The organism is Micromonospora purpureochromogenes, from assembly GCF_900091515.1.
GTDB lineage: Bacteria > Actinomycetota > Actinomycetes > Mycobacteriales > Micromonosporaceae > Micromonospora > Micromonospora purpureochromogenes.
This window is the reverse complement of the sequence record NZ_LT607410.1, coordinates 506,138-959,843: the sequence shown is the minus strand read 5'-3', so window position 1 is coordinate 959,843 and position 453,706 is coordinate 506,138. Positions and strand designations below refer to the sequence as shown.

Below are 453,706 nucleotides of genomic sequence, written 5' to 3'. Positions count from 1 at the left end.
GGAGGCCGTGCAGGCCACCCTCGACCTGCTCCGCGGGCTGGGCGTGGCCAACCTGCTCAATGACGACTCGGCCCGCCGTACCGCCCTGCTGCACACCTGGAAACGCCAGCTCGCCGCCCTGCTCACGCCCGACGCCGGCCCAGCGGAGCGCGCCATGCCGGCCGGGGCGGGGCTTGAGCGCGACAGGCAGTGACCCCGTCCGTCCTGACCGGCACACCCCGCCCGGAGGCAACATGGTCGACCTGACAGCACTGCTCGCGGATCTGGCCGCCGAGTCCGAGCAGCTCGACGCCCTCGTCGCGCCGCTGCCCCCGCAGGCCTGGACGCGGCCGACCCCCGCTCCCGGGTGGACGGTCGGTCACCAGATCGCCCACCTCGCCTGGACCGACGAGATGGCCCGGCTCGCCGCCACCGACGTCGACGCCTTCTACGCCTCGGTCACCTCGGCGCCGGACGTCAGCCGGCTCGTCGACGACGGCGCGGAGCAGTTCCTGGCCCCGCCGGCCGAGCTGCTCGCCCGCTGGCGTGCCGGCCGGGCCGCGCTCATCGACGCCCTCACCGCCGTCCCCGCGGGAGACAAGCTGCCCTGGTACGGCACCCGGATGTCGCCCGCCTCGATGGCCACCGCGCGGATCATGGAGACCTGGGCGCACGGCGAGGACGTGGCCGACGCGCTGGGCGTCACCCGGGCCCCGACCGACCGGCTGCGGCACGTCGCCCACCTCGGCTTCCGTACCCTCGGGCACGGCTTCGCCGCCCACGGCCGGGCGCTGCCCACGGCCCCGGTCCGGGTCGAACTGACCGCGCCCGACGGTGACACCTGGGCCTTCGGGCCGGCGGACGCGGCGGACCGGGTCACCGGCCCGGCGCTCGACTTCTGCCTGCTGGTCACCCAGCGCCGGCACCGCGCCGACCTGGCCCTGACCGCCACCGGCGCCACCGCCGACGAGTGGCTGGACGTGGCCCAGGCCTTCGCCGGGCCGCCCGGCACCGGCCGGGAGCCGCGCGCGGCGAGCGGCGCCGGAGCCCCGGCATGAGCGCGCCGCTGCGGGTCGGCAACGCCTCCGGCTTCTACGGCGACCGCTCCACGGCCTGGCGGGAGATGCTCGACGGCGGCGAGCTGGACGTGCTCACCGGCGACTACCTGGCCGAGCTGACCATGCTGATCCTCGGCCGCGACCGGATGCGCGACCCCGCGCTGGGATACGCGAAGACGTTCCTCCGCCAACTCGAAGGCTGCCTCGGCACCGCGTTGGACCGGGGCGTGCGGATCGTGACCAACGCCGGCGGGCTCAACCCGGCCGGCCTGGCCGCCGCGATCGGCTCGCTCGCCGACCGGCTCGGTCTCCCCGCCCGGATCGGGTACGTCGAGGGCGACGCCCTCGCCCGTCCCGACGCGCTCACCGCGAACGCCTACCTCGGCGCGTTCGGCATCGCGGCCTGCCTCGACGCCGGGGCGGACGTGGTGGTCACCGGCCGGGTCACCGACGCCTCGCTGGCCGTCGGGCCGGCGATCGCCCGGTTCGGCTGGGGCCGGGACGACCTGGACGCGCTGGCCGGGGCGACCGTCGCCGGGCACCTGATCGAGTGCGGGGCGCAGGTCACCGGCGGCAACTTCAGCTTCTTCACGGAGCTGCCCGACGGCGGCCACCGGCCCGGTTTCCCGATCGCGGAGATCCACCCGGACGGTTCCTCGGTGCTCACCAAGCACCCGGGCACCGGCGGCGCGGTCACCGTCGAGACCGTCACCGCACAACTGCTCTACGAGGTGGGCGGCCCGGCGTACCTGGGGCCGGACGTGGTGACCCGGCTGGACACGGTGCGGCTGCATCAGGACGGACCCGACCGGGTCCGCGTCTCCGGCGTCCGGGGCACGCCACCGCCGGACACCCTCAAGGTCGGCGTCAACAACCTCGGCGGGTTCCGCAACTCGATGACGTTCGTCCTCTGCGGACTGGACGTCCCCGCCAAGGCGGCCCTGGTGCGCGGGCAGATCGAGGAGGCGGTCGGCAAGGAGGGGCTGGAGTTCACGCTGGCCCGCACCGACCACCCGGACGCGGCCGACACCGAGGCGGCGAGCGCGCTGCTGCACGTACACCTGCGCGACGGTGACAAGGCGCGGGCCGGGCGGGCCTTCTCGGCGGCCGCGGTGGAGCTGGCCCTGGCCTCCTACCCCGGCTGCACGCTGACCACGCTGCCCGGCGACGCCACCCCGTACGGGGTCTTCACCGCCGACACCGTGCCGCAGGACGCGGTCGAGCACATCGCGGTGCTGCCCGGCGGTGAGCGGGTGCCGATCCCGCCGCCGACCCGCACCGCCGCCGCGCAGGCCACGGAGGTCGCACCGGACACCGGCGGTGCGCCGGCACGGCCGGAGGGTACCGGCCCGACCCGACGGGCGCCGCTGGGCGAACTGGTCGGGGCGCGCTCCGGCGACAAGGGCGGCGACGCCAACCTGGGCGTCTGGGCCCGCACCGACGCCACGTACGCCTGGCTGCGCGGCTGGCTCACCGTCGAGCGGCTGGCCGAACTGCTGCCGGAGACCGCCCCGCTGACCGTCGAGCGGTACGAGCTGCCCCACCTGCGGGCGGTCAACTTCGTGGTGCGGGGGCTGCTCGGGCAGGGCGTTGCCGCCTCCACGCGGTTCGATCCGCAGGCCAAGGCGCTCGGGGAGCTGTTGCGCTGCCCGATCGTCGACCTGCCCGCGGACCTGCCGGCGGGTGCACCGGAACGAGTAGGGGAGGCCGGCGCATGAGCATCGTGGACACCCCGGAACGGCGGCAGCTGCGCGAGCTGACCCGGGCCTTCGTCACCCGGGAGGTGCTGCCGCACCTGGCCGACTGGGAGCGGGCCGGCGAGGTGCCGCGCGAGCTGCACGCCACCGCCGCGAAGATCGGGCTGCTCGGCATCGGGTTCCCCGAGTCGGTCGGCGGCAGCGGCGGCGACCTGCTCGACTCCATCGTCGTCACCGAGGAGATCATCCGCTCCGGCGGCTCGTCGGGGCTGATCGCGGCGCTCTTCACGCACGGCATCGCGCTGCCGCACATGGTCGCCGCCGCCGGCGGCCAGAGCGGCGGCCTGCTCCGCGGCCGGCTCGGCGGCGGCCAGCTCCGCGGCGACGACGACCTGGTCGACCGGTACGTCCGGCCCACCCTGGCCGGGACGATGATCGGCGCGCTGGCGATCACCGAGCCGGACGGCGGCTCGGACGTCGCCGCGATCCGCACCACCGCCCGCCGGGACGGCGACCACTACGTGGTGAACGGCTCGAAGACCTACATCACCAGCGGGGTACGGGCCGACTTCGTGACCACCGCGGTCTGCACCGACGTCCCGGGCAGCGGCGAACTCAGCCTGCTCGTCATCGACAAGGGCACGCCCGGCTTCACCGTCGGGCGCCGGCTGGAGAAGCTGGGCTGGCACTGCTCGGACACCGCCGAACTGTCGTTCGTCGACGTCCGGGTGCCGGTGACCAACCGGATCGGCGAGGAGAACACCGGCTTCCTCGCGATCATGCAGCACTTCGCCGCGGAGCGGCTCTCGCTGGCCACCCAGGCGTACGCGACCGCGCAGCGCTGCGTGGAGCTGGCCACCCGCTGGTGCCGGGACCGGGCCACCTTCGGCCGCCCGCTGGCCAGTCGGCAGTTGATCCGGCACCGGCTCGCCGAGATGCACACCCGCACCGAGGCGGCCCGGGCGTACGTGCACGAGGTGGCCGCCCGGGTCGCGGCCGGCGAGCCGGTGGTGACCGAGGTGGCGATGGCGAAGAACGTCGCGGTGGCCGCCTGCGACCAGGTGGTCGACCAGGCGCTGCAACTGCACGGCGGCTTCGGCTACCTGCGCGACGCCGAGGTGGAGCGGCACTACCGGGACGCCCGGATCCTCGGCATCGGCGGCGGCACCACCGAGATCATGAACGAGATCATCGCGAAGGGCATGGGCCTGTGAGCACACTGGACAGCACGCTCGACCCCTCCTCGCCGACCTACCGGGCCAACCGGGAGGCCCTGCTGGAACGCCTCGCCGAGCTGGACGCCGAGCTGGACCGGGCCCGGGCCGGCGGTGGCGAGAAGTACGTGACCCGGCACCACGCGCGCGGCAAGCTGCTCCCCCGGGAGCGGATCGAGCTGCTGCTCGACCCGGACAGCCCGTTCCTGGAGCTGTCCCCGGTGGCGGCGTACGGCACCGACTTCCCGGTCGGGGCCAGCGTGGTGACCGGCATCGGCGTGGTCGAGGGCGTGGAGTGCCTGGTCGTCGCCAACGACCCGACGGTACGCGGCGGCGCGGTGAACCCCTGGTCGCTGGCGAAGACCCGGCGGGCCGGCGAGATCGCCCTGGCCAACCGGCTGCCGATGGTCAACCTGGTCGAGTCGGCCGGCGCCGACCTGCCCACCCAGGCGGAGATCTTCATCCCGGGCGGCCGGGTGTTCCGCGACCTGACCCGGCTCTCCGCGGCGAAGATCCCCACGGTCAGCGTGGTCTTCGGCAACGCCACCGCCGGCGGCGCGTACGTGCCCGGGATGTCCGACCACGTCATCATGATCCGGGACCGGTCGCAGGTGTACCTGGCCGGCCCGCCGCTGGTGAAGATGGCCACCGGCGAGGTCACCGACGACGAGTCCCTCGGCGGCGCGGCCATGCACGCCTCGACGTCCGGGCTGGCCGACTTCCTCGCCGAGGACGAACGGGACGGCATCCGGCTGGCCCGGCAGTGCGTGCGCCGGCTCAACTGGCGCAAGCAGGGCCCGTCGCCGCGCACCGGGGTCCCCCAGCCCCCCAAGTACGACCCGGAGGAGCTGCCCGGCATCGCCAGCGCCGACCTCAAGGTGCCCTTCGACCCCCGCGAGGTGCTGGCCCGGGTGCTCGACGGCAGCGAGTTCGACGAGTTCAAACCGGCCTACGGCACGGCGCTGGTCACCGGCTGGGGCGAGCTGCACGGGTACCCGGTCGGGGTGCTGGCCAACGCCCGGGGCGTGCTGTTCAGCGCGGAGGCGCAGAAGGCGGCCCAGTTCATCCAGCTCGCCAACGCCGCCGACACCCCGCTGGTCTTCCTGCAGAACACCACCGGCTACATGGTCGGCACCGAGTACGAGCAGCGCGGCATCATCAAGCACGGCGCGTTGATGATCAACGCGGTCTCGAACTCGACCGTGCCGCACCTGACGGTGAACCTGGGCGCCTCCTACGGCGCCGGCAACTACGGCATGTGCGGCCGGGCGTACGAGCCGCGGTTCCTGTTCACCTGGCCGAACGCGAAGTCGGCGGTGATGGGGCCGGCGCAGCTCGCCGGGGTGCTCTCCATCGTCGCCCGGCAGGCCGCCGCCGCCCGGGGGCGCTCCTTTGACGAGGAGTCCGACGCGGCGATGCGGATGATGGTCGAGCAGCAGATCGAGTCCCAGTCCGGCGCGCTCTTCCTCTCCGGCCGGCTCTACGACGACGGGGTGATCGACCCCCGGGACACCCGTACCGTCCTCGGGCTCTGCCTGTCGGCGATCCACAACGGACCGGTGAAGGGCGCCGACGGCTTCGGCGTCTTCCGGATGTAGAGGGGCCACTCATGATCAACCGACTGCTGGTGGCCAACCGGGGCGAGATCGCCCGCCGGGTCTTCGCCACCTGCCGGGCGCTCGGCGTGGAGACGGTCGCCGTGCACTCGGACGCCGACGCCGACGCGCCGTTCGTCGCCGAGGCCGACCACGCGGTGCGGCTGCCGGGGAACACGCCGGCCGAGACGTACCTGCGGATCGAGCAGATCCTGGACGCGGCCCGGCGGACCGGCGCGGACGCCGTGCATCCGGGCTACGGCTTCCTCGCCGAGAACGCCGAGTTCGCCGCGGCGGTGACCGACGCGGGGCTGACCTGGGTCGGCCCGCCGGCCAAGGCGATCGCCGCGATGGGCGACAAGATGGAGGCGAAGGCGCTGCTCGCCGAGGCGGGCGTGCCGATGCTGCCGACCTGGACCGACCCCGACCAGATCACCGACTTCCCGGTGCTGGTCAAGGCGTCCGCCGGCGGCGGCGGGCGGGGCATGCGGGTGGTCCGCGACGCCGCCGACCTCGCCGAGGCCGTCGCCTCCGCGCGCCGCGAGGCGGCCGCCGCGTTCGGCGACGGCACGGTCTTCATCGAGCGGTACGTGGAGCGCGGCCGGCACGTCGAGGTGCAGATTTTCGGCGACACCCACGGCACCATGGTCGCGCTGGGCGAGCGGGACTGCTCGATCCAGCGCCGGCACCAGAAGATCGTCGAGGAGGCCCCGGCAGTCGTCGGGCCGCAGGTGCGGCAGCGGCTGCACGAGGCGGCGGTCGCCGCCGGCCGGGCCGTCGACTACGTCGGCGCGGGCACGGTGGAGTTCCTGCTCGCCCCGACCGCCGAGTTCTACTTCCTGGAGATGAACACCCGGCTCCAGGTGGAGCACCCGGTCACCGAGGCGGTCACCGGCCTGGACCTGGTCCGGCTGCAACTGCTGGTCGCCGAGGGCGAGCCGCTGCCGGTGGCGGCGACCCCGCCGGTCGACGGCCACGCGATCGAGGTACGCCTCTGCGCGGAGGACCCCGCCCAGGGCTTCCGTCCCGCGACCGGCACCCTGCACCGGTTCGCCGTCCCGGGGGTGACCGGGGCGTTCGCCCCGACGAAGGGGCTGCGACTGGATTCCGGCGTGACGGACGGCTCGACGGTGGGCGTGCACTACGACTCGATGCTGGCCAAGCTGGTCGCCTGGGCGCCGACCCGGGCGGAGGCGGTCCGGGCGCTGGCGGGTGCGCTGGCCCGGGCCCAGTTCCACGGCGTCGCCACCAACCGGGACCTGCTGGTCCGGGTACTGCGCAGCGCCGAGTTCGCGGCGGCCGAGGCGGACACCGGTTTCCTGGACCGGCACCCCGAGGTCTTCGCCCCGCTGCTCCCCGCCGACCGGTCGCCGCTGGCGGCGCTGGCCGCCGCGCTCGCCTCGGCCGCCGCCCGCCGCGCCGCGGCGGGCGTGCTCGCCGGGCTCCCCTCCGGCTGGCGGAACGTGCCGGCGTTCCCGCAGGTCACCCGCTACGCCGGGCCGGACGGCGGCGAGATCGAGGTGCGCTACCGGCTGGACCGCGCCGGCGCGCTGGCGCAGTGGCACACCGACCCGGGCGTGACATCGGCCGACGGGCCGTCCACGGAGGCCGGACCCGCGGCCGAGGCCGGCCTGGCCGGGCAGCCGCCGACGGTGGCGCTGGTCGAGGCGAGGCCGGACCGGGTGGTGCTCGAGGTGGACGGCGTGCGCCGGGCGTTCCGCGTACACCGGGTGGGATCGGCGGTCTTCGTGGACGGCCCGGACGGGGCGACGAGCCTGATCGAGCTGCCCCGGTTCCCGCTGCCCACCGCGGAGCTGGCGGCCGGGTCGCTGCTGGCGCCGCTGCCCGGCGCGGTGAGCCGGGTGCACGTGGCGGTCGGTCAGCGGGTCGCCGCCGGCGACCTGCTGCTGACCCTGGAAGCGATGAAGCTCGAACACCCCGTGCTCGCCCCGACCGACGGCGTGGTCGCCGAACTGCCGGTGCCGGCCGGCGGCCAGGTCGACACCGGCGCCGTGCTGGCCGTGGTCAACCCCGAGGAGGACCCCCGATGAACTTCGACCTCACCCCCGAGCAGGACCAGCTCCGCGACGCCGTCCGCGCGCTGGGCCGGCGGTACGGCCACTCCTATTTCGTAGCGAAAGCGAAGTCGGGGGAACACACCGCCGAGCTGTGGAGCGAGGCCGGCCGGCTCGGCTACCTCGGCGTCAACATCCCCACCGAGTACGGCGGCGGGGGCGGCGGCATCACCGAACTGGCCCTCGTCTGCGAGGAGCTGGCGGCGGCCGGCTGCCCGCTGCTGCTGCTGGTGGTCTCCCCGGCCATCGCCGCCACGGTGATCAACAAGCACGGCACCGACGAGCAGCGCAAGCGCCACCTGCCCGGCCTGGCCGACGGCACCCAGAAGATCGTCTTCGCGATCACCGAGCCGGAGGCCGGCTCGAACTTCCACCGGCTCGGCACGGTGGCCCGCCGCGACGGCGACGACTGGCTGCTCTCCGGCCGCAAGTGCTACATCTCCGGAGTCGACGAGGCGCAGTACGTGCTGGTCGTGGCCCGTGTCGCCGTCGGAGACGGCCAAGGCGGCTCAGGGGATGCGTCTCCCCAGAAGCTGAAGCCGGCGCTGTTCATCGTGCCGACCGACGCGCCCGGGCTGACCCGCTCCAAACTGGACATGGAGATCCTCTCCCCGGAGAACCAGTTCCTGCTCTACCTCGACGACGTGCGGCTGCCCGCCGACGCGCTGGTCGGCGAGTCCCTGGACGCCGGGCTGCCGGCGCTGTTCGCCGGGCTCAACCCGGAGCGGATCACCGTCGCCGCGATGGGCGCCGGCACCGGCCGGTACGCGATCGAGCGGGCCAGCGAGTACACCGCCACCCGCAAGGTCTGGGGCGGGCGGAGCATCGGCTCGCACCAGGGCGTGGCGCACCCCCTCGCGCACGCGGCGGTGCAGGTGGAACTGGCCCGACTGATGATCCACAAGGCGGCCACCCTGTACGACGCCGGCCGCGACCTGGAGGCCGGCATCTCCGGCAACATGGCCAAGTACGCCGCCGGCGAGGCCGCCGCGCTGGCCGTGGACACCGCCGTGCAGGCCCTCGGCGGGGCCGGCATGACCACCGAGTACGGCGTCGCCACCCTGCTCGGCGCGGTACGCGCCGGCCGGATCGCCCCGGTCAGCCGGGAGATGATCCTCAACTTCGTCGCCCAGCACGTCCTCGGTCAGGACAAGTCCTACTGACCCGGGTGGATCCGGGCGCCGGACCGGAAAGGGTGGCCGGACCGACACCGTGATCCGACGACTCCCCACTGTCACCATCGACGGTGACAGACCACAGGGGAGGGTGTCATGGACAGAAGAGCCGTACTCAGGGGGCTCGCGGGCGCGGCGGTGGCCGCGCCGGCCCGCCGGGCTGCTCGGCGCCGCGCCGGCCGAGGCCGCGACCCACTACGTGATGGCGACCGAGCAGGCCAGCGGTCGGATCCTCAGGTTCAACCCCGCCGCCTGGAGCAGCGGCACGGTGCTGTGGAAGGCGCCGAGCACCACCGGTACGTGGACGAACCTCTCCGACGTCAAGCGGCGGGGCAGCGCGAACTGGGGCAACGTCATGCTGGTGACGTCCTCCGGGGTGGGCGACTACCTGGGCCGGGCCGCGATGATCGACGAGAGCGCGATCGGCTCCTCGCGGACCGGCGGGATCGTCTGGCAGGCCGCCGTGGACGGCAACCCGCACTCGATCGAGCGGATCGAGGGCAAGGGGGCGATCGTGGTGGCCCCCTCCAAGGGGCCGACCGGCTCGGCCAGCGGCGGCGGCCTGCACCTGTTCGTGCCGTCGACCAACGGCGGCAAGCCGGGCACCCGGGCCGTCAAGTTCTACGGCTTTCCCGGCGCGCACGGGGTCATCTACCACCAGAACGGCTTCGTCATCGCCGTGGGCACCGGTGAGGTGCGCCTCTACGGGATCACCGGCAACGGGTCCAGCACCCGGTTGTCGTACCGGACGAAGCTGACCTTCAGCGACGGCGCGGGGCGGGCGAAGGTCGGGCACGACATCCTGCCCGACCACGACGGCAGCGGCTACTTCTTCACCTCGTCGTACAACGTGCGCTCGCTGCAACTGGTGTACGCCGGCAACAGCTGGCAGTTCACCTCCGGCCAGGTCAGCGGGGCGGACCACGTCAAGGCGTACACCCGGCTGCCGAACGGGGTGCGGACCTGGGTGGTGCCGGGCTCCGGCGAGGGTGACTGGAGCCGCACCATCCACTTCAGCTCCGGCAACCACAGCAAGAGCGGCGCCCGCTTCTACCGGGTGCGGTACTACACCACCGCGTTCGGCTGATCGGCCGGGCGCCCGGGGCCGGCGGGGCGACGCCGGGCCCGGGCGCCGGGCGGGCCGGTCGTACCCGTGGTGGCCGCTACGGGCAGCTCAGCCCACGGCGCGGCAGGCGGCGTCGATGCGGTGCACCGGGCGCACCCGCCGGCCCGTCCCCTCCAGCAGCGAGTCCTCGACGTGGAAGTCGCGGATGCGCAGCCGGTGCCGGGGCAGCTCCTCCTCGCTGGGGCAGAGCACCTGGGCGCGCACCTGGTCCACCGGCACGTAGCGGACGCCGCCGCGCTCCTGGAGCAGCACCACGTTCACGTCGTCCACGGTCACCACGTGCCCGCGGACGTCCTCGGTGACGCCGGGCGTCGACTCCACGGTGGTGACGGTGAGCGGCAGCACCGGCGTGCTGATCACCGGCAGCGCGGCCCAGACCAGCATGGCGAGCACGGCCGCCTCGGTCAGCGAGGCCAGTGGCCGGATCACCGCCGCCGGCAGCGGACCGGTGACGCCGAGCGCGAGCAGCGGCGGCGCGACGAGCAACAGCAGGGCCAGCAACTCCCCCTGCCGCCAGGCGTCCCGCAGGGTCGGCGCGAGCAGCCAGGCGTACCCGACGAACAGGGCGGCGAGCAGCAGCAGCCGGGGCGCGACCTGCTCGTGCAGCCGGGCCGGGGTGAGCTGGAACGCGGCGACGAACGCCGGGATCAGCAGCGGCAGGTAGAGCAGCTGCCAGGTGACCAGGGCGAGCAGGAAGCTGGCGACCACGAACCAGGCCGGGGTGATGTCCACCCAGCGGGCGAAGAGCGGCCGGCGGAAGCTGGCCGGCATCCGCTCCACGCTCACCCGGAGCACCGCGCCGAGCGCGAAGACCGCGACCAGGCCCGTGGAGAGCAGTCGGGCGGCCGTGGTGAGGAAGCCGGCCAGCAGGTTCACCGGGCCGACGTTCGCCACCAGGAGCAGGGTGGTCTGGAGTTCGCCGCCGGCCTCGACGCCGAGCCGGAGCACGGAGAAGATCGCCGGCACGCCGACCACGGCCGTCCAGAACGACTGGCTGGCCCGGGCCCGCCGCTCGGCCGGGTCGCTCCCCTCCCGCGCTGGCCCGGCGGGGCCCACGTCACGCTGGGCGGGCACCGCCGGGGCGCTCACCGCCGGGGCGCCTTGTCGTCGAAGTCGACCAGCTTGGGTACGTCCAGCGGCTGCGGCTGCGACTTCGGCCCCCTCATCCAGGGCCCCAGCGTCCGGTTGTACGCGGTCAGCCAGGGACTGCTGATCCCGGAGCGCCCCTGCTGGTAGCTCTTGTCGAGGAAGAAGGCGACCAGGTCGCGCAGGGCCGGGTCGCCGATCGGCACCCCGATGCCGAGCGTCTCGCTGGTGCCGAACGGCATGTCGACGATCTCGAACTCGGTCGGGTACTGGGAGAGGAAGCCGGCGAGGATGGTCTCGTCGGAGCTGACCGCGTCGTACCGCCCCTCGCGGATGCCGTTGACGCAGTCGCCGACCCGCTTCACCACCAGCGCCTTGACCTGGTGTTTCTCCAGCTCGGCCTCGGTGGTGGAGCCGCCACTGGTGCAGATCTTGTACGCCGGGTCGCGAAGGTCCTCGATGGTGCGGATCTTGTCCTTCAGCCGGTTCGGGACCATCACCTCCTGGGTGGTGACGAAGTACGGCCCGGCGAAGCCGACCTGCTTCTTGCGCTCCTCGGTGATCGAGAAGCTGGAGACCACCAGGTCGACCACGCCGCCCTGGAGGGCCGGGATGCGATCCTCGGTGGCCAGCGAGACGAAGTCGATCCGCTGGTCGCCCTCGTAACCGAGGGAGGCGGCGATGTACCGGGCGATCTCGACGTCGAAGCCGACGTAGCTGCCGTTGCGCAGCTCGCCCATCAGCGGCTCGGTGGCCGCCACCCCGATCCTGATCTTCGGCTGGCCGTCGATGTGCGACTCGCGCAACTTGTCCAGCACCGAGGGGAGCTGCGGATCCTGCCGGTTGTCGCAACCGGCCGCGGCGGCCAGCGTCAGGGTCAGCGCCACGGCCAGCGTGGTCGCGACCGAGCGGAACCTCGGGGAGGAGCTGTCGTTCATCGGGCTACCTCGCTGACGGACACGGCCTGCGGGACACCGACAGTAGCGGCTTCCCACCACTTCGGTGGTCATCCGAACCGCGTGGAAAGTGACCGGGGTACGACAGGCGACCCGAGCGCCCGCCGTACCCCGGCGTCCTTCAACGCACCGTCAGCGCACCGTCAGCGTCCCCACGGCGGGCCGCGGCGCGACGACCGGCGGCAGCCGCTTCGGCTCACCCGGGGCCGGCTCGCCCTCGGCGGCCAGCGCGCTCTTCGGCGCGGCGGCCCGCGACGTCTCCGGCTCGGCCGGCACCTCGACGAAGGGCTGCACGTCACCGGTGCAGCGGGTGCCCTTCTTCGGCAACGTGCCCTTGAGCAGGTAGGCGTCGACGGCACCGGTCACGCAGGCGGACGTCCCGTAGGCGGTGTGCCCCCAGCTGTCGCTGCTGAGCAGCCGGCTGTTCGGCAGCAGCTTCGCCGAGCTGACCGCCGCGTCGTAGTTGGTGGCCGGGTCCCAGTAGTTGCCGACCACCAGCACCGGGGCGCTGGTCTTCCGGTTGAACGGACCGGTGTAGGCGTCCTCGTCGCGCACCGTCCAGGTGTTCCGGGCGCACGGCGCGGCGCTCCAGCCCCAGGCCCGCCCGAAGTACGGGGCCCGCTTGTCCTCCTTGGCCGTCAGCGCCGGCCAGGCACCCGCGTCCGTCGGGTGGTACGCGTCGGTGCAGTCGACACCGAGGAACGTCTCCAGCCCGTTGTTGTACGGGAAGTCGTACCGGCGCTGCTGCCGGGCCTGCTCGGCGCGCTTGGCGACGGCCGTGCGGGCCTGCGCCAGGCGGGCCGAGGTGGCCGATCCCGGATCGGTGAGCACCAGCAGGTCGGCGGTGATCGAGGCGATGTCGGCGTAGCCGTACGGGCTGTAGAGGGAGCTGAGGCTGGCGCCGACGAAGTCGGCGTAGCTGACGGTGAACGAGCCCGCGTCCGGGTCGTCGATCACCACCGGCTTCTTGCGCAGCCGCTGCGCCACCAGCTCGTACGAGGCGACCGGGTCGCCGGCCGCCAGCGGGCACGCCTGCTCGCCGGCCTTGTCGCAGCGGAGCAGGATCTCGTGCAGCGCTTTGTACGCGCCGTCGGCGCTGCGCAGCCGGGTCTCCTGCAGGTCGCCGCGGGCCTTGCCCTGGCCGACCCAGGCGTTCGGGTCGAGCACCCCGTCGACGACCAGCGCGCGGACCCGGTCCGGGAACATGTTGGCGTAGTACTGGCCGAGCGCGGTGCCGTAGCTGAAGCCGAGGTAGCTGAGCTTCTTGTCGCCCACCGCCCGGCGCAGCACCTCCATGTCGCGGGCGACCTCGGCGGTGGACATCGCCCCGGTCAGCGGCTTGCCGGTGGTGGAGCAGGCTCGGCCGACCGCCTTCGACGAGTCGATGTACGCCTTCTCCTCGGCCTTCGTCCACGGGAACGCCACGTTCAGCCCGGCGTACGCCCTGGTCTGGTCCTTGACCGACGGGAAGCACTTGACGTTGTCACTGGCGGCGACGCCGCGCGGGTCGACGCCGACGATGTCGAAACGGTCCAGCAGCTCGTCGGAGAGGAAGTACGGCGCGGCGAGCGCGATGTCGGTGCCGGAGCCGCCGGGGCCGCCCGGGTTGAGGAAGAGGCTGCCGATCCGGCTCTGCTGGTCGCGGGCCTTGACCCGGAGCAGCGCGATCTCGGTGGTGGCTCCCTTGGGCTGGTCGTAGTCCAGCGGCAACCGGGTGGTCGCGCACTCGGCGTAGTCGTAGCAGGCGTACCAGTCGAGCTTGGGCGTGGGCACGCGGTCGACCCGCCGGGCCTCGGCGGGACTGGTGCGGTCCGATGTGGTGGGTCGACCCCAGCCGGTGGTGACGGGCGACGCGGTTGCGGGCGCGATCGCCGATCCGGCGAGGAAGAGGCCGGCGATTCCTGCCGCGGCCAGGGACCGGGAAGTACGTGGCATGTGCTGCCTTCCGGTGGAGGACGGGGATTGTCGAGGTGAACCTCGACCTCCGTCACCCTAGGGGCGGCAGACAATGCTCGCGGCCCGGCGAAACGCCACCAAAGGGACCAATTATCCGGACGATGTAACGAAATTTTCATTGTCGACGCTGTTTGGCATCCTTCCGCCCTCAGGACCCCGTCTCCTCGAACCAGTCCGGCTCCGGCCCGGCAGTCGGCCCGCCCGGCTCCGGCGGCACGTGGTCGTCGACCACCCGCCAACCGGCGGCGTCGGAACGCAGCAGCAGGAAGGCGTCGATCTCGCTGTACGGCGCGCCGACGGCGTACACGGTGCCGGCGTCCACGGTGACCTTCTCCAGCGAGCAGACGCCCCGCGGATCCGGTGCGCGGATTGACAGCGCGTCCCACCCGGAGATGCTTGTCGGGTGGGACGAATCCTCAGGCCGGGCCCGCGCGCCGTGGCGGCGGTCGCGTCGCTCGGCGCCGTCGCGGTGCTGGTGACCCTGCTCGTGCGGCACCCCGCCAACATCCTGACGGTGGGGCTGGCGCTGCTCTGCGTGCTGCTGGCCACGGTCGCCGGCACCGCCGTGGCCGCCCTGCGCGAGCAGCCCTCGACGACGGGCGTCACCCCGCCGGGGCCGCCGGACGCCGGCCCCCCGGTGCTCGACGCGGACACCCTCGACGCGCTGGACAGCGCTGCCGTCCGCGCGAAACTGGAGGGGCTGGACGACCTCAGGGACCGATGAGGGTGGGCGAGGCGAGCGCGTCCACGCCCTTGCCGGCCAGGCAGCGGTACGTCCGGCCGGTCTCCGTGCCGCTCGGCGGCAGGACCTCCAGGTTCCAGCCGGTGGGGTAGGCCAGCCCGCTGGTGAGCCGGAAGGTACGCGTGTTGCAGACCCGGCGGACGGCCGGGTCCGCGCTGATCGCGGTGTGCCCCGCGCCGACCAGCGCGGGAGGCAGCTCGCCCTCCACATAGGTCTCCCAGGTGTGCCGGCCGTCGCAGGACACCTGCGGCGCCACGGCCCGGTCGCCGCGCAACCGCACCGGGCCGAAGCACTCCAGCCCCGACGCGCAGTGCGCCCCGGGAGGCAAAGTCAACGGGGACGAGCCGGCGACGCAGCCCGGCAGCGAGCCCCACGCGGCCGGCGAGGCGGATCCGGTGGCGGTCGGCGTCGGCGTGGGGGCGGCCACGGACGCGGCGTTGCCGGCGACCCAGGCACCGGCGCTCGCCGAGGCGGCCAGGGCGAGGACCCCGGCGCCGCCGAGGAACCACCGCCGCCGCCGGCGTCGCCCGTGCGGCACGGTCGGGTGGGCGTCCTCGGGCACCGGCCGCGGCGGCCCGGACCGGTCCACGGTGTACGGCCCGGAGGGGCCCCCGGAGATCGGCGCTCCACTCACCGGCGCCCCGCTGACCGGGGACGGGACCGAGCCGAGCGGCAGCGCGGTGAGCAGGTCCCGAAGCTCGAGCGCGGAGGGACGCGCGCCCGGGTCGTTGGACATCCCGGCGCGCAGCACGTCGACCAGCTCGGTCGGCACCCCGGGCAGCTCCGGGATGGGCTGGTTGAACATCTCCAGCACGGTGACCAGGCTCGGGTTCCGCTCCGACTGCCAGCGTGGCGGGCGGCCGTGCATCACCGCGTAGAGGGTGGCGCAGAGCGCGTACACGTCGACGGCCGGCGATGGCGGGCTGTGGCTGAACATCTCCGGCGGGGCGTACGCCGGGGTGAGCACCTCCAGGGTGACCGAGGCGTCGCGCACCTCGGCCAGCACCGCCAGCCCGAAGTCGGCCAGCACCGCCGGGTTGAAGTGCGAGTGCAGGATGTTGGCCGGCTTGACGTCGCGGTGCAGCACCCCGGCCGCGTGCGAGTGGGCCAGCGCATCGGCGATCTTGATGCCGAGGTCGCGGGTCTCCGCCGGGCCGAGCGGCGAGGTGCGCATCCGCTCGGCGTACGAGCCGTCGCAGAGCTCCATGATCAGATACGGGTGCTGGTCGACGGTGACCCCGACGTCGAAGAGGTCCACCACGTGCGGGTGGGACGACATCTTCCCGGCCGCGCGCGCCTCCCGGAGGAACCGGGCCTGGTCGCGCTCGCTGTCCAGCGTGCGGTTCTCCACCTTGACGGCGACCTCGCGCCCCACCGAGATCTGCGTGGCCCGGTAGACGGTCGCGTAGCCACCCCGGGCGAACACCCGCAGATCGGTCAGACCGGGCACGATGGGCAGCCGGAGGGCGCCGGGCGGGGTCTCGGTCACAGCTCTGAAAATACCCGTCCCGCCGGAGCGCTCAGCGGACCGTACCGGCGGCCGGTGCGGGACCGGCGCTCTCACCGGCACCCGACCCGACGCCGTCCGGGCCATCGACGGATGTCGGGGCGACCGCCCGGCGGGCGTCCCAGCGCAGGCCGACGGCGGTGGCGACCGCCCCGAGCCCCTCCCAGAGGGCGACGCCGAAGAAGCGGTCCGGCGCGACGTCGGCCAGCACGGTCAGGGTGAAGACGGTGAAGGTGACCAGCCGGAAGACCACCGTGAACCGGTAGAAGGCCCGCCACTCGGTGGCGACCGCCAGCAGGTAGTAGACGCCCATGTTGAACGAGGCCATCGACGAGGCGGTGAGGAACGTGCCGGTGTAGTCGCCGGCCGCCCGCCGCGCGGGCACCTCGAAGCCGAGCATCCGCAACTGCGCCTCGGGCCAGACCAACCCGAGCGCGCCGAGCAGCAGCGCCAGGACGCCGAAGACCGCGATCGTCCAGCCGGCGCCGGAACGCGGCAGCCTCATCTGTCCTCCCCACCCCCAGGGCACGGCCGGGTGACCGACCGCGTGGAAGGACACGCTAACCGCCCCCACCGACACGCACATCCCCGAAACCGCCAGACCTGCCCCCTCCCCCACCCCCACCCCCTTCGCGCGCACTTTCGGAGAAAGAGTCGCTATCCGCAGTGGAATAGCCACTCTTTCTCCGAAAGTGCGCCCAAGCGGGGGGTGCGGGGCGCGGGGCGGGGGTGGGGTGGGGGTGGGGGGTGGGGTGGGGTCAGGGGGTAGGTGTGAGGCGGGCGCGGAGGGCGTCGGCGGCGGCGCGTTCGCTGCGCTGCTCGGTCGCGTACGCCAGGCGGACCGCCTCCTCGGCGCAGGCCAGCGCCTCGACGGGCCTTCCGCAGGCGGCCAGCGCCTCGGCCAGCACGCTCGCCCCGATCACCTGGCTGCGTACGTCCTCGGCGGGGGCGGCGACCGCCCGGCGGGCCCAGTCCAGCGCCTGCTCCCGCTGACCGTGGGCGAGCAGGGCGGAGGCGTACCGGGCCATCGTCTGGCGGCGGGAGAAGAGCAGCGTCGGGGCGTTCGCGGCGGTGGTGGCCACCGGGGCGAGCAGCCCGACCGCGGTGGCCGAGTCGCCGGCGACGAGCCGGGCGGTCGCCAGCAGCACCCGGGGCGCGACCTGGGCCGGCGCCTGCGGGTTGTGCGGTTCGACGGCCGTCAGCACCGCCCGGGCGTCCCGCTCGGCGGTCTCGCAGTCGCCCATGTCCAGCGCGACGAAGCCGCGCATCGTGCCGGCCATCCCGGTGAGCAGCGGGTGCGAGGTGCGCTCGCCGTACGCGAGGGCGTCGGTGAGCAGGTCGGCGGCGTGCTCCGGCTCGCCCAGGCCTCGCGCCACCACACCCCGCACCACCAGGGCGAAGCCGCGTCCCCAGTCGTCGGAGACCTCGGCGAAGTCCCGGTACGCCCGGCGTGCCGACCGGTCCGCCTCGGCGATCTCGCCCAGCTCGGCGCCGGCGAACGCCTCGACCGCGCGCAGCGTGCCGACCGCCCACGCCTCGCCGACCCGCTCGCCGAAGGGCAGGAAGACGTTCGCCAGCCGGCACGCCTCGTTCAGCCGGCCGGCGAGCAGCCGGGCGAACGCGGTGGTGCCGCGCAGCCAGGCCCGCCCGTACGGGTCCTTCAGCTCGGCGAAGAGCCGGGCGGCCCGGCCGAGCACCGCGTCGGTGCCGGCGAAGTCGCCCCGGGTGGTGGTCACCCAGGCCAGGTTCTGCAACGACCAGGCCTGCCCCCGCCGGTCCTGCGCGGCGAGGCTGACCTGGTACGACGCGGCGAGGCGGCTGCTGGCCTGGCCGAGCCGACCGGCGACGAAATCGGCCATCCCGAGCCGGCGCATCGCCGAGGCGCGCAGCGTCGGCAGCTCGCCGGCGGTGGCCACCTGCAACGCCTCCTGCCAGCAGGTCACCGCCCGGGCCTGGTCGCCGAGGGTCTGGTGGGCCTGCCCGGCGAGCAGGAGCGCGCTCGTCCGGGTGGCCGCGTCGTCGCCGGCGTTGGCCGCGATCTTCTCGGCGAAGGCGAGCGCGTCGGCGGGGCGGCCCACCTGGAGCAGGGCGCGGGCGTGCACCACGCGGTCGGCGGCGGGCACCCCGTCCCGGGCCAGCTCGGCGGCGCGTTCGGCGTACTCGACGGCCAGGGCCGGCTCGCCGGCGTGCATCGACCGGCGAACGGCCCGGCCCAGCGCGGCCACGCCCTGCGGGGCGACCGTGCGGGCCGGCGCGTCCGGCCGGAGCTTGACCGCGTCGGCGAGCACGGCGGCCCGCTCGACGTGCTCGGCCACGAAGTCGTCCCGGGCCGGGTCGGTGAAGCCGCCGGGCGGGGTGGCCGCGGCGTCCGGCACCGGGGCCGCCCACCGGGCCAGCGCGGCGTGCCGCTCGGCCAGCTCGGCCTTGCTCACCCCGGCGTACGCGGCCTCCCGCATCAGCGGCGTGGCGAAGGCGTACCCGGTGCGGGTGCGGTGCAGCATGCGGCGTTGCAGCAGCTCCTCGACGGCCCGCTCCAGCTCGACCGCGGCCACCGCGGCGGGCCGGCCGTCCCGCCCGACGCGGAGCTCGCGGAGCGCCTCCAGGGTGCCGGTCGGCACGGTGTCGCCGACCACGGCGGCGTCCCGCAGCACCGAGCGGGCGTCCGCCGGCAGCGCGTCGATGCGGGCGGCGAGCACGGCAGCCAGGTCGCGGGAGAGCAGCCGGCTGCCCAGCGAGCCGGGCGCCAGCCGCCAGCCGCCGGGGTTGCCGGCGCTCCGCTCGGCGACCGCGGTGAGCGCGCCCCGCTCCATCAGCAGGGTGACCAGTTCGGCGAGGTAGAACGGGTTGCCCTGGGCGGTGGCGAGGAGCCGGTCCGCGTCGGCCTGCGGCAGCCGGCCGCCGCCGAGGTAGGTGGTGAGCAGCCGGGCGGCGTCGGCGCCGCGCAGCGGGGGCAGCGCGTGCACCTCGGCGTCGGCGACCCGGGTCAGCGCCCCCGCGGTGCGCACCAGCTCCGGCCGGCCGAGCAGCAGCACCAGCGCCGGGCCGGTGAGCCGGGACAGCGTCAGCCCGAGCGCGCTGATCGTCTCGGCGGTGGCGTCGTGCAGGTCGTCCACGACGATCACCAGCGGCGCCTCGGTGGCCAGGGCGCTGAGCAGGCCGGCGACCGCGTTCGGCACCGCCTCGGCGTCGGCCGGCGGGCCGCCGGCGGTCCACTCCCCGTTGTCGGTGGCGCTGCCGTGCCCGCCGGGCAGCTCGGCGTATCCGAGCAGGGCCAGCAGCTGGTCGGTGGCGAGCGGGGTGCCGCCCTGCCGGCCGAGCCGCTGGCCGAGCCGGCGCAGCCGCTCCTCCACGGCCGGGCGGGTGAGCGCGGTGGACGTGTCGTTGGGCAGGCCGACCGCGGCCCGGACCAGGTCGGCCAGCGGGGCGAGCCGGCGCCGCTCGCCGAAGGCGGCGCAGCGGACGGAGAGCACCCGGGCGCCGGTGTGCGCGGCGTACCGGCCCGCGCCGACGTCGTAGCCGGCGGCGAGGCGTTCCACCTCGGCGGCGAAGCGGGACTTGCCGATCCCCGCCTCGGCGGTCATCAGCAGCACCCGGGGCTCGCCCCGGTCGATCACCTCGGCGAGCCGGCCGGCGACCCGGCCGATCTCGGTCTCCCGGCCGACGAACGGGGCCTCGTCGCCGAGGCCCGAGCGGGTGCCCGGGGCGTCCAGGAGCCCCAGCAGCTCGTACGCCTCCACCGGCTCGCGCTTGCCCTTGAGCCGCAGCGGGCGCAGCGCCCGCCAGGAGGCGACGTGCCGGGTGGCGGCGGAGGTGCGCGCACCGCCGTAGACCGCGCCGACGGCGGCGGCGTCGGCGAGCCGGGCGGCGGTGTTCACCGTGTCGCCGATGACCGTGTACTCGATGGCCGCCTGGATACCGGCGATCACGTCGCCGGTGTTCAGGCCGACCCGCAGGCCGAGCGGCGCGCCGCCGCCCCGCTCGTCGTCGAGCACCCGGCGGACCGCCCGCTGCATGGACAGCGCGGCGCGGACCGCCCGTTCGGCGTCGTCCTCGTGCGCGACCGGCGCGCCGAAGACCGCCATGATGCCGTCGCCGGTGAGCTTGTCGACGTGGCCGCCGAAGGTCTTGACCGCTCCGGCGAGCGCGGCGAGCACCCGGTCGGTGACCGCGCCGACGCGTTCCGGGTCCAGGTCCTCCGACCAGGAGGTGAAGTCGGACAGGTCGCCGAAGAGCACGGTGACGACCCGCCGCTCGGCGGCGGGCAGGCTGGCGGCGGCCGGCAGCGCGGCGCCGCAGTTGTGGCAGAAGCGGGCGCCGGGCACGGCGACGGTGCCGCACACGGGGCAGGTCACGGTTGCTCCAACTCCGTGGCCCCGGCGCCGGATTCCCGGGGGGTGACCCCGAGGTACTCCAGCTGGGCCCGGACCGACCACTCGGCGGCCCACCAGAGCGACCGGTCGACGTCGGCGTAGACCCGGGCGACCACCTCGGGCGCGGTGGTCGCGCCGGCCTCGACCGCCGCGCGGACCTGGTCGAGCCGGGCCCGCCGGTGGGCCAGGTAGAACTCCGCCGCCGCGCCGCAGTCGGCCAGCGCCGGGCCGTGCCCGGGCAGCGCCGGGATCCCCCGGTACGCGGAGAGCAGTTCGAGGCTGGCGAGGTAGTCGCCGAGGTGCCCGTCGGGGTGGGCGACCACGGTGGTGCCCCGGCCAAGGATGGTGTCGCCGGTGAGCACGACCCGCTCGTCGCCGTGCTCGGCGAGGAAGCAGACCGAGTCGGCGGTGTGCCCGGGGGTCGGCACCAGGCGGACGGTGAAGCCGGCTGCCTCCACCGGGGCGTCCGGGGTCAGCGGCGCCGCGCCGATGGTGTGCGCCGGGTCGGCGGCCCGCACGGCGGCCCCGTCGAGCAGGTCGGCGAGGCGGGCGGAGCCCTCGGTGTGGTCGGGGTGCCCGTGGGTGATCAGCACCGAGCCGACCGGGCCGTGCGCGGCGATCCGGCCCAGGTGGCCCTCGTCCGCCGGTCCGGGGTCGACCACCACGGCGGGCGCGCCCGGGGCGGCACGCAGCACCCAGGTGTTCGTCCCGTCCAGCGTCATCGGCCCGGGGTTGGGCGCCCGCAACAGGGTCACCCAGCCGGGCAGCCCGTCCGCGAGCGCGGCCACCGGCCCCGTCACATGCCCGCCCATGGCTGCGATCGTACGACCCCGCCCGCCACTCCCCGCGATCTTGCAGCTTCAGCCGATGGTTTGTGGCCGTTCGCGGCTTTCAGCGGCCACCGAACCGCGGGATCGCGGGGAGCGGGCGGTGCGGTCAGGCGACCTCGACGATGACCTCGACCTCGACCGGGGCGTCGAGCGGCAGCTCCGCGACGCCGACCGCGGAGCGAGCGTGCCGGCCGGCCTCGCCGAAGACCGCGCCGAAGAGGTCCGAGGCGCCGTTGATCACGCCGGGCTGACCGGTGAACCCGGACGCGCTCGCGACGAAGCCGGTCAGCTTCACGATCTTGACGACGTTCTCCAGGCCGACCAGGGCGTCGACCGCCGCGAGGGCGTTCAGCGCGCACCGCTCGGCGAGGTCCTTGGCCTGCTCGGCGGAGACGCCGGCGCCGACCTTGCCGGTGGCGAGCAGCTTGCCCTCGGCGATCGGCAGCTGGCCGGAGACGAAGACGTGCTGGCCGGACTGCACCGCCGGCACGTAGCTGGCCACCGGCGGCACGACCTCGGGCAGGGCCAGCCCGAGTTCCGCCAGCTTGGCGTGAGGCCCGTTGCTCATGCCCGTCAGCCCTTCGGACGCTTCAGGTAGGCGACCAGCTGGTCCGGGTTCGGGCCGGGGACCACGGCGACCAACTCCCAGCCGTCCTCGCCCCAGTTGTCGAGGATCTGCTTGGTCGCGTGGACCAGCAGCGGGACCGTGGCGTATTCCCACTTCTGCATCGGTGGAAGGCTCCCTTGCCTGACGTGGACTGGTTTCCAGGCACAGCCTACGGTTTGGGCGTCGGCCGGGGCGCGGGACGCTGCTCGGGGGCGGTCGGCACCTCCCCGCACGGGCCCTCGTGGTCGTACGGCTGAGGGCAGCGGGACTTGTCGGGCAGCAGCAGGTCGCAGAAGACCCGGTGCCGGTTGTTCTGGTCGTCGACGGTCGAGACGGTGGTCTCCCCGGCGTCCAGCTCGGGCAGGAACCCCAGCGAGATCGCCACCGTGCCGGCCAGCGCGGTGGCCGCCGACAGGTCGGCCACCCGGATCGGCAGGTGGATGACGTACCCGGGCTCGTCCTCGTCCCGCCCGCCCCCGCGGTTGAGGATGCGCAGCACCTCGTTCGGCTCGGCGCACCGGCGGTACGAGCGCTCATTGATCGGGAGACTGCCGAGCGGCCCGTCCGCTTCCCCCCGATCGGTGAGCCGGCCCGCCCGGTCGCCGGGCGGGAACTGGGCTCGAGCGATGTTGTCCGCGTCGCGCATGTACTGCCTCCGGGCCTCAAACCATGAACTGTCCGCCGTCCGGACCGGACCCACCGCCCGACCCGCTCCCCCGCCGGCACGAACGTAGGACCGCAGCCCAGACGGCCACAACGGGACGCGCATGGTTGATCACCTGGAGTCACATATGCGACAGATGCCTCGTCCGGAACGTGACGACGCGGGCCCGCGGCTCGTGAACGGTGCGCCACGGAAGGACCCATCGACCGCTACCCTTCTGCCTCGGACGGGCGAGCGACGTCGCCCGCCGCGCCCGAACCCTCTTCCCCGCCCAGCGGCGGCGAGGACGCCCATCCCCGGGGGACCAGATGACCCAACCGCCGAACGACGGAGCGACCGGATCGCCGGCCACCCCCGCGCCGGGCGACACCACCCCCGACGAGTCCGGGCCGGGCACCATCCCGCCACCCCCGCCCGGCTACCCCGCGTACCAGGCGCCGGTGGCCCGGCGCCGGCGCGGCCTGCTCATCGCCTCGCTCGTGCTGGCCGGCGCGCTGCTGCTCTGCGGCGGGGGCGGGACGGCCGCGTTCCTGGCCCTGCGGAACACCGAGGACGGCGAGGGCGCCAAGGAGCCAGCGGTCGCGGTCGACAACTTCCTCACCGCCGTCTACCTGGACCAGGACGCGAGGAAGGCGGCCGACTACGTCTGCTCGAACGCCCGGGACCAGGAGAAGCTCGACGCCAAGGTGGCCGAGGTGCGCAGGTACGCCGCCGGCTACGCCAACCCGCGCTTCCGCTGGGCCAGCCCGAAGGTCGACAACCAGACCGGGGATCGGGCCACCGTCACCACCAAGGTCACCATGACCACCGCCGACGAGAAGGTCGCCGAGCAGGCGCTGCGCTTCACCGTCGTACGGAAGACGGGTTGGTGGGTCTGCGAGGTGGCCTGACGCCGCCGGGTGGATAGGCTCGACGGGTGCGAGCAGCAGAGCGGCCGGCCGACCCGGCCTCCACCGGATGGCCGGCCCGCCTGCACGTGGTCACCGGCAAGGGCGGTACCGGCAAGACCAGCGTCGCGGCGGCCCTGGCGCTGGCCCTGGCCGACGGCGGCCGGCGCACCCTGCTGGTCGAGGTCGAGGGGCGGCAGGGCATCGCCCAGCTCTTCGGCACCGACCCGCTGCCGTACGAGGAGCGGCACCTCACCGACGCTCCCGGTGGCGGCGAGGTACGGGCCCTGGCGGTGGACGCCGAGGAGGCCCTGCTGGAGTACCTCGACATGTTCTACAAGCTCGGTGCGGCCGGCCGGGCGCTGCGCAAGCTCGGCGCCATCGACTTCGCCACCACCATCGCGCCGGGGCTGCGGGACGTGCTGCTCACCGGCAAGGTGAAGGAGGCGACCACCCGCACCACCGGCCAGCGCCGGGCGTACGACGCGGTGGTGCTGGACGCGCCGCCGACCGGGCGGATCGGCCGCTTCCTCAACGTCACCGCGGAGACCGCCCGGCTGGCGAAGGTCGGCCCGATCAAGACCCAGAGCGAGGGGGTCGCCGCGCTGCTGCGCTCCCCGATCACCGCGGTGCACGTGGTCACGCTGCTCGAGGAGATGCCGGTCCAGGAGACGGTCGACGCGATCGCCGAGCTGAACCAGTTGGGCTTCCCGGTGGGGCGGGTGATCGTGAACGGCGCCCGACCGCCGGTGCCGGCCGGGCGTGAGGTCACCCAGGCCGAGCTGAAGCGGGGCCTGCTCGCCGCCGGGCTGCCGGCCGACCGGGCCACCGTGGCCGGGCTGGCCGGCGAGGCCCGGGACCAGCAGATCCGGCGCGATCTGGAGGACTCCCTCCGGACGGACCTGGTGGAGCTGGGGCTGCCCCTGACCGAGCTGCCGCTGCTCCCCGACGGGGTGGACCGGGCGGGGCTGGATCGGCTCGCCGAACTCCTCGGCCGGGCGGATTGACTCACACCTGACCTCGGCACGGGCGCACGGACCCCACCGGCCCGATACGCTCGATTGGTGCCTTCCGAAGACGCGGCGCCACGGCTGAACCTCGACCAGATCCTCGCCGATCCCGGCGTGCGGATCGTCGTGTGCTGCGGCGCCGGCGGTGTGGGTAAGACGACCACGGCCGCCGCGCTCGCCCTACGGGCGGCCGAGCGGCACGGCCGGCGGACGGTGGTGCTCACCATCGACCCGGCCCGCCGGCTGGCCCAGTCGCTCGGCCTGACCGAGCTGGACAACACACCCCGCCAGGTCAAGGGGCTCGACGTCGAGGCCAGCGGCGGCGAGCTGCACGCCATGATGCTGGACATGAAGCGCACCTTCGACGACGTGGTGCTCCAGCACACCGATCCGGCCAAGGCGGCGGAAATCTTCGCCAACCCCTTCTACCAGGCCATGAGCTCGACCTTCGCCGGCACGCAGGAGTACATGGCGATGGAGAAGCTGGGCCAGCTGCACGCCCGCGGCGAGTGGGACCTGATCGTGGTGGACACCCCGCCGTCCCGCTCGGCGCTGGACTTCCTGGACGCCCCGGCCCGGCTCTCCCGCTTCCTCGACGGGCGGATGCTGCGGCTGCTGCTGGCGCCGGCGCGCAGCGGGGGGCGGAGCATGTTCAGCCTCGTCACCGCCAGCTTCGGGATGTTCTCGAAGGTGGTGCAGAAGGTGCTCGGCGCGCAGCTGATCACCGACCTCTCCGGCTTCGTCGCCGCGCTGGACTCGATGTTCGGCGGCTTCCGGCAGCGGGCGGAGCAGACGTACCGCATCCTGCAGGCCCGGGAAACGGCCTTCCTGCTGGTCGCGGCGCCGGAGCCGGACGCGGTCCGGGAGGCGGCCTACTTCGCCGGCCGGCTGCGCGAGGAGCGGATGCCGCTGGCCGGCCTGGTGCTCAACCGGGTGCACCGGCCGGCAGTACCCGACCTGGGCGCGGCCGAGAGCGTCGCCGCCGCGGGGCGGCTGGCGGAGCTGGGCGGGCACGACGCGACCGTCGACGTGCTGCGGGCGCACGCCGCGCTGGCCCAGCAGGCGGTACGCGAACAGCAGGTGGCGACCCGGTTCACCGAGGCGTTCCCGACGGTGCCGGCGGTGTCGGTGACGGCGCAGCCCGCCGACGTACACGACGTCGACGGGCTGCGGACGATCGGCGCGGCGATCAGCCGGCCGTGACCGGCGTCAGCCGGCGGCGGTGACCAGGACCTTGTCCTTGCCGGTCTTGTCCTTGGCGTTCTTCTTCATCGCGGCCTCGAACATCTTGCGCCAGCTCGTCACCTGCGGGTGCCGGCGCAGCAGCGCCCGGCGTTCGCGTTCGGTCATGCCACCCCACACCCCGAACTCGATCCGGTTGTCGAGCGCGTCGGCCAGGCACTCGTACCGAACTGGGCAGCTCCGGCAGATCCTCTTCGCCACGTTCTGTTCGGCGCCCTGTACGAACAACGCGTCCGGGTCCCCGTTCTGACACGCCGCCAGTGACGGCCAGTCAGTGATCATGCCCATGTGTACACGTCCCCCCTTGCAGTACCTACCGACCTCGTGCGACCAGCCGTGATGTCCCCCCGGTCGTCCGGCCCGTTCCTTCCCCAAGGAGGCACGGACGACGTGTGGCCCTGTCGCGCCACCATCATGCTCTGTAGTCGCCTGATTACGCAACGTTGTCGGCGAAATCCATCATTCCGGACACTCCCGGCTTCCCGGGCCTTCGCCCGCCGCTTACCCGGCCCGGGTACGTGAAAACGCTGCGGGGGCTCCACCGTTCGGTGGAGACTCGCGGCAGGTCACACGCAACCACGTACCGGGGGTCGTGCGTTTAGCACAACGAGGTCGGCGCGCGCAGGAAATGGGGAAAGAACGCCCCAGCGCCCCTCGTTCCCTACTCGCGTACCCTGTCGAGGTGACCTGGATGCGGAAACGTGACCACAATGTCTTCACCAACGCCGCATCGCTGCTTGTCTGTGGCCTGCTCGCCGGCGTGGTGGTCGCGGCGGCGGCTTTCCCCGCGGTGGCGATGTCCGGCTTGGCCGCGAAGGCCGGCGCCGAGACCTTCGGCGCGTTGCCGAAGGAGCTGACCGTGGCCCGCGCGCCGCAGATCAGCTACCTGCTCGCCTCCGACGGCAAGACACCGCTGGCGACCATGTACGACGAGAACCGGCGGGACGTGAAGCTGGCCGACATCGCGCCGGTCATGCCGAAGGCGATCATCGCCGCCGAGGACCACGACTTCTACAAGCACAACGGCGTCGACCTCAACGGCGTCGCCCGTGCCTTCGTCAACAACCAGTCCGGCACCAACTCCCAGCAGGGCGCCTCGACGCTGACGATGCAGTACGTCCGGCTGGCCATCGCCTACTCGGCGACCCACCCGGCCGACGTGGTCGCGGCGACCGAGGACACCAGCGCCCGCAAGCTGCGCGAGATGCGCTACGCGATCCAGATCGACAAGGAGTTCTCCAAGGACGAGATCCTGGAGCGCTACCTGAACATCGCGTCGTTCGGCAACGGCGCGTACGGCGTCTACGCCGCCAGCCAGGTCTACTTCGGCAAGCCGCCGAGCAAGCTGAAGATCGAGGAAGCGGCGATGCTGGCCGGCATGGTCAAGGCGCCGACCACCAACGACCCGACCACCCGTAGCGGCCGCCCGCTCGCCCTCGACCGGCGCAACTACGTGATCGACAACATGGTCAAGATCGGTGCCATCACCCAGCCGGAGGCCGACGCCGCCAAGGCTGCCCCGATGGTGGTGAAGGACAAGCGAACCCCGAACGGCTGCGTCTCCACCAACGAGAAGGGCTGGGGCTTCTTCTGCGACTACTTCTACCGCTGGTGGATGCAGCAGGGGACGTTCGGCTCGACCACGTACGACCGGGAGCGGCGGCTCAAGAGCGGCGGCTACACCATCGTCACCACCCTCGACGCGCAGGCGCAGCGGGGTGCGGACCGGGCGGTGCGCAAGGCCAAGAAGGAGACCGCCAAGGAGGCCGCCATGGTCGCCGTGGTGGAGCCGGGCACCGGTCGGGTCCGGGCGCTCGCGGTGAACCGGTCCTTCAAGATCGACGATCCGAAGAACCCGAAGAACAAGATCTCCAGCGACCCGGCGAAGGCGAAGAAGAAGATCCGGGGCAACTACCCGGCCACGGTGAACCCGCTGCTCACCGGCGGTCAGGGCATCACCGGCTACCAGGCGGGCTCGACCTTCAAGATCTTCACCATCGTCGCCGCCCTGGAGAAGGGCATCCCGCTCAGCTACACCATCAACGCGCAGGCGAAGTTCAAGTCGGAATACATCATCGACAGCAGCTCCCCGGCCGCCTGCCCGGGCACGCACTTCTACTGCCCGACCAACTCGACCGGCAAGGCCGGCGGCGTGCTGAACATGTGGAGCGCCTTCTCCCAGTCGATCAACACCTACTTCGTCCCGCTCCAGCAGCAGGTCGGGGGGGAGAACGTGGTCGACGTGGCGAAGCGCCTCGGCATCCAGTTCCGGGCCGCCAACGACGCCAAGTTCGCCGGCACCAAGGACGCGGCGCACCAGTGGGGCGCGTTCACCCTGGGCGTCTCGCAGACCACCCCGCTGGAGCTGGCCAACGCGTACGCGACCCTCGCCGCGGACGGCAAGTACTGCGAGCCGATCCCGGTGCAGGAGATCAGGGACCCGGAGGGCAACAAGCTCGACATCGCCAACCCGCGCTGCGAGAAGCGGGTCAGCACCGAGGTGGCCCGGGCCGCCGTGGACGCCGCCCGCTGCCCGGTCGGTGACAACTCCTCCACCAGCAAGTGCGGCAACAGCCGTACCGCCCGCCAGGTCAAGACGATCGTCAACGCGCCGGTGGCCGGCAAGTCCGGCACCACCGACTCGGAGAAGACCGCCGCCCTGGTCGCGATGACCAAGCAGTACGCGGTCGCCGGCATCATGGCCGACCCGGACTGGCCGCAGACCAACGTCAAGATGAAGCACAACGAGCCCGACGGCATCAACCCGCCGGTCTGGGAGACGCTGCGGGACGCGATGAAGGGCAAGGAGCGGATCAACTTCGAGCCGCCCGGCAAGAAGATCTCCGAGGGCGACCAGCGCTCCATCCCCAGCGTGACCTGCCAGGACCTGGACGCCGCCAAGTCCCGGATCAACGGGGCCGGCTTCGAGGCGGTCGTCTCGGACGTCAAGGTCGCGTCGAGCTGCCCGGCGGGCAAGGCCGCCGGCACCAGCCCGGAGGGCCGGACCATCAAGGGCGGCGTGGTCACCATCCAGGTGAGCAGTGGCGGCGGCACCCCGCCCGGGACGACCACGGGCCCCGGCGGCACCGCCACCCCGCCGACAACGGGCCGACCTCCTCGGCCCCGCGGCTGACCTCCGCACGAACGACGGGCGGGCACCCTTTCGAGGGTGCCCGCCCGTTTCGCGTACGTGGGTCAGAGGCCGAGCTGTCGGCGTACCTCGGCGGCCACCCGGCCCCCCTCGGCCTGGCCGGCCACCGCGGCCTGGGCCGCCTTCATGGCCGGGCCCATCTGCGCCTTGCCGGTGAAGCCGCCGGCCGCGAGCGCCCCCGCGACCAGCTCGGCCAGCTCGTCGTCGGAGAGCTGCTTGGGCAGGTAGCGGTCCAGCACCTCGCCCTCGGCGGTCTCCTTGGCGGCCTGCTCACCCCGGCCGGCCTCGGCGAAGGCGGTGGCGGCCTCGCGCCGCTTCTTCGCCTCCTTGGTCAGCACCGCGAGCACCTCGTCGTCGGTGAGCTCGCGCTTGGCCTTGCCGGCGACCTCGGCGGTGCCGACGGCCGCGAGGGCCATCCGCAGGGTGGAGGTGGTCAGCTCGTCGCGCGCCTTGAGAGCGGCGCGCATGTCGGCAGTGAGGCGGTCCTTCAGCGTGCTCATGGACGGTCAAACTACCCTGAACGGCATGCGAAAGCGCACACTATTCCGCCTTGCCGCCGGAACCGTCGCCGCGGGCGCGGCCACCCTGGCGTACGCGTCGCTCATCGAGCGCAACATGTTCACCCTGCGGCGGTACGACGTGCCGGTGCTGCCGGCCGACGCGGAGCCGCTGCGCGTGCTGCACCTGTCGGACCTGCACATGATGCCCGACCAGGCACGCAAGCAGCAGTGGGTGGCGTCGCTGGCCGCCCTCGACCCGGACCTGGTGGTGGTCACCGGCGACAACATGGCCCACCCCGACGCCGTCGGAGGAGTGCTGCGGGCCCTGCAACCGCTGCTCGACTACCCGGGCGCCTTCGTCTTCGGGTCGAACGACTACACCGGGCCGGTCTGGAAGAACCCGTTCACCTACTTCCTGCCCGACCGGGAGTACACCGAGGGCGTCGAGCTGCCGCACGAGGAACTGCGGGACGTGTTCACCGCGGCCGGCTGGGCGGACCTCAACAACGCCCGGACGTCGGTGAAGGCCGGCGGCCGCCTGGTGGAGCTGGTCGGCGTGGACGACCCGCACATCGAGCGGGACGACTACGACGCCGTCGCCGGGCCGGTCGCCGCCGCAGCCGACCTCGGGATCGCGCTCGCACACTCCCCCGAGCCGCCGGTGCTGGACCGGATGGCCGCGGACGGCTTCAGCCTGCTGCTCGCCGGGCACACCCACGGCGGCCAGGTCTGCGTGCCCGGCTACGGGGCACTGGTGACCAACTGCGGGCTGCCCCGCTCGATGGCGCGCGGGCTGCACCGCTGGCCCGGCTCGGACTCCTGGCTGCACGTCTCCGCCGGCCTGGGCACCCACCCCACCGCTCCGGTGCGGTTCGCCTGCCCGCCGGAGGCGAGCGTGCTGACGCTCATCCCGCGCTGAGCCCCCGGCGCCTGCGCCCCGGGCCGGGCCCAGGGGGTACCGAGTTTGACCACCGGACCGGGTGGGCTACTATTTGTCGGCACGCCTCGGGGTGTGGCGCAGCTTGGTAGCGCGCTTCGTTCGGGACGAAGAGGTCGTCGGTTCGAATCCGGCCACCCCGACCAGAGGTAAGCAAAGATCAAGGCCCCTCCACGGAGGGGCCTTGATCCGTTCCTGGGGCGCACTGCTCGGTCGGAGGCAGCCGGCTACCGGGGAGGGTCTCCGTGCCTGCGGACCCGGTCGGCTAGCGGAGCGACCGGAAGGCGGTGCGCAGCTCTTCGGACAGGAGCTGTGGCTGTTCCCAGGCCGCGAAGTGCCCGCCCTTGTCGAGCTTGTTGTAGTGGATGAGATTGGGATACGCCTGCTCCGCCCAACTTCTCGGGGTCTCGTAGAGCTCACACGGGAAGACGCTCACGGCAACCGGGACGGAAACCCCCTTGGCGGCGAAGAAGGAGAGCTTGTTCTCCCAGTAGAGGCGAGCCGCGGACAGTCCCGTGTTGGTCAGCCAGAACAGCGTGATGTTGTCGAGGACGTCGTCCCGCGTGATGCCCACGGATTTCCCGGCGAAGGCCTGGCAGATCAGCTCCAGGCTGGCCGCGTCATGGTCGATCATGTAGCTCGCCAGCGCGATGGGCGAATCCGCGAATCCGGTCAGCGTCTCCGTGCGCGCCCCCATCATGAGGGCGTAGGCCGAGTGCTTCCAGAAGAAGTCGAGCTGCTCGCACGTCCGCTTCTCCTCGTCGGAGAGGTTGGACGGCAGCGAGGCCAGCGGGTTGGCGGCTCCGGTGACACCGGTCTGGAGCAGCGTGTCGATGTCGGGCGGAATCGCACCGGGCATGTTGGTGTGAATGCCGAGCAGTTCCGGCGGCGCCTGCAGACCGATGAGGTCCGTGATGAGCGCGCCCCAGTCGCCGCCCTGGGCGACGAATCGCGTGTAGCCGAGGCGCTTCATCAACTCGATCCAGGCGCGTGCGATGTGCTCCGCGTCCCAGCCGGGCGTGGTCGGCTTGCCCGAGAAGCCGTAGCCGGGCATTGACGGGATCACCAGGTGGAAGGCGTCCGACGCGTCCGCGCCGTGTGCCGTCGGGTCGGTGAGCGGGCCGATGATCTTCAGTTGCTCGATGATCGAGCCCGGCCACCCGTGCGTGACGATGAGCGGCAGCGCGTCCTCGTGCTTCGACCGGATGTGGAGGAAGTGGATGTCGAGCCCGTCGATCTCGGTGATGAAATTCGGTAGGGCGTTCAGCCGCGCCTCGACCTTGCGCCAGTCGTACTCCTTCTCCCAGTAGCGGGCGAGCGCCTGGCTGGTCTCGAGCGGTACGCCCTGGGACTGATCGGAGACGGTCTGCTTCTCGGGCCAGCGGGTGGCCGCGATACGCGCACGCAGGGCCTTCAGGTCCGCCTCGGGCATCTCTATCGTGAACGGCCGAATCTCTGCGGTCCTCGTTCGCGCTTCGGTCTTGACAGCCATGTGGCCACCTTCCGTTCGAGGTGATGAGAGGTCGAGCGGGAACCTTCTGCCCTCGTACCGCGACACGGCAAGCCACCCGGCTCCTGCCTCGCGGGCGCATTTCGGTGCCGGCACTACCCGACTTGTGGCAGGTCGCAAAGGCGCGCGGCCCATCTGCCCAGAGCGTAGAACGCCTCTTTACGGGTCGCGGGCCATACAACCGATCCCGCCCGGCGCTGCGGGCCGAGTCCGCCCGAGTGTCCGAATACCGGTGCTGCGGCGCTGATCCGTGGCGTTCCTGGACGCCGGTCACACCGCCGGTCACAACCGGGCGCGGCCCGGTGTCAGTGCGGTGAGGAACCCCGGACGACCCGCCCGGGTGAGCCCACACCGAGGAGAGCTCCTGATGTCCACCGCGCACGTCGTCGTGACCCTGCTGGCCGCCGCCATGGTCGGCTTCTCCGCCGCCTCCGTCTTCCTCCGCGCCCCGTGGGTCGTGCAGCCGCTGGCCGACTACGGCGTACCCCGCTCGTGGTGGCCCTGGCTCGGCACCGCCAAGGCCGCCGGCGCGGCGGGACTGGTGGCCGGCCTGTTCGTGCCGGTTGTCGGCGTGCTGGCCGGGATCGGCCTGGTGCTCTACTTCACCGGTGCCGTCGTCACCGTGCTCCGGGCGCGCTCGTACTCGCACATCCCGTTCCCCCTGCTGTACGCGGCGCCGGTGGTCGGCTCCCTGGCGCTGGTGCTCGCCGCCTGACAGGGGCACGGTCCGCCCGGGGACGGCCCCGGACGGTACGGGCGCACTGCGACCGACCGTCCGGGACCGTTGATGGCTCAGCTGACCTTGATCGGGGTCGATAGCAGCTCATTGTCCGCCGGGAGCGCCTCCCGGTTCTGGACCAGCTCGGCCACCGCCCGGAACGTGATCTTCCCGGCGGCCTGGTCGTCGGCCGTGACCGTGTAGGAGAACGAGAAGGCCGTGGTCTTGCCCGCCGCCTTCACCGGGACCGGCTGCGTGGAGGTGCCGACCTGCACGTAGCCCGAGGGGCTGCTCCGGTAGAGGCGGACGGTGACGTTCTCGTCGTACCGGGTGTTCTGGACGTTGACGGTGACGCCGACGGTTTGCCCGACCCGGGCGGTCGACGGCACGGTCAGTCGGACAATCGACACGTCGTGGGTACGGACCGCGATCACCTCGGAGGCCGACGCGCTCCGCCCGTCGACCGTCCGCACCGTCAGCCGGACGGTGTAGTCGCCGTCGGCGCTGAACCGGTGGCTCGGGTAGGTCGCGGTCGACGTCGAGCCGTCACCGAAGTCCCAGGCGTAGGAGGCGATGCCCAGGCCGGCCGGGTCGTGGACCGAGGGGTAGAAGGGGACGGTGTCGAACGAATTGTGGTCGACCCCGGCGTAGTAGAAGTCGACCGTGGGGTCCGGCGCGACCTCCAGCCGGAAGGTGACCTGCTCGGCGAAGTCCGCCCCGGTCCGGAACAGGTACGTCGTGCCGGCCTGCGCCTCGAAGGTCACCGGGGCGTAGCCGTAGAGGGGCCGGCAGAACACCTCGGACAGGTTGCTCAGCGAACTCCCCGTGTAGACGGCGATACCGGGATAGTCCGGAGCGGTGCTGGCCATGACCGTGCGGGTGGTCGTCGGCGTGTACGAGTACCACACCGTACGGGTGGAGTTGAAGCAGGACGAGGACTCGGCGGGCTCCGCGGTGGCCGTGCTGAGGTCCTGGACGTTCGAGTACGGCAGTGCGCCGACCGGCAGCGCGTCGGCGAAATTGTCGTTGACCGCCGGCTGGATCTCGGTGACGGTGAAGTGCAGCGAACCCCCACCCGTGCCGCCGTCACCGCAGCAGGACCCGACCATGAAGTGGTAGGTGGTCCCCGCCGTGACCACGAAGCCGACCTGTGACTGCGTGCCGTTGGTGTCGTCGTTGCAGGCCACCCGGGTGAACGAGCCCTGCTCCCCCGTCCAGGCGGAGAGCACGGTGTCGTAGTCGCTGCCGAAGGTGTCGGCCTGGATCCGGGTGTCGGTGGTCGGCGTGTAGCTGAACCACACCGAGCCGTTGTTGGAGCAGCCGGTCGGGTCCGTCCCGTCCGACGTGGCGCCGCTGGTGTCGAGAGTCATGCTGTACGGCAGGCTTCCCACCCGCGTGGCGGCGGTGAAGTCGTCGTTGCCGGGTGCGGCGACGGCGGCGGTCGGTACCGCGACCAGCAGGGCGATCACCCCCGTGAACGCGACGACGAGCCGTGCGATGTGGCGTCTGACCATTGAATCCTCCTGGGCCCCGTATCCCACATGGATGTGACCGTCCGACCGTAGGACGCCGGGCGCAGCGCCATAGTTAAATGGATCACTGGTTTTGGTTAAGGGGCACAGGCGCGGGGCCCGGCGGTCCGACCGGGTGGTCGGTCCGCCGGGCCCCGCAGGGGGTACGTCAGAGCGGGCGGTTCGGCTCGCTGACCGGGCCACCGGGGTACGTGGTGGCGGCCGGGTCGGGCACGACCTCGACGTCGGTCACCAGGTGATCGGTCTCGCTGGTGGTGGTCCGCGTCCGGTCCTCGTCGTCGCCCGTGCGGTGCTTGGCGGCGGCGATCCCGGCGGCGGCAGCGGCACCCGCGGCGGCGGCACCGGCCGCGACCGCGGTGCCGGAGACACCGGCCTTGCCGCTGTCACCCTGGGACGGCGCCGCGTGCGCGACGCCCGGCGTGCCCACGCCGTGCCCCTCGCCGACCGAGCCGCGCCAGGCGCCGGTCTCGGCGCCCCGGGACTCGATAAAGCTCTTGAACTTCTCCAGGTCGGACTCGGCCTGCTTCTCGACGATGTTCAGCTTGTCGCCGGTCTTCTCGACCAGCCCCTCCGGCTCGTACTCCAGGTGCAGCCGGACCATGGTGCGGCCCGCGCCCACCGGCTGGAAGTAGACCGCGCCGGCGTTGGTCGCGCCCTCGGTCGCCGCCCAGGCGACCTTCTGGTCGGGCACCTGCTCCAGGACCCTGGCGTCCCACTCGCGCTTGACGCCGGCGATCTGGGCGACCCAGCGCATCCGCTGGTCGTCCAGCTGGCGCACCTCCTGCACGCCGCCCATGAAACGGGGGAACTCCTCGAACTGCGTCCACTGGTTGTAGGCGGTGCTGACCGGGACGTCGACTTCGATCGACTTCTCGACCACGGTGGTCATGGCAATCCTCCTCGTTCCGGTCGACCTCCCTCCACGCGGGAGGGAGCAGCGTTTTCTCGTCCACCAGAATCCCTACCCACCGCCGGACGGCTGAACCGGAAAATGCCGGAGCCGGCGACTTCCCGCTGGTCACGGGGGGTCGCCGGCTCCGGGGGAGGTCAGGACAGGGGGGCGATGAAGAAGCCCGCCTGGTCCACGATCAGCTCCGTGCCACCGTTGCTGTTGTGGTAAACGGCGATCTCTCCGCCGGTGCCCGCCCGGACGACCGCCATGTTCGCGGCCGTCTCACCGGCGACGAAGTTGACGTTCGAGGCGGTGGGCGACGCGGCCCCGGTACGCGGGTACGCGGTGAGGACGCCCGGCGCGCTCGGCCGGGTGGCGGTCATGTTGAACACGGCCGCGGTGGGCGTGGCACACGTCGCCGGGCACGCCGTCTGGACGTACCAGGGCAGGAAGCCGACCTTCTCGTACGGCTGGAGCGGACCGCCGTACCCCCGGCCGTCGAGGCCGATGCTCGCCCGGGTGTCCACGATCCGGTACGGGTCCAGCGGCACGTAGCCGTCGACGGCGCCCGAGGCGGCGGAGCCGTAGTAGCCGGCCAGGTCGGCGATCACGTGCGTGGTGCCCGAGCTGGCGTTGTGGATGCTGACCTTTCCAGCGACGACGGGCACGGTCACCAGGTTGGGGATGGTCTGCCCGGTGACGAAGTTCAGGTTCGACGCCACCGGCACGGCCGAGCCCGCCGGGAAGACCTTCAGCACCCCGTTCGCCGTCGGCCTGGTCACCGTGACGTTGAGGATCGCCGCCGTCGCGCCGGCCGGCAGCTTGCCGGAGAGGTCCACCTGCCGGGTGGTGTTGGCGGGGAACGGCCCGGCGGTGCCGGCGCGGGTGTCCAGCATCCGGGTGGGCGCCAGGGTCCGCAGACCACTGCCCTTGGCGCCGTACCAGCCCTGGAGGTCGGCGACGACGTGCACGGTGCCGCTGCCGGTGTTGCGGATGCGCAGCTTGCCGTTGGACATCGGCACGGTGACCAGGTTCGGCACCGTCTCCTTCGGCACGAAGTTGACGTTCGAGGCGTCCGGCAGCTTGACTCCGTCCGGGTAAACGGTCAGGAACCCGGCGCTGGTCGGCTGGGTCGCGGTGACGTTCAGCACGACCGCCGTGATGTCCGCCGCCGGCACCCCGCCGATCCCGGGAATCGCGAGCACGACCTCCGAGTTGCCGGGCACCGGCGTCCGGGTGGCCACGCCGACCGCCGCCCGGGTGTCCAGCACCCGGGTCGGGGCGACCGGCTGGTACAGCGAGCCGACCACGGTGAACAGCGGGCCCACCGAGGCGTTGCCGGCGCGCGACTTCGTGCTGAGGTCGGCCGCGCGGAAGCCGATGAAGTCGACCCGGGCGTTCATGACGACGCTGCCCGCCCGGCGGAACGTGTGCCGCAGCGACCCCGCGGTCCCGACCCGCCAGTACCGGTCACCGGTGAACTTGAACGCCACCGAGCCGCCCGGCCCGTCCGTCGGGTACTCGTACGTCGGCACGGCGGTGGCCTCCGTGTCGAGGAACCCGCCCCCGAGCACCCGACGGAAGCCGGTCGCGCCGACCTTGCCCTGCCCGACCCACTCCACCGCGCCGCGGTCGTGGTACCCGTTGCCGGTGCCGGTGTTCGGCACGTGCGGCAGGTTGGCGTGCGGGTTGCCCAGCAGGTCGGTCCGGAGCACACCGGGCGCGTCAGCGTCAGCGCTGTCCAGGCCGGGTGAGCCGCTCTCGAGCTCCCACCAGCCGCGAGACTGGCCGCGCCGGTCGAGCAGCACCGGGTCGAGGATGTCGTGCCCGCCCTGCCCGGTGGCGGCCCGGAACGCGTCGAGGGTCTCGTGGGTGGTGCCGCCCCACCGGTACGGCACACCGCCGCTGCGGGAGCCGATCAGGTTGTGGTCGGACGTCGACCCGGCGGACGACTCCGGCGAGACGGAGATCGCGGTGGCCCGCGACGGGGCGTCGCAGGGCTGCGGGTCGTACTCGGGGCCGCCCGCGGTCTGGACGACGTTGTTGTGCAGCCGGACGCCCGGCGAGACGCCGGCCACCTGGATCGCCACGTCGCACTCCGTGACGACGGTGTTTCCGGTGACCACCGTGCCCGGCGCGTCGGTGACGTCGATCCGGGCGTCCTCCAAGGCGTTGCCGGTGAGCACCGTCCCCGTCACCCCCGGCTCGACCGCCACGCCCGCCGCGCCGCCGAGGCCGCGCAGCCAGGACCGGCGCACCGTGACGTCGCTGGACCCGCCGGTGAGCCGGACCAGCGCCGGGGCCTCGAACGGGTTGAAGACCCCCAGCCCGTCCAGAGTGATCCGGGCGGAGCGGTCGACCACGACGGTGCTGCTGCTGCCCCCGGTGCTGGTGAGGAAGCCCTCCAGGACGACGTCGTGCACGCCGACCAGGCGGAAGATCGTGTCGGTGAGGGTGTAGTGGTAGCCGACACGAACCTCGCCGTCGGGGCTGTTCACGGCCCGGTAGGTGATCGGCGCGTCCACGGTGCCGGACCGGTCGAAGGTCACCGTCTCCCGGTAGTCGCCCGGCTGCACCAGGACCGTCTGGCCCGGCTGCGCCACGGCGGCCGCGGCACCGATGGTGCAGTACGGCTTCTCCGTGCTGCCGTCGGCGTCCGGCGTGCAGTCCTTGTTGTTGACGTACACCTCGCCAGCCGACGCGGACGCCTGGGTGACGGCCGTCGCGGGCGACGCCGGCCCGATCAGGCCGAGGCTCGCGACCACCGGTATGAGCGCAAGCTGCGCCAGTCCACGTTTTCTCATCAACTGCCCCGTGACGTGTCGAATGTGTGCCGCGGCAGCGTACCGGGGCATCGACCGGTCTGGTAAGCCCGTCGGACGGGCGTGACCGGAGACGGCACCGGCCACCCGCCGCGTGGACGGGTGGCCGGCGCCGGATGTCGGGTCCGGTCAGGACGCCGGGCCGATGAAGTACCCGGACTGGTCCACGATCACGTGGGTCGTCCCCGGACTGCTGTTCCACACGTCGACGCCCCAGCCCGTCGCCACCACGGCGGCGTTCGACGCGGTCTCGCCAGCGACGAAGTTGACGTTCGAGGCGGTCGGCCGCTGCTGCCCGCCCGGGTACGCGATGAGCACACCCGCCGCCGTCGGCCGGGTGACGGTCAGGTTCCCCACCAGCGCGGTCGGCGCCGGGCAGGCCGGCGTGCAGGTCTTCTCCGCCACGGCGGGCTCGACCCCGATGCTGCTCCATGCGCCGAGCGGGAAGCCACTGTCGCGGGTGTCCAGCAGCCGCGTGGGGGCGATCGGCACGAACGTCTGGGTGGCGGCCGGGCTGAACCAGCCAGCCAGGTCGGCCACCACGTGGGTGGTGCCGGAGCTGGCGTTGCGGATGCTCACCTTGCCGTCGACCACCGGCACCGTCACCAGGTTGGGGATGGTCTGTCCGGTGACGAAGTTGAGGTTCGACGCCACCGGCACCGCCGTGCCGTACGGGAAGAGCTTGAGCACCCCGTTCGCGGTCGGCTTCGTGACGGTCACGTTCAGGACGGCGGCCGTCGCCCCGGCCGGCACCTTGGCCGACAGGTCCAGGGTGCGGGTGGTGTTGGCCGCGATCGGGCCGGCCGTACCCTGCCGGGTGTCGAGCATCCGCACGGGCGCCGTCGGGGCGAAGCCCGAACCGGAGCCGGTGTAGAAGCCCTGCAGGTCCGCCACCAGGTGCACCTCGCCCACACCGGTGTGGGTGAAGGCGATGTATCCGTTCGTCACCGGCACGGTGACCTGGTTCGGCACCGTCTCCCCGGCCACGAAGTTCACGTTGGAGGCGTTCGGCAGTCCGCCGTAGGGGTAGACGGTGATGAATCCCGGGTCGGTGGGCTGGGTCACCGTGACGTTGAGCACCAGCGCGGTGATGTCCTCGCCCGACACCCCGGCGACGCTGCTCACGGGCAGAAGGAGGGTGCCGTTCTGCCCCAGCGGCTTCGTGGAGGTGGTGCCGAGGCCCGACCGGGTGTCCAGCAGCCGGGTCGGGGTGACCGGGGTGAACCGGGCACCGACGACCGTGCAGGGGCTCGCGGCATAGGAGTTGGCGATCCGGAAGTTCGACGTGGTGCCGAGCACCTGGACGCAGATTCGGCCGGCCCGCCGGACGGTGCGCTCCAGCGAACTGGCGTCGGTCACATGCCAGTAGCGGTCGCCGTAGAACTGGTAGGCGTACTTCGCCCGCTCCCGTTCGACCGTCCACGAGGTGCGCAGACTCCCGCCGGCAACCACGTCCATGGGGCCGCCACCGGGCTTGCGACGGAGGTACTGCGGCTGCGTCACCTGGGTGCCCTGCGCCTCAACGGCGCCCCGGTCACGGTAGCCGCTGCCGGTGCCGGTGTTCGTGACGCCCGGGTCGTCGGCGTACGCGTTGTCGAGCAGGTCGCTGTCCAGGGCGCCCCGCGCGCCGGCGTCGGCGGAGTCGCGAGCCGGCGAGCCGGTCTTCGTCCGGTACCACCCGGCCCAGGACCCCTGCACCTTGGTGAGGAGCGGGTCGGCGGCGACGTCGTGACCGCCCTGCCCGGTCGCCGCGGTGAACGACGCGAGCGTCGCGTGCTCGTCGCCGTGCCAGGTGTAGAGCGGGCCGCCGCTGGCCGGGTCGACGAGGTTGTGGTCGGCGGTCGTGTCCCGCTCGGAACTCGCGTCGACCCGGATGCCCGGGGCCCAGGACGGCTCGGGGCAGGTCTGGCGCGACGATGAGGTCTGGACGATGTTGTTGCGGACCGAGGCGCCGGTGGAGCCGGCGTACAGGTCGATGCCCACCCGGCAGTTCGTGACCACCGTGTTGCCGGTGACGGTGACGCCGGGCGACATGGTGGCCAGCAGGCCGTGCCCGAGGAGCTGGTTGCCGGCGACGGTGACGTTCGTCGCGCCGGGGTCGAGGTCGACGGTGGCGCCGCCGCCGTTGCTGATGATGCTGCGGGTGATCCGCACGTCGTCGGAGACGCCACTCACGTTCACCCCGGTCGCGCCGTCGGACGCGCCGTGGACGGTGAGCTGGTCGAGGCTGATCCGGCTGGAGTCGATCACGGCGACGCCGTCCGCGCGGCTCTCCCCGTACACGTCGAAGCCCTCGATGACCACGTCGTGCGCCTCGGCGACCACGATGATCGCGCCCATCTCGGCGGTGGTGCCGTACTTGCCGACGCGCACCGGGTCGTTGGGCATCGGGACCGCGCGGAAGATGATCGGCGCGTCCGCCGTGCCGGACCGGGTGAACGAGACGTTCTCCTGGTAGGTGCCCGGGTGGACCAGGACCGTCTGGCCCGGTCCGGCCACGTCCGAGGCAGCCTGGATCGTGCAGAACGGCGCCGCCGGGCTGCCGTCCCGGGTGCCCGTCGGGGAGCAGTACTTGCTGCTCACGTGGAGTTCCGTCCCTGGGGCCGCCGCCGCCTGGGCGACCGGCGCGGGCGTCGCGCCCATCGCTGGCGCCGCCGGCCCGACCAGGCCCGCGCCCCCGATCAGGGGTACGACTGCGAGCCGGGCGAGTGTGTTTCTGGTCGTCATCAACCATCCCCGTGCCTGAAGTTCTGCCTGCGCGCGGCAGCGTACCCCGACGTCCACCGATGCGATGGCCCCCCGCACGGACAATGTGGACCAGGGGTTCGGGCTGCAACCGGTCGCCGTCGGGAGGCGAAGGCCCTCGCGTCCGCTGGTGCGGCGTGACCCTCTGGGCAGGGGCTTTCGACCTTCTCAGCGGCGGTCACGGGGTTCGTCGACGCTCGGCGTTCGATCGGCGCGCCTGGCATTGTTGACGGCATGATCGCGCTGATTCGATCCCGTTTGACCAACTGGACCGTATCCATGCCCATCCTCGCGGTCGTACTGCTCGCCGTCACCTGGGGTCGCGGCCTCCCCGGGATCATGGTCGCGCTGGTGGCCGCCTTCCTGGCCGGCGCGGTGCTCGCGGCCGTCCACCACGCCGAGGTGGTCGCGCACAAGGTCGGCGAACCGTACGGCTCGCTGGTGCTCGCCGTGGCGGTCACCGTCATCGAGGTGGCGCTGATCGTGACCCTGATGATCAGCGGCGGAGAGAAGACCCAGTCGCTGGCCCGGGACACTGTCTTCGCCGCCGTGATGATCACCTGCAACGGCATCCTCGGGTTGTCTCTGCTGATCGGCGCGACGGGCTCTTCGTCATGGTGCAGACCGGCCGGCACCGCGACTACTTCCTCCCCGTGACCAGCGAGGGCAGGCTGCTGGACGACGACGGCGACGCGCACGCCGACCCGCCGTCGACGCGGACCGCGCTGGCCAGCCTGGGCCTGCTGCTCGTCTCCCTGGTCGCCGTGGTCGGCCTGGCCAAGACGGTCTCCCCCGCCATCGAGGCGGGCGTCGCGGCCGCGAACCTCCCGCAGGCCTTCGTGGGCGTGGTCATCGCACTGCTCGTGCTGCTCCCCGAGACCCTCGCCGCGGCCCGGGCCGCCCGGCGGGACCGGGTGCAGATCAGCCTCAACCTCGCCCTCGGCTCCGCGATGGCCAGCATCGGTCTCACCATCCCGGCGATCGCCCCTCGCCTCCATCTGGCTGGAGGGGCCGCTGCTGCTCGGCCTCGGCGGCACCCAGCTGACCCTGCTGGCGCTGACCGCGGTGACCGGGGTGCTCACCGTCGTCCCCGGCCGGGCGACCGTCCTTCAGGGCGGGGTCCACCTGGTGCTGCTGGCCGCGTTCGTCTTCCTCGCCGCCAGCCCCTGACCGGGCCGGAGAACGGCGCAGCGGCCGCGTCCCGATCGAGGAGACCGGGGGCGCGGCCGCTGCGGACCGGCGGTGACCGTCAGGCCGGGGCGATGAAGTACCCGGACTGGTCGACGATGGCGTGGGTGTAGCCGCTGCTGTTGTTGAACGCCGCGACCTGACCGTTGGCACCGACCTTGACCACGGCCAGGTTCGCGGCCGTCTCACCGGCGACGAAGTTGACGTTCGACGCCGTCGGCGCCGCCTCGCCCGCCGGGTACGCGGTCAGCACGCCCGCGGCCGTCGGGGCGGTGACGGTCAGGTTGAGCACCGCGGCGGTCGGCCGGGGGCACTCGAAGTCACAGCCCGTCTCGCTCTTCACCGCGAACGGCGCCTTCTGGTACCTGCTGAGCTGGCCGGAGACCACCTTGATCCAGCCCGAGTCGTCGCGGGTGTCGGCGATCCGGGTCGGCCCGTACGGCACGTAGACCTGGTTGGCCCCGGAAGCGGCCGAGCCGAAGTAGCCGGCCAGGTCGGCGACCACGTGGGTGGTGCCGGAGCTGGCGTTGCGGATCATCACCTTGCCGGCGACCACCGGCACGATCACCAGGTTCGGGATCGTCTGCCCGGCCACGAAGTTGAGGTTCGAGGCCACCGGCACCGACGAGCCGTCCGGGTAGACCTTCAGCACGCCCGCGGCGGTCGGCCTGGTGACCGTCACGTTCAGGATCGCCGCCGTCGCGTCGGCCGGCAGCCAGCCGGCGAAGTCCAGCCGCCGGTCGGCGTTGCCGGCCAGCGGCGTCGACGTCCGGGTGTCCAGCACCCGCACCGGGCTGAGCGGCTTGAAGCCGGAGCCCTGCCGGCCGTAGAAGCCCTGCAGGTCGGCGACCAGGTGCACCGTGCCGCTGCTGCTGTTGCGGAAGCGGATGCCGTCGCCCATCGGCACGGTGACCAGGTTCGGCACGGTCTCGTTGGCGACGAAGTTGACGTTCGACGAGCTTGGCGGCCAACTGTTGTCCCGGTTCGGGTACACGGTGATGAAGCCCGACGCCGTCGGCCTGGTGACCGTGACGTTGAGGACCAGCGCGGTGATGTCCCGGGCCGGCACGCCGCCGACACTCGGGACCGGCAGGACGACCTCGCCCTTCGCCGGCACCGCCGTGGTGGTGGCGGTGCCGATCGCCGCCCGGGTGTCCAGCACCCGGGTGGGCGACACCGGAGTGTAGGGCGCCCCGACCGTCGTGCAGTGGTAGTAGCTGTACTCCGGCGTGATCCGGAAGTCGGTGAAGCTGGTCTTCGTGGCGACACAGCTGCGACCACCGCGGCGGAACGAGTGGTCGCGGGTCCGGTCCGCGGTCACCCGCCAGTAGCGCTCGTCGTCGAACTTGTACGCGATCGAGCCGCCCTCACCGTCCGTCGTCCAGGCGTACTGCGGGGCGGCGATCGCCGTCACCGCGAACGGGTCGGTGCCACGCTTGCGCTCGATGCCGACCTGGCCGCCGATCACGCCGCCCTGGACCTCGAAGGCGCCCCGGTCGTGGTACCCGATGCCGGTGCCGGTGTTGGGCACGGCCGGGTTGTCACTGTGCGGGTTGCCGAGCATGTCGGTGCGGGTGAGCCCCTTGGCGGAGGCGTTGGCCGAGTCGACCGCGGGCGATGTCGCGCCGATCGGGCGGTAGTACCGCCCGCTGCTCATGAGGTTCCCGATGATCGGGTCGGCCGCGATGTCGTGCTGCCCCTGACCGCTGGCGGTACGGAAGGACGGCAGATCGGAGTAGCCGGTCCCGCCCCATGAGTAGAGGGCGCCGCCGGTGATCGGGTCGATCAGGTTGTAGTCGGCGACCGCGCCGTCCGTCGACTCCGGCGACACCGTGATGGCGGTGGCCGGTCCCGGATCGGCACAGGCCGCGCGGAACGGGTGGGTGCGCACGATGTTGTTCTGGATCTCCACGCCGGGAGCTGTTCCGGCCACCTCGATGGCCCGCTGGCAGTTGGTCAGGACCGTGTTGTTGGTGATCACCGTACCGACGGCGTCAGTGACCAGCAGACCACTGTTGGACAGTTGGTTGTGGACGATCATCGTGCCGGTGACGCCCGGGTCGACCCGCACGGCGGGACTCTGGGCAGGCGAGTTGCTGAGGTAGTTCCGGCTGACGGTGACATCCCGGGAGGCTCCGGTGACGTGCAGCGTGCTTGTGGTGCGCGACGAGTACGCCCCGAGACCGTCGACGGTGACCCGGGTGGACCCGTCGACCACGAGCGGGGTCCGCTCCGGCGTGCTCACCACGGTGAACCCCTGCACCACCACGTCGTGCACGCCGGAGAGGGTGATGACGGCGCCGATGACGTTGGTGGCGTCGATGTTGCCGACCGTGACCCGGCCGCTCGGTCCGTTCACGGCCCGGAAGGTGACCGGCGCGTCCGCGGTGCCGGAGCGGGTGACGGTGAGCGCCTCCGGGTAGTTGCCCGGCTGCACCAGCACCGTCTGGCCGGGCTGCACCACGGCCGCCGCCGCCGAGATGGTGCAGAACGGCCGGTCCACACTGCCGTCGCCGCCCGACGCGCAGTCCTTGCTCACGTACAACTCGTCGGCCACCGCCTGGGTGACCGGTGCCGGCGCGGCGACCGCCGCGGGCGCCGCCGGACCCACCAGGCCCGCGCCGCCCACCAGTGGTACGACCGCGAGTCGCACCCACGCACGTCTGTTCATCAACCGCCCCCGTGACAAGTCGATCATGTTGTGCGCGGAGCGTATCGCGATGCCGGCCGATGCGAGCAGCGCCGATCGGTCCATGCGCCCGTCCGTTCGGCCGGACCGTCAGTCGTGCCGCTCGGTGCGTTCGATCTCGGTGAACGCCGCCCCCAGGTAGCCGTCGACCGGCCGGCCGGTCACCGCGAGCAGGTCGGCGACGAGCAGCGGGGCGTGCCGGGCGATCGCCGCCGGATCGGGCGGGGAGCTGTCCTCGCCCGGGTCGTACACGCCGAGCGCGGAGGCCAGCAGAACCAGCACCACGTGCGGGTCGACCTCCGGCCGCCACGGGGCCGCCGCCCGGACGCAGTGCTCAAGCACCTGCCGGACATCGTCGCCGTCCAGCCCGTCCGGATGGGTCTCCTCCAGCAGCAGCCGCACCACCGCGCCGAGGACCAGGCCGGAGCGCTCGGCCCCGCCGAGCCGCGCGGTCGCCGCCTCGTACGCCGCACCGTCGCGGGCCTTCGCGGCCTCGACGGCGTCGGTGGCGGCGACGGCGATCTCGCGGGCCGATGCGGGCAGGTGTCGCCAGGTCACGCTCACCGGGCCAGCATGGCAGAGCCGACCGACAGCGCCCGTGGACGTGCGGTTGATCACGTGGCAGGCGCGAGCGGCAGCAAAATGCGTCGCGGTCTGTCAGACCCGCTGGAAAGAATCGCGGCATGCTGCGCCGATCCCTCCCCCGCCGTCCGGAAGCCCGACGCATCCTGCTCGGCACCCTGCTGTCGGCGATCGGTCGCGGCCTCACCCTGCCGTTCCTGTTCATCTACCTGACCGACGTGCGCGGGCTCTCCGACCCGCGGGCCGGTTTGGTGATCGGCTGGTACGGCGCGGTCACCCTGGCGCTCTCCCCGCTGGGCGGGACGCTGATCGACCGGTTCGGCGCCCGCCGGGTGGTGCTGCCGTCCCTGCTGATCGAGGCGATCGGCACCGGGTCGTTGGCGCTGGTCGACTCGACCGCCTCCGCGTTCGGGGTGGCCACCGTGATCGCGATCGGCGGTTCGGCGATCTGGTCCGGGCAGAACACCATCCTCGCCTCGCTCACCGCCGACGACGAGCGGCAGCGGGTGTACGGGCTGAACTTCGCCCTGCTCAACCTCGGCATCGGCGTGGGCGGCCTGACCTCGGGCGCCATCGTCGACGTCGCCCGGCCGGTGACCTTCCAGGCGATCTACCTGCTCGACGCGCTCAGCTACCTGACGCCGGCGGTCATCCTGCTGACCCTGCCGCACGTCGGGCACCGGCTCGCCGCCGGCGCGGCGGGCGCGAAGACGGGCGGCGGGGGTTACCTCACCGTGCTGCGGGACCGCCCGTTCCGCCGCCTGGTGATCTTCGGCCTGGTGCTCACCACCTGCGGGTACGCCCAGATCGAGGTCGGTTTCACCGCGTACGCGGTCCGGGTGGCCGAGGTGACCCCGCGCGTGGTCGCCTGGGCGCTGGCCGGCAACACCCTGATGATCGTGCTCTCCCAACTGCTGGTGATCAGGCGGATGGAGGGGCGCAGCCGCACCGGGGCGCTCGCGGTGGTCGGCGCGGTCTTCGCGACCGCATGGCTCACCCTCGGCGCGGCCGGCCTGATCGGCACCGGCAACGCCCTGATGGCGGCGCTCGGCGTGGTGGCCTGCGCGGCGATCTTCGGGTTCGGCGAGACCATGCTGTCGCCGGTGATGCCGGCGCTGACCAACGCGCTGGCCACCGACGAGCTGCGCGGCCGGTACAACGCGATGAGTTCGATGATCTTCGGGATCAGCGGGGTGATCGGCCCGGTCACCGCCGGCCCGCTGATCGGCGCCGCCGGCGGCAAGGTGTGGGTGGCCGTCGTGGTGGGTGGCTGCCTGGCCGCCTCGCTGATCGCCCTCTCCCTGCGTCCCCTGCTCACCGCCATCCAGGACGGCCGGCTCGCCGCCCCCGCCGACCGCACCCCCGAACCCACCCCCGCCTGACCCCCTGCACCGCCTCCCTCAGCCCACGCTCCACCCGCCCCCCCGCTTCACCACGCCACACCCACCCCGCGAAAATGCCGCGCACTTTCACGGAAAGCGTGGCTATTTGATGCGCCATAGCCACGCTTTCCGTGAAAGTGCGTGCGCGGCGCGGCCCGGCGGGGGCGGCGCGGCGGGGGCGGCGCGGCGGGGGCGGAGACGGGGACGGGCCCCGGAGCGGCTGCTCCGGGGCCCGTTCGTGGGCGGGGTCCTGCCGTCAGGCGGCGGGGACCTCGGCGGTGGTGCGGATGCGGTCCAGGGCCGGCGCGGAGACCGGCGAGGACGCGGTCAGGTACGCCACGAAGGCATCCAGGTCGATCATGCCGGTGACCTGGTTGGTGCCGCTCTTGAGCGCGGTGAAACCGTCACCGCCACCGGCCAGGAAGTTGTTCACCGTGACCCGGTAGGTGCCGGCGTCGGTGACCGTCACGCCGCCGAGGGTGAGGCTGCCCCGGACGACCCGGGTACCGGCGCACGGGTCGGCGGTGGTGCCGGTGGTGCCGTTCACGTCGACGGTGTAGCGGACCGTCGAGGACGGGTAGAGCGTCCGGCCGACGACGAACTGCTGCTCCAGCACGCAGTAGAGCTGCGCGCCGGTGAGGTCGAGCGTGACCAGGTTGTTGGCGAACGGCTGGACCGTGAACGCCTCCTCGTAGGTGACCTGACCGGCGTCGAGGTCGGCGCGGACACCACCGGGGTTCATGAACGCGCCGAGCGCGCCCTGCTCGTTGTCGGTCGCCGCGAACTGCGCGTCGGCGATCACGTTGCCGAGCGGGGACTCGCCCTTGGCCGTACCGAACAGGGTCTCCTGCACGCGGTTGAGCGGCTCGGCGGTCTCGCCGACGACCTTAATGGCGACCGGGCCGAGCGCCGTCTTGTAGCGGGTGATCAGCTCGGTCTGCGCCGCGTCCTTGGTGACGTCCCGGGTCACCACGACGTTGTTGGCCTTGGCGGTCAGCACGTCGCCGGTCTTCCGGTCGATCTGCAGGTCGATGTCGGTGACCAGGCGACCGAACGAGCTGGCGCTGGTGACCAGCTTGCCGTTGATCTCGCAGTTGTACGCCTGGTGGGTGTGCCCGCTGACCACCACGTCGATCGACGGGTCCATCCGGTTGGCGATGTCGACGATCGGGCCGGTGAAGCCCTTGCAGTCGTTGATGCCGCCGGTGGTGTCCTGCTGACCGCCCTCGTGCAGCAGCACGACGATGGTCTCCACGCCCTGCGAGCGCAGGATGCGGGCGTACTTGTTGGCGGTCTCCGACTCGTCGCTGAAGGTGAGGCCGGCGACGCCCTCCTGGGAGACGATCTGCGGGGTGCCCTCCAGGGTCATCCCGATGAAGCCGACCTTGACGCCGTCGACCTTCTTGACGCCGTACGGCGGCAGCAGCGGCTGGCCGGTGGCGGTCTTGAACGCGTTCGCCGAGAGGTACTGGAAGCCGGCGCCCGCGTACGGGGTGCCGTCCGCGCAGCCGTCGACCGGGTGGCAGCCGCCGTTCTGGATGCGCAGCAGCTCGTTGGCGCCCTCGTCGAACTCGTGGTTGCCGACGCTGGCGAAGTCCAGCCCGGCCATGGTGAGCGACTCGATGGTCGGCTCGTCGTGGAACGCGGCGGAGAGCAGCGGGGAGGCGCCGATCAGGTCGCCGGCCGCGACGGTGATGGTGCGCTCCTGCTCCTCCTCGGTGGCCCCGCGCAGCTTGGCGAGCTGGGTGGCCAGGTATTCGGCGCCGCCGGCGGGCTGCCCGGCGATGGTGCCGCTGGAGCCGGTCGGCGGCTCGAGGTTGCCGTGGAAGTCGTTGAGGGCGAGCAGCTTGACGTCGAGCGGCTTGGGACCGGCCTCGGCCTGGCTCGGGTGGACGGCGACCGTGCTCAGCGCGGCCGCGGCGAGTGCGGTCAGGCCGATGGCGGCCCGACGCATCCCGGGGACGGACATGGAACTCCTCGTGAGGTTCGGCGTTGGACGCGGCACGAGCGATGGTTCGCCCGGCGACCCTGATCCGTGCCGTGACAGGGGTCGATCGCGGAGGGCGGCGGTCGGGGGTCGCCACTCCGTCAGGAGACAGCCTCTCATCTCCTTCCCCGCCGGTCGACTGGGGAAGTCGAACAGACCTGCGGATACGTGAGGTGACCCGGCCTGGACGTTCGGACCATTCCGACATGACGGGTAGGTGAAAGCAATCCGGCGGTCGGCGTCGGATTCGCGTCGGTAGCACCGACCAGGATGGGAGACGACGACGAGGAGAGGATCCACGGATGACTGACGCGACCCTGGCGGTGGGCACGGTGCGCTCCGCCGACGGCACGACCATCGCGTACGAGCGCAGCGGCGACGGGCCGGCGATCGTGCTGGTGGGCGGCGCGTTCAACGACCGGACCACCACCCGTGCGGTGGCCGCCGCGCTGGCCGGGGACTTCACCGTGTTCGGGTACGACCGACGCGGCCGGGGCGACAGCGCCGACACCGCCCCGTACGCGGTGCAGCGGGAGATCGAGGACCTGGCAGCGCTGATCGGCGCGGCCGGTGGCACGGCGTACCTCTACGGGATCTCGTCCGGCGCGATCCTCGCCGCCCTGGCGGCCGCCGCCGGGCTCCCGGTCGCGGGGCTGGCCCTCTTCGAGCCGCCGTTCCGGGTCGGGCCGCACGACGGGTCGGGCGCGGCGCTCGCGCCCCGGCTGGCCGAGCTGGTGACGGCGGGCCGGCGGGGCGACGCGGTCGAGTGCTTCCTGCGCGACGCGGTGGGCCTCCCCGCGGACCAGGTACGCGGCATGCGTGATCAGCCGATGTGGTCCTGGCTGGAGATGATGGCCCCGTCCCTGGTCCACGACGCCACCGTCAGCGGGGACGGCAGTCTTCCCGCCGACCGGCTCGCCACCATCACCGTGCCGACGGTGGTGCTGGACAGCACGGGCAGCCCGCAGTGGCTGCGCGACGCGACGGGCGCGACCGCCGACGCGGTCCCTGGTGCCCGGCGGGTGAGCCTGGAGGGCGGTTTCCACGAGGTGCCCGCCGACCGGCTCGCCGCCGAGCTGCGCCGCCTCCTGCTCGGCTGACCGGCCGCCGCGCCGTCCAGCGGCTCCCCGACGGCGATCAGGTCAGGGGGCCGGCACGGCCGCCACCAGGTCGGTCAGGTCGGCGCGGGTCCAGTGCCCGGTCACGCCGGGGCGGTCGGCCAGGTAGGCGACGGTCCGGTCGACCGACCAGCCGTGCGCCGCCCGCAGCCCGGCCGCGATCATCCTCAGGTAGACCGGCGCCGGCGCGGTCCACGCCACCTCGCCCGCCCGCCAGGGCGCGGTGAAGGTCAGCATCGGCACCCCGTCGCGTACGCCGACCCGCAGCAGCGTCTCGTACCGGCCGGGGCCGAGGGTGGCCCGCCCGGCCTCGACGGCCACGGCGATCAGGTCGAGGTCGGCGCCGGGCGGGCGGTACATCTCCTGCGCGGCGATGTCGGCGAACTGCCCGGCGGTGAGCAGGTAGCCGCGCGCCGCCGCCGTGCCCGGCAGCTCGGGGTCGTAGAACGCCATCCCGCCCGTCCAGGCCCGGGACTCCCCGGCGAAGTAGACGCCGCCGGGGACCAGCACCGCTTCCGTCCGGCGCGGTGGCCGGCAGTCCCGACACCCGGGGTACGACCGCAGCCCGTCGGGTGGCCGGCCGCCGGAGAGGTACCAGCCGAGCCGCGCCGGATCCATGTTCGACCCGTACGCGACGTACCAGAGGAGCCGCACCCTCGGAGGTCAGTAACTGCAGGTCTGACCGGCGGCGTGGCTGACCTGCACGGTGTGGGTGACGCAGCCGCCGTCGTCCACCGCGTGCAGCAGGAAGGCGGTCGGCTCGTCGACCCAGCCGATCTCGTCGTCGGCGTTCATGGTCAGCGACGCCTGCCGCCAGGTGCTCGGCGCGACGGTCAGCACGGTGCCGGCGTACCCGGTGGTCACCGGGCGGTGCAGGTGGCCGGCGGCGACGCGTACCACGTGGGGGTGCCGGCGGACGACCTCGGCGAGCGCGTCACCGTCGGCGAGCCGGACGGCGTCGGCGGCCGGGACGCCGACGGCGACCGGCGGGTGGTGCAGGCAGACCAGGGCGGGCACGTCCGCGCGGCCAGCCAGCACCCCGTCGAGCCAGCCGAGCTGGTCCTCTCCGAGCCGGCCGCCGCCCTCCCCCGGGGTCAGCGAGTCCAGCACCACGACGGTCACGTCCGGATGGTCGACGTGGTAGTGCGCGGAGAAGCCGCCGCCCAGGTACGGGGTGCCGCCGAAGGCGTCCAGCAGCGACTCCCGGTCGTCGTGGTTGCCGGCCACCAGGTGCACCGGCAGCGGGTACCGCCCGATCACCTCGCGCAGCGTCGCGTACTCGTCGGGGCGACCCTGATCCACCAGGTCGCCGGTGATCACCACGCAGTCCGGGCGAGGGCGCAGCGCCAGCACCCGGCCGAGCGCGCGGTGCAGACCGGCGGCAGGCACGGCGCCGAGCACGCCGGTGGTCAGGTGCGGGTCACTCAGCTGGGCGATGAGCATGGCTCCTCCACTGCGACCGGGACCTCTCACGCTAACCCGGCGAGGCCGTCGCGGGCGGGCCCGTCGCGCAGCCCACAGGCCCTGTCCACAGCCTGTGGATGGCACATGTGTACGAACGACAGGTGATCTTTCCCGTGGCGGACCGCCCTCGGCTGAGTACGCTTGATCGCAGCCCCGGCACCGGCCGGGCCCGCCCCCACCTGGAAGAACGTGGATCACGAGCGAGTCGTCCGGGACGTCACGGTCCGCCTGCCGATGGCGCCGACCGCCGTCGAGGCGTGCCAGTGGACCGTGACCGCGCTCGCCCGGTACGCCCCCGCGACGATCTCCGTGCTGCTCCAGGTCCACGACCGGCTGCGCTGCGTCGCCGCCACCGGATCATGGCAGGTCTTCTCCACCGTGCCGCCGAAGTCCGGCATCGTCGGCCGGGTCTACGCCTCCGGCGAGGGGGCCACGGTGCCCGACGTGACCGCCGACCCGGACTATCTCCCGCTGCGCCCCGACGTGACCGCCGAGATCTGTGTACCGGTGCTCGACCCGGCGGGCCGCCCGATCGGGGTGCTCGACCTGCAGTGGAGCGGGCCGGCCGAGCTGGGTCGGTGGCGGCAGACCGCGGAACGGCTGGCGGGCCGGCTGGGCGCGCGGATCGTGGCCCTCGGCGGACCGCCGGCCGAGACCCGCAGCGAGAAGCTGCTGCGCCACGCCACCGCGTTCACCGCCGCCCCGACCGGTCCGGACCTGATGGCCGCGGCCCTCACCGCGGCCCGGGACGTCTCCACCCTCTCCTGCGCCGTGCTGGTGCTTACCGGCCGGAGCGGCCCCCGCCTCGTCGACCCGACCGGTGCGCCCGGCGAGTTGGAGTCGCGCATCCGGGCCGAGCTGACCGAGGCCGGGGCCGGGCCGCTCAGCCGGATGGTGGCCCGGGCCCATCGGCACGGCACCGCGTACACGCTGGGCGAGGCGGGTCATCCGCCCACGGACGAATACGCGCCGCTGGCCCGGGCCGGGGTACGCACCCTGGTGTCGGTGCCGGTCGGCCAGCCCGACGCGGGCGGGGTGCTGCTGGTCGCGGACGAGCGGCTGCTGCGGCCCGACCCGACCACGGTCAACCTGATCGAACTGCTGGCCGGGCAGGCCTGGGGTGCGCTGGACCGGCTCCGTACGCTGGCCCGGCTCCGCGAGCAGGCCAGCTCCGACCCGCTCACCGGGCTCCGGCACACCGGGCCGTTCGGCCAGCGGATCAGGGCGGCCACGCCGGGGCGTACCGCCCTGCTCGCCATCGACGTGGACGGGTTCAAGACGGTCAACGACACGTACGGCCACCAGGCCGGCGACCGGCTGCTGGTCGGACTGGCCCGGGCGCTGGAGGGCGCGCTGCGCCAGGGCGACGAGCTGTACCGGGTCGGTGGCGACGAGTTCGTCGCGGTGATCGAGGTGAGCCGCCCCGAGGAGGCGGTCCGGATCGCCGAGCGGCTGACCGAGGCCGCCCGACGTACCGGGCGCACCATCAGCGTCGGGGTGGCCCTCCCCCAACCCGGCGAGTCCGCGGAACTCACCCTCCGCCGCGCCGACCAGGCCCTCTACGCGGTCAAGCGCCACGGCCGCGACGGCGTCCGCCTGGCCGCCGCCTGACCCACCCCCCGTCCCCGCGCCGCACCCCCACCGACTCCCGCCGCATCTTCAGAGAAAGAGGCCCTATCCGCGCTTGGATAGGGCCTCTTTCTCTGAAACTGGCCGCCCTTGGGCGGGGGGCCCGCGCCGGCGGGCGTCGGTGGGCGGGGTGACCGGGCGGGTCAGGGGCGGGTGAGTTCCTTGGCTAGGAGTTCGGCGATCTGGGCGGTGTTCAGGGCGGCGCCCTTGCGGAGGTTGTCGCCGGTGACGAAGAGGTCCAGGGCGCGCGGGTCGTCCAGGGCGCGGCGGATCCGGCCGACCCAGGACGGGTCGGTGCCGACCGCGTCGATCGGCATCGGGAACTCGCCGGCGGCGGGGTCGTCGACCAGGATCACGCCGGGGGCGTTCCGCAGCGCCTCGCGGGCGCCCTCGGCGTCCACCTCGGTGGCGAAGACCGCGTGCACGGCCACCGAGTGGCCGGTCACCACCGGCACCCGTACGCAGGTGGCGGAGACCTTCAGGTCGGGCAGCCCGAGGATCTTGCGCGACTCGTTGCGGATCTTCATCTCCTCGGACGACCACCCGAAGTCGACGAGCGACCCGGCCCACGGCACCACGTTGAGCGCCAGCGGCGCGGGGAACGGGCCGAGCTCGTCGCCGACCGCCTGGCGCACGTCGCCGGGGCGGGAGCCGAGCACCCGGTCCCCGGCGATCTTGCCGAGCTGGAGGTGCAGCGCGTCCACGCCGGCCTGACCCGCCCCCGACGCCGCCTGGTACGAGGAGAGCACCAGCTCGCGCAGGCCGTACTCGCGGTGCAGCGGGGCGATCGCCACGATCATCGCGAGGGTGGTGCAGTTGGCGTTGGCGACGATCCCCTTGGGCCGGTTGCGTACCTGCTCGGGGTTGATCTCCGGGACCACCAGCGGCACGTCCCGGTCCATCCGGAACGCGCCGGAGTTGTCGACCACCACCGCCCCGCGAGCCACCGCGACCGGCGCCCACTCGACGGAGACCTCGTCCGGCACGTCGAACATGGCGACGTCGACGCCGTCGAACGCCTCCGGCGTGAGCGCGCCGACGGTCAGCTCCTCGCCCCGGCAACGCACCTTGCGCCCGACGGAGCGTTCCGAGGCGAGCAGCCGGATCTCGCCCCAGACGTTGCGCCGGGAGGAGAGCAGCTCGCACATCACGGTCCCGACGGCGCCGGTCGCCCCGACGACGGCGAGCGTGGGCTGCGCCGACACGGGCGCTACCGTCCCGTCCCCGCGTAGACCACGGCCTCGGAGTCGCCGCCCAGCTCGAACTGGTCGTGGATGGCCCGGACCGCCTTGTCGAGGTCGGTGTCCCGGCAGACCACGGAGACCCGGATCTCCGACGTGGAGATCATCTCGATGTTGACCCCGGCCGCGCCGAGCGCGGCGAAGAAGCCGGCGGCGACACCGGGGTGCGACCGCATGCCGGCGCCGATCAGCGACACCTTGCCGACGTGGTCGTCGTAGAGCAGGCCGCGGAACTTGACGGCTTCCTGGATCTTGCTGAGCGCGGCCATCGCGGTGGGGCCGTCGGTCTTGGGCAGCGTGAACGAGATGTCGGTGCGACCGGTGCCCTCGGTGGAGACGTTCTGCACGATCATGTCGATGTTGATCTCGGCGCCGGCCACGGTGTCGAAGATCCTGGCGGCGGCACCCGGCTCGTCGGGCACGCCGACAATCGTGATCTTGGCTTCACTGCGGTCGTGGGCGACCCCGGTGATCAGTGCCTGTTCCACGGGAAGGTCCTCCATCGATCCGGTGACCATGGTGCCGGTGTTGGTCGAGTATGACGAACGGACGTGGATCGGCAACCCCGCGCGCCGCGCGTACTCCACGCTGCGCAGGTGCAGCACCTTGGCGCCGCAGGCGGCCAGCTCCAGCATCTCCTCGTAGGTGATGTGCTTGATGTGCCGGGCGTTCGGCACGATCCGCGGGTCGGCGCTGAAGATGCCGTCCACGTCGGTGTAGATCTCGCAGACGTCGGCGCGCAGCGCGGCGGCGAGCGCCACGGCGGTGGTGTCCGAGCCGCCCCGGCCCAGCGTGGTGACGTCCTTGGTGTCCTGCGAGACGCCCTGGAAGCCGGCGACGATCACCACCGCGCCCTCGTCGAGCGCGCCCTTGAGCCGGCCCGGCGTGACGTCGATGATCCGCGCCCGCCCGTGCACGGAGGTGGTGATGACACCGGCCTGCGAGCCGGTGAACGAGCGGGCCTCGTACCCCAGGTTGTGGATGGCCATCGCGAGCAGCGCCATGGAGATCCGCTCGCCGGCGGTGAGCAGCATGTCCAGCTCGCGGCCCGGCGGCAGCGGGCTGACCTGGTTGGCCAGGTCGAGCAGCTCGTCCGTGGTGTCGCCCATCGCGGACACCACCACCACCACGTCGTCGCCGGCCTTGCGGGCGGCGACGATCCGCTCCGCCACCCGCTTGATGCGCTCGGCGTTGGCGACGGAGGACCCGCCGTACTTCTGCACCACGAGTGCCACGACGGTGCACTCCCTCCCAGCGACGACCCTGAGCGTGCCGACGCCGCCGGTCGAGTGGTCCGGCGGCGCGTGTCAGACCTGTCCAGGGTATCGGGCGGTACGCGAGGACGGGTCGGGTGATCCCACCATCCGGCGGAAGCGCCCGGTCGACACCCTGCCCAGGGCGGTCGCCCGCCGGCCGCCGACACGCCGGGCGTCGTGGGCGGCACGGGTCCGTGGGCGGCGGGCGGGCGGCGCAGAATGACCCGGTGCCTGCCCATCTGCGCGCGACGTGCCGGTCCACCGGCGTCCTGGTCCTGCTCCTGCCGGCGCTCCTCACCGCCTGCACCGCCGACCGGCCGGCCCCGCCACCCACCGCCGGGTCCGCCGACCCGGCACCGGCCGAGGTGGACGCGGCCCGGGACGAGCTGGCCGCGCTGGCCGCGGCGGCGCGGGACCGCCACCTGACCGCCCGCTACACGCTGACCGGCACCGACGGGCCGGCCCGGGACGTCACGGTGACCAGCGCGGCGGACGGCACCTGGCGGGTCGACGTCCCGGGGGGCGCGCTGGGCGGCACGGCGGACGTCTCGCTGGCCGCCACCGCCGACGGGCTCTTCCAGTGCGGCCTGCCGTCAGCCGGGCGCCCCGAGGCGGCCAGCTGCGTCCGCCTCGGCGACCGGGACGACGCGGTGCCGCGCCGGCTGGACCCCCGGGTGCAGCACCCGTTCACCGACTGGCTGGAGGTGCTGACCGACCGGCGGACTCCGCTCGCGGTCTCCCCCGCCACCGTGCCGGCGGGCGTGGCCGGCACCTGCTACGCGGTCGAGACCACCTCCGCCTCGCTCAACCCACCGCTGGACGTCGGGATCTACTGCTACGAGCCGGACGGGACGCCCACCTACGTCCGCGCCGCCCTCGGCACGCTCACCCTGGCCGGGCCGCCCGGGCCGGCGCCGGGCAGCGCGCCGCTGGCCGGGCCGGTGGTGAACGCCGAGCCGCTGGGCCTGGAGGCACCCACGCCGAGCGGCAGCACGGGCGCGGGAACGTCCTGACCCGGGGCGGCGTTACGGGTGCGCTTGACCACATTTGCCCCACCCGCCCTTCGGGGCGAATCGCCTATACGGGACGCTCCTTGCATGGTCGACCTCACCCCGCTGCTCGCCTTCCGCTGGAGTCCCCGGGCCTTCGACCCGGCCGCCGAGCTGACCGGGGAGGAGGCGTCCTCGCTGCTGGAGGCCGCCCGCTGGGCCCCCTCGACGGGCAACGCCCAACCCTGGCGGTTCGCCCTCGGCCACCGCGACGACGAGACCTGGAAGCGGACCCTGGTCAGCCTCCCGGAACCCGACCAGCGCTGGGCCCGGCACGCCGCCGCCCTGGTGGTGGGCGCGCACGCCGGCACCGACCCGGAGCGGGCCGCCTACGACCTGGGGCAGGCGATGGCCCACCTCACCGTGCAGGCCACCGCGCTCGGCCTGTACGTGCACCAGCTCACCCGGTTCGACCGCGCCGCGCTCTGCGCCGACCTCGACCTGCCGCCCGCCGTACGCCCGCTGGTGGTGGTGGCGGTGGGCCGACTCGGCGACCCCCTCGACCTGCCCGAGGAGCTGCGCCGGCGGGAGACCGCGCTGCGCCGCCGACACCCGGTGCACGCCCTGCTGCTGCGCTGAGCCATCCGGCGCCGCCCGCTGGCCGGTCGGCGGGAGAACCGCCGTCGGGCGGTCACTCTCCCCGGCTGGCCCGCAGCAGCACCGTCGCCGCGTCAGTTCCCCGGTAGAGCACGTGCCGCCCCTGCCGCACCCGGGAGACCAGCCCGGCGGCGTGCAGCGCGGCCAGGTGCTGGGAGACGTTCCCCGCCGACATCCCGGTCCGCCGGGCCAGGTCGCTGGTGGTGGCCGCGCTGTCGAGCAACTGGAGCAGCCCCGCCCGGCCCGACCCGATCACCCGGGCCAGCGGGTCGCCGGGCGGCGCCGGGGCCGCTTCCCAGAGGGTGGCCACCGCCCGCACCGGGTACGTCCCGCCGGGCGGCGAGTCCTCCAGCAGGTTCCACAGCACCCGCTGGGGCGTGAAGACCCCCGGGTTCAACGCGATACCGCGACCGCCGAGATGGAAGTCGAGCCGCCACGGGTCGTCGCTGACCACCCGGTCACCGGCCCAGCGCACGGTGGGGTGCAGCCCGGCGAGGGCCAGCCCGGCACCACCTTCGGCGAGTTGGCTGCCCCGGTGCGCGATGTCCGCCTCCAGCAGCGCCCGCATCCTCGGCCAGTCCGGGGCGATGGCCACGTCGTGCCAGACCCGCAGCGCGGTGACCAGTGCCGGCAACATGGCCTTCGGGTCGGTACGCAGCGCCTGGCCGAACGGACCGAGCGGCCGTTTCGGGGTGGTGGCCAGCAGGTCCCGCACCACCACCGCCGGCGGCGTCGCCCTGACCTGCTCGAGGCTCTCCTCGAACTCGACGTCCGGGCCGGGCGGGGGTGGCGTGAGGAAGTCGGGCAGCCAGGCGCGCGGGCGGGCCAGCTCGCGCAGGGGGCCCACCGCGACGGCCACCTCCGGGCGGGCGACGAACGTCCGGGCCCGGTCGATCCAGGGCAGGTGCAGGGCGTTTCGGATCGGGTCCCGCAACACCCACAGGCTGGAGACCGTCTCCCACACCGGAGAAACGCCGAACCGCACCCCGGCGACGTCCGCCGTCTCGAACCGCAGCTGCGACATCCTCCACCCCCGTCGAGAATTCGGCCCAGCCTAAAAGGCTCGACCCGCCGGTGGGGGGCACGGTTGGCTCACCGGCCATGGGGACCAGGGACACCATCCGCACCGCCGTCCGACACGTCGTGCCACCCGCCGGCCTGACCCGCGCCCTCGCCGTGCAGGCCATGGTCTCCGCGGTCGGAGGCGGCCTCTTCCAGGCCGGCAGCGCCGTCTTCTTCACCCGGGCGCTCGGGCTCAGCGCCACCCAGGTCGGGCTCGGCCTGTCCATCGCCGCCGGGGTGTCGCTGCTCGGCACCGTGCCGCTCGGCGGGCTCACCGACCGGTACGGCCCACAACGGGTCTGGCTGGCCGGCCTGGTGCTCGACGCGGCACTCTTCGCGGCGTACCCGTTGGTGGGCGGTTTCGCCGGATTCCTCGCGGTGGTGGTGGCGCTGGCCGCAGTGGACGCCGCCACCGGGGTGGCCCGGCAGGTCTACTCGATCAACGCGCTGCCCGCGGCCGAGCGGGTCACCGCGATGGCGTACCAGCGCTCGTCGCTGAACGTCGGATTCGGGCTCGGGGCGGTGATCAGCGGCGTGGTGCTCGCGGTGGACACGATGGCGGCGTACCGGGGGATGGTCTGGTTCATCGCGGTGGTGTTCCTGGTCACGGCGCTCTTCGTCCGCCGGCTTCCCCGGCTGCCCGAGGTGGCCCGACCGGCGGAGCCGATGAGCCGGCTGGCCGTGCTCCGGGATCGCCCCTTCATGGCGGTGTCCCTGCTCTCCGGGCTGCTCACCGCGCACCAGACGCTCTACCTGACGGTGCTGCCGTTGTGGATCCTGAGCCACACCGACGCCCCGAAGACGGTGATCGCCGGGCTGGTGCTGCTGAACACGATCCTGATCGTGCTGCTCCAGGTGCGGGCGAGCCAGGGCGCCGACACCAGCTCCGGCGCGGCCCGGGCGTCCCGGCGGGGTGCCCTGCTGATCGCCGGTTTCTGCCTGGTCCTGCCGCTCTCCGGGCTGACCCGCGGCGGGCTCACGGTGGTGGTGCTGGTGGCCGCCGCGACGCTGCTCGTCGTGGCCGAGTTGATCGAGTCGGCGGGCACCTGGGGGCTGACCGCCACCCTGCCGCCGGCCGCCCAGCGCGGCGCGTACGTCGGGGCGTTCCGGCTCGGCACGCAGTTGCAGTACCTGATCGCGCCGGCCGGGCTGACCGCGCTCGGCGTCGCCACGGGCGGTTGGGGCTGGTACCCGACGGCGGCGCTCTTCGTGATCATCGGGTTGGCCGTCGTACCTGTGGTCGCCTGGGCTGAGCGGACCCCCCGCCTCGGCGAGGCCGCCCCGGAGCCGGCGGTGGGCGCTGCGACACCGATCTCATAGTGCGGACCTGCCTTCCCACCCCCCGTCTCACCACGTAGGGTGACCCTGTCATGTGGCAGGCGTACCTCCTCCTTGGTCGCCGCGACGAGGCCTGACCGGCCGGCACCTCGTCGCGGAGTCGAACCGCGCCGTCCAGCACATCCGAACTTTCCCTCGGCACCGCCCGGGCATCGTCGCCCGGCACCCGCCGACACCTTCCGATTGCTGACGCCCGACATGACCCACGGGAGCACTCCGCCATGGCTCAACCCGCCACTGACGCCGAGACCGATCCGATCGCCCGGCAGCGCCCCAGCCGGATGCCGTTCCACCGCTACCAGCCGTACCAGCAGCAGTTCCGGATCGACCTGCCGGACCGGGCCTGGCCGACCGGGCACGTCGACGTCGCGCCCCGCTGGTGCGCGGTCGACCTGCGCGACGGCAACCAGGCCCTGATCGACCCGATGTCCCCGGAGCGCAAGCGCCGGATGTTCCAGCTGCTGGTGCAGATGGGCTACAAGGAGATCGAGGTCGGCTTCCCCTCGGCCAGCCAGACCGACTTCGACTTCGTCCGGCAGCTGATCGAGCAGGACCTGATCCCGGAGGACGTCACCATCCAGGTGCTCACCCAGTGCCGGGAGCACCTGATCGACCGGACCTTCCAGTCGCTGCGCGGCGCGCGCCGGGCGATCGTGCACTTCTACAACTCCACCTCGACGCTCCAGCGCCGGGTGGTCTTCGGGCTGGACCGCGACGGCATCACCGACATCGCCACCCAGGGCGCACGGCTGTGCCAGAAGTACGCCGAGATCCACACCCCGGACACCGAGATCCACTACGAGTACTCGCCGGAGTCGTACACGGGCACCGAGCTGGAGTACGCGCTGGAGGTCTGCGCGAAGGTCATCGAGGTGGTCGACCCCACCCCCGACCGCAAGCTGATCGTCAACCTGCCGGCCACCGTCGAGATGGCCATGCCGAACGTGTACGCCGACTCGATCGAGTGGATGCACCGGCACCTGTCCCGGCGGGACAGCCTGGTGCTGAGCCTGCACCCGCACAATGACCGGGGCACCGGGGTGGCCGCCGCCGAGCTGGGCCTGCTGGCCGGCGCCGACCGGATCGAGGGCTGCCTGTTCGGCAACGGCGAGCGCACCGGGAACGTGGACCTGGTGACGCTGGGCCTCAACCTGTTCTCCCAGGGCATCGACCCGATGATCGACTTTTCGAACATCGACGAGGTCAAGCGGGCCGTCGAGTACTGCAACCAGCTGCCGGTGCACGAGCGCCACCCGTACGCGGGCGACCTGGTCTACACCGCCTTCTCCGGCTCACACCAGGACGCGATCAACAAGGGCTTCGACGCGCTGGCCGCCGACGCGGCGGCCGCCGGGGTGCCGGTCGACCAGCACCCGTGGGCGGTGCCGTACCTGCCGATCGACCCGAAGGACCTGGGCCGCACCTACGAGGCGGTCATCCGGGTCAACTCGCAGTCCGGCAAGGGCGGCGTGGCGTACATCATGAAGAGCGAGCACCAGCTCGACCTGCCGCGCCGGCTCCAGATCGAGTTCTCCGGGGTGGTCCAGCAGGTCACCGACCACGACGGCGGCGAGGTCGACCCGGGCACCATGTGGGAGATCTTCGCCCGGCACTACCTGCTCGACCACCAGAGCGACCCGGCCGTCACGCTGTCCGGCTACACGATCGGCACCGTCGACGGCAAGGTCGAGATCGAGGCCGAGGTGGAACTCGGCGGGGAGCGCCGCGCGCTCGCCGCCGTCGGCAACGGCCCGATCGACGCGTACGTCAACGCGCTCCAGGCGGTCGGCGTGGCGGTACGCGTGCTCGACTACCACGAGCACGCGCTCTCCTCCGGTGGTGACGCGCAGGCCGCCGCGTACGTCGAGTGCGACGTCGACGGTCGGACGGTCTGGGGCGTCGGGATGGACGCCAACATCGTCACCGCCTCGGTGAAGGCGGTCACCAGCGCGGTCAACCGCGCCCGCGACCGAGGCTGAGGCGTCGCGGCAGGGTCCGGCTCCGGCCGGGCCCTGCCGCACGCGCCCGGTCAGACCGGGGTGACCCCGGCCGACCAGCCGTCGCCGAGCACCACCGCCTGGGCGACGACCACCCGCTCACCGTCGAAGGTGATGGCCGGGGAGCGGTGCAGTCGGTAGCCGTCGGCCAGCGCCTCACTGACCCGGCGGCAGAAGTCGGCGTCATCCGGCCCGGTCAGCAAGCGGTAGCGCAGCCGGTCATCATGATCGTCCACCCGCCGACCGTAGCAACCGGCCCGGTGGGTCGAGGCGGCGGCGAAGCCCCGGCTACGAGGGCCGGGCCGGCCGGGGCGGCCGGTGCACGAGCAGGCCGGCCGTCACCGCGCCGGCCAGCAGCAGCCCGGCGCACCAGGCCAGCGCCCCCCGGTACGCGTGGGTCAGCTCGGCCGGCTGCTGGTACCCGGTGCCGGAGAGGCCCACCAGCAGCGGCAGCGCGGCCACCGCGAGCAGGCCACCCACCCGGGACGCGGCGTTGTTGAAGCCGCTCGCCACCCCGGCGAACCGGTCCGCGACGGCGGCCAGCACCGACGCGGTCAACGGCGCCACCACCAGGGTCAGCCCCAGCCCGAAGAGGAGCACCCCGGGCAGCACGTCCACCCAGTACGACGACGTGCCCGGGCCGACCCGGCGCAGCAGCAGCAGGCCCGCGGCGGCGATCACCGGACCGACGGTCAGCGGCAGCCGGGGGCCGATCCGCGCCGACAGGGCGCCGGCCCGGGCCGAGCCGACCAGCAGCAGCACGGTCATCGGGACGGTGGCCAGCCCGGTGCGGACCGCCGACCAACCGACGACGTTCTGGAGGTAGACGGCGAAGAAGAAGGTGAAGCCGCCCAGCGCCGCGTAGACCACCACGGTGAACAGGTTGAGCGCCGAGAAGAGGCGGCTGCTGAACAGCCCGGTGGGCAGCATCGCCGCCTCCCCCCGGCGCCGCTCCACCAGCACGAAGGCCACCGCGCCGAGGACGCCGACCAGCACGGCCAGCAGCACCGGCAGCGAGCGCAGGCCCCGCACCGGGGCGTCGATCAGGGCGTACGTGACGCCGGCCAGGCCGAGTGCGCCGAGCAGCGCCCCGGCCACGTCGAACCGCTTCCCCCCGCTGCGCGAGGCGTCCTCGTCGCGGCTCTCCGGCACCCAGCGCAGCGCGGCCAGGATCACCGCGACCGCCAGCGGCAGGTTGATGAAGAAGATCCACCGCCAGGAGAGCGCGTCGATCAGCCAGCCGCCGACGAAGGGGCCGAGCGCGGTGGTCACGCCGGCCAGCCCGGACCAGGCGCCGATGGCCCGGCCCCGGTCGTCGGGGTGGAAGCTCGACTGGAGCACGGAGAGCGAGCCGGGGGTGAGCAGCGCCCCGCCGGCGCCCTGGAGGAACCGGGCGGCGACCAGCCAGCCGGTGTCCTGGGCCAGGCCGCAGAGGACGGAGGCGACGGCGAACCAGACCACCCCGAGCAAAAAGAGCCGGCGCCGGCCGAAACGGTCGCCCAGTGCCCCGCCGAGCAGCACGAACGCGGCCAGGGTCAGCAGGTAGCCGTTGACCGTCCATTGGAGACCCGCGATGGTCGCCCCGAGTTCGGCCCCGAGCCGGGGCAGTGCCACGTTGACCACCGTGCTGTCCAGGAAGACCATTCCGGAGGCGAGGATCGCCGCCAGCAGCGTGCCCCGCCCCGCCCCGCTGCGGAGCCGGAGCGCGTGAGCGGGTGCGGTCATGGGTACCAATCTGCCCGCGCCGCGTGGGAGATTCCAACGAAACGCCGAAACCGTGCCCGGGTACTGTGCGGGATCGCCGGGAGCCCGCAAGCTGGAGAGGTGTCGTCTGTGCGTACCAGATCAGGAGCCCGTGGGACGGTGGCCGTCGCGCTCGCCGCGGTGCTCGCCCTCGGCGTGGGCGGTTGCGAGGTCTCGCTCGACGAGCCGGAGGCGCCGCCGAGCGGCGCCGGCAACGTCGGTGAGCAGCTGGCGGAGCTGACCGTCGCGAAGGCGGGCTCGATGCGGGGCTACAGCCGCGAGCGGTTCCCGCACTGGCGGGACACCGGCACCAACTGCGACGTCCGGGACAGCGTGCTCAAGCGCGACGGGGAGGACATCCGCCTCTCCGGCTGCAACGTGGTCGCCGGCCACTGGGAGAGCGTCTACGACGGGCGCACCTTCACCGATCCCTCCGACGTGGACGTCGACCACATGGTGCCGCTGGCCAACGCGTGGCGCTCGGGGGCGAACGAGTGGGACGACGCCAAGCGTGGCGACTTCGCCAACGATATGACCCGACCGCAGCTCATCGCGGTTTCCGCGAGCTCCAACCGGGCAAAGGGTGACCAGGACCCGTCGCAGTGGAAACCGGCGAACCGGTCGTACTGGTGCAAGTACGCGGAGAGCTGGGTGACGGTCAAGCATCACTGGCGGCTGACGGTGACCAGCGCCGAGAAGGCCGCACTCAGCGACATGTTGGAGGGTTGCACATGGGCGAACAAGCCGTGACCGGTGCCGGGGCGACTCCCGCGCCGGAGCAGATGCCGGACGCCGGCGGGGACGACGCGGCCGCCGCCACCGGCAGCGGTGGCGGCACCGGCACGACGGCCGCCACCGCCGGAATGACCGCGGACGGCCACCCAGCGGCGCCCACCGCCGTGCCGGGGGCCGGGATGAGCGCCGACGCTCGGCCGGACGCGTCACCCCGGGAACTGACCGCGGACCTGGTCGCCGGGCCCGGCGGGGTGATGACCGACGAGGCCGGCGTGGTGACCGGCGAGCTGACCCTGAAGACCCGGTACGCCGACGGGCAGGTCACCCTCTCCGTGCAGTACAAGGACGCCGACGAGTGGTACGCGGTGACCGGCGGGAAGGCCGCGCTGGCCGACCCGGCCGGGCTGGACGCCGTCCACGCCGTCGCGCTCGCCCTGCTCAACCGCCCGGAGGGCTGAGACACGCCGAGGCCCCCAACCCCGCGCGGGGGTTGGGGGCCTCGGCACGCGCTCACGGCGTCGGGATCAGCTCACCGGTGTCGCCCGGCGCCCCACCGTCGTCCGGCCGGACCAGCTCCGGCTCCACCTCGTGCGGACGGATCCGGCCGGCCGCGATCTCCTCGGCGTAGTGGCAGGCGACCTTGTGCCCACCGACCACCTCCCGCAGCGCCGGCCGCTCGTCGGCGCAGCGGGTCGGCTGCGCCCACGGGCACCGGGTGTGGAAGCGGCACCCGGACGGCGGGTTGGTCGGCGAGGGCAGGTCGCCGGCGAGCAGGATCCGCTCGCGGCGGTCCTCCACCAGCGGGTCCGGCACCGGCACCGCCGACATCAGCGCCCTGGTGTACGGGTGCATCGGCTCCCGGTAGAGGTCGTCGCTGGACGCCTCCTCCACCAGGCCACCCAGGTACATCACGCCCACCGTGTCGGCGATGTGCCGGACCACCGCCAGGTCGTGCGCGATGATCAGGTACGTCAGGCCGCGCTCGTTCTGGAGGTCCTCCAGCAGGTTGAGCACCTGCGCCTGGATGGACACGTCGAGCGCCGACACCGGCTCGTCGGCGACGATCAGCTCCGGGTTGAGCACCAGCGCCCGGGCGATGCCGATGCGCTGGCGCTGGCCGCCGGAGAACTCGTGCGGGTACTTGCTCAGCGCCGACGCGGGCAGGCCGACCGCCTCCAGGGTCTCCCGCAGCCGCCGGCTCGTCGCCGCCTTGTCGGTGGCGAGGCCGTGCGCCTTGAGCCCTTCGACCAGCAGCGACTCCACCGACTGCCGGGGGTCCAGGCTGGACAGCGGGTCCTGGAAGATCATTTGCATCCGGCGGCGGGCCAGGCGCATCTTCTCGCCCTTGAGCTGCCGGACGTCGGTGCCGTCGAAGACGATCTCGCCGTCGGTCGGCTCGACCAGCCGCAGCAGGCCCCGGCCCAGCGTCGACTTGCCGCAGCCCGACTCGCCGACCAGCCCGTACGTCTCACCGGCCCGGATGGCGAGCGAGACGCCGTCGACGGCGTAGACGTACCCGACGGTGCGGTCGAAGAGCAGGCCGCTCTTGATCGGGAAGTGGACCTTGAGGTCGCGCAGTTCGACCAGTGGTCCGGTCCGCTCGGTCACGGGACCGCCACCTCCTCGGAAACGGGGTTGTTGCAGCGAAGGTCGCCGCCGGTGGCGGTGGGCTCCAGCGGGGGCGGGCCCTCCAGGCAGGCGTCCACGACGTTGTCGCAGCGGGGCGCGAAGGCGCACCCCTCGGCCCAGGGGATGTTGTCGGCCACCGAGCCGCGGATGGCGTGCAGCCGCTCGCCGCGCGGCGAGTCCAGCCGGGGCACCGAGCTGAGCAGCCCGTGGGTGTACGGGTGCCGGGCCCGGGCGAACAGCTCGTGCCGGGCGGCCCGCTCGACCACCTTGCCGCCGTAGAGCACGTTGACCGTGTCGCAGAGGCCGGCCACCACACCGAGGTCGTGCGTGATCATGATGAGCGCGGTGCCGGTCTCGTCGACCAGCTGCTTGAGCAGGGTGAGGATCTGCGCCTGGATGGTCACGTCCAGGGCGGTGGTCGGCTCGTCCGCGATCAGCAGCCGCGGCTTGCAGGCCAGCGCGATGGCGATCAGCGCGCGCTGCCGCATGCCACCGGAGATCTGGTGCGGGTACTCCTTGAGCCGCCGGTCCGGGTCCGGGATGCCGACCGCGTCGAGCAGTTCCCGGGCCTCCCGCAGCGCCTTCTTGCGGTCCATCCCCTGGTGCCGCTCCAGCACCTCGGCCACCTGCACGCCGATCGGGATCACCGGGTTCAGCGAGGAGAGCGGGTCCTGGAAGATCATGCCGATGTCCCGGCCACGCCGGTCCCGCATGTCGTCATCGCGGAGCTTGAGCAGGTCGGCGCCGTCGAAGAACACCTCACCGCTGACCTTGTTGCCCCGCTTGGGCAGCAGGCCCATGATCGCGAGGCTGGTGACGCTCTTGCCGCAGCCGGACTCGCCGACCAGGCCGACCGTCTGGCCCGGCTCCACGCTGAAGCTCACCTTGTCCACGGCGGTGAACGGCCGCTCGCCCCGCCGCTGGAACACCACGCTCAGGTCGCGTACGTCGAGCAGGCTCATCGGGTCACTTCCTCACTGCACTGGTCCTGCGCTAGCGACTGCGGGGCTCGCAAGCTCACTCCTCGCGCCCGCCGGCGGCTCACGCCGGCCGTGCTGGTTGTCCGCACCGCCCTCACCGCCGGTTCTTCGGGTCGATGGCGTCGCGCATCGCCTCGCCCAGCAGGGTGAAGCCGAGCGCGACCACGATGATCGCGAGCGCCGGGTAGTAGGCCAGCTCGGGGCGGGCCTCGAAGTAGTGGACGCCGTCCACGCCGAGCATCAGGCCCCACTCGGCGCGGTTGATGTCCGGGTCGCCGAGGCCGAGGAAGGAGAGCGCCGCCGCGTCCAGGATCGCCACCGCGAAGGTGAGCGTGGCCTGCACGATCACCGCGGTCAGCGAGTTGGGCAGCATGTGCCGCAGCACGATGTTGCGCTCCTTGACGCCGAGCGCCCGCGCGGCGAGCACGTGGTCGCTCTCCCGCTGGGCGAGCATCGAGCCACGCAGCAACCGGGCGAAGATCGGCACGCTGACGATGGCCACCGCGAAGATGACCGTCCACTGGCTGGACTTGCTGGCCATGGCGACCAGGGTGATCGCCAGCAGGAGGCTGGGCAGCGCCAGCATCACGTCGGTGAGTCGCATCAGGACGACGTCGACCCAGCCACCGAAGGCACCCGCGATCGCGCCGAGCAGCACGCCGAGGGAGAGACCGATCAGGGTGGCGAGCACGCCGACGAAGAGGGTCTGCCGGCTGCCGTAGATGAGCCGGGAGAGGAAGTCGCGACCCAGCGGGTCGGAGCCGAGCGGGTGCCCGGCGGTGGCCCCCGGGATGTTCTCCACGGTCAGGTTCTTGGTGAGCGCGTCGAACTCCTGCGCCGGGTCGTGCGGCGCGATCAGCGGCGCGAAGACCGCCACGAGGATGAACAGCCCGACGATGATGGCGCCGACGATGGCGACCGGATTGCGCCCGAGCCGCCGCAGCGCGTCGCGGAAGAGGCTGACGCCGCCGTTGTCGGCGGTGGCCCGGGCCAGCTCGTCCAGCCGCGCCTTCTTCCGGTCGCCGAGCAGGCCGATGTTCCGCTCGCTCACGCCGCCCGTGCGCTCGTCACCGGTACGGGGCGCCGGCGCCGTCGCGCCGGCCTGGGTGGTCGGATCGGTCATCGGACACGCACCCTCGGGTCGATGAAGGCGTAGGAGAGGTCGACCAGGAGGTTGACCATCACGAAGACCAGGGCGGCCAGCAGGATGATCGCCTGGAGCACCGGGTAGTCCCGGCCGCCGGTGATCGAGTCGACGATCAGCGTGCCGAGTCCGCCCCAGTTGTAGACCTTCTCGGTGAGCACCGCGCCGGAGAGCAGCGCGCCGGTCTGCAGGCCGATGGTGGTGACCACCGGCAGCAGGGCGTTGCGCAGGATGTGCCGGCCCCGGATGGTCCGGTGCCGCAGGCCCTTGGCCTCGGCGGTGCGCACGTAGTCCTCGTTGAGCACGTCGAGCACGCTGGCCCGGGTGATCCGGACGATCACCGCCAGCGGGATGGTGGCCAGCGTGACCGCCGGCAGGATCAGGTGCCAGAGCGCGTCGGCGCTGGCGTCGAACTCCCGGGTCAGCAGGCCGTCGAGGACGTAGAACCCGGTGATGTTCGTGTTGTCCACGCCGGTGGTGACCCGCCCGGACGGCGGAAACCAGTGGATGTTCTGGGTGAACACGTCCTTGAGCAGGTAGCCCAGGAAGAAGATCGGGATCGAGATGCCGACCAGGGTGCCGGCGATCGTCAGGTTGTCGAGGGAGCGACCGCGCCAGCGGGCGGCGAGGTAGCCGAGCGGGATGCCCAGGCCCACCGCGATGATCATCGCGGCGAGGGCCAGCTCGATGGTGGCGGGGAAGGCGCGCCCGATCACCTCGCTGACCGGGTCACCGGTCCGGATCGAGTTGCCGAAGTCACCGGTGAGGACCCGCTGCATGAACTTGCCGTACTGCACCAGGATCGGCTGGTCGTAGCCGAGCGCCTTGATCAGCAGGGCGCGGCGCTCGGGGGTCGCCCGCTCGCCGAGCAGCGCCTCGACCGGGCCGCCGGGCAGGTTCCGCAGCCAGATGAAGATCAGCGCCGACAGCGCTATCAGCGTCACCACCAGCTGCAGCAGGCGGCGGACTATGACTCGCAACATCTCTCACACACCAGACTCTCGATGTTCGCGGAATCGGCCCGGGCCGGGGTGGAGCCCCCGACCCGGGCCGATACGCGCCTACGGCGTCAGCCGACGTACGTCACTTGCTGACGCTGACCGTGTTGAACCGCTCGTCGGTCAGCGGGCTGGCGACCAGACCCTTGACGTCCTTGGTGACGACGATGGCCGGCGGGGCGTGCCAGACCGGCACGGCCGGCAGCCACTTGCTGGCGATGTCCCGGTTGACCTGCTCCCAGGCCGCCTTCTTGGCCGCCTCGTCGACGGTGCCGTCGGCCTTGGCGATGGCGTCGAACATCTCGGTCATCGACTGGTCGCCGAACTCGACCTTGCCGCGGCCGAAGAACGTACCGACGAAGTTGCCCGGGTCGTTGTAGTCACCGGTCCAGCCCAGGATGTGCAGGTCCTGCTTGCCGAACTGCTGCACGTCGTCCTTGAAGCCACCGTTCCACGGACGCGGCACGCCGTTGACCTTGATGCCCACGGCCTGCAGGTCGTTGGCGAGGATCGTGAAGATCTCCTGCGGGTTCGGCATGTACGGCCGGGAGACGTCCGGCGGGTAGTAGAAGTTGAGGGTCAGACCCTCGGCGCCGGCCTCCTTGAGCAGCTGCTTGGCCTTCTCCGGGTTGTACTCGTACTTCTGCACGTCCGGGGCGTAGCCGAGCACGGTGTCCGGCATGAACTCGTCGGCGACCTTCGAGCCACCCGGGCCCTTGGTCTGCACGAGCTGCTGACGGTTGAGGGCGTAGGCGATCGCCTGGCGCACCCGCAGGTCCTTCAGCTTCGGGTTCTTCTGGTTGATGCCCAGGTAGAGGATGTTGAACGCCGGCCGGGCGACGACCTGGAAGCCCTCACCCTCGAGCGCCTTGCGGTCGGCCGGGGCCGGGAAGTCGATGCCCTGGACGGTGCCCGCGCGCAGCTCCTGCTTGCGGGTGTTCTCGTCCTTGATGATCTTGATGATCAGCTTGTCGACCTTGGCCTTCTCCCCGAAGTAGTCCGGGTTCCGGTTCAGGGTGATCTCGTTCTTGGCCTTGTCCCAGCCGCCGAACGTGAACGGGCCGGTGCCGACCCAGGGCTCCGGCAAAGTCGTGAGGGGTGTCCGGCTTGAGGTGGTTGGTGCAGACGCGCCCTGGGTGTGGGTAGCAAGGCGGGCATGACCGCTCCGGAAGATCATCGAGGTTCTCGAGGCCTGTTGATCTATCTGAAGTGAGTCATGCCCGCGTTGCCATCATCGCTGATCTCATCGTTGTCAACCGCACCGGCCGGGACCTCTGTGGAGGATGGTGCGGGTGGGCTGCTCACGGCGTTGGCGGATCTGCCCGATCCTCGCGCCCGCCGTGGAGTACGGCACCGTCTGGTGACCGTGGTCGCCGCGGCGGTCTGCGCGGTCGTGGCCGGTTACCGCTCCTACACGGCGATCGGGGAGTGGGTCGCTGACCTGCCCGCCGATACCGCCGTCCTGCTCGGGATCGACGCAAGCCGCCGGCCGTCCGAGGCCATGATCCGCCGACTGCTGCAGGCCCTGGACCCCGAGGTGCTCGCCGTCGTGATCGGGACCTGGCTGGCCGGATGCACTCCCGCAGCGCCGGCAGGGTCGAGCAGGGCGATCGCCGTGGATGGCAAGACGATCCGCGGTTCCCGCACCGGCGACACGACCGCCCGGCACGTCCTCGCCGCCGCCGACCAGGCCAGTGGTGTCGTGCTGGCCAGCACCGACGTCAACGGTAAGACCAACGAAATCACCCGCTTCGCACCCCTGCTCGACCAGATCCCAGACCTGCACGGCGTGGTCGTGACCGCCGACGCGTTGCATTGCCAACGTGAGCACGTCGCCTACCTCGCCGAGCGCGGCGCCCACTGGATCCTCACGGTGAAGGGCAACCAGCCCAGCCTGCACCACCAGTTGGCCGCTCTGCCCTGGCGGGCCGTGCCTGACGCCGACCGTGACACCTGCCGCGGCCATGGCCGCCGGGAGATCCGCACCCTGAAGATCCTGTCCGTCTCCACCGGGATCGATTTTCCCCACGCCGCCCAGGCGTTGCAGATCCGACGGCGTCGACGCCGGCTCGACCAGCCGAAACGCTTCACCACCGAGACCGTCTACGCGATCACCGACCTGCTCGTTCACCAGGCCAGGCCGGCGCAGCTCGCCTCGTGGATCCGCGGTCACTGGTCGATCGAGAACAGAGTCCACTGGGTCCGCGACGTGACCTACGACGAAGACCGATCCCAGATCCGTACCGGCACCGGACCCCAGGTCATGGCAGCCCTACGCAACGCCGCCATCGGCGCCCTACGCCAGGCCGGCGTCACCAACATCGCCGCCGGCAACCGCCACCACGCCCGCGACAGCAACCGACCACTGGCCCTACTCGGCATCACCTGACGACTTTGCCGGGGCCCTGGGTGCCGACCGGGCCGCTGGTGGCGAACGAGCTGTACTCGAAGGAGTCGCCGTTCTGCTTGACCGTGTCGGCGTCGCCCTTCTTCAGGGCCTCCGGGCTGGCGATCGAGAGCGCGGTCAGCGCGAAGGCGCCGGGGAACGCGCCCTTGTACTGGTTGAGGGTGATGACGGCGGTGCCGTCGTCCTTGGCCTCGCACTTGTTGTAGACCGGCTTGCCGGCATCGGGGCTCTCGTTCTTCGCGAAGCCGCCGAAGACGTCCAGGTAGTAGATCATCTGCGACTGGGCGGCGGCGCCCTTCATGTTGTACCAGCGGTCGAAGTTGAAGCAGACCGCCGAGGCGTTGAAGGGGGTGCCGTCGTGGAACTTCACGCCCTGGCGCAGCTTGAAGGTCCAGACCTTGCCCTCGGGGTCGTGCTCCCAGCTCTCCGCCAGGCCGCCCTGAAGCTCCGCCGTGCCCGGCTTGTGCTGGATGAGGGTGTCGTACATCTGCCGGATCGGCCGGAAGGACTCACCGTCATCGTTGAAGATCGGGTCGAAGTTCTTGGGGTCACCGGCACCCGCGAAGATGAAGGTGCCGCCCGTCTTGGCCTCGCCGCTGTCGTCGCTGCGGTCGCTTTCCGCACAGCCGGCCGCGCCGACCGCCAGGGCTGCAACGGCCGCGAGGGTCACGGCCGTTCTAAGCCTTCTCGCCTGCATCTCTCACCTCTGTCATCCGCGTGACCACGCCGGTTTCATGGCCGGTCCGTGAGCGGGAGGCTATGACAGGACCAACCGAAAGCGGAACGGCCGTTAGGCAATCGCTATCAAGCCGACACCAAGCGGCCGCGTCTGACACCCCCGGATCGGTCGACAAACGGGACTGTCACACCCGACACCCCGCCCCGTACCGTTCCCGGGCCGCCGGCCAAAACCCACCAGAACATCGCAGACCCTCCCGCCGGGCCACCGCCCGCCCCCGCCGGCTCCTTTTCGGGTACGCGGACACCCGCCCCACCTCCCGCCAGGCGGACGGATCGGGCCGCCACCTGGGCGGGACGGTCCGACGTGATGTCCGGTTCATGCCCGGATCGGGTTCCCGTCCCGTGACCGGTGGCACCCGCACGCCGGAATGGTGGCCGGCCCGGGGTCGTTACATCACCTGGACGATCGCAGCAGCACCCCGCTGGCCTGGCCCGAACGCGTGGGCCGCCCGGGATGCCGGCCGCCGGAATGATGGTGGGCCGCCGGTCGTTACACATGGACCCGGCGCCGCGAGCCCCCCGCTCGTGAAGCCTGCCGGGCAGAGACTTTCCCCCTTTGTGTGTGAGCGCCTGCTCGTGGTGCTTACGCCGCCTGTCATGTCGATCCCCCGGTCGACCGGCGGCGTCAACCCCCTGAAGGAGCTTCCCCCATGAACACCACCATTCTGCGTAAGAGCGTGCTGGGTATTGCTGGTCTGGCCTTCGCCGGTGGCGTCTTCGCCGGCCCGGTCACCGAGGCCCACGCCAACCCGGTGGACGCCAAGGCCGTCGCCGTGGTGCAGGCCGACAAGGTCGACAAGGGCAAGCTGATCCCGCACGGTGTGCAGGGCAAGCAGTCGCGCATCGATGTGGGCGCCGAGCAGACGAAGAATGTGAAGGCGATCATCGCGGCGACGAAGAAGTCGGGCATGGACGAGCGGGCCGCCGTGGTCGCGATCGCCACGTCGCTGCAGGAGTCGAAGTTGGAGAACCTGGGTCACCTGGGTGAGCGCAACGACTTCGACTCGCAGGGCCTGTTCCAGCAGCGCCCGTCCTCGGGTTGGGGCACGGTCGAGCAGATCACCGACCCCGAATACAGCACGATGGCGTTCCTCAAGGGTCTCAAGCAGGTCGACGGCTGGCAGGACATGCCGCTGACCGAGGCCGCGCAGACCGTGCAGGTCTCGGCCTACCCGGACCACTACGCCCAGTGGGAGCAGCAGGCCGCCGACCTGGTCGCCAAGCACTGGAACAACTGACCCACCTGAACACTCACGCTGGCCGGCACCCCTCTCGGGGTGCCGGCCAACGGCATGTCCCCGATCTCGCACGGACGGTGGAACACCTCGGGTTGATCATGAGGTTGGCAGTGGTGGAGGAGACCGCGCCGCTAACCTCATGATCAACGAGGGAGAACGGCGATGGGTCCACGCCTGTTCGCGTGGACCCATCGGATACGACTCGGCCGCCCCGGTGCCGTACTACGGCTCAGACGGCCCGGCGGCCCTCGAAGGCGCGGCCGAGGGTGATCTCGTCGGCGTACTCCAGGTCGCCGCCGACCGGCAGGCCGCTGGCCAGCCGGGTGACCGAGATGCCCATCGGCTTCACCATCAACGCCAGGTACGTCGCCGTCGCCTCGCCCTCGGTGTTCGGGTCGGTGGCCAGGATCAGCTCCCGGACCGTCCCGCCGCTGAGCCGGGTCATCAGCTCGCGGATGCGCAGGTTGTCCGGCCCGATGCCCTCCAGCGGATTGATCGCCCCGCCGAGCACGTGGTAGCGGCCCCGGAACTCACCGGTCCGCTCGATCGCCACCACGTCCTTGGGCTCCTCGACCACGCAGAGCACCTCGTCGGTGCGGCGCTGGTCGCGGCAGATCCGGCACTGGTCGGACTCGGCCACGTTGTAGCAGGTGGTGCAGAACCGGACCAGCTCCTTGACCTTGCGCAACGCGCCGGCCAACCGGTTGACGTCGGCAGGGTCCGCCGACAGGACGTGGAACGCGATCCGCTGGGCACTCTTCGGGCCCACGCCCGGCAGCCGCCCCAGCTCGTCGATCAGGTCCTGGATGGCACCTTCGTACATCAGCCGGCTCAGAACCCGGGCAGGCCGAGGCCGCCCATGCCACCGGCGACCGGACCCATCTTCTTCTCGGTCAGCTCCTTGGCCGCCTCGGCGGCGTTGTGCAGGGCCGCGACGACCAGGTCCTCCAGGGTCTCCACGTCCTCCGGGTCGACCGCCTTCGGGTCGATCTTGATGCTCTTGATCTCACCGGCGCCGGAGACGGTCGCGGTGACCAGGCCGCCGCCGGCGGTGCCGGTCAGCTCGGCCTCGGCCAGCTCGGCCTGCGCCTGGGCGATCTGCTGCTGCATCTTCTGCGCCTGCTTCAGCATCTGCTGCATGTTCGGCTGTCCACCTGGGCGCACGGAAGGCTCCTTCTCGCACTCGTCTGCTCGGCCGCGCCCAGCCTAGTCGGGCGGCGGCACACGTCCTCGGTGGCCGGCGCACGCTCAGCGCGCGTCGACCTCGTCGATCTTCTCGGCGCCGAACGCCTCCCGGAGCAGCTGTACCGCCTGCTCCTCGCTGGACTGCCGGGCGGTCCGCTCGTCGATCACCTCGTCCAGCGGCTCGTCACCGGGGTCGAACCCCTCGTACGCCGGGGTCGCCGCCGGCTGGGGGCGTCCACCGCCGCGCAGCGGCCCGTCGAAGTCCGGGTCGTACGGCGGCTCGCCGGCCCAGTCGGCGTCGGCGGTCTTCCGGGCCGCCTGCGCGGGGCGGGCCGCCTTGCCCGTGCCGGCCGCCGCCGCAGCCGCCCGCGCCGCCGCGATCGCGCTGCTCACCGGCGCGCCGCCGGTCGCCGCCGCCGGGGCCGGTGACGGTGCCGACTGCGGTCCGGCCGGTCTCGGTACGGCGGTCGCGGTGGCCGTGGCCCCACCCGGGCGGGCCGGCTCCGGCCAGTCGTCGCCGCCCGCGGTGGCGGTCGCGGCACCACCCGGACGGGCCGGCTCGGGCCAGCCCTCGTCGCCGCCGCTCGCGCTACCGGGCCGGGCCGGCTCGGGCCAGTCCTCGTCGTCTCCGGCACCGTCGGCCGGGCCGCTCGGGCCGCGCGCCGCCGGGCCGGTCCCGCCGTGGGTCGCCGGGCCGGCCTGGGCACGGGCCGCCGGGCCGCCGGTACCACCTGCCTGCCCCATACCACCGGGCTGCCCTGCGCCGAGCCGCCCTGTGCTGCCGGGCCGTCCGCCGTCGCTGCCCGCCGGGCCACCGGCGCCACCGGGCTGTCCCGCACCATCGGGCCGCCCTGCGCCGCCGGACCGCACGCCGTCGTTGCCCGCCGGGCCACCGGCACCGCCGGTAGGACCGGAGGCACCGTGGGTCGAACCGGCTGCGCCCATGGCGGCAGCTCCCCCGGCCACCGGGCCGCCGACCGAGCCGCGGCCGATGGACTGGCCGGCCGGACCGCCGGCGGCTCCACCGCCGGACGCACCCGCCGGGCCACCCGAGCCGGCGCCGCCGGCAGCACCGGACGCACCGCGCGGACCCCCGCCGCTCGGACCCGCCGGACCGCCCAGGTCTCCAGCGTTGGTCGCGTCGGACCGGCCTACGCCGTTGGCCGCGCCGGACGGGCCTGCACCGCTGGCTGAGCCGGACGGGCCTGCACCGCTGGCTGAGCCGGACGGGCCTACGCCGTCGGCTGAGCCGGACGGGCCGCTCGGGCCCACGCCGGTCGGGCCGGCAGTGGCCGGGCCGGCGGGCGCGGGGGTCGGCGGGGAAGCCGGTCGGGTCGGGGCCGCCGCCCGGCTCGGGCCACCGAGCGTGGCCGCGCCGCGCTCACCGGCCACCTCGCAGCGGATCTGCCAGCGACCGCCGAACTCCTCGTAGAGCGCGTCGGACAGCACGGAGATGTGGTTGCCCATCATCTGGGCGAGGACCGGCGACTTGACGGTCAGCACCACGGTGTCGCCGTCCACGTCGCGGACCACGGCGTCGCGCATCAGCGCCGCCGCGGGCTTCTTGATCCGGTTGACCTTGGCGACGATGTCCGGCCAGGCACGGCGTACCGCGACCGCGTCCAGCGCACCCGGGGAGCTGCTGCCCGGGCGGGGCGGCGCGGGGGTGACCGGGTCGGGCATCACCGCCTCCGGCGGCACCCGACGGGGCGCGGCCGGCGGGGTCACCGGCTCCGCCGCCGGGGCGGCCGCCGGCACGGAGACGTCCCGTGATTCCACGACGGGGGCGGGCGCGCTCGGGGCGGCGGGGGCGGGCTCGGGGCGTACCTGGGAAGCGGGGGCGACCGGCGCGGGGCCGGCGGCGGCCGACGGCAGCTCGGCGCCACCCAGGGTGAGCCGGCGCTCCATCCGCTCCAGGCGTTGGAGCAGGCCGCCGGTGGTGTCGTCGGCGCCGGGCAGCATCATCCGGGCGCAGATCAGCTCCAGCAGCAGCCGGGGCGCGGTGGTGCCGCGCATGTCGACCAGGCCGTTGTGCACGATGTCGGCGCAGCGGGACAGGGTGCCCGGGCCGAGCCGCTGGGCCTGGGCGGCCATCCGCTCGACGTGGTCGGCCGGGCCGTCGATCAGGCCCTTGGCCGCGGCGTCCGGCACCTGCTGCAGGACGATCAGGTCGCGCAGGCGTTCCAGCAGGTCGGAGGCGAACCGGCGGAGGTCGTGCCCGGCCTCCGCCACCCGGTCGACGGTGGCGTACGCGGCGGCGCCGTCCCCGGCGGCCAGCGCGTCGCACATCTCGTCGATCAGCGCCGCGTCGGTGACGCCGAGCAGCGCGGTGGCCCGAGCGTAGCTGACCCCCTCCGGGCCGGCGCCCGCGATGAGCTGGTCGAGCACGGAGAGGCTGTCCCGCATGCTGCCCCCACCGGCGCGCACCACCAAGGGGAAGACCGCCGGCTCGACGGTCACCCCCTCCGCCTCGGTGAGCTGCTCCAGGTACGGCCGGAGCACCTTCGGCGGGAACAGCCGGAACGGGTAGTGGTGGGTCCGCGACCTGATCGTGCCGAGGACCTTCTCCGGCTCGGTGGTGGCGAAGATGAACTTGACGTACTCCGGCGGCTCCTCGACCAGCTTGAGCAGGGCGTTGAAGCCCTGGGGCGAGACCATGTGCGCCTCGTCGATGATATAGATCTTGAAGCGGCTGCTGGCTGGCGCGAAGAACGCCTTCTCGCGCAGCTCCCGGGCGTCGTCGACGCCGCCGTGGCTGGCCGCGTCGATCTCGATGACGTCGATCGAGCCGGTGCCGTCGGTGGCCAGCGAGCGGCAGGACGCGCAGGTGCCGCAGGGCTCCGGGGTGGGGCCCTGCTCACAGTTGAGCGAGCGGGCCAGGATCCGGGCGCTGGAGGTCTTGCCGCAGCCTCGCGGGCCGGAGAAGAGGTAGGCGTGGTTGAGCCGCCCGCTGCGCAGCGCCTGCGACAGCGGCTCGGTGACGTGCTCCTGGCCGATCATCTCGGCGAAGGTGCGCGGCCGGTACTTGCGGTAGAGGGCCAGTGCCACCCGTTCCGCCTCCTCTCGACCGAGCCATTCTGCGCCGGTCAGGCGCGGGTGACCACCCACCACCCCGTGACCTGACCCGCAGGTACGGTACCGGCGCCCGGAGACAAAAAGGCCTCCCGTGCACCCGGCAGAGCTCGCTTATCCTTGCTGCCTTCCGGCCCTGGGGAGGTTCACGAGGTACCGCCGCACGGGAGGTGACACCCAGCCTACCCGAACCCGGGTGGATCTTCAGGGGGTGGTGGGGTGGCCGGCCCGCCGGGGACCTGTATCCTGGCTCGCGGAGGATTCGCCTAGAGGCCTAGGGCGCACGCTTGGAAAGCGTGTTGGGTTTACACCCTCACGAGTTCGAATCTCGTATCCTCCGCTCGACAGAGCGACACGAAGGGCCGGCCCCATCCGGGACCGGCCCTCTGTCGTCCCTATGGTCGCTCTCGTCTCACTTGTCCGTTCCTGCCCGTCTGGTACCGGACTGCCATCGCCGAGTTCGACCAGGCCATGATGCTCGTCACGGCGCTGCCGGAGACGCCGAGGACCAGGAGCGCGGTGGCAGCGATGTGCCGGGCGTCGTGCAGCCGTCCGTCCCGCACTCCCGCGAGCTTGAGCAGCCGTTTCCACTCGTCGTAGTCGGTCGCCTGGTGGATCGCCTGGCCTGTGGGGGGGGCGATCCACCAGCCCTCATCGCGCCAGAGCTGGGCGGCGGTTTCGCGCTCGGTGTCCGGGCGCTGCCTGAGTAGGTCCATCAGCGCGTCCGGCAGGCGATGGAGCGGCGGCTGGCGCGCGATTTGGTATCCGCCGTGACCGGCTGCAGGGGTTACCGGGCGGTGGCGGCCCTGCCGCGCCGGGCCGCCCAGGCCATTGCCGTCAAGGCAACAGTGGACGCGACGGCGACAACCGTTATGGTCCAGAAGCGATGCCGGCCTAAGACGATCTTGTCGGCGATTTCGACCATCCCCTCCAACCGGTGCGGATCGGCCGGCTCGATGCGGCCATGCCACGCCAGAACGAATCGTCCAGACTGCCGCCAGCGCCAGTCTGAGGGTTCAGCCTGGCCCGGCGCAGGGGCGTTGTAGCGCACCAGCTCCTCTGCCTCGTCCTCACCGGCCATCTCGTACACGTCGAGGCTTTCGGTAAGGACGGCGTCGAGGCACTCATTCGGATCATATTTATAGGCGTCAGGCGCGTCAGTCTCGGTAGGGTCCGGCTCCCACGTCTCTCGATATTTCTTCGGAACGCAGAAGGAGAAATCTTGGCGTTCCTGGCCGGGGAATTGATACTTGGCGTGGATGGCGTCGAAGACCGTCCGCGCCGTGGGCGTGGGCCGGTCATCGAACCGAGCCCACACATCAGGTGCCACGCTGGCCAGCACACCCGCCAGCACACCCGCCAGCGCCACTGCGCTCACAACCCGCTGCACCCGCGCGGCGAACGCGTCCAAATCGCCCCGGGGTTGCCCTGCCCTCACCGGTGCCGCCTCCCGAAGAGCCACAGTGCCCGGTCACCGTACTCGAGAAGCTGTCAGACGACTGGGGCCATGCTGCTCCACGGCTTGCTGCACGAGTCGGAAACGCTCGTGGCCTGATCCACAAGGTCAGCGGGCCCGTTCCGAACCGGTACGCGTCGGCCGGGACGCGGATCGTGGCGCCGACGGCGACGCGGGTCGTGGACGGCATGGGCGGGGCCTCCTTCGCGGTGGAGGGGGCCGCCCCGCCTCCCCGTCGAGGCGGCCCCTGACTGACGCCGACCGCCGGGCTGGATCATCTCCACCGGCCGCGCCGTCCTGTGCGACCAGCCTTCCGCGCGTCACCGGACACGTACACCGCGTAGCTATATGGTCGGCGGATATTCGAGACGTCCGATGGAGGGGCCGTGAACGACGCGCTACGGGCGGCGCTCAGCGACACCGGGCACACCACCGAATCCCTCGCCGAACGCGTCGGCGTCGACCCAAGACCGTCGCGCGCTGGCTGACCGAGGGGGTCTTCGCGCCGGCGGCCTGGCGCGCGTTCGTCGCCCGGTCGTCGAGCGGGCCTGACCCGAGCCTGAGCGGGAGCGCCCGGCCCTGACGGGACGGGGCTGCGGCCAGCACAGGGCGGAGGGCCCACGATCGGGCGGTACCGTCCGGTGATCGGCGACGGCAGCGGATCTGTCGTACACATGTTCCATCCACAGGCTGTGGATGCCGGAGGGCTCGGATGAGTTACCAGCTCAGCGCGGTCGTCGCGGACGTCGAGCTGCTTCGCGAGCAGACCGCCGAGCTGGACCACGCCGTCCTCGCCGCGCTCCGGCAGGACTTCGCGCTGCTGCCGGTGACCCCGCAGCTCGTACAGGAGCTGACCGGCGGGCTGCCCGATTTCGCCACCGACGAGCCGAGCGCGGAGCAGCCGTTCCAGTTGCTCCTCTCGCCGGCGTTGGCGGGGCTGCTGGCCCGCTGGTCGCGGCGGGGGCCGGTGGCGTACCTGGAGGCGGAGTTCGCCGGGGGCCTCGGCTACCAGTCGGCGGTGGTGTGGCTGGGCGGCGAGGTGAGCTGGGGCCCGCGGGTCGACCGGCTCCTCGACGGACCACGCGCCGAGTGGCCGATAAACGCGGCGCTGGCCCGGTTGGGTACCGAACCCGGCCCATGGATCGACCCCTTCGCCGAGCTGGGTCTGCACCTGGAGCGGCACACCGACGGCTGGCTGGTTCACGGACGGCGGGGCCTGTCTGCCGACTACTGGGACGAGCTGGCCGAGGAGTGGGAATACCGGCAATCCGGCGAGGAGCAGCAACCTGAACGGCCTGGTTCCGTTGGGGACTGGGGGATTCCATGAAATTGCGACAATTCGTGTTCATTGCCACGCTGCTGACGGCTGCCTCGATCTCGGGGAGCGGTGTCCGTCCACAGGGGCCGGACGTGCCGGCCCGCCCGGTCGGCGACACCGAGGTGGTCCACCTGAGCGGCCTGGCCGAGATCGAGTTCGGCGACACCGAGCAGGAGCTGACCCGTCGCGGCGTGCTGCGCGCCGAGGTCGACGCCTGCGGGCCGACGCTGGCCGGGCACGGGGCGGCCAGCCCCATCTTCGTGGACGACCGGCTGGTGCTGCTCTGGCTGGACGACCCGATGAGCACTCCGGAGGGGATCACCGTCGGCACGCCGGTCGAGGAGGTGCTGACCAGCTACCCGGAAGCGGTCCGGCTCGACGCTCCACAGCGGACGTACCGGTTCGACGGGCTGCTGGCCCGCGACGGCGACCGGGCGTACCTCTTCCTGCACGACGGCACCTCCGTGCGGGAGATCATCGCCGGGTACGCGGACTGGGCCCGCCGGCTCTTCGACGAGGGCTACGGCCCCTGCTGAACCGGCGACACCGCCGGCCTGGCGGCCGATTGTCGAAGATCAGCTCCCGTGGAATCATCTCCTCGCCCGCGCACTCGCCGCGCGGCATCTCACGGGGGAGTTGATGTGAGGACAGCCCTGTCCGCCTGCCTGGGGAACCGGAGCAGCAGGAGAGTTCCACGGCTCGCGCTGGCCGCCGCAGCGGTGCTGACCGCCCCGGCGTTCCTGGTCGGACCGTCCGCCGCCGGTCCCAGCGCGACCACGCCGGCCGCGGCCGTCACCGGTTCGTCCACGACGACATCCACCGGTGCCGTCTCCTCGACATCGGTGAGGGCCGGCGTGGTCGATGCCGACGCCCGGGCAGCCGCAGGCGGTGACGCGTCCCCGCCGCCGGCTGAGTCCGCGACCGCGGGACTGACGACCGAGCAGACCCGTACCCGGTCGGGGACGATAACCCCGGCGCAGCGGCCTCCCCGCTCCTTCTGTGGCGGCGCGCTGGCCTTCGGCACCGTCAACAACTGCGGGTTGATCATCGGCCAGGCGGAGGACACCTGGACGTTCACCACGACCGCGGACTCGGACGTGCTGTACGTCCAGGTGGTGGAGATGTCCGGGGTCAGCCTCTCCATCCGGGTGAAGCACCAGGAGGGCTGGACGGCCTGCGAGATCAGCGCCTACCACGAATACCTCGAGCAGTGCCGGCTCGGTCCTGCCGGCACCTACACGCTCACGGTCAGGACCGCGAGCGGCAGCGGGAAGGGTGGCTACACCCTCTCGATCGAGTCGAGGCGGACGCCGTCGGCGTGTGAGCGGCTGCCGGAGGACGTCTTCTCGTGGGCCTCGGCCGGCGTCGGCGGCACCCTCCCGGCCGGGTTGGCCGCTCGGTGCTTCACGTTCGACCAGCCCACCGACAGCAAGCTGTTCATTGCCGAGCCGCACCTGCGTGATCTCACCTATCTGCACGCGGAAATAACGGACGCGCGCCACCAGGAGCTCTGCCAGACCCACTACGCCGACTTCGACTGCACGCTGAGCTCGGCCGGGCCGTACCGGATCTTCATCGACCACATCGACGGCAAGGCGACGGCGTACAACCTCAGGCTGCCGCGCATCTCTCAGCCGGTCGGCTGTTCGGCGCTGTCCCCGACCGGCGACCTCGGCAAGGCCGTCGGCCAGGGCCGGCTGGAGCCGTACCGGCGGGCCTGCCACTCGTTCGCCAGCGCCACGGCCGGCCAGGTCCAGATCCTCGTCGACCAACAGGCCTTGTCGTGGAAGCTGTACGACAACGCCGGCGGCTACATCTGCAACCAGTCCTCCGTGCAGTACTGCGTCCTGCCCGCGGCTGGGTCGTACACGCTGCTGGTGTGGAACGGGAACCAGTACAAGGCGTTGGACTACCAGGTGGCGGTGACCGCCCCGACCACGTGAGGTCCCGTCGGCCGGCCCTGCGGGGCCGGCCCACCGAGCAGGCCGCACACCCGGAGACGCCCGGCCGGTCCTCGCGGACCGGCCGGGCGTTTCCGCAGCTCACGAGCGGTGGCGGCGGGGGTGCAGGTGGTACCCGGGGTGGGCGGTCACCGTCGCGGTGCGACCGCGGGCTACCGCGTCGTCGCGGTGGTGAACAGGGACACCTGCACGGTGACGGACCGGCTGGACGCCAGGTGGCCGGCATCCCCGGGGAAGGTGACGGTGTAGGTGTTGGCCCCACCGAACCGCGGCGTGTCGGTGAAGGAGAACGTCCCGTTCGCGGTGGTGCTGACGCTCGGCAGGACGTGGGTGCCGAAGAGGTCCCGCTTCGCCACCTGGAGCGTCCACGGCGACGAGACGGCGGCACCGGTGAACGCCAGCGTGCCGGTGACCGTGACCTTCGTCCGGTACGTGCTCGACGGCGCCGACAGGGTCAGCGAGGATTCGGCCTTCGTGAAGTCGGTCAGCAGCCGCAGGGCCGGGTCGTCCCCGGCGTGGTCGGTGGTAACGGCGTAGAGCGTGCGGTTGTCAGCGCTGACGGCGAGGCCCTGCCGCTCGACGTGGGTGTCCGTTGGCAGCTTGTAGCTGCGCACCAGGGTCCCGTCGAGCCGCTCGACCCGGATCGTCGAGGACGTCTCCGCCGACCTGTTGGTGTTGGCGACGATGACGAACGAACCGTTCGGTGACGTCGTCACGGCCGTCGGCCAGGTTCCGGACGGGTACCCGCCCGCCGCCGACAGGTCCGTGGTCGAGAACCCCACGTGCTGGGTGGCGGCCGCTGTCTGGTCGCCGTTCAGAAATGAACAGCCCAGAATCACCCTGCTCGCGTCGGGTGTCAGCGCGGCGTCGTGCAGGCCGGTGCAGGTGTCCGACGGCATGGACGCGACCAGCGCAGGAGTACCGGACGAGACGTCGTACACGGTCGCTCTGCCCGAGGAGGGGGTGGTGACCGAGGACCGGTCCGCCACGAAGAGCAGATCCGGGTCGGCCGGGCTGCTCCGCAGCAACGGGGGCCGGACGAACATGCCGTTGAGCGGCAGGCCGAGGGTCATGACCGGGGTGGCCCCGCGCAGGTCGAGCGAGCCGAGCAGGCCCTTGCCGTACGTGCAGCCGTACCCGAAGTAGAGCTTCCCGCCGGCGGGCGCCAGCCAGGTGGGACAGGTGCCGGCGCCGATGCTGTAGCGGCGTGTCTCGGTCAGCGTCCTGGTGTCGATCGCGGCGATGGCGCCCGCCTCGATGAGCGCCACGTGCAGCGTCGACCCGTCCGGGCTCAGCGCCATGCCGGAGGCGTCCGGCAGGTTCGGAATGGTCGCCTGCGAACCGCCCGCCAGGTCCGTCACCCGCACGCCCGACCCCGTCCGCCCGGGGCTGAAGAAAAGATGCCCGTGCGCCGAGTCGACGACCATCTGGGAGTACGTCCCGATGCCGAGCCCGACCGTGCTGTCGGCGTGCGCCACGCCGGAGCTCAGCGGCGATACGACGCCGAGCGTCGCGCCGAGCGCCACGACCATGAGGCGTGCCATCTGCTTGACGCGCACGTCCCACCCCCCTTAAGCCAAGATCCACGGTTACGTGCGGAGCAAGCTTAGGGGTAGGCCCGGCTCGCCGAGGCCCGGCCGGCACCGTCGGGACGCTACCGAGCCGAAGGTACGAGGACCGGCCTGCCGGATCAGATGATCTCTTCGGATGACGGCAGTCGCGGGTGGGACAACGGGACCGGCTGACGAAACGCCCGGCCGCTCGCGAGGAGCTGCCGGGCGTTGTCGTGCGGGACGGGAGCTTCAGAACAGCGGGCCACCGCTCTGCGGCCCGGCGATCCGGAGGCCGTACCGCTGGGGCCAGACGATCTCGGTGCGCATGTCCAGACCGCTCCACCAGGTGCTCAGCGGTACGAGCCCGCTGGTGGAGCCGTGGAAGGGGACCATCGAACCGGACGCGTAGCCGGCGGTGTCGCCGGCCACCTCCTCCCCGGTCGACGTCACGACGGCGTCCAGCGGACCGGTGCCGTTGAGGTTCAACACCGCGACCGACGCGCCGAACTTGTCACCGCGCTCGGACGTGCCCGGCACGTTCGGGTGGTTCTGGTCGAAGGCCTGAGCACCGCTGCCGGTGATCCCCGAGGCCGAACCCTTGAGCAGGGTGACAACCCCGGCCTCGTCCGTCGGGCCGACCTCCTCGCCGGGCGAGCCGACCAGCACGTCCGCCTTGCCGTCGCCGGTCACGTCGCCGGTCGCGAGCGACGCGCCGAAGCGGTCGTAGCCCTCGGGCTCCCCCGGCACGCCGGCGGTGCGCTGCGTGACGATCCGGACCGCACTGCCGGACAAACCGGCGGTACGCCCCGTGAAGACCGCGATCAGGCCGCCGTAGAGGTCGGGGGTCTGGGCACCGGGCGCGCCGGCGACGACCTCGCCCAGTCCGTCGCCGTTCACGTCGCCGATGGCGAGCGTCTCGCCCAGGTTCCAGGCGATGGTGTCGCTCTGGCCGGTCGCGGGGAGCACCGCCGCTCCGGTGACCGAGGTGGCGCCGGTGGTCGACACGCCACTCGGCGAGCCCCACATCAGGGTGACCATGCCGCTGCCGTTCCAGGACGTGCCGTCGTTCTCCCGGGGCGCGCCGATCACCAGGTCGTTGTACCGGTTGTTGTTGACCTTCCCGATCGCCAGCGAGAAGCCGAAGTAGTCGTTGCGCTCGGCCGCACCCGGCACTCCGGCCTGGTCCTGTTGGAGGTACTGGGCACCGGTGGCCGTCAGGCCGGTCAGCCCACCGTAAAGGACGGTGACCGCGCCGGCTTCCGTCTTGGTCCCGATCCCCTCCTCGTACGCGCCGATGGCGAGGTCCTCGCGGCCGTCCCCGTTGATGTCACCGGCCGCCAGCGTCGCACCGAACCGGTCCTGGTTCTCCGCCGCGCCCGGGACACCCGGTGAGCTCTGGTTGAAGTGCTTCGCCGCATCGACCACCAGGCCGGCACTGCTACCCGGGATGACCCAGACCCCGCCGGCAGCGGACTTGTTTCCTGGATCCAACTCGTCCATGGCGCCGATCGCGAGGTCGTCGTACCGATCGCCGTTGAAGTCCCCGGCGGCGAGCGCCCACCCGAAGCCGCTGTTACCACCGTCCGGCGTCGCGCCACCGATGAGGTAGTCGACCTGCGGCGCGGACGAGTAGCGCACCACGACCACGCCGGTCGCCCCGTACGGCAGGGTGTAGTTGAAGGGGTCGCCGGTGGCGGCGATGTCGTCGACGCCGTCGCCGTCGAAGTCGGAACGGGTACCACCGGTCCCCCGAATCGGCGTGGTCGCCTTCGCCACCCGATGGTGCTGCAGTACAACGCCTTCCCGCGTGATGACCCGCACGTCGTCCGACGCCTGTGCCGGGGCACCGACCGCCAGACCGGCCAGCACGGCCACCAGCGACACACTCGTAGTTCTTCGACCCACCAAAACCCCCGATCGTCGTGGACTGCCCCGAGACCGTAGAGGGATGGACGATCGGCGATAACTGGGCGAACGGGCAGGTCGACCGCCGACCGGCCGGCAGCGTACGCCGATCGGTGGAGGTGCGGCGACAGCGACGCGAAGGCGCGGGAGGCTCGACTGCCACCAACAGGCGCGGCTGCGGCCGCCTCCACCGGTCTTCGGCGGGGGCTGCCGGTGAGCCACAGTGGAGGATGACCAGAATCGATCGGGTGTGACGGATCGCCGGTCTCCAGCGCTGGATCATGGTACGGGCACGGAAGCCCGCTCCGGCCGTAACTCCCGCCGGCCGATTCCTGCAACAGACAAGGACCTGATGCATCCCACTCCTCATCTGACCCGCCGTACCCGGCTCGCCGGGGCGTCCGGCCTCGCCGCGCTACTCTCGCTTGCGGCCGCGACGCTCCCCGCCGCGCCGGCCGCCGCCGCGCCGCCCCGGGCGGACCTGGCGGTCACCGCCACCGCCATTGCCCCCCGCGACCAGGTCGTCGACGTGGGCGGCGGGGCCACCGTCGAGGTCCAGGTCCGCAACGCCGGCACCCGGTCCGCGTCGGACGTCACCCTGACCTACGGCCTGCCGGACGGCGCCTACTTCAGTGACGGCAACGGCCCACCGCAGGGCTGGACCTGCGACTTCGGCCCGGCCGCCACCTGCAGGTACGGGGCGCTGGCCGCGGGGGCGAGCGCACCGCCGCTGCGGTTCGACTTCTACCTCCCGCCCGCGCCGGCGGGCACCGTCTCGGCGGTCACCGCGACTGCGAAGACCACCAGCCCCGAACTCTCCACCAGCAACAACACGGGCAGCGCCCCGATCACGTACGTGCGAGGGGTGACCGACCTGGAGGTCATCGCGACCCAGGCCGACCCCGCCCAACCGATCGTGGGCGACACCGTCAACGTCTCCGTGCAGGTGCGCAACGCCGGGAACATGACGGCGGAGCTGGTCCACGTCACGGTGCCGCTGCCCGCCGGCCTCACCCGGGTCAGCGAGGACTACAACAGCCCCTGGTACTGCGAGTTCGGCTCCGGCCTCGTCGCCGGCCAGCCAGGCTGGGACTGCCTGTACTACCAGATGGTGGACGGATGGACGCCCGAGCCGCTGCACCTGTCGGCCACCATCGCCGCCGCCGTCCCGGGCGACGTGGTGACCTTCACCGCCAAGGCGACCACCACCTCCCCGGAAGACGACCTCGCCGACAACACCGGTCAGACCTCCGTCACGGTGGCCGAGCCGGGGACGGTACGCGGCACGGTCTGGCTGGACGCCGACCGGGACGGGGTACGCGACGCCGACGAGACCGGCGTGACCGGCGCCCAGCTGTCGGTCCTGGTGGGTGACCAGACCGGCCAGACGTACGTGCGGGCCACCGTGGCCGCGGACGGCACCTGGACGGCGCTGTTCCGTTCCGGCGAGGTGGTCGCCAGCTTCACCATTCAGGCGCCGTACTGCTTCGCGGACTCGGCCGACGGGGATCTGGCGATGTTCCAGAACTACTCGTACGGTGGCGGCAACGCCTCCAGCAACCCGGCGAGCCTGGCACCGGCCGGCGAGGCGATCATAGACGCCGCCGTGGTCCGCTGCTGACCAGCTCTTGAGCGCGAACCGAGACCAGAACTGAGACCCACAAGCGGAACGCCCGGCCGATCCTCGCGGATCGACCGGGCGTTCTCGCTGTTCACGAGCGGTGGCGGCGGGATTTGAACCCGCGGAGGGGTTGCCCCCTCACACGCTTTCGAGGCGTGCTCCTTAGGCCACTCGGACACGCCACCGCCGACGAGGGTACAGGACCGCCGGTCTGGATGCCGAACCGGTATGCCCGCCTCCGGCCTGGCAGGATCTTTGCCATGAGTACGCACATCGGCGCGAAGCCGGGAGAGATCGCCGAGCGGGTCCTGATGCCGGGCGACCCGCTGCGGGCCAAGTGGATCGCGGAGACCTACCTCGAGGACGCCACGTGCTACTCGACGGTCCGGGGCATGCTGGGCTTCACCGGCCGCTGGAACGGCGTGCCGGTCTCCGTCCAGGGCTCCGGCATGGGCATGCCGTCCGCCTCCATCTACGCCCACGAGCTGGTCAACGAGTACGGCGTGAAGACCCTGATCCGGGTCGGTTCCTGCGGCGCCCTGACCGAGGACCTCCAGCTGCGCGACGTGGTCGCCGCGATCGGGTCCTCCACCGACTCGAACATGAACCGGATGCGGTTCGACGGGCTGATCGACTACGCCCCGGTCGCCGACTTCGGGCTGCTGCGTACCTCGGTCGAGGTGGCCGAGCGGCGCGGCATCAGCATGCGGGTCGGGCCGATCCTGGCGGCGGACGCCTTCTACACCGACCGGCCGGACCTCTACGACACCCTGGCCGACTACGGCGTGCTGGCGGTGGAGATGGAGTCGGCGGCGCTCTACACGATCGCCGCCCGGTTCAAGGCGCGGGCGCTGACCATCCTGACCGTCAGCGACCACATCAAGACCGGCGAGAAGACCACCGCCGAGGAGCGCGAGCAGACCTTCAGCCAGATGGTCGAGATCGCCCTGGACACCGCCATCGCCTGATTTCCCTTCCTTTCTCGGCGCCCCGTCATCCGCCCCCGGATGGCGGGGCGTCGCCGTGTCGGAGTGACCACCGTCACGGACCAAAACAATACGAACGGTCGTGCTTTTTGATTTAGCCTCTTCCCATGACAGTCGACGGACGCGTCGCCCGCGGCGACCGGACCCGGGGCGCCGCGTTGGACGCCGCCGTGGTGTTGGCCACCGAGGTCGGACTGCACGGGCTCTCGCTCGCGCAGCTCGCCGACACGCTCGGGGTGAGCAAGTCCGGCCTGTTCGCGCACTGGCGCTCCAAGGAGGTGCTCCAGCTCGCCACCGTCGACCGGGCGGTGGAGCAGTGGCAGGAGCGGATCATCGACCCGGCGCTGCGCGCCCCCCGGGGCGTCCGGCGGCTCTGGGCCCTGCACCAGGCCCGGATCGACTTCTACGCCGCCCGGGTGCTCCCCGGCGGCTGCTTCTTCGCCAGCACCGACTTCGAGTACAACGCCCGACCCGGCCCGGTCCGGGACCGGCTCGCCGAGGTGTTCGGCCGCTGGACCGCGTTCCTCGAACACCTCGTCCGGGAGGCGGTCGCCGCCGGCGAACTTCCCGCCGACACCGACGTCCCGCAGTTGGCGTACGAGATCGACGCGCTCGGGATCGCCGCCGCTCTGCGGTCCCGGCTGCTGGACCCCGACACCGCCTACCGGCACGCCCGCCGGGGCCTGCTGCACCGCCTGCGGGCCTTGTGCCCCGATCCGACCCTGCTACCGGAAGGCCTCTCATGAGCCACGCCGTCGCCACCCCCTCCGCCGTCGAGTACGGCCACGTCGAGCACGTCAGCGTGTACTTCGACGACCTCGACGCCTTCGGCATCCTGCACAACTCCCGGTACGTGGTGCTGCTGGAACGGGCCCTGACCGCCTACTGGGCCGAGCGGGGCGTCTCCTACCAGGGCGGGCAGCGCAGCGCGCCGGACACCTTCCACGCGGTACGCGAGTTCACCATCACCTACCGCGCCCCGATCGCGGCCACCGGGCCGGTAGCGGTGCACTTCTGGCTCGAACACTTCGGCACCAGCAGCGCCGAGTACGCCTACCGGTTCAGCTCGCTCGACGGCAGCGTCGTGCACGCCGAGGGCCGGCGGGCGATCGTCCGGCTCGACCCGGCGACCCTGCGACCCACCCCGTGGACCGAGACCGGCCGCGCGGTGGCCGCGAACCTGCTCCGCCCCGCCCCGAGCGCGGCCTGATCAGCCCACAGGTCTGAGCGGCGGGCGGGCGGTCAGCGGAAGAAGGCGCGCAGCAGGGCGGCGCTCTCGGACTCCAGGACGCCGCCGTAGACCTCCGGCCGGTGGTTGAGCCGGCGGTCACGCAGCACGTCCCAGAGCGAGCCGGCCGCGCCGGTCTTGGGCTCCCAGGCGCCGAAGACCACGGTGGACACCCGGGCCAGGACCAGCGCGCCCGCGCACATCGTGCAGGGTTCCAGGGTGACCACCAGCGTGCAGCCGTCGAGCCGCCAGCGGCCGAGCCGCTCGGCGGCCCGGCGCAGCGCCAGCACCTCGGCGTGCGCGGTCGGGTCGCCGGTCAGCTCGCGCTCGTTGCGCCCGATCGACAGTTCGGTCCCGTCCGGGCCGTAGAGCACGGCGCCGACCGGGATGTCATCGGAGGTGTCCGCGCCGTCGGCGCCCGGGGCGGGCGTGTCCGGGCCGGTGACGGCGACCTCCAGCGCGCGGCGCATCCACAGTTCGTGCCGCTGCCGGCGGCCCGCCCCGTCCGGGTCGGCCAGCCCCTCGTCCGCACCGGGCCCGACCCGGCCCACCGCGCCCGGCGTCGGCTGCCCCCGACGTACGGTCTCCAGCGCCGGGTCGGTCGAGTCGACCGGCTCGGCGGCGCCGGCCAGCGGCGAACCGCCGCCCGGCAGGGCGACTCCGTCACCGGACGGCGGGTCAGACCTCACGCAACTCCTCGACCTCGTCGACGCACCCGAGCACCTGGCACACCTCGGCCGTGACGTCGGCCGGGAGCATCCCCTCATCAGTGCAGAGCTGGAGCAGCTTCTGGGCGGGGATGCCCAGGTCGGCGAGGATGTCCGCGTCGCCGACCGGGTCCGCCTCGGGGTCGACCGCCGGCTGCTCGCTCTCCTCGCCCCCGGCGGCGGACGGCCGGGGCTCCTCGCTCTCCTCCAGCCCGGTGACCGAGGTCTTCAGGTCCCCGACGAGCAGCGCGCCCAGCCGGGACTCCTCGGCGTACGCGGAGTCGGAGCCGAAGATCCGGAGATCCTCCCCCTCGTCCAGGCGCAGGATCACCAGGTAGGCGTCGTCCGCCTCGACGAAGAGCAGCGACAGGTCGGCGTCGGGCTCGACGTCGCGCAGCCGGTCGGCGACGTCGTCGATGTCGGAGGCGCCCCGTAGGTTCACCTCGGCGGCGCTCCACTCGCCCTCGTCGCGCACCACGGCGGCAGCGAAGTACGACACGGTCCCCCCAAAGGCCTCGGCACGGCAAGCCGACTCGTTACGCGATGCACGTTAACCGGTCGGGTCGGCAGGCGACCGGTCAACGCCCCGAAGGGCCGGTCAATCCTGAGAAAGTCGCCTCAGCCGGCGACGCGACGCCGGGTGGCGATCAGCTGTCGCAGCCGCTCGGTGTGCTCCCGCTGCGGCTTGTCCCGCTGTCGTACCGCGCGGGCCCCCGCCAACTCGGCGAGAATCTGCAGGCGGCGACGGCTGCGCTCGGGGTCGAGCCGCGGGGTGGTCCAGGCCATACCGGAAAGCGTCCCCAGTCACAGCGAGTACGTCAAGATGGCGTTCAAAACGAAGCCGACCGATAACGCAGCGTCACCACATCGGCCAGTCCGCGCTGGTCGCCCAGCGCACGACCACGATCGCGAACGCGATGCTCCAACCACCCGCTGTGACGATCGCCACCCCGGTGCCCACCCCCCGGTCGCCGTACCGGACGAGGCCGAGGGCGGCCAGCCAGGCCACCACGCCGGCGATCACGGTCCACCACGCGTACCCGGAGACGCCGCGACCGAGGAGGCCGAAGAGCACCAGCCAGGCGGCGGCGAGCGCACCGCCGGCGGCCACCCCGCTGCCGGTCACCGGGTGCGGCTCGCGCCACGTCGGCCGGCGCGGCGGCCCCGACGGAAACAGACCCGAGGGGGTACGCGCCATGAACTGCCCGGCGGCCGGCCCGGCCGGGTACCTGGGCTGACCATCCATCGCCGTCACCGCTCCCGTCCACGCACCCCGGCGCTCCGGGGGACCCTCCCACCGTATCCGTCTGCCAGGATGTCCGGATGTTGTCGCGATCGACCGGCCGCCGCGCGCGTCCGGCGTACCCGGTCCTGCTGTTGCTGGCACCGGCGTTGCTCGCCGGCTGCGCGCCCGGCGACCGGCCGGCCGCCGCGCCGAGCACGGTCTGGGACGCTCCGTCCGCGACGGCCACCGCGGACCAGCCGGCGCCGGCCACGCCCTCCGCGAGCCCGGCCGGGCCGTCGGCGGCGCCGAGCCCTGCGCCGCTGCGACGGGTCTTCCCGGTACGCGCCGGCAAGGTCGCCTACCACCCGACGCACGCGGCGTATCCGGGCACGGACATCTTCGCCGACTGCGGTGAGCCGGTGGTGGCGGTGACCGACGGGACGATCCTGGAGGTGAGCCGGGTGGACCGGTTCGACCGGCGGGGGCCGTTGGGGCCGTACAACGGCGGGCTCTCGGTGTCGTTGCTCGGGGACGACGGGGTGCGGTACTACGGCTCGCACCTGAGCGCGATCAGCGCCGGCGTGGACGCCGGCGTGCGGGTCCGCGCGGGGCAGCAGCTCGGCAAGGTGGGCCGGACCGGCAACGCCAACAACGTCTGCCACCTGCACTTCGGCCTGTCGCCCAAGTGCACCGGCCACGACGACTGGTGGATCCGCCGGGGCGTGGTGTGGCCGGCGAAGTACCTGGATTCGTGGCGCCGCGACGGCAACCGGTCGCCGGCCGCCGCGGTGACCTCCTGGGAGCGCGAACACGGCTGCCCGAAGGCCCCCCGTACGACCACGGACGCCGGCTGACCGGAGGGCACGGGAGCCCCCGCAACACGGTCGTCACCCGACTGAAACATTGACGAAAGTCTTGTCAATCGTTAACGTCCGCCTGAGAGAGCGCTCTCTCAGGTAACAAACCTCCCGATTCCGACGAACCGCGACCCGGTCCCCGATCCGGCGCGCGCTGGAGGAACGATGAACCCTCCCGTCCCACCCCGCCGCACCCCCTGGGTGCTCGCCGCCACCACCACCGCCCTGGCCGTCGTCGTCGCCGGTCTCGCCCTCACCGCCGCCACCGCCCCCGCCGAGGCCGCCACCGTCGGCGCCGGCAGCTACACCACCGACCGGGTCGGCCCCCTGCCCACCGGCTGCGGGGACCTGTCCACCAACCCCCGGCAGTTCGTCACCGCCAACGCGCCCGCCGGCCCGATCCCCACCAACGACTGGTGGTCGTCGTTGCTGTGGAAGCGGACGAACTGCGCGTACAGCGAGCCGCTGCACGCGCACCCCGCCTCCTACCAGCCGTTCGGCGACGGCCTCGGCTTCTCCGCCACCTCCACCCCCACCGTCACCGGCACGGCGACCGGGGTGGGCGAGTACAAGTACGGGTACGCCGAGGACATCCGGGTCGGCGTGACCGGGCTCGGCGCGCCGGTCGTCAAGGTCGACGACTGGACGGACTGGACGGTCAGCCCGTACTGGAGCGACGACACTCGTACCCTGCGGGCCACCATCGGCCACGGCCTGCCGTTCGCCTACTTCCGGACCAGCGGCGGCGACGCGCTGATCAACCCCACCGGCGGCAGCCCGACGGTCTGGTCCCAGAACGGCGCCACCATCGGGTTCACCGTCCGGGGCCACGACTACGTCGCCTACGCCCCGACCGGCGCCACCTGGACCGTCGCCGGCGGACGGATCACCTCCACCCTGGCCGGCAAGGGCTACTTCTCCGTCGCTCTGCTGCCCACCACGCCGAGCACCGACGCCACCGCCCGCGCCGACCTCGCCACCACCTACGGCCGGTACGCCCACGCACACGTCACCGGCACCCGGGTCTCCTACTCCTACGACCAGGCCAGCAGCCGGGTCACCACCACGTACGCCTTCACCACCACACCCCGGGAGGGCACCGCCACCCAGACCGTGGTGAGCCTCTACCCGCACCAGTGGAAGGCGCTCACCGGCGCCACCCCGATCGGCCAGGCCTACCCGTCCGCCCGGGGCCGGATGAAGGTGCTCACCGGCGTCAGCCAGTTCCGCACCGCGATGACCTACCAGGGGGTGCTGCCGGAGCTGCCCGCCGTCGCCACCGGCGCCGGCGCCGACCTGGCCCAGCTCAGGGACCAGCTCGCCGCGGTGCGGGGCAACCCGATGGACCAGCGCGGCACCGACACGTACTGGACCGGCAAGGGCCTCGGACGGGCCGCCCGGATCGCCGAGATCGCCGACCTGGTCGGTGACACGGAGACCCGTACCGCCGCGCTGAACGCGATCCGGTCCACGCTGAACGACTGGTTCACCGCCACCCCCGGCAAGACGGCCCGGGTCTTCTACTACGACCGCAACTGGGGCACGCTGATCGGCTACCCCGCGTCGTACGGCTCCGACCAGGAGCTCAACGACCACCACTTCCACTACGGGTACTTCATCGCGGCCGCCGCGACGCTGGCCAAGTTCGACCCGACCTGGGCCACCACCGACCGGTACGGCGGCATGGTCGACCTGCTCATCCGGGACGCCAACAACTACAGCCGCGAGGACACCCGCTTCCCGTACCTGCGGGACTTCGACATCTACGCCGGGCACGACTGGGCCTCCGGGCACGGCTCGTTCGCCGCCGGCAACAACCAGGAGTCGTCGTCGGAGGGGATGAACTTCGCCAACGCCCTCATCCAGTGGGGACAGGCCACCGGCAACACCGCCGTGCGGGACGCCGGCATGTTCATGTACACCAACCAGGCCGCGGCGATCCAGCAGTACTGGTTCGACGTCGACGACGAGAACTTCCCGGCCGCGTTCGGGCACTCGACGGTCGGCATGGTCTGGGGCGACGGTGGCGCGTACGCCACCTGGTTCAGCGCCGACCCGGAGATGATCCAGGGCATCAACATGCTGCCGGTCACCGGCGGCCACCTCTACCTGGGGTACCGCCCGCCGTACCCCAGGACCAACTACGCCGAACTGGTCCGCAACAACGGTGGCGAACCGACGGTCTGGCAGGACATCCTCTGGCAGTTCCTGGCCCTCGGCGACCCCGACGCGGCACTGACGAAGCTGCGCGCCAACCCCGGCTACACGCCGGAGGAGGGCGAGAGCCGAGCCCACACGTTCCACTGGATCCGCAACCTGGCGGCGCTGGGCCAGGTGGACACCGCCGTCACCGCGAACCACCCGCTGGCCGCCGTCTTCACCCGCAACGGCGCCCGCACCTACGTGGCCAGCAACATCACCGCCGCGCCGCTGACGGTGACCTGGTCCGACGGCACCCGGCTGACGGTCGCGGCCGGACGGACGGCGACCACCGGGGCGTACACCTGGAGCGGCGGCAACGCCAACGGCGGCGCGAGCCCGAGCCCGACGCCGAGCCCGACGCCGACCAGCCCGACGCCGAGCCCGACGCCCACCAGCCCGAGCCCGACGCCGACCACGCCGCCGCCCAGCGGCTCGCCGACGCGGTACCTGCTCCCCGGCGGTGGCCTGGGGGCGGCCGGCGGCGCGACGACCACCACCGTGGCGAGCGCCGGCGGCACCAACCACGACGGCACGCCGACCAACCCGGTGGTCTTCACCGCGACCGGCCTGACCATGGCGTACGCGGGTGGGCAGACCCGGTACGACCTGTTCCTCGACGCCGGCTCGGCCGTCGGCAACGGGGTGCAGGCGCGGATCTCCTACGACCTGACCGGTGACGGGACCGTCGAACGGGTGGAGACGTACCGCTACTTCGCCACCGACCCGGTTCCCGGCTACGAGCACTACACCCAGAACGCCGGGCTGCTCTCCGCCACCGGCGCCCTCGGCAACCTGTCCAACGGCACGGTGAAGGTGGAGGTCTGGTCCGCCATCGGCACGAACCCGACCACCCTCGGCATCGGCGACCGCTCGGTCGTCACGCTGCCGTACGCCTGATCCGGCGTCCCAGCACCAGCCCGCGCCGCCGGTCGTACCCCCGACCGGCGGCGCGGGCGCGTAGTTTGCAGGTCATGACCGCCCGGGATCCCATCGCCGACCTGCGCCGGATCGCGTTCCTGCTGGAACGGGCCAACGAGGCCACCTACCGGGTCCGGGCGTTCCGGTCGGCGGCGAAGGCCCTGGCCGAGCTGCCGGCGAAGGAGGTCGCCGAGCGCGCCCGCACCGGCAAGCTCACCGAGCTGACCGGGGTCGGTGATGTGACGGCCCGCTGCGTCGCCGAGTCGCTCGCCGGCGAGGAGCCGGTCTACCTGCGCCGGCTGGTCGCCACCGAGGGCACCGACCTGGACGCCGCCGCCACCGCGCTGCGGACCGCGCTGCGCGGCGACTGCCACACCCACTCCGACTGGTCCGACGGCGGGTCACCGATCGAGGAGATGGCGCTCGCGGCGGTCGAGCTGGGTCACGAGTACGTGGTGCTGACCGACCACTCGCCCCGGCTCAAGGTGGCCCGGGGCCTCACCGCGGACCGCCTGCGCAAGCAGCTCGACCACGTCGCCGCGGTGAACGAGGCCCTGCCCGCGGGGTTCCGCATCCTCACCGGCATCGAGGTGGACATCCTCGCCGACGGCTCGCTGGACCAGACCGACGAGCTGCTGGCCCGGCTGGACGTGGTGGTCGGCTCGGTGCACAGCGGGCTAAACGACGAGCGGGCGAAGATGACCCGCCGGATGCTGGCCGCGATCGACAACCCGCACCTGGACATCCTCGGCCACTGCACCGGGCGGATGGTGTCGTCCCGCCCGGCCGGGGTGAAGGGTCCGGGTGACCGCGCGCACCGGCCGCGTACCCGGTCCGAGAGCGACTTCGATGCGGACGCGGTCTTCGCCGCGTGCGCGGAGCGCGGGGTGGCCGTCGAGATCAACTCCCGGCCGGAGCGGCAGGACCCGCCGAAGCGGCTGATCCGCCGGGCCCTGGAGGCCGACTGCCGGTTCGCCATCAACACCGACGCGCACGCGCCGGGGCAGCTGGACTGGCAGCGGTTCGGCTGCGAGCGGGCGGCGCTCTGCGGCGTCCCCGCCGACCGGGTGGTCAACACCTGGCCGGCGGACCGCCTGCTGAAGTGGGCTGCGACCGGCCGCTGAGGTCAGCGGGCGGCAGGCTCCACGGCCGGCACGGCGGGGGCTCCGGCGGTGGCCGTCCCGCGCAGCCGGCGCCGGCCGACCAGGCCCTGCGCCACCGCGACACCCAGCAGCACCACCAGCGCGCCGACCGGCTGGTGCCAGTTCAGCCGCTCGTCGAGCACCACCGCGCCGATCAGCACCGCGAAGATCGGGATCAGGTAGGTCACCGTGGAGGCGGTGCTCGCGCCCGCCAGCCGGATGTTGCGCAGATTGATCACGAAGGCCAGCCCAGTGCCGAGCGCGCCGAGCGCGACCACGCTGGCCACCACCGGCGCCGACAGGCCCGTCGGGACGGGCGGCGTCCCGGCCACCAGCGGCCCGACCACGGCGAGCTGGGCCGTCGCCATCAGCAGCTGCGCCGCGGAGAGCGACAGCCCGGAGTACGCACTGCCGGCGATGAACTTCTTCTGGTACGGGATGGCCACGCCGTAGCAGGCCGCCGCGCCGAAGCACATCAGCTGGCCGGTGAAGTGCGCCCCGCCGACGCCCTCCCAGACGCCGAGCACCACCAGCACGCCGAGGAAGCCCAGCCCGAGCCCGACCGCCCGGCGGGTGGTCAACCGCTCGGTGCGGAAGACCAGCACCGCCAGCGGCAGCACGATCAACGGCGTGGTGGCGTTCCAGATGCCGGCGAGCATCGACTCGACCCGCTGCTCACCGAAGCCGAAGAGGGTGAACGGGATCGCCACCCCGAACGCCGCGACCACGACCAGGTGCGCCCAGACCCGGGGCTCGCGGGGCAGCCGGTCACGGAGCACGGCGAGCACCACCAGCAGGGTGAGCGCGCCGGTGGCCACCCGGTAGAGGGTGAGATGCAGCGGGTGCAGCTCCTCAATGGCGACCTTGATGAACAGGAAGCTCGCACCCCAGATCGCGGCGAGCGCCAGGAAGCCGGGCAGCCAACTGCGCAGCGGCGCTCGGTCAGGAGTCACATGGGTGGTCACCCCTGACACTCTGCCGGAGGGGTACGACGATGTCGCGTGAAAATCGGACGGCGTGTCGACCGCCACAGCAACCGCCATACAGTGGCCAGCCGGCAGCAGGACTTCCTGGACAAGCCGCTCCGTATCCGTGGCTGACATCAACGATGGCGGCTGTGGCCGGACATGTTCGGGGACTTCCGTGCCCGATCGTGCACGGGTCCGGTCGCCACCGCGACTCGCACTTCAGCGCTAATCCATGTTGTCGATCTCCCCGTTGGGAGGGAGGACCTGGCTGCAGGACTGCTGTTGACTACCGGGATGGCAGCCACTGCTTTCGCAACCGATCGTCCCCAGGCCCCTGCGCGACCCGGCATCGGCATCACCGCGACAGGTCGTCTGATGGCCCTCTGCTGTATCGGGTTCGCGGTCGTCAACATCGTCTTCGAGCTGACCGGCCACTTCGCCGACGGTCCCTATGCCGAGTATTCCGCCGGGATCACCGTGATGAACTGGCTTGTCGTCGGGCTCAAGGCGGTGGGCGCGGCTGTGGCACTGTTGTCGGTCGCCAGCCGCCCGAGATTTCTTCCTCCGGTGTTTCTGGGCGTGTTGTTGTGGGGAGCGTTTGCGATGCTCGCCGTGTACGCCCTGGGCAGCGTGGTGCAGGCGATCGGCATGGCCTCGGGCCTGGCGGGCAGCGCCGACCAGATCGACCTGGCCGGAGTCGCTTACGTGCTCTTCTTCCTGTTGGTTGCAACCGGCTACGGCGTCCTGGCGATCTCTTACTCGCGGCGCTTCAGACTCCGGAAGGGCGTCGTCGTCCTCGCCGCGCTCGGCGCACCCGTGGCGTTGGGCGTGATCCTGCTGGCCGTGCCCATGCTGCTGGCCGCCCTCGGCGTCTTGCCTGCGTCCTGAGCCCAAGGGGCGTGTCCCCGGATCTTCGCCGGCCTGCGACGGACCCAGACGACGCCCGGCGGCGTTGGGCTTCGCCGTCTGGGCCTCGTCTCGTCTCGACGAGATCCAGGAGACACGCCCTGGTCGACACGGAACCCCGGCGGCGCGCCGTCGTTGATCCGCCGGGAGGTGTCGCGGGTGATGCTGCTGGCGGGTGGGTCGGAGCCGGTCCTCGACATCGACGGCGGGTGGACGGTGCAGCGCGCCGAACGCCACCTGCGGGTCGGTGAGCTGGCCGGCGCCCGGCACGAGTGCGTCGACGGCCGGCTGGTGGTCACCCCGTTCCCGCCGGCCACCGAGAGCATCGCGATGGCGAGCCTGGCCAGCGCCCTGGTACCGGCGGCCGAGGCAACCGGCAGGCACGTGCTCGGCCGGGTCAGCCTGGTCTTCTCGCCGACCTGCTGGATCCAGCCGGACGTCACCGTGCTGCACACCCTCCCCGCCACCGACGAGGAGGAACGGTGGGTGCCGGCGGAGCTGTGCGCCCTGGCCGTGGAGTTCGTCCGGCCCGGCGGACCCGCGCCGGACGGGGCGGACAAGCGGCGCCGCTGCGCCGAGGGCGGCGTGCCGTACTTCATGCGGGTGGAGATCGGCGGCCGGTCGCGCCGGGTGGCGGTGGAGCTGTTCGGGCTCGACGGCGCCGGGCGCTACGTGCGCACCGCGCGGGCGGTCGGCGGGCAGCGGCTGCGCGCCCGGTCGCCGTTCCCGATCGACGTCGACCCGGCGCGACTGCTGCCCCGAACATGCCAAACACGCTCGACATCAGGGCCGAGCGGTCACGTAGGGTCGCAGCGTGGGACGAATCGATGACCTCGCGAACCGCTACGTGGCCGACTGGGCCCCGCTGAGCCCGACCGGCGCAACCTACGTCGGCATCGCCGGCTACGACGACCAACTCGACGACCTCTCCCCGGCCGGCTACGAGGCCCGGGCCGAGCTGACCCGGCGCACCCTCGCCGACCTCGACGTGACCGAGCCGGACACGGAAACCGAGCGGACGGCCAAGGAGGCCATGCAGGAACGCCTCGGCCTGGACCTCGCCCGGTACGACGCGGGTGAGGTGACCAGCGAGGTCAACGTGATCGCCAGCGGGCTGCACGAGATCCGCATGGTCTTCGACCTGATGCCGACCGAGGGCGAGGCCGCCCAGGCCAACATCGCCACCCGGCTCAACCGGTTCGCCGCGACGCTGGAGGGCTACAAGACCACCCTGCGCGAGGCGGCCGCCGCCGGCCAGATCAGCTCGAAGGTGCAGCTGGTCGAGGTGGCCAAGCAGTGCGACGTCTGGACCGACCCGAACGGCGACAACTTCTTCCACGGCCTGGTGGAGCGGCTCGGCACGGACGGCACCCTCGGCGCCGACCTGCGCCGGGGCGCCGCGTCCGCCACCGCCGCCACCGCCGAGTTCGGCCAGTTCCTCCGCACCGAGCTGGCGCCGCAGGGGCGGGACAAGCAGGCCGCCGGCCGGGAGCGGTACGAGCTGGCCTCCCAGTACTTCCTCGGCGCGAAGGTCGACCTCGACGAGACGTACGCCTGGGGTTTCGCGGAGCTGGCCCGGCTGGAGGCCGAGATGCGGGCGCTGGCCGCGCGGATCGTCGGCCCGGGCGCGACCATCGACGAGGCGGTGGCGGCGCTCGACGCCGACCCGGCCCGGACCATCCAGGGCAAGGAGGCGTTCCGGGACTGGATGCAGGCGCTGGCCGACAAGGCCATCAGCGACCTGCACGGCACCCACTTCGACATCCCGGAGCAGGTCCGCCGGATCGAGTGCTGCCTGGCGCCGACCAGCGACGGGGCGATCTACTACACCGGGCCGAGCGAGGACTTCTCCCGCCCCGGTCGGATGTGGTGGGCGGTGCCGCAGGGCATCACCGACTTCTCCACCTGGCGCGAGGTGACCACCGTCTACCACGAGGGCGTGCCGGGGCACCACCTCCAGGTGGCGCAGACGGCGGTCCGGGCCGAGCTGCTCAACCGCTGGCAGCGGTTGCTCTGCTGGGTCTCCGGGCACGGCGAGGGCTGGGCGCTCTACTCCGAGCGGCTGATGGACGACCTGGGCTACCTGGAGGATCCGGGCGACAAGCTCGGCATGCTCGACGGGCAGGCCATGCGGGCGGCCCGCGTGATCGTCGACATCGGCATGCACCTGGAGCTGGAGATCCCGAAGGACAACCCGTTCGACTTCCACCCGGGCGAGCGCTGGACGCCGGAGCTGGGCTGGGAGTTCATGCGGGCGCACTGCCGGGTGCCGGACGAGAACCTGCGCTTCGAGCTCAACCGCTACCTGGGTTGGCCGGGGCAGGCGCCGTCGTACAAGGTGGGCGAACGGATCTGGCTGCAGGCCCGCGAGGAGGCGAAGGCCCGCAAGGGCGCCCACTTCGACCTGAAGGAGTTCCACCGGCAGGCGCTCGACCTCGGCTCGCTGGGGCTCGACCCGCTGCGCAAGGCACTGGCCCGCCTCTAGGGCCTGTTCAAAGCCCCTGGCCGGCCTGCGGCGGGCCCAGGACTTGACACAGGCCCTGGGTGCGGTGCCGGGGGCGGGCGGGACGGCCTGCCCCCGGCCACCAGGGGTGGTGGGACGAGGGTCAGGGGAGACTGAGCGTCAGCGCCGGCCGGGCGGTCAGCGTGCGGCAGTCGACGAACGCCAGGTCGATCACCGGGTCGGTGAAGGTGACCGAGATCGGCAGGGTGACCGGGATGCCGTCGGGGAACGGCAGGTCCGGCGTCAGCGTGATCTTGATGCCGAGCAGCCGGCCGACGAAGCGGGTGGCGTAGAACGCCACGTCGCCCTGCACGGTGAGCCGGTCGGTGACGTACTGCTGGTTGCGCCCCGCCGGGCCGTCCGCCACCAGCTTGAAGTCGTCGGTGACCGCCTTGCTCATGCTGAACTTCAGCGCCTTGAGCGTGCCGTTGGCGGTCGGCAGGTCGACGATCCCCTCGAACCGCAACGAGCTCATGGTGACCGAGGAGCCGGTCAGCTTGGAAGGCTGCTGGGCCACCTTCGGCTGCCCCGGCTCGGGGGCGATCCGCGGCAGCAGCTTGCCGGGCTCGACCTGGCCGGGCCGACTCGGCCGGCTCGGCGCGCAGCCGGTGCGGCTCGGCGTCCGGCCGGTGGGGGTCGGCTTGACGGTCGGCGCGGCCGCCGTCGCGCTCGGTGTCGGGCTGGCCGAGGGGCTGGCGCTCGGCTCCTCGCGCCCGCCCCCGGTGAAGAGGTCACCGATCCCGCGCAGGATGTCGCCGAGCACCCCGCCGTCCCGGGTGGGGGTCGGCGACGGGCTCGCGCTGGCCGACGGCGTGGCGGACGGCGCGCTCCGGCCGGGGATGGCGGAGGGGGTGGCGGAGGGGGTGGCGGCCGGCGCGGACGGGCAGGTGGTGGTCGCGGCCGGAGCGGGGACCGCCGGGGCGGCCTGCACCGGCGACGGGCGGGTGGCGACCAGCCCGGTGGCGGAGAGGCCGAGCACCACCAGCGCCACGGCGAAATAGCGCGGGTCGCGGGGCCCGGCCGGCGGGGCGTCGTAGCCGGCGGGAGCCGGGGCGGGGCGCTCCTGCTCGTACGCCGGCGCGCCGCCGCGCTGGTGGGGCAGGGCCGGGACGTCGGCCGGCAGCAACTCGTCCACCAGCGTGGGGTCGTCGGACCCGACGGTGTCCGGGTCCTCGTCACCCGGGGCGTCCACCGCGGTGGCGGGGCCGCCGGTCGACCTGAGCGGCGTCCAGGCGAAGCCGAGGGCGCTGCCGACCATGCCGAGCAGCAGGCCGACGAAGAAGCCGCCGAGGTTGAGACCCATCAGCGAGTAGATCGTGGTGACCGCGGCGACGATCGAGTAGAAGAGCCGTTGCCCCGGGCTGAACCAGAGCAGCAGCCCGCAGGTGAGCAGGATGACGGGGATCAGCAGCGAGTAGAGCCCGGTGGCTCCGGAGTGGAAGCTCAGGCCGTTGAGCGTCATCCGGGTGGAGGCGAACATCTCCACCCCGGCCAGCGCGGTGAACAGGCCGCCCCAGAACGGCCGGGTCCGCCGCCAGCGGCGGAACCCCCGCCAGGCCCGGCCGAGGCCCCCGGCGCGGACATGTTGCGGATCGGCGGTTGTCACGTACTCCTCCTCCTGGCGGAGCGGGGGAACGAGGGACCGGGACGTGGCCCGCGGCGCGTGCCCGCCGCGGGCCACGACTCAGCTCAGAAGCATTCCTTGCCCTTGGCGGCGTCCCCGACGTTGACCTTCAGGCGGAGGCCGGTCAGGTTGAAGGTGGCCGCCGTGGTGTAGCGGGACACCTGCTCCAGGCCGGTGATGGTGACGTGCTGGGCGTCCTGGCCGAACGAGCCGGCCTGCGCCGACGCGTTCAGGTCGGTGGCGTCGCGGCCGATCCTGATGTTGGTGAACGTCGCGTTGCCGTCCAGGCTGTCCATCGCGATCAGCATGTCCTTGGCGGTCGCCGGCTTGTCGTCACCGGCGTTGATGGTGAGGACCACCGGCAGGCCGGGCAGGTCGGCCCGGACCGACTGGCAGAGCTTGTACAGCTCGGCGCTGCTGATCTCGGAGAGGGCGACGGGGTGGACCTTGCCGTTCTTCTCCTTGACGATGCCGCCGTACTGCTTGAAGCCGTCGCCCTCCAGGCGCTCAGCACCGATCTTGAAGGTCTGGCCGGATACGGTGATGTCGGACGCGATGGCGCCGGACTGCATGCCGAACAGGACAGCGCCGGCGGCGGCCGCCGCGGGCACCATCATCGCGGCGAAACGCCGCCACCGGGTACGACCCGGGTTGTCGATCCGATCCTGCACGGGTTCCTCCTGGATGGGGGGCGGTGCTCTTCGGGGTGGTGTGCCGGTGGAGGGGACGGGGGCGTTGCGGGCCGGGCGTGTCACCTGTTACCGGCGGGTAACGAACGTGCGCATGATGGTGCACCGGCTGAGGCGTGCGTCACAAGGCCCCACCTACGGTCCCGTAGCTTGTGGACCACTCGGTGACCGGCTGTCGTCACTCACCGTGGAACGAAACTCCGGACGCACGATCGGATCAAGCGTCCAAAGGGGGCATCCCGGCGCGGCGTCGGTGACTCAACGCAGTCAAACCATCGACAAGTTACGATTAAGTAACAAGTGCCGAGTGTGACGACGCGAACGCGAAGAGGGCGGGTCGACGAATCGACCGGCCCTCTTCGGAGTGCTACCGCGTCAGTGCTTCTCCCGCTCGTCCGACGCCGGCCGCTGGGTCGGCACCGTCGCCTCGTCGTCCGCGCGCCAGTTCGTCGACGCGGGCGGGATCTCGTCGCTCAGCGGGCCGCCCTCGCGGTCCACCGCGGGCTGCTCGGCGGTCGGCCGCTCCTCGTCCACGACCGGCTCCTCGTACCGGGTCGGAGCGTCGACCGGAGCGGGGGGCGGCGGGAGGTCCGCGCGGTGCCGCGCCTCGCCGGCCGCGGCGACCGCACCCCGGCGGGCCACCAGCAGGCCGCCGATCATCAGCACCAGACCCAGCACGGCCAGGCCCACCGGGACGTAGACGCTGAGCAGCTGGAGGCTGTTCCGGCTCTCCTTGGCCCGGTCCGCCGAGGCGGTGATGGTCGCGTCGTTGTACGTGAAGTCCGCGTCCAGCAGCGTCGTCGGCGTGCCGACGTTCGGGGTGAGGATCTTCTTCTGCACCTCGCGCACCTTGATGTACGACCCGGTGACCGGGTCCACCCACACGGTGCGCTGGTTGCTGTAGACGACCTTGCCGTCGGTGGCGCCCGGCGCGAAGGTGGCCAGCAGCGGGGTGAGCCGGGTCGAGTCGAGGTTCAGCGGCTCGTCGCTGAACACCTGCTCGAACCGGTACGTCTCGATGCCCTTGATGTTCTCCGTACCGGAGAACTTGGCGTCGCGGACCTGGCGCATGTCCCGGTCGAAGATCTTGTAGTCCCGCTTCTCGGTGTTGAAGGGGAACTTGTAGATCTGGCCGGCGAACTCGACCCCGCTGTCACGCTGGCCGGTGTCGTCGAGCCACTGGCCCTGCCACTTCAACGCCTCGCCGGAGACCCGGTCCATGGCCAGCTTGGCGCCGTACGCGCTGACCAGCTCCTTGTTGTCGACCCGGTCCACGGTCTGACCGACCTGCCACACCACGGCCTTGCCGTCGAGGTCGCCGCCCAGCTTCGCGGTCTCGTCCTTGAGCTGGTTGACCCGCACGGTCGACCTGAGGTCACCGTTGTTGATCTTGATGGACCCGTTGTTGATCTGCAGGAACGTCGCACCGGAGGCTTCCGCCACCGACGTCGCCGCCTTCAGGTCGTAGGGGAGCTTGGTCAGTGCGGGGGTCACGACGAACACCAGCCCGGCGGCCAGCGCCAGGAGCAGTACGCCGACCCCGAACAGCACGGCACCGATGGCGCGGTGCTTCATGTTTCCTCCCTGGAGGAGCTCAATTTCGTCGTTGTCGATCAGTGGGATGGCCGCGAGGTTACTACCTGGTCACATCTGGACGCGACCCCCGGTCAGCCCAACTTTTTCCGCCTCCCCGGCAACGTCCGGCCGTTCCCCGGCCCGGCGCAGCACGAGCAGGAAGTTCCACGAGCCGATCTCCCGCGCCCCGGGAACCCGGACGATCCACCGGCCCCACCAGGGGTGATAGCGCGGCAGCGCGTCCAGCACCTCGACCTCCGGGTTGCCCCGGGCCCAGCGCAGCGCGTCGGCGATGGAGACCGGGAAGAGCGTTTCGGCGAACCGGTTCTTCGGCGGGCGCCCGTTGCGCCGCTCGTACCGCCGCCGGGCCCGCTGCCCGCCCAGGTAGTGCCAGGGCGCGGTCTCGTGCCCGCCCCACGGGGAGAGCCACGGGGTGAACGAGACGAACAGGACGCCCCCGGGCTTCGTCACCCGGGCCATCTCGTCGAGCATCCGGTGCGGCTCCGAGACGTGTTCGAGCACGTTCGACGAGAAGCAGACGTCGACGCTGCCGCTGCGCACCGGCAGCGCCGTGCCGCTGCCGCGCAGCATCCCGGCCGAGGACTCGGCCGCCGAGAAGTCACCGACGTCCGGGTCGAGGCCCACGTAGCGGGCGCCGGCGGCGCGAAACGCCTGCGCGAAGTAGCCCGGCCCGCCGCCCACGTCGAGCACCGTCCGCCCGGCCAGGCCGGTGTAGCCGGAGACCTGGCGTACCGAGTCGTCGGCCAGCAGGCCGTAGAAGCGGTCCGGGTCGGTCTGCTCGACCAGGAAGGCCCGGAACAGGGCCACCGAACGACCCAGCGTGGCGAACCGGCGGCGGGCTGCCGGTCCCTGTTCAACGGTCATCGCACTACCGTCCCGTCCTCGTCCTCACCGGCGGTCGGCCGGTCACCGTCCGCCGGAACTGTCGCACCCGCCTCGTCATCGCCCGTCGCCGGCCCGCCCGCCGTCCCACCGCGCACGCCGGACGGCGCCGCACCGGGCGCGTCGGCCCCGCTCAGCCGCGTGGCGGGCGCGTCGGCCTGCGGCGCGTCGGGCGCGTCGGGGACGCTCAGCCGCGTGGCGGACGCGTCGGCCTGCGGCGCGTCGGGGCCGCCAGGCGACGCACCGGCGCCGTCGTCCGGCTGCGGCGTCGCGGAGACGCCGAGGTCATCGGGCGGGGCCGCCCCCGAGGCGGCCGGGTCGGTCGGGGCCGCCGGCCCGGGGCCGTCGGCCGCCGGGACCGTGCCGGGGACCGGGACCACCGCCGCGACCACCGCGCCGATCGCCACCAGCATCGCCGCCTGCACCCACGTCCCGTACGCCCACTCCTGGCCGTGCCCGCGCAGCCGGCCGGCGACCGCGACCACCGTGGCCGCGGTCAGGCCGCCGAAGACCACCACCGGCAACGCCCGGCGGGCGAGCTGGCGCAGCAGCATCGCCGCGAGCACGATCGCCACCGGCAGCACCCCGCCGAGCGCGGCGAGCAGCACCACGAGCAGCGTCCCGACGAACCAGGGCGCGCTCTCGGCGGGCAGCGAGGATGCGTCCTCCGGCCGCCGCCGGACCGGCCAGGCGGCGAGCACCAGCACGCCGAGCGCGGTCAGCGCGCCCACCGCCAGGCCGCCCCGGTAGGGCCGGTCGGGGGCGAACTCCAGCCGCACCTCGCCGCCGGCCCCCGCCGGCAGCACCCAGGCCTGCTGCCACCCGTCGACCCGGGTGGCCGGCAACGCCCGTCCGTCCAGGGTGGCCGTCCATCCGGCGTTCGCGTTCTCGGGTACGACCAGCAGAGCGCTCTCCCCACCGCCGACCCGGACCCGGCGCTGTGTCGGCGCCCAGTCCAGCACCGACACGTCACGGTGCCGGGGTGCGGCGACGGCCGGGCCGGCCGGCCGCAGGGCCACGTCCTGCACGATGTAGCCGCGCGACGGGGAGCTGGCCAACCGGTGACCGCCGGCCGGCAGGTCCACCACCGCGCCGGTCTCCCCGCAGAGGGTGACCGGCATCGGCCGCCCGGCGACGACGTCGCCGAGGGTGCCGGTGACCGCGGTGTCGTACCGGAAGCCGTCGAGTTCCACGGCGGGGCCGGTGCCGCACGGGGCGGAGATCCGGGTGCCGGCGGACAGCGGCCGGATCACCAGCCCGGGGATCTCCACCTCGGCGATGCCGGCCGTCGCGGTCCAGCCGTTGCCACGCTTGTCGGCCACCCGGTCGGTGGCCTCCCGCACGACGATCTCCACCTGGTCGGTACGCACGGCCGCGAAGCGGACCAGCCCGTCCGCGTCGACCGGCACCAGTTGGGTACGGCCACCGGCGCGCACCTCGACCCGGGTGGGCGGTGAGCCGATCGGCAGGTCGGCCGGGCGAAGCCGGAGCCGGTCGATCCGACGCTGCCCCTGCCAGCGCAGCGTGAGGCTGGGTCGCAGGTCGCCGGTGCCGGCCAGCCAGGCGGTGCCCGGGTCCCCGTCGACCGCCGCGTACGGGGCCACGGACGGGTCGCCGGCCAGGTACGACGAGGCGCCGGCGGTCACCGACGCCCCGGCCAGCGTCACCGCGCCACCGGAGCGGGCCACCGCGGTGACCGTCAGCTGGTAGGTGCCCGCCGTGCTGCTGCGGAACACCCGGTCCACCCCGAGCGGCTCCTCGCCGACCCGGGCCAGGAAGCGGTCGCAGCGCACGACGGTGCCCACCGGGCGGACGCCGGCCGTGGACCGCGCCACCGGTACCGCGTCGGAGCCGGGCGGCACCCCGTCCGAGCCGGCCGGGACCGCGCGGGAATCGCCCTCGGCCGCGTCGGCGGGGAAGCACGCCGGCCGGTCCCCGGCACCCCGGCTGAACGACCAGGAGACCGGGCCGGTGCCGGCCGTCGGCAGGTCGGTCGGCACGCGCAGTGCCCGGTGGGGCGTGACGTCGGGGACGGTGAGTTCCCGGATGCCCACCCCGCCGTCGAGCCGGTTGCCGGCCACCGCCAGCACGGTGATCCGGATGGTGCTGGTGGCCCCGGGCAGGGTGTAGTACGTCTGCGCGCCGAGCCCGGCGGCGACGTCGTGGTCGACCGAACCCCGGTCGGTGCTGACCCGGAACCGGGTCACCGGCCAGCCGACCCCGAGGTCGTCGACGAACGCCAGGGAGACCTGCTGGACCTCGCGCGGCGTGTCCAGGTCGAGCTGGAGCCACTGCCCCACCGGCCCGGCCAGCGCCGCGGAGTGCCAGGCGGTGCCGGCGTCGCCGTCGACGGCGGCGAACGGCAGGTGCGACGGGTCGGCCGGGGCCAGGTTGTCCACGAAGCTCGCCGCCGTGGAGGCGCTGATGTCCCGCAGTCCCTGGTACGTGGCGACGGTCTGGTGCCGGCGGCCACCGAAGGGCAGCAGGTCGAGGGCCACCCGCCCCTGCCGGCCCGACTCGGCGGCGGTCATGGTCTGGCTGAGGTTGTCCCGTACCCGGCCGATGTCCCGTTCCCGGCGGCGCAGGCCGTCGGTGACGATCCACCGGTCGCCGGTGGCGTCGGCGTCGGCGTCGGCGTCGGGACGATCCCCGGCCAGCACCACCGGCCGGTCCCGCTCCACCACACGCTGCTCCAGCAGGGGCAGCAGCGACTCGGGGCCGCCGCTGACGGTGGGCACGTCGGCGGTGAGCACCGCCGAGGCGGCCGGCACCGGGCGGTCCACCTCGTACACCTCGACGGCGGGCAGTGAGCCGGCGTCGTCGTCGACCGGGCTGCCGGCGGCCCGGCCGACCGCGTCGGTGCTGCCGAAGGTGGCCACCCGGGTGATCCCCGGCGACCCGGCCAGCGCCCGGCGCAGCACCGCCACCGGCGGGGCGTCGGTCTGCGTACGGTCGATGTCGTTGCGCAGCAGCAGGTGCCGGAAGCCGGAGCGGGCCAGGAAGTCGGCCAGCCCGGCCGAGCCACGGCCACCGGCCAGCACCGTCTCGACGGTGTCCATCATCCGGATGTTGCCGATCGAGCCGAGCGGGATCTGGTGGCGCACCGCCCAGGGTGCCCCGGCCAGCGACTGCAACGGCTCGTCGACGGTGCGTCCCCAGTCGTACTGGCCGAAGCCGGAGCCGGGCACCACCAGCGTGCGGGCCAGCGCGTCCCGGTCGGCGAGCCAGGTGGCCGCGGCCCGCCAGTGCGGCGGCAGGTCGGACCAGCCGGGGCCGGGGCGCAGCAGCCCGGTCCAGGCCGGCGCGGCAGCGCCCAGGACCAGGGCGAAGACCGGTACGAACACCACCGGGCGCAGCCGCAGCCCGGGCCGGCGGCGGCGGGCGGCGGTGTGCAGCCGGGTGATCCAGGCGTCGACGCCGTGCGCGAAGCCGAGCATCAGCGGCAGCCGCAGCACCGGTTCCAGCTTGTGCACGTTGCGGAACGGCGCCAGCGGGCCGTCCAGCAGGTCGCGGACCTGCTCGGAGAGGGGGCTGTCCAGGCTGCCGACGTAGCCCATGGTGAGCAGGGTCAGCCCGGCCAGGAAGCCGAGCACCAGGAATCGCCGCTCGGGCAGCAGGTTGCCGGCCAGGCCCGCCAGGCCGATCAGTGCGACCACCGCGGTGAGCGCCATCAGCGCCGGGTGGTCGATCAGCAGCCAGCCCGCCGGCCACCACGGGTCGCCCTGGACGATGTACGCCACCCACTGGTTGGTGCCGCGTACCGCCTGGAACAGCGAGGCGACCGCGGTGGTCGTGGTGGACGACTCGATGTAGTCGAGGAACGGCAGGCTGTACTGGCCGAGCAGCAGCAGCGGCACGATCCACCAGAGGCAGACCCCGACGATGCAGAAGCACCACCAGCCGACCAGCCGCAGGTGGGCGGCGTCCCAGCGGCGGGAGAGCAGCCACACCCCGGGCAGCACCAGGGCCAGCAGCACCACGGCGGCGTTGATCCCGCCCATGCCGAGCACGGCCAGCGCGGAAAGCGCGGCGGCCCGGCGCGGCGAGCCGATCCGCTTCACCTGGACCAGCGGCAGCAGCACCCAGGGCAGCATCGCCGCGGAGAGGACCTCCGAGGAGAGCGCGCCGATCTCGGTGAGCATCCGGGGCGCCAGCGCGTAGCCGAGCGCGGCGGCGTACCGGGTCGGTTCGGTGCCGATGGCGAACGCGCGGGCCAGCCGCAGCAGGCCGTAGAAGGCGGCGCAGAAGAGCACCGCGCACCAGAGCCGCTGGGTGATCCACGGCGGCACGCCGAGCAGCTGCCCGGCGCCGAAGAACGGCCCCATCGGGAAGAGGTAGCCGTACGCCTGGTTCTGCAACTCGCCGGAGGTGGCCTCCGGGTTCCACAGGTGCAGCGCCCGGGCCATGAAGTGCAGCGGGTTCGCCGCCAGGTCGAGCTTGGTGTCGAAGGTGACCTGGCCGGGGCGCTGCGCGAACGCCAGCACGGTGAGCAGCAGCAGGCTGAGCGCGGTGGCGGGAGCCTCGCGGACCGGCCGGACGACCCGGTCCAGCACCCGCCGCGCCGGGGTCGCGGTCACCGGCGGCACTCCGGCGGCAGGCAGCTCAGATTGGCCAGGGCGGTGAAGAAGATCTGCCGCATCCCCTTCGGCTGGTCGGTCCGGAACACCTGCCCGCCGGTGACCTTGGCGATCGCGTTCAGCTCCTCCGGGTCGACGTCCGGGCCGAGGCCGATGAAGAGGATCGGCAGCGGCTTGCGCGGGTCCTGCATCGCGGCCAGCTCGGCGAAGAACTTCTTCCGGTCGATGCCCTCGGCGTCCTCGTTTCGCCCGTCGGTCATCACCAGCACCAGGTTGATCCGTCCCGGGGTCCAGTGCCGCCGGGCCTCCCGGTACGCCGCGAGGGTGGAGTCGTACAGGCCGGTGCCGCCCTGGGGCTTGACCTTCACCTCGGCCAGCCGCTGCGCCAGCGCGGCCCGCTGGGCGCGCAGCGGGCGGACCGGCAGGATCTCGCGGTAGTCCCGGTCGCCGTCGACCTTGGTGGAGAAGACCCAGATCCCGAGCTCGCTGTTGTCCAGCAGCAGCCCGGCGCCCTCGCGGGCGGCGCCCAGGGTGGCGTCGAGCCGGGTGCCGCCGCCGGGCACCCGGGCGGCCATCGAGCCGGAGATGTCCAGCATGGTGAGGATCCGGGCGCTGCGCTGCACGCCGCTCCACCCGGTCAGCATCTCGGTGACCGTCTCCTCGGCCGGCAGCGCCACCGGTTCACGGACCGCCGGGTCGAGCCGGCGGTCGCGCGGCATGGCCGGCGGGTAGCCGGCGGCGGTGCGGAAGCCGTACCCGGTCAGCACCTCGCGGGAAGCGCTGGTCAGCAGGTCGCTGAGGAAGCCGGCGGCGGCGTCCCGCACGGCGTCCCGCGCGGCGGGCAGCACGGCGTACGGCAGGTCGAGCGAGGGCACCGCCACCTCCGGGTACGCGGCGACCAGCTTGTCGGCCCCGGCCAGCGCGTTGTGCCCGAGCACCGCCTGTTCGGTGGTGGCGACCGCGTCGGAGCGGCCGGGCAGCCCGGCGCCCGGTGGCAGCGCGGCCGGCGTATCGGTGGGGCTGAACGTGTGGCCGGCGAGCCGGCGCAGCGTCGCCGCCACCACCGCGCGCGGATCGCGCTCCCCGGCGGCGAGCCCCCGGACGCCGAGCAGGGCAGCCACCCCGGCCGGGTCGGCGGCCGGGTCGGGCAGCCCGACCGTGCCGGCGCGAGCCCGGGGGCCGATCAGCGGCGCCCAGGTCAGCGGCTTGGCCGGCCAGCCCGACCGGCGGGCCACCGGCTCGGTCACCGCGAGCACCACCGGGGTGCTCGCCACCGACGTGCCCTGCCCGGGCACCTCGAAGGCGCCGGCGGCACGCGCCCGCCGCAGCCAGAACGTCGACTCGGGCAGCCAGGCGTCGGCCACCTCGGCGCCACCGGCCAACTCGGCGGCGACGGCGTCGGACTCCCGGGACTCCACGGCGATCGACACGCAGGGCTGCCGGCCGACCGAGGCGCGGGCGATCCGGTCCACCGCCGGGGCGACCACCGGGGCGGCGGCCACCCGCAGCCGCACCCGCTCGGCGCACTCCGGCGTCACCCGCTCGTCGCGCAGCCAGGCGTACCCGGCCCAGCCGACCAGCAGCAGCACCAGGGCCGCGCTGAGCAGCACCACCGGGGAACGGCGGGCGAGCAACCGCGCCGGCACGTCGCCCACCACGGCTGCCTCCCCTACCCGTCGTCGCCCGTCCGCCGGCACGCTGCCGCAGGTCACGGGTGTCGCGGACGGCTCGGGCCGGTGTGCTCACCGACCCCGCGTCGTGCCGCGCTGACACACCCTGCCAAGGTTTCGGGTCCCCGGCAAACCCCCGATCGACGAGCTGTTATCCGATCGTCGCTGCCGGTCCGACCCATTGCGTACGCGGCCCGGGCCGCCCTAGGGTGGCGCGATCGTGCCACTTACTGACCGGTAGGAGCAGCGTGGACACCTCCAGCAGCACCACCGCTCGCCACGTGCTCTTCCTGAACTGGCGCGACACCAGCAACCCGGAGGGCGGCGGTTCCGAGGTCTACATCGAGCGGATCGCCGCCGAACTGGTCGCCGCCGGCCACCGGGTGACGCTGCTCTGCGCCGCCCATTCGCAGGGCGGCCCGGAGGAGACCAACCCCGACGGCGTCCGCGTGCTGCGCCGCGGCTCCCGCCACACGGTGTACGCCCGCGCGGCCCTGACCTACCTCGCCGGGCGGTTCGGGCTGGGCCCGCTGGGCCGGCGCGGCGGCGGCCTGCCCGACCTGGTGGTGGACGTCTGCAACGGCGTGCCGTTCTTCGCCCCGCTGTACGCCGGCCGCCCGGTGCTCGCCCTGGTGCACCACGTGCACCGGGAGCAGTGGCCGGTGGTCTTCGGCCCGTGGATGTGCCGGCTGGGCTGGTGGATCGAGTCCTGGCTGGCGGTCCGGCTCTACCGGCGCTGCCGCTACGTGACGGTCTCCGAGGCCAGTCGCGCCGAGCTCGCCGAGCTGGGGGTGGACGCGGAACGGATCGACGTGGTGCCCAACGGCACCACGCCGGTGACCGGCCCGCCGCTGCCCCGCACCGGCCACCCGTCGCTGCTGGTGCTGGGCCGCCTGGTGCCGCACAAGCGGGTCGAGATCGCGATGCGCACGGTCGCCGAGCTGGCCGCCGAGCTGCCGGAGCTGGAGCTGGTGGTGGCCGGTCAGGGCTGGTGGGAGCAGCCGTTGCGGGAGGTCGCCGACTCCCTCGGCGTCGCCGACCGGGTCCGGTTCACCGGCTTCATCAGCGAGGAGGAGAAGCACGAGGTGCTCTCCTCCTGCTGGCTGGCGCTCACCCCGTCGCTCAAGGAGGGCTGGGGCCTGACCATCGTCGAGGCCGCCGCCCGGAGCACCCCGACGGTCGCGTTCCGCTACGCCGGGGGCGTCGCCGAGGCGATGGTCGACACCGAGACCGGCCTGCTGGTCGACGACGAGGCCGAGTTCACCGACCAGGTACGCGAGCTGCTCGCCGACGACGTGCGGCGCAAGGCGATGGGTGAGGCGGCGCTGGCCCACGCGGCCCGCTTCACCTGGGCCGCGACCGGGGCGCGCTTCGCGCAGCTGGTCGCCCGGCTCACCGCCACCCGCTGACGGCCGGCGGCACTGCCGCGGACACGCGACCGGGGCGCCCGCATCAGCGGACGCCCCGGTCGACGGTCGTTCAGCGCGTGCCGTACAGCGTGCTCTCGGAGCTCTGCTCACTCACCTTGGAGTTGGCGGCCTCCTTGGCGGACGGGCTGAGCGCATTCGCCAGACCGACGCTGCCGAGCAGGCCGAGCACGACCCCGAGTACCCCGACGGCGACGAACGCGGGCAGGTTCCTCATCCACCTTCTCCTTCCGCGGGACTCGCGTGCCGGGACGCTACCACGCGCCGCAGCACCTGCGCAGTGCCCGAAAAACCGATGGCCAACACCACCGTTCCGGCCAGTAGGTGGGCGTAACCGACCAAGCCGGGTCCGTCGCGCCCGGCCGGGGCCGTCCAGGCCGGGTTCTCGTAGAGGGTCAACTCCGGACCGGCGTGGGCCAGCCGCAGCCCGACCAGCGACGTCACGGGCACCGCGGGTCCCGACGCCCGCTGCACCAGCACCCAACGCGCCCCCATGGCGGCCAGCGGACGGCCGGCGGCGAGCAGGTCGCGCACCTCGGCCGCGCGCGGGTCCTCCTTGCCGACCGCGACGTCACCCACCCACAGGGTGTCGTCGATCAGCACCGGCGACGACAGCAGGCGCGGGGCCGGGTCGATCACCACCCGGCCGCCGTTCCAGGCGTACCGCTGGTACTCCTGGAACGGCAGGGAGATCACCTCGCCCGGCCGGTCGGCCACCTGCCGGGCGACCACCGCCCAGTCCGCCGGGTAGTGCACCGGGGTCAACCGGCCGAGCGCCCCGAAGGCCAGGTCGGGCAGGAGTGCCACCGGCAGGACGGCCGCGCCGATCAGCAGCACCGTGCCGGTGGTCCGGTCGAACCGGGTGGCCAGCCGGTCGGCGAGCCGTTCCGCGCCGAGCGCCACGGTCACCGCGAGGGCGAGCGCGTACGGGACGAGCAGCTTCTGCCCGTCGCGGACGAGCCCGCCACCGGGCGCGGTGTCGACCAGCCAGCCGAGCAGCGTGGCTCCACCGGGCAGCACGCCGAGCGCCGCCACCAGCCACGACCCGGCGGCCAGCGCCAGCAGCCGCGCGGGCCCGCCGGCCGGCCAGCGCCGGCGCAGCAGCGACACGCCGTACCCGGCGAGGAGCAGCAGCACGCCGGTGGCCAGCGGCACGAACGCGGCCTGGCGGGACGCCGGGACGGTCAGCGCGTTCCAGATCCCGCCGGTGCCGGAGAGCGCGACCAGCGACCCGCCCCAGTTCTCGGCGCGGGCGGCGAAGGCGGGCACCCCGGCCGGGTCGGAGCGGCCCCCGGTGGCGCTGCCCAGCCCGGCCACCAGCCACGGCGCGTTGAGCAGCACCGTCACCGCGAGCGCGGTCCCGGCCCGGCGGGCGCCGCCGGGGTAGCGCCCGGGCACCAGCACCGCCACCGCCAGCAGGGCGATCAAGCCACCGGTCGGGGTGATCGCGGAGACCGCCGCCGCCAGCAGCAGCCCGGGCAGCGCCCCGGGCCGGCCCGCGCGTACCCCGAGCGCCGCCGCCACCAGCCAGGGCAGCATCGCGTACGCCAGCAGCAGCCCCCACTGCCCGAGCAGCAGCCGCTCGGCCAGGTACGGCGTCCAGGCGTAGCCGAGGGCGGCGACCACCCGTACGGCGGTGCGCGTGGTGGGCACCAGCCGGGCGGCGCCGAGCGCGGCGAACCAGAGGATCGCCACCAGCACCAGTCGTTGCAGCAGCCAGCCGGGCATCAGCTGGGTGGCGAGCGCGACCACGGCGTCCTGCGGCACGGCCCGGGGCAGCGCCGAGGCCGGGGCGATCACGTCCCAGTTCAACGCCTGCCGGGGCACGAAGACCATGTCGTAGCTGAGGACGTACCCAGGCAGCGCCAGCGGGGCGAGCACCACCGCCGCCACGGCGGCGGCCACGCCGTACGGCACCAGCCGTCCCCGCATCCGTCCACCCCCACTGCCTGCCGGGCGCGACCCGACCGCGCCGTGGTGGCTCGCCACTGTACGCGGCCACGGCCGCGCTCCCAGCCCCGACCAGGAACCATCCGATGACCTGATGGGGCGCCAGGTGGCCGGTGTGGCAGTCTTCCCGCCATGGCATCGACCGGCACGACCACCTCCCCCGAAGGGACCGGCCTCATCGGCGGCTGGGCGCGCGTCCACCCGGTCCGGGCGGTGGCCGTCGCCATGATCCTGGTCAGCCTGGTCTGGCGGGCGCAGCTCGCCTCCCGCGGCTACCTGGCGGTCGACGACTACGTGCTGATCGCCCGGGCCGCGGAGGCCGATCTGACCCCGGGCTTCCTGCTCACCCTCTACAACAACCACTTCATGCCGGCGGCGCTGCTGGCCACCTGGCTGGTGACCCGGGCGGTCGGCCTCGCCTACTGGCCGTACGTCCTGCTGCTCACCGCCGCCCAGGCGGTGCTCGCGGTGAGCTTCGCCCGGCTGCTGCGCACCCTGGTCCGCCCCGGCTGGGCGCTGCTGGTGCCGCTCGCGGTGTTCCTGTTCAGTCCGCTGACCCTGGAGGCGACCTCCTGGTGGGCGGTCGGGGTGAACATGCTGCCGATGCAGATCGCCATGGTGCTCGCGGTCGGCGCCCAGGTCCGGTACGTGCGCACCGGCCGGCGGCGGCACCTGGTGACCCTCGGCTTGGCCGTGCTCTTCGGGCTGCTCTTCTTCGAGAAGGCGCTGCTGGTGGTGCCGCTGGTCTTCCTGCTGACCGCGTTCCTCTTCGTCGGCGGCCCACCGGTGCGGGCGGTGCTGACCACCGTCCGCCGGTACTGGCCGTCGTGGCTGCTGCTGACCGTCATGTCGCTGGGCTTCCTCGCCCTCTACGGCTCCCGGGCGGAGTCGTCGCTGCGCCGGCCGGACTCGCTCGGCGAGGTCCTCTCCTTCCTCTGGCAGTTGCTCGGCTCCACCGTCGTGCCGGGTCTGCTGGGTGGGCCGTGGCGCTGGCTGCCGGCCGGTGACGGCGCCGCGGTGACCGCGCCGCCGGAGCTGGGCCGGTGGATCGCCTGGGCGGCGTTCCTGGTGCTGGTGGTGCTGACCGTCCGGCTGCGCCGGGTCGCGGGCCGGGCCTGGCTGCTGCTGGCGTCGTACCTGACCCTGGTGACCGCCCTGCTGGCGGCCACCCGGCTGGGCTCGATCTACAGCGACGTCGCCGGCGCCGTCCCCCGGTACGTCAGCGACGTGGTGGTGGTGGCCGCGCTCTGCATCGGCGTCGCGCTGCTCGGCCTGCGGCCCGTGCCGGACCGGTTCGCCCCCGCCGACCCGGCCCCGGCGGACCGGGCCGACGAGACCGACCCGGCCACGGACGACGGAAACGCTGACCCGGTCACGGACGACGGGGACGCCGCGCGAACGGACGGCGATGGGACGCCGGCGACCACCGGGGAGGCGGCGACCGACGACGAGGCCCCGGACCGGTCCGCCGCGCCCGAGCGGGTCGCCGCCGACGTCGAGCGCCCGGCCGAACCCGAGCCGGCCCCCCGGGTCGCCGTGCCGGCCGCCGCCCACCGTGGCCACGGCGTCCTGCACGCCGAGTACGACGACGACGATCTTCCGCCCCCGGTCCGTCCGCCGGCCGCGCGACCGTTCGACGCGCCACCGCAGCGGACCGGCGCGGCCGCCGCCACGACCCCGCCGACCGCCACCCCGCCGGCCTCGCCCAGCGCCGCGCCCGACCCGGTGGACCGGACCGGCGACCCGACCCCCACCGAGCCGCCGGCCGACCGGCCGGAGCAGCCGGCCGGGATGGCGGCGTTCACCGGCGGCCGGGACCCGGACGACCCGCCGCCCCCGGCCGTGCTGGTACGCCACCGGGAGGCGGTCTCCGCCGGCCTGGCCCTCGCCCTGGTCGCCGGGGGTCTCGGCACCGCCTGGACGACCGCCCGGTTCGGCGACGAGTGGGCGGTCAAGGCCGGGCGCACCTACCTGGACACCGTCCGCGCCGAGCTGGCCGCCGCCCCGCCCGGCACGGTCTTCTTCGACCAGCCGGTCCCCGGTGACGTGGTGCCCACGCTCTCCGCGCCGTACAACCGGCAGTCGGCGTTCTTCCGCGCCCTGCCGGAGCGGCCCGTCTTCGTCACCGAGGCGGAGGCGCCGTCACTGTTCGACCCCACCGGCCGGATCAGCCCGGTCCGCATCGACGGCCCCAGCGCCCGGCCGGGGCCGGAGCAGGCCTGCGGCTGGAAGGTCACCGACGGCGAGACGGTACGAATGCCGCTCACCGGGCCGCGCGACGACTGGTTCTGGGTGGTCCGGATCGGCTACCTCAGCTCCGGCGACAGCACGGCCACGTTCCGGTTCGGCGGCAAGGAGAAGCGGTTCCCGGTGAAGACCGGGCTGAACCAGATCTTCTTCGACTTCACCGGCGGCGGGGACACGGCCGAGCTGAGCGTCGCCGACCCCGGCGTCACGCTCTGCACCAACGAGGTCGCCATCGGCACCCCGACGCCGCACCAGTGACGCCCCGGCCGGGGGCTACTCCGGCCGGAACAGCACCGAGTTGACGTAGCGGGGGCGGGGCCACAGCACCCGACGGGCGAAGCTCTGGCCCACCCGGGCGATCGCCTCCCGCTGGTGCCTCCCGAGGTCGAAGTCGGCCAGCGGCACCCAGGTACGCCCCGGCAGTACGTACCCCCGGTAGCCCCAGCCGGTGAGCAGCTCCAGCAGCGGCTCCACCGGCTGGATCCGCTCCTCCACCTCGATCAGCAGCACCGGCCGGTCGCGGCGGATCGTCTCCGCCCCGCCGCGCAGCGCCGGCAGCTCGTGCCCCTCGATGTCGAGCTTGACGAAGCGCACGTCGGTCAGGCCCAGCGCGTCCAGGGTGATCCGGCGTACCTGCACCGGGCTGCCCTGCTCCGGCTGCTCCAGGGACGAGGTGCCGACGATCGCGCCACCGTCGGGCAGGTAGAGCGCGGCGGTGCCGTCGTGGTCGGAGACGGCCGCCTCGACCACCTCGACGGTGGGGAAGGCGGTGCGCAGCTGACGGGCCAGCGGGGGCGTCGGCTCGACCGAGACGACCCGGTCGGCCCGGCGCAGCAGGCGCGCGGTCCACGGGCCGTACCAGGCGCCGACGTCCACGGCGGTGCCGCCGCGCGGCACGAAGTCGGCCAGCCGGGCCAGTTCGGGCTCCACCCGCGGATAGACCAGCCGGATCCCGTCCGCCACCCACCGCTCGGGAAGCTTCGCGGCCAGCCCGGAGGTCGCTGCCGCGGCCACGTTCGTCGACGCCATGGGGCAGCACACTAGACCCTTCCCGGCCGCGAGGGCAGGGGTCGCGGGTGCGGGGCTGACGGCCGGACGGTCGAGCGGTACCGTCTCCCCGGTCGGGCCGGGGAGGTCGCGGCCGCCGCCGGCCGCGAGCCGCGGTCGTCGGAGCAGCATGGGCCACTCGGGGCGGCATGACACAGACCATCGGCAGGGACGCCGGCGCGGCGCGGCTCGGTGCCGCCGGCGCCGCCGTCACCGTGGCCACCACCCTGAGCAACGCCCTGGCCTACCTGGTGCCGGTGCTCGGCGCCCGCCGGCTCGACCCGGCCGACCTGGGCGCGCTGGCCACCGTGCTGGCGCTGGGCGCGATCGCCGCCGTGCCCGGCTTCGGGCTGCAGATCGCCGTCGCCGTGCACCGCGCCCGGCGCGGCCCCACCCCCACCGGCCGGCTGGCGCTGCTCACCGCCGGGGTCACCGCCGGCGTCACGGTCGCGGCGGCGCCGCTGCTCACCGTGCTGCTGCGGCTGCCGGTGGCGCTGACCCTGCTGCTCGGGGCCACCACCTTCGCCACCGTGCTGGCCGGCCGCTGGCTCGGCGAACTCCAGGGCGACCAGCGCTTCCTGCGCCTCTCCGCCGGGATGACCGTGCTCGCCCTCGGCCGCTACGGCGGGCTGATCGTCGGTCTGGCGCTCGGCGCCGGCCCGGTCACCGCACTGCTGCTCGCCACCGTCACCGGGCTGCTCGTCCTGCCGCTGCTGGCCCGCCTCGCCCGCACCGCCCGCCCGGCACCGTCCGCCGCAGCGAAGGGCGGCCTGCGACCCACCCACGTGATGACCGCGTGCGGGGCCACCCTGGCGATGCTCACCATCTCGTACGCCGATCTGCTCCTCGCCCGGCAGCTGCTGACCGCGGACGGCTCCGGGGCGTACGCGGTCGGCGCGGTGCTCACCAAGGGCGCGCTCTGGGCGCCGCAGGTGGTGACCCTGCTCGCGCTGCCCCGGCTGGCGCAGGGCGACCGGCGGGCCCGGGCGCTGGGCCTGGCGGTCATCCTCGCCTGCGGCGCGGTCCTGGTGGGGGCCGCCGCGCTCGGCGGTGAGCTGGCGTTCCGGCTGGCCGGCGGCGCCGACTACCTGCACCTGGCCGGCGAGGCCCCGCTCTTCGCCGCCACCGGCGCCCTCTACGCGGTCGTCTTCATGCTGGTCAACGATCGGGTGGCGAGCGGCGCCCGGTTCCCGGCCGCCCCACTCTGGGTGGCCACCGCCGGCCTGGCGGGCGCGGCGGTGCTGGTCGCGCCGCGCACGGTCGAGGGCATCCTCACCTGCGCACTGGCCGCCGCCGCGCTGACCGCCGCCCTGATGACCTGGCTGGCGCTGCGCCCCCGCGACCCCCGGCCCTGACCCGCCGCGACCTGACCGGCGGACTTGGCACCTACTCCACTCCGCTTCGGCGATGTCAGGGGGTCCGGGCGGCCGCGACACCGCCACCTCGGCGACCAGCAGCCGATCTACGGCGTCGCGAGCCGCCGGGCGTACGTCAGTCGCCGGCGGCGAGCCAGCTGCCGAGCAGGTGGTGGTCGATCGAGTCGGGCCGGCCCAGCGGTCGTCCCTCGGCCGCCCGGCGGCGCAGCTCGTCCCGGGTGAACCAGCGCGCCTCCAGCAGCTCCTCGCCGTCCACCCGGACCTCCTCGGAGGCGGCGGTGGCCCGGAACCCGACCATCAGCCCGGCCGGGAACGGCCAGGCCTGCGAGCCCTGGTACGACAGCGCGGAGAGGGTCACCCCGGCCTCCTCGGCCATCTCCCGGCGGACCGCGTCCTCCAGGCTCTCGCCCACCTCGACGAACCCGGCCAGCGTCGAGTACGCCCCCTCCGGAGCGCCGGCGTGCCGGGCCAGGAGACAGCGGTCGGGCGACCCGGGCGCCTCGACCAGCACGATGATCGCCGGTTCGATCCGGGGGAAGAGCAGCCGCCCGCAGCGCGGTCCCGAGCAGGCCCGCACGTGCCCGCCGTCGCGTGCCACGGTGGCCGAGCCGCAGCTGCCGCAGTACCGCTGCTGCCGGTGCCAGTGCAGCAGCCCACGCGCGTACGCCTGCACCGCCGCCTGGGCCGGGTCGAGCCAGCCGACCAGGGCGCGCACGTCGGCGGTGGCGGCCGCACCGGCCAACCGGACCGCCTCGGGCGCGGTACGCCCGGAGAGGTCCACGGCGAAGACCGGAGCCTCGCCGTCCAGCCCCAGGAAGACCGTCTCGTCGGCGGCGGCGAGCACCTCGGGGGCGTCGGCCGGGTGCCGCCGGACCGGCGTCTGGTCGGCGGTGACGAGGCAGTGGTCCCGCCAGAGCGGCAGCAGCACGGCCGCGGGATCGGTCAGCCGGGCGGAGATCCACTCCCGGTTGCCGCGCCGCGCTCCCGCCCGGTCCAGCCACCCGCCGCCGTACGCCAGCACCCGATCCGCCACCCGCACACCGTGCCACGGCGGCACCCGGGCCGGATGACCGGGTCGGCCTGGCCGACACGCGGTGCGCGAGGTGGCCGGCCGCACGGTGTCCACCGGCTTGCGCGTTGGTTACCGTAGACGTCTTCCGGGGGCCCGCAACCCCCATGTGGTACGTCCCGATCGAGGTGGCTGTGACCCTTTACGGCGACAAACGTGTCTCCGACGACCGGCCGACGGTGCAGGTCACCGCGGTGACCTGGCCGGGCGACGAGCCGGAGCCGACCGGTAAGCCCGGCGGCTCGGGCTGGTCACGGTCGCGCCGGGGCCGGCTGCTGCTCGCCGGCGGCCTGGCCGCCGTGGTGCTGGCCGGGGTGGGCGGTGCCGGTGCCTACGCGTACGCCGGGGACGTGCCCCGCGGCACCACGGTGCTCGGCGCCGAGCTCGGCGGCCGGAGCCGGGACGAGGCGGCCCGGGAGCTGCGCGCCGAGTTGGAGCGCCGGGCAGACACCCTGAACGCCCCGCTGACCGTGCTGGTGGGGGAGCAGAAGGCGGAGATCAGGCCGGCCGACGTCGGCCTGGCCATCGACGTGGAGGCCACGGTGGCGGTGGCCGCCGAGGCCGACGCGCACCCGGTGAGCCGGCTGCTCGGCTCCCGCACGGTCGACCCGGTGGTCACGGTCGACGCCGACCGGCTGGACGCGGCGCTGCGCGGGGTCGTGGGCAAGCAGGGTCGCGAGATGACCATGCCGGCGATCATCTTCACCGGCATCACCCCGAAGCCGGTGTACCCGAAGCCGGCGCTGTCGGTGGACCGGGAACACTCCGCCCAGGTCGTCATGAAGGGCTGGCTCGCCGGCGGGCAGGTGACCGTGCCGCTGGTGGAGCAGGCCCCGGCGACCACCGCCGAGGAGGTAGACCGGCTGGTCGAGGAGCTCGCCCGGCCGGCGGTCGCCAAGCCGGTCACGCTCAGCACCGACAAGGGCACGGTGACCATCCCGCCGGCGGCGATCGCGCGCGGCCTGCGCTTCTCCGCCGACGAGGCCGGCAAGCTGACTCCCCGGGTGGACGTGAAGCGGCTGCGCGCCGCCCTCGGCGACAAGCTGGCGTCGATCGAGTCGCCGCCGAAGGACGCGACGATGACGATCTCCGGCGGCAAGCCGAAGATGTTGCCCGGCCGCGCGGGCCAGCAGCTCGACTCGGCCGCCCTCGCGCGCGACCTGCTCGCCGTCCTGCCCAAGGCGGACGGCCGGACGGTCAGCGGCGAGCTCAAGCCGGCCGAGCCGGAGCTGACCGAGGCGAAGCTCGGCGCGCTGGGCATCAAGGAGCGCGTCTCCACCTTCACCACCCGGTTCCCCGGCGGGCTCTCCTCGCCGCGCAGCCAGAACATCGTCCAGGCCGCCAAGGACGTCGACGGCACGGTGGTGAAGCCGGGCGAGACGTTCTCCCTGAACGGCCACACCGGGGAGCGCGGGTACGACCAGGGCTACAAGGACGCCCCGGTGATCGTCAACGGCAAGCTGGTGCCCGGCGTGGGTGGCGGCGTCTCGCAGTTCACCACGACGCTCTTCAACGCCAGCTACTACGCGGGCCTGGAGGACGTCGAGCACAAGCCACACTCGTTCTACTTCAGCCGCTACCCGGCGGTGATCGAGTCGACCATCTTCTGGCCGGACCTGGACTTCAAGTTCCGCAACAACACCCCGCACGGCGTCCTGATCGACACCTCTTACACGTCGAGCACGATCACCGTGTCGATGTGGAGCACGAAGATCTACGACAGCGTCAAGACCGAGTACGGCCCACGCCGCAACATCACCGCGCCGAAGACGGTCCACCTGGAGCCCGGCCCGACCTGCATCTCGGCCGTGGGCAGTGAGGGGTTCACCCAGGACGCCTTCCGGGTCATCAAGAAGGACGGCAAGGTCGTCAAGCAGGAGAAGTTCAGCTGGACCTACGACGCCGAGCCCCGTTTCATCTGCGGCCCCGAGCCGTCCTGACCCCGGGCACGACGAAGCCCCGCCGGCTGATCGCCGGCGGGGCTTCGTTCTGTCGTACGCGCGCTCAGGGCCGCGCCTCGGCCAGTCCCTGCCGTACGCCGTCGGCGTCGCGGTCCGTGCCGTAGACGGGGGTGTCGGGCTGCTGCCGCCAGCTCTCGTCGAGGGTGCCCGCGTCGACCGGGTCGAAGCCGAGCGAGTCGACCAGCTGCATCACGAGCTGCTTCGCGTCGGCGTCGTCGGCGGCGACCGGCAGGCCGATCCGGTCGCCCGCGCCGGCCGGGCGACCGTTGTCCATCAGGTGCTGGGCCTGGATGTTGTTGAACGCCTTCACCACCCGGGCGCCCTTGAGGTGCTCGGCCGTCCACCGGCTGGAGCTGAGGCTGCGGTCCAGCAGCTCGGCGATGTCGCCGTCCCGCTGCGGGTAGTAGTTGTCGGCGTCGACGACCACCTTGCCCTCGAACAGCTCCGGGGGAAGCGCGGGGACGGCCAGCAGCGGGATCGCCACGATCACCAGCTCGGCGTCCTGTACGGCCTGCTCCAGCGTGCCCGCGGTGGCGCCGGTCTCCTGCGCCAGGTCGGTGAGGGTCTGCGGCCCCCGCGAGTTGGCGACTGTCACGTCGTGGTCGAGGGCGCGCAGCCGCCGGGTGAGCGTCCCACCGATGTGCCCCGAGCCGATGATTCCGATCTTCATGACCACTCCTGCCTCCGCCGGTCCCGACGGTCAGTTCCGGTCGTACGGTGAAACAGGTACCCCGACCGGTCCGCACCGATTGCGGACGAGGCGTACTCCACGTCACGTTTCCCGCCATCACGGCGGGGGACCACGCGGCGGCGCGGGTCCCGCACCGACGGTACCGAGAAGACGAGGGTCGCCCGGGCGATTCGCCGAACGAGGGCAGGTTGATTTCCGGGGGTGGATATACCAATCAGGGCCACCCCGATAAGGGGTGGCCCTGATTGAATGGTTGTCCGGCGGTGTCCTACTCTCCCACACCCTCCCGAGTGCAGTACCATCGGCGCTGGAGGGCTTAGCTTCCGGGTTCGGAATGTTACCGGGCGTTTCCCCTCCGCCATGACCGCCGTAACTCTATCGACATGTCAAACAACTCGACCAGCTTCTGCTGGGTGTTGTTCGTTTGTCGGGAGTTGCACAGTGGACGCGTAGCAGCTTTGTAGTCAAGTCCTCGGCCTATTAGTACCGGTCAACTGAACCCGTTACCGGGCTTACATTTCCGGCCTATCAACCCAGTCGTCTAGCTGGGGGCCTTACCCCACCAAAGGTGGGTGGGATACCTCATCTTGAAGCGAGCTTCCCGCTTAGATGCTTTCAGCGGTTATCCCTTCCGAACGTAGCTAACCAGCCGTGCCCCTGGCGGGACAACTGGCACACCAGAGGTTCGTCCGTCCCGGTCCTCTCGTACTAGGGACAGCCCTTCTCAAGTATCCTACGCGCACGGCGGATAGGGACCGAACTGTCTCACGACGTTCTAAACCCAGCTCGCGTACCGCTTTAATGGGCGAACAGCCCAACCCTTGGGACCTGCTACAGCCCCAGGATGCGACGAGCCGACATCGAGGTGCCAAACCATCCCGTCGATATGGACTCTTGGGGAAGATCAGCCTGTTATCCCCGGGGTACCTTTTATCCGTTGAGCGACACCGCTTCCACTCGCAAGTGCCGGATCACTAGTCCCGACTTTCGTCCCTGCTCGACCTGTCAGTCTCACAGTCAAGCTCCCTTGTGTACTTGCACTCAACACCTGATTGCCAACCAGGCTGAGGGAACCTTTGGGCGCCTCCGTTACCCTTTAGGAGGCAACCGCCCCAGTTAAACTACCCACCAGACACTGTCCCTGAACCGGATAACGGTCCGAAGTTAGATACCCAAATCAACCAGAGTGGTATTTCAAGATTGCCTCCACCCATACTGGCGTATGGACTTCACCGGCTCCCACCTATCCTACACAAGCTAATTCGGATACCAATGTCAAGCTATAGTAAAGGTCCCGGGGTCTTTCCGTCCTGCCGCGCGTAACGAGCATCTTTACTCGTAATGCAATTTCGCCGGGCCTGTGGTTGAGACAGTGGGGAAGTCGTTACGCCATTCGTGCAGGTCGGAACTTACCCGACAAGGAATTTCGCTACCTTAGGATGGTTATAGTTACCACCGCCGTTTACTGGCGCTTAAGTTCTCCGCTTCGCCCCGAAGAGCTAACAGGTCCCCTTAACGTTCCAGCACCGGGCAGGCGTCAGTCCATATACATCGAATTACTTCTTCGCATGGACCTGTGTTTTTAGTAAACAGTCGCTTCCCCCTGCTCTCTGCGGCCATACAACGCTCCACCCGCGTGGGGCTTCACGTCTCCGGCCCCCCTTCTCCCTAAGTTACGGGGGCAATTTGCCGAGTTCCTTAACCACAGTTCGCCCGATCGCCTCGGTATTCTCTACCTGACCACCTGTGTCGGTTTGGGGTACGGGCCGCTAAGAACTCGCTAGAGGCTTTTCTCGGCAGCATAGGATCACTGACTTCACCTGAATCGGCTCGGCATCACGTCTCAGCCTTCATGCACCACGGATTTGCCTATGGTGCGGCCTACACGCTTACCCCGGCACAACCACCGGCCGGGCTCAGCTACCTTCCTGCGTCACCCCATCGCTTGACTACTACCCACCAGGTTCCCACGCTCCCTCGGATCAGTCCGAAGACCTCACCAAGTTCGGGTGGTTAGCACAGCGAGGTTCGTCAGGGTCGCTCTTTCGCGGGTACGGGAATATCAACCCGTTGTCCATCGACTACGCCTCTCGGCCTCGCCTTAGGTCCCGACTCACCCAGGGCGGATTAGCCTGGCCCTGGAACCCTTGGTCATCCGGCGGAAGGGTTTCTCACCCTTCTTTCGCTACTCATGCCTGCATTCTCACTCGTGCCGCGTCCACAACTGGGTCACCCCGCTGCTTCACCCGCGGCACGACGCTCCCCTACCCATCCACACACCTGCACAAGGAATCAAGTCCAAGCGAGGTTGAAATGTGAATGCCACAGCTTCGGCGGTGTGCTTGAGCCCCGCTACATTGTCGGCGCGGAACCACTTGACCAGTGAGCTATTACGCACTCTTTAAAGGGTGGCTGCTTCTAAGCCAACCTCCTGGTTGTCTATGCGACCCCACATCCTTTTCCACTTAGCACACGCTTAGGGGCCTTAGCTGGTGATCTGGGCTGTTTCCCTCTCGACTACGAAGCTTATCCCCCGCAGTCTCACTGCCGCGCTCTCACTTACCGGCATTCGGAGTTTGGCTGATTTCGGTAAGCTTGTGGGCCCCCTAGACCATCCAGTGCTCTACCTCCGGCAAGAAACACGCGACGCTGCACCTAAATGCATTTCGGGGAGAACCAGCTATCACGGAGTTTGATTGGCCTTTCACCCCTAACCACAGGTCATCCCCCAACTTTTCAACGTTGGTGGGTTCGGCCCTCCACGCGGTCTTACCCGCGCTTCAGCCTGCCCATGGCTAGATCACTCCGCTTCGGGTCTAGAGCATGCGACTGAATCGCCCTATTCAGACTCGCTTTCGCTACGGCTCCCCCACACGGGTTAACCTCGCCACATGCCACTAACTCGCAGGCTCATTCTTCAAAAGGCACGCCGTCACCCCGTAAGGCTCCGACGGATTGTAGGCGAACGGTTTCAGGTACTATTTCACTCCCCTCCCGGGGTACTTTTCACCATTCCCTCACGGTACTTGTCCGCTATCGGTCACCAGGAAGTATTTAGGCTTACCAGGTGGTCCTGGCAGATTCACGGCAGATTTCAGGGGTCCGCCGCTACTCGGGAACACCCACAGAAGGTCAGCAACTTTCACCTACCGGACTTTCACCGTCTACGGTCAGCCATTCCAGACTGTTCGACTAGCCACTGACTTTGTAACTCCTCGAACAAGTGTCAGCTTGTTCAGCAGGGTCCCACAACCCCGACCACGCAACCCCTGACAGGTATCACACGCAGCCGGTTTAGCCTCAATCCGCTTTCGCTCGCCACTACTCACGGAATCACTAATTTGTTTTCTCTTCCTACGGGTACTGAGATGTTTCACTTCCCCGCGTTCCCTCCATACACCCTATGTGTTCAGGTGCAGGTGACACCACATGACTGGTGCCGGGTTTCCCCATTCGGACACCCTGGGATCACAGCTTGGTTGACAGCTCCCCCAGGCCTATCGCGGCCTCCCACGTCCTTCATCGGCTCCTGGTGCCAAGGCATTCACCGTTCGCCCTTGACAACTTGACCACAAAGATGCTCGCGTCCACTGTGCAATTCTCAACAAACGACCAACCCACAACCAGATCCGCCCCACACCAAACCCGACGATCCGCCGGCGGTATGCGAGGCCAGGTCATGCCTGGCAACCATCCCCACCACTCACGGCGGGGGTCATGGTTCTGAAAGACAACCATCGGTTGTTCTTTCAGGACCCAACAGGGTGCTCTGCGTTCCTCCCCAGCCGCACCAGGACACCGTTCCCACCACCCCGAGGGGCAGCTGTACTAGATGATCCCGGCCGTTGCCGAGCACGAACTCGCCAGTGTCTCCGCCATTGAGCACCCCGCCACCACATTCGGATGGCGCGGGCTCCTCACACCCTTTCGGGTGAAGGTGCTCCTTAGAAAGGAGGTGATCCAGCCGCACCTTCCGGTACGGCTACCTTGTTACGACTTCGTCCCAATCGCCAGCCCCACCTTCGACGGCTCCCTCCCACAAGGGGTTGGGCCACCGGCTTCGGGTGTTGCCGACTTTCGTGACGTGACGGGCGGTGTGTACAAGGCCCGGGAACGTATTCACCGCAGCGTTGCTGATCTGCGATTACTAGCGACTCCGACTTCACGGGGTCGAGTTGCAGACCCCGATCCGAACTGAGACCGGCTTTTTGGGATTCGCTCCACCTCACGGTATCGCAGCCCATTGTACCGGCCATTGTAGCATGCGTGAAGCCCTGGACATAAGGGGCATGATGACTTGACGTCATCCCCACCTTCCTCCGAGTTGACCCCGGCAGTCTTCGATGAGTCCCCGCCATAACGCGCTGGCAACATCGAACGAGGGTTGCGCTCGTTGCGGGACTTAACCCAACATCTCACGACACGAGCTGACGACAGCCATGCACCACCTGTGACCGCCCCCGAAGGACCTCACATCTCTGTGAGTTTTGCGGCCATGTCAAACCCAGGTAAGGTTCTTCGCGTTGCATCGAATTAATCCGCATGCTCCGCCGCTTGTGCGGGCCCCCGTCAATTCCTTTGAGTTTTAGCCTTGCGGCCGTACTCCCCAGGCGGGGCGCTTAATGCGTTAGCTGCGGCACAGGGAACCGGAGAGGCCCCCCACACCTAGCGCCCAACGTTTACAGCGTGGACTACCAGGGTATCTAATCCTGTTCGCTCCCCACGCTTTCGCTCCTCAGCGTCAGTATCGGCCCAGAGACCCGCCTTCGCCACCGGTGTTCCTCCTGATATCTGCGCATTTCACCGCTACACCAGGAATTCCAGTCTCCCCTACCGAACTCTAGCCTGCCCGTATCGACCGCAGGCTTGGGGTTGAGCCCCAAGTTTTCACGGTCGACGCGACAAGCCGCCTACGAGCTCTTTACGCCCAATAAATCCGGACAACGCTCGCGCCCTACGTCTTACCGCGGCTGCTGGCACGTAGTTGGCCGGCGCTTCTTCTGCAGGTACCGTCACTTACGCTTCGTCCCTGCTGAAAGAGGTTTACAACCCGAAGGCCGTCATCCCTCACGCGGCGTCGCTGCATCAGGCTTCCGCCCATTGTGCAATATTCCCCACTGCTGCCTCCCGTAGGAGTCTGGGCCGTGTCTCAGTCCCAGTGTGGCCGGTCGCCCTCTCAGGCCGGCTACCCGTCGTCGCCTTGGTAGGCCATCACCCCACCAACAAGCTGATAGGCCGCGAGCCCATCCCAGGCCGAAAAACTTTCCACCACCAACCATGCGGTCAGCAGTCGTATTCGGTATTAGCCCCGGTTTCCCGGGGTTATCCCAAAGCCTAGGGCAGGTTGCTCACGTGTTACTCACCCGTTCGCCGCTCGAGTACCCCGAAGGGCCTTTCCGCTCGACTTGCATGTGTTAAGCACGCCGCCAGCGTTCGTCCTGAGCCAGGATCAAACTCTCCAACAAAAACTTGTCGAAAAACTGTCCTGACAACAAAAGTGTTGCCAAAGGAATCCCAACCAACAGCACTCCCGAAGAAGAACTGCCAGTCCGGGGTATAAATCATAATTGGCACTGGCTTTTCAAGCACCCTGTTGAGTTCTCAAAGAACAACCACACACCGCCCGGAAACCCCCCGAAGAGGACCCCCGACCCGGGGCATTTTAGCTCTGTCGCGACCGCCGCTCTCGCGCCGGGCACTTTTACTACGTTACCTCACCGTCTTCCCCGTGTCAACCGGTGTGTCCCGGTCTGCCACGCTTCGTACGGGTTGGCGCCCGCGACCGCACGCAGCGGTCACCCGCAGCGCTTGATCATCGGATTTGGCAGGCCGGCCGCTGCGGTCTCCCGCAGGCTCGCCCGGTTCCCTACCGGCGATGAACCATACCCGGTCGGCTCCGCCTCACCAAATCCGCCTCGCAGCGTCTTCGGGGCACCGCCCGGTCCCAGGCTCCGAGGAGTACAACCCTCGGCGCTGGGAGCTCATTCCCGCGCTCCGGCCTACCAGGACTTTCGCCCCTGTTTCGTCCGTTCCGCGCTGGCAGAGAGAAAGTTACGCGTCTGCGGGTTTGATCGTCAAATCCGGGGATAGCGTCCCCCGTCACATCATCTTCAACGAACTATCCCCGCAGGTCAGGCGCTCCGCGCCGACCCGCCGAGGGTTCGAAGGTCCCGCTGACGGGGGTAGCAACGCACTAGGTGGCCGGGAGATTCCGGGGCAACTCGTCGGCATGACAGTTCTGGTGACCGGAGCGACGGGCCGGGGTCGGACGGCACGTCGCCCGGGTCCTGCAAGAGGGTGGTCACGCCGACATCCGCGACCGCGACCGTGCTTCCGGCGGGGCAGGACCGTTCGTCGACGTACGGGACGTGGCCGCCGTGGCCGCCGTGGCGGCCGTGGCCGGCGTGGCCGCCGTGGCGCTGGCCGAGGACGGCGGGTCAGGCCGCTCGCCGGCGGGCGGCGAGCCAGCCACGCACGCCGAGCACGCCGACGGTGGTGCCGATCGCCAGCGACGTCGCGATCAGCAGGGCGTGCACCCAGAGGAAGCCGGTCGGTGTGCCGTCGCCGACCGTGCCGGTCGACCAGGCGCGCGGGTCGTTCCAGATGGCGACCGCGAACCGGGGCCAGATCACCCAGCTCCACACCCCGACCGCCACGAGGAAGACGGACCAGCCGCGGGAGAGCACCATGGCTGGTCAGTATGCCAGCGGACGACGCCCGGCCGACCGGTACCCGCAGCTCAGTGGGTGTGGTGGGGTGGCCGCTCGGTCCCCGGAGGCCGCGATGAGCACGGACCCCGGGGACCGGGTGCGGGTTAGAAGCAGGTGCCGATGCCGCCGATCGCCGGGTTCGCCCGGTCGTGGTAGTGCACGGTGCCGTCCGGGTCGGCCATCAGCGCGCCCCAGATGATGCAACCACCGCGGACGTACGCCCGGGTGGGGCCGGCCGCGTACAGCCGGTTGCCGTCGTCGGTCTGGGTGGGCAGGTACTGGGCGGCGAGGTAGACCTGGGTACGGGTCAGCATGCCGACGTACGCCGCCTTCACCGTCACCGTGCAGCCGTACCCGGTCACCGGGTTGTAGAGCAGGTGCACGGTGCCGAGCCGGGTCCCGGTCGTCTGGTTGCGGATGGGGTCCTGGTCGATCTCGGTGTAGCCGAGACCGCAGAGCGACTGCGCGGTGTACGGGTTGACCGCCGCCTGCGCCGACGCCCCGCCGGCGCCGACGAGACCCACCGCCAGGGCCGTCACGATTCCGATACGCCGAATGGTGCGAAACATCTGCGTCCCCTTTCTCGGTGCTGCCGGATGCCGGACCAGAATCGTCGGCGGCACCCGTCGGACGAATGTGCCAAGTGGACACTGCCCCGCCCCGCCGGGTGTGCGTGGAAACGATCACAGCCCCGCTGAGCAGCGGTCGGGCAGCGGAAGAAATAGACGCTCACCGAATATGACGTACTTCGCACCGCATGCATTCGCGTGAACGAAGAATTGCCGTACCGTTTCCCGCGCGCGCGGGCGGGGCACTTCGGAGGTGGACGACGACGAATCGGAGGTGTCCGCAGATGCAGCCGTTCAACCCATGGACCTGGCGCGATCCGGCGGCGCTCGCCGGTGGGTACGACCGGGCGGACCCCGGCGAGGAGCCCCGGCGGCGTACCGAGCACGACGGGCCCGACGCTCCCGGCCCGGGGACGCCGGTGGACCTGGTGGGCTACCGGGTGGAGGCCACCGACGGCCGGATCGGCGCGATCGACGAGGCCAGCGACGACGCCGACGCCCGCTACCTGGTGGTGGACACCGGGCCGTGGATCTTCGGCCGCAAGGTGCTGCTGCCGGTGGGCACGATCGCCCGGGTCGACCACTTGGAGCGGGTGGTGCACGTCGACCGCACCCGGGAGCAGGTCAAGGAGTCGCCGGCCTTCGACCCGGACGCGTTCGGCGAGCCGGACTACCGCCGCCGGGTGGGCAGTTACTACGAGGAGAGCTACCGCAAGAGTTGATCCGATCGGCCGGGCCCCACGATCCGCGTCGGTGCGGTTACCGTGGACACATGGTCCGGCCGGTCATCCTCGCGCCGGAGGCCGTCGACGGCCTCCCGCGTGACCTCCTGCCGTCCTTTCCGAGCGGCCCCGGCGACGGCCGGGAGCGGATCCTCGACGTCCTTCGTGCCGGTGGGTTGCGGTTCCGCGCCGGCGCGCGATGGCGGTTCGTGCTCTGACGAGCCGACCCCACCGACCCTCAGGCGACCACGCCCCGGGTCGATCGCGCGCGTGCGCGTCCCGTCAATCCTCGGCACGAAAGGCCCATCACCATGTCCGTTGCACGGATGCTCACCGGGGACCGCCCCACCGGGCGGCTGCACCTCGGTCACTACGTCGGCAGCATCGCCAACCGGGTGGCACTGCACCAGCGGTACGAGAGCTACTTCATCATCGCCGACCTGCACATGCTGACCACCCGCCACCGCCGCGAGGACATCGCCCAGGTGTCCCGCAACGCCCGGGAGATGGTCACCGACGTCCTGGCGTGCGGGGTCGACCCGGCCCGGGCGACGTTCTACCTCCAGTCCGCCATCCCCGAGGTCGGCGACCTGAACACGCTGTTCCAGAACCTGGTCACCGTGCCGCGCCTGGAACGGGTGCCGTCGGTGCGGGAGATGGACTTCCCGACCGGGTCCCGCTGCTCGGCTATCCCGTCCTCCAGGCGGCGGACATCCTCTGCGTCAAGGCGCAGGTGGTGCCGGTCGGCAAGGACAACGCGGCGCACGTCGAGGTGACCCGCGAGATCGCCCGCCGCTTCAACCACCTGTACGGCGAGGTCTTCCCGGTGCCGGAGATGATCGCCTCCGACACGCCCACCCTGGTCGGCACCGACGGCCAGGGAAAGATGAGCAAGAGCAGGGGAAACGCCATCGCGATCGCCGACGACGCGGCGACCGTGCGCCGCAAGGTGCTGGCCATGTACACCGACCCGAACCGGGTCCGCGCCGACGTGCCGGGCACCGTCGAGGGCAACCCGGTCTTCGCGTACCACGACGTGTTCAACCCCGACCGCGCGGCGGTGGCGGAGCTCAAGGCGCGTTACCGGGCCGGCCGGGTCGGCGACGTCGAGGTCAAGGAGACCCTGGTGGCGGCGTTGAACCGGTTCCTCGATCCGATCCGGGAGCGTCGCGCCCGGATCGAGGCCGACGCCGGCCTGGTCGACCAGCTGATCGTGGACGGCACCGAGCGGACCCGTGAGCAGGTCCGCCGGACCGTGGTCGAGGTCCGCCGGGCGATGGGGCTGACCGGGGCGTACCAGCAGGTGCGGCGCCGGGCCGAGCGCGCCCGCAAGGCCGCCGCCACTGCCTGACGGCGACGGTACGGCCACCGGGCCGGCCGGGGAACGCGGTGTACGCGTCGCCGGCCGGCCCGCTAGGCTCTCCCACATGACCAGCGCGCCTGCCCACACCACCGGACCGTCCTGCGACGTCCAGGTCGGTGCGGAGCGACGCCGGCGATCCGTCGCCCGCCCGCGCTGACCTTTTCCCTGCGACCGGCGGATCGAGCCGCCGGTCATCGCCGATCGTCCTCGGTCCGCCCGCATCCTCCCGTGTCCAGATCCGCGTGACCGCGCGGATCCGAGCGAGATCGGCGTACCCATGGATCTTGAAAGGCTGCTCACCGACCGGCTGGCGCCGGCGTTCGCGACCGTGGCCGGCGGCCCGGTCGACCCCCTGGTGCGGCGCTCCCCGCGCGCGGACTTCCAGTCCGACGCGGCGCTGGCGCTGGCCCGGCGGCTCGGACGCCCGCCGCGCGACATCGCCGCGGCGGTGCTGGACCACGCGGAGCTGGACGACGTCTGCGCGGCCGCGGAGGTCTCCGGGCCGGGCTTCCTCAACCTGACGGTGGCCGACCGGACGCTGGCCGCGCTGGTCTCCGGGCTGGCCGGCGACGACCGGCTCGGCGTGCCGGTGGCGCCCGCGCCGGAGACCGTGGTGGTCGACTACTCGGCGCCGAACGTGGCCAAGGAGATGCACGTGGGGCACCTGCGCTCCACGGTCATCGGCGACGCCGCGGTCCGGCTGCTCGACTGGCTCGGGCACCGGGTGGTGCGGGTCAACCACCTGGGGGACTGGGGCACCCCGTTCGGGATGCTGATCGAGCATCTGGTCGACCTCGGGGAGGCCGAGGCGACGCAGGAGCTGTCGATGGGCGACCTCGACTCGTTCTACAAGGCGGCCCGGGTGAAGTTCGACGCCGACGAGGCGTTCCGGGAGCGGTCGCGGCAGCGGGTGGTCGCGTTGCAGGGCGGCGACGAGCGGACGCTGCGGCTGTGGCGGCTGCTGGTGGAGCAGTCCGAGCGGTACTTCCTGACCGTGTACAAGCTGCTCGACGTGACGCTGACCCGGGACGACTTCCGGGGCGAGAGCGCCTACAACGACCGGCTGGGCGGGGTCGTCGACGAACTGGACCGGCTCGGGCTGCTGCGCGCCAGCGACGGCGCGGACTGCGTCTTCCCGCCCGGGTTCACCGGCCGGGACGGCGAGCCGTTGCCGCTGATCGTGCGCAAGGGCGACGGCGGTTACGGCTACCCGGCCACCGACCTGGCGGCGCTGCGGCACCGGACCGACGACCTCGGCGCGACCCGGCTGCTGTACGTCGTCGGCCTGCCGCAGCGGCAGCACTTCGCGATGGTATTCGCCGTCGCCGAGGCCGCCTGGTGGCTGCGCCCGCCGACCCGGGCCGTGCACCTCGGCTTCGGCTCGATCCTCGGCTCCGACGGGCGGATGCTGCGCAGCCGGGCCGGCGGCTCGGTGAAGCTCGTCGGGTTGCTGGAGGAGGCGGTCGCCCGGGCCACCGAGCTGGCCCGGGCCAAGAACCCCGAGCTGGACGCCGAGGCCGCCGCCGAGATCGGCCGGGCCGTCGGCATCGGCGCGATCAAGTACGCCGACCTGGCCACCGACCGGGGCCGGGACTACGTGCTGGACTGGGAGCGGATGCTCTCCCTGGACGGCAACACCGCGCCCTACCTCCAGTACGCGTACTCGCGGATCCGGTCGGTGTTCCGGCGGGCCGGGACGGACCCGCGGCCGGACGTGCAGATCCTGCTCACCGAACCGGCGGAGCGGGCGCTGGCGTTCGAGCTGCTCGGCTTCGCCGGGGTGGTCGCCGAGGTGGAGCGGACCCTGGAGTTCCACCACCTGGCCGGCTACCTGCACCGGCTGGCCAGCACGTTCAGCGCCTTCTACGAGCGCTGCCCGGTGCTGCGCGCCTCCGGCGAGCTGCGGGAGAGCCGGCTGGTGCTCGCCGACCTCACCGCCCGGACGCTGCGGCAGGGGCTGCACCTGCTCGGCATCCGGACCGTCGAACGGATGTGACCGGGTGACGCGCGGCTAGACTCGGAGCGGCGTCGATCGGGGGAGCGTGCGCGGGTGGGTTCGTCCCAGCTTCTGATCGTGCTTGACCGCGACAGCACGATTCCGTTGCAGCAGCAGCTCTGCGAGCAGATCAGCGGGTCCGTCCGGGCCGGTCGGCTGCGCCCGGGCGACCCGGTGCCGCCCAGCCGTGAGCTGGCGCACCAGCTCGGCGTCTCCCGCACGGTGGTCACCCGGGCGTACGAGCTGCTGCGGGCCAACGGGGTGCTGACGTCCCGGCGGGGATCCGGCACGCGGGTCGGCGGCACCCTGCCCGAGCCGGCGTCGCCCGCCGGGCGGCCCGCCCGGGCCCCGATACGCCCCGAGCCGCCGTTGCCCACCGACGACGGCAGTCCGCTGTGGAAGCCGTGGGAGCCGGCCCCGATGCAGCAGCCGGGCGGGGCGTACGACTTCCGGCACGGCACCCCGGCGCTGGCCAGCTTCCCGGTCACCCGATGGCGACAGTCGCTGGCCGAGGCGCTCAGCCGGGCCGACGTCGCCGCACTGGGGTACGGCCCGGCCGAGGGCTCCCCGGCGCTGCGCGCCCAGATCACCGCGCTGCTGCGGCGCAGCCGGGCGTTCGACGCCGCCCGGGAGCACACGCTGGTCACCAGCGGCGCCACCCAGGCGATGGACATCCTGGTCCGGCTGCTGGTCGGCCCGGACGACGTGGTGGTGATCGAGGATCCGAGCCACACCGTGCTGCGACAGATCTTCGGCTACTCCCGGGCCGCGGTGGTGCCGGTGCCGGTCGACGCGGAGGGGTTGCGGGTCGACGACATCGAGCGCTTGGTCCGCGCCCACGGTCACGACCCGGCCCGGGTACGCCTGATCTACGTCACCCCGTCGCACCAGTTCCCGACCGGGTTCATCATGTCCGAACGGCGGCGGCGGGCGCTGCTGCGCTGGGCCCGGGAGCAGCGGGCGACGGTGCTGGAGGACGACTACCACAACGAGTTCACCTTCGCCGCCGAGCGGCTGCCGGCGCTGGCCGCCGACCCGCAGGACGCTGACGTGGCGTACGTCGGCAGCTTCAGCAAGACCCTCTTCCCGTCGCTGCGGATCGGGTACACGGTGCTGCCGCCGCACCTGGTCCGGCCCTTCCTCGGGATCAAGTGGATCACCGACCGGCTGACCCCGACAGTGCCCCAGGAGGCGCTGGCCGAGTTCATCGCCTCCGGCGCGTACGCCCGGCACATCGGCCGGATGGACCGCCTCTACCGGCAACGCCGCGCCCGACTGTTGGAGGCGCTCTACGAGCACTTCGGCGCCGGGGTGCGGATCTCCGGCGCGGCGGCCGGGCTGCACGTGCTGGTCACCCTCGGCGGCGCCCCCGACATCGACGAGGCGGAGATCGTGCGCGCGGCGGCCACCCGGGGCGTCCGGGTCTACCCGGCCTCGGGCTACTTCGTGACCGGGCCGCCGACCGAACCGACCTTCCTCATCGGGTACGCGGCCCTGCCCACCGCCCGGATCAGCGAGGGAGTGGCGCTCCTGGCCGCCGCGGTACGGGAAGCGACGGCTCGGTGAACCGGGGCCGGTGGAACCGACTCCGCTGCGCGTACGGCACCGTGCAGTCGAAGACGGCCTTCGCGGTCCGCCCGTCGGCGGAGATCGCCGGGGAGTAGCCGGTGTGCTGGCTCGGATCGAGCGGGAAACCCTCCCGGTCCGGCAGCACGCGCAGGTCCTGGTCGGCCTGGAACCGGGTCACCATCGCCCACCACAGGTCCTGGTCCGACTCCACGTCGACGTCCTCGTCGACGCAGAGCACCAGCTTCGCCATCCGGAACTCCTCCAGCACCGCCTCGGCGGACGCGCGTACCGCCGCGTCGTCCTCGGGATCGCGCTTCGCCGGCCACTGGAGCACCACCATCAGCTGGCCGCCGCCGGCGGTGTGGCAGTTCACCGCCCGTACCGGGGTGCCCCGGCGGTTCAGCAGGTCCAGCACCGCGGCCTCCATGCCGAAGCCGAGCAGCACCGACTGCTCGTGCCCGGGGCCGGAGACCGCCTGGAGGATCGGGCTCTCCCGGGCGGTGACGGCGGTGACCCGGACCAGCGGCAGCGACGGGTGCGCCCGGCCCTGGTAGCCGAGGAACTCCGGGGTGGCCACCTCGCCGTGCCGGCTCTCCGGCGCCCGCTCGGCGAGCAGCTCACCCTCCAGCACGTACTCGGCGTGCGCGATGAACTCGGCGTCGACCGTCCGGCACGGCAGCAGCTCCACCGGTTGCCCGGCGAGCGCGCCGGCCACCGCCAGCTCGTCGACGCTGGGCGGCACCAGCGACGTCGGGCAGCAGGACGACAACAGCACCGCCGGGCCGAGCCCGAGGTGGATCGCCACCGGCAGCGGACGGCCCTGGCGCAGGGCGGCCTGGTGGGCGAGTTCGAGGTCGCGTCCGGGGACCATCCAGATGGTCAGCGTGTCGGGGCCCTGAACGCACATCCGGTGCACGGACAGGTTGCGGACCCCGGTTTCCGGGTCGGTGGCGAGCACCGCCCCCAGGGTCAGGTAGGGCCCCGCGTCCTCCTCGGTGAGGACCGGCACCGGCAGCGCGGTCAGGTCGAGCGGGAGCGTGCCGCGCGGCCAGCGGGCCGGATCGGTGGCGGGCACCGGCGGGCGAGGCGCAGCCACCGCCGCGAGGAGCCGCCGCGGCAGCTCGGCCGGGGTGCAGCCGAGCAGGCCGGCGGCCCGCCGACGGGTGCCGTAGAGGCCCATCAGCACCGCCCGGGTCGGGCCGTGGTCGGGCCGTACCCGGTCGAAGAGCACCGCCGGGCCGGGGCCGGTGGGCGGCGCCGCGGGCGCCCCGGCCCAGCGGGCGTAGTGGGCGGAAACGCCGTACCGGGCGGGTAGTTCCGCGCTGACCCGGACCAGCTCGCCCGGCAGCGGGTCGAGGGTGGCCAGGGCGTGCCGCAGGTCGACCGGCGGGCGGGCGGTCATCGTTCCCCCGCCGCCGGCTCGGCACGCCGGGCGTCCATCATGTCGAGCTGCATCCGGGTGAGCTCCTCGATCAGGGCACCGTACGTGGCGACCGCGACCCTCGGCGGCATGCCATGCCGTTCGGCCAGGTCGTGGACCCGGTCGAGGACCTGGCGGACCCGGTCCGGCGACCGTACGGCGGCCTCGTCCGTCTTGTGGCCGGTCAGCTCCCGGACCACCCGGGTGCGCTCCGCCAGCAGCTCCACGATGCGCTGGTCGAGCCCGTCGATCCGGGCCCGGAGCTCGGCGATCCGGGCCGAGCCGGTGGCGGCGCCGGCCGGCACGGAGCCGTCCGGCGCCACGACCCGGTGCTGGTCGCTCACGGCTGGGGAACCTCGTCGATCACGAAGACGACGGTGGGCTCGCCGTGGCTGCCCTGCGACCGGTGCTCCTCGTCGTCGGGAATGACGAAGCCCATGCCGGGGCGGCAGGGCACCGACCGGTCCTTGAAGTGGATGGTGAACTCGCCCTGCAGGACGTAGCCGGTGTGGCCGCGCAGGCACCACTCGTGCTCGTCGAAGCCGGGGGGCAGCTCCAGCAGGCGGAGCCGGCGGCCCCCGACGTGCGCGATCTTGACGCGACCCTCCGCGCCCGGCTTGTTCCACTTCTCCCACTCGGCCCCGGGGAAGTCGATGCCGACCGGCGGGGCGACCTGTTCAGTGGACAATTTCGATATCTCCTCTGTTCGGGACGGATTCGCTGCGGCGAGGTCGCGGAATGCGCTCGTTGCGGTCGCGCTCCGGCAGCACCGGACCGCCCGCGACACGCTGGTGCCGCTTGAGCAGCTGCACCATGTCGAGCATCCGGTGCACCATCCGCTCCAGCGCGTCGACACCCTCGGTGTCGGTGAGACCGGGCGTGCCGGTGGTGTTGCGCAACAGGACGGGAAAGCCGCTGCCGACCAGGATCATCCGGTTGAGCAGCAGGTTGTTCACGATCTGGTTGTGCACCGAGGAGTCGCTGTACCGCCGTCCGGTGACGATGATGCCGCCGACCTTGTCGGCCAGCGGGCGGGTGAAACGCAGGTAACCGACGCCGACCCGCTCGATGAAGACCTGCATCAGATGGGCCAGGCCGAACCCGTGCACCGGGGCGGCGTAGATCAGCCCGTCGGCCCGGACCATCTGCTCCACCAGGGCGGGGACGTCGTCGTCCACCTGGCAGAGCGTCGTACGGCTGTTGCAGTCGCCGCACGGGCTGCACGGCGAGATCCGGTGGTCGCGCAGGCGGATGGTGCGCAGGGTCGCGCCCCGCTCCGCGATCAGGCGACCAGCGTGCTCCACGGCGAGGTCGGTGTTGCCGCCCGCCCGCTCGGAGCCGTTGATGGCGAGGATTGTCACTGCTTCGCTGTGCATGGCACCCCCCGTTGCTCGGGAGGTGGGCGCCGCACCGCGCCCACCTCCGCGAGATCAATCCGTCAGCTTTCCGGCGAAGTAGTCGATGTACGCCTGCATGTCGAAGTGGCCGTGCCCGGAGAGCGAGAAGACGATCGCCTTCGACTCGCCCGTCTCCCGGCAGCGCAGCGCCTCGTCCACCGCCACCCGGACGGCGTGGGTGGACTCCGGCGCCGGCACGATGCCCTCGCTGCGGGCGAAGAGCACGCCGGCCTCGAAGCAGGCCGTCTGCGGCACCGCCCGCGCCTCGATCAGGCCGATATCCCGCAGCGCGCTGACGATCGGCGCCATGCCGTGGTAGCGCAGCCCGCCGGCGTGGATCGCGGGCGGACGGAAGTCGTGGCCGAGGGTGTGCATCTTGGTCAGCGGGGTGAGGCCGGCGGTGTCGCCGAAGTCGTAGTCGTAGCTGCCCTCGGTCAGGGACGGGCAGGAGGCCGGCTCGACGGCGACGAACCGAACCGTCGGGCCGCCGTCGAACTGCCGGCGCAGGATCGGCAGGGCCAGCCCGGCGAAGTTGGAGCCGCCGCCGGCCGCACCGATCACGATGTCCGGGTAGTCGTCGGCCATGTCGAGCTGGAGCAGCGCCTCCTGGCCGATGATCGTCTGGTGCATCAGCACCAGGTTGAGCACCGAGCCGAGGGCGTACTTGGCCGCGCCGCCGCTGTGCAGCGCCGCCTCAACCGCCTCGGAGATGGCCAGGCCCAGGCTGCCGGTCGAGTCCGGGTCGGCGGCGAGCGCCGCCCGGCCGGCCTCGGTACGGGTGCTCGGACTCGCGGTGACCGATGCGCCGAACGTCTCCATCAGGCCCCGCCGGTACGGCTTCTGGTCGTAGCTGACCCGGACCATGAAGACCTCGCACTCGAGGTCGAAGTAGGCGCACGCCATCGACAGCGAGCTGCCCCACTGCCCGGCGCCGGTCTCGGTGGTCAGCCGGGTCACGCCGTCCTGCTTGCTGTAGTACGCCTGCGGCACGGCGGTGTTCGGCTTGTGGCTCCCGGCGGGGCTGACCCCCTCGTACTTGAAGTAGATGCGGGCCGGGGTGCCGAGGGTCTGCTCCAGCCGGCGGGCCCGGACCAGCGGGCTCGGCCGCCACTGCCGGTAGATGTCGAGCACCGGCCCGGGGATGTCGACGTCCCGCTCGGTGGAGAACTCCTGGGCGATCAGCCCGGCCGCGAAGAGCGGTTCGAGGTCGGCTTCGGTGATCGGTTCCCGGGTGCCCGGATGGAGCATCGGGGGCAGCCCCTTGGGCAGGTCGGGAACCACGTTGTACCAGGTGGTCGGGATGTCGCTGTCGGGCAGGACGAACTTCGTCGCGGTCATCGGTCTCTTCCGGTGAGGGGTGGACGGATCAGGGACGGGCGGTGGCCGGTTCGGCCGCGGCCGGCAGCGGCCGGGCCGTGGGTCGCACCCGCAGCGCTGCGAAGGCGACGACACCGACCACCGGTGTCAGCAGGAGGAGCAGGAGGACGGGACGGTGCCCGTGGGCCTGCCAGACGAAGCCGAGGCCCATCGGTACGACGAGCCGGGCGGCGCTGAGCACGAAACCGTTGAGGGCCATGAAGCTGCCGACCCGCCGCTCCTCCACGTGGTCGGCGATGTACGTGGGCACCACCACCGAGGCGATGATCTCCCCGACGGTCCAGACCGCGGTGGAGAGCAGCACGGCGGGCAGGGAGAAGCCGACCACCAGGATCGCCATGCCGGTCGACCAGAGCAGACCGGCCGTGATCAGGAGGGTCCGGGTCGGGTACGCCTTGATCCGCTTCTCGATCAGCATGCCGACGCTCACCACGACCAGACTGTTGATCGTGTAGACGGCGCCCACCACGGCGACCGAGGAGTGCAGCACGGTGGTGACCGCGAGGGGCAGCGTGTATTCCAGGCCGATCAGCGGTGCGACGTAGCAGAACGAGACCAGCACCAGCACCGCCACATCGAAGTCCCGCAGCAGTCCGGCCCGCCGGGTGGTCGCGGTCGACACGGCCGCCCCGCGCCGGGTGTCCGCCGGTACGCAGATCCGGATGGTGGCCGCCGCGATCAGGCCGAGCAGGATGTCGCCGGCGAACATCAGCTGGTAGGAGTACGCGGCCGCCAGACCGCCGAGCAGCGGGCCGACCCCCATGCCGAGGTTGTTGGCGATGTAGCTGACCGTGTACGCGAACGGCCGCTGGTCGGGTTCGGCGAGGTCGGCGATCAGCGTGTTCGCCGCCGGGGCGAACATCCCCATCCCGACCAGCGCGACGAAGAGCATGGCCGCGTACGTCCACGGTGGCCCGTCGAGCACGGCCAGGCCGAGGTAGCCGGCCGCGTTGAGCAGCAGGCTGGACACCAGCGCGGCGCGCCGGCCGGCCCGTCCGCAGACCGGGCCGCTGAGCAGGCTCCCGACGAGCAGGCCGGTGCTGCCGACGGAGATGAGCACCCCGGCCTCACCGGCACCCAGGTGCCGGCTCTGCACCAGGTAGACCGCGAGCAGGGGGAAGACGAACATCCCCGCGCGGTTGATGAAGGACGCCAGGACCAGCATCCGCAGCGGACGCGGCAGGGCTTTGAAGCGGTTCAGCCACACGGCGTCGGCCTCCTTCCAGGGTCGTGGGCGTACGCGGGATCGGCCGGGTCAGGCCGGCCCGGCACTCCCGGGGGTGTCGGTCCCGGCCAAGTCGGCGGCCCCGGCCGGCGCCACGTCCACCGGTGCGGTCCGGACCTGGAAGGAGTCCCGGACGGTCTTGAACCGGGCACGCACGTCGTCGAAGTCCCGCCCCTCGCAGACGTACCAGCCGAGGACGTCGTTGGAGGCGGTCGGCGGGGCGAGCACGTCGCCGACGCTCTTCCACACGTCGGCGTCGAGCACCGAGTCGAGCGCTCGAAGCTCCTCCGCGGTCGTGATCGCGGTGATCCGGCCGTACCGGTCGGAGGCCAGGTACTCGGTGCCGATCTCCGGGCCGAGCGTGGCGGCCGGCACGTGCCCGGGGTCGAGCTCCAGGCGGCACCACTCGCCCGCCAGGTTGATCCCCCGCCCGGCCTGGATGGCGGGGACGATCGAGCCACCACCGGCCCGGGCCGCCGCCTCGCCGAACACCACCTCGCCATCGTCGCGGAGGAAGAACTCCACGTGGGCGACGCCGGTCCGCATCCCGAAGCCGCGCAGCACCGTGCCGTTGGCCGCCAGGATGCGGCGCTCGGCCGGGGTGAGATCGTGCTTGCGGGAGACCGTGCCGCCGGGCTCGTCCCGGAACTCCAGGATCGAGTACGTGTACCGGGAGAGCTGCTCGAAGACCACCTCGCCGTCGCGCAGCAGGGAGTCGACGTGATACTCGATGCCCCGGACGTACTCCTCCACCCGGTAGTCGTGCCGGGCGTCGGCGACCAGCGGCCACACCCGCTCCAAGTCCTCGGCCGAGTCGACCCGGTGGGTGTCCCCGCAGGCCCAGCCGGCGTACGGCTTGACCACCACCGGGTAGCCCACCTCGGCGGCGAACTCGGCCACCGCGCCGACAGTGTCGGGGCGGCACGAGCGGGCGACCGACACGCCCAGCTCGGTGGCCCGGCGGTGCATCACGTTCTTGTCCCGGAAGGCCAGCGCCTGCTCCGGGTCGAGGCCCGGGATGCCGTGGTCTCGCCGGCAGCGCGCGGCGGTCAGGACGTCCCCCTCGAAGAGCGGGAAGATCCGTTCGACCGGGTGCGCGGCGACGATCTCCGCCACCACCGACCGGACGGCCTCGGGGTCGTCGAGGTCCGCCCGGTAGCAGGGCAGGCCGGCGACCTCGGCGGCCGGCTGGCCGGTGGGGATCAACGCGACGGCGGTGACGCCCAGCTCAGCCGCCGCGGCGACCACGCTGCGGAACTGGGCGGCGTAGCGGCCGGCCGCCGGTCGATAGACGACCAGGATCGAGCGGTTCACGGACGGGTCCTTCCGGGGCTGCCGGCGGGGCTGAGCGACACGCCGCCCAGCTCGCCGGGGGACGGGTCACCGACCGGGGCGGTGAACAGGACGCCCGTGGCGGCCGCCCGGTCGAGCACCAACTGCTGACGGGCGGTGGCCGGCGACGCCGCACCGGTCAGCTCGTCGAGCGCGGCGGTGAGCCGGGCCAGCGCGGCCTCGACGTCCGCCCGACCGCCCGGGTGGGCCGCCTCGACGGTGAGCAGCAGCCGGTGCCGGCCCAGGCCGGTACGGACCAGGTGGCCCTGCCGCCAGTTCCACCGCCGCGAGTGCGCCCGCCCGTCCGCGTCCGCGTAGACGACCTCCCCCGGCTCGGGGAGCTCCGGCTCGTCCGGCGCCCCGAGCGGCAGGTACGTCTCGGTGCCGTCGGCCGGCCGGACGACGAGGTCGGCGATGCCGGCGACCGCGCACGATGCCACCGGCAGCGCCGACCCGAGCGAGACGCTGTTGCAGAGGTCGACCAGGGAGTTGATCCGGGGCAGCCGGTCACCCTTGGCCACCCGTCGGGCGATCGACTCGGCGGCGCACGGGAACCGGTTGGGGTTCACCCCCACCGCCCGGTACGCCTCCCGCCACGCGGCGATGCCGGGCAGCCCCGCCACGCCCGCCTTGTCCAGGCGTGCGGTGTGCAGCGCGTCCTCGGCGGCGGTCAGCAGGGCGGCCACCACCGGATGCTCCGGCACGACCTCCACCGCCGGTACGGCGATCAGGCCGAGGACGTAGTCCGGTACGGCGGTCAGCACCCGGTCGTCGACGCGGACGGCGAGCCGGTCGGCACCGTCGCTGAGCTGGGTCATCGTGTTCCTCATGGGTCGTCGGACGGTCAGCTCGACCGTATGCAGCGGGCGAGTGACCGGTTGTGGCCAATCCCGGCGGATCCGGTGAGGCCAATTCCGAGCGGTCAGCGCGGTGGCGCGCCGGTGGCGGCCCCGTCGGGAGCCGGTCGGGCCGGTTCCCCGGCGGCACCGACAGGGCGGTCCGGCCGGTTTCCGGTCCGGGAGCCGAGCAGTGCGGTGCCCAGCGCCAGCACGCAGAGCGCCGCGCCGACCGGTCCGAGCAGGTCGAGCGCCTCGACGCCGCCGTGCCGGAGCAGCCGGTTGCCGAGGAAGCCGCCGAGGGCGATACCGACGAAGGTGGCCGACGAGTTCAGCGACAGCAGCAGCGGCCCGGAGCCCGGCGCGATCGCGAAGAGCCGGTGCTGCTGGGCCGGTTGGGTGGCCATCGCGGTGACGCCCCAGACGGCCATCGCCAGCCCGGCCGGCACCAGGGCCTGCCGGGTCAATGGCAGGGTGGCCAGCACCACGGCCAACCCGGCCACCGCGACCAGCAGCACCGGCAGGGCGCCCCACCGGTCGGTGGCCCGGCCGCCCAGCACGGTCCCGGCCACCGCCGGTACGCCGAAGACCAGCAGCAGCACCGCCAGCACGGTGCCGTCGCCGTCGGTCGCCGGGGCCAGCAGCGCCCCGACGTAGGTCAGCGCCAGGTAGCCGCCGGTCATGAAGAGCGCGGTGGTGAGCACGGCCAGCCCGACCCGGGTCTCGCGTACCGGGGCGAGCCGGACGGCCAGCCCCGGCCCGGACGGCAGCCGCAGCGCCGGCAGGCCGACCGCCACCGCCACCGCGCAGGCCGCGCCGACGGCGGCGAGCAGCCAGAAGGTGACCCGCCACTGCAGGTCCGCGGCGACCCAGGTGCCGAACGGCACGCCGACCACGGTGGCCGCGGACAGACCGCCCAGCACCACCGCCATCGCCCGGCCTCGGCGCTCGGGCGGGGCGAGCGCGGCGGCCGAGGCGGAGGCGGCGGGAACGTAGAGCGCCGCGCTGACCGCGGTGAGGACCCGGGCGAGCAGCAGCAGGGGCAGGTCGGGGGCGAGCGCCGAGGCGACGTTGCCCAGGGTGAAGCCGACCAGCGAGATCGCCAGCACGGTGCGCCGTTCGAGCCGGCCGGTCAGCGCACCGAGCACCGGCGCGGCGACGGCGTACGCGAGGGCGAAGACGGTGCTCACCCAGCCGGCCGAGGCGACGCTGACCCGCAGCGTCCGGGCCACCTCGGGAAGCACCCCGGCCACCACGAAGGTGTCGGTGCCGATGGCGAAGGCACCGACCGCGAGCAGCGGGACGACCGGTACCACCCGCCGCATCACGCCACCGCCACGGGCTGCGGGGCGCGGTACCGGCCGGCGTCTCCGGCGACGACCCGGCCGCCGAGCAGCACCAGCTCGATCGCCTCGGGCCGGCCCAGCACGGTGATGTCCTCGGCGGGGTCGCCGTCGGTGACCACCAGGTCGGCGAGGCGCCCCGGCTGGACGGTGCCGGCGTCGTCGCCGTGGCCGGCGAGCCGGGCGCCGTTGGCGGTGGCCCAGGTCAGCACCACGGGTGCGGGGATACCGGCCATGGTCACGTACGTCTCCAGTTCCTCGGCGTACCGGCCGTGCGGTGTCCAGGCGAAGCCGAAGTCGTCACCGGCGACGATCGGGATGCCCAGCTCCACCATCAGCGGCAGGATCCGCAGGGTGTTCTCGACCTCGGCGGTGAACTCCAGCGTCTCCAGGTACTCCGGGGTCTTGCCGTACCGGGTGCCGGTGGTGAGCAGCCGGTGCGGCTGGTGCAGGCTCGGCACCACGAAGATGCCCCGCTCGGCGATCGCCTCCAGCGCCGCGTCGTCGGCGTACGTGGCGTGGTCGATGACGTCGACGCCGGCGGCGATGGCGTTGCGGATGCCGGCCAGCCCGCGCGAGTGCGCCCGGATCCGGACCCCCCGCTCGTGTGCCGCCCGCGCGGCGACGACCAGCTCCTCCGCCGTGAAGAGCAGCTCGTGCGAGCGCCCGTTGGGGAAGGTGTCGTCGCCCGTGGAGAAGACCTTGATGATCTCCGCGCCTTGGGCGACCTCGGTGTCGACGTACTCGACCAGCTCCTCCGGCGTGTCGGCCAGACGCATCAGGTCGCTGGGGATCCGCTGCTTGACCGCCGGGTTGCGGCGCTCCGGCGGGCCGGAGACCATCAGGTCCCGGCTGCACGGGGTGATCCGCGGGCCGGGCAGCCGCCCGGCGTCGATCGCCCGGCGCAGCGCCATGTCGATGCCGGCCACCGAGCCGGCGCCGACGAACGCGGTGTAGCCCAGCTTGAGCATGGCGGCCGCGTTGGCGGCGGCGCCCAGGGCCACCTCGGGGACGGTGTGCTTGAACAGGGTCTCCCGGCCGTCGAGCACGTTCAGGTAGGCGATGTGGGTGTGGCCGAGCGTCATGCCCGGCATCACCGTCCGGCCGTCGAGGTCGAGGACCTCCACCTCCGGGTCGTGCACGGGAGCCTGCGCGTCGGGCAGCACCGCGACGATGCGCTCGCCGTCGAGCAGCACGCTGTGGTGCGGGCGGGAGGCCAGGCCCAGTCCTTCCTGGACGGTGGCGCGGTGCAGCAGCGTTCGTCGGGACACGGGGGTCGCTCCGGTTCTCTCGGGGTCGGTGCGGGACGAATCGACGGTGGGCTCAGCGGTGGCCGAAGAGGGTCCACACGATCTCGGCGCCCGGGCGGCTGGCCACCCAGCGCAGCGCGTGCCGGCGTACCCCGGGGGCGTTGGTCACCGCGAGGTCGGCTCCCCCGGCGGCGAGAATCTCGGCGGCGTGCTGGGTCGAGTCGGCGTCGACCCAGCGGACCGGGCGGTCGGCCAACGGCGCGGGCGCGAGGTCGGCGAAGATCCGCCGGACCTCCCAGAGGGCGGCCACGGTCACCTCGCCGACGGGCCCGGACGGCTCGCGGTCCGCCCGGGCCGCGATGCCGTACTCCGGGGTGGCCTGCGCGAAGTACGCCTCCAGCCGCAGGTCACGGTGCCAGTGGAAGCGGGTGAGCCCCTGGTACGCGCTCGGCACCAGGGCCTGGTCCACCCGCCGCTCCACCAGCGCGGCGAGCACCGCGTCGAAGGTGTCGGACAGTTCGATCCGCAGTCCGTGCCGCTCGGCGAGGAAGGTGGCGGCGAGGTGGCTGGACGTACCGGGCGGGCCGAGGGTGGCCAGCACCGTGCCGGGCCGTTCCGCCCACCGGTCCACCAGCCGCCGCCACCGCTGCCCGTACGCCTCGGTGAGCGGTCCGGGCAGCGGGACGGCGGGGGACTCGGCGACGCTGTCAGGTCGTGTAGCCACGGTTGCCCGCCATCCGCTGCGCGACCCGGGTCTCGTGGTCGGCGTCGGCCCGCCGGTCCACGATCCGGGCGGCCTTCCAGCTCACGAAGGCGCCGGTGCTCACGATCGGATCCAGCCCGTCGCTCAGCTCCACCTCGACCGGTATGCCGAGCGTCGCGGCGGCCCGTTCGCGGACCCCGGCGGCCACCCCGGCCGGGTCGTCGACCAAGTCCTTCAGCAGCTCCAGGCGTACGGTCAACCGGTCGCCGCCGGACGGCTCGTGGTCGATCACCACCTGGTAGCCAGCGGAGCCGGTGACCCCGTCGAGCACGGCGGTCTCGACCTGGCCGGCGGTGAAGCGCCGGCCGCCCAGCTCGATCCGGTCGAGGGTACGGCCGACGAGCTGCACCAGGTCGCCGGCCATCTCGCAGTCGCAGTCGGGCGCGTCCACGATCACCGCGTCGCCGGTCCGGTAGCGGATCAGCGGCTTCACCCCGTCGATCAGCATGGTGACGGTGAGCTCGCCGCTGCCGCGCGGGCCGTGCGACTCGCCCGTCTCCGGGTCGACCACCTCGATGAGGTAGTTGGTCTGGGAAAGGTGCATCCGCTTGTTACGGCAGGCGGTGGCGATGACGAATGCCTCCTGCGAGCCGTACAGGATGTTGTAGACGTCGGCGCCCCAGACGGTCTCCAGGTTGCGGGCCAGCGCCGGGGTGCACATCTCCCCGGTGACGAGGAGCAGCTTGACGGCGAAGTCCTCGCGCAGCCGGTAGCCGTGGTGCTCGGCCGCCTTGGCCAGCATCAGCGCGACACCCGGCGTGCAGCAGATGACCTCCAGTTCGAGGTCCTTCATGAGCTGCAACGCCTTGGCGAACCCGATCACCGGGGAGTACGGCCAGATCTTCGCGTTCATCGAGCCGACGTTGCGGGCGACGTCACCGAGGGTGTCCCCGAACGAGTGCACCTCGGTCGGCCCCATCAGCCCGATCCGGGGGGCGTGGTCGCCGAAGTGGTGCCGGAAGATCGACGCCCAGGACTCGGTGACGTGGGCATTGCTCGCCACCACCTCGCGCCCGTCCCGCGGGCACGGGGTGGCGCGGCCGGTGGTGCCGGTCGTCTCGTAGAAGAAGACCGCGTCGGCCAGCGGCCGGCTCAACACGTCGAGCATCTCCTCGCGCAGGTGCGTCTTCGTGGTGAACGGCAACCGGTCCAGGGTCTGCGGGGTGACCGCGGACAGGTCGACGCCGGCCAGGTGCCGGGCGTAGAACGGCGAGTTCACGGACACCTGGTCGAGCACCACCCGCAACTGCCGTTCCCGCCAGGCGTCGAGGTCGGCGGCGGCGAGGGTGCGGGCGTAGAAGGCGCGGTGCAGGCTCAGGTAGTCGGCGGCGAAGTCGGCCGCCGGTCCGGTGGTCGGAAGCCACATGGTCAGGGTCCTCTCCAGGGGTGGCCGCCGCGGTGCGGTCGCGGCGGGCCGTGGCGCAGGTCAGTGCAGGCCGCCGTTGACGTCCAGCACGGTGGCGGTGACGTAGCTGCTGTCCCGGCCGGCCAGCCACGCGACGGCGGCGGCGATCTCGGCCGGCTCGCCGAACCGGCCCAGCGGGATCCGGGCCCGGTAGTCGTCGCGCCGGCCGGCCGGGATCCGGGCGGCCATCGGGGTGTCGACCAGCCCGGGTGCGACCGCGTTGACCCGGATGCCATGCCCGGACAGCGCCCGGCCGAGGCTGCGGGTGAGCGCGATGACCGCGCCCTTCGAGGCGCCGTACGCGGCGTCCGGGCTGCCGGACTGCCCGCTGATCGAGGCGACGTTGACCACGCTGCCGGGCCGCCCGGCGGCGACCAGGGCGCGGGCGTACGCCTGGGTGCAGAAGAACGCGGCGCCCAGGTTGACGTCGAGCACCTGGGCGTACGTGGTCGGGTCGTAGTCGAGGAAGTCCCGGGCGTGGTAGACGCCGGCGTTGTTCACCAGCACGTCGGGCAGCCCGTACCGCTCGTGGATCCGCCCGAAGAGCTCCTCCACCTGGCCGGGCACGGCCACGTCGGCGACCAGCGCGGCGTGGGCCGACGGGTCGGCGGACTGTTCGACGTCGACGCTGAGCACCCGGTGCCCGGCGCCGGCGAGGGCGGCCGTGACGGCACGGCCGATCCCGCCCGCGCCGCCGGTCACCACGGCGACCGGGGCTGAGTGGTCAGGCATGCCGATTCCCCGTGTGCCGCTCAACCTGCGACGGGCAGCGCCGTCGGGGCGCCGCGCAGGAAGTTGTCAAACAGGCGCAGCCCGTCCTCTGTCATCACGCTCTCCGGGTGGAACTGGACCCCCTCCACGGCGAGGGAGCGATGGCGCACGCCCATCACGTACCCGTCGTCGGACGCCCGGGCGGTGACCTCCAGCGCGGGCGGCACCGGGTCGTCGACGATGAGCGAGTGGTAGCGGGTGACGGTCAGCGGGGCGACCGCCCCGGAGAAGACCCCTCGGCCGTCGTGACCGACCAGGCTGGTCTTGCCGTGCATCAGGTGCCGGGCGACCGCGATCGTCCCGCCGTAGGCCAGCCCGATCGCCTGGTGGCCGAGGCAGACGCCGAGCAGCGGAACCCGGCCGGCGAAGGCGCGCACCAGCTCGACGTGCCCGGACTCGGCGGGGTGCCCCGGGCCGGGGCCGAGCACCACCGCGTCCGGCCGCAGCGTGGCGAGTTCCTCGTCCGTCCGGGACCGGGAGCGGACCACCACGGTACGGGCGCCGAGGGTGCGCAGGTACTGGTCGATGATGTGGGTGAAGCTGTCGTACGCGTCGACGAGCAGGACCTTCACGGCAGCAGCTCCTCACCGGTCAGGGCCCAGTAGGTGGCGCTCATCTTGGCCAGCGTCTCCCGCCACTCGGCGGCGGGTGTGGAGTCGGCGACGACCCCGGCGGAGGCCTGGGTGCGGTATCGGCGACCATCGTGGACGGCGGTGCGGATGCAGAGCGCGAGCACCGCGAAGCCGCGCACGTCGACCAGGCCGAGCGACCCCGCGTAGACGCCCCGGGGCTCGTCCTCCAGGCCGTCGATGATCTCCATCGCCCGCAGCTTCGGGGCCCCGGTCATGGTGCCGGCCGGAAAGGCGGCGCAGATGGCCGCCCACACGTCGGCGTCGTCGGCGAGTCGACCGGAGACGGTGGAGACCAGGTGGTGCACGTACGCGAACGGTTCGACGTCGAGCATCGCGTCGACCGAGAGCGTCCCCGGCTCGCAGACCCGGCCGATGTCGTTGCGGCACAGGTCGACGAGCATGACGTGCTCGGCCCGTTCCTTCTCGCTGGCCAGCAGCTCCGCCACCCGCCGGCGGTCGGTCTCCGGATCGGCCGCCCGGGCCGCGGTGCCGGCGATCGGACGCATCGACACCCGCCCGTGGTCGATCCGGAGGAACAGCTCCGGGCTCGCGCCGATGACGGTACGGCCCGCCCACGGCACCAGGTACATGTACGGCGAGGGGTTGCGGTGGCGCAGCCGCCGGTAGACCTGGAGCGGGGTGAGGTCGGTCTCGACGTCGATCCGGTGGCCGATCTGGATCTGGTAGCTGTCGCCGACCTCGATGTGTCGCAGGCACTGCTTCACCCGGGCCGCGAAGGTCTCCTCGTCGAGGTTGTCCCGCACGAGGTTCGGCGGCGGGGCGACCGGCACGTCCCGGTGGTCCTCGGGGAGCCCGGCCACCAGGTCGGCCACCGCGAGCGCGGGCTCGGTCGGCAGGTGCGGGCCGCCGGCGGAGAGCTGCTGGACGGTGCCGGAGCGCAGGTCCCACCAGGCGGTGTGCCGGAAGAGTGCGAGCGTGCAGCGGGGGACGTCGTCGACCGCCCGGTCGACGGAGAGCTCGTCCATGTCCCGCGCGGCCTCGTACGCCAGGGTGGTGAGGAAGCCGAAGGCGAAGCTGTCGGCGGACACCGTGGTCTCGACGGCGAACGACCGCTGCACCGCCCGCAGCGCGGCCCACACCTGCGCGGGCCCCGGCACCGCCCAGCCGTGGGTGTCGCCCCGGCGCCGGACGGGCTCGCCCAGGACGGCCGTGACCACGACGGCGAGGGCGTCGCCGAGCGGACCGGCGGCGGTCAGTTCGAACCGGTCGGCGATGATCCGCAACTCGGCGAGACGTCCCCAGCCCACCGCCGCGGAGTGCCGGTCCCGGGCCGGGCCGTCCAGGCTCTCGAAGAGGTAGATGTTATCGGCGGCAACCTTTTCGGCGAGCGCCGTGTAGAGCGACAACGGATTGATTGACGGCAGTGTGACAGATGTCACGCTAATCGGAATGGTGCCCGCCAGGGGCGGGTGCCGATCCGCCAGGGAATGGGAATACCCGGGACGTGCGGCTACCTCGGTTGACAATGAGGACACTGTGGAACCCCCTCTGAACAGCCCGACTCCCGTGCCGCCATTGGCAACGGTCCCGCCGCCCGAAGCAGCAGGTCGGACCTCCCCCCGTCCGAAAGGACTCGCACACCCACCCGTACGCCGACGCGACAGGGCATCCGGAGTCGTCCGCATTGGACGACCTCGGAACATGCGCCCCGATTCGCCGGCCGCCGGGTTGTGGCGCGTCCGGGAAACACTTTCGCCAAGTGCAGGTCGCGTTGTCCATACCACTTTGAGGACTGCGGAGAGGACCACTTGGTGTTGCATCTAGGCTTGTCAATAGATGGCGATTCCCGCGTGACATTGGCGGTGCAGCTCCGGGACGCGTTACGCCGGCAGATCGAGGAGGGAGCGCTGCTCCCCGGCACCCGCGTCCCGTCGAGCCGGCAGCTCGCCGTCGACCTCGGCGTGTCCCGGAGTGTGGTGGTCGAGGCGTACGAGCAGCTCGGCGCCGAGGGCTATCTGGTCTCCCAGCGGGGCTCCGGCACCTCCGTCGCGGCGACGGCCCGCACCGAGGTCGGCTCGGCGCTCACCCCGGAGGACCGGGCCCCCGCGAGGGCCCTCCGGGACCTGCGCACCGGCGGCTCCGACGTGTCCGCCTTCCCGCGCCAGGAGTGGATCCGCTGCGTCAGCTCTGTGGTCAGCGCTGCCGGCCCGCGGGAGCTGGGCTACGCGCCGCCGTCCGGGCTGCCGGTGGCCCGGCACACGCTCGCCGGCTATCTGGGTCGGGTACGCGGAGTCCGGACCCGACCCGAACACCTCATGATCACCTCGGGGTTCGCCCAGGGGCTCGCGCTGCTCTGCCGGGTGCTGCGGGACCGGGGCCACGACACGCTGGGCGTGGAGGACCCGGGGCACCCGGGCGAATGGAAGTTCATCGCGGACGCCGGCCTACGCCCGGTGGGTATCCCGGTCGACCGACGCGGCATCCGGGTCGACGAGCTGGCCCGCAGCGGCGTCCGGGCGGTGCTCACCACCCCGACCAGCCAGTTCCCGACCGGGGTCGCACTCGACCCGGAACGCCGGGCGGAACTGGTCGACTGGGCCCGCTCGGTGGACGGGTACATCGTCGAGGACGACTTCGACGCGGCGTTCGCCGGGCCGTCGCAGCGCATGCCGGCCCTCCAGAGCCTCGCCCCCGACCGGGTGATCTACGCGGGCAGCGCCAGCAAGGTGCTCGCCCCGGCACTGCGGCTCGGCTGGCTCGCCACGCCCACCGAGCTGACCGCGCCGGTCGAGCGACTCCGGGCCGGCTGGGACCTCGGTTGCTCCGGTCTCGAACAGCTCGCGTTCGCCCGGCTGGTCGACACCGGCGCCTTCGACCGGCACCTGCGCCGGCTGCGCGCCGAGTTCCAGAAGCGCCGCCAGACGGTACGCCAGCACATCAGCCGCCATCTGCCCGGCGTCACGCTGCTCGGCGGGGACAGCGGACTGCAGGCGTACCTGGTGCTGCCCCGGCGGTGCGCCGAGGAAGAGATGGTGCAGGCCGCCCGGCGGCGGTCGGTGCTGGTCCGGGGCGGCCGGTTCTACGCCCTGCGGGACGACGACCGTCCACCGGCACTGGTCGTCGGCTACGCCGGGGTACGCGGGGCCGAGCTCGGCCGGGGCCTGGCCGGGATCGCCGCGGCGTACCGCGACGTGATCGGGTGAACCCACCAACGATGTTTCCGGGGCCGAGGCGGCACCGCCGTTTCCGGTCCGGGCGGTCGACCTGGGAAGCGGCGCGAGCACGCCCTGAACGGGTCGAACCGACGCCGAATGAATTGTTTAAATGCCTTGAAACAATCGCAACAAGTTGCACCGATCGAACCGTCCTCCAGGGACCTACAGACCTGGTTCAGTCGTCTCGAACGGTGCTAGAAATGGGGTCGACAAGGAACGGGCGACAGGCTCCACGACAACGGTCGGGGGGCCGATCCCGGCGTCGGTGACCGCCGACAGGGATTCGCCGAGTTCCACCATTCCCACGAGGAAAGGGGTTCAGCCATGTCTGTCATGCTGCGCGCCATCGGTCAGGTCATCTCGGCGTTCGCGCTGCTCACCGGGGTCGGAGCCGCCACGCTCGCCTCCGCCGCACCGGCCCAGGCCGCTTGGAGCGACGCCTACCAGGTGACCCTCACCCGCACCGGTGGATTCGCCGGGGTGAACGAGCAGTACACCGTTTCCGCCAGCACGGTCCACATCTCCACCGCTGATCTGATGGCGACGGCCGGCTCTTGCGAATTCCGTCGCCTTTCTCCGTCGTATACGGCGGGCGCGGGTGCCGACCGGTTCCGCTACACCGTCAGCGTGACCTACCGCAACGGAGTCACGAAGACGGTGGCCACCGAAGACGGCGCGCAGGCGCCCGAGGTGCTGTGGCAGGTCATCGACATGACGATGCAGATCAGCCGGGGCCTTGCGCCGGTGAGCTGATCCCCTGCGGTGCGCCGGCCGGTCCGTGGCACGCGGACCGGCCGCGCGTCACCCGCTCATCAGCCGGCCGACAGGAAACCCTCCACGGACGACGCGAAGGCGGCCGGGTCGTCGACCCAGGGAAAGTGCCCCGCCCTCGGCTGCACCAGCACCTCGGCCCGGGCGAACAGGCGGGCCAACTCCCGCACCGCCGTGACCGTCGGCCAGATGTCGTACTCCCCGGCCACCAGCAGGGTCGGCACGGACAGCGAGGCCAACCGGGCGGGCAGTGCCGGATCCGGGGTGAAGCCGGCGTAGAAGCCGTCGGTGGCCGGCGCGGAGAACTGGGCCGGCTCGGCGGACGCCTGCGCCCGAGCCGCCGCGTCCCACCGGCCGTAGAGCAGGGGGGCGGCGAGCCGGCGGTAGCGCTGCTGCTCCTCCTCGCTGCTGGCGTCGGCGTGCAGCGCGGCCACCGCCTCGGCGTACCAGGGTTCGTGGGACCGCTCGGCCAGGACGTCGGCCACCGCGAGGTCCGACTGGATGTCCACCACCCGCAGTGACGGCGCCACCAGGACGAGGCGGTCCAGCCGCTGCGGGTGCCGGTCGGCGTAGAGCAGGCAGATGCCGCCGCTGGCGGAGTGCCCGAGCAGGTCCATCCGGTCGAGTGCCAGGTGGCGGCGCAGCGCCTCGACGTCGTCCACCAGCCGATCGACCCGGTAGCTCGCCGGATCGGCGGGGACCTCCGACGCGCCCGTCCCTCGGTTGTCGAGCAGGATCAACGTCCTGGTCGCGCTCAAGCCACCCAGCTCGGCCAGGTATTCGACTGCCTGGCCGGGCCCGCCGGGGACGCAGACCAGCGGTGGACCGGAGCCGACGCGCCGGTAGGCCAGTTCCGTGCCGTCTGCGGATCGAAAGCGCTGCATGGCGCCCCATCCTGCCACCGGCGGCTCGACGGCTTCCCCCGTCGGCATCGGGGCTACCCGCCCAGGCGGTCCTGGCACGCGGGCGCGCACGGCCGCCGTCGGACCGCCGGTCAGTCCGGGCTCGATTCGAGATACCCGGTCAGGTACGTCAGAGACGCGGTGATGTCCTCGCCGGTGCCGTGCGGTCGGCGCAACGCGTCGACGTAGACGGCGATGTCGGCGAGCTTCCACCACAGTGGGTAGAGGTCGAGGGCAGCCGGCGTGGCGGTCCGGCCGGTGGCTCGCGCGTAGCGCGCGAGGATCTCCTCGTCGTCGCCGACCGGGTCCTCGCCGACCATCCGGGCGAGGGCGCCGGTGAGCATCCACAGGTCCCGCTCGGCCGGGGCGATCCGGACAGTGTCCCAGTCGATGAGCCGCAGCCCGTCCGGTGTCCACATGACGTTGCCGGGATGGGGCTCGCCGTGCGTGACCACCCAGTCCGCCACGCTGGCGCGTACCCGCTCGACCCGCCGGTCGAACTCGGCGAGCAACCCTTCGACGTACCCGGCGTGGGCCGACAGCAGCTTGCGGGTGGGTTCGCCGTACGGCCCGCCGGTCCACTCCCGGTCGAGGTCGCACAGCGCCTCCCGCAGCTGGTCCCGACCGGGGAGCACCAGGTCGGCCCGGGGCGCCAGGCCCGCCACGACCGGGGTGGCCCGGTGCAGTTCGGCCAGGAGATCGACCAGCTCCGCCCGGTCCTCGGGCCGGTGCGCGCCGAACCGGTCGGCGGCACCCGCCACCATCGGAAACACCGACCCGGCGTACCGCTGGGTGAGCCGCCACAGCGTCGCGCCGGTGGCGGACGGGACCGGCGCGAGGACGAAGTCGAGCCCGGCGTCCCGGCGCAGGGCGAGCGCACTGTCGTACGACCGGCCGAGCCGGTCGAACGCCTCGTCCCGCCCGGCGCCGTCGAACCCGAGGTCGTCGGCCTTGACGAACCACGCTGTCCCACGCCGGTCGACCATCGACCAGTGGTAGCTGCCCGCGCCCACGGGGAGGTACCCGGCCGAGTCGACCTCGATGCCCCAGCCTCCGGCCAGGGCGGCGACCAACTCCGCTTCGGTCAGGCCGACTGGTCTGTCCCTCATGGGCCGCGATTCTTCCCCGGCCGGCGCACCGTCGCAGGTCGATTTTTCGTGGGTCCCGGGCCGGGCCTAACGGCTCGGAGTCGCCTTCACGCCCGGGCTTCCCCCGTCACCCGGGCCGGTCACCACGGCGCCCACGATCCCGACCACCGTGGCGAGCAGGATCGCGCCGACGGCGATCGCCACGGCCGCGAGCACCCCCCGTGGGCCCCGTCCGCTGGGATCGAGCGGGTGACGGGTACGGACGGCCGGCACCCCTCGCCGCGCATGGCCTGGTCCGGCCGGAGTCGGCGCAGCCGTCCAGGTCGGCGCCGGGGTGGGCGGGTCCGCGCCGGGCGTCGGCTCGCCGCTTGACTCGCGAACGGGCGACGGCACCGGTTCCTCGGAGTACCGGTCGGCAACGTCGACGAACCGGCGGACCAGTGAGGCACCCCGGAAGTCGTGCTCGGCGGCGCAGTGCAGGCAGACGTAGTCGGTCGTCGACCGGCCACAGCGCGGACACAGGCCGGCGGAGTTCACGGCGTCGTCCCGGTCGGGCAGCGCGTCCCACCCGGGGCGGCTGTCATCGGTGGAACCCGTCACCTCGTCCTCACCGTACGGACCGGGAGCGGCCGGCGCATCGACGGCGACCCGCTCGCACCGCCCGTCCCGCGCACCGTATCCCGCCGGATGCGGGCCGCCATCCGGCAATCCCGCTGGCCGGGACGGTCGAGGTGGACGGTTCATTGTGGGGAAGGGTGGGTTCGCGTGGATGTAGCGATACCGGTGGTTGGCGGCCGTCGATCACCGCCTTACCGTGTTGCCGTGAGCGTGTTCGACGGGGTCGACTGGGAAGCGCGCCCGATGGGCCGGTATCGCGGCCTGCACTCGGTGCCGGGCGGTCTCGGCCTGAGCCTCGCCTACCTGACGCTCTGCCTGGCCGGCATCGCGGTCTATCCGTACCTGTCCGACGCGCAGCGGATGGTCGACTACCTCGTCCTGTCGTTCGCGACGGTCCCCGCTGTGGTGGTCGGGCTGATCCGGACGCCCGCCGACAGCCGCAAGCCCATGTGGTTCCTGCTCGCCGCGCTGGTCAGCTTCAACGCCGGCAACGTGGCCTGGTACTGGTACGTCTTCGCGATGCAGTTGCCGAGCGGCGACGGCACGATCGCCGCGGTCTTCGCGGCCCTGGCCCAGGTATTCATGTTCTCCGGGGCGATCACGATCGTCGCGCGGCGCGGTCGTGACGACGTCGGCGGGTTGATCGACAGCACCATCGTGGCGATGGCGGTTGGCGGTGTGATCTGGAGTTTCCTGCTGCTGCCGCACCTGCGGGAGGTCGCCGCCGCGCAGGTGTCGCAGATCGCGACGTGCGTGACGGTCTTCATGCTGACCGGAATCTTCGGCTGCCTGACCCGGCTGCTGCTCACGGCCAGGGAGTTCATTTCGGCGCTGTGGTTCCTGGTCGCGGCGATGGGCCTCTCGCTGGCCGGCGTGATCACCGTCGCGCTGGTGGTCGTACCGGGATCCGGCTCTCGGCCCGCGTACACGGACATGATCTACCTCGCCGGCTACACGGCGGTGGGGTTGTGCGGGCTCGCCCGGTCGGTGGTACGCCTGCTCCAGCCCGGTCCGGCGCCGAAGGACGACCTGAGCAAGGGGCGCCTGGTCTTCCTCGGGCTCGCGCTGTGCGCCATGCCCGCCGTGGGCGGGGCCAGTGAGCTGTCCGGCCGGGACGTCGACACGGCGCTGCTGGCCGTCAGCACGGCCGCGGTGACCCCGCTGGTCATGCTCCGGATCTGGGGCGTGTGGTCGGAGCGGATGCGGGTCCTCCGGTACCAGGCGAGCTTCGACCCCCTGACCAACCTGCCGAACCGTCACGAGTTCGCCAACCGATTGGACGCCGCGCTCGCGGGCGGTCGGCCGGTGGTCGTGCTCTTCTGTGATCTGGACGGGTTCAAGGCCGTGAACGACCGGTACGGCCACCCCGGCGGTGATCAGCTACTGGTCCAGGTGGCCGAGCGGCTGGCCCGTTGCCTGCGCCCGGGCGACACGGTGAGCCGATTCGGCGGCGACGAGTTCGTCGTCCTCTGTGTCGACATGGAGCGCTACGACGCGACGGAGCTCTGCCTGCGGATCGAGACGGCCTTCCGCGAGCCGTTCGCGGTCGACGCTGAACCGGTCGTGATCGGAGCCAGCATCGGCATGGTCTGCAACGACCGCGCCGAGAACGGTGAGCAGTTGATCCAGCGCGCGGACGCCGCTATGTACAGGGCCAAGCAGGAGCGCCAGCAGGTCCCCGGCGTACGGACCAGCGTGGCGTGACCCGGGCCGGCTCCGGGTGCGTGACGCCAGTTTGATGAATGCCATCGGCGCGCTTTCGGCGGCTGTGGCGACGGCAGGAATTGGTGGTTCTCGGCAAGGTGGAAGTGCCGGTCTCCGGTCCGCAATGACGCGGGCCATCACTTCTCCGCCGCATCCACTATGCTCCGACAGGTTGCGCCGGAGCGGTGGGGAATTGACCCGCGCGATTAATGGCCGGCGTCGACCAATGACATAACCGGAAGTCACCGCGCAACCTCGGAATGTTCGGAGGCCTCATCGATGGCCCGCCCAAGGACGCGACGATCCGTCGCAGTCATCGCGCTCGCGCTCTCCCTCGCCGGCGTCGTCTCGATACCGGCCCCCGCCTCGGCCGCGTTCAGCCAACCCCTTTCCATTTCACCGGCGGGGTACGACTCCTACGATCAGCAACAGGCCTACGACCGGCAGGGCGACGCGCTCTTCGTCTGGGTGCGTGAATCCCACGACTATCCGCACCCGCGGTACGTTCAGTTCAAATCCCGCAGCTACAACGGCCGGTGGGGCACCACGACCACCCTGTCCCCGGCCGGCCAGGCCCCGCACAGCCCGCAGGTCGCGGTCGACGACGACGGCGACGCGATCGTGGCGTGGCGCGCGTTCAACGGCGTCGACAACAGCATCTACGCGCGGAGAATCTCCAAGAGTGGCACGCTCGGACCGCTCATCACGGTGTCGGCGGGCGGGGTGCAGGCCCACGGCACCAACGTGGCCATCGACTCGGACGGCGACGCCGTGGTCACCTGGGCCGAGGGGCACGACGACGGCAGTTTCTTCCCGATGATGCGCCGGTACAGCAGCAGCGGGTCGCTGTCGCCGGCTGTCGTGCTGGCGTCGACTCCGACAGCTGCGGAAACGCCGGCGGTGGCGTACGACCGGGAAGGCGACGCCGTCCTCGCCTGGGCCAACGACAACGTCGTGCAGGCCCGCACGCTCAGCGCTGGTGGGACCATCAGTGAGCTCAAGACCGTGTCCGCACCTCTCTCGCCGATCGACCGCCACTTCGCCGCAGACGTCACGCTGGACCGGGACGGCGACGCCCTGGTGACCTGGCGCCATTGGAGCGACCAGGGCCAGAGCACGCAGGTCTGGGGTCGCTGGGTGGCCCGTGACGGGACCGTCGGCAACGTCCGTCAGCTCACCCCCGCACTGCACACGGACGTGGTGAACTACTCGATCGCCGGCGACCTCGACGGCGACATGATGCTGACCTGGGACCTGTTCTCCACCGGGTACCTGTACGCCGCCTCCATCAGCCCCGCGCAGACGGTGGGACAGCCGGTGCTGCTGTCGACCTGGGGCCGTCTGCACTCGGTCCGCCTCGACGACGACGGTGACGGCATCGTGGTCTGGCAGGGGAAGGGCATCAACAACTCGGTCGGCAGCGTGGAGGCACGTCGCGTGACCCGGTCGGGCACCTTCGGCACCACGGAGGTGATCGTGGGGATCGGTGTCGACCCGACAGCCGCGGTGACCCCTGACGGACGGGCGGCAGTCGCCTGGGAGCGGCGGTTCCAGGTCGATCTGCAGATCCAGGTGAGCGTCGACCCCTACTTCGTCACCACCCAGGGAATCCGGTCCTAGACCGTCGTACGTGTGTTGGTGGAGCTTGAGGGAAATGGGGTCCGGCCGTTCCGGCCGGACCCCATTCGCTAGATACGTGTGAGCCGTACCCCGGTTGTCGCCTGCGATCGACGGGCTACCGGTCCAGGACCCGCTGCGCTTCGCTGGCGATTTGCTGGTCGCGCTGATGCCGAGCTCGTTTACCCCCGCTGGGCCTCGGTCTATGGCCCGTGGATGGCCCGTGTGATTCTCTGCTCCGTAGCCTCGGCAGGGTCGTCCCAATGCCGTCCACCGGGCGGGCCCTACCCAGCACCGGTGGCGAAATCCAGTAGACCTGCACCGGCCATGGTCGGAAAACTACGGGTATGGAACCGACCCAGACGGCGCTCATCGTGCCGATACCCGAGGCCGAGGAGGCGGTAGGCCGGTTCCGGGCATCGCTCGACCGGGCTGCCTCGTGGGGCGTGCCAGCGCACGTGACCGTCCTCTACCCGTTCCTGCCCCCGCAGCAGATCAATGAGCAGGCCTTGGCCGTGCTGCGCGAGACCATTGCCGGCATACCGCGGTTCGACGTTGCACTGACTCACGTCGGCTGGTTTGGTGACACGGTCGTCTGGCTTGCTCCGCAGCCAGATCGTCCGTTCCGGGAGCTCACTGCGGCGGTGTGGCAGCAGTTTCCCGAGGCGCCCCCGTATGCCGGGGCGTACAGCGACGTGGTGCCGCACCTGACCATCGGTCACGACGCCGCCAAGCCCATGCTGAGCCACGCCGCGGAAACCATCTCCGCGCACCTGCCGATCAACGCGGCCATCGACAAGGTCCGGCTCATCGCCGGAACGCCGGACGTAAGCCCTTGGCGCACCGTCTGCGAGTTCCCGCTGGGCACCACACCACCCGCGGCGGCTGGTACGCAACTCGAAGCGGTCACGGCATGAAGTTGAGGCGCGGCCGGTGGGCGGATCTCCTCGTCGGGCAGTCGTAGACCGTCCAGCCTCCCAGGACGGGGACAAGGTGGAGCGCCCTACCGGAACGAACGACCTTCGCCCCCATCCGGGGAGGCTGGTAGCCCTTGTGGTGCCCGTCGAGGGGATCCGCGGCTGATCTCTGAGGAGGGTCGGGGTTCAGGGCGGAGCCCCGAGGTCTTCGGGCCCTGATCGTCCGTCAGCCTGGCCGGCCGGCCCGGCCGATGCCGGCCGGAGGTCGCCAGCAGGCCGGGGCCGGGCCGGCGCGGCCCACTTGCGGGCCGCCTTGATTTGATAAAGCGGAAACCCCTAACCTTCTGATCCGTAGGAGCGCCGGGTGTCCACCGGCACCCGGCTCGCCTCGCCGCCAGGTCCTTGCCGACGTTCACCTGATAGCGGCTGTTGGCGTCGCGCCGGGGTCAGGCTTGGGTTAGGTACCAACAGCTTGGGAATTGTCGATGTCCGGCTGTTGGCGGCCTGGTCGCAGTGGTCTCTAGTGGTCTCGGCTGACCCCTGCTGTCCTAGCTCAATGGCACGCTAATGGCACGGAGGGATGATGCCGTCTGAGGGCAGGCTGACCGTGGGCAATTCGCCCGCCATTCTCAAGGAGTGACCATGCAGGTAATGGTGCTGGGCGGTACCCAGTTCATCGGCCGCGCCATCGTGACTGCGCTGCTCGACGATCACGAGGTCACCGTCCTTAACCGGGGTTCCAGGCCGCTGTGGGATCCGCGGATACGGCAGCTCGTCGCGGACCGCAACGACCCCGCGCAGCTGAAGCAACTCGGCCTGAGGGGCTTCGACGCGGTCGTCGACGTCTCGGGCACAGAACCGCACCACGTCACCAATGTGCTCGCGGCGTTGCCGGATCCTCAGGAGCTGGACTATGTCTTCATCAGCTCGGCCGCCGTCTACAACCGGTCGGTGGCGTCCCCGCCGTTCCGAGAGGACGACCAGGCCGACGGCGACACCATCTGGGGCGGTTACGGCGAGGCGAAGGCGGAGTGCGAGGCCGTGCTGCGCGGTGCATGCCACAGCGGTCTGACCGTCCTCCGGCCGCCGTACGTTTACGGTCCGCACAACCCGGACCCACGCGAGCAGTTCCTGTGGGCTCGCATCCTGGCTGGCCAGCCGGTCTTCGTCCCCGGCGATGGCGACACCCGCATCCAGTTCTGCCATGCCCAAGCGCTCGCCCAGGTGGTGGCCGCCGGGTGCGCGGGCCAGCTGGCCGCGGGAACGTTCAACGTGGGCGAGCCGGCCAGCTACACCCTCCGCGAGTATCTGGCGATTCTCGGGGAGGTCGCCGGAGTACCGCCGAGGGTGGTTCCTGCCCCTGACCCCACCGTCCGTGCGCGTGACTACTTCCCGTTCCGCGACGCGGAACTGGTGCTCGACGTGACCCGACTTGCCACGCACGGGGTGGTAAACCACGACGACCTAGCCACGGGTCTAGCCAAGACGCTGACCTGGTTCCGCAAGAACGGCGGCATCAGCGACGAACCGACCCCGCAGGAGTTGGCCTGGCGAGCCACGAGGTGGAACGCCCTACCGGACGAGTCTCAATGGCGGCTGCAAAGCGTCGGCGTGGACGACCCCCTCCGGCCTTGGGGTTAGAAGAAGATCGCGGATGGCTGGTCGGGCAGCTGCGCTCCTGGTCATCCCGTCGATGCTGGTGGCTTTGCTGTACGGATGGCTGTACAGCCACAGGATCGCGGTTATCCGCCGTCGGCCGCTGCATTGGGCATGCACCAGCACGCTTGCAGCTCAGCCCCGCGAAGTCGGCGCAGTCTGTCTGCTAAATCCTGTCCTGTGGGCGGTAGGGTCCGAGCGATGACTGGGACTGGTGCAGGTGCTCGACGGACCTGCACCAGCGTCCTGGCGGACCTCGACGTGCACCCGCGGGTGGCAATGCAGATCCTGCGGCACGCCGACATCAAGGTCACGATGGAGATCTACACCAAGGTCAGCTCGAAAGCAGACCCGCGAGGCGTTGAAGCGCCTGGGCGAGCGCATGAATGGCCGGAAACGGCGTGACGTACTGCTGTACTTCGCTGCTGTACGAGACGGAAAGGGGCCGTCTCGGTCTCCCGAAACGGCCCCTCAGCTGCTGTGCGCCCGAAGGGACTCGAACCCCTAACCTTCTGATCCGTAGGAGCGTCCCGCATCCGCCGACACCCGCCTCGTCTCCCGGCTAGCTCGTGGCCAGCGTTCACCTAGTGGCGGCCGTTGGCGTCGTGCTGGGGTCAGGCTGGGGTCAGAGATCTGTGCCAGAATCGGCCGATGCACAAGATCCCAGGCTATGAAGACGACCCCTTGGTCGATGGGGCGTACCTGGTAGACGAGCCACTGTTCTGGGCGAGCCACTTGTTGCAATGCACCAACGGCGTCGAAGAGCCGCTGTGTGCGGGATTCGGGGTCAGCAAGGCCGACCTGTTGCAGTTTTTCGAACGGGTCAGCGATGAGCGCCAGTGGCCAGTGCTGTCAGTCCCGCTCTCGGCAGGGCACCTGCTTTATGTCGTGTACCGCAACCTTCCCCGGGAAGGAGGGTACGACTACCTGCTGCACCATCCTGAGTGGAAGGCGACGGTTCCCTTGGCAAGGGTCGAAGGTTGCTTCAGGGGGCCGGGGCTGTGCTGGCCAGAGTTGCTCGCCGTCGCGCATAAGGCGGCCGAAGCCGGATCGGCCCCGCGCCTTGACCCCTACACCTTCCTTCTGTTGTTGCCGATCATGAGTGACGCGGACCTTCCCTTGGATGCGGGCGATGTCCTCGCTGCGATGTTGACCGCCTGCGGCGCCGCTGGAGAGACCGGGGCGCTGGCCCGGATACTCCTTGAGGAGCAGGGCTGCTGGGGTCCGCAGCACTGGACTCGGACCTCGGCCGGGCGGATCAGCGAGACTAGGTCCGCGTTCCGCCGCCCTGGGGCTATGTCGTCAGACACGTTGGCTCAGGTCAGCTTGCTGTTGGGGTCCGGTGGCGACGCTTGACAACCGCGCTGCTGCGGCGGATCTCCTCGTCGGGCAGTCGTTGACCGTCCAGCCTCCCCGGACGGGGACAAGGTGGAGCGCCTCACCAGCCGAACGACCTTGGCCCCGTCCGGGGAGGCTGGTAGCCCTTGTGGTGCCCGGCGAGGTGATCCGCTCCCGGCCGATCTCTGAGGAGGGCCGGGGTTCGGGGCGGAGCCCCGAGGTCTTCAAGGTCTTCTCATCCGCCAGTGTGGCCGGCCGGCCCGGCCGATGCCGGCCGGAGGTCGCCAGCAGGCCGGTGCCGGGCCGGCGCGGCCCGCTTGCGGGCCGCCTTGATCCGCTACGCCCACCGGCTGCTGCGGGCGGCGCTTCAAGACGCGGTGACGGAGGAGCTGGTGGCGAGCAACCCGGCGAAGGCCCTGCGGATCTCGCACCGGTACCGGCCAAAGTTCACGCCATGGACGGCTGATGAGGCCAAGCGGTTCTTGAAGACGGCGCGGGATGACCGGTGGTACGCGCTCTACTCGGTCGCCTTGGCCCTTGGGCTTCGCCGCGGTGAGGCGCTGGCGCTGCGATGGGTCGACGTGGACCTGGTCGACAACGTGCTCCGCGTTCGGCAGTCGCTGCAACGCACCGGCGGTGAGCTCCGGTTCGGGCCGGTGAAGACGGACGGCTCGGAGCGGGCCGTGGCTCTGCCGCTCAGTCTGGTCGACGTGCTGCGCGGTCATCGGGCGCTGCAACGGACGGAGCGGGAGGCGGCCGGGGACCGCTGGCAGGAGCATGGATTGCTGTTCACCACGAAGATCGGCACTCCGATCGAGCCCCGCAATATCAATCGGCACTTTGACCAGTTGTGCGAGCGGGCGGGAGTTCGGCGCATTCGTGTGCATGACCTGCGCCATTCGTGCGCGACGCTGCTTTACGACCAGGGCGTGCCGCTCGAACGGATTCAGGATGTGCTCGGGCACAGCTCTCCCACGGTCACCAAGTCGATCTATGTGGAGGCGACGCGCCGGGTGCAGCAGGACGCGGTCGACCGGCTCGGCTTCCTCTTCGACGCGTAGGCGTAGGGGGTCAGCCGTGGGGGTCAGAAAGATCAAGGGCCGGTCTCCCGTGATGGGAAACCGGCCCTTGATCTGCTGTGCGCCCGAAGGGATTCGAACCCCTAACCTTCTGATCCGTAGTCAGATGCTCTATCCGTTGAGCTACGGGCGCTCGGTGCTTGGCCAGTCTACACACCCGGCTTCCGCGCGGAGACTCCGGGATTCGAACCCGGGAGGGGCTTTAAGACCCCAACCGCATTAGCAGTGCGGCGCCATAGACCAGACTAGGCGAAGTCTCCCTGGTGGCCCTGCAGACCACCGCGCCCGAGGATACAGGTCCGCCCCCACCGGGGGCAAAGCGACTACCGCAGCGAGGTGTTTTCACCGTGTGCGCCGTCACGTTCGGGACTACGCTCCATCGACATGCAGGAGCAGACGCCGAGCGATCCGCCCCGCCGCGAGTCCGCCGAAGGGGCTCGCCGGCGCTCTCCGAAGGCCACCTTCACCCCACCCCCGGCCGCAACGAAGGCGGCCGGGCCGGGCCAGGACGAGGGTACGGACGCCTCCCCGGGGAGGCGTCGTCCGGCGAAGGGCGCGCCCGCAGTCCTGTTCCAGCCACCTGATCCCGATCAGCCGCTGCCCCGCCAGCCACGGCCCGCGAGGAAAGCGTCGGGTAGCGCCGGCACCCCGACCGAGCCCGGTGTGACCGGCCCGGCCGACGTACCTACCGGAGAGAAAGCCAGTGCGAGCCCCAGCGGCGGCACGGCGGCCCACGGCGCAGGCGGTGAGCAGGAGATCACCGGGCAGGTGACCGCGGACACACCAGCGGCGGACCGCCCACGGAAGCGGAGCACCTCGACGGCCCGGCAGGCGCCGCCCGGGCAGCAGACCGCCCGGTCGACGAGGGAAGCGGCCACCGGCAAGACGCCGGCCGCACCGGAGTCCACCAGCGGCGCGGACAGCGGAACGGCGGCCACCAGCGGGGCGACGACCGGCACCGCGCCGACCGACCAGCGTCGCGGCGGGCTCGGCACGCCGGTGGAGCAGCCGGGCCGCCCAGTGGGCGTCGTTGCCCCGGTCACACCCGGCGCGGCCGAGCCGACTGGTCCGGTGAGTTCCGGCGCGACGCCCACGCCCTCGGTGAATTCCGTGACGCCCCCGATACCGGAGGCAGAGCCCGACGCCGCGCGGCCGGAGACCCCTGCCTCGTCGACGAGGCGGAAGACCGCGCGGAAGACCGCCCCGCGTAAGGAGACGACCTCGCGCTCGGGCACACCGGGCGAGAGCCGCACCGCCGCGGCGAGAAAGACGGCCACGCCCAAGAAGGCGACACCACCGAAGAAGGCGACCCCGAAGAAGGCGACGCCCGGGCCAGCCCTCGCCACGGCCGAGCAGGTCACACCCGCCACCCCGGAGGCCCCCGCACCGACCGCCGACACCGACGCACTCGGACCGGACACGGCCCGACCGGCACCTGATCTCGCGCTCAGGGCCGAGCAGCAGCCGGCGGCGCCGGGGCGTACCCGGGAACTGGGCCTGGCGGAGATCCGGAGCCGGCTGCTGGAGCATCCCGGCTTCGCGCCGGAGCTGCTCGCCCTGGCCGCCGTGGCGGGGATCGGGCCGCGCGCCCAGGACTGGGCGCAACGGCTGCGGGCGACGTACCCGGATGCCGGGCCGGACGGGCTGGCCCGGCTGGCCAGCCGGCGGTTCGTGCGGGTGGCCGGGGCCGGTGGCGCGGCGGCGGCGGTGGCCGGGCTGTTCGCGCCGGTGGCGGAGCTGGCGGCGGTGCTCTGGAGTCAGGCCGGCCTGGTGCTGCACGTGGCGGCGGCGTACGGGCGGGACCCGCTGGACGCGGAGCGGGCGGTGGAGCTGCTGGTGCTGACCCAGGTGCACCCGGACGCGGCGAGCGCGCGTACCGCGCTGGCGGCGGCGCGGGCGGCGGACCGGCCGGGGGACCGGCCGTGGCCGCGCGCGGCGGAGGCCGCCTGGCGGTTGGCGGCGCCGCTGGCCGCGCAGGCGGGCGGTTGGGCGGCGCTGCGCCTGACGTCCCGGCTGCTGCCGGGGGCGGCGGTGCTCGCCGCCGCGGCGGGTGACGCGGCCGCCGCTGAGCGGCTGGCGGCGCGCGCGGTGGCCGCCTACCGGCCGGTCAGAGCCAGCTGAACCACTCCTTGGGCAGCGACGCGTAGCCGACGAAGGCGATCACGTCGAGCAGGGTGTGCGCCACGATCAGCGGCATCACCCGCCGGGTGCGCAGGTAGAAGAGGCTGAACACGACGCCCATCACGGCGTTGCCGACGAACGCGCCGAAGCCCTGGTAGAGGTGGTAGGAGCCGCGCAGCAGCGCGCTCGCCGCGATGATCGCGGCGAGCCGCCACTGGAGCTGGCGCAGCCGGGTGACCAGGTAGCCGACCACGATCACCTCCTCCAGCACGGCGTTCTGGACGGCGGCGAGGATCAGCACCGGCACCGCCCACCACAGGTCGGGCAGGCCGGCGGGGACCAGGGTGGCGTTGATTCCGAGCTGCGCGGCCGCCCAGAACAGCGCCAGGCCGGGCAGGCCGATCAGCGCCGCGAGGCCGGCGCCCCGGGCCAGGTCGGATCCGGGTCGGCGCAGGTCCATCCCGAGCGTCCGCGCCGGGTCGCCGGGGTCCCGCGCCAGCAGGTGTACGGCGAGCAGCACCGGCAGCAGCGCGAAGACGATGCCGAGGAGCTGGTACGTCAGGTCCAGCCACGGCCGGGCCGACTGTGAGGTGTTGAGCGAGGCGGTCTGCTTCGCCAGCGGCCCGTCGGCGGCCAGCTTCGCGATGATCGACACCAGCGCGTAGACGGCCGACCGGCCCAGGGAGAGACCGAGCACCAGCAGGGTCTCGGTGCCCAGCACCCGGCGGGTCACCGGGCGGGTCAGCTCGTCGACGGTCACCGCACCACTCTGCCGCACGGGCGGGGCCGGCGGGAACGGTCGCACAGCCTGTGCGACCGGTGCGCACACTCCGTGGACATTCTATGCGGGCCCGATCCGCCGTCAGGAGGAGGAGCGCGTCCCGTGGACAACTTCGCACGGCTGCTGAAGGAGAGCTGGACCCTGGTCGAGGAGGACCGGGACCGGCTGACCGGTCACTTCTATGCCCGGCTGTTCCTCCTCGACCCGGAGCTGCGCAAGCTCTTCCCGGTGCAGATGGCCGCCCAGCGCGACCGGCTGGTGGAAGCCATCGTCGCCGCGACCCAGGTGGTGGACGACCCGGAGAGCTTCGACGAGTACCTGCGCTCGCTCGGCCGCGACCACCGCAAGTACCACGCGGCCGCCACGCACTACGAGACGATGGGCGTCGCGCTGCTGGACGCGCTGCGCAGCACCGCCGGCGACGGCTGGAACCTGGAGTACGACCAGGCCTGGCGGGACGCGTACGCGGCGATCAGCGAGAAGATGCAGGCCGGCGCGGCGGCGGACGACGATCCGCCGTACTGGCACGCCGAGGTGCTGACCCACGAGCGGCACGGGCCGGACACGGCGGTGCTGACCGTCCGCGCCCTCCAGCATCCGCTGCGCTGGAAGGCCGGGCAGTACGTCAGCATCGAGGCGCCCCGGCACCTCCCCCGGGTGTGGCGGACGTACTCGGTGGCGAACGCCCCGAACGACGACAACGTGCTGGAGTTCCACATCCGTACGCCGGCCGGGGCGGGCTGGCTCTCCGGCGCGCTGGTCCGCCGGACCAGACCGGGCGAGCTGCTCCGGCTGGCCGCGCCGATGGGCTCGATGACGCTGGACCGCGAGTCGACCCGGGACATCCTCTGCGTGGCCGGCGGGGTCGGCCTGGCCCCGGTGAAGGCGCTGGTGGAGGAGCTGACGAGCTGGAACCGGACCCGCTGGGTGCACGTGTTCTACGGCGCCCGGCACGCCGACGACCTGTACGGCCTGGCGGGCCTGGAGGAGCTGGTGGCCGCGCATCCGTGGCTGTCGGTGACGCCGGCGTGCAGTGACGACCCGGACTTCGACGGCGAGCAGGGGGAGATCTCCGAGGTGGTCACCCGGTACGGCCCGTGGACGACGCACGACTGCTACGTCTCCGGCTCGGCTCCGATGGTCCGGGCCACCCTGCGGGCGCTCGCCGAGGACGAGGTGCCGCCGCCGAACATCCGGTACGACACCTTCGGCAGCCTGTAAAGACCTTCCTCCCCCGAAAAAACCGGGTCGCGTGCCCCCGCCCCCTGGGGCACGCGACCCGGTCCCCGTCCGGCCCCTGACGGCGTCCCGCACGTTCCCCCGGACGCCGTCAGGGGCCGGTCTCCCGGTATTCCTCGACCGGCACCAGCGGCACGCCCGGCGCCATCCGGTCGGTGTAGAGCCGCCCCTGGAGGTGGTCGACCTCGTGCGCCACCAGCCGGGCCATCCCGTACGCGAACGAGGTGATGATCCGGCTGCCGTCCCAGCGGGCGTGCTCCACGTCGATGCGCAGCGGCCGGGGCACCAGACCCCGGTGGTCGGCGAAGGAGAGGCAGCCCTCGTACTGCTCGTCGGTGTCGGGGCTGGCGTCGACCACGCGGGGGTTGAGCAGCACCACCGGCGGGGCGGACCGGTCGGCGGGGCGGACCACGGCCGCCGCCGCGTCCACCCCGACCTGCGGGGCGGCCAGCCCCATGCCGGCGCTGAACGGGTGCAGCTCGTCGACCCGGGTCAGCAGTGCGGTGAGCCGGTCGACCACCTCCCGGGCGGCGGTCTCGTCGTCGGGCAGGTCGAACGGTCGGGCGGGCCGGCGCAGCAGGTCGGCGTCGTGGGGCAGCACGCCGAGGGCGCGCAGCCGGTCGCCGGCCCGACCGGCCGCCGTGGCTCGTTCCGCGTCCGCCGGTTCGCCTCGGAACCGCCACTGCAGGCGGTAGCGGGAGTTGAGCGGCGGGTCGTCGGTCGCCCAGTCGAAGATCGCGCGGTCATCGCGGTCGTGCCGGCGGATCGGGGTACGCAGCGGCCCCTCGTCGGCGGAGAGGGAGGTCTCCACCCCCCAGACCCGGGGGTCGAGCGCCACCGGCAGGTCCAGCCGGACTGCCAGGTGCCGGGTGGGCAGGCGTACGGCGCGCTGGAACCAGGGGCCCCACTTCTCCCGGCCGACGTGGTACGCGTACTCGATCTCGACCCGTTCGCCCGGGTGCAGCGGGAACGGCCCCTCACCGTTCTCGAGGAGCAGCCAGATCTCCTTGTAGGCGTCCCGGTCGTGCTTGGCCCGCCAGTGCATCGGCTCGCGGCTGCCACCGTCGTCCCGGTACGCCCGCAGCCGCAGCTCGGCGAAGGTGAGCGGGTGCTCCCGGTGGTGCCGGTTGGAGCGGCCCGGGTCGTCGGGGTAGCGGTCGACGGCGACCCGGACCAGGTGGCGGGTCACCGGCTCGGTGCCGACGTTGTGCAGTTGGCGGCGCACCACGCAGTGGTAGCCCTCGTCGGTGTGGGTGAGGGTGGCGGCCTCGCGCTCGACGACCAGGCCGGTGCCCGGGGGCAGCCACTGCCCGGGCGGTGGCAGCTCGCGGTGCGCCGGAACGGGCCGGGCCTGGCGGAGCTGGTCGTACTCCCGGAAGCGTTGCCAGATCGCGCCGCTGGCGTCGAGGACGGCCTCGGCGCGGCGGGCGAAGTCCTCGGTGGGCCGGTGCCGGCGCCCCTCGACGTGGCTGACGTAGGACGGGTCGAAGCCCATGAGCGTGGCGAGTTGCTTCTTGGAGAGTCCTCGCCCCGTCCGGTGCCGGGCGAGCTCCGCGGCGAAGGACTCGGCGGCCCGCTCCAGGGGGGAGGTCGTCATCAGCTTCCTCACGGCCGGGACGACAAGTCTTCACGTTCGACCACCCCGGCCGCACCTGAACTGGCGCTTTGCCGACATTTGGCTTGACACCACGCGCGTTTCCACCTCCACGCACCGGGTAGTACGCGGAGCCCGGGCCGGTTCGTCGCCAGCGTCGTCGACGGAGTGACCCGGGCCTCTCGATCCGCCTTTGGTGAGCCTTCCCTTATACGGAGGGCTGTGGTTAGGCTAGCCTTAGCTGGACGGACGGCACTTCGGACAAGGGGACGGACCAGGTGACAGCGGTGATGCCAGGGTGCGAGCTCGCCCCGCCGCTCGCCCCGGTGACCGCCACCCTCCGGGCCATGTTCGGCACCGACGACCTGCCCGGGCTCGCCCCGGGCCTGCTGGTCGTCGACGAGGCCGGCTGGAGCCCGGCGACCGGCCTGATCGACGGCACCCGCCTCCCCGAGTTCCTCGCCGCGGCGTCCCGCCGCTGGGGTGGCACCCCGCACGCCTGCGCCGCGCTGGCCTGGAAGTCCTACAGCTACTGGACGGCCCTGCCGGTGGTGCTCGGCTGGGCCTCGGCCCGCCGGGTGCCGCTGCTCGACCCGGCCGACGTGCTGATCCACTTCGAGGACCACCACCAGCTGCTCACCCTGGGGCTGCGCGGCTCGACCGCGGTCGCGGTGCTGCCGAACGACCCGCTGGCGCTCGCCGGCCACCCCGAGGTCCGGGTGGTCGCCGACGAGGCCGAGCTGCTCCGCGCGCTCCGCGCCTCGCTGCTCGACGCCCACCTCGCCCCGATGATCGCCGCGATCCAGACGGAGGTCCGGGTCGGCGCCCGTACGCTGCTCGGCTCGGTCGCCTCCGGCATCGCCCACGGCATCCTGCGCGCGGCGGACACCCTCCCCGGCTCCTCGGTCCGCAGCATCTCCACCCTGCTCGACGCGCTCGACCTGGCCGACCTGGTGGAGCTGGTGCCCGGTCCGACCGGCGAGCCGACGGTGCAGCGCCGGACCTGCTGCCTGGCCTTCACCCTGCCGAAGCCCAAGATCTGCCAGGGCTGCTGCGTCCGCCCGTCCTGACCGCGCCTACCCCGTCAGCGGCCGCACGTCCCAGAGCCACACCCCACCGGTGAAGGTGGGGGTGATTCCGGTCAGCTCGGTCATCGACCAGCGCAGCCCGTCGGCGTTGCGGTGCGGGCCGAGGACCACCGCCCCGGCCCGCCAGTAGCGCAGGTCGTCCACCGCCGCGGCCCGGTCCTGCCGGGTGATCGGCGGGATCACCCCGGTCCGGGCGACGTGACCGAAGAAGTTGCTGGTCCGGCGGAACGGCGCGGTGAAGAGGGCGACGTCCGGCTCGGGCGCCGACGGCCTGGTGTCCGGCGCGAGGAAGTAGCCGCGGGCGATCGGCATCGCCAGCCGGGTGCGGGACGACCAGCGCAGCGGATCGGCGTAGGTGTTGTCGGGCAGCGGCAGGGTGACGATGCTGCGTCCGCCGGCGACGTACGGGCGCCACCCGCCGGAGGTGACGAACGCCGGGGTCGGGTCGAGCCGGGTGACGGGCAGCGGCGTGGGCACGTTCGGCAGCAGGGCCATGACCAGGACGGTGACGGTGGCGAACCGGATCTGCGTCCGCGTTCCCGGGTACCGGCGGGCCAGTTGGCGGGCATGTTCCGCGCCGAGCGCGAGCAGCACCCCGACGACCGGCGTGACCGCCAGCGACCAGCGGGTGGGCACCACGGAGTGCAGCAGCGGCAGGTTCTCCAGCAGCGCCCACGGGGCGGGCACGCCGGTGTCCCGGCCGTTGAGCTGGATCTCCCGGCCGAGCGAGAGCACCGCGAAGAGCACGGCGAGGACCGCCAGGCCGAGCACCAGGGCGTTGCGCCGCAGCCACCAGACCAGGGCGACGGTGAGGACCACCAGCGGCCAGCCGAAGAAGGCGTTCTCCTCGGTGGCGTTCCTGGCCAGCGGCCTGGCGGAGCGGGCGTCACCGGCCAGCGACTCGCGCGAGTACGCCACGAAGGCGGCCAGGTCCGTGCGGTAGCCCCGGATCAGCCGGGACAGCCCGTGGTACGAGCCGGGGCCGAAGAGCTGCACGTAGAGCGGGTACGCCAGCAGCACGGCGGCCAGGACGGCGGCGACCCCGAGCCCGGCCAGGAAGGTGCGCGTGCCGCGGCGCAGCTCGGGCCGGCCGATGGCGAGCGCGGCCACCACCACGCCCAGCGCGATCGCGGTCATCAACAGGATCTCGAGGTTGAGGAAGGCCTGCCAGACGATCAGCAGGCCGAGCAGGAGGCCGTTGCGCAGCCACCGGCCTGGCTCGGCGAGCCGCAGGGTCCGCCAGGCGATCAGCGGGACGACGAACTGCGACACGATGTTCGGGTGGGCGTTGGCGTGCGACACCATCGCCGGGGCGAACCCGCAGAACGCGGCGCCCAGCCACGCCGGGCCCCGGGACCGGGTCACCACCCGGGAGAGGAAGAAGTACCAGGCGGTCCCGGTGGCGGCCATCCCCAGGGTGAGGAAAAGCAGAAACGACCATTGCGGCCCGAAGAGCGCGGTGACCGGCGTCATTGGTATCGAAATGGACAATACGGAGGTATTGGCCATCAGGTTCACGCCGTCGGGCACGTTCATCCGGTCTGATGCGAACGGATAGGCGAATTCGTTCACGACCCGGGCGCCGTGGGCCATCATCCACTCGAACTGCGACTGGTCGGACCGGTTGTCCCGCAGCCCACTGCCGGGCCGCGTCCAGAGCCGCAGGGTCACCCAGAATGCCAGCAGCACGAAGCTGAGCACCGCCGCGACATCCCGCCGCCAGCCCTCCCGCCACCGTACGAGGTGGTCGTCGCCGACCTCGGCGCCCCCGACGCCGGAGCGCTCGACCTCGGGGCCCGATTCGGGAGTAGTCATGACAATTCGGAGCGTAGTTGGCTTATGGCGGTGACGTGACATGTTTCGGAGGACTGCGTACTATGTGCCGGGTTCGCCGACCCCCGATCACGTGCCCAAACCCGACCGCATTTCGGCCACCACGGTGCCCCGTTTCCTCCGCGGCTGACGCGGATGATTCACTCTGTCGGTCCAGGCGCGGGTCGAGTCATATCGTGAGGAATCGACGCATGGCAGAAATCACTGGGGATCAGCGCGTCCAGTCCGAGGTCCTGGAGGGCCTCGCGACGGCGGTCAACCACCGGAGCTGGTTCGTGGAGCTGGCCGTGCCCCACCTCGGCGACAACCCCATCGAGATCGGCAGCGGCCTCGGCGACTACGCGCTGGAGTGGTCGCGGCACGTCCCCCGCTTCACCGCCACCGAGGCCGACCCGGACCGGCTGGTGCAGCTCAAGGAGCGGCTGGCCGACCAGCCCGGCATCGAGGTACGGCAGATGCTGCTGCCGCACCCCGAGCGCGGCAACTACAGCGCGGCCGTCTCGTACAACGTGCTCGAGCACATCGAGGACCACGTCGGCGCGCTGCGCAGCATGCGCGACCTGGTCCGCCCCGGCGGCGCGGTGATCATCATCGTGCCGGCCTTCCAGTTCGCGATGAGCCCGGCCGACATCGCCACCGGGCACGTGCGCCGCTACACGAAGAAGACCCTGGCGGCGGCGATGACCGAGGCGGGGCTGACGGTCGAGACCATGCACTACGCCAACGCGCTCGGCCTGATCGGGTACTTCATGGCCACCAAGGTCTTCCGGCTGATGCCGAAGGAGGGCCCGATGGTCAAGGTCTACGACACCCTGGTGCTGCCGGCGACCAAGGCCGCCGAGCAGCGGATCCGTCCCCCGTTCGGCCAGTCCGTCTTCGCCGTCGCCCGCGTCCCGGCCTGACCCCTGCCGGCCCCACCTGGTCGGGGCCGGAAAACCTGCAATCCGTGGGTGGCCACCCGCCGGTCGGGAGAGGCCACCCACGGCATCGTGAGGGCCCGGGGTCACTCCTTGATCTGGTACGTCGGGCGGATGACCGCCCGGGCCAGGGTGTGGAAGGCCAGGTTGAAGCCGACGTAGGCGGGGCTGGCCGCGGGGGCGACGTCGAGGCGCTCGACGTCCAGCGCGTGCACCGCGAAGACGTACCGGTGCGGGCGGTCCCCGGGCGGCGGAGCGGCGCCGCCGTAGCCGGTGTCGCCGTAGTCGTTGCGGACGCTGAACGCGCCGCCCAGGTCGGCCTCCTTCGCCCCGGTGGGCAGCTCGGTCACCGAGGCCGGCAGGTTCACCAGCACCCAGTGCCAGAAGCCGCTGCCGGTCGGGGCGTCCGGGTCGAAGCAGGTCACCACGAAGCTCTTCGTCTCGGCCGGGAAGTCCGACCAGGCCAGGTGCGGGGAGACGTTCTCGCCGCCGGTGCTGCCGTGCGCGTACCGCGCGTCCATCGGCTCGCCGTTATGCACGTCGTCACTGGTCAGGTTGAACGCCGAGACGGTCGGCAGCAGCTCGTACGGATCCGGGGCGATCGGTCGTTCCAGGGTCATCGGGGGTCCTTCCGGTGCGCGTGATGTCCTCCGCCCTTCTTACCCCGCCGCCGCGCCCGAACGAACCGAAAGCGACGCGACGTCCGGATCCCTCCGCACTCGGTCGCCTGGCTCGGCAGCCCGGAGTGAGCGGCGACGAGACGTGAGGCGGAGGGTTACGGCCCGACAACGACGTTCGCGAGGGGCTTGCCCGCCACGTACCGCCGGACCTGGTCGACCAGCAGCCGGCGGGCCCGGGGTGCCAGCGCGGCGGTCAGGCCGCCGACGTGCGGACTGATCAGGACGTTCGGTGCGGACCACAGCGGGTGATCGGCGGGCAGCGGCTCGGGGTCGGTGACGTCCAGGGCAGCGTGCAGCCGGCCCGCGCTGAGCTCGGCGAGCAGCGCCTCGGTGTCCACCACCCGCCCCCGTGACACGTTCACCAGCAGGGCGCCGTCGGCCATCCTGGCGAGGAAGTCCTTGTTCACCAGGCCCTCGGTCTCCGGGGTCAGCGGCGTGGCCACGATGACGACATCCGCTCGCGGCAACAGCTCCGGAATGTCGGAAACCGGCCGTACGCCGGGGCGGGCGCTCCGTGCCACCCGGCTGAACTCCACCTCGAACCCGGCGAGCCGGCGCTCGATCGCGGCGCCGATCGAGCCGTACCCGACGATCAGCACCCGGGCGTCAGCCAGCCCGGTCGACCAACCCGAGGCCCAGCGGCCCTCGCCCCCCGCCCGGACGAAGTCCGGCAGCCGGCGCCGGGCGGCAAGGGTGAGCGCCACGGCCAGCTCGGCGGTTGCCGCGTCGTGCACGCCCCGGCCGTTGGCCAGGGTCAGGCCGGGCCGCAGGTACGGCAGGACATGGTCGTAGCCGGCGGTCACGGTCTGCACCACTGTGAGCCGGGGCATCCGGGCGATCGGCTCGCAGAAGCGCGGATCAATGATCCCGTACGGGACTGCGTAGAACTCGACATCGTCCAGGTTCTCGGGGACGGGTTGAGTGCCGTCGTACAGCGCGACGTCCAGATCGCCAAGCTCGGCCAATGCGTCGGGGTGAGAGATCAGGTAGCGCACGGCGACAATCATGCTGGATCGGGCCGAGCCGGCCATGCCCGCACGCCCGCGCCGTCGCCCGCCATCCGTAGACACGCCCCCTGACCGGCGTTTGCGCTGGTCAGGGCATTTTTGCCGGGCTGAGGGGCGGAGGGTGTGGGATTCGAACCCACGAAGACATCGCTGCCTTACCGGTTTTCAAGACCAGCGCCATCGGCCACTAGGCGAACCCTCCCGGACCGCCACCCTCGGGTATACGGCCGGTGCCTAGTCTGCCACGGACGCCGCGCGCCGGAACCGGCCTCCCACCCCTATTGGGAGGATGTCCCGGTGTGGGACACACCGACGATCGTGCTGATCACCGGGATCATGGCGGCCGGCAAGTCCACAGTGGCCCAGGAGCTGGCCCGACGGCTGCCCCGCTCGGTGCACCTGCGCGGTGACCTCTTCCGGCGGATGGTGGTCAACGGTCGGGCGGAGATGACCGCCGAGCTCTCCGAGGAGGCGTGGCGTCAGCTCCGGCTCCGCTACGACCTGGCCGCCCACACCGCCGACGGGTACGTCGAAGCCGGCTTCACCGTCGTCCTCCAGGACGTGGTGGTCGGGCCGGAGCTGCCGGCGATGGTCGATCGGATCCGGCACCGGCCGCTGCTGGTAGTCGTGCTCGCCCCGCGCGCCGAGGTGGTCACCGCCCGCGAGCGCGCGCGGTCCAAGACGGGGTACGGCGACTGGCCGGTCGCCGACTTCGACGCCGGGTTCCGGGCCGACACGCCGCGGATCGGGCTCTGGCTGGACACCTCGGAGCAGGTCCCGGCGCAGACGGTGGACGAGATCCTGGGCCGGGCGTGGACCGAGGGGCGGATCGGGTAAGACTGGGCCATGCACGCGATCACGATTCCGGAACCCGGCGGACCCGAGGCACTCGTCTGGGCGGAGGTGCCCGACCCGGAGCCCGGCCCCGGTGAGGTGGTCGTCGACGTGCGGGCCAGCGCGGTGAACCGGGCCGACCTGCTGCAACGGCAGGGGCACTACCCGCCGCCGCCGGGCGCGCCCGCGTACCCCGGGTTGGAGTGCTCGGGGGTGGTCGGCGCGGTCGGCCCGGGCGTGACCGGGTGGGAGGTCGGCCAGGAGGTCTGCGCGCTGCTGGCCGGCGGCGGGTACGCGGAGCGGGTGGCGGTGCCGGCCGGGCAGCTGCTGCCGGTGCCGGCCGGCGTGGACCTGGTCGACGCGGCGGCGCTGCCGGAGGTGGCCTGCACGGTCTGGTCGAACGTGGTGCGGCTGGCCCGGCTCGGCAGGGGCGAGACGCTGCTGGTGCACGGCGGTGGCAGCGGGATCGGCACCTTCGCCGTCCAGCTCGGGGTGGCGCTCGGCGCCACCGTGGCGGTGACCGCCCGCGCGGCCAAGCACGACCGGCTGCGGGAGCTGGGCGCCGCGCACACGATCGACTACCGGGAGCAGGACTTCGTCGAGGAGGTCCGCCGGGCCACCGACGGTCGCGGCGCGGACGTGATCCTCGACATCATGGGCGCCTCCTACCTGGGCCGGAACGTGGCGGCGCTGGCCGACGGCGGTCGGCTGGTGGTGATCGGCATGCAGGGCGGCCGCAAGGCCGAACTGGACCTGGGTGCGCTGCTGGCCAAGCGGGCCTCGGTGGCCGCGACCGCGCTGCGTTCCCGCCCGCTGGACGACAAGGCGGAGATCGTGCGGGGCGTCCGGGAGCAGGTCTGGCCGCTGGTGGAGGCCGGCAGAATCCGGCCGATCGTGGACCGGCGGCTGCCGATGACCGAGGCGGCGCAGGCGCACCGGCTGGTCGAGTCGAACGAGCACGTGGGCAAGGTGCTGCTCACGACGCCGTGACGGCACCGTCTCCCGGTCGGGGCAGCACCAGCCGGGCCCCTGGCCCCTCGCCGGCGAGCGAGTCGCCCGGGTTGTAGAGGGTGCAGCGCTGCAGGGACAGGCAGCCGCAGCCGATGCAGCCGTCCAGGTCGTCGCGGAGCTTGCCGAGCAGTCGGATCTTCTCGTCCAGCCGCTCCCGCCAGACCCGGGACAGCGCGGCCCAGTCGTCGGGGGTGGGGGTACGGGAGGCGGGCAGCGAGTCGAGCGCCTCGCGGATCTCGTCCAGCGAGATGCCGACCTGCTGGGCGATCCGGACGAACGCCACCCGGCGCAACTCGGTACGCGGGTACCGGCGCTGGTTGCCGCCGGTGCGTTCGGCGCGGATCAGGCCGAGCCGTTCGTAGTAGCGCAGCGCGGACGGTGCCACGCCGCTGCGGGTGGAGAGCTGCCCGATGGTGAGTGATTCGTGCATCAGTCGCCTTGAGTTGAAGTTGACTTCAACTTGCAGGCTAGCCGCATGACCACCACGACCGCCACCGCCCCACCCGTACCGGGTCCGGTCGCCGCACCGCTGGAGCGGCTGCGCGCCGGCCGCGAGTTCGGCTCCAACGTCTACTCGACCGTCGACGTGCTCTGGGTGCTGTACGACCGGATCCTGCGGATCACCCCGCAGACCATGGACGACCCGGATCGCGACCGCTTCCTGCTCTCCAAGGGGCACGCCGTCGCCGGCTACTACGCGGTGCTCGCCGCGAAGGGCTTCGTCCCGGCCGACTGGCTCGACGACCAGGGCGGCCCGGACAGCCGCCTCGGCGACCACCCGGACCGGCTGCTGGTGCCCGGCGTGGAGATCGGCTCCGGCTCGCTCGGCCACGGCCTCGGGCTGGGCGTGGGCACCGCGCTGGGGCTGCGCGCCCAGGGTCGCACCGGTCCCCGGGTGTACGTCCTGCTCGGCGACGCCGAACTGGACGAGGGCTCCAACCACGAGGCGATCGCGTACGCCGGGGCGACCGGGCTGGCCAACCTGACCGCGGTCGTGCTCGACAACCGCTCCGCCAGCCACGGGTGGCCGGGCGGGGTGGCCAGCCGGTTCACCGTCAACGGGTGGACCTCCGCCACCGTCGACGGACGCGACCACGACGCCCTGCACGCCGCCCTCACCGGCCACGAGAAGCACCGGCCGCACGTCGTCGTCGCGGTCGTCGAGAACGGGGAGTGAGAGCATGCGGGAGACCTTCGTCGCCAGCGCGACCGAACTGCTGGCGGATCCGCGTACCACCATCGTGCTGGCGGACATCTCGGCCGCCGCGTTCGCCCCGGCCGCCCGCCGGTACCCCGACCGGGTGCTCAACGTCGGGATCCGGGAACAGTTGATGGTGGGGGTGGCCGGTGGCCTGGCGCTGACCGGGCAACGCCCAATCGTGCACAGCTACGCCCCGTTCCTCGTCGAGCGGGCTTACGAGCAGATCAAACTGGACCTCGACCACCAGGGGGTGGGCGCGGTGCTGGTCAGCGTCGGAGCGTCGTACGACCGGGCGGCGGCGGGCCGGACGCACCTCAGCCCAGCCGACGTGAGCCTGCTCGACACGCTGCACGGCTGGACCGTGCACGTGCCCGGACACCCGGACGAGGTGCCGGGGCTGCTGCGCGACGTGGTGTGCGGGCAGGACTCGGCGTACCTGCGGCTGTCGACGCAGCAGAACAGCCGCCCGTACGGCGGGGACGGTGCGCTGCGGGTGCTGCGGGACGCCGGGCCGGACGCGGCGCTGCTGGTGGCCGTCGGGCCGGTGCTGGACGCGGCGCTCGCGGCGGTGGCCGACCTGCCGGTGACGGTGGCCTACACCCACCGGCCGCGGCCGTTCGACACCGCCGGCCTGCGGGAGCTGGCCGGCACGGAGGTGATCCTGGTCGAGCCCTACCTGGCCGGCACGTCGGCCCGGGTGGTGTCGGAGGCGCTGGCCGACCGCCCGCACCGGCTGCTCACCCTCGGCGTGGCCCGGTCGGACCTGCGGCGCTACGGCACGGCGGAGGACCACACCCGCTGGCACGGGCTGGACGCCGACGGCCTGCGCCGGTCGGTCGACGGTTTCCTGCGGACGGCGTCAGCGCGGGGCTGAGCCGGCGGGACGGCGGCGGGTGCGCTCCCGGCCGAGGATCCAGAGCGCCTCGACGCCGTCCTTCCAGGTGATCTTCTTGCCCTCCTCGCGACCGCGCGCCCGGTAGCTGATCGGCACCTCGTACGGGCGGATGCGGCGGCGCAGCAGCTTGCCGGTCACCTCCGCCTCCATGCCGAAGCCGCGGGACCGGACGTCGAGGGAGCGGTAGAGCTCGACCGGCATCAGCTTGAAGCAGGTCTCCAGGTCGCCGATGTAGGAGTTGAACAGCACGTTGGCCGCCATCGTGACGCCCTTGTTGCCCATCACGTACCAGAAGCTGTAGGCGCTGTGGCTGCCGAAGGTGCGATTGCCGTAGACCACCGTCGCGCGGCCGTCGAGCACCGGGTCGAGCAGCCGCGGGATGTCCTGCGGGTCGTACTCCAGGTCGGCGTCGAGGATGACCATGTACTCACCGTCGGCGCTGTCCACGGCCGTCTTGATGGCCGCGCCCTTGCCCGCGTTGCGCTGGTGGGTGATGACCCGCAGTCGCGCGTCGTCGGCCCGGCCGAGGATCTCACCGGTGCCGTCCCGGCTGCCGTCGTCGACCACGACCAGCTCGATCTCGCACGGGTAATCGACCGCCAATGCCTGCTTGAGGGCATCCGCGATGCGTTCTTCCTCGTTGTAGACCGGCATGAGGATCGAGAGCTTCACGGGGATCTCCACGGTGGCGACAGTAAGTCGGCCCTAGCCTAGCCTGGCTGCTCAGCGCCAGGGAGGCCGCCACCACGGCCAGGGGGCACCCACCCTTCAGGAACATGGTGTTAACTTCCGCCCATGTCGGCAGCCGGCTGGATGGTCGTGGTGGCGCCCGTCGCCGCGTTCGTGGTGCTCACCTCGGTGCTGTGGACCCGCCGCCCGGACGCGGTCGCCCCGCTGCGCCTGGCCGTGGTCCGCGCCGCGCTGCTGACCGGCGTCTTCGCCGTACTCACCGTGGAACTGCTGGGCGCGCTGCGCGCGCTGACCCTGCCGGCCGTCGCCGTGGCCTGGCTGCTCTTCCTCGCCGCCACCGTGGCGGCGGCCCGCCCGTGGCAACGCCGCGCGGCGGTGGCGTCCGCCGCGGTGGCGCCCGCCGCCCGGGCCGGGACGCTCGTCGGGGCGGCGACCGGCGCCCCGGCGTCCGGCGCCGGCCCGGCCGCCACGCCCGTCTCCCCCGCCGGCCCGTCCGACGCCCAACGGCCCCCGTCGTCCGTACCGGGCGGCCTCGCGTCGGCCCTGGCCGGCGTCCGGGCCCGGCTGGCCCACTTCCGGCGTACGGCGAGCCGGGGCGAGCGGCTGCTGGCCGGCACGGTCGGCGGGCTGGTGCTGGTGGAGCTGCTCGTCGCGCTGCTGGCCGAACCCAACAACTTCGACTCGCAGACCTACCACCTGCCGAAGGTGGAGCACTGGGTCGCCCAGGGCAGCCTGGACTTCTGGCCCACCGCGATCCACCGGCAGGTGACCATCCCACCCGGCGCGGAGTACCTGCTGCTGCACCTGCGCCTGCTGACCGGCGGCGACGCGCTGCACAACCTGGTGCAGTGGGCCGCCGCGCTGGGTTGCCTGGTGGTGGGGACCCGGGTCGTCGCGCAGCTCGGCGGCGGGCGGCGGGCCCAGCTGCTCACCGCGTTCCTGCTGGCCACCACGCCGATGGTGGCGCTCGAGGCGACCAGCACCCAGACCGACCTGGTGGCCGCCGCCTGGGCCGGCTGCGTCGGAACGCTGGCGCTGGACGGGCTGCGCCGGCGTGCGGACGTCGGGAGCCTGCTGGCGCTCGGTGCGGCCACCGGCCTGACCGCGCTGACCAAGACCAGCGGCCTGCTCGCGGTCGGCCCGCTGCTGGTGCTCTGGGGAGTCGCCCAGCTCCGGCTGGCGTTCCGCCCGGCGTCGGCGGATGTGGACCCGGGCTCGGCGTCGGCCGGCGCGGGGTCCGCCGGGGAGGGTCGTGGCGCTGCCGGGGTGGTGCGGACGGTCGCCGGATCGCTGCTGGTGCTGCTGGTGGCCGCAGCGGTGGTGGGCCCGTTCCTGGCCCGGGTGACCGTCGAGTTCGGCCACCCGCTCGGCCCGCCCCGACTCCGCGAGTCCATCCCGGTGGAACGGCACGACCCGGCGTCGATCCTGGTCAACGCGCTGCGGATCGGCCACACCGCGTTCGACACCCCGCTCGCGCCGCTGCGCGCCGGCACGGCCGGGGCGATCACGGACGGCTCGCGGACGATCGGCGTCGACCCGCAGGACCGCGCGATCACCTTCGGCCGGGAGGTGTTCCCGGTGCCGGCCTGGTACCCGGACGAGGACCGGGTGGCGTTCCCGCTGGCCGGCACGCTGGCGCTGCTGGGGGCGGTGTTCGCGCTGGCCCGGCCGGCCCGGATCAGCCCGACCGCGCCGGCGGCCCTGCGGGCGTACGCGGTCGCGGTGGTGGTGGCCGTCGGGTTGCACACCGCGACGATCAAGTGGCAGCCCTGGGGGAATCGGCTGCTGCTCTACGTGCTGGTGGCCGCCGTGCCGCTGGCCGGGCTCTGGCTGGACGCACTGCTGCGGCGCCGGCTCGGCGCCGGGCGGCGGTCGGTGGCGGCCGGGCTGGTGGTGACCATGCTGGCCGCCTCCGCGCTGGCCGGCGTGCTGGCCCTGTCGTACGGCTTCCCGCGCCGGCTGGTCGGCGCCGGCTCGGTCTTCACCACTTCCGAGTGGGACACCCGCTTCCTGCGCCGGCCGCAGTGGGCCGAGGAGTTCCGCTGGGCCGCGGCGGCGGTACGGGCGAGCGACGCCCACCGGATCGGCCTGGTGCAGCAGAACGACAACTGGGAGTACCCCTGGTGGCTGCTGCTGCGCGACGAGGCGGGCCGCTCGCCGGAGCTGGTGGCGTTGCAGTCGGTGCTGCCCGACCGGCCGCCGGCCGACCCGGCCTCGGTGGACGCGATCGTCTGCACCGGCAGCCGTACGGCGTGCGTCGAGCTGGTGCCGACGGGCTGGACGCTGGAGTTCCGCGACTACGTCGGCTACGCGCTGCCGCCCGGCCGCTGACCGCCCCACCCCCGGCCAGCCCGCCAGGGGAAGGCACGCGCCGCGCAGATGGCGGAAACCTTTCCGAGACATATTCACATCCGTGCATCGCGCGCGTTACCGTCCGGTAACTCGATCGACGTCCTGCGATCGAGCGGAAAGGAGTGCGTCGATGCTTGGCACCCCCACCAGGCGCGCACCGGCGATCCGACGGCGGGCACTCACCGTCGTCTCCGCCGCCGCCCTCGTCCTGCCCATGCTCCTCGGGCCGGCGTCCCCGGCCGCCGCCGACGACCGTCCGACCGTTCAGCCACTCCCGACGAGCCTCGAAGCGGTCCGCGCCGCCGAGGCCACCGCGCTCTACGGCTCACCGGAGATCCGGCCGCTGGAGCAGCGCCGCACCGCCCTGGTCACCATGGGCGACAGCGAGATCTCCGGCGAGGGTGTGGGCAACTACGTGCCCGGCACCCACCAGAACGGCAACTGGTGCGACCGCTCGTACGACCAGGCGGTGTTCCGCACCGGCATCCCGTCCGACACCCGCTACAACCTCGCCTGCTCCGGCGCCACCCCGTGGAACCTGGTCGCCGGCGGCCCCACCCAGCACAACGAGCTCAACCAGGGCGACTACCTGGCGATCAAGGCGCGCAACACGCACGTCAAGCTGATCTGGGTGATGGTCGGCGCCAACGGCGACGGCACGATCCAGTTCGGACCGGTCGCCACCGACTGCGCCGTACGCCGGGTCTTCTTCCAGGGCCCCTGCTACCCGACCTACACCGACCAGTGGACCATCCGCACCGACGGCAGCCGGCGCGCGGTCCAGGAGGCGCTCACCTCCATCCGGCAGACCATGACCGACGCCGGCTACCTGGGGTCGGACTACGAGCTGGTGCTGATGTCGTACCCCAGCCCGGGCAGCCCGGACGTGGAGGACAACCCGGACTTCCCCGGCTGGTACGGCGGCGGCTGCCTGCTCTACCTGGCCGACGCCGCGTTCGCGCGGAACAAGGCGGTGCCGCTGTTCGAGTCGGCGCTGCGGGCGGCGGCCAGCAACACCGGCACCCGCTACCTGGACGCCAGCCGGCTCTTCCACGGCCACGAGGTCTGCACCGACAACACCTCGGTCCGCGGTCTCTACATCGAGGTGGGGATCTGGGACGAGAACGCCGCCCGGCAGTCGTTCCACCCCAACATCCGCGGGCACGGCATGTTCGCCCAGTGCATCACCCAGTTCTGGAACGCAGGCCTCCAGCGGGCCACCTGCGTGGACCCGGCCAGCGCCGGCACCGGGGTGCTCCAGCCCGGGCTGCTGGAGTTCAAGCAGCTGCGCAACGTCGCCACCGGCACCTGCGTGGACGGCAGGGGGTACGACTCGCGCAACGGCACCGTCCAGCAGTCGTACGCCTGCCACGGCGGCCGGAACCAGGGCTTCTGGTACGACCCGGCCCGCCAGTCGCTGCACTCGGAGCTGTCACACGACCGCTGCCTGGACGTGGCGGGCGGCTCGCTGACCGCCGGCACGGCGATCAACATCTATGACTGCCACGGCGGCGCCAACCAGAAGTTCGTCTTCGCCGGCAACCAGCTCAAGCCGGCCGGCGCGACCAACCTCTGCGTGGCGTTCGACAACCCGTGGCTGGGCACCCCGCGGCTGCGGCTGGCCGGCTGCTCCACCAGCAGCCGGCAGCAGTGGTCCTTCGAGTCCCGGTCGTTCGCCAACCCGGTCGGGTACGGGCACGATGACTTCATCGGGTCCCGGGTCTACTGACCGCGCGGAGCCGGCGCGGTGATCCGCGCCGGCTCCGTTCCGGGTCTGCCCGCCCTACTGCTGCTTCAACGGCACCACGATCAGCCGGGCGACGGTGGCGTCGCCGTCCTTGGCGCCGGCGACACCGATCCTCGTGCCGACCTTGACGTCGCTCGACTGGATCGTCGTCCGCCGCTCGATCACCCGGAGCTTGTCGCCGAACATCCAGGTCAGGGTGAAGCCGTCGGTGGACTTCACGGTCACCGAGTCACCGTCGACCGCGGTGACCTCGCCGCGCTGCACCACGACCGTCCTGGTGCCGCCGTCCTTGGTCTGCACGACGACCTCGCCGTGCAGGGTGTTCTTCCGCAGCAGCACCCGGGCCTGGCGACGCTTGCGCCACTCCTCGGCCCGCTCACCGCGCTTGCCCTTCGGACCGGCCTCCGGCTCGGCCGATCCGGAGGCCGACGGCGCGGGAGCGGCCACCAGCTCCAGCTCGGTCGGGTCGAAGCCCATGGCGGCGAGCGCCTGTCCCTCCACGCCCATCGCCGCGGCGACGTCGACCGCGGCCTGCTGCGCCGTACCGTCGGCGACCTGGGCCGGGCCGCAGCCGGTGAGGCCCAGCGCGATCGCCGCGAGCAGCGACGTGGTGGCGACGGCGAATCCCTGACGTGCCATGACACTCCCTCTCGTCCGTGGTGCTCTCAGCGTCGCGCGGCCCGATGGGCGCCGCGTCAGGCCGATGTTCGGGTCAGGTAAGGATGGGCGGGCAGCCGGACGGTGAACGCCGCCCCGCCCTCGACGGCGTGCCCGGCGACGATCTCGCCGCCCAGTCGGCGGACCAGGCCGGCGGCGAGCGCCAGCCCGAGTCCGCTGCCCACCTTGCGCACCCCCCGGTAGCGCTGGTGCAGCGCCCCGCGCTCGAAGGCCACCGCCAGGTCGTCGTCGGTGAAGCCGGGCCCGCCGTCGCGGACCTCCACCACCCCGCCGGCCGCCGGATCCGCGCCCGCCGGCCGGACCGCGAGCACCACCGGCGCCCCCGGAGGTACGACCCGCAGCGCGTTCTCCAGCAGCCCGTCCACCACCTGCCGGATCCGTCCCGGATCGGTGTACGCGGGCACCGACGTGTCCGGCGCCTCCAGCCGGAACGGCACCCCGACCGCCGCGCACCGGTCCGACCAGGTGCGCTCGGCGTCGACGGCCAGCCGGGTGAGGTCGACCGGGACCGGTTCCAGCGGGAAGTCGGCGGCCTCCAGTCGGGCCAGCGCCAGCAGGTCGCTGACCAGCCGGTCCAGGTGCTCCGCCTCGGCGAGCATGGTCCGTCCCGTGCCGGGCGCCTCGTCCGCGCCGATCACCCCGTCGGCCAGCGCCTCGGCCCAGCCCCGGATCGCGGTCAGCGGGGTGCGCAGCTCGTGCGAGACGGAGAGCAGGAACTCCCGCTGCCGTCCCTCGCTGGTGGCCAGCGCGGCGGCCAGCCCGTTCAGCGCGTACGCCAGGTCGGCGACCTCGTCCGGCGGCTCCACCGGTACGCGTACCGCCCGGTCGCCGGCGCGCAGCCGGGCGGCGGCGTCGGCGGCGTGCCGGATCGGCCGGGCCAGCCGGCGGGCGAGGAGCAGTCCGGCGGCGAGCCCGGCGGCGAGCCCGGCGAGCAACGGCAGCCAGAGACTGCGCAGCACCTCCCGCCAGGGACCGCTGGTCGTGGCCCGGGTGAGCACCACGCCGTCCCCGCCGGGCAGCGCCCGCCCCTCCACCAGGGCACGCCGGCCGTCGACCAGCCGCCGGCCGGAGACGTCCTTGCCGGCGGAGATCCGGTTCACCACCTGCCGGGGCAGCCCGGGGCGGTCGACGGTGCCGGCGCGCACGACGTACACCTCGATCTCCTGCTGGCGGAGCTGGCGGATCAGTCGGTCGCCGGCGGCGTCCCGCTGCCGCACCGGACGTACCCGCAGCACGTCGGCGGCGAGGCGCGCCTGCGCGGCGAGCGCCGCCTGGTCGCGGCGCTCCGCGCCGCGTACCGCCAGGGGGACCGCGACCAGGGCGGTGACCAGCACGGAGACCAGCGCCACCGCGCAGGTGACCAGGACCGCGCGGGCGGTGAGGGTGTCGGTGATCCGGCGACGCCGGGGCGCGGGCGCGGGTGCGGGCCGGGGTCCGAGCACCGGCAGCGCGACGGTGGGCTCGTGCGGCCGGTCGGGGCGCGGCCGGCCGGGGTCAGCCATCGGCCGCGTACCCGACGCCGCGGTGGGTGCGGATCACACCGGCCGCGCCGAGCTTGGCCCGGACCTGCGCCACGTGCACGTCGACGGTGCGGGTGCCGGCGTGTGCCGCGTACCCCCAGACCCCGGCCAGCAGTTCCTCCCGGGTGAAGACCCGGCCCGGTCTGGCCATCAGGTGGGCGAGCAGGTCGAACTCGGTGGAGGTGAGCTGAACGGGGGCGCCGCCGGCGGTGACCGTGCGGCGGGCCGGGTCGAGGGTGACCGCGCCGACCGTCCGGGCGCGCTCCACCCCCTCGGGCGCGCCGGCCGTACGGCGCAGCACCGCGCGGACCCGGGCGACGAGTTCTCGGGGACTGAACGGCTTGGTGACGTAGTCGTCCGCCCCGAGTTCCAGCCCGACGATCCGGTCGACCTCGTCGTCGCGGGCGGTGAGGAAGATGACCGGCGTCCAGTCGCCGGCCTCGCGCAGCCGACGGCAGATCTCCGTGCCGGCCAGGCCGGGCAGCGTGATGTCGAGTACGCAGGCCACCGGGCGCAGCCGGCGGGCGGCGGCCAGGCCGGCCGTGCCGTCCCGTTCCAGGTGTACGCCGAAGCCGTCCCGGCTCAGGTAGAGCCGGACCAGGTCGGCGATGGCCGGCTCGTCCTCCACCACGAGGACGAGTCCGCGCTGCGGGGCGTCGACGGTCACCGGCCCATGATGACCGACCGGCGGTCACCGCCGACGTACGGCTGTGTTCGGGTCAGGTAAGGATGCGGTCAGCGGGCCGGCACGGGCCGCAGCACCGGGCCACCGGCGGTGGTGGGCGCCTCGCCGATGGTGGCGAGGACCCGCTCCTTCGGCGTGCGCAGCCGGGTACGGAACGCGTGGTTCAGCAGCGTGTCGAGCTGCCACACCTGCTTCGGGTGCTGGGTGTGGATGACGAACCGCTCGCGGACGCCGTCGATCGCGGTGGCGGCCAGGTCGACCGACTGCGAGCGCGGGTCCGGGCTCCAGGTCACGTTGCTCAGCTCGCGCAGCTCGGTGTTGAGGTGCAGGCGGAGCCGGTGCAGCACCCGGGTCTGCTGGGTGACCACCATCCGGCGGTGGGTGAGCAGGAGGAGGTATTCGCCGGCCACCGGCCGGTCGGGGCGACCGCACCGGGCGACCAGGATGGTGGCGTCGCCGGAGCCCACGCACTGCCGGAAGATCGGCATGTGCCGGCTCACGGTCTGGACCGCCAGGCCGGTCTCGGCGGCGGCGGGAAGGAACGTTCGGGAGAAGACGTCCATGACCTGCACAACGAGCCGTGACCTGCGGTGATGTGGGTCACTACGGCATTTTGGAAGTTCCACGCCTGCAAGTCGCACCCTGGGTGCGACTTGCAGGCAGGGTCAGGACCGGCTGGTCGAGACCGTTCCGGTGAACCGACGCGGGTACGCCGGCTGCGCCAGGTCGAGGTAGTTGCTGTCGATGTTCATCTGGACCCCGCCCCAGGTCTCGTCGTGGTCGCCCTGGTACTGCTTCATCCGCCGCTTGGGCGCCCAGTACGTCGACGGCAGGGCCGGGTCGCTGACGGTCTGCTCCCCGTTCCATCGGGCGAAGTCGAGGATGTCCGGACGGTGGTACCCGGGCCGGGAGTAGGCGGCCAGCTGGTCGGTGAGCCCGGCCGAGGAGACGTTGGTGTAGTAGCCGGAGAAGAAGCTGGACTGGTGCAGCCGGGTGGTCCAGGCCGAGACGAACGCGTTGACGGCGGCGCTGCAGGCCGCGTCGCCGGCCTCGTAGTGCTCCATGTCCAGGATGATCGTGCTCCAGGCCGCCAGGCCGAGGCTGCGGGCGCTGGCCGCCGCGTCGTTGGCCGCCTCCCAGCCCTGGTAGGACGCCCGGGCCGGGTCGATCCTGCGCAGAAAGTCGGAGCAGGGGGCCTGGAGACCGACGTAGAGCGGGAAGAACCGCCAGCCCGCCGCCTGCTGGTTCGCCACCCACGTCCGGGTCAGGTTCGGCTGCGCGCAGCCCCGGTTGACCCCACCGATGTAGATGCCGACCGCCCGGTACGGCGACTGCAGCCAGGCCGTCATCTCGGCGTCGGACGGCGCGGTACAGGTGTCGAAGCCCAGCCCGGTGAAGGTGCCCGGATGCGGCCCGGTGTAGCCGGCGGCCCGGGCGGGTGCGCTCGCGCCGGTCACCGCCGCGGTCGCGAGGAGCATTCCGGCCACGGCGGCGGTCAGCAGCCGGCGAGCGGCCCGCCGCAGGCCCGACGGAGCGGAGGTGATCGTCACGGGTTCCCCGTTCTGGCGAAAGGTCGTCAGGCGGCGGAGCGGGCATGCACACGCGCTCAACACCGACCGGGGGAATCCTGCCCGGCCGCCGCCGGGCTGTCCACCCCGTCCATTGCGGAGCTTCCGGGCTCCGATCCGCGCGCCGGGCAGCAATCGGCCGCCACAGCGGACGGTCAGACGGGCAGGGGCGCGAACAGCTCCCCGAGCCAGCCGGGCACCGCCTCGGCGTACTCGGCGCGGGCCGGGTCGGGGGTGACCAGGGCGCGCTGCCAGGACAGCGCCCGACTGACCGTGGTCACCCGCATCGCCAGCTCGGCGGCCTCGCGCAGCGCGGCCCGGTCGTACCGGTCGGTCCACGCCTCCAGGTACGCGTCGCGCAGCCGCAGCAGCGCCGGGTCGTCGGCGGACAGCTCGCCGGCGTACGCCACGGAGCGCAGTGTCACCAGCAGCGTGCCGAAGGGGTGGGCGACGGAGGCGTCCCCCCAGTCGAAGAAGCGGTACCCGTCGACGGCGACGAAGACGTTGCCGTCGTGCAGGTCGTCGTGCTGGATGCTCGCCGGCACCCCGAAGTCCGCCAGCCGCCGGCAGAGCGCCTCGAACTCCCCCCGGTACGCCCGCAGCCGCTGGTGCAGGTCCGGATCCATCCCGTTCTCCGCGCCGAGCAGCAGCGCCTCCTCGTCGTCCAGCAGCACCTCGAACCGCCGCGGCAGCCCCGCCGGCCGGTGGTCGGGCACCCCGAGGGCGAGCAGCCGCTGCGCGTGCGGCGCTACGGCGAGCTGGAGGGCCGCGTACCCGGGCAGCAGCCGCTCCCAGCGGGACAGGTCCGGCTCGGCGGCGAGCGTGTCCCGCAGGCTCGGGCCGCCGTCGGGCAGCAGGGACCAGCCGCGCCCGGTGTCCACGGCGATCGGGTGGAGCACCCGGTCCGGGGTGAGCCGGGCCAGCTCGGCCAGGAGCCCCGCCTCGTGCCGGGTGCCCGGGTTGTTGGCCTTGAACCAGACGTCCCCGCCGTCGGTGGGCACCCGCCAGACCAGGGACCAGGGCCGCACCCGGGGTTCGACCGGGCCGGTCACCCGGCGACCGCTCCGGGCGAGCCGGTCGGCCACCCACTCCAGGGCGGTCGCCTGCCAGTGCGGGTCGGCCCAGTCGGTTCGCGGCGTCGAGGTCTCGGTCACGCCGCGAAATCTAGGCCGTCGCCGGTGGCGGAGTCACGCGTATTCCGCCCGCCCCGGCGACGACCCGTCGTGGTCGTGCCCGTCAGAGCAGCTCGACGATGGTGGCGTTGGCCATGCCGCCGCCCTCGCACATGGTCTGCAGGCCGTACCGGATGCCGTTGTCGCGCATGTGCTGGAGCATGGTGGTCATGATCCGGGCGCCGCTGGCGCCGAGCGGGTGGCCGAGGGCGATCGCGCCACCGCGCGGGTTGAGCCGGTCCGGGTCCGCCTCGGTCTCGGCCAGCCAGGCCAGCGGCACCGGGGCGAACGCCTCGTTCACCTCGTACACCCCGATCTCCTCGATGCCCAGCCCCGCGCGGCGCAGCGCCTTCGCGGTGGCCGGGATCGGCGCGGTGAGCATGGTGACCGGGTCGTCGGCGGCGACCACGGCGGTGTGGATGCGGGCCAGCGGTCGCAGGCCGTGCCGGCTGGCCCACTCGCTGGTGGTGACGGCGAGCGCGGCCGCGCCGTCGGAGATCTGCGACGCGGACCCGGCGGTGACCACGCCGTCGGCGCGGAACGGGGTCTTCAGCTCGCCGAGCTTCTCCAGCGAGGTGTCCCGGCGGATGCCCTCGTCGGCGGCGAACTTGCCGCCGTCGGCCAGCGCCACCGGGGCCAGCTCGGGGTCGAACGCGCCGGCGTCCTGCGCGGCGGCCGCCTTCTCGTGGCTGGCCAGCGCGAACTCGTCGAGCTGGGTGCGGGAGAAGCGCCAGCGCGCGGCGATCAGCTCGGCGCCCACGCCCTGGTTGAACGGCAGCGGCTCGTCCCCGGCGAAGCCCTCGACGCCCCGGTAGCGGTCGCGGAGCTGGTCGCTGAACGGAATCCCGCCGGCAACGCTGGAGCCCATCGGCACCCGGGTCATCGACTCGACGCCACCGGCGACCACCAGGTCGGCCTGGCCGGAGGCGACCGCCGCGGCGGCGAAGTGCAACGCCTGCTGGCTGGACCCGCACTGCCGGTCGACGGTGGTGCCGGGGACCGACTCGGGCCAGCCGGCGGCGAGCACGCCGTTGCGGGCGATGTTCCAGGACTGCTCGCCGACCTGGGACACGCAGCCCCAGACCACGTCGTCGACCTGGCCGGGCTCGATGCCGGTGCGCTCGGCGAGCGCGCGCAGCACGTGCGCCGAGAGGTCGACCGGATGCACGGCGGACAGGCTGCCCTTGCGCCGCCCCACCGGGGTGCGAACCGCGCCGACGATGACTGCGTCACTCATATCTACTCCCCGGTAACCTGGCTGCCGTCGATACTACGTCCTCCGGGAGCCGGTGTCGTCCGCCCCCGGCAGTGGCCGCGTCCGGCTGGCATGCTGGACCCGTGCAGCCTCCATCGTCCCCGTCCCACCAGTGGCGGGTGCCGCCGGCCCTGCCGGTGGTGAAGCTGGTCGGCGCGGTGCTGCTGGTCGCGCTCGGCCTGCTGCTCGCCGACGGCGACCCGGTCCAGGCGGTGCTGACCGTCGCGGTCGTCGCCGGCCTGGCCGGCTGGGCGCTGCGCGACCTGCTAGCCCCGGTCCGCCTCGCCGCCGACCCGGCGGGGGTCACCGTCATCCACAAGTACGCCGGCCGGCGGCACCTGCCCTGGCCGGCCGTCGAGGCGATCACGGTGGACCGGCGGTCCCGGCTCGGGCTGTCCACCGACACCCTGGAGATCGACGCCGGGGAGTCGCTGCACCTCTTCGGCCGGTACGACCTGGGCGCCCCGCCCGACGAGGTGGCCGCGACGCTCCGGTCGGTCCGGGCCGCCGCCCGCCACTGAGCAGCGGCTCAGCCGATGACGGCTCAGCCGGTCAGCATCGCGGTGCGGACGATCACCAGGCCGAGCAGCGCCACCAGGATGACCGCCGTACCGGCGGCCTGGAAGACCGACCGGCGCATCCGCGGCGCGTACGCCAGCACCCAGCCCATCGCCGCCCCGGTGACCAGGCCACCGATGTGGCCCGGGATGGAGATGCTCGGCACGGTGAAGGTGAAGATCAGGTTGATCACCAGGACCGGCACGATCGCCGAGGTGTCCCGGCCCAGCCGGCGCATGATCACGAAGACGGCGGCGAAGAGCCCGAAGATCGCGGTGGACGCGCCGGCCGACGCCGCGTTCGGCTCGCTGAACAGGTAGGCCGCGACGTTGCCGCCCAGCCCGGCGACCAGGTAGAGCCCGAGGAAGCGCAGCGGCCCGAGCAGGGCCTCCAGGTCCCGGCCGAGCACCCAGAGCGCCCACATGTTCAGCAGCAGGTGCACCAGGCCGTAGTGCAGGAACATCGCGGTGACCAGGCGGTACCACTCGCCGGCCGCGACGCCGTGCGCCGGGCCGAAGTCGACGTAGGGGGCGTAGCTCAGCACCGCGCCCCACTGGGTCAGCGGGGTGCCCCCGCCGAGCAGCCCGCCCAGGCCGGAGCCGCCGACCATCGAGTCGCCGCCCCGGTCGCTGAGGATCGACAGCACCATCGCCAGCACGTTCAAGGCGATCAGGGTGCGGGTGACGAGGCCGCGGCGGCCGGCGGCACCGCCACCGAAGGCGGTACGCGCCGGCCGCACGCTGCGGCGTCCCTCGTTCACGCACTCCGGGCACTGGTGGCCGACGGAGGCCTCCCGCATGCACTCCGGACAGATCGGCCGGTCGCAGCGGGTGCAGCGGACGTACGTCTCCCGGTCGGGGTGGCGATAGCAGACCGGAGTGGTCGGCACCGGCCCGCCGGTGGCGTCGCCGGCCGGCCCGGGGCGTTCAGTCATGCGTGCAAAGGTACCTCGGCAGGGCGATCAGGCCGGGGTGCGCTCGATCTCGACCCGCTCGATCACGACGTCCTGCAGCGGCCGGTCGCTCGGGCCGGTCGGGGTGTTGGCGATCGCGTCCACGACCTTCGCCGACTGCTCGTCGGCGACCTGGCCGAAGATGGTGTGCCGGTTGTTGAGGTGCGGGGTCGGCGACACCGTGATGAAGAACTGCGAGCCGTTGGTGCCCGGCCCGGCGTTCGCCATCGCCAGCAGGTACGGCCGGTCGAAGCGCAGCTCCGGGTGGAACTCGTCGCCGAACTTGTAACCCGGACCACCACGGCCGGTGCCGGTCGGGTCGCCCATCTGGACCATGAAGCCGCTGATCACCCGGTGCGAAACGGTGCCGTCGTAGTACGGCCCGCTGCCCGGCTGACCCGTGCGTGGGTCGGTGTATTCCTTGTTGCCCTCCGCCAGGTCGACGAAGTTGCGGACCGTCTTCGGAGCGTGGTTGGGGAAGAGCTCCAGCCGGATCGGGCCAGCGTTGGTGTGCAAGGTGGCGTAGACAGCCTCGGCCACGGGTACTCCTCACTCGTTGGTCAGTTCCATGCGGATCCTCCCATGTGCCCGATCTGGCAGTGCGGAGGCATCCGAAGGTGGAGGATGACGAAGGAACAACTCCCAGGAGGTGGGACCGTGTTTGGAATCGGGCGGCGCAAGACCCAGGGGCAGCTCGCGAAGGCTGAGCTCAACCAGGGCATCGGTCACCTGAGGCAGGCCGCCACGTACGCGGCGAGGGGTGCCGGCGCCACGGTGGGGCCGCGGGTCCAGGCAGCCCGTGGCGTCGTCACGCCGACCGCCGTCATCGTGCGGGACCGGGCGTCCGGCGGTTTCGCGTCGACGGTCGCGGCGCTCGCGCCGCTGGCCCTGGCGGTCCGCAACGCCCAGGCGCAGACGGCGGGCAAGGCCCTCACCGGCCGGAAGGCCGCCGCCGCCAAGCAGCCGGCGATGAGCAGGAAGGCCAAGGCCAGGAACCTGAAGGCCGCGAAGAAGAAGCAGAAGAAGAGCGGGTCGATGATGACCGGCCTGCTGGCCGCCGGCGCGGTCGCCGGCGTGGCCGGCGCGATGGCCATGCGCCGCCGCCGCGAGCAGCAGGAGTGGGCGGAGTACGACCCGACGCAGGGCGTCGAGACCGTCCGCGACGAGGTGGACACCCTGGTCGTGGAGACGCCGTCGGCGAACGGAGGCAAGGTGACCGATTCGTCCACGATGTCCAGCGGTGCCGGCACGGCCGGTGGCCCCACCGGCGCGGGCAGCTCCGCGGTGGCCGGTGGCGACAGCGCCTCGACCACCACCCCCGGCACCCAGCCGATGATCCACGCCAACGACAAGGTCCCCTCGGTCGCCGAGGGCGCCACGGACGTCTCCGGCCGGCCGGCGGACGACCTCAGCAAGGCGATCGGCAAGAACGGCGCCAAGTCCAGCAGCCGTCGCTGACCAGGCGGTTCGCCGGCGGCGCGGGAGGCGACTCCCGCGCCGCCGGCGTGTCCGGGGTCGATCGCGCCCCCGCCGGCCCAGGGCCGCCCCTCGGCGTGGATCGCCGGTGTACGGGTCAGAGCCAGCCGTTGCGGCGGAACCAGCGGTACAGCGCCAGCGAGATGGCGAGCATCAGGGCCAGCACGCCCGGGTAGCCGTACGTCCACTTCAACTCGGGCATGTTCTCGAAGTTCATCCCGTAGACCCCGGCGAACGCGGTCCAGACCGCGGCGATGGCGGCCCAGGCGGCGATCTTGCGCATGTCGTTGTTCTGGTCGACGGTGACCTGCGCCAACCGCGCCTGGAGGATGGAGTTGAGCAGGTCGTCGTAGGAGTTGACCTGCTCGACGGTGCGGCTGAGGTGGTCCTGCACGTCCCGGAAGTAGCGCCGCACCTCCTGCGGCACCTCCCGGTTGACCTGCGCGGTGAGGGTCATCAGCGGCCGCTGCAACGGCATCACCGCCCGCTTGAACTCCACCAGCTCCCGCTTCATCTGGTAGATCCGCTGGATCCGGCCGCTGCTCTGCCGGTCGAAGACGTCGGCCTCGAGCACGTCCAGGTCGTCCTCCAGCTGGTCGGCCACCTCCAGGTAGAGGTCCACCACCCGGTCGGTGACCGCGTACGCCACCGCCCACGGGCCGTGCAGCAGCAGATCCCGCTTGGCCTCCAGGTCGGCGCGGACCGGGGCGAGCCGGCAGGCGTCGCCGTGCCGGACGCTGATCAGGAAGTTCGGCCCGATGAAGAGCATCACCTGGCCGGTCTCGACCACCTCGGAGTTCTCGGTCAGCTCCGCGTGTTCGCAGTAGCGGGCCGTACGCAGCACCAGGAAGGTGACGTCGCCGAAGCGCTCCAGCTTGGGGCGCTGCTGGGCCTTGACCGCGTCCTCGACCGCCAGCTCGTGCAGGCCGTACGTCTCGGCGATGGCGGTCATCTCGGCCAGCTCCGGCTCGTGCAGGCCGAGCCAGACGAAGGCGTTGCGCTCGCCGCGGGCCGCCTCCAGCGCGTCGGCGTAGTTCCACTGGCCGGGCTGGCGTTCCCCGTCGACGTAGAGGCCGCAGTCGACCACGCCGCTGCGCCCGGGCCCGGCCGGGGTCGGGATGCGGGGGGAACCGTCGGCGTTGAGGATGCGGGACATCGCCCGGACCGGCGCCGTCCAGGCGCGGGGGTTGAGCACCCGCCCGGTGTGCTGGTTCGTCGACCGCTCCCGCTGGACCCGGTCCGTCATGGCGTCCCCCTCCCCACGCTGCTGCGGCTTGCAGGCTACGCCCCCGCCGGCCGCGCTGCCCCTCGCCGACCGGCCCGCCGGCAGCTTCGGTGATCACGCGGTTGTGCTGCCGATTCGCCCGACCGGACGGAATCCGCCGCCAGCGGCGCAAGATCACGGAAGGTGGGGTGGCGCCGGGTGGGCCGCGCCGCGTTCAGGGGGGTGAGGGGGCGACGCGGCCCACCCGGCGCCGGTGGGGGCGGGGGTGATGCTGGGCGGCGTCGCGCGCGTACGGGCGGCGCGACCGGTGGCCCGGCCGCGCGTGGGCAGGTGAGCGACGCTCGCAGCATTGTGAGCCGCAGGCCGGCCCGAGGGGTGCCCCGGGCCGGCCGGCATCGCCAGATTGTCGGAAACCCGACAGATATTCAGCCCCGGAGGGCGGCCAGGGCCTCCGCCAGCCGGCGGACGCCCTCGTCGATCCGGTCCGCCGTGACGGCGGAGAAGGCGAGCCGGAGCGCGTGCTGCCCGCCGTCGACCATGAAGTCGCTGCCCTTGACCACGGCGACGCCCCGCTCGGCGGCGGCCGGGGCGAGCCGGGCCACGTCCACGTCCGCCGGGAACTCCACCCAGAGGAAGTAGCCACCGTCCGGCTCGACGAAGCTGGCCTCGGGGAGGTGCCGGCGCAGCGACTCGGCGAGCACCCGGGCCCGCTCGCCGAGGGCGGTCGACACGGTCTCGATCGACCGCTCGATCTCGCCGGAGACGCAGAACTGGTGCACGATCGCCTCGGAGACCATGCCGGGCGAGATGTAGAGACTGGTCGCCTTCTTGGCGATGTCGGCGATCAGGTCCGCCGGCCCGACCAGGTAGCCGACCCGGACGCCCGGGCAGACCGTCTTGGTGAAGCTGGAGGCGTGCACCACCACGTTGCGGGTGTCCAGCGAAAGCATCGACGGCAGCGCCTCGCCCCGGAACCGGATGTCGGCGTACGGGTCGTCCTCGAAGATCGTGAACTCGTACTCGACGGCCAGGTCGAGCAGCTCGCGGCGCTTCTCCAGGGAAAGCGTCACGCCGGCCGGGTTCTGGTAGTTCGGGATGACGTGGGCCAGCCGGGGCCGCACCCCGGACTCCAGCAGCTTGCGCAGCTCGGCGGTGTCGAGGCCGTCCGGCTGGATCGAGACGCCGTGGATCTCGCTCCCCATCCGCTGGAGGTTGAGCAGGGTCCGGTCGTACGTGGGACGCTCCACCACCACCGCGTCACCGCGGCGGACCAGGTGGTCGAAGAGGAATGCGTCCGCCTGGAGCGAGCCGTTGGTGATCAGTACCTGATCCGCCTCGACGCCGTGCTTCTCGGCGATCCACTTCCGCAGGGGCGGGTACCCGACGGAGGTGCCGTACGCCGTGATCCCGGCGGGGTCGGCGTCGAAGGCACGGAGGGCTGCTGCCTTGAGACCCTCGACATCGATGATGTCCAGCGAGGGAGCTCCACGGGCGAACGAGATCAGCTGCTCGGCGGTCATGCGGACGAGCCTAGGGCCTGTCCCGGCCGGTCCGACCGGCATACACGCCAAGTTCAACATGCGGACAGATGATCGACGTCCGGACGCGAGCGGAACTCTCGTCGGCGGGACATCCGGGCCGGTCAGGGGCCGCCGCGACAGGTGCGGACGACCCCCGGCCCGGACTCAGCCCACGGTGAGCCGCTGCTGCGACCAGACCCGCATGAGGTCGCGTACGGAGATCACCCCGGCCACCTCCCGGCCGTCGAGCACCACCAGGTGACGGAAGCCGCCACGGGCCATTGCCGCGGCCGCCTCCTCCACCGTCCAATCCGGACCGGCGTAGACGACGTCCCAGCTCACGTGCGCCCTGGTGCGTTCCACGTCGCAGTCCAGCCCGGCCCCGATCGCGTTGAGCACATCCCGTTCGGTCATGATCCCGACCCCTTCGGAGTCCGGGTCGATCACCACTGCCGAGCCGACCCGGCGGGCCGACATCATCTGGGCGGCCTGCCGGAGCGTGTGCTCCGGACCCACCATGAGCACCTGGTTGGACATAGCTTCCCGAACCTGCATCACGCATCACCCCTTTGGGACGGCGGCACCACCCGGTACCCACATGGTGGGCCCACGTGGCAGACCGGACAAGACCGGGCATCGGTGCGACCCACGCCCGCTCGCTACTGTCGGCACGTGCCCACCGAGCCTCTCCGCTGCGCCGGCGCGCTGATCGTGGACGACGACGGCCGCCTCTTCACTCAGCGCCGATCTCCCGAGCGGAGCCGTTTTCCCAATGCCTGGGACATCGGCGGCGACCATCTGGAACCGGGCGTGATCGCCGTCGCCGCGCTGCGGTCGATCGGTCGGTGAACTCCGACGTCGAGCTGGCGCCGCACCGGTTCGCCGGGCTGGTCGCCCCGGCGGTCGACCGGGCCTTCGTCGCCGGCATGCTCGCCGGCCGCGACGGCGGCGGCGCCGAGCTGAGCCAGCGGTACGGCGGGCCGGCCGCCACCGGCTTCCTGGTCGAGTTCCGCACCCGGCTCGCCGCGCCGGGCGGCACGGTCGACGGGGCGGGCTTCGCCGCCGTCACCCGCTACCGGGATCCGGCCGCCTGCCAGCGCGCCCTGGACAAACAGGTGGCGCACGGGATGATCGTCCGCCGGCCGGACGGCGGCTTCGCCGCCACCGAGCGCGGCACCGACTTCCTCACCGAGATCTACCAGGTGCACGGCGAGGTCACCGAGGAGCTGTGGGCCGGGCACGACGACCGGGTGCTGCGCCTGGTCGAGGCGTTCGGCCGGCTGCTGGCGTACGCGCTGCTGCTCGCCGGGGAGCCCGACGCCGAACCGACGCCCGCGTTCGCCACCATGGCCCCGCCGTACGAGCCGGACGGCACGCCGCCCGGGGTGCTCCTGCTGAACCGGCTCGGCACGCTGCGTTACCACCGGGCCGACGCGCACGCCGCCGCGTGGACCGCCGCCGGGCACACCGCGTCGAGCGCCAGCGAGCTGCCGGAGGGGCCGGAGCGCCGGGCGATCGAGCTGGAGACCGACCGCCGCGCGGCCGGCCCGTACGCGGCGCTCACCGCCGAGGAGCGGCTCGCGGTGCTGGCCGACCTGGCCGCCCTGCCCGGCTGAGAGCCGCTCTGGCCCCGGTTGGCGGCAGCCCCACCGTCACGCGGGGCTATCCTCCACGGTGACCTGGAGTCGTACGAGGGAGGACCCCGCATGATCGGGATGGTGCTCGCGGCCGGTGCGGGGCGCCGACTGCGCCCGTACACCGACACCCTGCCCAAGGCGCTGGTGCCGGTGGACGGTGAGACCACCATCCTGGACATCGCGCTGCGCAACCTCGCCGAGGTCGGGCTCACCGAGATCGTGATCGTGGTCGGGTACGCCGCCGACGCGGTCGTCCAGCGCCAGGCCGCACTGGAGGAGCGCTACGGCGTCCGGCTCACCCTCGTGCACAACGACAAGGCCGAGGAGTGGAACAACGCGTACTCGCTCTGGCTGGCCCGGGAGCACTTCGCCCGGGGCGTGCTGCTGGTCAACGGCGACACCGTGCACCCGGTGAGCGTGGAGAAGACCCTGCTCGCCGAGCGTGGGCCGGGCATCCTGCTGGCCATCGACAACATCAAGGCGCTGGCCGAGGAGGAGATGAAGACCACCTTCGACGCCGCCGGCCAGCTCACCCGGATCACCAAGATCATGGATCCGGTCGAGGCGTACGGGGAGTACATCGGCGCGACGCTGATCGAGCCGCAGGTGGCCGACGCCCTCGCCGACGCGCTGGAGGCGACCTGGCGGCGGGACCCCGACCTCTACTACGAGGACGGCTACCAGGAGTTCGCCGACCGGGGCGGCGAGGTTCGCGCGGCGCCGATCGGGGACGTCTCCTGGGTCGAGGTCGACAACCACGCCGACCTGGCCCGGGCGCGGGAGATCGCGTGCCGCTACTAGCTCGTACGGTGCTGACCCCGCTGCACATCGACGTGCGGCGCGGGGCGGTGGCCGACCTCGCCGCGATCCTCGCCGACGGACGGATCTCCGCCGGCGGTGACGTGGCGGTGGTGGTGGGGCCGGGGCAGGGCGAGCAGATCGCCGAGCTGATCCGGCCGTCGCTGCGGTCGGCCGACGTGTTCACCGTCGCCGGTGGCACCCTCGAGGCCGCCGACGACCTGGGCAGCAAGCTCCGCGCCCGCTCGTACGACGCGGTGGTCGGCATCGGTGGCGGCAAGACGATAGACGTGGCCAAGTACGCCGCCACCCGGCGCGGGCTTCCCATGGTCACCGTGGCCACGAGCCTGGCCAACGACGGGATCGCCTCCCCGGTCGCGAGCCTGGTCAGCGAGGGGATCAAGGGCTCCTACGGGGTACACATCCCGATCGCGGTCATCGTCGACCTGGACTTCGTCGAGAGCGGCCCGGAACGGCACAACCGGGCGGGCATCGGCGACGCGGTGAGCAACATCAGCGCGCTGGCCGACTGGGAGCTGGCCCGGCAGGTTCGGGGCGAGCCGGTCGACGGCCTGGCCGCCTCGCTGGCCCGGATGGGCGCCGAGGCGGTACTCAACCACCCGGGCGACGTGGCCGACGACGCCTTCGTCACCGTGCTCGCCGAGGCGCTGATCTCCAGCGGCCTGGCGATGGCGGTCTGCGGCACCAGTCGGCCGGCCAGCGGTGGCTGCCACGAGATCATGCACGCCGTCGACGCGCTCTTCCCCGGCACCGCCTCGCACGGTGAGCTGGCCGGGCTCGGGGCACTGTTCTGCACCTGGCTGCGCGGCGACCGGCGGCGCTTCGCGGAGATGTCGGCCTGCCTCGCCCGGCATCAGCTGCCTCGCCTCCCGGCCGACGTGGGGCTGACCGACGACCAGTTCGTCGAGGCGGTGCAGTTCGCGCCCTCCACCCGGCCGGACCGGTACACCATCCTCGAACACCTGGCGATGTCGCCTACCGAGACGCGGGAGCGGCTGGCAGACTACGCCGGTGCAATCCGCGACCACTGTGGCTGAGCCCCGTCCCACCGTTGCCGACTTCCACCGGGTCAACCGGGGCGGCGGCCTGTTCAGCGAGTCGCTCAGCCAGTGGCTCGGCGCGGTCTTCGCGCTGGTCGCCCAGCGCCTCGGGCTGCGCCCCACGGCGCTGACCATCGCCAACCTGGTGCTCGGGCTGGCCACCTCGGTGGCCGTGGTGGCGCTCGCCGACCGGGTCGCCGCCGGCGACGTACCGGCCTGGGTGGTCGGGCTGGCCGCGCTGGTCGGCTGGCAGGTCGCGTACTCGCTGGACTGCGCCGACGGTCAGTTGGCCCGGGTGACCGGGCAGGGCAGCGCGGCGGGCGCCCGGGTGGACGTGCTCTGCGACGTGGCCGCCCAGATCGCGCTGGTGGCCGCCCTGGCGGCGACCGCCGTGGCGCAGCGGCCGGAGACGCCGACCTGGCTGGTCGCGGTCTTCGCCGGCACCTGGATGGTCAACCTGGTGACCTCCGTGATGCAGGCCGGCCCGAACGCCGCCAGCATGGTCACCTCGACCTCGCTGCCGGTACGCCTGGTGAAGCTGGTCCGCGACTACGGCGCGGTGATCTTCGTGGCCGCGCTGGTCCTGATGCTCGCCCCGGCCCTCACCTTCTGGGTGATCATCGCCTTCACGATCGTCAACGGCGCCTTCCTCCTCGCCAGCATCGCCTTCTCCGCCCGCGCCTCCCTCCGCTGACCCCCACCCCTCAGACCGCACTTTCAGAGAAAGAGTGGCTATTTCGGCTCCGAAAGCCACTCTTTCTCTGAAAGTGCACGCGAGAAGCGGACGCGCGCGGGCGCGCAGGCGAGCGCGGGGGTCAGGGGCGGGGGAGGGTGGCGTAGATGTCTAGGAGGCGCTTGGTGACCACGTCGGGGTGGAAGGTCTGCTCGTAGCGGAGCCGGGCCGGCTGGGACAGCGCGGCGGCACCGGCCCGGGCGACCGGGAGGGCGGCGGCCATCGCGGCCGGCTCCGGCGGGACCACCCAGCCGGCGGTGCCGGTCACCACGCCGGCGGGCAGCGGCGCGACGCCCCCGCCGGGGACTGCGGAGGCGGTCTCCGCCGACCCGGTGCCGGCGGGCTCGCGGGGACCGTCCGCCCCGACCAGGTACGGGATGCCGCCGAGCGCGGTGCCCAGCACCGGCCGCCCACTGGCCAGCGCCTCGATGATCACGGTCGGCAGGACGTCGTGCCACATCGACGCGGCGATCACCACCGCGCTCGCCTCGACCGCGGCGCGTACCCCGGCCCGGTCGAGCTGGCCCAGGTAGACCACGTCGGCGCGGTCCGCGGCGGCCGCCTCGACCAGCGGTCGCAGCTCGCCGTCGCCGGCGACGCGCAGCGTGCCCAGCGCGCCCACCGGGTGCCGGCGCCACGCCTCCAGCAGCAGGTCGAGGCCCTTCTCCGGGGTGAGCCGGGCCATGTAGAGGAACCCGTCGCCGAGCGGGGCCGGCCGGCCCGGGTCGGGCACGGAGTTGGGCTTGACCACGATCCGCTCGTCCGGGATGCCGTAGTCCCGCAGGTGGTCGGCGATCGCCGAGGTCAGCGCGATGAACCGGTCGACCGAGCGCCAGGTGCCCCGGTGCACGGCCAGGGTGGTCGCCATCAGGGCACTCTGCGCGCGGGAGTTGCGGTAGCAGCGGTGCACGACCGCCGGCACGCCGAGCGCCCGGCCCTTGCAGTCCTGGCAGATCATCCCGTCCCGGAAGTAGATCCCGGAGGAGCAGACCTGCCGGTAGTTGTGCACCGTCTGCACCACCGGCACGCCGTGCCGGTGCGCGGTCCGCACCACCCAGGGCGAGATCAGCGGGTACGGGTTGTGCAGGTGCAGCACGTCGGGGCGGTGCGCGGTGAGCAGCCGGGACAGGTCCTCCTGGGCGCGCGGGGCCCAGATCGGGGAGATCGGCAGCAGCGCCTTGGCCGCCTTCGACATCGACGGGATCTCGTCCGAGCTGCGGATGAACGGCAGCACCTCGACACCGGCGTCGGTCAGCTGGGCGATCTCCGAGTCGACGATCGTGTTCTCGCCGGAGGGCTGGGCTTCCCGGTACCGGTTGTGCGCCACCACGATTCTCACGGAGCTCGCCTTTCGTTCGCGACTGTGCCGCTCTCTGCTCGCGACCGCCGGACTCGCGAAGCTCATCCCTCGCACTCGCGGCGGGGACTCGCAAGCTCGTTCCTCGCGCTCACGGGAAAGAAGGCTACCGTTGGAACGTGCCCGAACTACCGGAGGTGGAGGCGCTCGCGGGTTACCTGCGTGAGCGCGCGGTGGGGCGGCGGATCGACCGGGTCGAGGTCGCCGCGATCAGCGCCCTGAAGACGTACGACCCGGCGCCCTCGGCGCTGTCGGGCCGGGCGGTGGTGGACGCCCGCCGGCACGGCAAGTTCCTCGACGTGGTGGTCGACGGCGGCCTGCACCTGGTGGTGCACCTGGCCCGGGCGGGCTGGCTGCACTACCGGGAGGCGTTCCCGTCCACCACCCCGCTGCGCCCCGGCAAGGGCCCGGTCGCCCTGCGGGTCCGCCTCGACGACGGTTCCGGCTTCGACCTGACCGAGGCGGGCACCCAGAAGAAGCTGGCCGTGTACCTGGTGACCGATCCGGCGCAGGTGCCCGGGGTGGCGAAGCTGGGGCCGGACGCGCTCGGCGCCGACCTGCCCACCTTCGCCGAGCGGCTGCGCAGCCGGCGGGGCCAGGTCAAGGGGGTGCTGACCGACCAGGCGGTGCTCTCCGGGGTCGGCAACGCGTACTCCGACGAGATCCTGCACGCGGCGAAGCTCTCGCCGTTCGCGATCACCGACCGGCTCACCGACGACCAGCTCGCCGCGCTGCACGCGGCGACCCGGGCGGTGCTCGGCGACGCGGTCCGCCGCTCGCTCGGTCAGCGGGCGGCGGAGCTGAAGGGCGAGAAGCGCTCCGGCCTGAAGGTGCATGCCCGGACCGGCCTGCCCTGTCCGGTCTGTGGCGACACGGTGCGCGAGGTGTCCTTCGCCGATTCGAGCCTGCAGTACTGCCCGACCTGTCAGACCGGCGGAAAGCCCCTCGCTGACCGTCGGTTGTCCCGGCTCGTACGGTGAGTAATGACACCCGGTGGTTACGGAGAGGAATCGTCCCGGGCGCGTGGAAGCTGCCCGTCCGCGCCTCTACCGGGGCCGCCATCCATCGGTATAGTGGCTCGGTCCCCGGCTTCGAAAACTGACGTGGAGCCGGCCGGATCCCTGCTGGCAGCACCAGGCGCAATTGTCCTTCGGGTCAGCGTCCGGCCCACTGGCAGCGTGGGAGACTGGAACGGTGGGCGACCCGAGCCCCTCACTGCGAGTGAGCGGCGCGTGTCATGCGGGAGGACATGGGTGAGGTGACGACAAGCCTCCAGCGCCCGGTAACCAACACAGGCCGGAGCAAACTCGTGCGGCACGTCGACAGCTTCGAGATCCAGCCGCCGACACCGCCGTCGCACAACGGCGTCCCCCGGTCGGGGTGGGCGAGGGCCCGTCGCCGGGTTTCGCGCTGGCACCGCCCGTACACCGTCGCCCTGCTGCTGCTCGACTTCGCCGCCGTGATGCTCGCCGACTGGATGGCCCAGGAGGCGTTCGGCCAGGCGCGGGCGGGTTTCTACAACGCCCAGGAGGACCCCACCTGGTTCTACACGGTGGCGTTCCTGCTGCTGCCGCTCGGCTGGGTGGTCATCCTCTGGGGCAACCGCGCCTACGACCGGCGCTATCTCGGGCTGGGACCGGACGAGTTCAAGCGGGTCATCCGGGGTGGGGTGGCGGCCGCCGCCACGGTCTCCTTCATCGCGTTCGCCACGAAGACCGACCTGTCCCGTTACACGGTCGGTTTCGCCCTGCTCGGGGCGTTGACGCTGGTCCTGATGGGCCGGCTGACCGCCCGGTTCGTGCTGCACACCGTCCGCAGCCGCGCCGGGCACGCCGGGCACCGGATGGTGCTGGTCGGCACCTTGCCGGAGGCGCTGGAGGTCTACACCGCGGTCACCCGCAACCCGAGCGCCGGCCTGGTGCCGGTCGCCATCCACATCACCGACGGGTACGCCGCCGCCCGGGGCATCGAGACCCCGGTGCCGGTGTACGCCGGCCGGGACGTCCTCGCCCTGGTCCGCGAGGTCGGCGGCGACACGATCGCGGTCTGCGGCTCGGCCAGCGCCGAGCCGGGTGAGCTGCGCCGGCTGGCCTGGCAGTTGGAGGGCTCCGGCGTCGACCTGGTGGTCGCCCCGCAGCTGACCGACATCGCCGGCCCCCGGGTGCACATCCGCCCGATCGAGGGCCTGCCGCTGCTGCACGTCGAGGAGCCGACCCTGTCGGGCCCGGCGCTGCTGATGAAGAGCCTGATGGACCGGGTCGCCGCCGGGCTGGGCCTGCTGCTGCTCGCCCCGCTCTTCGCGGCCATCGCCCTCGCGATCCGGATCTCCGACCCCGGGCCGGTCTTCTTCCGGCAGCCGCGGGTGGGCCACGAGGGCCGCACCTTCCGGGTCTGGAAGTTCCGGACCATGTACGTCGACGCCGAGGATCGGCTGGCCGGGTTGGTCGACCAGAACGAGACCGACGGCATGCTGTTCAAGATGAAGCAGGACCCCCGGGTCTTCCCGGTGGGCCGCTTCCTGCGCGCCTCCTCGCTGGACGAGCTGCCCCAGTTGATCAACGTGCTGTGGGGGGAGATGTCGCTGGTCGGGCCGCGTCCGCTGCCCGCCGACGACGGCGACTTCCTGGGTGACGTGCGGCGCCGGCTGCTGGTCCGGCCGGGCATGACCGGGCTGTGGCAGGTCTCCGGCCGCTCCGACCTCTCCTGGGACGAGGCGGTCCGGCTGGACCTCTACTACGTCGACAACTGGTCGCTGGCGTACGACCTGAGCATCCTGTGGCGGACGGTGGGCGTGGTGCTGGCCCGCAAGGGCGCCTACTAGTGCGGTGTCCACGAACGTTCACCGGGTGTCCGGTGAGGGTTCTGATCCTCGCCTTTCGGGCGAGCGACTCCCCACCGGATGGTGGGGCGGGCCTCCGCGGGCCAACTGATCCTCGCGCCACCAGGGGTGGGCGGCGGGGGTCACGCCGGGACCGGCCGGCACCGGGCAAGTGCCGTCCGGCTCGACGGTGCGTGAGCACCCCGGGCAGCACAACTGCGGCTGTGGGGGTGGTGGGTCCGCCGCCCGGGATGCGGGTGGCGATGATGGCGGCCGCGACCAAATCGCGGTGTCCGGTGAGCTGACAGTGCGGGCAGGACAGGCTCCGCCCACGCGGTTTGGGTATCCGCCGCCGGCAGGCGGGGCATGTGGAGGAAGTGCCACGTTCATCCACGAGGTGGACGGTAATACCGGCCAGGGTGGCCTTGTCGGTCAGGACCTGCATGACCCCGCCAACCTGCCATTGCCGCAGCCGCAGGTTGTGCCGCCGCCCCGCCGGTACCTCGAGCACGCCGCGGGGGTCCCCGACGTGCAGCACGCCCACCCGCTGGCGGACCGCCCAGGACACGACCGTGGCGGCTGCTTCGTGCTGGGCCTGACGGACCCGACGCCGGTGCCGGCCCTGCACCAGGCGGGCCCGGCGACGATACTTGCGCCACCGCCGCGACCCCCGCTGACCCGGCTTCGGCGCGCGGCGGGCGACCGCGCGGCCGCGGGCTTTGCTGTCGGCCAGGTGCATGCGATGCTCGGCGCGAATCGCCCGCCCCGACACCAACAGCCCCTCCCCGTCCGGGCCGGCCACCGCATACGGGTGAATCACACCGAGGTCCACCCCCGCCACCCGACCCGGGTCAGGCCCCTCACCCGGCGGGTAGGTGGCGACCGGCACCTCGGCGGTAACGTCCAGGAACAACCGGCCACCCTCACACAGCAGCGTGACCGACCGGACCTGCTCGGGCGGGTACGGCAGATCCCGGGCCAACCGCACCCACAACGACGGGCTGCCCTTCGCCACCGGGATACGCACCCCGCGCCCGTCCACCGTGAAGGTGCCGTGATACCAGCGCACCGGCACCAGCCCACGCCGCCGCCGCGGGAACCGCGCCGACACGTCACCGCTGTTGCGGCGTTTCGCCGCTGCGAACCACGCGTCGGAGAACCGGCGCAACACCGACCTCGCACCCGTGCTGTCCAACTCGGCGAACGTGCCCGGACCCGACGCCGCCAACTCCCGGCACAACTCCTGATAGCCCACCAGCGGGGCGTCCCCGCGGCGACGCCGCCACCCGTTGATTTCCAACAGGCACGCCCACACGTCACCGGCCGAACGCAGCAACCCGAAACACCGCCGCCGCTGCCCCACCGTCACTCGCAACCCCACTCGAGCAGTGCGATACGCCACCCGGGGACCGCACGGATCACGACGACGAGGCATACACCGAAGCCAACACCACCCCTACGACACTCTCGCACTCGACACCACCCGGCCAACGTTTGTGGACACTGCACTAGCGGCTCGGCCGCCGGAGACGCCCGGCCGGGGCTTGGCGTAGCGGCCCGCACCGGCAAGGATCGCTGCGTGGATGGCAACCTCTCCGCCGTCGTCGGCGTCGTCTCGCTGGTCACGGCGCTGGCCGCCGCGCTCTGGGCGGTGCTGCGGCTACGCGGCCGGCGGGGCATCGCCACCGCCACCCAGCGGGCCACCTACGAGGTGCTGCACACCGCCGGCCTGGCCGCCGAACCGCTGCGTACCGGCCTGACCCCGGCGGGCGCGGCGAAGGCCGTACGTCACCTGCGGGCCCTGGTGGGGGCGGCCGGGCTGGCGCTCACCGACTCCGACGCGCTGCTCGCCCTGGACGGGCGCGGCGGCCACCACGGCGACCAGCTGCTCGCGGCGGCCCGGCGGACGGTGGAGGCGGGCCGGTCGACGGTGCTCGGCGAGTCGGAGCTGCACTGCGACCGGGTCGACTGCCCGGTACGCGGGGCGGTGCTCGCGCCGCTGAGCGCGCAGGGCCGGGTGGTCGGGGCGCTGGTGGCGATCGCCGACGCCCCACCCGCGCCCGGGCTGGTGCAGGCCACCCTGGAGACCGCACACTGGGCCGGCAACCAGCTCGCCCTGGCCGAGCTGGACTCGTCCCGGGAGCGGCTGGCCCGGGCGGAGATCCGGGCGCTGCGCGCCCAGATCAGCCCGCACTTCATCTACAACGCGCTGACCGCGATCGGCTCGTTCGTCCGCACCGACCCGGAGCGGGCCCGGGAGCTGATCCTGGAGTTCGCCGAGTTCACCCGGTACTCGTTCCGGGCGCACGGCGAGTTCACCACGCTGGCCGAGGAGCTGCGCTCGATCGACCGCTACCTGACCATCGAGCGGGCCCGGTTCGGCGACCGGTTGCAGGTGCGGTTGCAGATCGCCCCGGAGGTGCTGCCGGTGACGCTGCCGTTCCTCTGCCTCCAGCCGCTGGTGGAGAACGCCGTGCGGCACGGGTTGTCCCGCAAGCCCGGCACCGGCATGGTGAGCATCGAGGCCCGGGACGAGGGCGCCGAGTGTCACATCACGGTGGAGGACGACGGAGTGGGCATGGATCCGGCCACGCTGACCGCGGGGATCGCGGAGCTGGCCCGCGCCGGCAGCGACCCGACCGACGACACCGGCCAGCACGTCGGCCTCTCCAACGTCGACGAGCGGCTCCGGTCGGTCTTCGGGGACCGGTTCGGCCTGGTCGTCGAGACCGGCCCCGGCTCGGGTACGAAGGTGAGCCTGCGGGTGCCGAAGTTCCATCCCGGCGTACGGGCGGGATCGTGACCGTGAACGCGACGGCGGGGTTCCTCCGGGTGCTGGCGGTCGACGACGAGCCGCCGGCGCTGGACGAGCTGGCGTACCACCTGCGGGCCGATCCCCGGGTGGCCCGGCTGCACACGGCGGGCGACGCGACCGAGGCGCTGCGGGTGCTCCGCGACGCCGACGTGGACGTGGTCTTCCTGGACATCCGGATGCCCGGCCTGGACGGGATGGAACTGGCCCGGGTGCTGCGCCGGTTCGCCCGGCCGCCGGCGATCGTCTTCGTCACCGCGTACGACGACGGCGCGGTGGACGCCTTCGACCTCGGCGCCACCGACTACGTCCGCAAGCCGGTACGCGCCGACCGGCTGGCCGAGTCGCTGCGCCGGGTGATCGGCTCCCGGGTGGTGCCGTCGCACCCTGCGGCCCTGGCCCGGGCGGAGGAGGACCCGACCATCCCGATCGAGCTGGCCGGGACGACGCGGATGCTGCCCCGGTCGGCGGTGCGCTGGGTGGAGGCGCAGGGTGACTACGCCCGGCTGCACACGGCCGACGGCTCGCACCTGGTCCGGGTGTCGCTGGCGACGCTCGCCGAGCGCTGGGCCGACGCCGGGTTCGTCCGGATCCACCGGTCGCACCTGGTGCAGCTGAAGCTGATCGCCGAGCTGCGGCTGGTCAACTCGGGCTACGTGGTGGTGATCGACGGGACGGAGCTGCCGGTGAGCCGGCGGCACACCCGGGAGCTGAAGGACAAGCTGGTACGGGCGGCCAAGCAGGATTGGAATCGCTGAGCGGGAATAATCGTGGAATCTCGTACACTGTACGGTAGGCCATACGACAACGGGAGGCCAACCGTGACCGTGTTCGACCCCGCCACCGAGTTCGACCGCCAGCTCGACGGGCTGATCCGCCTGGGCTACCCGGAGCTCGCCGGGCTCACCGAAGCCGCCTTCCGTGACCTGGTCACCCCGCTGCGGGACGCCGCGGTCAGCGGCGCGGCCGGGCTGCCCGCCCCGACCGAGGCTCGGGTGCCGTTCCTGCTGGTGACCACCCGCGACCTGGTCCCGGTGCCCGACCGACTGGCGCTCACCACGCTGGTCGGCAAGCGCAAGCCCGGCTTCCTCGACCGGAACTTCCCCCTCGACGACCTGCCCAGGTTCGACCCGATCAAGGAACTGGAGGCACCCGCCGGACCGGCGTACCTGCTCTTCGACGTCGACCGGGGCGAGGAGTTCCGCAACCTGGCCCCGGCCGCCGCGATGGAACAGATGACCGCCCAGGACCGGCTGCCGCTCACCATCGACGAGGGGACCGCCTTCATCACCCACTTCCCCGCCGCGCTGGCCAGCAACCGGTGCTTCTCGCTGGTCGGGTCCCGCTGTGGGGACAAGCGGGTGCCGGCGCTCTGGATCAGCCAGGGCGCGCCGAAGCTCGGCTGGTGCTGGTACGGCAACCCGCACACCTGGCTCGGCTCCGCCACCGCCCGCCCGGTGCGGGTGGGCCTCGAGTGACGGACCGGCCGGTGCGGGTGATGGTCCGCACCGGCCCGGTCCCGGACACGTCGAAGGGCGCCCCGGCCGAGACCGGGGCGCCCTTCCGGACCGGTGTCAGCCGCGGGCGCTCGTGGTGCCCCGCACGGTGAGCGGCTGCGGTGCGGCAAGCGTGGTCGTGCTGGCCGTGCCCGAGTACAGATAGAACCGACCGACCACGTCGGCGACCAGATCGACGGTCCCGGTGAGGTTGTGGACATGGAACGCGTCCTTCGGGCCGATCCCGCTCAGCACGGCGTTGGAGACGGTCTGCCCAGCGGCCGGGTTGAGGTTGCTCACGCCCGGCTTCGCCATGCCGGCGTCGGCCGGCCAGACGGTGAGCACGGTGTTCTTCGTCGGCGCGATCGCGGTCACGTTCATCGCCAGCACCTCGGTGTCCGCCGTGACCACGGACGGCGGCGCGGTGATCGTTCCGATGTCACCGGCAGCGAGCCCTCCCATCCCGAAGTTCGTCCGGGTGTCCGCGATGCGAGTGGGGCTCAACGGGCTGAACCGCAGCCCGTCCGGCAACGAGCCGTCGTCGATCACTCCGACCAGGTCGACCACCAGGTCGGTCCGCTGCGAGGTGTAGATCGTGAAGTCCGGAACCGCGTACGCCGGACCGCAGTCGGTGCACGGGCGGGTCTGCACGAAGGCCAGGTTGGGCACCACCTTGCCGGCGCCGTAGTTGACGGTCGAGGAGGTCGGCACCGGCGGGCCACCCGCCCAGGCGGTGAGGAAGCCCGCCTTCGCCGGGTTGACTGCGGTGATGTTGAGGACCAGCGCCTTCACGTGCGGGCTGGCCGGGCCAAAGTCGACCTGGCTCTGGATCTGCTGACCCGCCTCCAACGGATTGGGCCGGGTGTCGATGAGCCGGGCCGGCTCGACGGGATGGTAATGACCGCCCCAGCCGAGGCTGCTCTTCACCGTGTCGCTGGCGGCGTGGAAGCCCACCACGTCGACCACCACGTGGGTGGAGCCGTTGCGGTTGTAGATCATCACCTTGCCGCCGGCGCCGAGCTTCACCGTCACGTTATTGGACCCGAGCCAGCCGGCCGGGAAGTTGATCGACGAGGCGGTCGGGATGGACTCCCCGTACGGGTAGAGGGTGAGGAAGCTGCTCGCCGTCGGCCCGGTCACCGTCACGTTCAGCACCACCGAGCCGACGCCGCCGGCCGGCACCCCGCCTCGCCCGGTCACCTGGAGCTCGACGGCCTGCCCGGCACCGACCGGGCCGGGGGCGGGCCGGCCCAGGCCGGAACGGGTGTCCATCAGGCGCTGCGGCGCCAGCGGGTAGTACATGCCGATCACCGTGTCGTAAGCGGTGAACTTCAGCGGCACCACGCGCTTGCCGTAGGCGCTGTTGTCGTCCAGTTCCAGGTTGGCGGTGTAGTCGCCCCAACGCAGCGCGTTCGGCCGGATGCTGACGACGCACGATTCGCCCGACCAGTACGTCCGGCCGGAGCAGTTGTTGCCGATGATCTCGAACGACGACGCGTGGGCCCCCGAGATCCGGGCCGCCCCGAAGACGCTGTCCTGGGTGCCCTTCACGACGAAGCTCGCCGAGGCGTTCTCCATGTAGCCGCCGATGGCGACCCGGCCGAAGTCGAGCGGCGCGGGCGAGGAAACCGCCCCGACATAGGTGAGGCCGGAGTTCCAGCGCACTTCACCGGTGACCGCTCCGGCGTTGGGCGAGCAGTGGAACTCGTAGGCGGCGGCAAAGACGGTCGCCGCCCCCGTGGCGTCGTAGGCGACGTCTCGGACGGTGAGGCTGCCGTACGCGTACGTGCCGTTGCAGGCGGTGTTGTCCGAGGAGATGTTCAGGCCGGCGTGGGTAGCGTCGCCGGAGCCGACGGTCGGGTAGGTCTGACCGGCGGTGAAGGTCGGCGTGCCGGTCGGCGGCGTGATCCACATGGCGATGGTGGAGCCGCCCGGCAGGCCGCTCGCGCCCATGCTCACGCCCCCGGTGCCGTACGCGCGACCGGTCACGGTGGAGTTGGTGCCGTCGTAGACGCCGGACTGCTTGACCGGCTTGCCGTAGGCGTCGCCCACGTCGACGGTGAGGACCGTGTACGGAGCGGTGGGCGCGGCGAGCGCTCCTGCCGGCAGCACGGTCGAGGCACAGATCCCGGCGACGAGCGCGCCGAGAATGGTGCGGATATTCCGCATGAACACCCCGTGGAGGAAACAGGAGAGGGATTGGCCGGCTCAGATTAGGAGGATCGACGGATGACAGCAAGCCCGGTACCCACCGGTGGTGGGGACAACGGAAAGGGGCGCGCCGGAGGTTCGGCGCGCCCCTTCGTCAACGGTGTCCCGTCAGCCGCGGGCGTACTCCGTCACGCCGGTCGCGGTGACCTGCTGACGCGACTGGCCAGCCAGCGTCGAGCCGGCGGTGGCGGGGTACAGGTAGAAGGTGCCCACGAGGTCGGCCACCAGCGGCGTCTGCCCGGACAGGTTGTGCACGTTGAAGGCCCCGTTCGGGCCGAGCACGCCCAGCACCCCGTTTGACACGACCTGCCCGGCGGCCGGGTTGAGGTTGCTGGCCGAGGGCTTGGCGATGCCGGCGTCCGCCGGCCAGACGGTGAGCACCGTGTTCTTCTCCGGGCTCACCGCGGTCATGTTCATCACCAGCACCTGGTCGTCCTCCTGGATGCCGTCGTGCGAGTCGAGGGTGACCTTGTCGGTCTCGCCCGCGCTCAGCGCGTTCACCAGGCCCTGGCCGATCCGGCTGTCCACGATCCGCTTCGGTGCCGACGGCCGCAGCCGCAGGCCGTCGGTGACGGTGCCGTCGTCAATCACGCCGACCAGGTCGACCACCACGTGCGAGGTGGCCGAGGTGAAGACCCGGTAGCGCGGGGCGCCGGTGGCCCCGCCGCAGCCGCCGGACGGGCAGGGCACGGTCTGCACGTACGCCAGGTTCGGCACCACCTTGCCCGCGCCGTAGTTGACCGTCGAGGCGACCGGCTTGCTCCCCTCACCGGACCAGGCGGTGAGGAAACCGGCCTGCTGCGGGCTGACCGCGGTGATGTTCAGGACCAGCGCCTGGACGTGGGGGTTGAAGTCGCCGAAGACGTCGGCCTTGAAGTCGACCCAGCCGGCGACCGCGGAGCCCGCGGGCAGCGGGCCCTTGCCCGTGGTCCGGGTGTCGAGGATCCGGTACGGCTCGAACCACTGGTACTGGCCGCGCTTGGTGAACCCGGCGGGGGTGAGGCTGGTGCCGGCGTAGAAGCCGACCACGTCGACCACGACGTCGGTGTAGCCGTTGCGGTTGTAGATCGACACCTTGCCGTCCGCGCCGACCTTGACCGTCACGTTGTTCGAACCCAGCCAGCCCTTGGCGAAGTTGATCGACGAGGCCGTGGGTAACTGCTCACCCGCCGGGTAGGCGGTGAGGAAGCTGTTGCTCGTCGGCCCGGTCACGGTCAGGTTCAGCACCACCGCGCCCACACCGGAGGCCGGCACCCCGCCGCGCCCGGCGACCTGGAGGTTGACCGTCCTGCCCGGGCCGAGCTTGGCCTTCGGCGCACCCAGCCCGGAGCGGCTGTCCATCAGCCGGGCCGGGGACGCCGGGAAGTAGGCGCCCTTGGCCCCGTCGACGACGTCGGCTCGCACCGGGATGGCCAGCTCACCGGCGACCGTGTCCGCCGGCAGACGGAGGACGGCGCTCGTCAGGCCGCCCCGAGTCGACTTCGGCCGGACGGACAGCAGGCAACCGTTCCCCACCGTTACCGTCCGGTTCGAGCAGTAGTTCGAGACGATCTCGAAGTCACCGCTGCCGGCGCCGGTCAGGCCGGCGCCGCCGAAGGTGACGGGCAGGCTTCCCCGGGAGCGCACGATCAGGGATTTCGTGGGCCGGTCCCCCAGGTCCAGCTTGCCGAAGTCCGCGGTGGTGGGGTCGGGCAGCGCAGCGACGTAGTCCACCGAGGAGTTCCAGCGGATCTCGCCGGTGAGCGCCGCCGGGTCGCCGTCACAGTGGTACACGTAGCTCGCCGCGAAGGCGGTCACCGCCTGGGTGGTCGCGTCCCGGGTCACCTCCCGCACGGTGAGCGAGCCGGTCGCCGTGGTGCAGAAGAGGGTTCGTTCGTCGTTGAGGGCCAGGCGGGCCCGGACGGAGTCCCGCCCCTTGGCGGTCTCGTACGTCTGACCGGCCGTCCAGCTCTGCCCGGTGGGGGGCGCGGCGTCGAGCCGCACGTAAGACGTGTCGGGCAGCGAGGCGGTGATCCGGAAGACGTCGTCGGCGCCGGCCGCCGCGTCCATGGTGGCGTTGCTCGGATCGTAGACGCCGGACTGCTTGACCGGTCTGGTCCGGTGCTCGCCGAGATCGACAGTGAGGGCGGTGTACGGCGCGGTGGGTGCGGCGAGCGAGACGCCCGGCAGCCCCGCCAGCACGCTTGCCCCGGCGACTGCCACCCCGAGAAGGGTACGAATTCTGCGCATGGAGACCCCGTGGAAGGAAGAAGGAACGAAGGGTGCGGTGCGGGCGCCCCGGGGCCTGCCGGGACGCCCGCACCCGCGGGTCAGCCGCGTCGCGTGACGCGCTGCGCCGAGTCGACCACCTCGGGCCGCTCGGTGGCAGCCGCCCGGGTCAGCGTCGCCGCGCTGGCCGTACCCGGGTAGAGCCAGAAGGTACCGACCACGTCGGCCACGAGGTGGGTGGTGCCGGAGAGGTTGTGCACGTTGAAGGCGTCCAGCGGGCCGATGACCCCCAGCACCGCGTTGGACACGGTCTGTCCGGCGGCGGGGTTGAGGTTGCTGGCCGACGGCTTGCTCATGCCGTAGTCGGCCGGCCAGACGGTGATTACCGTGTTGTTGGTCGGCGACACGGCGGTGACGTTCATCGCCAGCGCCTCGGTCGCGTCGGTGACCAGGTTGGCCGGGGCGGTGACCTTACGGACGGCACCGGGACCCACGGCGCCGGCGATGCCCTGGCTGATCCGGCTGTCCACGATCCGGGTCGGGGCCAGCGGCGTGAACCGCAGCCCGTCGGGGGCCGTGCCGTCGTCCATCACGCCCACCAGGTCGATGACGATGTTCGAGGTCTGCGAGGTGTAGACCGCGAACCACGGAAGGGAGTAGCCCTTGCTGCTGTTCCACTCCTGGCGAACCTTGACCACGGCCAGGTTCGGCACCACCTTGCCGGCGCCGTAGTTCACCGTCGAGGACTTGGGCACGTCACCCACGCCGTCCCAGGCGGTGAGGAAACCGGCCTTCTTCGGCGAGACGGCGGTGATGTTGAGAACCAGCGCCTGCACCCGCGGGCTGAAGTCCGCGCCGAAGTCGACCGGTCCGTCGGTGTAGTAGCCGCCCGGCAGGGCACCCCCGTCGGTACGGCTGTCCCAGAGGCGGGAGGGCTTGAACCACTGGTACTGGCTGCCCCAGCCGCGGCTGGAGATGGAGTTGTTGCCGGCGTAGAAGCCGACCACGTCCACCACCACGTCGGTGGAGCCGGCGTGGTTGTAGACCGACACCTTGCCGCCCGAGCCCAGCTTCACGGTCACGTTGTTCGAGCCGAGCCAGTACTTCGGGAAGTTGATCGACGATCCGGTGGGCCGGCTCTGCCCGGCCGGATAGAGGGTGAGGAAGCTGGCGGCGGTCGGACCGGTGACGGTCACGTTCAGCACCACGGAGCTGACCCCACTGCTCGGCACCCCGCCACGGCCGGCGACCTGCAGGTCGACCTTCTTGCCGGCGCCGATCCGGGCCTTCGGTGCACCCAGGCCGGTTCGGGTGTCCATGAGGCGGGCCGGGGAGATCGGGTAGTACATGCCGGTGACGCCGCGGAAGGCCTCCACGGAGAGCTGCACACGGCGGGTGCCGGTGGAGCTGTCGTCGGCGAGCAGCAGGCTGCCCGTGTGGACGCCCTCCTTGACCGGGTGGGTCACCACGGAGACCGTGCAGGTCTCGCCCGGGGCGAGCGTCCGGCCGCTGCAGTTGGAGCTGGTGACGCTGAACGAGTCGGGGGTGGGGCCACCGATGCTGGCGGCACCGAAGGTGATCGGCTTGCTGCCGACCGACGTGAAGGTGACCGTCTTGGCCGCGCTACGCGTCGCCAGCTCCTGGAACCCGAACGAGACGGGGTTGGGCGAGCCGTGGGCGACCACGTAGTCCACCGAGGAGTCCCAGCGCAGCTCGCCGCTGATCATGCCGCTGTTGGTGCCGCCCGGGCAGCTGTAGTCGTACGATGCCGCGAACTTCTCGATCAGGCCGGTCTCCAGGTTCCGGCCGACCTCCCGGACGGTGATCGAGCCGCTGGTGTTTCCGCAGCCCCGGCCGTCGGACGCGAGGCTGAGGCCGGCGGAGGTGCCGTCGGCCAGCTCGCCGGCGCGGTACGTCTGCCCCTCGACCCACTTCTGCCCGGTGGGCGGCTCGGTCCTGAGATTGACGTAGGAGCTCTGCTGGTACGCGTAGACGGACACCCGGTCCAGCGAGTCCGGCGTCAGGGAAAGGTTCGAGTTGCCGGTGTCATAGACGCCCGACTGGTAGACCGGGTAGCCGCCGGTCTGGTCGCCCACGTCGACGGTGAGGACCTTGAACGGCGCGGTGGGCGCGGCGAGCGCGACGCTCGGCAGTCCCGCCAGCACACATGCCCCGGCGGCGGTGACGCCGAGGAGAGTGCGGATTCTGCGCATGAACACCCCGAAGAGAAAGAAGGATTGTCGGCCCCGAGGAGGGGCCGTGATCAATGTGAGCGACAAGGCGCCCCGGCCGACGGCCGGGGCGCCTTTCGATGGTCCGGGTGCTCAGCGGTGGGAGGCGCCCACGAACTGAGGCTGGCTCTTGCCGGCGTCACCGGAGAGCGTGGCCGCCGGAGCAGCCGGGTAGTAGAACGTGCCCACCATGTCGGCCACCAGGTGGGTGGTGCCGGAGAGGTTGTGCACGTTGAACGCGTTGTTCGGCTCGATGATGCCCAGCACCGCGTTGGACACGACCTGGTTGGCGTACGGGTTCAGGTTGCTCGTGCTCGGCTTCGGGATCTCCGGGATGTCGGCCGGCCACACGGTGATGACCGTGTTGTTGGTCGGCTTCACCGCGGTCACGTTCATGACCGCCACGCCGGTGGTGTCGGTGACCAGCGTGCCGGGAACGGTCACGCGACGGACGCTACCGGCGCCGAGGGCGCCGGGGGTGCCCAGGTTGATGCGGCTGTCCACGATCCGGGTCGGGCTCATCGGCGCGAAGCGCATGCCCCACTCCGAGAAACCGTCGTCGACCGCGCCGACCACGTCGACCAGGACGTGGGCGGAGGCCGAGGTGAAGATCTTGAACTTCCGCGAGCCCAGGGTGCACCACTGGCCCGGCTCGGCACCGGTGCACGGGGTGGTCTGGATGAACGCGGTGTTCGGCACGTTGCGGCTTGCGCCGTAGTTCACCGTGGAGGCGGTCGGCTTGGCGGTGGCACCCGACCACGCGGTGAGGAAGCCGGCGCTCGCCGGCGCCACCGCGGTGAGGTTGGTGACGAGGGTCCGCATGTGCGGGTTGCGCTCCGGCCCGAAGTCCAGTGCGTATTCGAGGGTGGTGCCGGCCGGCGGCTTGCCCTCGGGGTCCTCGCGGGTGTCGAACGCCCGCTCGGGTGCGTACCACTCGTACTGACCACCGTTGCGGTTGGTCATCGAGTTGTCCTTGGCGTAGTAACCGACCACGTCGACCACCACGTCGGTGTAGCCGTTGCGGTTGTAGACGGAGACCTTGCCGCCCGCGCCGAGCTTCACGGTGACGTTGTTGGAGCCCAGCCAGCCCTTGGCGAAGTTGACCGACGAGGCGTCGGGCCGGGTCTCGCCCGCCGGGTAGGCGGTGACGAAGCTGTCCATCGTCGGGCCGGTGATGGTCACGTTCAGCACGACCGCGCCGACACCGGCGGCCGGTACGCCACCCCGGCCGGCGACCTGGAGGTCGAACTTGCTCAGCGGGCCGATCTTTCCGGTCTTACCACCTAGGCCGGAGCGGGTGTCCATCAGACGGGCCGGGGAGACCTCGTAGTAGGCCCCGGTCGTGTCGGCGAGATCCGCCGTCGCCAACTGCGGCGCGGCGGCGGGAGCCGCGGATGCCGTACCCGGCACCACGGCCAGTGCACATGCCCCGGCGAGAGTCGCGCCGAGCAGAGTGCGGAATTTGCGCATAGAAACCCCGTGGATGAAGAGGAAACAGGGAATTGCTGCCTCAGCGTAGGGGGCGGGATCAATACCGGCAAGGACATACCTCGCCACAACACCAGGCGTGAACGCGCGGGGACTTAATGCTGTCTTAATGTTCGACCGATGCGTTGTCCACAGGGGTGAAGCGTTCTCCACAGGTTGTCCACAACCCCGGTGGACACCCTTGACATCCGCGCTGAGCAGGCGAGACTGCCCAGGTGACCGCTGCCGACGATCCGGTACCGGCCCCTCGGGCGCCACAGCCACCCGGGCGGGCGCGCATCGTGCTGGCAGAGGTGTCCCGCCGGGACAGCCGGGCCGAACGCACCCGCGTCGAACTCGCCCAGCAGACCCGGGTCGGCGAGGCGCTGGTGCGGGGCCTGGTCCGGGCCCAGCTGGCACTCGCGCTGCGGATGAGCCTGGTCGTGCTGATCGGGCTCGGCGGCCTGCCCTGGCTGTTCGCGATCGCGCCGGCCGTCGGCCGGGTCACCGTCTTCGGCGTCAACCTGCCCTGGCTGCTGCTCGGGCTCGCCTCCTTCCCGTTCCTGATCGCGGTGGGCTGGGCGTACGTGCGGCTGGCGGAACGCAACGAGCAGGACTTCACCGACCTGGTCCAGCGGCCGGAGCGCTGAGATGGGCAACGGCTACGTCGTCCCGGCCATCGTGGCGGTCACCCTGGTCACCCTCGGCATCGGCTTCTACGGGCTGCGGCTGGCCCGCACCACCTCCGACTTCCTGGTCGCCTCCCGCGCGGTGAGTCCGACCTGGAACGCCGCCGCGATCGGTGGGGAATACCTCTCGGCCGCCAGCTTCCTCGGCGTGGCCGGGCTGATCCTCAAGTACGGCGTGGACGTCCTCTGGTACCCGGTCGGCTTCGCCGCCGGCTACCTCGCCCTGCTGCTCTTCGTGGCCGCGCCGCTGCGCCGCTCCGGCGCGTTCACCCTGCCCGACTTCTGCGAACTGCGGCTCGGGTCGCGCCGGTTGCGCACCCTGGCCACCGTCTTCGTGATCTTCATCGGCTGGCTCTACCTGGTGCCGCAGTTGCAGGGCGCCGGGCTGACCCTGGCCACGGTCGCCGGCTCGCCGTACCCGGTGGGGGCGCTGCTGGTCGCCATCGTGGTGACCGCGAACGTGGCGTTCGGCGGGATGCGGGCGATCACCTTCGTCCAGGCCTTCCAGTACTGGTTGAAGCTGACCGCACTGGCCGTACCCGCGATCTTCCTGGCGTTGCAGTGGCAGGCCGACGCCCGGCCCACGGTGACCCCGCCCGACGGGCCGGCGTTCCGGACCGCGACCACCGTCGTGGTCGAGCACCGCGCGGCGCTCACCTTCGCCGACGGCACGATCCGGGAGGTACGCCCCGGCGACCGCCTCGACTTCGCCGCCGGTGAACCGGTGCCCGAGGTGTCCGGAGTGGCCACCGACGCGGCTGACTGGCTGCTGCCGGACACCGCCGGGGACGACGACCGGGGCCTCTTCGCCACGTACTCGCTGATCCTGGCCACGTTCCTCGGCACCATGGGGTTGCCGCACGTGCTGGTCCGCTTCTACACCAACCCCGACGGCGCGGCCGCCCGGCGCACCACGCTGGTGGTGCTCGCCCTGGTCGGCGTCTTCTACCTGCTGCCCACCATCTACGGCGTGCTCGGCCGGATCTACACGCCACAACTGCTGGTCACCGGGCAGACCGACGCGGTGGTGGTGCTGCTGCCCGGGGCCGCGCTCGGCGACGGGACCACCGGTCGGCTGCTCGCCGCGCTGGTCGCGGCGGGCGCCTTCGCGGCCTTCCTCTCCACCTCGTCGGGGCTGCTCACCAGCGTCGCCGGGGTGATCTCCACCGACGTGCTCGGGCGCGGCTCGGTACGCGGCTTCCGGCTGGCCACGGTGATCGCCGGCGGGGTGCCGGCGGTGCTCGCGCTCAACGTCTCCGGGCTGGACGTATCCCAGGTGGTCGGGCTGGCCTTCGCGGTCGCCGCGTCCAGCTTCTGCCCGCTGCTGGTGCTCGGCATCTGGTGGCGTGGGCTGACCGATCTGGGCGCGGCGGCCGGGGTGCTGGTCGGCGGCGGGGCGGCCGTGGGGGCGGTCCTGGTCACCGTGCTCGGGCCACCGCTGTCCGGCTGGCCGGCCACGCTCATCGCGCAGCCGGCCGCCTGGACGGTGCCGCTCGCCTTCACCGTGATGGTCGCCGTCTCGATGGCGACCCGCCGACGGGCCCCGGCCGATGTCGGGGCCACCATGCTCCGGCTGCACGCCCCCGAGGCGCTGCGGCTGTGACCCCGTCGGTGGCGGCCGGTCTGGACTAGGGGCAGGTACGTCCCGGGGACGACGCGGGATCATCCTGCGGCCGGAGCGTCGGCTGGTCCGGCCCGGATACGGTCGGACGCATGACTGGTGGGCACCCCGCGCTCGCGCTGCGCGGCCTGGCGAAGCAGTTCGACGGCAAGGTCGCGGTGGCGGGCGTCGACCTGGCCGTCCCGGCCGGCTCCTTCTACGGGCTGCTCGGCCCGAACGGCGCCGGCAAGACCACCACGCTGTCGATGGCGGTCGGCCTGCTGCGGCCCGACCACGGCCGGGCCTGGGTGCTCGGGCACGACGTGTGGGCCGACCCGGTGGGCGCAAAGCGGCTGCTCGGCGTGCTTCCGGACGGCGTACGGCTCTTCGACCGGCTCACCGGGGCGGAGCTGCTGGCGTACCACGGTCTGTTGCGTGGGATGGACCCGGCGGTGGTCGACCAGCGGGCCGCCGAACTGCTGGACGTGCTGGCGCTCACCGACGCCGGCCGGACCCTGGTGGTCGACTACTCGGCCGGCATGAAGAAGAAGATCGGCCTGGCCTGCGCGCTGCTGCACGGCCCCCGGCTGCTGGTGCTGGACGAACCGTTCGAGGCGGTCGACCCGGTCTCCGCCGCGCTGATCCGCGACATCCTCCAGCGGTACGTCTCCGGCGGCGGCACGGTGGTCTTCTCCAGCCACGTCATGGAGGTCGTCGAGCGGCTCTGCTCGCACGTGGCGATCCTCGCCGACGGCACCATCAAGCGGGTCGGCACCCTGGACGAGGTGCGCGGGGACCGGTCCCTGGAGGAGGTCTTCGTCGAGGTGGTCGGTGGCCGCACCGCGACCGGTGAGGAACTGTCGTGGCTGTCGCGGTGACCGTCCCGGCCGAACCGGTCCGGCGGGTCTCCGCCCGGCACTTCGTCCGGCTCAAGCTGCGGGTGATGGGCAACAACTTCCGGGGTCAGGGCTGGCGGATCGCGATTTTCGTGATCGGCGTCCTGGTCGGCCTCTGGTTCGCCGCCAGTGGTTTCCTGGCGCTGGCCGCGCCGGGCTTCGCCGGCGAGCCGCGGTACGCGCTGCTGACCGCCGCGTTCGGCGGTGGGCTGCTGGTACTCGGCTGGCTGCTGCTGCCACTGGTCTTCTTCGGCGTGGACGAGACCCTGGACCCGGCCCGGTTCGCGCTGCTGCCACTGCCCCGCCGCACCCTGGTCGCCGGGCTGTTCGGGGCGGCGCTGGTCAGCGTCCCGGTGCTCGCGGTGCTGCTCGCCGTCTCCGGGCTGGTGGTCACCGCCGCCGCGCTGGGCGGGTGGCCGGCCGGGCTGGTCGCGGCCGTCGGGGTGGTCGCGGGGCTGCTGCTCTGCGTCGCCGCAAGCCGCGCGGTGACCAGCGCGTTCGCCACCATGCTGCGGTCCCGCCGGGTACGCGACCTGGCCGCCGTGCTGCTCGCGGTGGTCGCCGCCCTGCTCGGGCCGTTGCAGATCGCGGTGCTGGCGGCGGTGCGGGAGGCCGACTGGGACCGGCTGACCGGGGTGGCGGAGGTGGTGGGCTGGACCCCGTTCGGCGCGCCCTGGACGGTCGGCGTGGACGTGGCCGAGGGGCGGGCCTGGGCCGTACCGGTGAAGTTGCTGATCACGGCGGTGACCATCGGCCTGCTGCTGCTGTGGTGGTCGCGGTCGCTGGAGTCGGCGATGGTCGGCGCGGCCAGCGCCGCTCCGGCCAAGGGCCGGCGCGGGCCGGCGGGCGGGGTCGTCGCGCAACTCTTCCCCCGGGCGCTGGCCTGGACGCGCCGGGACCGGTTCGGCGCGCTGGTCTCCCGGGAGGCGCGCTACTGGTGGCGGGACGCCCGGCGCCGGGCCAACCTGATCACCATCGCGGTGGTCGGGGTCTTCGTGCCGGTGATGGTGAACCTCGGCGGCCCGCAGTTCGCCGCCGAGGACGGCCCGGATTTCACCGCCGGCGACTCGTCGCCGGTCCTGCTCAGCCTGTCGATGCTCTTCGTCGGGGTGCTCGCCTCGGTCACCCTGGCCAACCAGTTCGGCTTCGACGGCAGCGCGTACGCGGCGAACGTGGTGGCCGGGGTGCCCGGTCGGCTGGAGCTGCGCGCCCGGATGACGGCCTTCTCGGTGTACGTGGTGCCGATGCTGGGCGTGGTGTCGGTGGTGATCGCGCTGGTGGTGGGCGAGCCCGGCTGGATCGGGGTGGCCGGGGGCGCGCTGCTCGCCGCGTACGGGGCCGGGTTGGCGATCAACGGGTTCGTGTCGGTGCTCGGGGCGTACTCGCTGCCGGAGACGAGCAACCCGTTCGCGATGAACACCGGGGCGGGGGTGGCGAAGAGCTTCCTCACCCTGCTGTCCATGGTCGCCTCGGCGGCCGCCGCGGTACCGATGGTGGTGGCCGCGGCGCTGCTCGGGGACGCCTGGCTCTGGCTGGCCCTGCCCCTCGGCCTGGCGTACGGGCTGGGGGCGGCGCTGCTCGGCTCGTACCTGGCCGGGGACGTGCTGGACCGGCGGATGCCGGAGCTGCTGGCCACCGTCACCCCGCGCCGCTGATGCCGGTCGTCGAGGCGGTGGCGACCGTCCCGGTCCCGCCCGAGCTGGCCTTCGCGGTGTCGCAGACCACCGCGCCGGTGCGCTACCGGTGGGACCCGTTCGTCCGGGAGCAGCACTTCACCGACGGGGCGACCCGCCCCGGCAAGGGGGTGCGGACCTTCACCCGCTCCCGCCACGGCCTGGTCATGGTCAGCGAGTACGTCTCGTTCGCGCCGCCGAGGAACGTCGGCATGAAGATGGTGCGCGGGCCGTGGTTCTTCGAGATGTTCGCCGGCGGCTGGCGGTTCGCACCTGCTGAAGAGCCGGGCCACACCGTCGCCACCTGGCGGTACAGCTTCCGCTGCCGGCCGGCGTTCCTGCGGCCGGTCGCCGACCGGGTCGGCGTCTGGCTGCTCACCCGGGACATCCGCCGCCGGATCGCCGGCTACGCCGCCGGCTGCGCGGACCCGGAGGTGCTGGCCGCCGCCCGTCGCTCGCTGGCCGCCGACGATCCGACCGACGGGGGTACGACCTGAGCCCCCCGCCTCGGCCGGGGCCACCGGGTGCGGCATGTCGCGGTGTCCGGCCTGACGGACACCGCGACCCGGCGCGTGGATCGAGCGCGGGGTCAGACCCGGCGCAGGAAGGCGTAGAGGAAGTGGCTGCCGGTGACCGAGGCGACGTTGACCAGCTCCCAGCCGTAGTTCGACAGGTGCTCGACGGCCTCCATGAGCTGGGTGACGCTGTTGCCCATGAATCCGGGCCGGGCCGAGACGGCCAGGTGCCGGAACGGGTAGGCGCGCAGGTCGACCTCGCCCCGGAGGATCGAGTCGGCACCGACGGACCGGGACTGGGCGAGCTGCGGCGGCGTCACGAAGGCCATGCCCGGCACGATAGGCCGTCCGGGCGAGGGTGCCGTTCCGGCGAGATGGCGAGCGCCTGACGCGTTGCGGCGCGTCGCGGTGTCCCGCGCCGTGGATACCTCGACACGCCGCAAGGCGGTGCGGATCATGCGGTCAGCGCCGGACCGGACGGGTCAGCCTCAGTCGGCGCGACCGGAGCGGGCGTGCGCGACGAACGCGCGCCAGGCGTCGGGGGCGAAGGTGAGGGTTGGGCCGGAGCGGTCCTTGCTGTCCCTCACCAGCACCACGGGCAGGTTGTCCGCCACCTCGACGCAGTTGCCGCCGGAGTCTGTCGAGCGGCTGGATGTGCGCCAGTGCGGCTTGTCGATCGTCATGGCGTCACCTTCAGCTTCCGGATCAGATCCAGCGAGGCGCCTGTGGACAGTGCTTCGCCGAGCAGGCTATCCCACTTGCGATCGATCAAGCCGATCATTTCGGGGTCGTCCATGACGTGTCCCCGAGCGGCATTCTCCAGGTAGAGGGCCCTGTCGCCGTCCGGCAGCTCGGCGAGCACGAACCCACCGCCCAGCCCGACGTGCTCGCCGACAGTCAGCGGAATGACGTGCAGCCGGAGGAACGGCAGATCCGCCACTTCCAAGAGCCGCACCAGTTGCTCGTCGAGCACGGCAGGCCCACCAACGGGCCGGCGTAGCGCCGCCTCGTCGAGCAAAAAGACGCAGTGCGGTGGCTCCTCGCAGTGCAGCAGTTGCTGCCGCTCCATTCGCACCGCCACCAACTCGTCGACCATCGCCGGCGCGTGCAGCCCACCGGCCGAGATGACCGCGTGCGCATACCTCTCGGTTTGGAGCAGGCCGGGCACCAGGCAGGCTTCGAAAGCACGCAGTCGAGTGGCCTGCTGTTCGTAGCCTCGCCAGGGCGCGAACCAGGACGGCCCCCGCTCCTGGTCGGCCGCCTTGAGTAGTTCGGCGAGGAGGCCGCCGGTGCCGAGGGCTTGGTCGGTGGCGACGGCGAACTCCATGGTCGGCCGGCGGCGGCCGGTCTCGATCGCGGCCACGGTGGAGGGGCTCCACTTGATCAGGGCCGCCAGCCCTTCCTGGGACACCTCGGCACCCGCTCGGGCGGCCTTCAACGCCCTGACCCACATCTCGACGTTCATCCTTACCTCTCCGGTAAGTACGTGACCCCGCTGCGTAGTAAGCCCTGGCATCCTCCCCTGCGACCGGTCCGCCGTCCAGGGTGGAGGACACGCGGCCCGGCCGGTGGAGGCGTCGACCCGGCGGCCGGTCCTGCGTCGGGTCGCCCCGGTCAATCCCCCGACCGGGGCGACCCCCGAGACGGGGAGGAAGTCAGCGATGTTCGGGTTCATCCGCGGCAGGAACGCCGCGCTGTGGCCGTACCGGAGGAAGAAGGTGGCACCGGCGACCGGCGTGCCGGGCGCGACCCCGCCGCAGGGGTCGGCGGGGTCGGCCGAACCAGCCGCCGGCGTGGGCGACCGCGCCGGCGGTGCCCCCGCCGCGACCGGGCCGCGCAGGCTGGCTGACCCCGGGGCAGACCTGGCGGGCGAAGGGCGGACGGTGGTGACCACCGCCCGGGCGTGTCGCGCCGGGAAGGCGGACATGACCCTGAGCGTGATGCCTCTGAGTCATAAATATGCCTCTGAGTCATATCGCTCGTTGCGGCATTCGTCTCCGGCCGCCGACACGCCGGAACGCAACCGGCGGACCGCCACCCCGCGGACCGCCACCCCGCGGACCGCCACCGCGTCGGCCATCGCCGCGCGGACCGCCGTCGGGGACCGGCGGTGAGCAGGCGGGCGCCGCATCTGCCGATGCGACCTCTCTGGCGGTGCCGGGCCTGCGGCGCGCACTGGCCGTGTCAGCCGGCCCGACTCGGCCTGCTGGTCGAGTACCGGCACGACCGGACGGCACTGCTGGTGTACCTGGGCGGGCTGATGGCCGAGGCCGCCGATCAGCTCGCCCGACTCCACCCGCAGGCCCGCCCGACCGACCTGCACGAGCGCTTCCTCGGCTGGGGGCGGGCCCGGGGCGGCACAATGTTTCACGTGAATCATGACCCGGGTGCCGAGATCCACCACACCGATCCGTTCGCGGTGCCCGCCGGGCAGCGCTCGCCCGTACGCCGGTTGCGGGGTCGGCTGGCGGCGCCGGTGACCCTCTGGACGGCGCCCGGCCCCGCGGGGCTGACCGTCTCGTCCACCCTGGTCGCCGAGGGTGAGCCGGACCGGCTGCTCGGGCTGATCGACGCGGAGTCGGACCTGTGGGCGGCGGTGGAGGAGGCCGGGCGGTTCGCGGTGGCGCCGTTGGGGCCGCCGCACCGGCAGCTCGCCGACCGGTTCGCCGGGCTCTTCCCCTCCCCGGGCGGGCTCTTCGCCACCGGATCGTGGCTCGACACCCCCTACGGACCGGTCCCCGCCGACGCCGGCGGGTGGGCCGGCTGCCGGCTCGACACCGCCCGGGAGTACGGCTGGGGCCTGCTGGTCGAGGCCACCATCGAGGCGGTCGAGCTGACCGAGGAGACCATGCCGCTGCTGCACTACCGGGGCCGGTACCACGAGCTGACCTGACCCCCCCCGCCGCCGAGCATCCGGCCTACCGCTCGTCGGAGTGACGTGGGTCACTCGGCGCAACCGGCAGACCGTTCGGCGCAGCCGTCGACCGGCCCCGATCTCGGCCTTCCCTGGATGGGAGCGCGCTCTCTACGGTGCGCGAAACTCCCCAGGCCTGTGAAGGTGGTGATCCACAGATGTCCACGGACACACCCGCGTCCGCGCCCGCCGAGTCGGCGGCGGAGCGGTATCTCGCCGTACAACGGTCGGACGAGTTCGCCGGGTTGCGTCGCGCGTTGCGCGGCTTCGTCTTCCCGATGACCGTCGCATTCTTCCTGTGGTACGCGCTCTACGTGATCCTCTCCGCCTACGCGCGGGGCTTCATGGGCACGAAGCTCTTCGGCAGCCACATCAACGTCGCGCTCATCTTCGGCCTGCTCCAGTTCGTCTCCACGTTCCTGATCGCCTGGCTCTACTCCCGGTACGCCGACCGGAAGATCGACCCGGTCGCCGACCGGATCCGCGCCGAGATCGGGGAGGTGACCCATGAACACGGTCCTCGCGGCTGAGGCAGGCGGCAGCACCGCCCGGAACCTCACCATCACGCTCTTCCTGGTCTTCGTCGCCATCACGCTGGCCATCACCATCTGGGCCAGCCGGCAGACCAAGACCGCCACCGACTTCTACGCCGGCGGCCGCTCCTTCTCCGGCTTCCAGAACGGCATGGCGATCGGTGGCGACTACATGTCCGCCGCCTCGTTCCTCGGCATCGCCGGCATCATCGCCCTCTACGGCTACGACGGCTTCCTCTACTCGATCGGCTTCCTGGTCGCCTGGCTGGTGGCGCTGCTGCTCGTCGCGGAGCTGCTGCGCAACTCGGGCCGGTACACGATGGCCGACGTGCTGGCCTTCCGGATGCGCCAGCGCCCGGTGCGGACCGCCGCGGCGGTCTCCACCATCACGGTGTCGATCTTCTATCTGCTGGCCCAGATGGTCGGCGCGGGCGCGCTGGTCGCGCTGCTGCTCGGCATCAAGCCGGGCACCACCTTCCTCGGCATGGACGCCGACACCGCGAAGGTCGCCACCATCATCATGGTCGGCGCCCTGATGATCATCTACGTCACCGTCGGCGGGATGAAGGGCACCACGTACGTCCAGATCGTCAAGGCGTTCCTGCTGATGACCGGCGCGCTGGTGATGACCGTACTGGTGCTGGCGCACTACAAGTTCAACCTCTCCACGCTGCTCGGCGATGCGGCGGCGGCCTCCGGCAAGGGAGAGAAATTCCTCGTGCCGGGCGGGCGATACGGCGTGGAGGTGGCCGGCAATGCGACGCAGACCTTCTACAACAAGATCGACCTGCTCTCGCTCGGCATCGCGCTGGTGCTCGGCACCGCCGGCCTGCCGCACATCCTGATCCGCTTCTACACCGTTCCGACGGCGAAGACGGCCCGCAAGAGCGTGCTCTGGGCGATCGGCATCATCGGTACGTTCTACCTGCTCACCCTGGCGCTCGGCTTCGGCGCGGCGGCGATGGTGGGCGGCACGGCCATCACTGCGCAGGACAAGGCTGGGAACACCGCGGCACCGCAACTGGCCGAGGCGCTGGGCATCAAGTTCCTCGGCGGTGATCTGGGCGGGGCGACCCTGCTGGCGATCATCGCGGCGGTCGCCTTCGCCACCATCCTGGCGGTGGTCGCCGGGTTGACCCTGGCGTCGTCGTCGAGCCTGGCGCACGACTTCTACGCCAACGTGGTCAAGAACGGGCAGGCCTCGGAACGGCAGGAGGTGAACGTCGCCCGGATCTCCGCGCTCGTCATCGGCGCGATCTCGATCGTCCTGTCGATCTTCGCGCAGAGCCTGAACGTGGCCTTCCTCGTGGCGCTCGCCTTCGCGGTCGCGGCCTCCGGCAACCTGCCGGCGATCCTCTACAGCCTGTTCTGGAAGCGGTTCAACACCTCGGGCGCGGTCTGGGCCATCTACGGCGGCCTGATCTCCGCCGTGGCGCTGGTCTTCTTCTCCCCGGTGGTCTCCGGCGCGCAGACCGCGATGTTCCCGGACCACGACTGGCACTGGTTCCCGCTGACGAACCCGGGCATCATCTCCATCCCCATCGGTTTCCTGTGCGGCTGGATCGGCACGGTGATCTCCAAGGAGCACGACGAGGAGAAGTACGCGGAACTGGAGGTGCGGGCGCTGACCGGCGCGGGAGCGCACTGACGTCCACCATCGGAGGGGCCCCGACGCGCGTGCCGCGCCGGGGCCCTTCGCCGCATGCCTCGCCGCATCCGGGGGGCACCCTTAGTAGGCTGGCCGGCATGAAGGTAGCCCCGCGGTTCGGCAGCGGTCATCGCGTCCTGGTCACCGGCGGCGCCGGTTTCGTGCCGTCCCACCTGGTCGACGCCCTCGTCGGGCGCGGCTGCCAGGTCGTCGCGCTGGACAACTTCGTCACCGGTTCGAAGGACAACGTCGCGCATCTGCTGGACAACCCGTCCTTCGCCCTGGTCGAGGCGGACATCTCCGACGGGCTGCCGGCCCACCCGGCGCTGGCCGAGCGGTTCGACGCCGTCCTGCACATGGCCTCCCCGGCCAGCCCGACCGACTTCGAGAAGCTGCCGGTGGAGATCCTCCGGGTCGGCTCGGCGGGCACCCTGCACCTGCTGGAGCGCGCGCTCGCCGACGGCGCCCGGTTCCTGATGGCCTCCACCTCGGAGGCGTACGGGGACCCGAAGGAGCACCCGCAGCGCGAGACGTACTGGGGCAACGTCAACCCGATCGGGGTGCGCGCCGTCTACGACGAGGCGAAGCGCTTCTCGGAGGCGGCCACCATGGCGTACCACCGGAGCAAGGGGCTGGACGCGGCGATCGTCCGGATCTTCAACACGTACGGCCCGCGGATGCGCCCCGACGACGGCCGGGCCATCCCCACCTTCATCTCCCAGGCGCTGCGCGGCGAGCCGATCACCGTGCACGGGACCGGCAACCAGACCCGCTCGATCTGCTACGTCGACGACCTGGTGCGCGGCATCCTGCTGCTGCTCGACTCGACCGAGACCGGGCCGATCAACTGCGGCACCGAGCACGAGATGAGCATGCGGCAACTCGCCGAGACGATCGTGTCACTCTGCGGAAGCACTTCCGAGGTGACGTACATCACCCGCAGTGCGGACGATCCGGAGATGCGACGACCTGATCTCACCCTCGCCCGGGAGCTGCTCGGATACGAACCCACCGTGGCGCCCGAAGACGGACTGCGACGCACGATCGACCACTTCCGGGCGCGGCTAGGGTAGCTCCCCGCCCGGCACGCTGGGCGCGACGCGGCGTTCGCCTTCGGGCGACGCTCGACCGGCATACGTACGCTGAATCGCATGTCCGCCACATCGTCAGCCGGCGTCCCGCTTCCGTACCTGCAGAGGAGCGCCGGACGCGCCGCGGTTCCCGGTCCCGACCGGGCTGCCGGGCGCGCCCGGCCGTCCGAGACGCAGTGGTACCCGTCGTACGACGAGGAGAGCCCCCGCTCCGGCGGGCCCGGCGGCCCGGGCGGACCCGGCACGCCGCCGGGGCCGGGCGGTCCGGGTGGCCCCGGCCGGCGCGGCCCCCGCCCGCGCTGGGGGCGGATCGGCCTGGTGGCCGGCGTGGCGGTGCTGGTGCTGGCGCTGCTCGGTGGCCTGGGGGCGTGGGTCTACACCGACAACCTCGACAAGGACCTGGCCCGCACCGACCCGTTCTCGGAGATCACCGGCGGGCGGCCGGCCAAGGCGGTGGACGGCGCGCTGAACATCCTGCTGGTGGGCTCGGACTCGCGCGACCCGGACGCGCCGGTGGACACACAGAGCCAGTGGCGGGCCGACACGATCATCGTCATGCACATCCCCGCCGACCACAAGTCGGCCTACCTGGTCTCCATCCCGCGTGACCTGTACGTGCCGATCCCGGAGAGCGCCGGCGCGGAGTGCGACTCGGGGCGGCGCGCGAAGATCAACGCGGCGTTCGCGTTCGGCGGCCTCCCGCTGGCGGTCCGCACGGTGGAGTGCTTCAGCGACGTCCGGATCGATCACGTGATGGCGATCGACTTCGGCGGCTTCAAGGAGGTCACCGACGCGCTCGGCGGGGTGGACCTCAAGGTGGAGCGGAGCGTCACCTCGATCCACAAGCCGTACCGGAAGTTCACCAAGGGCACCATGCACATGGACGGCGCCACCGCGCTGGACTGGATCCGGCAGCGCAAGCAGTTCCCGGAGGGCGACTTCGCCCGGATGCGCCACCAGCAGGAGTTCCTGCGCGCGCTGATGGACAAGGCGGCGAGCACGGGCACGCTGGCCAATCCGAAGAAGCTGAACGCCTTCCTCCAGTCGGTCACCGACGCGGTGACCGTCGACAACGGCTTCTCGCTGGTCGACATGGGTGTGCAGTTCCGCAGCCTGCGCGGCGAGAACCTGACCTTCCTCACCAGCCCGAACACGGGCAGCGACACGATCAACGGCGAGTCGGTGGTGGTCTCCGACCGGGCTAAGGCGCTGGCGATGTACAAGGCGATGTCGGCGGACACGATGGCGGCCTGGGTGGCGGCCAACGAGAACCCGGACACCAAGGGCAACTGACCCGGTTCCTCCCCCGGGCGGCCGGATCTCCCGGCCGTCCCGGCGGACCGACGAGGCCGGTTGCGGCGGCCGAAATTGCCGGCACGTTTCGACGGACGTCATCAGAGGTGCGTTCACGTCTGGTTCCATCACCGGCCGCCAACCACCGAGTGGACGTATCGCCTCATCCGTTCGGTTGAATTGCCGTCGCAAGTGTCGGGATATCCAGGAATTGAGCGTCTGACGATCTCGCCTTGACGGGAAGCGGTACGTAAAGTGGGTCCGCCCCCCGACCTCGCGAGCTGGAGCATGCATGCCGGTTCAGACCAGCCCCCGCCCGACGTCGCTGGATTCCGACCCGTACGCACGGCCGTCGACGATCCCGTCGCAGCGCGGCCGGGGCGGGCAGCGCACCGGCGGCCCCAAGAAGCGCACCAAGCGTAAGGACCCGCTCTGGGCCCGCCTGACGCTGATCTTCGGCGCCGTGCTGATGATGACCAGCGGCGTCGCCATCGTCGGCAGCAAGGCGCTGATCAGCCAGGCGACCGGCAACATCGCCCAGAAGAACCTGCTGGGCGGAGCGGGCAAGACCGACGCCGAGGGCGGCGCCGACCTGGACGGCCCGATCGACATGCTGCTGCTGGGCGTGGACGCCCGCGAGCGCTGGGCCGCCGACGACGTCCGGGCGGACAGCATCATCGTGCTGCACATCCCGGCCAGCCACGACCAGGCGTACCTGATCTCGATCCCCCGGGACACCGAGGCACAGATCCCGGCGTTCAAGAAGAGCGGCTACCAAGGCGGCACCGACAAGATCAACGCGGCGTTCCAGGCCGGCGCGCGCAACGGCGGCGGCTGGGAGGGCGGCGCCCAGCTGATGGCCCAGACCATCAAGAACATGACCGGGGTCAGCTTCGACGGCGCCGCGATCATCAACTTCGGCGGCTTCAAGAACGTCATCGACACCCTCGGCACCGTGCGCATCTGCGTCAGCCACGAGGTGAAGTCGCACCACATGATGATGGTCGACGGCAAGCAGATGTGGAACGCGGACGCCAAGAAGACCGGCCGGCCGATGACCCCGGTGGTCTACAAGAAGGGCTGCCGCGAGATGTCCGGGCTCCAGGCGCTGGACTACTCCCGGCAGCGCTACGGCCTGCCGAACAGCGACTACGACCGCCAGCAGAACCAGCAGCAGCTGATCAAGGCGATGGCCCGCAAGGCCACCGACAAGGGCATGCTGACCAACCCGATCAAGGTCAACCAGCTGATCAAGGCGGCCGGCAAGGCCTTCATCCTGGACACCGGCGGGGTGCCGGTGGCCGACTTCGTCTTCACCCTGCGCGGCGTCAGCGCCAACGAGCTGACCATGCTGCGCACCAACGGTGGCACGTTCAACGAAAACGTCAACAAGCGCGAGGCGCTCAGCGCGCAGACCCTGGAGATGTTCCAGGCGGTCAAGAACGACAAGCTGGGCGAATTCGTGTACGCCAACCCGGCCGTGCTCTCCACCCGCAAGTGAGCCGATGACCGGCCGGCAGCCACGCCGAAACCGGCCGGAGCGCGGTGACCGGCCCGTAGCCTGATGTGAGCAGTTCTCACGTCACGGCCACGGGGGGGGCGTCACGGCCAGGTCAGCGCGGTCCGACCGGGGGCGGGGCACACCGCCACCCGGCCGCCCGGCCTCCCGCTGGCCCCGGGTCCTGCTGACGGTCGGTCTCGCCCTGGTGCTGGTGGCCGTCGTCGCCGTGGTCGGCATGAAGGCGCTCACCTCGCGCTACGAGCGCACCATCACCCGGGAGCAACTGCTCGCCCCGGACGCCCGGCAACCCCGTACCGACCTCTCCGAAGGGCTGAACTACCTGCTCGTCGGCACCGACCGGCGGGGCGCCAGCGACGGGCCGGACCAGCGCTCGGACACCATCCTCATCGTGCACCTACCGCCCGGCATGCGGCAGGGCTACCTGATCTCCGTCCCGCGCGACCTGCTGGTGGCCATTCCCCCCGGCGGCGCCAACGGCTACCGCGGCGGCCAGGACAAGATCAACGCTGCGTACGAGCACGGCGGGACCGGTCAGGGCGGAGCCCAACTGCTCTCCGCCACCCTGACCCGGCTCACCGGGATCCGCTTCGACGGGGCCGCGCTGGTCGACTTCGCCGGCTTCAAGCAGGTCATCAACCTGCTCGGCGGGATCCGGATGTGCGTGGACACCGAGGTCCGGTCGATCCACACTCAGACCGTGTTCTCCACCGGATGCCAGCAGATGGACGGCGCCCGGGCGCTGGACTACGTCCGGCAGCGCTACGACCTTCCCGGCGGCGACTACGACCGGCAGCGGCACCAGCAGCAGATGCTGCAGGCGGTACTGGACCGGGCCGGGGAGACGGACCTGCGCGGCGACCCGCTGAAGCTGGACCGGGTGCTGCGGGCGGTGGGCGGCTCGCTGACCCTGGACACCAACGGCGTCGGAGTCGAGGACCTGATGGTGGCGCTGGGGTCGCTGCCGTCGGACGCGCTCAGCGGGGTGCAGGTGCCGTCGTACCCGGAGACCATCGACGGGATCTCCTACGTGGTGCTCGACAACGGCGGCAACGGCCTCTTCGACGCCGTACGCGGCGAGCGGGTGCCGGGCTGGGCGGCGGCCAACCCGCGCTGGGTCACCCGGTTGTGAGCCGGCGTACCGGCCCGGCCCGTGCCGATGTCGCCGGTGAGGATCTAGGCTGCTACCCGTGTTCGGATCCCAGGTACCCAGCGTTCCCGTGACCGAGATCGACGACGAGACCTACCTGCTGGACGTCCGCGAGGACGACGAGTGGGTGGCGGGCCACGCCCCGGGCGCCCACCACCTGCCGATGATGGAGCTGCCGGCCCGGCTGGCCGAGGTACCCACCGACCGGGACGTCGCAGTGATCTGCCGTTCCGGCGGGCGCTCGGCCCAGGTCGTCGGCTACCTGCTCAACAACGGATGGGAGCAGGTGCGCAACGCCGACGGCGGGATGCGCCAGTGGGAGGCCGTCGGCCGGCCGGTGGTCGGCGGGGACGGGCAGCCCGGCCGGGTCATCTGAGAGCCGGCACCATGGGCGATCCGCTGGTCTTCGCGCACCGCGGCGCGTCGGCCGACCTGCCCGAGCACACCCTCGCGGCGTACCTGCGGGCCCTCGACGAGGGCGCCGACGGGCTGGAGTGCGACGTCCGGCTCACCCGGGACGGGCACCTGGTCTGCGTGCACGACCGCCGGCTGGACCGGACCAGCAACGGACGCGGGCTGGTCAGCGCCCGTACCCTCGCCGAGCTGGAGCTGCTCGACTTCGGCTCCTGGCATCCGGGCTGCGCACCGGCCGACGGCGACGAGGTGCTGGACGAGTCGCACACCCGGCTGCTCACGCTGGAACGGCTGCTGGAGGCCGTACTGGCCGCCGGCCGGCCGGTCCGGCTGCTGGTGGAGACGAAGCACCCGTCCCGCTACGGCGGCGACGTCGAGCGCCGGCTGGTCGCGCTGCTGCGCCGCTACGGGCTCGCCGAACCCGGCCCGGACGACCCGGTGCGGGTCACCGTGATGTCCTTCTCCCCGCTGGCCGTACGCCGGGTCCGCGAGCTGGCCCCGGCGCTGCCCACGGTGCTGCTGCTGGAGGTGCTGCCGCGCTGGCTGCGACTCGGCCGGCTGCCGTTCGGCGCCGGGATCGCCGGGCCCGGCATCGGCCTGGTCCGGGCCCGGCCGCAGCTGGTGCCCGCCCTGCGGGCCACCGGCCACCAGGTGTACGTCTGGACCGTCAACGAGCCGGACGACCTGGAGCTGGTGCTGGCCGCCGGGGTGGACGGGGTGATCACCGACCGACCGGCGCGGACGCTGGCCCGGCTGGGCCGGTGAGGCCCACCGGACGGGGCTGCCCGAACTCCGCCCGAGGGGGCACACTCGGGACATGCCGGAGCGTACCGATCTCGCCGCCCTGGTCACCGGCCACAGCGCGGTGATCGAGATGATCAATTCCGGTGACGCGGGCCTGCCCGTCCTCACCCAGCTGCTCCGGGTGGCCCGCTCGGCGGTGGGCGCGGCCAGCGTGGCCTTCGTCGAGTTCGCCCCGACCGGCGGCCGGGTCATCGCGGCCAGCGGCAACGCCAAGTGGATGATCGGCCGCCCGCTGCCGGCGTCCGACCCGGTGACCGTCTGCCTGCTCGCCGGCCCCCGGGTCCGGCAGATCCGGGTGGACCACCTCCCCGGGCAGCTCGCCGGGGAGCTGACCGCCCGAGGGCTGCGCCGAATGATCGGGGCCCGTGCCGAGATCGGCGGGCTGACCGTCGGCAGCCTGCACGCCCTCTACGCCGACGGCGAGGACGCCGCGGACCCGGAGGCGCAGACCGTGCTGGGCTACGTGGCCGCCTGCATCGCCCACATGTACGGCGACCAGAGCGGCCTGCCGGTGCACGGCGACGGCCCGGTGGTCGCGGCGCTCGCCGACGGTCTGGCCGTGGTCGACCGGGAGGGGCACGTGCGGCTCTGGAACCCGGCCGCCGCCCAGGTGACCGGCCGCTCCTCCGCCGAGGCGCTGAACCGGCCGCTGCCCTTCCCGCTCCCCCCGTCCGGCCAGGTGCTCGACCACCAGATGCCGGACGGACGCTGGCTGCGGATCACCTCCGGGGAGCTGGCCGGGCCCGGCACCCAGCGGGTGGTCACCTTCCGCGACATCACCGACCAGCAGCGCCGCGACTCCGAGCGCGACCTCTTCGTCGCGGTGACCAGCCACGAGCTGCGCACCCCGGTCACCGTGATCAAGGGGTACGCGGACACCCTCACCGATCACTGGGAGTCGCTGACCGACACCGACCGCCGGCAGGCGGCCCGGATCATCGGGCAGCGCGCCAACGAACTGGCCCGGCTGATCGACCGCCTGCTCTCCTCGGCCATCGACGGCCGGCCCGGGGGTGAGCCGGCCGTACCGTTCGACCTCGGCGACGCGCTGCGCGCCACCGTGCCGGACCTCCCCGCCGACCTGCGCCACCGGCTCGTCCTCGACCTGCCGGCCGACCTGCCCAAGGCGCTCGGCGACCGGCACAGCATGGCCACCGTCCTGACCGAGCTGGGCACCAACGCCGCCAAGTACTCGCCGCCGGAGTCGCCGATCGAGGTGACCGCCGGCACCGACGGGCAGACCGTGCTGTTCCGGGTCAGCGACCGGGGCATCGGCATCCGGCCCGAGCACGTGGAGCGGGCCTTCGACCGGTTCTGGCAGGGCGAGTCCGGGGACCGCCGGGGCTATCCCGGCGCCGGGCTCGGCCTCTATCTCGTCCGCCGGATCGTTGAACAGCAGAATGGATGGGTATCCCTCCGGCCGAGGAACGGTGGCGGTACCGTCGCAGAGGTGCGGCTGCCCCGGGGATGACCTGCGTGGGCAGCGGGGGACGGGGCGAGAAGGAGCGAGGGTGTCGACGCACGCGGTCGAACGTTCGTGGTGCGTGGTGGTTCCCCACCACGCCACCGGAGCGCGCCTGGCCCGGCACCGGCTCGCCGACGAGCTCGCCGAGGTCGTACCCCCGGTCCTGCTGGCCGACCTGGTGGCGGTCCTGGCCGAGCTGGTGGGCAACGCCGTCCGGCACGCCGACCCGCTGCCCGGCGGGGTGGTCCGGGTGGCCTGGCGGCTGCGCCCCACGCCGGGCGGCCCGACCGTGTCGATCCGGGTGACCGACGGTGGCGCGCCCGCCGGCCCGCGGATGCGGGCGGCCAGCCCGGACGCCGCCGACGGCCGTGGCCTGCACATCGTCGCCGGCCTGGCCAGCCGCTGGGGAGTCGAGCGGGACGGCCTGGGCCAGAGCGTCTGGGCCGAGTTCGACCCGGCCGGCTCGGCCCGACCGGACCTGGTCGTCGCCGGTTGACCCGGCCCCGGGGGCGGGTCCTCCCCACACCGTCCCGGCCCGGCCTCTAGGCTGTCTCGCCGTGAGCAAGCGTCGAAAGAACCAGCGCGCCGTCGAAGCGACCCCCCGCCGGGAGAAGGTCAGCGACATCTTCGTCCCCCGTCCCTTCGAGGGGCTGGCGGACGAGCCGGAGTGGATCGCCCTGCGTGAGCTGGTGCCGGCCGCCTCCGCGCCGCTGCGGCTCACCCCGGAGCTGGTCGAGGAGTACGGCGACAGCCCGGTCACGCTCGCCACCGTGCTGCCGATGGCCGCCCCGGCGATGACCAAGCCGGACGGGCGGGTCTTCATCGGGTTGCAGCGGCACCAGCAGTCCGGTGACGTCTCCCGCGACCTGGCCGAGGCGCTGCTCTGCGCGCTGCGCACCGAGCCGGGCGGCCAGGTGACCGTGCCGCCGCTGCCGGGTCCGGGGCCGCGGCTGCAGGACGTCCTGGTGGACGGCCCGCTGGAGATCACCATGCACGACGGTTTCGACTTCTGGCTGGACCCGGGCGCGGCCGACGACCCGTCGGTGCAGGCGTCGCTGGAGCGGGCGAACGCCGCCATCTACCCGACCGTACGGCTCGCCGCCGCCCGGGCCGCCTACTGGTGCCAGGTGCCGGAGAAGGCGCACGTGCGCTGGGTGCTGCCGGAGGACGAGGACAGCGCGCTGGACGCGTTGTCCCGGCTCTCCGCCGCCGGCATCCTGACCCTGGGCGAGGGCACGAAGTTCGCCGGCATGTTCCGGGCGCACGGCCGGCTGGTGCCGGTCTGGGACCTGCCCGAGGACGTCCCGGCTGCCGACTGGGAGGCGCCGGCGAGCGCCTTCGCCGAGCGGTACGCCGAGATGCTGGAGGAGAAGGAGCCGCTGGACGCCGCCGGACGGCGGGCCCGCCAGGGGCTGCTCGGCCGCCAGCTCACCCTGCGCTGACCCACGCTCGACCGGCCGCTTCCCGCCCGCGTGACCGGCCCGGAAGCGGGGTCAGGGCCGCCGTAGTGGTTCGCGGACCAGCGGGCAGGACATGCAGCGCGGGCCGCCCCGGCCGGAGCCCAGCTCCGAACCCGCGATCGGGATGACCTCGATGCCGGCCCGTTCGAGCTGGGCGTTGGTCTCGGTGTTGCGCTCGTAGCCGACGCAGAGCCGGGGCGCCAGGGCGAGGGTGTTGTTGCCGTCGTCCCACTGCTCGCGTTCGGCGGTGACCGGGTCCAGGCCCGTGTCGATCACCCGGAGCTGGTCGAGGTCCATCGCGTCGGCGGCGGCGCGCAGGAACGGCGACGGGCCGTCCACCCGCGGCTCGCCGTCCGGCCCGGCGATCACCGTGTACGCCGACAGACTGCTGGCGATGTTCGGGTACATCAGCACCGCGTCGGCGTCGACCATCGTGCAGACCGTGTCGAGGTGCATGGTGGCGCGGTCCTGGGCGATCGGCACCACCAGGATGGTGTGCGCCAACCCGGCGGCGAAGACCTGCCGGGCCAGCCGCTCCGCGCCGGCCGGGGTGGTCCGCTCACCCACCCCGACCGCGAGCACGCCGGGGGCGAGCAGCAGCACGTCGCCGCCCTCCAGGTGCTCCAGCTCCGGGTGGTAGACGGCCTGGGTGCCGACGAAGCGCGGGTGGTGACGGTAGATCGCGTCGGTCAGGGTGGACTCCCGCCGCCGGGCCGGCATGGCGAGGCTGGTGACCCCGACCCGGTCCCCGATCCACAGTGACGAGTCGCGGGTGAAGAGCAGGTTGGGCAGCGGGTCGATGACGAAGTCGTGCCGGTCCATCAACGTCCACACCAGCCCGCCGGGGCGTTCCGGGCTGATCCGCACCTCCTCGTGGGCGAGCCCGGCGATGAACACGTCGGCCAGCGCCGCCGGATCGAGGTAGGCGAGGTGCTCGGCGACGCGGCGGCGCAGCGTGTCGCCGAGCCGGGGTGAGCGGAGCACCACCTCGGTCAACTCGGCGCGCGCGTCGGGGACGGCCAGGGTCTCGGCGAGCAGGGTGGCGAGGTAGAGCACCTCCACTCCGCGCTCGCGCAGCGCCGCCGCGAAGGCGTCGTGCTCCTCCTGCGCCCGTCCCACCCATGGGATAGCGTCGAAGAGCAACGAGTCGTTGTTGCGAGGGGTGAGCCGGGCCAGCTCGGGCCCGGGGCGGTGCAGCAGCACCGTGCCGAGCCGACCGACCTCGCTGTCCACGTAGTGGGTCACCCTCGCAGCGTAGGGCAGGTGCGAAGGGTGTTCGGGAGAGAAGTGTGGATGAATATGGCATTCATCCGCACTCATTCCGGCGCTCCAACTTGCCGTACCCAGGGGATGGCAACGTAGGGTAGTGAGGACATAACTTCGAGGGACCTTTTGCCGGAGGTCGCGATGACTGTCTTTCCCGCTCGTCGAGCCGTACCCACCCGGGCCCTGCCGCCCGTGGCGGTGCCGCACCCCCGGGCCGAGGCGCCGTCGGCGCTGGAGCCGGCCCGCCCGACCCCGTTGGAGTGGGCCCGCCGCCGTCGGGCGGAGCGCGGCGCGCGCCGGCTGGAGGCCGCCGGGGCGCGCGCGCTCGGTCAGCTCGACCACCTGGGGCCCGCCTGGCACGTCATCGAGTGGCCGCGTACGGACGTCGCCGACGTGCTGCTCGACCGCGGCCAGGACGACCGGGCCGGTTTCCTCGCCATCGGCCCGAGCGGGCTCTTCGCGGTGAGCATCGCCGACCACGGGCGCGCCCGGGTGCTGGTCGCCGGGGACGTCGTCCAGATCAACGGCAAGCGGCCGCCGTACGTGGCCGAGGCCCGGCGGGACGCCAAGCGGGCGAGCAAGGCCCTCTCCGACGCGGTCGGGCTGCCGATCCCGGTGACGCCGGTGCTGACCTTCGTCGGCTCCGGCGTCATCAGCGTCTACGGCCTGCCCAAGGACTGCCTGATGGCGACCCACCGGGAGCTGGACCGGCTCCTCGTCGCCGGGGGCAACCGGATCAGCCCGGCCACCGCCGAAAAGCTGTCCCGGGTCGCGCAGCAGCCACAGACGTGGCTCAACGGCACGTACCGTCCCGCCGCCGACTACCGGTGGTACGACGAGGGCCGAACGGCCGCTGACAAGCCGGCCGCCCGCCGGTAACGTCACCGACGACGCCACGCGACCCGGTGTTCACCGAGGTCACCCACGGTCCGCGCCGTCGCCGGCCGCCCGGTCGTTCCGGGCATCCGATCGTCACCGGCGGCCGGTGACAGCAGCGCGGTACAGCGACCGTCGCGGCGACCGGCTAGCGTGGACAGACCGTCGGTGTACATAGGAGGCTCGGTGGCCCACGTCGAACTCTCGCTCTCCGAAGTGTTCGCGCCGGCGTCGCGGATACCGACAGAGCCGGGGTGCGACAACGTCGGGCAGTGGTCGGCCATGGTCTCCCACGCCGAGGAGCCCTGCCTGCTGATCGACGCGGACACCCGGGTCGTGGCGATCTCGTCCGCCGGCTGCGAGCTGCTGTGCCTGGGCGCACCGGAGGACGTGGTGGGCCTGCCGCTGCTGGAGGGCGGCCTGCGGCTGCTCGACTTCACCGCCGCCCGGGGCGAGCTGACCGAGCAGGAGACCGACAAGATCCCGCCGCTGCTCGCCCTGCACTCCGGCCGGCTGGCCCGGGGCCTGCTCCGGGTCCAGCCCGCCGGCGAGGACGCGCCCGACGCCACCGTCGACGCCATCTCCACCCCGGTGCTCACCGACGGCTCGGTCGCCGGATCACTCACCTTCTTCTCCGAGATCTGACCCGCATCCGAGGTGTGGCGGGCGCCGCACGCCGCGATGCTGGGGCGGGCCGGCACGACGCCGTAAGGTGCCCTCATGCTCGATGTCGCCCTGCTCCCGGGGGAGTACGCCGTGTGCCGGCTGGCCGCCGGCACCTCCCTGCCCCCCGCCCTGTGGGCCGAGCCGGGCGTCGCGGACGTGGTCACGGTCAGCTGGACGGCCGACGGGATCTCGGTCATCTGCCCCGCCGGTCGGGCACCCGCGCAGGCGGACGTGGAGACCGACTGGCGGTGCCTGCGCGTGGTCGGGCCGGTCGGCCTCGCGGTCACCGGCACCCTCGCCGCCCTGGTCGACCCGCTCGCCGAGGCCCGGGTCAGCGTGGTCGCGTTCTCCACCTACGACACCGACCACGTGCTGGTCCCGGCGGTACGCCTGGGCGAGGCGACCGGCGCGCTGGAACGGGCCGGGCACCGGGTGCTGCGCTGACCTTCACCGCGCCGCCGGATCCTCCTACGATGGGCTCGGCCACCCCCGGCCGTCACGACCCGATGCCACCCGAGGCTCGATCCCCCCGAGGACCGGTCCGTGCCGCCTGACGCACACCCCACCCCACCCCGCCGGCTGGCCGTCGCCGGCGTACTGGTCGCCGTCGTGCCGCTCGCCGCCTGCGGCGCCCCGCCGGAAGCCGTCCCCGCGCCGGCCACCAGCTCCCGGCCGGCGCTCGTCACCCCCGCGGCACCGACCGCCGCTCCGCCGGTGACCCCGCCGCTGGGCATCGCGCCGACGCTCCCGCCAGCGCCCAGTCCCACGCCCGGCCTGGTCGCCGTCGCCTGCGCCGGCCGGCCCTCCGCCGACCGGGTGGTGGGGCTGCTGCGCGGCCGGGTGCTCCCCCGGGGGGTGTCGGTACGCGCCACCCAGGGGCCGCTCTGCGCGGCCGACTGGCAGTACACCGTGCTGGCCGTGACCGGGCACGAGGAACTCCAGGTGGTCACCCGTACCGAGTCCACCGCGCTGCGCCTGGTCACCGCGGGGACCGACGTCTGCTCGATCGAGGTGCGGACCGTCGCGCCGCCCGGCATCCGGACGTTGGCCTGCGACGCCGGCACGGGGCCGGTACCCGGTGCGTAGGCTGGGCGACATGCCCGGTACACCACCGACCCGCTACGTCTACCTCGGACCCGAGGGCACCTTCGCCGAGCAGGCACTGCGCACCGTGCCCGCCGCCGAGCACGGCAGCCGTACCCCGGCGCGCAGCGTCGGCGAAGCGCTGGAGAGCGTACGGGCGGGGGACGCCGACGCGGCCCTGGTGCCGCTGGAGAACTCGATCGGCGGCGCGGTCGGGGTGACCCTGGACGAGCTGGCCGAGGGGGACCCGGTGGTGATCACCCGGGAGGTGATCCTGCCGGTCGAGTTCGTGCTCGGCGCCCGCCCCGGCACCACGCTCGGCGCGGTGCGCAGCGTGGCGGCCCATCCGCAGGCCTCCACCCAGTGCCGGAACTGGCTGCGGGACCACCTGCCCGACGCGACGGTGGTCGACGTGCTCTCCAACGGCGCGGCGGCGGCCGGCGCGGCCGCCGGTGACTACGACGCGGCGATCTGCGCCCCGATCGGGGCCACTCGACACCGGCTGGCCGTACTCGCCGACAAGATCGCCGATCACCCCGACGCGGTGACCCGCTTCGCGCTGGTGTCCCGCCCCGGCCCACCGCCGCCCCCCACCGGGGACGACGTCACCTCGCTCGCCGTGTACATCGCCCACGACCGGGTGGGCGCCCTGCTGTCGGTGCTGATGGAGCTGGCCGTACGCGGGGTCAACCTGACCCGGATCGAGTCCCGCCCGACGGGCGAGGCGCTCGGCCGGTACGTCTTCTTCCTCGACTGCACGGGGCACGTGGCCGACGTGCGGATGGGCGAGGCGTTGCAGGGGCTGCGGCGGGTCTGCGCCGACGTGCGCTTCCTCGGGTCGTACCCCCGGCACCGCTGGGTCGACGGGGCGGCCGAGCGGCCGGTCCCGGCGCCCGCCGGTCTCTCCGACGCCGACTACACCGACGCGGCGGCCTGGCTGGCTCGGCTGCGGGCCGGCGAGCTGAGCTGACCCGGCGGGGCACCCGGACCGGGCACCCCGCCGACCCGGTCAGCTGAGCAGGCCGCCGAGCAGGCCACCCTGCTGCTGCTGGGTGCCGCTGCCCATGACCGGCGGCTCCTCGGAGGGCTGCACCACCACGAAGCCCTGACCGGCGAAGCTCATCGTGAACGCCTCGCCGGTGCTGCGGCCGAGCAGCGCGCCCAGGCCGAGCTGCTCGGCGCGGTGGTAGCCGGTCTGGAGGTTGGCCGACCAGCAGACGGCGGCCTGCGGGTCGACGTAGGTGGGGGCGTCGACGTTGAGCACCACCGGGGTGCCCTTGGTGGTGATGGCGATCCGGCCGTGGCCGCTGAAGACGCAGTTGAACAGGCCGGACGACGAGGCCATGCCGGCGCCGCCGACCATCTTGATGTCGTACGACAGGGTCGAGTCGAAGGCCAGCACGCTGGAGCCGTTGATGGAGAGGGCGTCGCCCGGCTCCAGGTCGATGATGTGCACGTCCTTGCTCAGCTCGGCGAGGAAGACGTCACCCTGGCCGCTGAGCTTCATCAGCGGCACACCCTCACCGGTCAGCCGCTGCTTGATGAACTTGCCGATGCCACCGGAGCCGAGCGCCTGGAACTGCACCTGCCCCTGGTAGGCGACCATCGAGCCGACCCGGGCCATGGCCTCGCCGTTCAGCTCGATCTTCAGCATCTTGGAGTTCTGCAGCCGCATGCCGGGCTGGGCGGACTCCTTCTCAAGGTTCTCCGCGGAGAACAGCGCGCTGCGCATCGGTTTCCTCCTGGTTCGGGGTGTGTCTCACCGGAGGGTAGGTGACCAGCGCAACCGGTCGCATCGGCCGAGCGGGGCCGTCGAGCGGGGCGGTCAGCCCCAGCCCAGGGCGTGCAACCGGTCGTCGTCGATGCCGAAGTGGTGGGCGATCTCGTGGACCACGGTCACCGCCACCTCGTCGACCACGTCGTCCTCGCTGTCGCAGATGCGCAGGATCGGGCGGCGGTAGATGAGGATCCGGTCCGGCAGCACACCGGAGTAGTCCCATCCGCGGTCGGTGAGCGCGTGCCCCTCGTAGAGGCCGAGCAGGTCCTCGCCGGGCGGCGGGTCGTCCTCGACCAGGATCACCACGTTGCTCATCAGCCCGAGCAGTTCCTCGGGCACCTCGTCGAGGGCCTCCCCGACCAGTTCCTCGAAGCGTTCCCGGCTCATCTCGACCGCCACGCCGTCCATTGTCCCCGACGCCGGGCCATCCGCTCCGTCAAGATTCGCGCGGAGCCACGGAGAGGGTGCCGGTCCGGCACCCTCTCCGTCGCGTACGACCGGCCGGGGTCAGGAGGCCAGGCGGGCGGAGAGGCTGATCTGCGCGCCCGGGGAGAGCAGCCGCGAGATCGGGCAGTTCTCCTTGGCGGCCTCGGCCAGCTTGGTGAACTGCGCCTCGTCCATGCCCGGCACCTGGCCGACGGTCTCCAGGTCGATCCGGGTCACGGACATGCCCGCGTCGGTCTTGTCGAAGTGGACCTTGGCAGTGGTGTCCACCGACGAGTCGGTGGCACCCGCGTCGGCGAGCTGCTTGGAGAGCGCCATCGAGAAGCAGCCGGCGTGCGCGGCGCCGATGAGCTCCTCGGGGTTGGTCCCCTCGCCCTCCTCGAAACGCGACTTGAAGGAGTAGTTCCCCTGGAGTCCGCCCTTGCCGGTGCGGACGGTTCCGGAACCCTCGGTGAGGTTGCCCTGCCAACGTGCGGAAGCGGTACGGATAGGCATGCACCCGACGCTAACCGAAACCGCACCGTCGGGCGACCGACCCGGCGTACCGACCGTCGCCACGTCGTGCCCCGAACGGCGCCGCCGGGCGTGTCATGATGCGGTTCAGGCCCGCGACGGCGGAAGGTGGCCGATGTCTGAGGATCTCCCCGTCCCGCGCCAGGAGGACCGCTCCGACGGCACGGCCGTCGTCGAGTGGGGCTCGCCGTCCCCCGCCCCGGCCGGACGGTGGGGCCGTGCCCTCGGCGGGCTCGGCCGGGACCGCCGGCTGCCCCTGGTGCTGGCCGTCCTCGGCGCGGTCGCGGGGACGGCCTCGCTGGTCGGCGAGTGGCTGGTGATGACGCTGCCCAACGGGGGCCCGGAGGGCGACGTCACCGTCCGGGTGCCCGGCGGGGTGGCCGAGGTCGACGGCTTCGGGGTCGCGTACCTGGTGGGGCTGCTGCTGCTCGCCGCCGTGACGGCGCTGGCCCTGCGCGGCGGCCCGGCCGTCCGGCGGGAGGCGCGACTGGCCGGGCTGGCGGTGGCCGGCGCGCTGCTGGCGCTGCTGACGGCGACCGCCTTCTCGCTGGACGATTCCGGACAGCGGGCCCTGTTCTACTCGTCCGAGGACGGCTTCCGGGTGGACTACGGGCGAGGCCTGGTGATGGCCTTCGTGGCGACCGCGCTGGTCGGGGCCGCGCTCCAGCTCGCCGGCCGGCAGCCGGCCGAGCAGTCGGAGGGGGACACCGACCTGGAGGCGGAGCCGGTCGACTACCGCCCGGGCCGCGCGGAGGACGACGGCCCGGCCGACCTCACCGTCACGCCGACCGTCCCGTTCGCCCGTCGGGAGTCGGCCGGCTGACCGGCCGTCCCGACCGGGCTCGCCGGTGCCGCGGTGGCCACCGGAACGGGAGCCGGGCGTCACCGGGCGTTGGCGCCGGATTCGCCGGAACGCCGTGGTCGGGACCGGTACCGCGAGGTACGGTTGCTGCCCGCCGTCACTCCGGGTCGAGGCACCGATGACCGAAACGGCTGGCTGCGGCGGCGGCGGGCGAAGGAGGAACCATGATCCGCCCGGGCCTGCCCAAGCTGATCGCCACCGACCTGGACGGGACGCTCGTCCGCAGCGACGAGACGGTCTCCGCGTACACCCACCAGGTGCTCGACCGGGTGCGGGCCGCCGGCATCCCGGTGGTCGGTGCGACCGGTCGCGGCCCCCGGCTCAAGGAACTCACCCGTAACGACATCCGCGCGGCCGACTTCCTGGTGATGGCCGGCGGCGGCTGCGTGGTGGACCAGAGCGACCCGGCCGGCCCGGTGGTGCTGCGCGACGAGCGGCTGCCCGGTGAGGTGCTGGCCGGACTGCTGGCCGACCTGGAGGCCGAGGTCGGGCCGCTGACCGTGATGGTCGAGGCGTCCGCCGAGCAGGACGCGCCGCTCTGGGGCGACTACCACCCGAGCTGGCCGTACCAGGACCGGTTCGAGGCGCGCAGCCGCGCCGAGTGCCTCTCCTGCGACGTGATCAAGGCCTTCGTCCGGACCGCCGACCACCACGTGGACGAGCTGCTGGCCGCCGCCCGCCGGATCGTCCCGCCGCAGGTGGCCACGCTCACCCAGGCCGGGCTGGGCTTCGTCGAGATCTGCCCGCCGGGGGTCGACAAGGCCACCGGGCTCAGCGTGGTGGCCGAACGGCTCGGCGTCGACCCGGCGGAGGTGCTGGTCTTCGGGGACATGCCCAACGACCTGCCGATGTTCGCCTGGGCCGGCTGGGGCCGGGTGGCCGTCTCCAACGCGCACCCCGCAGTCCGCGCCGCGGCGGACGAGATCACCCTGCGCAACGACGACGACGGGGTCGCGGTCTACCTGGACCGGCTACTCTCCCGGTGATGGGAGAGACACCCCGACTGGTCGCGACCGACATCGACGGCACCCTGCTCGGCGACGACCGGACGCTCAGCGCGCGTACCGCGACGGTGCTGGAGCGGATCTGCGCGCAGGGCACGCCGGTCGTGCTGGTCACCGGCCGTCCGATCCGCTGGCTCCAGCTCGTGTACGACCAGCTCGCCGCCCCGCTGCCGGCGATCTGCGCCAACGGCGCCGTGGTCTACGACCCGGTCGCCGACGAGGTGCTGCGGGCCGACCCGCTCGCTCCGGAACTCCTCGCCGAGGTGGCCCGCCGGCTGCGCGCGGCGGTGCCCGAGGTGAGCTTCGCGGTGGAGATCGTCGACAGCCGGCAGATGCGGCACGAGGCGCACTACCCGCTGCGCTGGGACGCCGACCACGACGCCATCCGGGCCGTCGAGTCGCCCGAGGAGCTGCACTCCGTACCGGCGGTGAAGCTGCTGGCCCGGGCCGGGGAGCAGGACCCGGACGTCTTCGTCCGGGTGGTGGCCGGGGCGCTGCAGGGGCTTGCCGAGGCGACCCACTCGTCGTACAGCGGGCTGGTGGAGATCTCCGCCGCCGGGGTGACCAAGGCGGCCGGGCTGGCCTGGTACGCCGCCCGCCTCGGCATCCACGAACGCGACGTGCTCGCGTTCGGCGACATGCCCAACGACCTGCCGATGCTGACCTGGGCCGGTCGGGCGGTGGCGGTGGCCAACGCACACCCCGCCGTCCTGGAGATCGCCGACGAGGTGACCGGGGCGAACTCCGCCGACGGCGTGGCGGCGTACCTGGAGAAGGTCTTCGGGGTGGGCTGAGCGGACCGGCCGGTCAGAGGTACTGGCCGGTGGGATGCCCCTCGCCGCCCTGCGGCTGGCCGATGCCCGGCATGCCCGGCATCATTCCGCCGGGACCGCTCGGCAGGGCCTGCCGGCCGGAGCGCATCTGCTCCAGCTGCACCCGGGCGGCCATCTGCTGGGCGACCAGCGCGGCCTGGATGCCGTGGAACAACCCCTCCAGCCAGCCGACGAGCTGGGCGTGGGCGATGCGCAGCTCGCTCTCGCTGGGCGCCTTCTCCTCGGTGAAGGGCAGCGAGATCCGCTCCAGCTCCTCGCGCAGCTCGGGGGCGAGGCCCTCCTTGAGCTCGACGATCGACCGCTCGTGGATCTCCCGCATCCGGTGCCGGCTGGCGTCGTCCAGCGGGGCCGACTTGACCTCCTCCAGCAGCTGCTTGATCATGCTGCCGATCCGCATCACCTTGGCCGGCTGCTCGACCAGGCGGGTCGGGTCCTCGCCCGCCGCCTCGTCGGTCTGCACGGTGCCGACCGGGCGGCCGTCCGGGCCGATCACCACCACGGTGCCCGAGTGCCCGGTGTCCTCGGTGCCCGGCTCGTCGTTCTGTCCAGCGGAGTGCGCGTCGGTCATGGGACCCATCTTTACCCACGCGCGCGAGCGGCACGCGGTGGGACCGGTCACGCCCCCCGGCCGGTGGCGGTCGGGCTACCGTCGCCGGCATGCCCGCCGACCCGCGCGCCGTGCTCACCCGGCCCGCTCCGCCCCCCGATGAGACCCTCGCCTACGGCGACCACCCCGACCAGATCGTCGACCTGCGCCGCCCCGCCGGGGACGCGCCGGCCCGACCGCTGGTCGCGGTGCTGCACGGGGGCTTCTGGCGCGCCGAGTACGACCGGACCCACACCGGCCCGCTCGCCGCCGCGCTGGCGGCGCTGGGCTGGCCGGTGGCGCAGCTGGAGTACCGGCGGACCGGGCAGCCGGGCGGCGGCTGGCCGGGCACCCTCACCGACGTGCTGGCCGGGGTGGCGGCGCTGCCCGCGCTGGCCGCCCGCGCCCTGCCCGGCCGGGTGGCCGCCGGGCCACCGCTGCTGCTCGGGCACTCGGCCGGCGGGCACCTCGCGCTCTACGTGGCGGCGCACGCCCCCGCCACCGTACGGGGGGTGCTGGCGCTGGCCCCGGTCGCCGACCTCGCCGAGGCGTACCGGCTGGACCTGGACGGCGGAGCGGTGGCCGCGCTGCTCGGCGGCGGCCCGGCGGAACACCCGGACCGGTACGCGGCGGCCGATCCACGAGAGTTGGTGCCGCTCCGGACACGCACGGTGATCGTGCACGGGGTCCAGGACCAGCAGGTGCCGGTGACGATCAGCCGGGGCTACACGGCCGCGGCGGGGGCCGAGGTGAGCCTCGTTGAACTGCCGGAATGCGAGCACTTCGGGCTCATCGACCCGGAGTCGGCCGCCTGGCCGCGGGTCAGAGATGCGTTGCAGTCGCTGCACAAAGATCAATAGCCATTGACGCAGCGTCGTCAACCAGGTAGAACGCCGAGGGGGCGGTGACGCCCCGCAACGCTCCGGAAGGATTTTGGTGTCGCAGATGAACCGCAGGCGCGCCCTGCAGCTGCTGGCCGCGCTCGGTACCACCGGGCTGGTCGCCGGCTGCGGCACGGACGACGAGGGTGATCCCACCGCGCCCGGCACGCCGATCAAGATTGGTCTCGTCGCCCCCGAAAGTGGCTCGGGCAAGGCCATCGGCGAGGACATCGTCAACGGCTTCGAGCTCTACCTCGCCACCCACGGCCAACGCCTCGGCGGGCACCCGGTGACCCTGCTGAAGGCCGACGAGGGCGACAACGCCAAGACCGGTCAGGCCGCCGTCAACGACCTGCTCAAGCAGGGCGTGCTCGCCCTCACCGGGGTGGTCAACCCGACGGTGATGTCCGGGATCCGGGACATCGTGGAGAAGGCCCGGGTGCCGCTGATCGGGTCGAACGCCTCACCGGTCAGCCTGCAGAGCGTGGTCTACATCTGGCGCACCTCGTACGTGCTGGACGAGCCGGGCCGGGCGCTCGGGGCGTACCTGAAGCAGCGGCTGCCCGCCGGCAGCCGGGTGTTGATCATCGCGCCGGAGGGCAGCCTCGACGTCGTGCAGGGCTTCCGCCAGGGCTTCGGCGCCGACGACCCGCGGATCGCCGGCGAGCCGGTCTGGACGAACCCCACCCCCACCCCGGACGAGAGCGAGTACGTCTCCCACATCCGGCAGGCGCTCAACCGCAGGCCCACCGCGATCTTCTGCCACTTCTCCGGCAACGCGGCCATCCAGTTCATCCGGCAGCTGCGCCGGCACCGGCCGGCCTACACCGGGCCGATCTACGCGCCCGGCTTCCTCACCGAGGGCAGCGTGCTAAACGAGGTGAGCAAGGTGCTGGTGGACGACAAGACCGACCGGCTGCTGCCCGGCCCGATCCAGACGGTGTCGAACTACTCGGCCGACCTGAACAACAACGCCAACCGGATCTTCGCCGCCGCGTACCGCAAGACGTTCAACGTTTCGCCCAGCACGTACGCGATGGCCTCGTGGGACGCCGCCCAGGTGCTCGACGGGGCGATCCGGCTCGCCGGGGCGAACCCGACCCCGCAGCAGGTCAACCTGGCCCTCGGCAAGGTGGGCCAGATCGACAGCCCGCGCGGGGTGTGGCAGTTCAACCAGCCCCGCACGCCGCAGCAGCGGTGGTACCTGCGCACCGTGCAGTTCGACGGCCGGCTGCTGTCCAACGTCATGCTCAACGAGATCGCCACGCTCGGCTGAGCGCCGGACCCGGTACGCGCCGAGGGCCGGTCTCCCCCGCGGGGAGGCCGGCCCTCGGCGTGCGCCGTGTTGGCGTCAGTGACGCAGCTCGGCGATGCAGCACTTCACGCTGCCGCCGCCCTTCTTCACCTCGGCCAGCTCGACCGGCACCGGGTGGTAGCCGGCCGCCTTGAGCTTGCCGGCCAGCCGGGTCGCCTCGCTGTTGAGCACGACGTTGAGCCCGTCGCTGACCAGGTTCAGGCCGAAGGTCATCGCGTCCTCGTCGTCCGCGATCACCGCGTCGGGGAAGAGCTGGGTGAGCACCTTCTGGCTGGCCGCCGAGAAGGCGCCCGGGAAGTAGGCGATGTTCTCGTCGTCGATCGAGGCGAGCGCCACGTCGAGGTGGTAGAAGCGCGGGTCGACCAGGCGCAGCGACACCACCGGCCGGCCGAGCGCCTCCTGCGCCTCGGCGTGCGCCGGCAGCTCGGTGCGGAAGCCGTGGCCGGCGAGGACCAGCCCGCCGTGCGCCTCCGGCAGGTACGCGAAGTCGCCCTCGCCCTCGTTGGTCTCGCTCGGCGCGATGAACCGCCAGCCCTGCGACTCGTAGAACGCCCGGTGCGCGGCGGCCTCGGCGGCGCGCTGCTCGTGCTTGAACTGGGCGCCGTAGACCGTCCCGTCCACCACGAAGGCGCCGTTGGCGGCGAAGACCATGTCCGGCAGCCCGGCCTCGGGGGTGAGCAGGTGCACGTCGTGGCCGAGACCGACCAGCGTCTCCCGCAGGCGGTCCCACTGCTTGACCGCCAGCTCCGCGTCGACCGCGGTGGTGACGTCCATCCACGGGTTGATGGCGTACTCGACGGCGAAATGCTCGGGCGAGCACATGAGATATGTCCGCTTTCGCGGGACTCGCTGCTGGTTCACGGTGACCAAGAGTAGGTAGCGTAGAACTTTGGTAACAGCTAGAACTCTTGCTTTCTGAAGGCGGAACGTTGCAGATAGACGCGGTCGACCAGCGAATCATTGCGTTGCTCGTGGCGGACGCTCGCGCGTCGTACGCCGACATCGGCAGCCGGGTGTCACTCTCCGCTCCGGCGGTGAAGAGACGCGTCGACCGGCTCCGCTCCGCCGGGGTGATCCGGGGCTTCACCGCGGTGGTCGACCCGGCCGCCGTCGGCTGGACCACGGAGGCCTTCGTCGAGCTCTTCTGCGCGGGTCGGACGACGCCCGCGCAGATCGGGGTGGCCGCCCGGCGGCACCCCGAGGTGGTCGGCGCGTACACCGTCTCGGGCGAGGCGGACGCCCTGGTGCACCTGCGGGCCGCCGACATCGCCCACCTGGAGGAGGCGCTGGAGCGGCTGCGGGCGGAGTCGTTCGTCACCTCCACCCGGAGCACCATCGTGCTCTCCCGCCTGGTCGAGTCCCCCGGCGTCGGCCCGTCCACCGGCTGACCCGCGCTTGACCTCAACCCCACTTCATGTCGTCGACTGGGCCGGACGGCGACGTGAGGGGGGATCGTGCGGGCGGTGTGGCTGCGGGAGTTCGGCGGGCCGGAGGTGCTGGTGCCGGGAACGGCGCCCGACCCGACGCCCGGGCCGGGGCAGGTGCTGATCGAGGTGGCCCACGTCAACCTCACCTTCGTCGAGACGATGTTCCGGGCCACCGGGTTCGGGCCGTTCCGCGGCCCGTTGCCGGTGATCCCCGGCAACGGGGTCGGCGGCGTGATCGGCGCGGTGGGCCCGGACGTGGACCCCGGGCTCGTCGGCCGGCGGGTGGTCAGCGGCACCGGCGGCTCCGGCGGATACGCCGAACGGGTCGTGGTGGACCGCGCCGCGCCGGTCGAGGTGCCCGACGCGCTGGCGCTGGACGACGCGGTGGCGCTGCTCGCCGACGGCCGTACCGCGCTGCTGCTGACCGACGCGGCAGCGCCCCGCGCCGGGGAACGGGTGCTGGTCGAGGCGGCCGCCGGTGGGGTGGGCGGCCTGCTGGTCCAGCTCGCCGCGCGGGCCGGAGCACGGGTGGTGGGCCTGGCCGGCGGCCCGCGCAAGACGGAACTGGTCCGGGCGGCGGGCGCCGACGTCGTGATCGACTACCGGGAGCCTGACTGGGCCGACCGGGTACGCGCCGCGACCGGCGGGGTGGACGTCGTCTTCGACGGCGTCGGCGGCGACGTGGGGCGTGCGGCGTTCGACCTGCTCGACCCCGGCGGTCGGATGCTGAGCTTCGGGCTCGCCTCGGGCAGCTGGACCGACGTGCCGACGGAGGCCGCCACGGCGCGCGGGGTGGCCCTGCTGCGACCGACCGCCGGTCCGGACGAGCTGCGCGCGCTCACCGTGCGGGCGCTGGCCGAGGGCGCGGCCGGGCGGCTGCGCCCGCTGATCGGGCAGCGGTTCCCGTTGGAGCGGGCCGCCGAGGCGCACGCCGCGATGCAGTCGCGGGCCACCGTCGGCAAGACCCTGCTCGACATCGGCTGACCAGTCGGCGCACGGGACGAGCAGGCGCCGGCGGGGATCAGAGGTACATGCCCGTCCGGTGCTCGGAGTCCGCCGGCCGGCTCGGCTTGTCGCCCTCGCCGAAGAACCGCTTGCCGCCGAACTCCCCGTGCAGCCGGTCGTCCAGCTCGTCGGCCAGCCCGGTCATCACCTGCACGGCGAGCATGAGGTGGGTGGCCTGGAAGTTGCGGCCGAAGACCGGGATGGAGGCCCAGACGGTGTCGTCGGCGCAGTAGAGCCGGCCGATCGGCATCCGGTTGGTCAGCTCGGAGAGCTTCACGTAGAGGCGCTCGGTCGGCTCCACCTCGGTGAGCACCGGGGAGAGGACGTCGACCAGCGGCGGGTTGTCGCGTACCCGGACGAACACCATCGCCGAGCCGGCGCGGATGTTGATGTCGCCGTCCGAGTCGACCTGGAGCTGGTCGGACTTCGACTTGAGCATGGTCGACACGACGGTGCGGACCCGCTCCCCCAGCGCCAGCACGTCCTCGCCCTCATCGCTCTTCTGCGCGCTCGCGGCGGCGGCCAGCGCCTCGTCGAGGTCCGCCTCGACGTCGCGGTCCGGGCCGAACTCGCTGCGCGCGGTGCCGAGCGGTTCGGCCGGCAGCGGCTCCCCCTCGGCGTCGTGCACGAGGTAGACGAGGAAGGCCGGGTGCGGGGCGCCGTAGACGTCGCGCAGGGTGCGGGAGAGCAGCGCGGCCACCTTGCTGGCGTCGGCGGTCGAGCCCTCCAGGCCGAACTGGTCCCGGGAGCCCTCGAGCACGCCGGGCGGCGACCAGCCCAGCGCGATCATGTCCGCGACGGCGGCCCGGTCCAGCCGGTAGCCCTGGGGCAGGGTGGCGTTGCCGACCGCCCGCGCGGAGACCCGCCCCCCGTCGCCCACGTCCACGCTGATCGAGTAGACGGCGTCGCCGGTGCCGGAGGCCGTCGGGTCGAGGGTCAGCTCGACGTGCGCCCCGGTGGGCAACGCGCGCAGCCGCTCGGCCAGCGCGCGGGCGAACTCCCGCCACGCCTCGGTCACCTTGGCCCGCAGGTCGGCCGTGCTCGGCTCGTCCAGCAGGACCGACTCGTGCTGCTCCGGCGAGCTGCCGGGCTGATCACCGGTCGGCTTCGAGGGGTGGTCTGCCGTCATGATCGCCTCCGTCCGTCAAGGTCACCCTACCCAGGCCCACCCGGTGTCGAATCCACCGCGACCGGGATCGGACAACGCGGCGGGTGCGGCTCAGTCGGGGCGGTCGCCGCCCAGCTCCACCGGCCAGGTCGCGGCCAGGGCGCTCAGCCGCGCGGCGGCGCCCGTCGGGTCGGCGCCGCGCCCGACCGCCACCCCGAGCAGGTACGCGCTCACCGGCGCCCCCGGCCGCAGCACCTGGTGGGCGACGTCCTTTGCCAGGTCGAGCACCGTCGGCACCGGCACCTCGGCCGGGTCGAGCCCCAGCTCGGCGCAGGCCGCCATGACCCAGTCGTCCATCACCGTCATCGCGTCCACTCCTCCGCCCGGCGTACGTCGGAGTCAGTGTCGCAGTCGAACCACGGCGGCGGGCCGCTGCCGGACCACGCCAGGTCACGCACCCTCAGCTCGGCGAGCAACTCCCGCATCGAGGCGCCGTCGGGCGTACCGCCCCGACACCCGACGAGGCGGGCCAGCGCGTCCCGCAACGCCGCGGCCCGCCACACACCGCACAGCGGCTGCCGCCGGCCCCGGTCGTCGACGAGGCAGACCCCGTCCGGCCCGTCGGCGACGGGACCGCCCGGCGACGCCGCGTCGGGCTCCGGGTGCAGCGCGCGCAGCAGCACGCCGACCGCCTCCCGGGTGAGCAGCGGCAGGTCGGCGGCGAGCAGGGCGACGGTGGTCGTGTCGGGAGGCAGCAGGGCGAGCCCGGCCGCGGTCGCCGCCACCGGCCCGCCGCCCGGTGGTCGTTCGCGGGTCACCAGCACGTCGCCGGGGACCGCGTCGGCCGGCCCGACCAGGATCCGCGGGGCCGCGTCGGCGACGGCCGCCAGCACCCGCTCCCGCATCGGCGTGCCACCGACCGGCAGCGCCGGCTTGTCCCGCCCGCCCATCCGGCGCGCCGCACCGCCCGCGAGCACCACCGCCGCGTACGCCGTCACCCGGCCACCGTAGCCTCGCGCCGACCCGTCCGCCCGGCCGGCGTCGTCGTCCGGGCCGCCGAGCGGCTGCCCTCCGGCACCGACGTCGCGGGATCGGCGGGCCCGCACGCCGGCCGCCGTCGTGGTGCGGGTCGCCGGGCGGGCGGGGGAGGATGGCGGGATGGGACGGGCGACTGACCGGCGGAGTGTGCTCCGCATCGACCTCGACGCGGTGGCCGACGGACGCGTCCCGCTACGCCGGCCGGACACCCTCTCGGTGGAGGAGCCGCTGGAGATCCGGGTCGGCCCGGCCGGTCCCGGTCGACGCCGGCCGCTCGCGGTCACCATGCGTACCCCCGGCGACGACATCGACCTGGCGATCGGCTTCCTGCTCACCGAGGGGCTGATCCGGTCGACCGAGGACGTGCTCACCGCCCAGCTCTGCGCCGGGGCGGAGACCCCGAACACCTACAACGTGGTGGACGTGGTGCTCGCCCCGGGCGTGCCCGAGCCCACCGCCGACCCGTCGCGGAACTTCTACACCACCAGCTCGTGCGGGGTCTGCGGCAAGGCCAGCATCGAGGCGGTGCGGACCCGGTCGCCGTACCCGGTGGTGGACGATCCGCTCACCGTCCGGGCCGACGTGCTCGCCGCCCTGCCGGACCGGTTGCGCGCGGCCCAACGGGCCTTCGACCGCACCGGCGGCCTGCACGCGGCGGGGCTGTTCACCGCCGAGGGCGAGCCGGTGGTGCTGCGGGAGGACGTCGGCCGGCACAACGCGGTGGACAAGGTGGTCGGCTGGGCGGTGCGGGAGCGTCGCCTCCCGCTGGCCGGGCACCTGCTGCTGGTCTCCGGTCGGGCCAGCTTCGAGCTGACCCAGAAGGCGTGGATGGCCGGCGTACCACTGCTCGCGGCCGTCTCCGCGCCCAGCTCGCTCGGCGCCGACCTGGCGGAGGAGGCCGGGATGACGCTGGTCGGCTTCCTGCGCGGCCGGACGATGAACGTCTACGCCGGCGGCCACCGGGTGCTGGTCGACTGACCCGCCCGCCGACGCCCCGCCGGACGCGACGTCGGCAGCAGTTCCCGCACGACCCTCATCCGAGATCACGCCGGACGTGTCGTCGCCGGCGGGGACGCCGCCGGACCACGCCCGGCTCTCCGACGGCCGGCCAGCCGTCCAGCTCGGCCGGGGGTACGCCGCGGCGGAGCAGGTCGTCGAGAAGCTGGGCCAGGGAGTAGTCGGGGTGGACGGCCAGCGCCCGTTCCAAGGCGACCGCGGCCAGCGCGCCCTGGCCGGCTCGCCAGGCGGCGAAGGCCAGCAGGCTCGCCGGTGCCGCGATCAGCTCCTCCTCGGCGCGGCGCAGCACGTCACCCCAGAGGTCGATGTCCTCCTCCCGCCCGTCGGTGCGTTCCCAGGCGTGGTCGCGCACCGGGAGGTGGGTCAGGAGCAGGCTGAGCCAGGCCACCTCGTCGTCGGTGAGCCGCTCGCCCCGGCGGTGCGCCCGCCGGGCGTCCCGGAGGGCGGCGACGCCGGCCGCCCGGATCGAGCGACCGCCGAGCAGGTCGGCGGCGGGCGCCTCGGTCAACAGGGTGAGCAGCCGCCGCTCGGCCCGGACGCCGGCCTGCCGCATCGCCGCCCGGTCCGGCCCGTCGGCGGCGGCCACCTGGGCGGTGAGGGCGGCCCGGTCGGGCAGCGCCACCTGACCGGCGTAGACCGCGGCGGCGCTGACCTCGCTGCTGTCCGGGTCGTACGGGGTGCCGTCGGGCGGGCAGCAGGCCGCCTCCGCGCACAGGTACGACCAGTACCGGCCGTCGGTCACCCGCATCGCGTCGAGCACGGTCAGGCCGGCCGTGGTCAGGGCGGCGCGTACCGCGTCGACGGTCGGGGTGACCCGGTCGGCCGGGCCGTACCCGATGACGGTGGCGGCGTCGGCGTCCTGCCGGCTCAGGACGCCGCCGAGGTGGTCGGCGGGCAGCCGGGGGTCGGCGCCACGGTCGGGCAGGTCGGCGCGGGCGGCGAAGACGACCCGCTGGGCGCGCATCGCCACCACGACGACGCTGTCGGCGGGGTGGAAGCCGAGCAGGTACGGCACGGCGGCGAGCAGGTCGGCGGGCGAGCGGACGGTGAGCCGGGGGCGGTCGGTCGCGGTCATGCCGGCAGCCTGCGACCCGGGGGACGCGGCCGACAGGCCCTGTGGACGACACGCGGGTTGTCCACAGACACGGAGAGTGTTCTCGCAGGTCATTGATTTGCCAGGCTTCGGAATCCCCCGGTTGCGGCACGGAGCGGCTACCTTGCGCTGATGGACCTGGCGTACCTGCGGGCGCACCCGGAGCACCTGCCGACGTTCCTCACCCACCAGCGGATCCGGGAGACCCCGGTCTCCGGCGGGGGCGTCTGTGCCGCCTCCCGGCTCACCCTGGACGACGGTCACTCCGTCTTCGCCAAGAGCTGGCCGGAGCGGGCCGACCGACCGGTGCCCGAGGGCTTCTTCGCCAGCGAGGCGGCCGGGCTGCGCTGGCTGCGCGCGGCGGGCACGTTGGCCGTACCGGAGGTGGTGGTGGCCCTGCCGGAGCTGCTGGCGCTGGACTGGGTGGAGCCGGGCGAGCCGTCCCCGGAGGCGGCCGAACGGTTCGGCCGGGAGCTGGCCGGGATGCACCGGGCCGGGGCGTCCGCCTTCGGCGCCGACTGGCCCGGCTTCATCGGCCCGCTGCCGCAGGACAACAGCCCCGACGAGGGCCCCTGGCCGCACTGGTTCGCCCGGCGTCGGCTGCTGCCGTACCTGGCGCTGTCGGTGGACGGCGGCGCGCTGGGTGGCGCGGACGCCGCGTTGGTGGAGCAGGTGATCGAGCGGATCGGCGAGTTCGGCGGCGACGAGCCGCCGGCCCGGGTGCACGGCGACCTGTGGCCGGGGAACGTGCTCTGGGGCGCGGACGACCGGGCCTGGCTGGTCGACCCGGCCGCACACGGCGGGCACCGGGAGACCGACCTGGCCCAACTGGCCCTCTTCGGCGGCGCGCCGCACCTCGACCGGATCATCGGCGCCTACCAGGAGGAGTGGCCGCTGGCCGACGGCTGGCGGGAACGACTGCCGCTGCACCAGCTCCACCTGCTGCTGGTGCACACCGCCGCCTTCGGCGCGGCGTACCGGGATGCGGTCACCCGGGCCGCCCGAGCGACGCTGGGCGCGACCGGCCGCGCTACGGTCGACGGGTGACCGTCGCCCCGCCCCCCGAGGGCGTCCTCGTCGACCGGTACGGCCGCGTCGCCCGGGACCTACGGGTCTCGCTGACCGACAAGTGCAACCTGCGCTGCACGTACTGCATGCCGGCGGAGGGTCTGCCCTGGCTGGCCGGGCCGCAGTTGCTCGGCGACGACGAGATCGTCCGGTTGGTCCGGGTCGCCGTGGAGCGGCTCGGGGTGACCGAGGTCCGCTTCACCGGCGGCGAGCCGCTGATCCGGCCGGGGCTGGCCGGCATCGTCGCCGAGGTGGCCGCGCTGACCCCCCGCCCCCGGATCTCCCTCACCACCAACGGCATCGGCCTGGACCGGCTCGCCCCCACGCTGCGCGCGGCCGGGCTGGACCGGGTGAACGTGTCGCTCGACACCCTGGACCGCGACCGGTTCAGCCGGCTGACCCGGCGGGACCGGCTGGCCGACGTGCTCGCCGGGCTGGCCGGCGCCGCCGCCGCCGGGCTCACCCCGGTGAAGGTCAACTCGGTGCTGATGCGGGGCGTCAACGACGACGAGGCCCCGGCGCTGCTGCGGTTCGCCCTCGACCACGGCTACGAGCTGCGGTTCATCGAGCAGATGCCGCTGGACGCCCAGCACGGCTGGGACCGGGCCACCATGGTCACCGCCGACGAGATCCTGGCCTCGCTGGCCGGCGCGTTCGCCCTGACGCCCGACCCGGCCGAGCGGGGCGCGGCGCCCGCCGAGACCTGGCTGGTGGGCGGCGGACCGGCCCGGGTCGGGGTGATCGCCAGCGTCACCCGGCCGTTCTGCGGCGACTGCGACCGGACCCGGCTCACCGCCGACGGCCAGATCCGGGCCTGCCTCTTCGCCACCGAGGAGTCCGACCTGCGCGGCGCGCTGCGCGCCGGGGCGGACGACGCTGAGCTGGCCCGCCGCTGGCAGGTGGCGATGCGGGGCAAGCGCGCCGGGCACGGCATCGACGACCCCACCTTCCTGCAACCGGCCCGGCCGATGTCCGCGATCGGAGGCTGAGCCGTGGACCTCACCGTCCGCTACTTCGCCGGGGCCCGCGCCGCCGCCGGCCGCACCGAGGAGACCGCATCCGCCGGCCGGTCGCTGGACGAACTGGTCGGTGAACTCGCCGAGCGGCACGGGCCGGGGCTGGCCGCCGTGCTGGAGGTGGCGAGTTTCCTGGTCGACGGGATGCGCTGCCATGATCGTGGAACACCGTTGCCGGCCGGGGTCACGATCGACGTGCTGCCCCCCTTCGCGGGCGGCTGAGAAAGGGCTGGCATGTTGGCGACTCTGGCGTTCCTGGCCACCCTGGCCCTGATCATCGGCCTGATCCACTTCTACCTGTGGAAGCGGCTGGTCAAGGACACCACCCGTCCCGGGCGGGGGCGGCGGATCGGCGCCGTCGCCGCGCTGCTGCTGGCGCTGCTCGTACCGGCGACGATGGCCGGCACCCGGGCGGTCGGGGCGTTCTGGCTGGCCTGGCCGGGCTACCTATGGCTGGCGGTGATGTTCTACCTGCTGGTCCTGCTGCTGGTGCTGGAAGTGCCGATGGCGGTCACCCGGCTGGTGCTGCGCCGCCGGTCGGTGGTCGCCGAGTCGACCGCCGCCGCGCCGGAGCCGGTGCTGGTCGGGGCGGCCGGCACCGCCGACCCGCCGGCCGTCGACGCCGTGGACCAGCCCGACCACGACGCCTCGCGCCGGCTGCTGCTGGCCCGGGGCGCGGCGATCTTCGCCGGGCTCACCGCGGCCGGCGTCACGGGCTACGGCGTCCGGGTGGCGACGGGCCCGCCCGAGCTGGACCGGGTCCGCATCCCGCTGGCGAAGCTGCCGCGCAGCATGGACGGCCTGCGGATCGCCACCGTCTCCGACATCCACCTCGGCCCGCTGCGCGGACGGGAGCACACCGAGCGGATCGTCGCCGCGATCAACCGCCTCGACGCCGACCTCGTCGCGGTCGTCGGGGACCTGGTCGACGGCTCGGTCGCCGAGCTGGGCGAGGCCGCGGCGCCGCTGCGCGGCCTGCGCTCCCGCTACGGCAACTTCTTCGTCACCGGCAACCACGAGTACTACTCCGGCGTCGAGGAGTGGGTCCACGAGGTGGACCGGCTCGGCCTGCGGGTGCTGCAGAACCAGCGGCAGGAGATCCGCGCCCGGGGCGGTGTGCTGGACCTGGCCGGCGTCAACGACGTGACCGCCGCCGGCACCGGCCTGGCCGCGCCCGCCGACTACGCGGCCGCGCTCGGCGACCGCGACCCGAGCCGCCCGGTGGTGCTGCTGGCCCACCAGCCGGTCGCCGCGCACGAGGCGGCGAAGTTCGGCGTCGACCTCCAGCTCTCCGGGCACACCCACGGCGGCCAGATCGTGCCGTTCAACCTGGCCGTCAAGCTCCAGCAGCCGGTCGTCTCCGGGCTCGGCGAGGTGGACGGCACCAAGGTGTACGTCACCAACGGCGCCGGCTTCTGGGGCCCGCCGGTGCGGGTCGGCGCCGCGCCGCAGATCACCCTGGTGGAGCTGCGCGCCCCCTAGCGCGACCGGGGGGCGGAGTCCAGCACCGGATTGCTCACGTCACGCGTACGCGTGGCGGCGGGCGGGTGATGGGCCGGCCGTGACAGGATGCGGCGTGCCTCCGTTCAGCGCCGCACCCCCCGGTGGCGTCCCGCCGTTCGTCGCGGACCTGCACATCCACTCGAAGTACTCGCGCGCGTGCAGCCGCGATCTCACCCTGCCCAACCTCGGCTGGTGGGCCCGGCGCAAGGGCATCGGCGTGCTCGGCACCGGGGACTTCACCCACCCCGCCTGGTACGACCACCTGCGCGAGACGCTGCACCCGGCCGAGCCCGGGCTCTACCGGCTCGCCCCGGAGGCGGAGCGGGACATCGCCCGCCGGCTCCCGCCCTGGCTGGCCAGCGAGGCGGAGACCGACCCGGTCCGGTTCATGCTGAGCGTGGAGATCTCCACGATCTACAAGCGGGACGACCGGACCCGCAAGGTCCACCACCTGATCTACCTGCCCGACCTGGACGCGGTGGCGCGGTTCAACACGGCGCTGGGCCGGATCGGCAACCTCGGCTCGGACGGCCGGCCGATCCTCGGCCTGGACTCCCGGGACCTGCTGGAGATCACTCTGGAGGCCAGCGCCGACGGCTACCTGGTCCCGGCGCACATCTGGACGCCCTGGTTCTCCGCCCTCGGCTCGAAGTCCGGCTTCGACGCGATCGCCGACTGCTACGCCGACCTGGCCGAGCACGTCTTCGCGGTGGAGACCGGCCTCTCCTCCGACCCGGAGATGAACTGGCGGGTCGGCAGCCTGGACGGCTACCAGCTCGTCTCCAACTCCGACGCGCACTCCCCGCCGGCACTGGCCCGGGAGGCGACTGTCTTCTCCGCCAATCGCGACTACTTCGCGATCCGCGAGGCGCTGCGCACCGGCGACGGGCTGGCCGGGACGATCGAGTTCTTCCCGGAGGAGGGGAAGTACCACGCGGACGGGCACCGGCTCTGCGGCGTCAACTGGTCGCCCGAGCGGACCCGGCAGGCCGGTGGACGCTGCCCGGAGTGTGGCAAGCCGCTGACCGTCGGCGTGCTGAGCCGGGTCGAGGAGCTGGCCGACCGGCCGGCGGGGCACCGCCCCGCCCACGCCCGCGAGGTCACCCACCTGGTGCCGCTGGCCGAGATCCTCGGCGAGATCAACAAGGTGGGTGCGCGGAGCAAGAGGGTCGAGGGGAAACTCCACGAGCTGGTCGCCGCGCTCGGCCCCGAGCTGGAGATCCTCACCCGTACCCCGCTGGACGAGATCGGGCGGGTCGGCGGCGAGCTGCTGGCCGAGGGCATCGGCCGGCTGCGCCGCGGCGATGTCCGCCGGGTGCCGGGCTACGACGGCGAGTACGGCGTGATCACCCTCTTCGACCCCGCCGAGCTGGGCGCGAAGGCGACGGGGGCGCAGGCGGAGACGCTCTTCGACGTACCCGTGCCGGCGCAGCGACGGCCCGCGGAGCCGGCGGCGAAGGTCCGTCGCCCGGCGGCGCCGAAGGCCGAGCCGAAGCGGAAGGCCGCGCCGCCGCCTCCCCCGCCGATCGCGCCGGCGCCCTCGCCGCACGAGCCGTTCGAACCGATGCTCGCCGGCATGGAGGAGGTCGGCACCGGCCTGCTCGACCGGCTGGACGCGATGCAGCGGGTGGCCGCGTCCGCGCCCGGTGGCCCACTGCTGATCGTGGCCGGCCCCGGTACCGGCAAGACCCGGACACTGACCCACCGGATCGCGTACCTCTGCGCGGAGCTGAACGTCTTCCCCGAGCAGTGCCTGGCGATCACCTTCACCCGGCGGGCCGCCGAGGAGCTGCGGCACCGGCTGGACGGGCTGCTCGGCCCGGTGGCCGAGGACGTCACCGTCGGCACGTTCCACTCGCTCGGGCTGACCATCCTGCGGGAGAACGCGGCCGCCGCCGGGCTGCCGGCGGACTTCCGGATCGCCGACGACGCCGACCGGGCGGCCGCCCGCGCCGAGGCCGGCGACGACCCGGACCGCTACACCGCGCTGCTGCGCAAGCAGGACCTGGTCGACCTGGACGAGCTGCTGACCCTGCCCGTCGCGCTGCTGAAGGCCGACAAGAAGCTGATGCGCGACTACCGCGAGCGCTGGCGGTGGATCTTCGTCGATGAGTACCAGGACGTCGACGCGGTCCAGTACGAGTTGCTGCGCCTGCTCAGCCCCGCCGACGGCAACCTCTGCGCGATCGGCGACCCGGACCAGGCGATCTACTCGTTCCGGGGCGCGGACGTGGGCTACTTCCTGCGCTTCTCGCAGGACTTCACCGACGCCCGGCTGGTCCGGTTGAACCGCAACTACCGCTCGTCGGCACCGATCCTGGCCGCCGCCGTGCAGGCCATCGCGCCGTCGTCGCTGGTGCGGGGCCGCCGGCTCGACCCGGCCCGGCTCGACCCGGAGGCCCCGCTGGTCGGCCGCTACCCGGCGGCCTCCGTCGCCGACGAGGCCGATTTCGTGGTACGCACCATCGACGAGCTGGTCGGCGGCCTTTCCCACCGGTCGCTGGACTCGGGCCGGATCGACGGCCGGCCCACCACGCTCTCCTTCTCCGACATCGCGGTGCTCTACCGCACCGACTCGCAGGCCGCCCCGATCGTGGACGCCCTCGCCCGGGCGAACATCCCGGTGCAGAAGCGCTCGCACGACCGACTGCGGGACCGACCCGGGGTGACCGCCATCGCCCGGGAGCTGCGGCACGCCGACGGGCTGGACGGCTCATTGGCGGCCCGCGTCCGGCTCGCCGGCCAGGTGCTGGCGGAGCGCTTCGCCGTGCCGACGCTGGACGGCGCCGCCGCGGTACGCCCCGAGGACGTCCGCACGGCGGTCGACCTGCTCACCCCGCTGGCCCGCCGCTGCGGCGACGACCTCGGGCTGTTCCTGTCCCAGCTCGCCACCGGCGCGGAGGTGGATGCGCTCGACCCGCGCGCCGAGGCGGTCACCCTGCTCACCCTGCACGCCGCCAAGGGACTGGAGTTCCCGGTGGTCTTCCTGGTCGGCGCCGAGGACGGGCTGCTGCCACTGCGCTGGCCCGGCACCGAGCCGGACGACGACGCGGTCGCCGAGGAGCGGCGGCTCTTCTTCGTCGGGCTGACCCGCGCCCAGGACCGGCTCTACGTCAGCCACGCCGCCCGCCGGGTCCGGCACGGGTCGGAGCGGGACTGCCGGCCGTCGCCGTTCCTCGACGTGATCGACGCCGGGCTCTTCGAGCGCTTCGGCGAGACCGAGCCCCGCCGACCGAAGGACCGCCAGCTCCGCCTGATCTGACCCGGCTGGCCGGTACCGTCCCGCGGCTCGTCGCGCCCATGGACGGCCCGCACCCGGGCGGACACCCCGACGAGCGTGATATCTCAGAGTCATCTTGATACCTGTCAGGTATCACGCGCAGAACGGGACGGGCCTGCGCAGCAGGAGCCGGCGAGCAGCAGGGCCGGCCGGGTCAGGCGAGGAGCACGGCCAGCCAGGCCCCGGCGAGCAGCGCCGGACCGAACGGCAGGGCGGTGTCCCGGCGTACCCGGCGGGCGACCAGCAGGGCCAGCACCAGCACGCCGTTGAGCAGGTGCGGCAGGAGCAACCCGTAGCCCAGGGTCGGCCAGCCCAGCCAGCCGAGCGGCAGGCCGAGGGCGGCGGCGAGCTTGACGTCGCCGAAACCGAGCCGGGCGCCGGGCAGCAGCGCCAGCAGGACGTACCCGGAGAAGGAGAGCGCGGCCCCGGCGAGGGCGACCGCCAGGCGGCCCGGCGTGCCGGCGGCGAGCGCGGCCACCCCGAGGCCGGCGACGCCGCCGAGGGCGGCCGCGCCGACCAGCGGATCGGGCAGCCGCAGGCAGGCCAGGTCGACCGCCGCCAGCACCACACCGAAGGCCGCCACCAGCAGGTACGCCGGCAGGGCCGGGTCCGGCCCGAGCGCGGCGGCCAGCCCGGCGAACACCACCGCCCCGACGACCGCCCAGCCGACCGCCCACCGAGCGGTGGCGGACCGGTCCGTGGTGAACCGGCGGGCGAACGTCGGCGCCGCCGCGCCGACGAGGCCGCCGCAGAGCGCGGCGGCGGTCAGCAGCCCGACGAACACGGGCCGGGACGTTACCGGTGCGCCGGTTCCGCGGCTGCCCCGTCGGTGGGCTCCGCCGCCGGCCGCCGGGGTCGCTCGGTGCTCACCACCAGTGCCACGCCGGCCACGATCACCGCACCGCCCAGCAGCACCTGCGCGGTGATCGGCTCGGCGACCAGCAGCGCGCCGAGCCCGACCGCGACGGCCGGGTTGACGTAGGCGTACGTGGCGACCAGTGAGATGGGCGCGTGGTGCAGCAACCAGACGTACGCGGTGAAGGCCACCAGCGAGCCGGCCACCATCAGGTAGGCCAGCGCCGCCCAGGACCGGCCCGTCACCTCGCCCGGCGAGAAGTCGCGCAGCTCGCCCCGGGCCAGGGCGAGCACGGCGAGCGCCGCCCCGCCGGCGAACATCTCGTACACGGTGGCGACGAACGGGTCGCCGGGCATGGCCAGCCGATTGGACAGGAACGAGCCGACCGACCAGGAGGTGGCTCCGGCGACCACGGTGAGCGCGCCGGCCAGCGGCACCGCGCCCGTGCCACCGGTCGGCAGCACCAGCAGCACCAGGCCGAGGAAGCCGAGCGTCACCCCGGCGAAGGTCCAGCCGCGCGGCCGGTCACCGGTGGCGGTGCGCAGCAGCACCACCAGCAGCGGGACGGTGGCCACCAGCAGCGCGGCGATGCCCGACGGCACGGCCACCCCGGGCGGACCCGCCTCGGCGAGCACCACCAGACCGTTGCCGCCGGCCAGCAGCAGCACCCCGACCAGGGCGGCGGAGGCGAGCTGACGGCGGTCGACCCGCAACGCCCCCGGGCCGCGTCGCACCCGCAGGACCACGGCGAGCACCAGCCCGGCGGCGGCGAACCGGAGGGCGGCCGAGGCGAGCGGCGGCATGGACTCCACGGCGATCCGGATGCCGAGATAGGTGGAGCCCCACAGGACGTAGACCAGCAGCAGCGCCGTCCAGATCAGGCCGGGCCGGACGGGTGTCGCACTCGCGGGAGATGAGCTCATCGGTGGACCACGCTACGGTGACCTCGGCGTCGGTGTCCCGTACGGGTGTCCGGCCTCTCAGCACCGAGTACGCAGGAGGCGTGCATGGCGAACTACGGGCCACCGGGTGGCGGCGCCCCGGAGCCGTGGGGCGGGCGACGCCCGGAGGACGCGTACGGCGCCGCACCGGATCCGCACGGCCCGCCCGCATGGGGCGAGTCGCAGGCCCACCAGCCGGGGTGGGCGGCCACCGAGGTCCACCCGCCCACCGAGCCGTACCGGTCGGCCGGCCCGACCGCCTACCTCGGCGACCCGACGCCGCCGCGGCCGAAACGGGGCCGGGGTCCGCTGATCGCGGTGCTGGCCATGCTGGCGGTGCTCGTCCTCGGCGGCGCCGCCACGCTCTGGTACCTGGCCGGCCGGGACGACGAACCGGCGTCGAACGGCGCGTCCACCGCGTCGGCGGCGCCCAGCGCGGCGCTGCCCGGGCCGGGCGAGCCGGCGCCGACCACCCCCGCGCCGGCCTCGTCCGCCGATCCCCGGTTCGTGAAGGCGGGGCAGTGCGTGCGCAACGAGGGCCCGGCGGGCGGCAAGCCCAAGCTGCTGATCAGCGACTGCGCCCCGAAGACGTACGAGGTGCTGCGGCGTTTCGACGGGGAGACCAGCGGTGAGCGGGACGCCGAGGCCAAGTGCGCCAAGGTCACCGGCTACACCAACTGGTACTTCTTCGACAGCGAACTGGACACCCTCGACTTCGTCCTCTGCCTGAAGCAGCGCTGATCCCACCCCTGGGGAAGACATGGCATCCTTCGGACCACCCGGCCAGCCGGACGACCCCTACCAGCGACCCACCGCCGACTCCGTCGGACCGCCACCACCCGCCCCGGGCGGTGGGTACCCCCCGCCCGGGCCGTTCCCGCCGGCCGGACCCATCCCGCAGTTCCACGCGCCACCACCCCCGGGGTACGCGCTGCCGCCCACGCCCCGCCGGAACGGCGGCCGGATCGCCCTGATCATCGGGCTGGTCGCGGTCCTGCTGCTCTGTCCCTGCCTCGGGCTGACCGGCTTCGCGGTGTGGCGGGCGACCAGCGCTGACGACGCGTCGCCGACGGTGGTCACGTCGGCCGAACCGTCGGCGGCGGCGACGGAGGAGCCGGGCACCGACCCGAGCACCGCCGAGCCCGACCCGACCGAGGGGATCGACGTGGCGGTGGGCGACTGCGTGGTCAACGACGGCACGGACGAGGACGCCGAGTTGCGCGAGGTGCCCTGCGGCCCGGACACGTTCGAGGTGCTGCTGCGGATCCCGGAGACCACGGACGGGCAGCGGTGCCGGACCCTCTCGCCGAGGTCGACGGCCAACTACGTGCACGACAACCCGGTCGACCTCTTCGACTACGTGCTCTGCCTGGGGAAACACTCCTAGTAGGCCAATCTTTCCCTGTCTAGCATGGACGCTAGACAGGGCAAGATTGCTGTCGAGGCCCGCAGACACGCCGGTAGCGCCGTCTATGCATCTCTAGTCCCCCGGCTAGACGGCCCGATACTCTGCGATGCGTGGATCCGGTCCGCAACCCGTACGCCCCCGGCGCCGGCCAGCGCCCGCCCGAGCTCGCCGGCCGGGGGCGGGAGCTGGACGTCTTCGACGTGGTCCTGGAACGCATCGCCCGGGGCCGCCCCGAGCGCAGCTTGATGCTCACCGGGCTGCGGGGCGTCGGCAAGACGGTGCTGCTCAACACCCTCCGCTCGCAGGCGATCAACCATCTCTGGGGCACCGGCAAGATCGAGGCCCGGCCGGACCAGTCACTGCGCCGGCCGGTGGCCGCCGCGCTGCACATGGCCGTCCGCGAGCTGGCTCCCCGGCACCGCGCCCCGGACCGGATCGACGCCTTCCTCGGCGTGCTCAAGGCGTTCGCCCAGCGCTCCGCGCCCGCCGGGCGCGGTGCCGCCGCCCCCAAGCTGCGCGACCGCTGGCAGCCCGGCATCGACGTGCCGGCGAGCAGCGGCCGAGCCGACTCCGGCGACATCGAGATCGACCTGGTCGAACTGCTCAGCGACGCGGCCGGAGTGGCCGCCGACGTGGGCACCGGGATCGCCGTCTTCATCGACGAGATGCAGGATCTCGGCCCGGAGGACGTCTCGGCGCTCTGCGCCGCCTGCCACGAGCTGTCCCAGCTCGGCGCGCCGCTGATCGTGGTGGGCGCCGGCCTGCCGCACCTGCCGGCCGTCCTCAGCGCGGCCAAGTCCTACTCCGAACGGCTGTTCCGCTACCAGCGCATCGACCGGCTCGACCGGATCGCCGCCGACCAGGCGCTCTGCGCGCCCGCCGAGCGGGAGCAGGTCGAGTACGAGCAGAAGGCCCTCGACCTGCTCTACGAGAAGTCCGGCGGCTATCCCTACTTCGTCCAGGCGTACGGGAAGGCGACCTGGGACCACGCGCCCCGCTCGCCGATCACCGCGGCGGACGTCCGGGTGGCCGCCCCCGAGGCGGAGGCCGAACTGGCGGTCGGCTTCTTCGGCTCCCGGTTCGAGCGGGCCACCCCCGCCGAGCGCGAGTACATGCGCGCGATGGCGACGCTGTCCCTGGTGGAAGGGGAGGCCGACGGCGGCGGCCGGGACGACATGGACGCGGCCGTGCCGACCGCGGAGATCGCCCGGGCGCTCGGACGCAAGCCGGCGAGCCTCTCCCCGGCCCGGGACGCGCTGATCAAGAAGGGCCTGATCTATTCCGGCGAGCGGGGCACGGTCGCCTTCACCGTCCCGCACTTCGGCCGGTACCTGCGCACCCAACCGGCCTGACCGCGCCGGCTTCTCCGACCGCACCCGCGGCGCACCCGCGGCGCACCCGGCGCACCAGTCACCTCGACGGCGCGCCGGTGGCGGTCAGACGCGGGACCAGGGGGCCGGGAACACCACCTCACCGCGCGGCGGTGGTCCCTCGCCGCTGGTGCTCGGCGGCAGCGCCAGTGCCTGCCACGGCTCCCCCAGACCGGACCACGGGCTGGTCAGCCCCATCCGGTCCGCCCGGACGAACCCGAAGCGGCGGTAGTACGCCGGATCACCGAGCACCACCACCAGGCGCTCACCCAGCTCGGTCGCGGCGTCCAGCCCGGCCTGCACCGCCGCCGTGCCGTGCCCGACCCGCTGCCGGTGCGGGGCCACCGCGACCGGCCCGAGTGCCAACGCCGGGGCGCGAACGTCGTCTGACTGTACGAAGACCCGGCTGAGCAGGGCGTAGCCGACCACCTCGCCGCCGTACTCGGCCACCATGGCCAGCTCCGGAATCCACGCGTCGCTGTCGCGCAACTCGTCGACGAGCGCCACCTCGCCGGGGACCGCCGCGTCCGGGCGGGCGAAGGCGGCGGCCAGCACCATGCGGACCGGACCGATGTCCGCCGGGTCCTCGGGGCGCAGCCGCAGGGTCGTCACCCGCGCGACGTTACCGGTCGGAGCACGTCCATCAGCGACGGTCGCTCGAATCGGCGTGGCGTCACGTCCATGTCGGAAGGTCCCGGATCGGCCGTTGCCGGGGTAGCGGCCGCCCGGACGGGGTATGACTGATCCATGAAACCCGTGCGCTCCCTCGCCCGCGTCATGTTGAGCGGCATCTTCGTGATCAGCGGGGTCCGCAACTTCCAGCACCCCGAGCGCCTCGTGCCGGCCGCCCAGCCGATCACCGACCGGGTCGCTCCGTTGATCTCGAACGTCGCGCCGCGGCTTCCCACCGACACCACCACACTGGTTCGCGCCAATTCGGCGGTGCAGCTCGCCGCCGGCCTGATGCTGGCCACCGGGAGGTTCACCCGGCCGGCCGCGCTCGTGCTCGCCGGCACGTTGGTGCCGGTCACCATCGCCGGACATCCCTTCTGGAAGAACGACGACCCGGCGGCGCGCAACAACAACCAGGTCCACTTCCTGAAGAACCTCGGGCTCTTCGGCGGCCTGCTGCTCGCCGCCGCCGACACCGAGGGAAAGCCGGGTCTGCGCTGGCGCGCCGGTCATCGCATCGATCACTCTCGACGTTCCGTGACCCGTGCGGTTCGTACCGCCCGTCGGGAAGCGCGGATCGCCGCCCTCTCCGCCTCCACGGCCCGGCGACTTCCGGGCTGACCTGCGTCAATACGGCCATCACCCCCCCGCAAGGCCGCGAATTACCTGAACCACCCGACTGCCGTTAACGCGGTGGAAATGTCAAAAACATGTGTGGGATCGGACACGGTCGCATAACGCGGGAGGCATCAACGTGAGGCGCCGTTCTAGGCTCCGTACCGGACCTGGACGGGTAGGACGACCTTGGTACGGGGGTGGCCACGCCATGCCGGCGATCGTCGGTAGACGGCTGGACCGCCTCGCCCCAGTCCGTCGCGCAACGCGTGGGATCGATCGTAGGACAGTCGTACGGACCGGCATCGTGGCCGCCGTCGCCTATGCCGCATGGCTCGCCATCGGTGCTTTCGGGCGGCCGTACAACTTCTTCGACATGAAGATCTACCACGGCGCGGTGGTGTGGTGGGCGAGCGGTCACGAGCTGTACGAGTTCATTGCGCCGACCACCACCCTCGGCTTCACCTACCCGCCCTTCGCCGCGCTGATGATGCTGCCGATGGCGCGACTGCCGGTCGAGGCGGCGGGCTGGATCAACGCGGCGGGCAGCATCGCCGCCCTCGCGCTCGTGCTGGCCGCGCTGCTGCGCCCGATCGTGGACCGCCTCGGCTGGCCGCTCTGGTTCACCGTGGGCATCGCGACGTCGATGTCCGTCGCCATCGAACCGGTCCGGGAGACCCTCGGGTACGGCCAGGTCAACGTGCTGCTCTTCGGGCTGATCATGGCCGACCTGATCGGGCTGCGCTGGCGGTCCCGGCGAGGCACCCACGGCCGTCCGACCGACGGCCCGTTCGTGCGCTTCCTCTACAGCGGGGCGTGGGCCGGCATGGGCATCGGCCTGGCCACCGCCGTGAAGCTGACCCCGGCGCTCTTCATCGTCTACCTGGTGATCACCCGGCAGTGGCGGACGGCGGCCACCGCCGTCGGCACCACCATCGGCGTGACGCTGGGGACCTACGCGCTGGTCGGTACGGAGTCGCGGGCCTACTTCGGCGGCGTGCTCTGGCAGACCGAGCGGGTCGGTGCCGCCGACATGACCCCCAACCAGTCGCTGGCCGGCCTGCTCGCCCGGCTGTACGACTCGATCGAGACGCCCGGCCTGCTCTGGCTGTCGTTCGCGGTGCTGATCCTGGCGGTGGGGCTCTCCCGCGCCGCCACCGCCCGGGCCGACGGCGACGAGTTGACCGCGTTCACCCTGGTCGGGCTGACCGCCAACGTGATCAGCCCGATCTCCTGGACGCACCACCTGGTCTGGGTCATCCCGGCGATCGTCGTGCTCGCCGACGCCGCCGTACGCCGTCACGAGGCGAGCCGGGGCCTGGCGGCGCGCGCCGGCCAGGCGTCGTCGTACGGGGGGCCGCCGGGGGTGAACGGGCTGCGTCCGCCGATCTGGTACCCGACGCTGACCGGCCTGCGGCACGCCGTCGCGGCGGTGGGGCTCTACCTGCTCTTCCTCGTCTCGCCCATCTGGCCGTACGAGCACCAACTCCCCGAGGTGTCGCACTACCAGGACGGGCTCTTCGGCGCGCTGATGGAGAACTCCCTCGCGCTGGCGCTGATCGTGCTGGTCGCCGCGCTGCCCTGGCGCCCCGGCGCCGAGCCGGCCTTCTACACCGACCGCCTCTCCCGCGCCACCACCACCGCCCGCCGCTGACCCTGCCCCGCACCTACCGAGAAAGAGTGGCCATTCCACGTGGAATGGCCACTCTTTCTCGGTAACTGCACGGGAGCACGGGGAGGGGCGTCAGGGGCAGTTGACCCATTCCTCGGTGCCGTCGGTGAAGACCTGCCGTTTCCAGATCGGCAGGCGCGCCTTGACCTCGTCGACCAGGCGGGCGCAGGCCTCGAAGGCCGCGGCGCGGTGCGCGGTGCTGACCGCGGCCACCAGTGCCACGTCACCGATCTCCAGCCGGCCGACCCGGTGCGACACCGCCACCGCGTACACCTCGGGCTCGGCGGCGATCTCGGCGGCGACCTCGCGCAGCACGTCCGCGGCGCTCGGGTGGCCCTCGTACTCCAGCAGGGTGACCCGCCGGCCGTGGTCGTGGTCGCGGACCACGCCCTGGAAGGAGACCACCGCGCCGGCCCGCCGGTCGGCGACCGCGGCCTCGTGCGCGGCGAGGTCGAGCGGCTGGTCGGTGACCGCGAGGACGGCGACGGTCGGGTCGGCGGTCACCACGAGCGCTCCCCGGGCAGCAGCGGCAGCGGTACGACCGGCACCCGCGCCCCGGCCTCGCCGGTGGTGCCCGGACGGATCACCGCGAACCCGTCGGCGCCGGCCAGCCCGCGCAGCATCGCCGAGCCGACGTGGCGCAGCGGGTGGGCGGTGCCGGCGGCCCGGTCCAGCCGGACCAGAGCCAGATGCGTGTAGTCGCCCCGACCGGGCACCGGCTCGGCGAGCGTGGCGTGCGGCAGCACCGGCATCGGTCGGCCGGTCAGCCCGGCCAGCAGCGGCGCGACCAGCGAGACCAGGGCGACGATCGCGGACTGCGGGTTGCCCGGCAGCCCGGCGACGAAGCGGACCCGGCCGTCGGCGCCGGCGAGCCGGGCCAGCAGCATCGGGAAGCCGGGCCGGACCGCCACGGTGTTGACCACGTAGTCCGCGCCGAGCGCCTCCAGGGTGGGATGCAGGTGGTCGACCGGACCGTGCATCGTCCCGCCGGTGGTGCAGACCAGGTCGGCGTTGGTCAGCGCGGACCGCAGCGCCGCCACGTGGGCGGGGAGGGTGTCCGCCACCGGGCCGACAACGTCGGAGGAGCGCACCTGGCAGCCGTACCGGCGCAGCCAGGCCGGCACGGCCGGGCCGAGCGCGTCGCGTACCCGGCCGGCGCCGGGCGGGCCGGCGGTCAGCAGTTCGTCGCCGAAGACCAGCAGCGCGGCCCGGGGCTGCCGGCGCACCGCCAGCTGGTCGTGGCCGCAGGAGGCGGCCAGCCCGATCAGCGCCGGGTCGACCGGGGTGCCGGCGGGGAGCAGTTCCTCACCCGCGTACGCCTCCTCGCCCGGCTCCCGCCACTCCGGGTGGGGCCGGGGCGTGCCGTCCACCCGTCCGTCGGCGGTACGGCTCGACTCCTCGATCCGGAGCACGGCGGTGGCGCCCTCGGGGACCATCGCGCCGGTGGCGATCTCGACGGTGGTGCCGTCGGCGGTCAGCGGGGGCGGGGTGTTGCCGGCCAGCACCCGCCCGACCACGTCCCAGGGGCCCTCGCCGCGCACCGCCCAGCCGTCGACGCTCGAGGTCGGGAAGGCCGGCAGGTCGGTCCGCGTGGTCAGCGGCTCGACGAGGGTGTGCCCGTCGGCGTCGGCCAGCGGTCGCCGGACCGCGGGGAGCGCGGCGGCGAGGCCCACCGCGTACACCCGGGAGCGGGCCTCCTCCCAACCGGCCGGCGGCGGCGCCGCCACCTGTGCCGCGGCGGCGGCGATTTCCGTGCTCACCGGGGGCCTCCCTTCACCGACTGCGGTGCGCGCGTCACGTCCGCGCGCTCACGGGGCGAGCCTATCGCCGTGGACGCCGGACCGGGCGTCAGTGGTCGCCGCCGCGCAGCTGCTCGACGGTGTGGCCGAGGATCGGGCCGAGCACGGCGAGGCCGTCCCGCGCGCCGCCGGTCGACCCGGGCAGGTTGACCACGAGCATCCGGCCGGCCACCCCGGCCAGCCCTCTCGACAGCGCGGAGGTGGGGACCCGGTCGCGGCTGTGCGCCCGGATCGCCTCGGCGATGCCGGGGATCTCGTAGTCGAGCAGCGCCCGGGTCACGTCGGGCGTCCGGTCGGTGGGGGTGACCCCGGTGCCGCCGCTGGTCAGCACCACGTCGATCCCGTCGGCCAGGGCGCTGCGCAACGCCTCGCCCACCGGCTCGCCATCGGGGACCACCACCGGCTCGTCGACGGCACAGCCCAGCTCACGCAGGCCCGCGACGAGCAGGGGGCCGCTGGTGTCGGCGTAGACGCCGGCGGCGGCGCGGTTGGAGGCCACCACGACCCGGGCCCGGATCACGGCCGATCCTCCGGGCGGACCCACTCGCCGGTCTTGCCGCCCTCCTTGCGGAGCACCCGCACCGCGTCGACGGAGGCGGCCGGGTCGACCGCCTTGACCATGTCGACCAGGGCCAGCCCGGCCACGGCCACGGCGGTCAGCGCCTCCATCTCCACGCCCGTCCGGTCGGCGGTCCGCGCTGTGGCGGTGATCTCGACGGTGTCCCCGGTGAGCCGCAGGTCGACCGTCACGCCGTGCAGCGCGATCGGATGGCAGAGCGGGATCAGGTCGGGGGTGCGCTTGGCGCCCATGATGCCGGCGAGCCGACCGACCGCCAGCGCGTCGCCCTTGGGCAGGCCGTCGCGGCGCAGCAGGTCGACCACCTCGGCGGTGGTGCGCAACCGGCCGGCGGCCACGGCGAGCCGGCCGGTGACCGGCTTGGCGGAGACGTCGACCATGCGGGCCGCGCCCGCCGGGTCGACGTGGGTGAGCTGCGCGGGATCGGTCACGACCGCAGCCTATCCGGCGGGTACGACCGGGACGTGGGCCCGACCGGGAGCAACGCACGCGACGCGAAGGGACCGAACCCGTCCCCCGATTCACGACCCGCTGTTCATCAGCGATTTCCCTGATCGTGACTAAGCGGTTCAGGTTCGCAAGCGCCCGACGCAAAGGGAGTTCGACGCATTCCGCAGCAGCGGGCAGGCGGGCACGTCCGAGAAAGGCGCAACTTACAGAACGCGAATCACGACGAATGCTCAGCCATCACGTACGCGAGAGTTTCGATACGACTACACTCCGTCGGCCCTCGGCCGCCTCCCGCTTCGGTGTGAGGCGTGCGCCACCTCGGGGTACCGGAAGTAGGGCCCCACGCCCGATGACGAAACCGTTGCGGATCCACCATTATCTAGCGTTAACAAGAAGCGATAGCCACGCAGCGGTCAGTCTCCGCGAGGAAACGGAACGTCACGACTTCACGCCCAATTCTCATCTATTGCCCATAGTTACATTTATCCCTGCAAAAATGGCCTAACCGCACTTAGGCTGGGCTGGTCCGAGACACCGACCGGGGGTCGGGGTGACGACCAGTGAAGGGATCAGGGCGATGTCCGCACACGAGTGGCTGTAGACGATTGTGGCGACGGGATGACCGCACGTAGCCTTGGCCTCTGCTCAGCGAAACCGAGTGGCAGTCGAGGATGCGGTGGCACGACCGGGCGAAAGCAAGACGGAGGCCGAGCGGCAGCTGACGCTGCACGCCGGCCTCGTCTGCGTGGTGGCCGCCGTCGCGGTGGCCTTCTCCCTGCGCCAGCTGGTCCACCTCGATCTCTCCCGTGACCACCTCACGCTGTCGCTCACCCTGGTCTTCATGGCCGCCCTGGGCGTGCGGATCAACTGGCGGATCCGCATCCGCGCGACGGTGCACGCGATCTCCTGGAGTGAGACCGCCATCGTCCTCGGCCTGGCGGTCGCACCGGCGCCGCTGGTGGTGCTGACCACCGGAGTCGGCGTGGCGACCGCGCTGCTGTCGATGAAGCCGTCGCCGTTGAAGACGGCGTTCGGTGTCGCGAAGAGCACCCTGCTGGCCGCCGGCGCCGGCGTCACCCTGCACGTGCTGGGCTGGTCGGAGACGGCCGACCTGCGGCACGCCATCGGCATGGTCGGCGTCGCCTACGCCGTCGCGGTGGTCCTCGACGAGGTGCTCACCCTGCCGGTCATCGCACTGGCCACCGGCACCCAGGTCCGCCGGCTCTTCCGGGACGACCTCGGGCTGCGCCTGACGAGCGCACTGGCCCGCTTCGTCCTGATCGCCGTCACCCTGGTCATCCTCCGGGGCGACAACCGACTCCTGCTGGCGGTGCCGCCGCTGGTCCTCAGCCTCCACCTGCTCTACTCCAACCGGGTCAAGGCCCGCACCGAGCAGCAGGCCTGGCAGCGCCTCGCCCGGACCACCGACGCGCTCAACGTCGTCGACCTGGACAAGGTCCTCACCACCGCGGTCACCCAGGCCGGCGAGCTCTTCTCCGCCGACGAGGTGGAGATCGAGCTGCGCGACGGCGGCCGCACGGTCCGCGGCGCCGTCGGCACCATCGGGTACGACGGACCGGCCGGCGAGCCCAGCACGGTCGACGGTTCCGTGCTGCCGGTCCGGCTGGAGGGGCACGACGGCACCGCCGACGTCGGGGTGCTGCGGCTGCGCTTCCGGGGACCGGTCCAGCTCTCCGAGCGGGAGCAGTACACGCTGCGTACCTTCGCGTCGGCGCTCTGCACCGCGGTCCGCAACGCCCAGGCGTACGCCGAACTGGCCCGGGTGGCCGCCGAACACGCGCACGCCGCCACCCACGACGCGCTGACCGGCCTGGCCAACCGGCGGCAGCTGATGGAGCGCGGCACCGAGCAGCTCAGCACCCGGTACGCCGAGGGGGTGACCGCGCTGGTGCTGATCGACCTCAACCACTTCAAGGAGGTCAACGACACCCTCGGCCACGCCGCCGGCGACCAGGTGCTGATGCAGGTCGCCGACCGGTTGCGCGCCGCCGCGCAGACCGAGGACCTGGTGGCCCGCCTCGGCGGTGACGAGTTCGCCGTACTGCTGCGCGGACTGCCCGCCCCGGCGGTCGCCGCGCACCGGGCGGAGGCGCTGATCGGCACCCTGCACCAGCCGTTGGACGTGGACGGCATGCGGATCAGCGTCGAGGCCAGCGGGGGCATCGCCGTGGCACCGGCCAGCGGGGGCATGCCGGAGCTGCTGCGCCGCGCCGACGTGGCGATGTACCAGGCCAAGCGGGCCGGTCAGCGGGTCTCCACGTACTCGCCGACCCGCGACACCGCCGACCTCGGCCGGCTCACCCTCGGCGGCGAGCTGCCCCGGGCGGTGGCCGACCACGAGTTCACCGTCAACTTCCAGCCCATCGTGGACCTGGCCAGCGGCGAGGTCACCGGCGCGGAGGCGCTGGCCCGCTGGCACCACCCGACCCACGGCATGATCGACCCACTGCGCTTCCTGGAGGCGGTGGAACGCTCCGGCCTGCTCCCCGCGTTCGCCGAGGCGATCCTCGACCAGGCGCTGCTCGCCGCCGTGAGCTGGCGGGCGGCCGGCTTCGACCTGCCGGTCTCGGTCAACGTCTCCCCACGCAGCCTGCTCGACGCCCGGTTCCCCGGCGCGGTGCTGGCCCGGCTGCGCGCCCACGAGCTCCCGCCCGACCGACTGGTCCTGGAGCTGACCGAGACGCTGACACTGAGCCAGCTCGACGTGGTCGACCGGGTGCTCAGCCGGCTGCGCGACTCCGGCGTCCGGCTGGCGCTGGACGACTTCGGCACCGGCTACTCCTCGCTCTCCCTGCTCTCCCGCATCCCGGTGCACGAGCTGAAGATCGACCGCAGCTTCGTCACCGCGATGGAGGGCTCGGCGGAGGCCGCAGCGGTCATCCGCTCGACCCTCGACCTCGGCCGCAGCCTCGACCTCACCGTGGTCGCCGAGGGAGTGGAGAGCGAGCCGCAGCGCCGGGCGCTCTGGGAGCTGGGCTGCGCCGCGGGCCAGGGCCACCTCTTCGCCCGTCCGCTGCCGTCCGGCAGTCTCCTCGCCGCCCTGCAACGCGGCTCGGGCGGCCGGCCCGGCACCCTGGTCCCGCCGCTGCACGACACCGGCGCGGTCATCCGCCTCGCCCCCGGCCGCCGCCAGCCCGGCCGGAGCCGCCCGACGGGTCTGCCACACTTGCCGGCGTGACCGCCGCCTCCCGCACCTGGCGCGCCCTGGACTCCACCGCCGGCGGCCTCGCCCTCGACCTCGGCCTCTACGCGGTCGCCGCCGCGTTCGCCGCGAGCACCGCCGCCACCTCCACCCTGGCACCGCACCGGGCCTGGGGGAGCGTCGCCGCCGTCGGCTACCTGATCGCCGCGCTGCTGGTCGTCGGCCAACTCCTGCTCCGAGGCCGCCGCCCTGGGCTGGCCGGGGTGCCGACGCGCTCGGCGGTCACCGCCCTGGCCTGGGCTACCACGGCCCTGCTGCCGCTGGTGATCCAGAGCATCCAGCGGGCGTCGGGGCGTACCGACCGGGCGCAGGAGGAGGTGGTGGTCGTCGAGCACGCCGGCATCCGGCTCGCCGAGCAGGGCACCCCCTACCTGGGGCCCGACGTGATCGCCGCGCTCCCCGCCGACGAACGGCTGCTCGGCTACACGCCGTACCAGCCGGGGATGGCGCTGTTCGGGCTGCCCCGGGCCGGCGTGGACGCCTGGTGGACCGACTCCCGGGTGTGGTTCGCGCTGGTCACCGCGCTGGCGCTGGCCGTCGCGGTGGTCGCGCTGCGCGCCGCCGGCCGCCCCTCGGCCGGCCGCCCCCACCCGGCGGCGGTGCTGCGCGGCGTACAGGCCGCGACCGTGCTGCCGATCTGCGCCCTCACCCTCGCCACCGGCGGCGACGACCTGCCCGTACTCGCGCTCTGCCTGCTGGCGCTGGCGTGCGCGGCCGCCGGCCGGCCCGGCGCGGCCGGCGTGGCGGTCGGGCTCGCCGGCGCGTTGAAGCTCTTCGCCTGGCCGGTCGCCCTGGTCCTGATCTTCTGGGGCGCCACCCGGCGGGCCGGGCTCCGGGTCGCCGTCGGCGCGCTCGGCCTGCCGGTGCTAGCCCTGGTGCCGGCGGTACTGGTCGACCGGGACGCGCTGGTGGAGAACGTGCTGCGGTTCCCGCTCGGCCACGGGCTGGTGACCAGCCCCGCCCAGTCCCCCTTCCCCGGGCACCTGATCGCGAGCGGGCTGCCCGGCGGCCGGGTCATCGCCGCGACCCTGCTCGTCGCCGCCGGCGTGGCGATCGCCGTCCGACTGCTGCGCCACCCGCCCGGCACCGCCACCGCCACCGCGCTGATCTGCGGATACGGCCTGCTGGCGGCGATCCTGCTGATGCCCACCACCCGCTTCGGCTACCTGCTCTACCCGCTCGCCCTGCTCGTCTGGGCGCCCGCGCTGGCCGGACAGCCGACCACCGTTTCGCCGGAGTCGCCGACACCGGCCCTCTCCAGGGCGTAGACCTGAGGACATGAGCAGCACCTACCGCGATCGTGAGGATGCCGGCCGACAGCTCGCCGAACGGCTGGCCGGCCTGGTCGGAGAACCCGACGTCATCGTGCTGGGGCTGGTCCGGGGCGGCGTGCCGGTGGCCCGGGTGATCGCCGACCGGCTCGGCGCGCCCCTGGACGTCCTGGTGGTCCGCAAGCTCGGCATGCCCTGGGCGCCCGAGGTCGCCTTCGGCGCGCTCGGCCCCGGCGGGGTCCGGGTGCTCAACGACGTGGTCGCCGCCCGGCTCGGCCCCGACGACGTCGCCGACGTGCAGCGCCGGGAACAGGCCGAGCTGGAACGCCGGGAGGCCCGGTACCGGGCCGGCCGGCCACCGCTCGATCTCACCGGCCGGACCGCCGTGATCGTCGACGACGGGCTGGCAACCGGCGCGACGGCCCGGGCCGCCGTGCAGGTCGCCCGCCACCTCGGCGCCCGCCGGGTCGTCGTCGCGGTGCCGGTCGGGTCCCAGGAGGCGTACGAGATGCTGGCCGCCGAGGCCGACCAGGTGATCTGCGCCCAGCGCCCGCCGGAGTTCGGCGCGGTCGGCGCCTACTACGAGGACTTCCACGAGGTCTCCGACGACGAGGTCAACGAGGCGCTGATCGCCACCGCCTGAACCTCGCGCCGACCGGGTACGGTCGAGCGATGCAGCTCACCTGTCCCAAGTGTCACGGAGACATGCGCCAGTACGAGCGCAGCGGAGTCGTCATCGACCAGTGCACCGAGTGCCGGGGGATCTTCCTCGACCGCGGTGAACTCGAGAAGCTGTTCGAGGCCGAGGCGAACTGGAACCAGCAGCACGCCGCCCCGGCACCCGGGCAGCCCGCGGGCCACGGCCCCGCCCAGCCCGGCCACGTGGCAGGCGGGTACGCCCCGCCTCCGCCGCCGCCGCACCAGCCGGGCTACCCGGCCGTGCCGCCCCCGCCGCCGCACGCGCCGGCCTACCCGCCGCAGCCGGCGTACGGCCACAGCGGGCACCAGCAGCAGCACCACGGCTACCACGGGCACTACAAGCGCAAGAAGCACAAGAGCTTCCTCGACGAGATGTTCGGCTGACCGCCACCGGGGCCGGGGCACCCGCCCCGGCCCTTCCATCCTGCCGATCCGGGCGGCCCGTGGCAGGCTCCCCCTCATGACGTCGATCGCGCAGCACGAGGCGCTCGCTCAGGCGTACGAGGGGATCACCGCCGTGGTCGCCGGGCGGAACGACGCCGACCTGCAACGACCCACCCGCTGCCGGGGCTGGCTCGTCGCCGACCTGCTCTTCCACGTGCTCTGCGACGCCCAGCGCGCCCTGGTCGCCCTGGCCAGCCCCGCCGACGGGCCGCCCGACGTGGACGACGTCAGCTACTGGCGCACCTTCCCGCCCGGCGGGGACGGCGACGACGCCGCCCGGCACGCCTGGTGGGTCCGCCGTTCCGCCGCCGCCTTCGACCGCCCCGGCGGAGTGCTCCGGCTCTGGTCCGACACCGCCCCCGCTGCCGTGCGCGCCGCCACCGCCGCCGACCCGGCCGGCTGCTTCAGCACCCAGGGGCACGTGCTGCGGGTACCCGACTTTCTGGCCACGCTGACCACCGAGGCCGTCATCCACCACCTGGACCTGGTGCTCGACCTGCCCGACGCGCCGTCGCCCGGGCCGCTCGCCTGCCGCGTCGCGGTGACCACGGTGGACGGGCTGCTCAGCGACGACGCGGTCCGCCCGAGCGACTGGGACGACGCCGAGTACCTGCTCAAGGCCGCCGGCCGCGAGCCGCTCACCGACCGGGACCGCGCTGCGCTGGGCGAGGCCGCCGGCTGGTTCCCGCTGCTCGGCTGAGCCGCCGCCGGCCCGGCATCGCCAGGGGCGTTGTCACCGTGCCGCTCGGGCGACGGTCAGACGATCGCCATGTCGACGAAGCGGGAGAGGTGCAGCTGGGCGGCGACGGTGATGCTGTCGGTGGGCCCATTTCTGTGCTTGGCGACGATAAAGTCCGCCTCCCCGGCCCGCGGCGACTCCTTGTCGTAGTAGTCGTCGCGGTGCAGCAGGATGACGACGTCGGCATCCTGCTCGATCGAGTTGTGGGTGGCGATGCCGTTGGCGATGAAGTTATGGGTCCCGAGCACGGTCGCGTCGAAGACGTCCTGCTGCCCTAGGGACTCGATCGAGACGATCTCGTCCCAGAAGATGTCGTTGGTAGCGTGCAGATCGAGGTCGGCGGCATCCAGGACGGCGGCGATCTTGGCGAGCCTCGACCGGCTCGGTGCGTGCTTCCACAGCGTGCTTCCGCAGAACTGGGTGCCGAGGGCCTTCGCGAAATCGCGGTGACTCATGCCCTGCTCAACCAGGATCTCGCGAACCCTGGTCCACACCTCGGTCGGCACGGTGTCGACGTTCGTGTTGCTCTCCATCGACTCCAGCGAGGCGAGCAGCTGCACACAATTGTTGGCCCGCTCACCGTGCACTCCGATCTCGCGGAGGAACCGCAGCTGGTCGTCCCGCCCCGAGATGTCGAGGGTGTATTGAGGCCGATGACGCGCCACGGGCACCACCTTGAGCCGAGCCGTGATGCCGTACCGGAGCAACAGACGGGAGACGTCCTCGAGCATCCGACGACTGGTCGAGGAGTAGTAGACCCGACCACCCCGGCCCGACTTGTTCAGACAGACCGAGCCGTCAGTCGCCCACAGGTGCCGGAGGAAGAGGGTCACCTGCTCCTTGGGCAGGCTGAAGAGCGACTGGGGGAGGAACTTCTCATGCGACCTCAGGCCGAACAGGCCGAGGCCGTCCAGCCACTCGGCGATCGGATTACGCCGACCGCGAGCCAGCCGGTAGGGGGCGGGCAGCCGGAGCGTGGTGACCCGGGCGGCCTCGTAGTCGTCGCGAACGGCGGTGATACCGAAGTGCTTCGCGGCCTCCGCGACAGCCTGCAGGTTCTCCTCGTCCCGACTGGCGTAACGGATCGGCTGACGTCGCACGAATGAGCCGTCGCCGAGCAGATGCGCCAGCAGCACCACCTCAGCCTCAACCCAGGGCCGGATGGCCAGGGGCGGCGGCACGTGCCTGGGCGTGGCGAGACGGGCTCCCGGCGTCAGCTCACCCAGCGGCATCCAACCCGCGAAGGTCAGGAAGGGATGGTTGGCTGTCGCGTCGATTCGCTTTCCGGAGGCCAGGGTCAGGCGGAAGACTTCCCGGTTGCCACTGGGGAAGACGTGGGTCATCGTGCGCGGGGCGTATCGGAGGTTCTCGTCGAGCGCCCAGACCGGAATCTCCCTCGCCCCCGCCTCCAGCAGCTCACCCAGCGTGACTTCGGAGTTGTTGTCGGCGCGGATGAGCCTGGTGTCGGCGGTGAGGCAGCCCGACTCACGCAGGTCGGACAGCTGGGGCCGCTTGTCGGTGCGCTGTTCCGGGCCACGGTTCAGCTGGCTCACCGCGATCACCGGGCACTCGACCTCCTTGGCCAGCAGCTTGAGGCCACGGGAGAGGTCCGCGACCTCCTGCTGGCGGCTCTCGGTCCGCTTCGGCGAGGTCATCAGCTGGAGGTAGTCGACCACGATCATCTTGAGATCGTGCTTCTGCTTGAGCCGGCGCGCCTTCGCCCGGATCTCCATCAGGTTCATGCTCGGCGTGTCGTCGACGAAGAGCGGGGCCTCGCTGATCTCGCCCATGCAGCGGGCCAGTTTGGTCCAGTCGTCGTCGGAGAGCTGGCCGCTGCGCAGCACGTGCAGCGGGACCCGCGCCTCGGCCGAGAGCAGTCGCATGACGATCTCGACCTTGCTCATCTCCAGCGAGAAGATGGCCGCCGCCTGGTTGGCGCGGATGGCCGCGTTACGGGCAAAGTCCATGCTGGCGGTGCTGTTGTGGGTGGGGATCATGGACCGGCCCGCCAAGTACAGGTGGTCGTCGTTGTCGACGGTCACACAGCGGACGGGCACGCTGTCCACCCGCCGGACGTCGGTGACAAAACGACTGTCGGCCCGGACGGCGGTCTCGCTGCGCCTGCGCAGGCGGTGCGCCTCGCGCTTGCGGGGCAGGTGGAACACGTCGTCGGTCGTGGTGAAGTTGAGGTTGTACGCGATAGCGGTTTCCGGCTTGCGCCCCTTGACCATCTTGCGGCTGATCGTGCATCGGTATCCGAGGCTGACGATCAACTCGTACGCGTCCTCGGCGAGCCTCGCCGAGGTCGTTGTCAGCTGGACATTGGCACTGCTGGTAACGGTGCCGTCGGTGTCGAGCAGGCCCGCCAGCAACGCTCGGCGCTGCGCTTCCGAGGCGCGCAGGTACGCCCTCGGAACGTGCTTGTTGTCGAGCACGCCGATCGCACGCAGCGACTGCGCCAGCGACGACGGGGAGTTGGCGCAGACCGCGCAACCCGTGCGACGCCGGCCACACATCGGGCACGCCGGGGGCCGAATCGAGTACAGCGTCGGTTCCGAGGTGGACTGCTGCGTCTCGAACCCGTCGAGCTCGATCCGCCGCAGGATCTCCGTGTCGACGGTGGTGATCCGACTACCGGCGCTGTGGCCGTCGCCCAACCAGGCACCCAGGGTGTACGGGGGCACCGCCAGGTCCGCCTCCGGCAGTTGAAGCGCACCGGCGTTCAGCACCGCATGGTTGAGCCTACGGTCGGCTGTGGGTGTACGCAGCGTCGCCCGGATCTGTTCGGTCGTGACAACACCGGCGTGTTCGGAGGCGGCGACCGTGTCTCGCCAGGTCCGCACGCGAGCCAGAAGTCGCCCGTACAGCTCTGTGGCCGGGTAGGTGTAGGCACTCGGACCACCGCGTCGCCCGCGCACGGGCTGGGCAGTCAGGTGCGGGAGGCTCCGCGCCACCCGGCGCGCGGTGTGAACGAACTCGCCGCCGACCACCGACCGCAGGTCGGCGACGCTGATGCGAGCGTCGTCGGACGCCTCGGATGCCGCCCGGCGCAGGCGGTCCACCGCAGCGGGCGACCACGCAACCGCCCGACGAGCCGCGCTGGCGCGACGACTGGCGCGCGTAGTCGTCTTCCACAGGTGCTCGGCGTCGGCCACGATGACGCTGCCGTCGGAGAACTCCACCTCGTAGCAGGGACGGTCGTACATCACGTCAAAGGCGGCGGTGATCGTCGTCGGCCGTCCGTCAGCGCCCATCAACTGGTCGCCGACCCGGACCTCGCCCATGGTGGTCCAGCCGTCCGGGGTCGGCAGCGGGGTGTCCAGGGCGAGCGCCTTACCGAGACCGGGTCGCCCCGCCACGATGATCAACTGACCCGGGTGCAGGCCGTTGAGCAGCCGGTCCAGGTCGGTGAAGCCGGTCGGCACGCCGGTCATCACCCCGCCCTGCGCCCCGACCGCCTCGATCTCGTCGAGCGTCGGCTGGAGCATGTCGGCCAGCACCGCGAAGTCCTCGCTGACCCGGCGCTCGGTGATCTCGTAGACCGCCTGCTGCGCGAGGTCGACCACGTCGTCGACGTCTCGGCTACCGCCAGCAGCGGTGCCGTAGCCGAGCTGCACGATCCGCGTGCCGGCCTCGACCAGCCGACGAAGCACCGCGCGCTCGCCGACGATCCGGGCGTAGTACGCCGCGTTCGCTGCTGTCGGCACTGCGGCCATGCAGGTGTGCAGATAGGGGGCGCCGCCGATCCGGGCGAGATCGCCGGAGTCGGCCAGGGCGGCCGCGACGGTGATCCCGTCGGCCGGCTCACCCCGGCCGTAAATGTCCAGGATGGCGTCGAAGATGGTGGCGTGCACCGGCCGGTAGAAGTCGCTCGACTTAAGGATCTCCACGACGTCGGCGATGGCGTCCTTGGAGAGCAGCATGCCGCCGATGACGCACTGCTCGGCGGCGACGTCCTGCGGCGGGGTCTTGTCGAACTGCCCGTCGCGCTGCGCAGGGGCGGGCGGCTGCCCGCCGGCCCGGGGCTCCGCCCGCATGTCGTCGGTGACCGACACGGATCCCCCTCCACTGCGTCGGGTCGATACCAGCTCTACCGGCCGGGTGCGACAACTTCCGATCGACCCGGCCGGTCGATCGGGGGGCGATCGCGCGACCGGTCGGTGCCCCACGATACGGAACCCGAGGTCAGACCCCAACCAGGCCGGTGGACGAGCCTCGGGACAACCTGTGGATGGAGTGGACGAGCATGTGCGCAGCGTGTGCACAGGTTGTGGAAAACCGGTGGGGAATTCTGGGTCGGTCGGCTCTGACCTGCGGAAACATCATCCCCACCCTGTGGACGGATATTTTCCGGTAAGGCTTTGGGTTCGGATTTCCCGTACTATCTGCTGGGAACGGCTACACCTGGACAGCGGATTGCGCTTTCGGTTGAGAAGGGTCACGCTCCGGCCGTGAGTTACCGGGACTGGGAGCGCGGGGAGGGCAGCCCGCGCGAGCGTCAGCCGGTCGCCCCGTGGGACGACTTCGGCGAGGCTGTTCCGGCCGATCCCTACCGGTACGCGGGCGAGGGTTACCGCACCCCCAGCCGACGGCGGGCCGTCGAGCGCGGCCAGCAGGAGCCGGTCGACGCCTACCTGCCGCGCTGGGCCGTGGAGTCGGGCATCGCGCACGCCGACGGCCGGGGGCGGCACGCCGCGCCGGACGACGACGAGCACGACGATCGCCCGATCTCCGGGGGCGGGCGGCGCAGCGAGCGCAGTTGGGGCGAGCCCCGGGCGATCGGCGCCGCGGCCGAGTCCGACCACACCCAGGAGTGGACCTTCGACCGTCCGCAGGAGCAGGGATACGTCGGCAGCCGGCGCGCCGACTCCCTCGAGGACGAGCCAATTTCTGGTGCCGCGCCGACGCCCCGTCCGCGCCGGTCGGCGTCGCGCCGTCCGCAGGTGATCTGGTCGGGTGTCGAGGAGTCCGACGAGGAGTCGGGCGCGGCCGTGCGGGAGGTGGAGCGGCCGACCCGTCGCAGCCGGCGCGCCTCGGCCGACGCCTGGTCCCGCCCGGCGGTCGACCCGTGGGGCCGTACCCAGCCGGTGGCGGAGCCGGAACCGGAGTATCGGCCGGCGGTGGACCCGTGGGACGCCTCCGGGGTGCACGCCTGGCAGCGCTCGGGCCCCGAGGACCGCTGGGACGGCGGCGGTAGTGCCGCCCGGTGGGATCAGGGCGACAGCACCGGCCAGTGGGACCGGCTCACCGACACCGGCCAGTGGGACCGTGGCGACCTGGCCCGGCGGGACCGGTACGAGGAGCCGAGCCGGTGGGAGGACCGCACCGACGTCGGCCGCTGGGACCGTACCGAGCCGCCCCGGTCGGCGGAGCCGGTGACCGGTGAGGGTTGGTCGTGGCCGGAGCAGCCGGACGGGTTCTGGTCCGGCACGCGGCTGGCCGGGGACGATCCGCGGTGGATGGACCCGCCGTCGTCGGCGCCCCGGTCGCCGGCAATCGCCTACACCGCGCCGCGGCCGCGCCCGTCTCCCCGTCGTCGGGTGGAGCCGGCCGGGCCGCTCGCCGCGCCGTCGTGGCGTGACCGGATCGATTCGGTCGGCGGCGGGGTGTGGAACCGCCGCCTGGAGGACGACCTGCTGGACCCGGATCCGGGTGGTCCGCTGCGTCCGCTGCTCTACACCGCCGCCTGCTATCTGCTGCCGGCGGCGCTGGTCTTCGGGTGGCTGCTGACCCTGGACGGCCAGCCGCCGGCGGGGTGCGTGACGGACATCAGCGGCGGCGGCTGCGATTCGCCGCGGGCGCACGCCTTCGCGTCACTGGTGGCCGGTGCGCCGCGCTTCGGGCTGGCGCTGGTGAGCAGCCTCGTCGTCGCGGGGCTGCTGCGCCGGGTGGGCACGACCTGGCGGTCGGCGACGGTGGCGCTGGCCGCGGCGGTGGTCGGCGGGGGCCTGTCCACCGTCATGATCAGCGCGGTGACCGGTCAGCCGATCGGTTGAGCCCGCCGGCCAGTCGCAACGAGGGCATGCGAAAGGGCCCGCACCGGAGTCCGGTGCGGGCCCTTTCATCGTGCGGTGGGTGTCAGCCCTGAACGACGTTGAGGTCGAACTTGGCGGACACCTCGGGGTGCAGCTTGATCCGCACCGGGTAGGAGCCGGTCGACTTGATGTGACCGGGCACCTCCAGCCGACGGCGGTCGAGGGCCGGGCCGCCGGCCGCCTTGACCGCGTCGACGATCTCGGCCGGGGTGACCGAGCCGAAGAGCCGACCACCGTCACCGGCGCGGGCCTTCAGGGTGACCTTCAGACCCTCGAGCTGGTCCTTGACCTCGTTGGCGTGGCCGAGGTCGCGGATCTCGCGGGCCGAGCGGGCCCGCTTGATGACCGTGACCTGCTTCTCCGCACCCTTGGTCCAGCTGATCGCGAAGCCCTGCGGCAGCAGGTAGTTACGGCCGTAGCCGTTCTTGACCTCGACGATGTCGCCGGGGGCACCGAGACCGGAAACTTCCTGGGTCAGGATGATCTTCATGTCGGTGCCTCCTCTCAGCGGGCCGTGGCGGTGTACGGCAGGAGCGCCATCTCACGGGCGTTCTTGACCGCACGGGCGATCTGCCGCTGCTGCTGCGAGGTCACGCCGGTCACCCGCCGAGCGCGGATCTTGCCGCGGTCGGAGATGAACTTGCGCAGCAGCGCGGTGTCCTTGTAGTCGATGTAGGTGATCCCGTCCTTGTCGAGCGGGTTCACCTTCTTCTTCGGCTTGCGAAGTGCCGCAGCCTTGGCCATTGCTCGTGCTCCTGGTTTGCGATCGCGGGCGCTCGGCGCCATTAGAACGGGGGCTCCTCGTCGAAGTTTCCGCCGCCCGAACCGGAGCGCGACGGAGACGGCGCGGCCGAAGCCCAGGGGTCGTCGAAGTTGCCTCCGCCGCCACCCTGGCCACCACCGCCACCAGAACCGAAGCCACCGCCGCCGCCACCCGAGCGCGACATCTTCTGCACCTTCGCCGTGGCGTAGCGCAGCGACGGGCCGATCTCGTCGACCTCGAGCTCGATGACGGTGCGCTTCTCACCCTCGCGGGTCTCGTACGACCGCTGACGCAGCCGACCCGAGACGATCACGCGGGCGCCCCGCTGGAGCGACTCGGCGACGTGCTCCGCCGCCTGCCGCCACACAGTGCAGGCCAGGAAGAGCGGCTCGCCGTCCTTCCATTCGTTGGTGGTCTTGTCCATGAACCGGGGCGTCGAAGCGACCCGGAACTTGGCGACCGCCGCACCGGACGGGGTGAACCGCAACTCGGGGTCATCGGTCAGGTTGCCGATGACCGTGATGGTGGTGTCTCCTGCCATGACCATCTCCTCGCGCACTCATCTGCTCTGCCGTACAGGCTCTCAGAGCCCTCCGACAGCGCCGATGAGGCTGATCCGGGCGAACCGGGATTTGAATGCTTAGCGCATCTCCGGCCGGATGACCTTGGTGCGCAGCACGGACTCGTTGAGCCGCAGCTGACGGTCCAGCTCGGCCACCGCCTCCGGCGTCGCCTGCAGGTCGATGACGGCGTAGATGCCTTCGGCCTTCTTGTTGATCTCGTACGCGAGGCGCCGGCGGCCCCACACGTCGGTCTTCTCCACCGAGCCACCCGCAGTCCGAATCACGTTCAGGTACGTGTCGAGCGACGGGGCGACGGTGCGCTCCTCGAGGCTGGAGTCGAGGATCACCATGACTTCGTAATGACGCAAGACGTGCTCACCTCCTGTGGGCTATGCGGCCACGGTCCTTCCGTGGCAGGAGGTCGTGCGTCGCTGCCCGCTCCGGGGTCCGGGGGAACCCGGCCGGACGCGGACAACCGGACCAGGATACCCGGTCCGGACGATCATGCCCGGGCAGGTCGGACCGGCCGGCCGGGCGTGGCGACAGGGGCCCGCCCCGACGCCCGAAGGCCGGTGGCGGACCCCTGTCCACATGGACCGCGGGGCGTCCCATCCGCATTCCTTGGGTGGGACCTGGGGAGGAACGACCACACCGATGAGGTTGGATCGAGGACGCCCCGCGGAGCTCTTTCCTGTTGTTATCCGACGGTACAACGGCTCTCGTCACTAGTTAGTGGAAATGCAACTATTAGTCCGAGATTCCAGTTGGTGGTCGGTGGACCAGGTCGGGCGGGTCCCGCCCCCGACGTGCCGAGCCGCAACGACGGGGGTGACCCCGCACCGGGATCGACCGCGGTGACCCCGCCCCTACGGGCCGGGAGAGCCTGGTATCGATCCCACCCCGGTCAACGAACGCCCGGCCCGACGGTGACGCGACCGGGCCGTATCCGGTGCCCCGACTCCCCGCCTCCGTCACCCCGGGCGTCGGGGATGCGACGTAGGCTCGCCTGCATGCGTATCGGAGCCCACGTCGACCAGGCCGACCCGTTGGCGGAGGCGGCCGCCCGTTCCGCCGAGGCGGTGCAGTTCTTCCTCTCCGACCCGCAGGGTTGGAAGGCCCCGAAACCCCGCGAGGACGCGGCCCGGCTGCGCGCCGCCGAGGTGGACCTCTACGTCCACGCCCCGTACGTGATCAACGTGGCCACCCTGAACAACCGGATCCGGATCCCCAGCCGCAAGCTGCTGCTCGGGCACGCGGCCGCAGCGGCGGAGATCGGCGCCAAGGGGCTGATCGTGCACGGCGGGCACGTCAACGCCGGTGACGACCTCGCCGTCGGCTTCGACAACTGGCGCAAGACCTTCGCGTACGCGGCGGACTCCGGCGGCTTCCCGGTGCCGGTGCTGATCGAGAACACCGCTGGCGGTGACAACGCCTGCGCCCGACGACTCGACGCGCTGGCCCGGCTCTGGGACGCCGTCGGCGACCACGAGGTGGGCTTCTGTCTGGACACCTGCCACGCGTACGCGGGCGGCGAGGAACTGCTCGACCTGGTCGACCGGGTCAAGGCGATCACCGGTCGGATCGACCTGGTCCACGCCAACAACTCCAAGGGCGGCTTCAACTCGGGGCAGGACCGGCACGACAACCTCGACGGCGGCATCATCGACCCGGACCTGGTGGTCGCGGTGATCCGCGCCGCCGGCGCGCCGGTGATCGTGGAGACGCCCGGCGGGGCCGCGGGTCAGGGGGCGGACATCGCCTTCCTGCGGGACAAGCTCGGCACGGGGGCCTGACCCGGATGACCACGAACGCGACCGGCGGCGCCCAGCCGACCGGGCAGACCGACGGGCCCGACGAGCAGGGCAGCACGCCCCCGGGCGGCACCGGGCAGGACGGTGCCGCCGACGCGACGGCCACCACGAAGCCCTCGAGTACGGGCGGCGACGCGAGGTCCACGACCACGGACACCGCGAATGCCGCGACCGGTGACGCTGGAACGGGCGACCCCGCCGACGCGAAGCCCACGACCACGGGCACCGCGAAGACCGCCACCGGCGACGCCGGAAGTGACGACCCCGCCGATGCGGAGTCCGCGACGACGGACACCGCGAAGGCCACCACCGGCGACACCGAAAAGGGCACCGCCGCCGAAGCGAAACCCACAGCCACGGACACCGCGAAGACCACCACCGGCGACGGCGGAAAGGCCGGCGCCACCGACGCCAAGGCCGGGGGCGACGGCGACGAGAAGAAGGACGGCGACGGAGAGCCGCGGGACCGCTGGTCGGCGTTCGCTCCGGCGCCCGACCCGGTGCCGGGCCGACCTCGCCGCGCCGCGCGCGCCGTCGGTCGGCTCCTGGTCCACGAGTGGACGCTGGCCACCCTGGCCGCGCTGGCCCTCGCCGTCGGCATGACCTGGCCGACGCTGCGTTACCCGCTCTACACGCTGCCGCAGGACTACTGGGACCCGAGCCTGCAGGCCTGGCAGATGGCCTGGTCGGGGCACGCCCTGCGGACCGAGCCCGGGCAGTTGTTCCACTCCAACACGTTCTTCCCGGAGCAGTGGAGCTTCGCCTTCTCCGACATGCTGCTCGGCTACGCCCCGGTCGGCATGATCGGCACCGGTTCCGAAGCGGCGGTGCTGCGCTACAACATCATGTTCGTGCTGGCCCACGCGCTGGCCACGCTCGGGGCGTACGCGCTGGCCCGGCAGTTGGGAGCGGGCCGCGCGGGGGCCGCGGTGGCCGGGGTCAGCTACACGTACGCTCCGTGGCTGCTCGCCCAGGCCGGGCACCTGCACATCGTCTCCAACGGCGGTATCCCGCTGGCGCTGGCCATGCTGGCCCGGGGTCACGGCTGGTCGCTGCGGTACGGCTACCGCCCGGAACGGCGGCACGAGGGCTGGACGTACACCGGGTGGCTGGTGGCGGCCTGGCAACTCAGCCTGGGCTTCGGGATCGGCCTGCCGTTCGCGTACGTCCTGGCCGGCATCGTGCTGGTCGCGGCCACGATCTGGTTCCTGCGGCGCTGGGTGGTCCGGCCGGTGAAGCGTCCGTTCGGCACCCGGCTGCTCGTCGCGGACCTGGTCGGCGGGCTGATCTTCGCCGGCGTGGGCGCGTTGCTGGCCATCCCGTACTTCAAGGTCGCCGAGCTGCACCCCAACGCGGCCCGCACCCTCGGCGACATCGGGGTCTACTCGCCGCCGGCGCTGGGCTTCTTCACCGCCCCGGCGGAGTCCCGGGTCTGGGGCGAGCTGCACGAGGCGGCCCGCGCGACGCTGCCCTGGCACCCGGAGATGACGCTGCTGCCCGGCTTCGTGCTCTACGCGCTGGCCGCGGGGGGCCTGTTCTTCTCGGTCTGGAAACTGCGGCAGCGGCTGCTGCTGCTCGCCGGGGTGCTGGTCACCATGGTGCTGGCCATGGGCACCCGGTTCTTCGACGGCACCTTCACCTACGGCCTGCTCTTCGAGCACCTCCCGGGCTGGAACGGGCTGCGCACCCCGGGGCGGATGATGCTCTGGACGACACTGCTGCTGGGCCTGCTCGCGGCCGGTGCGGTGAGCGCTTTCGCCGACCGGGTCGGCGAGATGGCCGCCGAGCGTGGCCCGTACCGGCCGTCGCCGTGGCTGCGGGTGGCCACGGTGGTGCCGGTGCTGCTGGTCCTCTTCGAGGGATTGAACGTCACTCCGCACCCGGTGGTGCCCGAGCAGCCGGTGGCGATGCGGACCGTGGACGGCCCGATGCTGGTGCTGCCGAGCAGCCAGAACCTCGACCAGCCGGTGATGCTCTGGTCCACCAGCACCTTCCCGGACCTGGTCAACGGCGGCAGCGGCTTCACCCCCACCCAGCTCGACGACGTGCGCCGGGTGACGCTGGCCTTCCCCGACCAGACCAGCGTCGACTACCTGCGCACGCTCGGCGTCCGCAACGTGGTGCTGTTGCGCGACCAGATCGTCGGCACCCCGTGGGAGGTGACGGTCAACGCGCCGGTCGACCAGCTCGGCATCACCCGCGAGGAGGTCGGCGACGCCGTGGTGTTCCGTCTCTGAGCCGTCTCGCGGGGTGAGTTTTGCGGGGGAGCCCGACCGGCTCCGGGCGGTCAGGCTTGATCCCTGCGCCGGCCGGGCTCCCCCGAAAACCCTGACGGCCCGAGGCCGCCTTGGACTTGCGGGGTCTTCAGGCGGGGGCAGGCTGCGGAGAGCGGGCGGCGGGGTGGCGGTTGGCCAGCCAGGGGGCGTCGGGGGCGCCGTCGAGGACTCCGCCGTCCGGATCGTCGGCGTAGGTGCGCCGCACCGCGTCGCGTTCGGGGCGCAGGACGTCCCGGATCACCAGCACGCAGAGCAGCACGACGGTGCCCAGCCGGAGCGTCGAGGCCAGCACGAACACGCCCTCGGGGAAGACCGGCCGGCTGGTCGCCGCGCCGAGCAGCTCGCCGTAGAAGGCGGCGAAGTAGCAGACCTCGGCGAGCTGCCAGGCGAGGAAGGCGCCCCAGCGGGGGCGGGCCAGTACCGCCAGCGGCAGCAGCCAGAGCACGAACTGCTGCGACCAGACCTTGCTGAAGATCAGGAACGCGGCGACCACCAGGAAGGCGAGCTGGGCCAGCCGGGGCCGGCGGGGAGCCAGCAGCGCCAGCGCGGCCACGCCGAGGCAGGCCAGGATGAACAGGGCGTACGACAGGGTGTTGAGCGTCGGGATGTGCGTGTTCAACCACTGGAACGGCCCCTGGTCGCCGGCCGCGCCGGTGTTCACCTTGCCGTCGAAGTACCGCCCGATGTACCAGAGCGTGCCCCAGTCGATGGGTCGGGTGTCGTTCAGCTCGAAGAAGCGGTACCAGTTCTCCCGGTACGGGATCGCCACCGGCAGGTTGACCGCCAACAGCACCACCACCGCGGTGCCGATGGCGGTCAGCGCGGCACGTACCCGGGCGGCCCGCAGCGCGAGCAGCAGGATGGGCCAGAACAGGAACAGCGGCCAGAGCTTGGCGGCGCCGCCGAGGCCGAGCAGCAGCCCGGCGAGCGCGGGCCGGCGGCGGGCCCACGCGGCCAGGCCGAAGGCGGCGAGCCCGATGGCGAGGAAGTCCCAGTTGACCGTGGCGGTGAGCAGCAGCGCCGGGGCCAGCGCGAAGAGCGCGGCGTCCCAGGGTCGTCGGCGGCGCAGGGCGAGGATCACCGCGACGGTGGCGACCGCCAGCGCGCTGAGCGTCAGCGCGTTGAGGTTGTAGAACCACTGGCCCTGGTTGAGCTGCGGGTCGTCGGCGCCGAGGCTGTGTACCGGCAGGCCGAGCGCGCCCATGAAGTAGCCGGTGAGCACCGGGTACTCGACCGGGTGGTCCCGGTAGGGGACCTTGCCCTCGTTGAGTCCCTCGGCGTAGTAGAGGGCGAGCACGTCGGTGTAGCAGAGCCGGGTGTACTGCACGTTGTTCTGCCAGGCGCCGTCCTGGCAGGGCGACTTCTGCACCCAGTGCAGCGCCAGGGTGAGGCAGGCCAGCGCGAGGACGATCCGCGCGGCGGTCCAGAAGCGGCTTTCCCGGCCGGCGGGCCGGTCCAGCGCGACCGCGTAGTCGCCGAGCGGGCCGCCGATCAGCTCGGAGGCGCCTCGGACGAAGCCGTCCGACCGGGACGGGTGGTCGCTGGTCCCGGCGTCGTCGAGGCCGGCCGTCGACTGGGTGCTCATGAAGAGGCATCCTGCCGTACGTCCGGGGTCGCCGTCCCGTCCCGCGGCGCCACATCCGGAAAATCAGCTCGTGGAACGGCGACGGCGGCCGGACCCGGGGTCCGGCCGCCGTCGGCGGTGTCACAGGTGGTTACTCCCAGAGGCGGGGTGGCAGGGTCGGCAGGAGGCCGCCGCCGGTGCCGCCGTTGCCGCCACCGGGTCCGCGGGGATCGGTGGGCGTGCCGCCCTGGTTGCCACCGTTGGGGTCCTGCGGGCAGAACAGGCCGAGCGGTCCGCAGTCCTGCGGCTGCCCGGGGTTGGTCGGCAGCGGCGGAGGCGGAGGCGGAGTGCCGTTGCCCGCTTCCTTGTCGCCCATGTTCACGGCCGGTGGGAAGTCCAGCTTCTCCTCGCCCTTGAGCGAGTCGTCCATCACCCGCTCCCAGATGTCACCGGGCATGAGGGAACCGCTGATGTTCCGGCCGTCCTTCATCTTGATGGCCTCCCGCTTGCCCTTGTTGCCCACCCAGACGGCGGTGGCGAGCTGCGGGGTGTAGCCGACCGTCCAGGCGTCGCCGTTCTCGTTGGTGCCCTCCTTGAGCTCCCACGTACCGGTCTTGGCGGTCGCCTTCCGGCCGCCCTCCAGCGTGTGGTTGATCTTGGCCGGGTAGTCCTCGAGCACGTTGGTGACGTCAGCGACCACGTTGGGGTCGATCCGCTTCAGCGGCTTGAGCTGCTCGCCGCCGAGCTTCTCCCACTTGCCGGTGTCCTTGTTCTGCTTCTCCGCAGAGACCAGGAAGTGGGCCTTGTTGTAGACGCCCTTGTTGGCGAAGGTGGCGATGCCGTTGGCGTGGTCAAGCACGGTGATGGGGTACTGACCGTAGGCGACCACGTGGTAGAAGGGGTCGGGCGCCAGGTTCTTCGGGTCCTCCTTGGTGAGGTCGTGCCCCTTCGGCGGGCTGGTGTTGGTCTGCCACATCATGCTGACGCCGGCCTTCTTGGCCATCCCGACGATCTTGTCCGGCCCGATGTCGAGGCTGACGTGGTAGAAGGGCACGTTCAGCGACTTCAAGGTCGACTCCCGCAGCGTGCAGGAGTCGCCGCAGCTGGGGTTGTCGGTGCCGGCGTTGCTGACCCGGAACTTCACGCCGTCGGGGGTGAAGGCCTTGCCCTTCCAGCGCGACTCGACGGACTTGCCCGCCTCGATCGCCGCCGCCAAGGTGTAGATCTTGAAGCTTGAACCCGGCGAGTGCCCACCGGTGACGTTGCCGCTCGCGTCGGTGTTCTTGCCGGCGTAATCGGTGCCCGTGCCGTCGTCACCGCCGTAGTAGCCGAGCACCCGGCCGTTACGCGGGTCGATCGACACCACGGCCGCCATCAGGTTCTTCCGCGCACCGTCCAACTCCGAGCCCTTGGTGCTGCGCTGGGCGGCGCCGGTGATCGCATTCTGGACCTTCATGTCGATGGTGGTCCGGATCCGGTACCCGCCCTGCTTGAGCATGGTCGAGCAGAGCGGCTTGCGATCCGTCGCCTCGGCCTCGTTGTCGGTGCAGAGCTTCTTCTCCCGCATCTCGGGCACGAGGTAGTTGATGACGTTGCCGATCGGGTTGTTGACCCCGAACTGGATGCCGGCGCTCGACTGCTTCGGGCTCTTCAACGTCTTGGTCGGGTACGCGGTGGGCCGCGGCGGGTGGTTCGGCGAGTCGACCCAGCCCTCGCTGGCCATGTTGTTGATGACGTAGTCCCACCGGGACTTGGCGTCGGTCGGGTTGATCGCCGGGTCGTACCCCTTGTGGGTGGGGCTGGGCTCCGGTTGCTTGATCAACGCCGCCAGCACGGCGGCCTCCGCCACGTCGACCTTCGACACGGGCTTGCCGAAGTAGGCGAACGAGGCCGCCTCGATGCCGTACGCGTTCCGGCCGAAGTAGATGGTGTTCAGGTAGTGCTCCATGATCTGTTCCTTGGTGAACTGATCATTGAGCTTGGAGGCGACGATCGCCTCCTTCACCTTCCGGGCGTACGAGTCGTCCTGGAGGTTCTCGTAGGCGTTGCGGGCGTACTGCTGGGTGATCGTCGAGGCACCCTGCTTGTCGCCGCCGCTGAGGTTGTTCCAGGCGGCCCGGGCGATGCCCTTGTAGTCCACCCCGGAGTGGCGGTAGAAGTTCTTGTCCTCGGCGGCGGCCACCGCGTCCCGCACGTACGGCGGGATCTGGTTGATCGAGACGAAGGTGCGGTTCTGCTCGCCCACCTTGGCGATGATCGTCTTGTTGTCGGCGGCGTAGATCGTGGTGGCCAACGGCAGGTTGATCTGGTTGGGCAGCACCACGTTGGTCGAGTAGTAGGTGAACCCGATCACGCCGATGCCGGCGAGCATGATGAAGACCGCGAAGCCCGCGATCAGCATGTTGACCCGCTTGCGCTTCTTCGCCCGGGCCACCGCGTCCGGGTCGCCGGGCCCGGATCCGCCACCGCGGCCGCCGCGTCCCGGGCCGTTGGGGCCGCCCGGACCGCCGGGGCCACCGCCGGAGACGGGCGCCACGCCCGCGCGGGCCACCGCCGCCCGGCCGCCGACGGCAGCCGATCCGACGCTCGCCCGCCCGGCGGAGCCCACACCCACCGGGGCGCGGCCGGCCTGGCCGGGGGCCGGGGACACCGGAACGGACGCCCGTCCCGCGCCGGCCCGGCCGCCGGCTGCCGGCGAGACCGGAACGGAGGCCCGTCCCGCGCCCGCGCGGCCCATCGAGGCCGAACCGGCCGCTCCCGCCGCGCGTGGCGGCACCGACGCCGAGGCCCGGCCGGCGGGCGCGCCGCCGACCGAGGCCCGACCGGCCGGAGCCGCGCCGGGGTCAGCGTTCGAGCCCGGTACCTGGGCCCGCGCACGCGGGGAACTGGGATCGCCGTACGAGTTCATTCCTCACACCCTGCCGGTCGCGGTGGGACGCGGGGGCGCCACCACCGGGTTGCCGTGAGTTGACACACGTGACGCCCGCTCGCGGTACGACCGGAGCGACGCCGTCAGATACGTACTATTCGGACCAATCGGGCCGTTGTGCTGCCGGGCGGGGTGTCCGTCGTCGACGGCACCGGTAGCGACCGGTCCAGCAAGGTTCACCGTTGCGCCTCTCGCCTTCGCTCTCGCGCCGGACCGACCCCGGGGGCGGTCACGCCGCCCACCGCGCCCTGCTCCGACCCGCCCTCGGCCAGCCCGTCCCGGCCGAGCAGGAACTGCTCGACGAGATGGTTCCAGTCACAGCCGAGGCACACCTCCACCACGAAGACCTGGAACTCACGCAGCGTCATCGCCAGCACGGGCAACTCGGCCAACGTGCGCGCCTGGCCGGCGGAGTGCTTGAGTTCGTCCCCGTAAATGTAGTGGACGTGGGTGAGGTTCTCGCTCCGACAGATCGGGCAGCGCTCCTCGGTCGGTTCTCCGTGGAACCGGGCGGCGTTCTTCAGGTACGGCGAGGCGTCGCAGACGTCGTAGGTACCGACCCGCCCGGCGAGGAGTTCACGCAGCACCGCCCGCTTCTTCAGCGAGTAGTCCACCACCTGGCGCTGCGTACGCATGCGGTGAAGGGTACGCGGTCCGGCCGGGTGAGGCGACCGCCGTCACGATGAGTGACAAGAACATGCCGGAACGGGGGTTTGCCCTGATCGCTGGTGAGGTACTAACGTGCGATGTATCGGTCCGATACATCGAGGCGGTTAACGGCCCAGCGCCGGGGTAGGAAGGATGGCCCGTGCTCGAGCTCGCCATCCTCGGCCTTCTGCAGGAGGCTCCGATGCACGGCTACGAGCTCCGCAAGGAGCTCGCCGCCAAGCTGGGAGCCATCCGGGCGGCGATCAGCTACGGCTCGCTGTACCCGACCCTGCGCCGGCTGCAGGCGGCGGGCTGGATCACCGAGGCCGCCGAGACACCCGCGACCGCCGAGGAGGTTCCCGCGCTGACCAGCCGACGAGGTCGGGTGGTCTACAAAATCACCGCGGAGGGCAAGGAACGCTTCGCCCAGCTGATCGCGCAGGCCGGGCCCGAGACGTACGACGACACGGGCTTCGGTGTGCACTTCGCGTTCTTCGCCCGGACCGACCAGGCGACCCGACTCCGGATTCTGGAGGGTCGCCGACGCACGATCGAGGAGCGTCGCGAAGGTCTTCGTGACGTGCTGGGCCGGGCGGCCGAGCGCCTCGACGCGTACACCCTGGAACTGCAACGCCATGGGCTCGACGCCTGTGAGCGCGAGGTCCGCTGGCTGGAGGAGCTCATCGCCAACGAGCGCTCCGGCCGTGCCCCGACGGTCCCGAAACCCGGGACGGCCGGCGGCCGACGAGACAACAACAGCCCGCCCCCGCCTGGAGAGTCCAGGAATGAGCGGCCGTGATGAAGAAGAAGGAGGCAGACGCTATGGGCTCCGTCCGCGTCGCCATCGTCGGTGTGGGTAACTGCGCCTCGTCCCTCGTACAGGGCGTGGAGTACTACCGGAACGCCGACCCGAACGACCGCGTCCCGGGTCTCATGCACGTCACCTTCGGCGACTACCACGTCTCGGACGTGGAGTTTGTCGCGGCGTTCGACGTGGACGCCAAGAAGGTGGGCATGGACCTCGCCGAGGCGATCGTGGCCAGCGAGAACAACACCATCAAGCTGTGCGACGTGCCGCCGACCGGCGTCAGCGTGCAGCGCGGCCCGACCTTCGACGGCCTGGGCCAGTACTACCGCGAGATCGTCGAGGAGTCCGACGCCGAGCCGGTCGACGTGGCCAAGGCGCTGCGGGACGCGCAGGTCGACGTGGTCGTCTCCTACCTGCCGGTGGGCTCGGAGCAGGCCGACAAGTTCTACGCCCAGGCCGCGATCGACGCCGGTTGCGCGTTCGTCAACGCCCTGCCGGTCTTCATCGCCTCCGACCCCGAGTGGGCCAAGAAGTTCGAGGACGCGGGCCTGCCGATCGTCGGTGACGACATCAAGAGCCAGGTCGGCGCGACCATCGTGCACCGGGCGCTGGCGAAGCTGTTCGAGGACCGCGGGGTGGAGCTGCTGCGCACGTACCAGCTCAACTTCGGCGGGAACATGGACTTCATGAACATGCTGGAGCGCACCCGCCTGGTCTCGAAGAAGATCTCGAAGACCCAGTCGGTGACCTCGCAGATCCCGCACGAGATGAGCAAGAGCGACGTGCACATCGGCCCGTCGGACCACGTGCCGTGGCTCGACGACCGCAAGTGGGCCTACATCCGCCTGGAGGGCCGCTCCTTCGGTGACACCCCGCTCAACGCCGAGCTCAAGCTCGAGGTGTGGGACTCGCCGAACTCCGCCGGTGTGATCATCGACGCCGTCCGCGCCGCGAAGATCGCCCTGGACCGCAAGATCGGCGGCCCGATCCTGTCCGCCTCGTCGTACTTCATGAAGTCCCCGCCGGTGCAGTACGCCGACCACGACGCGCACGCCGCCGTCGAGTCCTTCATCAAGGGCGAGGTCGAGCGCTGACGCGCTGACCAGCAGCACGGCCGAGGGCCGGGTCCAAACGGATCCGGCCCTCGTCGCGTACGTGCAGGTCTACTTCGCCCAGGACGGCTTGGTCCGCCCGGCCAGCTGCGTCCGCTGATCCTCCGTCGCCAGTTGGTCGTCGGTGGGCAGGATCGCCGGGTTGACCCGGCCGGCCGCGACGACGAACGCCACCACGTCGAGGATCACGTGGGTGGTCTGCTGCGCGTGCACGGAGATGTAGTCGATCACCGGGCTGATCCCGGTCAGGAAGAAGTTCGACAGCGTCTGGCCGGCCTGAAAGTTGATCGTCGAGAACGCCAGCGGACGCTGAGCCGAGTGCGGGTAAACCTGCAGGAACCCGGCGGCGAGCGCGCCGGTGACGGTCACGTTGCCGTACACGGCCTGACCGGAGTAGACGAATTCATCCAGGTTGACCTGGATCGTGCGGCCGCGCAGCAGCCGGCCCGAGCTGTCCAGGTTGCCGGCCGGGTTCACGATGCGGGCCCGACCGGCGGCGGTCCTGGTGTCGATCACCCGCTGCGGCACGACCGGCACCAGCTGGTTGGTGTTCGTCTCCGTCCGGATGTACTCGACGAAGTTGCCCGTCTCGGACGGCATGGCCTCGCTGGTGACCGCCCAGATCGTCCCGGAACGATCCATCGCGATCGAGCCCATCTCGGACTTCTGGTTGATGCTCTCCCCGTTCGGGGTCAGCCGCAGGGCCGGGCTGGCGACCTCGACACCCTCCATGTTGGTGATGGTGGGGTTTTCCAGTCGGAGGGTGGCCGAGGTGGCCGAGCCGCCGCGCAGCGTGGTGGGCGTGCCCGCCTCGTTGACCTGCCCCTGAAGCACCGGTTGACCCGGTGCGGCCTGGGCCGGGCCGGCGGCGGCGGCGCCCACAGCGGCGGTGCCGGCGAGGCCGGCCGCGACAGTGCCCGCCCGACGCAGCAGGTGGCGACGGCCGATGGCGCTGTCCTGGTCCTTGTTCACGATGTGTCCCCCGCGCGGTGGTGGTGGATGACGCCTCGGTCGTAACGGTGATCGAGATGCCTTATGCCCGGGGAACGCCTGATCGGACGATCAGGTTGCAGTCGCGCGCCGCAATTTTTCGGACTCAGGACCAGGCGCGGCGCAGGGCGACCCCGGCCTCCAGCTCCAGCAGCCGCACCTTGCGCGGCAACCCACCACCGAAGCCGACCAGCTTGCCGCCCGCGCCGACGATCCGGTGGCACGGCACGAGCACCGGGACCGGGTTGCGGTTGCAGGCCACCCCGACCGCCCGGGCGGCGCCGGGGTCGCCGACCAGCCGGGCCACCTCGCCGTAGGTGAGCGTCTCCCCGTACGGGATGCGGGTCATCTCCCGCCACACCGCCCGCTCGAACTCGGAGCCGCGCCGGGCCGCCACCGGCACGCCGAAATCGGTCAGCTCCCCGGCGAAGTACGCCCGCAGCTCCGCCACCGCCCGCCGGGCCAGCCCGTCACCGGGCTCGTCGACCGCCGACTCCACCCGGCCGAAGTGCGCGCCGCACACCGCCTCGTCGTCGGTGGCCACGGAGAACTCCCCGATCGGCGAGTCGAGCACGGTCCAGCGCATGCCGCCATTCTTCCCCGCCGGTACGACGGGCGGCTGACCAGCCTTGCCGGAGCGTCGAGTGCCGCACGAGACCGCCGGGCAAACTGACCCGTGCCACGGCTGAGGCAAACTTTTCCGCCCCACCGGCGTCTGAGGTACGGAGGTGGGCGGTGACCGAGGGAACCGACGGAGAGTTCACCGGGTTCGTGAACGAGCGCGGTGACGCGTTGCTGCGCGTCGCGTACGCGCTCGCCGGCAGCCAGCACGCCGCCGAGGACCTGCTGCAGAACGCGCTGGCCAAGGCGTACGCCCGCTGGCCCCGGATCCGGGGCGACGCCGAGCCGTACGTGCGGCGGATCCTGTACCACGACCAGGTCTCCGGCTGGCGGCGGTTGTCCCGCCGCCGGGAGGTGCCGGTGGCCGAGCTGCCGGAGCGGGCCGGCGGCCGGGACAGCGGCCAGGACAGCGACCTGCGGCTGCTGCTGCGCGACGCGCTGCGGGAGCTGCCACCTCGGCAGCGGGCGGTGCTGACGCTGCGGTACCTGGAGGACCTGAGCGTCGAGCAGACCGCCGCGGTGCTGGGCTGCCGCTCCGGCACGGTCGCCAGTCAGGCGTCCCGCGCGTTGGCCCGGCTCCGGGAGCTGGTGCCGGCCTTCGACGACTCACCCATCGCCGCGGAGGTGAAGCGATGACCAACGCCACCGAGGACAACCTGCGGGCGGCCGTCCATCAACTGGCGGACGAGGCCCGGAGCGTGCCGGGCCTTGCCGAGCGGGCGTTGCGAGGTGGCCGGCGGGTCCGCAGGCGGCGGCGGGCGACCGCCTCGGCGGGCGCGATCCTCGCGGCCGTCGCCCTGGCGACGCCGTTTCTGCTGGCACGACCACAGCCCACCACGCAGGTCGCGGAGCCCGCGCCACCGGGGACCGCCACGCGCTCGGCGCCGGTGTCGGTGGAACCGAAGTCGGGGGGGAACTGGACGTCCACCCCGCTCGTGCTGCCCGGGGAATGGGTGGTCACCGGCGCCATCGGCATCACCGATCCCACCTCCTGGGCCTGGGTCCTGGACCGGGAGACTGGCCGCTACCGCACGGTCAGCGGGTACGCGCAGGTCTGGACAGCGCCCCGCGGGCACGTCGCGGCGGTGCTCAGTTTCGAACGACCGAGCGAGACCGGCCTGCTCGACCTGCGAACCGGCGCGGTCAGGTGGATCCGCACCGGACGGCAGATCATGCAGCCGCAGTGGTCACCCGACGGCTCCCGGCTGGTGCTCACCATCGACGACAAGGACGCCGGTTCGACCGCCATCGGGGTGCTGACCGCCACCGGCAGGTTCCGGGCCTTCCCGGTCGACACGGAGAAGTTCTTCTGCACCGACTACTGCTTCTTCACCTGGGGTCCGGACGGGCGGGAGGTCGCCTTCCAGCAGACCGACTCCGCCCTGCCCCGCTCGGAGTCGGCCCGGCACCCCCGCCGTGGCGTGCAGTTCTTCTCCGCCGAGGACGGACGACCGACCCGGTTCCTGGCGGTACGCGGCGACCCGGCCGGTCCCTGGTCGTGGTCCCCGGACGGCCAACGGGTCGTGCTCACCGGACCGGACGGCCCGCAACTGGTCGAGGTCGCCACCGGTGGAGTGCTCCGGCCGATGCCGGACGCCGACGCGGTCTGGGTGGACGACGGCCGTCTGCTCTACCGCTCCCACGACGAGTCCGCCCCGATGGTGCTGATCGACGACGAGGGCCGGGAGCTCGAGCGGCAGGCACTGCCCCCGGGATTGATCGACCAGCACGTCAGCATGGCCCCGAAATAATCATGCGGGAATGTTGCGTGACGTCGATACCGTGCAGGTCGTGGCCACGGGGACCTTCATCTTTCTCATCATCGGTGGGGCGGGCGTCGCCGTGCTGGCGCTCTCCCTGCTCGGCGCCGAGTTGCTCCACTTCGGTCACGCCGACGTCGACGGTCCGGTCTCGGTCGAGGCGGTCGCCGGTTTCCTCGGCGCGTTCGGCTTCGGCGCCGCGATCGTCAACGAGCTGGTCGGCGGCCGTACCCCGGGGATGATCGCGGGGGCGGCGGCCGGTGGCGCGCTCGCCGCCGTGCCCACCGCCTGGCTCGCGGCCCGGCTGAGCCGGGCGGCGCGGGACATGCGGACCGACCCCACCCCGACCCGGGACGACCTGGTCGGCGCGCTCGGCCTGGTGGTCACCCCGGTGCCCGCCGTCGGTTACGGCGAGGTCCGGGTACGCGTCGCCGGCCAGCCGGTGAAGCTCAACGCCCGTGCCGACCACCCGATCCCGGTCGGCGCGCAGATCTTCGTGGTGCAGGCGCTGAGCGAAACCAGCGTGCACGTCGAGACCTACTGAGCACCCCCTCCTCACCCCCTTTTCGCAGAGACGGAACTGCCCATGCCCCTTGTCATCGCCGTCGGCGGCGCGGTCCTGCTGGCGCTCGTCCTGGTGCTCTTCGTGCTCTCCCGGATCAAGGTCGCCGGCCCCAACGAGGCGTTCATCGTCACCGGCCGCAAGGGCCGGACCACGCAGACCGCCGACGGCGGCCGCTCCACCGACATGTCCGGCCAGAAGGTGGTGCTCGGCGCCTCGGTCTTCGTGCTGCCGGTGGTGCAGAAGCTCCAGTCGCTCGACCTGTCCAGCCGCCGCATCGACGTGGGCATCCGGGGCGCGGTGAGCAAGCAGGGCATCCGCACCGACCTGCACGGCGTGGCGATCGTCAAGGTCGGCGGGACCGAGGACGCCATCCGCGCCGCCGCCCAGCGCTTCCTGCACCAGCAGGACGAGATCGACAACTTCACCCGCGAGGTGCTGGCCGGCGCGCTGCGCTCGATCGTCGGCCGGCTCACCGTCGAGGAGGTCATCCGTGATCGGGCGGCGTTCGCCAGCGCGGTGGCCGAGGAGGCCGAGCACTCGATGACCAACCAGGGGCTGGTGCTGGACACCTTCCAGCTCCAGGACATCCTCGCCGAGGGCTCCTACCTGCAGGACCTGGGCCGGCCGGAGGCCGCCCGGGTGCTCAAGGACGCGGCCATCGCCGAGGCGCGCGCCCGGCAGCAGGCCGAGCAGGAGCGGCTGCTCGCCGAGGAGGCGATCGCCGAGGCGAACCGGAACCTGTCGCTCAAGCAGGCCGGGATCCAGGCCGAGATCGACGCGGCCAAGGCCCGTTCCGCGGCGGCCGGCCCGCTGGCCCAGGCCGAGCGGGACCAGGCGATCCTCTCCGAGCAGCAGAAGGTGGCCGAGCGCAACGCCGAACTGAAGCAGCGCCAGCTCGACACCGAGGTGCGCAAGCCGGCCGACGCGGCGCGCTACAAGGTGGAGCAGGAGGCCGAGGCGGCCCGCAACGCGGCGGTGCTCAACGCCGACGCGCAGCGGCAGGCCGTCATCGCCGCCGCCCAGGCCGCCGCCGAGCAGTCCCGGCTGACCGGTGAGGGCGAGCGGGCCCGCCGGGCCGCGCTCGCCGAGGCGAACGCGATCGAGGGCGCCAAGGAGGGCGAGGCGGAGCAGCGCCGGCGCTCGGCGATCGCCGAGGCGGTCGAGCGGGAGGGCCAGGCGGAGGCCGCGGCCATCCTGGCCAAGGGACAGGCCGAGGCCGACACGATGGCCCGCAAGGCGGAGGCGTTCGCCGCGTACGGCGAGGCGGCCGTGCTGGACCTGCTGGTCAAGGTGCTGCCGCAGGTGGTAGAGGCGGCCAGCGCCCCGATCGGGGCGATCGACAAGATGACCGTCATCTCCACCGACGGCGCGTCGTCGCTGACGAAGTCGGTGGCCGGCAACGTGGCGCAGGGCCTCCAGCTCGGCTCCGACCTCACCGGCATCGACCTGCCCGGCCTGCTCGCCCGGCTCGGCTCGGCGGCCGCCGGCGGTTCGGGGTCGGCGGGCAACGGCAGGCCGCCCCTCGATGGCACGGCGACCGACCACTGAGGCGCCGTGAACATCGGGAGCGGGGCGGCCGCACGTCAGTCGTCCCGTCGCCCGCTCGATGCTCGGCGCGAGGGAGTTCCCGTTTTCTGCAGTGACAAAGAATGTTCTGTAAGAACCGTGCCCGCATAGACGCAGGTCAGGTGGATTTCTGGTAGAGAATTAATTGTTCCTTGCCGGTCACATGAGTTACGCCCACCGGAGCGGGGTCGAAGCGGGGTTGCGGCGCCAAACATAACGCCGGTAATATCTTCGATGCCGGTAGCTACACGGGGATCCTGGAAAGTCTTCCGCAACGAGACGATTAAGAGGATTAGCGACTTGGAAATCAACAAGACGCGGCGGACCACTATCAGGCGCATCTCAGCTTTGGCGTTCGCGGCAGCCATCTTTACCTCCTTCGATTTGTCGAACGCCGCTTCTGCAGCTCCCTCCGGCCCGACCCTCGACCCCGGCGGTGGCGGCTGCAGCTTCGATGTGAGCAGCTCGCAGACCGCATCTACAACCATCAACGGGACTTCATACGGCGTGAAGGTCAAGCTAGTCGAGAACGGTTGCGGTTCCACCATCCGCGCTTACGTCCACTGCAACGGCTTCCCTATGGGTACGTACTACAACTACGGCAAGCCGATCTCTTCCACCGGCGCCACCAGTAAGGCCCAGTGCGCCCCGGATGACCCGCGTTACGGCAAGTCGGGATATGAGATCAAGACCAGCTCGGGCTGGCAGAAGGTTCCCACCATCACCAATTAGGCCCACCGGGTTGCATTACTGAGGCAGGGGATGGCGCTCCGGTCACTGGATCGCCATCCCCTACTTGTAGGGCCATGCCTCGTGCCGTAAGGCACGGTATGTCAGATCCGAGGTACGTTTTCGTCATCGGATCCTCAAAGCATGGAATGAGCTACCTGACGCTTCGGTATGCAATCGGGCAAGAATCTTGAGCGCCACGCGTGACGGCTGGAGGCAACACGCATGAGGATGCGGCGGTCGTTTCAGAAGGCCGATGTTTATTGCTCAAGCTCCGAGTCGAGGTGCAGCGCGCTGGTACCGGATCCGAGCCTGCAGGCCGAGGTGAGGATGCTGGCAAGTTGGGTCGAGCCTGGCGCACGCCTACTGGATGACGCCCTGCTGGCGGGCCCAGCGCAGCAGCTCCGCCTCGGCCTCGTCCCGCTCCAGCGGGCCGCGCTCCAAGCGCAGCTCCTTGAGGTACTGCCAGGCCCGCCCGACCACCGGCCCCGGCGGTACGCCGAGCAGCTCCATGATCGCGTTGCCGTCCAGGTCGGGGCGGACCCGCGCGAGGTCCTCCTCGGCGGCGATCCGGGCGATCCGCTCCTCCAGCGCGTCGTAGTCCGCCGCGAGCTGGGCCGCCTTGCGACGGTTGCGGGTGGTGCAGTCCGAGCGGGTCAGCTTGTGCAGCCGGGGCAGCAGGTCACCGGCGTCGGTGACGTAACGGCGTACCGCCGAGTCGGTCCACTCGCCCCGGCCGTACCCGTAGAACCGCAGGTGCAGGGCGACCAGGTTGACCACCTGCGCGGTGACGTCCTTGGGGTAGCGCAGCGCCTTCATCCGCGCCTTGGTCAGCCGCGCGCCGACCACCTCATGGTGGTGGAAGCTGACCCGGCCGTCCGGGCCGACCGACTTGGTGGCCGGCTTGCCCACGTCGTGCATGAGCGCGGCCATCCGGAGCACGAAGTCGCAGCCGTCGGTCTCGAAGGAGACCGCGTTGCTGACCACGGTCAGGGTGTGCTCGTAGACGTCCTTGTGCTGGGCGTGCTCGTCGATCTCCAGCTTGAGCCCGGTCAGCTCGGGCAGGAAGCGCTCGGCCAGCCCGGTGTCGACCAGCAGCCGCAGCCCGGTGATCGGGTCGGCGCCGCAGAGCAGCTTGGTGAACTCGTCCCGGACCCGCTCGGCGGTGATCCGGTCCAGGTCGGCGGCCATCCGGGTCATCGCCTCGTGCACGTCGGGGTGCACGGCGAAGCGCAGCTGCGCGGCGAAGCGGGCCGCCCGCAGCATCCGCAGCGGGTCGTCGCCGAAGGACTCCCGGGGCGTGCCGGGGGTACGGATCACCTTGGCCGCGAGGTCGTCCAGGCCGCCGTGCGGGTCGGTGAACCGGTGGTCGGGAACGCTGACCGCCATCGCGTTGATGGTGAAGTCGCGTCGCTTCAGGTCCTCGGTGAGGCTGGTCCCGTACTCGACGATCGGGTTCCGGCTGACCTGGTCGTACGCCTCGGCGCGGAAGGTCGTGATCTCGATCCGGAGCCCGTCGCGCTGGAGGCCGATGGTGCCGAACTCGCGGCCGGTCTCCCAGATGGACTCGGCCCAGCCCTTGATGATCCGCACCGTCTCGTCCGGGTGGGCGTCGGTGCAGAAGTCCAGATCCTCGCCGAGCCGGCCGAGCAGGGCATCGCGGACGGAACCACCCACCAGGTGCAACTCGTGCCCGGCGCGCGCGAAGCGGCGACCGAGCTCGTCGGCGACCGGGGACACGCGGAGCAGTTCGGCGACGGCGTTGCGCTGCGCGGCGGTGAGCTCGCGGCGGTCGGCGGCGTGGGGTGCGGAGGCAGCTTCGGACATGGGATCGCCAGCCTATCGGGCCGGGGCGGGATCTGATCCGCCGGGCGCGGGTATGAGGACGGCGTTGACTAAGGTCTTGGGCGTGCGGGCCGGTCGTCCGGCTCCGACGTACCCCCTTGGAGGCAGGAGATGAGCGGCGGGCTCTACCGCAGCGCGAACGCCACGCCGGACGGTGCGATCCCGCCGACCGACGAGGCGACCTTCATCTCCGCCGAACCGCTGAACCAGCCGGCGGTGGAGGCCACCGCGCCGCCGCCGGAGCAGGTGGGGGAGGCCAGCGCCGCGGCGAACAGCGCGGTGATGGCGGTCGGCAGCCTGATCAGTCGGGGTACGGGCTTCATCCGCAACCTGATGATCGGCGCCGCGCTCGGCAACCTGGTCGGCGACGTCTACACGACCGCCCAGTTCCTGCCGAACCAGGTGTACGAGTTCCTGCTCGGCGGCGTGCTCACCAGCGTGCTGATCCCGGTGCTGGTCCGCCGGCGCAAGACCGACCCGGACCGGGGCGAGGCGTACGCGCAGCGGCTGCTCACCCTGGCGGTGATCGCGCTGGCCGCCGCCGCGCTGCTCGCGGTGCTCGCGGCGCCGGTGCTGACCACCCTCTACGCCGGCGGCAAGGACGAGGACTACAAGGACCTCGTCACGTATTTGTCGTACCTGATGCTGCCGATGCTGTTCTTCACCGGCGTCAGCGCGCTGATCGCCGCGGTGCTGAACACCCGGGGGCACTTCGCCGCACCGATGTGGGCGCCGATCCTGAACAACCTGGTGGTCATCAGCACCTTCGGTCTCTACATCGTGATCTATGGCGCCAAAGCCCTCCGGCCGGAGGACATGAGCGCCGAGCGGATCCTGCTCATCGGCGGCGGCACTCTGCTCGGCGTGGCGGTGCAGGCCGCCGGCCTGCTGCCGGCGTTGCGCAAAGTGGGCTTCCGCTGGAAGTGGCGGCTCGACTTCCGCGAGCTGGGGTTACGCGACCTGGCCAAGCTCGGCACCTGGATGTTCTGCTACGTCGCCGTAAACCAGCTGGGTCTCTTCGTGGTGGTCAATCTGCTCACCCGGGCGTCCGGCGAGAACGGCGACGGCAAGACCCGTGCCGGTCTCCTGATCTACAACAACGTCTTCCTGCTGCTGATGATGGCGCACGGCATCATCGCCGTCTCGATCATCACCGCGCTGATGCCGCGAATGAGCGCCGCCGCGGCGGACGGGCGCTTCCACGACGTCACCGCCGACCTGTCCCGGGGTACCCGGATGGTCACCGCGGTGCTCGCCCCGATCGCGGTCTGCTACGCGGTACTGGCCGCCCCCATCTCGGTGGTGGTCTTCCGCTACGGCGCCTTCACCGGTGACAACGCCCGCGCCACGTCCACGGTGCTGCTGGTCGCGGCCGTGGGCCTGGTGCCGTTCGCGATCAGCCAGCTCTTCACCTTCGCCTTCTACGCGCTGCCGGACACCCGTACCCCGGCGCTGGTCAACATCCCGGTGGTGGCGCTGCGGGTGCTGCTCCAGGTGGGACTCTTCGTCGCCTTCTCGGCCACCTTCGCGGCGGCCGGGATGATGCTCGGCAACGCGATCTCGTACGTCGCGGCGGCGGTCATCTCGGCGATGCTGCTGCGGCCGCGGGTCGGCCGGATCGGGCTCGGCGGGATCATGCGCACCATGGGCAAGGTGACCGTCGCCGCGCTCGGGGCGGCGCTGGTCGGCCTGCTGGTGGTCAACCTGCTCCCCGGCGACCCGGCCGACCTGGGCTGGCTCGCGGCGGCGGCCCAGTTGGTGATCGGCGGCGCGGTGATCGGCGCGACCTACCTCGGGCTGGCCATGTTGCTGCGGATCGGCGAGATCACCGAGGTCGTCGGGATGGTCCGCCGCCGGCTCGGCCGCTGAGCCGACGACCGGCCGGGCGGCCGACGCCCGGCACGGAGGGTGAACGGGGATCACAAGCCTGGGGACGCGGCTGTGGATAACTCCGCGTTTCCCCGGTCAGCCACCGGATCAGCCTGTGGACAACGAACCGTACGGCTGAGTATGGAGGGCCGTTCGGAGGGAACCTGACAGGACGTCGGCGGACCGCCACACCAGGGCCGGCCCCTGCTGCGATCACTTGCGGTCAACCTCTAGATTGGCTAGTACATGTGCCAGCAACGTGGCTGACAACGGTCGTAACCGGGCGAGGTCGTCCACATCCGGCACGTCGCCGGGCACGGCGGGAAGATGACATGTCGGGATGACGGGCAGTCCAGGTAAGGTCGCTCTCGACGGATACGGCAGGTGGCCGACGTACGCGTCGAGACGCCGGCCGGTTCCTTCGAAGGCAGAGCGGGAAGCCACATGCCCAGCAGCACGGGTCCATCGATCGACACGATCACCGAGGGAGGACGGGTGACCCAGGTCGGCGAGGGTCAGGAGGCGGAGGAGACTGCTCCGCCCGTCATGACCTTCGGTGCTCCCACGGCCGGTGAGATCCTCGCCGAGCGGTACGAGCTGGTCGAGCACATCAACAACGACAGCGCCGGACGGCTGGTCTGGCGGGGGGTCGACGTGGTGCTGCGCCGGCCGGTCGCGGTCGTGCTGCGCTACCCCGGCGGCGACTCCGCCACCGAGATGCTCCAGGCGGCGGTGGCCGCGAGCCGGGTCATCCACCCCAACCTGGTCGGCGTCTACGACGCGATCGACGAGGACGAGCGGGCGTACGTCGTCCGCGAGTGGGTCGACGGCAACTCAATGCGCGAACTGGTCGCCGACGGGCCGCTGGACCCGGCCCGGGCCACGGCCATCGGCAACGCCGTCGCCAGCGCGCTGGCCGCCGTGCACGCCACCGGCATGGTGCACGGCAACGTGCACCCGGGCACCGTGATGATCAGCAACGACGGCCGGGTGGTCCTGGCCGACGCGCGCACCGACGGCGCGGACAGCCAGGAGAACGACATCCGGGCGGTCGGCGGCATCCTCTACTTCGCTCTCACCGGGCACTGGCCGCACGCCGAGGCCCCGCTGCGCGGCGCGACCGCCGGGCACGGTCGGGCCGCCATCCCGGACGCGGTCCGGGACGCCAGCGGCGCGATCGCCGCGCCCCGGCAGGTCCGGGCCGGCGTGCCGGCGTACCTGGACGACCTGACCATGGATCTGCTCGACGCCGAGATCGCCCCGCCCTCGTCGGACGTGCTCGCCGCGGAGCTGGCCCGGCTCGACGTCCCGGCCGAGGACCACTTCCTCGACCAGACCGGCACCATCCGGTTCACCGCGGACCCGGGCGACGACCCGTCCCCGCTGGCCGCCGCCGGTGGGCGGAAGGTCGCCGTGGGCATCGCCGGCCTGCTGGCGGTCGCCCTGGTCGGCCTGCTCATCGGGATCAGCGCGCTGGGCGGCGACGACAAGTCGCCCGACACCGAGCCGGTCGCCCGCCCGTCCAACAGCGCCCCGTCCAGCCAGGCCAGCGCGCCCGCGCCCGCCGTGCGCAAGCTCTCCGTCGAAGAGGTCCGGATCATCGACCCGGACAGCAAGCTCCGCGACGAGCTCGACGACGCCGAGAAGGTCATCGACGGCAACGAGGACAAGGGCTGGGGCACCGACACCTACACCACCGCGAACTTCGGCAACCGCAAGAAGGGCATGGGGGTACTGATCGACCTCGGCGCCCCGCACACGGTGAAGTCGGTGCAGGCGATCCTCTCCTCCACCGGCGCGTCCGCCGAGCTGTTCTGGGGCGAGGCCGACTTCCCGTCCACCTCCTCGGGCGACAAGCAGCTGGTGGCGAGCTACAAGAACCACGTCATCGGTCAGCCGTTCGAGGAGCACGACGGCACCACGATGACCTTCAACGGGTTCAACCCGGAGCAGAAGTACCAGTACCTGCTCTTCTGGATCACCAAGCTGCCCCCGAGCGACCTCAAGATCGACGTGCAGGAAATCAAGGTCCAGGGGTCGTGAGCCGCCCGCCGCGCGCCCGGCACCGCATCCGACGGACGTGGTGATGGCCGGTCGCGGCGGGCGTACGCCCGATCCGGCGACCGGCGAGGCGGTGCCGGTCGTGCCGCCGCGCGCGGTCCCGCCCGCCGAGGCGAGCGACATCGAACTGCTCCGCGCCCACGTGGCCGGTGACCGAGACGCGTTCACCGAGCTGTTCCACCGGCACCGCGACCGCCTCTGGGCGGTGGCCCTGCGGACGCTCGGCGACCGCGAGGAGGCCGCCGACGCCCTCCAGGACGCGCTGCTCTCCGCCCACCGGGGCGCCGCCCGGTTCCGGGGCGACTCGGCCGTCACCACCTGGCTGCACCGGATCGTGGTGAACGCCTGCCTGGACCGGATCCGCCGCCGCCAGGCGCACCCGACCGTCCCGCTGCCCGACGGCACCCGGGTCGACGAGGGCGGCTCCGGCGGCGTCGAGCCGGCCGCCCCGGCCGCGGACCACGACACCGCACTGGTCGTCCGGCAGGCCCTGGCCACCCTGCCGGTCGAGCAGCGGACCGCCCTCGTGCTGGTCGACGTGCAGGGCTACCCGGTCGCCGAGGTGGCCCGGATCCTCGGCGTCGCCGAGGGGACGGTGAAGAGCCGATGCGCCCGCGGTCGCGCCCGGCTGGCCGTCCAGCTCGGCCACCTGCGGACCGGCTCCGACGACGCCAGGCCGGACACCGTCCCGGTCGCTGGCCGGAGCGTGCCCGGCGTCACCCTCGGGAACCCCCGGGCCGCGGAGGGCGTCCGATCGGGGTCGGGGCACTCCCGACGGGACCCCAACCAGGAGGACGCGTGACGACCGGGGAGTTCAGCGGGGTCGACCACGACCTGCTCGCCGACTACCTCGGCGGGGCGCTGGACGGCACCCCGGAGGAGGCGTCCGTCGCGCGGCTGGTCGAGCAGGACCCGGCCTGGGCCGAGGCGTACGCGGCGCTGGCGCCGGCCGTCGCCCAGGTCCGCGCCGACCTTGCCGGCTGGGCCGAACCGGCCCCGCAGATGCCGCTCGCGGTCACCGAACGACTCACCGCCGCGCTGGCCGGCGCCGGGCCCGCCCCGGCCGACGCACCGGCGCTCACCACCCCGGTGGATGCCGTGACGCCGGCCGGCGAGCGGCCGGTGCCGGCGCAGTCCGCGCGGGGTCCGGGGCGTACCGCCGGGGCCGGCCGGGACGAGGCGACCGGGCCGGGCCGTCGGCGCCGGCGCTGGACGCGGCTCGCCGCCCCGCTCGCGCTGGCCGCGGCCTCGCTCGCGGCCGTCGGGCTCGGCGTCGACCACCTGCTCGACACCTCGGGGGGCGGCGGCACGGCCGACTCGACGGTCGCCGGGGGCGACGCCGCCTCGGCGACGGCGCCCTTCCGGGTCGTCGGCGCACCGCAGACCAGCGGCACCGATTGGACGCCGCAGACCCTGGCCGGTGGCGCGGCCCCGACCGTGCTGCCCCGGGTGGCCACCGACGGCCCTGGGCTGGCTCCGGGCGGGTCGACCGAGAAGGCCGCCGAGGCGGACCGGCTATCGTCCCCCGGCCGGCTCCTCCGGCTCGCCGCTCCGGACGCGCTGGACGGCTGTCTCACCGAGATCGCCGCCGAGCACGGACGCGGGGCGATCACCGTGGAACTGCTCGACTACGCCAGCTTCCAGGGGGAAGCGGCGCTCGTCCTCCGGTTCGCCGATCCTTCGGGAGAGCGCTGGGCCTGGGCGAGCGGCGCGGAATGTGGCGTGCCGGGATCCGGCGCGGACACCCGCTACCGGGCGCGGGTAGGGTGAGGTCACGGTCGCCGGCCATCCGTCGCCGCGTGACGTGACCCACCGGATGACCGGTTCGGGAATCCCCGGTTCGTACGATGACGTTCTGCAAGTCAGCCGCCGGCGTCGCTGAGCCGTCGGCACTCGGATCGGCGTCGTCCCGGCGGTAGGTCAGCCGGGGGCGGATGCCGAACACACACATCGGGAGACGGCAGTGGACGAGGTCCGCAACCTGATCATCATCGGCTCCGGGCCGGCCGGTTACACGGCGGCGGTCTACGCCGCGCGCGCCAACCTCAAGCCGCTCGTCATCGAGGGTGTGCAGTCCGGCGGCGCGCTGATGACGACCACCGAGGTGGAGAACTTCCCCGGCTTCGCCGACGGCATCCTCGGCCCCGAGCTGATGGACAACATGCGCAAGCAGGCCGAGCGGTTCGGCGCGGAGTTCCTCACCGACGACGTCACCCGGGTCGAGCTGCAGGACACCGGCATGATCGGGTCGGACGCGGTCAGCACCGTGTGGGTCGGCGAGACCACCTACCGGGCCAGGGCCGTCATCCTCTCCACCGGTTCGGCCTGGCGTCCGCTGGGCGTACCGGGCGAGCAGGAGTACCTGGGCCACGGCGTGTCGTCCTGCGCCACCTGTGACGGCTTCTTCTTCCGCGGCCAGCACATCGTCGTCGTCGGCGGTGGCGACTCCGCGATGGAGGAGGCGAGCTTCCTCACCCGGTTCGCCGACTCGGTCACCATCATCCACCGGCGCGACTCGTTCCGCGCCAGCAAGATCATGGCCGACCGCGCCCTCGGCAACGACAAGATCAAGGTCGAGTGGAACAGCACGGCCGAGGAGATCCTCGGCGAGGACGGCAAGGTCAGCGGCGTACGGGTCCGCAACGTGCACACCGGCGACACCAAGGTGCTCGACGTGACCGGCGTGTTCGTGGCGATCGGCCACGACCCGCGCAGCGAGCTCTTCCGGGGGCAGCTGGAGCTGGACGACGAGGGGTACGTGAAGGTGCAGGCGCCGAGCACCCGGACCAGCGTGCCGGGTGTCTTCGCCGCCGGCGACGTGGTCGACCACACCTACCGGCAGGCCATCACGGCGGCCGGCACGGGCTGCGCCGCCGCCCTCGACGCCGAGCGCTTCATCGCCACGATCAGTGGCTGAACAACCGAACAACGAAAGTCCCGGAGGAGGGTCATAGTGGGAGCAACAAAGGTCGTCACCGACGCGAACTTCGCCACTGACGTGCTGAAGTCCGACAAGCCGGTACTGGTGGACTTCTGGGCCGAGTGGTGCGGGCCGTGCCGCAAGGTCTCCCCGCTGCTGGAGGAGATCGCGGGCGAGATGGGCGACCAGGTCACCATCGTCAAGCTCAACATCGACGAGAACCCGGAGACCGCCCGCGCCTACCGGGTGATGTCCGTACCGACCCTCACCATCTTCAAGAACGGCGAGCCGGTGCAGTCGATCGCCGGCGCCAAGCCCAAGGGCGAACTGGTCCGGCTGATCGAGTCGGCGCTCTGACGTTCGCAGCACCGGAACCCCCGTACCCTCCCCGGGTGCGGGGGTTCCGTCGTTCCCGGCCCTGAGCTGGGCGAACGCCGGGTGGCCATCCACCGGGCACGGTACGCTCCGTAGGCATCCGCTACGCGCCAGAGCACTCCGGTCCCGCGACCGTGGCGCCCGCCCAGCCAGCATCCGTGCAGAGGGGGTCGTGCGTGCGTCCGATCCGACCCGGTGACCGTGGGCCCGCGGTGACGGAGATCCGCACGGTCCTGACCGGCCTCGAACTGCTTCCGCCCGCCATCGGCGACGAGTTCGACGTCGCCACGGAACGCGCGGTCCGCGCCTTCCAGCAGTCCCGCGGGCTCAGCGTCGACGGTCGGGTGGGTGCCGAGACCTGGCGCGCCCTGGACGCCGCCCGCTGGCGGCTCGGCGCCCGGACCCTCTACCACGCGGTGCCCGAACCCCTCACCGGCGAGGACGTCCGGTCGCTGCAGGAGCGGCTGCTGGAGATGGGGTACGACGTGGGCCACGCCGACGCCGTCTACGGCGTCCGCACCGCCCGCGCGGTGGCCCAGTTCCAACGCGAGGTGGGCCTGAAACCGGACGGCTCCTGCGGCCCGCACACGATGGGTGCGCTGCGCCGCCTCGGTCGCAAGGTGGTCGGCGGCCGGCCGCAGTGGCTGCGCGAGTCCGACGCGATCCGGCAGTCCGGGCCGACCCTGGTGGGACGGACGGTGGTGATCGACCCGGGCCACGGCGGCACCGACCCGGGTGTGGTGGTCCCGGACGGCCCGCTGCGCTGGTGCGAGGCCGATCTGGTGTACGACCTGGCCAGCCGGCTGGAGGGGCGGCTGGCCGCCGCGGGCGTACGGGTGCAGCTGACCCGTGGCCCGACGCCGGCGACGTGCCTGCCGGACACCGACCGGGCGCAGCTGGCCAACGCGCTCGGCGCGGACGTGTTCATCTCGCTGCACACCGACGGGCACGCCAACCCCGAGGCCGACGGGGTGGCCACCTACCACTACGGCACCGACAACGGCGTCACCTCGGCGACCGGGGAGCGGCTGGCCGGGCTGGTGCAGCGGGAGATCGTGGCGCGTACCGGGCTGCGGGACTGCCGTACCCACGCCAAGGCCTGGGACCTGCTGCGGCTGACCCGGATGCCGGCGGTACGCGTCGAGATCGGCTACCTCACCTCGCCGCGGGACCGGAACCGGCTGGTGGACCCCCGGTTCCGGGACAAGGTGGTCGAGGCGATCGTGGCGGCCGTGCAGCGGATGTTCTTCCCGATCGAGCGGGACGTACCGACGGGCTCGATCGACGTCAGCGAGCTGCGCAAGGTGGTGGCCGCCGGCGCGGGGATGGACTGAGCCGCCGGCGCAGGGGCGTTCCCCTTCCGGCGGGCCCTCGAGCGTCAGCCGGTGGTGGCGCGGGTGGCCGGGGCGGGGCGTACCGGGCGGAGCAGGGTCTCCGGGCTCATCGAGCCGAGCAGCTTCTCCAGCGCGTACTCGACGTCGGACTTCCAGCTCAGCGCGGTGCGCAGTTCCAGGCGCAGCCGGGGGTAGCGCGGGTGCGGCCGGACGGTCTTGAAGCCCACCGAGAGGAAGAAGTCCGCCGGGGCGACGCAGGCCCGGGTCGCGTCGTCGCCGTCGCCGAACTTGGCGTCGCCGAACGCCTCGATCGCCTTGATGCCGCGCTTGGTGAGGTCCCGCGCGACGCCCTGGACGAGCATCCGGCCCAGCCCGCCACCGGCGAAGGAGGGCACCACGTTGGCGGTCATCAGCAGCGCCGCGTCGGCCGAGACCGGCGAGGTGGGAAAGGCCATCGACCGGGGGACGTAGGCGGGCGGGGCGTACATGACGAACCCGGCGGGCATGCCGTCGACGTAGGCCAGCTTGCCGCAGGAGCCCCACTCCAGCAGGATCTGGGAGACCCAGGCCTCCTTCTCCAGGCCGGGGTCACCGGCGGCGCAGGCCCGGTCGGCGGAGACCGGGTCGAGCTCCCAGTAGACGCACTGCCGGCACGGGCGGGGCAGGTCTTCCAGGGTGTCGAGGGTCAGACTGACCAGACGTCGCGACATTGGCGCATCCCCACAATAGGCTCGGAGGTGAAACCAGCGCGGAACGACGCCGCCGCCTTCCTGCCCCCCGACGAGCGATCGTACGCCGCCAGCCGACCGTACGGGAGGAGACGCGCGAACGGCCACCCGAGCCGGGGACGGCGGTCCGGGATGTGGACGCAGCCCACGTCAGGGGTTCCGGGGTGGCGGCCGCGGACTAGGATCGACCAACCGGCGTCCCGCGCCGCCATGGTCGCCGGTTCCGCGGGTACCACACGGGGCGGGAGCCCGACCGACACCCGATCGAGGTGATGTCATGACCGGCACGACGCTCGACGACTACACCGACCGGTACGCCCGGCGCGTCCGCGGGATGACCGCCTCGGAGATCCGGGCGCTCTTCGCGGTGGCCAGCCGTCCGGAGGTCGTCTCGCTCGCCGGTGGGGCACCCTACATCGCCGCGCTGCCGCTCGACGCGGTCGGCGAGATGCTGGGCAGGCTCGGCTCCGAGCACGGGGTGACGACCCTTCAGTACGGCATCGGCCAGGGCACCCTGGAGCTGCGCGAGCGGATCTGCGAGGTGATGGCCCTCTCCGGCATCGACGCGTCCTGCGGCGCCTCCCCGGAGGACGTGGTGGTGACCGTCGGCGGCCAGCAGGCCCTCGACCTGGTGGCCCGGCTCTTCCTCGACCCGGGGGACGTGGTGCTCGCCGAGGGCCCGACGTACGTCGGCGCGCTCGGGGTGTTCCAGGCCGCCCAGGCCCAGGTGGCGCACGTGCCGATGGACGACGAGGGGCTGATCCCCGAGGCGCTGGAGGTGGCCATCGCCGACCTGGCCCGCGCCGGGCGCCGGGTCAAGTTCCTCTACACCATCCCCACCTACCAGAACCCCACCGGCGTGACGCTGAGCGAGGAGCGCCGCGAGCGGGTGCTGGACATCTGCGAGCGCGCCGGCCTGCTCGTGGTGGAGGACGACCCGTACGGTCAGCTCGGTTTCGAGGGCGAGGCGCCCCTGCCGCTGCGGGCCCGCCGCCGCGACGGGGTGTTCTACCTGAGCACCTTCTCCAAGACCTTCGCCCCGGGCCTGCGGGTCGGCTGGATCCTCGCCCCGCACGCGGTCCGCGACAAGCTGGTGATCGCCAGCGAGGCGCAGATCCTCTGCCCCAGCGGCTACGCCCAGGCGGCCGTGGCGACGTACCTGTCGACGATGCCGTGGCGGCAGCAGCTGAAGGTCTACCGGGAGGTCTACCGGGAGCGGCGGGACGCGATGCTCACCGCGCTGGAGGACCTGATGCCGGCGGGCACCACCTGGACCACCCCGGCCGGTGGCCTCTTCGTCTGGACGACCCTGCCGGACGGGCTGGACGCCAAGGCGATGATGCCCCGCGCCATCGCCGCCCGGGTCGCCTACGTGCCGGGCACCGGCTTCTACGCGGACGGCTCCGGCACCGGCAACATGCGGCTCAACTTCTCCTTCCCGTCGCCCGAGCGGATCCGCGAGGGCGTCCGCCGGCTGGCCGGCGTGATGGAGCAGGACATCGCCATGCGTCGGGTCTTCGGCACGGTGACCCCGGCCGGGCGCCGGCGGCAGGGCGGCGCGGATGCGCCGGGACCCGACTTGGCATGATTCCGGCATGGCCGTGACCTCTGCCGGGGCAACCCCCGTGACCGATCCCGCCGTCACCGCCGACCTGCACGTGCTGGTGCTCGCCGGTGGCCTCTCCTACGAGCGGGACGTCTCGCTGCGTTCCGGCCGCCGGGTGCTCGACGCGCTGCGCGCCGTCGGCGTGGAGGCGGAACTGCGGGACGCCGACGTGGCGCTGCTGCCCGCCCTGGCCGCCGACCCGCCGGACGCGGTGGTGATCGCGCTGCACGGCGCCACCGGCGAGGACGGTTCGCTGCGCGGCGTGCTCGACCTCTGCGGCGTGCCGTACGTGGGCTGCGACGCCCGCGCCTCTCGGCTCGCCTGGGACAAGCCGTCGGCGAAGGCCGTGCTGCGGGAGAACGGCATCCCCACCCCCGACTGGGTGGCGCTGCCGCACGACCGCTTCTCCGAGCTGGGCGCGGTGGCGGTGCTCGACCGGATCGTGGACCGGTTGGGACTGCCGCTGATGGTGAAGCCGACCCAGGGCGGTTCCGGCCTGGGCGCCGCCGTGGTCCGGGACGCCGCGGCGCTGCCCGCCGCGATGGTGGGTTGTTTCGCGTACGACTCGACGGCGCTGGTCGAGCGGTACGTGCCCGGCATGGACGTGGCCGTCTCCGTGGTGGACCTCGGTGACGGCCCGCGCGCCCTGCCGCCGGTGGAGATCGTGCCGCGCAACGGCGTGTACGACTACGCGGCTCGCTACACCGCCGGCCGGACCACCTGGCACGCTCCGGCCCGGTTGGACAGCGCCGTCGCCGACACGGTCACCGAGGTGGCGCTGGCCGCGCACACCGCCCTGGGCCTGCGCGACCTGTCCCGGGTCGACCTGATCGTCGACGCCGACGGCCGACCGCACGTGCTGGAGGTGAACGTCTCGCCGGGCATGACCGAGACGTCGCTGCTGCCGCTGGCGATCCAGGCGGCCGGGCTGGACTTCGGGCGGGTGCTGGGGTCGCTGGTCAGTCGCGCCGCCGCCCGGCGCGGCTGACCGCCTCCCGCGCATCCTTCGCTGCCGGTGCAGCGGCCGGTTGGAACTACCCGGCCGCTGCGGTAGACCAGCGCGTCGATGAACGACCATCGGGTCGGGCCGGGCAGCGGGTGCGCTCGCTCTTGCCGGCACTCCTGCGGCGGCCTCACCTCACGGGGCTCGGCCGCCTCGGTGAGGCCGCGCAACGGGCTGGCCGTCGACGCTGTTCCAGTCGCGTTGGCCGTCGGCGGCAGCGGAGCGGTCAGCGTCGCGGGTCCATCACCTTCCCGGAGTCGTCGCTGTTCCGGGGGTCGTCGCTGCTTTGGAGGTCGTCGCCTCGCCGCTAGCCTCGTCGTGCTGGGGAGCGTCGCCCTGCTGGCCGCCGTTGCTGTCCTCCGCACCGGCACCGTCCGCGTCGGCCGTCACCTCGGCGTCGTCGCCCGCAGTGCCATCGTCGCCCATGTCACCTTCTGCAGCGTCGGCAACGTCGTCCGGGTCGTCCGCCGGTACGGGCGTCTCCTCGTCCGACTCGATCACCGACACCGGCTCCTCCTGCTGCTCTGCGGCCTCCTGCTTCCGAGAGGCCTGCGCGGACAGGCTGGACGGCGCCTGCCACTGGATGCGCGGCGGCTCGGCCAGTGGGCGTCCGCCGAACTCGGCCAGCCAGGCGGCCACCATGGCGAGGTTCTCCCGCCACTGAGACTCGGAGATGGGCGGCAGGATCGAGTCCCACAGCGACAGGAAGGTGCCCCGAAGCTGGAGCCGCCCGTACGGGCGGGCCAGGAACCACATGTGCAGGTGCGCCGACCCGTCGCCCCAGCGGTTGACGTGGACGCGGCCGACTCCGTCCAGCGACCGGATGGCGCGTTCCAGTCGTACCGTCATGACCCCCAGCTCGGCGGCGAGCAGGTTGGGCAGGTCGCCGAGGTCGAGGTGGGAGCGGGACTCCAGGATCAGCACCATCGGCAGGCCGGTGGGCCGGTCCATGGCTCGTACCCGCCATCGCTCGCCGACCCAGATGTAGGCGTCGTCGGGTGCGTTGCAGGCCGTGCATTCCCGGTGCCCTTCGCCCTTGCGGGGCGGCTCGACCGGGACCGGATCCTCGAGGTGCTTGACGCGGAGGTCCCCCTCGAAGGGGAAGGAGGGCCACTGGGTGAAATCCGGGACTGCGGGAGGGGTGTCGTGCACGAGGCTGACCCTAACCGAGTCGGAGACCGCTGTCCCTACCCGAACGACGGCGATCGTGAGTCCGTCTCGTGGGCTGCGGGGTGTCGACCGAGGGCGCACCGAGGCCGCCGGAGAGTAGTTGTCCACAGGCTGGTGAGATCACCACCACAGCACGTCATCCACAGGCCAGGACGCCGTTTGACACCGTGTTTCACGTGAAACGAGGGGTGCCTGTGGAAAACCGCTGTGGATAACCGGGGAGTCCAATCCACAGCCCCGACCACAGGCATGGCGGGCCCGTTTCTCCCAACGAGCGAAGCGCCGGTTGGCTGCTGCCGGAAGCGGCGTTTCTGCCGTGCATCGCGTGTCGAGGGGGCACCGGGATGGGCGGTTCGGTCGGTGACGGCGCCTCATCTTCGATCTGCCGCAGTCGGTGTTCTGGCTTCCGCAGGCCTGCGCCGCAGAGGCCATCCTCGCTCCGGCTCGCATCCACGCCATAGCGGGCGTCGGAAGCTGGAGCGGAGCGGTCGGTGGTTGAGCCCCCGGACGACCCCGCTCGTTTCACGTGGAACCTCGCCGGTTTCACGTGGAACGCCGGGAGGTGCCTCCCCCATGTCGCGACCGGGCGGGGCGATTCGCGGACCCGGACGGGCCGCCGGCTGCCGGACGACGACACCCGACGATGGCGCAGATGCGAACCGATCGCCGTGGCCGTCCAGCCGGTCCGATGGCAAACCGGGCGGACCTCCTGGAGTCGGGCGCTGACGCCGGCCGCCTGCCTCCACCGGATTCGACCGGGATGGCTCGGTCAGGGTGGCGGTCCGGCTCACTCTCGGCGTGATCCATCAGCCCACGATCGCTACCCCCAGGCGGGCTCGATTCCGCACCCATCGTCTTTGGGTTCATCTGGCCAACTGGCCCCCCGGTCAGCCGGCACTGGCCGGTTTCCACCAAGACCTCGCTGGCGTTGGGTGACTGCCGCCAGGGGGGTGAGGGCGGCGTAGCTGCGCGCCAAGAAGGCCGTCGAGGACGACCTTGAACCGGCGAGGCCTCCGCCGCTGGTCGCTGCAACAGACTCGGCTACGGGTTCCCTCGACGGATCCGGGCCCGGCGAGCGGGGCGAGGCAACCGACCAACCCTGACATCGGTGAGCTCGGCAGCGCGGGCAGCGCCGACGATCGCCTTTGGCGTTCCGGTGGCGCCCCCTGGAGGCTTAGCCCTGGCATTGAAATCGCTTCGCTGCGGCGCCCTGGATCCTGGGCATTGTCATGGGAGTGCATTCGCAGGGCCGGTTTCACGTGAAACGAGGTGCTGAGTACCAGCCCGGTCGGGCAGGTGTCACCTCCCTCCCGCCCGGAGCAACCGCCGAAGCCCTCTCAGACGCCTCCAGGCGCGGCGAGGCCGTCACTGCGACCCCCCGCGTTGCCCACGAACGCATCGCGGGCTCAGGCGGCGCTACAGGGCCTCAAATGACTGACCCTGAGGGGCGGTCAGATGACGGAACCACGCCCACGCCGGTGTGATCGAGCCGGGCGGCGGGCGCCGGGCGGCGGGCGCCGGGCGGCGGGCGGCGGGCGGCGGGCGGCGGGCGGCGGGCGGCGGGCGGATACCGCCACGCGAGCAACTCGTCCGCCGAGTACGGACCCTGGAGCGGAAATGAAGACGGCGACACTCCCTCGCGCTGCGGTTGGCACCCGCGTTGGTAGACGGGTCGCCCTCCCGCGCGCATCTGTTCCCTGTGAGCGAGGCCGGTGATGGAAGCTGTCGGCCACATGGCGAGTTCCGGTGGGAACCGAAGGCCCCGCCCACCCCAGCACGAACCGATTGGTCTGTCGGTTCGCGACGCATCAGTTGCCTGCCATCAGTCCGCCCGCCGGACGCCGCGTCGGCTCACTACAGACAAGCGTGGCGTCCCGGGTCGAGCCGGTCTCGGTCACGTGCTCAAGCGACGCAGCCTTGCGAGGAAGTCATCACGGCGGCCCCGGCACCCTGGACTGCCTCTGGCCGCACTACCCAACGCGGCACACCGGTTTCACGTGAAACGCGTCGCGGCCTCCATCCGAGACGCACGCCGCCGACGCCCGGAGCGGCAGCAGGAAACGAACCGGCCGCGTTGCCCCTGCCGACGCCCGGAGCGGCAGCAGGAAACGAACCGGCCGCGTGCCCTCAGGGGCAACGCGGCCGGTGACAGAACCAGGGCGGGGTCAGGCCTCCGGCTCCTGCTCGCCCACGCCGATGATGCCCACGATCCGCTCCAGGTCGTCCACCGTCGCGAACTCGATGGTGATCTTGCCCTTGCTCCGGCCGATGTCGACCTTCACCCGGGTGTCGAACCGGTCGGAGAGCCGATCGGCCAGATCGGTGAGCGCCGGGGCGTGCGGCTTGGTACGCCGCTTCGCCGCCGGCGTCTTCGCCGGCCCGTCGTTGAGCGCGAGCGCCACGATCTCCTCGGTCGCGCGTACGGACAAGCCCTCGGCGACGATCCGGAGGGCGAGCTGTTCCTGCGCCTCCGCCTCGTCGAGGCTCAGCAGCGCCCGGGCGTGGCCCGCCGACAGCACGCCGGCGGCGACCCGGCGCTGCACCTGCGCCGGGAGGTTCAGCAGGCGGATGGTGTTGGAGATCTGCGGCCGGCTGCGGCCGATCCGCCGCGCCAGCTCCTCGTGGGTGGCGCCGAACTCCTCCAGCAGCTGCTGGTAGGCCGCGGCCTCTTCAAGCGGGTTGAGGTTCGCCCGGTGGATGTTCTCCAGGAGGGCGTCCCGGAGCATCGCGTCGTCCTTGGTGTCCCGGACGATCGCCGGGATGCTCTCCCGGCCCACCGCCTGGGCGGCCCGCCACCGGCGCTCGCCCATGACGAGCTCGTACTTCTCGGCGTCGAGCTGGCGGACGACGATCGGCTGGAGGAAGCCGACCTCCTGGATGGAGGTCTTCAGCTCCTCCAGCGCCTCCTCGTCGAAGACGTGCCGGGGCTGCTTCGGGTTCGGCACGATCGCGTCGACCGGGATCTCGGCGAAGCGGGCACCCGGGACCGGGCTCAGCTGCGGCTCGGGCGGCGCCGACGGGGTGGCGACCGGCGCGGTCACCGCCTCGACCGGAGGGGCGCCCGCCGTACCGTCGGTGTCGGCTTCGACCGGCACCGTGAGGGTGGTGCCCGGCGCCTCCGGTGCCGGCCCGGTCGGGATCAGCGCCCCGAGCCCTCGACCCAGACCGCCACGGGGACGGTTCTTCATGCGACGCCTCCCAGCGACTCGTGCGCACTACGCATTCCGGCTCACCGGCTCCTTGACACCGCGCTCGGCGATCTCCTGGGCGGCCTCGAAGTAGCTCGTCGCCCCCCGCGAACCGGGATCGTAGGTCATCACGGACTGCCCGTAGCTGGGTGCCTCGGACACCCGCACGTTGCGTGGGATGACCGCCTGGAGGACCTTGTCGCCGAAGTGGTTCCGGACGTCCTGCTCGACCGCGTCGGCCAGTCGGGTACGCCGGTCGTACATGGTGAGCAGGATCGTGGAGACCTCGAGCTTGGGGTTGAGGTGCTGCCGGACCAGGTTGATGTTGTTGATCAGCTGGTTGAGGCCCTCCAGCGCGTAGTACTCGCACTGGATGGGGATCAGCACCTCCTGCGCGGCGACCAGCGCGTTGACCGTCAGCAGGCCGAGCGAGGGCGGGCAGTCGATGAAGATGTAGTCGAAGTGCCCCGGGTACGCGGCGATGGCTCGGGCCAGCCGGGACTCCCGGGCGACCACGGACACCAGCTCGATCTCCGCGCCCGCCAGGTCGATGGTGGCTGGCACGCACCACAGGTTGGGGATGCCCTCGACCTCCTGGGCGACCTCCTCCAGCGGCACGCTGTTGATCAGGCAGTCGTAGACGTCCGGCACGCCGGTGTGGTGCGGCACGTTGAGCCCGGTCGAGGCGTTGCCCTGCGGGTCGAGGTCGACCACCAGCACCCGGTTGCCGTGCAGGGCGAGCGCCACCGCCAGGTTCACCGTGGTCGTGGTCTTACCCACGCCGCCCTTCTGGTTCGCGACGCACATGACCCGGGTCCGGTCGGGCCGAGGCATGGTCACCTCGCCACTCGGATTCAGGATCTGCACGGCGCGCATCGCCTCCATAGCCAACGGTGGGTCATCCTCTTCGCGCGTCGGGGTTTCACGTGAAACGTACGCGGCGGCGGCCTGGTCGACGGCCACGCCCCCGGCCGCCGGCGCCGGCTCGTTCCCGGCGACGGACTCGGAGTCCGCCACCGCGCCGGGGTGGGGCTGCTGGGGTACGGCGGGCGGCACGTTGCCACCAACCGGTGTCTCGAAGCGGGACGGCGCGCCGGAGTTGCGTTGGACCGGGGCAGTGCGGTCGCTGGGCGCGTTGACCGGCCGGCCCGCGTCGTCCGCGATGGGCGGCGGCGGAATGTACGACTCGGGAGAGGGGCGTGCGGCGCCGACCGCGGGCACGTCCCGTTGGACCACCGGATCGCAGTCCGGCGGGCCGGCGGAACCCGGCTGGCCGTCGGCGGGCCGGGAGTCGTGGTCGGTTTCACGTGAAACAGGGTCCACTCCGGAGGGAAGGCCCTCCGGGCGTCTCACCCGTGGATCGTCGTACCTACCGTCGTCATGCACCTGTCATCCCTGCCCGCTCCGGATGGTCGGTCCGCACCCCGTCAATCAGGCCACACGCGCACTCGCACCGCAGCGCGTACGGCCCCGGCGGGAGCGGTCGGGACCCGGTGCCCCCGACGCCCGCCCCACACTATCGACGCGCGGCCAGCCTACGGGGGACGGGCGCGGCGGGTCCATCTCGGTTGTCCGTCGGCCGGGGCGACACGCCGGAACCGAACGGGGATCACCGAGCGCGCTTGCGTCCGCCCCGTGAGCGCTTGGGTGCCTTCTTGGCGGACGGCGGTCGGACCACCCGCTCGCGCACGATCTCCACCACGGTGGTCGGCGGGTCGATGATGCCGACCCCGCAGAGGTGCACGCTCGGCTCACCGCCCCCGAGCCGGTCGACGGTCTCGGCGTGCTCCGCGACCTCGTCCGCCGCCGAGGAGCCCTTCACGGCGATCAGCCGACCGCCGGGTACGACGAGCGGCAGGCACCAGCCGGAGAGCCGGTCGAGTGGCGCGACCGCTCGCGAGGTCACCACGTCGGCGCTGAACGGGCCGGCGCCCGTCGCGTCGGTGGCCGCCTCGTCGGCCCGGCCACGGAACACCCGGACCGTCTTGGCCAGCCCGAGCTGCTGCACCGCCTCGATCAGGAAGGAGGTACGCCGGGCCAGCGGCTCGACCAGGATCACCTGCAGGTCGGGGCGGGCGATCGCCAGCACCAGCCCGGGCAGCCCGGCACCGGAGCCGACGTCGATGACGCTGGCCCCTTCCGGGATGCGCTCGGCCACGGCGGCACAGTTGAGCAGGTGCCGGTCCCAGATCCGGGGCGCCTCCCGCGGACCGATCAGGCCGCGCACCACCCCGTCGGTGGCGAGCAGCTCGGCGTACGCGGCCGCCAGGTCCAGCCGGTCACCGAAGAGCGTCCGGGCCGCCGGGGCCAGCTCGGCCGGCAGCGCGGCGTCCTCCGGCAAGGGAACGGGGCGAACAGGCGACGGCCCGGGCGGCGTACCACCCGGGCCGGTCACGGCGTCGGCCGTGGCGTCGTCGTGGGTCACCCGGTCAGTCCGCCGGCCGGACGATGATGCAGCGGTTCGGCTCGACGCCCTCGGACTCGCTCTCCACCCCGCTCATGGCGTTGACCACGTCGTGCACGCACTTGCGCTCGAAGGCGGACATCGGCTCCAGCCGGACCGGCTCGCCGTGCTCCTTGACCTTCTCCACCGCGTTCTTGGCCACGGCGGCGAGCTCCTTGCGCCGGGTGGCGCGGTAGCCGCCGACGTCGAGCAGCAGGCGGCTGGGCGTACCGGTCTGGCGGAACACCGCGAGGCGGGCCAGCTCCTGGAGCGCCTCCAGGGTGGCGCCGCGCTGGCCGACCAGGTTCTGCAGCCGGGCGCCGACCACCTCGACGACCGGACGTCCGCCGGAGACCAACTCGTCGATGTCGCCGTCGTAGTCGAGGATGTCGAGCAGGCCCTCGATGTAGTCGGCAGCGATCTCGCTCTGCGCGAAGAGCTCGCTCTCGCCGACGGCCTTCTTCGGGGCGGCACCCGCCTCGGCCGCCGCCTCCCCGGTCTCCTCGGACTCGCCGTCACCGGTCGCGGCGGTCGGCACGATCTCCTCGTCCACGGACTGCTCCGCACTGGGGATGCTGGTGTCGGTCACGGTGTCATCTCCGTACTCGCTCGGCCGGACCGTCGGGTCCGCTGGTTTCCCGGGGCGCCCGGCGGGAGAAGGCCGGTGCCCACGGGCACGTCTCTAACGGGCAGTCTCGCCCGTGACCGCGCCAGGCGCGGCGGTTCCGGCCCGGCGCCGGCCGTACGGCGGCTGCGCGATGCCGGAAGGCCGCCGCCGGTAGTCCCGACGGCGGCCCTGGGGTCAGCCCTGCCGCTTGGCCGGCCGACCCTTCTTCGGGTTGGTGGGCTTCGCACCCGGCTTCGGCCCGGCGACCTTCGGCGCGGCGGGCTTGGCCGGCACCTGCGCGGCGGGCTTGGCGCGGTTGAGGAAGCCGCCGATCCTGGCCGGCTGCACCGGCCCCCGGTTGCCGGTGGTCGCCTTGTTTCCGGTGACCCCCTTGTTGGTCACCAGCGGCGGGAACTTGCGCAGCACCCACTGCTGCTGGCCGAGGGTGAAGAGGTTGTTGGTGACCCAGTAGATGATCACACCGATCGGGAAGATCGCGCCGGAGATCAGCAGCGACAGGGGGATGCCGTAGAGCATCAGTCGCTGCACCATCCGCTGCTGCGGGTCCTCCGCCCAACCGGTCTTGAGGATCATCTGGCGGCTGGTCAGGTAGGTGGTGCCCATCATGACCAGGACCAGGATGCCCGCGATGATCTTCACGGTGGTGCCGTTGGCACCGAGGCGGGCCAGCTCGTCGGCGGTCGAGCCGAACTTGCCGGCGATCGGGGCGGTGAAGAGCTTCGCGCTGGAGGCGCTGTTGAACTGGTCGACCGTCCAGCCGTAGAGGGTCTTGCTCGACTTGGCCGGGTCGAGGCGCCGCAGCACGTGGAAGAGACCGAGGAAGACCGGGATCTGGAGGAACATCGGAAGGCAGCCCATCAGCGGGTTGGCCTTTTCCTTCCGGTAGAGCTCCATCATCTCCTTCTGGAGCGTCTCCCGGTCACCCTTGTGCTTCTCCTGCAGCTCCTTGACCTTGGGCTGGAGCGCCTGCATCGCCCGCTGCGACTTGATCTGCTTGACGAAGACCGGGAAGAGGATCACCCGGACGGTGACCACCAGGAAGATGATCGAGAGGATCCAGGCCCAGTTCGTGCCGAGCACCGAGCCGACCGGCACCTTGATGGCGTCCCAGGCCGAGTGCCAGGTCAGCAGGATCCACGAGATCGCGTAGTAGATCCAGTCGAGACTCAATTCTCAGGCTCCAGTCACGTCGGCACGGCGGCGGCCGCCCGGCTCCGGCACCGGGTCGTGTCCACCTGGGTGGAAAGGGTGGCAGCGCGACAAGCGCAGGACCGTCAGGCCGGCTCCCCGGAGCGCGCCGTGCCGGGCCACCGCCTCCAGGGCGTAAGCACTGCACGACGGGTAGAACCGACAGCGGGCCGGCAGCGCCGGGCTTATCCAACGACGGTACGCGATGATGGGGCCACTCAGCACTCGGGCACCCAGGCTGGTAGGCCGCGAACCGGCGGATCCGGTGCTCATCGGGACCGCCGCCCCCGGGGTGCCCGCGCGGCGGCGATCGCCGCGTCGAGGTCGGCCCCCAGCCGAAGGTGGTTCGCCTCGGCGGCGGCGGGCAGTGCGCGTACCACCAGGGTGCTTCCCTCGGGCAGCGCGGCCAGGCGCTCGCGGACCAGGTGCCGCAGCCGGCGCCGGACCTTGTTGCGGACCACGGCGGGGCCGACGGCCTTGGACACGACGAAGCCGGCGCGGGTCGGCGCGGAGATCGTCTCCGTGCCGCTGACCCGCGCCGGCTCCGGCGAGGTTGGCGCGGTGGGTTCGGGGGCCGCCGGCAGTGTCAGGTGCACGACGACGGCACCTCGTCCGGCGCGTCGGCCACCCCTGACCGCTGCGGCGAAGTCGTTGCTGCGCCGCAGTCGCTGTGCGGCCGTCAGCACGACTGCCCACGTCCCCCGGACCGGACCCGGTCGGCTCAGGCCGACAGGCGGGTGCGGCCCTTGGAGCGGCGGGTCGACAGGATGGCGCGACCGGCCCGGGTGCGCATGCGCAGCCGGAAGCCGTGGGTCTTCGCGCGCCGGCGGTTGTTCGGCTGGTAGGTGCGCTTGCTCACGTCAGGCTCTCCGTTTTCGTACGTCCACGGCGCGGGATCGCCGGGGTCGTGTGGTGGTCCAGGCCACCTCGGGCGGTGACCTCCGATCCATGCTGCCCGGCGACCCGGGACCTCGGCGATGCGGGGAAGCGATCGCGGACAGCAAGCACCCATCACCCTAGCAGAGGGCGACAGAGCAGCCCCTCCAGCCTACGCAGGGGGGCAATGACCGTCAAACAGGTCATCAGAGGCACGAGCAGGGCGGTCGTCCGACCGAACCGGCGGTTTTCACTGATACCGCCAAGCGGTCGGAGCGTCGGCGGTTGATGGTGCCCGGCCGTCGCTGTTACCGTGCCCGATTGCGGTCAGCGTCGGGGGTCCGGGTTGTCGCTGGCAGGCAAGACCGGACACGGCAGTGAATCGTTCGGCACGGTGAACCCGCGCAACGTCCCGCCCGACCAGGGGGGCAGGTCCGACCCGCGCACGGCGGGCGGCACAATCGGTCGGTACACACAGGCTGTGGATAACTTGTGGATGCCGGTCGGTCAGCCGCCCGGTGGGGTGAGGTACCACCCGCTCGAACGCGGTGGCGGGCCCGGAACGGCCGACTGGACGACAGCGGCGACCGGGAGCAGAGGCGAGGGGGTGGCACGACGGTGGCCGGTACGACCGACCTTGCCGCGGTGTGGACCGCGGCGACGGACGAACTCGCCGACGAGATCATCTCCGCGCAGCAACGCGCGTACCTGCGGCTGACCCGGCTGCGGGCGATCGTCGAGGACACCGCGCTGCTCTCCGTCCCGGACGCGTTCACCCGGGACGTGATCGAGTCCCGGCTCCGCCCGGCCATCACCGAGGCGCTCACCCGCCGGCTGGGCCGGCCGATCCAGGTCGCGGTCACCGTCCGGGTCGCCGAGGACACCGCCCGATCCGCCGGCACCGTCTACCGCAGCGGCCCGGAGCCGGCGCAGCTCGGCCTCGACGTGCCCGCGGACGACTTCGCGGCGGAACCGCCCGCCTTCGCGGACCTGGCGCCGGGCTACCCGCAGCTGCCCGCCGAGCCGGAGCCGTCGGTCGCGCCGCCGGCAACCGACGGCCACCGCCCTGGCCGCATCCCGGCCAGCCGGGACGGCGGCCAGGACACCCTCTTCGGCGCCGCGTTCGCCGAGCCGCTGCGGGGCGCCGGTCCCGGCCCGGACCGGCGCGGCTTCGAGGAGCGCGCCCTTCCCGACGGGCCGGGGGTCGACGGCCGCGGCTTCGAGCCCGCGTACCGGGGCGAGGCCAGGCCGCCGCGCGACCAGCACGGTCCGCGCGGCCTGCCGCGCGACGGGGGTACGGACAGCGGCCCCGGCCGGTCCGCCGCCGACCACCGACCCGGCGGGCGGGACGACCGTCGCCCCGGGGGCGCGGAGAGCGGCGGCAACCGGCTCAACCCGAAGTACATGTTCGAGACGTTCGTCATCGGCTCGTCGAACCGGTTCGCCCACGCGGCGAGCGTCGCGGTGGCCGAGTCGCCGGCGAAGGCGTACAACCCGTTGTTCATCTACGGTCACTCCGGGCTCGGCAAGACCCACCTGCTGCACGCGATCGGGCATTACGCCACCACCCTCGGCAACGCCCGATCGGTCCGCTACGTCTCCACCGAGGAGTTCACCAACGACTTCATCAACTCGCTCCGGGACGACAAGACCAGTGCGTTCCAGCGGCGCTACCGGGACGTCGACATCCTCCTGATCGACGACATCCAGTTCCTGGAGAACCGCGAGCGCACCCAGGAGGAGTTCTTCCACACCTTCAACACCCTGCACAACGCGAACAAGCAGATCGTGATCACGTCTGACCGCTCCCCGCGCCAGCTGGCGACCCTGGAGGACCGGATGCGGACCCGGTTCGAGTGGGGCCTGCTGGCCGACATCCAGCCGCCCGACCTGGAGACCCGGATCGCGATCCTGCAGAAGAAGGCGGCCCAGGAGCGGATGTACGCCCCGCCGGACGTGCTGGAGTTCATCGCCTCCCGGGTGTCCAACTCGATCCGGGAGCTGGAAGGGGCGCTGATCCGGGTGACCGCGTTCGCCAGCCTCACCCGTTCGACGGTCGAGCTGTCGTTGGCCGAGGAGGTGCTGCGAGACTTCATCCCGGACGGCTCCGGCCCCGAGATCAACGCCGACCAGATCATGGCTTCCACCGCCGACTACTTCGGGGTGAGCCTGGAGGACCTGCGCGGCCAGTCCCGCTCGCGGGTGCTGGTCAACGCCCGCCAGGTGGCCATGTACCTGTGCCGCGAGCTGACCGAGTTGTCGTTGCCCCGGATCGGGCAGGCGTTCGGTGGCCGGGACCACACCACGGTGATGCACGCCGACCGGAAGATCCGCCAGCAGATGGCGGAGCGCCGCTCGCTCTACAACCAGATCGCCGAGCTGACCAACCGGATAAAGCAGAACACTTGAGGCGTACGCCACGCCGGCGCCCGCCGGTGAACGAGCGCGGAGACGCGCCCGGCCAGTTCGGTCGGGCGCTTTTTCGTGCCTGGGGGAGCCGACGGTTGACCCTGAACCGGGTCGAGGGGCCAGGATCGGTGTCGTGTTCGTCCACAGCACGCCCCGGTTGTCCACACCCCCTGTTCCACAGGCGGTGGAAAACCACGTAGCGTTTCGAGTCGGTTACCCACAGACTGTGGACAAACCCTGGGGACGAAGCTGTGGACGCCTGGGGACGACGGTCCGGTTGTCCACCGACGACGGTCGACCTGTGGGCGGCCTGTTGAAGGTTCTGGGGATGACGGCTCCGGGGGCCCTCGCCGGTGTCCACAGCACTGGGGAGAAACCCGGTGGATTACCCGTGGACAAGCGGTGGACAACCGTGGACAACCTGGGGGTTCGGCCGGCCTGTGGACCGCCACACCGGTTTACCCCCCGGTTCTCCACAGCCAAACCACCGGTGGATAACCTGTCTGACCTGGGCGGACGCGGGTTCTCCACAGTTTGCACAGGTGCGATGAAGACGATGAGTTATCTCTTCTAAAAGAATCAAAAACCAATCATCACCGTTGGACTTCCTGTGGATCGGTTCGGCCGCTGCCGTCGGCGGTCGCTCCGGCATCTGGATCAACGGGGTCGGGCGCACAGCCGATGCCCACGCGCCCTAAGGTGCGATGGGTACCCGCACGGTCGGGCGGGACGGTGGGCAGCGGTCGGCATGAGAGAGTTGTCGCTGACGTCGACGCGGAGGCATTGATGAAGTTCCGAGTAGAGCGCGACGCGCTCGCCGAAGCGGTGGCGTGGACCGCGAAGAGCCTGCCCAACCGGCCGTCCGTACCGGTGCTCGCCGGGGTGATGCTCCGGGTCACCGACGGCAACCTGCAGGTCTCCGGCTTCGACTACGAGGTCTCCAGCCAGGTGACCGTCGAGGTGCAGGGGGACGCCGACGGTGCCGCCCTGGTCTCCGGCCGCCTGCTCGCCGAGATCACCAAGGCGCTGCCGGCCAAGCCGGTGGACATCGCCGCGGTCGGCGCCCACCTGGAACTGGTCTGCGGCAGCGCCCGGTTCACCCTGCCGACCATGCCGGTGGAGGACTACCCGGCGCTGCCCGAGATGCCCGAGAGCGCCGGCACCGTCGACGCGGCCGCCTTCGCCGCCGCCGTCGCCCAGGTGGCGGTGGCCGCCGGCCGGGACGAGACGCTGCCGATGATGACCGGCGTCCGGCTGGAGCTCTCCGGCGGCACGCTGGCGATGCTCGCCACCGACCGCTACCGCCTGGCGCTGCGCGAGATGGAGTGGAACCCGGACGACCCGGAGATCAGCATCAACGCGCTGGTGCCGGCACGCACCCTGCACGACACGGCCAAGGCCCTCGGCCCGCTCGGCGGCCAGGTCAACATGGCGCTCTCCCAGGGCGCGGCCGGCGAGGGCATGATCGGCTTCTCCGGCGGCACCCGGCGTACCACCAGCCGGCTGCTCGACGGGGCGAACTACCCGCCGGTGCGCTCGCTCTTCCCGGCCACCCACAACGCCGAGGCGCGGGTGCCGGTCAGCACGCTGATCGAGGTGGTCAAGCGGGTCGCCCTGGTGGCCGAGCGGACCACCCCGGTGCTGCTGAGCTTCTCCTCCGACGGCCTGGTGGTCGAGGCGGGCGGCACCGAGGAGGCGCGGGCCAGCGAGGCGATGGAGGCCACCTTCACCGGCGAGCCGCTGACCATCGGCTTCAACCCGCAGTACCTGATCGACGGTCTGGCCAACCTGGGCGCCCAGTTCGCGCAGCTCGCGTTCGTCGACGCCTTCAAGCCGGCGGTGATTTCCCCCGCCGGGGAGGATGGCGAGGTCATCCCGGGGTACCGGTACCTCATCATGCCGATCCGCGTGTCCCGCTGATCGCAGCCCCAGCAGACCCAGACGCACGGAGGTAGGAGCAGATGCAGCTCGGCCTGGTAGGACTCGGCCGGATGGGCGGCAACATGCGTGAACGGTTGCGCGCCGCCGGGCACGAGGTGGTCGGCTTCGACCACAACGCGGAGCTGAGCGACGTCCCGAGCCTGGCGGCGCTGGCCGAGAAGCTGGAGTCGCCGCGCGCGGTCTGGGTGATGGTCCCGGCCGGCGTCACCGACGCGACCATCGACGAGCTCGCCGGCGTGCTGGGCGAGGGCGACATCATCATCGACGGCGGCAACTCGCGCTTCAGCGACGACGGCCCCCGCGCCGAGCGCCTCGCCGAGCAGGGCATCGGCTACCTGGACGTCGGCGTCTCCGGCGGCGTCTGGGGCCGGCAGAACGGGTACGCCCTGATGGTCGGCGGCGCCCAGGAGCACGTCGAGCGGCTGATGCCGATCTTCGAAGGGCTCAAGCCGGAGGGCGAGTACGGCTTCGTGCACGCCGGCCCGGTCGGCGCCGGCCACTACGCCAAGATGGTGCACAACGGCATCGAGTACGGCCTGATGCACGCCTACGCCGAGGGCTACGAGCTGCTGGCCGCCTCGGAGCTGGTGACCAACGTGCCGGGCGTCTTCAAGTCCTGGCGCGAGGGGACCGTGGTCCGCTCCTGGCTGCTCGACCTGCTCGACCGGGCCCTCGACGAGGACCCGGAGCTGGCCGAGCTGAGCGGCTACACCGAGGACACCGGCGAGGGCCGCTGGACGGTCGACGAGGCGGTCCGGCTCGCCGTGCCGCTGAACGTCATCACCGCCTCGCTCTTCGCCCGGTTCGCCTCCCGCCAGGACGACTCGCCCGCGATGAAGGCGGTCGCCGCGCTGCGCCAGCAGTTCGGCGGGCACGCCGTCCACAAGAGCTGACCGGTATCCACAGCCTGTGTACGTCCGCCGGCTCGAACTGGTCGACTTCCGCTCGTACGAGCGGGTCGGCGTCGACCTGGAGCCGGGGCCGAACGTCCTGATCGGCGCCAACGGCGTCGGGAAGACCAACCTGGTCGAGGCGCTGGGCTACGTGGCGACCCTGGACTCGCACCGGGTCGCCACGGACGCCCCCCTGGTCCGGATGGGCGCCGCCTCGGCGGTGATCCGCTGCGCGGTGGTGCACGAGGGGCGGGAACTCCTGGTCGAGCTGGAGATCGTCCCCGGCAAGGCCAACCGGGCCCGGCTGGGCCGCTCACCGGCCCGACGGGCCCGGGACGTGATCGGCGCGCTGCGGCTGGTGCTCTTCGCCCCGGAAGACCTGGAACTCGTCCGGGGCGACCCGGCCGAGCGCCGTCGCTACCTGGACGACCTGCTGGTGCTCCGGCAGCCCCGGTACGCCGGGGTGCGGGCCGACTACGAGCGGGTGGTCAAGCAGCGCAACGCCCTGCTGCGCACCGCGTACCTGGCCCGCAAGACGGGTGGGACGCGGGGCGGGGACCTGTCCACCCTGGCGGTCTGGGACACCCACCTGGCCCGGCACGGCGCCGAGCTGCTGGCCGGCCGGCTGGAACTGGTCGCCGCGCTGGCCCCGCACGTGACGAAGGCGTACGACGCGGTGGCGGCGGGCCGGGGCGCGGCGGGGATCGCGTACCGGCCGTCGCTGGACCTGGCCGAGCCGACCACCGACCGGGCGGTGCTGGCCGAGGCGCTGACCGCCGCGCTGGCCGAGGCCCGGTCGAACGAGATCGACCGCGGTACGACGCTGGTCGGCCCGCACCGTGACGAGCTCAGCCTCACCCTCGGCCCGCTGCCCGCCAAGGGGTACGCCAGCCACGGCGAGTCCTGGTCGTACGCGCTGGCCCTGCGGCTGGCCGGTTACGACCTGCTGCGCGCCGACGGCATCGAGCCGGTGCTGGTGCTGGACGACGTCTTCGCCGAGCTGGACGCGGGCCGCCGGGAGCGGCTGGCGGAGCTGGTCGGCGGGGCCGGTCAGCTCCTGGTGACCTGTGCGGTCGACGACGACGTGCCCGCGGCGCTGCGCGGCACCCGGTACACGGTGGGCGAGGGGACGGTGCGACGTGTCGACTGAGCCGGAGCACGCCGCCGAGGGCGGTGGGCCGACCCGCCGGACCGGCGGACCGAGCCGCACTGCCTCGGGCGGCCAGCGCGGTGCGCGTACCCCTCGGGGGGCTGGAACCGACGCGGGCGGTGCCGCCGCCCACGCGGCCGGTGCCGGCGCGGACGCCGCGCCTGGTGGTCGTGGCGCCGGAACCGGCGGGCCGGCGCGACCGGCCGGCGCGACCGGTGGGCAGGGTGCCGGGAACGCTGATGGGGCGAAACCGGCCGGTGCCGGTGCGGACGCCGCAGCGGGCGCGGCCGGGCCGGAGCTGGCGCGGGCGGTGCTGGACGCGGCGAAGGCCCGCCGGGCGGAGGCGGCGAAGACCCGGCGGAAGAGCGCGGTCTCCGGCGACGGCGGCGAGCGGCGGCTGCGTGGCTACTCCGGGCCGGGCCCGGACCCGCGCGACCCGCAGCCGCTCGGCGTGGTGCTGGAACGGCTGATGAAGGCGCGCGGCTGGCAGCAGCCGGCCGCGGAGGCGACCGTCTTCGGCGCCTGGGAGAAGGTCGTCGGGCCGGAGATCGCCCAGCACAGCCGCCCGGTCAAGCTGGAGGACGGCGAGCTGACCGTGGAGGCGCGCTCGACGGCCTGGGCCACCCAGCTGCGGCTGCTCGCCGGCTCGCTGCTCAAGCGGATCGCCGGCGAGGTGGGCCACAACGTGGTGCGCAAGCTGCACATCCACGGCCCGGCGGCGCCGTCCTGGTCGAAGGGCCCGCGGCGGGTCCGGGGCCGCGGCCCGCGCGACACCTACGGCTGAGCCCGGGTCACCGCTCGGCGCGACGGGCCTCGCGCTCGGCGCGCTTGCGTTCCCGCTGCTCACGGCTCCACCGCTTACGGTTCTCCAGGTCCCGCTTCCACGCCTCGCGGGCCTGCGTGGAACCGCCCTGCACGGCTCCCTGCACCCCCTCGGCCGGGCCGGCCAGGTACTTGAAGGCCCAGGCCCACAGCCTGCCGCCCTCGCCGGGAGCCCGCTGCTGCCGCTTCGCCTCGCTCATCGCGCCCGACCTCTCCTCGATGCTTTGTGCCCCAACGATTGGTGCACCAATCGTTGGTACGATAGCAACGACCACGAGGAGGCCGATCGGTGCGTGACCAGTTGGACGGGGATCCGCTGGCGCTGGAGCAGCAGGTCTGTTTCGCCCTCTCCGTCGCCGCGCGCGGAGTCGTCGCCGTCTACCGGCCACTGCTGGAGCCGATGGGGCTGACCCACCCGCAGTACCTGGTCATGCTCGCGCTGTGGCAGCACGCGCCGCTGTCGGTCCGGGAGCTGAGTCGCCTGCTCCAGCTCGATCCCGGCACGCTGTCGCCCCTGCTCAAGCGACTTGAGGCGGCGGGCTACCTGCGGCGCGAGCGGGACGCCGCGGACGAGCGGAGCCTCGCCGTCACGCTCACCGCCAGCGGTCAGGCCCTGCGCGGCCGCGCCGAGCAGATCCCGCCGACGATCGTGGAACGGCTCGGAATGCCGATCGAGGAGCTGCGGCGCCTGCACACGATGCTGACCGAGGTGATCGGCGCGGCCAACCGCGCCGCGACCGGCACCCCCGCCGCGCCGGGCCCGACGACCTGACGACGCCGGCGACCCGCCCGGTCAGGTCGACGGGGCGGGTCGGGCCGGCGCGGGATCAGGCGTCGGCGTAGACGGCGAAGCCGCGGTCGGCGCAGCGGCGGTAGAAGGCGGCCAGCACGCCCAGCTCGGCGCAGGTGAAGTCCCACTGCGGCGGGTTGCCGTTCTCGTCGCGCAACGCGTCGAGTCGGGTGTCCAGCCAGCGCAGCTGCTGCTCGGCGAGCCGCCCGTCGGCCAGCAGCGAGCGGAGCACCTCGCTGACCGACTCGAAGGTGACCGGCTCGCCGAACGGCCGGTGCTGGGCGACGAACTTCTCCACGCCGCCGGCGATCCAGGAGCACCCGTCCGGGTCGATCACCGGGTCCTCGTCCTCGGCGGCGGCGTCAGTGGCGTAAAGCACATTTTCCAGGCCGAGGATCAGGTCGACCAGTTCGGTGTAGGCGGTCGCCCGGACCGTTCCCGTCTTGGCGATGTGTTCGGCGAGCGCCGCAGTCGGTGCGGAGATCCGCGGGATGTCCCCGATCTCCCCGAAGTCGACGAACTCGGCCGGCGCGACCGGATCGTAGAAGCGGCCGGTCCGCGGCCAGTGCACCGCGACGTTGTCCAGCCCCATCTGGCGTCACCCCTTGTGAGCACGTGTCGGATCGATCGGGTCGATCGTCCCGGTTACGGATGGTAAAGATCAAGACGAGCACCGTTGGCGCCGCAAAGGTACGGTACGGCCGCTCTGCGCGCGACCCCCGACCGGCCGTCGGCGCGGCCCGATTCCGTGGCGGCCCCGCCCTCGATCCCCCCTTGGCGTGTAGGGGGAGTCGCGGCCAGCGCGATTCGGGCCGCTACGGAGGTCTCAGACGCCGCGCAGGGGGTGCCGAGTGGCGTCTCTGTCGTCCGCGCACAGTAGGATTGACAGCGAGACGAAGACCCGACGCGGAGCGACGGACACGGGCCTGGAGGCCCTTGGTCAAAGTACCGCGGCGGGTGGAGCCGATCGCGATCCGCGGGCAACCGCGGCGACCGGCGTACGCGATCCGTGACCTGGAGTTCCCGGGGGCGGTCCGTGCGCCGACGTCGCGTCCTGTCCGCCGAACCCGCGCCTCCGTGCCCTGGCGCGGCCGGCGCGAGAAAGTGGCCGAGGGTGGCAGCGCAGGACAAGCAGGAGTACGGCGCCGAGTCGATCACCGTCCTCGAGGGGCTCGAGGCGGTGCGCAAGCGGCCCGGTATGTACATCGGGTCGACCGGCGAGCGCGGTCTGCACCACCTCGTGTGGGAGGTCGTGGACAACGCCGTGGACGAGGCGATGGCCGGCTACTGCGACACCATCGACGTGGTGCTGCTCGCCGACGGCGGAGTCCGGGTCACCGACAACGGCCGTGGTTTCCCGGTCGACCTCCACCCCAAGCTGAAGAAGCCGGGTGTCGAGGTCGCGCTGACCGTACTGCACGCGGGCGGCAAGTTCGACGGCAAGGCGTACGCGGTCTCCGGCGGTCTGCACGGCGTCGGCGTCTCGGTGGTGAACGCCCTCTCCACGAAGATGGCAGTGGAGATCCACAAGTCCGGCTTCGTCTGGCGGCAGCAGTACCACCACTCCAAGCCCACCCCGCTGGAAAAGGGCGAGACCACCGACCGGACCGGCTCGGCGGTCTCCTTCTGGCCCGACGCCGACGTCTTCGAGACCGTCGACTTCGACTTCCAGACCATCTACCGGCGCCTGCAGGAGATGGCCTTCCTCAACCGCGGCATCACCATCCACCTGCTCGACGAGCGGGTCCCGGAGGGCGAGGAAGGCAAGATCCGCGAGGTCACGTTCCGCTACGACGGCGGCATCGCCGACTTCGTCCGGCACCTCAACGCCTCCAAGAACCCGATGCACAAGACGGTGGTCGAGTTCGACGCCGAGGAGGAGGGCATGTCGGTCGAGATCGCCATGCAGTGGAACGAGTCGTACGGCGAGTCGGTCTACACCTTCGCCAACAACATCAACACGCACGAGGGCGGCACCCACGAGGAGGGCTTCCGGTCGGCGCTGACCAGCGTCGTCAACCGCTACGGCACGGACAAGAAGCTGCTCAAGGGCGACGAGAAGCTCTCCGGCGAGGACATCCGCGAGGGCCTCGCCGCGATCATCTCGGTCAAGCTGACCAACCCGCAGTTCGAGGGCCAGACCAAGACCAAGCTGGGCAACACCCCGGTGAAGAGCTTCGTGCAGCGGGTCTGCAACGACCGACTGGTCGACTGGTTCGACCGCAACCCGGCCGAGGCCAAGACCATCATCCAGAAGGCGTCCCAGGCGGCCCGGGCCCGGATCGCCGCGCAGCAGGCGCGCAAGCTGGCCCGGCGCAAGTCGCTGCTGGAGTCCGGCTCGATGCCGGGCAAGCTGGCCGACTGCCAGTCCACCGACCCGCGCGAGTCCGAGGTCTTCATCGTCGAGGGCGACTCGGCCGGCGGCTCGGCCAAGCAGGGGCGCGACCCGCGGACCCAGGCGATCCTGCCGATCCGCGGCAAGATCCTCAACGTGGAGAAGGCCCGGATCGACCGGGTGCTGAAGAACAACGAGGTCCAGGCGCTGATCACCGCGCTGGGCACCGGCATCCACGACGACTTCGACATGGAGAAGCTGCGCTACCACAAGGTGGTGCTGATGGCCGATGCCGACGTCGACGGCCAGCACATCCAGACGCTGCTGCTCACCCTGCTCTTCCGCTTCATGCGGCCGCTGGTCGAGCTGGGCCACGTCTACCTGGCCGCCCCGCCGCTCTACAAGATCAAGTGGAACAAGAAGGGCGACGACGCCCAGTACGCGTACTCGGACCGGGAGCGGGACGGGCTGATCGCGCTGCGCCAGCAGAAGAAGGCCAACGCCCGGCCGGACGACATCCAGCGGTTCAAGGGTCTCGGCGAGATGAACTACCCCGAGCTGTGGGAGACCACGATGAACCCGGCCACCCGCACCCTGCGCCAGGTCACGCTCGACGACGCCGCAACCGCCGACGAGCTGTTCAGCGTGCTGATGGGTGAGGACGTCGAGGCGCGCCGCTCGTTCATCCAGCGCAACGCCAAGGACGTGCGGTTCCTCGACATCTGACGGTGGTGGGTGGGTCGGCCGGCGCTCCCGGCCGACCCGCCGGTCCACAGAGTTATCCACAGCTTGGCCGGTTTCCACAGCCGTTATCCACAGCACGAAAACGACTCTGAGTCTGATAAGGGTTAACAGTGACCGATACTCCCGAGTCCACCCCGAGCGAGCCGGAGATCCCGGAGACAACCGCGGCCGTCGTGGCGCACGACCGGATCGAGCCGGTCGGCCTCGAGGTCGAGATGCAGCGCTCGTACCTCGACTACGCGATGAGCGTCATCGTCGGGCGGGCCCTGCCGGACGTCCGGGACGGGCTCAAGCCGGTCCACCGCAAGATCCTTTACGCCATGTTCGACTCCGGCTACCGGCCGGACCGCGGCTACGTGAAGTGCTCCCGGGTCGTCGGTGACGTGATGGGTCAGTTCCACCCGCACGGCGACTCGGCGATCTACGACGCGCTGGTCCGGATGGCGCAGCCCTGGTCGCTGCGGTACCCGCTGGTGGACGGCAACGGCAACTTCGGCTCCCCGGGCAACGACCCGGCCGCCGCCATGCGGTACACCGAGTGCAAGCTCGACCCGCTGGCCATGGAGATGCTGCGGGACATCGACGAGGACACCGTCGACCTGCAGGACAACTACGACGGCCGGGCCAAGGAGCCCACCATCCTGCCGTCGCGGATCCCCAACCTGCTGGTCAACGGCTCCGAGGGCATCGCGGTCGGCATGGCCACCAAGATCCCGCCGCACAACCTGCGCGAGATCGGCGCGGCGGTGCAGTGGTGCCTGGAGCACCCGGAGGCGGACGAGGCGACCACCCTCGAAGCGCTACTGGAGATCGTCAAGGGCCCTGACTTCCCCACCTACGGCCTGATCGTCGGCCAGGCCGCGATCCAGGACGCGTACCGGACCGGGCGCGGCTCGATCCGGATGCGCGCCGTGGTGGAGGTCGAGGAGGACAAGCGCGGCCGCCCCTGCCTGGTGGTCAGCGAGCTGCCCTACCAGGTCAACCCGGACAACCTGGCCGAGCGGATCGCCGAGCTGATCAAAGAGGGCAAGCTCGCCGGCATCGCCGACATCCGCGACGAGTCCTCCGGGCGTACCGGCATGCGGATCGTGCTCGTGCTCAAGCGCGACGCGGTCGCCAAGGTGGTGCTGAACAACCTCTACAAGCACACCCAGCTCCAGGAGACCTTCGGCGCCAACATGCTGGCCCTGGTCGACGGGGTGCCGCGCACGCTCAACCTGGCCCAGTTCCTCCGCTACTACGTCGAGCACCAGATCGACGTCATCCGCCGACGGACCGCGTTCCGGCTGCGCAAGGCCGAGGAGCGGGCGCACATCCTGCGCGGTCTGGCCAAGGCGCTGGACGCCCTCGACGAGGTGATCGCCCTGATCCGGCGCTCGCCCACGGTGGACGACGCCCGGCAGGGCCTGATCCGGCTGCTGGAGATCGACGAGATCCAGGCGACCGCGATCCTGGACATGCAGCTGCGCCGCCTGGCCGCCCTGGAGCGGCAGCGCATCATCGACGACCTCACCAAGCTCGAGATCGAGATCGCCGACCTCAAGGACATCCTCGCCAAGCCGGAGCGGCAGCGGAGGATCGTCTCTGAGGAGCTCGGTGAGATCGTCGCGAAGTGGGGCGACGAGCGGCGCACGAAGATCGTGCCGTTCGAGGGCGAGGTCTCCATGGAGGACCTGATCGCCCGCGAGGACGTGGTCGTCACGATCACCCGCACCGGGTACGCCAAGCGGACCAAGGTCGACCTCTACCGCTCCCAGCGGCGCGGCGGCAAGGGCGTCAGCGGCGCCACCCTGCGGCAGGACGACATCGTCAGCCATTTCTTCGTATGCTCCACCCACGACTGGATCCTCTTCTTCACGAACAAGGGCCGCGTCTACCGGGCCAAGGCGTACGAGCTGCCGGAAGCCAGTAGGGTGGCCAAGGGCCAGCACGTGGCCAACCTGCTCGCCTTCCAACCGGACGAGCAGATCGCGCAGATCATCGAAATTCCGAACTACCAGGTGGCTCCCTACCTGGTACTGGCCACGAAGAACGGCCTGGTGAAGAAGACGCGGCTCGAGGAGTTCGACTCCCCCCGTTCCGGCGGCATCATCGCGATCAACCTGCGCGATGAGGACGAGCTGGTCGGTGCTGCCCTCGTCGCGCCCACCGACGACCTGCTGATGGTGTCGAAGAAGGCGCAGGCGATCCGGTTCAACGCCTCCGACGAGGCGCTGCGGCCGATGGGGCGGGCGACCACGGGCGTGATCGGCATGCGCTTCACCGACGACGACGTGCTCCTGGCCATGGAGGTGGTTCGGGAGGGTCTGGACGTTCTGGTGGCCACGAACGGGGGATACGCGAAACGTACCCCGATCGAGGAATACCCGGTCCAGGGCCGGGGAGGTAAGGGCGTGCTGACTGCCAAGATCACCGAGCGACGCGGTGGTCTGGTCGGCGCGGTCGTGATCGACCCGGAGGACGAGCTGTTCGCGATCACGAGCAACGGCGGCGTCATCCGGACTCCGGTGAAGCCTGTACGCCGTACGCGTGACCGGAACACAATGGGGGTCAAGCTGATGGACCTCCCGGACGGCGTGACTATCGTGGCGATTGCTCGCAATGCCGACGAGCCTGACGAACAGGACTAGTTGAATGACGGAGACACAGGCGAAGTCGGGGAACAAGGGGACCTCGGCCACCCCGGTCGACGAAGAGGCCGCCACGAGCGGCACATCGGCGGCCGGCCGCGCTGCCGTGGGCCGGGCGACCGTCCCCGCCGACGCGCCTGCCCCGAAGTTCACCCGGGCCCCCGGCATGGCACCGCCGCCGGACAAGCCCGGGGAGGACTCGGGGGCGAGCGAGAAGGCCGAGACACCGGGCGACGCGCCGACCTCCGCGGCCGCCCCGGTCAGCGCCCCGGTCGCGCCGGGCACCACCACGCAGCCGATCAAGGCGGGCACCGCCACGTCCCCGTCCGGCACCGGCACCCAGCCGAAGGTGGGCGGCCCGACCAGGCCGTCGCCCGACGGCGGCCGCCCGGCCGGCACCGCCCGCCCCGCCAACGGCGGCGGCCTGCCGCCGGGTATCAGCGGAGCGGCGGCCGTCGGAGCCGCGCGCGTGGGTGACGCGGTACGCGCCGCGCGTAGCTCGGTCAGCTCGGCCGCGTCCCGCGGGCCGCGCCGGGCCCGGCTGAACCTCAAGCGGATCGACCCGTGGTCCGTGATGAAGTTCGCCTTCGCCGTCTCGGTGGTGCTCTTCATCGTGGTGGTCGTCGCCACCTCGGTGCTCTACCTGGCCCTGGACGCGATGGGCGTCTTCCAGAGCGTCAACGACAGCCTCACCGACCTGGTCAACGCCGGCGGGCAGAGCTCCGGCGGGTTCCAGATCACCGCCAAGGGCGTGATCCTCAGCTCGGCGCTGATCGGCCTGGTCAACGTCGTCCTGTTCACGGCGCTCGCCACCCTCGGCGCGTTCGTCTACAACGTCTGCGCCGACCTGGTCGGCGGGATCGAGTTGACGCTCGCCGAGCGCGACTGACACCCGACGACGCCGGGGCACCGCCAACCGCGGTCGCCCCGGCGTCGCCATGTCCGGCTCTCTTCACCCGCCCCGCCCGTCGCGGGGCTCGGACGGGCGGAGTTGATCTCGGCGCAGGGCCGCCCGGGGAAAGCGGTCGCCGCCCCGCCGTCGGTACGGGTACGGTCACGAGTGGGACGGGCGCCACGGCCACCCCGATTTGGGGCGGGACGTGGCGATGGGTTAACCTTGCTCGTCGCCACGCGGGGCTATAGCTCAGTCGGTTAGAGCGCAGAGCTGATAACTCTGAGGTCGCTGGTTCGATTCCAGCTAGCCCCACCGCACACCGTTCCGACGGCTAGTCGAGCGCGAGGGGTCGCCCCATGTTCAAGAAGCTTCTGTTCCTGGTCGGCGTCGTCGGCGTGGCCGCCCTGGTCGCCAAGAAGGTCAAGGCTTCCAACGACGAGCGCGCTCTCTGGCACGAGGCCACCACCGCGCCCGACCTGCGCTGATCCCGCTGGCAGCGGCCAGCACCAGGCGGCACCGACCGCCCTCGGGGCCCTAGCTCAACTGGCAGAGCACTGCCTTTGCAAGGCAGGGGTTAGGGGTTCGAGTCCCCTGGGCTCCACCACACCATTCAGCCTGGTCACGGGCTGTCTTCTCCCTCGACTGGATCGCCGTCGGATTGAGGATCTTCTACGGTCGTCAGCGAATCGTCAGTAGAACTGTCGAAGACCCTGCGCACCGACTCGTGGAAATCCGCCGGAGTATGCGAGTCCGCCGGCCGCCTTGCTCGCCACGCAGTCGACCGCTTCCCGCTCGGTGGTGAACTCCGCGGACCATTCCACGCCGTCGCGGTCGGGCCAGCTCGCGCGGAACTTGAAGGGCCCGGACTCGGTCACTTGGCCGAGAAGCCCTGCCCGGACAAGCGACGGGCGCCAGACCTGACGCCGGAAGTTGCTAGGCAGCATCAAGGCGGCCCGCAACGGGCCGCACGCGCCGCCGCCTGGGCGCGCGCCGGCCGCTGCCGCTGTCGCTCTGCGGCCGTCACGCCTGACGCCCGGCGGCTGGCGCGGACAGCGGGAAGCCCGGGGGCCGCCGCAGAACGACAGACCGTTGACGAGTGAGGGGTGGGCCGGCAGCCGGCCGGGCCGCGCAGCCACGTGCCCGCGCCGCGTAGGGGAGGGCACGCCAGCCGCGTCGGCGAACTGCCGGCGGTCGCGGGGTTGCGGCTAGTGCGCCTCCGGCGGGGGCGCTCCGGCTCCAGGATGGCCGGGGCTCCGTCGGCGGGTCGCGGTCCGTGGGTGGTTGCGGTAGCGCCATCCCACCGCCGAAGACCCGGGGCGAGCCGAGCAGACCGCCGCCGGGACCGCCAGCGTCCGTCCGTGCGTCAAGGCCGTCTTGACGTGGCGGCCCCGACGGCGGCCCGCTCCCACAAGGGCGGGTCGACGGCGACGGGATGGCGAGGTTCCGCTGGCTGGGTCAATGCCTCACCAACACGCATGCGACACGGGGCGGGTCGAGCGTCCACCCGGCCCCCCAGCTATTGATGGGGGTCGCCAGATCTTGTCGGCGGCTGCGGGGTGGCGGCTGCGTCGATCGTTTGGGCGAGGGCCGTCAGAGTGGGTCGAGGCGGCGCTTGAGCAGGCAGAACTCGTTGCCTTCTGGATCGGCGAGGACGTGCCAGGACGCCTCCGCGGGCTGACCGATGTCGACGAGTTTGGCCCCGGCGGCCAGGAGGCGTTCGAGCTCGGCGTCCTGATCGCGGTCGGTGGGGTTGACGTCGATGTGCAGCCGGGAATGCCCGTTCTTCGGCTCGTCGTTGCGGATGAGGAAGATCGTCGGCTGCGGGCCGCCGAACCCTTCGCGCGGACCTATCTCGATGTAGACCCCCTCTTCGCGATCGAGCTCTATGAAGTCCAGGACCTCGCACCAGAACCGCGCCAGCACCTCGGGGTCGCGGCACTTGAGCACGAGCTCACTGATACGGCATGCCATTGACGAAACCTACTCTCAGCATGGGAACTGCCGGGGCGGCCGCACGCGGATCTCATGGGCTCCCTGCAGTGAGAACAAGCTCGCGATCGTACCGGGCGAGGCGAGCGGGGTTGGACGAGGGTGCCCGTCGAGCTGAGCCCAGCACCGCTCGCCGGCCCGAGGTGAGGACCGGCGGGGCTGACGGTCGTCAGTCAGCAGGAAGTCAGCGAGACGCGGGACAACAGCCGTCAACCGTTGGTACGGGACAGCAAAGTCCCGGACGACAACACCAGTCGTCTGCATTGATCAGCAAGCATCAACTGTGTGGAGCCGCCTTTGCAAGGCAGGGGTTAGGGGTTCGAGTCCCCTGGGCTCCACCAGCACTTTCCCCGGTTGACCTCGGTCCCGAGTACAGCCATTCGTACAGCCAAGCGGTCACGCCGTCCCCTCCTCGCCCAGCACGCGATCGATGGCCGAGGCAGCCTGACGAGCCGCGCCGGCAGGACGTGCCCATAGGTGTCGGCGCCCTTCCAGGGCAGCACGGTGTCTAGTCCCACCACCTGCTTGACGAATCCGTCCCAGCACATGCACGACAGCCGGCCTTGGTTCCTCGGTCATCCTGGTTACAGTCGGTGACATCTGAGTGCCTGCGGGCGCACTCAAACTCAGGCAGAGAACGAACCATTGCCGCCAAGACGCCATGCACGAGGGGAAGACCGCCCAGCTCGCTGATCCCGACCCATGCGATGTCGTCATGCTCGTCAGGTGCACGGTTGGTCGGAGAGCCAACCCAGTCTCCAATTTGCCAGACGCCCACGTGAACGGCGTCCTCACCACTGCCGGCATGCAAGACGCCCAACCGTGAAGCGGACTCCGCCGCAATGTGAACACCGAGCTCCTCGTGCATCTCACGCGCGAGGGCTTGTAGCTCCGACTCACCCGCCTCGACCTGCCCCCCGGGCAGATCCCAGACATCTGGGTATGCCCGTTTGGTCGGCCTGCGGTGTACTAGCAGGACCGCGCCGTTTTCAACGAGTGCGCCTGTGACGACGACATCCATGACGGAATTAGCGCACAGGGATAGGACAAGCTCGCTCCAGCCAAAGGGGACGCCTACACGTCCGGATCTGCGCTCCTCGCGGCCCTCGGGATCGTCGGCCCGGCGGTCGGGATCCTGGAGGGCCAGCTGCCCACCGCCGACACCGGTCACCCGTCGAGGGTCACCGGATGGCCCGGCGTCGTCGGGTCAGGAGCAGCAGCACGCCGCCACCCACCAGCATGGCGAGGCCGGCCCCGGCGGTCAGCCCGGCCTGGGACCCGGTGATCGGCAAGCTGCCGCCACCACCAGCGCCACCACCGTCACCGGGGCTGCCGCCACTACCTCCGCCGCTGCTGTTCGCGGCCACCACGACCGCGAACCCGTCCTGGTTGTCGCTGTCGTCCACGTCGACCGCCCGAACGGCGACGGCGTTCGTGGGAAGGTCGCTCCGCGCCGGGCCGGAAAGGTCCGACCGCGGGTCGCTCAGGCCCTCGACCCGGACGGTCCCGTTCCGCAACGTGACCGGCGCCTTCGTGGCGGCCGACACCGTCACCAGGTGGTACAGCTCGACGGCGGAGTGGAGCTGGTCGTTCGGGTCGGTGTCCTGGTCGACAGGAACGAGGGCCAGCCGGTCGTAGGTGCAGACCGCCGCACGCCCGGCGTCACTGAGGACGCATTCATCCGGCGGCCTGGTGAACGTCGCGCCCGTGGGCACGCGCAGTTCGACCTTGACGCCATCGACCGGCTTCCGCCCCTGGTTGGCGATCGTGTAGCGCACCGCGCCCGTCTCGCCCGGATTCAACGTGCCGGTGGATGCGAGCCTGCCGTCGGCAGCGATCCGCACCGACTGCGTCACGTCCGGCGCGACCACCGAAAGGTCGGCTTCAGGGTGATCCACCACCTGGATCGGGAACCACTTCGTATTGTCGGCCGGATTCGTGTCGACCGGCTTGACCTCGACCGTCACCTTGATCCGGCCCGCGAGGGGCTCTCCGGTCTGGACGGTGGCGAGGATGGGAAGCTCCACCGTCTCGCCCGGCCCCGGAAGCTGATCCGGCAGCAGGTCGCAGTACCAGCCGGAGACATCGCCGTCGCAGTCACGCGGCCCGCCGGTCGGCCAGAGCATGATCCCGAAATCGAACCTATCCAGCTCCGACGCATCGACCCGGACGACGACCCGGGTCGGGGTCGCGTCGCCCCGGTTGCTGATCTTCAGGTGAAGCGTCTTCTTCGTGACCCCCAGCGGAATCGTCGCGCCGGCCAGGTCGACAGTGAGGTCCGCCCCCGCCGGCGCCGCCGAGGCGGACGCGGCGGGCACGCCGACCCCTCCGAGAAGAAGCAGCACGGTGGCCACCGTTCGGGGCAGCCACGGAAGTCCGAACCTCATGACGGAGCCCTCCGGATGAACGGGCGGTGCGATCCGTGGACACTATCGGCACCCGGCCGGGTTCGGTATCCCCCGCGTGACCCGTGTCGCAGGGCGCGACAAGTGCCGTATCAGGCTACGTGCGCCCGGTCGTTGCGTGCCATCGCACTACGCAGCCTCGAGGACGAAGAACAGGAAGCACAGGATGTACCCCGAGGGGGAGGTCACGAGGTCGGGGAACGCCTCGCGGGCACCGGGCGCGGGAGGTGGTTCGCTCACGACGGCGATCCGGAAGCCGGCTGCGGTGAACTCGTTGGCTATTGCGTGCAGTGGCCGGTGCCAGTACGTCAGCTCGGCGGGCTGGCCGTTGAAGGTGTACTCGTCGGTCCACTGTTCCGTGGCGAAGTAGTCGCCTTCGGGCCTGATCAGGTGGTAGACGAAGGGATGGTTGACGGCCACGATGAGTCGGCCGCCGGGTACGAGGACGCGTCGCAACTCGGCGAGCGTGCCGTCCAGTCCTCTAGGTAGTGAAGGACGAGGCAGGCGATGGCCTCGTCGAACGAGGCGTCGGGGAACGGTAGCGGATCGCCGCCCAGACCGCCCTGATGCAGGGCCGTGCCATCGCCGAGCCGCTGCCGGGCCAAGTCCAGCATTGCCGGCCGGGTGTAGTAGCCGTTGATGAGGTTGGACTCGGTCCCGGTGGCGTACGCCTCGGCGAAGCTGTCGTAGTCGGTGGCCAGAGCCTGGCCGGGCTCGATGCGCCCGAGTCGCGACCGCTTGCAGGACCGCGCCAACGCTCCCGCTTCGGCCACCAGTGCACGTACGTCTCCAACGTGATCCGCAGCGTCTTATGCATGAAGACGCCTTCTCGCACCCCGGTGCGACATCACAGGACCGGCAACGCTTCCATCCGGATGACCAGCCGGCGGATGGCCTCCCCGCCGTCCGGGGGAGCAGCCGGCGACGCCGGCCGCTGGTACGGTCCTGACACCATCCATGGAGCGTGATGTATCCGACCAGGCCAGTCGGATCCTCCATGGACTCATGGCAGAAACGGGGAAGCATGAAAAGCAGGATGCTGCGCGCACTGGGCGCCGCAGCGATGGCCGGGCTGATGGCCGTCATGGGCCTCACCGGGCCGGCGCAGGCGGCGGAGGCCGCCGGGCTGGACGGCACGATCACCAACAAGCTGACCGGCGAGCCCGTCGCCGGGGCGGGAATCGTGATCCAGCAGCAGGACGGTTCCAACTGGAACTTCACCAACAGCGACACCGACGGGCGCTTCGCCTTCCCGGAAACGCCGGCCGGCGAGTACACCGTCCAGGTCAACGCGAACGGCTACGTCGAGGAGTACCTCTACGGCCACCGGAACAGCTGGGAGGCCGACCTGATCACGGTCCCGGCCACCCTCCAGATCCCGCTGATGCCCATCCAGTACGGCGACGTCGCCGGCCGGGTGGTGGACCAGAAGGGTACGGGCATCGCCCACGTCGGGGTCCAGCTGCGACGCGGCGGCAACTGGGTGGGCGACACGGCGACCGACGACCAGGGGCGGTACCGCTTCGAGCGGATCGAGACCGACTCCAACTACACGGCACAGTTCACCCTCCCGAGCGGCCAGGTGCTCTTCAACGGCGGAGTCGAGTCCGAGTACGACGCTCCCCCCTTCACCGTGACGGCGGACAAGACGACCACCGTCAACCTCACCCGGCCCCCGGTCGGGAACCTCATCGTCCGCGCGGTCGACAAGGAGACCGGCGCCGCGATCGCCGGCTACTGCTGGTACCCGCAGGACGGCCCGTTCTCGTTCCACACCACCTGCACCGACAAACTGGGCCGGGCCCGGTTCCCGGACATGCCGGTCGGCACCTACCGCGGCGGCGGCTACGACCCCAACGAGGTCTACGTCAACGGTCTGTTCGGCCCGGTGACCGTGACCGAGAACGAGACGACCTGGACCACCGTCAAGCTGGAGAAGTCGGTCAGCCTGCACGTCGACTTCGTCGACGCGGCCACCGGCGACCCGGTCAGCGGCGCCTGCGTCACCCTGGCCGACCCGGTGTACACCGACGTCGGCCAGAACGGCAGATGCGGTTCCGAGGCGGACTACAACAACCTGTTCGCCGAGGACCATTTCCGGCTCTTCGTCGCTCCGTACGACGGGGAGCACGGCGCGCAGTGGGTCTCGACGACCGGTGGCGGCACGGGCGACCCGGCGCAGGCCAAGGTCTTCAAGCCGGTGCCGGGCGAGCGCATCCGGGTGACCGTCAAGCTGGACGGCGCCGGCAGCGTGACCGGCGTCGTGCGGGACGCCGCGACGGGAGCCGGCGTACGTGCCGTCTGCCCGACCCCGACCGGACCGGCCTTTTCCTACACCGAGGGTCCCAACGCCAACTGCACCTACGACGGCGGTCAGTACACGATCCGCAACCTCGGCCCGTACCAGTGGAAGCTGGCCTTCCCGGCGTACGACGGCAAGCACGCGTGGGCATGGTCGGGCGACGCGGTGAACCGGGCGTCCGCGACGCCGGTGCAGGTGGTGGCCGGCGAAACCGTCACGCTGGATGCGGCACTGCCGGCCACGGGCACGATCAGCGGCACCGTCACCGTGCCCGACGGCACCTGCCGGACGTGCGTGGGCATCACTGCCGTCGACGCGACGACCGGTGACTGGGCAGGCATCCAGCCGTCGGTCCGCTCGGACGGCACGTTCACCATGAAGGGCCTCAACACGCAGGACGTGCGGCTCCTCTACAGCGTGGGCGACGGCCGGGTGGCGTACCCGGACCTGATCCACACCACGGCGGGTGAGGCCGTCACCGGCATCACGATCACCGTGCCGGCGGCGTAGCGCCAGAGAGGCCGAGGGCCCGTCCACCGTTGTGGTGGGCGGGCCCGCTGCCGGTTCTGGCCTGACCGGTGGCCCCCGATATGGTGCACGGCGTGATCAACTCGTACGCGAGCCTTGACGATGCCGAGGTTGCGGTAGCCGCGGCACATGCCGGCGCGGACGTGGTGCGCAACATGTACGGCCGGCGCCTCACCCGTATCGACAAAGGGGCCGGGGATTTCGCCACCGCTGCCGATGTGGAGGCTGAGCAGGCGACCCTCGACGTCATCCGCGCTGCTCGGCCCGATGACGCGGTGCTCGGCGAGGAAGGCGGGCAGCGGGGCGCGGCCGACGTCGTGCGCCAGTGGTTGGTGGATCCCCTGTGCGGCACGCTGAACTACGCCGTCGGCAACATGCTGGTGGCCGTCAACGTGGCGCTGCGCGACGGGGCAGCGGCCGTGGCCGACCCGTTCAGCGGCGAGGTCTTCTTCACTGACGGTGAGACCGCCTGGGTGCGGCAGGACGGTGTCGATGAGCAGCTGACGCCCACACCTGCCACCCAGCTGGTCGACGTCAACCTGGATCCGCCGTTTCCGAGCGCGCCCGGATTCCGGGCCGTGGACCTGCTGGCCCACCCTGGGTTCGTCGAACGGTTCCGGCCTCGGGTCGTGTCCACGACGCTGGCCTTGGCCTGGGTCGCGGCCGGCAAGCGCGCCGCATACGTCAGCGATGGCGGTGACCTGGCCGAGAGCGTGCACTTCGCCGCCGGCATCACGTTGTGCCGGGCCGCCGGCTGCGTCGTCACCGGAATCGACGGCGCCCCGATCGGGCCAGGCCGCGGGCTCGTGGTGGCCGGCGACGCCGAGACCCACGGGCTGCTGATGTCGATGATCGGCAGCCGAAGCCAGAAGCTGTGACCGTATAGGTTTCCGGGCTGGTTCGGTCGCGGCCGGGCTACCCCGCCGCGCTGTGGTCAGTTCCCTCTGACGCAGAACTCGTTGCCGTCGGGATCGGCCAGTACGACGGCGCCGTCCTCACCGACCTCGAGCCGAGTGGCCCCGAGGGAGACCAGCCGGTCGACCTCCGCTCGCTGGTCGCCACCGGCCGGGGCGAGGTCGAAGCGCTGCCGGTTCCTCACCTTTTTCGGGGCCACGGGCGGCCCGCCCCACGCGACCTTCGTGCCGCCGTGCGGTGACTGGATCGCGGTCTCCTGGTCCTGGTCCCACACCAGCGGCCAGCCCAGCGCCTCGCTCCAGAAGAGGCCGACCTCCCGCGTGCCGTCGCAGGCGAGCTCCCCGAGCAGGCCGCACCCGGCGAGGAAGGCGTTGCCCGGCTCGATCACGCAGAACGCGTTGCCCTCGGGGTCGGCCAGGACGATGTGCCCCTCCTCGGGGCGCTGCCCGACGTCGAGGTGGCCGGCGCCGAGCCCCAGCGCCGTCGCCACCGTGTGCTGCTGGTCGGCGCCGCTGGCGCTGGTCAGGTGAAGGTGCATGCGGCGGTTCGGCCCCACCTGCTCCGCGCCGCTCCGGACGAACCGGAGGCTGAGCTGCGTGTCGTCACCAGGCAGGAGCGCACCGCCGGCGTCCTCGACGACATCTCGGCCGAGCATGCCGGCCCAGAACTGCGCCAGGCGAGCCGGGTCGTGCGCATCGAAGGTCACCGTCAGCATTCGTGAGAGCATCACTGCACGGTAGACACGGGCCAGCAGCACAACAAGGCGGTTTTGGCGGACAAACCGGGGCTTGGTCTTCGCAGAGCAGGGCCGGTCCGGATTCACGGAAGAGGTGCGACCCAGACGGGCATCGGCGGCGGCTCGGCGATGACCGAGGCCACGGCGGGCTCGACGGTTGCCAGCTCTGAGCATGGAACGAATCCAGGGTTGGGATCAGCGGCCACCAGGGCGACGACCTCCGCGGCATCGGTGGTCGAGCGGTACGGCGCCGCAAACGGAAGCCGGTCGGCGGGTGCCGAAGTCAACGAGCACCGAAGCTGGCCAGCCGGTTCGTCGTACCAGGCATAGAAGGTGCCCGGGCTGGCCCGCCGTCGTCCGAGTTCGCGGTGCACGAGATGAAGCGCTGCGACCACTGCCGGCACGTCGATCGCGGCGTCGGGCACCCCGTAGCACCAGGTGTTCACGCGACACTCGCGATCAGGGTCGTCGGCCAGCAGCATCACCTCGTCGTCGTCCAGGTACGAGCGCACCAGGGCCGCAAGGTCACCGTCGCTCACGGCCGGCCTCGACGGCGGGCCGGGCCGGGATGTCCAGGAGCAGGCCGAGCTGGCGGAACGCCTCGGCCTTGACCCGGTACCAGACCCAGGTGCCGCGCCGCTCCGAGTCGACCAGACCGGCCTCGCGCAGCACCTTCAGATGGTGGGAGATGGTCGGCCCGGACAGGTCGAACGCGGGGGTCAGGTCGCAGACGCAGATCTCCGGCACCGAGGCGATCATCGACATCAGCCGCAGCCGGACCGGGTCACCCAGGGCCTTGAACATCGGCGCGACGACTTTCGCCTGCGCGGTGTCCAGCGGACTCGCGGCGATCGGAGGGCAGCAGGCCACCGCTTGCAGGTCCACCACCGGCAGCGTTTGTTTCGGCATGCCTCTAGGTTGACAGACTTCAAAGCAAGGTGCCACAGTGAGGTCACTGCTTCGAAAATCATCTAGACAGCACATCCGCTGAACCGTCACAGGAGGAGAACCATGTCCCGCGTCCAGCTCGCCCTGCGCGTTTCCGACCTCGAGGGCTCCGTCGCCTTCTACTCCAAGCTGTTCGGCGTCGAGCCGGCGAAGCGTCGCCCCGGCTACGCCAACTTCGCCGTCGAGAACCCGCCGCTGAAGCTCGTCCTGCTCGAAGGCGAGCCCGACCAGCCCACCGTCATGGACCACCTCGGGGTGGAGGTGTTCAGCACGGACGAGGTCAACGCCGCGACCACGCGCCTCACCGACGCCGGCCTGATCACGCTGGAGGAGAAGAGCACGGAGTGCTGCTACGCCCTCCAGGACAAGGTCTGGGTACGCGGACCGGGCAACGAGCCGTGGGAGGTCTACACCGTCAAGGCCGACTCCCCGCAGTTGGAGAAGGCGACCGAGAGCGCCTGCTGCACCCCGGCCGCCGAGAAGGAGCCCGCCACCAGCGGAGCCGCCGCAAGCTGCTGCTGACCGTCGTGGCCGCCTGCCCCACCGGACCCGCGGTCGTGTGGCAGGAACGACGAGGCTTGGCCGTACGGGCTATCCGTACAGCCAAGCCTGTCGGCCTTCGTCGGCCGGGACAGCGGGCGGTGGCAGGCGCTACCTATCCTCTGCGCCATGGTCGCTCTCAAGCTGTGGCATCTGCTGGTTCTGATGATCTGTGTGCTCCTGCCGATCACGGCGGCGATCGTGGGCGGGGTCCGGGCGGCCCGTCGCTCGCGCAACAGTCGATGAGCGACCCCACGCCGCAGGTCCTCCAGCTGTACTGCCGGGTGGAGGTGTCCGTCACCAACCCCGCCGCCCTGACCGCACACGCGGTGGCCCAGCTCCGCGCGGCCGGCGTCGACTGGTCGCGGGAGGAGGACGACCTGGCCTCGGCGGTCGCGGAACTGTGCGGCGACCCGGCCCGTGCCCTTGGGTCGGTCGCCGACATCAGCCGCATCCTCGACGACGTGCCGGGGGTGGAGTTCCGGGGCGGTGCGTGCCGGGCCGAGGGCGGGTGATCGCGCGGCCGACCGGAGGACCGGTACGTCGGCAGGCTAGCGTCGGGGCGTGAGCACCGGATCCCCACGTGTCCTGCCCGCCGACAGCGGCATCGCCGAGGCCGCCGCCGTCCTGCGCGACGGCGGGCTGGTGGCCTTCCCGACCGAGACCGTCTACGGCCTCGGCGCGAACGCCCTGGACGCCCGGGCCGCCGCCCGGATCTTCGAGGCCAAGGCCCGGCCCAGCTTCGACCCGCTGATCACCCACCTGGCCGACGCCGCCGACCTGGAGAAGCTCGTCGGACCGGTGCCCCCGGCGGTGGCCGCGCTGGCCGAGCGGTTCTGGCCGGGGCCGCTCACGCTGATCGTGGACCGGCCCGCCGAGATTCCGCCGATCGTCACCTCGGGGCTGGACACCATGGCCGTCCGGGTGCCGGACGAGCCCTCCGCGCGGGCCCTGATCCGGGCCGCCGGGGTACCGGTGGCGGCGCCGAGCGCGAACCGGTTCGGGCAGCTCAGCCCGACCCGGGCCGAGCACGTGGTCAAGGGGCTCGGCGCGGCGGTGGACGTGGTGCTCGACGGCGGGCCGACCCGGTGCGGGATCGAGTCGACCATCGTCGACGCGCGCGGCGCGCAGCCGGTGGTGCTGCGCCTCGGCGCGCTCGCCCTGGAGGAGCTGATCGAGGCGGTCGGGCCGGTGAGCGTCCGGCCGGGCAGTTCCGGGCAGCCGGTGGCGCCGGGGACGCTGGCCGCACACTACGCGCCGCGTACCCCGTTGCGGGTGGTGGCGGGGGCGCAGCCGGCGCCGGCCGACGGCGGCCGGCGCGGTTTCCTGGCCTTCCGGGAGCGGCCGGCCGACGGGTACGCGGCGGTCGAGGTGCTCTCACCCGCCGGGGACGTGACCGAGGCCGCCGCCCGGCTCTTCGACGCCCTGCACCGGCTGGACGCGGCCGGGGTGACCGAGATCCTGGCCGAGGCGGTGCCCGACACCGGGGTGGGGCGGGCGATCAACGACCGGTTGCGGCGCGCCGCAGCCACCTGGCACTGACGCCACGTCAGCGGTCCAGTTGGCCGTCAGCCGGAAGCCGCGCCGCCGGTGAAAATGCTCGGGGCCGCGTTCGCCCGGCATCCCGGTGGTCGTGAGCAGCCGGACGGGGCGGCCCGTCCTCACTGCAGCGCGGCGGCGATCCGGTCGACGCCGGCCGTCAGGTCGTCGTAGCCGGCGGCGGTGAGCCTGCCGCCCCGGAGCAGTTCGCTCAGCTTGTCGCGGAGCTTCTTGACCTGCTCCTCGGCCTGCTCCGGGTCGTCCTCGGCGATCTCCTTGGCGATCGCGTCCACCTTGCTGTGCAGGTCCTTGGCCGCGTCGGGGTTCAGTTGGCCGGCCTCCACCTGCTCCTGGATCGACAGCCGCATCGCGACGACGGGGTCCGCCGGCGGGGCCGGCGTCCGCGACGCGGCCCGCGGGCTGGGCGCCCGGCTGGTGGGGGTGGTGGGAGCGACCGTCCGCAGCGACGGGGTGGTCGGTGCGACCGTGACCGGCGCGGCCCCCACGCTCGGCTGTGCGGCCGTACTGGCGGGGGCGGGCGCGACTGTGGGCTGCGCGGCCCTCGTGCCGCGGTCTGCCGACGTGTCGCCGGCGGGGGCCCGGAGCGCAGCGGCGGCGAGCGCGAGCAGTGCGACGCCGAGGATGCCCGCCGCCAGCAGTACCGCCAACCGGCGCCGCCGCACCGGCCGCCCTCCGGTGCCGGGACCTTCCACCGGAGCGACCGGGTCCGGAGCGCTCGGACCGGCACCGGCCGCGCCGGGGTCGGACGGACCTGGCGCGCCGGCTGGCGCCACCGTGCCGGAAACGAGCGGCGTGCCGGCCGCCGGCAGGACATCGGGCGAGGCCATGAGCGCCGCGAGGCGGTCGCGGACCTCTCGGGCGCTCGTCGGACGGGCCGCCGGGTCCTTCGCCAGCAACTCGGACAGCAGGGCGTCCAGCGCGACGGGTACGTCCGGCCGGCGGTCGCGCAGCGGCGCGGGCGGGTCGTTGACGTGCTGGTGCAGGACGCTCAGCGGATCGCCGGAGAACGGCGGAGCGCCGGCCAACATGGCGTAGAGGGTGCAGCCCAGGCCGTACAGGTCGGTGCGCGGGTCGACCGGCTTGCCGAGCGCCTGCTCCGGCGCCATGTATGAACTGGTGCCGAGCTTGGTCGCCGGACCGGTGAGGGTGTTGTGGCCGGCGGTCTCCGCCAGGCGGGCGATGCCGAAGTCGCAGATTTTCACAATGCCGGACGGCGTGACGATCAGATTCCCCGGCTTCACGTCCCGGTGGACCACACCGGCTGCGTGCGCCGCGGCGATCGCGTCGCAGGCCTGCACCGCGATCGACACGGCCTGCTCGACGGGGAGCGGGCCGTCGACGATCAGCGCCGACACGGTCCGTCCCTCCACGAGCTCCATCACCAGGTAGGAGTCGTCCCCCTCGGTGCCGAAGTCGTACACCCCGACGATGTGGGGGTGGGTCAGCCGCGCGGCTGCCCGCGCCTCACGATCGAAGCGTTCGGCGGCCATCGGCTCCTCGAGGCCGGCCGCGGACAGCACCTTGATCGCCACCGGCCGGTCCAGTCGCAGGTCCCGGCCGCGCCACACCTCGCCCATGCCGCCGCTGCCGAGCAGTTCCTCGGACTGGTAGCGGCCGTCCAGCACACGTCTCAGCACCGGATCAATCTTTCCAGCCGTGGCCGTCGCTACACCCGACCGACATCGGCGCGGGGACGAGGTTGCGCACGCAGCGGAGCAGGCTCACCTCGTCTGTCGAACGGCGACCTCCAAGTTGAGGTAGCGCGGCTCACCCTTGGCCAACCTGCGCAGCTGGTCGGCGTACCCGCCGGTCTCGGGCTGGGCGCTGTGCGCCATCGCCTGGTCGTAGCTGTCGAACTCGGCAACCATGACGAAGTGGCCGGGCCGCTCCAGGTCCTCGGCGACGGTGAGCCGTGCCGGGGCGCCGGCCAGTTGCTGCTGTCCCCACTCCTCGCTGAGCGCCCGCACCTCGGCCGGGCGGTCCGTCTCGTACTCGATGACCTGGACGAACGGCATGTCGATCACCTCCGGCGACTGGGTTCCCGCCAGGTCGCCGTTCATGTGCCGGATTGCCTTTCGACCGCCGGGGTAGGAGAACAGGCAACAACCCCCCCGGAAAGCGAGGTGTCACCATGCCGACCGCACGCGACATCATGACCAGCGACGTGACCTGCGTCCGTGAGCAGGACGACCTGCGGGCCGCCGCCAAGCGGATGGCCGAGCTGGGCGTCGGTTCGCTGCCGATCTGCGGCGACGACAACAAGCTGAAGGGCATGCTCACCGACCGCGACATCGTGGTGAAGGTTCTCGCGCAGGGCAAGGACCCGGCCAACGTGACCGCCGGCGAGCTGGCCCAGGGCGAGGCGGTGACCATCGGCGCCGACGACGACGCCGCGGAGATCCTGCGCACGATGGGCCAGCACAAGGTGCGCCGGCTGCCGGTGATCGACGGGCACCAGCTCGTCGGCATCGTGGCGGTGGCCGACGTGGCGCGGTCGCTGCCCGAACGCCCGGTGGGCGACCTGATCGAGGCCATCTCCGAGCGCTCCTGATCCCGTCCCAGCATCGATCGCCGCCCTCCGGCTCCGCGCCGGACGGCGGCGATCGGTGTACGGAGACCCGGCTCAGACGGTCAGCGGCACGATCTCGCCACGCAGGATGGTGCGCACCCCCGACACCAGCCCGCGCCGCTTCGCCTCCTCGACGAAGTGCCGCAGCGGCGACCGGAACACCGGGTAGTCGTCGTAGTGGATCGGCACGGTCAGCTTCGGCCGGATCAGCTCGACCAGGTCGGCGCCCTGCTTCGCATCCATGGTGACCAGGATGCCGGCGATCCGGGTGCCGCCCAGGTGGATCAGCATCGCGTCGATGTCCGGGAAGCGCTGCGGGATCTCGGCGAGCTGCGGGCGGCGCAGGGTGTCCCCGGTGACGTAGAGGCGGAACCGGCGCGTCCCGTCCCGGTCCAGGTCGATCATCGTGCCCATCACGTCGGGCAGCAGCCGGTCCAGCGCCCCCGGGCCGTGCTGACCGGGCAACGAGGTCAGCCGCAGGGTGCTGGACCCCCGCCTCAGCTCCCGTGACCGCCAGGTGGGCAGCCCCTCGGCCGCCCGGAATCCCCACTTGCGCAGCTTCCGCTCGGCCGCCTGGGTGGTGATGATGGGCAGCTCGCGGTCGAGCCCCTTGCGGGCCACCCGGTCGAAGTGGTCGCCGTGCAGGTGGGACAGGACCACCGCGTCCAGGGCGGGTAGTTCGGGGATGGTCAGCGCCGGCTCGGTGCTGCGGCGGGACCACAGACCCTTGCCCAGGTACGCCCGCTGGCCCCGGTGCAGGAAGTTCGGATCGGTCAACAGGGTGAAGCCCCCGATCCGCAGCACCGTCGTCGCGGTGCCGATGAACGTCACGTTCGGCTGGTCCGTCTCCACGCGTCCCACCTCCACCCCCGGCCGTACCCCGCCCGGGCGCGGCCATGCGGCCCGCCGCCTTACCGACCGGACGGCTCTTCCGCGGCGGACCCGTCGGCGGCGCTTTCCTCGGCCGGCCCGTCGGCCGTTGGTTCGCCGGCGGTCGGTTCGGCGGGCGACCCGGGCGGTTTGTCGCCGGTCAGTGGGAACCGCTCGACCAGTCGGGTCAGCGCGCCGTTGGCGAAGGTGGCGCCGAGCGCCGAGCCGGCGGCGATGCCCCACCCGACCGGCCCCAGCGGGGTGCAGCCGAAGAACTGGCTTACCCCGGGGGTCTGCACCACCGCGCCCAGCACCCCGAGGGACACGGCGGTGGAGGCGAGCACCATCGGGCTGGTGCCGCCGGCCAGCACCGTCTGCCCGAGCTGGGTGCCGACCAGCGACACCAGCGCCACCGTGCCGGCCCGTTTACGCCGTCCGGTGTACCGGGCGATCGTCCAGCCGGCGGTCGCGCCGAGGGTGGTGGCCGCCGCGCGCAGGCCGATCTCCCGGGTCATCGTCTCGCCCAGGGAGGTGTCCGGGCCCTCCTGCAGCAGCCCGTCGGCGTGGTCGGCGCCGGGCGGCCGGACGGCGATGGCCAGCGCCGGCGCCAGGTCGGTGAGCAGGTTGACCAGGAGCAGCTGCCGCCCGGTCAACGCGGACCGGCCGGTCGCCGCAGCGGTCAGCACGCTGAACGCGATCTCGCCGAGGTTGCCGCCGACCAGGATGCTCAGCGCGTGGCGTACCGAGGACCACATCGCCCGCCCCTCGACCAGGGTGGCGATGATGGTCTCCAGCCGGTCGTCGGTGACCACCAGGTCGGCGGCGGCCCGCGCGGCGGGGGTGCCCCGCTGGCCGAGGGCGATGCCCACGTCGGCCAGCCGGATCGCCGGCGCGTCGTTGGCACCGTCGCCGGTCATCGCCACGGTCCGGCCGCACTTCTGCAACGCCTGGATGATCCGCACCTTGTGGGTGGGAGTGCAGCGGGCGACCACGTCGGTGCGGGCCAGCCGCTCGCCGAGCGCGTCGTCGTCGAGCTGGTCCAGCTCGGTGGCGGTCACCACCCGCTGCGCGTCGTGGCCGTCGCTGATGATCGAGGCGATCGCCTCGGCGGTGGCAGGATGGTCACCGGTGATCATGATGGTGTGCACGCCGGCCTGCCGGATCCGGCGCACGGCCGGGGCGGCACTCTCGCGCACCCCGTCGGCGAGGGCGAGGAAGCCGACGAAGACCAGGTCGTCCACCTGGTCGTCGGTGACCGTCTCGGCGCCGACCCGGCATTCGGCGACGGCGAGAATGCGGTGCCCGGCCCGGGCCCGGTCGGCGAGCATCGCGTGCAGCCCGGCCCGCCCGTCGTCGTCCAGGTGCTCGTCCCGGCCACCCGGGGTACGCCAGGCGCTGCACCGGGGCAGCACCGTCTCCGGCGCTCCCTTGACACTGAGCAGCAGCCGGTCACCGGTCCGCCCGACGGTGGCGTGGTAGCCGCGGGACGGCTCGAACGGCAGCCCGCCGACCGCCTCCCAGCCGTCCGCGCCGACCTGCTCCAGAACACCGGCGTCGCGGGCGCCGTGCCGGACCGCCCGATCAGTGTGCTGGGGCAGCTCGTCCGGGTCGTCGGCGGCCGGGGTGGCCCGCAGCGCGGCGGCGAGGGTCCGTCGCAACCCGTCGTCGAGCCGGTCCGCCGGGGCGTACCGGCCGTCGTCGCCGACGCCGGCCAGCCGCAGGCTCCCCTCGGTGAGGGTGCCGGTCTTGTCGAAGCAGAGCACGTCGACCCGGCCCAGCGCCTCGATCGTGCGCGGGTTGCGGACCAGCGCCCCGTGTTCGGCCAGCCGCCGGGCCGCGGCCAACTGCGCGGCGCTGACCAGGAACGGCAGCCCCTCCGGCACCGAGGCCACGGCCAGGTTCGCGGCGGTCGCCGCCGTCTCCGCCAGGGGTACGCCCCGCAGCAGCCCCGCCCCGGCGACCGCGATCGCCGATCCGGCCGCCAGCGGGAGCGCCGCGCTGGTCATCTTGCCGAGCCGGGCCTCCACCCCGCTGACCGGCGGCGCCTGCCCGGCCAGCGCGAGGCTGCGGCCGGACTCGGTCTCGGCACCGGTCGCCACCACCACGGCGGTGCCATGGCCGGCGGCGACGGTGGTGCCCTCGTAGAGCATCGAGTGGCGGTCCGCCACGGCGGCGGCGACCACCGGTTCGACGGTCTTGCCGACCGGCAGCGACTCCCCGGTCAGCGACGACTCGTCCGCCTCCAGCCCGTCGGCGGTGAGCACCCGGCAGTCGGCCGGCACCGCGTCGCCCGGCCCGAGCGTGACCACGTCGCCGGGCACCAGCGCCTCGGCGGGGAGTACCCGCTCGGCCCCGTCGCGCAGGACCCGGGCGGTCACCTCCGTACGGGACAGCAGCTCGGCCAGGGACCGTTCGGTGTTGCGCTGGTGCACCGCCCCGATCAGCGCGGAGCCGCCCACCACCCCGCCGACCAGGGCGGCGTCGACCAGCGAGCCGAACGCGGTGGAGAGCACCGCTCCGGCGACCAGCACCGGCGTGAGCGGGTTGGACAGCTCGTCGACGAAGGCGCGGAGCAGGCCGCCGCCCATGCCGGGCCCCGCGCTCGGGGCGGCCGTGTGCCGGCGGTGCGCCTCGGCGTCGGCCAGCCCACCGGGATTGGTGTCCAGCTGCCGCAGCACGGTGTCCACCGGCATCAGGTGCCAGGCGGTGGTGGCCGGTGTGGGCGCGCCGTCCGGGTGGGGCAGCCGGTGCGCCCGCCAGACGCCGTGGGCGAAGGCCAGCGCAGCCGTCCCGTTCACCGCCGCCAGGCTGCGGCCGGGCAGCTCCTCCCGGTCGGCGGTGAGGGCGCCCAGCGCGCCGAGGCCGGCGCCGGCCATGGCGAGCCGGATGTTCTGCCGGGTCATCCGGTGGGCCACCCCCGCCGCCTCGATGACCAGGGCCGGGATCCGCAGGTCGGTGCCGACCAGCAGGTGGGCGCCCCAGGGCGGCAGCGCCTCCGGGTCGGCGACGCCGAGGCCGCAGTCGGAGGCGGCGAGCGCCGCCCGGTCACCGGACACCACCAGCACCACCGCGCCCTCGCGTTGCAGGGTGCGCACCGACTCGGCGAGGCGGTCACCGCCCGGCAGGACGGTGTCGGCGAAGGCGTACCGCTGCGGGTCGTCGCCGGCCACCACCAGCCGGAGGCCGGCGTGCCGGGCGGCGGTGGGCAGCGCGTCGACGCCGGGCGCCGGCTCGGGCTCGACCCGGATGACGGCGGCGAGGGTGTCCTGGTGGGCGAGCCCCAGGAGCTGGCCGCCGCCCTCGCGCAGCCGGCTGCTGTCCGGGGTGTCGCCGGGATCGGTGACGTCGAGCCCGTCGAGCGGGCCGAGCCGCCAGCCGTCCGCCTCCCGCGAGCCGTCCGGATCGGCCGGGTCGAAGAGCGCGAACGCGCGGGCGGCCACCTCGCCGGTCGCCGCGCCGCCCAGCGGGGCCAGGTCGGCGAGGACACCCCGGGCCGACCCCAGCACGGCCGCGTCCAGCACCACCGTGTCGATCCGGTCCAGTTCGCGCAGCACCCTGCGGTCCATCGCGATCACGCCGCGCCGGGCGAGCATCCGGCCGAGCTGCGCGGCGTACCCCTCGCGGCCGCTGCCCGGGGCCTTCGGCAGCGAGGACAGGGCGAGCGCGGCGGCGCGCTTGCCGCCGATGACCGGCACCGCGGCGGCCCCGGCCGCCGCTCCGGCGGCCAGCGCCCAGCTGCTGTACCGCTCGACCGGGCCGTCGGCCTTCGGCTGGCCCCGCTCGGTGGCGGGCGAGCGGGCGACGGCCCGCTCCGGGTCGCCGGTCAGCCGCGGTTCGGCCTTGTTCCAGGCGGAGAGCTGCGCCCGCGCCTCACCCCACTGCACGATCCGCTGCACGCTGTCCAGGGCGATGCCGGTCCAGCCGCCGGTGAGCCCTTGGACGACCGCCTCGGCCAGCGGGAACAGCACCTCGGCGCGCGGGTCGGCGCGCATCCCCCGGTCGGCCAGCGCGTGCAGCTTCGGGTGCAGGTCGATCGCGCCCAGCAGCCCGGCCACCTCGCCGGGGACCGGGGTGAAGGGCAGGATCCGGGTGGCCGCCGAGATGGTCAGGCCGAACGCGTCGGAGGCGAGCGCGCCGAGCGTCCGGGGTGTTCGCGGCCCCTCCTCGGGCGGGTGCGGGGGCGGGATCTCCGGATCCGGCTCGTGCGGGGAGACCCGCTCGGCGCGGGCCACCGTGGCGATCAGATCGCGCAGCCGGGGCTTCGGCTCCTCGACGGCCACCACCACCCGGCCGGACGGCGCGTTGACCCGGGCCCAGGTCACCCCGGGCAGCCGTTCCAGCGCCGTCTCGACCTGCCGGGCCAGCCGGTCGCCGCCGTCCTGGCAGACGCCGTGCACCTCGATGTGGTGCCGTCCGCCGCGCGACCAGACCCGGCGCTGGGTCAGCCCGACCGCGCGGACCAGCCGCGACGCGGCCGAGCCGACGGTACGGGACGCGTCGGCGACCAGCGGTGGCACCGGCGGGAGCACGCGGTCGGCGACCCGGCCCAGCGCCGTCATCGAGCGGTACGGCCGAGCCGCCGGCCCCGCTCCCCGCTGTGCCCGCCGCTGCTGCCGTACGCCATTTCGCCTCCCGCGCTCGTCAGGCGGCCTGGCTTCCCGGCGAGCCGCCCGTTATTCCGTCGCGAGGAGGGAAGTTTGCGCCGGTGGGGGCGCATGGAGGCGGGGTGGACGTGGAATCCGGGCGGACGTCGGAGCGGTCACCTCCTCGCCGACCAGCACATGTCCGGCCTGGCCAAGGGGCTCGGCGAGGCGCTTCAGTCGGCCTGACGAGACCGGGCTCACGGTTGACCTAAACCCCGGTTGAGGTCGCAGGCTGAACCCATGTCGATCACATCTCGCCGGGCCCGGTCGGGCCGGTGACGGCCACCGCCACGCCGCCGGTCACCCCGGCCGCCCGCCTGTACGACCCGCGCCTGCGGGCGATGACGGTGGGCAGCGTCGCCCTGGTCTCCCTGCTGGCGTTCGAGGCGCTGGCGGTCGGCACCGCGATGCCCACGGTCGCTCGCGCGCTGGACGGTCTCGCCCTGTACGCGCTCGCCTTCGGTGGCACGTTCGCCGCCGGGGTGCTCGCCATGGTGCTCTCCGGCATCTGGTGCGACGCCCGGGGTCCCCGGGTGCCGATGTGGAGCGGGGTCGGGCTCTTCATGGCCGGGCTGCTGCTGGCCGGCACCGCCACCGCGATGGGGCAGCTCGTCGTCGGCCGGGCCGTGCAGGGCTTCGGCTCCGGGCTGCTCTCGGTCGCGTTGTACGTGGTGGTCGGGCAGGCGTACCCGGAGGAGCTGCGCCGGCGGGTGTTCGCGGCGTTCGCCGCCGCCTGGGTCGTACCGTCGCTGGTCGGGCCGGCGGTGGCCGGGCTGATCGTGGAGCACCTGGGGTGGCGCTGGGTCTTCCTCGTGGTGCCGGCGGTGGCGGTCCCGGCGGCGCTGCTGGTCCACTCCGGCCTGCGCACCCTGCCCGCGCCGGTCGGCGGTCGGGTGCCCGTCGGGGCGCTGGCGAGGATCGGCTGGGCGGCCGGGGCGGGGGTGAGCGCCGCACTGCTGCACCACGGGGGGCAGCAGCGCGGCCCGCTCGCCGTACCGCTGGTGGTGCTGGCACTGGTCGGCCTGGCCTGTTGCGCGCCCCGACTGCTGCCGGCGGGGTTCCTGCGGGCGGCGCGTGGGCTGCCCACGGTGATCGGCCTGCGGGGCCTGGCCTCGGCGGCGTTCACCGGGGCCGAGGTGGTGATCCCGCTGATGCTCTCCCGCGAGCGCGGCTTCACGCCGACCGCCGCCGGTCTGGTGCTCACCGTCGGCGCGGTCTCCTGGTCGGCCGGCTCCTGGTTGCAGGGGCGGCTGCCGGCGCCGCGCTCCTCGGCGACGTTCCCCCGGGCCGGGCTGGCCTGCATCACGCTGGGGACCGCGACGGTCGCGCTGGCGGTCGCCCCGGCCGTGCCGGTGGCGGTCGCGGTGGCGGGCTGGGCGGTGGCCGGCACCGGGATGGGCCTGCTCTTCCCGTCCCTGTCGGTGCTCACCCTGGATTTGTCCGCCCCCGGCGAGCAGGGGCGCAACAGCTCGTCGCTGCAACTGGGCGACTCGCTCTTCGCCGCAACGGTGCTGGCGCTCACCGGCACCGTGCTGGCCGCCGGGGCGGCGCCCGGTCCGGTCGACTACGCGGGGATGCTGGCGGTCGCGGCGGGTTGCGGCCTGCTCGGGTTGCTGTTCGCCGGGCGGGTGGTGCCCCGCTGACCCGCCACCGCCTCCTCAGGCGGGCGGGCGCTGCATCTCCTCGCGTGCCTGGTGAAACTTGCTGGTGAGGTCCCCCTGAGGGTGGGACGACACGAGCGCCACCACGCCGATCGTCTGCGGGTCGGCCCAGCCGCAGACGGTGAGGTGACTGCCCTCCTCGGTGCGTCCCCGGCCGCACCGGGCCTCGCCACCGAGCGGACCGGCCGCCACGGGCCGGACGTCGGAGATCCGATACGGCTGGAGAGCCCGGCTCACCGCCCCCGCCGGATCGGCCACCGTCCCCGAGACGCCGCTGATCAGCACCGCGTCCGCGTCCTCCGTCTCGCCCCCGTAGGCCCAGGCGACGGCACTGGTCAGCTCGCCCACCTGCCGCTTGAGGTCCTCCAGTCGGGACTCGGGCACTCCGGTCAGCTCGCGGCTCGACGACGAGGGCAGGCCGAGCAGGGTCTCCGGCTTCTGCAGCTTTCGCCCCGCCACGGGCCAGGGGCTCGGCGTTGCCGCTGCGTCGGTGCCGCCGGACGCGGTCGAGCACCCGGCGGTGAGCATGAGGGCTCCCGCCACCAGCAGCACGCGGCGCACGAGGGTCGGACGGAAGGTGGGGGACGTACCGCTGTCTGCCATGCCGCTCCTGGGTCGAATCGGAGCAGAGGTTAACGGATGGCCGGACCGGGCGGCTGCCCGCTCAGCTTCGCCGGCAGGGTGGGCGGCGGCTGTCCGCCGGAGGATCGCGCGACCTGGGGGGCGATCCGTATCCGTCGGGAGATGCGGCGAATCGGCCCTGGCCGGCGGGGTGGGCCGGGAGGATGGGCAGGCGATGAGCTTCCTGACCGTCCTGCCGTTGGCCGTGGTCATGGTGGCCGGCACGCAGCTGGTCGCGGCGGTCTTCCTCGCCTCCGGCAACCGGCCGCGGCAGGCGTCGCTGGGCTTCCTGGCCGGCGCGGCGGTCGTGGTGGTCGCCGGCACGACGACCGCCTGGCTGGTCACCCGGCGCGTGACCGGCCTCGCCGAGGACGTCGGGGCGGGCCCCCGCGAGCAGATTCGGACCGCCATCGGCCAGGTGGTGCTGGCGCTGCTCGTGGCGCTGGCCGTGGTGGTGTTCCTGCGCCGGCACTCGAAAGGTCAGCCGGCCTGGATGAGCCGGCTGCAGCACGCGGGTCCCGGGTACGCGTTCCGGCTCGGTCTGCTGATCATGGTGGCGATGCCCGTCGACGACCTCACCATGGCCACCGTGGGGGCGAACGTCGTCCGGTACGACCTGCCGTGGTGGCACCTGGTGCCGTTCCTCCTGCTCACCCTGCTGCTGCTCGCCCTGCCGTTGCTGGCGCTGCTGGTGCTGGGCCGGCGGGCCGAGCGCGCGCTGCCGAGGATGCGGGACTGGGCCGACCACAACTCCTGGATCGTCAGCGAGATCGTCGTCGCCTTCTTCATCCTGATGACCGGGGTCGACCTGCTCAGGTGACGTCACGATCGGCCGGCCAGCCCCGTCGAGCTGTCGACCGGAAGGAGTCGGGAATGAAGGTGCTGGTCACCGGTGCCGGTGGCACATTGGGGCGCGCGGTGCTGCCCCGGCTGCGGGCGGACGGGTTCGACGTGCGGGCGATGAGCCGGCGGCCCCGGCACGATCCGGCGGCGGAGTGGGTGGTCGCCGACCTGGAGACCGGGGTGGGGCTGGCCGAGGCGGTGGCGGGCGTGGACGCGGTGCTGCACCTGGCGTCGTTGCCGAACAGCCGGCGTACCCACCGGGTGGACGTGGTCGGCACCCGCGAGTTGGCGGTCGCCGCCGGGGCGGCCGGCGTCGCCCACCTGGTGTACGTCTCGATCGTCGGCGTCGACCGGGTGCCCTACGCCTACTACCGGCACAAGCTGGCGGCCGAGCGGGTGGTGGCCGCCGGCCCGGTGCCGTGGACGGTGCTGCGGGCCACCCAGTTCCCGCCGTTCCTCGACGCGCTGCTGCGTACGGCGAGTCGGCTGGGCCCGGTGATCGGCGACCCGGCGGTCCTCGCCCAGCCCGTCGACCAGCACGAGGTGGCCGGCCGGCTCGGCGAACGGCTCACCGCCGGCCCGCTGGGCGGCATCGAGGAGTACGGCGGTCCACAGGTGCTCCGCTTCGACGAGGCGGTACGCGCCTGGCGGGCGGCCCGCGGCTCGCGCCGGCCGTTGCTGCCGGTGCGGATTCCCGGCCGGCTGGGCAGCGCGCTGCGCGCGGGCGGGCTGACCACCACCGCCACCCCGCCGGGCCGCCGGACCTGGGCGGATCACCTGGCTGACACGTATGGGGGAACCGGCCGAAGATGAAACCTCATCCCGTTCACGTTCGCCTTACCGTGGCGCCATGTTCACCGTCATCGCCACCGTCATCCTCTACGTCTTCGGGTTCGTCTTCCTCTACGGCGTGATCCGGCTCGCCGTCCGGCACGGCATGGAGGACCTGGAGGCCCGCCGGCCGCAGGTCCACCGGGTCGCCCAGTCGGCCTTCGCCGACGACCGCGCCTTCATCCGCGAGAACGCCTTCCTCAGCGGCAGCTGAGCCCGCCGTTCCGGACCGGCGTGATCCACTCCGCTTGCGGCGTGTCGCGGCTTCGGCAGCGTGGGACACCGCGACACGCCGCGAGCGGGGTCGATCAACCCCGCCGGCGGGGCGGGTGCCGACGGGCGGATCGGGGCGGCGGGTGCGAGGATCGCAACCGTGATGGGGACGTTGAAGACCGAGCCCGCCCGCACCCGACTCGACCTGCTGGCGGCGCCGGTCGCCGCCGCGCTGGCGCAGTGGCCGGTCGAGGCTCCGGTGGACGTCGACGACGTGCTGGTCGCCCCGATCGACGCGACACTCGCCGACACCGCCGCCTTCTGCGCGGCGTACGAGGTGGGGCTGGACGTGTCGGCGAACTGCGTCGTGGTCGCCGGCAAGCGCGAGGGGGAGATCCGTTACGCCGCCTGCATCGTGCTCGCCACCACCCGCGCGGACGTCAACGGGGTGGTCCGGCGGGCGCTCGACGTGCGAAAGGCCAGCTTCGCCCCGATGGCCGACGCGGTCGAGCTGACCGGCATGGAGTACGGCGGGATCACGCCGATCGGCCTGCCGGAGGGCTGGCCGATCCTGGTCGACTCCCGGGTGGTCGCGACCCCACACGTGATCATCGGATCCGGTGTCCGGCACAGCAAGATCGCGCTGCCCGGCCCGGCGCTCGGCGCGCTGCCCGGCGCCCGGGTGGTCGAAGGGCTGGCCCGACCGGCCTAGCTTGTGAGGCCGGCCCGGCACGTCCGTCGATGTGGTTGCACGTGAAACATCACGGGGATCGATGTCCGGTCAGGCGCCCGACTCGCGGCGCTCCACCTCGGACAGCGCGGCCAGCAGCGTCTCCGGCTCCTGCGCGCCGGTGACCGCGTACTTGCCGGCCAGCACGAAGGTGGGCACGCTGCTCACCCCGAGCTGCTGGGCGGCGGTCAGGTCGGCGGCCACCTCGCGGCGTCCGACCGGGGAGTCGAGGTGGTCACGGACCTCGGTCTCGTCCAGGCCGACCTTGCCGGCCAGCTCGACCAGCGCGTCCCGCGAGCCGAGGTCCACCCCGTCGGTGAAGTGCGCCGCGTAGAGGGCTTCGACCGTCTCCTCGGCCAGGCCGTGCTCGGCGGCGTACCGGATCAGCCGGTGCGCCTCGAAGGTGTTGGCCTGCACCGCGCGGTCGAAGCGCATGTCCAGCCCCACCCCGGCCGCGACCTGGGTGACCTGGGCGAACATCGCCTCCGCCCGCTCCCGGCCACCGAACTTGGCGGCCATCGCCTCGACCAGCGGCTTCGGCTCGGTCACCGGCGTGGGGTCGAGCTGGAAGGGGCGGTAGCGGACGGTCACCTCACCGCCGTACGACGCCAACGCCTGCTCCAGCCGGCGCTTGCCGATCCAGCACCAGGGGCAGACCACGTCGGCGTAGATCTCGATCTCCATAACGGGGGTGAACAGCCAGCTCAGCCCGCTTGTTCCCGGACCTGGCGCTTGAGTCGGGCCAGGATGGCGGTGCCGCCGCGCACCCGTAGCGGGCTGATCGCCTGGGCCAACCCCATCCGCTGGTAGAGGTCGTCCGGCACGGCCAGCACCTGCTCCGTGCTCGCCCCGTCCAGGCCCTCGGCGAGGATGCCGGCGAAGGCGCGGGTGGTCGGCGCCTCCGGCGGGCAGTCGAAGATCGTGCTCACCGTCCGGTCCGGGTTGACCTCGGCGCGGAGGAAGAACGAGGTCTGGCACTCGGGCACCTGCTCCATGCCCTCCCGGTCCACGCCCGGCGGCAGGGGCGGGATGACGTCGGCGTATTCGAGCAGCATCTCCAGCACCACGTCGCGGGGCGCGGCGGCGAACTCCTCGACGATCTCGGCCAGCTTCGTCGGCATCTCGGGCATCCCGCCAGGCTACCGCCGCCGGGCGGGGACGCCCGGCGGTCGGCGGACCGGCTCCCGGTGACGAAGGTCGCGGCCGGGGCGTCGACCCGGCACCGCCAGGCTCAAAAAGAGCGAGCGGCACCGGGTCGATCACGGGTCAGGCGTTCGGCGCCGCCTCGCTGATGTCGGCCAGCGCCGAGGTCGGGTCGAGCTGCATGGCCAGGTCGCCCAGGGAGACGATGCCCACCAGCTTGCGCTCGTTGTCGCAGACCAGCACCCGCCGGATGTTGCGCTCGCGCATCAGCGACGCCGCCTCCGCGGCGGTGGAGTGTTGCTCGATCATCACCACCTCGCGGGTGGTGATCGAGCCGATGGTGGTGGTCGACGGGTCGCTGCGCTCGGCCACCGCCCGGACCACGATGTCCCGGTCGGTCAGCACGCCGGCGAGGGTGGCGCCGTCGGTGACCACCACGTCGCCGATGTCCGCCTCCTTCATCACCCTGGCCGCCTCGTCCAGGGTGGTCTCCGCCGACAGGTAGACCACCTGCTTCGTCATCACGTCACTGACCCGGTACATGAGAGCCTCCGAAAAACACCCTTGGTCGATCCCGCAGCGGTACCCCGTGGCGCGCCCGCTACACCCGGTTGCCGAGTGCGCGGCGCACCTCGTCGACCAGCCGCTCGACCAGCCCGTCCACCGGCAGCTCCACCCGCTCACCGCCGGCCCGGTCGCGCAGCTCGACGTACCCGTCGGCGAGCCGGCGCCCGACCACGACGGCGCGCGGGATGCCGATCAGCTCCGCGTCGGTGAACTTCACCCCGGCGGAGACGTTCACCCGGTCGTCAACCAGCACCCGCAGGCCGGCGGCGGACAGCCGCCCGCCGAGGTCGAGCGCCGCGTCGAGCTGCGGCCCCTTCCCGGCGGCGATCAGGTGTACGTCGACCGGCGCGATCGCCGCCGGCCAGACGAGTCCCCGCTCGTCGTGGTGCTGTTCGGCGATCGCGGCGACCGCCCGGGACACTCCGATGCCGTAGCAGCCCATGGTCGGCCGGACCGGCTTGCCGGCCGAGCCCAGCACGTCGAGGGCGAACGCGTCGGTGAACCGGCGGCCGAGCTGGAAGATGTGCCCGATCTCGATGCCCCGGCGCATGGTCAGCTCACCCGTGCCGCAGGCCGGGCAGGGGTCGCCCGGGCGCACCTCGGCCGCCTCGATGGTGCCGTCCGGGATGAAGTCGCGGCCGGCGACCACGTTGGTGGCGTGCCGGCCCGGCTCGTTCGCGCCGGTCAGCCAGGCGCTGCCGGTGACCACCCTCGGGTCGACCAGGTAGCGGATGCCGAGCTTGGCCATGATCTGCGGTCCGATGTAGCCGCGGACCAGTTCGGGATGGGCGGCCCAGTCGTCGAAGACGGTCACGGCGGCCGGGTGCAGGGCCGCCTCGACCCGCTTCAGGTCCACCTCCCGATCGCCGGGCAGCCCGATGACCAGCAGGTCCGACGACTCCGCGCCCGGCCGGTGCACGCTCAGCACGACGTTCTTCAGGGTGTCGGCGGCGGTCCAGTCGTCCCGGTCGGCCAGCCGGCGGGTGTTCGCCAACTCGACCAGCGACGCGATGGTGGGCGTCTCCGGGGTGTCGTGCACCTCGCTGGCCCGCTGCGCGTCCGGGTCCCCGGTGGCCGGGGCGGGGGTGGTCACCGCCTCGGTGTTCGCCGCGTAGTCGCACTCCGTGCAGCCGACGAAGGTGTCCTCGCCGACCGGCGTCGCGGCCAGGAACTCCTCCGACGCCGAGCCGCCCATCGCTCCGGACGTCGCGTGGACCACCGTGTAGTCGAGCCCCAGCCGGTCGAAGACCCGCCGGTACGCCGCCCGGTGCCGCTCGTAGGACGCCTGAAGGCCGGTCTCGTCGAGGTCGAACGAGTAGGCGTCCTTCATCAGGAACTCGCGCCCGCGCAGCAGGCCGGCCCTGGGCCGGGCCTCGTCGCGGAACTTCGTCTGGATCTGGAACAGCGTCACCGGGAAGTCCCGGTACGAGGTGAAGAGGTCCTTCACCAGCAGCGTGGCCATCTCCTCGTGCGTCGGGGCGAGCAGGTGCTCGGCGCCCCTGCGGTCGGCGAGGGTGAAGAGGAGGTCGCCGTACTCCGTCCACCGGCCGCTGGTCCGGTAGGGCTCCGCCGGCAGCAGTGCCGGGAAGTGCACCTCCTGGTCGCCGATGGCGGTCATCTCCGAGCGGACGATCTCGGTGACCCGGTCCAGCACCAGCTTGCCCAGCGGCAGCCAGGTGTAGCCGCCCGGCGCGGCGCGACGGATGTAACCGGCGCGCAGCAGGAGCCGGTGGCTCGGCACCTCCGCGTCCGCCGGATCCTCGCGCAGGGTCCGCAGCAGCAGGGTCGACGTACGTAGCAGCATTCGCGCAGCGTACGACCGGCGCGACGGGGCCGGCGACGCCATTACGCGGGTCGGTGTCGAAACTTGGCGCGCACATCGGCTGCCGGACGGCAACCCGGCGATCCCGGGGTGGCGTCTGGAAAGGCATCAACGACTACCCCAAGGATCGGCTCGTGTGGACCCTCTCCTGAGTGAGTTCGACTCGTTCGTCCGTACCCGGACGCCGGCGCTGCTGCGCTCGGCCTACCTGCTCACCGGTGACCAGCACCTCGCCGAGGATCTCGTCCAGTCGGCGCTGGCCCGTACCCACCGGTCATGGGGCCGGCTGCACGACAGCGGCAACGCCGAGGCGTACACCCGCAAGATCATGTACCACCTGCAGGTCTCCTGGTGGCGACGCCGGCGGGTGCCCGAGTCGATGACGGGCGAGCTGCCCGAACCACGCGGAGGCGACTCGGGCCCCGACCACGCCCACCAGACCACCCTGCGGCTGACCCTGCGGGCCGCCCTGGCCAAGCTCTCCCCGAAGCAGCGGGCCGTGCTGGTGCTGCGCTTCTTCGAGGACCGCACCGAGGTCGAGGCCGCCGAGCTGCTCGGCGTCACCGTCGGCACCGTCAAGAGCCAGACCTCCAAGGCACTGGCCAAGTTGCGCACCGTCGCGCCCGAGCTCGCCGAGCTGTACGTCCTGGAAGGAAGCGCCCGATGAACGACCAGCGTCTCCGGCTCGACCTGACCGACCTGGCCGAGGAGGTCACCCCGGTCGACCTGCGGGACCGCGCCCTGCGGACGTCCCGCCGGATCGGCATCCAGCGCGCCATCGCCACCTCGGCTGCGGCGGTGGTGCTGTTCGGCGCGGCCACCGGCACCGCGTTCGCGATCCTGCCGAACCGGGGCGGCGACCCGGTCCCCGGCGGCACGCCCTCGGTCACCGCCAGCCCGTCGCCCACCGCGTCCCCGACCCCGTCGCCCTCCGGCAGCCCGTCGATCGCCCCGCCGGCCACGTCGACCAGCAGCCAGCCCGCCAGCAGCGCCAGCTTCGGCCGGCTCCACTACGGCCCGTTCACTCCGGGCGGGGCCGACACCGCTCACCTCTACTCGTGGACGCCGGGTGGCACCCCCGTCCGGCGGCTCGCCCTGCCGGTAAACCCGGCGCAGCTCAACGCCGCCGTCTCGCCGGACGGCCGCCGGGTGGCCTGGGTCGAGGACGGCGGCGCGCTGTGGACGTCCGCCCTCGACGGCTCCGGCAAGCGCAAGCTCCACGACCTGGTCGACAACATGTGCTGGTCGCCCACCTGGTCGCCGAACTCCCGGCAGCTCACCGTGCGGTTGGGCGCGGCGGACGGCAGCTACTCCAAAGCCGGCCTGCTGGACGTGTCGTCGGGCGCCTTCACCGAGGTGGCCGGCTTCGACGGCTGCCACCCGGTCTGGGCCGCCAACGGCACGGTGGCCTTCGCCGACGGTTCGAACGGCACCGTCGTCGTCACCGACCGCACCGGCGCCGGGCGGCGCACCATCCCGGGCCTCGGCAGCAAGGGCAGCCGGTACGTCTGCTTCGACGTCGCCAGCATCTCCCCGGACGGGCGGCGGATCGCGTTGTTCCGGATCGACCGCGACGGCACCTATGGCGACGCCGCCCGCGACCTGATCGTGAATGCCGTGCTCGACACCCGGACCGGCAAGGAGATCAGCCTGCCGCTGGGCGGCCGCGAACTGCGGCAGGCCTACTTCCAGGCGGACGGCTCGCTGGTGGCCCGGGTGCGCAGCGGCAGCCGGTACACCCTGGTCCTCGTCGACAAGGCCGGGAAGAAGGTCGCCGAGAAGGCGGAGCCGAGCAGCCTGGCGTCGATGCAGATCATTGCCGCCGTGGACTGACCCACCGGGTACGACAGGGGCGGGCCGTCCTCCGGGCGACCCGCCCTTCGTCAGGCGGCGGCTATCAGTCGGATCTCGCAGCGAACACCGCTCGCCTTGGCGAGTCGGCCATCACCGGTCACGAGTGGGCACGCCAGCAACTCGGCCGCCGCCACGTATGCCGCGTCGTAGGCCGAGACGTTGCCGCGTAGTTGCCACATCCGGTCGAGCAGGACAGGGGTCTGGATCTCATCGATGACCAACGAGGGCAGGGTGTCGACCGCTTCCTGCGCTCGGGGGAGGCCGAGCTTCCCGCCGAGCACCTTGCCCCTGATGACGGACATGACTTCGACGAGCAGGTGCGCCGGCGCCGCCCAGTGCGGGTCCCCGGTCAGCTCGGACCGAGCCGCGTCACCCACCGGACCGTCGTCGACCAGGGCATCCGCGAGGACGGACGCGTCGACGACGATCACGCCGCATCCCCCCAGGGTCCGCGCCGCTCACGCTGGTCGGCCAACTCGGCCGCGCTCTCACCCGGCAGCGAGCGCGTTCCGTCCGATCTGCCCCCGAAACGGTCGAGGAGCGAGGTGTTGCGCAGGCGTCGGGCCTGTGTCTCCACCAGTTCCAGCAGGTACGCCTGGAGCGACTGACCCCGGGCCTTGGCCTGGGCGGCCAAAGCGTCCCGTACCTCTTCCGGTACGTCACGAATCTGGAGAGCAACCATGCATTCATTATGCATGCATCCGGTGCAAGCGTGGGGAGCCTTCGGGATCAATGCCGCTTGAGGAGGGTGACGAACGCTCGCCAGGTCTGTGGGTCGAAGGTGAGCACCGGGCCGGCCGGGTCCTTGCTGTCGCGGACGCCGATGACACCGGGCAGGTTGTCGGCCACCTCCACGCACTCCCCCTGTGCGCTGCGGGTGGACTTGCGCCAGGTAACGCCGATCAGCTCCATGACGTCATCACTTCCTTCATCAGCTCGATCGACTGCCGATGAGGCAGGGCCTCACTGCGGACGCTCTCCCACCTCGCCAGCAGGATAGTCATCCCTTCATCGTTGTCGACCACTTCGCCGCCGAGTTGGTGCTCCAGGTGTCCGACCCATCCGCCGTCCGTCGTTCGAGCCAAAGTGAATGGCCCGGCGAGTCCAACATGCACACTGACCTCGGCGGGGATGACATGAACACTGACCTGGGGGCGGCCGATGCAATCGATGAGGTGCGCGATCTGCTGGGTCATGAGCCCTTTGAATCCCTCGTCGGCCCGGCGGAGGACAACCTCCTCGATCACCGCCACGAACTGAGGCGCTCCCGACTGCGTGAGGATGGATTGCCGATCCATTCGGACGGCCAGCCGCCTCTCCACTTCGTCGTCGCTCAGCATGTCGTTGGTACGGATCACCGCCCGGGCGTAGTTCTCCGTCTGTAGGAGGCCCGGAATGATGCTCGGCTGGTAGCAGCGGAGCTGCTGGGCCTGCCGCTCCGCCTCCAGCCACGGCCGGAACCAGCTCGGCTGCCCGTCCCGCTCCGCGAGCTTCAGCAGCGACGTCAACAGCCCACCCGTGCCGAGCACCTCGTCCGCCCGCTTGAGGAAGAACCGGTCGAGCGGGCGCTGACCCAACTCGACCGCGGAGACCTGGGAACCGGAGAAGTGGACGAGCTTCCCGAACTCCTCCTGACTCAGCTCGGCGTTCACCCGGAGCCGGCGCAGTTGGGCCCGGATCAGCTCAGCGGTCGGCTCGCCTTCCATAGTTCCTCCACGATTCCCTCGGCCTTTCCACAGCCGGTCCCCGCGCCCGGAATAGCTGACCGGGCCTCGCCCCGACCAGGGTCGATGCCTTCCGACAGTAGTGGCGTCCTCAGCAGACTGTCACCTAGCGGGTCGCCTTCCGTCCGGCCCGCTCCGGGGCCGCCCGTGACCCCCCGTGCAGGGGCGGCCCCCACCCCACGTCCCGAGGAGGTCCAGATGCGCCAACCGCTCCCGTGGTTACGGTGCCGGCCCGCGTTGTGGCGGACGAACGGGAGCAGTCGGTGATCTTCGGTCAGCTCCCGGTACCCCGCCTCGGCCCGTACGCCGAACGGCCTCGCGCGTATCCGCCGGGCCGTCCACCGCACCTGCCGATCCGCCCGCTCTGGGTGTGCCGGGGCTGCGGCCTGCCGTGGCCCTGCGCCGAGGCCCGGCTGCTGCTCAAGATCGAGTACGCCGATCAGCCGGTCGACCTGGCCATCTACCTCTCCGGGCTCTATCACGAGGCCACCCACGACCTGTTCCGGCTGAACCCGCACGACGGGCCCACCCCACGGGAGTTGTTCGCCCGGTTCGTCGCGTGGGGGCCGTACCGGCGGCCGATGGTCGAGCCCCCGGACGACGACCGGTGAGCCGCGCCGCCTGATGCGTGCAGGTGCCCGGATGGTTGCCGTCGTGAGCCGGAAATGTTTGTCAATAAAAGGCGATCACCAGCGGCAACTGAGATCTACAAGGGACGCGTCTTGGGTGGTGTCAGAGCGAGTTCGGCGCACCGGAGGCCACCCCCATGAACAGCATCCTCACCCCCCGTACCGTCATCACCTCGGCGCTGCGGCGGGCCCTGCGCCCCCGTGCGTTGATGGGCGCCGCCGCCCTGGTGCTGCTCCCGATCGCCGCCGCCGGCTGCGCCGCGCCGTCCGGCACGGCCGCCGCCGCCCCGCCGGTGACCGTGACGGACACGCCGACCACGACGGACGGCGGCGGTGTCGGGGGCTCCGTCGCGCAGGCGTCCGGCGTGTCCGCCGCCCGCCCGGCCACCCCGCCCGCCGCCGCCCGCAAGCTGAGCTGGCCGCAGCTCACCTGGTCCGCCGACCAGGTGTACGGCGGCTCGGCTGAGGCGCCGGCACGGATCTGGCGCAGCACCACGGACGGGCGCTGGGAGGTCGTCCGGGAGGGGCGGCCCGGTGACCGGATCGCCGAGCGCGGGGTGGCGGCCTCCCCGGACGGCCGGCGGGCGGCCTGGCTGGCGGCGACGCCGAACCGGCTGATGATCAGCCGGTTCGAGGGTGGCCCGGTCGCTACCGTCCCGCTCGCGGGGGACCTCGACTGCGCGCCGCGCTGGCTGGACAACCTCAGCGTGGTGTACGCCGAGGGCCGGCGGGGCGACTGGACCGTGATCGAGGTTCGGGCCGACGGGGGCGCGCGCCACGTGATCGCCACCCACCAGCAGAGCTGCCCGGAGGCCGGACACAGCATGGTCGGTTTCGTCGGGGCCCGCTCGCTGCGCATCGGTGACGCCAGCGGCAAGTTCCGCACGGTGACGCCCCGCATTCCGGCCGACCTGAAGATCCACGGACTGGCCGGCTTCTCCCTGGACGCCCGGCACGCCGTGATCAGCACCCACGTGCCGAACGCGGGTGAGTGCGGCTGCACCTGGCGGATCCGCAACTACCGGGTGGACCTCGGCACCGGCGCCGCCACCGAGCTGGCCCCGCTCGACCCCGCCTGGCGGAAGGCAACCGGCCACGGCCTGACCGAGCAGGTCCGCTTCCTCCCGGACGGCACGCTCGTCGCCCAGGTCAACACCGCCACCCTCGGTGCCGACGCCCCCGCCTACCGCCTCGTCCGGTACGCCGCCAACGGCCGGGTCCTGGGCAACCTGCCGACGCCTGCCGGCACCCCCTGGGGTCGCCTGCTCGGCTGATCCTGATCCTGCACTCGAACGACGGCGGGCCACACCGACGGGGGGTGGCCCGCCGTCGTCGTGTCGGAGTGCGAGTGGCGGCACGCGGAGGTGGGCAGCCAAGCCGGCGATCACCACGTCGACCTCGGATGAGGCAACATCTGATCATGATCGATTGGCGACTCGACCGGATCGGTTCGGCACTGCGCGGAGAGAACCCCACCGTCCTGGCCCGGCTTCCCGGCGGGTTCGCCGTGATCGGAGACGTGCAGTGGCTTCCGGGCTACTGCGTGCTGCTCGCGGACAACCCGGCCGTGCAGCGGCTCACCGACCTGCCCAGGGCGAAGCGGCTGGCGTACCTGGAGAGCATGGACCGGCTGGGCGAGGCGGTCGAGCGGGCCTGCGCCGAGGCCGACCCCGCTTTCCGCCGGGTCAACCTGGAGATCCTCGGCAACACGGACCCGTACCTGCACGCTCATGTCTGGCCGAGGTACGAGTGGGAGCCGCCGGAGATCGTCGGCAAGCCGGTCTGGCTGTACCCGGCGTCGAAGTGGCGCGATCCCGCCTCGGCGCTGAGCGAGCAGCACGACGAACTGCGGGCCGCCATCACCCGGTACCTGACCGGGTAGCGGCCCCTGGTGGAACCGGATCGATGACCTCCGCCACGTTCGCCCGACGGGTGGCAGCGCCGGGAACCGACCCGGTGACAGACTGGTCGCCGCAGGCAACGAAGAGCATGAGGGAGGCGGCGTGCGCTGGCGCAGCTTCGTCGCGGTGGGGGACAGCTTCACCGAGGGCATGGATGACGCGTACCCGGACGGCACCTACCGCGGGTGGGCCGACCTGGTGGCGACCCGGCTGGCCGCCGAGGCCGGCCCGGACTTCGGGTACGCCAACCTGGCCATCCGGGGCCGGCTCTTCCCCAGCGTGGTGGCCGAGCAGGTGCCCGCCGCCCTGGCGATGAAGCCCGATCTGATCAGCTTCGCGGCCGGCGGCAACGATGCGCTGCGCCGTACCTTCGACCCGGACGCCCTGGTCACCCGCTTCGACGACGTGGTGCGGCAACTCCGCTCCGGCGGCGCCGACGTGATCCTCTTCCGGTTTGCCGACGTGATGGCGCGGTTGCCCGGCCAGCGCCTGGTCGCCCCCCGGATGGAGCTGATGAACCGGGCGGTCGGCGAGACCGCCGAGCGGCACGGCGCGATCCTGGTCGACCTGTACGCCGACGACACCTTCCTCAACCCGATGCTGTGGAGCACCGACCGGCTGCACCTGTCGGCCGCCGGGCACCGGCGGGTCGCCGCCCAGGTGCTGACCGCGCTCGGGGTGGGCTGCGACGAGGAGTGGCTGCTGGTCCCGGAGCAGCCGGCTCCCACGCCCTGGCTGGCCGCCCGCGCCGCCGACCTGCGCTGGGCCGGCCGGCACCTGGCCCCGTGGATCAAGCGCCGGCTGACCGGGCGGTCCTCGGGCGACACCGTCACCGCCAAGCGCCCGCTGCTCGGGCCGGTCAGCGACTGACCGTGCGGACCATCCACGCCGCCACGCTGCTGCGGTCGACGCCGGACGACGAGCCGGTCGCCGGCCACGCGGTGCTCGTCACCGGCAACCGGATCGAGGCGGTCGCGCCGCTGGACGAGCTGACGGAGGCGTACCCGCAGGTGCGGGTGCGGCGGTGGGCCGGCACCCTCGGGCCGGCGCAGGTGCACGACGGGCCCCTGCCGCCGGCACCGAGCCCGCGCGAGCGGGTGCACGCGCTGTTCCGGCTCGGCGTCGCCGCGGTGCTCGCCGCGCACGTCACCGACCCGGCGCTGCGGGCCGCCGCCGCCCGCAACGACGTCGCGGTGCTCGACCGGGTACGCCCGCCGGCGCTGGTGCCGGGCGGCCGCGCCGACCTGGCCGTCCTCGCCGACGACGGCCGCTGCCTGGCCACCGTGGTCGCCGGGCGGCTGGTGCACCGCCGCGCCTGAACCCCGGGCGTGCGTCGATCCTCAGTGGTCGCGTGCCGGCGGTCACATCCGCTGCACCCGATTTCCGATGGCCGGCCGCCGGGCCGGGATCCGGCGTACCTTGGGGATCATGCCTGTGCCGAGCGATCCGAATTCCCGCCTCCAGTCGTACGCCGATCCGCAGCGCCTGGTCACCACGGAGTGGCTGGCCGAGCACCTGGGCGACGAGGGCCTCGTCGTGGTGGAGTCCGACGAGGACGTGCTGCTCTACGACACCGGTCACCTCCCGGGTGCCGTCAAGGTCGACTGGCACACGGAGCTGAACGACCAGGTGACCCGGGACTACCTCGACGCGAAGAGTTTCGCCGAGCTGTGCGCCGCCAAGGGCATCGGCCGGGGCGACACGGTGGTCTTCTACGGCGACAACTTCAACTGGTGGGCCGCGTACGCGCTCTGGGTCTTCTCGCTCTTCGGCCACGCCGACGTCCGGCTGCTCGACGGCGGCCGGCAGAAGTGGATCGCCGAGGGGCGGGAGCTGACCCGGGAGAAGGTGACCCGTCCCCGCGCCGAGTACCCGGTGCCGCAGCGCGACGACACGCCGATCCGGGCGTACCGGGAGCAGGTCATGGCGCACGTGGCCGCCGGCCGGCCGCTGGTGGACGTCCGGTCGCCCGGCGAGTACACCGGCGAGATGCTGCACATGCCGGACTACCCGCAGGAGGGCGCGCTGCGCGGCGGGCACATCCCGGGCGCGGTCAGCAAGCCGTGGAAGTCGGCCGCCAACGAGGACGGCACCTTCAAGTCCGCCGACGAGCTGCGCGCCATCTACGCCGACCAGCTCGGGCTGAGCCCGTCGGACGACGTGGTGGCGTACTGCCGGATCGGTGAGCGGTCCAGCCACACCTGGTTCGTGCTGCGGCACCTGCTCGGCTACCCGCAGGTGCGCAACTACGACGGTTCGTGGACCGAGTGGGGCAACCTGGTCCGGGCGCCCGTCGCCAAGGGTGACCAGCCGGGCGGCATCGCCGCCTGATCCGTCCCGCGCCACCGACGGCCGTGGTCACCGCCGGGTGACCACGGCCGTCGTCGTCACGGGGTACGCCCGTCCGGGGCCGCCCCGGTCAGGTAGCGCTGGAGGGTGGGGCCGACCCAGGCGACCAGCTCGACCGGCGCCGCGTCCACCATGGGCGGCAGGCCGACGATGTAGCGGGTGAAGGCCAGGCCGAGGATCTGGCTGGCCACCAGGCCGGCGCGGCGGGCGGTGGTCGCCGGGTCGGTGCCGAACCGGGCCACGACCGCGCCGAGCTGGTCGGCGAAGATGCCGCGGATCCGCTCGGCGGCACGCGGGTTGGTGCTGGCCGCCCGGAGCAGGGCGGCGAGCGTCTCGTCGCCCTCCCAGCGGTCCAGGAAGTGCCGGACCAGCACCTCGCCGAGCTGCCCGGTCGGCACGTCGGCCAGGTCCGGCAGCCGCAGGTCGAACTCGGCCGCCGCCGCGAACAGGCCCTCCTTGTTGCCGTAGTAGCGCATCACCATCGACGGGTCGATCCGGGCGTCGGCGGCGATGGCGCGGATGGTGGCGCGCTCGTATCCGTCGGCGGCGAACCGTTCCCGGGCGGCGCGCAGGATCGCGGCGCGGGTGGCGTCCGAGCGGCGGGCGGGGGTTGCGGCGGTCACGGATCGGCGCCGCCGTGCCGCTGGTGGCCCGGGGAGCGGCGTCGCGCCGGTTCACCGTCCGCGACCGCGACCGGGTGCTGTTCGGCGTCGGCTTCGACGACCTGCCGAGCCGCTACCCGTACGCGCTGCTGATCTCCCAGGCGGTCACCGAGGCCGTGCTGACCGACCGGCTCACCGCGCTCGGCGCCCGGGTCCACCGGCCGTACGAGGTGACCAGCCTGGACCGCGACGAGACCGCCGCGGTGGTCGGGTTCGCCGACGGCGGCCGCGTCCGCGCCCGGTGGGTGATCGGCGCGGACGGCATGCACAGCACCGTGCGGGAGCTGGCCGGGATCGGCTTCGGCGGACCGGACGGCCGGGGCGAGTCGTTCGTCCTCGCCGACGTGCGGGTGCGCAGCGTGCTGCCCCGCGACGAGATCGCGCTCTTCCTGGCCCGGCCGGGGCCGCTGATCTGGGCGCCGCTGCCGGACGGGGTGGTCCGGGTGGTCGCCTCGGTCGCCCAGGCTCCACGCGTGCGGGACGCCGCCTACTTCCAGGCGCTGCTCGACGAGCGTGGGCCGGCCCGGCGGCCGGACCGGGTCACCGACGTGACCTGGAGTTCCCGGTTCCGGATCCACCACCGGGTCGCCGAGACCTACCGCGCCGGCCCGGTGCTGCTGGCCGGCGACGCCGCGCACGTGCACAGCCCGGCCGGCGGGCAGGGGATGAACCTCGGGATCTGCGACGCGGTAACCCTCGGCGACACCCTGGCCGACGTGTTCGCCGGCGGACCCGACAGCCTGCTCGACGACTACTCGGCCGCGCGCCGACCGCTGGCCGAGGAGGTGGTCGGCTTCGCCGACCGGCTGACCCGGCTCGCCACCGTTTCGCCGGCCGTCCGCCCGCTGCGCGACCTGCTGCTCCGCGCCGTCGCCGGCGCGCCGACCGTCCGTCGGCGGCTGGCGCTGCGCCTCTCCGGGCTGGCCCAGCGCCCCGGCTAGGCTGCCCCGATGGGGCAGGTGTGGCAGGAGTGGGGCGACGTGCTGCTCGCCACGCTGGTCGCGGTGCCGGTGACGGTGCTGCTGGTCGCGTTGCTGGCCCGGGTCAGGGCCGCGCCGACCCGCCGAGAGGCGTGGCGGCGCAGCGCGGTCGAGGTGGGGATGGTCGCCGGGACGCTGCCCTGGGTGTGGATGATCCTCACGCCGCGCGCCGCGCCCGGCGAGGTCAAGCTGGTGCCGCTGCGCGACCTGGTCGATCTCGTCGCGGCCGGCCCACCGGCCACCGTCGTGGTCCAGGTGGTCGGCAACCTGCTGGTCTTCGCCGCGCTGGGCTTCCTCGCCCCGGTACGCTCCGCCGCCCTCGCCGGCGTCGGCCGGCTCTTCCTGCTCGGCGCCGCCGCCTCCGCGCTGGTCGAGTCCGCCCAGTACGCGCTCGACCTCGGCCGGGTCACCTCCGTCGACGACGTGCTGCTCAACGCGACCGGAGCGGCCCTGGCCGGGCTGCTGTCCCGGCGGTGGTGGGCGGGGCGTCGTCCGGTGCCGGCGCGACCGGCCGCAGTGCCCGCCACGCCGCGAGCGTGACCAGCGCGAAGACCACCGCCGCCGCCCCGACCACCGGGCCCACCCCGTACGCCGCCCCGGCCAGCCCGGCGAGCGTCGCGCCGACCGGCGCGGTGAGCAGTGCCGCCATCCGCTGGGTGGCACCCACCCGACCGAGCAGCGCGGCCGGCACCCGGCCCTGCCCGTACGCCGCCCACAGGCTGTTCCACACCGTGCTCCCACCGGCGAAGACGGCCAGCGCGAGCGCGGCCGGCACCGGGTGCCGGACCAGCGCGAACCCGGCCAGGGCGACGGTCTGGGTGAGAAGTACCGCGCGCAGCGCGGGAGTGGTGCCGAGCCGGGCGGCCAGCCGCCCCGCCCCGAGCGCCCCGGCCAGCCCGCCGAGCACGACCGCCGCCATGAACAGCCCGTACCCGGCCGGCGGCACCCGCAGCACGTCCAGCGCGTAGAGGACCAGCACCGCCAGCAGCGCGCTGATCGCCAGGTTCGTCCCCGCGCTGAGCAGGGTGATCCGCCACATCGTCGGCTCCCCCCGCAGCCACCGCACCCCGTCGGCCGCCTCCCGCCACACCGAGCGCTCTGCGCTGCCGCGCCCGCGGCGGCCCGCGCGCCCGTCGGGGCCAGCGGCGGTGCCCCGGCGACCGGGCCCGGGTGCCGACCGGTCGCTGCCCGGCCGGGCGCCGCGACCGGGGCCGGCGGCGGATCGGGACAGGGCGAGGGTGAGCAGGGCGGCGAGGGCGAAGGTGGCCGCGTCCACGGTGAGCGGGACGCTCGGCGAGACCGCGAAGAGCACACCGGCCAGCGGGGCGCCGAGCAGGCCGCCGGCCAGTGCGGTGCCGGCCTGGAGGCGGCCGTTGGCGGCAGGCAGGGCCGGCGCGGGCACCAGCGCGGGAAGCAGCGCGAACGAGGCGGCGTCGAAGAGGACGCCGAGCGCGGCGAGCAGGAACGCCGTCGCCACCAGCGCCGGCACACCCGCCCGATCCACCGCCACCGTGGCGGCCAGCGCCGCGACCACGGCCGCCCGCAGGGCGTCCACCAGCGCCATCGTCCGGCGGCGGTCCCAGCGGTCGGCGTACACGCCGCCGAGCAGGCCGAGCAGCAGCGGCGGGAGGTGCGCCGCGACGGCCACCACGGCCACCGCCCGGGGGTCGCGGGTCAGCGTCGCGGTCAGCAGGGCCAGCGCCGGCGTACGCAGGGCGTCGCCGAACCGGGAGGAGACGGCGGCGGACCAGAGCAGCCGGTAGTCCCGGCCGAGTGGGGTGGTGATCATGCCGACGGACCCTGCCGCCTCGACCGGGTCGAGGGTCAAGGCGACCGGAAAGGGGTCGGACAGCGTCAGTCATCACCGGTACGGTGAGCGCCGAATCCGACCGGGGAGAGCGTGTGGACCGCACCTTCCAGGTCGACCTCCGTGGCGTGGTCGACCTGCTCAGTCATCACCTCTACGGCAGCCCACGGGTGTACGTCCGGGAACTGCTCCAGAACGCCGTCGACGCGATCACCGCCCGCCGCGCCACCGAACCGGACGCCCCCGCCCGGGTACGGATCGAGCCGCCGGAGCTGACCGGCGACGGCACCCTGCGGGTGCACGACACCGGCGTCGGCCTCACCGAGGCGCAGGTGCACGAGCTGCTGGCCACCATCGGTCGCAGCTCCAAGCGCGACGAGCTGGGCTTCTCCCGGCACGAGTTCCTCGGCCAGTTCGGCATCGGCCTGCTCTCCTGTTTCCTGGTCGCCGACGAGATCCGGGTGGTCACCCGGCACGCCGACCAGCCGACCGTGCTCTGGACGGGCTGGTCCGACGGCCGGTACGCCGTCCGGCTCGCCCCGCCCGAGCAGGCCCGCCCGGAGCCCGGCACCACGGTCACGCTGGTGCCCCGTCGCGACGCCGACCAGTGGTTCGGCGTGCCGACGGTGACCGAGCTGGCCCGGCTCTACGGCAGCCTGCTGCCGGTCGACGTGCGGGTCGGCGACACCCCGACCACCGCCGGGCCGCCGCCCTGGCCGACCGCCCCCGGCGCGCCGCTGGACCGGGCGGCCCTGGTCCGGTACGCCCAGGACACCCTCGGCTTCGTCCCGTTCGACGTGGTGCCGCTGGCGGTGCCGGAGGCCGGGCTGACCGGGGTGGCCTTCATCCTGCCCACCCCGGTGAACCCGGCGGCGCGGGCCGGGCACCGGGTCTACCTCAAGCGGATGCTGCTCACCGAACACGCCGACGGGCTGCTGCCGGACTGGGCCTTCTTCGCCCACTGCGTGGTGGACGCCAGCGAGCTGCGGCCCACCGCCAGCCGCGAGGCGCTCTACGAGGACACCCTGCTCACCGGCACCCGGGACGCCCTCGGCGACCAGGTGCGCGGCTGGCTGGTCCGGCTGGCGAAGCACGACCCGCGCCGGCTCGCCGAGTTCCTCCAGGTGCACCATCTGGGGGTCAAGGCGCTCGCCCTGCACGACGACGAGATGCTGCGCCTGGTCGACCAGTGGTGGCCGATGGAGACCAACGTCGGCACGCTCACCCTCGCCGAGTTCCGGCAGCGCCACGGCCTGCTCCGGTACGCCGCCAGCCTCGACGAGTTCCGCCAGCTCGCCGCCGTCGCGGCGGCGCAGGACCTGGCCGTCGTCAACGGCGGCTACACGTACGACACCGAGCTCATCGAGCGACTGCCCGCGGTGGACCGGTCGGTGCTGATCGAACGGCTGGAGCCCAGCGACCTGACCACCCGCTTCGACGCGCTCGAACCGCACGTCGAGCTGGCCCTGCGGCCGTTCCTGACCGGCGCCCAGCGAGCCCTGGAACGGCTCGGCTGCGAGGTGGTGGTCCGGGCGTACGACCCGGTCTCGCTGCCGGCGCTCTACCTGGTCAGCCGCTCGGCGGCGTTCAACGACCAGCTCGCCGCCAGCCGGGAGAAGGCCGACGAGCTGTGGGGCGGCGTGCTGGACGCGCTGGCCGCCTCCGCCCCGCCGGACCGCCCGCAACTGGTGCTCAACCACCGCAACCCGCTGGTCCGCCGGGTCACCACGCTCACCGACCCGGAGCTGGTCGGGCTCGCCGTCGAGGCGCTCTACGGGCAGGCGCTGCTGCTCGGGCACCACCCCATCCGCGCGGCCGACGCCGCCCTGCTGAACAGTTCCTTCCTCGGCCTGCTCGGCCGGGCCGTACCGGGACGGGAGTGAACCGACCGTGAGCGACGACGACCTGTGGCGGCTGCTGCACGAGGCCCACAACATGCCGTACGGGGCGGGGCAGACCGCCGCGCTGGAACAGCTGATCCGGCGGGCCGACGCGGGCGACGACCGGCACCTCGCCTTCGCCGCCCGGATGCAGGCCACCACCGGGTACGTCTACGGCGGCGAGCCGGCGAAGTCCTTCGTGACCTTCTCCTGGTGCCTCGCCGAGTTCGACCGGGACCCGCAGCCCTACCACCAGCGCTTCGCCCACCAGCTGCTCTGGCACTTCAAGTACATGGTCAGCGCCATGCTGAAGTTCCCCGAGCTGCCGCTGGACCGCACCTACGCGGTGCTGGACGACATGGAGCGGCGCTACCGGGACACCGGGCACTCGCTCCAGGCCGTGTACAAGCACCGCTATCTGGTGGCGTCGCACCTCGGGGCGCACGACGAGGCGGCCGAGTGGTACCGCCGGTGGATGACCACCCCCCGCGACGCCCTCTCCGACTGCGCCGGCTGCGACCCGACCACCCAGGTGCACCACCTGTGTGAGGTGGGCCGGCACGACGAGGCGGTGGCCCTGGCCGAGCCGGTGCTCGCCGGCCGGCTCAGCTGCACCGAGCAGCCGCAGGCGATCCTCACCGCGCTGCTGCCGGCGTACCTGCGTACCGGCCGGTCAGAGGCCGCGCGGGACGCGCACCGGGAGGCGTACCGGCGGCTGCGGTCGAACCTCTCCGACCTGTGGGAGATCGCCGACCACGTCGAGTTCTGCACCCTGACCGGGAACGACGCCCGCGCCCTGGAGCTTGTCGAGCGGCACCTGGACTGGCTGGACCGGGCGCCCACCCCGGCCGCCGCCATGCACTTCGCCGCCACCGCCGCGGCCGCGCTGCGGCAGGTGCCGGGCGAGCTGACCGTGCACCGCCGGGCGTCCGGCGACCGGCCGGCCGGGGAGGTGCCGGTGAGCACCCTCGCCGCCGAGCTGACCGACACGGCGACCGCGCTGGCCGCCCGGTTCGACGGGCGCAACGGCACGGCGTACCAGTCGGAGGTGGTCGCCCGGCGGCTCGCCGTGCAGCCCGTCGGGGAGCACCTGCCGCTCTCGGCCAGCCTGCGTCGCCGCCCGACCCGCACCCCCGAGCCGGCCCCGGCCGACGCGGCCGGGGCGGAGCCGGTGCGGGTGCCGGCCGGGGCGAGCGCCGAGGACCTGCTCGCCCTCGCCGACGAGTGCTGGCGCACCCACCGCACCGACGACTGCGCCACCGTCCTCAAGGCGTACGACGAGCGCTTCGGCGACGCCGAGCTGCCGGCGGCCACCGTGGCACGACGGCTGGAGCTGCGCGCGGGCGAGCTGAACGACGACGGTGACCCGTCGGCCTCCATCGAGGCCAACCGGGTGGCGCTGGCCGCCTGGCGGGCGGTGCCCGACCCGGTGCGCGCCCAGGTGGTGTCCGGGCGCCTCGGCGCGCTGCTCTGCATGACCGACGAGGGCGCCGAGGAGGGGCTCGCGCTGGCCCGCGAGTCGGCCGACCAGCTCGACCGGCACGGCGACCAGCGGGAGCGGGCCGCCGCGCACGACCGGCTGGCCCTGGCGTACGTGCACCGGCAGCGCTGGGCCGACGCGCTGGACGAGATCGACCGGGCCGCCGCCGAGGCGGACGTCGACCCGTGGCTGGCGGCCCGGGTGGCGCTGCACCGCGCGCACGTCCTGGAGGAGCTGGACCGGGGCGAGGAGATGAGCGGGGCGGCCGAGCGGGCCCGCCGGCTCAGCCGCGAGGTGGGCTCGGCCGGCATGCTGGTCGCCGCCTGCCTGGCGTACGCCCGCTGGGCCGACGACCCGGCCGAGGCCGTCGCCGCCTGCGACGAGGCGCTGCGGGTGGCCCCGGCGAACGCCCGACTGGCGGTCCGGGTGGCCCGGGGCCGGGCGCTGCTCGCCGCCGACCGCGCCGCCGACGCGGTGGACGACCTGGCCGAGGCGGTGACCCTCTGCGTGGAGCAGGGCGCCGAGGGCGACGCCTTCCTGCGGTGGGAGCTGGCCAACGCCTACCGGGTGGCCGGCCGGCTGAGCGAGGCCGCCGAGGTGGCCGAGGAGGCGGTGCTCGGGCTGGACCGGCTCGGCGCCCAGGCCGAGGCGGACCGGTGCCGGCACCTGCTGGCCGGCGTCTACGAGGGCCTGGGCGAGATCGACCCCGCGCTCGCCCTGCTGGAACAGCTCGCGGAGAACCTGGACAGCCCGGACAACCTCCCGCACCGGGCGCAGGTGCTGGAGGAGGCCGGCGGCATCCTCTACGAGGCCGACCGGGACGCGCTGGCCGCGCAGCGGTTCGCCGCGTCGGCGTCGGCGTACCGGCTGGCGGAGCTGCCGCTGGACGAGCTGCGGGCCCGGCGGCGGCAGCTGCTGGCGCTCTTCTGGTCCGGTGACCTGCCGGCCGCTGCGGCGCTCATCGACGTGGTGGACGAGGCCGCGGCGGCGCTCACCGGGCTGCCCGAGGAGCCGCCCGTGGTGACGTACGAGCGGGCCCTCGCGGCCGAGGCGGTGGCCCGGGTGCTGACCGCCGAGGGCCGCGCGGTCGCGGCGCTGGACCGGTTGGACGGCGTGGCCGGCCGGCTGCGGTCGATCGAGGCGTTCGGTGAGGCGGCGCAGGTCGAACTGCTCACCGGTGACCTGCTGCTGCGCGGTGACCGGCCGGGCGACGCGGAGCGCCTGCTCCGCGAGGTGCTGGGCGGACTGCCGCCCGGCTCCCGGCCGGCCGGCCAGGCGGCCTGGCTGCTCGCCCGGGCCCTGGACGAGCTGGGCCGGTCGGCCGAGGCGGCGAAGCTGCGCGCCGACCATGGGATCGAGGAGGACTGACGGCGGTCGCCGTCCCGGGCGGCGGCGTCGGCGCTGCCTCGTCCCGGCCGGTCGGGCCCGGCTGACCCAGCCCGGTCCGGCCGTGCCGACTCGGCCAGGCCAGCCGGCCGGGGAGCACGCGGTGGGCCGGCGGCGGGGCGGTGAACCGACCGACGGGTAACCGAGCCTCCACCACGGCCGGTGCGCGGTCTAGGCTTGCCCGGTGGCGGTGGAGCAGCAGGCGCGGGGCGGAGCGAACGGCGCGACGGGCGCGGGCCGACGCCGGTCCCGTCGGGACGAGATCCTGGAGATCGCGGTCGGCCTCTTCGCCGCACGCGGCTACCACGGCGTGTCGATGGACGACATCGGCGCCGCCGCGGGCGTGACCGGGCCGGCGCTGTACCACCACTTCGCCGGCAAGGAGGCGATGCTGGTCGCCGCGCTGATCCCGGTCAGCGAGGGGTTGCTCGCCGGTGGCCGGGACCGGGCCGCCGGCCACCCGGACGACCCGCGTGGCGCGCTGGAGTCGCTGATCGACTTCCACGTCGACTTCGCGCTGGCCAACCCGGCGGTGATCGCGCTGCACCTGCACGAGCTGGACCGGCTTCCCGACGAGCCGCGTCGCAAGATCCGCCGACTTCAGCGGCTCTACGTCGAGGAGTGGGTGACCGTGCTGACCGCGCTGCACCCGGGGCTGCCCGACGGCGAGGCGCGGGTGCTGGCCCACGCCGCCTTCGGCCTGATGAACTCCACGCCGTTCCTCGGCGGCGAGGTCGACCGCCGCCGCCGCGCCGAACTGCTCCGCGCCGCTTCCCTCGCCGCCCTCCTCGCCCCCACCGACCCCGCCTGACCCACTCCGGCCCCCTCGCGGCCCGCCCGCTTTGGTTGATCAAGAAGTTTGGGTCAGGAATCTTGCTCAAGCCGACGCAAACTTCTTGATCACCGCGCCGATGCGCGCCGGTGGGGGCCGGGCGACTCGTGAGTAACCGGCGGCTCGTGGTTACCTGGCACCCGTCCCCACCCCTGGACGTCGGGAGGAAACATGATCGAGTCGCTGCTGGTCGCCAACCGGGGCGAGATCGCCCGCCGGATCATCCGTACCGCCAAGCGGCTCGGTATCCGCGCGATCGCGGTGCACTCGGAGGCCGACGCCGGCCTGCCGTTCGTCACCGAGGCCGACGAGGCGGTCTGCGTCGGCCCGGCCAACCCGGCGCAGAGCTACCGGAACGTCGAGGCGATCCTCGCCGCCGCCAAGTCCACCGGCGCGCAGGCGATCCACCCCGGCTACGGCTTCCTGTCGGAGAACGCGGACTTCGCCCGTACCGTCGAGGCCAGCGGCCTGATCTGGGTCGGGCCCGGCGCGGACGCGATCACCGCGATGGGCGACAAGATCAATGCCCGGAACCTGATGGCGGCGGCCGGTGTTCCGGTCGCGCCCGGCACCACCGACCCGGCGGCCGACCTGGACGCGGCGGTCGCGGCCGCCGCGGAGATCGGCTACCCGGTGATGGTGAAGGCCGCGGCCGGTGGCGGCGGCATGGGCATGGGCGTGGCCACCGACGAGACCGCGCTGCGCACCGAGTACGACAAGGTGCGCTCCTTCGCCGAGCGGATGTTCGGCGACGGCTCGGTGCTGATCGAGCGGTACTTCCCCCGGGTACGCCACGTCGAGGTGCAGATCCTCGGCCTGGCCGACGGCCGGGTGGTGGCGCTGGGCGAGCGGGAGTGCTCGGTGCAGCGGCGCAACCAGAAGCTGGTCGAGGAGTCCCCGTCGCCGGCGGTCTCCCCCGAGCTGCGCGAGCGGTTCCTGGCGGCGGCGGTACGGGCCGGTGAGGCGGTCGGCTACCGCAACGCCGGCACGGTGGAGTGCCTGTTGGTCCCGCGTCAGCGGGACTTCGAGGAGGATGGCGCCGGCTCCGAAGAATTTTTCTTCCTGGAGATGAACACCCGCCTCCAGGTCGAGCACCCGGTGACCGAGCTGGTCTACGGCGTCGACCTGGTGGAGGAGCAGCTGCGGGTGGCGGCCGGCCTGGCGCCGACGTTCGACCCGGACGCGCTCGCCCCGCGCGGGCACGCCATCGAGCTGCGGATCAACGCGGAGGACCCGAAGCGCTTCCTGCCCGGACCCGGCGCGATCAAGACCTGGGTCGAGCCCACGGGCGAGGGCGTCCGCGTCGACTCCGGCTACACCGAGGGCAACACGGTCACCCCGTTCTACGACAGCCTGATGGCCAAGCTCATCGTCAGCGGCGCCACCCGCGCCGAGGCCATCGAGCGCGCCCGGGCGGCCGTCGCCGCCTTCGACCTGACCGGCCCGAAGAACAACCTCCCCTTCTTCGCCGAACTCCTGGAGAACGACGAGTTCCTCTCCGGCGACTACGACACCGGCATCGTCTCCCGCATGCGCTGACCCCCCCTGACCCCGGTCGATCATGAAGTTGTCGCCCCGACCCCGAGCCATCGGCGCGGGCGACAACTTCATGATCGACGGGTGGGGTGCGGGCGGGCGGTGCGGAGTGGGAGGGTGGGGGAACCAGCACAGCACTACGTCACAGTGAGGTGACCCCTTATGGCGGAACTGCCGGACTTCGTCTCCATTCGTGAGGTCGCGCCGCGGGACGGGCTCCAGAACGAGGAGCCGATCCCCACCGACGCCAAGGTGCGGCTGCTCGACGCGCTCTCCAGCACCGGCGTCAAGCGGATCGAGGCGGTGTCGTTCGTGCACCCGAAGGCGATCCCGCAGATGGCCGACGCCGACGAGGTGTGGCAGCGCGCCACCCGGGCCGAGGGGGTGCACTACTCGGCCCTGGTGCCCAACACCCGGGGTGCGCAGCGGGCCCTCGCGGCCGGGTTCACCGAGATCGAGGTGGTCGTCTCGGCCAGCGACACGCACAACCGGCGCAACGTGAACCGCTCGACCGAGGAGTCGCTGGACGACATCGCCGAGCTGATCGACCTGCTGCACGGCGCCGGCGCCCGGGCCGAGGTGATCGTGGCGACCAGCTTCGGCTGCCCCTACGAGGGCGACATCGACCCGCAGCGGGTGGCCGGCATCGTCGACCGGGTCGTCCGCGACGGCGCCGACCGGGTCGCGTTCGGCGACACCACCGGCATGGGTACGCCCCGGCGGGTCCGCGAGCTGGTCACCGCCGTCCGGGACCGCAACGCGCACATCCCGGTGCTGCTGCACTTCCACAACACCCGGGGCACCGCCCTGGCCAACCTGCTGACCGCGCTGGAGCTGGGCGTCACCGAGTTCGACGCCAGCGTCGGCGGCCTCGGCGGCTGCCCGTACGCCCCGGGAGCCAGCGGCAACCTGGCCACCGAGGAGGCGGTGCACATGCTGCACGACATGGGCATCGCCACCGGTATCGACCTGGACGCGCTGATCGAGGCGGCCGAGCTGGCCGAGGAGCTGGTCGGCAAGAAGCTCTCCTCCGGGGTCCTGCGCGCCGGCCCCCGCACCCGGCTGACGCCGCTGCCGACCTGACCCGCCCCTTCCTCGCCGTGATCAGGAGGTGTGCACCGCACGCCTCCTGATCACCATGTTCGAGCGGCGGGTCGGCCGCCGGTTGGCGGGTCGCCGGAGGGTGGCCCGATGCGCTAGCCTAACGATCGTTCAGGTCAGTCGGTCCGCTCACGAGGTGGCCCGGCCACAGGCGGTTGAGGGAGTCGGCGTGACGCTCGACGGTGAGGCACTGGAGCAGCTGCGCAAGCGCGCCCGGGCCGGCGGTGCGGACAAGTACCACGCGGCGAACGCCGCCAAGGGCAAGCTTTTCGCCCGCGAGCGGGTCGCGCTCCTGGTCGACGAGGGTTCCTTCGTCGAGGACGGCCTGTACGCGAACGCGATGGCCGACGGGCTGCCCGCCGACGGCGTGGTCACCGGCACCGCCACCATCGACGGCCGGCAGGTCTGCCTGATGGCCAACGACTCGACGGTCAAGGCCGGCAGCTGGGGCGCCCGGACGGTCGAGAAGATCATCCGGATCATCGAGCGGGCCTACTCGACCGCCGTGCCGATGGTCTACCTGGTCGACTCGGCCGGCGCCCGGATCACCGACCAGGTCGACCTGTTCCCGGGTCGGCGCGGCGCCGGCAAGATCTTCTGGAACCAGGTTCGCGCCTCGGGTTCCATCCCGCAGGTCTGCGCCCTGTTCGGACCGAGCGCGGCCGGCGGGGCGTACATCCCGGCGTTCTGCGACGTGGTGGCCATGGTGGACGGCAACGCCAGCATGTACCTCGGCTCGGACCGGATGGTCGAGATGGTCACCGGCGAGAAGACGACGCTGGAGGCGATGGGCGGCGCCAAGGTGCACTGCGCCGAGTCCGGGGTCGGGCACTTCCTCTGCAAGACCGAGGCCGACGCGCTGGACGTGGTGAAGCGCTACCTGTCGTACCTGCCGGCGAACTGGCAGCAGCAGCCGCCGTCGGCGCCCGCCCAGGAAGCGCCGGAGAAGGCCGACCTGGCCGCGCTGGTCCCGGCCAGCGAGCGGCAGGCCTTCGACATGCGCCGGTACGTCAAGGGCCTGCTCGACGACGGCTCGTTCTTCGAGATCCAGGCGCTCTGGGCCAAGGAGCTGACGATCGGCTTCGGCCGGCTGAACGGCGAGGTGGTCGGCGTGGTCGGCAACAACTCGATGTTCAAGGGCGGCGTGCTCTTCGTCGACTCGGCCGACAAGGCGACCCGGTTCGTGCAGCTCTGCGACGCGTTCAACGTGCCGCTGCTCTTCCTGAGCGACGTCCCCGGCTTCATGGTCGGCAGCGCGGTGGAGAAGCAGGGCATCATCCGGCACGGCGCCAAGATGATCACCGCGATCTCCGAGGCGACCGTGCCGAAGATCTGCGTGGTGGTCCGCAAGGCGTACGGCGCCGGCCTGTACGCGATGGCCGGGCCGGGCTTCGAGCCGGACGCGACCATCGCGCTGCCCACCGCGAAGATCGCGGTGATGGGGGCGGAGGCCGCGGTGAACGCCGTCTACGCCAACAAGATCGCCGCGATCGCCGACGAGACCGAGCGGGCCGCCTTCGTCGCCGCGAAGCGCGAGGAGTACGAGCGGGACATCGACGTCGTCCGGCTCGCCAGCGAACTGGTGGTCGACGCCATCGTCGAGCCGCACGAGCTGCGCGCCGAGCTGGTCCGCCGGTTCGCCGCCGTGCGTACCAAGGACCGGCACTTCTCCCGGCGCCGGCACGGCGTCACTCCGGTCTGACCCGGCCCCTCAGTCCGCAGCACCGTCCCGGCGTCACGAGCGCCCGGGCGGCACGTCCACACAGGAGGATCAGATGGACTTCCGGCTCACCGAGGAACAAGAGGCGCTGCGGTCCAGCGTGCGGGACTTCGCGCGTGAGGTGGTCGCCCCGGTCATCGCCGAGCACTACGAGAAGCACACCTTCCCGTACGAGGTGATCCGCCAGATGGGCAAGATGGGCCTGTTCGGCCTGCCCTTCGGTGAGGAGCACGGCGGCATGGGCGGCGACTACTTCGCGCTCTGCCTCGCCCTGGAGGAGCTGGCCCGGATCGACTCCAGCGTGGCGATCACCCTGGAGGCGGCGGTCTCCCTCGGCGCGATGCCGATCTACCGATTTGGTTCTCCGGAGCAGCAGGCGACCTGGCTGCCGAAGCTGCTCAGCGGCGAGGCGTTGGCCGGCTTCGGGCTGACCGAGCCGGGCACCGGCTCCGACGCCGGCGGCACCCAGACCCGCGCGGTGCTGGACGAGGCGACCAACGAGTGGGTGATCAACGGCTCGAAGGCGTTCATCACCAACTCGGGGACCGACATCACCGCGCTGGTCACCGTCACCGCGGTCACCGGCACGAACCCGGACGGCTCGAAGGAGCTGTCGACCATCATCGTGCCGACGGGGACGCCGGGCTTCACGGTGGCGCCGGGCTACTCCAAGGTCGGCTGGACCGCCTCGGACACCCACGAGCTGACCTTCGACGACTGCCGGGTGCCGGCGGCGAACCTGCTCGGTGAGCGGGGTCGGGGCTTCGCGCAGTTCCTGCGCATCCTCGACGAGGGTCGGATCGCCATCGCCGCGCTCGCCGTCGGCCTCGCCCAGGGCTGCGTCGACGAGTCGATCAAGTACGCGAAGGAGCGGCACGCCTTCGGCCAGCCGATCGGCAACTACCAGGCGATCCAGTTCAAGATCGCCGACATGGAGCTGAAGGCGCACACCGCCCGGCTGGCGTACTACGACGCCGCCGCGCGGATGCTGGCCGGTGAGCCGTTCAAGCGGCAGGCGGCGATCGCCAAGCTGCACGCCAGCACGATCGCGGTGGACAACGCCCGCGAGGCCACCCAGATCCACGGCGGCTACGGCTTCATGAACGAGTACCCGGTCGCCCGGTTCTGGCGGGATTCCAAGATCCTGGAGATCGGCGAGGGAACCTCGGAGGTGCAGCGCATGATCATCGCTCGCGACCTGGGCGTCTGATCCGGCCCCCGGCCCCTGCCGCGCCGCCGCACGGTAGGGGCCTGTCGGATTCCGGCGCGTCGGCTGGACGACGCACCCGTGTCGACCGTCGTATCCGGTCCGTACCCTTCGTGGCCATGACACCGGCTCATGATCACCAGTTGGCGCCGGGTGGTCGTACCCCGCTGGCGGAGCTGTTGCGGGGGCATCGGCTCCGAGCCGGTCTCACCCAGGCCGAGCTGGCCCAGCGGGCCGGAATCGGCGTGCGGACCGTCCGTGACCTGGAGCGCGGCCGGTCCAGCCGGCCCCAGCGCACCACCGTGGAGCTGCTCGCCGACGCGCTCGGCCTCACCGACGGGCCCCGCGCCGCCTTCCTCACCACCGCCCGTGGACGGGTCACCATCCCGGCCGTCGCCGCGGACCCGGGCCGCGCGCCGGCCGCCGGGTCCGCGCCCCGCGAACCCGACCCCTCGGGTACGCCGATCGCGCTCCCGCCCCCGGTCGAGCTGATCGGGCGGGAGCGGGACCTGGCCGACCTCGCCGCGCTGCTCACCACGGACCAGTGGCCGCCGGTGGTGACCCTGGTCGGGCTGGCCGGCGTGGGTAAGACGGCGCTGGCCCTGGCGGTGGCGCACGAGGTCGTCGCCGCGTATCCCGGCGGCGTGGCCGGCGTGCTGGTCGGCGAGGGTTCCGACGCCGCCGACGTGCTGGCCGCGATGAGCGCCGTGCTCGGCGCGTCCCGCCTGCCCGACCTGGCCGTCCGGCTGCGCAACCGGCCGGCGTTGCTGCTGGTGGACGCGGCCGAGCGCGCCCCGGACCCGCTGGCCGAGGCGTTGCGGCAGCTCACCGACGCGATGCCGAGCCTGCGGGTGCTGGTGACCGGGCGGCACCCGGTGGGCGTACCCGGGGAACTGGTCCGCCCGGTGGCGCCGTTGGACGTGCCCCCGGCCGACGCGGTGGACGCCGCCGACCTGGCCCGCTACCCGGCGGCGGCGCTCTTCGCCGCGCGACTCGCCCGGGTACGCCCGGAGCCGCCCGACCCGCGGGAGCTGCCTGCGCTGGCCGCCCTGGTGCGCCGGCTCGGCGGGCTGCCGCTCGCGATCGAGCTGATGGCGGCCCGGGGCCGGATCCTCGACCTCGACGAACTGCTCGACCGGTACGGCGACCGGGTCCTCGACCTGGCCAGCCCCGACCTGGGCCGGCGCGGCTGGGAGGCCGCCGAGCCGGCGGGGTCGGGCCGCGCGCGGGCGGCGGTGGCGGTGACCCTGCGCGAGGCGGTGGCCACCAGCTACCGGTTGCTCGCCGCCTCGGAGCGCGCGGCCGTGCGCCGACTCTCCGCGTTCGCCAACCGCTGGTCGGTGGAGTTGGCCGAGGAGCTGCTGGCCGACGAGGCCGATCGGGACGGCGCGGTCGTCGTCGACCCGGTCCCGCTGCTGGACCGGCTGGTGGAGCTGGGGCTGCTCAGCGTCCGGGGGGCCGGTCCGTTCCGGTTCCGGTTGCTCGACGCGGTCCGGGACTTCGCCGTCGAGCGGGCCGCCGGCCTGGGCGAGCTGACCGCGATCCGCCGCCGGCACGCCGTCGTCGTGGCCCGACTGGTCACCCGGACGGCACCGGACCTGGTCGGGGCGAAACTGCCCGCCGCCGTACGCCAGCTCGACGAGGCGACCAGCGACATCAGCGCCGCCCTGGCGCACGCCGCCACCGACGACCCGCTCACCGCGCTGCGGCTGGCGGCGGCGCTGACCCGCTGGTGGCGGCTGCGGGGGCGGGACGTCTCCGGGCGGCAGTGGCTGCGCCGGCTGCTGGCCGACCCGCGTACCGCCGACGCCGACCCGGTGCTACGGGCCTGGGCGCTGCTCGGCGTGGCCCGGCTCGCCGCCGAGCACGGCGCGGGGGCGCAGGAGTTGCCGGCGGCCCGCGCGGCGCTCGACGTCTTCGCCGCACACGCCGAGGTCACCGGCGAACTGGAGGCCCGGACGGTGCTCTGCGCGCTGCTCGTCGCCACCGGCGAGCACGACGAGGCACGCGAGCAGGCGCAGGCCGTGCTGGCGCTGGCCACCCGGCATGGCCGGGTACGCGACATGGCGGTGGCCCAGAACAACCTCACCTGGCACGAGATCCGCCTCGGCGACCTGACCGGCGCCCGGCGGCGGCTGGCCATCGTCGACCGACTGGCCGCCCAGTGCGACGAACGGCGGCTGCGCCTGCTGGCCCGGGCCAACCTGGCCGACGTGGCCCGCCTCCAGGGCCGGTACGCCGAGGCGGTGGAGCAGGGCCGCCGGGTCGCCGGCGCGCTCGCGGACCTGGGCGACCCGGGGCACCGGCGCCGGGTGCTCGGCACGGTCGGCCTGGCGCTGGCCAGGGACGGTCGGCTGGACGAGGCCGTCGACGTGCTGGCCGAGCTGCGGGCGGAGGCACGCCCGGTGCCGCTCGGGTCGGGTCCGGCCGTCCCGGTCGACGGACCCTTGGCGGTCGCCTCCGTGCCGCGCCGCGAGGTGGTCCCGTCCGGATCCGCGCTGCCGGACGGTCCGGTCCCGGCCCGCTCCGGGCCGGTGTCGTCGGGAGCTGTGGTGCCGTCGCCGTCCGGGTCGGCCCGGCCCGGGTGGCCGGTGGGGCAGGGGCGCGCGGGCACGGCGGTGGCGACCCCGCAGCCGGAGGAGGGGATCGTCGCCCTGATCGAGGGGACGGTGGCGCTGCACCGGGGCGACCGGGAGTTGGCCGCGGAGTGGTTCGGGGCGGCGGTGGAAGCCGGGGTCGACGGGCAGTACCGGCGGGACGTGGTCGAGGCGTTGGTGGGGTTGGCGGCGAGCACGGGCGACCCGGCCGTGCTGGACCGTCTCGACCGGGCCTGCCGGGAGAGCGGGATCCGCCTGCTGCCGTACGAGCAGGATCTGCTCCGCGGGCTCCGTCCGGTCGGCTGAGGCCCGCCCTGGCTGCTGCCGGCTCGCCCCGTGCGGCCGCCGGGGGCGGGGGAGGCGCGAGCGAACAAGCCCCCTGATGACACCCCTCGCTCAATCGCTCGCGCCGGCACCCCCCCAGGTGCTCCCCCCGCGCTGGACGAAGGCTAGTCACCCGTGACGTCCGCTTTGCGCGGCTTCACGGGCTTGTCCCGCCGGCGTGACCAGTTCTGCCGGTGGTTCTGCCGGTAGCGCGAGGCGGGGTGCCGGCGTCAGGCCGCCGGTTCGTTGGCGTGGGCCGGCTCGGTGCTGCCGGCGGTCGCCCCCGGGTGGACGGCGTCCCGCACCCGGCGCAGGCCGTCGAGCATCGCCGCCAGCGCCGCGGGTTCGAGCTGGCCGGTGAACCACTGCTCGATGATCCGCAGGTGACCGGGGAGGGTCTCGTCGAGGCGCTTCAGCCCCGACGGGGTGACCACCGCGTACGAGCTGCGGCGGTCGGACGGGCAGGCCCGGCGGCACAGCAGGCCGTCGCGTTCCATCCGGTCCACCACGCGGGTCACCCCGCTGGTCGACAGCGAGGTCTGCGCCGCCAGGTCGGTCATCCGCAGTTGGTGCCCGGGGGACCGGGCGAGCCGCATCAGCACCTCGAACTCGACGGCGGAGAGGCCGTGCTCCTCGTACTGGTCGGCGAACCGGGCCGACAGCCCGGCGTACGCCTCGACGAGGAGGCCGACGGCGGTGATCCGGGGGTCGTCGAACACGTTCTGATCCACCTGGCCATCCTAACAGTGCTTGACACGGGGAATATTGTTGCGGTTATAGTTGCTACGTCAGTCGTTGGGCTTCTAAACAATCTCTTCCCTGGAGGACGCACCATGACCAGCACCGAGTCGGTTACCCGCGACTGGGAGGGCCTCACCGTCCCGACCGCCGGCACCTACCTGCTGGACGCGGCTCACAAGCGGGTCGGCTTCGTCGCCCGGCACATGATGGTCAGCAAGGTACGCGGCGAGTTCGCCGACGCCTCGGCGACCATCACCATCGCCGAGGACCCGATGCAGTCCTCGGTCGCCGCCACCATCCAGGCGGCCAGCATCAGCACCGCCCAGGCCGACCGGGACGCCCACCTGCGCAGCCCGGAGTTCCTGGACGTCGAGGCCTTCCCGACGCTGGAGTACCGCAGCACCGGTGTGAAGTCCCGGGACGGCAACGAGTTCGTGCTGCTCGGTGAGCTCACCATCAAGGGCGTCACCCGGCCGGTGGAGCTGGACGTCGAGTTCGAGGGCGTCGGCCGCAGCCCGTTCGGCCAGGACATCTTCGGCTTCTCCGCGAGCACCGAGATCGACCGGGAGGACTTCGGTCTGACCTGGAACGTGGCGCTCGAGACCGGCGGCGTGCTGGTCGGCAAGAAGATCAAGATCGAGATCGAGGGTGAGGCCGTCCGTCAGGCCTGATCCTGCGGACCCCTCCCGGCAGGCCCCTGCTCTCCTGAGCAGGGGCCTCGCCCCGTCTCCGGGTGCAAATTGTCACGAATTATTAGTCAGCCGCGCCGGTGCCCGCGGTGGCCGCTGGGTAGAGAGGGCCACAGCGCGTATTCGTGGGGCCACTGGCCCTGGGGAGGTGGCGCTCTTACCGTGGTTGTTCACAACGCGGGCGGGACGACACGGTCCCGCGCGCCTCGCGCCGGGAGGGCACATGGGTAGGGACGTCGAGCAGGGCGCCTTCTCCCGGGAAGACCGGGTCCGCTACCGGCAGAAGGTTCGGCGCAGTCTGGACGTCTTCGCGCTGATGCTGGACGACTTCGGCTTCGACGCGGACCGGCCGATGACCGGCCTGGAGATCGAGCTCAACCTGATGGACCCGGCGGGTGAGCCGGCGATGCGCAACGAGGAGATCCTGGCCGCCATCGCCGACCCGCTCTTCCAGACCGAACTCGGCCAGTTCAACCTCGAACTGAACGCCGCGCCCCGGCTGATCGAGGGCAGCGGGTTCGCCGAGTACGAGGCCGACCTGCGCAGCAGCCTGACCCGCGCCGATGAGCGGGCGGCGAAGTCGGACGCCCGGATCGTCCTGGTCGGCATCCTGCCCACGCTCACCGAGCGGCACCTGGTGGTGGACAACCTCTCCACCAACGAGCGCTACCGGGTGCTCAACGACCAGATCGTCGGCGCCCGGGGCGAGGACATCGAGCTGGACATCCGGGGCGTGGAACGGCTCCAGACCCACACCGACTCGATCGCCCCCGAAGCGGCCTGCACCAGCCTCCAGTTCCACCTCCAGGTCGCGCCGGACAGCTTCGCCGACTACTGGAACGCCTCCCAGGCGATCGCCGGGGTCCAGGTGGCGATCGGCGCGAACTCCCCCTTCCTCTACGGGCGGCAGCTCTGGGCCGAGACCCGGATCGCCCTCTTCGAGCAGGCCACCGACACCCGCCCCGACGAACTCAAGGCCCAGGGCGTACGACCCCGGGTGTGGTTCGGCGAGCGCTGGATCACCTCGATCTTCGACCTGTTCGAGGAGAACGTCCGGTACTTCCCGCCGCTGCTGCCGATCTGCGAGGACGAGGATCCGGTGGAGGTGCTGCACGCCGGCGGGGTCCCCCAGCTCTCGGAGCTGCGGTTGCACAACGGCACGGTCTACCGCTGGAACCGGCCGGTCTACGACATCATGAACGGCCGCCCCCACCTGCGGGTGGAGAACCGGGTGCTGCCGGCCGGCCCGACCGTGGTGGACATGCTGGCCAACGCCGCCTTCTACTTCGGGCTGGCCCGCGGGCTGGCCGAGTCGGACCGGCCGATCTGGAGCCAGCTCACCTTCAGCTCGGCCGAGGAGAACTTCCACGCCGCCGCCCGGCGCGGAATGGACGCCGTCCTGCACTGGCCCCGCCTCGGGGACGTGCCGGTGGCCAAGCTGGTCCTCGACACGCTGCTGCCGACGGCGGCGACCGGGCTGGACCGGTTCGGCGTCGACCCGGCCGAGCGGGACCGGCTGCTCGGCATCATCGAGCAGCGCTGCCGTACCGGCCGCAACGGCGCGGTGTGGCAGACCGAGGCGGTCTGGGCGGCCGAGCGGCACCGGGGCATGGACCGCGAGGCGGCCCTGCACCACATGGCCCGCCGCTACGCCGAACTCCAGCGCAGCAACGAACCCGTGCACACCTGGCCCGTCGACTGACCCACTCCTCGTCACCGGGCCGCCCTGGCGCTGCACTTTCACGGAAAGAGTGGCTATTCCGCGTCGGATAGCCACTCATTCCGTGAAAGTGCCTTCAATCCTGGGCCGGGTGTGGCCGCGAGTGGGCGGCGGTCAGCGGGGGCGGCGGGACGGGCGGGTCCGGGGGGCGGTGGCCGGTGGCGCGTCCGAGGGGTCGGTGGTCTCCGGCGTCGGGTCGGGGGCGGTCTCGTCGGTGGAGGTCGCCGGGTGCGCGCCGGAATCCCGGGCGGGAGGGGTGGCCCGGCCGCGGCGGGCCGGGCGGGTCCGTCCGGTGCCGGTGGTGGGCGAGCCGTCGTCCGGGCGGCCGGTTTCGTCCGGCCGGGTGTCGGCCGGGGCCGGTTCCGCACCGAGCGGATCGGCGAGCGCTGTCCCGTCCGGTCGGGTCGCGGTCTTGGTCGCCGTGCCGACCGTCGGTCGGGTGGCCGCGCCGGAGCCCGGGTCGCCCGTGAGGCCGGACGGGCCGGGGGTGTCGAAGGGGTCGCCGGCCGACGCGAGGTCGCCGTCGAACCCGCGGTCGTCCAGGTCGCCGGTGCGCTGCCGGGGCACCACCGCCGGGCGAGCGGCCGTGCGCCGTTCGGCGCGCTGGGCGAGCGCGGCCACCAGCACCGAGCCGGCCGCGCCGACGAGCACTGCGTACGGCGCGACGAAGTGCGCCGAGACCTGCGCGGGGGTGACCTCGGCCAGCCGGGGCACGGCGACGAAGTAGGCGACCGCGACGAGCAGTGGACCCGCCGCACCGGAGACGGCCGCGCCGAGCCGACCCTCCTCCATCCGGGCGGTACGCCGCGCGGCCAGCGCGCCGATCAGCAGCGCCGAACCGGCGGCCAGCAGCATCCCCGGCCAGTAGACGTAGTCCCGCAGCCAGAAGCCGGCGCTGTCGGTGCTGATCTGCCAGATCCCGAGCTGGGCGGTGGTCAACCCGCGTCCCGCGAGCACCCCGTCCGCGACCGACACCACGGCGAGCAGCCAGATCCAGCCCACCGTGGCGATCACGTTGGTCGCGACGGCCCGCGTGTGCAGCGCCCAGATCGCGGTCAGCAGCCCGACCAGCACACCGACCGCCGCGTACCCGGCGGCCAGGCTCTGTGGCGAGAAGGTGTCGGGCACGGTCGCCGCCCGGGCGGGCACGGCCACCAGCAGCACCGTGATCAGCGCGCCCACCGCGCCGGCCACGGCGAGCGTCATCCGGCGCAGCGTGCCGCCCGGCGCAGCGCCGTCGTGTCCCCGTTCCTCCAGCCGCTGGGCGCAGACGGCCCCGGCGATGGTGGAGACGGCCGCGATCCAGGTCGCCCAGGCGAGGCTGGCGTACCAGGCGGCGCCGGCGGCGGCGGGCTCGGCCGGTGCCCAGTCGATGACGCCCAGCCCGTAGGCGAAACCCAGTTGTGCCGCACCCACGCCGGCAGCGACGCCGACCGCGGTGGCGACCGATCCTCCCCAGCCCAGTCTGGCCATGCCGGGGAGCGTAGCGTCCCCTGGTCGGCGCGGCGAGCCGTGTAACGACCGGAACGACGTGCGGTGACGGCTTGGCGCCGCCCGGTACGGTCGCTGGTGACGAGGCGGAGAGTGCGATGAGCGACGGACACACCCTTCTGGACACTCCGGAGCCGGGGCCGCGGGGACGCGCCCCGCTGCTGATCGGCGGCGGGCTGGCCTTCGTCCTGCTGGCCACCGTGGGTGCGACCGCCGGCTGGGTGCTGGCCGGGCCGGATGAGCCGTCCCCCACCGATCCGCCGGCCGCGGCCGCGTCGACCGCCCTGACCTCGGCACCCGCCCCGACCTCGGCCGCCCCGTCATCGGCGCCGCCGGTGACCGTCGCGCCGACGACCCCCTGGACCACCGCACCCGCCGCGTCGAGCAAACCCCCCACCGGGTACGTGACCGTCCCCGACCTGGTCGGCGACGGCTTCGAGGGGGTACGCAGCGACCTGCGGGACCGGAAGCTGGGGTGGCGGCTGATCTTCGGCACCGGGTTGGGCGAGAAGGTCGAGCGCCTGGACCCCGCCCCCGGCACCCGGGTGAGCCACGGCACCACCGTCAAGGTGTACGTCGCCGGGCCGGCGCCGGAGGCCGAGGTGCCCGATCTGGACGACTACGACTGCGCCGACGCCGCCGCCACGATCGTCGAGCGCGGTTTCTACCCGCGCTACCGCACCGGCCGGGTCGGCAAGGTCCGCTCCCAGGATCCGGAGCCCGACGTGACCCGGCACTGGAACGACGAGGTCGCCATCTCCTGCGGCGGCGAGGAGTAGGCGCGGGCGGGTCGCCGCGCCGATCCCGGCGGCTGGTGATCCCGACCGTTACCGTGGACCGTCGAGGGCCACGACGCCTGCCCCGGTGGGAGAGGACGTGCGATGAGCGACGACCGCCAGGAGCCCGCCGACGACGCGACCCGCCCGCTGCCCTCCGATGACGACCGGACCCGCCCGCTGCCCCGCGCCGGCGACGGGCAGCCGCCGGGCCGCCCCACCCCCGAACCCTTGGACGCCACTGCCCGGCACGAGCCGCTGGACGCCACTGCCCGGCACGAGCCGCTGGACGCCACTGCCCGGCACGAGCCGCTGGACGCCACTGCCCGGCACGAGCCGCTGGACGCCACTGCCCGGCACGAGCCGCTGGACCGGACCCGGCCGCTACCCCCGACCGGCGCCGGGGAGCAGACCGTGCCGGCCGCGCCACCCGTCTGGTCCGGGCGGGCCGGGGTGCCACCGCCGCGTCCGGCCGACTACCGGGAGCCGGTCGAGTGGTACGGCGAGGAGCAGCGTGGACGTCGCTGGTGGATGCCGATCCTGCTGGGCATCCTGGCGCTGTTGCTGCTCGCCGCCCTCGGCACGGGGATCTGGCTGGTGCTGCGGGCGGTCGACGAGCGGGACGAGGAACCCGCGCCGCCGGTGCCGACCAGCGCGCCGGTGACCACGGCCGCGACCAGCGCCGCCCCGACCACCGAGGCGCCCAGCACGCCGGCCACCACCGCAGCCGCCCAGATCCCGGTGCCGCCCCTGGTGGGGCTGCCGCGGGCGTCGGCCGAGCGGATCCTGGACCGGCTCGACCTGTCGCACCGGGTGCGGACGCGGGAGTCGTCGGAGCACCCGCCGGGCACCGTGATCGAGACCGACCCGGAGGCGGGTGAGCTGGTCGACGCCGGTGACCGGGTGACGTTGGTGGTGGCCGCCGCGCCGCCGACGGCGTCGGCGACCCGGACGGTCGAGCCGACGCCCGAGGTCACACCCACCGGCTAGGAGGCTGTCGGGCTCACCACATCCGGCGTCGCGTGCCGACCAGTCCCAGCCCGGCCAGGGAGATGGTCAGGCCGAGCAGGCCGGAGTAGAAGAGGGACTGGCTGAGGGCCTGCCGGGCGTCGGCCGTGGAGGAGCCGGCCAGGGCGGCGTCGCCGCCGGTGCCGGGCCGGGATCCGGCGCCGCTGTGGGGATCCGCCGAGGCGTTCGCCTCGGGACCAGGTGCGGTGTCGCCGTACCGGTGGTCGTCGGGTGCGGCGAGGTCGGCCGGGTAGTCGGAGTCGTCCTCGTAGCCGGGGTACCCGACCACCCCGGGAGGTGGTGAGTTCTGCTCGACCACGGTGATCTCGGGAGCCGGAACCGGCTCGGCCAGCCGGGTCGCCGATTCGGCTGGATAGCGCACCACCACCACGAGGACGGTGACGGCGCCGACCAGCGCCAGCAGCCCGAAGGCGTAACCGATACGGGACCTGTGGTGCCGCCGCGCGGCGGGCATATCGACCATGGCCATCCCAGGTTCAGGGTCCGGGACGCGCGGGGTGGTGACTTTGCCGGGGTGGGCGTACCGAGTCTATGGCGACGGCACGCCCCCCGACCGGGTAATGGCGGAGGTCAGCCCACCGCCACCGGTGCGCGGCTGATCGTCCGTCGGGTCCGTACGGTGTGCTGGCGCGGCACGGGTGCCGCCTGGAGCTGCCGGACACCGGCCTCCTGGACGAAGATCGACCGTCGGTTGATCGCGTCCCCCGCCGCGTTCAACTCGTAACCGTCGAGCCAGAGCCAACCGTCGTAGGTGGGCCAGTCGAGCACCCGGATGACCCGGAACGTGATGGGTCGGATGAACTGGACACTCGCCGCGCGAGTCACGTGCAGTACGTCACCGGAGCGGGGAAGCACATGGGCTCCTGGGGAGGGTATGGCCGGCGGTGCCGGACGGAGGTTATGGGGGAAGATTTCTGGTCCCGGTGACGGGATCGTGCCCCGCCGGCCGGTGGATCGGTGGCGGTGGTCGGGCCGTACCCGCTGTGGCGGACCGCCACCCGACCATCACCGTGCTGCTCCCGGTTACCGCTCCCACCGCCGCAGCCATCGGGCGTGCAGCGGCGGGGTCATCATCCCGGGGCAGGTCTCGTCGTCGCAGCTGGACCGGGTCGCCCGGCCGTCGTCCCGCCGCCGGTGTCGTCGCCGGACCGGGGAAGCGTGGGGAGACGGTGAGTAACCCGAGCCATACGGACAGAGTGCATCAGGGACGTGCGACATGCAAGTTGCACGTCGACTTTTGCCGATACGCGAGCGCGACACGTGAACGAGACGCTTGATGACGCCGACCCCGGACCGGCACACTGGACGCCGGTTTCGCCCGACGCGGCCGGTCGACGACCGGCACCATCCCTGCCGCGAACGATCGCCCGCCGTTCGTCGCGCCTCGGCGGGTGTCGACGCAGGCGCGAGCCACCGGGAGGTAACCGGGTGAGCGCGAGGAACGGGGAACACGGCCCGGTGAGCCGCGGGGTGCCGCGGTGACCGAGCGGCGCAGCCCCACCATCCGGCGTCGCCGGCTGGGCGCCGAACTGCGCCGCCAGCGCGAGGCGGCGGGGATCACCATCGAGACGGTCGCCGAGCAGCTCGAGTGCTCCGCCTCGAAGATCTCCCGGATCGAGACCGGCCACACCTCCGCGACCCCGCGGGACGTCCGCGACATGCTGCGGATCTACGGCGTGGTGGGCGTCGAGAGCGACGAGCTCGTGCAGATCGCTCGGGAGGCCCGGCAGAAGGGCTGGTGGCACCCCTACAGCACCGTGCTGGTCGGGGCGTACGTCGGCCTGGAGGCGGCGGCCAGCTCGATCCGGGCGTACGAACAGCAGGTGGTCCCGGGCCTGCTGGAGACCGAGGAGTACGCCGGGGCAATGATCCGGGCGGCCCGCCCGGACTTCACCGTCGACCAGGTGCAGCAACGGGTGCGTGTCCGTCTGGGCCGTCAGTCGTTGTTGACCCAGGACGATCCGGTCGATTTGTGGGTGGTGCTCGATGAGGCGGTGCTGAGCCGACCGGTGGGCGGCGACGCGGTGATGCGTGGTCAGCTCCAGCGGCTGGTGGAAGTGGCGGAACTGCCGAACGTGACGCTTCAGGTCCTGCCCTTCGAGGTGGGCGCGCACGCCGGCATGGACGGCACCTTCACCATTCTCAGCTTCCCCGAACCGAGTGATCCCGATGTCGTGTACGCGGAGAACGCCACGGGTGGGCTCTTCCTGGAGAAGAGCGACGAACTGCAGAAGTACAGCTTCATCTTCGATCACATTCGAGCAGCGGCCATGCGCCCGGAGGAATCCATAGCTCACATCGCGAAACTGGTAGAGGAGCCGCTGTGGAAATGGCGACCAAGGAGTTCCCCGTGGACCTGAGGCACGCGACGTGGTTCAAGAGCTCAAAAAGCGGGCCGAACTGCGACAACTGCGTCGAGGTGGCGTACGTGACCGGGGCGGTCGGCGTTCGGGATTCGAAGGACAAGGCGGGCCCGGCCCTGGTCTTCGCTCCGGGAGACTGGCACGCCTTCGTCGCCCGGACACGGAGCGGCGGGTTCGTCCAGCACTGATCGACGCAACGTGGCGTTGACGACGGGTCGGCCGGGGATCTACCCGGCCGGCCCGTCGCCACTTGCGTTCCGTCTCGTTGAACCCCTCGATACGGCGCTGGTCGACAACCCGCCGCACGGATCGGAAACCGAGCGAGGCAGGCGAGACGGATGACGACGATCGGTTCAGACAACCTCACCAACGGCCCGGGCAAGTCGGAGCGCTTCGGCGGCAAGTACCGCGGCGCGCGCCGGGACACCGTGCTCACCGAGGTCGTGTCCACCGACACCGAGGTCGGCGGGCGGGACGCCGGGTCGGCCGCGCCGGAGCAGGCCGGGCCGCCGCTGACGCTGCCCTCGCTCGACCCGAACCCGCTGACCGAGCCCTCGTTCCCGCCGGCCGGGTGGCCGCTGGAGCCGAGCGAGTCGCTGGTCGACCACCCGCTGCTGCGCGGCCTGCTGATGGAGCTGCCGCCCAAGGGCAGCGTGCCGCCGCCCGGCTGGCTGGACCGCTGGTTCGAGGCGACCCGGGCGATCCTGGAGCTGCTATACGTGCAGGGGCCGAGCCGCACGCGCTGAGGTCGCCGTCGCCTCCGGTAACGCCCGCTCGGCGAGCCGGTTGTGGCGCAGCGCCAGGCGTACCCCGATCGCGATGACCGCGAGACCGCCCAGGGTGACGGCCGGTCCGGTCAGGCGGGGGTCGGCGGCGAGGTCCAGTCCCGCGGCCGACAGCACCGGCGGCAGCGTGGCCAGGGCGGTGACCTGAACCGGCAGGCCGATCAGCGGATGCGCCGCGGCGGCCCGCAGGCCGTGCGGCGCCGGCGTCTCCGGCGCGGTGGCGAACGCGCCGGCACCGGCGCGGAGCCGGCGCAGCCGCCGCACCGCGCAGGCCGCGACGGCGAGCGCCGGGCCGGCTGCCAGGCCGAGCCCGGCGGCGGCCCGGTCGACCGGCGTGGCGCCGGCGCTGGTCAGGCCGACCGCCAGCACCGCCGCTGTCAGGCCGAGGCCGGTCAGGGTCAGGGCGAGCAACCATCCGGTACGCCGGCGGAGTGCGCGGGCGCGGTCCAGCCGGGGCAGTCGGTCCGCCACCACCCCGGCGGCCAGCCAGACCCCGGCGATCGGCAGCAGAACGATGAGATGGCCATCCATGTGGTCAGCCTTGTCCAGTTCGGCGGTCGGCGAATCCGGGGCCGGCCCCGGATCGCCCCCTACCTCACCCGTAGGGGCATCTCGCCGACGTTATGGACGCTTCGACATGTTTAACTCCCGGACCCCGCCGACCTACCCTCAGGTAGATCGGCAACGATCGATCAACCTCCGATTCGTGAGTGGACGATCGGCTGCCGGTCGGAGGGAGGTAGGGAGATGGGTCTTTCACACAGGTCCGCACTCGTGGGGGTGGCCACCCTGGCGATGCTGGCAACCGCCACACCCGCCATGGCCGCCGAGCCCGTCGGGGTCATCCGGGAAGCGGGCGGGGCCACCGCCGTGCCCGACAGCTACATCGTGGTCTTCAAGGACAGCGCTGTCGGCCGGAGCCGGGTGGGTGACAACGCCCGACGACTGGTCGGCAGGCACGGCGGCCAGGTCGCCCGCACCTACACTGCCGCGCTGCGCGGCTTCGAGGTCACGGTCGGCGCGTCGGCGGCGGCCCGGATCGCCGCCGACCCCGCCGTGGCGTACGTCGAGCAGAACCACACGGTCTCCATCGCCGGCACGCAGGCCAACCCGCCCTCCTGGGGCCTGGACCGGATCGATCAGCGCAACCTGCCGCTGAACAGCTCGTACACCTACCCGACCACGGCGTCCAACGTGCGCGCCTACATCATCGACACCGGCGTGCTGTACGGGCACAACGACTTCGGCGGCCGGGCGGTCTCCGGCTTCGACGCGGTGGACGGCGGCTCCGCCGACGACTGCAACGGACACGGCACGCACGTCTCGGGCACCGTCGGCGGCTCCTCGTACGGCGTGGCCAAGGGTGTGCAGATCGTCGGCGTCCGGGTGCTCAACTGTCAGGGCAGTGGCACCAACGCCCAGGTCGTGGCGGGCATCGACTGGGTGACCGCGAACGCGGTGAAGCCGGCCGTGGCGAACATGAGCCTCGGTGGCTCCGCCAACAGTTCGATCGACACGGCGGTCACCAACTCGATCAACTCCGGGATCACCTACGCGGTCGCCGCCGGCAACGGCGACTTCCTCGGCAACCGCCAGGACGCCTGCAACTACTCCCCGGCCCGGGTCGGGTCGGCGATCACCGTCGGTGCCACCCAGAACAACGACGCCGCCGCGAGCTTCTCCAACTTCGGCACCTGCGTCGACATCCTGGCCCCGGGCGTCAACATCACCTCCGCCTGGTACACCGGAACCGGCGCGACGAACACCATCAGCGGCACGTCCATGGCGTCGCCGCACGTCGCCGGCGCCGCGGCGCTCGTCCTCTCGGCCAACCCGGCGTGGAGCCCGCAGCAGGTTCGCGACAACCTGGTCAACGCCGCGACCCCGAACGTGGTGACCAACGTGGGCACCGGGACCCCGAACCGGCTGCTCTACGTGGACAACGGCACCACCCCGCCGCCGACCAACGACTTCTCGGTCTCGGTGTCGCCGACCTCCGGCTCCACCGCCCCCGGCGGGTCGGTGACCGCCACCGTGGCCACCGCCACCACCAACGGCTCCGCGCAGTCGGTCAGCCTCTCCGCCAGCGGCCTGCCGGCGGGCGCGACCGCCTCGTTCAACCCGTCCACGGTCACCTCGGGCGGCTCGTCCACGCTCACCATCGCCACCTCGGCGAGCACGCCGCCCGGCACGTACACCGTCACCGTCACGGGCACGGCCGCGTCGGGTACCCGCACGGCGACGTACTCGCTGACGGTGACCGGCTCGGGTGGTGGCGGCTGCTCCGGCAGCAACGGCACGGACGTCGCGATCCCGGACACCGGCGCCACGGTGTCCAGCTCGATCGTGATCTCCGGGTGTGGCCGCAACGCCTCGTCGGCGTCGACCGTCGCGGTGAACATCGTGCACACCTACCGCGGTGACCTGGTCATCGACCTGGTCGCCCCGGACGGCTCCGCGTACCGGCTGAAGAACAGCAGCCTCTTCGACGGTGCCGACAACGTCAACGCCACCTACACCGCGAACCTCTCGTCCGAGGCGGCGAACGGCACCTGGCGACTCCAGGTGCGCGACGTCTACTCGGGCGACACCGGCTACCTCAACACCTGGACCCTGACCCTCTGACGCACTCCCGCCGCGGGGCTCCTTCCGACCGGAAGGGGCCCCGCACCCTGCCTGGCCGGCCCGCCGGCTCCGTGGACCTGCCGGCTGGCGCGGCCGCGCCGGTCAGACCGAGAAGGTGGCCGGGCGTTCCGTCGCCGGCGCCGGGGGCTGCGCCTTCCACAGGCCGGTCTTCTGACCGGCGAGGCGGGTCAGGTACGCCGGGTTGAGGATGACGTACCGACGCCAGAGCCGCTTCGGCTCCAGGCCGAGCCGCCAGAACCACTCCAGCCCGGCCCGCTGCATCCACGCGGGCGGCTGCTTGAGCAGACCGGCGTGGTAGTCGAAGGCCGCGCCGACCGCCATCAGCGGCATGTCCAGCAGCGGCCGCATCGCGTACGCGAAGACCTCCTGGCGCGGGCAGCCCAGGCCGACCAGGACGAGCCGGGCCCCGCTGGCCCGGATCCGGTCGGCGATCTCCACGTCCTCGCCCGGCTGGACCGCGCGGAACTTCGACGGCTCCACCCCGGCGATCTTGAGCGCGGGGAACATCCGCTCCAGCGCCGGGATCAGGCGGGCCAGCGTCTCCTCGGTGGAGCCGTAGAGGTAGACCGGCAGCCCCTCCTCGGCGAAGCGGCGCAGGACGTGCAGGGTCAGCGTCGGGCCGTAGACCCGGTCCGCCAGGCCGGCGTGGTGCAGCAGGTTGAGCGCCCAGCGGACCGGCTGGCCGTCCGGGGTGACCACGTCGAAGGAGTTCAGCCGGGCGTTGTGCGCCGGGTCGAGCACCCCGGTCATCACGCCGTGCACCGCCAGTGCGGTCAGCGCCAGCGGGCGGCGCTCGTGCGCGGCGGCCACCACCTGCTCGGTCGCCGAGGCGTAGTCGGTCGCGTCGACCAGGACGCCCAGGACGTTCCGCTTGCCCTTGCCGGTCATGCCTGCGGCACCCACTTGTCGACGTTGGCCTCGTAGATCTCCCGCATGATCATCGGTACGTCGTAGACCTGCTTCCAGTCCGGGTAGTCGGCCTGGAAGGCCTCGTTCGAGCCGATCCACCACTTGTGGTCGCCGATCCGGTTCGCCTCGACGTACTCGGTGACCATCGGCACGCCGGTGATCTGCTCGGCCAGCGCGAACGCCTCGCGGTTGGAGGTGTTGGAGTGCCGCCCGCCGCCCAGGTTGTAGACGGCCGCCGAGCGCGGGTTGCGGAAGAACGCCTCGAACGCGGCGACCACGTCCGAGCTGTGGATGGCGTCCCGGACCTGCTTGCCCTGGTAGCCGAAGATCTTGTACGTGCGGCGCTCCATGTTCGCCCGCATCACGTACCCGAGGAAGCCGTGCAGCTCCGTCGCGGAGTGCGCCGGGCCGGTGAGCGTGCCGCCCCGGAAGCAGGCGGTCTTCATGCCGAAGTACCGGCCGTACTCCTGCACCATCACGTCGGCGGCGACCTTGGAGGCGCCGAAGACCGAGTGCAGGCAGGCGTCGATCGACATGTCCTCGCGGATGCCCTGCTCGTACGGGTGGCCCGCCTCGATCTCCCACCGGGTCGCCAGCTCCACCAGGGGCAGGCTGTTCGGGCGGTCGCCGTAGACCTTGTTCGTCGAGCAGTGGATCACCGGCGCCTCGATGCAGTGCTCGCGCACGTTCTGCAGCACGTTGAGGGTGCCGCCGGCGTTCACGTCGAAGTCGGTGAAGGGGTCGCGCACCGCCCAGTCGTGCGAGGGCTGCGCGGCGGTGTGGATCACCACGGCGATGTCCCGGCCGTAGCGCGCGAAGAGCTTCGCCAGCGCGTCCCGGTCCCGGATGTCGATGCTGTGGTGCGAGTACGCGGACCCCAGCTCGTCGGCGAGCCGCCGGACGTTCCACGCGGTCGACGCCTCGGCGCCGAAGAACTCCTGCCGCATGTCGTTGTCGATACCGACCACGTCCAGGCCGAGACCGGCGAAGTGCCGGACCGCCTCGGAGCCGATCAGACCGCCCGACCCGGTCACCAACGCGACACTCACACGCCACTCCTGGTCTTTCGGAGGCAGAGACCATCGGAGCATAGCGTGACGTCCGGCACGCCCCGATATGACGGAAGGGCCCCGCATGCTGCGGAGCCCTTGTCTGTGGTGGGGATGGGGGGAGTTGAACCCCCACGTCCTTTCGGACACACGGACCTGAACCGTGCGCGTCTGCCATTCCGCCACATCCCCGTGGCTTGACCACGAACACTCTAGCTGGCGCCGATCCCGCTGTCGCCAACGGGCCCGGGACATCCTACGTGTCCTGCGTCATCGCCTCGACTGGCTACGCTCCGTGGAGCAGTCACCGCCTCGGCGGACGAAACATTAGCACGCCTGGAGGGCCCCTTCCGAACGGGCCGGCACGTGCCCGCCGAGCGGCGCGCGAGCCGCATGCGCGCTGTCCGGATACCATCATGTCCTCGGGACCCGAGGAGGAGCCGGTGAGCGTGCTGCAACGCTTCGAGAAGCGTCTGGAAGGCCTGGTCGAGGGGGCCTTCGCCAAGGTCTTCAAAGGGGTGGTCCACCCCGTGGAGATCCTCAACGCCATGCAGCGGGAGGCCGAGGCGCACAAGGCCATCCTGGCTGGTGGGCGCACGTTGGTGCCCAACCGCTACGTGATCGATCTCTCGCCGTACGACCACAGTCGGCTGGCGCCGTACGCCGCCGCGCTGGCCCAGGAACTGGCCCAGTCGCAGGCGGAGTTCATCGGCGAGCAGGCGTGGACGGTCTACGGCGACGTGATCGTCGAGATCGAGCGCGGCGAGGGACTGGACACCGGCATGTTCCGGGTCACCGCCGAGGTCTACACCGGTGGCGAGGTCGCCCCGGTCTCCGCGCCCGGTGGCTACGACGCCGGCCCGCCGGCGTACCCCGCGTACGACCAGGGCGGCGGCTACGGCCCGCCGCCGGGACACGGCGGCGGCGCCCGCAACGTCCGGCTGGTCTCCGGCGACGGCCGCACCTACCCGCTCCAGATGGGGTCGACGGTGATCGGTCGCGGCGACCAGGCCAACCTGCGCCTGCCGGACGTCGGGATCTCCCGGCGACACGCCCGGCTGGACTTCGACGGCGGCCAGGTCGTGCTGACCGACCTCGGGTCGACCAACGGCACGATGGTCAACGGCCAGCGTGTGTCCGCGGTCGCCCTCAACCCCGGCGACATGATCCAGCTCGGCACGACCACCCTGACCTTCCGCGTGGACGGCTGACCCGCCTTGCCGGAGCTCGTCATCACCGTCGCCCGGTTCGGGTTCCTCATCCTGCTGTGGATCTTCGTGTTCACGGTGGTCGGCGTGATCCGCCGCGACCTCTTCGCAGGAGCCCGATCGGGCCGGCTGGTGGCCGCGCCGCGCGCGGTGGGCGCCTCCACCGGGCAGGCGGCGAAGCCGGCGAAGGTGAAGCGGGGCAGGGCAGCACACCAGCTGGTGGTCACCGCCGGCCAGCTGGCCGGCACCCGGATCACCCTCGGCGAAGCCCAGATCACCATCGGACGCGCCGAGGACTCCACCCTCGTCATCACCGACGACTACGCCTCCGCGCGGCACGCCCGGCTCGTGCCGCGCGAAGGGCAGTGGTTCGTCGAGGACCTCGGCTCGACTAACGGCACCTACCTGGATCGCGCTAAGGTCACCGGACCAACCCCCGTCCCCCTCGGCGTGCCGATCCGGATCGGCCGCACTTCTCTCGAATTACGGCCATGACTCTGACCCTGCGCTATGCGGCCCACAGCGACCGCGGTCTGATCCGAGACGGAAACCAGGATTCCGTCTACGCCGGGCCGCGGCTTCTCGCCGTCGCCGACGGCATGGGCGGCATGGCCGCCGGTGACGTCGCCAGCAACATCGTCATCGGTGCCATGGCGCCGCTCGACGAGGACGTCCCAGGGGACGCCCTCGTCGACGCGCTGCGCTCGGCTGTGGGCACCGCCAACCAGCAGCTCCGCGACACCGTGGACGCCAATCCGCAGCTGGAGGGGATGGGCACCACGCTCACCGCGACCCTCTTCTCCGGCAGCAAGCTCGGAATGGTCCACATCGGTGACTCGCGGGCCTATCTCCTGCGCAACGGTGAGTTCGCGCAGATCACCAAGGACGACACCTACGTCCAGATGCTCGTGGACGAGGGCCGGATCAGCGCGGAGGAGGCGAGCAGCCACCCCCAGCGCTCGCTGCTCACCCGCGCCCTGGACGGTCGCGACATCGACCCGGAGTACAGCGTCCGCCAGGTGCTGCCCGGTGACCGCTACCTGATCTGCAGCGACGGGCTCTCCGGCGTGGTCAGCGCGGACACCATCGCCGACACCATGCGGGAGTACACCGACCCGCAGCAGTGCGTCGAGCGGCTGGTGCAGCTCGCGCTGCGCGGTGGCGGCCCGGACAACATCACCGTGATCATCGCGGACGCCACCGACCAGGACATCGTCGAGGCGAGCCCGATCGTCGGCGGTGCCGCGTCCCGGGATCGGGGCATGGCCACCTCGGCCGACGTCTCCACCCCGGCCGCCCGCGCCTCGGCGCTCTCCGCGCCGCGTCCCCCGGTGCCGGAGGACCCGGCCGCCAACCGGGACGACGAGCCCGAGCGGCGCCGCCGGCCACTGCGTACCGTGGCGATGCTGGTGGCGCTGCTGGTGATCCTGGGCGGCGGTCTCTTCGCCGGCTGGAGCTACACGCAGCGGCAGTACTACGTCGGGGCGACCGAGCAGGGGCAGCTCGCGGTTTTCCGCGGCGTTCCCGGCCAGGTCGCCGGGCTCGACCTCTCCAGCGTGCACTCGACCAGCCAGGCAAAGCTGGACGACCTCACGCTCGCCGCGCAGGAGCAGGTCAAGCAGGGCATCCAGGCCAAGAGCGAGCCGGATGCGGCCCGCCGGCTGGCCGAGCTGACCAGCGACGACCCGGCAAATCCCAACCTGAAGCCGATCTGTCCGCCGAGCCCGACCGTGGCGGCGAGCGCCTCCCCGGTCGCGCCGACCGGCAGCCCCGCCGCGCCCACCCCGACCGCCAGCCGCCCTCCGGCCGGCACCGTCACTCCCGCCCCGACCACCACGCCCGACGCCCCGGCCTCCGATCCGGTACCGCCGGTCGTGGATCCGGCGGGCTGCCGGTCGACCGAGTGAACGTCGGCTGAGAGCCCGAGGATCGATCCGTGACCGCAGCCGCCACACCGGCAGTCTCGCCCGCCACGACGGGCGAGGCTGCCGGTGTGCGCCTGGCCCGGTCCCGGCGCAACGCGGAACTCTCCCTGCTGCTGCTGGCCCTGGTGCTGGTGGCGGCGTACGGGGCGATCGTCGAGGCGAACATGCTCGACACGGTCACCCCGGACTTCTGGATGCCGGCGGCGGCGCTGGGCGTGGTCTTCCTCGGCATGCACCTGGTCATCCGGTGGCTCGCGCCGTTCGCCGATCCGGCCCTGCTGCCGGCGGTCGCCCTGCTCAACGGGATCGGGGTCGGCTTCCTGCGCCGGCTCGACCTGGGCAAGGCGGCGCCGGTCGAGCGGGAGACGCTGGCCGTCTTCGCCGGCACCGGCGGTCGCCAGCTCGCCTGGACGCTCGCCGCGGTGGTCCTCGCCGCCGGGCTGCTCGTCCTGATGCGCGACCACCGCTCGGTCTCCCGGTACGCGTACACCCTGGGCCTGGCCGGCATCGTGCTGGTGATGATCCCGGCGGTGCTGCCCGGCCGGTTCTCCGAGATCAACGGGGCCAAGCTCTGGATCCGGGTCGGCGGCTTCTCCATCCAGCCCGGTGAGTTCGCGAAGCTGGCCCTGCTGGTCTTCTTCGCCTACTACCTGGTCCGCAAGCGCGAGGTGCTCTCGCTGGCCAGCCGCCGGATCCTCGGCATCGACTTCCCCCGCGGCCGGGACCTCGGCCCGGTGGTCGTGGTGTGGCTGATCAGCCTCCTGGTCCTGGTCTTCGAGAAGGACCTCGGCACCTCGCTGCTGTACTTCGGCATGTTCGTGGTGACGCTCTACATCGCCACCGAACGGGTCAGCTGGCTGCTGATCGGTCTGGTCCTCTTCTTCGGCGGCGCCTACCTCGCGTACGTCCTGGGTGGCACCGTCGGCGGGCCGTTCGCCAACTTCTACACCCGAGCGGAGATCTGGCTGGACCCGTTCGCGGAGCCGTACGACCGGGGTTACCAGCTGGTGCAGGGCCTGCTCGGACTGGGCAGCGGCGGCCTCTTCGGCACCGGCCCGGGTGCCGGCGAGCCGCTGGAGATCCCCGAGGTGCAGAACGACTTCATCTTCGCCGGCATCGGCGAGGAGATCGGCCTGTTCGGGCTCACCGCGTTGCTGGTGACCTACCTGCTGATCGTCGAGCGGGGGCTGCGGGCCGGGCTCGCCGTCCGGGACTCGTTCGGCAAGCTGGTGGCCGGCGGTCTCGCCTTCACCCTCGGGCTCCAGGTCTTCGTGATCGTCGGCGGGATCAGCAAGCTCATCCCGCTGACCGGTCAGACCACGCCGTTCCTCTCCGCCGGTGGTTCCTCGCTGATGGCCAACTGGCTGCTCATCGCGGTGCTGCTGCGGATCTCCGACGCGGCCCGCCGCCCGGTGACCCAGGGCTCCGGGCCGGCGGCCCGGCCCGCCGGCGGCGCGCCGGAGCAGCTGCACGGTGCTCCCACGGAGGTGATCCGGCCGTGAACGCACCCCTGCGCCGCGTCGGCGTCGTCGTCATGATCCTGTTCGGTCTGCTCTTCGCGAACCTGAACTGGATCCAGGCCTACAAGGCCGACGAATACCGCAACAGCGACTACAACGGCCGGGTCCAGGTGGCCGAGTACGAGCGCCGGCGCGGCAACATCGAGGCCGGCGGCACCGCCTTCGCCACCAGCAAGGAGACCAGCGGCAAGCTGAAGTTCCTGCGCAGCTACCCCGGCGGGGCGAAGTATGCGCACGTGCTCGGCTACAAGCCGGTCAACCTCGCGGACACCGGCATCGAGCGGGTGGAGAACGAATTCCTGGCCGGCACCAGCGACGCGCTGATCGCGAACCGGATCAAGGACATGTTCACCGGCGACGAGACCGGTGGCGGCAACGTGCTGCTCACCCTCTCCAAGCGCGCCCAGGACACCGCGTACGAGCAGCTGCGCAACAACAACAACGGGGCGAAGAAGGGCGCGGCGATCGCCATCGACCCGCATACCGGGGCGGTGCAGGCGCTCGTCTCGATGCCCAGCTTCGACCCGAACCCGCTGGCCGACCACGACACGAACGCGGCCTCCGCCGCGTACAACCGGCTGGAGCAGGACCCGGACGGCCCGCTGAAGAACCGGGCGCTCGCCGAGACGCTGCCGCCCGGCTCCACCTTCAAGATCGTCGTCGCCGCCGCGGCGCTGGAGAACGGGGTCGGCAAGAACACCCAGATCCCGGCCGGGGCGAGCTGGACCCCGCCCACCTCGGGCTCCCCGATCCGCAACGCCGCCCAGTCGATCTGCCCGGAGCCACAGGTCAGCCTGATCGAGGCGGTCCGGGAGTCGTGCAACACCGGCTTCGCCCAGCTCGGCGTGAAGCTCGGCGCGGACACCGTCAAGGAGAAGGCCCGCCAGTTCGGCTTCGAGCAGGACGACCTCACCGTCGGCCAGCTCGGCGAGGACGGCCTCACCGTCGCGCCGAGCCGGACCGGCGCGATGGAGGCCCCCGGCGGCGGCACCGACCCGGCCGCGCTGGCCCAGTCCTCCATCGGGCAGCGCGACGTCAAGATGACCCCGCTGCAGGGCGCGCTGATCGCCGGCACGGTCGCCAACGGTGGCAAACAGATGCGGCCGTACCTGGTCAAGCAGCTCCTCGCGCCGGACCGCACCACCAGCTACTACACCGCCAAGTCCCGCGAGCTGCGCCAGCCGGTTGACGGCACGGTCGCCGCCGACCTGCGGGAGATGATGGTCGCCGTGGTCGAGGACGGCACCGGCAACAAGGCGCAGATCGACGGCTACACGGTCGGCGGCAAGACCGGCACCGCCCAGTCCGGCCCGCAGACGCCCGACCACGGCTGGTTCATCGGGTTCGCCCTCGACAAGAACGGCACTCCGGTCTCCGCGGTCTGCGTGGTGCTGGAGGAGGCCGGCAGCGGCGGCAGCTCCGAGGCGGCCCGGATCGGTGGCCGGATCATGCAGGCGGCCATCGCCGACTCCGGGGGCCGCTGACATGCTTCACCCCGGCGTCCAGCTCGGCAACCGCTACCGTCTTGACGAGCGGATCGCCAGCGGTGGCATGGGCGACGTCTGGCGCGGCACCGACCAGGTGCTGGGCCGTACGGTGGCGGTGAAGAGCCTGCTCCCGGCGCTGCTGGACGATCCCGGTTTCGCCGAGCGGTTCCGGGGCGAGGCGCGGACCATGGCCACCATCAACCACCCGGGCGTGGTCGACGTCTACGACTTCGGCAGCGACCAGCAGATCGCCTTCCTGATCATGGAGTACGTCGAGGGCGACGCGCTGTCGGCGACGCTGAGCCGGGTCGGCCGGCTCACCCCGGCCCGGACGATGGCACTGGTCGCCCAGGCGGCCGACGCGCTGCACGCCGCCCACGAGAAGGGCATCGTGCACCGGGACGTGAAGCCGGGCAACCTGCTGGTCCGGCCGAACGGGACGCTGGTGCTGACCGACTTCGGCATCGCCCGCTCCGACCTGGTCGGTCAGCTCACGGCCGCCGGCTCGGTGCTCGGCACCGCCTCGTACATCTCCCCGGAGCAGGCCACCGGCGCGGTCGCCACCCCCGCCTCCGACGTGTACGCGCTCGGCGTGGTGGCGTACCAGTGCCTTGCCGGCCGGCGTCCGTTCGACGGGGACAACCCGCTCGAGATCGCGATGAAGCACGTCCGGGAGGCACCCCGGCCGCTGCCCGGCGACATCCCGCCGCAGGTCCGGGCGATCGTGGAGCGGGCCCTGGCGAAGGATCCCGCGGCCCGGTGGCCCAGCGCCGCCGCGCTGGCCTCGGTGGCCAGGCAGGCGAAGCTCGCGCTGTCCCAGCAGGCCCGGTCCGGTGGACACGCCGGCCCGGTCTCCGGGGCACCCGCCTCCCCGGCCGCCCCGGTGGCCCGCGCCCAGGTGCCGGCCGCCCGCCAGCAGCACCGGCCGCCCGCGCTGGCCCAGCAGCCCCGCCCGGCGGCCGCCGGGCAGGCCCGCCCGCCGGTCGCCGCGCGGCAGCCGCAGCCGCCCGCCGCGGCGCAGCGTTCGCCGGCCGCGCCGCAGTCCCGGCCGCCGGTCGCGCAGCCCGCGCCACCGCGCGGGGTCGTGTCGTCGGCTCCCACCCGGTCCGACCGCCCCGTCGGGTACGCCCGGCAGCCGGTCCCGGCTGCCGCTCCGCCGCGCCGTTCCAGGTCAGGCATGGTGACCGTGGCCATCCTGCTGGCCGTACTGGTCCTGGTCTGCTCCGGCGTGATTTCCTACAGGGCGCGGCAGGACGCGCTGACCGGTGACCCCGGCGCATCCGGCCCGCTGAGCGTGACGTCCGGCGCGGTGAGCGCGTACGGACGCGACGATCTGGCCCAGAAGCCGTACCGTCGGGTGGAACGGCTTCGACCGGGTGGCGGCGAGACGACGACGAGCGAAGGACGACGAACGCGATGACAGCGCAGGCCCGCCTGCTCGGTGGCAGGTACCAGGTCGGCGAGCTGCTCGGCTACGGCGGCATGGCGGAGGTCCACCGTGGTCGTGACCTCCGGCTGGGCCGGGACGTCGCGATCAAGATGCTCCGCACCGACCTGGCCCGGGACGCCACCTTCCAGATGCGGTTCCGTCGGGAGGCGCAGAACGCCGCCTCGCTGAACCACCCGGCGATCGTTGCCGTCTACGACACCGGCGAGGAGACCGCCCCGACCGGCGAGACGCTCCCGTTCATCGTGATGGAGTTCGTCAACGGCCGCACGCTGAAGGAGGTCCTCGGCGTCGAGAGCCGGCTCCAACCGCGCCGGGCGTTGGAGATCTGCGCCGACATGTGCGCGGCGCTGGAGTTCAGCCACCGGCACGGGATCATCCACCGGGACATCAAGCCGGGCAACGTGATGCTCACCCAGACCGGCCAGGTCAAGGTGATGGACTTCGGCATCGCCCGGGCGCTGGCCAGCGGCGTGACCACGATGACCCAGACCAGCGCGGTCATCGGCACCGCGCAGTACCTCTCCCCGGAGCAGGCGCGCGGCGAGTCCGTGGACGCCCGCTCCGACGTCTACGCCGCCGGCTGCGTGCTCTTCGAGCTGATCTGCGGGCACCCGCCGTTCGTCGGGGACAGCCCGGTGAGCGTGGCCTACCAGCACGTACGGGAGGCCCCGCCGACCCCGAGCGACATCAACCCGGACGTCAACCCGGCGGTCGACGCGATCGTGCTCAAGGCGCTGTCGAAGAACCCGCTGAACCGCTACCAGAGTGCCGGCGAGATGCGGGCCGACCTGCTCCGGGCCGCCGCCGGCCGGCCGGTGCTGGCCACCCCGGTCATGCCGCAGGACGAGACGGCGCACCTCGCCCCGGCCGCCGGTGGGTACCCGACGCAGGTAGTCGGCGCGCAGACCCGGCAGCAGGCCCCGGCGCGGGTCGGCGACCCGGGTCGGCGCAAGAGCTCGGCCTGGGTGATCGCCGCGTTCGCCGCGGTCGGCGTGCTGGCGGTGATCGCCCTGGTGGCGGCGCTGCTGCTGCAGAACGACGACCCCGAGAAGGTCCAGGTGCCGAACCTGGCGGGCAAGGACCAGGCCACCGCCTTCAACGAGATCCGCAACGCGGGTCTGGTGCCGGGGCTGGGTGACGAACTCTTCAGCACCACCTGCAAGAAGGGCACGGTCGCCGAGCAGACGCCGCCCGCCGGCAGCAGCCTGGAGGAGAACCGCCAGGTGACCGTCCGGATGTGCGGCGGTCCGGGCACCAAGGCGGTCCCGGCCGGACTGGTGGGCGGTACCTACGAGAGCGTCAAGCAGCAGTTGGAGTCCGACGGCTTCGTGGTCAAGCCCCAGGAGAAGGACAGCCCACGCGAGAAGGGCCTGGTCCTCGAGGTGAACCCGCCGTCGGGGACGAAGGTCGCCGAGGGCGCCACGATCACGGTCACCATCTCGAAGGGCAACGTGGGCGACGTCCCGCGCGTCATCGGCCTCACCGAGGACGAGGCCCGGGCCGAGCTGAAGAGCGCCGGCTACCAGGTGCGGGTGCGGGACGGCGACGAGGTGCCCGCGGCGGACGCCGGCAAGGTCACCGGGCAGAGCCCGGGTCCGGGGACCAACCTGGCCAAGGGCAAGACGGTCACCATCGAGGTGTCCATCCCCGAGCCCACCCAGGAGCCGACCCCGCCCACCCCGACCCCCGGCGCCACCACGCCGACCCCGGGCACCGGCGGCGGTGGGGGCCTGCCCTTCCCCACCTCACCCCCGGCCCGGTTGTCCGGCGAGTGAGCCGCTTCCGGTAACGACGCAGAAGAAGGCCCGGTCCGCACAGGGACCGGGCCTTCCTGCTGTCGTGGTGGTGCTCAGGTGTTGGCGAAGGCGGCCCGCCGCCGCGCGTCCACCTCGGCGGCCAGCTCCGGAGCGCGGTCCAGCGCCTCCGGGTGGCCGCAGGCGGCCAGCCAGTTCGCCAGCATCAGGTGGCCGCCCTCGGTCAGCACCGACTCCGGGTGGAACTGGACGCCCTCGATCGGCAGCGTCCGGTGGCGCATCGCCATCACGACGCCGGACCCGGTCCAGCCGGTTACCTCCAGCTCGTCCGGCAGCGTCTCCGGGAGCACGGCGAGCGAGTGGTACCGGGTGGCGGTGAACGGGTCCGGCAGCCCGGCCAGCACGCCGACCGAGTGGTGGCGTACCTCCGAGGTCTTGCCGTGCAGCAGCTCCGGAGCCCGGGTCACAGTGGCGCCGAATGCCTCACCGATGGCCTGGTGACCGAGGCAGACGCCGAAGATGGGCAGCTTGCCGGCGTACGCCTTGATCACGTCGAGGCAGATGCCGGCGCGGTCCGGGCTGCCCGGGCCGGGGGAGAGCAGCACCCCGGCCGCGTCGAGCCGGCCGACCTCGGCGACGTCGATCTCGTCGTTGCGGCGGACCTCGCAGTCGACGCCGAGCTGGCCGAGGTACTGCACCAGGTTGAAGACGAACGAGTCGTAGTTGTCGATGACCAGGACACGCATGGGCTCACTCGTCCGGGGAGGGGGGTGGGGTGTTGTTCTGGTCGGTGCCGTACGGCAGCTCATGCTCGTCGCCGGACGGGGCGTCCTGCTCGACGCCGGGGTCGGCGGGGTCGCCCGGCACGCCGGTGTCCTGGGTGACCTGTACGTCGTCGAAGGGGGTCACCAGGGGCTCGGCCCAGGGGAAGACCACGTACCAGAGCAGGGCCATGGTCGCGGCGGCGAGCAGCAGCGAACCGGTGATCTTGCCGGCCAGGCCTAAGGGCAGTTTGCGCCAGATCCAGGCGTACATCGTCGTCAGCCTCCCAGCGCCGCCGGGCGGCCCTCGGACTTGGGAATGCTGGCCGCGGTGTCCAGCTCCGCGTGGATGATCAGGCGCTGGTAGTTGTCGAACTTCGGGTTGCAGGTGGTCAGGGTGAGCAACTTTTTCGGCTTCTCTCCCGGCTCCAGCCTGATCGGTGCCGGCGCGACGACCTCCACCTGGTCGGGGCGGACGATCCGACTCTTGATCACCTTGTAGACGTACCAGTCGGTCTTGGTCTCGACGACGATCGCGTCGCCGTCGTCGAGCTCGTCCAGCCGCCAGAAGGTGGCCCGGTTGCGGTGTCCGGCGACGGAGAAGTTGCCCACCTGGCCGGGCAGCGCGCTCTTCGGGTAGTGGCCCGGGGCGTACCGAATGTCCTTCTGCGTGACGCCCTCCACCACGACCCAGTTCTTGTCGAGCTTGGGGATGTAGAGGCCGGCGATCGGCTTGCCCTCCACCGGGGGCTTGGGCTTGGCCGTCGGACCGGCGGACGGTGCGACGGTGGGGTCCCCGCTCGGGCCCCACTCCTGCGCCAGTTGGCTGCTCAGGTCGCCCTGGTGGGCGTCGACGATGGCCGACTTGCCCCAGATCTCGTACCCGGCGAAGAGCAGCACCACCAGACCGAAGGTGATCAGCACCTCGCCGGTGACCCGGACGCCGGAGCGCACCCGGGACGCCAGAGAGGGCCGGGTCAGCTCCGAGTAGACGCTCTTGTAGCCCTCGTCGGTCTGGTGCGGGCGGAGTTGGACCACCCGCTCGCCGCGCCGGGGCTGCGGCGGCTCGGCGGGCTTGTCCTCGGCCGGGCCGTCGCGCTCGGGCACGGGGGGCACCGCGCCCATCAGCGCCGTCGAGTCCAGCGCCGGCTGGGTGGGCGCGGGCCGTCCGGTCACCGCCGGGATGATCGCGGTGGCCGCCGGGTCCGCGAACCGGTCGGTTGCGCCACCGGTGCGGTAGGCGCCGGTCGGTCCGCTGTCCGGGCCGCCGGCGGTACCCCAGGCGTCCGTTCGACCGCTGGAAGCTGCCACGCCGGCCGGTCCACCCTCCGGAGCGGCCGCGCGGGGCAGGCCACCCTCCGGTGCGGCCGGGCGGGGCAGTCCGCCTTCCGGGGCGGCCGCGCGGGGCAGGCCGCCCTCGGGAGCGGCCACACGGGGCAGGCCAGGCCCGCCTGGGCCGGCCTGCGGCGCGGGTACGCCGGGACGGGCCTCGGCCGGGTGCGGGTGCCCCGGGCCGGCGACGCCGCCGGCGACGGGCTGCCTGGTGCCTCGGGCCTCGGGTGCGCTCCCCTGACGGTCCGCGGGACGGGCGGGGACGATCGGGAGGAAGGCGGTCGGCGCCTCGGTGACGGGCTGCGGCCGTACCCCGGATCTGGGCTGGTGGTCGGCGGCGGCCGCCGGGGCGGGCGCGGCGGGGCGCTCCGACGGCGCGGGTGACCGGTGGATCGCCGGCCCGGCCGGAGCCGGCGGCACGGCGGCCGGGGCCGCGGATGGGTGAGCGGCGGGCGCGGCCGGGCGGACCGGGGCGTTGCCGGGCCACGCGGGCGGCGCGGGGCGGGTCGGGCCGTCGGTCGGGCGGGCCGGCGCCGCGCCACCGGAGACCGGGTGGGCGGCCGGGCGCTCGGGTGTCGGGTCGACGGGCGGCCGGGCGCGCCCCGGGTCGGCGGTCGCGCGGTCGGTCGCGTCGGGAGCGGCCGATCGGGAGGCCGGGGCGGGCGGGGTCGGCGGCCGGTTCGCGGACGAGCGCGGCGGCAGCACCGGGTCGGGCCAGCTGTTGGGGCGGGCCGGCGGGGTCGAGCCCTCGACCGCGGGGATGACCGCGGTCTCGTCGTCGCTCCGGTCGCGGTGGCGCGGGTCCCTGCCGTCGGGACTCATCGGGGCACCGTCGCCGATCGCAGAGCGGTGGAGTCCTCGAAGGCCGGCACGGTCACGGAGGAGACGGTCTCCTTGTAGCCCAGCTGGTAGTGCTCGACCGCCTGCTTGAACAACCCGACTCCCTCAGAGCCGGCGAGGGCCTGCTGGAGGGCAGCGGGATCGCCGATTGCTACGATCTTGAACGGTGGGGAGTACACCCGGCCGTGCAGCAGCAGGGTGTTACCCACGCAGCGTACCGCGCTGGTGGACAGCACGCGGACGTTCATGATTGACATGGCCTCCGCGCCGCCGGCCCAGAGCGCGTTCACCACCGCCTGCACATCGCCCTGGTGGACGACCAGGTCGTCGTTGGTCGCGTCCTTGGGCAGGATCTGGTCGTTGCGGCGGGGCGCGTCGTTCAGCTCGACGGTCACCCCCGGCCCGGACAGCGCGGTGAACCCGGCGGCCTCCAGGCTGCGTCCGGCCCGGTCGCGCTGCTCCTTCACGGGGCCGTCGGTGTCGGCCAGCGCGGCGGTCTGGCTCTCGACCTCGGCGCGCAGCCGGGCGGCCCGCAACTCGCTGGCCGCCACCTGCTCGCGCCGGTCCTCGATCAACTGGGTCAGCTGGGGTCGCCGGTCCTCCCGCAGGGCGGTGCCGCCGGCGGTGGTGGCGGTGGTGGTGAAGAGCAGCCCGGCTGCGGCGGCGATCAGCGGCACCCCGATCGACCAGCCCGGTCGCCGCTGCCGCGGCCGCCGTGGCAGGAGCGCGGCGACCGCCCGCCGCATGGCCTTCTGCCAGGACGCCGCGCCGGATGTGTACTCCACCGAGCGTTCCCTCCGCCTCGTCTGGTTGGTGCCCGCCACGACGCCGACGGGCGCGGGTGCGCCGGGGCGTTTCCCTCTTTCCGGTCGCTCCGCGCACCGGCCTGACCCCATTCGTGGCTTGGACGGGCCGTCCGGACTACGCTAGCTGTCGAACATTATTGGCCATGGACCGTCGCCCCCGCGCCCGGTTGTCAGGCCGGACGAGGTCGTCACCCCCTCTGGAGAGCGTCGTGCCCAAGTCTCAGGTCCGCAAGAAGAAGGTGTACACCCCGCCGACGGACGTGCGTCCGACGAGCACGGCGGCGACGCGCAAGCCTAGCCCTGTGTGGCTGCCGGCGACCGCGGTCGCGCTGATCGTCGGCGGCATCGGCTGGCTGGTGGTCTACTACCTCTCCGAGCAGGAGTACCCGGTCGCCACCTGGGGCTACTGGAACCTCGCGGTCGGCTTCGGCGCGATGGTCGCCTCGCTGATCCTGCTCTCCCGCTGGCGCTGACTTCTTCCTGCTGACGCTGACCCGGCCCGCTGTCGAGGCGGTGCCACGTCACCTTCGCGGAACCCTGCCCGGCGCTCCGGCGCCGGGCACCCTATGGTGTGCGCAGGGCGGCGTGGCCGGGTGCGAGAAGACTCACGTTACTGCTGGGTAACCTTGCGCGTAGGCTGCACTGCATGACCGAGCGGAGCGAGGTCATCGACCGGCCCGGTCGATCAGGTGGCAGCGGCGCGACGCCGGTGACGCCCTGACACCGGCCACCCGGTCGCCGAGCCGCTCGACAGGCAGCAGACCGGGAGGCCAACTCGATGGGCAGCGTCCAGATCGTCACCACGATCCTCGCGGCCGCCATCACCGCCGTGGCGGTGTGGCTTGCGGTGCGCGCGGTCATGAAGATGACGGCCGTCATCCGGCTCGGGCAACCCGCCCCGGAGCGGTTCACCGACAAGGGCGCCCGCACCAGGACCATGCTGGTGGAGACCGCCGGCCACACCCGCATGCTCAAGTGGAGCGTGGTGGGCGCCGCGCACTGGTTCGTGATGGTCGGCTTCATCGTGCTGTCGCTGCTGGTGCTCGAGGCGTACTTCGAGGTGGTCACCCCGACCGGTGGGCTGCCGATCGTCGGGCACTGGACGGTCTTCGGCCTGGCCACCGAGGTCATCGGCGTGCTGGGCCTGGTCGGCATCCTGGTGCTGATGGCGATCCGGCTGCACAACCGGCCCACCCGGCCGGGCGGTCGCTCCCGGTTCACCGGCTCGACGATGTGGCAGGGCTACTTCGTCGAGTGGATCGTGCTGCTGGTCCTGATCTTCGGGTTCGTGATCCGGGGCTTCAAGGTCGCCACCGACCACTTCGAGTACCCGGTCTGGGCCACCCCGCTCAGCCACGCGGTCGGGGCGGTGCTGCCCGACTGGCAGGACGGGGCCAGCGTCGCCGCGCTCATCAAGATCGTCATCTCGATGACCTGGCTGATCGTCATCTCGCTGAACGTGACCATGGGTGTCGCCTGGCACCGCTTCCTGGCGTTCCCCAACATCTTCTTCAAGCGTGAGCCGGCCAAGCCCGCCGGTTCCGGCCTCGGCGCCCTGCGGCCGATGATGAGCGAGGGCAAGCCGCTCGACTTCGAGGAGGCCGACCCGGAGAAGGACCAGTTCGGCGTCGCCCAGGTCGAGCAGTTCACCTGGAAGGGCCTGCTGGACTTCAGCACCTGCACCGAGTGCGGCCGCTGCCAGTCGCAGTGCCCGGCCTGGAACACCGGCAAGCCGCTGTCGCCGAAGCTGCTGATCCTCAGCCTGCGGGACCACGCGTACGCCAAGGCGCCGTACCTGCTGGCCGGCGGCGGCAAGGACCTCACCGGCGAGGAGAAGGCCACCGCCGCGCAGCTCGCCCACATGGACGTGCTCGCCCTGGCCGAGGCGGACAAGCCGCTGATCGGCACCGCCGAGGAGGGCGGGGTCATCGACCCCGACGTGCTCTGGTCGTGCACCACCTGCGGCGCCTGCGTCGAGCAGTGCCCGGTCGACATCGAGCACGTCGACCACATCGTCGACATGCGTCGCTACCAGGTGCTGATCGAGTCGAGCTTCCCGTCCGAGGCCGGCGTCATGCTCCGCAACCTGGAGAACAAGGGCAACCCGTGGGGCGCCCCGCAGAACACCCGCGAGGACTGGACCAAGGGCCTCGACTTCGAGGTGCCGCGGGTCGGCGAGGTGGACGACTTCGAGTACCTGTTCTGGGTCGGCTGTGCCGGCGCGTTCGAGGACCGGGCCAAGAAGACCACCCGCGCGGTCGCCACGCTGCTCAACGAGGCGGGCGTCAAGTTCGCCATCCTCGGCGAGGGCGAGACCTGCTCGGGCGACCCGGCCCGCCGGATCGGCAACGAGTTCGTCTTCCAGATGCTCGCCCAGCAGAACGTCGAGACTCTGAACGAGGCGTTCGAGGGTCGGGAGAAGGCCAAGCGCAAGATCGTGGCCACCTGCCCGCACTGCTTCAACACGCTGGGCAACGAGTACGGCCAGCTCGGCGGCGAGTTCGAGGTCGTGCACCACACCCAGCTCCTGGCGCACCTGGTCTCGACCGGCAAGCTGACCCCGGTGCAGCCGGTGGACGGCGGGGTCACCTACCACGACCCCTGCTACCTGGGCCGGCACAACCGGGTCTTCGCCGCGCCGCGTGAGGTGCTGGGCGACGCGATCGCCGGCGAGCTCACCGAGATGCCCCGCAACAGCGAGCGCTCCTTCTGCTGCGGCGCCGGCGGCGCCCGGATGTGGATGGAGGAGAAGATCGGCAAGCGGATCAACGTGGACCGGGTCGAAGAGGCCATGGCCACCGGCGCGCGGACGGTCGCCGTCGGCTGCCCGTTCTGCTCGACGATGCTCAACGACGGGGTCAACGGCAAGGGCGCCGGCGAGCAGGTCGAGGTCATCGACGTGGCCAGCGTGCTGCTCCGCTCGGTCAAGCCCGAGCAGACGCAGGGCGACAAGGAGACCGAGCCGGTCGCCGGCTGAGGCGTACCTCCGGATCACCGGACACCCGACGGCGGTGGCACCCACGCGGTGCCACCGCCGTCGTCGTGCTCAGGAGACGGTGGTGGTAACCAGTTCGTCGGCGAGGGTGAGGGTCGGCATGCGTCCACGTTAACCACGGGTCACCAGGGTCACCTCGGGCGAACTCGTGCGCCGCGAGCGGCCGTGGAACAATCGCGCTCATCGACGGCCTGTTGCTCGGCACGCTGTTGCCCCTGGTCGGCTTCGTCCTGCTGACCGCCGGCAACGCGTTCTTCGTCGCGGCCGAATTCGCCCTGGTCACCGTCGATCGGGCGGAGATCGACCGGCGCGCCGACGCCGGGGACGGCGCGGCGGCCACGGTACGCCGGGCGCTGCGCGAGCTCTCCTTCCAGCTCTCCGGGGCGCAGCTCGGCATCACGCTCACCGCGCTGCTCACCGGTTATCTCGCCGAGCCGGCGCTGGCCCGGCTCTTCGCCCCGGTGCTGCGGCCGGTGGGCGGGACGGAACGGTTCGGCCCGCTGCTCGCCCTGGCGCTGGCCACCCTGCTCTCGATGCTCTTCGGCGAGCTGGTGCCGAAGAACCTCGCGCTGGCCCGGCCGATGCCCGCCGCCCTGGCCACCGCCGGCCCGATGCACCGCTTCTCCCGGACCTTGGGCTGGCTGATCCGGGCGCTGAACGGGTCGGCGAACCGGCTGGTCCGGGCGCTGGGCGTGGAGCCGCAGGAGGAACTGGCCAGCGCCCGCTCCCCGGAAGAGCTGGGGCTGCTGGCGGCCATCTCGGCCCGGGCCGGGGCGCTGCCGCCGGACATCGCCATGCTGCTGCGCCGCACCATCCGCTTCGGCGACAAGCGCGCCGCCGAGGCGATGACCCCCCGGGTCGACGTGGTGGCGCTGCGGGCCACCGCCAGCGTGGCCGAGCTGCTGGAGGCGTCCCGGCAGACTGGACGGACCCGCTTCCCGGTGTACGAGGAGACCCTCGACCTGGTCACCGGCGTCGCCGGCGTACCGGACGCGCTCGGGGTGCCGCTGGACCGCCGCGCCTTGACCACCGTCGCGGCGGTGGCCCGCGAACCGGTGTACGTGCCGGAGAGCCTGGACCTCGACGGCGTGCTGGCCGCGCTGAAGGACGCCGGCGCCGACCTGGCCATCGTGGTCGACGAGTACGGCGGCACCGACGGCGTGGTCACCATCGAGGACCTGGTCGAGGAGCTGGTCGGCGAGATCGCCGACGAGTTCGACCCGGACGCGGTGGACGACGCCGGCGCGGCCGAGCTGACCGTGCCGGGTGGCGAACGGACCGTCCTGCTCGACGGGGTGCTCCGCGAGGACGAGCTGGCCGAGCAGACCGGCTTCCGGCTGCCCGAGGGCCCGTACGAGACGCTGGCCGGGTTCCTGATGGCGCGGCTGGGCCACATCCCGGTGCCCGGCGAGACGGTCGAGGAGTCCGGGTACGAGTTCACCGTGGTCGAGGTGGAGCGGCACCGGATCGAGCAGGTCCGCGTCGTGCGCCCGGAGGAGCCGGACGGCGATGACTGACCTGCTGATCGCCCTGGCGTTGCTGCTCGGCAACGCGTTCTTCGTGGGCAGCGAGTTCGCGCTGATCGCGTCCCGCCGTACCGTGGTGGAGCCGCTCGCGGCGACTTCCCGGCGGGCCCGCTGGGCGCTGTCGGCGATGAACCAGATCCCGCTGATGATCGCCGGGGCGCAGCTCGGCATCACGGTCTGCTCGCTGGGGCTCGGGGCGATCGCCGAGCCCGCCCTGGCCCACCTGATGGAACCGGCGTTCCACGCGCTGGGGCTGCCGACCTCGGCGGTCCACCCGCTGTCGTTCCTGATCGCCCTCGCGGTGGTGGTCTTCCTGCACACCGTGGTCGGCGAGATGGTGCCGAAGAACATCACCCTGGCCGGGCCGGAGCCGTCCGCGCTCTGGCTCGGGCCGGCCATGCTGGCGTTCTGCGTGGCGACCAAGCCGCTGCTGGTGGCGATGAAGTGGGCGGCCCGCCGGGTGCTGTGGCTGTGGCGGGTGGAGGCGACCGAGGCGGTGAAGACGGTGTTCACCGCCGAGGAGCTCGCCGGGCTGGTGTCGCAGGCGCGCACCGAGGGTCTGCTGGACGCGGAGGAGCACGCCCGCATCACCGGGGCGCTGGCCCTGCACCGGCGGACCGCCGCGGACGCCCTGCAACCCTGGTCGACGGTGACCACGGTGGCCGAGGACGTCTCACCGGCGTCGCTGGAGGTGCTGGCCACCCGGACCGGCCGGTCCCGCTTCCCGGTGGTGCAGCGGTCGACCCGCCGGGTGCTCGGCTTCGTGCACGTCAAGGACGTCCTCGGGTACGCCGGGGCGTCCCGCCGGGCCCCGGTGCCCGCCGACGTCTACCGGCCGCTGGCGGTGGTGCCGCCGGACCGCACGCTGGCCGACCTGCTGCTGGCGATGCGGCGCGAGCGGCGGCACATGGTGCTGGTGAGCGACGGTCGCCGGCCCCTCGGCGTGGTGACATTGGACGACGTATTGACCGCTGTCGTTGGAAAATGAGCGGACACCCTTTGTGTGCAAGTGGTTGCACAGGCGTGATGCCGCAATGACCCATCTTGAATTCGTACGGACGGTTCCCTAATGTGGGGCACCGACCGCTGCGGGTCGTCTGCCTCCGTCTTCCCCTCAGCGAGGCGCCCGGCGGTCGGTCGCTAAGGAGTCGGTGCCGGTGGCAACCATGCCCCCTCATCGTCACGCCCAGGTTTGCCCGCCCGCCGGCAAGGCCGGTCTGCGGCGGGTCGCCCGCCGCCTGCTCACCCTGGTCGCCGCCGTGGTCGTCGGCGCCGGGATGTTCGCCGTGCCGGCGCACGCCGCGCCCACGCCCGAGGAGATCGAGGCGGCGATCGACAAGCAGTGGGAGCAGCTCGAGCCGACCATCGAGCAGTACAACAAGGTTCGCGCCCAGCTGAAGGCCAACCGGAAGAAGTCGGCCGAGCTGGAGAAGAAGATCCAGCCGCTGGCCCTGCAGAGCGAGCTGGCGATGAACCGGGTGGGCGATCTGGCTTCCCACTACTACATGACGGGGCCCTCGCAGGAGATCGGCGCGCTGCTGGTCGGCAACAAGCCCGGCACGCTCGCCGAGCAGCTGACGATGCTGGACCGCCTCGCCGCCCACCAGCGCAAGGAGTTGGAGGGCGTCCTCGCCGTCCGGCGCAAGTACGACGACCAGAAGCGCAAGCTCGACGAGCTGATCGCCGCCGAGGTCAAGCAGGAGAAGGATCTGGCGGCCAAGAAGACGCAGATCAACGCGGAGATCAAGCGGCTGCAGGCGTCCATGCCGAAGACCACCGTCAAGGTGGCCGGCTGCCCGACCATCAACGGTGTGGTGAGCGCCAAGGCGCAGACCGCCATCCGGGTGGCCTGCCAGCAGGTCGGTGACCCGTACGTCTGGGGTGCCGACGGGCCGGACTCCTTCGACTGCTCGGGTCTCACCCAGTACGCCTACAAGGCCGCCGGGATCTATCTGACCCACCACACCGGCGACCAGTGGAACGAGGGCAGGGCCATCCCGCGCTCCGAGGCGCGCCCGGGCGACCTGGTCTTCTTCTTCAGCGACCTGCACCACATGGGCCTCTACCTGGGCAACGACATCATGGTCCACGCCCCCCGGACCGGTAAGCCGGTCCAGGTCAGCAGCATCAACTACATGCCGGTCGCCGGCTTCCGGCGACCGTACTGAGCGACCAGAACCACCGCGAAACCCCCGGTCAGCCGACCGGGGGTTTCGCGTCTCCGGGACCCGGCCCGGCATGGCGGGTTGCGGATCGATAACGGTCGTCTCTACTCTGGTCCTTCGTCGGCCTCGACAGGTCCGTCCAACCCGGGTGGCAGTGGCCGACACCGCCGAGTCGCCTCCGGGCGAGCCGGGGACCCAGGTAAGCCGGGGTGAATCCGCAGCCACTGCGGTAGGGCGCTCCCTTCCCGCCCGAACCCGTCAGCTAACCCGGTAGGCGGTCGCGGAAGAAGGAGCCCGGTGGCACACCATGCCCCGCGGCCACCGTCGTACCGGTCGACCCAGGTCGCCCGGCTGACGGCTGCGCCGCGCCCACGCTGGTCCCGCTTCACCACCGTCATCGCCGCCCTCGCCGGTGCCGCCGTCGTACTGACCGGTGGCGCCACGGCGGCCCACGCCGAACCCTCGGTCGCCGAGATCGAGCGGCAGATCGACCAGGACTGGAACCGGCTCGAACCGATCATCGAGCAGCACAACGCCACCCGTCAGGACCTGGCCGCCAAGCGCCGGCAGGCCGACGCGCTGGCCAAGCGCATCGAGCCGCTGCAACTCCAGGTCGACATCGCGATGAACCAGGTCACCGGGCTCGCCGCCGAGGCGTACAAGGGGGAGAACCTCTCCGCCGTCAACGCCCTGCTCGGCAGCAGGTCCCCCGCCGAACTGGTCGACCAGCTCGAACTGCTCGACCGGTTCGCCCAGCGCCAGCAGCGCGACGTGCGGGCCGTCAAGGAGCTGCGGGACAAGCTGGCCGCGGAGAAGGCGCCGCTGGACGAGATGGTCGCCCAGCTGACCCGTACCGAGGCCCAGCTGGCCGCGAAGAAGAAGCAGATCAACGCTGAGATCGACCGGCTGCAGAAACTGCGGCTCAAGGTGTACGGCAACGGTGGCGGGGGCGCGCTGCGCCCGGCCCCGTGCCCGGCCGGCTATCCCGGCGGCCCGGCCGGCACGGCGGTCAAGTTCGCCTGCGCGCAGATCGGCAAGCCGTACGTCTGGGGCGCCGATGGCCCCAACTCGTACGACTGCTCCGGACTGATGCTCGCGGCGTGGGCGAAAGCCGGTGTCTCGCTGCCGCACAACGCCCGCCAGCAGCGCCAGGTGACCGCCCGGGTCAGCCGCGCCGACCTGCGCGCCGGCGACCTGGTCTTCTACTACGCCGACCTGCACCACGTCGGCATGTACGTCGGCGGCGGCTGGGTGGTGCACGCCTCCCAGGCCGGGGTGCCGATCAAGATGAAGCGGGTCGACGACGGGCCGATCAACAGCTACGGCCGGCCGGGCTGAGCGCGCGCCGGGCTCCCGGGGTGCCGGGGGCCCGGCCCGGCGTCAGCGCGTGGGCCAGGTGCGCCAGTGCTGCCAGGAGCGGCTCGGGGTCGGCCCGCGCTGGCCCTGGTAGCGCGACCCGTAGACGGCGGAGCCGTACGGGTGCTCGGCCGGGGACGAGAGCCGGAAGATGCAGAGCTGACCGATCTTCATTCCGGGCCAGAGCGTGATCGGCAGGTTCGCCACGTTCGACAGCTCCAGCGTCACGTGACCGGAGAAGCCCGGGTCGATGAAGCCGGCGGTCGAGTGGGTGAGCAGGCCGAGCCGGCCCAGGCTGCTCTTGCCCTCCAGGCGCCCGGCGAGCTGGTCGCCCAGCGAGATGACCTCCAGCGTGGAGGCGAGCACGAACTCGCCGGGGTGCAGCACGAACGCCTCACCCTCGGGCACCTCGACCATCGAGGTGAGCTCGTCCTGCTGGATCGCCGGGTCGATGTGCGTGTACAGGTGGTTGTTGAAGACCCGGAAGAGCTTGTCGAGCCGCACGTCGATGCTGGACGGCTGCACCAGCGTGGGCTCGAAGGGCTCCAGCGCGAGCGTGCCCGCCTTGATCTCGGAGACCAGGTCGCGGTCGGAGAGCAGCATCGGCACACCATATCGAGCGGACCGGGTGACCTGCGTGTCGGACTACGCGTTCGTACACATGTTCGATAGGATGTCCGTATGACTTCCTGGTCCGAATTCGCCGCTGACGAGCCCCGACTCGCCGACGGGATCCGCCTTCTCATGCAGCAGTACGGGCCGGGCTTCGGCTACCTGGCCACCGTCCGCGCCGACGGTGGGCCCCGGGTGCACCCGGTCTGCCCCGTGATCACCGACGAGGGGCTGTTCTGCTTCGTCGTCGACTCGCCCAAGCGCCGCGACCTCGAACGCGACGGGCGCTACGCGTTGCACTCGTTCCCGCCGGAGGAGACCGACGACGAGGCGTACGTCGCCGGTCGCGCGCAACCGGTCACCGACCCGGCCCGGGTCGCCCGGGTGGCCCGCCTCGGCCGGGCGGCGCCGCAGGTCGACTGGCGACTCTTCGAGTTCAGCGTCGACGTGGCGATGCTGACCCGGCGCGACCAGGGTGGGCTCGGCCAGCCCGGCGAGGGCCACGGGTCCTCCGCCGTTCAGGTCTGGCTCGATCCGGTCGCCGCCCACCGCGGCGGGGACGCCGCGGGCGTACCCGATCGGCGGCCGGCCCGCCGCGGCCGCCACGGGTTCGACACCCGCCGCCCCGCCGCCTGACCGCCGAGACGCCGATGCCGGCCCCGTCGGAGCGACGGAGCCGGCATCGGCGTCTGCTGGAGTGTTACGCCGCGCGGTACGCGTTCCACGCGGTCAGCATGCGGCTCGCCTGACCAGCGGTGAACTGGTACATGCACGAGTCGTAGGTGTAGTCCATGAAGTTGGTGATCGGGTCCAGGCCGGCCGTGGTGCAGGTGTCCCGCCCGGTCGGGCACTGGAACGCCGGCGAGGCCTCGGCCGGGGTGTCGCTGACACTGTCACCCGAGCCCGAGCATCCACCCTGGAAGGTGTGGTAGAGGTTCAGCCAGTGGCCGACCTCGTGGGTGCCGGTGTCGCCCTGGTTGTAGTTGGCGGCGGTGCCACCCGGCAGTGACTCGCTCAGCACGACCACGCCGTCCATGCTGTTCAGCTTCCGCTGCGGGAAGGTCGCCCAGCCGAGCAGGTCGTCGCTCAGCTCGCCCAGGTAGATGTTGAGCGTGTTCTTGCCGCCCTCGCGCAGGGAGGTCTTCATCGACCGCTCCGCCGAGGAGCCCTGCACGATCGGGTACCACGCCGGGTTGGTCACCCGGTTGATCTTCGTCAGCTGGAAGCCGAAGGCGGTGGCCGCGCCGCCGGTGGCACCGGCGTAGGCCTGGTTCAGCACGCTGATCTGCGAGGTGATCATCGAGTCCGGGATGTTGCCGCCGGCGCGGGTGCTGTCGCGCTGGATCACGTGCACGACGACCGGGATGGTGACACTGGCCAGCGGGGCGGCGGCCTGGGCGCCGGCCCGGAAGCTCGCCCGCTCGCGCAGCGCGGTGGCGAGGTCGGCCTCGCGCTCGCGGACCTGCTTGGCGGTCAGCTCGTTGGGTTCGTGCTTGGCGATCCCGCCCTTCTTGATCCGGGCGTCCGAGTGGACGTCGGCCGGCTCGGCGCAGGCCTCGCTCGGGGCTGCGGAGAAGGCGGAAGCAGCGGGGAGGACGCCCACAGCGGCGGTGCTGAGCAGCAGCGCGAAGGTCGTCGACGCGACACCGGCGGCACGCCGGGTCAGCAGGTTGGGACGGAGTCCCATGGGCCCACCTCTTTCTGGCGGCGTGACAGGGGGTATGTCACGCCGTGGTCGAGAACGTGGGGGTGACGTTACAACCGATTGACAGATTTGAGAACGACCATATGTTGCCGCTGGGAAACTTTTAGCTCTACGTGAATACGTTGGGTCCAAGATCGATCATGGTGCCCGGGGGGGTGCCGGCGTGCCCGGGGGTACCTGGGTGCACGGCGCCGGTCACCTCAGGTACAGTGGTGCCGCCTGCGGGTGTAGTTCAATGGCAGAACATCAGCTTCCCAAGCTGACAGTGCGGGTTCGATTCCCGTCACCCGCTCCACGCGAAAGGCCCTGATTAGGACGACTGTCCCGGTCAGGGCCTTCGATATTCCACGGGCCACCTGCGCCCGATGGGCCATCCACGGGCCACTAGCCACCCTTCTTACCGGCCCTCTTGCCCTTGCCCTTGGCCTTGTCCGAGGGACCGGACACCGCTCTTGGCCTTCTTGCGCTCGGCCTTCACTGCGTCGCTCACCGCCTAGGCGATGGCCCGATCCGCCTCCGAGGTGGCGTGCTGGTAAATCATGGCCGCTTGCGCCGAGTCGTGACCCATCCGGGCCATCAGTTCCCGAGTGCTCGCACCCGTCCGCGCCGCGATCGTGTTGCCCGTGTGCCGCAGATCGTGGAAATGCAGACCCGGCACGCCGAGCTTGCCGACTGCCGTCGACCAGCCGATGACCTTGTTGAGGTTGCCGCGCCAGATCGGCCGGCCGGACGGCGTCGTGAACACCAGCGCTTCCGGGTTGTCGTCGACGAACGCCGCCAAGTGCTCGCGCAGCGCCGGCAGGATCGCCGCCGGCACCGAGACGGCACGCCGACCAGCCCGCGACTTAGAGGTCCTAACAAAGTCGCACGACGTGTCGGTAGGTGATGATGCAGGTGGCGAGGGCGAGGAAGGCTTCGTGGATGTCGTCGCGGCGTTCCCACCGGATGCGTAGCCGTTTCATGCCGTGGTACCAGGCGATTGTGCGCTCGACGACCCATCTGATGGTGCCCAGTCCGGAGCCGTGGGGTTGGCCGCGGCGGGCGATGCGTGGGCGGATGCCCTTGGCTCGCACGGCTTTGCGGTACTTGTCGTGGTCGTAGGCGCGGTCGGCGTACAGGTCGTCGGGGCGCTGGCGTGGCCGGCCGCGGCGTCCGCGCACCGGTGGGACCTTGTCGATCAGCGGGAGCAGTTGGGTGACGTCGTTGCGGTTGCCGCCGGTCAGCGACACGGCGAGGGGGATGCCGGCGCCCTCGGTCAGGAGGTGGTGCTTCGAGCCTGGGCGGGCGCGATCGACCGGGCTCGGCCCGCTTTTGGGCCACGTCTGGCCGCCCGGACGTGCGAGGAGTCGATGACCGCCCGCGACCAGTCCAACTTCCCGGCGGCCTGCAGTTCGGCCAGGAGCAGCTCGTGCAGTCGCTGCCACACTCCGGCGCGGTTCCATTCCTCCAGGCGCCGCCAGCAGGTCATTCCCGATCCGAACCCCAGTTCCTGGGGCAGGAACTCCCACTGGATGCCGGTGTGCAGCACGAACAGGATCCCGCACAGGACCTTGCGGTCCGGGATCCGCCTACGCCCCGGATACCGCGGATTGCGCTCGGGCTTGGGCAGCAACGGCTCGATGCGCTGCCACAGCCCGTCCGGCACGATCCACGGCGGCTGCTCACCACGCCTCACGGCCGAACACTGTAGATCATCCTCGACAAGGGATGAAAGCCCCTAGATCATTTTGTTAGGAACTCTTAGGCGGACCAAGGACCATCCCGACGCCACGGACCTCCGTGAACGTCTGCCGAACACGGACCACCCCGGCGTCGGCATCAACGTCCTGCCGTTGCAGCGCGGACACCTCGCCCCACCGCAGGCAGGCGAAGGTGGTCACCAGGACCAGGGACCGGTACCGCTCGTCCACCAGCTCCGCGAGCGTGAGCACCTGGGCGAGCGTGAGCACCGGTCGCTCCGCCGGCTTCTCCTGATCCGCACCCGGAATCCGACACGGGTTCTTGCGCAGCAACTCGTCCTCGTTGACCGCCGTCATCAGCACCGCCCGCAGCAGCCGGTACGCCTTGGCGGCCATGGTTTCCGAGGCACCATTGCCGAGCAGGATTGCCCGCCACTCCCGAACCATTGGCGTATCCAACCGGCTAAGCTCCACCCCGCCCAGATACGGCGTGATGTGCTTGCCGAGCAGCCACCGGTAGAGCGCCACCGTCCGGGGACGCAGGCCCGGCCGTTGGGCGATCCACCGCTCCGCGTAGTCGGCCAGCGTGACCCGCGCCCGCTCAGGATCGATCCACTCGCCGCGCGTCATCTGCGCTTAGACCCGGTTCAACCCTGCCCGCGTTGACGTGAGCGTCCACGTCCGAGGCCTTGAGGCGCACGCTCCGCCCCACCTTGTGAAAAGCGATGCGCCGCTGCGCGACCAGCCGACGTACGTAGCGAACGCTCATCTTCATGCGAGCCGCGGCTTCCTCCACTGTCAGCACCTCGTCCACCGCCGTCACACCTCCCCGCTTCCGGTGGTCTTGCAGTCAGTTGCCGAAACATCAGGCGGATCCCCAGCACGTCTCGCGGCGTCAAGGCGGCCCGCAAAGCGGGCCGCGCCGGCCCGGCCCCGGCCTGCTGGCGACCTCCGGCCGGCATCGGCCGGGCCGGCCGGCCACACTGGCGGAAACAAGACCTCGAAGACCTCGGGGCTCTGCCCCGAACCCCGACCCGCCCGACGAGGAGATCCGCCAGCCATAATGCGGCATCATGAACGCCCCACTGATCATCGGCTATCCACCCGCAGAGAGCACGTGGGTGCTTCATCCACCAGAAGACCCGTGGGGTGACGGGTACGTCGCCGTGATGCAGGTGGAGCTGCATGACCAAGGACTCACCGCTCGGCGCGGAGTAGAGCTTGCATGGCCGACTCACGCCCAGGAGCCGGACCTCGTCATCTTCTTTCAGCAGCTCGCCGACGACTGGCGTGGCTGGGAGGGTGAACGTAGTTGGCGATCATTGGACGCCACCATGCGGATCACTGCCCGCCACGACGGCAAGGGGCACGTCTCTCTAGGTGGAACCCTTCACCAGGACTCCTACTCACCCGACGGATGGCTCGCCCGAGTCTTCATCACCGTCGAGGCGGGAGAACAGATGACCTCGCTCGTTGCCGATCTTCGTGCCCACTTCGAGGGACTGGCGAGGTGACCCGTACAGCCATCCGTACAGCCAAGTACGCCCGCTGACACCGACGCTAGCCGACAACGACGGACCGGCTGACCAGGTGGGCAGTAACTTGATCAGCCATCCGCGATCTTCTTCTAAACCTCAGGCCGCCCAGGTGCGACGCCTAGCCTTTGCCGCATACGACGACGACTCGGACCAACGTGGCTGCCCCCCGCTCGATCGCGCGCCTTTCGGAGGATGTTAGGTCCGCGACCCTTGAGCCGAGGACTTCACGCACTTGGTATGCGTTGAGTACGCAGGGAAAACGCTCGTCCACCCGTAACCAACCTAGCTCCTCCTCGAATCGACTCCGGGGAGGCCCATTCGGGTAGTCGCGGCGTAGCTGGCGACCGTCGTATTGAATCGCAGACGCGGCGTCGACTGGCCTACCTGTCTGAATCCAGATTCTCGACACAGCCTGAAAGTTGGCGTAGTCCTCGCCACGGTACTCAAAGCCCGTGACCCTCACCTTGTCCAAGTGACGTGCGGCCGTCCGCTCTTCCGCGTCGCTGTACTTCAGGTAGGGCCAGACGAGGGTGGCCCCGACCAGGAGCGCACGCACTCCTAACAGAGTGACCAGCGCCCAGCGTCGGTCTGACTGAGGTGAGGAAGAGCGAGCGTGCCCGGCGAACACGTGACCTCGATCCTGCGACGTAGGCATCGAAAGCGTAGATCGACTAGTACGTAGACCATTGAGCCTTTTCCAAGCTGATCTTGCAGCTCAGGGCAGGTGCGGCGAGCCCGGGGATCGATGAGGGCGAGGCTCCAGGTAAGACAGCAGTCGACCAAGATCCGATGCCCCGACCGGGAGCCTCGCCCGTGCTGTCTTACCCTTCCACGATCTCGCTGTCCAGCCGCACCCTGAACCACCTCGCTGACCTCATCCGCCAGCACCGCAACCAGCATCGATCCCGGTGGCGGCGCCTCGATCCGGGCCGGCAGGCGCTGCTCGCCCTGGCCCACCTGCGCAACGGCGACACCTATACCCGGCTCGCCGCCGGGTTCGCCGTCGGCGTCGCCACCGCCTGGCGCTACGTACAGGAAGCGATCGTGCTGCTCGCAGCGGTCGCCGAGGATCTGGCCACGGCGATGCGGCGTATCCGGCAACTGGCGTACGCGATCCTGGACGGCACGTTGATTCCGATCGACCGGGTGGCAGACCAGAAGCCGTACTACTCCGGCAAGCACAAGCGCCATGGCGTGAACGTGCAGGTCATCGCCGATGCCGCCGGCCGGCTCGTCTGGGCCTCACCGGCACTGCCGGGCTCGGCGCACGACCTCACCGCCGCCCGCATCCACGGCATCATCGAAGCGCTGACCAGCGCGGACGTGATGACCTTCGCCGACAAGGGCTACCAGGGCGCGCGGGGCAGCGTGCGCACGCCGTTCAAGCGGCGCCGCTTCCGGCCGAAACTGTCGCGCCGGCAGAAGACGGTCAACCGGGCGCACGCGAGGATCCGAGCCCGCGGCGAACGGGCCATTGCCACGCTCAAGACCTGGAAGATCCTGGCCAAGCTGCGCTGCTGCCCGCGCCGCGCCACCGCGATCGTGCAGGCCATCCTCGTCTTGCACCATGTCGAAGCAAACCGCTACGCAGGATGAAAATGGCTCATTCAAGCCAAGTCGAGCGGCAGGTGCCCTCTCCGCCGCTCATCCTGGCAACGTAGCGCAGCCGGATCGACGCACCGCCGAGGACCGCCATTCGATCGCGGTCGAAGGCGTGGTGACAGCAACGGCGCTGCACGGGTGGAGACGGTTGAGGACACCAGTGGGCGTAGGGACAGGGGTGAAAGCCGAGGATGAATCGTGCCGGACAGCCTCGCCGAGGCTACGGATCGGAAGGTTAGGGGTTCGAGTCTCGTCGGGTGCGCAGGACGAGGAGACGCCTGGCTCACGAAAGGCGATCGGCGAGGTGGTCAGCTGACGGTTCGCAGGGCCGCGGTGACCACGACGAAGATCGCGAGCAATGCGGCCGAGCCGACTCGTACCTGTCGTGACCGGCTGAAGGCGCCCACCACTAGCGACACCCCCACGCCCAGCAGCCAGTGGCCGACCTCGGGATGCCGGTCGGGCTCGAAACCCAGATGGCGGAGGGCGGCACGGCCGTAGCCGACGAGTGCGGCGCCGACGGCCCAGATGAGCAGGGTCCAGCCGAACCGACCGCCGAAACTCTCGGTCAGCCTCGACCCATGGCGGGTAAGCGTGCCGAGCAGGTAGGTCAGCGCCAGCAGCGCCGCCGCGCCGACGAGCAGCACGACGTGCAGCCCGACAAATAGCGCGAATAGCACCCATGGGCCGCTGGTGGTCCCTCGCAAGAACAGGGCGGCCGCCGCACCGACCACAACCATCTGCCCCACCGCCAAGCGGACCGGATTCACCAGGTGTGGTGCGGTTGGTGCCAACCGCGGTGGGGCCGGCTGCTCGGCCATGCTCTGTCCCTTCGCTACGCCGGTCCGCCACGGAACACCAGGGCGGGTCAGCGGGCAGCCTGGCAGATCCGGGCGTTCCACCGCTGTCCCGGATCCGTCCGCCAGCAGCACTCGGGGTGTCAGTCACTAGAGCGAGATCCGCCCGTGCGATCTGCGTGTGACAAGGGTCGGCGGTCGGGCCATCCACGGGCCACAAGCCGGTGGTAGCAGGGGTCAAACCAGGCCAACCGAGACCCTGCCGCCAGGGAGTGAAGCTGCGGCAACACCCGATCTTGTCTAATTCCCAAGCTGACAGTGCGGGTTCGATTCCCGTCACCCGCTCCACCGCGAGGCCCCAGCTCAGGACAGGTTTCCTGGCTGGGGCCTCGGTCGTTCCTACCGCTTCTTGCGCTGGTCGTGCCCGCTACGTGCCCGATCCTGGCTCTGCTTGATTTGCGAGCTGAGCGCGTCAGCGATGTGCTCGTCGCGCTCCCGGGCGGTGTGCTGGTAGATCATCGCGGCGCGGGTCGAGGCGTGGCCCATCCGGGCCATGAGGTCGGCCAGGCTGGCACCGGTCCGAGACGCCAGGGTGTTGCCGGTATGCCGCAGGCAAGTTCGAGGCGGGCAAGAAGGACCCGTACGCGGTCGTCTCCGCCGAGATGCTTGCCGCGTACCAGAAGCTGTCCAATCTCGCCCGGGGGCTTGGCCTGAAGACCGAGTACGAGGTGGTACCACCTCCGGGCATGGTCGACCTGAACCGCACGAACCTGGTCGTGGTCGGCAGCCCTCGGATTCTGCCGTTCGTCGGGCAGGTGCTCGCCTCTGACCCGAAGCTGGGCTTCGGCAAGGACGACGGTGGCCTGTACCTGGTGAACCACCAAACCAGGGAGGAGTTCCGCTCGCCGTCGGACACCGGCGAGCCGGTCGACTACGGGTACATCGGCCGGCTTCCTCGTCCGGACGGACGCGGCACGTTCCTGTACCTCGCCGGCATCCACGCCATGGGCACCCTCGGCGTCGCCCAGTACCTCGAAGACCACGTGGACGAGCTGTACCGCGAGGTGAAGAACCGCCGGTTCTCCCTGCTGGTGGCCTGCACGTACCACCCGGCCACCCGCGCGATCAGGAAGGTCGACGCGCTGACGCCGATCTACCGTAGCGAGGGCGTGGCCTGATGCGCGTCGCGACTGCCTCCGAGGCCGGCAACCCGAAGTCGCCCAATGAGGATTGGGCCATGGCCAGCGAGAGCCTGATTGTGGTCCTCGACGGAGCCACCGCCCGCACCGGCACCGGATGCAGCCACGGCATCGCCTGGTACTCCGCCAAGCTCGGCTCAGCCCTCGCCGGACTGGCCGCCGACCGCGACTCCGAGCTAGCCAATGCGCTCATGTACGGCATCCGGTTCACCGCCGACCAGCACCGCGACACCTGCGACCTCAGCCACCCCGGCACACCGTCGGCAGCCACCGCAATGCTGCGGCTCAAGGACACCGCGCTGGAATACCTCGTGCTCGGTGACGTCACGGTGCTCATCGACACCGCCGATGGCATCCAGGTCATCAACCAACCCGGAGGCTACTGGGTGGCAGCCGCGGACCCGTTCGCCGCCCAGCACGCCATCACCGGAGAAGTCCCGCTCGACAACGTCCGACGCGTCGACGTGCTCACCGACGGAGCCGCCCGCCTGGTCGCCCTGTTCGGCCTGCTCGACTGGCCCGACGTGCTCGAAGTCCTAGAGCAGAACGGACCCACCGAGCTGATCCGCCGGGTACGCGCCATCGAGGCTGCCGACCCGTCCTGCATGAAGTGGGCACGCAACAAGCGCAGCGACGACGCCACCGCCGTTTACGCAGCCTGAACAGCCATTTCGCAACTTCGCCCGGCCGACTGCCGGCGACTGCCGGCGATGTCGGGTCTCAGGACCTGCGTGACAGACCAGTCTCGGGACGTGGGCGACACGTCCGGCTGGACGACCTTTTGGCGTTGGGTATTTCTTGAGGCCCGTCTGATCCCTGGCCCTGACGGTTCGCCCGTGAAGGACCGGGATTCCGTGGTGGGTCAGATCCGTGGGGCGGGTGCCTCGGGTGCGCGGCCGCGGGCGCGCCAAGCGTCCGAGCCGGCGACTCCGGCCAATACGGCAGCGGCGGCGCCACCGGCGGCCAGGGGCGGCAGGTGCCAGGTGGCCGGGATCAGGAGGCCCAGGGCGAGCAGGCCGGCCAGCCGCGATCGGGAGATTCGGCTGAAGGCCTGCAGTTCGAGAAGTGACCGGCCGGCCAGGAACAGCGCGGGCCCGCCGAGGATGGCGATGAGCCAGTTCGGTTCCGGCCGGCCGAGCGGCTGCATGATGTACAGCTCGAAGCTGACACCGGCCAGGAAGACACCGGCGATCATGAGCAGGTGAGTCCCGGCTACCGCCACGGACTGCCGGAGCGGGTTCCGAGCACCCGTGATGGCCAGCGGCAGGGTCGCGCCGGCCCGGTAGAAATAGACCCGCCAGAGCAGCACGATGGCGACGAACGCAAGCCCGAACCCGGCCGCATGCGGGGTGCCTAAGTCACTGGCGCTGAGCCCCTTGCCAGCCACGAAGATCGCCTCACCTAACGTGATCAAATAGAACTGCTGCAACCGCTCGGCCACGTGCTCACCCGCGATTGGTACGCCAGCGAATCGCTCAAAAGCGGCCGTGCCCCTGACGTAGCCGATGGCCAGCGCGAGGGCCCAGAGCACGGCGCGGAGACCCTGGTCGGGCACCAGCGCACCCACGATCCACAGCACCGCGCTCACGGCAATCGCCACGGGGTCCGTTTGACGGCGGACGACCAGGAGGAGCAGCAGGCGGCTTATCCGGACCGCCGTATATGCGCCGGCGAAGACGAGAGCCCGCTGCTCGAACCCCTGCGGTACCACGACGGCCATCACCACGGCGCCGGCCATCGACATGAAGACGAGAATCTGGACCAGCAGCAAATCCGGACGTCGTCGGCTGGTCAAGGCGACTGTCGACAGCCACAGGACCCAGAGCGCCAGGAACAGCAGCAAGGTCGGGGCAGCCTCACCGATCAGGAGCTCGTGCCCGGTGCTGAAGTCGTTGACCAGCCGCAAGCTGACCTGATTGAGCGCGAACACGAAGACAAGATCGAAGAGCAGCTCCAGGAAGCTCGCCCGCATCCAGCCGGCTTCCTCGCGTACGAGCCGCTCGCCGCCCGGCTCATCCATCCGTCATCAGTCGGACGCAGAGTCCCAACATGGTCATGGCGCTTCCTCTCGTATCACTCCATCCAAACGAGCCAGGAACGACGAAGCCGCTCGCCACGGCAGAACACCTAGCGCGATCTTGGGAACCGACAGTCGACGGAGTTTCACCCATCAGCTGAAGCCGCGGGTTCGGATTAGCTCGTCGACCTTGGCCAAGCGTCGGCCGGTGCTACGGAGGGCGGAGTGTCACCCAGGTCCTGATATCGATATGTCCACGCAGGTCCTGAGACCGGACAGGCGACTGCCGGCGAAGTGGTGAGAACTTTCTGTACGTCTTCAAGGCGGCCCTGATCGGGCCGCACGCGCGCCGCTAGGGCGCGCGCCGGCCGCTGCCGCTGTCGCTCTGCGGCCGTCACGCCTGATGCCCGGCGGCTGGCGCGGAGAGCCGAAAGCCCGGAAAGCCGCCGCAGAACGACAGACCGTTGACCGGTGGTGTGGTGGGCCGGCAGCCGAGCGGGCCGCGCGGCCATAACCCGCGCGGCGTAGGGGAGCGCACGCCGGCCGCGTCGGCGAGCTGGCGGCGGTCGCGGGATTGCGGTCACTGCGCCTCCGGCGGGGGCGCTCCGGCTCCAGGATGGCCGGGGCTCAGCCGGTGGGTCACGGTCCGTGGGTGGTTGCGGTAAGCCATCCCGCCTGCCATCGACCCGGGCAAGCCGAGCAGACCACCGCCCGACCCGCCAGCGTCCGTACGAGCCGTCAAGGTCCGCTTGACGTGGCGGGCCGGGCGGCAGCCCGCTCCCCCTGTGGGCGGGTCGACGGCAGACAGTGAGGATGGTGGGGTGGGTCGCCGGGTTGGTCTGACTCACCGGCAGACCGACGGTAGCTGTCCTCATCCCGATTCGTCGGCCAGCTCGGTGGCCCCGGCAGCTGCATGTCACCGGTCAGGCGTCGTGACCTGATAGGAGCCTGTGCGAGAGGCACCCACCACTGTGTTGTCCGCATCGCCTGACCGGCGACGTGTCCACGTGTTCTCGACGCACACGAGAAAGGCGGACCTCACCAGCATGGCAGCCAAGAAGCGATCTCTCATCGGTGGTGTCGACACCCACCGCGACACCCACCACGCCGCCGTCATCGACAGCACCGGCGGGCTCCTGGCCGACGCCGAGTTCCCCGCGACCACCGCCGGCTACGCGGATCTGCTGGCCTGGATGCGCTCCTTCGGACGGGTAACCGCCGTGGGCGTGGAGGGCACCGGCAGCTACGGCGCCGGCCTAGCCCGCTACCTGACCAGCAAAAAGATCGCCGTCGTGGAGGTGGACCGGCCGGACCGCCGCGCTCGCCGCGCCCAGGGCAAGTCCGATCCGATCGACGCGATCGCCGCCGCCCGGGCAACCCTTGCTGGCACCGCGACGGGCACGCCGAAGACCCGCACCGGGCCGGTCGAGGCGATCCGCGCCCTGAGGGTCACCCGCCGAGGAGCGGTCAAGGCCCGCACCGCCGCCCTCAACCAGATGCGCGGCCTGGTCGCCGCCGCCCCCGAACCCCTGCGAGCCCACCTGACCAGGGTCAGCGCTGCCGTGCTGGTCAGCCGATGCGCCACGCTGACCTACGACCCAGCCAGACTTCACGAACCGGAACACGCCACCGCCGCAGCCCTGGCCGGACTCGCCCGCCGGGTCACCGCCCTAACCGAGGAGATCACCACCCTCGACCGGCAGGTGACACCCATCGTCCGGAAAGCGGCACCCCGCACCACGGCCTTGTTCGGTGTCGGCCCCGATGTCGCCGCCCAACTGCTCACCACCGCCGGCGACAACCCCGACCGGCTGCACTCCGAAGCCGCCCTGGCCCACCTCTGCGGAGCAGCACCCATCCCCGCCAGCTCAGGACGGGTGCGCCGCCACCGCCTCCACCGCGGAGGCGACCGCGGCGCCAACCACGCCCTGCACACCATCGCCCTATGTCGCATGCGCTACGACCAGCGAACACGGGCTTACGTCCACCGACGCGTCACCGAAGGCCTCAGCAAGCAGGAGATCCTGCGCTGCCTGAAGCGCTACATCGTCCGCGACGTCTACACCGCCCTGGTCGCCGACTTCACCGCCCTGACCACTTGACCTCCATAGGAGCATCGGGATGGCGAGCAGCACCTGTGTCTGATGATGCCGCCATGAGAGGCCCTACGCGGCCAGCCTCGTGACCGCAAGGACGAACATGAAGAAGACAGGCCCGGCTACGAGCCCAGACAAGTACCCGATACCGAGCGCCCGTGTCTGCCGGAAGAACAACGATACAAGTGCGCTCACCAGCAGGAAGCCGCCGAGCGCTAAGCAGGCCAGCGCCCCGAGGGTATAGATGTTAAACCCGCTGTCCGGTGTCGCGGTGGCCGCGAACACCTCCACATACTGATGAATGAGTGCCAGCGGAGCAAACGACAGGACCATTCCAGGAACAGCCCCGATTAGGCTCGTCACCACCGCTGCCATGGTTCGGCGCGGAGGTGTCGGCACCGGTGCCTCCAGGTTCCCGGCTGTGCGCGCGAACCACGGCCAATGCTCGTCTGAGCCGGACATCGCAGAGCCTCCTGCGCGAACCGTACCAGTGACATGGCAGCCGAGGAGGGACGCGACGACCGATGCTGAGTGACTATCTGGGTGACCACGGGCGCGAGCAATGTCGGACGCCCGTGGACGCTGGTGGACCCTTTGGACAGGCGAGTCCAAGACTCAAGCAGCTCATCGACGGCTGGTGGTTCCTTCGGGACGAAGGGGTCAACCCCGTCAGCGGGGTGGTTGACCCCTCCGGAGTGAGCATCGGAAAGGCAAGACGTAGCCTCAGTGCATACGGGGAGCATCCATCGTCCCTGGTGGCACGACGCCTGCGGCGTAGGACGTCACGCCGACTACCCACAGCAGAATCAGTACCGCGATTCCACCCAACGCTCCCAAGCCAGCGCCGCGAAGTCTGGTGCGTAGCAGGGCCCCGGCAAAGTCGTCAGGTGATGCCGAGTAGGGCCAGTGGTCGGTTGCTGTCGCGGGCGTGGTGGCGGTTGCCGGCGGCGATGTTGGTGACGCCGGCCTGGCGTAGGGCGCCGATGGCGGCGTTGCGTAGGGCTGCCATGACCTGGGGTCCGGTGCCGGTACGGATCTGGGATCGGTCTTCGTCGTAGGTCACGTCGCGGACCCAGTGGACTCTGTTCTCGATCGACCAGTGACCGCGGATCCACGAGGCGAGCTGCGCCGGCCTGGCCTGGTGAACGAGCAGGTCGGTGATCGCGTAGACGGTCTCGGTGGTGAAGCGTTTCGGCTGGTCGAGCCGGCGTCGACGCCGTCGGATCTGCAACGCCTGGGCGGCGTGGGGAAAATCGATCCCGGTGGAGACGGACAGGATCTTCAGGGTGCGGATCTCCCGGCGGCCATGGCCGCGGCAGGTGTCACGGTCGGCGTCAGGCACGGCCCGCCAGGGCAGAGCGGCCAACTGGTGGTGCAGGCTGGGCTGGTTGCCCTTCACCGTGAGGATCCAGTGGGCGCCGCGCTCGGCGAGGTAGGCGACGTGCTCACGTTGGCAATGCAACGCGTCGGCGGTCACGACCACGCCGTGCAGGTCTGGGATCTGGTCGAGCAGGGGTGCGAAGCGGGTGATTTCGTTGGTCTTACCGTTGACGTCGGTGCTGGCCAGCACGACACCACTGGCCTGGTCGGCGGCGGCGAGGACGTGCCGGGCGGTCGTGTCGCCGGTGCGGGAACCGCGGATCGTCTTGCCATCCACGGCGATCGCCCTGCTCGACCCTGCCGGCGCTGCGGGAGTGCATCCGGCCAGCCAGGTCCCGATCACGACGGCGAGCACCTCGGGGTCCAGGGCCTGCAGCAGTCGGCGGATCATGGCCTCGGACGGCCGGCGGCTTGCGTCGATCCCGAGCAGGACGGCGGTATCGGCGGGCAGGTCAGCGACCCACTCCCCGATCGCCGTGTAGGAGCGGTAACCGGCCACGACCGCGCAGACCGCCGCGGCGACCACGGTCACCAGACGGTGCCGTACTCCACGGCGGGCGCGAGGATCGGGCAGATCCGCCAACGCCGTGAGCAGCCCACCCGCACCATCCTCCACAGAGGTCCCGGCCGGTGCGGTTGACAACGATGAGATCAGCGATGATGGCAACGCGGGCATGACTCACTTCAGATAGATCAACAGGCCTCGAGAACCTCGATGATCTTCCGGAGCGGTCATGCCCGCCTTGCTACCCACACCCAGGGCGCGTCTGCACCAACCACCTCAAGCCGGACACCCCTCACGACTTTGCCGGAGCCCTGGGTGCGTAGTAGACGCATTGCCACCACGACGGTGACAACCGCTGGACAGAAACCGACGAACGCCAGGGTGAAAAACCACTCTCCAACGTTGTCGTTTCCTACCGGCCCCCACCCGAGTCTCCACAGCAACAAGGCGTGGGGAAGCATGGCAACTAATGCCCCACAGGCGCGCGATACCCAATCGGAGCGCAGCAGGGGGATCTCCATGCGCTTCAACGTACGGCATGCTGCTGGGTCTCGTCCGCAGGCCGGCGGACGGGGTCGTGCCCGACGCGTGCCCGATGCAGCGGTCAATATTGGCCCGCACGGGAGCTCCGGCGGACGCAAGCTGAACGCTCCGTGCTCGCCCAGCAGGCCGCACGGCTACCCACGGTGTAGGTCAATCCGATTCCCAAGCTGACAGTGCGGGTTCGATTCCCGTCACCCGCTCCACGATCGAGGCCCTGGCCAGGACGCGAGTCCGAGTCAGGCCCTTCGATGTTCCGTAGCCCGTCGCAGCTCAGCTGTCGGATCACATCTACGTCTGCGGTCGCAGTTGCCGAATCCCGCTCTATCAGATCAGGGCGGCCCGCAAAGCGGGCCGCGCCGGCCCGGCCCCGGCCTGCTGGCGGCCTCCGGCCGGCTTCCGGTGAGTAGGCTTCTCCGTCATGCCCTCGGAGAACGTCACGACCGACCCCGTGCAGCTGCACTACACGCTCACCTCGGACGACCTGCTCGACGGCTTCGCGGCCCATAACCGCGGCATTCCGCGTCCCTGGTATCTGCGGTGGCTGAGCACTCTCCTGACGGTCGGCCTGCTCGCTGTCGTCTTCGTTTCCTCTGCGCTGTCTGGGAATGTGGCGGCAGGCACCGCTGTGATAGGTGGCGTCGTTGTGTTGGTCGTGGTGGTGCCCGTCGTCGTCGGGTTCAGCCTGCTGCTGCGCCGGCTTTTCGGCGGCTCCAGCTGGATCTACCGGCTCCAGGTTCGGCAGATCATGCGCGGCAATCCTGCGCTGTCCCAGCCCATGGAGGCCACGGTTACCGACACCGGGGTGCATCTCAGCAGCGCCGCCGGACAATCGACGACAAGTTGGGCTGCGTACCCGCTGCACGTCGAGACGGATCGGTCGTTCGTCCTGCTTGCATCGGAGCGGCGCGGTGGGGCAGTGCTCGTACTGCCGAAGCGGGGGCTTGATGCGACGGGCCTGGCACCGCTGCGGTCGTTGCTCGCTGCCCACTCCCGCCGGCTTTCCTGACCCTTGCGATGCACCGGGGTCTGGCCGGCGGTCGAGGCTGGGGGATCCACCGTTCCGCATAGTCGCCGAGCTGATCCGCGCCAGCTCAGGGTCAATCCGCTCACCCTGGTCACAGTCGGTCACAACTGAGGGACGGTGGCGGCGCACTCACATGCCGACGAGCGGAAGTTGCCAGCTGCTTTGAACTACATCGACGCAAGTCCCTACGCGCCAAGCAGGACAGGGCGCTAGCATCGCCTCCGTGATCGAGGACTTCGCCGGCCGGCTCCTGCGCGACGTGGCCCGCCTCGACCCATGCGCGGCAGTGGTCGAGGTCGGCGAGCAGGAGGTCGACGGGCTCACCGACTACAGTCCGGACGGCCACCAGGCCCGCGCCGATCTCGCCGCCTCCGCCCTGCGCGAGCTCGAGACCCTGCACGGGGCGCTGCCCGCGACGAGCCCGCTGCACGCTCACCTCGTCGAACGGCTGCGCGCCCGCATCGCCTTCCACGATGCCGGGGAGGACCTGCGCGAACTGCATGCGGCAGCCACCGGCCCGCTCCAGCTCATCCGCCAGTCCGTCGAGGCCGCGGTGCCCGGCCGCGACGCCGAGGGCGCAGCCTACGAGGATGGCTGGGCCCGTGTCGGCGCGCGCCAGGCCGCGATCCCCGCGGCCCTGGACGGGTATGCCCGCAGCCTCCTGCTCGCCGCCGAGCGCGGTCACCTGCCGGCGCGGCGCCAGGTGGAGCTCGTGACGCAGCGCTGCCGCAATTGGGTCGACGATGACATCGCCTTGGTGGAGCGTTACGGCGAGGGGCGGCAGCGGGCGTCGTTGCAGGCAGCGGCGCAGAGCGCGCGGGAGGCGTACCAGAGACTGGCCGCGATGCTGACCGCGGACCTGGCACCGCAGGCGCGCAGCGAGGAGGCTTTCGGGCCGCAGCGGTACGCACTCTGGGTGCGGACCTTCCTCGCTATCGAGCCGGAGTTGCGCGAGCTCTACGACTGGGGCTGGGACGAGTTCAGCGCGATCGAGGCGGAGCTGGGCGCGGAAGCGAAGGCCCTGGGCGGGAGTGTGCCCGAGGTGCTCGCCTGGCTCGACAGCCCCGACGCGCCAGGCACCCTGCATAGCCGGGCCGCGTTCGGTGCGTGGCTGCAGGAGCTGCTGGAGGCCACCACCGAGCAGCTGCACGGCGCGCACTTCGACATCCCCACGCCGCTGCGGCACATCGAGTCCCGGGTGACCATGTCGGCCGGCACCGGCTACACCGGGCCGTCGCAGGACCTGACGCGGCCAGGCCGTGTCTGGTGGTTCCTCCCCGAGGACCAGGCGAGCTTCCCCACCTGGTACGCCTACAGCACCGCGTACCACGAGGGCGTTCCCGGCCACCACCTCCAGATCGGCTACGAGGCCTGCCAGGGCGGCCTCGGGCAGCGGCTGAACCTGCTCGGCGGGCTCTCCGGCTGCCAGGAGGGCTGGGCCTTGTACGCCGAGCGGTTCATGGACGAGCTCGGGCTCTACGAGCAGCCGGGTGCACGATTGGGGTACCTGTTCATGCAGCTGCTGCGGGCGGCGCGGGTCGTGCTCGACATCGGCCTGCACCTGCGGCTGCCGGTGCCGTCCGGTGGCGGCGCATCGTGGACGCCGGATGCCGCGCTGCAGCTGCTGCGGGACCGCTGTCATCAAGGGCCGTACGCGTCCGTGGAGCTAGCGCGTTATCTGGGCAGGCCAGGGCAGGCGCTAACCTACAAGGTAGGTGAGCGGGTGTGGCTGGCAGGCCGCTCATCCTTCCGCGGCGACCGGCGAGCATTCCACCGTCGGGCGCTGGAACTTGGCTCGCTGGGACTGGACCAGCTGACGGGGGCGCTGACCGGATGCAGCGATGCGGGACCAGGTGACTAGCTCGGCCAGCCAATAGCGTCGAGGAACTCCTCCACGGCGACCACGACTTGACTGAGCACCGCGATCGATTCGGTGAGCGGGCCGGGTACGTACATACCGTGGTCCGCGCCTTCCACCTCCAGCACATGTGGCGACAGCCGGCGGGCGATGTCACCGTCCCACAGCTTGTCGGCAGTGCCACCCACGAGCAGGAACGGCGCGGTTGCGCGGCCCAACGCATCAGCCACCCACGGCAGGGTGAGCAAGGGCGTGAGCCACACGGCGGGCAAGGACCTTTCTGCGGCAATCGCTGCCGCGTTCGTGCCGAGCGACTTGCCGATCAGCAGTGGGCGACCGCTAATGGTGTCGATCAGTGGAACGATCTCACCGCCAACCCAGCTCTCGATTTCTGGCTGATCGGGCTTCGGAAACTCCTGTGACCACGAGTATCGATGTACCGTTGCGCCCCGCTGTTCCGCCACATCGCCGGCATACATCAGCAGGGGAGCGCCCGGTCCGAACCAGGCGCCGGGAATCACGACAGCGTCAGCCATGCGGACGACCTTACGTACCGGTCAAGACAGGTCCAGCGTGCAGTCCGTGTGCGACAGGGGCGGCATCGTCGGGCCATTCACGGGCCACAACGCGGTGTCAGCAGGGGGCACACCAGGCCAGGTGCGAACCATGACGACAAGGGAGACGCCGGTCCAAGGCCCAAGGTTGTTCAGTTCCCAAGCTGACAGTGCGGGTTCGATTCCCGTCGCCCCTCCAGCGCGAGGCCCCCAGCTCAGGACCGGTTTCCTGGCTGGGGGCGGCGTGTACGGGGCAACGAGAGCGCCGAGGGTCCCATCAGTGACGACCAGCACGAGCCGCAGCGCTTCTTCTCGTTTCGCACCGATGAGCAGCTGCTCGGCTTCGCCGCCGCGTCGTTCGACGTCGTGGACTTCCACCTCGTAGACGTCGGCGGCGGCTACCGGTTCCAATCGCTGACGCTGCGCCGCCCCGACCTCCAATAACGGAACACGGTCCCTGGTCTGGATGGTCTCCGACTCGCGGCCGCGGTGTACCTTCTGCCCGTGGTCACCCCCCAGGACATGCTGCCGTCGCTGACCCATCCGGTGCTGTGCCGGCATCCGGTCGACCTCCTCGGCCGCGCCCTGATGCGGGTCTCCAGCCGACGCCTCCCGCGAAACTCGGTCAGCTGGCTGATCGGCCCGAGCGCGGGGCGCGACATCGTCGGGCATGACTGGGTGGAGCGAACGGCCACCGATCTCGGCGGCTCGCTGAGCACGGGCCCCGACCACGGCCTGCTGACCTCATTCGCCGCGCTCGGCGGCGAGGGTTTCGATCCCGCCGACGTGGACCCACGGATCGCCGACTTCTACGAGCGCGCCTCCCGATGGCACCTGGATCTGTGGTCGGAGTGGTCCGCCGTTGCTTGGCCATTCGGCCGGATCATCACGGCCCTGCTCAGCGAACGGCTGCAGCAGGCCTGCCTGCCGATGCGACCGCTCGATGCGTCGTATGGCATGACCAGCAAGGTGGTTCACATCCACGACGCGCACGGCGAGGTCGTCGGCTCGGCCTGGCTCCGCAACATGCGCAAGACAGGCCACGTGACCTACAGCGGCTTTTATGGCGTCAGGACCCTTCCCGACAACGCGCAGCCCAGCGTTCGCGTCGTGTTTCCCTTGCCGCTGGGCTCGTTACAGGTATTCCTCAAGCCCTCCGCCGGCCCGGACGGCAGCTTCCATCTGCACTCCCCGATCGGAAGGTTCGGCGCCAACGGCGCATATCTCGTGCTGGAGCGGTATGACGAAACGCTCAGCGCACGCCGTATCCCGCTGAACGAACACTTCCACCTGTATGTCGACGAGGACGGTGACGTGCGGGCCGATCACCGCCTCAAGCTCTGGAACATCCCCGCGGTTCGCCTGCACTATCGGATGCGGCGCCAGCCCTGAAACGGCCGAGGCGGCGTCTGCCGCCCGGGCGGCGTCGTGAAAACCAAGGCTGAGGCTGTGGGAGCCCGTCGAGGGCCCGTTCCGGCGGAGGTTTTGCTTCCAGGGGAGTTGTTCGGCCCGCGAGGAATGTGGGTCGTTGGGGTAATCATCGGACCGGTGGTGACACAAGCCAGGGTGAGAGTCCATCAACCAGGCGGGAGTGTTGGATGGGTCCACCGGGAGAACGCGATGAGGATTGGTTCACCAGGGTCTACGCGGCCGACTACGGGCAGGTCGTCAAGTACGGCCAGCGTCGGCTTGCCGATCTGAACGCGGCGGCTGAACTCGCCCAGGAGGTGTTCGTCATCGCCTGGCGGCGCCGCCGCGAGGTTCCGGACCGCAGCCTGCCCTGGCTGTACGGGGTGGCTCGGCGCCTGCTCGCGAACGAATGGCGAGCTCGGAGAGCTTCGCCGGACGTACTACCGATTACCGACGCCGGCCTTTTGCAGAAGCCGGGATCGTCCGGCGCCGACGCGACCGTGGGCGTAGCCGATGTCCACGCCGCTCTGACCACCCTCGGCGAC

The 453,706-nt window shown here is 72.4% G+C and carries 396 protein-coding genes, 10 tRNA genes, 3 rRNA genes, 1 other RNA gene, 13 pseudogenes and 1 riboswitch (2 of these 424 cut by a window edge); of the genes and pseudogenes, 223 read left to right on the top strand and 200 right to left on the bottom strand.

Features of this window, described 5'->3' with window-relative positions:
- From GA0074696_RS04450 to GA0074696_RS04415, 8 genes are all read left to right on the top strand, one after another.
- On the top strand, positions 1-193 hold the 3' end of the coding sequence (locus tag GA0074696_RS04450; protein WP_088959911.1) for a TetR/AcrR family transcriptional regulator. Its footprint begins 473 nt before the window's first position; 193 of the gene's 666 nt are visible here — the last part of the coding sequence; the start codon falls outside the window, past its left edge; it ends in the stop codon at positions 191-193.
- A 40-nt stretch (positions 194-233) separates the two neighbouring features.
- Positions 234-1,037 carry a TIGR03084 family metal-binding protein gene (locus tag GA0074696_RS04445; protein WP_088959910.1) on the top strand — a complete coding sequence of 268 codons (804 nt, stop codon included), beginning with the start codon at positions 234-236 and terminating at the stop codon, positions 1,035-1,037.
- Entirely contained in the window at positions 1,034-2,755 is a 1,722-nt protein-coding gene (locus tag GA0074696_RS04440) for an acyclic terpene utilization AtuA family protein (RefSeq protein ID WP_088959909.1), read from the top strand. Before GA0074696_RS04445 ends, GA0074696_RS04440 begins: the two co-directional genes overlap by 4 nt.
- The gene (locus GA0074696_RS04435; RefSeq protein ID WP_088959908.1) at positions 2,752-3,948 is read left to right on the top strand and encodes an acyl-CoA dehydrogenase family protein; all 1,197 of its coding nucleotides are present in this window, start codon (positions 2,752-2,754) and stop codon (positions 3,946-3,948) included. The genes GA0074696_RS04440 and GA0074696_RS04435 overlap by 4 nt, the downstream gene beginning before the upstream one ends.
- Positions 3,945-5,546: an acyl-CoA carboxylase subunit beta gene (locus GA0074696_RS04430; RefSeq protein ID WP_088959907.1), complete on the top strand. Its 1,602-nt coding sequence runs from the start codon at positions 3,945-3,947 to the stop codon at positions 5,544-5,546. Before GA0074696_RS04435 ends, GA0074696_RS04430 begins: the two co-directional genes overlap by 4 nt.
- 11 nt (positions 5,547-5,557) lie before the next feature.
- Positions 5,558-7,594, top strand: a complete 2,037-nt coding sequence (locus GA0074696_RS04425) for an ATP-binding protein (protein ID WP_088959906.1) — start codon at positions 5,558-5,560, stop codon at positions 7,592-7,594.
- Positions 7,591-8,781, top strand: coding sequence for an acyl-CoA dehydrogenase family protein (locus GA0074696_RS04420; RefSeq protein ID WP_088959905.1), 1,191 nt, complete (start codon positions 7,591-7,593; stop codon positions 8,779-8,781). The genes GA0074696_RS04425 and GA0074696_RS04420 overlap by 4 nt, the downstream gene beginning before the upstream one ends.
- A gap of 103 nt (positions 8,782-8,884) precedes the next feature.
- Positions 8,885-9,880, top strand: coding sequence for a hypothetical protein (locus tag GA0074696_RS04415; protein WP_157745825.1), 996 nt, complete (start codon positions 8,885-8,887; stop codon positions 9,878-9,880).
- 87 nt (positions 9,881-9,967) lie between these two features.
- Here the strand turns inward: GA0074696_RS04415 and GA0074696_RS04410 are convergent, their stop codons facing one another.
- The 4 genes from GA0074696_RS04410 to GA0074696_RS30660 all read right to left on the bottom strand — a co-directional run bounded on the left by GA0074696_RS04410 (position 9,968) and on the right by GA0074696_RS30660 (position 14,239).
- Complete coding sequence (locus GA0074696_RS04410; protein ID WP_088959903.1) at positions 9,968-11,008, bottom strand: hypothetical protein; 1,041 nt, start codon at positions 11,006-11,008, stop codon at positions 9,968-9,970.
- Complete coding sequence (locus GA0074696_RS04405) at positions 11,005-11,943, bottom strand: transporter substrate-binding domain-containing protein (protein WP_088959902.1); 939 nt, start codon at positions 11,941-11,943, stop codon at positions 11,005-11,007. Before GA0074696_RS04405 ends, GA0074696_RS04410 begins: the two co-directional genes overlap by 4 nt.
- A 150-nt stretch (positions 11,944-12,093) precedes the next feature.
- Entirely contained in the window at positions 12,094-13,896 is a 1,803-nt protein-coding gene (locus GA0074696_RS04400) for an alpha/beta hydrolase (protein WP_088959901.1), read from the bottom strand.
- Positions 13,897-14,065: 169 nt separating this feature from the next.
- Positions 14,066-14,239, bottom strand: a complete 174-nt coding sequence (locus GA0074696_RS30660; protein ID WP_157745823.1) for a hypothetical protein — start codon at positions 14,237-14,239, stop codon at positions 14,066-14,068.
- Between the two features lie 81 nt (positions 14,240-14,320).
- Between GA0074696_RS30660 and GA0074696_RS04395 the strand changes: the two genes are divergently transcribed.
- A complete protein-coding gene (locus tag GA0074696_RS04395; RefSeq protein ID WP_157745821.1) occupies positions 14,321-14,641 on the top strand; it encodes a hypothetical protein in 321 nt (106 codons plus the stop codon).
- On the opposite strand, the gene GA0074696_RS04390 is transcribed toward GA0074696_RS04395, so the two are convergent.
- The 7 genes from GA0074696_RS04390 to GA0074696_RS04360 all read right to left on the bottom strand — a co-directional run bounded on the left by GA0074696_RS04390 (position 14,628) and on the right by GA0074696_RS04360 (position 22,619).
- Complete coding sequence (locus GA0074696_RS04390) at positions 14,628-16,148, bottom strand: serine/threonine-protein kinase (RefSeq protein ID WP_088959899.1); 1,521 nt, start codon at positions 16,146-16,148, stop codon at positions 14,628-14,630. The two genes, GA0074696_RS04395 and GA0074696_RS04390, sit on opposite strands and share 14 nt — an antisense overlap.
- Positions 16,149-16,179: 31 nt before the next feature.
- Positions 16,180-16,671: a hypothetical protein gene (locus tag GA0074696_RS04385; protein WP_088959898.1), complete on the bottom strand. Its 492-nt coding sequence runs from the start codon at positions 16,669-16,671 to the stop codon at positions 16,180-16,182.
- Between the two features lie 253 nt (positions 16,672-16,924).
- Positions 16,925-20,518 (bottom strand): adenylate/guanylate cyclase domain-containing protein, encoded by a 3,594-nt coding sequence (locus GA0074696_RS04380; RefSeq protein WP_088959897.1) that lies wholly within the window; start codon positions 20,516-20,518, stop codon positions 16,925-16,927.
- Positions 20,515-21,348, bottom strand: coding sequence for an MBL fold metallo-hydrolase (locus tag GA0074696_RS04375; RefSeq protein ID WP_088959896.1), 834 nt, complete (start codon positions 21,346-21,348; stop codon positions 20,515-20,517). The genes GA0074696_RS04380 and GA0074696_RS04375 overlap by 4 nt, the downstream gene beginning before the upstream one ends.
- Before the next feature lie 124 nt (positions 21,349-21,472).
- Complete coding sequence (locus GA0074696_RS04370; protein ID WP_088959895.1) at positions 21,473-21,934, bottom strand: RidA family protein; 462 nt, start codon at positions 21,932-21,934, stop codon at positions 21,473-21,475.
- A gap of 5 nt (positions 21,935-21,939) precedes the next feature.
- The gene (locus GA0074696_RS31105; RefSeq protein ID WP_088959894.1) at positions 21,940-22,095 is read right to left on the bottom strand and encodes a hypothetical protein; all 156 of its coding nucleotides are present in this window, start codon (positions 22,093-22,095) and stop codon (positions 21,940-21,942) included.
- 47 nt (positions 22,096-22,142) lie between these two features.
- Entirely contained in the window at positions 22,143-22,619 is a 477-nt protein-coding gene (locus GA0074696_RS04360; protein ID WP_088959893.1) for a hypothetical protein, read from the bottom strand.
- A 326-nt stretch (positions 22,620-22,945) separates the two neighbouring features.
- Here GA0074696_RS04360 and GA0074696_RS04355 point away from each other — a divergent pair, with 326 nt between their 5' ends.
- From GA0074696_RS04355 to GA0074696_RS04345, 3 genes are read left to right on the top strand one after another with little or no spacing between them, the layout of a single operon-like run.
- Positions 22,946-23,527 carry an Rv0361 family membrane protein gene (locus GA0074696_RS04355; RefSeq protein ID WP_088959892.1) on the top strand — a complete coding sequence of 194 codons (582 nt, stop codon included), beginning with the start codon at positions 22,946-22,948 and terminating at the stop codon, positions 23,525-23,527.
- A 26-nt stretch (positions 23,528-23,553) separates the two neighbouring features.
- Entirely contained in the window at positions 23,554-24,531 is a 978-nt protein-coding gene (locus GA0074696_RS04350) for an ArsA-related P-loop ATPase (RefSeq protein ID WP_088959891.1), read from the top strand.
- 54 nt (positions 24,532-24,585) lie between these two features.
- A complete protein-coding gene (locus tag GA0074696_RS04345; RefSeq protein ID WP_172894164.1) occupies positions 24,586-25,737 on the top strand; it encodes an ArsA family ATPase in 1,152 nt (383 codons plus the stop codon).
- Between the two features lie 6 nt (positions 25,738-25,743).
- Here the strand turns inward: GA0074696_RS04345 and GA0074696_RS04340 are convergent, their stop codons facing one another.
- Positions 25,744-26,064, bottom strand: a complete 321-nt coding sequence (locus tag GA0074696_RS04340; RefSeq protein WP_088959889.1) for a WhiB family transcriptional regulator — start codon at positions 26,062-26,064, stop codon at positions 25,744-25,746.
- Between the two features lie 403 nt (positions 26,065-26,467).
- On the opposite strand from GA0074696_RS04340, the gene GA0074696_RS04335 reads away from it, so the two are divergent.
- Positions 26,468-28,909, top strand: coding sequence for a penicillin-binding protein (locus GA0074696_RS04335; protein ID WP_088959888.1), 2,442 nt, complete (start codon positions 26,468-26,470; stop codon positions 28,907-28,909).
- Between the two features lie 62 nt (positions 28,910-28,971).
- Here the strand turns inward: GA0074696_RS04335 and GA0074696_RS04330 are convergent, their stop codons facing one another.
- Entirely contained in the window at positions 28,972-29,427 is a 456-nt protein-coding gene (locus GA0074696_RS04330) for a GatB/YqeY domain-containing protein (RefSeq protein WP_088959887.1), read from the bottom strand.
- Positions 29,428-29,452: 25 nt separating this feature from the next.
- Here GA0074696_RS04330 and GA0074696_RS04325 point away from each other — a divergent pair, with 25 nt between their 5' ends.
- Positions 29,453-30,346: a metallophosphoesterase gene (locus GA0074696_RS04325; RefSeq protein WP_088959886.1), complete on the top strand. Its 894-nt coding sequence runs from the start codon at positions 29,453-29,455 to the stop codon at positions 30,344-30,346.
- 87 nt (positions 30,347-30,433) lie between these two features.
- Positions 30,434-30,510 (top strand) — tRNA-Pro (locus tag GA0074696_RS04320).
- A gap of 119 nt (positions 30,511-30,629) precedes the next feature.
- Here GA0074696_RS04320 and GA0074696_RS04315 read toward each other — a convergent pair.
- Complete coding sequence (locus GA0074696_RS04315) at positions 30,630-31,856, bottom strand: epoxide hydrolase family protein (protein WP_088959885.1); 1,227 nt, start codon at positions 31,854-31,856, stop codon at positions 30,630-30,632.
- 385 nt (positions 31,857-32,241) lie between these two features.
- Between GA0074696_RS04315 and GA0074696_RS04310 the strand changes: the two genes are divergently transcribed.
- A complete protein-coding gene (locus tag GA0074696_RS04310; protein ID WP_088959884.1) occupies positions 32,242-32,589 on the top strand; it encodes a DoxX family protein in 348 nt (115 codons plus the stop codon).
- Positions 32,590-32,666: 77 nt separating this feature from the next.
- On the opposite strand, the gene GA0074696_RS04305 is transcribed toward GA0074696_RS04310, so the two are convergent.
- The 4 genes and pseudogenes from GA0074696_RS04305 to GA0074696_RS04290 form a co-directional block, all read right to left on the bottom strand.
- Complete coding sequence (locus GA0074696_RS04305) at positions 32,667-34,106, bottom strand: PKD domain-containing protein (RefSeq protein ID WP_088959883.1); 1,440 nt, start codon at positions 34,104-34,106, stop codon at positions 32,667-32,669.
- Positions 34,107-34,566: 460 nt separating this feature from the next.
- Positions 34,567-35,013: pseudogene (locus GA0074696_RS31645) on the bottom strand (SRPBCC family protein); the annotation flags it as partial.
- Between the two features lie 158 nt (positions 35,014-35,171).
- Positions 35,172-37,820 (bottom strand): right-handed parallel beta-helix repeat-containing protein, encoded by a 2,649-nt coding sequence (locus tag GA0074696_RS04295; protein ID WP_157745819.1) that lies wholly within the window; start codon positions 37,818-37,820, stop codon positions 35,172-35,174.
- Between the two features lie 147 nt (positions 37,821-37,967).
- Positions 37,968-40,565: a right-handed parallel beta-helix repeat-containing protein gene (locus GA0074696_RS04290; protein WP_157745817.1), complete on the bottom strand. Its 2,598-nt coding sequence runs from the start codon at positions 40,563-40,565 to the stop codon at positions 37,968-37,970.
- Positions 40,566-40,817: 252 nt separating this feature from the next.
- Here GA0074696_RS04290 and GA0074696_RS04285 point away from each other — a divergent pair.
- A pseudogene (locus GA0074696_RS04285) lies at positions 40,818-41,753 on the top strand (calcium:proton antiporter).
- 79 nt (positions 41,754-41,832) lie between these two features.
- On the opposite strand, the gene GA0074696_RS04280 reads toward GA0074696_RS04285, so the two are convergent.
- Positions 41,833-44,442, bottom strand: coding sequence for a NosD domain-containing protein (locus GA0074696_RS04280; RefSeq protein ID WP_157745815.1), 2,610 nt, complete (start codon positions 44,440-44,442; stop codon positions 41,833-41,835).
- 108 nt (positions 44,443-44,550) lie between these two features.
- Positions 44,551-45,024, bottom strand: a complete 474-nt coding sequence (locus tag GA0074696_RS04275) for a hypothetical protein (RefSeq protein WP_172894162.1) — start codon at positions 45,022-45,024, stop codon at positions 44,551-44,553.
- 119 nt (positions 45,025-45,143) lie between these two features.
- Between GA0074696_RS04275 and GA0074696_RS04270 the strand changes: the two genes are divergently transcribed.
- Positions 45,144-46,424, top strand: coding sequence for an MFS transporter (locus tag GA0074696_RS04270; protein ID WP_088959878.1), 1,281 nt, complete (start codon positions 45,144-45,146; stop codon positions 46,422-46,424).
- A 256-nt stretch (positions 46,425-46,680) separates the two neighbouring features.
- Here GA0074696_RS04270 and GA0074696_RS04265 read toward each other — a convergent pair whose 3' ends face one another.
- Positions 46,681-48,393, bottom strand: a complete 1,713-nt coding sequence (locus tag GA0074696_RS04265; RefSeq protein ID WP_088959877.1) for a bifunctional metallophosphatase/5'-nucleotidase — start codon at positions 48,391-48,393, stop codon at positions 46,681-46,683.
- 320 nt (positions 48,394-48,713) lie between these two features.
- On the opposite strand from GA0074696_RS04265, the gene GA0074696_RS04260 reads away from it, so the two are divergent.
- The gene (locus GA0074696_RS04260; RefSeq protein WP_088959876.1) at positions 48,714-49,511 is read left to right on the top strand and encodes an alpha/beta fold hydrolase; all 798 of its coding nucleotides are present in this window, start codon (positions 48,714-48,716) and stop codon (positions 49,509-49,511) included.
- 42 nt (positions 49,512-49,553) lie between these two features.
- Here the strand turns inward: GA0074696_RS04260 and GA0074696_RS04255 are convergent, their stop codons facing one another.
- On the bottom strand, positions 49,554-50,183 hold the full coding sequence (locus tag GA0074696_RS04255) for a histone deacetylase (protein WP_231925265.1): 630 nt from the start codon (positions 50,181-50,183) through the stop codon (positions 49,554-49,556).
- A 9-nt stretch (positions 50,184-50,192) separates the two neighbouring features.
- Positions 50,193-50,972, bottom strand: a complete 780-nt coding sequence (locus tag GA0074696_RS04250; RefSeq protein WP_088959875.1) for a phosphodiesterase — start codon at positions 50,970-50,972, stop codon at positions 50,193-50,195.
- Between the two features lie 255 nt (positions 50,973-51,227).
- Here GA0074696_RS04250 and GA0074696_RS04245 point away from each other — a divergent pair, with 255 nt between their 5' ends.
- On the top strand, positions 51,228-52,604 hold the full coding sequence (locus tag GA0074696_RS04245; RefSeq protein WP_407940592.1) for a sensor domain-containing diguanylate cyclase: 1,377 nt from the start codon (positions 51,228-51,230) through the stop codon (positions 52,602-52,604).
- 161 nt (positions 52,605-52,765) lie between these two features.
- On the opposite strand, the gene GA0074696_RS04240 is transcribed toward GA0074696_RS04245, so the two are convergent.
- A complete protein-coding gene (locus GA0074696_RS04240; RefSeq protein WP_088959873.1) occupies positions 52,766-53,827 on the bottom strand; it encodes an aspartate-semialdehyde dehydrogenase in 1,062 nt (353 codons plus the stop codon).
- Between the two features lie 5 nt (positions 53,828-53,832).
- Positions 53,833-55,098 carry an aspartate kinase gene (locus GA0074696_RS04235; RefSeq protein ID WP_088959872.1) on the bottom strand — a complete coding sequence of 422 codons (1,266 nt, stop codon included), beginning with the start codon at positions 55,096-55,098 and terminating at the stop codon, positions 53,833-53,835.
- Positions 55,099-55,346: 248 nt separating this feature from the next.
- Here GA0074696_RS04235 and GA0074696_RS04230 point away from each other — a divergent pair, with 248 nt between their 5' ends.
- Both GA0074696_RS04230 and GA0074696_RS04225 read left to right on the top strand, forming a co-directional pair.
- Positions 55,347-56,132 (top strand): hypothetical protein, encoded by a 786-nt coding sequence (locus GA0074696_RS04230; RefSeq protein WP_231925264.1) that lies wholly within the window; start codon positions 55,347-55,349, stop codon positions 56,130-56,132.
- A gap of 84 nt (positions 56,133-56,216) precedes the next feature.
- Positions 56,217-56,747 (top strand): nitroreductase family protein, encoded by a 531-nt coding sequence (locus GA0074696_RS04225; protein WP_088959871.1) that lies wholly within the window; start codon positions 56,217-56,219, stop codon positions 56,745-56,747.
- Positions 56,748-56,799: 52 nt separating this feature from the next.
- Here the strand turns inward: GA0074696_RS04225 and GA0074696_RS04220 are convergent, their stop codons facing one another.
- Positions 56,800-57,789 carry an ArsR/SmtB family transcription factor gene (locus GA0074696_RS04220; RefSeq protein WP_088959870.1) on the bottom strand — a complete coding sequence of 330 codons (990 nt, stop codon included), beginning with the start codon at positions 57,787-57,789 and terminating at the stop codon, positions 56,800-56,802.
- Between the two features lie 77 nt (positions 57,790-57,866).
- On the opposite strand from GA0074696_RS04220, the gene GA0074696_RS04215 reads away from it, so the two are divergent.
- Both GA0074696_RS04215 and leuA read left to right on the top strand, forming a co-directional pair.
- Positions 57,867-59,147, top strand: coding sequence for an MFS transporter (locus GA0074696_RS04215; protein ID WP_088959869.1), 1,281 nt, complete (start codon positions 57,867-57,869; stop codon positions 59,145-59,147).
- Between the two features lie 239 nt (positions 59,148-59,386).
- Entirely contained in the window at positions 59,387-61,144 is a 1,758-nt protein-coding gene (leuA, locus tag GA0074696_RS04210; protein ID WP_088959868.1) for a 2-isopropylmalate synthase, read from the top strand.
- Positions 61,145-61,194: 50 nt separating this feature from the next.
- Here leuA and GA0074696_RS04205 read toward each other — a convergent pair whose 3' ends face one another.
- Both GA0074696_RS04205 and GA0074696_RS04200 read right to left on the bottom strand, forming a co-directional pair.
- On the bottom strand, positions 61,195-61,398 hold the full coding sequence (locus tag GA0074696_RS04205) for a DUF1737 domain-containing protein (protein WP_088959867.1): 204 nt from the start codon (positions 61,396-61,398) through the stop codon (positions 61,195-61,197).
- 52 nt (positions 61,399-61,450) lie between these two features.
- A complete protein-coding gene (locus tag GA0074696_RS04200; RefSeq protein ID WP_088959866.1) occupies positions 61,451-62,887 on the bottom strand; it encodes an MFS transporter in 1,437 nt (478 codons plus the stop codon).
- 108 nt (positions 62,888-62,995) lie between these two features.
- On the opposite strand from GA0074696_RS04200, the gene GA0074696_RS04195 reads away from it, so the two are divergent.
- Positions 62,996-63,655: an HNH endonuclease family protein gene (locus GA0074696_RS04195; RefSeq protein WP_088959865.1), complete on the top strand. Its 660-nt coding sequence runs from the start codon at positions 62,996-62,998 to the stop codon at positions 63,653-63,655.
- Positions 63,637-64,098 carry a hypothetical protein gene (locus GA0074696_RS04190; RefSeq protein ID WP_088959864.1) on the top strand — a complete coding sequence of 154 codons (462 nt, stop codon included), beginning with the start codon at positions 63,637-63,639 and terminating at the stop codon, positions 64,096-64,098. Before GA0074696_RS04195 ends, GA0074696_RS04190 begins: the two co-directional genes overlap by 19 nt.
- Before the next feature lie 52 nt (positions 64,099-64,150).
- Here the strand turns inward: GA0074696_RS04190 and GA0074696_RS04185 are convergent, their stop codons facing one another.
- The 5 genes from GA0074696_RS04185 to GA0074696_RS04165 all read right to left on the bottom strand — a co-directional run bounded on the left by GA0074696_RS04185 (position 64,151) and on the right by GA0074696_RS04165 (position 69,568).
- Positions 64,151-65,248, bottom strand: coding sequence for an ABC transporter ATP-binding protein (locus GA0074696_RS04185; RefSeq protein WP_088959863.1), 1,098 nt, complete (start codon positions 65,246-65,248; stop codon positions 64,151-64,153).
- The gene (locus GA0074696_RS04180) at positions 65,245-66,231 is read right to left on the bottom strand and encodes an ABC transporter ATP-binding protein (protein ID WP_088959862.1); all 987 of its coding nucleotides are present in this window, start codon (positions 66,229-66,231) and stop codon (positions 65,245-65,247) included. The genes GA0074696_RS04185 and GA0074696_RS04180 overlap by 4 nt, the downstream gene beginning before the upstream one ends.
- A gap of 112 nt (positions 66,232-66,343) precedes the next feature.
- Positions 66,344-67,372, bottom strand: a complete 1,029-nt coding sequence (locus tag GA0074696_RS04175; protein ID WP_231925263.1) for an ABC transporter permease — start codon at positions 67,370-67,372, stop codon at positions 66,344-66,346.
- Positions 67,369-68,376: an ABC transporter permease gene (locus tag GA0074696_RS04170; RefSeq protein WP_088959861.1), complete on the bottom strand. Its 1,008-nt coding sequence runs from the start codon at positions 68,374-68,376 to the stop codon at positions 67,369-67,371. The genes GA0074696_RS04175 and GA0074696_RS04170 overlap by 4 nt, the downstream gene beginning before the upstream one ends.
- A 100-nt stretch (positions 68,377-68,476) precedes the next feature.
- A complete protein-coding gene (locus tag GA0074696_RS04165; RefSeq protein ID WP_269458709.1) occupies positions 68,477-69,568 on the bottom strand; it encodes an ABC transporter substrate-binding protein in 1,092 nt (363 codons plus the stop codon).
- A gap of 99 nt (positions 69,569-69,667) precedes the next feature.
- Here GA0074696_RS04165 and GA0074696_RS04160 point away from each other — a divergent pair, with 99 nt between their 5' ends.
- Positions 69,668-70,780 (top strand): ISAs1 family transposase, encoded by a 1,113-nt coding sequence (locus tag GA0074696_RS04160; RefSeq protein WP_172894136.1) that lies wholly within the window; start codon positions 69,668-69,670, stop codon positions 70,778-70,780.
- Here GA0074696_RS04160 and GA0074696_RS04155 read toward each other — a convergent pair.
- Positions 70,773-71,468, bottom strand: a complete 696-nt coding sequence (locus GA0074696_RS04155) for an ABC transporter substrate-binding protein (protein ID WP_231925261.1) — start codon at positions 71,466-71,468, stop codon at positions 70,773-70,775. The genes GA0074696_RS04160 and GA0074696_RS04155 overlap by 8 nt on opposite strands.
- Positions 71,469-72,189: 721 nt before the next feature.
- Here GA0074696_RS04155 and GA0074696_RS04150 point away from each other — a divergent pair.
- Positions 72,190-72,777, top strand: coding sequence for a hypothetical protein (locus GA0074696_RS04150; RefSeq protein WP_088959860.1), 588 nt, complete (start codon positions 72,190-72,192; stop codon positions 72,775-72,777).
- Positions 72,778-73,006: 229 nt separating this feature from the next.
- Here GA0074696_RS04150 and recR read toward each other — a convergent pair whose 3' ends face one another.
- The 4 genes from recR to ffs all read right to left on the bottom strand — a co-directional run bounded on the left by recR (position 73,007) and on the right by ffs (position 77,207).
- Positions 73,007-73,600, bottom strand: a complete 594-nt coding sequence (gene recR / locus GA0074696_RS04145; RefSeq protein WP_088959859.1) for a recombination mediator RecR — start codon at positions 73,598-73,600, stop codon at positions 73,007-73,009.
- Between the two features lie 8 nt (positions 73,601-73,608).
- The gene (locus GA0074696_RS04140) at positions 73,609-73,917 is read right to left on the bottom strand and encodes a YbaB/EbfC family nucleoid-associated protein (protein WP_231925398.1); all 309 of its coding nucleotides are present in this window, start codon (positions 73,915-73,917) and stop codon (positions 73,609-73,611) included.
- Between the two features lie 108 nt (positions 73,918-74,025).
- Positions 74,026-77,010, bottom strand: a complete 2,985-nt coding sequence (locus tag GA0074696_RS04135; RefSeq protein ID WP_088959857.1) for a DNA polymerase III subunit gamma and tau — start codon at positions 77,008-77,010, stop codon at positions 74,026-74,028.
- A 107-nt stretch (positions 77,011-77,117) separates the two neighbouring features.
- An RNA gene (ffs, locus tag GA0074696_RS04130) (signal recognition particle sRNA small type) lies at positions 77,118-77,207 on the bottom strand.
- An 82-nt stretch (positions 77,208-77,289) separates the two neighbouring features.
- Between ffs and GA0074696_RS04125 the strand changes: the two genes are divergently transcribed.
- A tRNA-Ser gene (locus tag GA0074696_RS04125) sits at positions 77,290-77,374 on the top strand.
- A gap of 55 nt (positions 77,375-77,429) precedes the next feature.
- On the opposite strand, the gene GA0074696_RS04120 is transcribed toward GA0074696_RS04125, so the two are convergent.
- Complete coding sequence (locus tag GA0074696_RS04120) at positions 77,430-77,750, bottom strand: tyrosine-type recombinase/integrase (RefSeq protein WP_088959856.1); 321 nt, start codon at positions 77,748-77,750, stop codon at positions 77,430-77,432.
- Positions 77,751-77,821: 71 nt separating this feature from the next.
- Positions 77,822-78,412 (bottom strand): hypothetical protein, encoded by a 591-nt coding sequence (locus GA0074696_RS04115; RefSeq protein WP_157745813.1) that lies wholly within the window; start codon positions 78,410-78,412, stop codon positions 77,822-77,824.
- A 464-nt stretch (positions 78,413-78,876) separates the two neighbouring features.
- On the opposite strand from GA0074696_RS04115, the pseudogene GA0074696_RS31640 reads away from it, so the two are divergent.
- The 4 genes and pseudogenes from GA0074696_RS31640 to GA0074696_RS04100 form a co-directional block, all read left to right on the top strand.
- Positions 78,877-78,983 (top strand): annotated as a pseudogene (locus GA0074696_RS31640) (XRE family transcriptional regulator); the annotation flags it as partial.
- Positions 78,984-79,202: 219 nt separating this feature from the next.
- Entirely contained in the window at positions 79,203-79,817 is a 615-nt protein-coding gene (locus GA0074696_RS04110) for a hypothetical protein (RefSeq protein WP_088959854.1), read from the top strand.
- A gap of 32 nt (positions 79,818-79,849) precedes the next feature.
- Positions 79,850-80,344: a hypothetical protein gene (locus GA0074696_RS04105; protein WP_407940591.1), complete on the top strand. Its 495-nt coding sequence runs from the start codon at positions 79,850-79,852 to the stop codon at positions 80,342-80,344.
- 105 nt (positions 80,345-80,449) lie between these two features.
- Positions 80,450-81,751 (top strand): hypothetical protein, encoded by a 1,302-nt coding sequence (locus GA0074696_RS04100; protein WP_157745811.1) that lies wholly within the window; start codon positions 80,450-80,452, stop codon positions 81,749-81,751.
- 170 nt (positions 81,752-81,921) lie between these two features.
- On the opposite strand, the gene GA0074696_RS04095 is transcribed toward GA0074696_RS04100, so the two are convergent.
- Together GA0074696_RS04095 and GA0074696_RS04090 are read right to left on the bottom strand one after the other, a co-directional pair.
- On the bottom strand, positions 81,922-83,328 hold the full coding sequence (locus GA0074696_RS04095) for a YncE family protein (protein WP_088959851.1): 1,407 nt from the start codon (positions 83,326-83,328) through the stop codon (positions 81,922-81,924).
- A 243-nt stretch (positions 83,329-83,571) separates the two neighbouring features.
- Positions 83,572-85,206: a hypothetical protein gene (locus tag GA0074696_RS04090; RefSeq protein WP_231925259.1), complete on the bottom strand. Its 1,635-nt coding sequence runs from the start codon at positions 85,204-85,206 to the stop codon at positions 83,572-83,574.
- A gap of 373 nt (positions 85,207-85,579) precedes the next feature.
- On the opposite strand from GA0074696_RS04090, the gene GA0074696_RS04085 reads away from it, so the two are divergent.
- Entirely contained in the window at positions 85,580-86,848 is a 1,269-nt protein-coding gene (locus tag GA0074696_RS04085; protein WP_088959849.1) for a DUF11 domain-containing protein, read from the top strand.
- Positions 86,849-86,946: 98 nt separating this feature from the next.
- Here GA0074696_RS04085 and GA0074696_RS04080 read toward each other — a convergent pair.
- Positions 86,947-87,033 (bottom strand) — tRNA-Ser (locus GA0074696_RS04080).
- 75 nt (positions 87,034-87,108) lie between these two features.
- On the opposite strand from GA0074696_RS04080, the gene deoD reads away from it, so the two are divergent.
- The 3 genes from deoD to GA0074696_RS04065 all read left to right on the top strand — a co-directional run bounded on the left by deoD (position 87,109) and on the right by GA0074696_RS04065 (position 89,044).
- Positions 87,109-87,816, top strand: coding sequence for a purine-nucleoside phosphorylase (gene deoD, locus GA0074696_RS04075; RefSeq protein WP_088959848.1), 708 nt, complete (start codon positions 87,109-87,111; stop codon positions 87,814-87,816).
- Between the two features lie 125 nt (positions 87,817-87,941).
- A complete protein-coding gene (locus GA0074696_RS04070; protein WP_088959847.1) occupies positions 87,942-88,580 on the top strand; it encodes a TetR/AcrR family transcriptional regulator in 639 nt (212 codons plus the stop codon).
- Positions 88,577-89,044, top strand: a complete 468-nt coding sequence (locus GA0074696_RS04065; protein ID WP_088959846.1) for an acyl-CoA thioesterase — start codon at positions 88,577-88,579, stop codon at positions 89,042-89,044. The genes GA0074696_RS04070 and GA0074696_RS04065 overlap by 4 nt, the downstream gene beginning before the upstream one ends.
- A 32-nt stretch (positions 89,045-89,076) precedes the next feature.
- Here GA0074696_RS04065 and GA0074696_RS04060 read toward each other — a convergent pair whose 3' ends face one another.
- The 4 genes from GA0074696_RS04060 to GA0074696_RS04050 all read right to left on the bottom strand — a co-directional run bounded on the left by GA0074696_RS04060 (position 89,077) and on the right by GA0074696_RS04050 (position 91,015).
- Positions 89,077-89,532, bottom strand: coding sequence for a nucleoside deaminase (locus GA0074696_RS04060; protein WP_088964347.1), 456 nt, complete (start codon positions 89,530-89,532; stop codon positions 89,077-89,079).
- Between the two features lie 208 nt (positions 89,533-89,740).
- Complete coding sequence (locus GA0074696_RS04055) at positions 89,741-90,268, bottom strand: tRNA adenosine deaminase-associated protein (protein WP_088959845.1); 528 nt, start codon at positions 90,266-90,268, stop codon at positions 89,741-89,743.
- A 119-nt stretch (positions 90,269-90,387) separates the two neighbouring features.
- A complete protein-coding gene (locus tag GA0074696_RS31100; protein ID WP_172894160.1) occupies positions 90,388-90,555 on the bottom strand; it encodes a hypothetical protein in 168 nt (55 codons plus the stop codon).
- 73 nt (positions 90,556-90,628) lie between these two features.
- Complete coding sequence (locus GA0074696_RS04050; protein WP_231925258.1) at positions 90,629-91,015, bottom strand: hypothetical protein; 387 nt, start codon at positions 91,013-91,015, stop codon at positions 90,629-90,631.
- Between the two features lie 77 nt (positions 91,016-91,092).
- Between GA0074696_RS04050 and GA0074696_RS04045 the strand changes: the two genes are divergently transcribed.
- From GA0074696_RS04045 to GA0074696_RS04035, 3 genes are all read left to right on the top strand, one after another.
- Positions 91,093-91,848 carry a M23 family metallopeptidase gene (locus tag GA0074696_RS04045; RefSeq protein ID WP_088959844.1) on the top strand — a complete coding sequence of 252 codons (756 nt, stop codon included), beginning with the start codon at positions 91,093-91,095 and terminating at the stop codon, positions 91,846-91,848.
- A 168-nt stretch (positions 91,849-92,016) separates the two neighbouring features.
- Positions 92,017-94,950, top strand: a complete 2,934-nt coding sequence (locus tag GA0074696_RS04040; RefSeq protein ID WP_088959843.1) for a glycosyl hydrolase — start codon at positions 92,017-92,019, stop codon at positions 94,948-94,950.
- A 74-nt stretch (positions 94,951-95,024) separates the two neighbouring features.
- Positions 95,025-96,095 carry a PHP domain-containing protein gene (locus GA0074696_RS04035; protein WP_088959842.1) on the top strand — a complete coding sequence of 357 codons (1,071 nt, stop codon included), beginning with the start codon at positions 95,025-95,027 and terminating at the stop codon, positions 96,093-96,095.
- Here the strand turns inward: GA0074696_RS04035 and GA0074696_RS04030 are convergent.
- Positions 95,978-97,078: pseudogene (locus GA0074696_RS04030) on the bottom strand (DMT family transporter); the annotation flags it as partial. The gene GA0074696_RS04035 and the pseudogene GA0074696_RS04030 sit on opposite strands and share 118 nt — an antisense overlap.
- Before the next feature lie 297 nt (positions 97,079-97,375).
- On the opposite strand from GA0074696_RS04030, the gene GA0074696_RS04025 reads away from it, so the two are divergent.
- The 3 genes from GA0074696_RS04025 (at position 97,376) to GA0074696_RS04015 (ending at position 100,472) form a co-directional block, all read left to right on the top strand.
- Positions 97,376-97,969, top strand: coding sequence for a hypothetical protein (locus GA0074696_RS04025; protein WP_157745809.1), 594 nt, complete (start codon positions 97,376-97,378; stop codon positions 97,967-97,969).
- A gap of 180 nt (positions 97,970-98,149) precedes the next feature.
- Entirely contained in the window at positions 98,150-98,818 is a 669-nt protein-coding gene (locus tag GA0074696_RS04020) for a Uma2 family endonuclease (RefSeq protein ID WP_231925397.1), read from the top strand.
- On the top strand, positions 98,802-100,472 hold the full coding sequence (locus tag GA0074696_RS04015) for a DUF885 domain-containing protein (protein WP_088959838.1): 1,671 nt from the start codon (positions 98,802-98,804) through the stop codon (positions 100,470-100,472). The genes GA0074696_RS04020 and GA0074696_RS04015 overlap by 17 nt, the downstream gene beginning before the upstream one ends.
- 121 nt (positions 100,473-100,593) lie before the next feature.
- On the opposite strand, the gene GA0074696_RS04010 is transcribed toward GA0074696_RS04015, so the two are convergent.
- From GA0074696_RS04010 to GA0074696_RS03985, 6 genes are all read right to left on the bottom strand, one after another.
- Entirely contained in the window at positions 100,594-102,096 is a 1,503-nt protein-coding gene (locus tag GA0074696_RS04010) for a DUF6114 domain-containing protein (protein ID WP_157745805.1), read from the bottom strand.
- 83 nt (positions 102,097-102,179) lie between these two features.
- Complete coding sequence (locus GA0074696_RS04005) at positions 102,180-102,785, bottom strand: DUF6230 family protein (protein WP_088959836.1); 606 nt, start codon at positions 102,783-102,785, stop codon at positions 102,180-102,182.
- A 393-nt stretch (positions 102,786-103,178) separates the two neighbouring features.
- A complete protein-coding gene (locus tag GA0074696_RS04000; RefSeq protein WP_088959835.1) occupies positions 103,179-104,378 on the bottom strand; it encodes a DUF3068 domain-containing protein in 1,200 nt (399 codons plus the stop codon).
- A 69-nt stretch (positions 104,379-104,447) separates the two neighbouring features.
- Entirely contained in the window at positions 104,448-105,263 is an 816-nt protein-coding gene (locus GA0074696_RS03995) for a class I SAM-dependent methyltransferase (protein ID WP_157745803.1), read from the bottom strand.
- Complete coding sequence (locus tag GA0074696_RS03990) at positions 105,260-109,858, bottom strand: alpha-(1->3)-arabinofuranosyltransferase (RefSeq protein ID WP_157745801.1); 4,599 nt, start codon at positions 109,856-109,858, stop codon at positions 105,260-105,262. The genes GA0074696_RS03995 and GA0074696_RS03990 overlap by 4 nt, the downstream gene beginning before the upstream one ends.
- Positions 109,855-111,516, bottom strand: a complete 1,662-nt coding sequence (locus GA0074696_RS03985; RefSeq protein WP_172894158.1) for a substrate-binding domain-containing protein — start codon at positions 111,514-111,516, stop codon at positions 109,855-109,857. Before GA0074696_RS03985 ends, GA0074696_RS03990 begins: the two co-directional genes overlap by 4 nt.
- Positions 111,517-111,776: 260 nt before the next feature.
- Between GA0074696_RS03985 and GA0074696_RS03980 the strand changes: the two genes are divergently transcribed.
- Complete coding sequence (locus GA0074696_RS03980) at positions 111,777-112,937, top strand: glycosyltransferase family 4 protein (protein ID WP_088959833.1); 1,161 nt, start codon at positions 111,777-111,779, stop codon at positions 112,935-112,937.
- 70 nt (positions 112,938-113,007) lie between these two features.
- Here GA0074696_RS03980 and GA0074696_RS30655 read toward each other — a convergent pair whose 3' ends face one another.
- Both GA0074696_RS30655 and GA0074696_RS03975 read right to left on the bottom strand, forming a co-directional pair.
- Positions 113,008-113,172: a hypothetical protein gene (locus tag GA0074696_RS30655; RefSeq protein WP_157745799.1), complete on the bottom strand. Its 165-nt coding sequence runs from the start codon at positions 113,170-113,172 to the stop codon at positions 113,008-113,010.
- Complete coding sequence (locus GA0074696_RS03975) at positions 113,169-114,887, bottom strand: hypothetical protein (protein WP_088959832.1); 1,719 nt, start codon at positions 114,885-114,887, stop codon at positions 113,169-113,171. Before GA0074696_RS03975 ends, GA0074696_RS30655 begins: the two co-directional genes overlap by 4 nt.
- A gap of 150 nt (positions 114,888-115,037) precedes the next feature.
- On the opposite strand from GA0074696_RS03975, the gene GA0074696_RS03970 reads away from it, so the two are divergent.
- Entirely contained in the window at positions 115,038-117,410 is a 2,373-nt protein-coding gene (locus GA0074696_RS03970) for a hypothetical protein (RefSeq protein WP_088959831.1), read from the top strand.
- A 15-nt stretch (positions 117,411-117,425) separates the two neighbouring features.
- On the opposite strand, the gene GA0074696_RS03965 is transcribed toward GA0074696_RS03970, so the two are convergent.
- On the bottom strand, positions 117,426-118,181 hold the full coding sequence (locus GA0074696_RS03965) for an FkbM family methyltransferase (RefSeq protein WP_088959830.1): 756 nt from the start codon (positions 118,179-118,181) through the stop codon (positions 117,426-117,428).
- Between the two features lie 167 nt (positions 118,182-118,348).
- Between GA0074696_RS03965 and GA0074696_RS03960 the strand changes: the two genes are divergently transcribed.
- Positions 118,349-119,554, top strand: coding sequence for an MATE family efflux transporter (locus GA0074696_RS03960; RefSeq protein ID WP_197700811.1), 1,206 nt, complete (start codon positions 118,349-118,351; stop codon positions 119,552-119,554).
- Positions 119,555-119,690: 136 nt separating this feature from the next.
- Here GA0074696_RS03960 and nudC read toward each other — a convergent pair whose 3' ends face one another.
- Positions 119,691-120,614: an NAD(+) diphosphatase gene (gene nudC / locus GA0074696_RS03955; RefSeq protein WP_088964344.1), complete on the bottom strand. Its 924-nt coding sequence runs from the start codon at positions 120,612-120,614 to the stop codon at positions 119,691-119,693.
- Between the two features lie 158 nt (positions 120,615-120,772).
- Between nudC and GA0074696_RS03950 the strand changes: the two genes are divergently transcribed.
- Positions 120,773-122,584, top strand: a complete 1,812-nt coding sequence (locus GA0074696_RS03950; protein ID WP_172894156.1) for a VanW family protein — start codon at positions 120,773-120,775, stop codon at positions 122,582-122,584.
- 64 nt (positions 122,585-122,648) lie between these two features.
- Here the strand turns inward: GA0074696_RS03950 and GA0074696_RS03945 are convergent, their stop codons facing one another.
- From GA0074696_RS03945 to GA0074696_RS03920, 6 genes are all read right to left on the bottom strand, one after another.
- On the bottom strand, positions 122,649-123,275 hold the full coding sequence (locus GA0074696_RS03945; protein ID WP_088959829.1) for an NADPH-dependent F420 reductase: 627 nt from the start codon (positions 123,273-123,275) through the stop codon (positions 122,649-122,651).
- Between the two features lie 276 nt (positions 123,276-123,551).
- A 5S ribosomal RNA gene (gene rrf, locus GA0074696_RS03940) occupies positions 123,552-123,668 on the bottom strand.
- Positions 123,669-123,756: 88 nt separating this feature from the next.
- Positions 123,757-126,867, bottom strand: a 23S ribosomal RNA gene (locus GA0074696_RS03935).
- Positions 126,868-127,244: 377 nt separating this feature from the next.
- Positions 127,245-128,761: ribosomal RNA gene (locus GA0074696_RS03930) — 16S ribosomal RNA — on the bottom strand.
- Together the 16S, 23S and 5S rRNA genes form the textbook arrangement of a ribosomal RNA operon.
- Positions 128,762-129,733: 972 nt before the next feature.
- Positions 129,734-129,985: an SCO4848 family membrane protein gene (locus tag GA0074696_RS03925; RefSeq protein ID WP_088959828.1), complete on the bottom strand. Its 252-nt coding sequence runs from the start codon at positions 129,983-129,985 to the stop codon at positions 129,734-129,736.
- 125 nt (positions 129,986-130,110) lie between these two features.
- Positions 130,111-130,575: a hypothetical protein gene (locus GA0074696_RS03920; protein ID WP_157745797.1), complete on the bottom strand. Its 465-nt coding sequence runs from the start codon at positions 130,573-130,575 to the stop codon at positions 130,111-130,113.
- A 284-nt stretch (positions 130,576-130,859) separates the two neighbouring features.
- Here GA0074696_RS03920 and GA0074696_RS03915 point away from each other — a divergent pair, with 284 nt between their 5' ends.
- The 5 genes and pseudogenes from GA0074696_RS03915 to pdxR (GA0074696_RS03900) all read left to right on the top strand — a co-directional run bounded on the left by GA0074696_RS03915 (position 130,860) and on the right by pdxR (GA0074696_RS03900) (position 136,222).
- A complete protein-coding gene (locus GA0074696_RS03915; RefSeq protein ID WP_088959826.1) occupies positions 130,860-131,297 on the top strand; it encodes a PRC-barrel domain-containing protein in 438 nt (145 codons plus the stop codon).
- 50 nt (positions 131,298-131,347) lie between these two features.
- The gene (locus tag GA0074696_RS31095) at positions 131,348-131,515 is read left to right on the top strand and encodes a hypothetical protein (protein ID WP_170285391.1); all 168 of its coding nucleotides are present in this window, start codon (positions 131,348-131,350) and stop codon (positions 131,513-131,515) included.
- Positions 131,516-131,608: 93 nt separating this feature from the next.
- Positions 131,609-132,648, top strand: a pseudogene (gene trpS / locus GA0074696_RS03910) (tryptophan--tRNA ligase).
- 289 nt (positions 132,649-132,937) lie between these two features.
- Positions 132,938-134,656 carry an arginine--tRNA ligase gene (gene argS / locus GA0074696_RS03905; protein WP_088959825.1) on the top strand — a complete coding sequence of 573 codons (1,719 nt, stop codon included), beginning with the start codon at positions 132,938-132,940 and terminating at the stop codon, positions 134,654-134,656.
- A 78-nt stretch (positions 134,657-134,734) separates the two neighbouring features.
- Positions 134,735-136,222 (top strand): MocR-like pyridoxine biosynthesis transcription factor PdxR, encoded by a 1,488-nt coding sequence (gene pdxR / locus GA0074696_RS03900; RefSeq protein WP_231925256.1) that lies wholly within the window; start codon positions 134,735-134,737, stop codon positions 136,220-136,222.
- Here pdxR (GA0074696_RS03900) and GA0074696_RS03895 read toward each other — a convergent pair.
- The 15 genes from GA0074696_RS03895 to GA0074696_RS03825 all read right to left on the bottom strand — a co-directional run bounded on the left by GA0074696_RS03895 (position 136,167) and on the right by GA0074696_RS03825 (position 151,376).
- Positions 136,167-137,627, bottom strand: coding sequence for a UbiD family decarboxylase (locus GA0074696_RS03895; RefSeq protein WP_088959823.1), 1,461 nt, complete (start codon positions 137,625-137,627; stop codon positions 136,167-136,169). The genes pdxR (GA0074696_RS03900) and GA0074696_RS03895 overlap by 56 nt on opposite strands.
- Positions 137,624-137,989: a chorismate mutase gene (locus GA0074696_RS03890; RefSeq protein WP_088959822.1), complete on the bottom strand. Its 366-nt coding sequence runs from the start codon at positions 137,987-137,989 to the stop codon at positions 137,624-137,626. Before GA0074696_RS03890 ends, GA0074696_RS03895 begins: the two co-directional genes overlap by 4 nt.
- On the bottom strand, positions 137,986-138,333 hold the full coding sequence (locus GA0074696_RS03885) for a cupin domain-containing protein (RefSeq protein WP_088959821.1): 348 nt from the start codon (positions 138,331-138,333) through the stop codon (positions 137,986-137,988). Before GA0074696_RS03885 ends, GA0074696_RS03890 begins: the two co-directional genes overlap by 4 nt.
- A complete protein-coding gene (locus GA0074696_RS03880; RefSeq protein WP_088959820.1) occupies positions 138,323-139,021 on the bottom strand; it encodes a flavodoxin family protein in 699 nt (232 codons plus the stop codon). The genes GA0074696_RS03885 and GA0074696_RS03880 overlap by 11 nt, the downstream gene beginning before the upstream one ends.
- A gap of 54 nt (positions 139,022-139,075) precedes the next feature.
- Positions 139,076-140,380, bottom strand: coding sequence for a TrpB-like pyridoxal phosphate-dependent enzyme (locus GA0074696_RS03875; protein ID WP_088959819.1), 1,305 nt, complete (start codon positions 140,378-140,380; stop codon positions 139,076-139,078).
- A gap of 28 nt (positions 140,381-140,408) precedes the next feature.
- The gene (locus tag GA0074696_RS03870; protein WP_088959818.1) at positions 140,409-141,626 is read right to left on the bottom strand and encodes an MFS transporter; all 1,218 of its coding nucleotides are present in this window, start codon (positions 141,624-141,626) and stop codon (positions 140,409-140,411) included.
- Between the two features lie 48 nt (positions 141,627-141,674).
- Entirely contained in the window at positions 141,675-142,958 is a 1,284-nt protein-coding gene (locus tag GA0074696_RS03865) for an ATP-grasp domain-containing protein (RefSeq protein ID WP_231925255.1), read from the bottom strand.
- Entirely contained in the window at positions 142,955-143,806 is an 852-nt protein-coding gene (locus GA0074696_RS03860; protein WP_231925254.1) for a B3/B4 domain-containing protein, read from the bottom strand. Before GA0074696_RS03860 ends, GA0074696_RS03865 begins: the two co-directional genes overlap by 4 nt.
- Positions 143,807-143,898: 92 nt before the next feature.
- A complete protein-coding gene (locus GA0074696_RS03855; RefSeq protein ID WP_088959816.1) occupies positions 143,899-145,137 on the bottom strand; it encodes an MFS transporter in 1,239 nt (412 codons plus the stop codon).
- Positions 145,137-146,426 carry an amidohydrolase family protein gene (locus tag GA0074696_RS03850; RefSeq protein ID WP_088959815.1) on the bottom strand — a complete coding sequence of 430 codons (1,290 nt, stop codon included), beginning with the start codon at positions 146,424-146,426 and terminating at the stop codon, positions 145,137-145,139. The genes GA0074696_RS03855 and GA0074696_RS03850 overlap by 1 nt, the downstream gene beginning before the upstream one ends.
- Positions 146,427-146,478: 52 nt before the next feature.
- Positions 146,479-147,129 carry a prephenate dehydratase gene (locus GA0074696_RS03845; RefSeq protein ID WP_088959814.1) on the bottom strand — a complete coding sequence of 217 codons (651 nt, stop codon included), beginning with the start codon at positions 147,127-147,129 and terminating at the stop codon, positions 146,479-146,481.
- Positions 147,113-148,534: a phenylacetate--CoA ligase family protein gene (locus GA0074696_RS03840; RefSeq protein WP_088959813.1), complete on the bottom strand. Its 1,422-nt coding sequence runs from the start codon at positions 148,532-148,534 to the stop codon at positions 147,113-147,115. The genes GA0074696_RS03845 and GA0074696_RS03840 overlap by 17 nt, the downstream gene beginning before the upstream one ends.
- 60 nt (positions 148,535-148,594) lie before the next feature.
- On the bottom strand, positions 148,595-149,305 hold the full coding sequence (locus GA0074696_RS03835) for an SDR family NAD(P)-dependent oxidoreductase (protein WP_088959812.1): 711 nt from the start codon (positions 149,303-149,305) through the stop codon (positions 148,595-148,597).
- A 20-nt stretch (positions 149,306-149,325) separates the two neighbouring features.
- The gene (locus GA0074696_RS03830) at positions 149,326-149,916 is read right to left on the bottom strand and encodes an anthranilate synthase component II (protein ID WP_088959811.1); all 591 of its coding nucleotides are present in this window, start codon (positions 149,914-149,916) and stop codon (positions 149,326-149,328) included.
- Positions 149,913-151,376: an anthranilate synthase component I family protein gene (locus GA0074696_RS03825; protein WP_231925253.1), complete on the bottom strand. Its 1,464-nt coding sequence runs from the start codon at positions 151,374-151,376 to the stop codon at positions 149,913-149,915. The genes GA0074696_RS03830 and GA0074696_RS03825 overlap by 4 nt, the downstream gene beginning before the upstream one ends.
- A 411-nt stretch (positions 151,377-151,787) precedes the next feature.
- Here GA0074696_RS03825 and pdxR (GA0074696_RS03820) point away from each other — a divergent pair, with 411 nt between their 5' ends.
- Both pdxR (GA0074696_RS03820) and GA0074696_RS03815 read left to right on the top strand, forming a co-directional pair.
- Positions 151,788-153,140, top strand: a complete 1,353-nt coding sequence (gene pdxR / locus GA0074696_RS03820) for a MocR-like pyridoxine biosynthesis transcription factor PdxR (protein WP_231925252.1) — start codon at positions 151,788-151,790, stop codon at positions 153,138-153,140.
- A 336-nt stretch (positions 153,141-153,476) separates the two neighbouring features.
- Complete coding sequence (locus GA0074696_RS03815; RefSeq protein WP_088959808.1) at positions 153,477-153,905, top strand: protealysin inhibitor emfourin; 429 nt, start codon at positions 153,477-153,479, stop codon at positions 153,903-153,905.
- Between the two features lie 59 nt (positions 153,906-153,964).
- Here GA0074696_RS03815 and GA0074696_RS03810 read toward each other — a convergent pair whose 3' ends face one another.
- From GA0074696_RS03810 to GA0074696_RS03800, 3 genes are all read right to left on the bottom strand, one after another.
- Positions 153,965-154,807, bottom strand: a complete 843-nt coding sequence (locus tag GA0074696_RS03810; RefSeq protein ID WP_088959807.1) for an alpha/beta fold hydrolase — start codon at positions 154,805-154,807, stop codon at positions 153,965-153,967.
- 110 nt (positions 154,808-154,917) lie between these two features.
- Positions 154,918-155,934: a phosphotransferase enzyme family protein gene (locus tag GA0074696_RS03805; protein WP_231925251.1), complete on the bottom strand. Its 1,017-nt coding sequence runs from the start codon at positions 155,932-155,934 to the stop codon at positions 154,918-154,920.
- 66 nt (positions 155,935-156,000) lie between these two features.
- Positions 156,001-156,513 carry a hypothetical protein gene (locus GA0074696_RS03800; protein WP_088959806.1) on the bottom strand — a complete coding sequence of 171 codons (513 nt, stop codon included), beginning with the start codon at positions 156,511-156,513 and terminating at the stop codon, positions 156,001-156,003.
- A 222-nt stretch (positions 156,514-156,735) separates the two neighbouring features.
- Between GA0074696_RS03800 and GA0074696_RS03795 the strand changes: the two genes are divergently transcribed.
- From GA0074696_RS03795 to GA0074696_RS03770, 7 genes and pseudogenes are all read left to right on the top strand, one after another.
- Entirely contained in the window at positions 156,736-158,235 is a 1,500-nt protein-coding gene (locus GA0074696_RS03795) for a GGDEF domain-containing protein (protein WP_157745795.1), read from the top strand.
- Between the two features lie 279 nt (positions 158,236-158,514).
- Complete coding sequence (locus GA0074696_RS03790) at positions 158,515-159,855, top strand: hypothetical protein (RefSeq protein ID WP_088959804.1); 1,341 nt, start codon at positions 158,515-158,517, stop codon at positions 159,853-159,855.
- Between the two features lie 344 nt (positions 159,856-160,199).
- On the top strand, positions 160,200-160,769 hold the full coding sequence (locus GA0074696_RS03785) for a 2'-5' RNA ligase family protein (RefSeq protein WP_088959803.1): 570 nt from the start codon (positions 160,200-160,202) through the stop codon (positions 160,767-160,769).
- A 642-nt stretch (positions 160,770-161,411) separates the two neighbouring features.
- Positions 161,412-162,410 (top strand): NAD-dependent epimerase/dehydratase family protein, encoded by a 999-nt coding sequence (locus tag GA0074696_RS03780; RefSeq protein ID WP_088959802.1) that lies wholly within the window; start codon positions 161,412-161,414, stop codon positions 162,408-162,410.
- A 237-nt stretch (positions 162,411-162,647) separates the two neighbouring features.
- A pseudogene (locus tag GA0074696_RS30650) lies at positions 162,648-162,810 on the top strand (site-specific integrase); the annotation flags it as partial.
- Positions 162,811-163,076: 266 nt separating this feature from the next.
- A complete protein-coding gene (locus GA0074696_RS03775) occupies positions 163,077-163,781 on the top strand; it encodes a hypothetical protein (RefSeq protein ID WP_088959801.1) in 705 nt (234 codons plus the stop codon).
- A gap of 311 nt (positions 163,782-164,092) precedes the next feature.
- Entirely contained in the window at positions 164,093-164,824 is a 732-nt protein-coding gene (locus GA0074696_RS03770) for a tyrosine-type recombinase/integrase (RefSeq protein ID WP_157745792.1), read from the top strand.
- A 78-nt stretch (positions 164,825-164,902) separates the two neighbouring features.
- Here GA0074696_RS03770 and GA0074696_RS03765 read toward each other — a convergent pair.
- A tRNA-Arg gene (locus GA0074696_RS03765) sits at positions 164,903-164,975 on the bottom strand.
- A 36-nt stretch (positions 164,976-165,011) separates the two neighbouring features.
- Positions 165,012-165,102 (bottom strand) — tRNA-Ser (locus tag GA0074696_RS03760).
- Positions 165,103-165,610: 508 nt separating this feature from the next.
- Here GA0074696_RS03760 and GA0074696_RS31635 point away from each other — a divergent pair.
- Entirely contained in the window at positions 165,611-166,963 is a 1,353-nt protein-coding gene (locus tag GA0074696_RS31635) for a hypothetical protein (protein ID WP_231925250.1), read from the top strand.
- On the opposite strand, the gene GA0074696_RS03745 is transcribed toward GA0074696_RS31635, so the two are convergent.
- Complete coding sequence (locus GA0074696_RS03745; protein ID WP_088959798.1) at positions 166,950-167,723, bottom strand: CPBP family intramembrane glutamic endopeptidase; 774 nt, start codon at positions 167,721-167,723, stop codon at positions 166,950-166,952. The genes GA0074696_RS31635 and GA0074696_RS03745 overlap by 14 nt on opposite strands.
- A 123-nt stretch (positions 167,724-167,846) precedes the next feature.
- On the opposite strand from GA0074696_RS03745, the gene GA0074696_RS03740 reads away from it, so the two are divergent.
- Entirely contained in the window at positions 167,847-168,965 is a 1,119-nt protein-coding gene (locus tag GA0074696_RS03740; RefSeq protein WP_088959797.1) for a globin domain-containing protein, read from the top strand.
- 109 nt (positions 168,966-169,074) lie between these two features.
- Here the strand turns inward: GA0074696_RS03740 and GA0074696_RS03735 are convergent, their stop codons facing one another.
- Positions 169,075-170,580: a peptide deformylase gene (locus GA0074696_RS03735; RefSeq protein ID WP_088959796.1), complete on the bottom strand. Its 1,506-nt coding sequence runs from the start codon at positions 170,578-170,580 to the stop codon at positions 169,075-169,077.
- A gap of 287 nt (positions 170,581-170,867) precedes the next feature.
- Here GA0074696_RS03735 and GA0074696_RS03730 point away from each other — a divergent pair, with 287 nt between their 5' ends.
- The gene (locus tag GA0074696_RS03730) at positions 170,868-171,647 is read left to right on the top strand and encodes an IucA/IucC family C-terminal-domain containing protein (RefSeq protein WP_088964341.1); all 780 of its coding nucleotides are present in this window, start codon (positions 170,868-170,870) and stop codon (positions 171,645-171,647) included.
- Positions 171,648-171,653: 6 nt separating this feature from the next.
- On the opposite strand, the gene GA0074696_RS03725 is transcribed toward GA0074696_RS03730, so the two are convergent.
- Positions 171,654-173,480, bottom strand: coding sequence for a hypothetical protein (locus GA0074696_RS03725; RefSeq protein ID WP_231925249.1), 1,827 nt, complete (start codon positions 173,478-173,480; stop codon positions 171,654-171,656).
- Positions 173,481-173,689: 209 nt separating this feature from the next.
- On the opposite strand from GA0074696_RS03725, the gene GA0074696_RS03720 reads away from it, so the two are divergent.
- Positions 173,690-174,400, top strand: coding sequence for a class I SAM-dependent methyltransferase (locus tag GA0074696_RS03720; protein ID WP_088959795.1), 711 nt, complete (start codon positions 173,690-173,692; stop codon positions 174,398-174,400).
- A gap of 101 nt (positions 174,401-174,501) precedes the next feature.
- Here the strand turns inward: GA0074696_RS03720 and GA0074696_RS03715 are convergent, their stop codons facing one another.
- The 3 genes from GA0074696_RS03715 to GA0074696_RS03705 all read right to left on the bottom strand — a co-directional run bounded on the left by GA0074696_RS03715 (position 174,502) and on the right by GA0074696_RS03705 (position 176,304).
- Positions 174,502-175,035, bottom strand: a complete 534-nt coding sequence (locus GA0074696_RS03715; protein ID WP_088959794.1) for a YbhB/YbcL family Raf kinase inhibitor-like protein — start codon at positions 175,033-175,035, stop codon at positions 174,502-174,504.
- A 155-nt stretch (positions 175,036-175,190) separates the two neighbouring features.
- On the bottom strand, positions 175,191-176,102 hold the full coding sequence (locus tag GA0074696_RS03710; RefSeq protein ID WP_088964339.1) for a 2-hydroxyacid dehydrogenase: 912 nt from the start codon (positions 176,100-176,102) through the stop codon (positions 175,191-175,193).
- 115 nt (positions 176,103-176,217) lie between these two features.
- Positions 176,218-176,304, bottom strand: a tRNA-Ser gene (locus GA0074696_RS03705).
- A 95-nt stretch (positions 176,305-176,399) separates the two neighbouring features.
- Between GA0074696_RS03705 and GA0074696_RS03700 the strand changes: the two genes are divergently transcribed.
- Together GA0074696_RS03700 and GA0074696_RS03695 are read left to right on the top strand one after the other, a co-directional pair.
- The gene (locus GA0074696_RS03700; RefSeq protein ID WP_231925247.1) at positions 176,400-176,939 is read left to right on the top strand and encodes an AAA family ATPase; all 540 of its coding nucleotides are present in this window, start codon (positions 176,400-176,402) and stop codon (positions 176,937-176,939) included.
- Positions 176,940-176,948: 9 nt separating this feature from the next.
- The gene (locus GA0074696_RS03695) at positions 176,949-177,926 is read left to right on the top strand and encodes an NAD(P)H-quinone oxidoreductase (RefSeq protein WP_088959793.1); all 978 of its coding nucleotides are present in this window, start codon (positions 176,949-176,951) and stop codon (positions 177,924-177,926) included.
- On the opposite strand, the gene soxR is transcribed toward GA0074696_RS03695, so the two are convergent.
- Positions 177,913-178,377: a redox-sensitive transcriptional activator SoxR gene (soxR, locus tag GA0074696_RS03690; RefSeq protein ID WP_088959792.1), complete on the bottom strand. Its 465-nt coding sequence runs from the start codon at positions 178,375-178,377 to the stop codon at positions 177,913-177,915. The genes GA0074696_RS03695 and soxR overlap by 14 nt on opposite strands.
- 45 nt (positions 178,378-178,422) lie before the next feature.
- On the opposite strand from soxR, the gene GA0074696_RS03685 reads away from it, so the two are divergent.
- Together GA0074696_RS03685 and GA0074696_RS03680 are read left to right on the top strand one after the other, a co-directional pair.
- A complete protein-coding gene (locus GA0074696_RS03685) occupies positions 178,423-179,124 on the top strand; it encodes a transketolase (RefSeq protein ID WP_088959791.1) in 702 nt (233 codons plus the stop codon).
- Between the two features lie 4 nt (positions 179,125-179,128).
- Positions 179,129-180,022 (top strand): transketolase family protein, encoded by an 894-nt coding sequence (locus GA0074696_RS03680; protein ID WP_088959790.1) that lies wholly within the window; start codon positions 179,129-179,131, stop codon positions 180,020-180,022.
- Here the strand turns inward: GA0074696_RS03680 and GA0074696_RS03675 are convergent.
- Entirely contained in the window at positions 180,008-180,715 is a 708-nt protein-coding gene (locus GA0074696_RS03675; protein ID WP_088959789.1) for a glycosyltransferase family 2 protein, read from the bottom strand. The two genes, GA0074696_RS03680 and GA0074696_RS03675, sit on opposite strands and share 15 nt — an antisense overlap.
- A 123-nt stretch (positions 180,716-180,838) precedes the next feature.
- On the opposite strand from GA0074696_RS03675, the gene GA0074696_RS03670 reads away from it, so the two are divergent.
- Positions 180,839-183,064 carry a hypothetical protein gene (locus GA0074696_RS03670; protein ID WP_088959788.1) on the top strand — a complete coding sequence of 742 codons (2,226 nt, stop codon included), beginning with the start codon at positions 180,839-180,841 and terminating at the stop codon, positions 183,062-183,064.
- Between the two features lie 151 nt (positions 183,065-183,215).
- Positions 183,216-184,814, top strand: coding sequence for a ricin-type beta-trefoil lectin domain protein (locus GA0074696_RS03665; RefSeq protein ID WP_088959787.1), 1,599 nt, complete (start codon positions 183,216-183,218; stop codon positions 184,812-184,814).
- Between the two features lie 54 nt (positions 184,815-184,868).
- Here the strand turns inward: GA0074696_RS03665 and GA0074696_RS03660 are convergent, their stop codons facing one another.
- From GA0074696_RS03660 to GA0074696_RS03630, 7 genes are all read right to left on the bottom strand, one after another.
- Complete coding sequence (locus tag GA0074696_RS03660) at positions 184,869-185,471, bottom strand: hypothetical protein (RefSeq protein ID WP_088959786.1); 603 nt, start codon at positions 185,469-185,471, stop codon at positions 184,869-184,871.
- Positions 185,472-185,527: 56 nt separating this feature from the next.
- Positions 185,528-187,012 carry a sensor histidine kinase gene (locus GA0074696_RS03655; RefSeq protein WP_088959785.1) on the bottom strand — a complete coding sequence of 495 codons (1,485 nt, stop codon included), beginning with the start codon at positions 187,010-187,012 and terminating at the stop codon, positions 185,528-185,530.
- A complete protein-coding gene (locus GA0074696_RS03650) occupies positions 187,005-187,697 on the bottom strand; it encodes a response regulator transcription factor (RefSeq protein WP_088959784.1) in 693 nt (230 codons plus the stop codon). The genes GA0074696_RS03655 and GA0074696_RS03650 overlap by 8 nt, the downstream gene beginning before the upstream one ends.
- Positions 187,698-187,765: 68 nt before the next feature.
- A complete protein-coding gene (locus GA0074696_RS03645; protein ID WP_088964337.1) occupies positions 187,766-188,278 on the bottom strand; it encodes a hypothetical protein in 513 nt (170 codons plus the stop codon).
- 102 nt (positions 188,279-188,380) lie between these two features.
- Entirely contained in the window at positions 188,381-189,265 is an 885-nt protein-coding gene (locus tag GA0074696_RS03640; protein ID WP_088959783.1) for a DUF1906 domain-containing protein, read from the bottom strand.
- A gap of 173 nt (positions 189,266-189,438) precedes the next feature.
- Positions 189,439-190,437 (bottom strand): phosphotransferase family protein, encoded by a 999-nt coding sequence (locus GA0074696_RS03635; RefSeq protein WP_088959782.1) that lies wholly within the window; start codon positions 190,435-190,437, stop codon positions 189,439-189,441.
- An 82-nt stretch (positions 190,438-190,519) separates the two neighbouring features.
- Positions 190,520-191,692 (bottom strand): thiolase family protein, encoded by a 1,173-nt coding sequence (locus GA0074696_RS03630; RefSeq protein WP_088959781.1) that lies wholly within the window; start codon positions 191,690-191,692, stop codon positions 190,520-190,522.
- Positions 191,693-191,793: 101 nt separating this feature from the next.
- Between GA0074696_RS03630 and GA0074696_RS03625 the strand changes: the two genes are divergently transcribed.
- On the top strand, positions 191,794-192,231 hold the full coding sequence (locus tag GA0074696_RS03625; RefSeq protein ID WP_088959780.1) for a PH domain-containing protein: 438 nt from the start codon (positions 191,794-191,796) through the stop codon (positions 192,229-192,231).
- A 23-nt stretch (positions 192,232-192,254) separates the two neighbouring features.
- Here GA0074696_RS03625 and GA0074696_RS03620 read toward each other — a convergent pair whose 3' ends face one another.
- Both GA0074696_RS03620 and GA0074696_RS03615 read right to left on the bottom strand, forming a co-directional pair.
- Positions 192,255-193,202 (bottom strand): rhomboid family intramembrane serine protease, encoded by a 948-nt coding sequence (locus GA0074696_RS03620; protein WP_088959779.1) that lies wholly within the window; start codon positions 193,200-193,202, stop codon positions 192,255-192,257.
- Positions 193,203-193,229: 27 nt separating this feature from the next.
- Positions 193,230-193,760: a peptidylprolyl isomerase gene (locus tag GA0074696_RS03615; protein ID WP_088959778.1), complete on the bottom strand. Its 531-nt coding sequence runs from the start codon at positions 193,758-193,760 to the stop codon at positions 193,230-193,232.
- A gap of 84 nt (positions 193,761-193,844) precedes the next feature.
- Between GA0074696_RS03615 and GA0074696_RS03610 the strand changes: the two genes are divergently transcribed.
- Positions 193,845-194,678, top strand: a complete 834-nt coding sequence (locus GA0074696_RS03610; protein ID WP_088959777.1) for a hypothetical protein — start codon at positions 193,845-193,847, stop codon at positions 194,676-194,678.
- Positions 194,679-194,793: 115 nt separating this feature from the next.
- On the opposite strand, the gene corA is transcribed toward GA0074696_RS03610, so the two are convergent.
- The 3 genes from corA to GA0074696_RS03595 all read right to left on the bottom strand — a co-directional run bounded on the left by corA (position 194,794) and on the right by GA0074696_RS03595 (position 197,996).
- Positions 194,794-195,942, bottom strand: a complete 1,149-nt coding sequence (gene corA / locus GA0074696_RS03605) for a magnesium/cobalt transporter CorA (protein WP_088959776.1) — start codon at positions 195,940-195,942, stop codon at positions 194,794-194,796.
- Positions 195,943-196,346: 404 nt separating this feature from the next.
- Entirely contained in the window at positions 196,347-197,441 is a 1,095-nt protein-coding gene (locus GA0074696_RS03600; protein ID WP_088959775.1) for an aminotransferase-like domain-containing protein, read from the bottom strand.
- Positions 197,442-197,606: 165 nt separating this feature from the next.
- Positions 197,607-197,996, bottom strand: a complete 390-nt coding sequence (locus GA0074696_RS03595) for a CBS domain-containing protein (RefSeq protein ID WP_088959774.1) — start codon at positions 197,994-197,996, stop codon at positions 197,607-197,609.
- A gap of 117 nt (positions 197,997-198,113) precedes the next feature.
- Here GA0074696_RS03595 and GA0074696_RS03590 point away from each other — a divergent pair, with 117 nt between their 5' ends.
- From GA0074696_RS03590 to GA0074696_RS03570, 5 genes are all read left to right on the top strand, one after another.
- Positions 198,114-198,290 (top strand): NUDIX domain-containing protein, encoded by a 177-nt coding sequence (locus GA0074696_RS03590; protein WP_231925246.1) that lies wholly within the window; start codon positions 198,114-198,116, stop codon positions 198,288-198,290.
- The gene (locus GA0074696_RS03585; RefSeq protein ID WP_088959773.1) at positions 198,287-199,057 is read left to right on the top strand and encodes a hypothetical protein; all 771 of its coding nucleotides are present in this window, start codon (positions 198,287-198,289) and stop codon (positions 199,055-199,057) included. Before GA0074696_RS03590 ends, GA0074696_RS03585 begins: the two co-directional genes overlap by 4 nt.
- A gap of 90 nt (positions 199,058-199,147) precedes the next feature.
- Complete coding sequence (locus tag GA0074696_RS03580) at positions 199,148-199,879, top strand: phosphocholine cytidylyltransferase family protein (protein WP_088959772.1); 732 nt, start codon at positions 199,148-199,150, stop codon at positions 199,877-199,879.
- Positions 199,867-200,934, top strand: a complete 1,068-nt coding sequence (locus GA0074696_RS03575) for an iron-containing alcohol dehydrogenase family protein (protein ID WP_088959771.1) — start codon at positions 199,867-199,869, stop codon at positions 200,932-200,934. Before GA0074696_RS03580 ends, GA0074696_RS03575 begins: the two co-directional genes overlap by 13 nt.
- A complete protein-coding gene (locus GA0074696_RS03570; protein ID WP_088959770.1) occupies positions 200,909-201,631 on the top strand; it encodes a CDP-alcohol phosphatidyltransferase family protein in 723 nt (240 codons plus the stop codon). Before GA0074696_RS03575 ends, GA0074696_RS03570 begins: the two co-directional genes overlap by 26 nt.
- Positions 201,632-201,752: 121 nt before the next feature.
- Here GA0074696_RS03570 and GA0074696_RS03565 read toward each other — a convergent pair whose 3' ends face one another.
- Positions 201,753-203,009: a glycosyltransferase family 4 protein gene (locus GA0074696_RS03565; RefSeq protein ID WP_088959769.1), complete on the bottom strand. Its 1,257-nt coding sequence runs from the start codon at positions 203,007-203,009 to the stop codon at positions 201,753-201,755.
- Positions 203,010-203,146: 137 nt separating this feature from the next.
- Here GA0074696_RS03565 and GA0074696_RS03560 point away from each other — a divergent pair, with 137 nt between their 5' ends.
- Both GA0074696_RS03560 and GA0074696_RS31630 read left to right on the top strand, forming a co-directional pair.
- Positions 203,147-204,007, top strand: coding sequence for an Fpg/Nei family DNA glycosylase (locus GA0074696_RS03560; protein ID WP_088959768.1), 861 nt, complete (start codon positions 203,147-203,149; stop codon positions 204,005-204,007).
- A gap of 269 nt (positions 204,008-204,276) precedes the next feature.
- On the top strand, positions 204,277-205,848 hold the full coding sequence (locus tag GA0074696_RS31630) for a sugar transferase (RefSeq protein ID WP_231925396.1): 1,572 nt from the start codon (positions 204,277-204,279) through the stop codon (positions 205,846-205,848).
- 274 nt (positions 205,849-206,122) lie between these two features.
- Here GA0074696_RS31630 and GA0074696_RS32485 read toward each other — a convergent pair.
- Positions 206,123-207,280 (bottom strand): annotated as a pseudogene (locus GA0074696_RS32485) (RNA-guided endonuclease InsQ/TnpB family protein); the annotation flags it as partial.
- A 144-nt stretch (positions 207,281-207,424) separates the two neighbouring features.
- Here GA0074696_RS32485 and GA0074696_RS03540 point away from each other — a divergent pair.
- The 3 genes from GA0074696_RS03540 to GA0074696_RS03530 all read left to right on the top strand — a co-directional run bounded on the left by GA0074696_RS03540 (position 207,425) and on the right by GA0074696_RS03530 (position 210,135).
- Positions 207,425-208,648 (top strand): sensor histidine kinase, encoded by a 1,224-nt coding sequence (locus GA0074696_RS03540; RefSeq protein ID WP_088959766.1) that lies wholly within the window; start codon positions 207,425-207,427, stop codon positions 208,646-208,648.
- Positions 208,645-209,415, top strand: a complete 771-nt coding sequence (locus tag GA0074696_RS03535; RefSeq protein ID WP_088959765.1) for a LytR/AlgR family response regulator transcription factor — start codon at positions 208,645-208,647, stop codon at positions 209,413-209,415. Before GA0074696_RS03540 ends, GA0074696_RS03535 begins: the two co-directional genes overlap by 4 nt.
- Before the next feature lie 63 nt (positions 209,416-209,478).
- Positions 209,479-210,135 (top strand): DUF5701 family protein, encoded by a 657-nt coding sequence (locus tag GA0074696_RS03530; protein WP_231925245.1) that lies wholly within the window; start codon positions 209,479-209,481, stop codon positions 210,133-210,135.
- A 96-nt stretch (positions 210,136-210,231) separates the two neighbouring features.
- Here GA0074696_RS03530 and GA0074696_RS03525 read toward each other — a convergent pair whose 3' ends face one another.
- The 4 genes from GA0074696_RS03525 to GA0074696_RS03510 all read right to left on the bottom strand — a co-directional run bounded on the left by GA0074696_RS03525 (position 210,232) and on the right by GA0074696_RS03510 (position 218,273).
- Positions 210,232-212,328: a hypothetical protein gene (locus tag GA0074696_RS03525; RefSeq protein ID WP_088959764.1), complete on the bottom strand. Its 2,097-nt coding sequence runs from the start codon at positions 212,326-212,328 to the stop codon at positions 210,232-210,234.
- Positions 212,329-212,472: 144 nt separating this feature from the next.
- Entirely contained in the window at positions 212,473-214,566 is a 2,094-nt protein-coding gene (locus GA0074696_RS03520) for a hypothetical protein (RefSeq protein ID WP_157745788.1), read from the bottom strand.
- A 107-nt stretch (positions 214,567-214,673) separates the two neighbouring features.
- Positions 214,674-216,785 (bottom strand): choice-of-anchor D domain-containing protein, encoded by a 2,112-nt coding sequence (locus GA0074696_RS03515; protein ID WP_157745786.1) that lies wholly within the window; start codon positions 216,783-216,785, stop codon positions 214,674-214,676.
- A 111-nt stretch (positions 216,786-216,896) separates the two neighbouring features.
- A complete protein-coding gene (locus GA0074696_RS03510; RefSeq protein ID WP_157745784.1) occupies positions 216,897-218,273 on the bottom strand; it encodes a hypothetical protein in 1,377 nt (458 codons plus the stop codon).
- Between the two features lie 233 nt (positions 218,274-218,506).
- Between GA0074696_RS03510 and GA0074696_RS03505 the strand changes: the two genes are divergently transcribed.
- The 5 genes from GA0074696_RS03505 to GA0074696_RS03485 all read left to right on the top strand — a co-directional run bounded on the left by GA0074696_RS03505 (position 218,507) and on the right by GA0074696_RS03485 (position 223,625).
- A complete protein-coding gene (locus GA0074696_RS03505; protein ID WP_088959760.1) occupies positions 218,507-218,920 on the top strand; it encodes a DUF485 domain-containing protein in 414 nt (137 codons plus the stop codon).
- A gap of 1 nt (position 218,921) precedes the next feature.
- A complete protein-coding gene (locus GA0074696_RS03500; RefSeq protein ID WP_088959759.1) occupies positions 218,922-220,562 on the top strand; it encodes a sodium/solute symporter in 1,641 nt (546 codons plus the stop codon).
- 110 nt (positions 220,563-220,672) lie between these two features.
- A complete protein-coding gene (locus tag GA0074696_RS03495) occupies positions 220,673-221,437 on the top strand; it encodes an ABC transporter ATP-binding protein (RefSeq protein WP_088959758.1) in 765 nt (254 codons plus the stop codon).
- Complete coding sequence (locus GA0074696_RS03490) at positions 221,422-223,110, top strand: ABC transporter permease (RefSeq protein WP_088959757.1); 1,689 nt, start codon at positions 221,422-221,424, stop codon at positions 223,108-223,110. The genes GA0074696_RS03495 and GA0074696_RS03490 overlap by 16 nt, the downstream gene beginning before the upstream one ends.
- Positions 223,110-223,625, top strand: coding sequence for an SRPBCC family protein (locus GA0074696_RS03485; protein WP_088959756.1), 516 nt, complete (start codon positions 223,110-223,112; stop codon positions 223,623-223,625). Before GA0074696_RS03490 ends, GA0074696_RS03485 begins: the two co-directional genes overlap by 1 nt.
- 92 nt (positions 223,626-223,717) lie before the next feature.
- Here the strand turns inward: GA0074696_RS03485 and GA0074696_RS03480 are convergent, their stop codons facing one another.
- The 3 genes from GA0074696_RS03480 to GA0074696_RS03470 all read right to left on the bottom strand — a co-directional run bounded on the left by GA0074696_RS03480 (position 223,718) and on the right by GA0074696_RS03470 (position 225,108).
- A complete protein-coding gene (locus tag GA0074696_RS03480) occupies positions 223,718-223,972 on the bottom strand; it encodes a hypothetical protein (protein ID WP_088959755.1) in 255 nt (84 codons plus the stop codon).
- Positions 223,973-224,131: 159 nt separating this feature from the next.
- A complete protein-coding gene (locus GA0074696_RS03475; RefSeq protein WP_088959754.1) occupies positions 224,132-224,326 on the bottom strand; it encodes a DUF397 domain-containing protein in 195 nt (64 codons plus the stop codon).
- Positions 224,323-225,108 carry a helix-turn-helix domain-containing protein gene (locus GA0074696_RS03470; RefSeq protein WP_088959753.1) on the bottom strand — a complete coding sequence of 262 codons (786 nt, stop codon included), beginning with the start codon at positions 225,106-225,108 and terminating at the stop codon, positions 224,323-224,325. Before GA0074696_RS03470 ends, GA0074696_RS03475 begins: the two co-directional genes overlap by 4 nt.
- A gap of 196 nt (positions 225,109-225,304) precedes the next feature.
- Between GA0074696_RS03470 and GA0074696_RS30640 the strand changes: the two genes are divergently transcribed.
- From GA0074696_RS30640 to GA0074696_RS03405, 13 genes are all read left to right on the top strand, one after another.
- On the top strand, positions 225,305-225,757 hold the full coding sequence (locus GA0074696_RS30640) for a hypothetical protein (protein ID WP_157745782.1): 453 nt from the start codon (positions 225,305-225,307) through the stop codon (positions 225,755-225,757).
- Positions 225,758-225,780: 23 nt separating this feature from the next.
- The gene (locus GA0074696_RS03460; RefSeq protein WP_088959751.1) at positions 225,781-226,536 is read left to right on the top strand and encodes a flavin reductase family protein; all 756 of its coding nucleotides are present in this window, start codon (positions 225,781-225,783) and stop codon (positions 226,534-226,536) included.
- Positions 226,537-226,715: 179 nt separating this feature from the next.
- A complete protein-coding gene (locus tag GA0074696_RS03455) occupies positions 226,716-227,087 on the top strand; it encodes a DUF485 domain-containing protein (protein ID WP_088959750.1) in 372 nt (123 codons plus the stop codon).
- Positions 227,065-228,738 (top strand): solute symporter family protein, encoded by a 1,674-nt coding sequence (locus GA0074696_RS03450; protein WP_088959749.1) that lies wholly within the window; start codon positions 227,065-227,067, stop codon positions 228,736-228,738. The genes GA0074696_RS03455 and GA0074696_RS03450 overlap by 23 nt, the downstream gene beginning before the upstream one ends.
- Positions 228,739-228,836: 98 nt before the next feature.
- Complete coding sequence (locus GA0074696_RS03445; RefSeq protein WP_088959748.1) at positions 228,837-229,811, top strand: NAD-dependent epimerase/dehydratase family protein; 975 nt, start codon at positions 228,837-228,839, stop codon at positions 229,809-229,811.
- Between the two features lie 78 nt (positions 229,812-229,889).
- Positions 229,890-231,122 carry an LCP family protein gene (locus GA0074696_RS03440; RefSeq protein ID WP_088959747.1) on the top strand — a complete coding sequence of 411 codons (1,233 nt, stop codon included), beginning with the start codon at positions 229,890-229,892 and terminating at the stop codon, positions 231,120-231,122.
- Between the two features lie 292 nt (positions 231,123-231,414).
- On the top strand, positions 231,415-232,623 hold the full coding sequence (locus GA0074696_RS03435; RefSeq protein ID WP_088959746.1) for an LCP family protein: 1,209 nt from the start codon (positions 231,415-231,417) through the stop codon (positions 232,621-232,623).
- Between the two features lie 211 nt (positions 232,624-232,834).
- The gene (locus GA0074696_RS03430; protein WP_456238171.1) at positions 232,835-233,773 is read left to right on the top strand and encodes an LCP family protein; all 939 of its coding nucleotides are present in this window, start codon (positions 232,835-232,837) and stop codon (positions 233,771-233,773) included.
- A 58-nt stretch (positions 233,774-233,831) separates the two neighbouring features.
- Positions 233,832-234,167, top strand: a complete 336-nt coding sequence (locus GA0074696_RS03425; protein WP_088959745.1) for a rhodanese-like domain-containing protein — start codon at positions 233,832-233,834, stop codon at positions 234,165-234,167.
- 11 nt (positions 234,168-234,178) lie between these two features.
- Complete coding sequence (locus GA0074696_RS03420) at positions 234,179-234,970, top strand: glycerophosphodiester phosphodiesterase (RefSeq protein ID WP_088959744.1); 792 nt, start codon at positions 234,179-234,181, stop codon at positions 234,968-234,970.
- A gap of 52 nt (positions 234,971-235,022) precedes the next feature.
- The gene (locus GA0074696_RS03415) at positions 235,023-236,480 is read left to right on the top strand and encodes a PAS domain-containing sensor histidine kinase (protein ID WP_088959743.1); all 1,458 of its coding nucleotides are present in this window, start codon (positions 235,023-235,025) and stop codon (positions 236,478-236,480) included.
- 73 nt (positions 236,481-236,553) lie between these two features.
- Positions 236,554-236,970 carry an ATP-binding protein gene (locus tag GA0074696_RS03410; RefSeq protein ID WP_231925395.1) on the top strand — a complete coding sequence of 139 codons (417 nt, stop codon included), beginning with the start codon at positions 236,554-236,556 and terminating at the stop codon, positions 236,968-236,970.
- A gap of 61 nt (positions 236,971-237,031) precedes the next feature.
- On the top strand, positions 237,032-237,916 hold the full coding sequence (locus GA0074696_RS03405) for a DUF5926 family protein (RefSeq protein WP_088959741.1): 885 nt from the start codon (positions 237,032-237,034) through the stop codon (positions 237,914-237,916).
- A gap of 51 nt (positions 237,917-237,967) precedes the next feature.
- Here GA0074696_RS03405 and GA0074696_RS03400 read toward each other — a convergent pair whose 3' ends face one another.
- Entirely contained in the window at positions 237,968-239,179 is a 1,212-nt protein-coding gene (locus GA0074696_RS03400) for an arginine deiminase (protein WP_088959740.1), read from the bottom strand.
- 162 nt (positions 239,180-239,341) lie between these two features.
- On the opposite strand from GA0074696_RS03400, the gene GA0074696_RS03395 reads away from it, so the two are divergent.
- The 5 genes from GA0074696_RS03395 to pheA all read left to right on the top strand — a co-directional run bounded on the left by GA0074696_RS03395 (position 239,342) and on the right by pheA (position 242,795).
- A complete protein-coding gene (locus tag GA0074696_RS03395; RefSeq protein WP_088959739.1) occupies positions 239,342-240,079 on the top strand; it encodes a hypothetical protein in 738 nt (245 codons plus the stop codon).
- A gap of 183 nt (positions 240,080-240,262) precedes the next feature.
- A complete protein-coding gene (locus GA0074696_RS03390) occupies positions 240,263-240,721 on the top strand; it encodes a PAS domain-containing protein (protein WP_088959738.1) in 459 nt (152 codons plus the stop codon).
- Positions 240,722-240,796: 75 nt separating this feature from the next.
- Positions 240,797-241,186: an ACT domain-containing protein gene (locus GA0074696_RS03385; protein ID WP_088959737.1), complete on the top strand. Its 390-nt coding sequence runs from the start codon at positions 240,797-240,799 to the stop codon at positions 241,184-241,186.
- A 135-nt stretch (positions 241,187-241,321) separates the two neighbouring features.
- Positions 241,322-241,828 (top strand): hypothetical protein, encoded by a 507-nt coding sequence (locus GA0074696_RS03380; protein ID WP_088964334.1) that lies wholly within the window; start codon positions 241,322-241,324, stop codon positions 241,826-241,828.
- Positions 241,829-241,838: 10 nt separating this feature from the next.
- Positions 241,839-242,795: a prephenate dehydratase gene (gene pheA, locus GA0074696_RS03375; RefSeq protein ID WP_088959736.1), complete on the top strand. Its 957-nt coding sequence runs from the start codon at positions 241,839-241,841 to the stop codon at positions 242,793-242,795.
- A 39-nt stretch (positions 242,796-242,834) separates the two neighbouring features.
- On the opposite strand, the gene GA0074696_RS03370 is transcribed toward pheA, so the two are convergent.
- The 3 genes from GA0074696_RS03370 to GA0074696_RS03360 all read right to left on the bottom strand — a co-directional run bounded on the left by GA0074696_RS03370 (position 242,835) and on the right by GA0074696_RS03360 (position 244,541).
- Entirely contained in the window at positions 242,835-243,557 is a 723-nt protein-coding gene (locus tag GA0074696_RS03370) for an AIM24 family protein (RefSeq protein ID WP_088959735.1), read from the bottom strand.
- Positions 243,558-243,650: 93 nt separating this feature from the next.
- Complete coding sequence (locus GA0074696_RS03365; protein ID WP_172894149.1) at positions 243,651-244,010, bottom strand: metallopeptidase family protein; 360 nt, start codon at positions 244,008-244,010, stop codon at positions 243,651-243,653.
- Between the two features lie 99 nt (positions 244,011-244,109).
- Positions 244,110-244,541, bottom strand: a complete 432-nt coding sequence (locus GA0074696_RS03360; RefSeq protein WP_088959734.1) for an OsmC family protein — start codon at positions 244,539-244,541, stop codon at positions 244,110-244,112.
- A gap of 133 nt (positions 244,542-244,674) precedes the next feature.
- Between GA0074696_RS03360 and GA0074696_RS03355 the strand changes: the two genes are divergently transcribed.
- The 3 genes from GA0074696_RS03355 (at position 244,675) to GA0074696_RS03345 (ending at position 247,219) form a co-directional block, all read left to right on the top strand.
- The gene (locus GA0074696_RS03355; protein ID WP_088959733.1) at positions 244,675-245,382 is read left to right on the top strand and encodes a hypothetical protein; all 708 of its coding nucleotides are present in this window, start codon (positions 244,675-244,677) and stop codon (positions 245,380-245,382) included.
- Positions 245,383-245,585: 203 nt separating this feature from the next.
- Positions 245,586-246,407, top strand: a complete 822-nt coding sequence (locus tag GA0074696_RS03350; RefSeq protein WP_088959732.1) for an HAD family hydrolase — start codon at positions 245,586-245,588, stop codon at positions 246,405-246,407.
- The gene (locus GA0074696_RS03345) at positions 246,407-247,219 is read left to right on the top strand and encodes an HAD family hydrolase (protein ID WP_088959731.1); all 813 of its coding nucleotides are present in this window, start codon (positions 246,407-246,409) and stop codon (positions 247,217-247,219) included. Before GA0074696_RS03350 ends, GA0074696_RS03345 begins: the two co-directional genes overlap by 1 nt.
- A 13-nt stretch (positions 247,220-247,232) precedes the next feature.
- Here GA0074696_RS03345 and GA0074696_RS03340 read toward each other — a convergent pair whose 3' ends face one another.
- The gene (locus GA0074696_RS03340; RefSeq protein WP_088959730.1) at positions 247,233-247,835 is read right to left on the bottom strand and encodes a bacterial proteasome activator family protein; all 603 of its coding nucleotides are present in this window, start codon (positions 247,833-247,835) and stop codon (positions 247,233-247,235) included.
- A gap of 80 nt (positions 247,836-247,915) precedes the next feature.
- Here GA0074696_RS03340 and GA0074696_RS03335 point away from each other — a divergent pair, with 80 nt between their 5' ends.
- Both GA0074696_RS03335 and GA0074696_RS03330 read left to right on the top strand, forming a co-directional pair.
- Complete coding sequence (locus tag GA0074696_RS03335; protein ID WP_088959729.1) at positions 247,916-248,704, top strand: alpha/beta hydrolase family protein; 789 nt, start codon at positions 247,916-247,918, stop codon at positions 248,702-248,704.
- A 76-nt stretch (positions 248,705-248,780) separates the two neighbouring features.
- On the top strand, positions 248,781-250,001 hold the full coding sequence (locus tag GA0074696_RS03330) for an ABC transporter substrate-binding protein (protein ID WP_088959728.1): 1,221 nt from the start codon (positions 248,781-248,783) through the stop codon (positions 249,999-250,001).
- Positions 250,002-250,076: 75 nt separating this feature from the next.
- Here GA0074696_RS03330 and ddaH read toward each other — a convergent pair whose 3' ends face one another.
- Positions 250,077-250,910 carry a dimethylargininase gene (ddaH, locus tag GA0074696_RS03325; RefSeq protein WP_407940538.1) on the bottom strand — a complete coding sequence of 278 codons (834 nt, stop codon included), beginning with the start codon at positions 250,908-250,910 and terminating at the stop codon, positions 250,077-250,079.
- A 59-nt stretch (positions 250,911-250,969) separates the two neighbouring features.
- Between ddaH and GA0074696_RS03320 the strand changes: the two genes are divergently transcribed.
- Both GA0074696_RS03320 and GA0074696_RS03315 read left to right on the top strand, forming a co-directional pair.
- Positions 250,970-251,428, top strand: a complete 459-nt coding sequence (locus GA0074696_RS03320; protein ID WP_088959726.1) for an Lrp/AsnC family transcriptional regulator — start codon at positions 250,970-250,972, stop codon at positions 251,426-251,428.
- A 66-nt stretch (positions 251,429-251,494) separates the two neighbouring features.
- Positions 251,495-252,451, top strand: coding sequence for a zinc-binding dehydrogenase (locus tag GA0074696_RS03315; protein WP_088959725.1), 957 nt, complete (start codon positions 251,495-251,497; stop codon positions 252,449-252,451).
- Positions 252,452-252,488: 37 nt separating this feature from the next.
- Here the strand turns inward: GA0074696_RS03315 and GA0074696_RS03310 are convergent, their stop codons facing one another.
- The 3 genes from GA0074696_RS03310 to mobA form a co-directional block, all read right to left on the bottom strand.
- Positions 252,489-253,601: a T3SS (YopN, CesT) and YbjN peptide-binding chaperone 1 gene (locus GA0074696_RS03310; protein ID WP_088959724.1), complete on the bottom strand. Its 1,113-nt coding sequence runs from the start codon at positions 253,599-253,601 to the stop codon at positions 252,489-252,491.
- A gap of 90 nt (positions 253,602-253,691) precedes the next feature.
- Positions 253,692-253,946 carry a DUF6457 domain-containing protein gene (locus GA0074696_RS03305; protein ID WP_088959723.1) on the bottom strand — a complete coding sequence of 85 codons (255 nt, stop codon included), beginning with the start codon at positions 253,944-253,946 and terminating at the stop codon, positions 253,692-253,694.
- Positions 253,943-254,776 (bottom strand): molybdenum cofactor guanylyltransferase, encoded by an 834-nt coding sequence (gene mobA, locus GA0074696_RS03300; RefSeq protein ID WP_088964332.1) that lies wholly within the window; start codon positions 254,774-254,776, stop codon positions 253,943-253,945. The genes GA0074696_RS03305 and mobA overlap by 4 nt, the downstream gene beginning before the upstream one ends.
- On the opposite strand from mobA, the gene fdhD reads away from it, so the two are divergent.
- Entirely contained in the window at positions 254,739-255,596 is an 858-nt protein-coding gene (gene fdhD, locus GA0074696_RS03295) for a formate dehydrogenase accessory sulfurtransferase FdhD (protein WP_088959722.1), read from the top strand. The two genes, mobA and fdhD, sit on opposite strands and share 38 nt — an antisense overlap.
- 55 nt (positions 255,597-255,651) lie before the next feature.
- Here fdhD and GA0074696_RS03290 read toward each other — a convergent pair whose 3' ends face one another.
- Positions 255,652-256,710: a DUF4192 domain-containing protein gene (locus tag GA0074696_RS03290; protein WP_088959721.1), complete on the bottom strand. Its 1,059-nt coding sequence runs from the start codon at positions 256,708-256,710 to the stop codon at positions 255,652-255,654.
- 150 nt (positions 256,711-256,860) lie between these two features.
- Between GA0074696_RS03290 and GA0074696_RS03285 the strand changes: the two genes are divergently transcribed.
- From GA0074696_RS03285 to GA0074696_RS03265, 5 genes are all read left to right on the top strand, one after another.
- Positions 256,861-257,775 carry a fructosamine kinase family protein gene (locus tag GA0074696_RS03285; protein WP_088959720.1) on the top strand — a complete coding sequence of 305 codons (915 nt, stop codon included), beginning with the start codon at positions 256,861-256,863 and terminating at the stop codon, positions 257,773-257,775.
- Positions 257,772-258,785, top strand: coding sequence for a GTP 3',8-cyclase MoaA (moaA, locus tag GA0074696_RS03280; protein ID WP_088959719.1), 1,014 nt, complete (start codon positions 257,772-257,774; stop codon positions 258,783-258,785). Before GA0074696_RS03285 ends, moaA begins: the two co-directional genes overlap by 4 nt.
- Positions 258,786-258,788: 3 nt before the next feature.
- On the top strand, positions 258,789-259,034 hold the full coding sequence (locus GA0074696_RS03275) for a MoaD/ThiS family protein (RefSeq protein WP_088959718.1): 246 nt from the start codon (positions 258,789-258,791) through the stop codon (positions 259,032-259,034).
- A 12-nt stretch (positions 259,035-259,046) separates the two neighbouring features.
- Entirely contained in the window at positions 259,047-260,294 is a 1,248-nt protein-coding gene (locus GA0074696_RS03270) for a metallophosphoesterase (RefSeq protein WP_088959717.1), read from the top strand.
- A gap of 94 nt (positions 260,295-260,388) precedes the next feature.
- Complete coding sequence (locus tag GA0074696_RS03265; protein ID WP_088959716.1) at positions 260,389-263,577, top strand: UvrD-helicase domain-containing protein; 3,189 nt, start codon at positions 260,389-260,391, stop codon at positions 263,575-263,577.
- 172 nt (positions 263,578-263,749) lie between these two features.
- On the opposite strand, the gene GA0074696_RS03260 is transcribed toward GA0074696_RS03265, so the two are convergent.
- On the bottom strand, positions 263,750-264,379 hold the full coding sequence (locus GA0074696_RS03260) for a prepilin peptidase (protein WP_088959715.1): 630 nt from the start codon (positions 264,377-264,379) through the stop codon (positions 263,750-263,752).
- An 11-nt stretch (positions 264,380-264,390) separates the two neighbouring features.
- Positions 264,391-265,374, bottom strand: a complete 984-nt coding sequence (locus GA0074696_RS03255) for an EamA family transporter (protein ID WP_172894147.1) — start codon at positions 265,372-265,374, stop codon at positions 264,391-264,393.
- A gap of 270 nt (positions 265,375-265,644) precedes the next feature.
- Between GA0074696_RS03255 and GA0074696_RS03250 the strand changes: the two are divergent.
- From GA0074696_RS03250 to GA0074696_RS03240, 3 genes and pseudogenes are all read left to right on the top strand, one after another.
- Positions 265,645-266,133: pseudogene (locus GA0074696_RS03250) on the top strand (LppU/SCO3897 family protein); the annotation flags it as partial.
- A 229-nt stretch (positions 266,134-266,362) separates the two neighbouring features.
- Positions 266,363-266,779, top strand: a complete 417-nt coding sequence (locus GA0074696_RS03245) for an LppU/SCO3897 family protein (RefSeq protein ID WP_088964330.1) — start codon at positions 266,363-266,365, stop codon at positions 266,777-266,779.
- Positions 266,780-266,910: 131 nt separating this feature from the next.
- Positions 266,911-268,152, top strand: coding sequence for an ATP-binding protein (locus tag GA0074696_RS03240; protein ID WP_088959713.1), 1,242 nt, complete (start codon positions 266,911-266,913; stop codon positions 268,150-268,152).
- A gap of 84 nt (positions 268,153-268,236) precedes the next feature.
- Here the strand turns inward: GA0074696_RS03240 and GA0074696_RS03235 are convergent, their stop codons facing one another.
- Positions 268,237-268,782: a GNAT family N-acetyltransferase gene (locus tag GA0074696_RS03235; protein ID WP_088959712.1), complete on the bottom strand. Its 546-nt coding sequence runs from the start codon at positions 268,780-268,782 to the stop codon at positions 268,237-268,239.
- 135 nt (positions 268,783-268,917) lie between these two features.
- Between GA0074696_RS03235 and GA0074696_RS03230 the strand changes: the two genes are divergently transcribed.
- Together GA0074696_RS03230 and GA0074696_RS03225 are read left to right on the top strand one after the other, a co-directional pair.
- On the top strand, positions 268,918-269,463 hold the full coding sequence (locus tag GA0074696_RS03230) for a DoxX family protein (protein WP_088959711.1): 546 nt from the start codon (positions 268,918-268,920) through the stop codon (positions 269,461-269,463).
- Positions 269,464-269,668: 205 nt separating this feature from the next.
- A complete protein-coding gene (locus tag GA0074696_RS03225) occupies positions 269,669-271,111 on the top strand; it encodes a glycosyltransferase 87 family protein (protein WP_088959710.1) in 1,443 nt (480 codons plus the stop codon).
- Positions 271,112-271,201: 90 nt separating this feature from the next.
- On the opposite strand, the gene GA0074696_RS03220 is transcribed toward GA0074696_RS03225, so the two are convergent.
- From GA0074696_RS03220 to moaC, 4 genes are all read right to left on the bottom strand, one after another.
- Positions 271,202-271,633, bottom strand: a complete 432-nt coding sequence (locus GA0074696_RS03220) for a molybdenum cofactor biosynthesis protein MoaE (RefSeq protein WP_088964329.1) — start codon at positions 271,631-271,633, stop codon at positions 271,202-271,204.
- A complete protein-coding gene (locus GA0074696_RS03215; protein ID WP_088959709.1) occupies positions 271,630-272,889 on the bottom strand; it encodes a molybdopterin molybdotransferase MoeA in 1,260 nt (419 codons plus the stop codon). The genes GA0074696_RS03220 and GA0074696_RS03215 overlap by 4 nt, the downstream gene beginning before the upstream one ends.
- Positions 272,890-272,977: 88 nt before the next feature.
- Complete coding sequence (locus tag GA0074696_RS03210; protein WP_088959708.1) at positions 272,978-273,448, bottom strand: MogA/MoaB family molybdenum cofactor biosynthesis protein; 471 nt, start codon at positions 273,446-273,448, stop codon at positions 272,978-272,980.
- Positions 273,445-273,936, bottom strand: coding sequence for a cyclic pyranopterin monophosphate synthase MoaC (gene moaC, locus GA0074696_RS03205; protein WP_088959707.1), 492 nt, complete (start codon positions 273,934-273,936; stop codon positions 273,445-273,447). The genes GA0074696_RS03210 and moaC overlap by 4 nt, the downstream gene beginning before the upstream one ends.
- Positions 273,937-274,613: 677 nt before the next feature.
- On the opposite strand from moaC, the gene GA0074696_RS03200 reads away from it, so the two are divergent.
- The 5 genes from GA0074696_RS03200 (at position 274,614) to GA0074696_RS03180 (ending at position 280,292) form a co-directional block, all read left to right on the top strand.
- On the top strand, positions 274,614-277,154 hold the full coding sequence (locus GA0074696_RS03200; RefSeq protein ID WP_407940537.1) for a putative bifunctional diguanylate cyclase/phosphodiesterase: 2,541 nt from the start codon (positions 274,614-274,616) through the stop codon (positions 277,152-277,154).
- The gene (locus GA0074696_RS03195) at positions 277,151-278,446 is read left to right on the top strand and encodes a glycosyltransferase 87 family protein (protein ID WP_088959706.1); all 1,296 of its coding nucleotides are present in this window, start codon (positions 277,151-277,153) and stop codon (positions 278,444-278,446) included. Before GA0074696_RS03200 ends, GA0074696_RS03195 begins: the two co-directional genes overlap by 4 nt.
- Positions 278,447-278,456: 10 nt before the next feature.
- Positions 278,457-279,092 carry a phosphoribosyltransferase gene (locus GA0074696_RS03190; RefSeq protein ID WP_088959705.1) on the top strand — a complete coding sequence of 212 codons (636 nt, stop codon included), beginning with the start codon at positions 278,457-278,459 and terminating at the stop codon, positions 279,090-279,092.
- Positions 279,093-279,121: 29 nt separating this feature from the next.
- The gene (locus GA0074696_RS03185; protein ID WP_088959704.1) at positions 279,122-279,532 is read left to right on the top strand and encodes a TFIIB-type zinc ribbon-containing protein; all 411 of its coding nucleotides are present in this window, start codon (positions 279,122-279,124) and stop codon (positions 279,530-279,532) included.
- A gap of 76 nt (positions 279,533-279,608) precedes the next feature.
- The gene (locus tag GA0074696_RS03180; protein ID WP_088959703.1) at positions 279,609-280,292 is read left to right on the top strand and encodes a maleylpyruvate isomerase N-terminal domain-containing protein; all 684 of its coding nucleotides are present in this window, start codon (positions 279,609-279,611) and stop codon (positions 280,290-280,292) included.
- A 56-nt stretch (positions 280,293-280,348) separates the two neighbouring features.
- Here the strand turns inward: GA0074696_RS03180 and GA0074696_RS03175 are convergent, their stop codons facing one another.
- Positions 280,349-284,254: a replicative DNA helicase gene (locus GA0074696_RS03175; RefSeq protein ID WP_407940590.1), complete on the bottom strand. Its 3,906-nt coding sequence runs from the start codon at positions 284,252-284,254 to the stop codon at positions 280,349-280,351.
- Between the two features lie 528 nt (positions 284,255-284,782).
- Between GA0074696_RS03175 and GA0074696_RS03170 the strand changes: the two genes are divergently transcribed.
- Complete coding sequence (locus GA0074696_RS03170) at positions 284,783-286,327, top strand: hypothetical protein (protein ID WP_088959701.1); 1,545 nt, start codon at positions 284,783-284,785, stop codon at positions 286,325-286,327.
- Between the two features lie 82 nt (positions 286,328-286,409).
- On the opposite strand, the gene rplI is transcribed toward GA0074696_RS03170, so the two are convergent.
- From rplI to rpsF, 4 genes are all read right to left on the bottom strand, one after another.
- Complete coding sequence (rplI, locus tag GA0074696_RS03165; RefSeq protein ID WP_088959700.1) at positions 286,410-286,856, bottom strand: 50S ribosomal protein L9; 447 nt, start codon at positions 286,854-286,856, stop codon at positions 286,410-286,412.
- Between the two features lie 14 nt (positions 286,857-286,870).
- The gene (gene rpsR / locus GA0074696_RS03160) at positions 286,871-287,110 is read right to left on the bottom strand and encodes a 30S ribosomal protein S18 (RefSeq protein ID WP_007073789.1); all 240 of its coding nucleotides are present in this window, start codon (positions 287,108-287,110) and stop codon (positions 286,871-286,873) included.
- Between the two features lie 41 nt (positions 287,111-287,151).
- Entirely contained in the window at positions 287,152-287,688 is a 537-nt protein-coding gene (locus GA0074696_RS03155) for a single-stranded DNA-binding protein (protein WP_172894145.1), read from the bottom strand.
- A gap of 81 nt (positions 287,689-287,769) precedes the next feature.
- Positions 287,770-288,060 carry a 30S ribosomal protein S6 gene (gene rpsF, locus GA0074696_RS03150; RefSeq protein ID WP_067301247.1) on the bottom strand — a complete coding sequence of 97 codons (291 nt, stop codon included), beginning with the start codon at positions 288,058-288,060 and terminating at the stop codon, positions 287,770-287,772.
- Between the two features lie 642 nt (positions 288,061-288,702).
- On the opposite strand from rpsF, the gene GA0074696_RS03145 reads away from it, so the two are divergent.
- Both GA0074696_RS03145 and GA0074696_RS03140 read left to right on the top strand, forming a co-directional pair.
- Positions 288,703-289,485, top strand: coding sequence for a deoxyribonuclease IV (locus tag GA0074696_RS03145; protein WP_088959698.1), 783 nt, complete (start codon positions 288,703-288,705; stop codon positions 289,483-289,485).
- 5 nt (positions 289,486-289,490) lie between these two features.
- Positions 289,491-291,740, top strand: coding sequence for a hypothetical protein (locus GA0074696_RS03140; protein ID WP_088959697.1), 2,250 nt, complete (start codon positions 289,491-289,493; stop codon positions 291,738-291,740).
- 127 nt (positions 291,741-291,867) lie between these two features.
- On the opposite strand, the gene GA0074696_RS03135 is transcribed toward GA0074696_RS03140, so the two are convergent.
- The 3 genes from GA0074696_RS03135 to GA0074696_RS03125 form a co-directional block, all read right to left on the bottom strand.
- Entirely contained in the window at positions 291,868-293,364 is a 1,497-nt protein-coding gene (locus GA0074696_RS03135; protein ID WP_088959696.1) for a glycosyltransferase family 87 protein, read from the bottom strand.
- A 130-nt stretch (positions 293,365-293,494) separates the two neighbouring features.
- Positions 293,495-296,251 carry a transglycosylase domain-containing protein gene (locus GA0074696_RS03130; RefSeq protein ID WP_088959695.1) on the bottom strand — a complete coding sequence of 919 codons (2,757 nt, stop codon included), beginning with the start codon at positions 296,249-296,251 and terminating at the stop codon, positions 293,495-293,497.
- A gap of 197 nt (positions 296,252-296,448) precedes the next feature.
- Positions 296,449-296,907, bottom strand: a complete 459-nt coding sequence (locus GA0074696_RS03125) for a DUF5318 domain-containing protein (protein ID WP_088959694.1) — start codon at positions 296,905-296,907, stop codon at positions 296,449-296,451.
- A gap of 173 nt (positions 296,908-297,080) precedes the next feature.
- Between GA0074696_RS03125 and GA0074696_RS03120 the strand changes: the two genes are divergently transcribed.
- The gene (locus GA0074696_RS03120; RefSeq protein WP_088959693.1) at positions 297,081-297,719 is read left to right on the top strand and encodes a PadR family transcriptional regulator; all 639 of its coding nucleotides are present in this window, start codon (positions 297,081-297,083) and stop codon (positions 297,717-297,719) included.
- A 23-nt stretch (positions 297,720-297,742) separates the two neighbouring features.
- Entirely contained in the window at positions 297,743-298,822 is a 1,080-nt protein-coding gene (locus tag GA0074696_RS03115) for an inositol-3-phosphate synthase (protein WP_088959692.1), read from the top strand.
- Positions 298,823-298,891: 69 nt separating this feature from the next.
- Here the strand turns inward: GA0074696_RS03115 and GA0074696_RS03110 are convergent, their stop codons facing one another.
- Together GA0074696_RS03110 and GA0074696_RS03105 are read right to left on the bottom strand one after the other, a co-directional pair.
- Entirely contained in the window at positions 298,892-299,812 is a 921-nt protein-coding gene (locus GA0074696_RS03110) for a hypothetical protein (protein ID WP_088959691.1), read from the bottom strand.
- A gap of 124 nt (positions 299,813-299,936) precedes the next feature.
- Positions 299,937-300,416, bottom strand: coding sequence for a methylated-DNA--[protein]-cysteine S-methyltransferase (locus GA0074696_RS03105; RefSeq protein WP_088959690.1), 480 nt, complete (start codon positions 300,414-300,416; stop codon positions 299,937-299,939).
- A gap of 149 nt (positions 300,417-300,565) precedes the next feature.
- Between GA0074696_RS03105 and GA0074696_RS03100 the strand changes: the two genes are divergently transcribed.
- The 5 genes from GA0074696_RS03100 to GA0074696_RS30635 all read left to right on the top strand — a co-directional run bounded on the left by GA0074696_RS03100 (position 300,566) and on the right by GA0074696_RS30635 (position 305,074).
- A complete protein-coding gene (locus tag GA0074696_RS03100; RefSeq protein ID WP_088959689.1) occupies positions 300,566-301,087 on the top strand; it encodes a SigE family RNA polymerase sigma factor in 522 nt (173 codons plus the stop codon).
- Positions 301,084-302,202: a TolB family protein gene (locus tag GA0074696_RS03095; RefSeq protein WP_088959688.1), complete on the top strand. Its 1,119-nt coding sequence runs from the start codon at positions 301,084-301,086 to the stop codon at positions 302,200-302,202. Before GA0074696_RS03100 ends, GA0074696_RS03095 begins: the two co-directional genes overlap by 4 nt.
- Before the next feature lie 10 nt (positions 302,203-302,212).
- Positions 302,213-302,755, top strand: a complete 543-nt coding sequence (locus tag GA0074696_RS03090; RefSeq protein ID WP_088959687.1) for a hypothetical protein — start codon at positions 302,213-302,215, stop codon at positions 302,753-302,755.
- A gap of 42 nt (positions 302,756-302,797) precedes the next feature.
- Complete coding sequence (locus GA0074696_RS03085) at positions 302,798-304,324, top strand: flotillin family protein (protein WP_088959686.1); 1,527 nt, start codon at positions 302,798-302,800, stop codon at positions 304,322-304,324.
- A gap of 318 nt (positions 304,325-304,642) precedes the next feature.
- Positions 304,643-305,074 (top strand): hypothetical protein, encoded by a 432-nt coding sequence (locus GA0074696_RS30635; RefSeq protein ID WP_157745780.1) that lies wholly within the window; start codon positions 304,643-304,645, stop codon positions 305,072-305,074.
- 360 nt (positions 305,075-305,434) lie between these two features.
- Here the strand turns inward: GA0074696_RS30635 and GA0074696_RS03080 are convergent, their stop codons facing one another.
- Positions 305,435-306,898, bottom strand: a complete 1,464-nt coding sequence (locus GA0074696_RS03080) for a CCA tRNA nucleotidyltransferase (RefSeq protein WP_088959685.1) — start codon at positions 306,896-306,898, stop codon at positions 305,435-305,437.
- A gap of 129 nt (positions 306,899-307,027) precedes the next feature.
- On the opposite strand from GA0074696_RS03080, the gene murJ reads away from it, so the two are divergent.
- The 7 genes from murJ (at position 307,028) to GA0074696_RS03045 (ending at position 315,475) form a co-directional block, all read left to right on the top strand.
- Positions 307,028-308,785, top strand: coding sequence for a murein biosynthesis integral membrane protein MurJ (gene murJ, locus GA0074696_RS03075; protein WP_088959684.1), 1,758 nt, complete (start codon positions 307,028-307,030; stop codon positions 308,783-308,785).
- A gap of 444 nt (positions 308,786-309,229) precedes the next feature.
- Complete coding sequence (locus GA0074696_RS03070; RefSeq protein WP_088959683.1) at positions 309,230-310,828, top strand: protein kinase family protein; 1,599 nt, start codon at positions 309,230-309,232, stop codon at positions 310,826-310,828.
- A gap of 43 nt (positions 310,829-310,871) precedes the next feature.
- Positions 310,872-311,648: an RNA polymerase sigma factor SigM gene (sigM, locus tag GA0074696_RS03065; protein ID WP_088959682.1), complete on the top strand. Its 777-nt coding sequence runs from the start codon at positions 310,872-310,874 to the stop codon at positions 311,646-311,648.
- Positions 311,645-312,616: a hypothetical protein gene (locus tag GA0074696_RS03060; RefSeq protein ID WP_088959681.1), complete on the top strand. Its 972-nt coding sequence runs from the start codon at positions 311,645-311,647 to the stop codon at positions 312,614-312,616. The genes sigM and GA0074696_RS03060 overlap by 4 nt, the downstream gene beginning before the upstream one ends.
- A 193-nt stretch (positions 312,617-312,809) precedes the next feature.
- Complete coding sequence (gene trxB / locus GA0074696_RS03055; protein WP_088959680.1) at positions 312,810-313,763, top strand: thioredoxin-disulfide reductase; 954 nt, start codon at positions 312,810-312,812, stop codon at positions 313,761-313,763.
- 36 nt (positions 313,764-313,799) lie between these two features.
- Positions 313,800-314,123: a thioredoxin gene (gene trxA, locus GA0074696_RS03050; protein WP_088959679.1), complete on the top strand. Its 324-nt coding sequence runs from the start codon at positions 313,800-313,802 to the stop codon at positions 314,121-314,123.
- A gap of 194 nt (positions 314,124-314,317) precedes the next feature.
- Positions 314,318-315,475, top strand: a complete 1,158-nt coding sequence (locus tag GA0074696_RS03045; protein ID WP_088959678.1) for an N-acetylmuramoyl-L-alanine amidase — start codon at positions 314,318-314,320, stop codon at positions 315,473-315,475.
- 44 nt (positions 315,476-315,519) lie between these two features.
- Here GA0074696_RS03045 and GA0074696_RS03040 read toward each other — a convergent pair whose 3' ends face one another.
- A complete protein-coding gene (locus tag GA0074696_RS03040) occupies positions 315,520-316,185 on the bottom strand; it encodes a GNAT family N-acetyltransferase (RefSeq protein WP_088959677.1) in 666 nt (221 codons plus the stop codon).
- A 295-nt stretch (positions 316,186-316,480) separates the two neighbouring features.
- On the opposite strand from GA0074696_RS03040, the gene GA0074696_RS03035 reads away from it, so the two are divergent.
- Together GA0074696_RS03035 and GA0074696_RS03030 are read left to right on the top strand one after the other, a co-directional pair.
- The gene (locus GA0074696_RS03035) at positions 316,481-317,791 is read left to right on the top strand and encodes an aminotransferase-like domain-containing protein (protein ID WP_088959676.1); all 1,311 of its coding nucleotides are present in this window, start codon (positions 316,481-316,483) and stop codon (positions 317,789-317,791) included.
- 7 nt (positions 317,792-317,798) lie between these two features.
- Complete coding sequence (locus GA0074696_RS03030; protein WP_088959675.1) at positions 317,799-318,797, top strand: D-alanine--D-alanine ligase family protein; 999 nt, start codon at positions 317,799-317,801, stop codon at positions 318,795-318,797.
- A 258-nt stretch (positions 318,798-319,055) separates the two neighbouring features.
- Here the strand turns inward: GA0074696_RS03030 and GA0074696_RS03025 are convergent, their stop codons facing one another.
- The 9 genes from GA0074696_RS03025 to rpmH form a co-directional block, all read right to left on the bottom strand.
- The gene (locus tag GA0074696_RS03025; RefSeq protein ID WP_231925242.1) at positions 319,056-319,964 is read right to left on the bottom strand and encodes a hypothetical protein; all 909 of its coding nucleotides are present in this window, start codon (positions 319,962-319,964) and stop codon (positions 319,056-319,058) included.
- A 2,183-nt stretch (positions 319,965-322,147) separates the two neighbouring features.
- Positions 322,148-323,170, bottom strand: coding sequence for a ParB/RepB/Spo0J family partition protein (locus GA0074696_RS03020; RefSeq protein ID WP_088959674.1), 1,023 nt, complete (start codon positions 323,168-323,170; stop codon positions 322,148-322,150).
- Positions 323,171-323,197: 27 nt separating this feature from the next.
- Complete coding sequence (locus tag GA0074696_RS30630) at positions 323,198-324,556, bottom strand: ParA family protein (RefSeq protein ID WP_088959673.1); 1,359 nt, start codon at positions 324,554-324,556, stop codon at positions 323,198-323,200.
- Between the two features lie 223 nt (positions 324,557-324,779).
- Positions 324,780-325,511 carry a 16S rRNA (guanine(527)-N(7))-methyltransferase RsmG gene (rsmG, locus tag GA0074696_RS03010; RefSeq protein ID WP_231925393.1) on the bottom strand — a complete coding sequence of 244 codons (732 nt, stop codon included), beginning with the start codon at positions 325,509-325,511 and terminating at the stop codon, positions 324,780-324,782.
- An 88-nt stretch (positions 325,512-325,599) separates the two neighbouring features.
- The gene (locus tag GA0074696_RS03005; protein WP_088959671.1) at positions 325,600-326,202 is read right to left on the bottom strand and encodes a Jag family protein; all 603 of its coding nucleotides are present in this window, start codon (positions 326,200-326,202) and stop codon (positions 325,600-325,602) included.
- Positions 326,203-326,415: 213 nt separating this feature from the next.
- Complete coding sequence (yidC, locus tag GA0074696_RS03000) at positions 326,416-327,411, bottom strand: membrane protein insertase YidC (RefSeq protein WP_088959670.1); 996 nt, start codon at positions 327,409-327,411, stop codon at positions 326,416-326,418.
- Positions 327,412-327,414: 3 nt separating this feature from the next.
- Positions 327,415-327,702, bottom strand: coding sequence for a membrane protein insertion efficiency factor YidD (gene yidD, locus GA0074696_RS02995; RefSeq protein WP_088959669.1), 288 nt, complete (start codon positions 327,700-327,702; stop codon positions 327,415-327,417).
- A complete protein-coding gene (gene rnpA, locus GA0074696_RS02990) occupies positions 327,699-328,115 on the bottom strand; it encodes a ribonuclease P protein component (RefSeq protein WP_088959668.1) in 417 nt (138 codons plus the stop codon). The genes yidD and rnpA overlap by 4 nt, the downstream gene beginning before the upstream one ends.
- A gap of 35 nt (positions 328,116-328,150) precedes the next feature.
- Positions 328,151-328,288 carry a 50S ribosomal protein L34 gene (gene rpmH / locus GA0074696_RS02985; RefSeq protein ID WP_088959667.1) on the bottom strand — a complete coding sequence of 46 codons (138 nt, stop codon included), beginning with the start codon at positions 328,286-328,288 and terminating at the stop codon, positions 328,151-328,153.
- Between the two features lie 635 nt (positions 328,289-328,923).
- Between rpmH and GA0074696_RS32480 the strand changes: the two are divergent.
- The 6 genes and pseudogenes from GA0074696_RS32480 to GA0074696_RS32475 form a co-directional block, all read left to right on the top strand.
- A pseudogene (locus GA0074696_RS32480) lies at positions 328,924-329,232 on the top strand (chromosomal replication initiator protein DnaA); the annotation flags it as partial.
- Between the two features lie 168 nt (positions 329,233-329,400).
- Positions 329,401-330,714 (top strand): annotated as a pseudogene (gene dnaA / locus GA0074696_RS02980) (chromosomal replication initiator protein DnaA); the annotation flags it as partial.
- A 786-nt stretch (positions 330,715-331,500) separates the two neighbouring features.
- Positions 331,501-332,634: a DNA polymerase III subunit beta gene (gene dnaN / locus GA0074696_RS02975; protein WP_088959665.1), complete on the top strand. Its 1,134-nt coding sequence runs from the start codon at positions 331,501-331,503 to the stop codon at positions 332,632-332,634.
- 41 nt (positions 332,635-332,675) lie between these two features.
- Positions 332,676-333,548: a phosphogluconate dehydrogenase (NAD(+)-dependent, decarboxylating) gene (gene gnd, locus GA0074696_RS02970; protein ID WP_088959664.1), complete on the top strand. Its 873-nt coding sequence runs from the start codon at positions 332,676-332,678 to the stop codon at positions 333,546-333,548.
- 16 nt (positions 333,549-333,564) lie between these two features.
- Positions 333,565-334,698: a DNA replication/repair protein RecF gene (recF, locus tag GA0074696_RS02965; RefSeq protein ID WP_088959663.1), complete on the top strand. Its 1,134-nt coding sequence runs from the start codon at positions 333,565-333,567 to the stop codon at positions 334,696-334,698.
- Positions 334,688-335,482: a DUF721 domain-containing protein gene (locus tag GA0074696_RS32475; RefSeq protein ID WP_407940536.1), complete on the top strand. Its 795-nt coding sequence runs from the start codon at positions 334,688-334,690 to the stop codon at positions 335,480-335,482. Before recF ends, GA0074696_RS32475 begins: the two co-directional genes overlap by 11 nt.
- 7 nt (positions 335,483-335,489) lie before the next feature.
- Here the strand turns inward: GA0074696_RS32475 and GA0074696_RS02955 are convergent, their stop codons facing one another.
- Entirely contained in the window at positions 335,490-335,720 is a 231-nt protein-coding gene (locus GA0074696_RS02955; protein WP_088959662.1) for a hypothetical protein, read from the bottom strand.
- 89 nt (positions 335,721-335,809) lie between these two features.
- Between GA0074696_RS02955 and GA0074696_RS02950 the strand changes: the two genes are divergently transcribed.
- On the top strand, positions 335,810-336,292 hold the full coding sequence (locus GA0074696_RS02950; protein ID WP_088959661.1) for a MarR family winged helix-turn-helix transcriptional regulator: 483 nt from the start codon (positions 335,810-335,812) through the stop codon (positions 336,290-336,292).
- A 55-nt stretch (positions 336,293-336,347) separates the two neighbouring features.
- Here GA0074696_RS02950 and GA0074696_RS02945 read toward each other — a convergent pair whose 3' ends face one another.
- Positions 336,348-336,902 (bottom strand): hypothetical protein, encoded by a 555-nt coding sequence (locus GA0074696_RS02945; protein ID WP_088959660.1) that lies wholly within the window; start codon positions 336,900-336,902, stop codon positions 336,348-336,350.
- 522 nt (positions 336,903-337,424) lie between these two features.
- Between GA0074696_RS02945 and gyrB the strand changes: the two genes are divergently transcribed.
- From gyrB to GA0074696_RS02920, 6 genes are all read left to right on the top strand, one after another.
- Positions 337,425-339,371, top strand: coding sequence for a DNA topoisomerase (ATP-hydrolyzing) subunit B (gene gyrB / locus GA0074696_RS02940; protein ID WP_088959659.1), 1,947 nt, complete (start codon positions 337,425-337,427; stop codon positions 339,369-339,371).
- Positions 339,372-339,499: 128 nt separating this feature from the next.
- A complete protein-coding gene (gene gyrA, locus GA0074696_RS02935; RefSeq protein ID WP_088959658.1) occupies positions 339,500-342,019 on the top strand; it encodes a DNA gyrase subunit A in 2,520 nt (839 codons plus the stop codon).
- 4 nt (positions 342,020-342,023) lie between these two features.
- Entirely contained in the window at positions 342,024-342,908 is an 885-nt protein-coding gene (locus tag GA0074696_RS02930) for a DUF3566 domain-containing protein (RefSeq protein WP_088959657.1), read from the top strand.
- A 244-nt stretch (positions 342,909-343,152) separates the two neighbouring features.
- Positions 343,153-343,226: transfer RNA gene (locus GA0074696_RS02925), tRNA-Ile, on the top strand.
- A gap of 44 nt (positions 343,227-343,270) precedes the next feature.
- On the top strand, positions 343,271-343,399 hold the full coding sequence (locus tag GA0074696_RS31625) for a DLW-39 family protein (RefSeq protein ID WP_210774060.1): 129 nt from the start codon (positions 343,271-343,273) through the stop codon (positions 343,397-343,399).
- 43 nt (positions 343,400-343,442) lie between these two features.
- Positions 343,443-343,518, top strand: a tRNA-Ala gene (locus GA0074696_RS02920).
- A 986-nt stretch (positions 343,519-344,504) separates the two neighbouring features.
- Here GA0074696_RS02920 and GA0074696_RS02915 read toward each other — a convergent pair.
- The 5 genes from GA0074696_RS02915 to GA0074696_RS31615 all read right to left on the bottom strand — a co-directional run bounded on the left by GA0074696_RS02915 (position 344,505) and on the right by GA0074696_RS31615 (position 348,081).
- Complete coding sequence (locus GA0074696_RS02915; protein ID WP_088959656.1) at positions 344,505-344,885, bottom strand: VOC family protein; 381 nt, start codon at positions 344,883-344,885, stop codon at positions 344,505-344,507.
- A gap of 526 nt (positions 344,886-345,411) precedes the next feature.
- Entirely contained in the window at positions 345,412-345,924 is a 513-nt protein-coding gene (locus tag GA0074696_RS02905; protein WP_088964327.1) for an NUDIX domain-containing protein, read from the bottom strand.
- A gap of 160 nt (positions 345,925-346,084) precedes the next feature.
- Entirely contained in the window at positions 346,085-347,248 is a 1,164-nt protein-coding gene (locus GA0074696_RS02900) for an LPXTG cell wall anchor domain-containing protein (RefSeq protein WP_157745778.1), read from the bottom strand.
- Positions 347,249-347,437: 189 nt separating this feature from the next.
- Positions 347,438-347,728, bottom strand: a complete 291-nt coding sequence (locus GA0074696_RS31620; protein WP_231925241.1) for a hypothetical protein — start codon at positions 347,726-347,728, stop codon at positions 347,438-347,440.
- On the bottom strand, positions 347,695-348,081 hold the full coding sequence (locus GA0074696_RS31615) for a methyltransferase domain-containing protein (protein WP_231925240.1): 387 nt from the start codon (positions 348,079-348,081) through the stop codon (positions 347,695-347,697). Before GA0074696_RS31615 ends, GA0074696_RS31620 begins: the two co-directional genes overlap by 34 nt.
- 263 nt (positions 348,082-348,344) lie before the next feature.
- Here GA0074696_RS31615 and GA0074696_RS02890 point away from each other — a divergent pair, with 263 nt between their 5' ends.
- Both GA0074696_RS02890 and GA0074696_RS02885 read left to right on the top strand, forming a co-directional pair.
- Positions 348,345-350,120 carry a carboxypeptidase regulatory-like domain-containing protein gene (locus tag GA0074696_RS02890; RefSeq protein ID WP_172894143.1) on the top strand — a complete coding sequence of 592 codons (1,776 nt, stop codon included), beginning with the start codon at positions 348,345-348,347 and terminating at the stop codon, positions 350,118-350,120.
- 95 nt (positions 350,121-350,215) lie between these two features.
- Positions 350,216-351,016, top strand: a complete 801-nt coding sequence (locus tag GA0074696_RS02885) for an inositol monophosphatase family protein (protein ID WP_407940589.1) — start codon at positions 350,216-350,218, stop codon at positions 351,014-351,016.
- A 56-nt stretch (positions 351,017-351,072) separates the two neighbouring features.
- Here the strand turns inward: GA0074696_RS02885 and GA0074696_RS02880 are convergent, their stop codons facing one another.
- The 3 genes from GA0074696_RS02880 to GA0074696_RS02870 all read right to left on the bottom strand — a co-directional run bounded on the left by GA0074696_RS02880 (position 351,073) and on the right by GA0074696_RS02870 (position 352,698).
- The gene (locus GA0074696_RS02880; protein WP_088964325.1) at positions 351,073-351,780 is read right to left on the bottom strand and encodes a VOC family protein; all 708 of its coding nucleotides are present in this window, start codon (positions 351,778-351,780) and stop codon (positions 351,073-351,075) included.
- 92 nt (positions 351,781-351,872) lie between these two features.
- The gene (locus GA0074696_RS02875) at positions 351,873-352,328 is read right to left on the bottom strand and encodes a hypothetical protein (RefSeq protein ID WP_088959653.1); all 456 of its coding nucleotides are present in this window, start codon (positions 352,326-352,328) and stop codon (positions 351,873-351,875) included.
- Positions 352,315-352,698: an ArsR/SmtB family transcription factor gene (locus tag GA0074696_RS02870; protein ID WP_088959652.1), complete on the bottom strand. Its 384-nt coding sequence runs from the start codon at positions 352,696-352,698 to the stop codon at positions 352,315-352,317. The genes GA0074696_RS02875 and GA0074696_RS02870 overlap by 14 nt, the downstream gene beginning before the upstream one ends.
- Positions 352,699-352,800: 102 nt before the next feature.
- Between GA0074696_RS02870 and GA0074696_RS02865 the strand changes: the two genes are divergently transcribed.
- The 3 genes from GA0074696_RS02865 to GA0074696_RS02855 all read left to right on the top strand — a co-directional run bounded on the left by GA0074696_RS02865 (position 352,801) and on the right by GA0074696_RS02855 (position 354,819).
- On the top strand, positions 352,801-353,259 hold the full coding sequence (locus GA0074696_RS02865; protein ID WP_088959651.1) for an ArsI/CadI family heavy metal resistance metalloenzyme: 459 nt from the start codon (positions 352,801-352,803) through the stop codon (positions 353,257-353,259).
- A 260-nt stretch (positions 353,260-353,519) separates the two neighbouring features.
- Positions 353,520-353,792, top strand: coding sequence for a hypothetical protein (locus GA0074696_RS02860; protein ID WP_088959650.1), 273 nt, complete (start codon positions 353,520-353,522; stop codon positions 353,790-353,792).
- 73 nt (positions 353,793-353,865) lie between these two features.
- Positions 353,866-354,819 (top strand): L-threonylcarbamoyladenylate synthase, encoded by a 954-nt coding sequence (locus GA0074696_RS02855; protein ID WP_088964324.1) that lies wholly within the window; start codon positions 353,866-353,868, stop codon positions 354,817-354,819.
- Between the two features lie 119 nt (positions 354,820-354,938).
- Here the strand turns inward: GA0074696_RS02855 and GA0074696_RS02850 are convergent, their stop codons facing one another.
- Together GA0074696_RS02850 and GA0074696_RS02845 are read right to left on the bottom strand one after the other, a co-directional pair.
- A complete protein-coding gene (locus GA0074696_RS02850; RefSeq protein ID WP_157745774.1) occupies positions 354,939-356,474 on the bottom strand; it encodes a serine/threonine-protein kinase in 1,536 nt (511 codons plus the stop codon).
- A gap of 84 nt (positions 356,475-356,558) precedes the next feature.
- On the bottom strand, positions 356,559-356,897 hold the full coding sequence (locus GA0074696_RS02845) for a hypothetical protein (RefSeq protein WP_088959648.1): 339 nt from the start codon (positions 356,895-356,897) through the stop codon (positions 356,559-356,561).
- Positions 356,898-356,968: 71 nt separating this feature from the next.
- Here GA0074696_RS02845 and GA0074696_RS02840 point away from each other — a divergent pair, with 71 nt between their 5' ends.
- Complete coding sequence (locus tag GA0074696_RS02840; RefSeq protein ID WP_088959647.1) at positions 356,969-357,388, top strand: CBS domain-containing protein; 420 nt, start codon at positions 356,969-356,971, stop codon at positions 357,386-357,388.
- Between the two features lie 72 nt (positions 357,389-357,460).
- Here GA0074696_RS02840 and GA0074696_RS02835 read toward each other — a convergent pair whose 3' ends face one another.
- Both GA0074696_RS02835 and GA0074696_RS02830 read right to left on the bottom strand, forming a co-directional pair.
- Positions 357,461-358,258 (bottom strand): MBL fold metallo-hydrolase, encoded by a 798-nt coding sequence (locus GA0074696_RS02835; protein WP_088959646.1) that lies wholly within the window; start codon positions 358,256-358,258, stop codon positions 357,461-357,463.
- Positions 358,259-358,317: 59 nt separating this feature from the next.
- Positions 358,318-362,835 carry a cation-translocating P-type ATPase gene (locus tag GA0074696_RS02830; protein ID WP_088959645.1) on the bottom strand — a complete coding sequence of 1,506 codons (4,518 nt, stop codon included), beginning with the start codon at positions 362,833-362,835 and terminating at the stop codon, positions 358,318-358,320.
- A 359-nt stretch (positions 362,836-363,194) separates the two neighbouring features.
- On the opposite strand from GA0074696_RS02830, the gene GA0074696_RS02825 reads away from it, so the two are divergent.
- Positions 363,195-364,562, top strand: coding sequence for an MFS transporter (locus GA0074696_RS02825; RefSeq protein ID WP_231925239.1), 1,368 nt, complete (start codon positions 363,195-363,197; stop codon positions 364,560-364,562).
- Between the two features lie 15 nt (positions 364,563-364,577).
- Here GA0074696_RS02825 and GA0074696_RS02820 read toward each other — a convergent pair whose 3' ends face one another.
- Positions 364,578-365,183 (bottom strand): hypothetical protein, encoded by a 606-nt coding sequence (locus tag GA0074696_RS02820; RefSeq protein WP_088959644.1) that lies wholly within the window; start codon positions 365,181-365,183, stop codon positions 364,578-364,580.
- 193 nt (positions 365,184-365,376) lie between these two features.
- Between GA0074696_RS02820 and GA0074696_RS02815 the strand changes: the two genes are divergently transcribed.
- From GA0074696_RS02815 to GA0074696_RS02800, 4 genes are all read left to right on the top strand, one after another.
- Complete coding sequence (locus GA0074696_RS02815) at positions 365,377-366,021, top strand: GAP family protein (protein WP_088959643.1); 645 nt, start codon at positions 365,377-365,379, stop codon at positions 366,019-366,021.
- Positions 366,022-366,074: 53 nt separating this feature from the next.
- Positions 366,075-366,857, top strand: a complete 783-nt coding sequence (locus GA0074696_RS02810; protein ID WP_088959642.1) for an SDR family oxidoreductase — start codon at positions 366,075-366,077, stop codon at positions 366,855-366,857.
- Positions 366,858-366,894: 37 nt separating this feature from the next.
- Entirely contained in the window at positions 366,895-367,089 is a 195-nt protein-coding gene (locus GA0074696_RS02805; RefSeq protein ID WP_088959641.1) for a hypothetical protein, read from the top strand.
- A gap of 162 nt (positions 367,090-367,251) precedes the next feature.
- On the top strand, positions 367,252-367,800 hold the full coding sequence (locus GA0074696_RS02800; protein ID WP_088959640.1) for a YbaK/EbsC family protein: 549 nt from the start codon (positions 367,252-367,254) through the stop codon (positions 367,798-367,800).
- 69 nt (positions 367,801-367,869) lie between these two features.
- Here the strand turns inward: GA0074696_RS02800 and GA0074696_RS02795 are convergent, their stop codons facing one another.
- From GA0074696_RS02795 to GA0074696_RS02780, 4 genes are all read right to left on the bottom strand, one after another.
- The gene (locus GA0074696_RS02795) at positions 367,870-368,502 is read right to left on the bottom strand and encodes a DsbA family oxidoreductase (RefSeq protein ID WP_088959639.1); all 633 of its coding nucleotides are present in this window, start codon (positions 368,500-368,502) and stop codon (positions 367,870-367,872) included.
- Between the two features lie 20 nt (positions 368,503-368,522).
- Complete coding sequence (locus tag GA0074696_RS02790) at positions 368,523-368,948, bottom strand: SufE family protein (RefSeq protein WP_088959638.1); 426 nt, start codon at positions 368,946-368,948, stop codon at positions 368,523-368,525.
- Between the two features lie 136 nt (positions 368,949-369,084).
- Positions 369,085-369,504, bottom strand: a complete 420-nt coding sequence (locus GA0074696_RS02785; protein WP_088959637.1) for a CBS domain-containing protein — start codon at positions 369,502-369,504, stop codon at positions 369,085-369,087.
- A 58-nt stretch (positions 369,505-369,562) separates the two neighbouring features.
- Positions 369,563-371,332 carry a proline--tRNA ligase gene (locus tag GA0074696_RS02780; protein ID WP_088959636.1) on the bottom strand — a complete coding sequence of 590 codons (1,770 nt, stop codon included), beginning with the start codon at positions 371,330-371,332 and terminating at the stop codon, positions 369,563-369,565.
- A gap of 154 nt (positions 371,333-371,486) precedes the next feature.
- Here GA0074696_RS02780 and GA0074696_RS02775 point away from each other — a divergent pair, with 154 nt between their 5' ends.
- Both GA0074696_RS02775 and GA0074696_RS31330 read left to right on the top strand, forming a co-directional pair.
- A complete protein-coding gene (locus GA0074696_RS02775) occupies positions 371,487-372,017 on the top strand; it encodes a SigE family RNA polymerase sigma factor (RefSeq protein ID WP_088959635.1) in 531 nt (176 codons plus the stop codon).
- On the top strand, positions 372,014-373,183 hold the full coding sequence (locus tag GA0074696_RS31330) for a TolB-like translocation protein (protein WP_197700808.1): 1,170 nt from the start codon (positions 372,014-372,016) through the stop codon (positions 373,181-373,183). The genes GA0074696_RS02775 and GA0074696_RS31330 overlap by 4 nt, the downstream gene beginning before the upstream one ends.
- A gap of 50 nt (positions 373,184-373,233) precedes the next feature.
- Here the strand turns inward: GA0074696_RS31330 and GA0074696_RS02765 are convergent, their stop codons facing one another.
- From GA0074696_RS02765 to GA0074696_RS02750, 4 genes are read right to left on the bottom strand one after another with little or no spacing between them, the layout of a single operon-like run.
- Positions 373,234-373,650: a type II toxin-antitoxin system VapC family toxin gene (locus tag GA0074696_RS02765; protein WP_088959634.1), complete on the bottom strand. Its 417-nt coding sequence runs from the start codon at positions 373,648-373,650 to the stop codon at positions 373,234-373,236.
- Positions 373,632-373,886, bottom strand: coding sequence for a FitA-like ribbon-helix-helix domain-containing protein (locus GA0074696_RS02760; RefSeq protein ID WP_088959633.1), 255 nt, complete (start codon positions 373,884-373,886; stop codon positions 373,632-373,634). The genes GA0074696_RS02765 and GA0074696_RS02760 overlap by 19 nt, the downstream gene beginning before the upstream one ends.
- A 47-nt stretch (positions 373,887-373,933) precedes the next feature.
- A complete protein-coding gene (locus GA0074696_RS02755; protein ID WP_088959632.1) occupies positions 373,934-374,116 on the bottom strand; it encodes a DUF397 domain-containing protein in 183 nt (60 codons plus the stop codon).
- Entirely contained in the window at positions 374,107-374,910 is an 804-nt protein-coding gene (locus GA0074696_RS02750) for a helix-turn-helix domain-containing protein (RefSeq protein ID WP_088959631.1), read from the bottom strand. Before GA0074696_RS02750 ends, GA0074696_RS02755 begins: the two co-directional genes overlap by 10 nt.
- Positions 374,911-375,152: 242 nt before the next feature.
- On the opposite strand from GA0074696_RS02750, the gene GA0074696_RS02745 reads away from it, so the two are divergent.
- The 6 genes from GA0074696_RS02745 (at position 375,153) to GA0074696_RS02720 (ending at position 379,789) form a co-directional block, all read left to right on the top strand.
- Entirely contained in the window at positions 375,153-375,539 is a 387-nt protein-coding gene (locus tag GA0074696_RS02745) for a hypothetical protein (protein ID WP_231925238.1), read from the top strand.
- A 155-nt stretch (positions 375,540-375,694) separates the two neighbouring features.
- Positions 375,695-376,831, top strand: a complete 1,137-nt coding sequence (locus tag GA0074696_RS02740; RefSeq protein ID WP_088959630.1) for a hypothetical protein — start codon at positions 375,695-375,697, stop codon at positions 376,829-376,831.
- 146 nt (positions 376,832-376,977) lie between these two features.
- Positions 376,978-377,439: an HIT family protein gene (locus GA0074696_RS02735; RefSeq protein ID WP_197700807.1), complete on the top strand. Its 462-nt coding sequence runs from the start codon at positions 376,978-376,980 to the stop codon at positions 377,437-377,439.
- A gap of 121 nt (positions 377,440-377,560) precedes the next feature.
- Positions 377,561-378,328 carry an SGNH/GDSL hydrolase family protein gene (locus tag GA0074696_RS02730; protein ID WP_088959629.1) on the top strand — a complete coding sequence of 256 codons (768 nt, stop codon included), beginning with the start codon at positions 377,561-377,563 and terminating at the stop codon, positions 378,326-378,328.
- A 2-nt stretch (positions 378,329-378,330) separates the two neighbouring features.
- A complete protein-coding gene (locus GA0074696_RS02725) occupies positions 378,331-378,777 on the top strand; it encodes an imidazolonepropionase-like domain-containing protein (protein WP_088959628.1) in 447 nt (148 codons plus the stop codon).
- 109 nt (positions 378,778-378,886) lie between these two features.
- Positions 378,887-379,789 carry a sulfurtransferase gene (locus GA0074696_RS02720; protein ID WP_088964320.1) on the top strand — a complete coding sequence of 301 codons (903 nt, stop codon included), beginning with the start codon at positions 378,887-378,889 and terminating at the stop codon, positions 379,787-379,789.
- Between the two features lie 56 nt (positions 379,790-379,845).
- Here GA0074696_RS02720 and GA0074696_RS02715 read toward each other — a convergent pair whose 3' ends face one another.
- Positions 379,846-380,430: a TetR/AcrR family transcriptional regulator gene (locus GA0074696_RS02715; RefSeq protein ID WP_088959627.1), complete on the bottom strand. Its 585-nt coding sequence runs from the start codon at positions 380,428-380,430 to the stop codon at positions 379,846-379,848.
- Between the two features lie 14 nt (positions 380,431-380,444).
- Between GA0074696_RS02715 and GA0074696_RS02710 the strand changes: the two genes are divergently transcribed.
- Both GA0074696_RS02710 and GA0074696_RS02705 read left to right on the top strand, forming a co-directional pair.
- Positions 380,445-381,410, top strand: coding sequence for an FAD-dependent monooxygenase (locus GA0074696_RS02710; protein ID WP_231925237.1), 966 nt, complete (start codon positions 380,445-380,447; stop codon positions 381,408-381,410).
- A gap of 9 nt (positions 381,411-381,419) precedes the next feature.
- The gene (locus GA0074696_RS02705) at positions 381,420-381,989 is read left to right on the top strand and encodes a VanZ family protein (protein ID WP_088959625.1); all 570 of its coding nucleotides are present in this window, start codon (positions 381,420-381,422) and stop codon (positions 381,987-381,989) included.
- Here GA0074696_RS02705 and GA0074696_RS02700 read toward each other — a convergent pair.
- The gene (locus GA0074696_RS02700) at positions 381,880-383,238 is read right to left on the bottom strand and encodes an MFS transporter (protein ID WP_088964319.1); all 1,359 of its coding nucleotides are present in this window, start codon (positions 383,236-383,238) and stop codon (positions 381,880-381,882) included. The genes GA0074696_RS02705 and GA0074696_RS02700 overlap by 110 nt on opposite strands.
- A gap of 113 nt (positions 383,239-383,351) precedes the next feature.
- Between GA0074696_RS02700 and GA0074696_RS02695 the strand changes: the two genes are divergently transcribed.
- From GA0074696_RS02695 to GA0074696_RS02660, 8 genes are all read left to right on the top strand, one after another.
- Positions 383,352-385,139, top strand: coding sequence for an HSP90 family protein (locus tag GA0074696_RS02695; RefSeq protein WP_088959624.1), 1,788 nt, complete (start codon positions 383,352-383,354; stop codon positions 385,137-385,139).
- 7 nt (positions 385,140-385,146) lie between these two features.
- Positions 385,147-387,984 (top strand): hypothetical protein, encoded by a 2,838-nt coding sequence (locus tag GA0074696_RS02690; protein WP_088959623.1) that lies wholly within the window; start codon positions 385,147-385,149, stop codon positions 387,982-387,984.
- A 202-nt stretch (positions 387,985-388,186) separates the two neighbouring features.
- Positions 388,187-388,813 (top strand): TetR/AcrR family transcriptional regulator, encoded by a 627-nt coding sequence (locus GA0074696_RS02685; protein ID WP_088959622.1) that lies wholly within the window; start codon positions 388,187-388,189, stop codon positions 388,811-388,813.
- A gap of 192 nt (positions 388,814-389,005) precedes the next feature.
- Positions 389,006-390,373 (top strand): acetyl-CoA carboxylase biotin carboxylase subunit, encoded by a 1,368-nt coding sequence (locus GA0074696_RS02680; RefSeq protein ID WP_088959621.1) that lies wholly within the window; start codon positions 389,006-389,008, stop codon positions 390,371-390,373.
- A gap of 159 nt (positions 390,374-390,532) precedes the next feature.
- Positions 390,533-391,453 (top strand): hydroxymethylglutaryl-CoA lyase, encoded by a 921-nt coding sequence (locus GA0074696_RS02675; RefSeq protein ID WP_088959620.1) that lies wholly within the window; start codon positions 390,533-390,535, stop codon positions 391,451-391,453.
- Between the two features lie 187 nt (positions 391,454-391,640).
- The gene (locus tag GA0074696_RS02670; protein WP_088959619.1) at positions 391,641-393,173 is read left to right on the top strand and encodes an acyl-CoA carboxylase subunit beta; all 1,533 of its coding nucleotides are present in this window, start codon (positions 391,641-391,643) and stop codon (positions 393,171-393,173) included.
- Positions 393,174-393,246: 73 nt separating this feature from the next.
- The gene (locus GA0074696_RS02665; RefSeq protein ID WP_088959618.1) at positions 393,247-394,401 is read left to right on the top strand and encodes an acyl-CoA dehydrogenase family protein; all 1,155 of its coding nucleotides are present in this window, start codon (positions 393,247-393,249) and stop codon (positions 394,399-394,401) included.
- Positions 394,402-394,517: 116 nt separating this feature from the next.
- Positions 394,518-397,301 (top strand): ATP-binding protein, encoded by a 2,784-nt coding sequence (locus GA0074696_RS02660; RefSeq protein WP_088959617.1) that lies wholly within the window; start codon positions 394,518-394,520, stop codon positions 397,299-397,301.
- A 248-nt stretch (positions 397,302-397,549) separates the two neighbouring features.
- On the opposite strand, the gene GA0074696_RS02655 is transcribed toward GA0074696_RS02660, so the two are convergent.
- Positions 397,550-398,050, bottom strand: coding sequence for a MarR family winged helix-turn-helix transcriptional regulator (locus tag GA0074696_RS02655; protein WP_088959616.1), 501 nt, complete (start codon positions 398,048-398,050; stop codon positions 397,550-397,552).
- Between the two features lie 102 nt (positions 398,051-398,152).
- Here GA0074696_RS02655 and GA0074696_RS02650 point away from each other — a divergent pair, with 102 nt between their 5' ends.
- Together GA0074696_RS02650 and GA0074696_RS02645 are read left to right on the top strand one after the other, a co-directional pair.
- The gene (locus GA0074696_RS02650; protein ID WP_088959615.1) at positions 398,153-398,731 is read left to right on the top strand and encodes a YceI family protein; all 579 of its coding nucleotides are present in this window, start codon (positions 398,153-398,155) and stop codon (positions 398,729-398,731) included.
- Positions 398,732-398,972: 241 nt separating this feature from the next.
- Positions 398,973-400,451: a glutamate--cysteine ligase family protein gene (locus tag GA0074696_RS02645; RefSeq protein WP_088959614.1), complete on the top strand. Its 1,479-nt coding sequence runs from the start codon at positions 398,973-398,975 to the stop codon at positions 400,449-400,451.
- A 132-nt stretch (positions 400,452-400,583) separates the two neighbouring features.
- Here the strand turns inward: GA0074696_RS02645 and GA0074696_RS02640 are convergent, their stop codons facing one another.
- Positions 400,584-401,942 carry a serine/threonine-protein kinase gene (locus GA0074696_RS02640; RefSeq protein ID WP_197700806.1) on the bottom strand — a complete coding sequence of 453 codons (1,359 nt, stop codon included), beginning with the start codon at positions 401,940-401,942 and terminating at the stop codon, positions 400,584-400,586.
- Positions 401,943-402,058: 116 nt separating this feature from the next.
- Here GA0074696_RS02640 and GA0074696_RS02635 point away from each other — a divergent pair, with 116 nt between their 5' ends.
- Complete coding sequence (locus tag GA0074696_RS02635; RefSeq protein ID WP_088959613.1) at positions 402,059-402,739, top strand: PASTA domain-containing protein; 681 nt, start codon at positions 402,059-402,061, stop codon at positions 402,737-402,739.
- Positions 402,740-402,841: 102 nt separating this feature from the next.
- Entirely contained in the window at positions 402,842-403,726 is an 885-nt protein-coding gene (locus GA0074696_RS02630; protein ID WP_088959612.1) for a PASTA domain-containing protein, read from the top strand.
- 13 nt (positions 403,727-403,739) lie between these two features.
- Here the strand turns inward: GA0074696_RS02630 and GA0074696_RS02625 are convergent, their stop codons facing one another.
- Positions 403,740-404,234: a hypothetical protein gene (locus GA0074696_RS02625; RefSeq protein WP_088959611.1), complete on the bottom strand. Its 495-nt coding sequence runs from the start codon at positions 404,232-404,234 to the stop codon at positions 403,740-403,742.
- Positions 404,235-404,335: 101 nt separating this feature from the next.
- On the bottom strand, positions 404,336-404,620 hold the full coding sequence (locus GA0074696_RS02620) for a hypothetical protein (RefSeq protein WP_088959610.1): 285 nt from the start codon (positions 404,618-404,620) through the stop codon (positions 404,336-404,338).
- Positions 404,621-405,243: 623 nt separating this feature from the next.
- Between GA0074696_RS02620 and GA0074696_RS02615 the strand changes: the two genes are divergently transcribed.
- The 3 genes from GA0074696_RS02615 (at position 405,244) to GA0074696_RS02605 (ending at position 406,874) form a co-directional block, all read left to right on the top strand.
- Positions 405,244-406,125: a helix-turn-helix domain-containing protein gene (locus tag GA0074696_RS02615; protein ID WP_088959609.1), complete on the top strand. Its 882-nt coding sequence runs from the start codon at positions 405,244-405,246 to the stop codon at positions 406,123-406,125.
- The gene (locus GA0074696_RS02610) at positions 406,095-406,316 is read left to right on the top strand and encodes a DUF397 domain-containing protein (RefSeq protein ID WP_088959608.1); all 222 of its coding nucleotides are present in this window, start codon (positions 406,095-406,097) and stop codon (positions 406,314-406,316) included. Before GA0074696_RS02615 ends, GA0074696_RS02610 begins: the two co-directional genes overlap by 31 nt.
- Positions 406,317-406,466: 150 nt before the next feature.
- Positions 406,467-406,874, top strand: a complete 408-nt coding sequence (locus GA0074696_RS02605; RefSeq protein WP_088959607.1) for a hypothetical protein — start codon at positions 406,467-406,469, stop codon at positions 406,872-406,874.
- Here the strand turns inward: GA0074696_RS02605 and GA0074696_RS02600 are convergent.
- On the bottom strand, positions 406,842-407,444 hold the full coding sequence (locus GA0074696_RS02600; RefSeq protein ID WP_088959606.1) for a hypothetical protein: 603 nt from the start codon (positions 407,442-407,444) through the stop codon (positions 406,842-406,844). The genes GA0074696_RS02605 and GA0074696_RS02600 overlap by 33 nt on opposite strands.
- 216 nt (positions 407,445-407,660) lie before the next feature.
- Between GA0074696_RS02600 and GA0074696_RS02595 the strand changes: the two genes are divergently transcribed.
- A complete protein-coding gene (locus tag GA0074696_RS02595; protein WP_088959605.1) occupies positions 407,661-409,538 on the top strand; it encodes a S8 family peptidase in 1,878 nt (625 codons plus the stop codon).
- 102 nt (positions 409,539-409,640) lie between these two features.
- On the opposite strand, the gene GA0074696_RS02590 is transcribed toward GA0074696_RS02595, so the two are convergent.
- The 3 genes from GA0074696_RS02590 to GA0074696_RS02580 form a co-directional block, all read right to left on the bottom strand.
- Complete coding sequence (locus GA0074696_RS02590; protein ID WP_088964318.1) at positions 409,641-410,447, bottom strand: WecB/TagA/CpsF family glycosyltransferase; 807 nt, start codon at positions 410,445-410,447, stop codon at positions 409,641-409,643.
- Positions 410,444-411,559, bottom strand: coding sequence for an NAD-dependent epimerase/dehydratase family protein (locus GA0074696_RS02585; RefSeq protein WP_172894140.1), 1,116 nt, complete (start codon positions 411,557-411,559; stop codon positions 410,444-410,446). Before GA0074696_RS02585 ends, GA0074696_RS02590 begins: the two co-directional genes overlap by 4 nt.
- A 64-nt stretch (positions 411,560-411,623) precedes the next feature.
- A tRNA-Leu gene (locus GA0074696_RS02580) sits at positions 411,624-411,709 on the bottom strand.
- 224 nt (positions 411,710-411,933) lie between these two features.
- Between GA0074696_RS02580 and GA0074696_RS02575 the strand changes: the two genes are divergently transcribed.
- Genes GA0074696_RS02575 through pknB form a run of 7 tightly spaced genes read left to right on the top strand, consistent with a single transcriptional unit; the run spans position 411,934 to position 420,882 of the window.
- Positions 411,934-412,728 (top strand): FhaA domain-containing protein, encoded by a 795-nt coding sequence (locus tag GA0074696_RS02575; protein WP_088959603.1) that lies wholly within the window; start codon positions 411,934-411,936, stop codon positions 412,726-412,728.
- A 6-nt stretch (positions 412,729-412,734) separates the two neighbouring features.
- Positions 412,735-413,220 (top strand): FHA domain-containing protein FhaB/FipA, encoded by a 486-nt coding sequence (locus GA0074696_RS02570; RefSeq protein ID WP_088959602.1) that lies wholly within the window; start codon positions 412,735-412,737, stop codon positions 413,218-413,220.
- The gene (locus GA0074696_RS02565; protein ID WP_088959601.1) at positions 413,217-414,632 is read left to right on the top strand and encodes a PP2C family protein-serine/threonine phosphatase; all 1,416 of its coding nucleotides are present in this window, start codon (positions 413,217-413,219) and stop codon (positions 414,630-414,632) included. Before GA0074696_RS02570 ends, GA0074696_RS02565 begins: the two co-directional genes overlap by 4 nt.
- Before the next feature lie 29 nt (positions 414,633-414,661).
- Positions 414,662-416,152, top strand: a complete 1,491-nt coding sequence (locus GA0074696_RS02560) for an FtsW/RodA/SpoVE family cell cycle protein (protein WP_088959600.1) — start codon at positions 414,662-414,664, stop codon at positions 416,150-416,152.
- Positions 416,149-417,654 carry a peptidoglycan D,D-transpeptidase FtsI family protein gene (locus GA0074696_RS02555; protein ID WP_088959599.1) on the top strand — a complete coding sequence of 502 codons (1,506 nt, stop codon included), beginning with the start codon at positions 416,149-416,151 and terminating at the stop codon, positions 417,652-417,654. Before GA0074696_RS02560 ends, GA0074696_RS02555 begins: the two co-directional genes overlap by 4 nt.
- 1 nt (position 417,655) lies before the next feature.
- Positions 417,656-419,077 (top strand): serine/threonine-protein kinase, encoded by a 1,422-nt coding sequence (locus GA0074696_RS02550; RefSeq protein WP_088959598.1) that lies wholly within the window; start codon positions 417,656-417,658, stop codon positions 419,075-419,077.
- Positions 419,074-420,882: a Stk1 family PASTA domain-containing Ser/Thr kinase gene (gene pknB, locus GA0074696_RS02545; protein ID WP_088959597.1), complete on the top strand. Its 1,809-nt coding sequence runs from the start codon at positions 419,074-419,076 to the stop codon at positions 420,880-420,882. Before GA0074696_RS02550 ends, pknB begins: the two co-directional genes overlap by 4 nt.
- Positions 420,883-420,956: 74 nt before the next feature.
- On the opposite strand, the gene GA0074696_RS02540 is transcribed toward pknB, so the two are convergent.
- Genes GA0074696_RS02540 through GA0074696_RS02525 form a run of 4 tightly spaced genes read right to left on the bottom strand, consistent with a single transcriptional unit; the run spans position 420,957 to position 424,579 of the window.
- Positions 420,957-421,607: an aminodeoxychorismate/anthranilate synthase component II gene (locus GA0074696_RS02540; RefSeq protein ID WP_088959596.1), complete on the bottom strand. Its 651-nt coding sequence runs from the start codon at positions 421,605-421,607 to the stop codon at positions 420,957-420,959.
- 4 nt (positions 421,608-421,611) lie between these two features.
- Complete coding sequence (locus tag GA0074696_RS02535) at positions 421,612-421,896, bottom strand: hypothetical protein (protein WP_088959595.1); 285 nt, start codon at positions 421,894-421,896, stop codon at positions 421,612-421,614.
- Positions 421,897-421,901: 5 nt separating this feature from the next.
- A complete protein-coding gene (locus GA0074696_RS02530; protein WP_088959594.1) occupies positions 421,902-423,776 on the bottom strand; it encodes a class E sortase in 1,875 nt (624 codons plus the stop codon).
- Positions 423,773-424,579, bottom strand: coding sequence for a DUF881 domain-containing protein (locus GA0074696_RS02525; protein ID WP_088959593.1), 807 nt, complete (start codon positions 424,577-424,579; stop codon positions 423,773-423,775). Before GA0074696_RS02525 ends, GA0074696_RS02530 begins: the two co-directional genes overlap by 4 nt.
- 230 nt (positions 424,580-424,809) lie before the next feature.
- Between GA0074696_RS02525 and GA0074696_RS02520 the strand changes: the two genes are divergently transcribed.
- The 6 genes from GA0074696_RS02520 to GA0074696_RS02495 all read left to right on the top strand — a co-directional run bounded on the left by GA0074696_RS02520 (position 424,810) and on the right by GA0074696_RS02495 (position 432,624).
- Positions 424,810-425,073 (top strand): cell division protein CrgA, encoded by a 264-nt coding sequence (locus tag GA0074696_RS02520; protein ID WP_088959592.1) that lies wholly within the window; start codon positions 424,810-424,812, stop codon positions 425,071-425,073.
- A 305-nt stretch (positions 425,074-425,378) separates the two neighbouring features.
- Positions 425,379-427,577, top strand: a complete 2,199-nt coding sequence (locus tag GA0074696_RS02515; protein ID WP_088959591.1) for a (Fe-S)-binding protein — start codon at positions 425,379-425,381, stop codon at positions 427,575-427,577.
- Positions 427,578-427,804: 227 nt separating this feature from the next.
- Positions 427,805-429,112: a hemolysin family protein gene (locus GA0074696_RS02510; RefSeq protein WP_088964317.1), complete on the top strand. Its 1,308-nt coding sequence runs from the start codon at positions 427,805-427,807 to the stop codon at positions 429,110-429,112.
- On the top strand, positions 429,105-430,109 hold the full coding sequence (locus GA0074696_RS02505) for a hemolysin family protein (RefSeq protein ID WP_088959590.1): 1,005 nt from the start codon (positions 429,105-429,107) through the stop codon (positions 430,107-430,109). Before GA0074696_RS02510 ends, GA0074696_RS02505 begins: the two co-directional genes overlap by 8 nt.
- A gap of 163 nt (positions 430,110-430,272) precedes the next feature.
- Complete coding sequence (locus GA0074696_RS02500) at positions 430,273-431,289, top strand: C40 family peptidase (RefSeq protein WP_407940534.1); 1,017 nt, start codon at positions 430,273-430,275, stop codon at positions 431,287-431,289.
- A gap of 152 nt (positions 431,290-431,441) precedes the next feature.
- Positions 431,442-431,578, top strand: a riboswitch (cyclic di-AMP (ydaO/yuaA leader).
- 5 nt (positions 431,579-431,583) lie between these two features.
- Positions 431,584-432,624 (top strand): C40 family peptidase, encoded by a 1,041-nt coding sequence (locus GA0074696_RS02495; RefSeq protein WP_088959588.1) that lies wholly within the window; start codon positions 431,584-431,586, stop codon positions 432,622-432,624.
- Positions 432,625-432,666: 42 nt separating this feature from the next.
- Here GA0074696_RS02495 and dcd read toward each other — a convergent pair whose 3' ends face one another.
- Complete coding sequence (gene dcd / locus GA0074696_RS02490) at positions 432,667-433,245, bottom strand: dCTP deaminase (protein ID WP_088964316.1); 579 nt, start codon at positions 433,243-433,245, stop codon at positions 432,667-432,669.
- Positions 433,246-433,323: 78 nt separating this feature from the next.
- On the opposite strand from dcd, the gene GA0074696_RS02485 reads away from it, so the two are divergent.
- Positions 433,324-433,890, top strand: coding sequence for a pyridoxamine 5'-phosphate oxidase family protein (locus GA0074696_RS02485; RefSeq protein ID WP_088959587.1), 567 nt, complete (start codon positions 433,324-433,326; stop codon positions 433,888-433,890).
- Between the two features lie 64 nt (positions 433,891-433,954).
- On the opposite strand, the gene GA0074696_RS02480 is transcribed toward GA0074696_RS02485, so the two are convergent.
- A complete protein-coding gene (locus tag GA0074696_RS02480; protein ID WP_088959586.1) occupies positions 433,955-434,941 on the bottom strand; it encodes a zinc metalloprotease in 987 nt (328 codons plus the stop codon).
- Between the two features lie 239 nt (positions 434,942-435,180).
- Here GA0074696_RS02480 and GA0074696_RS02475 point away from each other — a divergent pair.
- A tRNA-Gly gene (locus tag GA0074696_RS02475) sits at positions 435,181-435,254 on the top strand.
- A gap of 198 nt (positions 435,255-435,452) precedes the next feature.
- Here GA0074696_RS02475 and GA0074696_RS02470 read toward each other — a convergent pair.
- The 4 genes and pseudogenes from GA0074696_RS02470 to GA0074696_RS02455 all read right to left on the bottom strand — a co-directional run bounded on the left by GA0074696_RS02470 (position 435,453) and on the right by GA0074696_RS02455 (position 437,452).
- Positions 435,453-435,776, bottom strand: a complete 324-nt coding sequence (locus GA0074696_RS02470; protein WP_088959585.1) for a tyrosine-type recombinase/integrase — start codon at positions 435,774-435,776, stop codon at positions 435,453-435,455.
- A 37-nt stretch (positions 435,777-435,813) separates the two neighbouring features.
- Positions 435,814-436,607, bottom strand: a protein-coding gene (locus GA0074696_RS02465; RefSeq protein ID WP_197700856.1) for an IS5 family transposase whose coding sequence is annotated in 2 segments (ribosomal slippage) — positions 435,814-436,274 and positions 436,274-436,607 — 795 coding nt in all. Because the reading frame shifts where the segments join, the coding sequence is not laid out codon by codon here.
- Between the two features lie 88 nt (positions 436,608-436,695).
- Positions 436,696-437,274: pseudogene (locus GA0074696_RS02460) on the bottom strand (site-specific integrase); the annotation flags it as partial.
- On the bottom strand, positions 437,240-437,452 hold the full coding sequence (locus GA0074696_RS02455; RefSeq protein ID WP_172894138.1) for an excisionase family DNA-binding protein: 213 nt from the start codon (positions 437,450-437,452) through the stop codon (positions 437,240-437,242). The pseudogene GA0074696_RS02460 and the gene GA0074696_RS02455, both read right to left, overlap by 35 nt.
- Before the next feature lie 259 nt (positions 437,453-437,711).
- On the opposite strand from GA0074696_RS02455, the gene GA0074696_RS02450 reads away from it, so the two are divergent.
- Positions 437,712-438,152 (top strand): DUF6228 family protein, encoded by a 441-nt coding sequence (locus GA0074696_RS02450; protein WP_088959582.1) that lies wholly within the window; start codon positions 437,712-437,714, stop codon positions 438,150-438,152.
- Positions 438,153-438,989: 837 nt separating this feature from the next.
- Positions 438,990-439,772 carry a transposase family protein gene (locus GA0074696_RS02435; protein WP_088959579.1) on the top strand — a complete coding sequence of 261 codons (783 nt, stop codon included), beginning with the start codon at positions 438,990-438,992 and terminating at the stop codon, positions 439,770-439,772.
- Positions 439,773-440,086: 314 nt separating this feature from the next.
- Here GA0074696_RS02435 and GA0074696_RS02430 read toward each other — a convergent pair whose 3' ends face one another.
- Both GA0074696_RS02430 and GA0074696_RS02425 read right to left on the bottom strand, forming a co-directional pair.
- Positions 440,087-440,599: a hypothetical protein gene (locus GA0074696_RS02430; RefSeq protein WP_157745770.1), complete on the bottom strand. Its 513-nt coding sequence runs from the start codon at positions 440,597-440,599 to the stop codon at positions 440,087-440,089.
- A gap of 375 nt (positions 440,600-440,974) precedes the next feature.
- Positions 440,975-441,187, bottom strand: a pseudogene (locus tag GA0074696_RS02425) (site-specific integrase); the annotation flags it as partial.
- Between the two features lie 50 nt (positions 441,188-441,237).
- Between GA0074696_RS02425 and GA0074696_RS02420 the strand changes: the two are divergent.
- A complete protein-coding gene (locus GA0074696_RS02420; protein ID WP_172894101.1) occupies positions 441,238-441,753 on the top strand; it encodes a hypothetical protein in 516 nt (171 codons plus the stop codon).
- A 59-nt stretch (positions 441,754-441,812) separates the two neighbouring features.
- Entirely contained in the window at positions 441,813-442,436 is a 624-nt protein-coding gene (locus tag GA0074696_RS02415) for a hypothetical protein (protein ID WP_231925236.1), read from the top strand.
- A 200-nt stretch (positions 442,437-442,636) separates the two neighbouring features.
- Here the strand turns inward: GA0074696_RS02415 and GA0074696_RS02410 are convergent, their stop codons facing one another.
- On the bottom strand, positions 442,637-443,794 hold the full coding sequence (locus GA0074696_RS02410; protein WP_088959575.1) for a low temperature requirement protein A: 1,158 nt from the start codon (positions 443,792-443,794) through the stop codon (positions 442,637-442,639).
- A 1,043-nt stretch (positions 443,795-444,837) separates the two neighbouring features.
- On the opposite strand from GA0074696_RS02410, the gene GA0074696_RS02405 reads away from it, so the two are divergent.
- A complete protein-coding gene (locus GA0074696_RS02405) occupies positions 444,838-445,893 on the top strand; it encodes an IS110 family RNA-guided transposase (RefSeq protein WP_088959574.1) in 1,056 nt (351 codons plus the stop codon).
- A gap of 63 nt (positions 445,894-445,956) precedes the next feature.
- Here GA0074696_RS02405 and GA0074696_RS02400 read toward each other — a convergent pair whose 3' ends face one another.
- Together GA0074696_RS02400 and GA0074696_RS02395 are read right to left on the bottom strand one after the other, a co-directional pair.
- Positions 445,957-446,349 carry a hypothetical protein gene (locus GA0074696_RS02400; RefSeq protein WP_157745768.1) on the bottom strand — a complete coding sequence of 131 codons (393 nt, stop codon included), beginning with the start codon at positions 446,347-446,349 and terminating at the stop codon, positions 445,957-445,959.
- 421 nt (positions 446,350-446,770) lie between these two features.
- Positions 446,771-447,883: an ISAs1 family transposase gene (locus GA0074696_RS02395; protein WP_172894136.1), complete on the bottom strand. Its 1,113-nt coding sequence runs from the start codon at positions 447,881-447,883 to the stop codon at positions 446,771-446,773.
- A gap of 850 nt (positions 447,884-448,733) precedes the next feature.
- Between GA0074696_RS02395 and GA0074696_RS02390 the strand changes: the two genes are divergently transcribed.
- Both GA0074696_RS02390 and GA0074696_RS02385 read left to right on the top strand, forming a co-directional pair.
- On the top strand, positions 448,734-449,321 hold the full coding sequence (locus GA0074696_RS02390) for a YcxB family protein (protein WP_088959572.1): 588 nt from the start codon (positions 448,734-448,736) through the stop codon (positions 449,319-449,321).
- A 241-nt stretch (positions 449,322-449,562) separates the two neighbouring features.
- On the top strand, positions 449,563-451,200 hold the full coding sequence (locus GA0074696_RS02385) for a DUF885 domain-containing protein (RefSeq protein ID WP_088959571.1): 1,638 nt from the start codon (positions 449,563-449,565) through the stop codon (positions 451,198-451,200).
- Here the strand turns inward: GA0074696_RS02385 and GA0074696_RS02380 are convergent.
- The gene (locus GA0074696_RS02380; RefSeq protein ID WP_088959570.1) at positions 451,197-451,733 is read right to left on the bottom strand and encodes an alpha/beta fold hydrolase; all 537 of its coding nucleotides are present in this window, start codon (positions 451,731-451,733) and stop codon (positions 451,197-451,199) included. The two genes, GA0074696_RS02385 and GA0074696_RS02380, sit on opposite strands and share 4 nt — an antisense overlap.
- Before the next feature lie 199 nt (positions 451,734-451,932).
- Between GA0074696_RS02380 and GA0074696_RS31610 the strand changes: the two are divergent.
- The 3 genes and pseudogenes from GA0074696_RS31610 to GA0074696_RS02365 form a co-directional block, all read left to right on the top strand.
- A pseudogene (locus tag GA0074696_RS31610) lies at positions 451,933-452,195 on the top strand (SAM-dependent methyltransferase); the annotation flags it as partial.
- A gap of 60 nt (positions 452,196-452,255) precedes the next feature.
- A complete protein-coding gene (locus tag GA0074696_RS02370; RefSeq protein WP_157745766.1) occupies positions 452,256-453,143 on the top strand; it encodes a hypothetical protein in 888 nt (295 codons plus the stop codon).
- 206 nt (positions 453,144-453,349) lie between these two features.
- Positions 453,350-453,706 carry the 5' portion of an RNA polymerase sigma factor gene (locus GA0074696_RS02365; protein ID WP_088959568.1) on the top strand. It continues 198 nt past the right edge of the window, so 357 of the gene's 555 nt are visible here — the first part of the coding sequence; the start codon lies at positions 453,350-453,352; its stop codon lies off the right edge, out of view.

What these genes read in the sequence shown, in the direction of transcription:
- soxR (WP_088959792.1), bottom strand. Translation starts at nt 178,377, where the DNA reads ATGCACGAATCACTCACCATCGGGCAGCTCTCCACCCGCAGCGGCGTG.
- GA0074696_RS02505 (WP_088959590.1), top strand. Translation starts at nt 429,105, where the DNA reads ATGACTGACCTGCTGATCGCCCTGGCGTTGCTGCTCGGCAACGCGTTC.
- GA0074696_RS04245 (WP_407940592.1), top strand. Translation starts at nt 51,228, where the DNA reads ATGGCGCCGACCGCCGTCGAGGCGTGCCAGTGGACCGTGACCGCGCTC.
- GA0074696_RS03655 (WP_088959785.1), bottom strand. Translation starts at nt 187,012, where the DNA reads ATGGCTGACCCCGGCCGGCCGCGCCCCGACCGGCCGCACGAGCCCACC.
- GA0074696_RS04370 (WP_088959895.1), bottom strand. Translation starts at nt 21,934, where the DNA reads ATGAGCAACGGGCCTCACGCCAAGCTGGCGGAACTCGGGCTGGCCCTG.
- GA0074696_RS02795 (WP_088959639.1), bottom strand. Translation starts at nt 368,502, where the DNA reads ATGGAGATCGAGATCTACGCCGACGTGGTCTGCCCCTGGTGCTGGATC.
- GA0074696_RS03440 (WP_088959747.1), top strand. Translation starts at nt 229,890, where the DNA reads ATGTCCGCCACATCGTCAGCCGGCGTCCCGCTTCCGTACCTGCAGAGG.
- GA0074696_RS02735 (WP_197700807.1), top strand. Translation starts at nt 376,978, where the DNA reads ATGATCGATTGGCGACTCGACCGGATCGGTTCGGCACTGCGCGGAGAG.
- GA0074696_RS02675 (WP_088959620.1), top strand. Translation starts at nt 390,533, where the DNA reads ATGGCGGAACTGCCGGACTTCGTCTCCATTCGTGAGGTCGCGCCGCGG.
- GA0074696_RS03395 (WP_088959739.1), top strand. Translation starts at nt 239,342, where the DNA reads ATGACTGTCTTTCCCGCTCGTCGAGCCGTACCCACCCGGGCCCTGCCG.
- GA0074696_RS03835 (WP_088959812.1), bottom strand. Translation starts at nt 149,305, where the DNA reads ATGCCTGACCACTCAGCCCCGGTCGCCGTGGTGACCGGCGGCGCGGGC.
- GA0074696_RS03840 (WP_088959813.1), bottom strand. Translation starts at nt 148,534, where the DNA reads ATGTGGCTTCCGACCACCGGACCGGCGGCCGACTTCGCCGCCGACTAC.
- GA0074696_RS04385 (WP_088959898.1), bottom strand. Translation starts at nt 16,671, where the DNA reads ATGAGGCTGCCGCGTTCCGGCGCCGGCTGGACGATCGCGGTCTTCGGC.
- GA0074696_RS02700 (WP_088964319.1), bottom strand. Translation starts at nt 383,238, where the DNA reads ATGATCACCACCCCACTCGGCCGGGACTACCGGCTGCTCTGGTCCGCC.
- rplI (WP_088959700.1), bottom strand. Translation starts at nt 286,856, where the DNA reads ATGAAGATCATCCTGACCCAGGAAGTTTCCGGTCTCGGTGCCCCCGGC.
- GA0074696_RS04085 (WP_088959849.1), top strand. Translation starts at nt 85,580, where the DNA reads ATGCATCCCACTCCTCATCTGACCCGCCGTACCCGGCTCGCCGGGGCG.
- GA0074696_RS02785 (WP_088959637.1), bottom strand. Translation starts at nt 369,504, where the DNA reads ATGTACCGGGTCAGTGACGTGATGACGAAGCAGGTGGTCTACCTGTCG.
- GA0074696_RS04045 (WP_088959844.1), top strand. Translation starts at nt 91,093, where the DNA reads ATGTTGTCGCGATCGACCGGCCGCCGCGCGCGTCCGGCGTACCCGGTC.
- GA0074696_RS04070 (WP_088959847.1), top strand. Translation starts at nt 87,942, where the DNA reads ATGACAGTCGACGGACGCGTCGCCCGCGGCGACCGGACCCGGGGCGCC.
- GA0074696_RS03805 (WP_231925251.1), bottom strand. Translation starts at nt 155,934, where the DNA reads ATGAGGGACAGACCAGTCGGCCTGACCGAAGCGGAGTTGGTCGCCGCC.
- GA0074696_RS02550 (WP_088959598.1), top strand. Translation starts at nt 417,656, where the DNA reads ATGCTTCACCCCGGCGTCCAGCTCGGCAACCGCTACCGTCTTGACGAG.
- GA0074696_RS04020 (WP_231925397.1), top strand. Translation starts at nt 98,150, where the DNA reads ATGCTGCTGGCGGGTGGGTCGGAGCCGGTCCTCGACATCGACGGCGGG.
- deoD (WP_088959848.1), top strand. Translation starts at nt 87,109, where the DNA reads ATGAGTACGCACATCGGCGCGAAGCCGGGAGAGATCGCCGAGCGGGTC.
- GA0074696_RS03310 (WP_088959724.1), bottom strand. Translation starts at nt 253,601, where the DNA reads ATGACGGCAGACCACCCCTCGAAGCCGACCGGTGATCAGCCCGGCAGC.
- GA0074696_RS03030 (WP_088959675.1), top strand. Translation starts at nt 317,799, where the DNA reads ATGGCCGTGACCTCTGCCGGGGCAACCCCCGTGACCGATCCCGCCGTC.
- GA0074696_RS03485 (WP_088959756.1), top strand. Translation starts at nt 223,110, where the DNA reads ATGCCGGTCGTCGAGGCGGTGGCGACCGTCCCGGTCCCGCCCGAGCTG.
- GA0074696_RS04445 (WP_088959910.1), top strand. Translation starts at nt 234, where the DNA reads ATGGTCGACCTGACAGCACTGCTCGCGGATCTGGCCGCCGAGTCCGAG.
- GA0074696_RS02595 (WP_088959605.1), top strand. Translation starts at nt 407,661, where the DNA reads ATGGGTCTTTCACACAGGTCCGCACTCGTGGGGGTGGCCACCCTGGCG.
- GA0074696_RS03860 (WP_231925254.1), bottom strand. Translation starts at nt 143,806, where the DNA reads ATGAGGAACACGATGACCCAGCTCAGCGACGGTGCCGACCGGCTCGCC.
- GA0074696_RS03710 (WP_088964339.1), bottom strand. Translation starts at nt 176,102, where the DNA reads ATGATTGTCGCCGTGCGCTACCTGATCTCTCACCCCGACGCATTGGCC.
- mobA (WP_088964332.1), bottom strand. Translation starts at nt 254,776, where the DNA reads ATGCGGAGCACACTCCGCCGGTCAGTCGCCCGTCCCATCCCGCCATCC.
- GA0074696_RS03970 (WP_088959831.1), top strand. Translation starts at nt 115,038, where the DNA reads ATGGCATCGACCGGCACGACCACCTCCCCCGAAGGGACCGGCCTCATC.
- GA0074696_RS02630 (WP_088959612.1), top strand. Translation starts at nt 402,842, where the DNA reads ATGAGCGACGACCGCCAGGAGCCCGCCGACGACGCGACCCGCCCGCTG.
- GA0074696_RS03185 (WP_088959704.1), top strand. Translation starts at nt 279,122, where the DNA reads ATGCAGCTCACCTGTCCCAAGTGTCACGGAGACATGCGCCAGTACGAG.
- GA0074696_RS02480 (WP_088959586.1), bottom strand. Translation starts at nt 434,941, where the DNA reads ATGGGACTCCGTCCCAACCTGCTGACCCGGCGTGCCGCCGGTGTCGCG.
- GA0074696_RS03385 (WP_088959737.1), top strand. Translation starts at nt 240,797, where the DNA reads ATGCTCGATGTCGCCCTGCTCCCGGGGGAGTACGCCGTGTGCCGGCTG.
- GA0074696_RS04215 (WP_088959869.1), top strand. Translation starts at nt 57,867, where the DNA reads ATGGGGACCAGGGACACCATCCGCACCGCCGTCCGACACGTCGTGCCA.
- GA0074696_RS03290 (WP_088959721.1), bottom strand. Translation starts at nt 256,710, where the DNA reads ATGACCGCGACCGACCGCCCCCGGCTCACCGTCCGCTCGCCCGCCGAC.
- GA0074696_RS04225 (WP_088959871.1), top strand. Translation starts at nt 56,217, where the DNA reads ATGGTCGACCTCACCCCGCTGCTCGCCTTCCGCTGGAGTCCCCGGGCC.
- GA0074696_RS03095 (WP_088959688.1), top strand. Translation starts at nt 301,084, where the DNA reads ATGACCAACGCCACCGAGGACAACCTGCGGGCGGCCGTCCATCAACTG.
- sigM (WP_088959682.1), top strand. Translation starts at nt 310,872, where the DNA reads ATGGCCGGTCGCGGCGGGCGTACGCCCGATCCGGCGACCGGCGAGGCG.
- GA0074696_RS02540 (WP_088959596.1), bottom strand. Translation starts at nt 421,607, where the DNA reads ATGCGTGTCCTGGTCATCGACAACTACGACTCGTTCGTCTTCAACCTG.
- GA0074696_RS03780 (WP_088959802.1), top strand. Translation starts at nt 161,412, where the DNA reads ATGCAGGTAATGGTGCTGGGCGGTACCCAGTTCATCGGCCGCGCCATC.
- GA0074696_RS04405 (WP_088959902.1), bottom strand. Translation starts at nt 11,943, where the DNA reads ATGAACGACAGCTCCTCCCCGAGGTTCCGCTCGGTCGCGACCACGCTG.
- GA0074696_RS30640 (WP_157745782.1), top strand. Translation starts at nt 225,305, where the DNA reads ATGTTCGGGTTCATCCGCGGCAGGAACGCCGCGCTGTGGCCGTACCGG.
- GA0074696_RS04150 (WP_088959860.1), top strand. Translation starts at nt 72,190, where the DNA reads ATGAACACCACCATTCTGCGTAAGAGCGTGCTGGGTATTGCTGGTCTG.
- GA0074696_RS03285 (WP_088959720.1), top strand. Translation starts at nt 256,861, where the DNA reads ATGGACCTGGCGTACCTGCGGGCGCACCCGGAGCACCTGCCGACGTTC.
- GA0074696_RS02635 (WP_088959613.1), top strand. Translation starts at nt 402,059, where the DNA reads ATGAGCGACGGACACACCCTTCTGGACACTCCGGAGCCGGGGCCGCGG.
- GA0074696_RS04165 (WP_269458709.1), bottom strand. Translation starts at nt 69,568, where the DNA reads ATGATCTTCCGGAGCGGTCATGCCCGCCTTGCTACCCACACCCAGGGC.
- GA0074696_RS02845 (WP_088959648.1), bottom strand. Translation starts at nt 356,897, where the DNA reads ATGAACGGCGACCTGGCGGGAACCCAGTCGCCGGAGGTGATCGACATG.
- yidD (WP_088959669.1), bottom strand. Translation starts at nt 327,702, where the DNA reads ATGAGCACCGGATCCGCCGGTTCGCGGCCTACCAGCCTGGGTGCCCGA.
- GA0074696_RS03685 (WP_088959791.1), top strand. Translation starts at nt 178,423, where the DNA reads ATGACCACCACGACCGCCACCGCCCCACCCGTACCGGGTCCGGTCGCC.
- GA0074696_RS03975 (WP_088959832.1), bottom strand. Translation starts at nt 114,887, where the DNA reads ATGCGGGGACGGCTGGTGCCGTACGGCGTGGCCGCCGCCGTGGCGGCG.
- GA0074696_RS02820 (WP_088959644.1), bottom strand. Translation starts at nt 365,183, where the DNA reads ATGGCAGACAGCGGTACGTCCCCCACCTTCCGTCCGACCCTCGTGCGC.
- GA0074696_RS03720 (WP_088959795.1), top strand. Translation starts at nt 173,690, where the DNA reads ATGGCAGAAATCACTGGGGATCAGCGCGTCCAGTCCGAGGTCCTGGAG.
- GA0074696_RS03880 (WP_088959820.1), bottom strand. Translation starts at nt 139,021, where the DNA reads ATGCACAGCGAAGCAGTGACAATCCTCGCCATCAACGGCTCCGAGCGG.
- GA0074696_RS04175 (WP_231925263.1), bottom strand. Translation starts at nt 67,372, where the DNA reads ATGACCGATCCGACCACCCAGGCCGGCGCGACGGCGCCGGCGCCCCGT.
- GA0074696_RS31095 (WP_170285391.1), top strand. Translation starts at nt 131,348, where the DNA reads ATGGTCCGGCCGGTCATCCTCGCGCCGGAGGCCGTCGACGGCCTCCCG.
- GA0074696_RS04440 (WP_088959909.1), top strand. Translation starts at nt 1,034, where the DNA reads ATGAGCGCGCCGCTGCGGGTCGGCAACGCCTCCGGCTTCTACGGCGAC.
- GA0074696_RS03180 (WP_088959703.1), top strand. Translation starts at nt 279,609, where the DNA reads ATGACGTCGATCGCGCAGCACGAGGCGCTCGCTCAGGCGTACGAGGGG.
- GA0074696_RS03670 (WP_088959788.1), top strand. Translation starts at nt 180,839, where the DNA reads ATGTCGGCAGCCGGCTGGATGGTCGTGGTGGCGCCCGTCGCCGCGTTC.
- GA0074696_RS03475 (WP_088959754.1), bottom strand. Translation starts at nt 224,326, where the DNA reads ATGACGATCGACAAGCCGCACTGGCGCACATCCAGCCGCTCGACAGAC.
- GA0074696_RS03715 (WP_088959794.1), bottom strand. Translation starts at nt 175,035, where the DNA reads ATGACCCTGGAACGACCGATCGCCCCGGATCCGTACGAGCTGCTGCCG.
- GA0074696_RS03610 (WP_088959777.1), top strand. Translation starts at nt 193,845, where the DNA reads ATGACGAAGGAACAACTCCCAGGAGGTGGGACCGTGTTTGGAATCGGG.
- GA0074696_RS04060 (WP_088964347.1), bottom strand. Translation starts at nt 89,532, where the DNA reads ATGCGCCGCGCGCTGGAGGTCGCCGTCACCGGCCCGGACACGCCCGCC.
- GA0074696_RS02955 (WP_088959662.1), bottom strand. Translation starts at nt 335,720, where the DNA reads ATGAGCGAGGCGAAGCGGCAGCAGCGGGCTCCCGGCGAGGGCGGCAGG.
- GA0074696_RS03630 (WP_088959781.1), bottom strand. Translation starts at nt 191,692, where the DNA reads ATGAGTGACGCAGTCATCGTCGGCGCGGTTCGCACCCCGGTGGGGCGG.
- GA0074696_RS03130 (WP_088959695.1), bottom strand. Translation starts at nt 296,251, where the DNA reads ATGAACTCGTACGGCGATCCCAGTTCCCCGCGTGCGCGGGCCCAGGTA.
- GA0074696_RS02780 (WP_088959636.1), bottom strand. Translation starts at nt 371,332, where the DNA reads ATGCTGCTACGTACGTCGACCCTGCTGCTGCGGACCCTGCGCGAGGAT.
- GA0074696_RS02380 (WP_088959570.1), bottom strand. Translation starts at nt 451,733, where the DNA reads ATGGCTGACGCTGTCGTGATTCCCGGCGCCTGGTTCGGACCGGGCGCT.
- GA0074696_RS04305 (WP_088959883.1), bottom strand. Translation starts at nt 34,106, where the DNA reads ATGGTCAGACGCCACATCGCACGGCTCGTCGTCGCGTTCACGGGGGTG.
- GA0074696_RS03040 (WP_088959677.1), bottom strand. Translation starts at nt 316,185, where the DNA reads ATGTCGCGACGTCTGGTCAGTCTGACCCTCGACACCCTGGAAGACCTG.
- GA0074696_RS04190 (WP_088959864.1), top strand. Translation starts at nt 63,637, where the DNA reads ATGGGCGAACAAGCCGTGACCGGTGCCGGGGCGACTCCCGCGCCGGAG.
- GA0074696_RS03665 (WP_088959787.1), top strand. Translation starts at nt 183,216, where the DNA reads ATGCTTGGCACCCCCACCAGGCGCGCACCGGCGATCCGACGGCGGGCA.
- GA0074696_RS03350 (WP_088959732.1), top strand. Translation starts at nt 245,586, where the DNA reads ATGATCCGCCCGGGCCTGCCCAAGCTGATCGCCACCGACCTGGACGGG.
- GA0074696_RS04400 (WP_088959901.1), bottom strand. Translation starts at nt 13,896, where the DNA reads ATGCCACGTACTTCCCGGTCCCTGGCCGCGGCAGGAATCGCCGGCCTC.
- GA0074696_RS03875 (WP_088959819.1), bottom strand. Translation starts at nt 140,380, where the DNA reads ATGACCGCGACGAAGTTCGTCCTGCCCGACAGCGACATCCCGACCACC.
- GA0074696_RS04260 (WP_088959876.1), top strand. Translation starts at nt 48,714, where the DNA reads ATGACTGACGCGACCCTGGCGGTGGGCACGGTGCGCTCCGCCGACGGC.
- GA0074696_RS03305 (WP_088959723.1), bottom strand. Translation starts at nt 253,946, where the DNA reads ATGACGGTGATGGACGACTGGGTCATGGCGGCCTGCGCCGAGCTGGGG.
- GA0074696_RS03225 (WP_088959710.1), top strand. Translation starts at nt 269,669, where the DNA reads ATGCCGGCGATCGTCGGTAGACGGCTGGACCGCCTCGCCCCAGTCCGT.
- GA0074696_RS31105 (WP_088959894.1), bottom strand. Translation starts at nt 22,095, where the DNA reads ATGCAGAAGTGGGAATACGCCACGGTCCCGCTGCTGGTCCACGCGACC.
- GA0074696_RS02815 (WP_088959643.1), top strand. Translation starts at nt 365,377, where the DNA reads ATGAGCTTCCTGACCGTCCTGCCGTTGGCCGTGGTCATGGTGGCCGGC.
- GA0074696_RS03785 (WP_088959803.1), top strand. Translation starts at nt 160,200, where the DNA reads ATGGAACCGACCCAGACGGCGCTCATCGTGCCGATACCCGAGGCCGAG.
- GA0074696_RS03645 (WP_088964337.1), bottom strand. Translation starts at nt 188,278, where the DNA reads ATGGACGTCTTCTCCCGAACGTTCCTTCCCGCCGCCGCCGAGACCGGC.
- GA0074696_RS03255 (WP_172894147.1), bottom strand. Translation starts at nt 265,374, where the DNA reads ATGAGCTCATCTCCCGCGAGTGCGACACCCGTCCGGCCCGGCCTGATC.
- GA0074696_RS02535 (WP_088959595.1), bottom strand. Translation starts at nt 421,896, where the DNA reads ATGTACGCCTGGATCTGGCGCAAACTGCCCTTAGGCCTGGCCGGCAAG.
- recR (WP_088959859.1), bottom strand. Translation starts at nt 73,600, where the DNA reads ATGTACGAAGGTGCCATCCAGGACCTGATCGACGAGCTGGGGCGGCTG.
- GA0074696_RS04280 (WP_157745815.1), bottom strand. Translation starts at nt 44,442, where the DNA reads ATGAACAGACGTGCGTGGGTGCGACTCGCGGTCGTACCACTGGTGGGC.
- GA0074696_RS04065 (WP_088959846.1), top strand. Translation starts at nt 88,577, where the DNA reads ATGAGCCACGCCGTCGCCACCCCCTCCGCCGTCGAGTACGGCCACGTC.
- GA0074696_RS31630 (WP_231925396.1), top strand. Translation starts at nt 204,277, where the DNA reads ATGGGTGAGGTGACGACAAGCCTCCAGCGCCCGGTAACCAACACAGGC.
- GA0074696_RS03020 (WP_088959674.1), bottom strand. Translation starts at nt 323,170, where the DNA reads ATGAAGAACCGTCCCCGTGGCGGTCTGGGTCGAGGGCTCGGGGCGCTG.
- GA0074696_RS02890 (WP_172894143.1), top strand. Translation starts at nt 348,345, where the DNA reads ATGCTGCGCGCACTGGGCGCCGCAGCGATGGCCGGGCTGATGGCCGTC.
- GA0074696_RS02645 (WP_088959614.1), top strand. Translation starts at nt 398,973, where the DNA reads ATGGGTAGGGACGTCGAGCAGGGCGCCTTCTCCCGGGAAGACCGGGTC.
- gnd (WP_088959664.1), top strand. Translation starts at nt 332,676, where the DNA reads ATGCAGCTCGGCCTGGTAGGACTCGGCCGGATGGGCGGCAACATGCGT.
- murJ (WP_088959684.1), top strand. Translation starts at nt 307,028, where the DNA reads ATGAGCGGCGGGCTCTACCGCAGCGCGAACGCCACGCCGGACGGTGCG.
- GA0074696_RS04310 (WP_088959884.1), top strand. Translation starts at nt 32,242, where the DNA reads ATGTCCACCGCGCACGTCGTCGTGACCCTGCTGGCCGCCGCCATGGTC.
- GA0074696_RS04180 (WP_088959862.1), bottom strand. Translation starts at nt 66,231, where the DNA reads ATGAGCCTGCTCGACGTACGCGACCTGAGCGTGGTGTTCCAGCGGCGG.
- GA0074696_RS04325 (WP_088959886.1), top strand. Translation starts at nt 29,453, where the DNA reads ATGCGAAAGCGCACACTATTCCGCCTTGCCGCCGGAACCGTCGCCGCG.
- GA0074696_RS02410 (WP_088959575.1), bottom strand. Translation starts at nt 443,794, where the DNA reads ATGGATGAGCCGGGCGGCGAGCGGCTCGTACGCGAGGAAGCCGGCTGG.
- GA0074696_RS03855 (WP_088959816.1), bottom strand. Translation starts at nt 145,137, where the DNA reads ATGCGGCGGGTGGTACCGGTCGTCCCGCTGCTCGCGGTCGGTGCCTTC.
- GA0074696_RS02750 (WP_088959631.1), bottom strand. Translation starts at nt 374,910, where the DNA reads ATGGAAGGCGAGCCGACCGCTGAGCTGATCCGGGCCCAACTGCGCCGG.
- GA0074696_RS03445 (WP_088959748.1), top strand. Translation starts at nt 228,837, where the DNA reads ATGAAGGTAGCCCCGCGGTTCGGCAGCGGTCATCGCGTCCTGGTCACC.
- GA0074696_RS02415 (WP_231925236.1), top strand. Translation starts at nt 441,813, where the DNA reads ATGGCCAGCGAGAGCCTGATTGTGGTCCTCGACGGAGCCACCGCCCGC.
- GA0074696_RS03480 (WP_088959755.1), bottom strand. Translation starts at nt 223,972, where the DNA reads ATGGCCTTCGTGACGCCGCCGCAGCTCGCCCAGTCCCGGTCCGTCGGT.
- GA0074696_RS03125 (WP_088959694.1), bottom strand. Translation starts at nt 296,907, where the DNA reads ATGCGTACGCAGCGCCAGGTGGTGGACTACTCGCTGAAGAAGCGGGCG.
- GA0074696_RS02390 (WP_088959572.1), top strand. Translation starts at nt 448,734, where the DNA reads ATGCCCTCGGAGAACGTCACGACCGACCCCGTGCAGCTGCACTACACG.
- GA0074696_RS04035 (WP_088959842.1), top strand. Translation starts at nt 95,025, where the DNA reads ATGACCGCCCGGGATCCCATCGCCGACCTGCGCCGGATCGCGTTCCTG.
- GA0074696_RS03435 (WP_088959746.1), top strand. Translation starts at nt 231,415, where the DNA reads ATGCCGGTTCAGACCAGCCCCCGCCCGACGTCGCTGGATTCCGACCCG.
- rpsR (WP_007073789.1), bottom strand. Translation starts at nt 287,110, where the DNA reads ATGGCCAAGGCTGCGGCACTTCGCAAGCCGAAGAAGAAGGTGAACCCG.
- GA0074696_RS02805 (WP_088959641.1), top strand. Translation starts at nt 366,895, where the DNA reads ATGTTCACCGTCATCGCCACCGTCATCCTCTACGTCTTCGGGTTCGTC.
- GA0074696_RS03960 (WP_197700811.1), top strand. Translation starts at nt 118,349, where the DNA reads ATGACACAGACCATCGGCAGGGACGCCGGCGCGGCGCGGCTCGGTGCC.
- GA0074696_RS03090 (WP_088959687.1), top strand. Translation starts at nt 302,213, where the DNA reads ATGTTGCGTGACGTCGATACCGTGCAGGTCGTGGCCACGGGGACCTTC.
- GA0074696_RS02650 (WP_088959615.1), top strand. Translation starts at nt 398,153, where the DNA reads ATGACCAGCACCGAGTCGGTTACCCGCGACTGGGAGGGCCTCACCGTC.
- GA0074696_RS03460 (WP_088959751.1), top strand. Translation starts at nt 225,781, where the DNA reads ATGCGACCTCTCTGGCGGTGCCGGGCCTGCGGCGCGCACTGGCCGTGT.
- GA0074696_RS02880 (WP_088964325.1), bottom strand. Translation starts at nt 351,780, where the DNA reads ATGCTCTCACGAATGCTGACGGTGACCTTCGATGCGCACGACCCGGCT.
- GA0074696_RS03360 (WP_088959734.1), bottom strand. Translation starts at nt 244,541, where the DNA reads ATGCCTATCCGTACCGCTTCCGCACGTTGGCAGGGCAACCTCACCGAG.
- GA0074696_RS03420 (WP_088959744.1), top strand. Translation starts at nt 234,179, where the DNA reads ATGGGCGATCCGCTGGTCTTCGCGCACCGCGGCGCGTCGGCCGACCTG.
- GA0074696_RS03775 (WP_088959801.1), top strand. Translation starts at nt 163,077, where the DNA reads ATGCACAAGATCCCAGGCTATGAAGACGACCCCTTGGTCGATGGGGCG.
- GA0074696_RS04375 (WP_088959896.1), bottom strand. Translation starts at nt 21,348, where the DNA reads ATGGGCGGGCATGTGACGGGGCCGGTGGCCGCGCTCGCGGACGGGCTG.
- GA0074696_RS03070 (WP_088959683.1), top strand. Translation starts at nt 309,230, where the DNA reads ATGCCCAGCAGCACGGGTCCATCGATCGACACGATCACCGAGGGAGGA.
- GA0074696_RS04050 (WP_231925258.1), bottom strand. Translation starts at nt 91,015, where the DNA reads ATGGATGGTCAGCCCAGGTACCCGGCCGGGCCGGCCGCCGGGCAGTTC.
- GA0074696_RS02565 (WP_088959601.1), top strand. Translation starts at nt 413,217, where the DNA reads ATGACTCTGACCCTGCGCTATGCGGCCCACAGCGACCGCGGTCTGATC.
- GA0074696_RS03725 (WP_231925249.1), bottom strand. Translation starts at nt 173,480, where the DNA reads ATGACTACTCCCGAATCGGGCCCCGAGGTCGAGCGCTCCGGCGTCGGG.
- GA0074696_RS02865 (WP_088959651.1), top strand. Translation starts at nt 352,801, where the DNA reads ATGTCCCGCGTCCAGCTCGCCCTGCGCGTTTCCGACCTCGAGGGCTCC.
- GA0074696_RS02605 (WP_088959607.1), top strand. Translation starts at nt 406,467, where the DNA reads ATGACGACGATCGGTTCAGACAACCTCACCAACGGCCCGGGCAAGTCG.
- GA0074696_RS04425 (WP_088959906.1), top strand. Translation starts at nt 5,558, where the DNA reads ATGATCAACCGACTGCTGGTGGCCAACCGGGGCGAGATCGCCCGCCGG.
- GA0074696_RS04140 (WP_231925398.1), bottom strand. Translation starts at nt 73,917, where the DNA reads ATGCAGCAGATGCTGAAGCAGGCGCAGAAGATGCAGCAGCAGATCGCC.
- GA0074696_RS02755 (WP_088959632.1), bottom strand. Translation starts at nt 374,116, where the DNA reads ATGGAGCTGATCGGCGTTACCTGGCGCAAGTCCACCCGCAGCGCACAG.
- GA0074696_RS03085 (WP_088959686.1), top strand. Translation starts at nt 302,798, where the DNA reads ATGCCCCTTGTCATCGCCGTCGGCGGCGCGGTCCTGCTGGCGCTCGTC.
- GA0074696_RS03355 (WP_088959733.1), top strand. Translation starts at nt 244,675, where the DNA reads ATGTCTGAGGATCTCCCCGTCCCGCGCCAGGAGGACCGCTCCGACGGC.
- GA0074696_RS04435 (WP_088959908.1), top strand. Translation starts at nt 2,752, where the DNA reads ATGAGCATCGTGGACACCCCGGAACGGCGGCAGCTGCGCGAGCTGACC.
- corA (WP_088959776.1), bottom strand. Translation starts at nt 195,942, where the DNA reads ATGACGGACCGGGTCCAGCGGGAGCGGTCGACGAACCAGCACACCGGG.
- GA0074696_RS02590 (WP_088964318.1), bottom strand. Translation starts at nt 410,447, where the DNA reads ATGACCGGCAAGGGCAAGCGGAACGTCCTGGGCGTCCTGGTCGACGCG.
- GA0074696_RS03515 (WP_157745786.1), bottom strand. Translation starts at nt 216,785, where the DNA reads ATGCGCAGAATCCGCACTCTCCTCGGCGTCACCGCCGCCGGGGCATGT.
- GA0074696_RS03595 (WP_088959774.1), bottom strand. Translation starts at nt 197,996, where the DNA reads ATGCAGGTTCGGGAAGCTATGTCCAACCAGGTGCTCATGGTGGGTCCG.
- GA0074696_RS04025 (WP_157745809.1), top strand. Translation starts at nt 97,376, where the DNA reads ATGGCAGCCACTGCTTTCGCAACCGATCGTCCCCAGGCCCCTGCGCGA.
- GA0074696_RS02575 (WP_088959603.1), top strand. Translation starts at nt 411,934, where the DNA reads ATGTCCTCGGGACCCGAGGAGGAGCCGGTGAGCGTGCTGCAACGCTTC.
- GA0074696_RS02810 (WP_088959642.1), top strand. Translation starts at nt 366,075, where the DNA reads ATGAAGGTGCTGGTCACCGGTGCCGGTGGCACATTGGGGCGCGCGGTG.
- GA0074696_RS03500 (WP_088959759.1), top strand. Translation starts at nt 218,922, where the DNA reads ATGGGCAACGGCTACGTCGTCCCGGCCATCGTGGCGGTCACCCTGGTC.
- GA0074696_RS03510 (WP_157745784.1), bottom strand. Translation starts at nt 218,273, where the DNA reads ATGCGCAAATTCCGCACTCTGCTCGGCGCGACTCTCGCCGGGGCATGT.
- GA0074696_RS03580 (WP_088959772.1), top strand. Translation starts at nt 199,148, where the DNA reads ATGATCGGGATGGTGCTCGCGGCCGGTGCGGGGCGCCGACTGCGCCCG.
- GA0074696_RS04360 (WP_088959893.1), bottom strand. Translation starts at nt 22,619, where the DNA reads ATGCGCGACGCGGACAACATCGCTCGAGCCCAGTTCCCGCCCGGCGAC.
- GA0074696_RS02930 (WP_088959657.1), top strand. Translation starts at nt 342,024, where the DNA reads ATGACGGAGACACAGGCGAAGTCGGGGAACAAGGGGACCTCGGCCACC.
- GA0074696_RS03470 (WP_088959753.1), bottom strand. Translation starts at nt 225,108, where the DNA reads ATGAACGTCGAGATGTGGGTCAGGGCGTTGAAGGCCGCCCGAGCGGGT.
- GA0074696_RS02905 (WP_088964327.1), bottom strand. Translation starts at nt 345,924, where the DNA reads ATGGATGTCGTCGTCACAGGCGCACTCGTTGAAAACGGCGCGGTCCTG.
- GA0074696_RS04220 (WP_088959870.1), bottom strand. Translation starts at nt 57,789, where the DNA reads ATGTCGCAGCTGCGGTTCGAGACGGCGGACGTCGCCGGGGTGCGGTTC.
- GA0074696_RS02720 (WP_088964320.1), top strand. Translation starts at nt 378,887, where the DNA reads ATGCCTGTGCCGAGCGATCCGAATTCCCGCCTCCAGTCGTACGCCGAT.
- GA0074696_RS03340 (WP_088959730.1), bottom strand. Translation starts at nt 247,835, where the DNA reads ATGGGTCCCATGACCGACGCGCACTCCGCTGGACAGAACGACGAGCCG.
- GA0074696_RS02640 (WP_197700806.1), bottom strand. Translation starts at nt 401,942, where the DNA reads ATGGCCAGACTGGGCTGGGGAGGATCGGTCGCCACCGCGGTCGGCGTC.
- GA0074696_RS03735 (WP_088959796.1), bottom strand. Translation starts at nt 170,580, where the DNA reads ATGACGACCTCCCCCCTGGAGCGGGCCGCCGAGTCCTTCGCCGCGGAG.
- GA0074696_RS04355 (WP_088959892.1), top strand. Translation starts at nt 22,946, where the DNA reads ATGACCCAACCGCCGAACGACGGAGCGACCGGATCGCCGGCCACCCCC.
- GA0074696_RS02430 (WP_157745770.1), bottom strand. Translation starts at nt 440,599, where the DNA reads ATGGCCGAGCAGCCGGCCCCACCGCGGTTGGCACCAACCGCACCACAC.
- GA0074696_RS03815 (WP_088959808.1), top strand. Translation starts at nt 153,477, where the DNA reads ATGTCTGTCATGCTGCGCGCCATCGGTCAGGTCATCTCGGCGTTCGCG.
- GA0074696_RS02600 (WP_088959606.1), bottom strand. Translation starts at nt 407,444, where the DNA reads ATGGATGGCCATCTCATCGTTCTGCTGCCGATCGCCGGGGTCTGGCTG.
- GA0074696_RS03415 (WP_088959743.1), top strand. Translation starts at nt 235,023, where the DNA reads ATGCCGGAGCGTACCGATCTCGCCGCCCTGGTCACCGGCCACAGCGCG.
- GA0074696_RS02915 (WP_088959656.1), bottom strand. Translation starts at nt 344,885, where the DNA reads ATGGCATGCCGTATCAGTGAGCTCGTGCTCAAGTGCCGCGACCCCGAG.
- GA0074696_RS03175 (WP_407940590.1), bottom strand. Translation starts at nt 284,254, where the DNA reads ATGCTGCTCTCCAAGGACGCCATCGCCGACGTCGTGGAGATCCTTAAG.
- GA0074696_RS03680 (WP_088959790.1), top strand. Translation starts at nt 179,129, where the DNA reads ATGCGGGAGACCTTCGTCGCCAGCGCGACCGAACTGCTGGCGGATCCG.
- GA0074696_RS03730 (WP_088964341.1), top strand. Translation starts at nt 170,868, where the DNA reads ATGCCAGGGTGCGAGCTCGCCCCGCCGCTCGCCCCGGTGACCGCCACC.
- GA0074696_RS03790 (WP_088959804.1), top strand. Translation starts at nt 158,515, where the DNA reads ATGGCCCGCCCAAGGACGCGACGATCCGTCGCAGTCATCGCGCTCGCG.
- GA0074696_RS04335 (WP_088959888.1), top strand. Translation starts at nt 26,468, where the DNA reads ATGCGGAAACGTGACCACAATGTCTTCACCAACGCCGCATCGCTGCTT.
- GA0074696_RS02485 (WP_088959587.1), top strand. Translation starts at nt 433,324, where the DNA reads ATGACTTCCTGGTCCGAATTCGCCGCTGACGAGCCCCGACTCGCCGAC.
- GA0074696_RS04170 (WP_088959861.1), bottom strand. Translation starts at nt 68,376, where the DNA reads ATGTTGCGAGTCATAGTCCGCCGCCTGCTGCAGCTGGTGGTGACGCTG.
- GA0074696_RS03810 (WP_088959807.1), bottom strand. Translation starts at nt 154,807, where the DNA reads ATGCAGCGCTTTCGATCCGCAGACGGCACGGAACTGGCCTACCGGCGC.
- GA0074696_RS03140 (WP_088959697.1), top strand. Translation starts at nt 289,491, where the DNA reads ATGACCACGAACGCGACCGGCGGCGCCCAGCCGACCGGGCAGACCGAC.
- dnaN (WP_088959665.1), top strand. Translation starts at nt 331,501, where the DNA reads ATGAAGTTCCGAGTAGAGCGCGACGCGCTCGCCGAAGCGGTGGCGTGG.
- dcd (WP_088964316.1), bottom strand. Translation starts at nt 433,245, where the DNA reads ATGCTGCTCTCCGACCGCGACCTGGTCTCCGAGATCAAGGCGGGCACG.
- GA0074696_RS03660 (WP_088959786.1), bottom strand. Translation starts at nt 185,471, where the DNA reads ATGGCACGTCAGGGATTCGCCGTCGCCACCACGTCGCTGCTCGCGGCG.
- GA0074696_RS04295 (WP_157745819.1), bottom strand. Translation starts at nt 37,820, where the DNA reads ATGAGAAAACGTGGACTGGCGCAGCTTGCGCTCATACCGGTGGTCGCG.
- GA0074696_RS31625 (WP_210774060.1), top strand. Translation starts at nt 343,271, where the DNA reads ATGTTCAAGAAGCTTCTGTTCCTGGTCGGCGTCGTCGGCGTGGCCGCC.
- GA0074696_RS03495 (WP_088959758.1), top strand. Translation starts at nt 220,673, where the DNA reads ATGACTGGTGGGCACCCCGCGCTCGCGCTGCGCGGCCTGGCGAAGCAG.
- GA0074696_RS03080 (WP_088959685.1), bottom strand. Translation starts at nt 306,898, where the DNA reads ATGTCCGAAGCTGCCTCCGCACCCCACGCCGCCGACCGCCGCGAGCTC.
- GA0074696_RS04420 (WP_088959905.1), top strand. Translation starts at nt 7,591, where the DNA reads ATGAACTTCGACCTCACCCCCGAGCAGGACCAGCTCCGCGACGCCGTC.
- GA0074696_RS03345 (WP_088959731.1), top strand. Translation starts at nt 246,407, where the DNA reads ATGGGAGAGACACCCCGACTGGTCGCGACCGACATCGACGGCACCCTG.
- GA0074696_RS04000 (WP_088959835.1), bottom strand. Translation starts at nt 104,378, where the DNA reads ATGAAGCACCGCGCCATCGGTGCCGTGCTGTTCGGGGTCGGCGTACTG.
- GA0074696_RS04270 (WP_088959878.1), top strand. Translation starts at nt 45,144, where the DNA reads ATGCTGCGCCGATCCCTCCCCCGCCGTCCGGAAGCCCGACGCATCCTG.
- pknB (WP_088959597.1), top strand. Translation starts at nt 419,074, where the DNA reads ATGACAGCGCAGGCCCGCCTGCTCGGTGGCAGGTACCAGGTCGGCGAG.
- GA0074696_RS03270 (WP_088959717.1), top strand. Translation starts at nt 259,047, where the DNA reads ATGTTGGCGACTCTGGCGTTCCTGGCCACCCTGGCCCTGATCATCGGC.
- GA0074696_RS03620 (WP_088959779.1), bottom strand. Translation starts at nt 193,202, where the DNA reads ATGACTGAACGCCCCGGGCCGGCCGGCGACGCCACCGGCGGGCCGGTG.
- GA0074696_RS02800 (WP_088959640.1), top strand. Translation starts at nt 367,252, where the DNA reads ATGGGGACGTTGAAGACCGAGCCCGCCCGCACCCGACTCGACCTGCTG.
- GA0074696_RS03945 (WP_088959829.1), bottom strand. Translation starts at nt 123,275, where the DNA reads ATGAAGATCGGAATCATCGGCTCGGGGCACATCGGTGGGACGCTCACC.
- GA0074696_RS03925 (WP_088959828.1), bottom strand. Translation starts at nt 129,985, where the DNA reads ATGGTGCTCTCCCGCGGCTGGTCCGTCTTCCTCGTGGCGGTCGGGGTG.
- GA0074696_RS02830 (WP_088959645.1), bottom strand. Translation starts at nt 362,835, where the DNA reads ATGACGGCGCTGGGCCGGGTCGCCGACCGCGTGCTCCCGCCGGTGCCA.
- GA0074696_RS30655 (WP_157745799.1), bottom strand. Translation starts at nt 113,172, where the DNA reads ATGAGGAACCTGCCCGCGTTCGTCGCCGTCGGGGTACTCGGGGTCGTG.
- GA0074696_RS04040 (WP_088959843.1), top strand. Translation starts at nt 92,017, where the DNA reads ATGAACCCTCCCGTCCCACCCCGCCGCACCCCCTGGGTGCTCGCCGCC.
- argS (WP_088959825.1), top strand. Translation starts at nt 132,938, where the DNA reads ATGGATCTTGAAAGGCTGCTCACCGACCGGCTGGCGCCGGCGTTCGCG.
- GA0074696_RS04250 (WP_088959875.1), bottom strand. Translation starts at nt 50,972, where the DNA reads ATGCTCATCGCCCAGCTGAGTGACCCGCACCTGACCACCGGCGTGCTC.
- GA0074696_RS02400 (WP_157745768.1), bottom strand. Translation starts at nt 446,349, where the DNA reads ATGTCCGGCTCAGACGAGCATTGGCCGTGGTTCGCGCGCACAGCCGGG.
- GA0074696_RS03135 (WP_088959696.1), bottom strand. Translation starts at nt 293,364, where the DNA reads ATGAGCACCCAGTCGACGGCCGGCCTCGACGACGCCGGGACCAGCGAC.
- GA0074696_RS02420 (WP_172894101.1), top strand. Translation starts at nt 441,238, where the DNA reads ATGCTTGCCGCGTACCAGAAGCTGTCCAATCTCGCCCGGGGGCTTGGC.
- GA0074696_RS02740 (WP_088959630.1), top strand. Translation starts at nt 375,695, where the DNA reads ATGAACAGCATCCTCACCCCCCGTACCGTCATCACCTCGGCGCTGCGG.
- GA0074696_RS02790 (WP_088959638.1), bottom strand. Translation starts at nt 368,948, where the DNA reads ATGCCCGAGATGCCGACGAAGCTGGCCGAGATCGTCGAGGAGTTCGCC.
- GA0074696_RS04265 (WP_088959877.1), bottom strand. Translation starts at nt 48,393, where the DNA reads ATGTCCGTCCCCGGGATGCGTCGGGCCGCCATCGGCCTGACCGCACTC.
- GA0074696_RS04315 (WP_088959885.1), bottom strand. Translation starts at nt 31,856, where the DNA reads ATGGCTGTCAAGACCGAAGCGCGAACGAGGACCGCAGAGATTCGGCCG.
- GA0074696_RS03995 (WP_157745803.1), bottom strand. Translation starts at nt 105,263, where the DNA reads ATGACCGTTGAACAGGGACCGGCAGCCCGCCGCCGGTTCGCCACGCTG.
- GA0074696_RS04120 (WP_088959856.1), bottom strand. Translation starts at nt 77,750, where the DNA reads ATGGACCTACTCAGGCAGCGCCCGGACACCGAGCGCGAAACCGCCGCC.
- GA0074696_RS03035 (WP_088959676.1), top strand. Translation starts at nt 316,481, where the DNA reads ATGACCGGCACGACGCTCGACGACTACACCGACCGGTACGCCCGGCGC.
- GA0074696_RS04290 (WP_157745817.1), bottom strand. Translation starts at nt 40,565, where the DNA reads ATGACGACCAGAAACACACTCGCCCGGCTCGCAGTCGTACCCCTGATC.
- GA0074696_RS02665 (WP_088959618.1), top strand. Translation starts at nt 393,247, where the DNA reads ATGGACTTCCGGCTCACCGAGGAACAAGAGGCGCTGCGGTCCAGCGTG.
- GA0074696_RS03455 (WP_088959750.1), top strand. Translation starts at nt 226,716, where the DNA reads ATGTCCACGGACACACCCGCGTCCGCGCCCGCCGAGTCGGCGGCGGAG.
- GA0074696_RS03920 (WP_157745797.1), bottom strand. Translation starts at nt 130,575, where the DNA reads ATGTTTCGCACCATTCGGCGTATCGGAATCGTGACGGCCCTGGCGGTG.
- GA0074696_RS03145 (WP_088959698.1), top strand. Translation starts at nt 288,703, where the DNA reads ATGCGTATCGGAGCCCACGTCGACCAGGCCGACCCGTTGGCGGAGGCG.
- GA0074696_RS03370 (WP_088959735.1), bottom strand. Translation starts at nt 243,557, where the DNA reads ATGCGCAGCGCGCTGTTCTCCGCGGAGAACCTTGAGAAGGAGTCCGCC.
- fdhD (WP_088959722.1), top strand. Translation starts at nt 254,739, where the DNA reads ATGGGACGGGCGACTGACCGGCGGAGTGTGCTCCGCATCGACCTCGAC.
- leuA (WP_088959868.1), top strand. Translation starts at nt 59,387, where the DNA reads ATGGCTCAACCCGCCACTGACGCCGAGACCGATCCGATCGCCCGGCAG.
- GA0074696_RS03915 (WP_088959826.1), top strand. Translation starts at nt 130,860, where the DNA reads ATGCAGCCGTTCAACCCATGGACCTGGCGCGATCCGGCGGCGCTCGCC.
- GA0074696_RS02870 (WP_088959652.1), bottom strand. Translation starts at nt 352,698, where the DNA reads ATGCCGAAACAAACGCTGCCGGTGGTGGACCTGCAAGCGGTGGCCTGC.
- GA0074696_RS02530 (WP_088959594.1), bottom strand. Translation starts at nt 423,776, where the DNA reads ATGAGTCCCGACGGCAGGGACCCGCGCCACCGCGACCGGAGCGACGAC.
- GA0074696_RS31330 (WP_197700808.1), top strand. Translation starts at nt 372,014, where the DNA reads ATGAACGACCAGCGTCTCCGGCTCGACCTGACCGACCTGGCCGAGGAG.
- GA0074696_RS31100 (WP_172894160.1), bottom strand. Translation starts at nt 90,555, where the DNA reads ATGGCCTGGACCACCCCGCGGCTCGACCCCGAGCGCAGCCGTCGCCGC.
- GA0074696_RS02610 (WP_088959608.1), top strand. Translation starts at nt 406,095, where the DNA reads ATGGCGACCAAGGAGTTCCCCGTGGACCTGAGGCACGCGACGTGGTTC.
- GA0074696_RS03600 (WP_088959775.1), bottom strand. Translation starts at nt 197,441, where the DNA reads ATGACCGCCGAGCAGCTGATCTCGTTCGCCCGTGGAGCTCCCTCGCTG.
- GA0074696_RS04330 (WP_088959887.1), bottom strand. Translation starts at nt 29,427, where the DNA reads ATGAGCACGCTGAAGGACCGCCTCACTGCCGACATGCGCGCCGCTCTC.
- GA0074696_RS03230 (WP_088959711.1), top strand. Translation starts at nt 268,918, where the DNA reads ATGAAACCCGTGCGCTCCCTCGCCCGCGTCATGTTGAGCGGCATCTTC.
- GA0074696_RS03335 (WP_088959729.1), top strand. Translation starts at nt 247,916, where the DNA reads ATGCCCGCCGACCCGCGCGCCGTGCTCACCCGGCCCGCTCCGCCCCCC.
- GA0074696_RS02515 (WP_088959591.1), top strand. Translation starts at nt 425,379, where the DNA reads ATGGGCAGCGTCCAGATCGTCACCACGATCCTCGCGGCCGCCATCACC.
- GA0074696_RS03105 (WP_088959690.1), bottom strand. Translation starts at nt 300,416, where the DNA reads ATGCGCTGGACCGTGCTCGACTCGCCGATCGGGGAGTTCTCCGTGGCC.
- pheA (WP_088959736.1), top strand. Translation starts at nt 241,839, where the DNA reads ATGCCCGGTACACCACCGACCCGCTACGTCTACCTCGGACCCGAGGGC.
- GA0074696_RS03115 (WP_088959692.1), top strand. Translation starts at nt 297,743, where the DNA reads ATGGGCTCCGTCCGCGTCGCCATCGTCGGTGTGGGTAACTGCGCCTCG.
- GA0074696_RS02945 (WP_088959660.1), bottom strand. Translation starts at nt 336,902, where the DNA reads ATGGGGCTGGACAACGTCGCGGTGCACTGGCCGCGGACCGGCCGCTTC.
- GA0074696_RS02680 (WP_088959621.1), top strand. Translation starts at nt 389,006, where the DNA reads ATGATCGAGTCGCTGCTGGTCGCCAACCGGGGCGAGATCGCCCGCCGG.
- GA0074696_RS03965 (WP_088959830.1), bottom strand. Translation starts at nt 118,181, where the DNA reads ATGGCGTCGACGAACGTGGCCGCGGCAGCGACCTCCGGGCTGGCCGCG.
- GA0074696_RS04340 (WP_088959889.1), bottom strand. Translation starts at nt 26,064, where the DNA reads ATGGGCATGATCACTGACTGGCCGTCACTGGCGGCGTGTCAGAACGGG.
- GA0074696_RS02760 (WP_088959633.1), bottom strand. Translation starts at nt 373,886, where the DNA reads ATGGTTGCTCTCCAGATTCGTGACGTACCGGAAGAGGTACGGGACGCT.
- GA0074696_RS02660 (WP_088959617.1), top strand. Translation starts at nt 394,518, where the DNA reads ATGACACCGGCTCATGATCACCAGTTGGCGCCGGGTGGTCGTACCCCG.
- GA0074696_RS03695 (WP_088959793.1), top strand. Translation starts at nt 176,949, where the DNA reads ATGCACGCGATCACGATTCCGGAACCCGGCGGACCCGAGGCACTCGTC.
- GA0074696_RS02840 (WP_088959647.1), top strand. Translation starts at nt 356,969, where the DNA reads ATGCCGACCGCACGCGACATCATGACCAGCGACGTGACCTGCGTCCGT.
- GA0074696_RS02625 (WP_088959611.1), bottom strand. Translation starts at nt 404,234, where the DNA reads ATGGCCATGGTCGATATGCCCGCCGCGCGGCGGCACCACAGGTCCCGT.
- GA0074696_RS02860 (WP_088959650.1), top strand. Translation starts at nt 353,520, where the DNA reads ATGAGCGACCCCACGCCGCAGGTCCTCCAGCTGTACTGCCGGGTGGAG.
- GA0074696_RS03190 (WP_088959705.1), top strand. Translation starts at nt 278,457, where the DNA reads ATGAGCAGCACCTACCGCGATCGTGAGGATGCCGGCCGACAGCTCGCC.
- GA0074696_RS02450 (WP_088959582.1), top strand. Translation starts at nt 437,712, where the DNA reads ATGAACGCCCCACTGATCATCGGCTATCCACCCGCAGAGAGCACGTGG.
- GA0074696_RS02585 (WP_172894140.1), bottom strand. Translation starts at nt 411,559, where the DNA reads ATGCTCCGATGGTCTCTGCCTCCGAAAGACCAGGAGTGGCGTGTGAGT.
- GA0074696_RS04200 (WP_088959866.1), bottom strand. Translation starts at nt 62,887, where the DNA reads ATGACCGCACCCGCTCACGCGCTCCGGCTCCGCAGCGGGGCGGGGCGG.
- GA0074696_RS04110 (WP_088959854.1), top strand. Translation starts at nt 79,203, where the DNA reads ATGAGTTACCAGCTCAGCGCGGTCGTCGCGGACGTCGAGCTGCTTCGC.
- GA0074696_RS02405 (WP_088959574.1), top strand. Translation starts at nt 444,838, where the DNA reads ATGGCAGCCAAGAAGCGATCTCTCATCGGTGGTGTCGACACCCACCGC.
- GA0074696_RS03365 (WP_172894149.1), bottom strand. Translation starts at nt 244,010, where the DNA reads ATGGACGGCGTGGCGGTCGAGATGAGCCGGGAACGCTTCGAGGAACTG.
- GA0074696_RS03895 (WP_088959823.1), bottom strand. Translation starts at nt 137,627, where the DNA reads ATGACCGCCCGCCCGCCGGTCGACCTGCGGCACGCCCTGGCCACCCTC.
- GA0074696_RS03450 (WP_088959749.1), top strand. Translation starts at nt 227,065, where the DNA reads ATGAACACGGTCCTCGCGGCTGAGGCAGGCGGCAGCACCGCCCGGAAC.
- GA0074696_RS02705 (WP_088959625.1), top strand. Translation starts at nt 381,420, where the DNA reads ATGGGGCAGGTGTGGCAGGAGTGGGGCGACGTGCTGCTCGCCACGCTG.